Below are 461373 nucleotides of genomic sequence, written 5' to 3' on the forward strand. Positions count from 1 at the left end.
TGTTCAGATATGGAAAGTGGAAAGAGACGGAAGGAAATTTGATGTTAAATTATCAAACGGAGTATCTATAGACTTTTTAGGAAATGGTGATTGGGAAAATATAGACAGTGAATATGCTCCTATACCAGATGCTGCTTTTCCTCCTGCTGTTGTACAGGCTGTAAAAAATGCTTATCCTCAGGCTGCTATAATAGATGCTGAAAAAGAATGGGGAAACTACAAAATAAAATTAAATAATATGATGGAAGTTATGGTAACAGGTAATGGTCAGATTATGGGACAAAAATTTGATGACTAATTTTAATCTATTATAAATTAATAAGCGGCCAAGATATTAATTAATCTTAAGCCGCTTTTTTAATAACTTTTTATAGGATATATTATAAAAGTAAACACATAAAAATAATAGCAATAAATATTTATTTCTTAATTAGAGCTATTAATAGCATGTTTAAACCAATCTTTTCCTTCAACTATTCTTGAAACTAACATACCAGCCACATTATCACCAACAGAATTAACCATAGTAGCAGGAGGGTCAACTAGTATACCAATAGTAGCTATTAGAGGGAAAGCCTCTGGAGGAAAACCGTATATAGAAACTATTAACATTTCACTGATAAGTCCTCCGCCCGGTATTGCACCATTGGCCATACCAGCAAGTACAACAAATACTATAGAACCAATCCAAACTTCAATACCTGTAAAATTCATTCCAAATACGCCGTAAAGAAAAGCTATTTTTAAGATTCCGCTCAAACAAGTTCCGTCCATATGAGCAGTCGCCCCTATAGGCAAAACTATATTTCTAACATCTTCACTTATTCCTATTTTTTCAGATGCTTCCAAGTTTATAGGAAGTGTAGCAATAGAACTTTGTGTTGATAATGATGTTATCATAGGAGTTATCAAATGCTTCATAGATTTTACACCATATTTTCCAGCGGCAATATAACCGTATATAGGGAAGAAAATAATAAAGTATAAAAATGCAGCAGGATAATAAACAGCACATGCTCTGGCATAAGTACCTATTAATTCTGGTCCGAACTTACCTACTAAATTGGCAAAATAAGCACCCAAACCTATAGGAGCATAATACATTATAATACTTACCAATTTCATCAATGCTAATGTAGCACCGTCAATAACAGCAACAAGCGGTTTAGCTTTTTCTCCTACCAGCTTTATAGAAAAACCAAAAAATAGAGAAAATACTATAAGAGGAAGCATATTACTTATAGAAAGCAAATCTTTAAAATCTGTAACTGTTATCATTTTTACCAACTGTTCTGATACTTTAGGAGGATTAGGCTCTTCTACCTGAGTTATAGGTATTTGAAAGCCTTCAGCTGGATTAAATACTCTTACTGTAATTATCATTATAGTTGCAGCAATAAGTCCAGTAATAATAAACACTACGAACATTGAAGCTACTATTTTTCCCAATCTTTTCATATCGTCCATCTGAATGATAGAGTTTGTAATAGATAAAAATATTAAAGGAACAACTACTGTAAAAAGTATATTAATAAAAACATCTCCAAAAGGTTTTAATACAGCAGCTTTTTCCTTTAGTATTATACCCAATATACTTCCAATCACTACTCCAGAAACTAAAAGTATAGGGAATTTATAATTTTTCCAGAAAGAACTTTTCATATTATGCCTCCTATTTTTTATTTATAATTTTTATTTTTTAATTGTGAAGATACTTTATTTACAAACTCCTCTATATATTTAAAATCAGTTGCAACATTCACTCTTATAAATCCCTTACAATTATCAGAAAACCATTCACCAAAATCTATAGCTATTTTACAGTCATCTTGTATAAACTCTTTTACTCTATCTGAACTAACAACTTTTCTTAAATCTATAAAAGGTAAATAAGTACCTTCCAAAGGGCTTGTTATTATTTCTGGAACTTTTGCTTTTAATTCATCTCTTATATATTCATAATTGCGTCTTATTGTTTTTAAAAGTCCATCAACCCAATCTTCTCCGTATCTGTACGCTGCTTCTGCCGCTACCATACCAAGCAAACTTAATTCTGTTCTATTAACCGTATTTACAAATTTATTATATTTTTCTCTCATTTTCTCATCTGGTATAACTATATGAGAGTTTAAAAGACATGCCAAATTAAATGTTTTTGAAGGTGAAGTTAAAACAACTAATCTGTCCAAATATTTATCTTTATTTTTTATAGAAAGTGCTGAAATAAAAGGACGATAACCCAAATTTATATCTTGGTGAATTTCATCAGAAACAATATACACATTATGTCTTTTACATATATCAAAAGTTTTATCTATTTCTTCATCAGTCCATACTCTTCCAGCTGGATTATGAGGATTGCAGAATATCATTAATTTTACATTATTTTTTACTATATCATCTTCTAACTTTTCAAAATCTATAGAAAATACTCCGTTATCATTTTTTAGCTCGCATTTAATTAAATTTCTTTCATTATCTTTAACTGCATTATGAAAAGGATAATAAACAGGTGTAAGTATTACAACACTGTCACCCTTATTTGTATATGCATTAACAAGCCAATATAATGCTGTTACTAATCCAGTTGAAAAATTTATCCATTCTTCTTTTAAGTCTATATTATATCTTTTCTTCTGCCAATTAAAAAATGCTTCAAAATAACTGTCCCACAAAACAGTATATCCAAAAACCCCATGATTTACTCTTTTGTTTAAAGCCTCTAATACTTCATCAGGAGCTCTGAATTCCATATCTGCCACCCACATAGGTATAAGTCCGCCTACTTTAAATCTCCTGTCCTTTATTGTGTCCCATTTTTGAGAGTTTGTACCTTCTCTGTTTACTAAATATTTGCTGTTAAATTCTTCTATTGTCATAAAATATTCCTTAATTTAATATATAAAGATATATAATATAGTATATACAAATAGTTTATACTGTCAATAAAATTTGATAGTTTATATATTATTTTTATATTTTATCATAAAAATATATAACATATTTGTTTTTTATAAAATTATAAGATATAATACATTTAATAATAATTAATGGGGTAATTTTATGGATAATTATACTAAGTCTGGTTCTGTAGTATTAGATGATACGGATAGAGCTATAATACAATCATATGAAAATGCTGTAAAAGGAATAGCAAATATATTCGGAACATATTGCGAGGTATTAGTTCATTCATTAGATAATTATGAACATGCTGTTTTATTTATAGAAAACGGGCATAATTCTTCAAGAGATGTAGGGGCTCCAATAACCGATTTAGCTTTAGAGCTTATAAACTCGGTACATAAAGATAAAAAATTTTTAGAATCTTATGAATCAAAATTTCCAAATGGAGACAGATGCAAATCCGTTACAATACCTATAAAAAATAAAGACAAATTAATCGGCTTATTATGCATCAATATAAATATGGAGGTAAGCCTTATAGATTTTATGAGAGAATTTTCTATAAATAAAAATGATAGTGTAGAACATACTCATTCTGAAAATTACAGTTCTAATATTGACGACATGATAAAATCTATACTTAATAAAAATATTAATGATATAATACTGGATATGTCGATACCAAATCAGGAAAAAAATAAACAGATTATATTAAAACTTCATAAAATAGGTTTTTTTCAATTAAAAGGTTCTGTTGAAGCATTAGCTGAAAAACTTCATATTTCAGTTCATACAGTTTATTCAAATATAAGAAAATATACATAAAAATATATCCGTACTTGTTTTAAAACTTATTCATAATATTTTAATTTAGTGAATTATATATTATGTGTTTTAATATTTGAAGAATACAAAACATATTCATACGAATATAACTACAATCATGAATTTTAAAAGCTTGAATATATAATTTAAAAAATTACAAAATATATATGTCAATATGTTTTAAAACAAGTATATTAAATATTAATCCCACCAAAAATACCAAACATTAGATTTTAATAATGTACCTGCTAATTTTCCATGATCATAATTTTCGCCGTATTGATCAACCCTATCCAAACAAAAATAATAATGTTCTATAGCAAGCTCTCTAGCCTCTTCTTCTGTATTAGGAAGTTTTTCTATAAAAAGCTCCCAAGTATCATATCCAACTACTGCTGGATAAGCATTATATTTTTCATACCAATATTTAAAAATAGCTGTCTGTGTTTCAGGATTAGGACAGTCATTAAATCCTCCCATAGGGATATAGCATGCCAATTCATAAGGATTAAGAGTAGGAATTTTTGCTAATATTAAATCAACAGTACTTTTGGTTTCATAATCATAATATGAACCAAAACTATCAAATACTTCAAATCCTCCTTCTACAGGAGCATTAAATGATTTTCTTATCTCTTCAATATATTCTTTATCCTCATAAATATCTTCTATATTCTGATTTAAATATTTTTTATAGTCTATATCTTTTGACTTTTCTATATACTCATTTATTAATTTTCTTGAATCTTTTATATCACAGTCATTATCTTCCAAAAAACACTCTATTGCCTCAGTAAGCATATCACTTGGTATTATAATTAAAGGTATATATCCTTCTTTTTTTCCTTTTTCAAGATTTTCTTTATACCAATTCATTATATCAGTGTCATCTTCAAGTCCGCCCTCAAGTATATCATAATCGCATTTTAGAAAATCGGTTATAAACTTAATATCTTCATTCATATGTATTCTCCATTATCATTTTTGTATAAAAACACTATGTAATTATAATTGTAAAAAAATCATAATATAATTTACTCTGACATATATGCCCTACTAAAATTATATATTCCAAATATATCATAAATCACATCATTAAGATTTTTACTTTGCATAACTGTACCAGAATAATAGAATATAGGTATAATAGCCATATCGTCCATAGCTATGCTTTCTGCTTTATGGAGATATTCGCTTCGCTCTAAATCACTTTGAGAGAATGCTGCATCATACAAAGCTTTATCAAATTCAGGATTACTGTATCTTCCCTCATTAAGAACATAACCTGTTTTTACCAAAGATAAAAATGCCTGAGGACTATTATATCCTCCTATCCAGCCTTGTCTAGCCATATCAAAATTCCCGTCTCTTCTAGTCTGAAGCAGTACAGCCCATTCTTCCTGACTTATTACCATATCTATATTAAGTGCCTCTTTAAGCATAGACTGTATACTTTCAGCAATAGTTACATGAAATCCGGGATTAGTTAAAAATTCAAATACTGGAAAGCCTTCCCCATTAGGATATCCAGCCTCTGCAAGCAAAGACCTAGCCTCTTCAACATTTTTCTGATAGTCTTCGCTATTAACAGAAAAATATCCGTCTTTTTGATATCTAAAATCATTAGTACCGTAAACATCTTTTATATTATAAGGTACTATAGCAGCTGCAGGTTTCTCTCCAGCCTTCATTATATTATTTACTATATAGTCTCTGTCTATAGCTAAAGAAATAGCTCTTCTTACTCTCTCATCATTAAAAGGGGCTTTTTTATGATTAACCTCATAAAAATAAAGTGATACATTAGTAACTACCCTAGCAATTCCCTCTTCAATAAGTTTTGCTCTATCATTAATAGGGGCATTATGATAAAAAGATATCTCTCCGTTTAAAATTGCAGACATTGCTGTATTATCATTATCTATAAATTCAAAATTTATTATATCAGGCTTAATTTCTTTATAATTCCAATAATCAGTATTTTTTCGTACTACTAATCTTGAATTATGATCCCATCGTACAATCTGAAAAGCTCCGTTTCCAACCATAGTATCAGTTTTTAAAGTCCAGCCGTCTTCATCTTGACTGACAATATCCTCACGCAAAGGTGTATATGCAGTATGAGCCACCATCTCTGGAAAATAAGGTACAGGATATTCCAATTCTACGTATAAAGTTTTATCATCTAATGCCTTAACTGCCAATGTATCTTTATCTTTATTACCCATCATAATATCACTAGCATTTTTTATAACATCCAAAAGTATGGAATATGATGCTCCGTTTTTAGGATCAACTATTCTCTTCCAAGCATAAATAAAATCATCAGCCGTTACATCCATTCCATCGCACCATTTAGCATTACTTCTAATATTAAAAATATATATTGTGTTATTATTCGATGATACCCAACTTTCAGCAGCACCGGGTATTATATTTCCGTTTTCATCTTTAATAGTAAGATTTTCAAATAAATGAGTAGTATATATCATAGCATCTACTGCTGAGTTTATAGTAGGATCTATTGTCTGGGGTTCTGGACCTACAGAAACTGTTATCTCATTTAAAATGTTTTTAGGTTTTTTATTACAAGATGCCAAAAAACAAATTATTATAAATAATAAAAATGTAATTAATATATTCTTTTTCATAAAATCATATTCCTAATTAGAATTATTATTTTTTAATATCGAAAAAAAATATGATTAACTAATTAAAATATTTTAATTTTAGATAGTTTCATATATTAATACCTTTTCATTATCTATAATGCTCTTAAAACTATTATCTACAGCATTATAATCAATGATATCAGCAATATAAATTAAATCACTTTCATCAAAATCATCTTTTATTCTTGACATCTCATTTAATGATAATTTGGCATTAATATCTATAACTATATCAATATCTGAAAATTTTTTATTTGTACCTTTTACTCTTGAACCAAATAAATATACTTTTCCGTATTTTATATGTTTTTTTAGAATATCTTTTATAATTTGAATTTCATTTTCAGTTAGGCTAATCATTCATTATTTTCCTCTAAACGTTTCAAAAGATATTTGGCATAAGGTAAAAATGCTGATGCTTCATTAATCACTTCCAAAGAAACTTCATTTGAATAAATATGAGAAGTATAATTTCTAGCATCTTTAAATCTTATCCATTTTTCAACATCATCTATAAGTAAATGTTTAGCTGCCAATCTAAATAATTCTTTTTTGGTTATACCGCTAGTTATGTCTGGATTTATATTCTCATTGAGCCATCTTTGTATAAATTTCCAACTTTGTTCAAAAGCTACTTCAAAGTTTTGTATTACTCCAGATCTTATTGTAAGTATTAAATCTTCATCATCTGTTTTAATTCTATCATATACATTGATTGATTTTTCTAATGCAGTTATAGATTTTTTCAGACTATCCAAATTTAATATCATAAAAAACCTTAAAAATAGGGCATCTTTCAAGAAAAGATACCCTATCAATTTTAATATTTATTATTTATATATAAAATTATTTCAATGCTATATTGTAAGTATCCATAGCTATAGCTTTTTCTTCATCAGTAGCTATAACATAAAGTTTAATAGCAGCACCATCTTTTTCAAAACTAGCACATCCTCTAGCTTTAGAGTTTTTATCAGCATCACATTTAATACCAAGCTCATCTAAACCTTCAAGTATTCTTCCTCTAATAGAAGAACTATTTTCACCTATACCGCCAGTAAATACAATGCCATCAACATGACCAAGAGCAGCCATATAAGCACCTATATATTTTTTTACTCTGTAGCAGAACATTTGTATAGCAAGCTCAGCTCTATGATTAGTTTTAGAAGCCTCTTCCAAGTTTCTCATATCATTGCTTACTCCAGAAACACCTAAAAGTCCGCTTTTTTTATTTAAAATATTATCCATTTCTTTCGGAGATAAATTTTCTTTAGCCATAACAAAAGTAGCAGCAGCAGGATCCATATCTCCAGATCTAGTACCCATTACTAAACCTTCTAATGGAGTTAAACCCATACTTGTATCTACAGATTCTCCGTTTTTTACAGCAGTTACACTTGCACCATTACCTAAATGGCAAACTATAACATTAGCATTAGGTTTGTTTTCAGCTTTGCAGAACTCTCCGTAAACATATCTATGTGAAGTACCATGGAAGCCATAACGGCGTATTTTATATTTGTCATACCATTCATGAGGAACAGCATACATATAGGCATATTCTGGTATTGTTTGATGGAAACTAGTATCAAAAACAGCAACCATTTTTACATCTTTTAATATTTCTTTACAAGCAGCTATACCCTGCAAACCAGCTGGGTTATGTAAAGGAGCTATATCACAGCATGCTTCTATAGCTTTTATAGCTTCATCTGTAACTAAGGTGCTTTTACTGAATGCTTCTCCTCCGTGCACAACTCTATGACCTACACCTGATATTTCGCTCATATCAGATATAACTCCAACTTCTTTATCTGTTAGAAGAGAGAAAATCAAAGACATACCTGCTTTATGGTCAGCAACTTTTTGCTCTAATTTTTTTTCTTTGCCTTTTTCTACTGCTGTGTGTTTTAAGGCACTTGTTTCTTCGCCTATCTTTTCTAAAAGACCTTTAGCTAAAACTTTTGCTTCTGGCATAGCAAATAACTGATATTTAATACTAGAACTGCCAGAATTAATTACCAATACGTTCATATAATGACTCCATAGTTTTTAATAATTATAATTTAGTTTATTATAACATAATGTATATATTTATCAATGAATTTTTATTTTATTGTAATGATTAAATATTAATATTATAAAAAATGATTTAAAAATATACCTGTTTAAAACTTATTAGTACTTATAAATTTTTAATTTGGTATTTTGTGATTATAATTTAGAGTTTTGATAAAAGACATCATAAGAGTATAAAACCTAAAAATAAATTTAAAAAATTATAAATATTTATATATATTATAGCTATAAATAAAAAGACTTTAAATATTATAAATATCTAAAGTCTTATTTTAATAAATTATTTTTCAATAATATTAATTAATTATTTTTATAACGATATATTATTAATATTTTTTTACATTTCCATCTATATCAAGCAATATATTTCTATATTTAGGAACATAAGGCTTACTAATTTGAGAAGATGATTTATACTGCATAGCATTTATACTATTTGGAATTTGTATATTTACTGCACTTGGATTATCTCCTACATAAGTATCTTTGTTTAAAGCAATTTCAATATTAGAGCTCAATTTTCTTGTAGACAAATTATTATCACTAACAGTTCCCAAAGAGCCGTAATAAGCAACCAAAGCACCGGGATATAACGGCACTGTTTCACCAGAACTTCTAAAAACTGGATTTACACCAGATAACTGATAACTAAATACCCCTTCCATCCAGTTTAGTAATAATTCTTCCCAAGTATTCGCTATGCCTCTGCGAGAAACTGAACTAAGAATTTTATTATAATCATTAACCTGAGATGAAGAGGCTATATCTCTAAAGACAGTTTTATCATTTCCGCTTTCATTATAAATCCAATTAACAAACACAGAAGCTGAAGGATAATTTGCAAATATATTCATAGGAAGAGACCAAGTATAAAAGCAGTAATATCCTCCCATATCATTAAATTCCTCTATTCTTGAAGCAGCTGTTATAGGACTGTACAATATTGAAGTAGATTCTGAAAGGGCTTCATTTAACCATACGTCCATAGCTCTTCCTTTATTTATATCATTAACATTAAAGTTAATCAAATGCTGAAGCTCATGAAGTATTGTACCAGACATCGTTTCAGGAACACTATTAACTAGAGTTAAATCCATATACAATATTTCAGCATCATTAAAATAACCTAGTAATAAATCTGCTCCATAAAAATAACCTAATGTAACAGTAGAAGCTCCCGGCGGATTCATAGAAAATAAAAGAATATCTATTTTACCATTTCCATCAACATCAGTATGCTGTCCATATATGCTTACCAAATCACTATAATATTTATTAAAATCAGAACCTATTTTTGATACAGAAGACCTTTTTACATCTGCTCCGTTTTCTACATATATTATCAAATTATCAGATTCTGCATATGTTCTGAATAATTTTATTTCTACCGTATTATTCTCATTTATAACTCTAAATCTTTTAGTTACAGAAGTATATTCATCATAGTAAGTTAATACTCCGTCATCATAAACAGGATTATTGTAATTACTTCCTAATATACTGCCTACAACACCGCATGAATTTAAAAATATAATAGAAAGAATAAACAATATAATATATTTCTTCATAATCTCTCCAGATAAAATAACATAAATATTTACATAATAACAATAATACATCATAAATATAAAAAATCAATTCGTAAATATTTTATATATACTAAAAATAGTATTTTTATACAGGTAATATAAATAATATAGTCTGTAATTCTTATTGACAAATTTTAGTTACACAATTAAATTTATAAAAATAAATAAATATATCTTTATTATTACTGCATTTTATTATTTTTTATCTTTTATTTTTTACGATGTTGCTGTAAAATAGCATTTATATAATAAAGATTTATTTTTTATGCTTTTATACAAAAAATAATCAAATTGGAGATTAACAAAATGAAAAAATTAAATTTCATAATTGTATTAATGTTTATATCAACATTAATATTAAGTGCAAACACAATAGAAGATGAAGTATTCAGACTAATTAACTTAGAAAGAAGCAAAGTATCTCTTCCGCCTCTTCCAAATAATCAAAGACTTCATTCTCTAGCTTTATATCATGCTGATAATATGGCTAAAAACAAATTCTTCAGCAATATAGATTTAGACGGATTAGATTCTAAAGCAAGACAAGTAAAATTATACCCTGAAATGGTTGGAAATATAAGTGAGAGTTTAGGAAAACTAGATGTTATACCTTTCACCGATAAAAAAGCGGCTGAAAGTATAGTAAAAAATTTAATGGCTACTCCAGACAGTAAAAAAAATATCTTAAATAAAAATTTTAATGCCATTGGAGTTGGAGCTGTAAAAAGAGGTGTTGGAGTATATGTTACTGTAACATTTGCCGACATAGTTGCTGAATCTGTTGATTTTACACCTACTGCAAAATATGGAGAAGATATAACTGTAAAATACAGAATATTAAACGGTGCTGCTTTTACTGATTTTAAAATTGCTGTTGAGATGGCTGATAAAGAAGCACGCATCACCGGAGATGATGGAAAAACCTATATAGGAAATATTATATACGATGTTAAAGATATGGGAAACAGCATACTAGGAAGAACTTTTAAAGCTGAATATGGAAAAGGAGATTATAAAATTTCTATACTATATAAAGGACAGCATTTCTTAAGCAATGTAAGAACTATAACTGTAGAATAAATATCTTTAAACGGAAAATTATAAATGAAGTTCAGAAGACGGTTTGACATAAAAAGCGGAATAGACCTAACCCCCATGATAGATATAGTATTTAATTTACTTATATTTTTCATGGTGGGTACTACTATCATAGAAACTCCTCAAATAGAGATTAGTCTGCCAAAATCTACTTCGGCTGTAGGTGCTGAAAAAAATGAGACTATAATAATAAGCATATCCAGAGACGGCAAGAAGTATATTAACGGCTATGAAGTAGAAAATCTTGATAATAATCTTAAAGAATTAGCAAATACAGAAGGAGAGTTGGAAAAGCCTGTAGAAATACGTTCCGATGAAGATGTTAGAACGCAGGTTTTAATATCTGTAATAGATAGTGTTAAAAATGCAGGTTTTACAAGATTAAGCATAGCTACTGAAAATGCTAAAGAGAATTAGAATAATTTAATTTATCCGCTTTTTATATTCACCGCTTCTTTTTACATCATAGACCCACTCTTTATTATTTAAATACCAATCTATAGTTATATCAATAGCTGTATTAAAATCATATTGCCTTTTCCATCCTAATTCATTTTTTATCTTTTCACAATTAATAGCATACCTTCTGTCATGACCTGCTCTGTCTTTTACAAACTTTATTAATTTTTTATAATAATCTTTTTCTTTATTCATTTTGGATGCTAATTTTTCACATAAAATATTTACCATATCAATATTCGTCATTTCATTTTCTCCGCCAATATTATAAGTTTCACCTACTCTGCCTTTATTTATAATATCTAATACAGCATTATTATGATCTTCAACAAATATCCAATCTCTTATGTTCTTACCATCTCCATAAACAGGCAAATATTTTTCTTCAATAATATTTAATATCATAAGCGGTATTAATTTTTCAGGGAATTGATACGGTCCGTAATTATTACTGCAATTAGATATTGTAACAGGTAAATTATAAGTATGATAATATGCTTTTACAATATGATCGCTTGAAGCCTTTGAAGCGGAGTAAGGACTTCTAGGATCATAAGCTGTTGTTTCATAAAAATATCCAGTATCTGATAATGAACCATAAACTTCATCTGTACTTATGTGATGAAAAAGTTTTCCGTCTGCATTATCTTTCCATAAATTACGTGCTGCTTCTAATAATGTAAATGTACCAATAATATTAGTTTCAACAAAATTTTTAGGTCCGAATATTGAACGGTCAACATGACTTTCTGCGGCAAAATGAACTACACAGTCTGGTTTATACTTTTGAAATATACTATTGACTTTTTTAGCATCACAAATATTTACCCTCTCAAAATAATATCTGTCTTTATATTTATTTTTTATATCTATTAAATTTTTTATATTACCAGCATAAGTTAAATCATCTATATTTATGACTTTTATATCATAACTAGTTTTCTCAAAAATATATTTAATAAAATTAGTACCTATAAAACCGCATCCGCCAGTTACTAAAACTGTATCAAACTTTCTCATAAAATATTAAAATTATAATAATATTTATATATAATTTTTATTCTCTAAACTGTAAAGAATACAAATATTGATACTTACCGCCTCTTTTCATCAATTCTTCATGTGTTCCAGACTCTATTATTTTACCATTTTCAACAACGCATATATAAGTAGCATTTTTAATAGTAGAAAGTCTATGTGCTATAACAAATGTAGTTTGAAGATTAATAATATCATTTAAAGCTTTCTGAACATACATTTCACTTTCGGTATCCAATGCACTTGTAGCTTCATCAAGTATGAGTATAGAAGGTTTTTTTACTACGGCCCTTGCCAAAGCTATACGCTGACGCTGCCCTCCTGATAACATTACACCTCTAGGACCAATATGAGTATCATAGCCATTAGGAAGTTTAAGAATAAACTCATCAGCATGAGCTATTTTTGCTGCTCTCACTAGTTCATCGTCTGTGGCATTTGGATTAGCATACAAAATATTTTCTCTTACAGTACCATAGAATAATATATTTTCCTGTGATACAACACCTATCTGATTTCTTACACTTCTAGTATTTAATTCATTTATATCAATACCATCAAATCTTATAACACCGCTGCTTGGAGTAAATAATTTAGGTATTAAACTTATAAGTGTAGTTTTACCGCCTCCAGAATTGCCTACAAAAGCAACTACATCTCCTTTTTTAACATTGAAACTTACAGGTCCCAAATGAAAAGGATCACTGTTACTTCTTCTAGGATATTCAAAATTGACATTTTCAAAAGTTATAGAATGCTCTATAGGTTTCATTTCTTTTTTAGTAGGGTCATTAACATTTTCTGCAGGTAAATCTATAATTTCAAAAACTCTCATAGCTATCATTTTAGTCATCTGCAAATTTATAACTATACCAGATAAATCTCTTACAGGAGTAGATATATTAAGCATATAAAGCAAAAATCCCCATAAAAACTCAAAAGGCATTTCTCCTTTAAATATTAAAAATCCGCCGTAAGCAAGTATAACAAGCATAGCGACTATCATTACAAGTTCTGTCATAGGTCTGTTTAAAGATGTTAGCAAACTCATCTTTCTCATTAAATTAATAAGCTCACTGTATAAAGTTTTATATCTTGAAACTTCAGCATCCTCTTTAGAAAATATTTTTATAACCTCTATTCCCCTTATATCTTCCTGAATAACAGAAGTGGTACTTCCTAAAAAATTCTGCTGTGCTGTAACTCTTGTTCTTATAAGTTTTGAAACCTTATCTATACCCAAAGCTATTAAAGGGGCAGCCACAAAGCAAGCTATAGTAAGTTTTACATTTAATATAAGAAGCATAGCCAATGTAAGTATTAAAGTTAAAGGCACAGTTACCATATTAGGCAATGTACTAGATAAAAAACTCTCTATACTTCCCGACTCATTTATAACTCTGCTCATTAAATCACCTTCTTTTTCCTGCTTAAAATATGCTATGTCAGTATTAAGAAGTCCTTTCATCATATCAGCACGCACATCTTTTCCTATCTCCTGAGCAGTAAATGCAAAAAGAAAAGTCTTTACATAGTCAAATCCAACCCTAAACAATACATAAATGAAGCCTATTATAATTATAAATGTAAACTGAGCAATTATAACAGGATTTGCAATAGGATCAGCAGTTAAAAACTGCTGTGCTAAATCTTTTGTGTTTATATTGCTAAATCTAGCTGTTAAGTCAGCAACAAATGGTATTTTATCTAAAATATCAACTCTTTTTCCTCCTGTTATAGCTATAGCCATCTGTCCAAAAAATGGAGGAAGTATATTTATTATTGTATAACCTATACTTAAAAGGAAAGAAGGTATAAACAATTTCTTATGACGCATAGCGTAAGAAAACATTCTTTTATAAGGATGTTTTTCAGGATTAGAATAATATTTTTTTCTATGTTCTTCAGTAACAGCACCATAATCAAATGGTCTACTATCTTTCTTAAAAAATTCTTTTACTTTTTTTATTAACATAAACTAATATCCTATTTTTAGTATTCAGTATTTTGTGAGGTGAATTAGTATTCTATTAAATTTTCACCATACTCCAAACGCAGTTTTCTATCAGCCATATTAGCTATAGAAACTGAATGAGTAACTATTATTAAAGAAGCATTACTCTGTTTTGTCATATTCCATAAAAGCTCTCTTACAAGCTCAGCATTTTTTTTATCTAAGTTTCCAGTAGGCTCATCAGCCAAAACAACACTAGGTTTATTTATTAATGCCCTCGCTATAGCAACTCTTTGTGCCTCTCCGCCAGAAAGCTCCCCTATTCGATGATCCATTCTATCTTTTAAACCTACAGTTTCAAGTAAATATTCAGCCTTTTGCTTCGCTTCTTTTTTATTATATTTAAGCATTAAAGAAGGTATCATAACATTTTCTACCGCACTAAACTCTCCAAGCAAATTATGAAACTGAAATACATATCCAAGTGAACTGTTTCTAAAATGAGCAAGCTGTCCTTCATTCATTTTTCCTATATTATTTCCAGCTATATTTATAATACCATCAGTTATATTGTCTATTCCGCCTATTAGATTTAAAAGTGTAGTTTTTCCGCTTCCAGACTCTCCTGTTATGGCAAGTATTTCATTTTTATATACCTGTAAACTCAATGACTTTAATACCTCAACTTTAGGAGGACCAATATAAGTTTTTTTTAAGTTTTCTATATTAATGATAACATCACTCATACCTTAGTACCTCCGCAGGTTTATATCTGCTTGCGATATAAGCAGGTATTATAGCAAATAATACAGAAAGCAAAAATGAAATACAAGCTACCATTATGACCTGAGAAGCATGTATTATGGAAGGAAGCCCTCCGCTTACATAGTATATATCTGAAGGGAAAAAGTCTGGAACTATAGGTATTGATATATTAGAGCTAATAGCTGACGGTATAAACCAAATAATATTAACTATCGCCTGAAGTATTATTCTTATACCTTCCAAAGCCTCATTTACATAATTGGCAAGGAGTACACCAAATATCACACCAAGCACCGTACCTATTACACCTATTATAGCACCTTCCAAAAAGAAAACTTTAGCAACATTTGAAGGTCTCAAACCTAATGTTTTTATTATAGCAATATCACGCCTTTTATCTTTTACAAATATTATCTGGCTTGAAGCAATATTTAAGGCCGCTATTAATATTATAAAAGAAAGTATCAAAGCAAGCATCAATTTTTCAGTATGAAGTGCCTGAAAGAAATTCCTGTCAAAAAGCATCCAAGGCATAACATTATAAAATTCTTTTAAATCACTGTCTATTTGTTTGGCTACTTTATCAGCATCAAAAAAATTCTTTACCTTAACTGCTACACCAGTAACAGCATTACTGTAGCCAACCATAGACTGACCTGCAGAAAGCGGTACTATAACCATTCTGCTGTCATATTCATAATATCCTGTTTTATACACCCCCTTAATTGTAAAAGTTGTTTTCTGAGGTTTGAATCCTCTATCAAAACTGCCAGAAGCAGAGATTATATCTATAGTATCTCCAACTGATAAAGCATAATCCTTTGCCATTTCTGAACCTATTAATGCCTCATTGGTTTTCATATCTTTATTATTGCCTTCAACAAAATTAAAATATTTTATAAAATCTTTATCAGTAGAAAATATATTATCTTCAAAGGATCTTACAGTAATTAAAATAGTAAAATTATAAGAACGCATTATACAAGGAATGACTATATACGGGTATGCACTGGTTATATCTTTATTATCCATTATATTATCAACAACATATTTATAATCGCTAATAGCACCATCACTGTAGGAACTAATATTTATATGGGCACGCATACCAAGTATTTTATCTCTAATATCGTCCTGAAAACCATTCATCACAGAAAGCACAGTAATCATTACCATATCGCCTACTAATATACCAAGAACACATATAATTGTAATAACAGAAACAAATGAAAATTTTTTTTTGGCTCTTAAATATCTAACGCCAAGCATTAACTCTAATCTCAAAACATCTCCTTGTGCTTCATAATTAGTATATTATATATTATATATAATAAATTTAAACCTATTTTCTTACTGTATGAAAAATTATTTTTTATAATAAAACTTATATAAACTTTGAATAATGTTAAAATACATACACAAATTAATTTTACTATGATTATAAACAAAAATAAAAAGTTAAAACAAATGAAATTAAGCATAAAAGAAAAATACAATGATAATTTTTTAGAAAAGCAGAACTTAGAAGAAAAGCTCCAAAATATCAGAGAATATATGCAGCTCAGATAAACAACAAAAGAATTGAACATATTCTTAAACTGTCAAAATTATTATTGCATATATTTTGAAGCAAGCTGTACACTTGTTGGAAGCATGTTTAAACAATGGCTTATGATACTTTTAGAAGAGAAAATAGAAGAAAATGGATTTGTTTCAATACATAAATTTAATAATGGAAAAAAGTATGAAGAAAAAATAACAAATATAGAAGATTTAGCACAATGCAATATAGGAATGCTGATATCTATAGTTAATAATTACAGAATGCTTCCAAAAAATTAATATAATTTTCGCTAAAACACTTCAATCTGTAAGAAACTGCGTACTTCATAATACTCTTCCTACATTTAATATAAACGGCAATATTATGAAGCAGAATTAAAAATAAATTTAAACTATAACAGAACCAAAACTATATAAATATCAGTTGATGAAAAAATACTTATACAATAGCACAAAGCTCTATAGAATTATGGTCATATTTTTTATTAACACGCACAAGAAAACTAATAGAGTTTTTATTTAAAGAAAGAGTAAAAAATATTATTTGCTTGAAGATTTAGTTTCCCAAGGAAATAAAAGCCAATTATCATGATTAATATTTTTATAATTGTATCTAGGCTTTATTTTACTTGTATGTTCTCTTACAAAAAGAGTTGCTATATCAAATTTCTGGTCATCAAAATATTTCAGAGTTTCTCCAGTATCTGATATATCATCAACTATTAAAGCAGCCTTATTTTTTACTTTTAATCTCCAAACCTCTTCCATATTAAGAACCATAGGAATTTTAAGTCTATGTGAAAGCATAACAGCAGGGACTAATCCGCCTCTTGCCAAACCATAAATTACTTCATAATGTATTTTAGAATCCTCTATCTGTTTAGCCAAAATCTCAATAGCTTCATCTATATCTGCCCAAGAAATTACATCATATTCCATACAAAAGCTCCTGTAAATTTAAGAACGCAAACTAATATTAAATCTTGTTTTAAGCATTTCAAGCAAAGATTTTTCAGCATTGTTAATATCTTCTTCTCTTAATGTTTTATTAGGATCATAATATGTAATAGATATAGCTATAGACTGCTTACCTTCTCCTACCTGTTCTCCTACATATCTATCAACAACATCAACATTTTGTATAATATTATTAAATCTGCTTATTGATTTTATAACTTTATTAAACTCTATATTATTGTCGCATACCAAAGCCAAATCTCTAAATACTGCAGGATATTTACCAATGTCTTTTAATTTTTGCTTTTTAACTCTTTCTTTAACAAGTTTTAAAGTTTTTCTAATATCAATATCCAAGAAATATACTTCTGTGTTTATATCGAAAAGAGATAATAATTTTGGGTGAAGTCTTCCTATTATACCGATTCTTTCACCAAATATCATTATCTCAGCAGACATTGTAGGTATAAACCATTTATGCTCTTTAGGTATCAAATTATAATCAGTGCATTTTAGATCTTTAATCAAAAGCTCTTCAACAATACCGCTCATATCAAAGAAATCATAAGGTCTTGAATCTTTATTCCATAACTTCTCCTGATAAAGTCCAAACATAACAGCTGAAAGATGCTTTTCCTCTACAAAATTATCATTTTCTTTATAGAAGATATTTCCAACCTCAAATAAAGCTCCGTTTTTATGTCTATGATTTTGATTATAAAGAACACTATTTAAAAGAGATACCAATGTAGTAGGTCTTAAAACGTCCATCTCAGTTGTAAGAGGATTAACAACTTTGATTAATTTTTCTTCTTCTATTCCTATTGATTTAAATATATTACTGTCGCCCATAGAATACTGTTTAGTTTCATAAAGTCCGTAAGAAGCCATTCTATGTTTAACAAAACTTACTTCTTTATAATCAGTTTTTATAGGATTACATTTTATATGCGGTACATTTGATTCTATATTATTATATCCATAAACTCTGGCTATTTCTTCTATCAAGTCTTCAGCAATAGACAAATCATGTCTGTAGCTAGGTATTTCAACTTTTAAATTATTTTCACCAAGTGCAACAGCCTTAAAACCATATCTTTTAAATATAGAAGATATCTCCATTTTACTCATATTAAGACCTAAATATCTTTTTACAAGTCCGCAGTCAAAGACTATAATAGTGGAGTCAAATTGTCTTACATTAAGTTCTTTTGACCTTGAAGCTATTTTACAGCTGTTATCCAAAGTAACTATTAAATCAACTACCCTATTTAAAGCTGCCAGAGTTAATGTATGATCTATCTCTCTTTCAAATCTGTATGAAGCATCTGTTTTTGTATTGGTAACTATAGTAGATTTTTTTACTGCTATATGATCAAAACAAGCACTTTCTATTAAAATAGTTTTGGTTTCAGGCTCTATTTTTGTAGCATCGCCTCCCATAACTCCTGCAACACCTATAGGCTTTTCACTGTCTGCTATAACCAAAACTTCATCAGTAAGTTCAACATCTCTTCCGTCAAGTAATTTTATTTTCTCTCCATTTACAGCATTTCTTACTATAATTTTACCATCTTTAACCTTATCAAAATCATAAGCATGCAAAGGCTGACCATATTCCAACATAACATAATTGGTAACATCTACTATATTATTAATAGGGTTAATACCGCACATTATAAGTCTTTTCTGCATCCAGTCCGGAGAAGGACCAACAGTTATATCTTTTATGAGCCTTCCTACATATTTGTAGCAGCTTTCCTGATTTTCTACAGTTATATCAATATTTCCGCCGGCAGCATCATAAGTATTAACAGAAGGAATGCTTACTCTTCTTTCTAATACCAAAGAACATTCACGGGCAAACCCTATAATACTTACTAAATCTCCTCTATTTGCCGTAATTTCTACATTAAATATATGATCCGTAGTTCCTACTATTGTAGAAAGAGAATTTCCTAAAATACTGTCTTTATCAGCATTAACTTTTTCTATATCATCATCAAGTATCCAAATACCATAAACGCCTTCTATTTCTTCGTATCCTAATTCTGTTCTTGAACATATCATACCATTACTTTCAAAACCGCGTATAGAGGCTTTTTTTATAGTAAGTCCGTTAGGTAGTTTGGCACCTATCATAGCAATAGGAACATATATACCTTCTCTTACATTAGGAGCTCCGCATACTATTGAGAGTGTATCACCATCACCTACATCAACTTTACAAACACTTAACTTATCCGCATCAGGGTGCTTATGAACAGATATTATTTTACCAATAATAACACTTGGTATATCTCCCCCTGTAGTTTCTATTGAAGAAATTTCACTTCCTGCAAGCGTTATTTTTTTGGCGATTTCTTCTACAGTAAAACCGTCTAAATTAACAAATTCTTTAAGCCAACTTAATGGAACTCTCATTATTATATCCTCTATATTAATTCACTTATAAATCTATATTAAAAATACTTGAAACATTAAATATTAATTACCATTGTTTTAAGAAATCTATATCATTTTCATAGAACATTCTTATATCGGTTATACCATACTTAATCATAGCCACACGTTCTATGCCCATTCCGAAAGCAAAACCTGTATATTTAGTTATGTCATAGCCTACATGTTTAAATACATTAGGGTGTATCATACCTGCTCCCATAAGTTCAAGCCAGCCTTCACCTCCGCAAGTTTTACATCCGCTGCCGCCGCATATTACACAGGTAGCACTCAAGTCCGCACCGGGTTCAACAAATGGAAAATAATCTGGTCTTAATCTTATCTGTGTTTTATCTCCAAACATTCTTTTACAGAATAATTCAAGGATTCCTTTCAAATCATTAAAACTTATACCGCTATCAACCATAATACCTTCTACTTGATGAAATACTGGAGAATGCTTTGAGTCTATGGCATCTCTTCTAGCACATTTACCGGGAGAAACAACAGCTATAGGAGGAGGAGTTTCAAGCATTGTCCTTATCTGCATGCCTGATGTATGAGTTCTTAGTACATTTTCTTTAGAAATAAAGAAAGAATCATGGCTGTCTCTTGAAGGGTGATAATAAGGTATATTTAAAGCTTCAAAATTATGAAAATCATCTTCTATTTCATTACCTTCAACTACTCTGAAACCTATTTCAGTTAAAATAGATACTATTTCTTCTTCTACGCTTGTAAGAAGATTGACGCTTGCTGCTTTAGGTCTTCTGCCCGGCATAGTAATATCTATTTTATTTTTCTCTAGAGATAAAAGGAATTCTCTATCTGAAATTTCATTTTTCTTTTCAGACAAAGCATTTTCACAATAGTTTTTTATTTCATTAATCTTTTTTCCAAACTCTTTTTTTTCTTCGATATTTTCTATAGATGATAAGCTTTTTAAAAGTTCTGTAATTTTTCCTTTACGTCCAAGATAATGAATTCTTATGTCATCTATTTCTGACTGAGTATTAGCATTTTCTATACTGTTTTTTAAAAAGCTGTAAAGCTCCTCTAAATTATCCATTGTTTTTCCCTAAACTAAAATTAACTGTTATATTATAATATAACATAAAATTATTTTCAATACAATAAAAATACTATAATAAATTAGTGAAATTTATAGAGAATAATTTACACAATTTTTTTAATATTTTCAATAAAAATTCTTGATTTTTCCAAAATATTTTCATTAATATCGTTAAAAATATAAATAGATATAACATTTTTTACGTCTTTTTAAAAATTTAATAGTATTTTAGTATATGTTGTATAATAAAACTATTTTAATAATTATTTACAGTGATCTAAAACATAGCCAGCATGGCTTTACTCCTAAGCAGACAGTCAATGCTTCGACACACGCAGTTCTTTTGCGTGACCTTACTAGGCAGACAGAAGGAAATACCGTTAAATATAGCATACTAACTTAAGAGATAACCATATACAATAAAGAACGGGATTTTTTAAGCTTAAATATGTAATTTATATAACACATATAAAACACTTGCTTAGCAATAATAAATATTATGCATTTTAATAATAAAATTATGAACTTACAAAAAAATATTACTTTAATATGTTTTGAAACAAGTATAATTTTTTTACTAGTAGTTTAGAATACTCTATATTAGTATCTAAATTTTACCGCTTTTATACAAAATAAAATCAGCATATAATAATAAAATAATATAATTAAAAAATCGTAATTTATATTTTTTATAAACAAAAAACTATTTGCAAATATAATAAAAAATATATATATTAATAGATAGTAAAAATATATTGGAGAACATATGAAAATATTAGGTATAGATACTTCCTGTGATGATACTTCTGCTGCTATAGTTGAAGATGGAAATAAAGTTTTATCATCAGTATTAAGCTCATCAATAGACGCTCACAAAGATTTTCAAGGCGTAGTTCCAGAAATTGCAGCAAGAAAACATTTGGAAGCTATACTTTATGTAATAGACAAAGCTGTAAAAGATGCTGATACATCATTAGATAAAATAGATTTATTTGCAGTTACAAACAGACCGGGACTTTTAGGTTCTCTTCTTGTGGGAGTAGGAAGTGCAAAATCTTTGGCTTTTTCACTAAATAAACCATTACTAGCATTAGACCATATAGCAGCACATATTTATTCACCTCATCTTACAAATAATATAGAGTTTCCATATATAGCATTGGTTGTATCTGGGGGGCATACTATAATAACAGAAGTTCATGACTACGGAGAATATAAGGTTGTAGGCACAACATTAGATGATGCTGTAGGCGAAGCTTTTGATAAAGTAGCCAAGTTTTTAAATCTAGGATATCCGGGGGGACCTATAATAGACAAACTTGCAAAAGAAGGAAATAAAGAAGCCATAAAATACCCTGTTATTTTACTTAATGGTATAGATGAATATAATTTCTCATACAGCGGGCTTAAAACAGCATGTGTATACTCCACAAAAAAATATTTAAAAGAAGGATGCGAAGCTACAAATGAAAATATAGCTGCCGCCTTTCAAATAAGTGCCATAGAGCCTTTATATATAAAAACTCTCAAATATGTTCAAAAAAGCGGTATAAAAAGAGTTACATTATCTGGAGGTGTTGCCTGCAATAGTTATCTTCGTGAGAGATTTGGAAACTCAAAAGATTTTGAATGCTATCTTCCAGCTTTAAAATATACTACCGACAATGCCGCTATGGTAGCAGGACTTGCATACTATATGAAAGATAAAGAAAGTTTTGCCGACTATAATTTGGACTGCTCTTCTAGGGTGCTTAATAAAAAGTATAATAAGAACAAGAGTATTAAATAGTATTTTTTGAATTTATAATTAAGGCTTTACCATTACAAATTAAGTAATTAAGTAAAGCCTTATTTTTTTATTAAAAAATTTATATTATTTGTTTTATTTATTTTTCAATAAGCCATTCATCACCATATTTTTTAACCTCTAAAATTACAGACTCTCCAGCCTCATTACTTATGCATAGAGAATCTCCATCATAATTTACTATATCTTTAAGCGTCATTTCATTAGTTATAATATTAAGATAATAATCAATTTCCTGAGCAGCTAAAAACCAGTCTGCTTCCATACCCTCAACAGCTCCGTCATTTTGTTTATTTTCTTCCAAATAATTTTTTATTTCTTCAAAACGATTTTCTAAATTTTTAATATAATTGTCAGAAAAATATCCTGAATTTTCAAATTTAGCTATATAGAGATATACATTCTCCATGTTAATCTCATAATATCCGCCGCCCTCAAAATCAAAATCTACAATTTTATTAAAAATATCATTTAATTCACTGTAATTTTCAGCATACCATCTGCAAGCATTATAATACGCTTTTTCTTTAGTGCTTTTATCATCATCATTTATTATTTCAGGAGCTTTTTTATATATACCAGTAAATCCATAGCTTCCGTTAGGTTCTGTTACCATAATAGTATCAGCACTTATAGGCTGAATAGATATAATATAACCTCCATCAGCACCTACAACCTCTTCATAATCTAAAGTCTGAGAACCTATACCGCAATAAGGTTCAACATACTGATTTTCTGATAATACCATTTTATCTGTATCTGTACTTTGAATATTAGTTACTGTCTGTCCGTTTTCATCTGTAGTTATGTTAATAGCATAGAAATAAAATGTTCCGTCATCATTTTTCTTTAATTCTATAGAAGAATTATTATTTGAATATACACCATCAAAATTATAATTATTAATATCTCCTACTTCTTCTGGTTTGTAGTCTGATTCTGATATTAATATACCTCTTGATATTCTATTGTATTCATCAAAAGTTACATCGGCTTTATTATCATAAGGAAAATTATCAAAGTTGGGATTTTCTTTTACTTCTCTATAATAGTAATTAGAATAATAATTTTCTTTTTCCCATTTACTCATTATAGTTTCATTAGGGTCGCTTTCATATCCTTGATAATTATCTTCATAAAGAATTCCGTTTTTTACTGAAAAGCCTTTATAATTTGCAGCAATATTACTTGGTCCTTTTTCGTACTTATCCTGTATATTATAAAGTTCATAATAATAAGCATTAGTTCCATCTTTTGAAGATTCAAATATATAATTTTTATCTTCTCTATATTTTCCATGCTCAAATACATATTCTATATCGCCGTTATCTTTGAAAGTGTATTTAGCACTGCCGCTTATAATTATTTTATTTTTTACCTTTTCTAAAAATGCTTCATCTGCCTGTGATAATATTTCTACTGTTACTCCTAGTATAGTTTCATTTGACTGCACTGTTTCATTTGTATTGACATTGTTATTAGAAGTAGTTTGATTATCACTTTTATTACCGCATTGAATTATAATTAAAGACATTATTGTAATGAGTAAAAATATTTTCTTCATAGTTTTTCCTTAAATCATATTATAAAAATAAGTATACTATGTAGATGTATTTATTTCAATATAAGTATTATTAATTATGTATACACTAAAAAACTTTATAAAATAAAAAGGCTTTACCAACAAATAATTGATAAAGCCTTTAAATTTCAAAATAAATAAAAATTAATTAGACTGCTTTTTAAATACTCCGCTAAATCCATAGCTTCCATTATTCTCAACTAAAACTAAAGCATCAGAACTTATAGGAGTTATATCTAACATATATGTACCATCAGCACCATAAACTTCACCATACTCCATAGAATTGTCAAATATCTCACAATAAGGCTCAACATACTGATTTTCTGATAATAACATTTTACTAACATCTGTACTTTGAATATTGGTTACTGTTTGTCCATTTTCATCTGTAGTTATGTTAATAGCATAGAAATAAAATGTTCCGTCATCATTTTTCTTTAATTCGATAGAAGCATTATAACCATTTGTATATACATTATCAAAATTATAATTATTAATATCTCCTACTTCTTTTGGTCTGTAATCTGATTTTGATATTAATATGCCTCTTGATATTCTATTATACTCATCGAAAGTTACATCTGCTTTATTCTCATAAGGAAAATTATCAAAATTAGGATTTTCTTTTACTTCTCTGTAGTAGTAATTAGAATAATAATTTTCTTTTTCCCATTTAGTCATTATTGTTTCAATAGGATCGCCCTCATAACCTTGATAATTATCTTCATAAAGAATTCCATTTATTACTGAAAAGCCTTTATAATTTGTAGCTATATTACTTGGTCCTTCTTTGTATCTATCTTGTATATTATAAGTTTCATAATAGTAGGCATTAATTCCATCTTTTGAAGATTCAAAGATATAATTTTTATCTTCTCTATAACTTCCATGCTCAAATACATACTCTATATCACCGTTATCTTTGAAAGTATATTGAGCATTTCCGCCTATTAATATTTTATTTTTTACTTTTTCTAAAAATGATGCATCTTCTTTTGATAATATTTCTGCTGCTGGTATGGTTTCATTTGACTGTACTGACTCATTTGTATTAACAGTATTAGTTTTATTACCGCACTGAATTATAAATAAAGACATAATTGTAATTAATAAAAGTATTTTTTTCATATAATCTCCATAACAAATATAATATAATTAAAAATATATCAACAAAATATTACAATAATCTTGCAACTAAAAGAGTGATATCATCAAATTGAGGAGTTTTTCCTCTGAAAGAAATAGTTTCATTAACTATATCATCAACTAATTCTTTAGCATCATCATAATCATTTTTAAGAATATTTTTAAGTCTTTCTTCGCCATATTCTTCTTCATCTTTATTGAAAGTTTCAGTAATACCATCGGTATATAAAATAATAGTATCTCCATTAGAATAAGAAATCTGCTTATTTTGATATTTAGCATCTTCAATAAATCCTAAAGGCTTACCATGAGTATGCATTTCAAGTATAGAATCTAAAGAACTAATTTGATATTTTTTTAATAAATACTGAGTTAAATGCCCTGCATTAGAGTATGTAAGAGTTTTATTTTCAGTATCAATAACAACTAAGAAACAAGTAACAAACATACCATTATTAGAATCTTTATATATATGCTTATTTGCAGATTCTAATATTTTAGCAGGATCGTCCATCTCAGAAAAATACACTCTTAATATAGAGCGTGTCATAGTCATAAAAAATCCAGCCCCCAAACCTTTACCAGATACATCAGCTATAACAAGAGCATATTTAGCATCACTTATTTTTATATAATCGTAGAAATCACCGCCTACATTTTTACTTGGTATGCTTACCGCTGCTATATCAAATAAACCGTCATTAGGAAACTCTTTAGGAAGTACGCTTTTCTGAAGCTGTTCTGTAAAGTTAATCTCTTCTGTTAGAGATTCTTTTATTTTTGACTCTTCAGATAATAACACATGCATATAATTCTCGCCTATCTGCTGAGCAAGCATTTCTAAAAGCGATAAATTACTTAAATTAAATGCCTTATCAATATTTCTCTCTGTAGCAGAAAGAAAACCTATTATCTCATCTTTCGCTGCGATTGGAGCTACCATAAAACTATTTCTTTTATATCTAAGACTTTTATTAGGTCTGAATCTGCTGTCTCTGTCTACATCATAGGAATAAACAGGCTTTCCAGTACGAAGAACTTCTGAAAGTACATTGTCATCAACAGTTACAATACCGTATTTAAGAACATCTTCATCAATACCAATACCAGCCTTAAACTTGAAAACTCCATTATCTTTTAATATAACAGATACTCTATGAGCTTCAAATGCCTCACATACTATACTGATATTATCATTAAGTATCTCTTCAATAGTTTCGCATTTATTGATAGAAATAGACATCTGATACAAAGCACCTACCTCATAAGCCCTTGACTGTGCTCTGTCGTATACCATTTTATTAACTAAAGCTAAAGATACAATATTAGCAAATAATGACATTACAACTGTATCCTGCTCTATAAACTTTCCATTTTTTTTATTTATTAAAAATAATGAACCTATATTTTTTTTTCTTACTTTTAGAGGTACAAATAATATATTTTTAAGCTCTTCTCCTAATACTTCTTTCATAGGAATAAAAGCAGAATCTTCCTGCGGATCATTAGAATATAATGAACATGATGTGGTATAAGCTCTTACAGCCAGAGGTCTTTCGCTGTCAATAATATTTCCAAAGAATTTACTTCCCAAAGGACCTATAGACATTTCATAGTGAAGATTATATAATTCCTGATCCACCAAATATAAAAGAATAGAATCTGTGTACATAATAGTTTTTATTTCTGATATGATTGTAACTAGGGTTTCATCATGATCGCCGCTGGCATTCATTCTTTTGATAATACCAGAAAATACTTCAAGCTGCTTTTCGGGATTATCCACTATATCATATATATCCACACAATACCTCTAAATGTTATTAGTATATACTATTTTATTATATCATAGTGTATTTTATAGTCAACATATATTTTTTCTTTTTAAGCATTCTACTCGTTTTAATAGTCATTGATAAAATCAGCTGCAATTTTATTTAATAATATGATATTGAAGTTTTTTTATTAATTGTTATATTATATCAAAAAATTTAATTATTTTTAAGGAAGATATGAAAAGAGGCATAACAATAGAAGGTGTAAATATACCATCAAGATTTTTTTTAGCCCCTATGGCTGGATATACTGATTATATATTTAGAAGATTATCAAGAAGATTTGGAGCAGGACTTCTTATAACAGAGCTTGTAAGTGCTGCTGCTTTAGCAAGACAGGTTAAAAAAACTTACAGATATATGGAGCATAAAGAAGATGAATACCCAATATCACTTCAGTTATTCGGGGCCAATGAAGATGATTATAAAAAGGCAATAGAAATAACCAATTTAAGCGGATTTTCATTTATAGACATTAATATGGGCTGCCCCACAAAAAAAGTAGTAAAAAATAACGGAGGGGCTGGACTTTTAGAAGATACAGGTAAAATGGTTTCAATACTAAATGCTGTAAAAAGTGTATCGCCTTTGCCTGTAAGCGTAAAAATAAGACTTGGACTCAAACGAGGAGAAGGCGGAGAAATAGAAAGAGCATTAGCATTAAAAGAAAATGGAGCATGCTTTCTTACATTGCATGGAAGATATGCAAGCGATTTATACAGAGGTACTGCTGACTGGGAGGCTATAGCAAGAGTAAAAGAGGCACTTGGAAAAGATTATATACTAATAGGAAACGGAGATATAAAAACTAAAGAAGATGCATTAAAAGCATTTAATATATCAAATGTGGATGGAATAATGGTTGGAAGAGGTGCTGTTGGAAATCCTTGGATATTCAGAGAGCTTAACACAATATTTGAAGATAATGATGATTATAATAATGATATAACAGAAAATGACAGTTTAAAAAACATTATTAAAGAACATATTAATGGCTGCTGTGAACTTTATGGTGAAATAAGCGGTATACATTTTATGCGTAAGTTTGTTATGAAATATCTAACTGGATATAGAATGGAAAATAAAATTGAACTTATGAAATGCGAAAGCAAAGAAGAATTATTTAAAATATTGGACAGCATAATATCTTAATAATATAAATATTTATAATAAATAAGGCTCTGACTAAAAACTCAAAGCCTTATTTAATTATTATTTACTGCTCTACTAAAATATTTTTTTCAGTATCTTTATCAAATATATGAAGTTTATTCAAATCAAAATCCATAAATGCCTGCTGATCTCTTTTATAATCTTCGCTTGTATTTATTCTTATAGTAATTTGAGAATCTCCGAAGTTCATATACAGATAACTTTCAGAACCTATCATCTCGATAACATCTATAACAGCCTGTATCAAATTTGGAGAATTGCTTTCTGATTTGTCTTTATATAAAAAAACATTTTCAGGTCTTATTCCAAGTACAGCTTCTTTTCCATCATAAGAATCATCAAGTTTTGAAATTCTGTCATTATTAAGTTCAATTTCATATCCGTCAAAACTAGCATACCACTTTCCGCTTTTTTTAGTTAAAACAGCATTTATAAAATTCATTTGAGGTGCCCCAATAAATCCAGCTACAAATAAATTTTTAGGACTATTATAGAGAGTTTTAGCATCATCAACCTGCATAATATCTCCGTCTTTCATAACTACTATTCTAGTACCCATAGTCATGGCCTCTATTTGGTCATGAGTTACATATACAAAAGTAGTCTGAAGCTGTTTATGAAGTTTAATTAATTCTGTACGCATCTGTACTCTTAATTTGGCATCAAGATTTGATAAAGGCTCATCTAATAAAAATACGGATGGATTTCTTACCATAGCCCTTCCTAATGCCACTCTTTGACGCTGACCGCCTGATAATGCTTTTGGTTTTCTGTCTAATAAATGTGCTATATCAAGAATTTCAGCAGCCCATTTTACACGTTTTTTTATTTCATCTTTAGAAGTTTTTCTTAATTCCAAACCAAAAGCCATATTTTTAAATACTGACATATGAGGATATAAAGCATAGTTCTGAAAAACCATAGCAATATCCCTATCTTTTGGAGCTACATCATTAACTAATCTATCGCCGATATAAAGTTTACCGTCTGTTATATCTTCAAGTCCTGCTATCATACGAAGTGTTGTGGACTTACCGCATCCGGAAGGACCTACAAGAATAACAAATTCCTTATCTTCTATATACAAGCTGAAATCTTTAACTACTTCTACATTATTATCATATACTTTTCTTACATGCTCAAATTTTATGCTTGACATACTAAGCCCTTCCTTCTATTTGTAATATATTATCTAAATTATTTTAAGCCAAAAATATATGATTTATTATTATAAAACAAATTTTTTTAACTCATCAGCAAGTAAATTGGCATCAGTACCTACTACTATATGTACTTCATTATTATTTATTTTTTCTACAGCAGGATAATATTTTTTTATTTCATCAGTATCAACTTTGCTCATATCTTTTACATTAAGTCTTAATCTGGTAGCACAATTATTTACTTTTACTATATTTTCTATTCCGCCAAGCAAAGGAAGAAGCAAAACTGTTTTTACTTTCTGACTATCTAATAATTTTCTCAAAGCATCAGCAAGCAAACTAGCATCAGTACCTACTACTATATGCACCTCTGTATCGCTTATTTTTTGTACAGCAGGATAATATTTTTTTATTTCATCAGTATTAACTTTATTCATATCTTTTATATTAAGTCTTAATCTAGTAGCACAATTATTTACTTTTTCTATATTCTCTATTCCGCCAAGCAAAGGGATAATAGACCAAGCCCTGCTGCCATAATTGTTTTCATTATTATTTTCATCTGAAGAAGTATTAGCAATATTCAATATTTTTTCAAGTTCTTCAGCCAAAGAAAAAACATTAGTACCCACTACGATATGCACCTCTCTATCACTTATTTTTTGTACGGCAGGATAATATTTTTTTATCTCTTCAGCATTAACTTTGCTCATATCTTTAACTTCAAGTCTTAATCTAGTGGCACAATTATTTACTTTTACTATATTTTCTCTGTTTCCAAGTAAAGGAATAAGCTGTAATGCCATATTGTCTGAACTATCATCAGAAGCTAATATTTTTTCTAAAGATTCAGCAAGCAGTCCCGCATTGGTTCCTACTACTATATGCACTTCAGTATCGCTTATTTTCTGTACAGCAGGATAATATTTTTTTATCTCTTCAGCATTAACTTTATCAGCATCTTTTACTTCAAGTCTAAGTCTAGTAGCACAATTATTTACTTTTACTATATTCTTCCTTCCTCCTAATAAACTTAAAGGAAGTATAAATTTTATATCTTTTTTATTATCTTTCATTTATTAAGCCCCATAATATTTAATTATTATAATATTAACACAATATTTATTTTATTTCTATATAATAGAAAAAAACCTGCAGTAAAATAATAATACTGCAGGCTATAATATTTTCAAATGTTATAATAATTATTTCTTAGCTACTTTCTTAAACTCATCTGCCAAGAACTGTACTTTAGGTCCTACAATTACTTGTACAGAAGTTTTTCCGGGAGTTAAAACACCAGGGAACAATTTTTTAATTTCATCAGCCTGTATAATAGTATTGTCTTTAACTTCTAATCTTAATCTAGTAGCACAGTTATCAATATCAACTATATTTTCAATACCTCCAAGTAAAGGAAGAAGCATCAATGCTTTTTCTGCATAAGAAGCATCGCCTGAAATAGTAACTTCTACTTCTGCTTCATCATCATCTTCTCTTCCCGGAGTTTTAAGATTAAATTTTCTGATAGCAAAATCAAATATAACAAAATAAAGTATAAAGAATACTATACCCTGTACAATAAGCATATACCAATGAGTAGCTAGCGGGTTTTTAGTAGATAATAGTAAGTCTATTAAACCAGCAGAAAATCCGAAACCAGCCATCCATTTCATACTAGCAGAAATAATCAAAGATATACAAGTAAGCAAAGCATGTATAACATACAATACAGGAGCTACAAACATAAATGAAAACTCTATAGGTTCAGTAACACCAGTAAAGAAGCTAGCAAAACCAGCAGCAAGCATTATAGATTTAATTTTATTTTTATTTTCAGGTTTAGCATTTTTTACAAAAGCAACACAAGCACCTAAAAGACCGAACATCATAATAGGGAAAAATCCTGCTTGATACATACCAGTAACACCTATAGTAGCAGTACCTGCATCTATAGAAGCCTGTCCACCCAAGAAGTTAGGTATATCATTAATACCTGCAACATCAAACCAGAATACTGAATTAAGAGCATGGTGCAAACCAACAGGAATTAAAAGTCTGTTGAAAAATCCGTATATACCGGCACCTATAGGTCCAAGACCAATTATAGCTTCACCAAAAGATACTAAAGCATTATAAATTGCAGGCCAAACAACCATCAAAATGAAAGAAACTACCATCATAACTACTGAAGTAATTATTGGTACAAATCTTCTTCCGCTGAAAAATGCTAAAAATTCAGGCAGCTGTACTTCGGCAAACTTATTATATAAGCCGCCGGCTATAACTCCGCAGAGTATTCCTATAAATTGGTTATTAATTTTAGCAAAACCAGCAGGTACTTGATCAACGGGTTTGCTTTGAATCATTGCAACTGTAGCAGGTGCTAAAAGAGTTGTTACAACTAAAAAAGCAACTAATCCAGCTAAAGCAGCAGCACCGTTTCTATCTTTAGACATACCAAATGCCACACCAATAGCAAATAATATAGGCATATTATCAATAATAGCTCCGCCTGCCTTAATAAAAAACGCAGCAACAGGACTTCCTCCTCCCCAGCCATTAGGGTCTATCCAATAGCCTATACCCAACAAAATAGCAGCTGCAGGCAATACAGCTACCGGAACCATTAGAGATTTACCTATTCTTTGTAGATAATTAAACATATATCCTCCATAAAAATTTAAAAAAATAATTATCTTTTACTATTAAAAAAAATTATTTCCGATGATACTTTTATCATCAATATAGAAAAATAATTTATAAATTAAAGACTATAATAATAAAAAACAATAATTTTTTACATATATTAATAGTATAGTATTTATTTATGATATTATCAAGCATTTTTTGTTAGTTTTGTTAACTAACAAACAAATAATCACATATTTTACATATAAAGTTATTTACTTTAAAAACTTTTATGATAAAATTATAAAAAATATGAGGAGGCATTATATGGGTTTATTCTCTAAAAAAATTGAAATAAAAAGTCCTATAAAAGGAAAATTAGTTGATGTTACTGAAGTAAAAGATGAAGCTTTTTCAAGCAAAGCACTTGGAGACGGAATGGCTATTATTCCTTATGATGGAAAAGTTTATTCGCCTGTTGATGGTGAAGTTGTTACTATGGTAGATAGTAATCATGCTATAGGAATATCTGCTAAGGGTATAGAAATACTTATACACATTGGAATGGATACTGTAAAATTAAAAGGAAAACATTTTAAAGCTCATGTTCAGGAAGGCAGCAAAGTAAAAGCAGGAACTTTATTAATAGAATTTGACAAAGAGGAAATTGAAAAAGAATATGATATTACTTCGCCTATTATAATACCAAACTTCTCAGAATTAAAATCATTAGAAAAAACTGAACACAGAGATGTTGAAGTTGGAGATGTTATAATGACTATAGTTAAATAATATTTTTTAATAATTTTAGGGAGGAGTGCTTTTTAATAAACTCCCCCCTATATTTTACGAAAATCAAAAAAATATAATCAATTACTATTTTTAATCTTCTTTTAACTTTCTATAAAGTGTAGCCCTTTCAATACCCAATATTTTTGCAACCTGAGCTTTATTAAAATTATTATGGCTAAGAAGATAATTAATATACATCTTTTCAAGTTCTTCCAAAGTAACATTTCCATCAACAACAAAATCATCATTACTGCTGCTTTTTAATGCCCAATCAGGAATACTGCTTTCATCTATTTTACCATCTTTGCACATTACAACCATAGTTTCTATTGTATTTCTAAGCTCTCTGACATTACCCTCCCATTGTAAAGATGATAATATTTTATAAACTTTTTTATCAACAGAATTTATTTCTATAGAATGAACCTTTGAAAACTCCTTGATAAAATTATCTATCAAAAGCGGTATATCCTCTCTTCTCTCTCTAAGCGGAGGCATCTCTATTTTTATAACATTAAGCCTATAATATAAATCCTCTCTAAACTTTCCCTCTTTTATCTCTTCAGACAATTTTTTATTTGTAGCAGCAATTACCCTTATATCAACATCAATAGGAGTATTAGAACCTACCCTCTCAATTACCCGCTCTTCAAGCACCCTTAAAAGTTTAACCTGAACAGCCTGATTAATCTCCCCTATCTCGTCCAAAAATATAGTGCCTTTATTTGCCGCCTCAAATCTTCCTATCTTCTTATCAACCGCCCCTGTAAAAGAACCTTTTTCATGACCAAATAATTCACTTTCAAGTACACCTTCAGAAAGTGCCGCACAGTTTACAGTAATATAAGGCTGTTTTGCTCTGTCCGATATTTGATGAATGGCACTTGCTACTAATTCCTTACCTGTTCCGCTTTCTCCCTCTATAAGAACTGTAGCTTTAGTCCTTGCCACCTGTTTTATTGCTTCATAAACTTTTAATATCTTAGCACTATGACCTATCATTCCATAAAAACTTTCATTGTAGTCAACACGTTTTTCTAAAGTTTCATTAGTCTTTTTTATATTTTTACTCTCTAAAGCCCTAGCTATTATTAAAAGCATTTTATCAAGATTAAAAGGCTTAGTCATAAAGTCATAAGCACCAAGCCTCATCATCTCAACTGCCGTCTCGACATTGCCATGCCCCGTGAGAACTATAACTGGTATATGCTTATCAAACTCCAATATATCTTTTAAAAATTCCTCTCCTGTTTTTTCCGGCATTTTTAAATCTGTTATAACCAAATCTATTCCGCCTTTATAAACAGTTTCTATACCCTTCTCTCCGTTTTCAGCAGTTACTACTTCATAACCTTCAAACTCTAACGATTTTTTAATACCATCTCTTATATTTTTTTCATCGTCTATTACTAATATCTTAGGCATAATCTAATAAATCCGTATTTAAAAATTTTTGATTTTCTTGCTTCAAAGGCAGCTTTATTATAACTTCACTACCCTTCCCATATTCACTTTCTATTGTTATATTGCCGTTATGAGCCTCTATTATACGAACAACATTTGTAAGTCCAAGACCTGTGCCATGTCTTTTTGTGGTAAAATAAGGCTCAAATATTTTATTTAAATCTTCTTCTTTTATTCCTATACCCGTATCCTTTATACTTATAACAGCATAATTATCAATAGTTTTTAATTTTATATAAATCTCTTTTTTATTATCATTCATAGCATCAATTGCATTCTGTATTATGTTAATTAAAGCCTGTTTTATATATCTTTCATCTAATTTTAGTATTAAATTGTCCTTATCAAATTTTATATCTATACTAACATTATTTTTTTCTATCTCATATTTTAAAAATGACACTGTAGAAAGAATAAGGGCATTTATATTAACATCTTCAATATTTAATTCTAATTTACGTACCGAAAACAAAAATGAGTTAATAGTATCTTCAAGCCTTCCGATTTCCTCTTTGATAATATCAGAATATTCTTTGAAATCTTTATAACACTGACAGTCATTATCCATATTCTTTTTTATTATCTTATCTATAAGCTGAACATATATAGAAATAGATCCAAGAGGATTTTTTATTTCATGTGCAACCCCAGCTGCAAGAGTAGTAAGTGATGCAAGCTGTTCTGCACGTTTAAGTTTCTGAGCACTTTCATAAGTTTTTGTTATATCAAATGCTTTTATAAGAGTGCCTATAATTCTTCCCCTCTCTCCTATAGGAAGTATATTTATCTGAAGTATTCTTTCACTTTCATTATCTTTTAATAATTTAGTTTCTGCGTTACTACTATTAATAAGTTCAAGTATAGTTTTTCCTATATCATTATCAGGCATGCATTTTGAAAGAGATTCTCCTTCAGAGTTTCTAGGTATTGAAAACAAGAAGCAAGCCTTTTTATTTATCCCCTGTATCATTCCTTCATTATCTATTGCTATTATACCCTCTTCAAGATTTTCTATAATGATATTTTGAGAATACCAAAGCGTAGATAATCTTTGAAACACTTTCTTCTTTTCAGCATCAGAAACTTTATCGAAATTCTGAAAAATTTTATCAAAAAACTGATTTGTCCTATTCATTTTATAAAGTATAATAAAAATAAAAAAAACTTCAATAACAAAAAAACATTATAATTGAAAAATAAATTTAAATAATATAAAATATAATTATCTAATACAATTTAACTGCAGACTTTTTTAAAAACTATTTTTATATAATCAAAATTCTTAGATTTATCAATTTTTAATTGTTCTTTTTAATCATTTTATATATTATAAACCTATATACTAGACAAGCTCAGATACTCTTCACAAAAGTACAAATATAAAATAATGCTATATAGTACTAATTATGTTTTACATGTAGGATAAATTATTAAATTTATAATAAAATATAAAATGACTTTTGAGATAAGTCTAGGACCGCAGACTGTCTAAAATTTAGATATATAATATTATTTATCATAATACATTATAATTTAAATTATCACTATAAACGAAAATAAATACCTATGAAACAATACAATACAAATATAAAAATAAAAAAGATGAATAGAATAAGCTCCATTCATCTCTTAAAAAATATAATAATAATTTATATAAACTAATTATTTAGTATAAATCTTACCGTTATGTTTTTGTTTTATTTTTTGAACAGTATCAGATATCATATTAACAGATTCCATAATATCAGCAAACACATCAGGTTTTATAGACTGTGCCCCATCACATAAAGCATGCTCTGGATCATTATGCACTTCTATTATCATACCATCTGCACCTGCAGAAATAGCTGACAATGTGAGAGGAAGTGCCATCCATGATTTTCCGCTGGCATGCGAAGGATCTCCTATAACAGGCAAATGACTTAAACGCTTTATTGCAGGTATTGCACTTACATCAAATGTATTTCTAGTATAAGTCTCAAATGTTCTTATACCTCTTTCGCATAGCACTACATTTTCATTACCTTGATTGAGTATATACTCAGCACTCATAAGCCATTCTTCTATAGTGCTTGACAAACCTCTTTTTAAAAGTATAGGCTTTTTTAATTTTCCTACTTCTTTTAAAAGTTCAAAGTTCTGCATGTTTCTTGCTCCAATCTGAATCATGTCCACTGTATTATCAAAGTCCTCTAAATGTCTTATAGATACAATCTCACTTACGATAGGTATTCCAACTTCTTCTCTTGCAAGTTTTAATATTTTAAGTCCGTCCAAAGCTAATCCCTGAAATGCATAAGGAGAAGTTCTAGGTTTGAACGCTCCGCCTCTAAGTATAGAAGCACCAGAAGCCTTTACACTCTTAGCTATATTAATAACCTGCTCTTCACTTTCAACAGAACAAGGTCCTGCAATAATTGTAGGATTACCCTCCCCTATTTTTACTCCGCTTACATCAACTATAGTGTCTTCTTTTTTGAACGCTCTATTTGCTCTTTTAAATGGCTCCTGCACTTTCAATACTTTAGATACTCCGGGCAAAGATGAGATTAAATCTCTGTCTATCTTTGAGGTATCCCCAACCATTCCTATTACTGTATAGTCCACTCCTACACTTTTATTAATCCCAAGACCTGCCTCTGTAAGCCTTTCTATAATGTTATTAATATGTTCTTCTTTGGCATTTGGTTTCATTACTACTATCATAATAAATACTCCTTAAATGAAATAATTAATTAAAAATCAATAAGCTAAAAAATATAAAAATTGTGAGTGTCTGGTATTCGTAAGAATACCAGAGCCTTAAAACGAACAATTTTTATTAGCAACAATTATAAGTCTTTCTATAATGTTATTAATATGTTCCTCTTTTGCATTTGGTTTCATTACCACTATCATAATAAATTCTCCTTAAAAAACAGTTAATTAAAAATTGATGAACTTAAATATAAAAATTAAGTATTAATAAAAAGTTTAAATATATAAATTTGTTTTTGTTAGAAAAAATAGATACTCCGGCGTCTTAAACGCCATAATAGAAGAAGTAATAAGCGTAAATGCTTTTGAAATTAATTGAAAATAAATTACCTTTCATAGTAATAAATTATATACAAAAAATGTAAAAAGTCAAGACTTTATAATTTTTTAAACTCATAAAACAGATAAAAGCACCTGCAAAAATACAGATGCTTATTAATTTGATATTATGCCAAAGATAAGGCTACTTCCATCATATTAGTAAAAGTTTTCTCTCTCTGTTCAGCAGTTGTAGCCTCACCTGTAACAAGAGAATCCGAAATAGTAACCATACAAAGAGCATTAACTCCAGCATAAGCAGCATTCATATATAAAGCAGCAGCTTCCATCTCAACAGCCAATACTCCCATTTTAGCCCATTTCGGCGTTGCATTATTAGCCCCGTAAAATACATCAGATGAAACTATATTGCCAACCTGATAATTAATATTCATTTCATCAGCTTTATTAACAGCTTTTCTAAGTAATTCATAACTAGCTATAGGAGCAAAAGTACCCGGAAGTTCATACTGAGAAGCATAATTAGAATCAGTGCACGCCCCCATTGCTATAACTAAATCTCCTATATGAAGTTTATCAGATAAAGCCCCAGCTGTACCAATACGTATTAAGTTCTTACAGCCGTAAAAATGAATAAGCTCATAAGAATATATACTGCAAGAAGGCATTCCCATACCTGTGCCTTGAACAGAAACTTTTTTTCCTTTATAAGTACCTGTAAAACCAAACATATTTCTTATAGAGTTATACTGAACAACATTTTCTAAGAAATTTTCAGCTATAAATTTTGCTCTTAAAGGATCCCCCGGTAAAAGTATAGTCTCTGCAATATCGCCTTTATTTGCTCCTATATGAGGTGTAGCCATAGTATTTTACTCCTTTGTTTTTATATTATTTGTATTATTATAAATATTAATCTTTTTTATATCAAGTAAAAATAATATTCGATTTTTTATTATAAATTATAGAAATATAAATAAAAATAATATAATATAATTGTATGAGTAAAGTATTAAAACAATCAAAGGCTGTTCTCATTACAGCATTAATGTATAATGATATTAATATATATAATTTGGCATTAGAAAAACTTATAAATAATTTTGGAGAGATTGAAGTCATAAGTGATGAGTATTTATTTTCTCATTCTATATACTATAAAGAAGAAATGGGAGATACTCTTAATAAAAGATTTATAGTATTTAAGAATATGATAGAAAGAGATTATATAAGCAATGTAAAGAGAATTACTGACAATATAGAGAGAGAATATTTAGATGATAAAAACAACCGTAAAATAAATATAGACCCAGCAATACTAACACTCGAAAACTTTATTTTAGTTACAAATAAAAACTTCACACATAGAATATATTTAAAAGACGGAGTATTTGCTGATTTAACACTTATCTATAAAAAGAAAGAAGGCTATACAGAACTTCCTTGGACTTATGCAGATTATTCAAGCGATGAAACAAAAAAGTTTTTAAAAAAAATAAGAGAGCTGTTCTATAACCGACTTATAGAAAGCTCTCCATTTGGTTCTAATTGGAAATAATTTTTAAGAATCTTTTATTCCGGCAATTCTTACGAACTCTTTATCCCATACTCCAATATGTTCTATTAAAAGTTTTGCTAAAAGCTCAGAAAAATCAGTTGCAACCTTTTTCCAATCGCTGCTTGATTTGAATGCTTTATACTGATCATCAATAGCCTTTTCAAATCTTCTATGTTCTTCAAAATGTTCTTTAATTTTATGGTATTTATCTTTATTTGCAACCTGTATTTTCTGTTCTTCTGCAAAATGGTATTTAGTATAATTAATAGCACCTTTAAATGCCTCATCAACATCTGCTTTTACACCATTATATAAAGCCGAATGAACTTTGTTTGCATATTCAATAATCTGAACATGCTGGCTGTCTATAGTTTTATTATGAGTATAATACTGATCCAGCCATTCTAATTGTCTAGCACCTACTTTAAAGAAACTCATAGCATCTGCTAATTCTTCCATTTGCTGTTCAAGCTCTTTTGATGATTCATGCATAGAAGATACTAATGAACTATTTCCTTGGGTTTGGGCGTCCATATTTGACATAGCATTATTAATACTATCTATACCTATAAGCTGTTCTTTAGTAGTGTTAGCCATATCGGCAATAACTTTAGTAGTTTCTTCTATTTTACTTTCAATATCCTCAAATAAAGTTCTTGACATATTAGCAGAATCTGTTGCCTTTTTAACTTTTTCATTACTTTCTCCAATAAAAGAAGTAATATTATTAACAGAACTTTGAGTAGTTTGAGCCAAGTTTCTAACTTCAGAAGCTACAACAGCAAAACCTCTTCCCTGGTCTCCAGCTCTTGCCGCCTCTACGGAAGCATTTAAAGCAAGTATATTAGTTTGAAAAGCAATATCTTCAATGAATTTAACTAAACCGCTAATTTTTTGGCTGTATTCAAAAGCCTGACTAGTATTCTGAGCTGTTTCTGCAATAATACTTCCAGCTTCTTCAACCGCATTTCTAGCATTTATCATCATATCATTAATTATAGCAGCATTTTCAGCAGTTTTCTTTATAGTGCTTGAAATCTCTTCTGTAGCTTCTGCTGTTTTCTCCAAATCAGCTGCCTGACTCAATGTTCTTGAAGCCAAATCTTTATTGGAATAAGAAAGTGAATATGCTGTTCTTTTTGTTAATGCAACATTAGAATTAGCAATATTAATGATATTTTTTATAGATGTTTTCATATGATCAAAACTCATTATAAGTTCGCCTATTTCATCTTTTCTAGCTAGATATTTTTCTCTGATATCAAAAGTTAAATCTCCTGTAGAAATTAAATTAGCAAGTCTTAATGCTTCTTTTAGAGGTGAAATTAATCTTCTTGTAAATCCTGTTATCATAACAGCTACAATAACAATTATAATAAATGAGAATAATACTGCAAATAATACTGTTTTACCCAATGAAGCATATAATTCGCTTTCTAATATGCTTATAATAATATACCAATTAGTATTATCTATATTATAATAAGACATTAAATATCCCTGTTTATTAGCATCTTTATAATGAAGCATTCCATTACCATTTCTAATAACTTCATCATAATAATCTGCATTATTTTCAACGCTCAATATTTTATTTTTATCCTGATGAGCTAATAACATCTTATTGCTGTCTATAATAGAGATTCTTCCGCTTTCACCTATTTTGGCATTCAAAATATACCTGTCTATCAAATCACCCCAATCAACATTTCCTGCTAATACCCCGATTACTCTTCCATTATTATCCTTAATACCTCTCCATATCCTATAAGTAGGATTACCAGTAGCTACTGATTTAGTAATAGTTGTCTCTCCGCCTGAATTATACCCTCCAGACACAAATTTTTTCCAGCCTTCATCATTTACATTCATAGAAACATTATTTAATATTCCATTCTCAGAATCTATTATGGCTCTTCCATTTAAATCTAGTAAAATAAAATTAATAAATGAATTTCTTGAATTTTTAAAATATTTTAAAGCCTCTTCTGCCCTAAGCCTCAAATTGGGATCTTCTTGATTCTGAAGGAAACTTACAAGAGCTTCAGTAGTAACAAAGTTCGCCATAGAACTGTTATTATCATCTAACCATAAATTTATAAGGTTCTTATAGGAAATAGATGTAGATTCAAAACCGCTTTCAATAGTATTATCTATAACTTTAGTACTCAAAAATAATACAGTACCTATACTCAAAAACATTGACAACACTATAGCTGTTATAAATAGTACGGGTATTTTAAATCTTAAACTATATATTTTCATAATTTTATCCCCATTCATATATTATTTATTAAATAATAACATCTATAAGAAATAATTTCAATATAGAATACTATCTTATAAGTAATCATTATCAATAATGTATTATAAATTTATCTATTAAAATATAAGAATTTTTTACAACATATCGTAATATTTTTTCAATATTTATAAGTTTTTAAAGAAAAAATATTTTAACAATCAGATATTCCAGCAATTTTTACAAACTCTTTATCCCATACTCCAATATGCTGAATAAGCCATTTGCTCAAAATATCAGCCATATCAGAAGCTGTTTTTTTCCAATCGTTAGAAGCATTTAATTCTTCAATTTTTCTGCCAACCAAAGCCTCAAAATTTATATGCTGTTCAAAATGTTCTTTTATCTTTTTATATTTATCGGCATTTTCTTTCTGAAATTTCTCTTCATCAGAAAAATGATACTTAGTATAATCCAAAGTCATATTAAAAATATTTTTTACTCTCTCCAAATCATCTTCATATATAGCCGAATATATATCATTTATAAAGTTAATAAGGTTCATATGCTGTTCATCTATATGAGAATTATTGGTATTATAATTATCCATCCATTCCAAACGATGAACGCCTGTTTTAAAGAAGCTCATAGCACTAAAAAAGTCATTAGTCTGTTTTTCTAATTCAGAAGAAGAAGTTTTCATTAGGTCTACCAGATGAGAATTTTCTTTAGTTTTAGAGTCGATATTAAGCATAGAAGTATTTATTTTATGTACATCTTCTTCCTGCTTATGCATAGTCTCAACCATATTCTCCATAATTGTAGTAGTATTGTCAATTTTTTTCTCTATATTAGAGAATAGTTTTTGAGACATATTAGCTGATTCTGTGGCTTTTTTAATCTTATCATTACTGTCTTCTATTAAAACTGTGATATTTTTAGCAGATTCTGAAGTGCTTTGTGCCAAGTTTCTAACTTCACTAGCTACAACTGCAAATCCCCTGCCCTGTTCTCCAGCACGTGCTGCCTCTACCGAAGCATTTAAAGCAAGTATATTAGTCTGAAAAGCTATATCTTCTATTATTTTTATAATATCTCCGATTTTTTTACTGGATTCAAAAACTAATGATGTATTTCTTGCCGTATCATCTATTATAGAGCCTGCATCAGATATATCATTTCTAGCATCAATCATACTTTCACTTATAGATCTTATATTAGTGGCAGATTCTTCTATAGCTGAAGATATATTTTTCATAAAAATACTTGTCTGATTTATCTCTGCTGCCTGCGATACTGTTCTGTCTGACAAATCCTTATTAGAATAATACAAACTATAAGCTGTTCTTTTAGTTTGAGATATATTTGAGTTTACAACTTTAATAATATCTTTTATTACTCTTTTCATCTTATTAAAACTGTTTAATATCTCGCCTATTTCGTCTTTTCTATTCAAATACTTTTCAGATATAACAGCTGTTAAGTCTCCATTTGCAATATTTTCTGCCTCTTTAACAGCATTATTTATAGGAGATATCAAATACTTAGAGAATATCCAAATTATTATTACAGAAAGTATATCTAAAACAACTCCTACTATTATAGGCAAAATAAGCATAAATTTTACAGGATTATAAAGCTCGCTTTCTGCTATAGTTACAATTATATACCAATGAGGATAAATTATAGTATTGAAATAAAGCATATAAAGCTTACCATCATCGTTTTTAAAATGCTTAATACCTGTTTTTAACTCTGTGATATCTTTTAAAGCTTCAAAATCTTTTATATTGGTTAATACTTTATTTTCATCTTTGTGAGCAACGATATTTTTATCTTCATCAATTATCATAATACTGCCTGTATCGCCGAATTTATAATTTGATATAGAATGACGCATAAAGTCTTCCCAGTCAATATGATACGACAATACCCCTATTTTAGTTCCATCAGGTGCATTTATATCTGAATACATTTTAAATACTGGCTTTCCTGTTATAGAGGACTTTGAAATCCACATTTTTTCGCCTTTTAAATTATTTTGATAAAGATGAAAGTCTGGATCTACACCTTGATTGATATGTATTAGATTGCCGTCCTCAGAATCAAGTAAAATATTACCTTCTGTATCTAAAATTACAAAATGAATAGAAGATTTCCTATAATTTTTGAAAGCAGTCAAACTATTCTCTGCAGCTGAAGTATTTTCTTCTGTTTTATCTAATAAATAATTGACTATACTCTCATTTGTAGAAAAGGCATCTACTATTGATTGTTGCTGTTCTATCCATAGATTAGCCGTACTTTCATAAGCAATGGCTGTAGTTTCAAATCCATTTTGAGCCGCTATATCAACGGACTTCAATGATATTAAAAACATTATAACAGTTATTACAAATATTGATAATGTAATAGAAAGTCCCATAATAAGCGGTATTTTAAATGTTAAACTATGAAGTTTCATTCTAAACCCTTATTATAAAATTTTCTTACATTATAACATATATAAACAATTAAATCAAATATGAAATTATAATACATTATTTCGTACTTAATTATCAATAAAATCAATATATTGTTCATATACTTTACAATTTATAATTATTAAGTTATAATCTATCTTCAAAATACCTATAAGGGGTTATAAAAATGTCTGAAAATAAGTTAATGAATTCAAGCAGCAAAAAAATAATATATTTTGTATTGGCATTTGTACTAATGATAGTTTCTTCTATTCCTGCGAATGTATATATATTATTCGTTGATACTACATACGCATACGATGCTGAAAAATTAATTTACAATATGATTTTTAATAGTTTTTATTTTCAAGTGTTTTACTTTTTCTGCTATTCATTTTTATTTAGTGTAAACAGCAATTTTGAAAATGTTAATAAAAAGACAATACTAATAACATTTTTGTCATTTTTACTTGTATTTTTGCTTAGCATATTTACTTCAGCACCATTAAAAGATTCAATACCTGATATGCTTGAATTTTTTATGTCTAATATAATGATTAATAAAAGCATATTATCTTATATAATGTTTTTTATTATAATACTTTTAGCTGATAACAATTTTAAAAATAATACATATAATAGTTTTACTAAGATAGGAGATATAATTTTCTTTTCTACAATAGCAGCAATTATTGCATTTGTATTTTGGGTATTTATTGTTTTTTTATATGATAAATTTATTTTTAGAGCTGATATATTAAGTGATTTAGAACCGTTAATAGAAAAACTTATTTTTATGTCTATTGTATTCGTTCTTTCTCTAATACCTTTTATATTTTTCTTTGTACAAAAGAGATTTAAAACTGTTTTATCAATATATATTTCAAGAGGGTTATTATTTTTATATTCATTTTTAATATTTGCTTTCTTTTTTGCATTACTATATGAACCAATAATACCTTTTTACAATACAAAATCTTTTATAATTTATAATGCATTATTAATTTTATCTGTTTTAACTTTATACTTCATAAGAGCGGACTATAAGGCTGGGATTATAACAAAGGCAATGTATATAATATTTCCAATACTAGCATTTTTATTTAATATATTAGTATTAAGTTCGAGCATATACAGAGTAACTATTTCTGAAGTTAAAATAAATTACATTTCTATTACTGTTCTTAATACAATAACAGCTGTTAATTTAATATACATAATAGTACAAAATATAAGGTCTATAATAAAAATATTAAAAAACAATATCAATATAAATGAGGCAGTAATTGGAAATAATAAAATATATAACTTCATTTATATTTATGGTATTTACTCTTTTATTTTTTCTTTTATAGCTCCTATAATAATTAAATTTTTATAAAAAATATACAAATTCTATAAAACTTTACTTTTATAATGATTTTTTGTATAATAATATTATGAAAGATTTGGATAGATTAAAACAAATATTAAATGAACCTGTTACCATTGAAAATTTAAATAGAATTAATGATTATTTTATACGCTATTTATTTTCACATACGGGTAATGAAAACATAGCTTTAAACTTTATTAATGCCGTATTTAAAGATTTAAACTTTGAAACTTTTAAGAAAATAGAAATACTTAATCCATTTAACATAGCGGATAACTATGACGAAAAAGAGTCTATAGTTGACATCAAAGCTACTACAGAAACAGGCATAACTGTTTTAATAGAAATACAAGCTAGAGGAAATGAAGATTTTATAAAAAGAGCTTTATACTATTGGGCTTATAATTATAGTTCTAGTTTAAATAGAGGCTCTTTTTATGATGAATTAAAGCCTACTGTGAGTATTAATATCACAAACTTTATACTTACAGATGAAGATAAAGTGCATAGCTGTTATGTATTAAAAGAGTTAAATAACAATAAAATTCTGACAGATCATTGTCAATTACATTTCCTAGAGCTTCCTAAATTCAATTTAAAAAATATTTCTGCAATAGAAAGTTTAGATAATATACATAGAGAATTCATTTCTTGGATAAAATTTTTTAAGGGGGAAGATATGTCTGTCTTGATGAAAGAAAATACTATATTTGAAGAAGTAGAAAAAAAATGCCAAACTTTTGTTAATGACAATCCAGTAATGGATAAATATAAAAAAAGAGAAGTAGATACATATTTTTTTAACAAGAGCATAGAATTAGATATAAAGAAGGCTAAAGAACAAGGTATAGAACAAGGTATAGAGAAAGGCATTAAAGAAAATCAAATATTAACCGCTAAAAACATGAAAAATAAAAATATGGATATTAATCTCATAAGTGAATTAACAGGTTTGAGTATAGAAGAAATAAAAAAATTATAGAAAAAACAATAAAATTTTGAAGTTATTATTAAAAAAATAAAAGTGTATGCATTATATATGTGTGCACTTTTTTATTAAAATTTTTTAATTGAAATTTTAATTATTTTAACTTATTATACAAAACCATAATACATATGGGGGGCTATATGAAAAAGTTTATTATATTATTTGGTATGTTTTTATTTACTCTGGGCTTATACAGTCAAAATGATGATAATAATAAAAGCAAAGTTTCTGAAAAATTAATAAATTATGTAAATGAAGGCAATATTAAAGAAGCTGAAAATATTCTTAAAAAATATAGTGATTATGTAAATAATCGCAATTATGAGGGTTTTACATTACTATCACTTGCAGTTATGGATAATAATATAGAAATGGCTGAGCTTCTTTTGAAATATAAAGCAGATGTTAATGCTAATGTAGATCTTGGAGATAGCGTATTAATAGGTGCAGTTGATAATAAAAATATGGAAATGGTTAAACTACTTTTAAGTTATGGTGCTGATATTGATTATCAGGGATTTAGAGGAAGGACAGCATTATTTTCTTCTTTAAACAAAGGCGGTGAGAATAAAGAAAATATTGAAATGGTGAAACTATTAATAAAAAATAAAGCCGATGTTAATATAGCTTATGACGGAGATAATGAAAACGAAGAAACACCTTTAATGTATGCTGCTATGAAAGGCTATAAAGAAACTGTAAAAATATTAATTGAAAATAAAGCTGATATAAATAAAAGAAATATTTATAATGCAAATGCTTTAATTTATGCTTATATGTATGGACATGAGGATATAGCAGATATTTTACTTCAAAACGGTTCTGATTCTTTGGATAAAAGTTTGAAAGTTTGTAATCTTAATAAAGAAACTTTGCTTAGTTATGATGTTCCATTAATAACTGCTGCAGTGTATTCTACTAATGAAGTTTTTTTACAAAAGCTAATTGATAATGGGGCAAATGTAAATTATAAAACTTATGATAACAAAACCGCATTGATAGAAGCAGCTGATTATAATAATATTAATGCTGTAAAAGTACTTCTTAAAAATAATGCTGATGTTAATGTTCAAAATAAGTATGGTATGACAGCATTAATGTGGGCTTGTCATAGCGGGAATTTAGAAATGACAAAAATGCTTTTAGATGCTGGTGCTGATAAAAATATAAAAGATGGTAATTATGATGCATTGTATTATGCAAGAGAATACGGAAAAAATGAAGAGATAATAAAACTTCTTACACAATAATAATATATTTTTATTATTAATATATATTTTATTTATAATTTTGTGTACTAACAAACGGTACTGCATTTGGCAGTTAAAGACTATATTTTATAATTTATCTTACACATAAAAAATAATTAGTATTGTTTAAATTATTTTTATATTTGCAGCTTTTATAACTTTGACAAAGTTTGCCTGTGATATGCAGCCGTAAGAAGCTGAATAAAAGAGTTAACAAACTTAAAAAATTTTAGTATATACATAAACAATAATAATTTTTCAGCTTTTAGTCATTTGTAAATCTATTATCAACTTTTTTGTGCCAAAAAAACTTTAAAAAAGACTAGGTTTTAGTTAACTATTATATAAAAAAACTATTGTATAAATACTAATTTTTCATCATAAGAAAACTCAAAATACTTACCATATACAGTAAAAGTTATAATAATATTGGCATTGCATTTAAAACTTTTAGACTTTATAGCATCTATAACAGTTTCAAACAAGTCAGAATACTGTGCTTTAAATTTCATATTAAATGATATAGAAGAATTAGCAGGTATTTTTAAATTTTCTGAAGTATCCGATGAATTAGCAGAAGCAAATACTTTGTCAGAATTATTTATTAGTTTAACTTCGGCTTTTTCTATAGGAAGTTCAAAAGGCAGATTATTTTTTACTTCGATTAATGTATTTAGTGTGATATATGATAAAGTGATTTCATCTATAGAAGCACTTTTAAAAGTTATATCAGGTTTATATTTTTCAATATATTCTCTCTTTATCTCTTTTGCTCTTGATTTTATTTTACCGTATGACAATATAAAAGCAATCACTAATAAAACAGCTAAAAAAATTAATAAAATAATTATTTTATTTTTCATAATATTAAATTCCGATTTTTAAATTTATTAATACTTTAATAAAAACATACAAAATAAAATAACTTAAATATAAAAACGGTGTAAAAAAATTAATAATTAAGTAAAATAATAAAAAAGCGTACCTAAAATACTAGATACGCTCATTAACATTCTTAATAATCAAAAATTATTTAGCAGGAGTTAATTTTGTTAATGCATCTTCTACTAATGCAACCCAAGTAGCTCCGCTAACGCCATCAACATAGATGTCATTAGCCTGAATCATTTTGTCATAAGCTGCTTTTCCTCTAGCAGGTCCGCTGCTATGTGCACATTTTGTTAATACAACTTTTGTTAATTTACCGCCTGCAACAGTAACTTTAGCTTGATAATCGCCTTGTCTTGTTTTGTAAGTAGCTTTGTAGTTACCTAAATATGTTCCGTCTGGTACTTTAGACAAATCAACTTTGCCTTGAGCAAATAGGAACATGCTAGCTGCAAAAACTAGAGCAAGAACCAAAACCATAATTTTTTTAAAGCTCATACGATTTTCCCCTTTTTTAAAATAGTTATTATTATAAACTAATTATTCCTCAAAACGTAAAAAATGTAAATTAATTGAGAATTTTTTTTATATTTCCTGACCTTAGCAATGAAAGAAGGTTATCATATTCCACAGTTGTTTTAAGCTGATAATATCTATCATCTATAAAACTTGAATATTCCACTTTTATATATTTTTCTACAATATCTTTTAATTCAGTATTTTCAGATTCTCTATTTGGAAGCTCTTTAGCAAAAGCATTCTCAATTTTTACTTTTGATAAGGCTAAAGCAGCATTAAAGGCACTTGTTTTTATCTCTTCTTCGGTTGAAGCATAACCATTAGGATATCCTATAGATGTAGCTATAAACTTACTTTCATTTACCCAGCCTTCATTAAGATTGATAATATTTGAAGCTTGAGTATTATTTTTTTCTACTGTCTTACAGGATAATGCTAAAAAAGCAAATACAATTAGTATTAAATAATTATATTTCATAATGCCTCCAAATAAAAATACGCTTGCAAAATAATCGTCAAATTTTAATTTTTTTTAAGTTAATAATTTTGCATAATTATTAATTTTAGACTGTAAATGTTCCGATTATATAAAAAAATATACAAACATATTAATATTGGGAATTATTATGAAAAGATTATATATTGTATCTATACTATTTCTTTTGTTATATACAAGAGCTTTCACTCAAATATACACTTTACAAAATAATGAAAGACTGAACAATTCGTATATTTCATCAGAAACTAATTATGCCCTAATCATAGAAAAAAACTCAGCAAATGAAGGTAAAACTTTTGATATAATATACAAAAACAGCAGGCTTACTGGATATAAAGATGCTGGAATTATTAAAATACTTCCAAACGGAACATTAACTGCCACTATGCTTAAAACTTCTCTTGGAAAAGATATGTGGGTTTTAATATACGGAAACACTGAACAGGAATTTGATTCCATAGAAAGAACTATTTTTTCTGGAAATAACTCAATAATATTCGCAAGATTAATGAATTATGGAATAGCTGTTATAAACGGAGAGGCAAAATTACAATATTCAGAATTATTTGATAGTGTAATAAATGATAATTCCTATGCCTTCTCATATTCAAGAGACGGACTATATTATATAAATATTAACGGCGAAGAAAAACAAGTATCATCTAAAGCAGACAGATTAAAATTCTCAAATGACGGAACTAATATAGTATATGTTATTGAAAATGAAGGAAATGCTGTAATATTTACTGGAACTTCCGACAGCGAAAACTTTAGATTAGTTGATGATCTTGCTTCATTTAATAATAACAGTATAGCATATGCTGTAAAAATGATGCCTCAAATAGATACTAATAACCAAACCAATACTAATTCAGTAACCAATAATCTTGAAATTACTAATGATATAGTAACTAATACTTCAACTATTACAAATTATAACCTTTCAAATATAAGTGTATATACAAATGAAGAAGGAATAACTGTTAAAGGTCAGTCAAACACTATAGCATTAATGACTGTAACAAATGTTATAACCAATATAAGATATAATGAGATTCCTTCTTTGCCTCCTGCAGCAGACACTTCAAATACAATAGTTACAAATGAATTTATTATGACAAGTGTTATTGCCAATGGAAGAAATTACGGAGAATTTAATCTTGTAACTAATATGTCATTCTCCCCTAATGGAAAAACTTTAGTATTTATAAATGTTAATACAAACAATACTATGCAGTTATATGTAGGCGGAAATATGACTACTAATTACGATATCATACATAATTATAAATACTCTGATGACAGCTCTATTCTAGCTTACGGAGCTCAAACTAATGGAGTATCTTTTATAATACTAAACGGAAGAAGACTTCCTAATAACTATGACTCTATAAATGATATATACTTTTCTACAAATAACAATCTAGTTTATAATGCAAGCAGAAATGAAAGAGAGTATATTATAGGAAATGATTTTGAAAGCCCTTCATACAATAATATAACTTCATTTAAGTTTTTAGGTGATTCATTTGCTTTTACTGGCGAAAGATTAGGAAAATATTATTATTTTATACTAAATAAAAATGCATCATTAAGAAGAGAATTCGGCGGATATGATTATGTATCACCTTTAGATAATGCTAATGAAAATGCAATATCAATAGTTTCTGACGGAAAAAAAATATATATAATAGAAAACGGCATGATTATGAATGATAATCAGCAAAACTAAATCTCTATTAATTTTTTATTAATATGAACATTTTTATAAATGCATAGCAGGTTTTAATACTTACTATGCATTATTTTTTTATTGTATAAACAAGATAATAAATAATGTATAAAAATACTATTATATCAAAAAACTACATTATTTTATAGCTTGACTTAATATTTTTTTATAGTTAAAATAAGAAAAATAGTGATGGGTCTTATATATTGAAAATTTAAATAATAAAGTAGTTAATGTAAATGAATAGTAATGATAAAATAAGAATCATACCTCTTGGCGGCGTGCAGGAAATTGGTATGAACATGACAGTCATAGAATATGGAAATGAAGTTTTAGTTGTTGATTGCGGTTTTATGTTTCCAAGATATCATATGCTTGGAATAGATTATGTCATACCAGATACATCATATTTAGAAAACAAAAATGTAATAGGTCTTATACTTACTCATGGGCATGAGGATCATATAGGAGCAATACCGCATTTTTTAAGGAAATTTCCAGATATTCCAATATACGGTTCAAGACTAACTATTGCTTTTCTAACAGCAAAACTTAATGATTATAAAAATGAATATAAAGATGCAAAATTATATGAAGTAGAGCCTAGAAACAAAATACAATTGGGTATGAACTTTGATATAGAGTTTATAAGGGTTAATCATAGTATACCAGACGGAGTGGGTATCGCTATAACTACACCGCTTGGAGTAATAATACATACAGGCGATTTCAAAATAGATTTAAATCCTACAACTGATAAGTTTATAGATTTATATAAGTTTGCTGAATATGGAGAAAACGGTGTTCTTTTAATGCTTGCAGACTCCACTAACTGCCAAAAAGAAGGTTTTTCTATGAGCGAAAGTGTTGTACAAAATAATATGACCCCTCTTTTTGCTTATGAAGACGGTATGATTATTGTTGCAGTATTTGCAAGCAGTATAGAAAGAATACAAGATTTAGTAACTGCAGCAAAAGTGAACAATAAATACGTTGCTTTTTCTGGAAGAAGTTTACTTAAATTCACTAAAATAGCTCAGGATATGGGGTATTTAAATCTTTATGATATAGTAATACCAATAGATAAAATAAACAGATATCCAAGAGAAAAAATAGTATGTATAACTACTGGAACTCAGGGAGAACCTTATTCATCTCTTTCTTTGATAGCAGCAGAAGCTCATAAGCATATAAAAGTAGAAGACGGAGATATGATTATATTTTCATCAAGCGTTATACCCGGAAATGAAATGGCTGTTACTAGAATGATAAATAACCTCTTTGATTTAGGTGCAAAAATGGTAGGTGAAGATAAAAAACTTCTTCATGTATCTGGGCATGCCTCAAGCGAAGATTTAAAGTTAATGTACAGATTAGTAAAGCCAAAATATTTTGTACCTATTCACGGAGAGAAGAGACATTTAATAACTCATATAAAATTAGTTGAAAATTTAAATGGTTTGGATACAAAAGGATTTTTACTTTATAATGGAGATGTACTTGAAATAGATGAAACTTTAGAAGCGAAATTGGCTGAACCTATAGAGATAAGAAATATATATGTTGACGGTAAAGGCGTAGGCGATTTGGAAGAAAGCATATTTCATGACAGAGAACAATTATCCCTTAACGGCGTTGTTGTTGCAAATGTTATAGCCAAAAAAAATAAAACAGGACAATATGATATAAAAGTAGATTTAGAAAGCAAGGGATTTACTTATAATGGAGGAGAAAAAGAAGGCTTAATACATAAGACAGAACAGCTTAGAGAGGAAGGAATTAACTCAGCAATGGCAGCCGTAAAAAAACTGCTCGATAGAAATAAAAGAACTCCTTCTACAATAAAATACGAAGTAAGAGAAGCATTGCGTAAAAAATTTATGCAGATAATAGGACGCGAACCTGTAATATTTGTATGTTTATATATGGATCATGTCTATATAGAAAATACAGAAACATCAGAAGATGATATTAATATTGATAATATAGATAATATAAGTAATGAAAAAATAATAACAGAAAATGAAGAGGAGATAAAATGTCATACGAAGAAGAAAAAGAGAATAAAGAAAATAGCAGCCAAGAAGAAAACAGCTCAAATAAAAAGAACAAAATCCAAAAAGAAAAAAGCAGTAAAAGAGAGTTAATATTTACGGCATTAGTTTTGGCATCAATTATAATTGGAATATATAGTTTATTTTTTAATAATGAAAATAAAACTACGCCAATACAAATAACAAAAAATATTAATTCAATATCAGCAAATACACAAGAAGGTATTGCCATTATAGATTTAACTGGGGTTATAACACATGCAAAGAGAAAAACCAGCATAGGTTTGGAATATCCTTCTGTAACTGAAGAGCTTATGGAAGATTTTGAATACTATCTAAAAGACCCAAAAGTAAAGGCAATAGTTCTTCAGGTAGACAGTCCCGGAGGAGCTTTAACATCTTGTGAAGAGGCTTTAAAATATTTGCAGGATTTAAAAGCAAAATATCCTAAACCTATAGTAGCTTCATTTAGAAGTATGGCAGCAAGCGGCGGATACTATATGTCCATGATAGCTGATAAAATATATGCTAATGAATCTACTCTTACTGGAAGTATAGGAGTTATATCACAATTTTTCAATGTTTCAGGCTTAATGGACAAATACGGCGTAAAAATGTATACAATAAAAAGCGGAAGAAATAAGGACTCACTCTCACCTTTCAGAGAACCTAGAGAAGATGAGCTTGCCTACTGGCAGGATATGACTTATGAGTTTGTTGCTCAGTTTACAAATGTAGTAGAACAGGCAAGAGGCGATAAAATAAAAGGAAACAGAGAAGAAATATTCGACGGAAGAGTATTCAGCGGAAAAAGAGCATTAGAAGTAGGACTTATAGATGCTATAGGCACATTACAGGACGCTATAAAAGATGCAGCAAAATTAGGCGGCATAGAAGATGAAGAGCCTTACATTATTAAAAAACCTCAGCAAAAAGATAATTTACTTAATATGCTATTTTCTGGAATATCTGAAAATATAAAACCTAAATCTTCACTTCCTATACCTTATGAAGAAATTATTAACACAAAGTATATAGGAGTGCCTATGTATATTTATATTCCTAATTATATAGGAGAAAACTGATGAGAATATCTAAAGCAATATATTTATACATGATGCATCCCAAATATGCTATGAGGAGTAATATTAATTTTGAATCTTCATTATTGATATATTTACTTTCCATATTGAGTATTGCAGTATCAGCATTATATACATCACATTCAAAATGCAATATCATAAACTTATTTTTACTTGCTTTTGGGATAGCTGCTTATATTGCTGTATCAAATATAGTAAAAATAGCCATAATTAATCTTACAGTATCAGTATTTTTTAAAAATAATGACAAAAAAAATATAACTGCTTTTATTAATAACTGTTTTGGCATATATGGAATATTTATTTTTATACTTCCTATAACTTTAATATTTGGAAATTTTAGTTCTATATATTGGATACAGGCTGGAACACTTTTAATACTGCAGTTATATTATATAGTTCTTATGTATAATAATATTAAGTATTCATTTAATATAAAAAGTCCATTCAGAGCTGTTTTAATTTTGTTTGCTCCTATAATATATGATTACTTAGTATATATGGCTTTGGCAATATTAATATTGGGAAGTTTTATAAACATTATATAACATGAAAAAAATTACTAAATATATTATTCTTGAAACTATAGGTCCGTTTTTAGCGGGAATATTATTTTTTACATTTGTGTTTGTAATACAGCTTTTACCGGAATTAATAAGGCTTATTATGAATAACGGTGCTCCGCTTTTAATGTCATTAGAAACTTTTGTTTATATGCTTCCATTTAATATAGCTATAACTATACCTATGTCAATACTTATGGCAAGCATAATAGGATATGGAAGACTTTCATCAGACAATGAAATAATAGTTATGAGGGCTTTGGGATTTCCTCATATGAGAATATATATGCCTATAATAATATTGGGCTTTTTTACTTTTATGTTTTCATTATTTTTTAATAATGTGATTATGTCAGAATCAAATTACAGATATAGAGCATTAATCTCATATATGGTAAATATAAGACCTTCTATTGCTGTAGGCAAATTAGAGTTTACTGAAATTTCTGATATGGGATTCTCAATAGGAGCGAAATATGCCGATGACAAAAGTATATCAAATGTTGTAATATATGATAAATCCGACACAAAAAGAGTTATCACTGCCAAATACGGCTTATGGAAAAATAATGAAGCAAACTCTCAAGTTGTAACATTAACTCTTTATGACGGAGTAGTACAAGAAATGCCTAATTACGGATTTGTAACCAATGACTACACAGTATTTGATTCTATGGATATTAATATAATTAGAAATGTAAGCACTCTTACCTCTCATGAAAGAGGATTAAGAGAAATGCCATCTTGGGAAATACTTAAAAAGATTAAGGAAGCTAAAAGTAATGCAAATAAATCTGTAGATGAACAAATAACTGGTATGATAAATAATTCATACAACAATGTAAAAAATACTGGAATAGATATAACATCTTTTTCTAATGAATATATTAAAACCAATTCTGCAGAATTAGTATCAATACGTGAAAAAGCTATTGAAGAGTCAGTGCCTTATTTTTATTATGTTGAATTTTATAAGTTTATATCAATACCTGCAGCTTGTTTATTTATGGTATTAATAGGTGCTCCTTTAGGAATTGTAGGAAAAAGAAGCGGCAAAGGTTTTGGCTTTGGAATATCTGTAATAGTTGTAGTTATATATTATCTTCTTATAACAGCTGCCGAATTATTAGCCGGAGGAAAAAAAGTACCGCCTATTTTGGCTATGTGGTTTCCAAATATAGTGCTTGCAATTATGGGCGGATTTTTTATGGTAAGATCTTTCTTTAGCAGAGGAAAATAAAATATGTTTATAACAAGTAAAAATGCAATAACAGAAGCTATATCAAAAAATCTAGTAGAAACTTTATATATAAAATTTCCAATATCCAAAAGAGAAAAAGATATTATAAAACTAGCTGAAAAAAAGAAAGTGTTAATAAAAAATGTTGATAAAAATGAAATGGAAAAAATAGTGGGAAAAGTATATTCAATAGCAGCTGATATAAAAGAGAATGCCGAAATAGGTATTGAAAACTTTTTGCAAAAAGCACTTGAAAAAAAGGATAATCCATTAATATTTATACTAGATTCTATAACTGATGTACATAATCTTGGAGCTATTATTAGAAATGCATACTTCTTTGGGTCATCAGGCATAATAATACCAAAAGATAACTCAGCCCCTATCAATGAAAAAGTTTATGAAATATCTGCAGGTGCTGCTTATCATCTGCCAATATCAATAGAAACTAATCTTAATAGAACTATAGAACTTATGAAAGATAAAGGCTTTTGGATATATTATGCTAGTGAAGAAGGGGAAACATCTTTAGAAGATTTTAAGTTTAATACCCCTACTGCAATTATACTTGGTAATGAACATAGCGGAGTGAGAGATATTTTAAAGAAAAACTCTGACGGAAGTATTATAATAAACAAATCTAATGATTTTGATTCATTAAATGTATCTGCTGCCTCTGCTGTTATAGCATATGCATATTCTATATATAAGAAATAATAATATTTTATTTTTATATATTATTTTTATTTTTTTACTTGCAATAATAATAAAAAATATATATATTTATTAATATAGGATATAAAATTTAAGGCATATTATATGGAGATTAAAAAATGCCTATAGCACCTTTGGATTTACAGCAATTATATATGCAGCAGTCGCATATAGGACGTATGGAGCATACGAGAATGGCCGCCAAAACCATAGCTATGCAGTCCGAAGATAGAGATATACATAGAGATTCTTATATAAAAGATTCTACTGTTGTAAAATCCGAAAATATTTCTGATGAAACAAAAGTTAAAGAAAAAAAAGATGATGAGCAGAAACAAAAAGATCAAGGTTATATGTCCTATAGGAAAAAAAATAAGAAAAGAATTATTGATAATAATGAAAATGAAAATAATATTATAGAAATAGAAGAGGTTTCAGCTACAGAAAAAACTAAAGGATCAAAAATAGATCTCTTAGGATAGTACAATTTTCAAGTTATGCAAATTTTAATCAGTGTGATAATCAATATAACAATATTAGCGGTTGTCTTACCGTTATTTTATATATATATAGTTTCTAAAGCTAGAGAAAGACTAGAAAAAGAAACTATGTCAAAGGCTAGAGAAGAAATAGAGGCTTTGGTAAAAGAGTTTAATAATATAGCATTATCAAGAATTTCAATATTGGAAGATGCTATAACAAGAGCAAATAAACTCACAGGTGAATTAACTTCTAATAATAAAGAAATCCATACTGAAAATAATACTATAAAAGAAGTAAAAGAAAATAAAGAAGAAATTAATAACAATATAACTATTCATAATGAAAGCCCAAAGAAAAAGTTAGATATAAGAGTAGAAGATGAAAATGTAGAATTAAATATAAAACCTGAAGAAAATAAAAAAGAAGTTAAAGAAAATAAAGAAATTAAAAAAGAAGAAGTTAAAAAAACTGTCAAAAAAAATAATATAGATACTGCTGCAAAAGCTATAGATGATGAAGCTAGAAAAGAGGCTATAGAGAGATTAAGAAGCAAATTAGACAGAACTATAAAATCTAATATGTCCGTATACGATAAAAATAATGATACATATAAAAAAATATCAAAAGAAGAAGATAATACAACACTATCATCAGATGATAAAAATGCCAACATTATCAAACTATATAAAGAAGGCATGAGCAAAGAAGATATTGCTAAAAAATTAAACTGCTCTATTACAGAAATTGATATAGTAATAGATTTGGAATTAGAATAAAAACTAATTTAAAGCCTTATTTTTTATAAGTATTAAAGATAAATTATAAAGCTCGTTCTCATCTTCCCCTGATAAAGAATAATATATTCCTTTAACATTCCAATGGGCAACATATTCTTTATCATAAGTCTCCATTATTATTTCTGTAGATGTTTCATTATCAGTATATGTTTTATATTCTTTTAAATTATCATACAATACTAGTAGTTCACCTAAATTTTTTGAAGCTCTGTAATAGAAGTTAATATTATTATAATCAAAATTTGACTCTGCAATAGTTTTATTAACAATAGAATACTTAACATTAAAAGAATTCTCTGGTACAGGCGTACAATAACCTAATACAGAAAAAGATTTAGTAGAATCCACTGGCACAATATCCATATTAGATTTATTTGAACATGATATTAAAATAAATATAAGTGTATTAAAAACTATAATTTTTTTAAACATTTATTATCTGCTCCTTAATTTTGGGTGAAGTATCTTATCCAAAGCAAAGCCCAAAAATGCAAATGACATACCTAAAACAGCAATTAATATTCCCGGAGGTATTATCCACCACCAAAGCCCTGATAACACAGCAGAGCCTTTCATAGCATCATGCAGAATCTGTCCCCAAGTAACTATAGAAGCATCTCCAAGTCCAAGCAATGATAAAGAAGATTCATAAACTATAGCAGAAGGTACAGCCAAAGCCATAGAAGCAAACGAAAAAGGAAGAAGAAGCGGAGCTAAATGATTAAATATTATTCTAAAATGCCCAGCTCCTATTGTACGTGCCGCCTCAATATATGTTTCTTCTTTAAGCTGCATAGCCATAGAACGTACTGTCATAACCGAACCAGTCCAAGAGAAAAATATCATCATTGTTATCATAGTCCATATACTTGGCTTAAATATTGCACTCATAACTATCATCACTGGTAAAACTGGAATACCTATAAATATCTGATAAATAAACTGCATAATATTATCAACTATTCCTCCGAAATATGCAGACACTATTCCATACATTACTCCAATTATAACTGATATAAAACTTGTTGCTATCCCTATAAATAATGCCCATTTTAGACCTGATACAAGACCTGAAAATATATCACGCTTCATGTTATCAGTACCCATTATACCAGACATAGATCCTACCAATACCATATATGGATTTTCAAAACTCGTATTATTATTGTCCGAAAACTTTAACAAAACTTCAAATTTATAAATACCTTTTAATGCTTTAAAATCTTTAGCCATATCATCTTTTTTAGTATTAAAAAGTATTTTCATAGGATTGGTAGTAAGAGTATCAATCTGTCTTGCAAGCATTCTAGGTACAGAATCTCTGTAAAACCTAAATATTCTATTTTTTGAATCATTAAAGGCTGATATTCTCAAATCACCGTTTATATTATGTAAACTATCCGATAATGTAATCATTGCCCCGTCTGGTCTTGTAACAGTCCATACTGCTGCAGCTGAACCATTTACATTTGCATGAAATATTAAATCAACTGGGGATTTATCAAATTTATAATCATATTCAAATATTGCTTTATAGGTTAATTGATTATCTATATAGTTAGTTTCAATACTTATAGGATTGATATCTGTAGTAATAGCTGACTTTTCTCTCTGAAAAAAATTAAGCCACTCTGGTGCTGCTGAAGCTGGGTTATCCTGCCAATATGTTATATCTCTCCAACGTTTAGGAGCTTCTTTATAGGTTAAAAGCAAAGGCTCAAATAATGATACTAATATTGCCAAAACTAATATACATAAACCTACAACTCCTGTTTTATCTTTTTTAAACTCTTCAAAAAACTCTATTAATGGAGCAAGTTTTTTACTTATATTATTTTTCATTATAACCTGCCTCCTACTTTTATTCTAGGGTCTAAAAATCCGTAAGATATATCAAGCACCACAAGTCCGAATTGATAAAGTGCTGTAGTTATAGCCAAATTACCCATTAATACAGGTATATCATTTTGCTGAACTGATATCCAATAAAGATTACCAAGACCAGGCCAAGAAAATATACCTTCAAATATAATAGAGCCTGCAATAGAACCAAGAAGTCCTAATAATGTTATAGTAACTATAGGAGGAGCTGAACTTCTCAAAGTATGACCAAGTAAAACTGACTTTTCTGATATTCCTCTGGCACGTGCTGCCATTATATAATCTTCCTGCAAAGTGGATAATACTATGTTTCTTACTACAAATGAAAGCCCCCAGAATCCTATTAATGTTAATGTAATCAAAGGCAGAGACATATGCCATAACATATCCAAATAATACATTATACCAGTAGGTACAGGTATTGAATGTACTCCTCCGGAAGGAAACAAATTAAACTTATAAACAAATACCATTATAAGTATCATAGAAAGCCACCAAGTAGGCATGCCATATACTATCATAGTGATAATGCTTGTAGTTCTGTCAAATAGTCCTCCTGCTTTTCTTGCTTTTATAAGCCCTATTATTAATCCTATTATCATTTGTATAACTGAAGCTGTCGTAAAAAGTATTATGGAACGAGGAAGTGCCTCCCCTATTATTTTTATAACTTCTCTGCTTCCATTAGAATCCATCATAATAGCCGATTTTCCAAATTGAAAAGTTATTGTATTAACAGCACGTATAAATATTCTCTCTCCTATACTTCTATTAAGCCAATATATATCATAGTAATATGCCCTTCTCTCTTTGATAAAATTCTCTATATCTTCGGTACGCATATTACTAAGCCCTCTAACTTCTGCATTAATATTTTCTTCAATCTGAGATTTTAGAGTTTTTTCACTTACAGTATTAAATATAGCAGATGACATAAACATCAGTATTATAAACATGATTATGCCTTTTAATATACGTTTTATAACAAAATAAGTAAACATAATACAATCCTTTCAAAACATTATACTAAAAATAATAAAAATTGCAAAGTATTATTATCCTTTTATAAAATATTAAAATAATTCGTGAAAAGTTATTCTATATAATTAGAATATTCATTAAGATAGCTTTCTGAATCCGTAATTATAATATTATTAAATAAATCAGTTTCAATATAATTTATGTTTTTAAGAAGTAAATATATTTCATTATTAGATATAGACAAGTTCAGCATATTTTTTATATCTTCATAAGAATATGATAATTTTATTGTTTTATTATCATTAAATAATGTTTCTATTTTTAATATAGCAAATATTAAAACAATAATCTTTTCTTTCACATTTTTTTTATTTAAAGCCTTTATTTTTAATATTGTAGTTATAATTTTTATAGAATTCATTTTTATATAATCTAATCTTAAACTAATGTCTGTATATAATTTTTTTATAAAATCATTATATGTTAATATTTCTATTACAGACTCTTCAAGCACTATTGCAGTTATAAATAATGGCTTATATTCCAATTTAGGATTTACAAAGTTTAAAATATGATTGCTTTTATATACAACTCCTGCTGTCTGCTTTGAATTAATTATATTATATATTCCAATTTTTCCAGATTTTATACAGTAGATATTGTTAATAATATCAAGTTCAGTGTACAAACAATAGCCTTTTGAAAATTTATATATATTTTTATCAACTTTTATAGGTTCATCAGCCGGTTTCAAATTCTTTAAGAACTCTATTACATTATCACAATTTTCACAATCTTTAAATGTATTTATATGAGAAATGCAAAGTTTATAGCAGGCATCTTCAAAGCCATTATTTTTATATATTTTAGCCATTAGTAATGTATCTTCTTTATTGTACAAATCTATTTTGTTATTAATTAAAATATTATAATATTTACTAAGCCACACCTCAAGAGTAAACAATAAATAACTTGATATTCTTTTTATAATATTATGATTATCAATCTTGTTTATATTTTCTATTTTTATCTCTAAAAGCTCACAGTCTTCTACAGCTTCTATTAAAGAAAAATAAGGTTCATTTGTTACAGATGATATCAAACCTATAATATCGCCATTTTTACTAAAAAAATTAGAGTTTTTTATAAAATTATTATAAGATAATGTTTTACCTTTTATGATTAGATAAAAATAATTTTTAGGTTTTTCGCCGCTTTGAAATATTATAGATAATTTAGGATATTTTACGAGTTTGTGTTTTGTGTTTTGTGTTTTGTGTTTTGTGTTTTGTGTTTTGTGTTTTGTGTTTTGTGTTTTGTGTTTTGTGTTTTGTGTTTTGTGTTTTGTGTTTTGTGTTCATGCTAAAAACAATAATAATATGAATATACTTAATTATATATTTTATTTCAATTATGTCAATAATAAATTAGCAATACTGAGTTTTTTCATTAAACGAAGAAGTTTTACCGCTTTCAATATGCTTATCCATCAAAATATTAACTATTTCATCAGCACGGTTATTTTCTTTATTATTAGAATGTCCCTTCACTTTTATAAACTCTATATCATGCTTCTTTGAAAGTTCTATTAATCTTATCCAATACTCTTTATTTTCAACAGGCTTTTTATCACTTTTTATCCAATTATTTTTCTGCCAAGAGTATATCCATTTTGTCATACCATTAACTAAATATGCACTGTCGCTGTATAATTTAATATTATGAGAATGTTTTAATCTTTCAAGTGCCTTAATAGCAGCTTTCATCTCCATTCTATTATTTGTGGTATTATCTTCACTTTCACCTATTTCAAGACGCAAATTATGTTTTTCGCTTATCAGTATAGCTCCCCAAGCTCCAAGCCCGGGATTACCTCTGCATCCTCCGTCTGTATATATTATAATATTATCTCTTATCATAATTTTTTATTAATTACTATACATTTATGAAGCTAATAAATCAATTAATTTATTATTTATATCTTCGGCCAATCTTTCTTTAGTGTAATCTTTTTTTGATACAGAAAAACCAGACGCTTTAGGATGTCCTCCGCCTCCGAAACTTTCTGCAACATCTCTAATATCTTTTGAACATCTGCTTCTAATACTTACTCTAAAATTATCCTCACCTTCATGAATGATAAATCCTATAAGCACATCTTCCATTTGTATAAGTGTGTCTGAGGCACTAACTCCAAGCTCTTTTATACTAGTACCGCAAATAGTATCTTCCAAACATATATAGCCTATTTTTCTGTCATAGTCTATAACCATTCTTTTATATATTTCCATTAAGGCATCTACATCATTTTTAGTGTATCTCTTTCTTACAACATTACCAAGATTTTCCTGTATAACACCTATTTTCATTAACTTTGAACCATAAAGAAGAGTTCTTTCTGTAGTATTGCTGAATATAAAACTTCCGGTATCAGTACAAATTCCGCTGTATAAAAGCGTAGCTATTGAAGAGTCCATCTTATCTGCATAATCTTGAAATATATCAAATATTATCTCGCAAGTGGCCCCTGCTGAAGTATCATCATAAAACATAGTAACACCTTTAATATTTCTTACTTTATGATGATCTATAAAAATTACTTCATTATACTCATCTGTAATATCAGAAAGCCAGCCTATTCTGTCTATATCTCCAGAATCCAAAATAACCAAAACATCTTTTTTAGGAATATTATTTTCATTAACTTCAAAAATTACTCTGTCAACAAATAAAACATTATGCAAATCTCTTTGCATTTTATCAGTGTTAACAACAAAAGCCTCTTTATTAAATAATTTTTTTATAATCAAAGATAAAGCAAGTCCGGAACATATGCAGTCGCAGTCTGGATTTCTATGTCCTGTTATTGTAATATTCTGAGCTTTGGATAATCTTTCTATTATCTGCTCTTTTGATGTATTAATTCTATCATCATTTATTTGTGAATTTAGTTTATCTTCTTTAATTTCTGTAAGCATTATAATGAAAACCCTAATAAATTTTTTTTTAATTATCTTCTGTGCTTTCTTCTGGTATAGTCAAATTCTTTATGTCTGTTAAGACTTTATTTGTTTCTATCAAATTTTTGTCATAATGAAATGTTAGATTAGGAACATATCTAATAGTAAGCTGCTTTCTAAGATAAGAAAATATTACGCCTTTAGCACTATTAAGACCATTAAGAACCTCATTTTTCTTATCTTCATTGAGGCATACAAAGTAAACTTTAGCATTTTTCAAGTCTTTAGCTGTATCTACTTTAGTAATAGTAACAAGATTATTTTTAATTCTAGGATCTTCTATCTCTCTCATTATAATCAGAGAGAGAGTCTGCTTAATATTTTCATTTACTCTAAGTATTCTATGTGAAGACATATTTATTATTTTACTATAGAATTATTAACAGCATCACTTAAATCATCAAGTTCATCTTTAAGGAATACTTTATCTATATCAACCAATATAATCATTTGCTCATTAGCTTTTACCAATCCCATTATATATCTGCTGTCTATACCAACATGCATATCTATATCTTCCTGTATATTTTCACTATTTATAGTAAGAACATCAGATACAGAGTCAACAACTAATCCATATTTCTTATCACCTATAGCAACAACAACAATTACACAGTTTTCTGGATTCATAGGTTCATCAAAATGGAATCTTGCTCTTAAATCTATAACAAGAATTATAGTACCTCTCAAATTAATAATACCTTTTAAATATTCTGGGCAATTTGGTATAGGCGAAGGCTGCATAAAGTTTAATATTTCCTGAACTTTAAGGATATCTATTCCGTATAATTCGTTATTTATCTTAAATACAAGTATTTGATTTGTTGGTATGGCATCGCTCATGTTAACTCCTTTAAATCGTACTATAAATTATAATATATAATGTACATAAGTCAAGTAATTTTATTATTCTTTAACAAACATTTTATATTATATTTAATAAAAATACAATCAATTTAAAAATTAATAGTTACTTTTTTATAAATCTAATTAACTTTTAGTTTCCATTATTTTTATTATAGTTTTTTCTGTTTCTACCATACCTTCTGAAGCTATAAGCCCCATATTTCTCATAGTATCTTCCGGAGTTTCGGCATTTATACCATGAATAGGAAATATATAAGAGCCGCTTAAAGAAAGTTCAACTGCTCTAAATCCTGCATCCAAAGCAACTATAGCTTTCATAACACAGCCCTGATTTCCACCGTCGCATATCATTCCAGTTATTCCTGCTGACATGTTATTAATTATATGAACTATCTCTTTATAATCAGCACCTTTCAAATATCCTACAGCACAAGCAGCACCAGTACCTCCAGCTATGCCGCAGCCGCAAAATGCAGAAAGTCTGCCTGAATGTTCTTTTATATACATAGTTATTAAAAAACTCAATGCAGTTGATCTAAGCAAAATATCATCACTAAGTTTATTAACCTTAAATAAAGCATATAAAGGCATAGTACATATTATACCATGAGCACCGCTTCCTGTAATACTCATAGCAGGCTTATTAAGTCCCAAAACTCTAGCCTCTATTGCCCCTGCTGTAAGTAAACGTGCTGTACATATCTCATCATCTGAAAACACTGTATCATTATTCATTTTTAATAATTTTTTTGCTATATCTGTACGCTTTGATTCTAAAGACAAATAAAATAAATCTATATTCATTTTATGTGCTTCCATTATAAAAGATATATCTTCTATACTAACATTATTTATATACTCTAATATATCATTTACTGTATAATCAAGTATCTCTTTTGAAGAAATATTTTCTGATTTATTTTCAGTTTTTTGTTTTTCATCATCTTCTTTATTAAAGATAACAGTATCATTAACCTTTATACTAACAATATTAGTATGATAATCTTTTATAATAACTTCTGCAGTATCAGTTTTAGTTTTAACAGAAGCCTTTATATATATGTTAGAGCTCATATCTCCAAGTACAATTTTTATTTTATTTTCATCTATTAACTTTTTAGCTTTATCATTATCTTCATCTTTTACATCTTCCAATGCTTCCAAGCCTTTTTCATAATTTCCTGCAACTAAACCTAAAGCAGCGGCAAACAGATTACCGAATTCATTTGAATTTGGTATTCCGCAGGTAAAAGCATTTTTATATATACCAGAATTTAATACTATCTCAGCACTTTCTATATCGCCTTTAGTATAACTTCTAGCTTTTGACACTGCAAAAGCTATAGCAGCAGGCTCTGTAACTCCTAATGCCGGCTTCATATCATATTTTATTAGAGAAGTTAATCTATTAAGTTTTTCATTCATTTTTAATAATCCATAAGTTTTAATGCTATTTAATTCTAATCAAAAACTATTATATAATAAAAACTTATGATAATCAAACTAAAAATATATATAATACTAAATCTCTTTTGTTTTTGAAAGTAAAGTAATATCAGATATTCTCATATTTTTATCAACCGCCTTACACATATCCCATATAGTAAGTGCGGCAATACTAACAGCAGTCAATGCCTCCATTTCAATTCCAGTCTTATAGCTGCATCTTAAGTATGATTTTATTAATATTCCGTCTTCTTCTAAAGCAAAATCCAAAGATACCTTTTCTATATTAATATTATGACATAAAGGAATTAAATTAGAAGTTTGTTTTGCTCCCATTATACCAGCAATTCTAGCTACAGATATTACATCACCCTTTTTTATATTATTTTCTTCTATTAATTTAAGAGTTTCCTTTGATAAATATATTTTTCCAATAGCCTCTGCTGTTCTTTTTATAATATCCTTATCTCCAACATCAACCATATTGGCATTTCCATTTTTATCTACATGCGTTAATTTATCGCTCATATCACCCTCAATAATTATATATTATCCGCCTATCATACTAACAGACTTTACATCACTGTAAGAACCATTCTCAGGCTTTCCTTCTATACATTTTATTATAGAGCCTCTTATATCATTAAAATCTACTTTAAACTTTATATTACTATGCAGACAGCTGAGTAAATATCCGTCTGATAAGAGTCTTATTCTATTGCAGTATTTACATTTTGCAGGTCTGTCATATTCCAAAGCGTCCTCTTTTTGTTTGTTAATATCATAACATTGAATAGTTTGAAGTTCAGCATTAACAGTTTTTGCAAAATCTCTCAATAATGGAAGTTCTTCTCTGCTTTTCTCATCATATACTACAGTATTAATTTTTAATTTAAATCCCAAATCCGAAGCCTTATTTATGCCTTTAACAGCATCGTCTATATTTCCGCCTCTCGTAATATGTTTGTACCTTTCACTATCTAAAGTATCAAGTGATATATTTATAGAATCAAGCCCTGCATTTTTTAATTTTTCTGCTAAACTATAAAGTAAAACAGCATTTGTAGTCATAGCTATTATCTCTACTTTTTCTATACTTCTAATCATAGATACAAGCTCTTCAATGTTTTTTCTCACTAAAGGCTCTCCTCCAGTAATTCTTACCTTTTTTATACCTAGCTCTGAAGCCTCTTTAACAATGCTGTATATTTGCTCAAAAGTGAGTATTTCATTATGAGATTTTTTTATAATCCCCTCTTCAGGCATGCAATACACACATCTTAAATTGCATCTATCTGTAACTGATACTCTTATATAATTTATCTCTCTATTAAAGGAATCTAACATCGACTATGCTCCCTTTATTTATACAAGAAACACCAATATCTATTTTTAATATACCATTAGCCTCAGAAAATGATGATATCATAGAAGAGTTATTATATTTAATAAGCTGTATTGACAATCTAGTTTCATCATAAACTAATTTTACAGGTACATACTCAAGTCTTTCAGTGTCTTTTCTTTTAAAATCTTCTAAAAGTACGGCTTTAGTATAATTATTATCATATTCAAGACCTAAACATTTTAATATATAAGGCTTAACCATTATCTCAAAAGTCATAAAAGAAGAAACTGTATTACCGGGCAAGGCAAAAACAGCCTTTTTATCAAGTTTACCAAAAAATAAAGGCTTCCCCGGCTTCATAGCTATTCCATGAAATATCTGATTAACTTCGAGATTAATAAGCTCCTTATGTACATAATCAAAATCCCCCATAGATACACCGCCGCTTATAAGTATAATATCATTTTCTTGTAGAGCTTTTGAAAGTATATCTCTTATCTCTTTTTCATTATCATCAACTTTTCCGTAAAATTTACTGCTGCATGATAAGGCAGAAGTTCTTGATACAAGCATAGGGGCATTAGCATCATATATTTGTCCATCTTTCAAAGTTTCGCCTATATTTGCTATCTCATTGCCTGTAGATATAACAGCAGTATTAATTTTCTTTTTTACTTCTATATTACTATATCCAAATCCTGCAAGTATAGCAATATCTTTTGGAAGCAAGAATTTTTTATATAATATTTTATCTCCAGACTTTTTATTACTGCCTTTCTTTATTATATTATTGGATATTTCTTTCTTTGTGAAATTAATAATTATTTTGTTATTCTCTTTTTTTTCTTCTGTCCACTCTACCCTCTGAACCGCATTGCAATTATCTGGTATCATAGCACCAGTCATTATTTTTATACATTCCCCGCTATTAATACTTATTTTATTGCAAAGACCTGCATATATAACCTTATCATCATTTAAAATATAGCTTTCTTTATTCTCATCTTCTTTTTTGTAAGCATACCCGTCCATAGAAGATTTACTAAAAGGAGGATCATCATTTAAAGCATAGATATCATTAATTAAAACTCTATTATAAGAATCAAGTACAGATATTTTTTCATTACCATAATCTTCGCAATTATTTAATACCAATTCCAATGCCTCATTCGGATGCAAAAAAGTTCTTCCCATAACAATTCCCATTTATAAATATTAAAAAAAACAAAAAATCATTTTTTTATTTTTCGTCTGTTTTCAGATATAGCCCTAGTGAGTATAAGTTCTGCTGCTATACTTATTGCTATCTCTTCTGTAGTTTCTGCTCCTATTGCCAAACCTATAGGGGCATGCACTCTCGATATCATTTCATCCGTGTAATTTTCTTCTTTTTTTAATCTGTCATGAAGAGTTTTTATTTTATTTTTACTTCCTATCATACCAATATAAGCAGCATTTGTTTTTAGAGCATTTTTCTCTACTACATAATCATCAGCATGACCTCTAGTTACTATAATTATATAATCTTTATTTGTAATATTTATTTTATCAAATACATTATTATAGTCTTCTGCAAATACTTTATAAGCATTAGGAAATCTCTCTTTATTAGCAAACTCTTCTCTGTCATCTATAACTATACAGTTAAATCCTATTTTATATAAAACCTCTGCCAAATCAAAAGATACATGACCTGCACCGAATATATAAACATTTATTTCTTTATCTTCTATTTCTTTTTTTAGAGTATTTATAAAATCTTTATTGCTGTTCAAGTATATAAAAGATATATCTACACTTCCTCCGCATACCATACCTATTCCGCCAGAAGCCTCAGGGCTTAAATTATATTTTTTATTATGATTTTCTTTTTTAGCTAAAAACTCAAAAGCGTCTTTCACCGCCTCAAATTCTAATATACCGCCTCCGATTGTGCCTATAGTTTTTTGCTTATTATCTTCATTATATACTATCATAAAAGCGTCCAATGTTCTTGGAGATGAGCCTGAAGTTTTATCTATTTTTATAAGCAATGTTTCTATATTATTATTTACAAACTCTAATGCCTTATCCAATATATATTTATTATTCATTTATTTTAACCATAAAATTAATTTCAAATAATATTATAATAAATTTTTTTCAATTTTTAAACAAAATTCTAAAAAAAATTTATTATAATATTGAATATTTTACTTTTTTGTATAAACTTCTAAATAATAGCAGTTTTAAAATGAATGAAAAATAAACGGATAATATATGGAAAAGAAATATTTTGAACTCATTTCTCTAAATATATCTAAAAATACAGGTACAGTAAAAACTCCAGTTGATAAAATCACATTAGTAGAAGATAAAGGCGTACTCAATGACGCTCATTTTAATAAATTAACAGACAGACAAGTTTCTATATTAGCCATTGAAGATATTGAATATACAAACAATAAAATGCAAAGCACTCTTAAAGCAGGCGATTTTGCAGAAAACATCACTACCAGAGGAATAGAACTTTTTACTCTGCCTTTAGGTACTAAAATATATATAGGTGATACTATATTAGAAGTGTCAAAAATAGGAAAAGAATGTCATAAAGGCTGTGATATAAAAAAACTTGTAGGCGACTGCATTATGCCTAAAAGAGGAATATTTGCAAGGGTTATTAAGGGAGGAGAGATAAATCTTGAGAATACTTGTTATTACTGTTTCTGACAGAGCATATAAAGGAATATACGAAGATAAATCTGGTGCTGTTATAATAAAAACTCTTGAGGAAAAATTAAAAAATAAAATCACAAATATAGAAAAAGTTATTATACCAGATGAATTTGATATTATATTAAACACTTTAAAAGAAAATAAAGAAAAATTTGATATAATAATCACAACAGGAGGAACGGGATTATCAAAAAGAGATGTAACTCCTGAAGCTACAGAAAGTTTTTGTAAAAAGGAAGTAAGAGGGGTGTCTGATTATTTAAGACAAGAATCTATGAAAGAAACTATATTTGCTTCTCTATCAAGAATGTATGCTGGTATTAATGATAATGTTTTTGTAGTAAACTTTCCCGGAAGCGAAAAAGCAGCTAAATACTGCACTGATCTGATAATACCTTTTTTGGAGCATATAGTAAGTATGATTAAAGGCGAAGGTCATTAATAAAAAATATATATAAAAGGTCAACTTTATGAAAAAATTAATACTTATAACTTTAATAATATCATATATATTTGTATCATGCAGCTTTTCAAATACTGATGATAATAAAACTTCATCATCTAATAATAAAGAAATTTTGGTTTTGGCAGCTGCAAGCCTAACTGATGTACTTACAGAATTGGCTAATAATTATAAAACAGAAACTCAAGTTACATTTTCATTTGCATCATCTGGGGCATTGCAGTCTCAAATAGAATCAGGGGCTAGAGCCGATATATTTTTCTCAGCCGCACAAAAACAAATGGACGCATTACAGGAAAAAGATTTAATAGATACTAATACAAGAAAAGATTTGCTTGAAAATAAAGTAGTATTAATTGCTCCGAGTAATTCAAAATTAAATATAAAATCATTTACAGATATAACCAATGCTGATGTTTTAAAAATAGGACTTGGAGAACCTAAAAGCGTACCTGTAGGGCAGTATTCAGAAGAGATATTAAGTAATTTATCTATACTTGATATTGTTAAACAAAAAACAGTTTATGGTTCTGATGTTAGGAATGTACTTTCTTGGGTAGAAATGGGAGAAGTTGACTGCGGTATAGTTTATGCCACTGATGCAAAAATAGCAAAAGATATTAATATAATATCAGAAGCTCCAGAAGGAACACATAAAAAAGTTATCTATCCTATAGCTATAATAAAATCTTCTAAAAATAAGGAAGAAGCTAAAAAGTTTATAGATTATATATCTAATGATAAATCTATAGAAATATTTAAATCTTACGGCTTTACTGTAATACAATAAGAAATATCAATTATGCAATATACTCCGTTAATACTGTCTATAAAAACGGCATTTTATTCCACAATAATTACTTTTTTTGTTGGAATATATGCCGCTATTATAGCAGTGAAAATAAAAAAATTTTCATCTCTTTTTGATATAATATTTACACTTCCTTTAGTACTTCCTCCTACTGTTGTGGGATTTTTTCTTTTATTATTTTTTGGGCGTAATTCTTTTATAGGGGGTGTAGTTGAGAAATTAGGCTTTCCGTTTGTATTTACACTTAGAGGAGCAGTATTGGCTTCTTTTATAGTATCATTTCCTCTAATGTACAGAACAAGCAAAGGAGCTTTTGAACAAATAGATAAAAATATAATAAATGCCGCAAGAACATTAGGAAAATCAGAAAATTGGATTTTTTGGAAATTAATACTGCCAAACAGCTGGCATTCTATATTAGGAGGTACTATACTCTCTTTTACTAGGGCTTTGGGAGAGTTTGGTGCTACTATAATGATAGCTGGAAATATACCCAATAAAACGCAGACTATGTCGCTTGCTGTTTATACTGCAGTACAGGCTGGAGATAGAGAACTTGCTTTTAAATGGGTTATGATAATAGCTGCTATATCGTTTATCAGTATAATGTTTATGAATATGATAGAGCCTATTTCTAATACTTTTAAAAAAAGATTAGGCGGTTTATATTGAGTTTAATAGTTGATATAAAAAAGAAATTGTCTAATTTTAATTTAGATTTGCAGTTCGAAGTAAAAAATGGAGTATTCTCTATTTTAGGTGCGTCTGGAAGCGGAAAAAGCATGACATTAAAATGCATTGCTGGAATAGAAAATCCAGACAGCGGATATATAGAACTTGACGGAAAAGTTTTTTATGATTCCAAAAAAAGAATTAATATAAAGCCTCAGAAAAGAAATGTAGGTTTTTTATTTCAAAATTATGCATTATTTCCAAATATGACTGTTGAAGAAAATATTAAATGCGGTATAAGAGATAAAAAAATAAATCATAATATAGACTTCATAATGAAAAAATTTTTTATATATGATATACGAAATAAAAAGCCAAGAGAAATATCAGGAGGCGAACAGCAGAGAACAGCAATTGCCAGAATATTCGTATCATCTCCTAATATATTAATGCTTGATGAGCCTTTGAGTGCTTTGGATTATCATATAAAATGGGAATTGGAAAAATTTATATCCTCTAGTATAAAAGAGTTTAATATAACTACCCTATTCGTATCACACAACAGAGATGAAGTATACAGACTATCCGACAATATAGGTATAATTAATAATGGAAAATTTGATATAATAGATTCTAAGTACAATCTTTTTGAAAATCCAAAGACATATTTTTCAGCATTATTAACAGGATATAAAAACTTCTCAAAAATAAAAATACTTCCAAATAAAAAAATAGAATGCTTAGACTGGAATATAATTATAACATTAAAAGAAGATAAAGAAAATATTGAAAATGCTAATTATATAGGCATACGTCCGTATTCATTTTTTGACTATGATTTAAATAACAATAATAACATATATATAAAGTCTAAAATAACAAATATTACAGAAGATATGTTTTCCTATATTATAACATCAGTACCAATCAATACAAATACTCAAATAACATGGAGACTTGATAAAAAAAATTATAAAAGCAGCTATAAAGAAGGGAATGATTTAAATTTGAGTTTTGATATTGATAATGTTATATTTTTAAAATAAATAATAAAGACAGCCATTAAAAAATAACAGCTGCCTTTAAATATTCAATTAATATTATAATTTTTAATTACAATCAATATCTATATAATCACCCAATTTGAAATGATTATTAAAGTCGGTATAATTATCTAAAGTTTTTCTCTTTATAAACTTTCCGTCTCCCTTACTGCCTAAAAACTTATTATCTTTAAATACTATTTTTCCTCTTGATATAACAGTATCAACAGAACATAAAAGCTCCATTCCTTCATAAGCGGTGTAATCGCATGCGCCATGCATATTTGATTTTGTAATTACAGATTTTTTATTAGGGTCTATTATAGTAATGTCAGCATCAGCATTCGGAATAATAGCACCTTTCTCTGGGTAAAGTCCATATATCAAAGCTGGATTATAGCATAAAGTTTCAACGAATTTATTAATTGTTATTCTTCCTTTCATAACGCCTTCAGAGAACATTAAAGGATATCTCTCCTCTACTCCGCCTGCTCCATTAGGGCATTTAGTAAAATTATCCTTTCCTTTTACTTTATCACTTTCATAATTAAAAGGACAATGATCTGTAGCTATGACCTGAATATGTCCTTCAGCAATAGCTTTCCATAATCTTTCGCTGTCTTCTTTTTTTCTTAAAGGAGGAGACATTACAAATTTAAGTCCGTCCTCTCTGTCATACTCTTTATCTGTCAAAACTAAATATTGAGGACAAGTTTCAGAGAAAATATTTTTATGCCCCAAAAATCTTGCATTAACTATCTCATCAACACTCTTTCCAGCAGAAGTATGCACTATATATACAGGAGCATTTCCAGCTATAACAGATAAATGTATAATTCTATTAACTGCCTCAGCTTCAGCTTCAGGAGGTCTGCTTATAGGGTGATAATGTGCAGAAATTTTACCCTCTTCAACAAATTTCTTTTTTAAATACTCTATAACATAATGATTTTCAGCATGAAAAGCAGAAACAGCATTAAGCTCTTTCATTTTTTTAAGCACTCTTACAATATTATCATCTTCTATTTTATAGTTATAAGTTAAATAAAGCTTTGTACTTTGCAAACCTTCTTCTTTAGATAATACTTCAAGACCTTTAAGCACATCCTCATCAACATGCTGTAAAACTCCATGAAAACTATAATCAATAACAGCCTTATTGTCAGCAAGAGTATGATAATATTTTAATTGATGAAATATGTCGCATCCTTTAGGACCAAACCCCATATGATCAACTATAGTAGTAGTACCTCCGCAAGCAGCAGCAACAGTACCAGTAAAAAAATCATCAACCGCTCTCCCTATACCCACATCTATATCCATATGAGTATGAACATCTATTCCGCCCGGCATTACATATTTGCCTGAAGCATCAATAATCTCTGCATCACAACATTTAAAATCTGCACCTATTTTAGAAATTTTCTCATCTTCTATTAATACATCAGCCTTATAAGTTTCTGAAGCATTAACTATAGTGCCGTTTTTTATAATAATCTTTTTCATTTTATAATCCTATATTTATTTGTTTATTAAAACAATATATCATTTAATATATTAAAGTTTTCTATTATATACAAAAAATTTGTTTGTAAATAATATCCAAAAATTCTTACAAATATAATCTACTTTATATAATAAAAAATTATAATATTACCAATTTGATATATTAAAATATTCATCTTGAATTTTGATAATAGTATTTAATCTAAACCAATTACAAAATTCTTTCAAATCTTTTTCTATATTTGCAGGATGCATAGTTATACCAAGTAAAATATATATAAAAGTCTCTAAAGACATAATTTTTTGTTTAATTTTATCTTTACTTGTATAATACCAATATATGTTTTCAAATATAATATAAAATTCTGATGACATATTTTATAAAAATTATAGTGAATTTACATAAAAGTCAATAAAAAAATAATTATATACTGAAAATTTTTAAGTTTGTCAATTTTTTATTCAAATTTCTTCAGTCAAAATAACCATATAAAGTACGCATGCGACGAAAGTTCAAGTGTAAAAATAATGCTAAATAGTACTAATTATGTTTTACATGTAGAATAAATTATTAAATTTACAAAAACTATTTATTAATATATTTAAAAAAATATATATTATGATTTTATTATCGGTAAAAAAATATACTAATCTAATTGTTTAAAATATTATAAAAAAGTCATACACTATTTTTATATGATATATAATTTTAGTTAAATCATAAAAGTGATAAATAATAATAATATCATTATTTATCAAAAATACTAGAATAATAGCACATAAAAACAAACAAATAGATATGAGATTTAAGATAGACTGGGCGGTGATGCACTATAAAAAATTAAATCGATGAAATGACTAGTAAATGTAAAGCTATAGAATACCTGATTATACTCAAGCTTCTTCTTTATCCGGTTCAACTCTAACATAACTTCCTCAAACCATATTAAACAGGCTGACACTTTAGATTTTCTTTACACTAACAGTAAGATTTTAATGTATAAAAAATACGGACTTTTCAATTTTTATATTACTGCTTATGAAGATAAAAGATTCTTGAAGAGAGAGCATTATTTGGGAAATCAAAACTATTAAAATTAATCTCATGATTTATACAATTATCATTTGAGAAATGCTGAAGTGAGTGCATATGAAAAGACTATAAATGATAATTCTTATATATAGGAAACTTTGTATGCAGGCAAATAGTATGACTAGAAAAAAAATAATAAAATAATAATTTTTATTGCTAATAATAAACTAGAATTAAAATTTAATAATCTTATTAATACGGCATTAAAAAAATATTTAGTACTGTATTATATTATGATAATATAAAATAATAAGGAGAGCGGAAAATGCAATTATTATAGTATTTATAATTATAATGCTGTATTTGCTGTTTTTCTTATAATGACAGTATTTTTACTTTATATTAGTATTAACTGAAGCGGCTGTTAAAGAATAATATTTATTATTATAATACAATAAAATTATTCTTACAAATTATAAAAAATATTGAAATAAAAATTTCTTATTGAATGATAAAAAATAAAGAGGCTAATTAAATAATTAAGCCCCTTTTTTATATTTTAATCAATCAAATAATAATATCATGCACTATAAACTATATCACCATCAACTATAGTTTTTAATACCTTTATATTTTTTATATCCTTAACATCAGCTTCAAATATATCTCTATCTAAAACTATAAAATCAGCTAATTTATCCTCTTCAATACTTCCTTTAATATTATCTTCAGAAGACATATAAGCACTTCCCATAGTATACAAATAAACTGCCTCTTTTACTGTAAGTTTTTCCTGAGGCATCCAGCCGCCTTCAGGCCAGCCATTTAAATCCTCTCTATTAACAGCACAATGTATACCTTCCATAACACTAATACCATCAACAGGACCAGCAGAACCAAATCCTATTTTTACTCCCATATCCATAGCTGTTTTATAAGCATAGCTAGTAGAAGCCTTTTCATGTCCTACCCTATCTTCAACAATATGCATATCATAGTGAAGAAATATTGGCTGATAATATATACCTACATTTAACTTCTTCATTCTTTCAAACAATTCCTTATCTGTTATCTGACAATGAACTAAACCGTTTCTTCTATATTTAAAATCTTTAGTATCTTTTATTTTTTCTATTGATTTTAATGCCATATCAATAGCACCGTCTCCAGTAGCCTGTATAGCCAAAGAATAATCCAAACTATTAGCATACTCTACTAATTCATCAAGCTCTTCCTGCTTATATTGTGTAACACCTCTAAAACCTTTAGCATCATTATAGTCATCTCTTAAAAGTGCTGTTCTTGAACCTATACCTCCGTCTATAATAACTTTTATGCGTGCTACTTTAAATCTTTCATCATTAATATATTGATAATAATAATAATCTCTGAAATCATCTATATCTTTTTTATTTATAAACTGAGCCTGTTCGCATACTCTTATTTTGAGTTTTTTCTCTCTGTTAAGTTTTTGATAGGCATCTATAATTTTTCTATAGTCAAAATCAGGCAAACTTCTTAAATCATCTGTCTGCACAGAAGTAATACCCATTTTGAAAAATTGTTCCTGAGTATCTAATATTATTGTTTTTAAAGTATCTATTTCTAATGATTTAATTTTGGATAAAATCAATATCATATCTTTAGAACTTATAAGTCCGTTTTCAAAATCTATACTGTCAGATTTCATTTTTTCATTGATACCGCATAACTCAAGAGCTTTGCTGTTTGCAACTATCATCTCACCGCAGCATCTTCTAAAAGCAACTGGAAACTCAGATGATATATTATCCAAATCATTTTTATTAAGCATTCTTTTCTCTTCAAAATAATCCTGATTCCAGCCCCAGCCTATAACCCAGCCCTCATATTTTTCAGCTTTTTTGGCTAATTCAATAACCTCTTTTATAGATTTACATTTGCTCAAATTAAGCATAGTATTAAAACGGGCAAAACCTACAAAATTAACACAGCTGTCATTAAATCCCGGTATAACAGTTCTGCCTTCCAAATCAATAATATCTTCAGCATCTGAATATTTTTTTAATACATCTTCATTAGTTCCTGCAAATGCTATTCTGCCGTTTTCAACAGCTAAAGCTTCATAAATACTGTCATTTTTATCCATAGAGTAAATCTTAGCATTTTTAAAAATTCTCATAATTTGACTATCTCCTACATTTTATTTTACTTATAACATAGCCTTTATATTGTCTATCTCTTCATTGACCAAAAGCCATTCGTTTTCAGTTTCTTCTATTAATCTCTTCACTTCCAATAAACGCTTACTCTTCTCATCATCATAACTAGAAGAAGTCTCAAAAAACTTTAATATATCAGCCTCTTCTTTTTTATAATCCTCAATTTGTTTTTCATGCTTTTTTAACATAGATTCGCATTTTGAAAGTTTATTTCTAATTTTTTTTCTCTCTTCATAATTACTATTATTTTTTTCTTCAGTATTATGAGTGCTTTCTTTAACGCTGTTTTTTTCCTGATACTCTAATTCCTTTTCTTCCTCTTCCAATGCTTCAATTCTTACCCTATAAACATAAGCCTCATAATCCCCAGAATAAAGCGAAAGTTTTTTATCCTTAACTTCTATTATAGTATCAGCAAGCATACTGGCAAAAGTTCTGTCATGCGAAGTAAAAAATATTGTTCCGCCGTAATCTCTTAAAGAGGATGCAAGTGCCTCAACAGTTTCAAAATCCAAATGGTTAGTAGGCTCGTCCAAAATAAGTACATCAGCACATTGTGTAATGGCAGCTAGAAGTGAAAGCCTTGCCATCTCACCGCCGCTTAAAACCTTTACATCTTTATTCACATCTTCGCCTGAAAATAAAAAACTTCCTAAAAGTGTTAAAAGTTCCTGAGTTAATAATCCCTGCTTGGCATTCTTTTTTAAATATGACAAAACTGTATCATTTGAGGTTACATTTTTATAAGTATCTTCTCCGAAATATGCTATCTTTATACCGTATGAATAATTATAACTTCCAGATACTGGCTCAAGTCTTCCAGCTATAGTTCTTAAAAAAGTAGTTTTACCTTCTCCGTTTTGACCTAAAACAGCAACTCTGCTTCCTCTTGCTATTTCTATACGTCCGCTTTCAGCAACTATTTTCTCACCGTATCCAACAGCCAAATCATCGGAAATAAGAGCAAAACCTTTTTTTTCTGGAACTTCCGGAAGTTTTATCCTAACATTTTTTGCTGGATGTGTAATTTCTATAGTTTTTAATTTTTCTATCTGCTTTATACGAGACTGCACAGCTTTTGCCTTTGTAGCTTTATATCTGAATCTTTCGACAAATCTCTCTAAATGGGCTTTTCTCTCTTCCACATTTTTATTATACTTTTTTATTGTATACTCTTTTTCTTCTTTATATTCAAAATAATCTTCTATATTACCGGGAAAATAAGTTATTTTTCCGTTTTCCATTTCTATAGTTTTTTCGCATGTGGTTTTTAAAAACTCCCTATCATGCGAAACTATTAAAAATCCGCCATTATAATCCATTAAAAAATTTTCTAAATCTATTAATGTATTTAAATCCAAGAAGTTTGAAGGTTCATCAAGTATTAAAAAATTAGGCTCATAAAGCATCATCTCAGCAAGTTTTACACGCATTCTATAACCGCTGGATAAACTCCCTAAATTATAATTAATCTTTATATGATCTATTCCAAATCTGCTTGCTATTTTGGAACATTTCCAAGATTCTTTTGATGTAACTCTCGTAAGATAATCTATTACTTTTTCACTCTCATCAAAATCACCTTGCTGACGCAAATAACCTATTCTCACATCATCAGAAAATATTATCTCTCCGTCATCAGGCTCTTCAAGTCCCATAAGGATTTTTAAAAGAGTAGTTTTTCCTGCTCCGTTTCGTCCTATCATGCCTATCTTTGATTTCTCTTCTATAAGCAAATTAACATTATCAAGCAGAACTTTGTGAACAAATCTCTTGGATATATTTACTATGTTTATAATACTTCTAGCCATTTCTTTTTACTTAAAAATTTTATATTTTAAGAGACGATTTTATAATAATTTTTAAAAATATTCAAATACAAAAATAAAAATAATTCTATTAAATTATAATATTATTCTTTTGTAATACTATCTAGTTTATAGACCAAACTTTTAAAATACTTCCCTCTCTCCTCATAATTTTTAAACATATCAAAACTGGCACAGCCCGGAGAAAGTAAAACAGTATCACCATTTATAGATATTGCAGAAGCATAATTAAAAGCATCTGTAAAATCTTTTATAATAATCTTATTCTCAAAATGTATCATATCATCAAGAGCTTCAGCGGCCTCTCCAATAAGTATTAATTTTTTTACTCTGCTTTCTATAAGATTATTTAAAGAAGTAAAATCTATATTTTTATTACGTCCGCCCATTATAAGTATTATATCCTTATCAAAAGATTTTAAAGCACTCATAACAGCATTCATAGATGTAGCTTTAGAATCATTAATATATTTAACACCGTTTATCTCAGCAACCAACTCTACCCTATGTTCTATACCCTTAAAATTATTAACAACATGCTCTATATGCTCTGCTGGTATATTATCTTTCAAACATACTAAAACTGCTGCAAGTATATTTGCTACATTATGTTTGCCTAATATTTTTCTTTCTTTTATAGAGAATAATTTTTCATTCTCATAATATATATACTCATCTTCTTCATTATAATAAATATCTGCAAATTTGCTTTTTAGTGAAAAAGTCAAAAGTTTCATCTTGCAGTTATTATTAAGTTCATTATACCAAATATTAGTATAAATGTTATCATAATTAAGTATAAGAAAATCATTTTTATTTTGATTGATACTTATATTTTTTTTGGCATTGAAATACTCTTCTATATCTTTGTATCTGTCAAGATGATCTTCCGCGATATTTAATATGGCTGCTATATGAGCATGAAATTTCTCAACTGTTTCTAATTGAAAACTTGAAAGCTCTAATACAATATCTTCATCTGGCTCTATAGTTTCAAGCTCTTTAGAAAAAGTATTTCCTACATTACCAACAAGTCTTGCCTTTTTGTATGAACTTATTATTTTATAAATAAGAGTAACTGTAGTAGTTTTTCCGTCTGTACCTGTTACTGCTATATAATTTCTATTAGGCAGAAGATTATATGCAAACTCTATCTCACCTATTATTTTTATGCCTCTTCTTTTAGCCTCTTTTACTATATCTATAGTATGAGGAATACCCGGAGAAATTATTATAAGAGTTATACCATCTAAAATAGATATTTCCTGATTTCCAAAAAAAAGTTTGGCATTTTTATCTTTTAACGCCTCTATACTATCCTGAAGCTGTTCTTCTGTTTTACTGTCGCTTAAAGCATATTTTATATTGATATTTAAAGTTGTATTAATATCGTATAAAATATTTGCTATACTCACTCCGCTTCTTACAGCAGCCCCCAATATCAAAATATTTTGTTTTTTTAGGACTTTTATATATGTTTTATTCAAATCAAGAATCATTTTAACACACCAAATAATTATTTTATATAAAAACTAATTATAACAAAATAATGATAAATTTAAATAATATATTTTTTAAATTTTAGGTATATATATTTCAGCACTGGAATATAATACGGCTTTTCCTGCTAATTTAACACGATTTCCATTAAGGCTGCAATATAATACACCGCCTCTTTTAGAAGCTTGAAATGCTAAGATATCTTTTTTACATAACTTATATGCCCATAAAGGAACAACATGACAATGTCCTGAACCGCAAACAGGATCTTCATAAACATTCAATTTAGGAGCAAAACTTCTTGTAATACAATCATATTCAGAACCTTTAGAAGTTATATGTAATAAAAGTCCCTGAAGATTTTTTACCTTTTCAATATTAATATTTGCATCAAAAACTTGATTTTCATTTTCAAGCACACATAATAAATCTCTGCCAATATATGCTTCTAAAGGTTTAAATCCGATAGCATTTTCCATTTCATCTGTAACATCTATTTTTGTTAATTCATAAGCTGGAAAGTCCATTTCATATAAATCATTATGTTTAATAACATTTAAAATTCCGCTTTTAGTTTTGAAAGATATATTATTTAACTTATTATCAACTATATTCATTAGTATATATGCTGATGCCAAAGTTGCATGTCCGCATAAATCTATTTCGCCGCCCGGGTAAACCATCTAAGTTCATAATAATTATTATTTTCTAATACAAATGCCGTCTCAGAAAGATTATTCTCTTTTGCAATATTAAGCATCATATCATCTGAAAGCCATTTACTTAATAAACAAATAGCAGCTGGATTTCCTCTAAAAACTTTATCAGTAAATGCATCCACAATATATTGTTTAAATGAATAATTATTCATTCTATACCCCATAAAAAATTATTTTTATAGAGATTAATTATAACAAAATAATAATAAATTTAAATGCCTTATTCTTCATTAGATAAAAATTAATTATTACATAATAATAAAACTATATATTAATTTCTTTTATAGTATCATTTTCAATATAATATATAATCCCAAACATATCATTAAAAAAGCAATTATTATTATTTATAACTGCAATATTTTTTACAGTACTATTTTTTATATTATAGCTATTAACATTTATACAATATTTATTAAAATCCAAAGCTATTAAATTATCATTGTAAAAATATAACTTACCATGCACTTCATTATTTTCATCTAAACTAAATAAATTAATATTAATAGATTTATAACTTTCTAAATATCTATACTTATCACTATTATCTATTTTTATATTATCTATATTATAAAACATTAATTGATTATAAACAAAATCTTCATCATTAAAATTTGTATTATCACAAGCCAAAACAAATCTTTTATTATCTATAAAAGTTAAAGGTCTGTCCCAATTATAACCGCTTATATATTTATTAACAACATCTGTTTGGCACTTCTCATATACCATTAGAAACTCTTCAATATTAAAATACCTTATACAGTCAACAGGATTCCATACCCAGCCATTAGAAAGAAAATGTTTATAATCTTTTGATACTAATAAATTGCTGTGAAAATAATCTATACCGAACTTTTTTCATCTCTGTTTATATCAGTTATCATCTCTTTAGTTTTTAAATTTATTATATTAAGAGTATTCCATTTAGTTTGGGTGATAAGATGTATTTCATTATTAATAATACAAAACTCATTAGAATAGCTTGAATATTTAGAACAGTAATCCTCTCTTTGTAAATTAATAATATCCAATGTTTCTATATTCACTACAGCAGAATTTAAGCCTTTCTCCTCAGTTATACATATATAAGGGTACATTAATTTTAAAACTGTAACTTCTTCTTTGGAATTTATGTTTTCTATTTTTATTAAATCTTTATATGAATTATATACTTTATTATATTTGATTAATTTAGCATCATCAGTAAATAAGAAATATTCTTCAAAGTTTTTATCATTAAAAACAGCATTCTCTATCATAATGCCTATTATAAAATAAAAACGAAAAATATCAATAATAGCCTATACACCCCGCCCACCCGCCCCAAATTTTTATTATTAGATTATAATTTCTATTTATAAGCTTCTATATGTATAGTAGGCTCTATATTCAATCTTTTTCTTATTTCATTTTCAAAAATACTTGCCTTATTATGAGCTTCAAAAACTGTCATGTCTTTTGGAAAACGCATATGGAAAGTTATCTCGCTATGATCTCCGTAAGTATGTATATGAAAATGATGTAAATTAGCAGCGTCATCGTTAATATTTAGTTCTTTAGCTATATCATTTATGCTTTTAATAATCTCTTCTGAAGGATACTCCCCTATCAAAGGTTTAATACTAGATTTAATAACATCAAAAGCAGCATAAAATATTACAAGAGAAACTAATATACTTAATACCCCATCTATCCACCAGAAACTTTTTCCGAATAAAATACCAACCAATATAATTATTGAAGTAATGCTATCACTTCTATGATGCCAAGCGTCTGCGTATAATGATTTAGAACCAGACTTTCTGTATCCCCATAAAGAATACTGAGCTAAAAGTTCTTTGACCAAAATAGAAACAACCATAGCTGCTATTGCCATAGTCGTAAATGAAGCTGTTTTTTTATTCATAATATTTTTTACAGCCTCAGAGAAAAAGCTATAACCAATAAATACAAGCATAATACCAACTATAAAACTTGTTATAAGCTCTATTCTTCCATGTCCAAATGGATGTTCTTTATCAGGAGGTCTTTTAGAAAATATGCCTCCTATTATAACTATAACACTGCTTATACAATCACTCAATGAATGCCAAGCGTCCGCCATAATAGATAATGAACCTGTTAAAAGTCCTACTATATACTTAAAAGCAAATAACAATATGTTTATGATAACAGATACTACACCCTCTATTATCATATATTTTGATTTCTTCTCATTACTAATACTATTCATTTTATAACCCCAAATTTAATTTTTTCAATCTTTTAAGGATAAAGAATTTAATATAAAATGTCAATTGCATAAATATAAATTGTTGTTTACAGATTAGAATGTTTTAACTTTATATAAAAATATTATAACTTATATATGATAAATCAAAATAAAATTAAGAACTTGATAAAAGTTAATTTTTTTGTTAATATAGTTCTATATGGTTTACATAATTAAAAATTAAATAAAAAATATATATAAAAAAGGAGAACAAAGAATATGTCAAATATAGCATTTTTATTTCCGGGTCAAGGTTCGCAATGTGCTGGTATGGGAAAATCTTTATATGACAATGTTGCTGAATCTAAAGCAATATTCGATAAGGCTGCAAATATATTAGATGATGTAGATATTAAAGCACTATGCTTTGAAGGAACAGAAGATGATCTTAAAAAAACAGAAAATACTCAGCCTGCTTTGGTTACAGTAGGTATTGCTGTTTATGAAGCATTAAAAGCAAAAGGAATAAAAGGAAATTTATTCGCAGGACATAGCTTGGGAGAAATTACTGCCCTTTCTGCTGCAGGATATATATCGTTTGAAGATGCTGTAAAAATAGCAAGAACAAGAGGTCTTTTAATGGCTAAAGCTGGTGCTGATGCTCCATATGGAATGGCTGCAGTGCTTGGATTAAGTTATGATGATGTTGCTAAATGTATGCCTGAAAATAAAGAGGTTGTTGCTGCTAATTATAATTTAAAAGATCAAATAGTTATATCCGGTTTATTAAGTGCAATTGAAGCAGTTACTCCTAAACTTCAGGAGGCTGGTGCTAAAAGAGTATTGCCTCTAAAAGTATCCGGTGCTTTCCACTCTCCATTTATGAAACCTGCTGCTGACAGTTTAAAAGAGTTTTTAGAAAAAATAGAGTTTCATAAAAACGATAATAAAGTTTTGTCTAATGTTACAGCAGAAGTTCATGAATTTGATTCTATAAAAGAAAATTTATATAAACAAATGTTCTCTACTGTTAGATGGTACGAAAGCATGCTTAATATACAAAAACAAGGTATAACAAAAGTATTTGAATGCGGACCGGGTAAAGTTTTAGTAGGTATGAGCAAAAAAATCACTCCAGACATTGATGCTATTTCTGTATTTGATATAGACTCTTTAAATGCTGCTTGTAATTAATTTTAATAAAAAATAAAATAATGATATAAAGACAGGATTTATAATTATTTCCTGTCTTTTTTTTCGAATAAAATTTTTAAAATAAAAAAAGGACATATAAAATCAATTATATGTCCTTTCATTTTATACTATATTTAAATTAATATTATTATAGCTTACCAACCAAATCAATACCAGGTTTTAAAGTTTTAGCACCCGGTTTCCATTTAGCAGGACAAACTTCGCCGCCATGTTCAGCTACATATTGAGCAGCTTGTACTTTACGTAATAATTCATTAGCATCTCTTCCGATTCCCATATCATGTACTTCATAAGCTTTGATTTGACCTTCTGGGTTTACAATAAAGCTTCCGCGGAAATTCTGACCAGCTTCATCTACATAAACTTCAAAAAATCTTCCTAATACTCCTGTTGGGTCCCCAAGCATAGTGTATTTAAGATTTTTAATTGTTTCTGTAGCATCTGCCCAAGCTTTATGTACAAAGTGAGTGTCTGCTGATACTGAATATACTTCGCAGTTGATCTTTTTTAAATCTTCATAAACAGTATTTAAATCTGCTAATTCTGTAGGACATACAAATGTAAAGTCAGCAGGATAGAAGAAAAATACACTCCATTTACCTAATACATCTTTCTTTTCAACAGTTTTAAACTCGCCGTTTTGATAGGCTTCTACTTTGAAATCTATTAGTTTTTTATTGATTAAGCTCATTTATAACTCCTTTTACTAATGTTTGTATATTCTAACAATACATTAAATAATAGTTTTTGTCAAGTAAAAAATAATATAAACTGATAAAAATTACTAAAAAAACAAAATTATTTTGAAATATATATAATAATTTTTGAACGTATTGACATTAAATAATATATTCAATTAAATTGACAAAATAATTCTGCTGTAATAAAATAATAAAACTAAATAAAAAATAGAGAATAAAAATATATGAGAGCGTTTAATAATCAAGAATTAGAAATAGTAAAATATATAAATGAATATTTACCTTTTAGAGAAAAGCATATACTCTCTACAAGGGAGCTTTCTATTAAGATAGCAGAAAAATATGGAGCTGATACTAATAAGGCTTCTATTTCAGCACTTTGTCATGATTTGGGAAAAAGATATAAAGATGATGATATGCGTAAAATTATACTTGAAAATGATAATATAGAATATCCAAGCTATATAACAGGTGCTTTGCTTCATGCAAGAGTTAGTGCTATAATAACAGAAAAAGAGTTTAATATAACTGATAAAGAAATTTTAAAAGCTATAGAAAGCCATACAGTAGGACATGCTAATATGAGCATGCTTGAAAAAATAATATATGCTGCCGATTATCTTGAACCTACTAGAAAACTTGAAACAGCTGATAAAATAAGAGAAAAAATTTTTACAGATTTTGATGATGCATTTTTAGAAGTAGTTTATGAATCCATAAGTTTTGTGCTTAGTAAGAAACAATATTTATCTGATAAAACTATAGAACTTTATAATTCTCTAGTAATAAAATAATAATTTTTAAATATTAGAAAACCAAATATAAAAATTGTGAGCGGACAGCGTCATTTGCTATACATTTTAGCGAACAATTTTTATTAGCAATAATAATAAAATAATAATTTTTAAATATTATAAAGCCAAATATAAAAATTGTGAGCGGACAGCGTCATTTGCTATATATTTTTAGCGAACAATTTTTATTAGCAATAATAATAAAATAATGATATTATAAACTTTTAAATACTTAAATTGGGAACATTTTTTTATGGATATCAAAGTAAATAATATAAAAAAAGCATATATAATATTTGTAGCTGACAGCAAACAATACAGAAACAGCAAAATTAATATAGATAATATACTAGATGAACTTTCAATGCTATGCGATACAGCAGGATATGAAGTAGCAGAAAGATATTCATTTATTCAGCAAAAAATAACTGCGGGTACTTATATAGGTACTGGTAAATTAGAAAGTTTGAAAGAAAGTGCATTAGTTGATAATGTTGAATATTTCGTATTTGATAATGAGTTAAGCGGTTCGCAGGTTAATGCTATAGAAGAAGGCTCCAATATAAGGGCACTTACAAGAACGGAGATAATACTAGAAATATTTGCAATGCGTGCAAAAACTATGACTGCGAAAATGCAGGTGGAATTAGCATTTTTAGAATTTGAATATCCTAGGTTAAAAGGAAAAAGGACTAATCTAAGCCAAATAAAAGGAGGTATTGGTTTAAGAGGAGGAGCTGGAGAAAAGCAGCTGGAATATGACAGAAGAAGAGCAAGAGAGAGAATACATAAATTAAAAACTCAATTAAGCAAAGTTGAAAAATCAGCAAGCACTGGAAGAAAATCAAGAGGAAATGCTTTTAGAGTTGCTATAGTAGGATACACTAATGCCGGAAAAAGTACATTATTTAATCTGCTATGCAAAGAAAGTGTTTATGTGGAAGATAAATTATTTGCAACATTAGATACTCATACTAGGAAACTATATCTTGGAGATGATACACCTGTAGAAGCTATAATAAGCGATACGGTAGGATTTATAGACAGACTTCCGCATACATTAGTAGCATCATTTAAATCTACTCTCTCCGAAGTTGTAGAAGCCGATTTATTACTGCATTTAGTTGACGCTTCCGATGAAAATATAAATAATAAACTCATTCAAGTAGAAAGTATCATAAAAGAAATAGATGCTTCACATATAAAACGTATTGTAGTATTTAATAAAATTGATAACATTGATGAAGTGCAGAAAAATAAAATATCTACTTCTTATGATGATTCAATATTGATAAGTGCTAAAAATAATATTAATATAGAAATGCTTAGAAAGAAAATACTTGATTATATATTGGAACTAAAAAGCTAATAAATTAATTTTGCCTTCTCAGCTGAGCAAATATAACAACCCAAAAATCCTCTCCGTTAATAGCATAATGTGAGACGCCTACATGGGTAAATTTATCACTTAATATATTAATCTTATACTGCGAAGAGTTCATCCAATAACTTACAACCGTTTCAGCATTTTTAAATCTGTATGCTATATTCTCGTCAGAAGAAAAAACCCTTATCCTATTTTCATATAAAAGCTCATCATACCTAGTATTATTAGGTCTGATATGCGAAAAGTTAATTGAAAGTTCTTTAGCTCTAATATCTGCCACCTTATTAAGTTCATCGCTTAATTCAAATGGATACAAACCCTCATTTTCTCTAACTTCATTTAATGCCTTTAATGTTGTTTCAGCTTCATAATTATACTGTGAATACAAAACTGATAAAGAACAAAAATAAAGAATAAATAAAGCCTTAATTATAATATTAAACATATATGTGTATTCTACTTCTATAAACTCTATTATTTTAGATATTTTTATGTTTTATAAATATAATATTTTTTTATTATTTTTCAAGTCTAAGCAACAATTTATTTTTATTAATTTCTGAAATATTAGAATGTGTTATATTGTAAATTATCCTCTTTCTTATCTTATCTATAATGCTTATATCATTATTTTTATAATATGATATTATATCCAAAATATCATTTGTAATATCAAATAAATACTCATTCGATTTTCTTGAGCATAATCTGCTGTACGTTTTTAATATATATTCTCCAAAATATTTGATAAGTTTTATATTGTTTGATAATACTGCAGCATTAAAATGATATGAATATATTTTCAATGCCCCTATATTATCTTCTCTTATATATCGCTCTAAAAACAAAGAAAACATCTTTATATATTCCAAACTTTTATTTTGAAGTTTTAAGCATATCTCTTCTTTATTCATTATATGAGTAGAATATTCTAGATAAATTACTATAATATCATCTTTATCATAATCAAATATTATACTGTCTTTAGAACAATCCAAAGGGTTTTCTAATTTAAGTCTTATATTCTCTATATATTTTAAATTCTTATTGAAATTACTAAAATAAAAATTATGCTTTCTAGTATCTACAACAAATAAATATTCTACATTTTTAGTTTTATTAACAATAGATCTTTTAGCACCTCTGTATTTTGTATATTCAGAAGTAATGATATCCAATTTGCCATGCTCTTCAAGAATAGATATTAAATCGTCATATTCTATTATACCATCTGTAGAATAACTCATTACTATATAATTACTATTTATATTATCAAGTAAATTTATTAAAGTATCTTTAGCTGTCTTCTTGTAGCAGTATAAAGATTTAGTTTTTACCCAGTCCTTTCTAATACCTCCCTTGTCTGTTTTCTTTCCGTCAATATAAATATTTTTGTTAATTGGAGGCTTATCCCATAAAGCTATAGTATTAAGTAAATGATAATTACTTCCATATTGATGCTGATTATATGGAGGATCCAAATAAACTAAATCAAAATGCTTATCTTTATTTTTTATAACAAACTCATTAGCATCAAGCATACTTGCATAACAATTAGCACCTTCAAATAATGGTATTTGTTTTAATGATATAGGAGAAAGTATCCTATTTAGTGCATCTTTATTTCTCCCGCCAAAACCTGCATGAAAAGCCTTAAAAACTCCGGAAGTATTTGTATGCGTTGCAGATTCATATATAATAGAAGCTATTAAATAATAATATTCGTTTTGATTAATAGCATTATTTTTATAAAGCTCTTCTATGTTATGTCTTATAATATCTATTCTTGAGGCATTATACTGAGTATAAAAAAGCCTTTCATTAATTAAATCCGGATTATTGTCATCTGAAGGAGCATAATACTTGGAAATATATCTGTCATTATCATTAATATAATCAATGCTGTTAATCATATTAATTGTATTTTCTAATCCGCCAGTATGAATAAACATATTATCTAAATCTTTTATATTAATAGATAAATGAGCATAATTTAATATATAGGAATAATACTCCCAATCATTAGAATAAACCTCTAAATTTAAAGTCTTTAAAAGTCTTGATACGCTTCCGCTTCCTGCAAATAAATCCAAAGCAGTTTTTATAGAACTATCCTCTTCTAATATATGCAAAATTGCAGCCTCTATAAATGGAAGAAGTCTTCTTTTATTTCCAATATATGCTATTAAATTTTCTTTTAAATATTTTTCTTTAGTATTAGCTTCTGCATTAGTTATCATAATCTTATTATCATAATATAGTTTACATAATTATATTAACATAATAACAGCAAAATATCAACATAGAAACTACAGATTAATTTGAAAATATACTATTTACTATTTTTTGATAATAGGTTATAGTATATAAATTTATAAAAGTAATAATCTATAAGTGCTTAATTGGAGATGCGAAATTATGATAGAGAATGTAAAAAAAAATAGCTTAGTATTCAAATTTTTAATACCATATATGGCAGCACTGTTTATAATATGCGTACTTATTTACATAGCATACCGTCCTCAATATAAAGTCAGATTTTTAACATCGAATAAATATAATATATCAAATATATCTGATGAATTAGAAAATAATATATCATCTTTATATGGGAAAATTAATATATTCTGCTCATATGTTGAAAAGGAGACTGATTCTAATAAATTATTGGAAGTATTTGCAAATGTAATAAAAAACGAAAGTGATTTAATGAATATATTTTATGCAGACACAATACCATATAAAAACGGAGGTACTGTATTAAATACGGTAGGACAGCTTCCGAATGATTATGACCAAACAACTAAAGAATGGTATCAAAAAGCATTAGCCTCAAGAGAAATAGTAATATCAGATCCTTATATTGATGCTGTAACACAAAATCTAGTAATAACGTTTTCAAAATCTATATACAGAGACGGAGAATTATACGGAATAGTTGGTATTGATGTTCAGTTATCAAAAGTGGTAAATGAGATATTAAATTTAGCAAAAAATTATAATTATGATTTAAGTATTATAGACGATGAAGGGTTGTATATACTTAATTCAGACACTAATTACATATTAAAAGAAAATGCTTTTAATAATAATATAATATCTCCGCATAAAAATGATATATTAAACAATACTCATTATGAATGGATAGATAAAGATTTTTCTTATTTAACTTCCAAAATAAAAAATAGTCAGTGGTATTTGATTGTAAAGACAGGAAATGAAGAATTAAAATCATCACTCTTAAAACTTCTTATTCTTATTATAGCAGTATTTATAATATTATCTGCTATAGAAGCTGTACTAGTACTTTTAATAGCTATACCTATATCAAGAACATTAGACAATACTATATCAATAATAAGTTCAATGGCAAAGGGTAATTTTAATACATTATTTGATGAAAGGGAGTTAAAGAAAAACGACCAAACAGGAGATGTTATAAGGGCACTAAATGAAATGCAAAATAAACTAGGTGATATCATCTATAACATGAAAAATGAAATTAACGGCATAAATAATTCAGTAAATATAATAACAAACGGTAATATTAATTTATCTGACAGAGCTACATCTCAGGCAAGTTCATTAGAAGAATTAACAAGGTCTATAGAGTTTGTATTTTCATCATTAAAAGAAACAGCCGAAAATGCAGGAAATGCAAAAAGTATGAGCGAAAAAGTATCTAATGCCACAAAAAACGGCGTAAATGCTATTAATGCCACATCTGAAAACATGGCTGAAATATCTGAAGCAAGTAAAAAAATATCTGATATTACTAAAATAATAGAATCTATCGCTTTACAAACTAATATACTTGCATTAAATGCATCGGTAGAAGCTGCACGTGCTGGGGAACAGGGTAAAGGTTTTGCTGTTGTTGCAAGCGAAGTAAGAAACTTAGCTCAAAATGTAGGAAATGCGGCTAAAGATATAACAAGCATAGCTAATGAAACTGTGGATAAAATACAAAATGGAAGTGCTTCTGTACAGGCTTCATCTTATATATTAAATCAAATAGAATCATCTGTTAATGATGTACTTACTTTGCTAACAGAAATATCAAGTGCTATCATAGAAGAAGAAAACAGCGTATCTGAAATAAATACTGCTGTTGTAGAAATTAATAAAATAACTCAGGATACTTCCAAAATAGCCAATGACGGAGCAAATGCAAGTAAAGATGTACTTGATAAATCAAATAATATAGTTGAACAAGTTTCTTATTTCCGTTTTAATTAAAAAATAAATCGGCATAATAGTTAAGCAAAAAAATAATATTATGCCGATTATACTATGCATTAACATATTTAAACTTTATCCATTTTCCGCTAAAATATCTATAAGTAAATATTAAAGCCTTTACTATCCAATCGGCAAACATAGCAATCCAAGTTCCAATCATGCCCATATGAAAATAAAGTGCAAACACATAAGCAAGCACTATCCTGCATACTATCATCGATATAGAAGCCACTGCCATAGGAAATTTAGCATCCCCAGAAGCTCTAAATACTACAGGAAGAGAATAACCTAAAGGCCATATAATCATCATAACAGCATGATACCATGATAATTTATAAGTATATGATGTTGCCTCAGCAGATAAATGGTATATATGAAGTATAAAAGGAAGAAGAGATAATATTATAATACTTGTTATAGTCTGAGATATATAAATGATTGCTATAATTTTTTTAGTATAATATTTAGTTTGATTATAGTCGTTAGCACCAACACACTGTGATATAACAGTAGTAAGTCCCAATCCTATAGCCATTCCGGGCAGAACTTCAAAAGATGCTATTAATGTAGATACTGAATTGGCTGCTATTGAAGCCGTACCAAATGTAGATACCAAACTTAATATCAATAATCTTCCAAAATAAAACATACCATTTTCTATACCATAAGGAACACCTACTGATAATATTCTTTTTACTGCGGAAAAAGTCATTTTATATTTAACTTTATTTTTTATATATATTAAATTTTTTTTATTTAATCCTAAAATTATAATTATTAAAGCTGCCCCTATCCTGCTAATCAATGTAGAAATTGCCGCACCAGCTATACCCATTTTAAATACATAAATTAAAACAGCATTACCTATAACATTCAATATATTCATAGATATCATTATTTTCATTGATATTTTAGAATTACCTATAGTTCTAAACATAGAAGCTCCTCCATTGTATAGAGCCAAAAAAGGTATTGAGGCAGCTACTATAAACATATATGTATTAGCATTGTTTCTTACCTCTTCAGTTATACTTCCAAATAAAATAGTCAGTAAATAATCTTTAAATATATAAATTAATATTGTTATAACTACAGAAAATAATAATAAAAATCTTATAAGCTGATTAATAGAATCATCTGCTTTTTCTATATTTTTAGCTCCTATATACTGCCCGCTTGCAACAGCACCTCCAGTAGCAATGGCAGCAAATATACTTATAAGAAAAGCTATAACAAAATCAACTAAAAATACAGCCGATACAGCATCCTCTCCCACATTTGCAACCATTATAGAATCTATCAAACCAACTAAATACTCCAGAAATACCTCTATAACAAGCGGTATAAATAATTTGGCAAGATATTTATTTGAAAACATATAATTTCTTTTAACAGCATTTGAATTAGAACTCAATTTTATCTCCTTAAAAATAATTATGCATAATTTTTATAATTTTGAAATTGATTATAGCATTGGAGCATACTCTAATGTCAAATGTTTTTTATGATTTTTTATATAAAAAATAAAGGAGCTGCATACAGCCCCTTAAAAATATCTATTATATAATATTATATTTATTATATTAATCCGAACTTATATATAGTTCTATGATTATATTCTCTGTCTGGATAAAGCATTATGCTTGGAAAATGATTAAAGTTTAAAGAGCATGAAAAATACTGTGCTTCCAAACAAAAAGCCTCATGTTTGCCCAAAGTCTGATTTCTTACTTTGCAATTATTAAGAGAATTAGCAGTATAAAAAAGTACAGAAGGCATTGTAGTAAATACTTCCAAACTTATACCAGTTTCTTTGGAAATAACTTTTACTCTTTGTTTATTTATATCATTATCATCAAATACAAAACAATTATCACATCCGCCTTTTGATTTTATTATATCATCTATTTTTTTTGATTTTGTGAAGTCATAAGGAGTATTTTTAGTCTTTAATATCTCGCCTGAAGTAATACCATTTTCATCATCACCCAAATAATAAGCGGCATCTATAAATATTTCATGATCATTAATTTTTCCTCCGCCGTTTAAATTAAAATAAGAATGATTCATTATATTTAAAGGACTTGTTTTATCTGTAGTGGCAATATAGTCTATTATTATTTCATTTTCATCTGTTATAGTGTATTTTACTATCAAATTAAGATTTCCGGGATAACCTTCTTCTCTGTCTTTTGATACATAAGAAAATAACACCTCATTATCTTTTTTTTGAATAGAATTATAAATTACATAAGAAAGTCCGTTTACACCGCCATGAGTATGATCTGGTGATTTATTAGCTGTTATATGATACTCTTTATCATCTATTTTAAATTTAGCTCCAATAGTACGTCCTGCCACTCTTCCTACAGTAGCACCCATATGTCCGTTTTTTGCCTTGTCTGTATAAAACTCTATATCATCAGAACCAAATGCCGTTTCTATTTCCTTGCCGTTTTTATCTTTAAAAAATATACCTGTTATAGTTGCACCTACTTCTGCCAATTTTATTTTTAAGCCCTTATCATTTTCTAAAGTATATAGATATGTATTCTTACCAAAATTTTCTTTCTTTGATCTAAACATAATAATATCCTTATAGTGGTTTACATAAATATTATACATCATTTTGATTTTTTTTTATATAATAAACATTATAATTAATTATTTTTATATACATGTGTAAGGTATATTGACAAACATATATTTTTTTATATACTATAATAGTATAATAATTATTTTAAGGAAAACGTATGTGATTAATAATAGAGCTAATTGGTGCAATTAGTCAATTAATAAAGAAAAAATTTCTAAATAAAAATACAGAGAAAACTCTAAAGTGATTTATCATACATTTAATATATTTAATTTACCCCATTAGTGTAATCAAGGGAGGATATGTTTTCTCCCTTGAGTTATTTGCTTATAATCTGTACGTAAACCTTTCTATTTCTAGCCCCGTCAAATTCAAAGAAATATATATCCTGCCAAGTACCTAATACTATTTTTTTATTCTCTATTATTACAGTTAAACTTGGTGATACCAAAGAAGACAAAACATGTGCCTGAGAATTACCTTCGCTATGCTCATAATTATCATGCTGAGGTACTAATTTATTAAATGCGTTTTTCATATCAAAAACCACATCAGGGTCAGCATTTTCATTTATACCAACAGCGGCAGTGGTATGCGGTACAAATATAACAGCAATCCCGTTCTCCACTTTCTCTTCATTAACACATCTTTGCACTTCATCTGTAATATCTACTATATCAAATCTTGATTTAGTTTTAACATTTATAGTATGCATTATTATTTCCTTTAATTTATTTTAATTATATACTACATGATAATCTCTTGATTGTCAATTGATTATTTTATTATTATGTATATAATAGATTTTATGTTTAGAGAGATGAAAAGAAAAAAGCAATTATTATCACATTCAGAAAGTATTAAAATATTAGAAAAATGCACTTCTGGAGTTTTGGGTCTTATAGGAGATGACAATTATCCGTATACTGTTCCTTTAAGTTATGTTTACTCTGATAATAAAATATTTTTTCATGCAGCTAAAAGCGGTTATAAAATAGATGCTATAAAAAATAATAATAAAGCTTCATTTTGCATTATAGAAAAAGATGACGTTAAAATGAAAGAGTATACCACATATTACAGAAGCGTTATAGTATTTGGAAGAGTTTTTATCATAGAAGATGAAAATAAAAAAATAGAAGCTATTGAAAAACTAGCTATAAAATATTATCCTAATGACAATAAAGAAAATAGAAATAATATTATAGATAAAGAATATAATGCTATGTGTATGATTGAATTAGAGATAGAGCATATCACTGGTAAAGAGGCAATAGAATTAGTAAAAAATAAAGGAGAATAAATGAAATATTTTAATTTTGATGAAAATTTTTTGCATACTGTTTTGCAGGAAGCTTTAAAAAACGGAGGCGAATATGCCGATTTATTTTTTGAAGATACAAAAATTAACTCTATAGGGTATTTAGATTCCGGAGTTGATAATACAAGTCTTGGAAATAATTACGGCGTTGGTTTAAGAATTATAGTTAATAAAAAAACAATATATTTATATTCTAATGATACAAGTAATGAGAGTTTAATAAATTTAGCTAAAAGTGCTTCTTCTATAGTAAATGATAAAAAGCATATAATAAACGGTTTTATAGAATCTCATGAAAAAAATCATCACCCATTACATATAAATCCTTTTGATATAAACTTTGATGAAAAAATAGCAATGCTTTCATATTTGGACAAAAAAGCAAGAGAAGTATCTGATAAAATAAAGCAGGTTAATTTAAGATATATGGAAAAACAAAGAAATATTTTAGTATGTGCGAGCAATGGAATATTAAAAGAAGATTCTCAAACATATGTAAGACTAGTTATGGTTTCTATGGCTTCTGACGGAGTTAATACTCAAACAGCAAGTAGAACTAAAGGAGCTTTGGACGGATATCAAGTAATAAGAGATATTAATTTAGACGAAATGGCTTTGGAAACTGCAAATTCTGCAATAAAAATGCTTAATGCAAAGTATCCCAAATCTGGAAAATACCCTGTAGTTATAGACAATGCATTTGGAGGCGTAATATTTCATGAAGCATGCGGACATGCTTTGGAAGCCACTTCTGTTGCTGATAATGCAAGCGTATTTTGCGGAAGACTTGGAGAAAAGATAGCCTCTGATGTTGTTACAGCTGTTGATGACGGTACTATACAGAATGCTTGGGGAAGCTACAATATTGATGATGAAGGAAATGAAGCCCAAAGAACTGTATTAATAGAAAACGGCATATTAAAAAGTTATTTAGTTGATGAGCTAGGATCTTTGAAAATGAATCAAAAAGTTACTGGAAGTGCCAGAAGAGAAAATTATAAATATCCGCCTACTTCGAGAATGAGAAATACATTTATAGATAAAGGAAACTCAAGTTTTGAAGATTTAATTTCTCAAATAGAGTACGGACTTTATGCTAAAAAAATGGGAGGCGGCTCAGTAGACCCTGCCACTACAGATTACAACTTCGCTGTTTCTGAAGGATATATAATAGAAAAAGGTAAGATTACTGAACCTGTAAGAGGTGCTACACTTATAGGGAGAGGAGATGAAACTCTCATGAATATAGAGGCAGTATCTTCAAATTTGGAATTAGCTGATGGTATGTGCGGAAGTATTTCTGGAAGTGTACCTACAACGGTCGGACAGCCGGCTATTAGAGTGAAAGAATTAACTGTAGGAGGAAGATAATACATGGCAGAATTAAATAACTATATGGAAAGAATAAAAGAAATATACAGCACTGTAAAAAATAAATCAAACGATATTGATGAAATAGAAGTTTATATCTCAAGCAGCGGTGAGGAAGAGTTTTCTGTAAGAGAAAGAGATTTAGATAAATATACATTTGCTGAATCTGGAGGTATAGGATTAAGGCTTATAAAAGACGGAAAAGTGGGAATAAGTTTTACTGAAAAGATAGATTCAAATGACTCTATAGAAACTTTAATTAACAATGCAAAAATCTCTCTTTCATATGCCAATGCCGAACCTGATTATAATGTATTGATAGAAAAAGAAGATGATGAAGAAGTTTATAATATTATCAACAATGATATAGTTAATATTCCTAATGAAGAGTTAAAAAAAATATCATTATCCATAGAAGATAAATTATATTCTCTTGATAAAAGAATAGTTAACGTGCCTTCTGCAGGACTTGCAAGATATGACTTTATAAAATGCATTGTAAATAGCAATGGAGTTTGCAAAGGAGAGATAAAAAATAATATAACATACTACGCAGAAGTTATAGCAAAAGATTCTAACAGCACAAAAACTTATTTTGATGTATACTCTTCAAAAGATATATTTTTTGATATAGACTCCTTCACAAAAAATATAGCCGATAATGTTATAAGCAAATTAAATTCCAAAGAAATAGAAAGCGGAAAGTATAAAACAGTATTTACAAGCAAAGCTATGAGAACAATTTTAGGTGCATATTTAGGACTTTTTTCTGCTGAGAATGTACAAAAAAAATTATCATTACTTCAGGGAAAATTAAATCAAAAAATAGCAAATAGTATAATCAATATTAAAGATATACCAGTATTTGATAAAGGTATATATAATACTCATTTTGACGGAGAAGGCTCTAAAACAAAAGATTTAAATATTATAACAAACGGAGTATTAAGCAGCTATTTATACAATAATTATACAGCAAGAAAAGACTCTGTAAAAACTACATCTCATGCATCAAGAGGATTTAAAACTCCTATAGGAATATCATGTCATAACTTCATATTAGAAGAAGGTAAAAATACACAGGAAGAGCTTATATCCCAAATAAAAAATGGAATATTGGTAAACTCTTTAACTGGAACACATTCCGGAGTTAATTCTATAAGCGGAGATTTTTCTCTTCAGGCAGAGGGAATAAAAATAGAAAATGGAAAATTATCATATACTGCAAATCCATTTATAGTATCAGGAAATATATTAGACTTATTAAATGATATAGAAATGCTTGCAAATGATACAGAATATCATCATTCCTCTATTTATACTCCAAGTGCTTTGATTAGAGAACTGTCATTTGCTTCATAACATATTTATAAAAAATAAAGAACTTATAACTAACTAACATAATGAAGTTATAAGCTCTTTATTTATCAAAGTATAGCATTTGGTATATGAGAAGTAAAAAAACAGCAGCTTAAATTGAGGTTTTATAACATATTAAAAATTATAATAATTATATTTTATACTATCAATTTGTAAATATTTTCTGTATTAAGGATAGTATAATTTTTTATATGCTATATATTTTGATTATTTGCAGAAGCAAAATAATTTTGTTATTTTATTTTAACAACTACAAAAATTAATAAAATTATTGTATAATGATATCAGCATATATACAAAATCTAATATATTTGTTTCAAAATATGTTGATATAAATTTATTACTTTATTTTAGATTATAAGATATTAATTATTACTTAAATAAATTATATATTTAAGCTATAAAAGTGCATTTCTTTCATTAGTCATTGTAAAAGTACAAATTTAACCGTTCATTAACCATACATATAAAATTAAAGATATAAAAATAGGCTTTTGAATATTAATAAATAATAAACAAAAACCTATAAATAAAAAATATATATCGGAGGCTAAAATTTGTGAATATCTATGTTTTTTTCTAATCTTTCTAATTCACTTTTTAAAAATTCTTTCCATTTATCAGCTCTAAATATTGGAGAAGTTATAAATATATCTTTATCTCCTCTTCCAGACATATTAACTATAATTACATCATCTTTTGTGTATTGTTTGGCATATTCTATAGCTTTAGCACCTGCATGTGCACTTTCTAATGCAAATATTACTCCCTCATTTCTTGCAAACTCTTTAACAGCATTAATAGCCTCTTTATCAGTAGCATAAGTAAACTCTATTCTTCCAGCTTCTCCCAAATATGCAAGCTGAGGACCTACACCGGGATAGTCCAAACCAGCAGATATAGACATAGTTTCCGATATTTCACCGTTTTCTTTTAATATAAACTTACTCATATATCCCTGAGCTGCTACATCTTTAGCATAAGGGTTTTGCATTCTAATAGCATTTTCTCCAAGATTCATACTTATACCGCCTGCTTCAACTGCTATTAATTTTGGATTTTCTCTTTCTATAAAAGGCTCAAAAAATCCTATAGCATTAGAACCGCCGCCTACGCATGCTATCATAGCTTTAACATTCAAATTTTTCTGTTCTATTTGTTTTTCTAATTCTCTTCCTATTACCGATTGGAAAGTTCTGACAATATCAGGATAAGGACTAGGTCCTACTGCACTTCCAAGCAAATAGTGGGTATCTTTTAAATCTTTAACCCAATCTTCTAATGCCGCATCAACAGCATCTTTAAGTCCTCTTCCTCCCCTTGTAACTGACACTACATTAGCTCCGTACAATTCCATTGAAGCTACATTAGGCTGCTGTCTTTTTACATCTATCTCACCCATATATATAGAACATTCAAGTCCTAATTTTGCACATGCTGCAGCGGTGGCAAGTCCATGCTGACCTGCACCTGTTTCTGCAATAATCTTTTTCTTTCCCATCTTCTTGGCTAAAAGTGCCTGTCCTATTGAATTGTTAATCTTATGTGCACCTGTATTTGCTAAGCCTTCAAGTTTTACATAGATTTTAGCACCGCCTATTTTTTCTGATAGGTTTTTAGCATACATTAAAGGAGTAGGTCTTCCTATAAAATCAGCTCTTAATTCCTCAAGCTCGCTTAAAAACTCTTTGTCATTAATATAATGTGCAAATGCTTCTTCCAATTCAATTAATAATTTTTCTAATGCTTCTGGTACAAATCTACCGCCGAATTTACCGAAGAATCCTTTATTACTGTTTTTCATAATCATAATTCCTTAAATTAAAATATTTTTCTTACTAATATTACTTTATATAGTAAAATTAACATATGTAAGAATTTTGTCAAGATATTTTTTTGTTTTTTATGTTTTTTATTTTCATTATTAAAAAATAGTTTATAATGATTTTAATAAATGCCTATTGGAGTTATGCTGATGATAAAAGACAGAATAGAGAGCCTATTTATTCAGGCAAGATTTTATTTTAATTTGGAAAAATATTCTTCTGCACTTAGAATATACTTTAAGATAATAAACTGTTTTGAAAATTATGATAAAGTATTAGACAGCAATTATAAAGATAGATATTTTGCAAGAAGCTATTATAAGACAGCATTAACATTATATTATTTAAATAGATATGAAGAGGCAATAGATTATTACAGTAAGGCTATAGAGATTAACCCTCTTTATGAAAAGGCTTTTATAAACAAAGGCATAATACTTGCAAAGTTAATGGCATTTGATGAGGCTTTATACTCATTTAATATGGCTCTGGAAATCAATGATAAATCTGAGATAAGCTATTTTAATATAGGCATTATATATTCAAGACTGGAGAGATATGAAGATGCTTTATATTATTTTAATAAGGCTTCAGAGCTTGGATATGATTATGCTTATTTGAATGTTGCTATAGTATTGGAGAAGATTGGTAAAATAGAAGAGGCATTTGAGGCATATGATAAAGCAGTTTCTATAAATAAATCTTTGGAGGTAATTTATTTAAATAAGGCTAGTCTTCTTATAAATATAAAAAAATATAAAGAGGCTATAGAATGTTTGGATAAGTCTTTATCTATTTTAGATGAAAAAAATTCAAAGGGAGACACCATCATAAAAAATAAGGATTATATAGAGTATATAGAAATAGGAATGATGGAAAATGATACTATATACGACAGAATATATTTTTTAAAATCTGAGGCTCTCATAGGTTTAGAGCAGTATGATTATGCTCTAACTCTTATATTAAATATAAAAGATTCTAAGAGCGTTAATATATTCAGCATTATATCAAGATTTATAGAATATATAGGCATAGAAAAAATTATTAATACAATATTAAAAGAAGATAGTTTTTGGACAGAAGAAAAAGAAGAGTATTTTAATTTTATAGTAAGAGATATAAATATTGAAAACAGAATAAAATTAAAAAAGCTATGGATACTGCAGTATGTATTTTTATATTTGGTATCAGTAAAAGATAATGATAAAATTAATGAGATATCTCATTATACAAGCATTGAAGTATTTGATGATATGGCATTTGATAAGAGATACGATAAAGCAGACAGCTCAAAATATAATACATACTTAAAAAAAAATAAACTTAGAATGACAAGTATAAAAAATGCAAATGATCCTAAAGAAGGCAAAATATTGATGCAGCTTCTAAGAAATAATAATGTCAATTCAAAATACGGTAATATTAATAATTTTATAGCATTGCAGACATCATTCAGCAGATGTAAAGACTCTCTTACTATGTACAGACTATACGGAAAATATGACAACAAAGAAGGTACAGGCTGCTGTTTGGTATTTGATAAATCTTTTTTTGATACATCTTTCAATAATTGCGGCTCTAGTATTTTATTTTCATTTTCTTATGACAAAAATAATTATTCTAATATTGAGTTTTATGAAGAGCAGACTTTGCCATTATATTTTGTGCTATATTATAATTTTAAGAGAAATGAAATAATATTTAATCCATGCGAATCAGATTATGATAATCTTATTATTAATTTAAATAAAGAATATGATCTTTGGAATGAAGGAAGCAAATTTTATGATAAATTAAAAAACAATATAGGATATGTATTTTATTCTATGTTTAAGGTGATAAAAGATTTTAATTCAGAAGAAGCAGTATTATCGTATCAGCTTCTTATGAATATTCAGTATTTGATAAAAGATGCTTCATTTATAGAAGAGCAGGAGATGCGTATTATACAGCTTATAGAATATGGAAGTAATCCTCTTCATATTGATGATAAAATGAAACGTTCTTACAAAAATTATCTTTATATATTTGATAATAAGTCGTTAAAAGAGGTAATATTAGCACCTAAAGTGGAAGATGCTGATTTTTTAGTAGAAAAGTTTAATGACAGACTTGCAAAAGCTACAAGTATATATAATTCAAAAAAAATGAAAAATAAATATAAAATAAATGTTTATATATCTAATGCTCCTATATCTTGACAAATATGCATTAATAATTATAATTTTAATATAAAAAATATATGAGGATTTTTTTATGAGAAATATTTATTTAATTTTATTTATAGTTTTGTCATTATTTTTTGTTTCATGCCAGAAAGATAAAAGTGCTATAGATAAAGCAGCTGATAAAATAAATGAAAAAATAGATGATGCATCAGAGGCAGCTAAAGATGGTGTAAAAAAAGCAGGCGGAGCTTTGGAAGATGTATCAAAGGCTATAGAAAATATAGATACTGATAAATTACTAAATGAAGCCTCAAAAGCCATAGAAAATATTGATACTAGTAAATTATTAGATGAAGCTTCAAAAGCTATAGAAAATATTGATACTAATAAATTATCAGAAGATATTTCTAAAGCTATGGAAAATATTGATACTAGTAAATTATTAGATGAAGCTTCAAAAGCCTTAGAAAATATTGATACAAATAAATTACCAGAAGATATTTCTAATGCTATAAAAAATATTGATACTGGTAAATTATTAAATGATCTTTCTAAAGTTTTAGAAAATGCAAAAAAATCTAATTAATAATTAAAGAGAAAAATTATGTCAAAAAAAATAGCTATAGTAGTATGGAGTAAAACCGGCAATACTAGATTGATGTCTAAGGCTATAAAAGATGGTGCTGAAGAGTCTGGAGCTTCTGTTGAAGTTTTTAAGTCTTATAATTTTGGTATAGAAGAAGCTAAAAGTTATGATACTATAGCTTTCGGCTGTCCTGCTATGGGGGCTGAAACTTTGGAAGATACAGAGTTTTTGCCTATGTATGAAACAGTTAAACCTTATTTGAAAAATAAAAAGATATTTCTATTTGGTTCTTACGGCTGGGGTGATGGTAAATGGATGAGAGATTGGAAAGAAGATACTATAAATAACGGCGTTTCTTTATTTAAAGAACCTATAATAGCAAAAGAAAAACCTTCAGATGATATACTTTATAAATTAAAAAGTGTAGGAAAAGAATTAGCATCTTCCTAAATATAAAATTATATTTTATAAAAAGCGTATTATATATTATTTTTTAGCAAAAATAAGGCTTCTCTCTGCACTATACTAGAGAAAAGCCTTAATTTTTTATATTAATATTTTATTATGGTATCACATATCCCACTTCTTCTTCACCATACATATCTCTATACTGAACCCTTACATTCAAAGCTCTAAACTGTCCGGACTGAGATAGGTTTCTGAAACTGCTGTAATATATATAGTATCTTCCAAAATTAATATTTTTTATTCTTTCAAGTTCTGCTGAATAATTAACAGATAAATCAGCATTTATAGTATATCCATATGTATTTTTTGTCATCAAGTCTAAGAAATAATTAGACTTTTCATTACCGATATAAACCTGATTCAAAGATATAGCATTGTTTTTAGCAAAACTAGCAATGTCACTGAAGTTCATCATATTAAATACTCTGTCATCAGGGCTGCTCACTGTAAAATGTATTACAGCTGTTTTCTTGAAGCTATTTCCTGCAAGTCTTACAGCCTCATAATAAGCATCATCTAAGGCAGATATACCGCCAGTAAAATGGAAGTTGTTTGCATTTTCAAGTATTCTTAAATTTCTTGCATCATAATTATCAGCCTTATAAACCTGATCATTATAATGTATAACCAAAACTTCATCATTTCCTTGTAAGTTCATAGTAAAGTTGCTGATTTCTTCTTTTATTCTGTTTTCATAAGGTTTTGCTGCTGCACTATCTTCTATCAAATATACAAATCTATACTCATGTAGTTCAGGAGCATCATAAAAACCAACTTTATAATCAACACTGGAGTTTTCTTTAACAAAGAAATTATCCGCAGTAAGTCCTATAACAGGATTAGCCATTCTGTCTCTTACTGTAACAGAAGCAACAACTATAGGAAATTTATTTAAATACTCTCTGTCTACAAACACATCCAAATTAGCATAGTACTCTTCTTTTCTAGTATAAACATCAACTCTTCCAGACATAAAATCAGTAAGATATATATCCCCATTAGGTCCTTCTGATACTGATGTAGGAGTAGCTGTATATCTTTCAGAATTATTAAATATAGTAAAAGTATCAGCATTTATATCATAGTAAAAAACTTTGCTTCCGTCAGCTATATAGAGGTTTCCATCTTTAGCAAAAGAAAGTCCTCTAGGTTCATTAAATAAAGCATGTTTAATAGTTTTTATATAATTTCCGTTAAGGTCAAATTGTTGTACTCTTTTATTTCCCATATCAGCAATATATATATACTGACTATTAACTACTATTCCGGCAGGAGAAAATAATTCTCCTTCATTTTCACCGAGTTTTCCAAAGCTGTATAAAAAATTACCTTCTATATCAAATACAGATATTCTATTATTTCCAGTATCAGAAACATACAATTTACCATCATTATCAGCAAAAACAGAAGAAGGTCCTAATAATTGCCCATCACCAATACCAGATACGCCTATATTAGTAATATAATTTCCATTAGAATTATATTTAAATATTTTATCTCTTTTAGTATTTGCTATATATATATTTCCGCTATTATCAATAGTAAAGCCTCTAGGATTTTCAAGTTTTTCATAAGGATAAACTCTTGCTATGAACTGCAAAGCCTTTCTCCACCAGCTTGGCTGAACAACTTCAAGTCTCTTACCATAAGATATTTTATTAAGCAGATTTCCGTTAACATCAAATCTTTTTAAAGATGAATCGCTGTAATCAAGAACATACAAAGTACCGTCAGCCATAGTTTGCACTTGTATAGGCTGATTAATATTTTTTAAGAAATTAGCATTGGTAGAAAATGCCTTCAAATAAATAAAATTACTAAGTATATCTTTTTTCTCTTCTACAGCATTAGCAGAGTCATACTTATTAATTTTAGAAAGTATTATAGGGTCTTCATATCCCATTCTTGCAATATTGAGCCATTCATTAATAGCCAAAGACATATATCCTGCTTTATATAAAGATTTGCTGTACCAATACCTTATAAACTTATCAGTAGGATTAGTATTAAGAGAGTTTCTAAAACTAGCTATAGCAGCATCATAACGTTCCTGATTATAATAATGCACCCCTCTTAATAGCTCTCTGTATGAGTCATAAGTTTCTGTGTTTACATAATACGGAGTTTTATCGAATGTGTATGAAAGCGGCATAACTGTCAAAAAAAACACTATGACCGCTAGAAGTTTTACTCTCATAAATCCTCTTTTATAATTGTGATTTTTTGTGAACAAAAGCCCGCTATCGGGATTGAACCGATGACCCTCACCTTACCATGGTGATGCTCTACCTGCTGAGCTAAGCGGGCAGCTTTGTAAAATATTATAAAATTACAGAATAAAAAAGTCAAGCAAACTAATTATTTTTTAGTTATGTTAACTTTACTTTATATATCCTATAATATTTTTAACATAGTTTTGTGTTTCCTCAATGTTGGGAATCCTTTTAAGCCTGTCAACCAAATTAGGTCCTGCATTATAAGCAGACAGAGACAAATCAAGTCTTCCGTCATATCTGTTTAACATTTGAGATAAATACTTGCTTCCAGCCATAATATTAGTATATGGGTCTTTAAGCATTTCTTTATCTGTAACACCTAGACCAACACCAGTTTGCGGCATTATCTGCATCAAACCTACAGCACCCTTATGACTAACAGCATTTGATACATAGTTTGATTCCTGTTTTATTACAGCTTTAATCAGATTCTCCGGCAAAGAATATTTTTCAGCTGCTTCTTTAATTATATCATCATACTTAGTAGGGAAACTTTCTACTGAAGCCTTTTTATATGCATTAATAGCCCTAGCAAAATTATTTGTATTTTCTTCATAAACTCCAAAAGATATTTTTCCTTTAAAAGCATCTGAAGAAGTATCTCCATTAATAACTTTACCATTATCTAATTTTTTATTAGTATCATTAATAACAGAACCGTCCAAATTATTATTAACTTCTACACTATTAACTTTACTTTCTGTATTATTTCCAGCCATAGCTTCATTTAAATGTTCAGCAAATGGTTTTGAAGGAAGAGTAGTATTAATAGGAGCAAATCCAAGTTTATTAAAAGTTTCCTGAATCTCCCCTATTCTTGATTGTATTCTTTGTACAGATTCTATCATAATAATACCTCTTAATATTCATAAGCATCGCCGGCAACATACTCTTTCTTCCATTCGTCCAGCTTAGCCTGTTCTTCTTTATTCATTAACTTTTTATATTCTAATAATTTCTTTTCTTTTAATAATTCAACAGCCCTTCTCTGTCTTGAAGCCTCCTGCAAAATTTCCTGCCTTCTTCTAAGCTCCACACTAATTTCAGCCATATTATCTTCATGGATAGATATCTGAGAGTTCAAAGCAGTTATATACTCTCCCAAATAAATACTCATAGAAAGCATTTCATTATCATCTTCTATGCTGTCAACATATCTTATCCCGTCATCTATTTTAAGCAGGCAGCTATCTTTTCCGTCACGCTCCTTATTATATTCAGCAGAAACTTCAGCTACTTCAGCCTGTCTTTGTTTTTCTATATTTTTTCTAAGTTTATATAAAGGCTCAAGTTTAAAATTAAATCTCTTCATACTGCAATAAATCCAACAATTCTTAATTTACCTAAAGTATAACAACATCATTATTAGCATATTCTACATTGTCGGAAATATTTGTTCTGTCTTCTGCTCTTTTTACATCTCCGCTGTTTACTAAATCTTCTTCTATCTCTTCCTGCGAATAGAACATAGATAAAAGAGCCTCTTTACTGTCAGCAAAACTTGAAACCTCATATACATCTTGCTGCAAATATCTATCCATCATAGGCTTATAATCAATAGCTCTGTCAACTTCTGGCATACTGCCCTTAGCATAGCCTCCAATCATTATAAGCTCTTTAGCCTCATTATAATCAGCACTCATCTTTAAAAATTCTCTTGCTGCCTTTTTATGCATATTGGAAACTACTTCATTCATAATCCTTGATATGCTTTTATTAACATCAATAGCAGGGAAATGCCCTCTATTGGCTAAATCTCTTGATAAAACTATATGCCCGTCTAATATACCTCTAACCGTATCAGTAATAGGTTCGTCCAAATCATCACCTTCAACTAATACATTATAAAAAGCAGTAATAGTCCCTTTATTAGAAGTACCTGTACGCTCCAAAAGTTTGGCAAGTTCTGAAAATACACTTGGAGTATAACCTCTTGTTGTAGGAGGCTCACCTCTTGAAAGTCCAATCTCTCTTTGAGCTAAAGCAAAACGTGTTACAGAATCAACCATAAACATAACATTTTTGCCTTTATCTCTAAAATATTCTGCTATAGTAGTAGCAGTATAAGCAGCACGTACTCTCAAAAGCGGGGCGTCATCACTTGTAGCAACTACTAATACACTTCTTTTTAATCCCTCTTCTCCTAGGTCTCTTTCTATAAAATCTCTTACCTCTCTTCTTCTTTCACCAATTAAAGCTATAACATTAACATCAGCATTGGTATTTCTAGCTATCATTGACAAAAGTGTAGATTTACCAACACCAGTACCGCTCATTATAGCCATACGCTGCCCTTGCCCTACTGTAAGAAGTCCGTCTATAGCTCTAACACCAGTTTGTATATGCTTTTTTATTCTAGGTCTGTTCATAGGGTTTACAGCATTATGAGATACTGCAACTGGAGTTTCATAAAAATTATGTCCGCCTCCTGCAAGAGGTTTTCCTCTGGCATCAAGCACTGTACCTAATATCTCATCGCAGCACATAACTGATAAAGGTCTTTCAAAAGAATAAACCATATTACCGAAAGTTATTCCATTAACAGGTCCGTAAGTAGCTAAAAGAACATCTTGATTTCTAAAACCTATAGCTTCCGCATCAAGATAGGTGTCATCATTCATATATATACGGCACATATCTCCAAGTTTGCAAAATGGTCCCTCGCTTATTACTAAAGAACCTATAACTTCTTTAACCTTTCCGTAAGATTTTAATAAAGCTACATCATCAACTACTTTTCTGTACTTGTCAAATGTTTTTCTTACCTCTTTAATAAAATCTACATTTTCATCTTTTATCATCAGCAAGCCCTATTACAAATTAATATCAAAATTTTAATTAAAAACCTTTTATAGGTTCAACTTCTTTAATAGCAGTTTCTATTTCATTAAGCTGAGTATTTATTCTAGCATCAATATCGCCGAAGTCAGTTTCTATCATACATCCGCCCACATCAACATTAGGGTCTTCAAGAACAGTTACACCTTCTATCTTATCAAGCATTTGATAAAACTCATCTTTATGTCTAGCGGAAACTTCCAAATCATCAATATTAACTCTAATAGTGATTTTTGTTCTTCCTTTAATTCTTCTTAAAGCTTCCTGAATATTTCTAATAACTATACCTTTATCTCTTTCTGTAAGCATTTTTACTACACGCTTAGCTATAAGTACAGCTACTTCAATAACCTGAGCTTCTGCTGCATCTATTATTTCATTTCTTTTATTAATAGTTTCAGCTAATATTTTTTTCATTTTTTCTGTTAATTTAATCAAATCATTATTGCTGTCAGAAAAAGACTTTTCAAAGCCTTCATCATATCCTTTAGCATAACCTTCTTTGTATGCTGCATCTTTAATAGATTCAGATTCGCTTTGTATTTTTTCTTTTTCAGCATTAGCATCTTGTATTATCCTTGAAGCATCAACTTTAGCCTGTTCGGAAATAACATGTGCCTCATTTTGTTTTGATTTAAATATTTCAAAGGCCTGAGTTTTAGCATCTTCAATAATTCTGTCTGCCTCATCAACAGCCTTTCTTCTCATATCTCTCAAATCTTCTTCCCACTGAGCTCTAAGTCCTGCAATCTCAGCTTCAATCTCTTCAATAGAAGGACCTTTATATTCCTCCTGAGACTCTTCATAATCGAGTTCTTCTTGTGATTTATGATGAGGTACAGCAATATTAACTTTTTGAGTAAGCTCTACAATACTTTTAGATTTAAAAACCTTTTCTGGCATAATTTAAACTCCATAATATTAATAATCAAGCATATATTTTTACATCATACAACCATTTCATCTTCACCAGCACGGGCAACAACAATATCACCTTGTTCTTCAAGTTTACGTATGATATTAACGATTTTCTGCTGTGCTTCTTCAACATCTTTAAGACGAACAGGTCCCATAAAGTCCATATCCTCTTTAAGCAATGCAGCAGCACGTTTGGACATGTTTCTGTAAACTTTATCCTGAGCATCTGTATCAACACTTTTAAGTGCTTTAGCCAAATCGCTTGAATCAACTTCACGAAGTACTTTCTGTATAGCTCTGTCATCAAGTAAAACGATATCTTCAAATACAAACATACGTTTCTTGATCTCTTCTGCAAGTTCCGGATCATCTTCTTCCAAGCTCTCAATAATACTTTTCTCAGTAGATCTATCAACGCTGTTAATAATTTCTACTATAGAGTCTATACCGCCGGCAGAAGTAAAGTCTTCGCTTGCAAGAGTAGAAAGTTTTCTTTCAAGTACCCTTTCAACCTCTCTTAAAACCTCAGGAGAAGTTCTGTCCATTATGGCAATACGCTTAGCTACATCAGGCTGTATCTCTGTAGGCAAAGCTCCCAATATACTAGCAGCTTTTTGGGCTTCCAAATATGCCAAAATAAGTGCTATAGTTTGAGGGTGCTCACCTTGTATAAAGTTAAGCAAGTGAGCTGGGTCTGTACGGCGTATAAAATCAAAAGGTCTTACCTGTAATGAAGAAGTAAGTCTGTTTATGATATCGCTTGCCTTCTGACTTCCTACAGATCTTTCAAGCAAGTCTCTTGCATAATCTATACCGCCTTGAGTTATAAAGTCCTGAGCTATCATCATCTCTTGGAATTCTCTAAATACTGCATCCTTATCAGCAGCTTCTATATTTTCAAGTCTAGCAATATCAAATGTTATTTGTTCTATTTCTTCTTCTCTTAAATGTTTGAATATTTCGCTTGAAGTCTCCATTCCTAGGGATACTAAGAATATAGCAACCTTTTGACGACCGCTCAAAACACGTTGTTTTTTATCTTTTTCTTTATCTGCAGCCATAATTTTTTCTCCTAATTTTTATATTTATAACTCAATTTTTTATTTACACTTTTAACAATTAACTCTTATCATCTGCCATCCAAGTACGAAGCAGCTGAGCAACGTCATCTGGTCTTTCATGGCTTACACGTATAACTTCGTCCATAAGTTTTTTACGTGCAGCATCTTCTAAACTCATTTCGCTTATAGGCTCTTCATTAGCATTCATCATAGCCTGTCTGCGCATTTCCATTTGTTTGCGTTCAAGCTCTTCTTCTCTAAGTCTGCGTCTTCTAGCAAGTTCTTTCTGTATAGCTCTTATTACTAATGCTAATACAAACAATATTAGTAAAGAAATCATTGTTATGATTAATGTTTTCTTTATAAATCTGTCACGCATAAGTTTAGCATCTTCAGCATTAAATCTGTCCCAATGGTCAAACTGAATATGTGTTACACTTACTTGGTCTCCTCTTTTTAAATCATAACCAATAGCCGCCTGTACCAATGATGTAACATTTCTTATCTCTTCTGTTGTTACTGGGTGATATTCTCTTACATAACTGTTGCCGTTAGTAATTACAGGATCCCCATTAACATCATATACTTTTGTCCATCTTCCGTCCAAAGCAACTGCAGCAGATATTTTACCTATTTGATAACTTCCTTTTTTAATAGCTTCATATCTTTTACTTAATTCATAATTGTCCTGCGAATCTGTTTTTGTGTATGTCTGCCATCTGTCGCTTTTATCTTTATATCCCGGAGGTACATTTTCTTCAGCACCTGCAGCACCCTGAGGTATAAACTGCTGACCTTTCCAGTCTTCTGTTACTGTACGGCTTGAAACCTGAACCTTATTAGTAAACTGACTGTCATCATAAGGTGTTGTAGGATCATCTTCTTTTAAGATTATTGGAAGAACTAAATTGTTTGTTATACTAACATCGTCCCATATAAGTTCTAATGCGATTGTTGTTTCTACTCTGTTAGTGTATATTCTTCCCAATGTTTGTCTTATTTTATTTTCTATATTTTTTCTTTCTCTATCAACTATTTTTAACTCTTCCTGAGCTACTTTTAATTTTAAGTTTGCAGCTTCATCTGTAAAATCTGTTAATACATAACCTGTACTATCTGTAATTGTTACAAACTCTGGTTTTAATTTATCAACACCCATTGCTATTAACTGCTGCAAGCCTCTTACTGTTTTAGGATCTCTTAAAACGTCCTCTTTAAAAGGCTGTGCTTTAATAACAACTGAAGCTGTAACTGGAGAATCTATGTCAGTCAAATATTCTTTCTTAGGAAATGCCAAATCAACTGTAGCTTCCTGTACAAAATCTAATTTTGTTAAAAGCTGAGTAATAGCTTTAGTTAAAGATCTTCTTTTGTTTATATCAAGCTCAACATCTGTTATACCAATACGAGGGGCGTCAAATAATTCCCAGCCGTCTACTCCTGTAGGCATTCTTCCCTCTTTTACCAATTCTAATTCCGCTCTTGCTTTATCATTCTGATTATTAAGTGTGATAAAGCCGTTTCTGTATTGGTATCTTATGTTATTAGCATCTAAAACTGCTATAACATTTCTAGCGTCTTCCTGAGTTAATGCCTGCTGAAACAATAATGTTCCTGTTTTTCTTGATGTAAGCATTATTGTTGCAATTATTGCTCCAAGACCTACTACTAAAACGCCTATTAACACCGCTTTTTGAAGTGTTGTTGTTTTAGAAAAAATATTTCTTATTTGACTTGTCAATTTATTTATAAAGTCCTGCATTAGAAACCACCTAATAAAAGTTATCTTTAGAAATTATCGGTTATAGTTATGTTTACTTTATAAAAAAATTATGTTTATTTATTAGTTTACATAATTATTTTATCGTTTTATGAATATTAGTTTACATAATTATTTTTGTCAACAAGTAAACATAATATTTTTTAAATTTATGCTGGACTTTTTAGATTTTTTTGATAAATTTACTAGGCGTATAAAAAAGTTTATGCATACTAACATTTTTTTACAAAACTCTCAACCAAATTCAAAGAAAATAATACGCTCTGCTCCCTTACTTCGTCCCTATTTCCAGAAAATATATTTTTATAAGCCTTAATATAACCTTCAGCTGACAAACATATCCATACCAAACCAACAGGCTTATCTTCACTTCCTCCAGAAGGTCCTGCTATACCGCTTATTGCTATTGATATATCGCTTTCCATTATCTTACGGCTATTTTCTGCCATTTCAAGTACGCATTCCTCGCTTACAGCCCCGTATTTCTCCAATGTTTCCTCTTTTACATTTATAATTTTATGCTTTATTTCATTAGAATAAGTTACAAAAGAGCCTTCAAAACATTCTGATGAACCTGATACTGAAGTTATATTAGCAGCAAATAATCCGCCTGTGCATGATTCTGCTGATGTTATTTTTAAGCCTCTTTTTATAAGAAGTGCAACTACTTCTTTAGATTTTTCATAATTCATATAAATACTCCGCAATTTATAATATATAAAAACACAATAATCATAAAAAAATAAAATATTAAATATTTTTTATTTGTTATTAATATAAATTATTAAAACTGCTAAATTCGGTATATACATAAACAATTATAATTTTTCAGCTTTTAGTCATTTAAAGACTATGTTTTAGTTAACCATTAATTAATATAAAATATTTTATAAGTTGTATACCTACCATATTTAATATGTAAAAATACGGTTCTTTCACTGAAAAAACAGCCAGTTTTTAAAAGAATTTTTCATGCACGTGTGAATATGTAAATCTAAAAAAACTCATTTTTGACAAATTATAGTTATTTAAGTATATACTAAAAATTTTTAAGTTTGTAAAAAATTATTTTTTATATTTTTATCATTATATACAACTACTCTCCATTGTCATGCGGCACACTGCTGCTGACGAAGTACCCTTTGGTATAAGAAGTCTAATTAACACATATTTACATACTTAAATAATAAATTATAAAATATTATATTTATAATTAAATATTAAATAATTTTTACAGTTAATTTTGAAGTAAGCATATTAGTAACGTATATAGTATTATTTTAATCTTTATATAAAGAATTTTCTACAATCTATCAAATCATAATTTTTATATACTCTTTTTATTTCATCTCTTACTTGCATTAGAGCGAAGCCCAATAAATTTTCGCCTTTCCAACAAAAAGGATTTTCTATATTCTCATCATCATACTTCATCTTTATTCCCCATACTTTGTCATAAGGGCTTGCCTCAGCTAATACTTTGTTTTTTGTGCTTAATAAAAAATTTCTTAAATCAGTATTTTGTGAGAATTTATAATAATTACCTATAAATACTATTTTGTATTTCATATTATTCCATATATTATCATTAAAATTTTTTACTTTTCTTCCAAGTTCTTTTATAGCTTTAGGCTGATTAGTATTCAAAATTTCATCAGCTATATTTTTATCATCAAATAATAATGCCTTATTATACATCATATATTTTTCCATACAGTTAAATGTCAAATCATTCTCTCTAAAATCTTTAATATACCACTGACTTAATGATGATTTATTAATTTCTTTTTTATCATTAGAATGTCCGTAAAAGAATAAAAAGTCAATCTTATTACCAGCATTAAAATCTTTTTGAAGTTTTAACAAAGAATATTTTTGATTTAGTTTTACATTACAATATACTGTTCTATAATCATTAATTAGATAGCTGTCATAAAAACCTTTAAATATTATAGGCTCTTCAAAAAGTTTTTTATATTCTTCTTTATCATCATTTGAAAGTTTATTAAAATAATTATGAAATACTCTATTATAAGAACTATTATTTACAAACCAAACAGGAGGCATTATATTCTTCATAAAAAACTCTCATTTAATATAAAATCACTCAGCAAATATACATGCAGCACTATGATTTTCTGAAATATTTTTTAATGCAGGGATATTATTTTTGCATTCATCTTTTGCATATATGCATCTTGTGTGAAATCTGCATCCTGAAGGTATATCAGAAGCATTAGGTATCTCACCTTTAATAGGAAGCTCTTTTATTATGTTAACTCTGCCTGAAGAAGCGTCTGGAACAGCAGCTATCAAAGCCTTAGTATAAGGGTGTTTAGGATTATCTATTATTTCATCAGCATCTCCAATTTCTACAATAGTTCCCAAATACATTACAGCTATAACATCTGCAAAATATCTAGCTGTTGAGAGGTCATGTGTAATATATATGTAGCTTAAATTCTTTTCTATCTGAAGCTCCTTCATCATATAAAGAATCTCAGCCCTTGTTGACAAATCTATCATAGATACAGGTTCATCAGCAACAACCAATTTTGGATTAAGTATTAAAGCTCTTGCAGTAGCTATTCTCTGACGCTGACCTCCTGAAAGCATATGCGGATATCTTTCCATAAACTCCTCTGGAGGATTAATCTTAACATCTCTTAAAGCCTTAATAACAATCTCATCATAAACTTTTTCATCTCCATCAATATTATGAATATATAAAGGCTCTTTTAATACATCTTTTATTTTAAATCTAGGATTCATAGAAGCATAAGGATCTTGAAATATCATCTGAACATTTCTTCTATATCTATGAGCTTCTTCTTTGTTAAAGTTATTAATGTTTTCATTCTCAAATATAATATTTCCAGAAGTAGGATTAATTAATTTCATTATAAGTTTACCTATAGTAGTTTTCCCGCTTCCAGATTCTCCTATTACTGCTAATATCTCTCCTCTTTTAAGCTCAAAGCTAATATCATCAACAGCTTTAATCTCTTTAGATTTTTTCATTAAACTTTCTATAATATTGGCATGCGGATTAAAGTATTTTTTGACATTTTCAAGTTTTAATATTATATCTTTGTCCATTTATAACTCTTAATAATTTTATTTTTTTATAATAGTAATATATTATAATTCATAAATCAAGTATTTAAATTTAATAATATTAATTGACTATTGATTTATATATAGTATAATCTGTAAAATAGGATTTTCTATGAAACAAACAAACAAACAAACAAACAAACAAACAAACAAACAAACAAACAAACAAACAAACAAACAAACAAACAAACAAACAAACAAACAAACAAACAAACAAACAAACAAACAAACAAACAAACAAACAAACAAACAAAATAATATACATAATTATCTTTATTTTTTCAATATTTATAGGAATAACAACCAGAATAGAGCTAACTAATTCATATTCCCTTAATTCTGATATGATAGAACATTATTATCATATGAGGCAGTATTATGATAATAAAAAACTCCCAGTCACTGGTGCATTTTTAGTTGGTGCAGAATATACAGCCAATGAATATGATAGCAATTCTACACTATTCAGTGATAAAATACCAAAAATACCCGGAGGATTCTTCTATATAGAATATATTGTTTATTATTTTTTGTCCGGAGAAAACTTATATATTGCAAGAATATTATATGGAGTAGCAATGTCATTATTTTCATGTATATTTTTATTATGGATATATAAAAAATTTGAAGTGAAAATATTTGCTATTATGACATCATTAATTTTTGTTAATATAACATTTTTTACAGTAACAAATAGATTCTATAATCCTCATACTGTATTTATATTATCATATATTTCAATCCCAATTATATTAGAATATATAACGAGTAAAAAACTAAATTTCATATATGCTATATTAATATTTCCAATAATAGCATTAGAAGCAATGGGACATATAGCTGCATTTTTTAGCATAGTTCCTACACTTATAGTTTATTTTATAATAAGATGGAAAATAACAAAAAAATATATAATTCCTATATCAATAGGTATATTTATATCGTTTCTATTATATGTTCCTTATTTGATATCTGAGATTAATAATGGATTTCAAAATTTTAATAATGTTATTGAATTAAAAAATCAAGCCAAACATATATTACAGCCGCCTCAAATTTGGTCTATACTTTTCTTTCCAACTAACGAATCTAATGCTAATTATGGCAATACAATATCTGCAATATTTTCACCTTGGTTTAACGGTGATATAAAATTAATATTTAGTTTTATTTTTTATATTGCATCTGTCTTAATAGGAATATCATCTTTTATTATTCTATTAAAAGATTTTTTTCAGCATAAACTTGAAGGTGATAATAATTTAATTTTTAAAGAAACTGCATTAATATATTTTCTGTATATAATAGTAACCGTTGCAGTATTTATGATTTTTAATTTAGGTGCTGCAAGAGCTAGATATTTTTTTAACATATATCCATTGACTTTTATTCCTATAATATATCTAATAAAAAAAATAGAGAATAAAAAAATATTTAATGTATTTTTAATATTCATATTATTAAATCCTTTAGCTGTATATATAGAAACAAAATATATAATATATAAAACATCGGATAATGAAGGCTGGAATTTTATGGTAAATCATATAGAGGCAATAAATGAAGATATTTCAAATTCTCAATTTTATACATTTGATTTATCAGCTAATAACGATTATCCATATATTCTATTTAAAATAGAAAATAAAAATTTTTATATAGATACAAATGCCAAAATAAAATACAATATTATACCAAGCTTTGATAAAAATTTTAATCACTCAAATATGGAGATGATTTATAGTAATAAACAATATATTACATACAAAGAATTTAAGACAAATATTAATTAACTAAATGACAAGCACATAAATGACCATTACCAGTATCTTTTAATATAGGCTCTTCATCTTTGCATTTATCAATTCTTTTTTTGCATCTGTCATAAAACATGCAGCCTTTAGGCGGATTTAATAAATCCGGAGGAGTACCTTCTATAAACTCCAATTTACTTACCGCCTTATTTAATCTAGGAGTGGCAGCTAAAAGTCTTCTTGTATATGGGTGTTTAGCTTTTGTATATATATCCTCATTACTAGCAAGCTCGGCAATCTTTCCTCCATACATTACGCATACCCTGTCAGAAATCTCTGCTTCTAAAGCCAAATCATGGGTTATAAATATAAATGACAAATCAAAATCTTTTTTAAGTTTTTTTAATAAATTAATTATCTGTGCCTGAACTATAACATCCAATGCCGTAGTAGGCTCATCAAGTATAATAAGTTTAGGCTTCAAAAATAAAGCTGCAGCTATTACCACCCTCTGCTTCATACCGCCTGAAAGCTCATGGGGATATCTTTTATATATACTTGAATGAAGTCCCACATATTCCAAATACTCTTCTATAAGTTTATTTGCCTCTGTTTTATCCATATCAACATGTCTTTTAAGTGTTTCAAGCATTTGACTTCCTATAGTATAAACTGGTGTTAGAGAGTTCATGGCCCCCTGAAAAACCATAGATATTTTCGACCATCTTATATTTTTTCTAATATATTCTTCTTTAAGAGGAATAATATCTTCATTATCAAGTATTATCTTTCCGCTTTCATACTTACCGGGTATAGACGGCATTCTTAAAAGAGATGTTCCCAAACTTGTTTTACCGCATCCAGACTCTCCTACTATACCTAGGGTCTCGCCCTTTTTTATATTAAAACTAATATCATTAATCGCTTTTATCAAACCTTTAGAAGTATGATAATACATTTTTAAATTTTCTACTTGAAGTATATTTTCCATTTATATTCCTGTTATATTTCTAATCAAAAAATAAATATATTATGTTAATTATAATATAATATTAATATTTTTACAATTAACTTTTAAAAATAATAATTCAGTAAATCATATAATGGAAATGAACGCCGTTTTCTTCCTGAATATCATTATAAAGCTTCATAAATCCAAGTTTTTTATAAAACTCCAAAGCATAATCACTTGCTTTCACAGTATATTTATCAGACTTTAAAATGTTTTTTGCTTCTTCAAATAATCTTGTACCTATTTTTGATTTGAAATATTTATCATCTACGAAAAAAAGAGAAATATGATCATAATTAATTATTTCTATCATACCCAAAATAGAATTATTTTCATTTCTTGCTATAAGTATGAGAGAGCCTTCCATAAAAAATCTTAATCTCATATTGTCAGAAGATATAAATAATAATACATTATTTATACCCTCTTCTGTGTCAATATGTGAATTGTATTTTAAATACATATTTTTGACAAGCATAGAAATTTCTTCAATATCATCTACACTTGCTTTTTCTATTTTTATCACTTATATAAATTGTATATTATTCAAAAACTTTTATAAGTCTCTGAAAAGGCAAATGATTAGTGTCTTTAACAAAAGAACCATTTTTATAATATCTTAAATATGGTATTAAACCATTATTCCATACTGTTTCTTTAAAATTCATAAATGGCTCATATAAAGGACTTTGATTATACATACAAATATAAACTGTAATATCTATAGGTGATTTTTCTTCATTAACTTTTAATTCTCTTTCTAATCCTTTCCAATCTCCGCACCAATCCTGTGTAAATATAGCTATTACATTTTCTGAAGATTTTTTTATATCATCACTCACTTCTTTGGTATCAATTATATTCTGCATCTCTTTTTCATCAATAGTTTTGAAAGTTAGCATTAGCTCCTCCGTAAAATATATATAATTATTATAATGTTATAACTTAGTTAGATAGATAATACAATAAAAAATAGTTTTAATCAAGGCAGTTAATGACGATAATAAAGCAATTAAATAATTCGTATTTATATGGAGGTTAAATGAAAAAAATTATTATCTGCACTATAGCTATATTTAACATCATAAGTTCAGTATCATTTGCAGATAGTTTTCTTGATGAACAAAAAAGATATGCTAGAGTAAGAACAGCAATAAAAGAAAAAGATGCATTAATAAAACAAAATATAATAAATAATAATATCAAATTAAATGAAATGAGCATTCTAATAACTGCATACAAACAGGAAGACATACTAGAAATATATGCAAAAAACAAAAATGATAAAACATACAAAAAAATAGCAGAATATAAAATAGCAGCAAAATCTGGAATACTAGGTCCTAAAAGAATGGAAGGAGATTTGCAGGTGCCTGAAGGTTTTTATTATATAGACAGATTTAATCCGGCAAGCAGCTATTATCTTTCTTTGGGCATTAATTATCCTAATGAAGCAGACAGAAAAAAAAGCAATGCCAAAAGATTAGGCGGTGATATATTTATTCATGGGGCAAATGTTACTATAGGATGCATGCCTATGACCGATGATAAAATTAAAGAAATATATTTATATGCTATATATGCAAAAGATAATGGACAGAATAAAATACCTGTATACATATTTCCTTTTAAAATGACAGATGATAATTTTAACTATTATAAAGAAATATATGAAAGCTCATTAATAGATTTTTGGAAAAATATAAAAGAAGGATATGATATATTCCAAAATACTAAAAAAGAAATAAACATAAAAATAGATAATAACGGAAACTATATATTTTAATGTCCTTGCAATTTTTTTATAATGGTATTATTATATATATGTACATAATAATCGGATATTACTTTAATGATTCAAGAAAATAAAAATAACTCTTTTATTAGTAAATACAATTTTTGGTCTTATATCCTTATTGCAATTGTATTTTTTAATTATTTATTATTCAGAGCTATTGTAATTGACAGTAATTCTTCTATATACCTAATTACATTTATCTTGGATTATATAGTATTAATATCATTTTTTTTATTAGTATTCTACAAATTCTATAATTTTATATTCACATCTCAATTACTGCTTTCTATTATTGGAATACTATTTTTAATATTCGGAACTCTAAAGTTATATGCTATTGATATAAGCGTATATAATATAATAGAACTTTTATTTTTTATATCACTATTAGTTCTCACTTTGATGATATTAATTCCAATGATATTATCAAAAACTATAACAGAAGCAGAAAGAGGTATTTATATATTTATTTTACTTTCTTTATTGTCGTCTAACATAAACTATCTTATAATATCAGCAAATAAAATTATAGATACTGACAGCTTTCATTATATTTCAACTTATATTTCTAATTATATGTCAAAATTATCATCATTTTCTTTTTTGGTATTAATGATATATTATATATTAATATTTATAAAAGAAGTCATTATGAAAAATATAAATATATCATTTATGTTTGCAGTAATTGCTATTATACTCTCAATAGCAGCTATATTTTATTTTGGAAACAGTTTTTTCTTAATCATAATATCATTTTTCAGTGCTTTAGGAATTGTAATGTATCTTCATTTTGTTGTTTATATGGTGATTATGATTATGTTTTTCATAACTTTATTCACATCATTTATGACTTCAATAGTATCAAAAGAATATTATCCTAAACTTATAATATTTACACTTTTTATACTTGCAGGACTTGATATGAGTAATTTTTCTTTAAGATTGATAGCAGTATTTGCAATTATGGAAATGTCTGGCATTCAAAATAATCAAAAAGATGCTGCTTCATATTTGACAAATAATGACCTATGATATATTATTTTTCATTATTAAATAACAATTAAAAATAAATAAAAATTATTAAATATGAAAAAAGAAATTTTAAAAGAAGAAGAAAATATTGATATTAATAGTATAGAAAATATTGCTGAATATTTAAAAAGCATATTAAAAGATGGTGATATTGTGATAATGGAAGGCAATTTAGGATTTGGAAAAACTACATTTGTACGTATATTATCAAGACTTCTTGAAAGCGATAATATAGTAAGCAGTCCGTCTTTCACATTAATAAATGAATATGACATAATACTTAAAGGCAAAGAAAGTACATTAAGGCATGTTGATTTATATCGTCTTGACAGCAGAGAAGAGCTTGACGATATAGGATTTAAAGATAAAATTAGAGAAAACGGAATTACTATTATAGAATGGGGAAATAATTTTATAGACTATTTTGAATCTCCATACTATTTGTTTGAAATAGAAATGAAAGAAGAAAACAGCAGATTATATAGGATAAGTTTGATTTCATGAAAAAAATTTTTTTATTATTTATTATATTATTTTTAACACTATTTATTTTATCATGCAGTAACAGAGTAATAGATAATAATACTGTAATATATTCAAAAACAACTGTCTCTTCAGTAAATATTATTATAGGAAATGCAATAGAATATGAAGTGCATATAATATCAAAAAATGGTATAGATTATAATTATGAAGATGTTTCCTTTGATGATAGAAACAATAAAACAAGAATAATATCAGTAGAAAATAAAACTAAAGACAGAGGAAAATATAAAGAAAGAATTATCAAATACCAAATAGGTTTTTATGATATAGGTCAGTTTGTAATATATCCTTTTAAGATTTCTTATAATTATAATAATGAATATAGAGAGCTTTTAGGCGAAGATGTTAATATATTAGTGAACTCTTTTTCTGACGGAGAAACCCTTCCTCCTATGAAAAGAACTATGAGCATACCTATGCCTAAATATGTATGGATATTTGCTGTATTAATTGTTATTGCTGTTATGGCTATAATAATATTAATATTCTCTATTATAAAATATATAGAAAAGAAATTTAATGAGAAAATTAACATAAAAGAAGATACAGAAGCATTAAATGCATTAAAAACATTAGACTGCACTACATACTACAATGAAAATAAATATGCTGAATACTATTTTGAATTAACATTTATATTCAAAAGATATCTTACAAAGAGATTTATGTTTAATATAGAAGATATGACAACAAGCGAGATTAATGAGCTTTTTCAAAATCATCACTTTAATGAGAGCGAATATATAATGAATATGCTTGAAGAGTCAGACTATATAAAGTTTGCCAAACAGATTCCAGAACTTAATATAATGCAGAAAGATTATGATTTTTGTGTGAATTACATAATAAATAACGGAAACTTACAAACTGCTTTAAAACTTCAGGAAAAAGAAAATAAAAGAATAGCAAAAGAAGAAAGAAAAAAATTAAAACAAGAGAAAAAGATGAATAAAAAAATACATAAGCTTGAAGAAAACAATAGTTAAGAGTTTATAAAAATTATGAGTGAATACGATATAAAAGACACAATAGCAGCATTATCAACCCCCTATTCAAAAAGTGCATTAGCTTTAATAAGAATGTCTGGAAGCAAAGCATTGGAAATAGCATCAAAAATATGTTTTTATGCAGGAGATGAAAATAAAAATATAACAAAATTTGAACATAGAAAAAGCTATTATGCATTAGTAAAAGATGAAAATAATACTCCCATAGATGAGCTTATAGTGCTTTCAACACTTGCTCCAAATACATTTACTTCAGAAGACACTATAGAGTTTATTTCACATGGAAGTATAGTTGTAATAGACTCACTTTTAAATTTATTAATAAGAAACGGAGCAAGAGCTGCAAATAGAGGTGAGTTTACATACAGAGCATATATTAACGGACGTATTGGTATAAGCGAGGCTGAAGCTATACATGATTTAATAGATTCCAACAACAGACTTATGGCAGAGGCAAGCATATATAAAATGCGCGGAAGACTTACAAGAGAAATTGATAAACTCAGGGATAATATTAAAAACTCTCTAATTCTTGTTTACGGAGAATTAGATTTTCCGGAAGATGATACAGAAACATTTTCTTATGATAAATTAATAGAAAATTTTATAAATATAAAAAAGGATATAGAAAACATTTTATACAATTCAAACAGAGTAGAAAATCTTATTAACGGTATAAAGATAGCTATACTTGGAAGAGTTAATGCTGGAAAAAGCAGTATATTTAATATGATACTCGATAAAAACAGAGCAATAGTTTCTAATATAGCTGGAACTACTAGAGATTTTTTAAGCGAGAATATATATATTGATAATATACCATTTTATTTGATGGATACGGCGGGGTTCCATAAAGAGGCTGACAATGATATAGAGCTTGAAGGTATAGAAAGGGCAAAAAAATGTGCTTATGAAGCGAATATTATACTTGCTGTGTTTGATTCATCAAGAAATGCTGATGAAAATGATATCAATTTAATAGAGTTTTTAACAACTTTAAAAGATAAAAATATAATATACATTCTAAATAAAAGTGATGAAGAGAAAAAATTTGATTATAATATTGACTCAAATAATATTATAACTATAAGTACAAAAACAAAAGAAGGTAAAGATAAATTAATAAAAGAATTAAAAAATTATGTAAATGATTCAGACATTGATATATTTAATAAAGAAAGCTATGTCAATAACAGAGAAAGAGGATATTTAGAAAAAGGGCTTAAACAGCTCGATATATGCATAGAAAAATCTAAAATGTCGTTTTCATTAGATGAAGTAGCAGAAGAGATGAACATATTAAACAATATACTAGGAAATGTAAGCGGAAAAATAGATGCTGAAGAAGTAATTAATGAGATATTTGCCAACTTCTGTATAGGAAAATAATTATAAAATTTCACTTGATAAACCATAAAAAAATAGTATATTTATTATATTACTGAATTAAAAAAGACGATAAATATTAGGATATATAATATTATTATATAAAAATGAGAAAGGAAGTTTAATATATATTTATGAGAAAGTTATTTTCAACGGCTGCTATTTTTATATTAATAAATTTATCTCTTTTTGCTGAAAGCGGATTTGAAGGAATATTCAATATACCATTAGGACTTTCTGCAGGAATACCTATGGGTACTAAAGATAATACTGTAAAAAAAATAGGACTTGGTTTTGATATAGGAATTACTGCTCAATTCGGATATATAGTAGATTTTAAAAATGGTGTGGGGTTAAGCATATTGGGAGAAGCAGGATACAGTTATGATACTTATGCATATACTATACCTTCATCAGACAAAAGCATAAAAAATTTAAGTTCTATCTCTTTTCACAGTCTTCAGGTAGGACTTCTTCCCAAAATCAATATAAAAGATTTTTCTATAGGTATAGGCGGAGGATTAAAAATACCTATAGCAGGAACTATTGATAATAAAACTACAACATATGGAACTAATTATACAGCAGAAGGATACAATGTAAATATACTTGATATAGTTAACGAATACGACAAAATGAATGTAATACCTTATGTTAAATTAACATTTGATTATTCTGTATTCAATGACTATAATGTAGCAGCAAACTTCGGATTATATTTTGATTATGAGTTTGGCACCAGAAAAAAAATAGATGAAAAAACATATACTTCTGTAGACAGCTTCGGTGCAGGACTTCAAATTGGTTTAAGATTCAGCCCTTTTAAAAAATTGCCAGTCTCTAATGATACTAATAAATAAAAATCTAAAAATAACTGAAATTATTTATTATGATTTTTTTAGAGAAAGTCTTTTTTTGTATATCTCATATTCTTTTATAAAGTTATTTATATCAAGTATATGTATATAATTCTCATCATCTATACTGATAAAGCGTATTTTTTTCAATTCATTTTTTATCATATTAATGTCATTATTATAGCCTATTACAGCTGCAATATCCTGCAATTTATATAAAAGCTTTGCTGTATTTACATCTTTATTAAGGAATAAACTCTCAGTTCTAACTATATAATATATAGTAATGAGAAGTTTCATAAATATATCTTTACTGCTAAGTGCCATAACTTTAAGTACACTATTTCTTATTTTTGTACAAATTATTTGAAGATAATATGGTCTTAAAGAGTTTACATTAGCAACTATTGATATGAACTCTTCTTTTTTTAATAATTTAATTTTAGAATCTTCAAGTACTATTGTTGTAGTTGAAAGAGGCTGATAGGTAATATCCGGTATATATCCGTCTATAAGATTATTGCTGGAATAAATAGCTCTTGTAACCAATTTTGAATTTATAACATTATACACGCCTACTTTACCAGAATTGATGAGATAAAGATAATTACTAGCCATAAATTCCGTATATAAACAATATCCTTTCTTATAATAAAATATATTATCTTCAATTGCTTCTGGTTCCGGCAAATTATACTCTTTCATAGAAGCTATCATATCTTTAATATCTTTAATACTGCTGCTGTTTGGAAAAAATTTTAGATATTGATTATATATTTCATAAGCAGCTGTCGGAAAGTTATTATCATTATATACTTGAGCCAAGTTTAAAACATATCCCTCATTGATATCATATTTAGTCATAGAATGATTATGCGAAAGATTAATATAATATTTGCTTAGCCATATCTCTAGAGAATTTTCTAAATAATTATGCATTTTTTTTATTAAATCTTTATTATATATATTAATAATATCATCTACATTTATTTCAAGTGCCTCAATATCAGTATCCGCTTTAACATTAAAAAAGTATGGTTCATTTAATACCGAATTTACAAGTCCTAATATATCGCCGTTTGTATATTCCATATTGCTGTCAAAATATTTTCCGTATGAGACAGCTTTGCCGCTTCTAATTACATAAAAAGATTTTTTAGGATAATTATCCTCTATAAAAATGATAGAAGATTTTTTAAATGATACAATATTATTATAATTAATCATCATACCCCCCATATACATATAATAATATCATATTAACTTATAAAAAATATAAGTCAATATTAGATAATGATTTTTTATACAAATAAAAAGAGACCTTATAAAAATATAAAGCCTCTTTTATTTTTCATTTTTATATACCAAATCTTTTCATTATAACATCAATATTTCTCAAATAATAAGCATAATCGAAACAGTCATCTATTTCTTTATCGCTTAAATATTTTTTTATATCTTCATCTTTATGAACATTCTCTCTGAAGTCTTCGTTATTGAGCCATCTTTTCATTGCATTTCTCTGAACCCATCTGTAGGCATTATCTCTATCAATTCCTTTATTAACTAAACTTATCAATATTCTTTGACTGAATATTAAACCGCCTGTTTTTTCAATATTTGCTTTCATGGCATCTGGATATATTAAAAGTTTATCTACTATATCAATAAATTTATTAAGAGCATAATCAACAGCAATCGTAGAATCTGGAAGTATAACACGCTCTACTGATGAATGGCTTATATCTCTTTCATGCCAAAGTGTAATGTCTTCCATAGAAGCTAGTGCATTACCTCTTACAATTCTTGCTAATCCAGATATTCTCTCACAAGTGATAGGATTTCTTTTATGAGGCATAGCTGATGAACCTTTTTGTTTTTCGCTGAAATATTCCTCTGCTTCTCTTATATCTGTTCTCTGCAAATTTCTAATTTCTGTAGCAAACTTCTCTAATGAACTTGCTACTATTGCCAATGTAGTAAGATACTGTGCATGTCTGTCTCTTTGTATTATTTGAGTAGAAACTTTATCTGCTTCTATTCCTAACTTTTTACAAACAATCTCTTCTATCCTAGGGTCAATATTGCTGTAAGTACCTACTGCTCCTGAAATTTTACCTACAGAAACCTGTTTTTTAGCCTCTTCTACTCTCTTAATATTCCTTTCATTTTCATCATACCACAATATAAATTTTAATCCCAATGTCATAGGTTCAGCATGTATACCATGTGTACGTCCTATACAAGGAGTATATTTATGTTCTTTAGCCCTTCTTAATAAAACCTCTGATAATCTTTTTAAATCATCAAGTATTATTTCAGCAGATCTTTTCATCATCACAGCCAAAGCAGTATCTTTAACATCGCTTGAAGTTAAACCTTTATGTATATACTGTCCGCCCTCGCCTACATTTTCCTGAACAGCTGTTACGAATGATATTATGTCATGATTGGTTTCTTTTTCTATTTCGGCAATTCTCTCTACTGTAAAAGCTGCTTTTTCTTTAATATTTTTTACTGCTTCTGAAGGTATCTCTCCAATTTCAGCCATAGCCTCACATGCAGCAATCTCAACATCAAGCATAACCTGAAACTCATTTTGCAAGCTCCAAAGCTCGCCCATTTCTTTTCTAGTATATCTTTTTATCATAGATTATTTATCCTTAATATAAAAAATTATAAAATACTAAATCATTATAGATAAAATTATAAATTATTTCAATTATTTTTTAATATTAGTTGTAATTTATAAAAAAAGAAATAGAATTATTTGAAAATAAAAATTAAAAAAAGTTTTTATATAAATTGGAGTTATAAAAAATGAAAATCTATGACTTAAGAAGCGACACCATTACAAAACCAAGCGAAGCAATGCGTAAAGCAATATACAATGCAGAATGCGGCGATGATGTTTATATGGAAGACCCAACAGTAAATAAACTTCAAAAAATGGCTGCTGAAATTACTGGAAAAGAAAAAGCAATATTTGTTTCAAGCGGTACTATGGGTAATTTAATACCTATGATGATATTAGGAAGAAAAAATAAACAAGTTCTGCTAGAAGAAGAATCTCATATAGTACATTATGAACTTGGAGGAGCTTCATCTTTAGCAGGTATTATGCCTCTAACTGTAAAAGCTGATAGAGGAATACTAACAAAAGATATTGTAAAAAATTATATTAAAGAACAGCCTTATTATATGTCAACTGTAAGTATAGTTGAAGTAGAAAACAGCCATAACAGACATGGAGGAAGTGTTTATCCTATAGAAATATTAAAAGAGCTTTATGACTTTACTAAATCAAAAAATATCCATCTTCATATGGACGGTGCTAGAGTTTTTAATGCATCTATAGCAAGCAAAAAATCTGTAAAAGAAATAGCTTCAAATACTGATTCTATAACATTCTGCTTATCAAAAGGACTTGGTGCACCTATGGGAGCTATGATATGCGGAAATAAAGATTTTATTGATGAGGCATTCAGCATAAGAAAATTAATAGGCGGAGGAATGAGACAAATAGGACTTATGGCAGCAGCTTGCATATATGCTTTAGAACACAATATAGAAAGCCTAGAAGAAGATCATCAAAAAGCAAAAAAAATAGCAAAAGCAATAATTGAAAGTAAAATAGGTGATATTAATTTGGATAATGTTGAAACTAATATAGTAATAGCAGATACTAAAGAGCCTTCATCAAATATATTATCCAAATTATCAGAACAAGGAATAAAAGCAAGCTCTTTCGGAGACTATAAAATAAGATTTGTTACGCATAGAGATATAAGTATGGAAGAAACAGAAGAGGTTTGCTCTATAATAAAAAAATTATAAAACAAAATATTTTAATATATAAAAGGAGAGTGTAAATAAATACCTCTCCTTTTTTTATTATAAAAAATAATTATTTAAAATCAGAATCAAGCTTAAAATATTCCAATTCAGATGACAAATTACTTGTACCCTGCACTACTTCTTTTCCAAGTAAAGAACTTTCATTAACAAGTTCTGCATTTTCCTGTGTAATATTATTAAGTTCATTCATAGCCGTATTAATTTGTTTTACACTCTCTTCCTCTTCAGAAGCAGATTCATATATTTGAGAAAGTATATCAGATACATCTTTAGCAGATTTCTCTATTTCTACAAGTATATCCAAAGAACGTTTTACAGATTCATCACCTACTTCTATTTTTGCAACAGTTTTTTCTATTATGTCAGTTATATTTCCAGCTGCTTCATTAACATTCTGTGCCAAGGCTCTAATTTCAGAAGCAACAACAGCAAATCCTCTGCCCTGCTCACCAGCACGTGCCGCTTCAACTGCTGCATTAAGTGCTAATATATTAGTTTGAAAAGCTATAGACTGTATCAATTTTGTGATATTTGATATTTCCTTACTAGATTCTGAAATTTCTATCATATTATCATATTATTAGATATATCGCTTACAGCAGAAACTCCGTTTTGAGTGGCCTCTGTAACTTTAACACTCATATTTTTGGCATTATACGAACTTTTTGAAGTATTTGATATAGCAGAAAAAAGATTCTCAATAGAACTTGTAATCTCTTCAACAGCTGCTGCCTGAGATGAAGTGCGGTTGGATAAATTATCTATTCCTCCTGATATCTTTTCTGAAGAAGTATTAATAAGAGATATATTAGTCTTTAATTCAGAAACTATAGTATGCATTATATGCTGCATATCATTAATAGAATTAGCTAAAACCCCTGTTACATCTCTTCTTTTTAATTCTTTTTCATCAAACTGACTGTCAAATCTTCCGTCCTGCATCAAAGTCATTATAGTAATGGCATGGTATAAATTATTAGATAGAGGTATTACTATTTTAGCTACTAAAATAAACTCAAGAACTATAAGCAGTATTATACATAAAAATAAACTTATAATCATAAATCTGAACTGAGAATAAAAAGGTTCAGCACTTCCTTTGAATACCAATATCCAAGGAGCATTATCAGTTTTTTGAATAGAATACCATTCATCTTTTATAATATTCAAATCCCCAATATGAGATGATAAATTATTTTTAAAATCAGAAAATATTTTATAAGTAAATAAATTATTAGTTTCATTCAAAATATAATCACTGTTTTCATGCGTCATAAAAATACCTTCTTCAGAAACTATGTAAACATCTTCTGTAAAATTCTTTTTAAGGCTCTCTGTAATAGCATTAATATTGGCAAAATCTATGGCACACACACCTTTTAAAGCTCCATTAGTATAAACAGCCTTACCAAATGTTACAGTAAGTTTATTAACAGCAAAATCAATATAAGGCTCACTAATCATTATATCACTAGCAGCAACGGAATCCTTATACCAATCTCTAGAAGTTTGATCATAAGTTAGAGGATAAACTTCCAAAGTATTCATAAATACACCGCCTTCCGGATAAGGAACACTTCCTCCAAAATAAACATTTAAATATCCAGTATTGAGCTTTTGAACATTCGTAATAAAATTTCCAAATTCTGCCCAGCTAGGATTAGATTCCAAATACGCTCCCATCACATATATAGTATTTTTAAGCTCTTCAACATATCCTTCAGTTCTTGTTTTTGCTTCTAAAGTTTGCAGGTACTTTTCTCTTAAAAATCTTGATTTATATAAAGGTCTGTAAACAAAACAAATTATGATAAATAATACTAATAAAAATATTATAAAAGGAGCTAAAAATTTAACCATCAATCTATTTTTCATAAAAAAATCCTTTATACAAAATAAAAACATATACTTTAAAATATATAGATTATATTTACAAAGTCAAAAATAATTATACTTTTTTTATAAAAAGAATAAGAAATTATTAAAAATATACTAATTTTTTAATTGTGCTATGATTCTTATATTTTCACCATAAGACCATAAATTGTTATTATCATAATAATTAATGAATGTACTATTAGGAGCAGCAAAAGTTTTGAAAGCAAATAAAGAAAATGAAAAGAAATTTATTAAACTTGGAATACTTCCTTCTAATATATTAGCCCTCAATTTATCATTGTATCTTGAAACTGAATAGTTGCTATACTGACATTCTATAATATTTAAATCAGCTTTTTTTACAAACATTTTTAAATTTTCAATATTAAAATTAACAATATGCTCTGTAGATAAATATCTCATAAGAATATCATAACTGCATTGATTTTTATTAGGAGAATTAGGCACTTCTATATATAAATATCCATTATCTTTAAGCATATTCTTAATTTTAATAAGTACATCAAAGGGATTTTTAAAATGCTCTATAACATGCGAAAGCATTATAATATCGTACTTCTCTTTGCTTTCTAAAAAATTAGTATTCAAATCAATATCATATTTATTTTTAGCGTAAAGTCTTGCATTATCATTAAGCTCATAACCATAAACATCACAGCCATTTTTTTTAAATATGTTAAGAAGCAGTCCGTCAAAAGCACCAATCTCACATACTTTTTTATTATGAAAGTCAATATACTTTTTTATAAAATTAAACTGAGATAAACTCCTCGCATAACGCATCTTACTTTTAGCTGTCTCAAATAACTTATTTTTTATATTATTATGATATTCATTTTTATATAAGATGTATATTTCTTCATCAGTAGGCAAATCTATAAAGTAAAGTCCGCAATTAGAACATTGATAAACCTTTTTATCACTCTGCCATATATTTTTTATAGTGCCTATTTCAGAATAATTCTTACTTCCGCAAACCTCACATATCATAAAAATAACTCAATTATATAAATTATTCAAAAGAAAGCTCAATTCCACATTTAGGACATTTAGTCATATCCTCTGTAATGCTAGAACCGCAATTAGGACACTCATAAACTTCTATCTCTTCAACAACCTCTTCTGAAGTAGTTTCATATTCATCTTCGCTTTCAACTATTTCTACAACATCTTTCATTACAAGCATCAGATTATCAACAGTATCTTTATCGAGATTTGTTTTCTCCATAATCTCTTCAGCTGATAAGTTATACAATTCTTCTATAGAGTTAATACCATTATCTATAAGAGTTTTTATTATACTCTCATCAATACCCTGTAGAGAATAAAGATTACTTTCAAATACTTCTGCCGCTTCTGCCGCTTCTGCTTCACTAGAATTTTCTGTCTCTTCAGCAGTATCTGAGAATATTTGATTTAATGGTACAATATCTTTCAATAATTCTGGATTTTCTTTAATATCTGTTTCTGTTTTTATATCAAAATAATATCCAGTAAGCTGAGAAGCTAGTTTTACATTATAACCGCTTTTACCAAGTGCCAAAGAAAGCTGCTCATCTGGTATGATTATCATAGCTTCTTTTTTCTCTGGATCTGTGATGATAATACGTATAGGTTTGGCTGGAGTTATTGCCTCAGCTATATATTCTCTAATATCTTTAGACCACTTTACAACATCTATTTTTTCACCTTCAATTTCTTTTATAATTGACTGTATACGTATACCTTTCTGACCTATACAAGCTCCTATAGGGTCTACTTCTGGTTTATTGGATACAACTGCAACTTTAATTTTTAAGCCCGGCTGTCTTACTACATTTTTTATTTCTATAGTACCGTCTGCTATTTCTGGTATTTCAAGTTCAAAAAGTTTTTTAATAAAATCTGCTTTTGTTCTAGTAAGAAGTATTTTAGTAGGTATTTCTTTGCCTGTTCTGTCATCTTTACCGCCCTGAACTTTATATATATAAGCTCTTATTCTGTCGCCTACTGTATAATGTTCTCTAGGAGACTGATCTTTTTTCTGTAATTCCCCTTCTGTTTTTCCTAGATTTATATAAATAGTTCCTTTATGCTCTCTTTGGAAATATCCGTTTACAAGCTGATTTTCTCTTCTTTTAAACTCATTATATATAATATTCTTTTCAAGGTCTGAAATCTTCTGAAAAAATGTAGTTTTAGCAACCATACTCTCTATTCTTCCAAATGCCTCAACCTGATCAACAAGTATTAATACTTCATCACCCAAATTAATATCTTGGTCTAATTTTTTAGCCTCTTCTAAAGATATTTCTTTATTTTTATCTCTTACTTCTTCTACAACGTTAGCTCCCTTATATACAGTAGGATTATTTTTATTATCAAAATGAATATGAAAATTTATATCATTTCCATATTTCTTTTTTAGAGCTAATTCCATAGTAGATGCTATAACTTCTTTTAAAAGCTCTACACTAATATCCTTTTCATCAGAAAGCTGCTGTAAATAAGTTCCAACGTTTTCAAACATTTGATATTCTCCATTTTTTTATTTTTATATTATCATAATATATTAACAATTTAATCTTGCTTTTATAATATCATTTTTTAATATTTTGATATTTTTTTCATTAATAATATTATCCTCATCCAAAACATTTATAATGATATAATCATCTTCAGCCTCTTTTAATTCCGCATAAGATGTAATAAACTGCTCACCGTCTCTGTACTTTATTTTTATAGGCATGCCTTCAAAAAGTTCATACCTGTCATTAAATTTCCATCTAAATCCCGCAGATGAAACTGTTATAGTATAATCACCCTCATCATATCCGTTTTGCTTTATACATTCCTGAATCTTTCTTGTAGTTTCTATGCAATGAGTATGAGATACACTTTCTTTCTTTTTATAAATAACAGCATATACTTTTTTGTTATCTGAAATTGCTCTCACTTTCAAATCAAGCAAATATATACCGTCTTTCTCCAAAATATCCTTTATACCATTAAATAATAATACTTCATCTATAATAGGCGTAGTCTTATTAGATTTCTCTTTCTGTAATTTCTTTTTTTTAGGTACTCTGCCGTACTCTTTTTGTTTTTGCGGTTTTATTTTACTATTTTTATTATTCATATAAAAGCGGCGTATAATATATTTTCCTAAAACATAAAAAAAGAGTGTCGGTCTCTTTCCAGAAAAGAAAACCAACGCCCTTCATTACAAATATTTTCGGAAGTAATACTATTTTAACGTACTAATGATTTTTGTCAAGTGTTTTAATGAATTTTATTATTATGTTAATATTATTTTTGTTGACATTTATTATCTTTCTATATAGTATTAAAAGCTATCATAAAAAATAATATTGGAACGGAAATGGTATTTTATATATTAACTATTATATTTTTTTTGTATGTTGTATCAATAGCTATAAAAATGCTTCTTGAAAACAGACCGCCATACTCTTTTATAGCTTGGCTTACAGTATTAGTGTTTTTACCTTATATAGGAGTAATATTTTATATATTTTTAGGAATGGATTGGAGAAAATCAAAGAAAAAAATTTCAGCAAAACTTCCTGAAGATATGATAAAAAAATATTTTTCATCACTATTAAAAGAACAAATAACAATACTTGATAATATGCAGGGCAATTACGGCAGAAATATCAACTTAGTAAAACTTGCTATAAATAGCGGATATTCTCCTATTACAGTACAAAATGAAGTTTATGTATTTGATGAAGGAGAAAAACTTTTTAATGCGGTAATAGAAGATTTAAAACTTGCAGAAAAAACTATACATATGGAATATTTTATATGGAGAAGCGATGAACTTGGAGAAAGAATTAAAAATGTTCTTATCAAGAAAGCCAAAGAAGGAGTTGAAATAAGACTTATATTTGACGGAGTAGGCTCTTTAATGAGAATAAGCAAAAAATACAGAAAAGAATTAAAAAAGAACGGTATAAAATTTCTTTATTATCATGATCCCTTTTCTATATTATGGACTAGATTTGTAAATTACAGAAATCACAGAAAAATAGTTGTAGTTGATGGTGTTGTATCCTATATGGGCGGAATGAATATGGGACAGGAGTACATAGACGGAGGAAAACGTTTTGAATCTTGGAAAGATGTACATATGAGAATAGTAGGAGATGCCTGCAATCTTATACAGAATGTGTTTGTATGCGACTGGTATAATGCAGGAGGAAGAGATTTAGAAGCATTTAATATAAGTGAAAAAAAACATAAACTTTCAAGAAAATTGAAATATATTGATAAGGAACTAGATGAAGAAAGAATTTCAATAATAAGAAAAGATTTATTTCCAATATCAGCAACAGATAAATTTCTGCCTATTCAGATTATAAGTTCTGGTGCTGACTCTAAATGGGACAGCATACAAAAAGTATATTCTAAAATGATAGAAGAAGCAAAAGAAAGCATATATATAGAAAGTCCGTATTTTGTTCCAGATGACAGTTTTTTAGCTGCTTTAGAAAATGCTGCTTTATCTGAAGTGGATGTGCATTTAATGATAACTGGAAAACCTGACAAACTTGTAGCTTGGTGGGTAGCTCAGACTTATTTTGAAACGCTTCTCAAAGCTGGAGTTAATATATACTTGTACGAAAAAGGATTTTTACACAGCAAATTCTGTATAATGGATGGAAGAATAGTATCATGTGGAACATGCAATATGGATATACGAAGTTTTTATTTACATTATGAAATGAATGCGGTTATATATGATACTGATATAGCCAAAAAATTTGAAGATATATTTAAAAAAGATATGATGAACTCCCATAAGGTAACTATAGAAGAATACTCTAAACAGCCTATGCTTGTAAGATTAAGAAACTCAGCCTGCAGGATAATAGCACCAGTTCTTTAAATATAGCTTTATATTAGGAATGTATTTTATGAAGAATATAAAAATATCGGTATTGGATAATCAAGCCATATCTAATTTAAATGCCTCCGAAGAAAGCCTGACATTATTTGTAGATGATATAGGAATACCTAAAGAAAATATTTCTGCACTTAATGAAGTTTTGAGAGTAAGAGAAGACTTCTTTTTGAACATCTCCTCAGATAAAAATGATTCTTATAAAAATAATATAATGGGTAATGATTTACTAAGAGCCTTACCAGATTTGAAAAATCTTGTATATCATGCTTCTATGAAATACCCTTTAAAAAGTATTGATATATTTGCAAGACTTATTAACTTAAAAAGCCTGCATCTATATGGTGATTTGCCTAAAGATATGGAATTAAAACCGCTTGATAATATAGAAAATCTTGAAAGCATATATATAGAAAACGGATTAACATTAAGACAAGATGTGTATTTAGCTATGAGAAGCACAATAAAAGAAATAGGTGCTGGAACGTTCAGAATGGAATCTTTTGATAAAAACCCTAACCTAAAAAAAATAGCAATTCTTTCCGGAGTCTCTCATGAAGAAGAAATGCCTAAAAAACTTCCGGAACTTGAAGAGCTTTATATAGAAAAAGGAAAAAATATAAGATCATTCAAATTCTTATCTGAAATGAAAACTCTAAAAACTTTAGAATTAAATAATATACCAGAACTTAAAGAGCTTCCAGATTTTAGTCTTTTAGAAGATTTAAAAAAAGTTGTATTAAAAAATTTAAGAAACCTAGAAAATATGGACTCTGTATTAAATCATGCAAGAGTAAGAACATTAATACTTGAAAATATAAAATGCTTTAATATAGATGCTATATCTAAAGAAACAGCCCCAAGATTAAAATTTGTATCTGTAATTACTGATGATAAAATATGGGATAAAAGAACTCAGAAACTTCTTGAGGAAAAAGGCTTCAAGCCTGCTTTATAAAAAATTAATATTTGTAAATAAAATTATAATATAAAAAATTAGCCTGACTATTTTATCAGGCTAATTAATAATTAATATAGATAATACTTTTATAATTTGAAATAACTTACAGCTTCTATCAATTTCTGTGCCTCGCTGCTCAATGTAATACTTGCATCTTTTGACTGCTCTACCAAACTAGCATTTTCCTGAGTACTTGCATCCATTTTTAATACAGCTTGATTAACCTGCTCTACTCCAGACTGCTGTTCCACTGCTGTTGTAGAAATATCTTTCATTATGCTTGCTGTACTTTCTATTTTATCTTTTATATCGGTAAATATTTCCTGTGATTTTCTAGCTGCTTCTGCTGCTACTTTTATTTTTTCATCAGAGTCGGCTATTAGAGAAGTTATATCTTTAACAGAAGTCTGAGTATTTTGTGCTAATGTTCTTACTTCAGAGGCTACAACAGAAAACCCCCTTCCCTGCTCTCCTGCACGTGCTGCTTCAACTGAAGCATTAAGTGCCAATATATTTGTCTGAAAAGCTATATCTTCTATAAGTTTTGTTATATTAGTAATTTTTCTGCTTGCTTCATAAACCGCTTCCATACTTTTAGTAGTGCTGTCTATTATAAGTCCAGCCTCTTCCACTGATTTTTTGGAATCATTCATCATATTATTTCCTATAACCGATTTTTCAGCAGAATTTTTTATATTTGAAGCCATCTGTTCCATAGAGCTTGCTGTCTCCTCCAATGATGATGACTGGGACTGAGTTCTCAATGCTAAATCATTATTTCCGTTTTCTAATTCTTTTGAGGTTAATTCTATATTGTTTGAAGAATCTATTATATTTTCAACTATATTTTTTAATTTTTTTATTGTATTATTAAATCCGTTTGCTATTATTCCAAATTCATGATTTTTATATTTGCTGCTTAAAAATTTAGTTGGTGCTTTAACTGTAAGATCTCCGTTTCCAAGTCTATTTAAATCATTAGCTAACTTTGTTAAAACTTTTGATATATGAACATGGACATATCTTACCACTATAAATGAAGTAATAAAAAGAAGCAACACACTTAAAACAACAGTTATTTTTATAAGAGTATTTCTGTCAGAATAAAATTCACTTTCAAGCATAGTAACACACATTATCCAATCTATATTATCAAGCCTTGAAAAAGCCATTACTTTTTTGCCTTCATCTTCATAATGTAAAGTACCTTTTCTTTCAGTAGAAGCAGCAGCAAGTGCATTTCTTGATCCTTCTGATACAGTATTAATCTTTTGAACATCTTTATGAGCTACTCTCTTACCGTCTTCATCTACTACATAAATATTACCAGTTTTTCCTATAGTGATTTCAGAAAAATATTTTTTAGCAAAATTATCCCATTTTAATTCTGCCGCCAAAACTCCGGCTGGTTTTCCTGTATAATCAACTACTCCTGATAATACGGTAATAACATATTCATCATTCATAGGAGACATTTCTATCTCATCTGCTATTGAATATTTATATCCGCTTTCTATTAAACGATTCCACAATCCTCTATTTGCTATGTCGCCTCCTATAGTATTTTCTGATGTGGAAGTTACTAATTTTCCATTTAAATCAAATAAAGAAAAAGAGGCAAAATGATCTCCCAACTCTCCTAATAATTCTATCAATTCACTTTCTGCTATAGTTAAATTAAGCTCATTAGGTGTTTTAAAATAATCCAAAAACTCTGATTCTTTTGCGATTACAGAAGTTAAATCTCTTTGATCATTTAACCACACAGAAACTAAATCCCTATATCCGTCTGCTGTTTCCATAAATCCTCTTAAAGCAGTATTTTCTATAAATACAGAAGAAGATGATATTATTACTATCATAAGTATAATAAGCATTATAGCTACAGACGATATAATAGTAAAAGGCATTCTAAATTTTAAAGTTTGCATAAATTTCATAAATAACTCCATAAATCATTATAGTAATAGTATATTATAAAAATTTAAAAAAATCTATATTAACGTAAATATTTTTTACTAAAAATGATAAAAAATATATATATTTTACATAAAAAGTAAATAAAAAGTAAATATTTTATATATTTGTAAATTAAATTTATATGATTGTTTTGTGATTTTTTCTTTGACAAAATTATTATAATTGTTTATCATGATAACATAATAAATATAAGGATTAAGTATGTATAATATATCCCAATTAAAAGAATTATTAAAAGAGAAGAAAATGCATGAAAAATTTTCATTAATATACGGAGGAGATGAAAAAAGCATATCTGAAGCCTATAATAGACTAGAAAAAACAATAAAACATTTTGAAAGTATAGATAAAAGCGAAGAAATATATTTATTTAGTGCCTCTGGAAGAACAGAATTATCAGGCAATCATACTGACCATAATAACGGATGCGTACTTACAGCATCTATAAATTTAGATAAACTTGCTATAGTTTCAAAAAGAAATGACAATAAAATAGTAGTTTATACTGACTATTCAAATAATCCTGATGTTGTAGATATTAATAATTTAGAAATAGACAAAAATGAATACGGAAAATCAAATGCTTTAAGCAGAGGTGTTTGTGCAGGGATAAAAAAAGAAGGATATAATATAGGCGGCTGTACAATATCATTAAATAATAAGGTGCTTATAGGAAGCGGATTAAGCAGTTCTGCAAGTTTTGAATCTTTAATTGGAGAGATACAGAATGCATTATATAATGATGATAAGATAAGCAAAGTAGATATAGCCAAAATAGGACAATATGCTGAAAATATATATTTTGGAAAACCATGCGGACTTATGGATCAAATGGGCTGTTCTGTAGGCGGAATTATGTCTATAGATTTTAAAGACAATAACAACCCTATTATAGAAAAAGTAGAATATGATTTTGAAAGTAATGGATATGCTCTTATGATAGTAGATGCTAAAGGAGATCATAGTTCTCTTACTAATGAATATGCTGCTATAAGAGAAGAGATGAATGCCATTGCTGATTATTTCGGTAAAAAAGTGTGCAGAGAAATAACTAAAAAAGAATTAATAGATAATGCTTCAAAATTAAGAGAAAAAATCGGCGACAGAGCTGTAATGAGGGCTTATCACTTCATAGAAGAAAATGAAAGGGTAATAAATCAGATAAATGCTCTAAAAAATGATGATATTAAAACTTACATAAAACTTATGAATGAATCAGGACTTTCAAGTTTTATGTATTTACAAAACTGCTATTCTGTTACAAGTTCAAAAAATATGGGAGTAGCTTTGGCTATATGTCTTACAAAAGATTTCCTAAAAGGCGAAGGGGCATGCAGAGTACATGGAGGAGGTTTTGCTGGTACTATACAGGCTTTAATACCTTTAGAAAAATCAGAAGAATATAAAAAATATATGAATAATGTATTTGGAGAAGGAAGTGCTGTAAAAATAAGGGTAAGGCAAGCTCCAGTATGCGAAATCTAAAATAATTTATCATAAATTATAAAAGAGAAATCTTTCTCTTTTTTATACAAAAAAGCATAATACATAATCAGCTAAAATTTTTAAATGATTATGTATTACGCTTATTTTTTATAATATTAATAGAATAAGATTATTAATCTTCTTTTATTTCTCTAGGAAAATCATATTCCTCCAAAGGAAGAAGTTTAGGAGCTTTTTCTGATATATCTCTTAATTCCTTAGAATAAAAATATTCAGTACCTGAAATCTTTTTAGATATATATTTTCTCATACTTGATATATAAATAGTAACTCCCGGAAAAAATCCTTCCATAGATGTAATGCTGCTATGAGATAATTTTTCAAATTCAGCACTCATTTCATCTCTTCTAGCCTCAAGCTGTGCTGTTTCTTTAACAAGGTTAGTAATTCTTTTTAAGATATCTTTTATACCCTCTCTTTTATTTACTGGTATTCTCTCTATAAAAGCTTTAGGATTTTTAAAATACTCTGTACCCAAAAGTGATTTTATTTTACTTATCTCTTCTTTATTGGTCTTAACTGTAGCAACGATATTTTTAAACTCAGCATCAGCCTCAGCATCTCTACCCACTGTGATAGTAGTTTTTGATTCACTCATAGAACCTATACTTTTAGCCCAAACTCCATTTAAAGCTTTAACATTTCCTCCGATAATAACGCCCTTGCCTTCAAGCACTATTACCCTGTCATTACACAATATTTCAGCATTAACTAACTGATTAGCAAGTAAATCCCCCTTACATATTATGGAGGCATTTCTTATAAACTGAGAAGATAATTTGCCATTAACATATATTTTACTGTTAGTTCCGCCTATTATACCGCCTGAAACTATTAAATTTCCAGCACATTCTATTTCAGCATCTTCTATATTTCCTCTTACTAAGATATCTCCTTCAGTTTTTATAGAAAAACCGGGAGCAACATTATCTCTGATAATAAGAGAACCATTAACTTCTATATTTCCAGTAGATAAGTCTACTTTATCTATTTCAGCAACTGTACTTACAGATAAAGTATTATTGTGATTGCTTAATATACCTCTTATAGAGCTTCTAATAATTATACCGTCTTCATCTACTTTAACATTTTTTCCTAATTTGTAACAAGGATCTTCATCATAATGTGCTTCCATAACAACATCATATATATCAAGTCCGTCCAAAGAAGGCTTTTCTTCCATAAAGTGTGCTATTTGAACATTAGCTTCTATATTGTGTATAAAACCTCTTTCTTTAAAGTCTATAGCTCCGTCTTCTGATTCTTTACCTGTATCTATAGTGAAATCATAATCTAGTATAACTTTCTGAACATTTCCGTCTATAGGTTTTCTTCCCTGAACAAATACACACATTACACCTTCATCATATTTCAAATTATAAGCAACTAATTCTGCTACTTTATCATAATCTACCATTAATTTGATAGGTATTTGCGATATTATTGTCTGTATTTCTTCCAAGACAACTTGTTTTTTCTGCTGTTTTTGAGGCGGCAGTACCATGACACCTCTCCATTTGTCAGCAACATTGATAACTGGTATGATAGATACTGATTTTAATTCATCATAAAATACATATCCATGCTCTGTAGATCTATAATTACCAGTCATTTTATCAAACTTCACATTCTTACCAGCTTTTATACCCTCACGTTTAGAAATGGATCTTAATATGGCATCTCCGGGGTGAACATAATTTTTTACAAGTTCTTCATACAAATTTTGATCCTTACTATCAATATCCACAATTTGATCATAAATTTCTCTGGTATTAATTGTATTATCATAATAAAACTCATAATTGTTAGGATCTATTGATAATGTTGGTTTTATAATTTCCTTAGCCATATATTCTCCTTAAAAATCTGCAAAAAACTATTCTCATTTCTTACACAAGAAGAGCATAACATCTCCTCTATTAAATAATTTAACATATTTATCAAAAAAAGCTTTAATTATTTTATTAGGTTTCTTCTCTATTGGTATAGATCCCCAAGAAAAATCACTAATAATATTAAAACCAATATTTTTCATATAATTCGATAATGTAGTCTTTGAAAACAGCCATAAATGCTGCGGCATAACAGCCCTCCAAGCTCCTTTATACTTTTTTGCAAACATACCGTCTGCGTTTGGTGTTGTTATTGCCAAATACCCGCCTTTAGCAAGTATTCTGTAAATTTCTTTTAAAGTATCTGCAGGATTGGGTACATGTTCTATAACATGTGAAAAGTGTATAAATGAAAAATAATCACTGTCAAATCCTACTTCTAGTAAAGGTTTTTCATGAACTACAACACCGTAATTTTTTCTTGCATACTCAGCAGATGATGAACATATTTCAATACCCTGAGCATTATAGCCCTTAGTCTTTAAATAATTAAGCATCATTCCAGTAGCACATCCTATATCAAGTACATTTTTATTAGGAAGTTTGCTTTCTATTTTATCAAAGCCTATATCTTTCATAGCAAGCTTCATAAGACCAAAAAAATTGTCCTGATTGGTTACTTCATATTCAAAATAATTATCACTATATATATCATTTATCTCTTCTTGGCTTAAAACAGGATATTGATATATAAGTCCGCAATTTAAACATTTATTATAGCTTACTAAATCTGTTTTTATATAAACTTCAGATTTAGTACTGCCGCAAAATTCACATTCTTTTCCTTCAGCCATATAACTCTCCGATTACTATATTCGGAAAAAAATGCTGCATTCTTTAAATTTAATATAGAAATATATTATTGCTGATTTTGAGATTTTTTATTATTAACAGTTAATATTATCTCTGTATTCATACTGACTACATCTTCAGCTGCAGGAATTTGCGAAACTACTATATCGTTTTCATAAAGAGAATCATTTATTTCTACTTTTGGAAGTATAGCAACATTTGTCATAGTACTTAAAACATCATTTGTAATAATACTGAGTGCTTCCTCATATTTAATACCAGTAACATCTGGCATTTTTACTAAAGCCTGTTCTGCAGCATTAATAACTAAATAAACAGTTCTTCCTCTTTTTACCTTAATTCCGCCTTTAGGCTCCTGACTTACAACTGTACCTAATGGATAATTATTAAAATAATGAGTTTGAATATTAAGATTCATACCCTCTTTCTCTAAAGTATTAAAGGCCTGAAATACTTCCTTTCCCTCAACATCTGGAAGTACAAAAGATTCGCCTCCTGATTTTACTATGACAAATACAACTATACATACAACCAATATCTGCAAAACAAAAAGTATTAAAGCAAAAAGTGTCAATCTTCCAAAAACAAGTAATGATTTAGAATCGCTTACTATACCATCCGGTAAAATAATATTTATAAATTTCTTTATATAAAAAATTATCTTATTTAAGATATTACCAAAATGTTTATTATCTTTTTTAACTTCTATTTTTTCTGATTTTTCAATTTTTATTTCCGCTTTTTCTTCAGTATTAGTTTTAACTTCAGATTTATTTTTTTTTCTGCTCATTTATAATTAACTCCAAGATTATTAAAGAAAATATTCGCCTATATTTAATTTATTTCCGCATAGAAATTCTTTTACTGTCTGTCTTTTTTTGCCTTCCCTTTGAAGTTCCTTTATTATATAAATACCATTAAGTGCCTGAATATAAATACCTTCATTATTAACATCAGCTATTTTTCCAAAATCACTTTGACAGTTTGTATTATATTTATATTCACTCTTAAAAACTCTTATTGATATATCTTTGTAAAAACAATATGCTGTAGGCCATCTTACAAAAGCTCTTGTCATATTATGAAGGCTAATAACATCTCTTGAGAAGTCAAGTTTACCATCTTCTTTTTTTATCTTACTGCAGTAAGTTGCTGAAGAATCATCTTGTTTTATCATATTAGATAAGTATCTGTCAGCATCTTTAAAAAACTCTTTTAATAGATAAACACCGCTTTCTTTTATTCTATCATATAAATCATTAAATTGCCAGTTATCTGCTATATCAACCTCATGCTGAAGTATGATATCACCTTCATCTAATTTAGCATCCATTTTTTGTAATGTAGTTCCGCTCTTTTTAAATCCGTAAAGAAGTGCATGCTCCACCGGACTTGCTCCTCTAAGTATAGGGAGAAGAGAACCATGAATATTAAGAGGCATTATTTTAGGAAGTGCCAATGTTCTTTTAGTTAAGATTTTGCCATATGCCACTACTATCAAAAAATCTGGAGCAATATCTGTCAAAATACCGTAAAACTCATCTTTATTAATACTTTCAGGCTGAAAAAGATTAAGATTATTTTCTAAAGCTGCCTCAGCAACAGGAGAGTTTATTATATTACCCTTTCTGTCTTTCTTTGTATCAATTGGTGCTATTACTCCGCTCAAATTGACATTATCTGTTTTCATTAATTGTAAGATACAATCTCTTGTAAAATCGGTTGAACCTGCTACTATAACATTATACATCATCAGATGATTATATATTTTTATTGTGAAAAGTCAAATAAATTAAAAAATAAATTTATATTTATTGCTCAATAATATTGATACCTTTAACATCTGAAAGAAATTGGCTAAACAAAGAAAATGCTATCGGATCTATTTTTATTTTTTCATCTATAAACATAGCTCTCATAAACATAACAACTTCTTCAGGATTTTTGTTTCTGCTTCCATTCATAAATGTTAAACTATCATATATATCAGCTATCTCAAGCATTTTAGCTGGAAAATATGCTAAAGCATCAGCATTAACAATATCTTCTGTTTCAAAAGTCATTAAAAAATCTATTTTATGCTTAGGATCATTCGCTTTTTTATCAATAAAATTTTTCATTATTCCGCTGCCGTAACCATAGCATTCATGATGAAGACCGGCAATTAAAGCTGCCTCATCTTTTTGATTTAATACGTATTTAAGAAAATAATATGCTTTTAATGTATGAAAATCCTTAAAATCTCCATCTTTAATGAACTCATCTGTAGGTATAAAATCCATAATATTAAGCATAGCAACATCATGATAAAATGCTCCTACAGCATAATTAACTATCTCTGAAGCTGTAAATTTTCTTATTCCAAGTTTATATAATTTCTCTAGTTTTTCTATTCCTTTAGAAATATTGAATTTATTTAAAACCACTCTATAATATTCTAAATATTTATCCTGATAATCCTGTCTTAATTTATTACTAAGTCCCTTATTAAAAGTATTATTATAATAATATAAAAACTCTACCATAAGTATAAATACTCGGTTACTATGACTGAGTATATTGGAATCATTAAGTAAATCTAAATTATCAAAAATATCTCTAAAAACATATTCTTTTTCCAAATAACTTACTATAGAGTTCATGATACTGGAAATCATAACTTCAGTTTCGGTATTAATAATATTATTAGAATTTTGTTTAGACGTTTTTATGTATTTAATATATCTTATAAAGTCAAGCCTTGCAATAATACCCAATCCTGTTAATATACGTTCTATAGAAATAGCTATTTCATTACTTACCTTTTGTGCTTTAGATTCTAGTTTTAATTCATCTGCATAAGGCTTTAGCAAATAGATTCTATTATTTGGTTTTTCTTTTACTATCTTTTCTAAAAATATGGAATTAGCCGATTTTAATTTTTCATTTGAAGGCATACAATTTTTATATATATGATAAAAATAATCATATTCACTATATTCACTTTCATCAGATCCTTCTACTACTGTCTTTTTATTGGTTTGAGGATTATTCAAATTAAAAAACTTACTTGAAAATGATGATATATAATATTTTACATTTCTAAGCAAAATATTATTTTTTTCACTAATAAGAATATCTACACAAGAACCCGGTACTATAATACTTATACCATTAGAGTTTACACAAGTTATTTCTATATTCTCATGAATTATTATTTCTTTAAGCTCTAATATTTTATCAAAATTAATTTCATAGTATTTATTCATCGCTTTAAACATAAATACACCTCAAAATTATTATAAATTAATTATTTTCCATTTCCTGTAAAATTTCCTCTATATGCTTAAGCTGTCTGTCGGCTGTTTTATTATAATCTATCTCCCCAAGTGCTATTTTGTAGGCCTTATCTATCAAATTATCCATTTCAAGTTTAGCCTTATTTTTCATTACTTTATCGGCTAGTTCTTTTGTTAAAGCCCATCTCTCTTTAGCTAAATTATAGAAAAATACTGCATATTCAAAACTTTTCTTTATATCCTCATCAAACTGGGAATTATAAAAATAATAATTTTCTTTATCATAAAGCCCTGCAAGATAAATATAATTCTGAGTTATAAGATAATTAAACTGCATATGCATAAGATCTTTATATCTAGTGTAAGCCTCTTCTGTTTCTATAATAGTTAAAGCTCTATTAACAAAATCAAAAGGGGCATTTAAAGCTCTTTCAAGATAATCTACATTTCTGAGCAAATCATATTCGCCGTAATAGGAAGGCAAGGAATAAAGTCTGTAATAATCTTCTGCATAAACTATATAACCGTAGTCTTTTTTCTCTACTATAGTAGACTCTTTCATATTAATCTTAGGATATAGATTTACGCTAAAAATTATAATTAATAATAATACTATCTTCTTCATATGCATACTTACAAATAAAAATATTACTATTATTAACGGTATAATTTATATAATACTTTATCAATTATTATATTTATAAAGATGAATTCTGTTTTTCTTCAGCTTCTCTCAATATCTCAAATATAGCACTGTTATTATTATCTCTTGCTATATCTATAGGGTATTTTCCAATGTTATTTCTAACCATAACATCTGCACCTGATAATACTAGCTCGCTTACTATATCAACACTTCCAGAATTAACAGCTTTATGCAAAGGAGTATCGCCATTTTGATTTTGTATATTAAGATTAGGCTTTTTTTCTAATAGCATTCTAACAATAGGAAGATTAGAATACTCTGAAGCTATATGCAAAGCAGTATCTCCGTATTTATCAACTGCATTTAAATCTGCTTTCTGAGTTAATAATATTCTAGTAATGTTTTCTGCTCCGCTTTTTGCTGCTATCATCAAAGGAGTATAGCTTGATATTCCAGCATAATTTATATCAGCACCAGCCTCAACTAATACCTGAAGCAAATCAACATTATCATTATTTATGGCATATTCAATTAGGCTTTCACCATCTTTTGTTACTATAGATAGATCAGCTTTATTTACTATTAATAATTTTGTAAGCTCAACATCATTATTCATAACAGCAATAGTTAAAGGACTAAGCCCATTACTATCTTCTATATTAATATTTGCTTTATTTTCTATTAGAAGTTTTATCATATCATTTCTGCTTGATTCTATAGGACTATTCATAGCATATATAAGAGGAGTTTTCTCTTCATAGCTTTCAGCATTAACATTAGCTTTATTTTCTATTAATACTTTAGCAAGTTCAATATCTCCATTATTTGCCGCATACATTAGAGAACTCCAGCCATCATTGTCTGAAGAGTTTACATCAGCACCATTTGTAAGAAGCACTTTAACTGTATCTATATATGAATTACCGCTTGCTATTATTAATGCATTTTTTCCATTAACAAGTCTGTTTAATACGCCTTTATTTATATTTGTAATTATTTTCTCCATTATTTTAGCACTGTCTGCTGATTTCTGCTGAACCAATACGAAATCTACCGGAGATGAACTAGTATTGTTAAATTTGGATCCTGCTGCTGCCATTATTATATTTCCGTATACACTGCTTTCCCCAGCATCCTCTATTTTAGCCCCTTTTGATAAAAAGTAATCAACTAAGGCTGGATTAAGAGATAAAACAGCATTATAAAGTACAGTGGTTCCATCAGCACTTTTATAATTAATATCTGCCCCATTATCTATTAAATAACGTACTATACTTTCATCACTATTTTCTATAGCATAACCTAAAAGAGAAGGCTCTCTTTTTAAATCAAATGAATTATCTAATAGAAGTTTTATCATAGTTTTATTAGTTTGAGAAACAGCATAATACATAGGATAATGATCTAAATACTTGCCCGCATAAGAACCGTATACATTAGCCTTCCCCTCTTTTATAAGAAGTTCAGCTATTTTTGTGTTATTATTACTTATAGCAAGTACTAAAGGGCTAATTCCTAGATTATTAGCTATTTCAGCATCAGCTTTATTTTCTATCAAGAATTTTACAGCTTTTATATTATTATTTTGTACAGCATAAAATAACGGAGTTTGATTATTATTGCCTGTTTCATTAACATCAGCACCGTAATTATTAACCATTTCTTTTACAACTCTGTCGCCATATTTTTTATTATATATCTCTTCGCTGTATATTTCATAGCTTCTAACCATTTTCTCCATATCAGACTTGCCCTTTATAAATAAGAACAAACCTACAATGATACCAGCCCCTACAAGAAGTACAAAAACGATTGCCACTGCTACAACAGCTACTTTAAATATATATTTTTTATTTTCTTCTGCTTCTTTAGATTTATTTACTCTTTCTATAGAATTATTATTATTTACATTATTTGATTCACTATTATTTAAATTGACATTATTATTTGAATCATTATTATTAAAATTTTCCATAAACTAACCTCCATATTTTAATACTAAATTTTGAGAAATATAATAACATATTTTTAATAAATTAAAAGGCTTAAATTAAAAAATTATATACAACCCTATTGTAATATAAAACTTCTAGTTTCTATATAAGGAGTTTCATCAGCAATATACGATTCTATCACAGCTATATAATTGCCATTAGGTAGAGATGATAATTCTTCTTTTGGTATAGTAAGTTTAAATACATCGTCCTGTAAAACCGCTTTATACTCTCTTTCGCCTCCATTTTGTAACTGAAGAAGAACTTTCACAGTAGTATTAGGGTCTGGAAGCTCCAAAGAATTATCTGGATAATTGTATGAAGAAACATAAATATCAATATTAATATCGTTATTTTTACTTGCTATAGCAGGCATTTCAATATCTTCTATTCGGCTCATTTTAGTTGATAATCTTTCAATCCAATATTCAGCAGTATAACTATAATCTTTAAAAGCGGTTAACTCTATATAATTAGCCTTTGAATCTATTTTCGATATAAAGAAAGGTCCGTTTGATATATATGCATGTCCGTATTTATCTATAAAGTCAATAGCAGCCTGATATCTTTTCACAGCTTCTTCTTTTGTTATAAAATCTTCTATACCAGCAGGTATATATTCACTGTCTCTCATCTCAATTAACTTTTCTTTTATATCCGATACACATGTAGGATTTTTTACATCTATAGAAGTTAAAGACTGATCCTGCGATATTGTATAAACATTTCCAGATTTAGAGCCTTCAAGTACAATTTTCATTATAGCTTCATTTATCTCAAAAGGAATAACAGTATTTCTGTTTGGGTTTCCTATTTTAGGACTAACTGCCGCAACAGCAATTTGTCTGTCCATATCCATAGGCCAATAATAATTTCCATAAAGAGTAAAACTTCCGTCTTCATTTATAATACTTCCAACAGCTCCGTCCATAGCAGAAAGATATCTTCCAGCCATAGCAGAATCATAATATTTATCGTTTTCATTAGTTTTTGTTATAACATTAGCTATAAATACGCTTCCATACATCAAATCAACTAAAGAAGATTCTATACCATGATGCCATTTAAAATTTCTAGGATAAAAATCGCATTTCACATACGCGGTAAGATTATCAGATTTTTGATAAACTAACTCACCATTTTCATTAATCTTTACAGTAAGCCCCTCTTCCCATTTCTGAGTATAAGGGTTGTACATCTTAGCATTTTGAGGCACCTTTATAGTGCCAATAGGTATACCGTTATTCCCAGCCCTCACTCCTATCTCTAAACTATTAGTGTCAGCCTCTCCAAGTATAAACTCTGTTTTAGCAGTAGAAGGCGATTCAAAAGTAGCCCCTGCATCCGAGCAAGGACCTATCATTATAGCAGAATAAGCATCAGAAAATCCTCCAACACCTACAGGATCCCAAGGACTTATAAATAATGATCCCTGAGCTGAATGCTGAAGAACTCTTAATACTTTTTCTCCATTACGATTTGGCTTTATATCGGCACTTCTTATAGACCAATCATTAACACCGTCTCCTACTCCGTAAAGCATTCTTCTGTTGAATCTTTCTTTATTAGCTACAAAAAACTGAGTCTGAGAGTTTAAATATATTCTTACAGCATCTTCAAGTCCTATTTCCTGCAAACGCATATTACCATTCCAATACTCATCAGCAGTTAAAAACCAGCCGTTTGAATTTTTATCGCTTATCCTTGAAGCCTCTTTATTATCATAATTCCAAAACTCAGAAATATTTCCTCCCGGCATATAGTTGCCTTCTCTTACATACATCTGTCTCAATGTAACGTCCCACCAAGCTCTTGTTGCACCTGCTCCCCAAGCCTCAGTTATAATATTCCATTCATAATCTTTTGGGTCTGAACCGTATACAACCTGTGTAGATTTATTTCTATCATACAATAACTTTTCTACTTTTATGCCTGTTTTTTCTATCAAATCGGATATAGCATTGCCTGCAGGAAGCCTTCCTGTAGGATCATCAACTCTTATAACAAATTTAATAGTTACTGTTTCTCCATTATATTTCCACCAGCCATTTTCTTTTTTTAACTTTCCTCTATTTTCTGGTAAATTGGCTGCTTTTTCCATAGCTTTATTTATATCATTAATAGCTTTATCTTCATTACCATTTGCTGTCATACCCATTTTTGAAGGAATAAGATTATATCTGTAAGTACCAGGCTGTCCCGGTGTAGCCTGAGTAAATGAAGGCTCTCCCGCTCCTCTTAATATTTCATCAACCAGCTTTTTTCTGTCAATTAAAAAATTCATAGCAAATCTTACTTCTTTTATAGCCAAAGGATTAAAATAAGTTTTGCCGTCTCTTGTAGTAACAGTATATGGGGCTTTATTGGGTACAGGGTTAAAAAGCAAAGACCAAGAGCCTGAAGGAACTGCATAAGTATCTAATTTCTCTAAATCACTTTCACCTAATGACAAATAAGCAGCTCCGTCTATTCCGCTAGCCATTAGGTCTGCTCTGCCGTCTGCCACATCTTTAATTGCTATTGTCATATCCGTTCTTACTTCATATATTATTTTATCTATTAATGCTCCGCCTCTGTCTATATCTTTTTGTTCAATCTCTTCTTTGGTATTTGAACAAGACAAAATTATAATTGATAATATTAATATAGATAATTTATAAAAAATTTTATTATTTAATTTCATTAAAAAGCCTCATTATACAAATTAACATAATATATAATAATAGTATAAACAATAAATGTCAATAAATAATTAAGTATTAAAATATGAATGCTTCAAAATTAGATATATATTTATTTAAAAACTATTTTAATATTAGATTAAAATAATACATGCTGTAATAAATAAACCCAATATTATTTATTGTATTATAAATTTTCTATTTCTTCTATACTCAATCCTGTATTATCACTTATAAACTTTATATCTAAACCAGACTTTTTTAAATTTTTAGCTATTGTTATTTTATTTTTTTCAATACCTTTTTCAATACCTTCTTTAATACCTTTTTCAATACCTTTTTCAATACCTTCTTTAATGCCTTCTTCTTTAGCTTTTTTCATATCTAATTCTATACTTTTATTAAAAAAATAAGTATCTACTTCTCGTTTTTTATATTTATCCATTACTGGACTATCATCAACAAAAGTTCGGCATTTTTTTTCTACTTCTTCAAATATAGTATTTTCTTTCATCAAGACAGACATATCTTCCCCCTTAAAAAATTTTATCCAAGAAATGAATTCTCTATGTATATTATCTAAACTTTCTATCGCAGAAATATTATTCAAATTGAATTTAGGAAGCTCTAGGAAATGTAATTGACAATGATCTGTCAGAATTTTATTGTTATTTAACTCTTTTAATACATAACAGCTATGCACTTTGTCTTCATCAGTTAATATAAAATTTGTAATATTAATACTTACAGTAGGCTTTAATTCATCATAAAAAGAACCTCTATTTAAACTAGAACTATAATTATAAGCCCAATAGTATAAAGCCCTTTTTATAAAATCTTCATTTCCTCTCGATTGTATTTCTATTAAAACGGTTATACCTGTTTCTGTAGTTGCTTTTATATCAACTATAGACTCTTTCTCATCGTAATTTTCAGCAATATTGAATGGATTAAGTATTTCTATTTTCTTGAAAGTTTCAAAATTTAAATCTTTAAATACAGCATTAATAAAATTTAAAGCTATATTTTCATTACCCGCATGCGAAAATAAATAGCGTATAAAATAATCATTAATTCTATTTAAATTATCAACTGTAACAGGTTCATTTAATATTTGTTTTAATTTATCTAAATATTTCATAATTTTATTATACTAACATTAATAATAAATGTAAAGTAGTATAATTTTATAAAATATTATAATAAATATCAGAATTGCTTTGTAATTAACTTTTTTATCTTGATAGTATTAAAAAACACTAATTTATACAAAATATAATATACAAATTTTCAATAACATTTATAATTTAATCATTTATTATTAATAAATTTTATATAAATCGATGAAAGATTAGTCAAGTCAGTATCATCTACTGCTTTTGAAGAGAGAATATAATATATATCATTAACTCTCCATAAAGTAAACTTCTCACCGCTTGAAGAAATATTATATTCAACATTGATATCATCTTCTATAAAATTTTTTCCGCTGTTTGTATAATCGCCGTAAAATGATAATAAACTATTAGAGTTTTTAGAAGCTCTGTATATATATGAATTATCCATATAATCAAAATCAATTTCGGCAATGTCTTTATTTATTATAAAATACTTAGCATTTAAACTATTTTCAGGAGCTAAAATTTTTATGCCTAAAGGAATAAATGAATTTGGAGAATCCATTTGCATATAATCTAAAACACTTTCCGATGTATTATTATTTTGTGTTTTTTTATTTTCATTGTTTGAACATGATATAGCAAATAAAAAAGCACAAGTAATTAAACTAATAAATATTCTTATCATTATTTATAACCTCTAATCAAAAGTTTTCATTTCTAGTAAATATTTTTTAAATATAGTAAATAATATATAATCAATTTTCACTTCATCTTTCAAAAAATTATCATACATATAGTTTATAATATCATCATCTGTATCAATTTCATTGAAACAAATATCTCTTTTATATTTCAGAAAATCATATAAGTCTAATATCTCCAAAATTTTTACCGGATAGTATACAGAAGATGTAAAATTAAGTATATCCTTAGAATCAAAAGTAATTAAATACTGATATTCAAAATTAGGTCTTTTTACTCTCATAGCCTCACATAAAGTAATAGCAAAACCATATCCATATCCATAGTATTCATGATGAAGCCCTACAGCTAAATTGACGTCCTGATTATTAGATATAGAGTATTTAAGATAGTTATATGACTTAATAGCATGAGAGTAAAGTTCATTATTGCTATTTTCTATAGGTAAATAATTCATAGTTTCTGTTAATGTAATATCATGAAGAAGTGCTGCAATAGACATATTAACAATTTCAATATAGTCAAACTGTCTTATACCAAATTTAAAAATATTATCTAATTTACTTGTATCTTTAATAAATCTATTTTTTTTGGATACTTTATCATAATAAACCATATATTCATTTTTCCATTTAGCCCTTATTTTTGAAAGTATTCCCATATTAATATTCTTATTATAAAATATCATATATTCTATTGTATTTATAAATATTCTATTACTATGATCTATTATATTATATCCTGTAAATCCCATAGTATTTGTAAAAATGTCATTTTTTTCATATGGCTTATTGAGAAGTACAAAAACACTTTCTGCTACACTTCTTAAAAGTTCTTCATAATTGATATTAAAATTATTAGAATCAAATAATTCATTATCAGATATATTTCCAATAACATTTATTCTCTGCATTAATCCTAATTTTACTAATATCTCTCCTACTATCTCAGCAGCTTTACAGGTAAATTTATCTCTATTTTCTTCTATTTCTAATTTTAATATAAGCTCTTTAATATTTTCTATTCTTCTAAAATAATTCATAGACAATATTGCTTCAAGCATTTTCTCCTGAAAAGTTCTTACATTCTCAATAGGATCTTTGCAGCTGGTAAAAATAGAATAAAAGTAATCTTTATTATTCAAAGAATTAGGATTTACAAAAAACTCTATCATTTCCAAATATGATTTATAAATATAATACTCTGCTTTATCAAACAAAATATTATTGCGGCAATCTTCATTAAATAAAAAATCAATATTATTGTGCGGCACAGCATTTACAATACCATATTCATTTTTAGAAATAATTTCTATTTTATCCTTTTGTATTAAATCCTTATAGTTTCTGATTTTATCTAATGATATCAAGGCATAATTATCTAAATTTATTTTCATAATAATTACCTTCTTAATAATAACATAATAATTAGTTATTATATATATATAATAACAATAAAACAAACATTTTATTAAAAAAATTTGTAAAAAGAAAAAAAATTATTATATTATTAGATAGTAGTATATTATGAAGGAGCTAAAGATATAAATGGACGAATACAGATATACTCAAGAGGATTTTGCTATACTAGATTCTTACAGGACTATATCTCAATCTCTTGGAAAGTACTTAGGTGAAAATGCAGAATTAATATTATACTCCTTTGAAAACAAACAGCATTCAATAATATATATTGTTAATGGTCATTTATCAAATAAGAAAATAGGAGATTATTTATCAGAAAGAGATAAGAGTGTATTAAATGAACTCTTAGATAAAAATAATGATTATAAAAATAACTTCATAGAAAATGTAACCGGCGAATGTTCTAAAATAAATTATACTCTAATAAAAAATTCTAATAAAATCCCAATAGGGCTTATGATGATAAATTGGAATTATGACATTTCTTTGATTAATACTCTAAAAATATTTATTCCAGAACATTCTGTCAACAATACTCAAATAAAAGAAAATAAAAACAGCAAATCTGAAGAAATAATTTTAGATGCTATTAAAAAAGTTATTACCGGTATAGATAAAGATGAAGTAGGTCCTTCTGTATACAATAAAACAATTATAAGAAAATTATTTAATCAAGGAATATTTGAGTTTAAAGAATCAGTTCAGATAGTTGCAAATTACCTAAATATATCTCACCATACAGTATATCTTCATCTTAGAAGTATTAAAAAAATAAAAAAGAGCAGCGGCAAATAAAATATAGTTGATTATAATTAAAATTATTTATTATTGCTGATAACAATTGTTTATTTTAGAATTAGCATCTTTAAAGTTATACGTAAAAATTCTGAAATTAAAACTAAAATATATTTTATTGTCATAAAAATATTTTCTAAATAATTTATTCATTATTAGAGTGAGGGTGAAATCTATTGTATACTTCAAACAATCTTGAATTAGTAACATGAGTATACCTTTGAGTAGTTGCTATAGTTTCATGCCCTAATAGTTCCTGAACACCTCTTATTTCAGCATCATTATTAAGAAGATGAGTTGCAAAAGTATGTCTTAATGTATGCGGAGAAAAATCCATAGATATATTTGCATTTCTGATTAAGCGTTTCATAGATGTTCTTATACTTCTGTCGCTTATTGGTTTTCCGAACCTGTTTATAAATAAATAGTCATTATTTTGAGAATATTCTTTTTGTATCATTCTTCTTTTTTCCATATATATATCCCAATTTTCATAAACTACAGGAAGAACAGGAATATCTCTTACTTTAGAGCCTTTTCCGCATATTCTTAATGTTTCATCGCCTTTTTTTATCATGCTAAGTCTTAGTGAAGCTAGCTCTGAAACCCTTAAACCAATAGCATACATAAATAATGCCATCATTTTATCCCTTAAAAGAGTAAAATCTCCATCATCATCTATAGCTAATATTCTGTCTATATCATCTAATGATAAAAACTTTGCTATATGTTCTTCTCTTTTAGGACTTTTCATATCAACTATTCTAGTTTTGTCGGATAATCCGTTTCTTATTAAATACTTATAGAATTTCTTTATAGAAGAAAGATGTCTCGACATAGTAGAATTAGTTAAAGATTTAGATTTTAAAAATGTTAAATAATCTCTTACACTATAATGATCAGCATTATCTAGTAAAATATTTTTACTTTCCAAAAAATTAAAATATTCTTTTAAATCTTTATTATAACTATTGATAGTATGAGCAGCAAAATTTAAAGTCTGTAAATAGTCGCTGAACTCATCAAGCAAAATATATACTTTTTCATCTTTAAAAACATAATCAGTATGCATATTCATAATAAAGCCTCATTTTTTTAGTAAAAATATATTAGTTTGAAATGTTGTTAACTGTTATTCTATTATCGAATAGTTCAAATCATAAATTTATGAAGTATGTTAACTTGATAATATTTTTTTATTTTTATTATGTAAAAAAAGTATTTATTTTATATAAAAAATTGAGCAATATAATTGATTTTGGTTAGTTAGTTTACTATACTAATTAATATAAATAAAAAATAATAAGGTAATTTAATAATGACAGACTTAGAAAAAAAGCTAATGGAGTTTTCTCTCAAGCTAATAGATGAGAAAAAAGCTAAAATCATAGTGCCGGTAACACCTGAAACTGGATATTGGTTCGGCGGCGGTAATATGATAGAAGATAAAGACGGCAATTTATATATATCAGGAAGATACAGAAACTCTGGTGATTCCAGAACAGGACTTGATTTGGGAGACAGAGGAGCCGAATTAGCCATATTCAAATCCTCAGATAAAGGAAATACTTGGACAAAAATTAAAAGCATATTAAAAAAAGAGCTTCCTAGAGGCGTTTTATCTATTGAGGGAACTGCTTTAAGATTTAACAAAGATAATGAGGTTGAGCTTTATATATCATCAGAAAAATCTGAAAACAAGTATCCGGATCATCTTAAAGATTTTTTAAAACCTGGTACAGGTGTATGGGATATTGATGTAATAATATCTGATAAAATAGAAAATTTAAGTGCTTCTAATGTGAAAGAACTTATAAAAGGAGAAGATTCAAGATTTATACATTTGAAAGATCCTTTTATCTATGACAGCTATAATGGTGAAAAATATTTGTTATTCTGCACACACCCTTATAATTGGACTAGCTCTAACACTGGATATATGATAAGAAGAGGAGAAAAACTTAATTTTGAAGCACCTGTATTTTATTTCTTTGAAAAAGGACACACTTGGGATATAGCTATGACAAGAGGAACATGCATTATCGATATGCCTCAAGTCGGAGTATTAAAGAACAAAAGAATAAGTCTATTTTTCTATGACGGAGGAGAATGCGTAAGAAATTTAGATGAACATGAAAAAGCTGTAAAAAGACCTAGAGGATATTCATGCGAAGAACTGGGAGGGGCAGCATATATAGAAAATGGATCATTTGCCCATATAGAAAGAATAAGCAAAGAGCTTCCTTTATTTGTAAGTCCGTATGGTACAGGCTGCTCAAGATATGTTGATGTACTTAGAACTAAAGATGGAATGTATGCTACTTGGCAGCAATCACAGGATAATAAATCTCAGCCTTTGGTAATGAATTTCTTAAGCAATGATGAAATAGCAGATATTTTACAATAATTTCTTGAAAAAAAGTTTTATCAACAATATTAGGTTGATGATTAGAATTAATTATCAGCCTAATAATATAATAATGCTTTTTTATTACTATAACACTATAATCATAGAATTACAGCATTAATAGATTAATATAATTTAATCAAGAGGAAAGAAGATGAACAGCAAACCTATGGGAAACAAAAAATACATATTTACTGCCCTTTCCATTATAATAGCATTATTAATATGGCAATTTGTTTCATCATCTGATGCAGGTGCTGTTATAGCAAGTCCTGCTGATGTTTTTAAATCATTTATTAAAGAAATCACTAATGGAAAATTACTGCATCATATAGCGATAAGTTTATTCAGAGTATTATCTGGTTTCGCCTTGGCTTTTATAGTTTCTATACCCATAGCATTTTTAATGGGTTGGTATCAGCCTATACAGCTTTTAATAGAACCTATAATTCAATTTTTAAGAAATATCCCAGCATTAGCATATATACCCCTAGTTGTTGTGGCACAGGGAGTAGGAGAAAGTGCTAAGATTACTGTTATATTTATATCTACTTTTTTGGTTATGATTATCACTGTTTATCAAGGTGTAAAAGAAGTAGATCCTACCTTGATAAAAGCAGCAAGAGTACTTGGTGCTAAGGATAAGGATATATTTTTAAAAGTAGTAATACCTGCCTCTGTGCCTTATATATTGGTTGGTATGCGTTTAGGACTTGGAGCTTCACTTACCACACTCATAGCTGCAGAACTTACTGGTTCAAATGCCGGTTTGGGTCAGATGATACAGGAGGCAAGTCTTTATTTTAGAATGGATATTGTTATGCTTGGTATAATACTTATTGGTATTACTGGATTAGTATTAAACTTGATAGTAAGTATTATAGAAAATAAACTAACAATATGGCAGGAAAAAAAGAAAAGATAAATAAAAGATAATTAAGAGATTATAATATGATAGATAAAGAAGTAAAAGTAAAAATTTCTAATGTGAGCAAAATATATAAAGGTACAAACAAAGATGTTCATGCTTTGGATAATGTTAATTTAGATATTTATAAAAATGAATTTGTATGCGTTATAGGCTCTTCAGGCTGCGGAAAAAGTACATTACTTAATATACTTGCTGGACTTGATACTCCAAATTCAGGCACTATAGAAATAGACGGAAAAGCTATAGAAGGTACAGGTGTTGACAGAGGCGTTGTATTTCAGCAGTATGCTTTATTTCCTTGGCTTACTGTTGCAAAAAATGTGGCTTTCGGATTAGAGCTTCAGAAAAAATCAAAAGATGAAATAAATAAAACAGTAGATCATTATTTAAAAGCTGTAGGACTAATAGATTTTAAAAACTCATATCCTAAAGAATTATCAGGCGGTATGAAACAGCGTGTAGCTATAGCAAGAGCATATGCGGTTAATCCTAATATACTTCTTATGGACGAACCATTCGGAGCTTTGGATGCCCAAACAAGAGCTCAGCTTCAAACAGAATTATTAAATACTTGGGATAATGAAAAAAAAACCTGCTTCTTTATTACTCATGATGTTGATGAGGCTGTATTTTTGGCTCAAAGAGTTGTTATAATGAGTCCGCGTCCGGGCAGAATAAAAGCAATAGTTGAAGTACCTATACCCTACCCTAGAGTTCCGGAAACAAAATTATCTAAAGAGTTTAATGATATAAAAAATGAGCTTTGGCAGCTGGTATATCAGGAATATTTAGAGACCAAAAAATAATTTAAAATAAATGCTTTTAATATAATTATTAAAAATATATAATAAATAAAAAAGGAGATAATATGAAAAAGATAATACTATTCATATTTATAATGGCTTTTGCTGTATCTTGCAGCGGAAATAAAACCTCTGGCGAAAATTCATCATCTGCTGACAAAATAAGAGTTGCATATTTAGCAGATTTCGCTGGAACATCAGCTGCTGCTATAGCTCAGGAAAAAGGTTTTTTTAAAGAAGAAAATTTAGACGTAGAATTAGTAAAATTTTTAAATGGTCCTTCTGAAATTGCTGCTATGCTTTCTAAAGACATACAATTTGCATACATTGGACATGGTGCACACTCTCTTGCTATTCAAGGTAAAGTTAATGTGTTAATCCCTAATGCTTTAGGAAAATCAGAGCAAATTATAGTAGGGAAATGGGCTAATGTTAATGATGTAGCTGGATTAAAAGGAAAAACTGTAGGTACTCAGCTTGGAACTTCCGGAGATATAGTACTTGATATAGCTTTGAGAAAATCTGGAATTACAAAATCTGATGTTAATGTTGTAAATATGGATGTAAGCGGTATAGTATCTTCTATGGTTGGTAAAAAAGTTGATGCTGTATCTGTATGGGCTCCTTATACCTTTGAAATATCTAAACAGCTTGGTGATGAGGTATTTGTTATAGCATCTATTACAAACTATTTAGATGAAGCGGTATTTCCAAGCAGCTGGATAGTTACTCCAGAATATCAAAAAGATAATCCAGATATAGTTAATAGATTTACTAAAGCAATACTTAAAGCTATGGATTACAGATCTGCTAATATGGACGAATCTATCGAAATAGTTGCAAAATTAAATGGAACTCCTATTGATTCTGTAGCATTAGAAGAAGAAACCGCTATATGGCTTACTTCTGATGATGTTAAAAAAGCATATTCTGACGGAGATGCAGCAAAATGGTATGAAGCTCAGCAGAAAATATTTATAAACTCCGGAGTTGTTACAGATGAAGTTGATGTTAATAATTATGTACAAATAAAATATATGAATGATAATGTTCTTAAATAAAATTAAAAAATTATCATTTGCAATCAAATTTATATTATTTTTTTAATTTTTTACATACATATTCCTTTGTAATTAATACTAAATATAGTATAATATCAAGTGCTGATATTATATCAGTAAAATAATTTTTATTAAAAATAAAGGATATGTAATTATGTATAAGAAAAAAATTGTATTATTATTAACATTGCTAACAGTACTGTTAATATCATGTAGTAATGGAGGTAAAGAAACAGAGGTAAAAAAAACAGCTAAAATAAGAGTAGGATATATGCCGGATTTTTCAGGTACTTCTGCAGTAGCAATAGCTTTGGAAAAAGGATTTTTTGAAGAGGAAAATTTAGATGTCTCCCTAATAAGATTTTTAGATGGTCCTTCTGAGATTGATGCTATGCTTTTAAATAATTTGGAGTTTGCATATATTGGTCATGGAGCACACACCTTAGCTATTTATGGAAAAGTTAATGTATTATTTCCAAATAGTTTAAGCAAATCTGAACAAATTATTGCAAGAGCTCAATCTCAAATCAATACTGTTTCTGATTTAAGAGGTAAAACAGTAGGTACTCAATTTGGAACTTCTTCAGAAATTCTTTTGGATTTAGCACTTAGAACATTAGGAATAGACAGAGCCGAATTAAATATTGTTAATATGGACGGACCTACTATAGTATCTTCAATTTCAAATAAAGAAATTGATGCAGCAGCAGTACAGGCACCTTATACTTTTAACATATTAAAAAATCTTGGAAATGATGTAAAAACTATTGCTACTACAATTGATTATTCTGATGTTGGTGCTTTTCCAAGCAGCTGGATAGTTACTCCTGAATATCAGGCTAAAAATCCAGACATAGTTAATAGATTTTCAAGAGCAATACTTAAAGCTATGAATTACAGATCTAACAACATGGATGAGGCTGTCGAAATAGTTGCCAAACAGAATAATACTGATACTGACTCTGTAAATTTAGAAAAAGAAACAGCTGTGTGGCTTTCCGGAATGGATATACAAAATGCATATCTTGACGGTACTGCTTCCAAATGGTACAAACTGCAGCAAAATATATTTATTTATACTAAAGCTATTACAAATTCTGCTGATATTAATAGCTATGTGCAAATAAAATATATGAATGATAATATATTTAATAAATAATAAAATTATTTAATATTAAAATATTAAGCGGTGTGTATTCTTTATGCATCGCTTTTTTAATAATTATTAAATAGATAAAAAATAGATAACAGATGAAAAGATTAAAAGCTAAAAATTTAAAAGAACAAAATTATATTGATATAGTTAAACTCCTAAAAATTGGAAATTATTCCAGAGCTGATTTGGCTTATAACTTGGAATTAAGTAAAGCAAGTATATCCGTACTTGTAGAAGATTTAATTAATATGGGAATAGTATATGAAAAATGCGGAGGACAGTCATCTTCTCTTGGAGGTAAAAAACCTATATTGCTGGATATTAATAAAAATATAGGTTATTTTTTAGCTGTACATTTTAGAAGAGAGTTATGTCATATTGCAATAGTAAATTTAGAAAATGAAATAGTATATGAATATAAAATGGAAGCGGTAATAAACAAAGATTATAAAATAACTTTTAATCCAATAATAAAAAAAATTAAAGATATTATGTCAAAGCATAAAGATAAAAAAATATTCTCTCTTGGAATATCAGTACCGGGAAAAACAGGAAAAAAGAATAATTTACTTATAGACTGTATGGGAATACCTGAATGGAAAAATATACCGCTTAAAGAATATATAGAAAAAAATATAAATATAGAGGTAATAATAGACAGATATGCATGTGCCATGCTTACATATAATATACTTGAAGAGATGAAAAAATATATGCCTATACAAACTTCATCGGTATATGTTTATCTTAGTAATTGGCTTGGAGTATCAGTTTCTAACAATGGAAAAATTTTATATGGTACTCATGATACAGCGGCAAACTACTCTCATACAATAGTAACAGATTCAAATTATATATGCTCCTGCGGTAAAAAAGGCTGCTGGGAATCTGTAGCTAGTATAAAAGCATTCATGAAAGAACTTCAAAATAAAAGTGATAAATATAAAGATTTAACATTTGATGATATTATAACAAATTATAAAAATGATGAGATGGTTATAGATACATATAAAAACTTCCTAGCTTATTGGGTTTCAATAGGAATATACAATATAGTTAATACTTTTGACCCGGAAATCATATTCATAGGAGGAGAAATGCTTTACCTTGGCAATGATTTTATCAATGAAATAAAAAATAATATAAAAAATAAATTCAATTCATACAACTTCCTTACAGAAATCAAAATAATTGAAAACTTCAAAAAAATAGAGATACATGCAGCTGCATCAATTGCTATATATGATTTTTATAATAATAGTTTATATAAACACATTTCAGCTAAGTAAAATAATATTAATTTGAGGATTAAAAGCATAATGCTGCTCTATTTTTTTTCTAGTATCCTCTATTAAATTAATGACATCTTCTGCTTTGCTAGGCTCTTCATTTTCATTATACAAATGCTCATTAATAATATAATTAGGAAATCTCTTATGCCATCTCATAGCACCAAATTTCATATCAAGTCCTCCTACACGCTCAACCATTTCATAAGCCTTAATATCATTAGAATCTTCAAAAACAGGACCTATATTTGCCTCCATTGGAGCAACCGATCCTCTTATATATCTAAACCAATCTATTCTGTTATCAATACTTTCAGGAAGATCGTTATCTAATTTAAATACCGCTGACAATATTACTATAAATTTTCTATCTTCTTCAGTTAAATTCAAATATTCATCTTTACTTAGTTCTAATACGGAGCAGTCTTTTTTATTAAAAATTTTTACTGATTCTAAAAATTTCAATAATGATATCCCAAAAGATTCTAATTTATCATAAATAGCAGCCCCTATTCTAGTATTAACTAAAGCCACAAACTCTAACCCAGATAAATTTCTAATTCTAGCCTCATGAGAAAGCCTTTCTAAAATAGCAGAACTATTAGATTTTAAAACCCCATCTTCTAAAAACTCAAAAAACTCAAACTCCCCTTCTAACGATACTATTATTCCATTATATCCTTTATCAGAAACAATTACTTTGCTAGTATCTCCAATAACAAAATAATCTATTTTTTTATTATATAGAAAATTTGCTATATCCAAAAAATCCTGTATCTTTTTTACAGCTATATACAAATCAATATTTCCGCCTACATTAAAACTACAGCATTTACTAAAAGGGTGATTTTTATAATATTCTATATTTTTTTCTTCGAGAAAACTCTCAACTATCTTGTAATTGTCTTGCATAGTCATTGCTAACCCTCACTATATTACCAGCTCCTAACGTTATAATTATATCCCCATCTTTTTTTATACTCTCTAACACCGGCAATACTTCATCTATATTTTTTATATATCTTACATTCTTATTTTGTTTTTTTACTATATCACATATAATCTCGCCATTAACCCCAGCAATAGGAGCTTCCCCTGCCGCATAAATATCAGTAATAATCACCTCATCGGCATCATTAAAAGCATACTCAAAATCATTTAAAAGAAGCTCAGTTCTGCTGTATCTGTGCGGCTGAAATACCGCTATTATACGTCTGCTTTTATAAGCATTTCTCACAGATGACAATGTAGCTTTTATCTCTGTTGGGTGATGGGCATAATCATCAAATAATGTTATCTCTTTATCATACAGTTTGTTTAATCTTCTTCCTACACCTTCAAAAGTTTTAAGTCCTTCTTTTATATTAGGAACATCTATACCTAAATGATAAGCAACACCTATAGAAGCTAAAGAGTTAAGTATATTATGCTCTCCTATTAATGGAACAGAAAACTCTCCCAAGCACTCTTTATTATGATACGCTATAAAATATGTAATAGGAGCTTCTACTCTAATAGAATCTTTATCAACATGAAAATCATATGATTTATCAAAACCATATGAATAATATTTTTTATTGGCACTTTTAGATAAATCCCTTACAACATCATTTTCAAAGCATAAAAAGGAACAGCCGTAAAAAGGAACTTTATTAATAAACTCTAAAAAAGCAACTCTTAAAGCCTCAACATTTCCATAGTAATCCAAATGATCATTATCTATATTAGTTACAACATTAATAACAGGAGAAAGCCTCAAAAAACTTCCATCACTTTCATCAGCCTCGCATACCATATACTCACTGCTAAGATCATTACAGACAGCATTGCTTTTCAAATTAAAATGATTTCCTCCTATAATACAAACAGGATTAAGTCCAGCATGCATCATTATCTGACTTATAAGCGAAGTTGTAGTAGTTTTGCCATGAGAGCCTGATATTGCTATACCATACCTTAAACGCATAAGCTCTGCAAGCATCTCCCCTCTTGATATAACAGTTATCTTTTTTGCCTTTGCGGCAACTATCTCTTCATTTGCAGGGCTTATAGCTGATGAAGTTACAACTGCTGTAATATCATCTTCAATATTGGAAGCATGATGACCATAATATACCTTTATCCCAGATTTTTCTAAAGATTCAGTTTTTGCTGTTTTTGCTAAATCACTTCCAGTTATAGTAAAACCAATAGCATTTAATACACTTGCTATTGCACTCATTCCTATTCCGCCTATTCCTATAAAATGTATCTTTTCTTTTCTTTTTGTAAACATTATGTAACTCAATCCTTTAATAATAAATCAAACACTTCAATCATAAAATTAATCAATTATTTATTTTTTAAATTACTCATTATATCATCTACTATTGAAGACACAGCTCTGGAACTCCAGCTGCTTCTAATTTTTTCACGCATAGCTTTTAATCTCTCATCATTATTTAAATTATTTACAACAACACTTTCTAACTTTTCTCTATTTAAATCTGATTCCTCTATTAAATAAGCCATATCCTTATCAAGCAGATCTAAAGCATTAAAATACTGATGATTATCTGTGGCATATGGAAAAGGAATAAGTAAAGAAGGCACATTAACCGCCAATATCTCGCTTATGGAGCTACTTCCAGCCCTAGATATAACAAAATCAGCTGCATGAAGTAAAGTTGCCATATCTTTATAATAGCTATGCACAAAAACATTATCAAATTTGGCATTATTCACTTTTTCTATTATTCCAGAAGCCCATTTAGGTCCGGCAAGCCATTCTATACGTACATTTTTTACTTTGTCTTTAATATCTTTTATACATTCAAAAAATAATTCATTTAATTTTAATGCTCCCTGAGAACCACCCATAACAACTAACAGTTTATCATCATTAGATAGTTTCATAACTGTTCTAGCACCCTCTCTATTAACTACAAAAAAGTCATTTCTTACAGGGTTTCCAAAAACTTTTCCTTTAGGCATAAACTCTAAAGTCTTTGAAAAAGTTAAATAAGTTTGTTTTGCATATTTATAAAATATTCTATTAACCTTACCGGGTATAGAGTTTTGCTCGCATAAAAATATTGGTATATTATTCCATTTGGCTGCATACAGCATAGGAAGAGATACAAAGCCTCCCATTCCTATTATACAGTCAGGTTTATGCCTCTTAATAATTTTTGAAGACTTCATCAAAGCAGGTATAAATCTTAATATAAAGAGTATTTTTTTCCAAAAATTTCCGGGAGGATTAATATTAATAGTATTAAAATCATAATTATGAGGTATAAGATGATAATCTTTCTGAGCAACTACAAGTCTAGGTTTATGTCCCTGATGTTTTACATAATCATATATTGAAATAGCAGGCGTTATATGTCCTGCTGTACCTCCTCCGCATAAAATAATATTCATTTTTCACTCCTTTGAGTTATTTTTAAAAGTATAGCAACCATTATCATGTTTACGACTAAAGCATTTCTTCCGTAACTAATAATGGGAAGCGGCATTCCAGTAGTGGGTATCATAAGAGTTGCAACCATTATATTTAAATATGCCTGCACACTAATAAACATAGTTATAGCAAATGAAAGATTTTTTAAAAATAGATCATTAGTCCGCGATGATATAATAAAACCTCTTATAGTAAATGATAAAAACAAAAGAAGTATTATTAAATTGCCTACCAAACCATATCTTTGAGATACTGAAGCATATATAAAATCGGTTAATGCTGCAGGCAAATGCGTACTTACATCTCTTATTTCTTCATCAGGTATGCCGGTAATTCCGCCATAATTGAATGCCAATTTTGCCCTTCTAATTTGATAAATATCCTCTTCCGACTGGGACTGCGGGTCAAGATATGAATTAACTCTGCTTCTCATATAAGGCACGTTAAATATAAATAATCCGAAAATTAAAGCAAGAAAAACTGCAGAAAAAAGAAGAGATCTGAAAGGTATGCCGCCGTAAAAAAATATTGAAAAGCCAACCATCGCAAATAATAACGCCGTTCCAGAATCAGGCTCTATAAGTATAAGTCCGGATATCAAACATAAAATAAGAAGAGGCGGAAACAAACCTTTTTTTATATCAAATAATTTATCCCCTTTTTTGCTAAGTACGCTTGCAAAATATATACTGCTTGTTATTTTTGCTATTTCGGAAGGCTGTATAGTAATTCCGGAAGGAAGTAAAAGCCACCTTTTAGCATAACTTCCTGCAACTGTTATACCAAAGAAATATACCCATATAAGAAGAAGCAATGTAAAAAGCAAAAGAAAAGGCACCATCTTATCTAAAAATCCAAAGAAATCCGGAAGGATAAGAATTATTAAAGTAGCAAGCAGCATTAAAGATAATAATTTTAAATGATTATCAAAATATCCGCCATTAGGTTCATGTATAGTCTGAGCACCATATATGGCAACTAATCCTGCTATAAGCAAGGCTATATATATAATTAATAAATATCTGTCCGGCATTAATTTTCTTTTTATCATACTCAAATAAACACTCTTAAAATTATTTATAATATTTTATAAGCTAATGACATTTTAAGCTCTATAAAAGTATCATTATTATAATAAGGAAGCCCTACATGCAGACCAGCTGAAGCTCCTATATTAAATAATAATCTTTCTTTCAAAAATTTAAAATTGACCATAGCTGCTATGCCTAATTTATGCGATAAATGCTTAGAATTAATCAAATAAGTAAGTCCGTAATATCCCCCTATATAAAATAAACTAATTCTGCCCAATAGAAAAAAATCATTAATCAATTCAAACTCACTTTTTTTATGAAGTACAGCAGTTCTCGGGTCATAATAATATTCTTTATCTCCAACATTAACATATGAAATATTTAAATTATTTATCAGAACAAAATTATTAAACTTAAATATAAAATAAGGAGCAATATTTATTATATAACCAAAAGCATTTCCTTTCTTCATAGCATAAAGTTCATCAAAAGAATAGCTGACATCTTTACTGTCAAAACCAGCATATCCAAAGTTCATAATATTAAACATAAAGTCAGCATATCCGCTTATTCTAACACCAAAAAATGATAATGGTCTGATATCAGCAAATACCCCAATCATATCTGAAGATAAAGAAAAATTATTTTCTACACCAAAATCTGCTTTAGTACCTTTGAATAAAAAATTAGTGGCATTTTTATACATATACAATCTATAGTATAATCTGGTTTCTAAATTAAATTTTATATGATTAAATCCTCCTAAAGCAGTTTGTTCTATAAAAAGCTCATTACTATAAATACCAGTATTTGTATTTACTGACAATTCTCTTTCATATATATCCATATTAAAAAGAGTAGTTATATCAGCAAAAACAAGGCTTGGATATAAACAAATCATTACTATAATAATATTTATCTTTTTCATTTAAATCTTTAATATCAAATACAAACTTTTTAATATGATACTTTATAAAACAAAAAAATCAAGATTATATGTATTAAAAATATATTGAAAAAAAAAATATATATGTTAATATTGATTCAAGGCTGTATCTTATTTTAAGGTATTTTTAATGTATAGAAGTATTATCAAATCCATAATGGAAAATCGTATTGGAGTGATAAAGAAAGACTCTAATCTATTAGAGTTGGTATCTATTGCATCTAAATCTTCTAATAAAATACTAGCTGTTGTAAACGATTCTGATAAAATTGTAGGCGTTATAAATTGCGATAATATTTTAGTAAATGTTCTCAAAGATATATCAAAAAAAAGTTCTAAAAATGCCGTAATCAATAAAGAAGTATCTGCATTTATGAATAAAAATCTTATAATCGCACACCCTGAAGATGATATACTTATGACTTTTGATATTATGAAGGATAATAAGATAGATTATTTAGTCATCATAAACTCAGATAATTATCCTATAGGTGTTGTAAATATCTACGATTTATTTGAAAACGTAATAAAAATCAAAATACGTAATATTAGCTTCAGTGTAAATGAGATAGAAAAAAAATCTTCTATAGAAAAAGACAAAGTCATAAAAAAACTTATGAAAGAAATAGATACTCTTCATGCTCAGTCTACAATAGATCCGCTGACCGGACTATTTAATGTGCGTTATTTTAATAAAGTAATAGAAGAAGAAGTTGACAGAGCAAAAAGATACAAATACAGCATTTCTATAATATTTATGGATTTGGATCATTTTAAAGATATTAATGATATATACGGACATGACTGCGGAAATTTAGTTCTTCATGAAATAGGCAAACTTTTAAGCAATGCTTCTGATAATAATATACATATGCTTAGAAAAAGCGATGTTGCTATACGTTACGGCGGTGAAGAGTTTATAGTAATATGCCCTAATACTAAAAAAGAGCAGGCATATATAGTGGCAGAAAGAATACGCAAAACTGTAGAAAAAAAGAGGTTCAACTATGAATCTACTATAATAAATGTTACAGTGAGTGTAGGAATAGCAGAGCATAAGGGTACTTCAAAAAAGCCTATAGCAGAAACAATTAAAAATGCTGACTCGGCTATGTATGAAGCTAAACATCTTGGAAGAAATAAGGTTATAATGCATTAATTTTTCAGATATATAAAATTCACTAATTCAACTCTTAATCTTTTCACATTTTTTATATTAATATTAGTAAGATAATAATTAATTTAAGTATTCAAAAAATATATACAATTATAAAAATACAGAAATAGATATTTATTTATATAACAAAAAAATAACTAAAATAATCCTACAAAAAAGCCCCAATATTATTAAAATATCAAGGCTTTTTATATAAATTAAAATAAAAAATTCATTACATAGCTTGTAAAGAAGTTAATACTGCCAAATCAGCTATATCCTGAGCAGAACAGCCTCTTGAAAGGTCATTAGCAGGTTTAGCAATACCTTGAAGCATAGGACCTATAGCAGTACATTTACCTACTCTTTGAGCTATTTTGTATCCGATATTTCCAGCATTTAATTCTGGGAATACAAGCACATTAGCATTACCTTTAATAGGAGAATTAGGAGCTTTTTGAGCACCTACTTTTTCAACTATAGCAGCATCAAACTGCATTTCGCCGTCATAATCAAATTTCACATTACGTGAATCTAATATTTTTTTAGCTTCTATCACCTTATCAACACTTTCATGTTTAGCAGAACCTTTTGTAGAGAAAGAAAGCAAAGCAACTTTTGGTTCTAAACCAGTCATAACTCTATAAGATTCAGCAGTAGATTCAGCAATATCAGCAAGCTGTTCAGAAGTAGGATCAGGTATAACAGCACAGTCAGCAAAACAAGCTATACCATTTGTAAATAAAGATTTGTCCGGGCTTTCAATAAAGAATGTAGAAGATAAAGTTTTAATGCCTTTTTTAAGACCAATTAAAAATAAAGCAGCTCTTAACATTTCACCAGTAGCATATACTGCTCCTCCCACCATACCGTCAGCATCGTTAGAAGCAAGCATAGCAGCACCAGTATAAACAGAATTGTTAATAATTAAATCTTTAGCCTGATCTTTAGTCATACCTTTTTTTTCTCTGGCTTTAAAAAGCATTTCAATATAACTTTCAGTTTTAGCATCTTTATTAGGGTCAAAAATTTTAGCAAAATTACCGTCTAATTCTAATGCATTTTCTTTTGCCAAAGCTTCTATTTTAGAAGTGTCTCCAACTAATATAACTCCTTTAACTAACTGTTCTTTCTTTAAAATAACTGCAGCTTTAACATGTCTTTCATCATATCCTTCAGCCAATATTATAGTTTTAGGATTAGATTTTACTTTTTCTCTCAAATTATCCATAAATGATGCCATAATAAAAAAACCTCTTTAAAAATAAAATTACTATCTATATAGTTTAATACATAAATAATATTTTTGCAAACATATACCATGCATATGTATTATTTTTAACTTGAAAATTAATTTTTTTTATTAAAAAAATAATTTACATTAAAGGCTAAATACAAAATCATTTTTCATAGTAAGTTATATATAAAATTCATAATCTTTTGCCTTAGAACATGTTTTTTTCAAAGCTAAATTCACTAAAAATAACATAAATTTATTAACACTTTTAGCAGAACAATGACATATATGAACACATCTCATACAAGATATGCATTTAGTTTTATCTATTATTTTAGGATTATTAATATCTATAGCCTGAACAGGACATTTTTTAGCACATAACTTACAATTAGTACACTTACTGCTTGTTTTAGGCACTAAAGGAACATTGCTCATCTTTTTATAAGGACGATTTCCATTTAATTTATTATCATCTAAAAATGAAGACGCTTTTATTGTATTATAAGCAAACTCCTTAAGCTTTTTTATATCATTTTCATCAGGACGATTAGAAGCATATTTAATAGCTATGGAATGCCTTGCAACGGCAGCAGCAGCAGAAACAATTTTGAAGTTTAAGCTGCTTACTATATCATAAAGCTCTATCATAGTATCATCATATGCCCTGTTTCCGTAAGTGCATATAATAACTGCTTTGGCATTATTTCCTTGTATTTGAAGTATGCGTTTTGATGCCGTACTTGGTACTCTTCCCGCATATGCAGGTACAGCAATAACAGCAATATCATCTTTATCTATTTTTAAAGATGAAAAATCAAAGTTATAATCTGTCAAATCGACTTTTTCTAAAATACTGCTGTCAATATTATTTACTATTTCTTCAGCAACAGCATCAGCAGCTTTTTTTGTTCCTCCTGTTGGACTAAAAAAAATTTCATATACTTTCATAAACATGCTCCAATAAATTACAATAATTTTAATATATTATTAATTATAAATATATTAATTTATACCACATACATAAATATAGAAAAGGGAGCATTCAATGCCCCCTAATAAAATTATTAAAAATTATAATTTATAAATCAGCTCCATTTTTTGTATGTAACCAAAGTAGGATCTTCAACTTGTTTAGGGAAATAATCCTCACAAGAACCTTCTCTGTAAACATCAGCAGTAGCACAATGCAAACCGCCTCCAAATGGATAAGCATCTCTAAATGGTACTGGTATAACATTCATACCAAGTTTATCCATCTGTTCCAACTGATGTACTTCGCTTGCTTCTACCAATACTGTTTTATGGTCTAATACCAAACAGTTCATAGAAAGCCAAACACTTGAATAACAAAGAGGAGGAGGAGTTTCATGTGCAGGCTGTGCAGCATCAACTATTTCCCAGCCATTAGCTTCAAATATTTTTCTTTGTTCTTCAGGAAGTTTTCTAGTAGGGTTATTAATTATCAAACCAGGTCTTAATGGTACAAATGTAGCATCAATGTGAATTGGATAAGGGTCTCCAGGGAAGTTTACAGCATGTACTCTGAAATCTGGGTATTGTCTTCTTAACCATTCCATAGCTTTTCTGTTTGTTGTTAGTCCATGCTGACAGAATAAATCTTTACCTAATCTCATAACATCAGCAGCATCAAAAAGTATTTCATGTTCAGTAGTTACCATATGAAGTTTAGCAGTTCTTTCAAGTAATACCTCTTCTGTTACATCGCCGTCAAAATAATGCATATCATAACTAGCATCGCCAAGTTCCGGACGAGGTGCTGATATCCATCTGAAATCAGGATCTTCATCAAAATATTTTCTAAGTATTGGTGAATAAGCTAAATACTCAAAATATCTTGATCTGAATGACATAGGTGCTGCTATTATATCATTACCTATAGTAAGAAGTACATCTCTAGGAGGCATACAGCCGAACATACTTCCAGTCATAAAATGAGGTGTTACAACAGCCTGATTCCATTGAAGAGGAGTAGGTCTGTCAACTTTTACTCCATGCTGTTCTAATATTTTACAAAGATTATCTAACTGAGCATTTGCTTTTTCTACTGTATCTAAAGGTCTTGGACCTGTCATACCTCTCATAGGGCTGTTTAAAGGTACTTTAGCTTTAGATGCAGGTTCAGATGGAGCTATACAGCAGTTGTCAGCTCTTCCTACTATAACATGTTTTAACGGGTCAAAATCATTCCACGAATTAACGATTTTCATATTGAGAAATCTCCTTAAATATTTATTACGATTTTTTTATTTATTAAACTAATAATATTTTAAAAAAATAATATTATTATGATATTTCTTTAGAAAACTAATTGAACTTGTAAAAAAGATAAAATCACCTCAATAGAGATGAAATAGGATAAGAAAACTTTTTTGCTTTTGGTTTGAGATTTTTCATTATCAATACTCCTATTGATTATCAAAAATAATGATATTAAAGAATAATCAATAATTAGAAACATATAAACAATAGTATTTATACTGAAAGATTATATATTTTTTATTATTTTTGTCAATAAATAATATACTATTAGTCAGTTTTTTTTATAGTGCTTCCAATCTCGCATATAAATATAGCGGATATCATACATATACCCCCTATCACAAAATTTACAGTAAGAGGATCTTTCATGAATATAATACCGCCCAAAGCTCCTAAAAATGATTCTAAACTCAAAATAAGTCCAGCCTTATTTGGATTAACATATTTCTGCGATACTGTCTGAAGAAGATACGCTATGCCAGTAGCACCTATAGACAAATAAATGAGTGAATACATGCTTTCTTTTGATACAGCATTTATATCGAATGGTGTAGAAGTGATAATTCCTGCAGATAATGATATTATACCTGCTACGATAAGCTGTAATGAAGCCATTATTATACCGTCTACATATTCAAGCATTTTGTCTATAAGTATTAAATGAACAGCAAACACGACCGCACAAAGCAAAGCAAATAAATCTCCTGCCTTAATACTGCCAAGCCCGTCAAATGATGTTAATAAATATAATCCTATAACAGTAATCACAGCTGCTATAAATGCTGCAATATGAGGTCTTTTTTTATATAATGCCCAAGCAAGAAACGGTATAAATATTACATAAGAGCCAGTGAAAAATGCTACCTTTGAAGCTGTTATAAACTTAGAACTCATAGTTTGAAGAAAGAAACCCAAAAATAAAGCAGCACCTACAGGTATTGAAAGAAGTATATCTCTCTTTGTTATTTTTTTCATTCTTTTAAAGAAAATTAAAGAAAGAAAAATACCGCCTGCTAAATTCCTAAATCCCACAAGGTAAAAAGGTTCTATTTCCTGTACAACAACCTTTACCGCTACAAAACTATATCCCCAAATTAATGCTGTTAAAAATATACCTATAGTACCTAGTCTTTCTTTATTAGCCATAATAATGTCCAGAACATAAAAAATATGATGATAGATAATATAATATTTATATTAAAAAGTCAAAATATATTTTATAAAATAAATGGATATTTATGATTTTAATTTGCTTTGAAATAAATCAGCTATAGTATTGTAGCCTTTTTCTTTAGCAATGAAATATTCTCTTTCAAATACATTATTAGGATAATTTATTGTATAATATTCAACCAATTTTTCACATATTTCAAAATAGCCGTTTGAAGAAGCTATATATAATGCTGTATCTCCATTAGCATTTCTATCTTTCACAGAAGCATTATTTTTAAGCAAATATTCTACAATATCAAGCTTTCCATTATCAGCTGCAATCATCAAAGGGGTTTCATCAAATTTGCTTTTTTTATTAATAATATCAGGTGATAACTGAAAAATATATTTTACAATATCAATATATCCCTTAGCACATGCAAACATAAAAGAATTCCAGCCGTTAATATCATTTTCTTCTATGTCTTCGCCTTTCTCTACTAAATATTTTACAGATTTCAAATTATCATATATAACAGCCCACATCAAAGGAGTAATAGAACCTTCTGCACTATTCAAAGACATGCCATGCATAAGAAGAAGTTCTACTATATCTATATTTCCGGCTATAATAGCATGTACTACTGCATTTCTATCTATACTGTCATAAATATCTACATCAGCATTATTGTCAAGCAAAGTTTTTACTATCTCAATATTTCCAATATAGCATGCATACATTAAAGGAGTTACATCATCGTCATCGGCCTTATTAACATCAGCACCATATTTAATTAATAAATCTATAATCTCCTTATTTTCTATTTCTATAGCAGATATTAAAGCAGATTTACCATTATCGGTAACTCCATCTAATGAAACTTTATTCATAAGAAAATAATTTACTATATCTTTATGACCTGCTGAAGCGGCTATAGCCAATGCTTTAGGGGCTTTTTTCCTAGAATTATCAAAAAAATATCTTACTACATCTAAATGCCCATTATAAGCTGCTGATATAAATGCACTTGAAAATACATTATGTTTACTTCCGCCTAATTTTGAATGTATATAATGAACTAAAGATAAATTACCGCTTATAGCTGCTATTGTAAGAGAGTATTTAGGTATCTCTATATCATTAGTATTAAGTATATATTCCACTATATCAATATTACCGCTTGATATAGCATAAGATAATACTGTCTCTTCATATATGTCAGAATCATCTACATTGGCATTATTATCTATAAGAAATTTTACTGCTTCAAAGTTAGATTGCTGACAGGCATACATAAGAGGGGTTACATTAGTATCTGTCTTGGAATTGACATCTGCACCATTTTCTACAAGTATTTTTATAATATCAAAATGATTCTCAGAACAAGCATAATGCAAAGGTGTTTCGCTGTTGCAGTTGCTTAAATTTACTGATGCTCCTCTCTTTATAAGCAAATTTACTATATCTCTATGACCATTAGCACAGGCATTCATAAGAGGGGTTATATATAATTGATCCGCCTTATTTACATCAGCACCTGCATCTAACAGAAGTTCTACTATTTCCTTATACCCTGCTCTGCATGCATGAGTTAATGGGGTTAGCCCCAATATATTGCTTAAATTTACATCTATATCTTTATTTTTTAATAAAATTTCTACTGCTAATATATTATTTCTTGCTGAAGCTTCATGCAATTCTATTTCAATTTCTCTCATAAATATTAAACCCCATTATATATTTATAATTTAATATAAAACCCCAAATAGTCAAATATATTTTTTTTATTAATAAAATTTATTTGCCATTATAAATTATAATATTAATTTAGCAATTTTTTTTAAAAAAAATTTATAAATTAATAAAAAAAATATTACTTAATTAACATTATTCAGTATAATAAAAGCCAAAGTTGCTATAGAACAGTATATTGCTGTACCTATTATATCACATATAGAAGTAAGCATAGGAGCACCGCTTATAGCAGGATCTATATTTAATTTTGTCAATATAAAAGGCAGACAAAGACCTATAATGCTACCTATAAACACTATACTAAACATTGATATGCCTACAATAGCAGCTATCTCAAAACCTCCTCGTATAATACCCAATACATAAGCACCCAAAGCCATACTAAGTCCAAGCATAAAAGATACTATTAATTCTTTTGAAAACATATAAAACCAATCTTTAAGTACAACATCTCCTATAGCAAGCGAACGTATAACAAGAGTAGCAGACTGACTCCCAGCATTTCCTCCGCTTCCTATAAGCAATGGCAAAAATACTACCAATACTATATGTTTTTGCAGTGTATTTTGAAATATTCCTATAACTCCTCCTGAAAATATATTGATAAATACTAATATTAATAGCCATAATATTCTCTGTTTGTATAAAGTTGTTATAGGTGTTATTTTTAAATTATCATCAAACTGATCCTCGCTTGAGGTAATACCTGCCATTTTATGAAAATCATCAGTATATTCTTCTTCGGCTATATCAAGTATATCATCAACTGTAACAATACCAAGCATAGCATGCCTGTCATCAATTACAGCAAGAGAATGAAGATTATACTTTTTTATCACTTCAATAGCATTTTCCTGCTCCTCATAAACCAATATATAAGGACAGCTGCTTGTTATTTCTGATATAAGAGTATTTTTATCAGTAAAAAATAATTTCCTTAATGTAATAGAGCCCATTAATGTACGCCTTTCATCTATAACATATATAGTAGTATAGGTTTCAGCATCTTCTATATTGCTTCTTATATACTCAAATGCCTCACCTACTGTCCAATTAGGCTTAATGCTTATATATTCTGGCGTCATCAAACGTCCTATACTGCCCTCTGGATATGCCAAAAGCCAAGAAGCTATTTCACGCTCCTCACTGCCTAGAAGTTTTAATATATTTTCAGACATTTCCTCTGGTATAGACTCCAAAAAATATGTCCTGTCATCCGGATTCATATTCTCCAAAAGCTCTTTAATATCAGCTTCAGGCATATTTTCTATTATTCTTTGCTGATCTATAGGAACTAACTCTGGAAATACACCCAAATAATAATCTTTAGGAAGTATACTAAAAACTTTATACTTATCTTCATTTTTTAAAGAGGTTATTAAATTGGCTGTTTCAACCTCCTGCCATAATGTAAGTATATCTCTTAATGCCTCCCAATCTTTTTCTTCTATCAAATCTTCAATTTCAGGCTGTAAAAGTTCTTTAAGCATACACCGCTCCCGCTAAAATATTATAAACCAATTAAATAAAAATATAATTAAAAATTAATATCTAGTTCCTACTAAATAAGTACCTACCTGTATACCAAAATCAAATGAATGTATATTATACTTTGAATAATTAGGATTTTTATAATTCATAGCAAAATCATAATTAAAATAAAGTCCTGCGGCAACTGCGGCAAAACTGCTTAAATTATACTTAAAATCTATAGTAAATTTCAAATACGGTATCACTGCCGTTTCAAAGGAATTTTCTATTTCAGTCCTATTCAATTTAACCCCATAATCAGCATCTTGAATATTAGCAGCTAATGGTATTTTTACACCAGTTCCTATACCTAATGATAATACCAAAGCTGTAACTCTAAACATAAAGCCTGTATTTAAACTGTCAAATGTATATGAAACAACATTGGCATCCTGTGTGTTTATATATTTATAAGAACTTCTATAGTATCCAATATCTGCCAAAACATCAAAACCTAATAACCCTCCGAAATCATAAAAATATCCGGGCTGAACTAATACCCCAAAATCAAAAGCACTGCTCGTTTTTAATATATTTAATTTACTGCCGTCAAGCCCTCTTACATCAGCAAAGGCAAAACTTCCAGTTAATGGTACAAATAATGCCACTCCTCCGCCATGCTGAGCAAATAAGCTAAAACTAGAAACTGTTAAAAACAATAATGATAATACAATTTTTTTCATATGATTCCTACTTTTTTATTATATATTTTATATAATTTCTATAATATAAAAAAATGATAGAATGTCAATTATTTATTTTACTCTATATTTATAAAATTAATAAATTTGAAATTTGTATTAAAAATGATAAAATGCCTTATATTATAATTGGCTGGAAAATAAAATGATACTAAATTTAAATAAATTCGGAAAGTTTAAAAATAAATCCTTTGAAATATCTGATAAACTAACCCTATTTTACGGAGAAAATGAATCTGGTAAAACCACAATATTTGATTCTCTTATGCTTTTATTCTCAGAAAATAAAAAAACTTCAGCATTTGCAAAACAAATAAAATCAAGATACGGAGATGATATAGATATTAATATTATACCAGAAATAGACCCTTCAAAAAAAATGCATCCTCAGTCTTATAATAATTTATATTCAATAAGGCAAAGCGAGATAATATTTGAAATGTCAGACAGCAAAAAGGATTCCAAAGACTGGGAAAGCGAAATAAAAAAGAAATTATTTGCTTCCGATATAGATGTTGGCAAAATAATATCCGAGGTAAAAGCAGAATACTCTGGAAAATCTCAGTCGGCAATACCAGCTCAATTAAAAAATTTAAAATACAGAAATGAAGAGATAAGAGAAGAACTTGATAATTTATATAATAAAGCTAATACAGAAGTCAGTAAAAAAGATAAATTAAAAGAGTTACATGAACTTCTAAAAGAAAGCGACAATATCATAAAAGAAAAAGTTAATGAATACAATAAATTAAACAGCTTAAGAGAAGAAAAAAATAAATCAAAAGAAAAAAATGCTGCATTAAATATACTTACTATGATAAATGATTTTTATAAAAAAGATAAATTTATAAAAGAAAATCTCAATCTTAAAAATGACCATTCAAAAACGATAAATGATATGGAAAAAAAAATAGATGAATGCAAAAATAATATAGCATATATTAAAGGAAAAATAGAACCGCTGCAAAAATCTACAGAAGAAAAGAAAAAAACTGATTATGAAAGCATAAGATTAAGAATAGATAAGGCTGTAAAAAAAATAGATGTATTAAGAGAGAAAAATAATAAAATACCAAAAATAGTTTTTTTATCTGCCGTAATTTTGGTATCATCACTTTTAAGTTTATATTTTAAAAATCCATATTGGTTTTTAATAATTCTTCCTTCTATACCTTTTATGTTTATAAAAGAAGGTAAAAACGAAAAATTTATAAATGATATATTGGACTCCCTTCCTGAACTTGATATTAATACTGACAATTTAGAACTATCATCTCTTAAAGATATTCTAAATAAAGAATTGGCAAAAATAGAAATTATACTTTCAAACGATGATGAAGAAGAGCTGAATAATTATAAAAAACAGCTTGAAGAAACTATTATTAATTTGGAAAATTATAATAATGAATTAAACAGTTTTTTTGATAAGCTGAACGTAAAAAACAAAGAAAACTACTATGAAATAAAAACTAATTTTGATAATGTTTATAAAAATACAGAAGAATTATTTGCTAAACTCATCACAGAAGCAAAAAAATTCGGACTTAAAGATATACCTACATTAGAAGCAAACTGCAATAGAATATTAAAAGAACTTGATGATAAAGGTATTAATCCAGATAGTTTTAATGAAATGGAAATGAAAGCTATAGAAAACAAATTAAAAGAACTAGAAAAAGAAATAAACACTATAAAAGAAAATATGAATAAAGTGATATCAAATGCTTCGTATATAAAGGGAGAGCTTAACAGTACAGATAATATACATGACAGCATAATAAATTTTGAAAGTGAGCTTGCTGAAAATAATGAAGAGATAAAAAACTTAAATAAAAGAAAAAAGGCTTTGGAATTATTAGAAAATATGCTGTCAGAAATAAATAAAAAAAATGATGATATATTTAATTCTCTCTCTAATGAAGCTAAAGTATTATACAATCATATAACTGGAAAAAGTTTATCTGATAACGGAATAGAAATGTCTGGATTTGACAAATCAAAAATTATCGTAAAAGATAAACAAAATGAAAGCAGAAACGTAGAATTATTATCTTCGGCTACAAAGGATGCAGTTTATATAGCTATGCGTCTTTCTATACTTACAAAAATACATGAAGCTGGAAGATTAATACTATTAGATGATCCTTTTATAACATTTGATAATAACAGAACAAAAGAAGCATTATCGTTTATAAGAGAATATACCAATAAATATAATATACCTATAGCAATATTTACTAAAGATGTATTTATACGTGATATAATGAAAGACTATAAAGAAGCTGTAATACATGAATTATCATAAAAATAATATATTTTTTAATAACACAAATTATCTTTAATAGTATTGTATTTTTATTAATTTTTTATACAATATATCTATATAATAAATAATTAAATAATAGCGATGGTATTATGAAAAAAATAGGTATATATATAGATTTGGAAAATATAAGATATTTAGATTTTCATGTAAATCTTAAATCAATGCTAAAAAATATTTTAGACTATTACAAAGAGCAATTAAAAGATGAAGATATTGTATTTTCTATAAAAAAAGCTTACGGAGATTCAAAATCCATAAAGAAATATGCAAAGCATTTAAGAGATTTGCATATTGATATAATTCATTCTGTGCCTTTTAAAAAAGCAAAAAATATGGCAGATATGAAATCATCATTAGATGCCTTTGAAGATTTTATAATATATAAAAAAATAGATATTATTATATTTGTAACAAAAGATGTTGATTACAGCATTGTTATGGATAAATTAATGAGGCATGGATGCATAGTATCTATGGTTACAACATCCGATAATTTTGAAAAAAATATATTTCAAAATGCCTGCTGTCATGATCCTTTTAAAATAGAAAAATACAGAGATAATGCTGTTAAAGAAAATAATTCAGAAATAAGAATAGATAATAAGAATAAGAAAAAAGCTAATGAAAATAAAAGCAGTGAAATAACTAAAGAAACTATCACTATCATTGAAAATAATAAAAAAAATAAAGAATCTAAAAAACGCAGAAAAAATAATGAAAATAAAAACGAAAAAAATAAATATAAACAAAATGAAGAAATTATAAAAAATGAACTTCAAAATAAAGAAATTGAAAATAATATCAATAATTTAGAAAATAGAGATGAAAATATTGAACAAAATAATTATAATAAAGAAAATAAAGTAATAGAAGAAAAAGATTTTTGGCAATGTTTCTCCGATGAGATAAAAGATTTTTATGATAAAAATAAAAACTTAGAAATATCCAAATCTTATATATGCAATAAAATAAATGATAAACTCTGTCAAAAGGGAGAAAGTGCCCTAAAATTGGCAGGATATCAAAATATAAATGAAGTAATTGATTTTTTAAATAAAAATGAAATAAAAACAACATCAAATAATTCTTCATTCACTATAGAAGAAACTATAAAATCATTTGAAAATAAAATGAATGATAATATTTTAAATAAGAATGAAATTAATTATACTGATGAAATAAATGATAAGAACTTTATATATGTATTAAAAAAAGTGCTTTCAGAAGATAAAGAAAATAAGGCTATAACATTATCATCTGTAATGAAGAAAATTAATAAAGAGTTTAATATGGCAAGCGGACAAAGTGCTGTAAAACATACAAAGTTTAAAAACATAAAAGAAATAATATTAAAGATAGGAAAATCAGCTGAGCTTACTGAACAGGGAAGAAAATTTATTATAAAAGATAAAGACAAAATATTAGAAACATTAGAAGATATTGCAAAAGAGTTATAAAAACACTAAATATTATTTTAAGGAAATTTTATGTCTAATATTACAGTAATTGGAATGGGATTAATGGGAGGCTCTTTAATTAAGGCATTAAAGGCAAGCGGTGAAAACTATAATATATATGCTATAGATACAAATAAAGAAAATATAGAATCTGCTTTAAAAGACGGATATATTGATAAAGGCTCCTGTAATTATGATAATATAAAAGAATATATTGAATGGGCAGATATTATCATGATATGTACTTTGCCTTCTATAGCTATAGATATTATTTGCAAATACAAACACTTAATTGATAATAAAAAAATACTCTCTGATTTTTGCGGTGTAAAAACCGATATTTTTAATAATACTAAAGATAAAAAATACATAGGTCTTCATACTATGGCTGGAAAGGAAAAAGGAGGATATCAAAACTCATCTGAAACACTATTTAAAAACTCTAATGCTATTATAGTAAAGAATGATAATGCTAATGAAAATGATATAAAAATAATAGAAAAACTAGCTTATGATATAGGCTCAGGAAAAGTGATAACATCAACAGCTAAAAAACATGATGAAATGATAGCTTTCACAAGTCAGCTAATGCATATAATAGCATGCGGTATTGTTAATCACGATAATTTTTTAGCTTCGCTTGGTTTTGAAGGCAACAGTTTAGCAGACCATACTAGAGTGGGAACAATAGATGCTAATATGTGGAGCGAATTATTTTTATATAACAGCGAATATCTCTATGAGGAATTAGATAAATATATAAAATGCTTGGAAGATTTTCAAAATGCTTTGAATAATAAAGACAGAGAAAAGTTAAAAAACTTAATGAATAATTCTAATAATATAAAAAACGAATGGATTATAAGAAAAAATACAAAAAATAATATTAATTAGGTATTGACAAAAAAACATAATATGTTAGAATATACTAACAAATCTTAATAAGAGCTAATAACTTTGTATCTTTTGATACTATTTTTATAACCTTCATTTAATTAAACTATTACCCCCATGCAGCTATGTGGGTATAAAAAAATAAATGCTTTCTATAATAAAAAACCGCATTAATATTAATATGTAAAAAATCTTATGTTTGACATTATAAATAATATTGCTATAATGAATAGAATACAGCAATAAATACAGGTAAATTAAAAAACTATGAAAGTAATAAAATTATTAAAAAGAATAAATAAAGAAAAAGAATTAGATATTTCTGTTTATAAAAATAAATACGTAGAAACCAAAAAAGATAAATTACGCTTTGAAAAAATGCTTCAAAAGTCTGTATCAATGGGACTAGTAATGAAAAAATCTAATATACTAAAACTTACCAATGAGGGAAAAGTATATTTAGAAAAAGAATTAAGAAGATCATCTGAAAAAGCAAATAACATATCAGAAAATAAAAGAGACAGAAGAAATTCCAAAAATAAAAAATCAGATACAGGAAATAAAAAAACAAGCATACCAAAACCAGAAATAAAAGTAGATATTAACAATGCAAAAAAAGACGCTGAGATAATAGCAAAGGCATATAATGTACCAACGGATTTCCCAAAAAAATGTTTGGAAGAGGCAAAACTTTTACCAGACAGCATGGAGAATGTAGAATTAGAGTTTGACAGAATAGATTTGAGAAATATAAGAACTGTAACGATAGACGGAGCAGACTCAAAAGATTTTGACGATGCCATAAGTATAGAAAAATTAAATGACGGATATAAATTAGGCATTCATATTGCTGATGTAAGTCATTTTGTGGTTATGGGAAGTGCATTAGACAGGGAAGCTAGAAAAAGAGGAAATAGTGTTTATTTGATAGATACAGTTTATCCAATGTTTCCGCATGAACTTTCAAATGGTATATGTTCTTTAAATGAAGGTGTAAGCAGATTTACTATGACTGTATTCGTAACAATAGATAATAACGGAAATGTTAAAGAAAGTACTTTTCATAAAAGCGTTATAAAGTCAGATAGAAGATTAACCTATGACTATGCCCAAGATGTTTTGGACGGTATAGAGCAAGATGAAGATTGGCTTATAGAATTATTAAAAAACGCTGATGATGTAAAAAAAATACTTCTTCAAAAAAGAATAGAAAACGGCAGTATAGAGTTTAATCTCAATGAAACACAGATAATATTAGATAAAGGCGGTAATCCTAAGGACTTTTTTATAGGTGAGAGAAAAGAAACTCATAAAATAATAGAAGAATTAATGCTTATTGCCAACTGCGAAGTAGCCAAAAGATTAAAAAATATAAAAGGCTCTATTTACAGAGTGCATGACAGTCCAGACATAGAAAAACTTGATACTTTTACAAGAATAGCATTTAACAGAGGCTACAGACTTACAAAAGATGCAGACGGTAATTTGGATTTTCATTCATTTATAGAATCAATAATGGGAAAGCCGGACGAAAAATTACTTCTTACCCTACTCCTTCGTTCTATGAAACAGGCTATATACGATGTTAACAATATAGGGCATTTCGGACTTGGTTTTGAATACTACACTCATTTTACGTCGCCTATAAGGAGATATACTGATTTACTTACTCATAGACTTTTAAAACTATCACTAGAAGGTATAAATAACTTAAAACCTACTATGCAGCAGTTTTATACCAATTCTGCTGAGTGGTGTTCAAAAACAGAAAGAGTTGCAGTTGAATGCGAGAGAAGTTTAGCAAAGGTAAAAGCTGCAAGATTTATGAAAGACAAAGTAGGAAATGAATATAATGGGATTATAAGCGGTATTACCAACTTCGGAATATTTGTTGAAATAGAAGACAGAGGAATAGAAGGCTTAATAAGATATGCTGTATTAAAATCACGTTACAGATACGATGAAAATGAACAGGCAGCATACAGTGAAGAAGATGCAAAATGGTACACATTAGGGGATAGAATAAGAATAGTAGTTTATAAAGTTGATATCAGAGAATTATTCATTGACTTCATACCAGCAAGCGAATTTGATAATAGTTTTGATGACAGAGATATAATAGACAGCAGAGATTTTATAAAAAATAAGAAAAACAAAAAAGAAATATATTCAAGAAAATATAATAAATCATCTAAAGATAGAAAAAGGGGAGCAAAAGACAGAAGAGATAGAAAAGAAAGGAAAAAATCTAAAAAGAGAAGATAATGCTGTTTTATGTTTTTATATAGTTAAGAAATACATATCATAATTTTATCAGTTTTATTTTTAATATAGGATAATATTACCTAAACTATACGTAAATATACATTCATTTTGCTTTTTATATGACAACTGCATGTAAATTGGGTAATAGTTAGTATGCTAATCCTATAAGTACATCCGCCTTTTTTTAAAACATGACTGACTAATTTCCACAATAAATAAAATTTAACAACTATATTTTTGACAAATTATAGCTGTTTATTTCATATAACTTGAAAAATAATAAAAAATATAATTTACTATTTGAAAACTAATTTTGTTTACGATTATGTCACGATTCTTTTAAACACCTCTATGCAGCGTTATAAAAATAACAATAAAAAATTGACAAACTTAAAAATTTTCAGTATATAGAGATAAACTATTTAGAAATAACCTTTCCGTCTATATTAGAAAAATGCACATTACCAAAATCTCTACTGTCATATCCGTAATCTCTATTATCTGACATCACAAAATATTCATTATACCCTATAATATGAGGTCCGAAATTATCTCTGGTTGAAACTTCTTTATCTAATATCCTGCTGTCAGAATCAATATTAGCCCAAGGTTCATTAAGCATTTCTCCATTAATATAAACTGTCTTATTTTTTATCTCTATAGTTTCATTAGGAAGTCCTATAATTCTTTTTATTAAATATCTGGTCTTTGATATATTTACATTTCCAAAAGTTGCAAAATATACAAAATATGAAGCAAATCTCTTAAGAAAAAATTCCCTCTTTGTTCTAGGGTCTATCATAAATACAATATCCCCTCTTTTAGGTCTTGAAAAAATTACTGTTTTACCTGTAAGCGAAGAAACAAAAGGGCTTAAAGAAACTGCATATCTCAATTTAGAAGTTATAACTATTTCATTAGGCTCTATTGTATTCATCATAGTTGAACTTTTCATTCTGTCAAATCTGATGAATAAAGTAAGAATACCAAACAAAACAAAAGCTATAATAAACCCCAATACAAGCCTAGCAGCAGCTCTATAAAGAAGACTATTACTTCTATAGTAGATAAATATAAAAGGTTTTAATATAGCCTTAAGAGCATTACGCTTTTCTTTTTTTAATTCTTCTCTGTCGTAAGAATAATTCATCTATAATTGATGACCTCTAATTTTTTATTATTTTTTAGCCTGATGCTCGCTGTTTTCCAAAGCGGCTGGTACAGCTGGAACTACAATATAACCATATTCTCCGCTGCGGCATAGATTCATTATAACCTCATTATCTAAAGTTTTACCTGCTACATCTTCTCTCAAATATTCAGGCAAATCTATAACATGATATAAAGGATCTATACCATCAACATTGACTTCAAATAATTCTTCTATAAATTTTAAATCTTTATTTAATCTATCTAATACTTCATCTTTTTGATTTTCTTCTATTCTTAATCTAGTTTGATATAAAAGTGCTTCTAATTCTTCTCTATCTGTAGTCATTATTATATCCTTAAAAATTATAATCAATTATTTTAAATATAATATATTATAATCAATAATTTTTCAATAGCTTAGCTTTTTATATTTAGTAATAATTTTTTTTAATTAAAAAACTAATTATCTATTCTCTTTGAAAAAATGCTCTTCAACTCTTATACAAATCTCATGGTATATTGCCTCATGATATTCCTGCGATATATGAGTTTCTTTGGCAGGAGCCTTAATTGCAATATCAGCCATTAAAGCCAATTTTCCGCCATTTTCATTGGTAAAGGATACAACCTTTATCCCCATAGCCTTAGCAAGTTTAGCAGCATAAATAATATTTTTAGCATTTCCAGAAGTGCTTATAGCAAAGAAAATATCCCCTTTATCACCAAAACCTAATAACTGCTGAGCAAATACCAAATAAGGCTCTTTATCATTAAGATAAGCACTTGAAAGTCCCAAATGAGATGTCAAAGCTACTGCTCTTAATGGAGATTCTAAATTATCAGCAATATATTCTCCGTCTTCAATTTTTAGAAGTTCTTTTCTTATATCTTCATTTATAGGACGCTTTTTTAAAAAACTTTTTAAAAGCTCACCTGCTATATGCTCACTATCGCAGGCACTTCCGCCGTTTCCAGCTATTAATACCTTATTGCCTCTTTCATAAGCATTTATAGTTTCATTTATGGCATTCTCTATATCTTTTTTTATACCTTCTAGTTTAGGAAGTCTTTTTATTAAATCTTCTATCATTTATAATTCTACCTCTCAAAAATTTAAAATATATTATTCCAAAGCCCCATATTCATTTAAAAAAGCTATTAATGTATCAGCCTTTTTATAATTTTCTTTAACATAAGTAAGAGCTGTTCTTCCTTTCTTATCTCTAAAATTAACATCAATACCATTATCACATAAAAGTCTTGCTACAGGAATCATATTCTCACTTTTATCTGCTGACATAAAAACCATTATTAAGGCATTATCTCCGTCATTATTTACAGCATTTATATTCACTTTATAATCTATCAAAGTTTGAACTATATCTGCATAAAGTTTATGAGAGGATATATGCAAAGCTGTTTCTCCGTATGTATTTGCCGCATTAACATCAGCACCAGCTTTCAAAAGTATTTTTACTATATCGGTATATCCTCCAGTGGATGCCATTATTAGAGCAGTGTATCCTACCTTGTCAGCAATATTAACATCAGCATTTGAATTAACTAAAAGTCTCGCAATGGCACTATGACCATGATGAGCTGCAAGCATTAAACCTGTAACCCCGTCTTCTGAAACAGTATTTACATTAACTTTTTTATTGATAAGGGAAACTACTCTCTCATATTTACCTTCTTCACATGATTTAAGAAAACTAGTTTCATTATCAGTTAATGTATAAGCTGCATTAAAAATTAGAATAAATATCAAAAATATAAAAAATAATTTTTTCATAAACAATCCATTATATATAAATCATATAATATAAAATAAGATTAAAACTCTATTTGTAAAATATTTTTTATAAATATACAAATTATAGAGAAAAAAACAATCAATTTAAATATAAAAATTAACTAAAACATTCCGCCGTCAACACTAATAACCTGTTTAGTTATGTAATTAGCTTCTTCAGAGAGTAAAAAGTTTACAGCATTTGCCACATCCTCAGGTTTTCCTATTCTTTTTAAGGCTATCATATTTTTGGCATGCTCTATTATATCATCATTTATCATATCGCTTTCTATTATACCGGGAGCAATACAGTTTACAGTAATATTTCTTTTACCCAACTCTATAGCCAAAGACTTTACAGCCCCTATAAGCCCAGCCTTAGAAGCAGCATAATTAACCTGCCCCCTATTGCCTATTATACCAGAAACAGAGCTTATCGCTATAATACGCCCTCCTTTTTTTAACCTTATCATAGGCATAATTATGGGACTGACTATATTATAAAAACTTTTCAAATTAACATCTATAACTTTATCCCATTCCTCTGGAGTCATAGCTGGAAAAGCATTGTCCATAGTTATACCAGATGAAAGCACTGCTCCATAATATGCCCCATTCTCTTCTATATCTTTTAGCAAAATATTTTTAGTCTCTTCTATGTTTGAAACATCTATTTTTAAAAATCTTATATTAACATCATAATCTTTTGAATAAGTTTTTATATCATCTATAAAAGAATCATTTTTATTATAGCACATAATAGTGTCATAACCGCTTGATATAATCTTTTTTGATATTGCAAGCCCTATACTTCCAGATGCCCCTGTTACTAAAATAGATTTATTTTTCATAATTGTATACACTCTTTATTAAAATAAAAAAACTAAAATACAAAATTTTCACTAGAACTCTCCATTACCATTATAGAACAGTCCATAACTTTTTTTACATTATAACTATTAATTATATTTTTATATTCTTCTATACTTTTTATATCATCATTGCAAATAATTACATCACCATTATAATACGCAATACTTCCATCTTTTAAAGTCTCTTTTACAAATATATAAACTTTATTTTCTGATTTAACTTTATCAATATAGCAATCAGCTTTTTTAATATTTAAAAGAAAACCTATTCTATTATTATCAGCACTATTTTCTAAAGCACCATTATAAGCTGCAGCAGTCTGTGCCGCATATTCAGTAAAAATATAAGAATCAATACCTTCATTTTCTGAATTATCATAAAAAATATTGTCTTTTTTTATTTGAGAAAAAGTAAGTATTTCATTATCATCAAAATTAATATCAATAATACCGTCTATCAAAAGCATTCTGCCTTTATGAGGTATATTTAATTTATATTTATTTTCCATAACAATAAAACAATAACAAATTAATAATAAATTATTTTCCAACTATCAAACAAGTATTGCTTCCGCCAAAACCGAATGACACACTCATACAATTTTCAAGTCTGTCAGACACAACTTTTCCATTAACTAATTTTATTCTTTCTAATGTATCATCATATACTCCGTCATATAAATGAGGCGGAAGTATTTTTTCTTTATTCATAGATGAAAGAGTAATAAAACAAACTCCAAGCTCCATAGCACCAGCAGCTCCAACAGTATGACCGAATGATGTTTTGCTAGAACTGCACCATATATCTGAAGCATTTACTCTGTTTAATGTGGTACTCTCCATTTTATCATTTATCAAAGTACCTGTGCCATGAAGATTAATATAATCTATGTTATTAATATTCATAGATGCATGTTTTAAAGAATCATTAATACATTTACTTGTAGTGCTTCCGTCTATATCAGGGCTTGTCATGTGATGAGAGTCTGAATTACTATTGTATCCTTTAAGGTATATAGCATCTTTAGAATCAATAAAATTCTCTCTTGCCAAAACTGTAAAAGCTGCACCCTCTCCTAAATTTATTCCGCTTCTGTTTTTTGAAAAAGAATTGGTTTTATTATAGGAAACAACTTCAAGAGAATCAAAACCATAAACAACAGTATCAGTTACAACATCAGCACCGCCCACTATAGCTACGTCTATTATATTGCTTCTTATAAGCTCGTCAGCAGCTATTACAGCATTCGCACTCGATGTACATGCCGTAGATATAGTAAAAGAAGGTCCTGAAACATCAAAGTATTTCTGCAAAAAATCACAGCATATATTAAGGCTCTGCATAACTAATATTCTTCTCTCATCAGAAACAGAACCTTTCAGTATATAATCTTTAGTTTCATCGCTTCCATTTTCACATGTACCCACTATAACAGATATTCTATTTTTTTTATATCTTTTTTTTGCTTCATCTATAATAGGCTTTAATTGATTTACAGCATGCAAGGCCATTTTGTTTATTTTGTTATTATAAGGATCTTCAAGCTTAAAATTAAAAAAGTCATTATCTATTTTACCAAGAAAAAATTTTTTATTATAATCATTATTTTCTTTTAAGCCGTATTCTCCTTTTATGAAATACTTATTATATAGCTCTTCTTTATCTCTAGCCAAACAATTAATAATGCCGAAATCAAGTAGTATATTACTCATGTTATCACCTCAAATGTCAAGTATATAATTCTATAAAAAAAATGTCAAATAGTTCATATATACATAAAATATACTATTTATATTAAACTTTTTCTATTAATCTATTAAATTTAAATAATACAGGAGAAATTAAGAATGATGATAAAACTCCTATAAACAAAAATAAACCAAAAGATTTAACAGGTATAAAACTGCTGAATGCTAAAGTACCAAATGATAATACAGTTGTCATCATAGATAAAAATACTGCCAAAAATGTAATCTCCTTATCAGCAGCACTGTTTGAGAAAAATATTGCATAGTCTATAGATATTCCTATAGAAAGTATCAAAGCAAATATAGAAAATATATTTATATTAATACCAAATATAGAGTGTATAGATAAATTTATCAAAACAGACATTAATTGAACTAATATTATAGCCGCTGCCTGTTTATTATTAAAAAATATAGACATAGCTATGAATATTAAAATATATGCTATCAAAGCCATTTTTACTGCTGTTTTTGCTGTGCTGTCTAATGCATCATTAATCTCTTCATTAAGATTAAAAACTTTTACATTATTATTTGTAATTTTTATCGTATTATTGGTATCATAATCGCTTGTAGCTATAATAAAATATTTATTATTATTTGTGGTTATAATTTTTTTAAGCTCAGAAAAACTGTCTGATTCTATTATACTATTTATATCAAGCACATCATTTTTTATACTTTCAAACTCTGCTTTTATTTTATTAAATGAACTTTCATCTAAATTAAGCTCTTTTATCTGTTCTCTTAAAAGAGGCATTAATTTCTCTTCTGTAAGTTTTATATTTTCTCTCTGCTTTTTTTCAGAATATAATATTCTTGATATAGCATTATAATTATTAGTAAAATAACTTTCTATACTCTCTTCAGCCTCAAGTGCCTCTGAAAGAGTTTCTCCGCTTGATATTATAATATTTTTTGCAAGCGAAGTATTTAATCTTTTATAAACTTCACTCTCACTTTCAAGAAGAAAATCTGGAGTATCATAAAGCTGATTTGCAGAAAAATTAACTTTTATTCTAGGTATAAATATTATAGAAAGTATAATAACTATTACAAAAATAATAGAAACAGTTTTTATATTTATTATTTTTATGTATTCATTTAATATATTTCTGCTTCCTAATAATACAGACTGTTTGATATTTCTTTTATCATTTTTAAATATAATAGGATATATTATATTTACAGTAAGAAAAGAACTTATAAGCCCAAATATAGAAAATAATGCTATCTGCTTTAATAATGTAAGCGAAGTTAAGAAAAGCGATAAATAACTTATTATGGTTGTCAGAAAACCTAAAAGCATGCTAGGAAATATTTTTTTTAAAACTTCTTTTTTATCTTTTTCATTGTACCATTCTGTGATAAAATGTATTGAATGATCTATTGATATGCCTATCAAACTAGTTCCAAATACAAAAGTAAATATATGAATAGAATTAAAAAATACCGATGAATACAAAAATGCTGCAGCACCTGCTATAAATATAGTACACATTGAAATAATATAAGGCTTTACAGATTTGAATATAAATATAAACATCATACATATAACTATAAGAGAGACTATAGATATAATTGTAATTTCTTTTTTAGCACTTTTCTGGCTATAATATGTATGAATAGGAACACCTGATATATATGTTTTTACATCATCACTTACTGACAAATCATTTAAAAAGACAGTAAGATTATTAAAAAAACTTTCACTGTCTATTTTTTTTGGCATATCTATATTGATAAGTATATTATATTTATTATTATAATTTACAAACTGAATGCCGTCTCTTGACTGAATATTATTTTCAGAAACTAAAATTTCATTTATTTTTGAATTAAGCACAAAAAAAGGATCATCTTCAATATTATCCGCTATAGGAATAAAAAAAGGAGAATAAAAGTTAATAATAGAATTCTCTGCAACAATATAGGCTTCATCATTTAAAAGATAATCTCTTATCTCTTTTGAAAGAAGCTGATACTTATATTTAATCATTATATTTAAAATATCATCATAATCTCTTGAATATAGATTAACTAAAACATTGCTGTCTAAGTTATTTATATATTCTTCTAATTTTAATGCACTATTTTTGGCATTATCAAAATTATCGCTTTCTATAAATATTTTAATACTGCTTGAGTTTTTTAAAAAGAAATCTTCCAAAGGCTTTTGAAAATCTTTGTCTTCCAAAAATTTAGGCGTTATGGACAAAAAATTAGTATCTATCTTTGCCGTTTTATCATATCTTGCTATAAATAAAATTAAAGCAGATAAATGAAAAAATATCCATAAAACTATTAGAAGTTTACTCCTCTTCAAAATATTTTATCTCCTCAGAAGTTAAAGTATTTGATTTGGATACAACTTTCATTATATACTCTGTGGTGCTGTTATTTGAAGAATACATTTTTATCTTTTCTATATATCCATCTTTTGCAAAACTCACTTCTATTTTCTCTATTATCTTTTTTAACTCTTCAGTTTTAGGAGTATAAACTGTAGCATTATTTTCTTTACTTTGATTAAATGATTCTAATATAGTTTTTTCATCATATGTAAAAATTGATTTTATAATATTGGCTATTTGAGAAAACATAGCATTGCCTGAATCAGCCATAACTTTCTTTTTTCCATTAGGAAGTATCTGCACAACATTTTTTTCTCCCATAACAGTTATTGATTCTTTAGGCAATTTCGTAATCCAACATATACCGTATCCGCTAGCAACTATAAAATCTCCAGACGATTCAAAACTTCTTCCTTTCTGGCTTACTATTTGAGTATAAGTACCTTTTAATAGTTTTGCATTTTTATATTCATCTTTTACCTGTCCAAATAAGAGAGAAGAAAGAGATAATATCATTAATAAACAAAATTGTTTCATTTATTATTCCTAAATTATTATTAGTATATATTATAATACAAAAAACAAACAATTTGTAAAAAAAATTTTATATGAGTAGTATCAAAGTTTATTAAGTTTTTCTATTCTTTCAATAAAATCTTTAGGGCTATTTAAAAAGCCTTTTCTAGTTTCTGAATCTATAGGCATCTGCAATGTGCTTGATTTTGATATAATTTTATCATTTTCATCATAAAAAGTATATTCTGTTTTCATACCATTTAAATATTCTGTAATTTCAGTATGTATTCTCACCCTTTGATTTAATTTTATAGAGTTGATATATTTTATTTCAAGTTTAACTATAGGCCACATAACACCTTTAGCTGTCATAATATCATAATCATAATCTATAATAGAAAGCATAGCCTCCCTAGCCTGCTCCATAAACTTTATATAATTTCCATGCCAAACTACCCCCATAGGATCTAAATCATAAAAAGAAGGCTTTATATAATAATCATTTTCTAAATAAACTTTTTTATTATCAGTGCGTTTTTTCATAAATCAATTCCCCTTATACCAAAAATCATGAAAATTATACCATTGATAAGGATATTCTATAGCTTTTTTTTCAATAATAGAAGCAAATTCTTTTGTTAAATCTAAAATAGTTTCATTTTTTTTCTTTCTGTTTTTTAATTCTGTATTATCAAGTTTTATTTTAGAAGAATGTATATAAAAATTATATTTTTTTGAAAGTATTTTATCATTTTCTCTCAAAGCAAAGAAATAGTAAACAGGATATTTAAGCAAAATAGGTATAAGAAAAGCACCGCATGGAAAAGGAGCTTCTTCTCCTAAAAACTCTATATAATTTACTCTGTCAGTTTTATTAGATGTTCTGTCTCCTGCTATAGCAACTATCTCTCCATTATCAAGTTTATTTTCTATACTTAAAATAGTTTCAGGTCCTATATTTGAAGCATCAATAAAATCTATAAAAGAATTATTCTTACCCTCTCCAATCAATATATTAACATTTTTATTAACACGTGAATCTATTATTATATTTATCTTATAATTTTTTATAGGGTTTCCCTCATTAATAACTGCAAGTGCCTTTAAAAGCTCAATGTTTCCAATATGCGAAAATAATATTATCATTCCCTTTTTACTATTAAGCAAATCAATAACTTTTTTATACTCATCTTCGGTCTTTACTATAAGATCTTTTATAGGTATATCCCCATTCCAAGCTGCTATTTTTTCAGATACAGAAACAACAAATGAAAGTAAATGCCTATAAGAACAAATTAAGTTAGATTTTACTTTTTTATTATATTTAGACATTCTTTTAAGATATTCTCTTGAAGCCTTCATTCTGCTTTTAGAATAAAAGAAATAAAATATACTTACCGGAATAAGATATATTATAACAAAAGTTCTTCCAAGAAGTTTATAAACAAAAGCTGAAAATATAACTTTCCATCTTGTGCCTATTTCTTTTTCTTCGCTCCAATGACTCATAAGATGAACCTTTATTTTAAATAAATCTTACCGTCAGAATATTTTTTATCTTCATCATACATCTTAAAAGAAAGCGTATTATTTAAATAATAACATTCTAATGTAATAATAGTATTTGGAAAAATCATATTAACAAATTTCAATTTTAAAAGTTTATTTACAGAAAAATTTCTGCTGAAAATACTTTTATATATATCAAGAGCAATTTTAACCTGAGCTATAGCAGGCAAAAGTTTCAAGTTTTCAAAATGCCCGTCAAAATAAGGCATTCTCTCATCTATAAAAACTTTTACTCTAAACATATCAGAAGTTTTTTCTTCTATATTATAGTCTTTAAAACCTATATAATTATCCAAATTAATTTCCTTGCATTATAGAATCAAGTGCTTTTCTGTCTATTTTTCCAATCTCAGTTCTTGGAATACTATCTACAAAATATATCTTTTTTGGAAGTACAACGGTTTCAAAATATCCTTTTAAATACTCTATAACATACTTTTTCATATGTTCAGCATTTCTGTCTCTATTACTAAGAACTATAAAAGAAGCTATGTATTCCCTTTTATCAGACTTACAATATATAGTATAACTGTCTTTAAAATGCTTATCCATAAGTATTTGCCTGTCTATCTGCTGAACACTGATTCTTTTTCCTTCAATTTTTACTATAGAATCCTCTCTTCCTATAAGCTCAAACTCATTTTCATTTTTCATATTAACTACATCGCCGACATATATCCAAACATTTTCTCCAGTGTATCCGGAACAGCATTCTATACTTCCATGCTCATCAGTTTTTAAACTTACTACACTGAGTCTTGTCCATAAGTCATTTTCGCTTCTTCGTCTGTAAGCCATAGCCCCAGCCTCAGTGCTGCCGTAAATTTCTGTAACATCAACTCCAAATACATATTTAGCAAGATCATTAACTTTTTTATCTAATAATCCTGTAGATGAAAATAAATGCCACTCTGCTCTTATTTTCAATGAAGATCTGTCTATTCTCTTTAAAAATGCCGGAGTTGTAACTATAGTAATTTTTTCATATTCATAAAAATTATTAACTGTTTCTAAATAATTTATCCTATTATCCAAAAATCTAAGTTCAAGCATATAAGGAACTAGCACCGCAAAAACAAAACCATAACTATGATAATGAGGTACTGTATATATAAATATAGAATCTTTCATATCATCAGTAAATTGATTAACTATTTTTGAAGCCTCTGCCTCAAATTGCTTAAGAGTTTTTTCTATAAGTTTAGGGTATCCAGTAGATCCTGAGGTATAAAAATTGATGTTTATATTTTCATCTATAATAGTTTCTTTAAGTATATCAAACCATTTATCATTACATGCACTTTCAAATACTTCATCTAAATTTAGAGCTGATTTATAATTATCAGATATATAAACCATAGAACTGCCTATTATACTTTCTACATATTTAGGACTATTATTATTTAATACATTTACTCTTTTTTTTAGAATAAATCCAGATACAGTTATTACAATAAATCTGTATGCATCTTCAATAAATATTGTGATAGTATCTTCTTTGTATTTAGAGATATACTCCAAAGCTCTTACTATATCGCAAATAAAGTCCTTATATTTTATAGAACCTGTATTTTCCTTATGCAAAAGAAAAATATCTTCTGAATCTTTTAGTGAATAAAAATTTGTATTGCTTAATTTTCTCATAATATTTTTTTTAATTTTATTTATTATCTGAATTTTCTCTTATATATTGTGCCAATGTTGCAACAGAATAGAAATGTTTTTTATTGTTTTCTTCTATATCAGAAAAACTTATATTAAATTTCTTTCTTATAGCAACGCCTATTTCCAAAGCATCTATAGAATCAAGTCCCAATTCATCACCGAATAAAGGAGCATCTGTATCTATATCATATATTGTCATATCTTCCAAATTAGCCGCCTCTATTACTATCTGTTTTATTTGTTCTTCAATAGTCATGTTATAATTCTCCTTAATAATAATTTTACATAAATCTATAGAATAATTAAGTTATTTTTTTGTTAATTCGATTTTTCCCAATTTTAAACTGGCATTGTTATCTGCTGATATAAATTTAATAAAATCAATAATAGAGTTTTCATCTTTTTTTATATCACTTTCAATGATATTCATATTTATATCAGCATCTTCCTTTGAGATAATGCATGAAAAGGCAAAAGAATAATTAACACATCTTGATATAGCTTCATAGCTTTCAGGCAGTTTTTCATCCGCTATTATTATAAGTGCTTTACTATGTTCAGAATTATTTAAAAAAGAAACAGCCTGTATAAGTGCCGTATCTACAAAATTATCATAGCATGTAACAGCAACTGCTCTCTCATGATTTTTATAAAATATTGTAAGCTGTGCTGCTGCTGTATTAAAAACAGAAAAACTAAAAAGTGCAGGTGATACTTCATGTTCTGTTACTATTTTTTTAGATATATTATACTGCTGTTTTATCTCGCCATATTTAGATACAAAAAATATAGGCATTTGTTCATTTTCTTTAAGTATATTTTTTACGGATTCAAATGATAATTTAGTTATCTGACTAAGTCTTCTTTTCTGTGCTCTTGGTATAAAATCTAAATCCGGACTGGCTTCGCCATAAGTAATTTTTATATCGCTGTTTATATTATCCAATATAAATTTTTTATCTATATTAGGGGCAAAAAAATCCCAATCCAAAACCTTAAAACATAAATCCGACATAAATTTCCTAAATAAAAATTATAATATTACTTTTACAAATTATACTAAATTATGCTATAAAGTCAACTATTAAATAATTGTTTCATAATAAATTAAACAATTTGAAACATTATTCAATAACTTAGAGCATATTAACAAATATACTTACAAAGTGCATATCTTATAAATAAAATATACAGCATTATAATAACTTATGATAAAACAGATACATAAATATTAAGCTTAATTACTCAATACTTTTTTATTATAGATAATTATAATACATAAGTATTTGATATATTTTGTTAATAATTTAAACTAAATATCATAATTTTTTAATAAATAAATATTGACATTGGAGTGCACTCTAATGATAAAATATACAAAAATGAAGGAGGTAATTAATACATGACAATAGCAGAAGTTAGTAAAAAAACAGAATTATCCGCTGACACTTTAAGGTATTATGAAAGAATAGGAATAATACCAGAAATAGAAAGAAGCGAAAGCGGAATAAGAAATTATACTGATTATGATTTGGGCTGGATAGAGTTTTCAAAATGTATGCGAAACTCTGGAATGTCTATAGAATCGATAATAGAATATATAAAGCTATACAATAAAGGTGATGCAACACTAGAAGCTAGAAAACAGCTTTTAGTAAGTCAGAGAGATGCTATGCAGGAAAAATTAAATGAACTTCAGGCTACTTTAGATAAACTAAATAAAAAAATAGAAAATTACGGACATCAAATGTCAGTACATGAAAAAGATATGCTCAAAAGTAAAAATAATTAAGGACAAATATTTATGAAAATAAAAAAATATTTTTTAAGTTTATTAATTTTTTATATTATGGCATCTATTGCCTGCAATTCAGTTTACGGAGATAATACAACTATGGAAAATTTAAATGTTTTAAATACTTCAGTTAATGTAAAAATAAAAGACAAAGAATATAAATTAAAACTATATGATAATCAAACAGCAAAAGATTTTTTAGCTCTTCTTCCTTTAACTGTTAATATGAATGATTTAAACAGCAATGAAAAATATTATAATTTAAGCAAAATCCTTACAACTAAAACTGAAAATATAGGAAGCATAAAAACAGGTGATTTTTTACTATATGGTAATAACTGCATAGTATTATTTTATGAAAGTTTTAGAACTTCATACAGTTATACGAGACTTGGATATATAGAAAATACAGAAAGTTTAAAAGAAACACTTGGAAGGGGAAGCGTTGAAATAACTTTTAGTGCCGCTAGTGAAAATTAAAAAAAATTATAAAAACAACTATTGACATTGGAGTAAACTCTAATGCTATAATTTGAAAATAATTAATAAGGCTGAATGTAAATTTTATTATAATATAGTTTATTGATAGCAGCAAATATAAAAATTTCGGGAGTCTTTTAAGAGCCTTTAAGCTCGAAATTTTTATTAGCAATAATAGGAGCATATATGAAAACTGTAAAATTAAATAACGGACTTGAAATGCCTATATTAGGATTCGGAGTTTTTCAAATACCAGATTATGAAGAATGTAAAAAATCAGTATTAAATGCCATTGAAGCAGGATACAGATTGATAGATACTGCCGCAGCATATTTTAATGAAAAAGCTGTGGGTGATGCTATAAAAGAAAGCGGTATTAATAGAAAAGAATTATTTATAACAACTAAATTATGGATAACAGATGCTGGATATGATAATGCTAAAAAGGCTTTTGAATTATCTATGGAAAAACTAGGTTTAGATTATTTGGATTTATATCTTATACATCAGCCTTTTGGTGATTATTATGGTTCTTGGAGAGCTATGGAAAATTTATATAGTGAAGGAAAAATTAAGTCTATAGGAGTGTGTAACTTTTATCCGGATAGATTATTAGATTTAGTTATGCATAACAAAATAGCTCCTATGATTAATCAAATAGAAACTCACCCATTTTTTCAAAGAGAAGAAGATAATAAACTTATGAAAGAATACGGCATTCAAATAGAATCTTGGGGACCTTTTGCTGAAGGAAGAAACAATATGTTTACTAATGAAACTATTACAAAAATAGCAAAAAAACATAATAAAACCACTGCTCAAGTTATATTAAATTGGCTCATAAAAAGAAATGTTGTTGTCATACCAAAAAGCGTTCATAAAGAAAGAATTATAGAAAACTTTAATGTGTTTGATTTTGAATTAGATGATAGTGATATGAATGAAATATCAAAGCTAGATACAAAAAAGAGTTTATTTTTATCACATACTGATATTGAAACTGTAAAATATTTATGCAATTATAAAATTTAATAGTTTGTAATTTAATTATCAATTTCTTCTATAGAAATAAATAAGTATTATAATGCACTATAGGTGTATAGTTTATAAATTAATTAATAAAAAGGATAAGTGATGAAAAAAATATTTTTTAGCTTGTTATTTACTTTCATTTTAATTATCACAATATTTTCATTAAATAAAAAAGCAGAGGCAAATACTAATATGGAAAACAATAAAGTAGTTTTTAACTTCAATACAAAAACAGCAAAATTAAACAGCGGATACGAAATACCATTAAACGGCATAGGTACATATAGTCTATTAAATGATGAATGCTACAATTCTGTACTTTTTGCTTTACAAAATGGTGTAAGATTAATTGATACAGCATATATATACAGAAATGAAGAAGAGGTTGGAAAAGCTGTAAAAGATTCAAAGATTGATAGAAAAGATATTTTTATTATTACAAAATTGTATCCTAATCAATACAGCGATGCAGAAAATGCTATAAATGAAGCATTAAAAAAATTAGATGTTGAATATATTGATATGATGCTTCTTCATCACCCAAGCGGAAACGATGTTGAAGCATACAAGGCTATGGAGAAAGCGGTAAAAGAAGGAAAGATTCGCTCTATTGGACTTTCTAATTGGTACATAAAAGAATTAAAAGAGTTTCTTCCTAAAATAAATATAATGCCTGCTTTAGTTCAAAATGAAATACACCCATATTATCAGGATACTGATGTTATAGAGTATATTCAAAGTTTGGGTATAGCTGTTCAAGGCTGGTATCCTTTGGGCGGAAGAGGACATCAAAGAGAACTTTTAAATGACAAAGTATTAAAAGATATTGCTCAAAAATATAAAAAGTCTGTCGCACAAATTATATTAAGATGGAATTTGCAAAGAGAAGTAATTGTAATACCGGGCTCTAGCAATAGAGAGCATATAATAGAAAATACAGAGATATACGATTTTGAATTAAGTGATGATGACATGAAAAAAATAGCAGAATTAAACCGTGATGAAAAACATGATTGGTATTAAAAATTAATTGAGACATGGTTTATATATAGAGTTTTTAAAGTACATATTTTTTAAGTGAATAAAAAATTATATAGTAAATTTGGTTAATATCTCATTTTAAATGAGTTTATTGATAGCAGCAAATATAAAAATTTAGGGCGTCTTTTAAGAGCCTTTAAGCCCGAAATTTTTATTAACAACAACCATAAAAATTGTGAGCATCTCTTAAATTTATTTGGCAGATAATTTTCCAAAGGCACGCAAAGCGAGTGAACAATTTTTATTAGCAATAACCATAAAAATTGTGAGCACCTGCTAAATTTATTTAGCAGATGATTGAAGCGAACAATTTTTATTAGTAATAACCATAAAAATTGTGAGCACCTGCTAAATTTATTTAGCAGGTGATTGAAGCGAACAATTTTTATTAGTAATAATAGGAGCAATTATGCAAAAAAGAAAATTAGGTAATTTGGAAGTATCAGAAATAGGTTTAGGCTGTATGGGATATGGTGTCGTGTATGATGAGCATTATGACAAAAGAGAATTAATATCCGTTATACATGAGGCTATAGAATTGGGTATTAATTTTTTTGATACGGCAGAGGCTTACGGTCCATACAAAAATGAAGAGGTTGTAGGAGAGGCATTAGAAAAATACAGAGATAAAGTTGTAATAGCTACAAAATGCGGAATAAAAACTGTAAATGGCAAACCTGTACTTAATGCTAAAAGAGAAACTATAATAAAATCATTGGAAGGTTCATTAAAAAGACTTAAAACGGACTGTATTGATTTGTACTATATTCATAGAGTTGATCCTAATACTCCAATAGAGGAAGCAGCCGATACAATGAAAGATTTAATAAAAGAAGGTAAAATAAAACATTGGGGAATTTCTGAAGCAGGTGTTAATACTATAAAAAAAGCTGATGAAGTATGCAAATTGACAGCTATACAAAGCGAATATTCTATAATGTGGAGAGAGCCTGAAAAGGAACTTATACCGTTGTTAGAAAAATTAAATATTGGTTTTGTACCTTTCTCACCTTTAGGTAAAGGTTTTTTGACAGGAAGATTTAATAATGCTTCAGACTTTTCAAATAATGATTTTAGAAGCTCTATTCCTAGATTTCAAAAAGAAAATATAAAAGATAATTATACTTTAGTTGAAGTTTTGGAAGATATAGCAAGAAGAAAAAATGTAACAAAATCTCAAATAGCATTAGCTTGGGTAGTGCATCAAAAACCATTTATAGTACCAATATTCGGAACAAGAAAAATAGAGAGATTAAGAGAGAATATAGCTTCTGTCAATGTAGAGTTTAGCAAAGAGGAATTAGAAGATATTAATAAAGCTATTTCAAGCATAAAAATATACGGAGAGAGATATCCAAAGGAGCATTTAGAGATAGTAGGAAAATAAAGAATTAATTTAAGAATAAGTTTATTGATAGCAATAAATATAAAAATTTCGGGCGTCTGTTAAATTTATTTAGCAGATACTATGCCAAAGACACGCAAAGCGGCAAACAATTTTTATTAGCAATAACCATGAAAATTGTGAACATCTGCTAAATTTATTTAGCAGATACTATCCCAAAGACACGCAAAGCAGCGAACAATTTTTATTAGCAATAACCATAAAAATTGTGAGCATCTGATAAATTTATTTATCAGATACTTTGCCAAAGGCACGCAAAGCGGGCGAACAATTTTTATTAGCAACAATAGGAGCAATTATGAAAATATTAATAGCATATTATTCACATTCAGCAAATACTAAAAAACTTGCTGAAATTATAGCAAAAGTTCTAAAATCAGAATTTCAAAATGTAAAAATAGATTTTTTCTATACTGAACCAGAAAAACCATACTCATCAAACTATAATAAAGTATTAGAAGAATCTAAAAGAGATATAAAAAATAATCATAAACCAAAATTAAAAAACAATATTGCAAGTATAGATGATTATGATGTTATATTTATAGGAAGCCCTAATTGGTGGAATACAATGGCAAGTCCTGTAGGCTCTTTTATAAGCAGTTTTGACTTTTCTAATAAAATTATTATGCCTTTCTGTACACATGGAGGAGGCGGAGCTGGTATAATAAGAACAGATATAGAAAAATTAACTAAATCAAAACAGGTTGGAAAAATATTAAGCGTATATGGAAATACAAGCAGTATAAATAATTCAGAAAGCGAAATAGAAAAATGGATTAAAAATATAAAAATAAATGTAAAATAAAAAATTTAATAATTAAAAAATAAGGAGAAATAAAATGTCAGATTATGAATACCAAAAAGCACCAGAAAAAACAGTATTTATAAAAAAAGGAGAAGGAAGAAAATTTAAAGGTTCAAAGGAATGTTTCACAGGCGATGTTGAAGTAGAATTATTAACAGATGCTAATGAAGATTCTCACTTTTCTGTAGCCTATGTAACATTTGAAGCAGGTGCAAGAAGTGCATGGCATACTCACCCATGCGGTCAGCATTTGATAGTAGTTGAAGGCATAGGACTTACTCAGGAAGAAGGAGGAGAGATTTTAGAGTTTCATGAGGGAGAAGCACTTTACTGCCCTAAAGATAAAAAACATTGGCATGGAGCCTCTCCAGACTGCAGAATGAAGCATATTGCAATAACAGGCGATAAAGACGGTAATAATGTTACTTGGTTAGAACATGTTACTGATGAAGAATATAATGCTTATAAAAATAATAAAAAATAATATTTGATTTTTATTCTATAACTTTTTCTACATACTTTTTCATCTTAAATAAATATTAGTAAAATATATTATAAATTTCATTTTTAATTAAAAGGAGGAAATTATGAAAAATAAAAAAATAGTATCAATATCTGTTCTGATTATAGCTGTAATAGTTTTTTATGCATTAAACAAATCAGAGAATAATATAATTCAAAATCAGCAGGTTTTTGCTCAGGAAGTAAACACACAGGCAAATAATTCAGGGGATGAAAAAATGATAAATGATAATTTGATATTATTAGAAGGCGGAAGTTTCATGATGGGAAGCCCAGATACTGAAAGACAGCGTGATAAAGATGAAGTTTTACATGAAGTTGTGATAAACCCTTTTTATATAGATCCGTATGAAGTTACTCAAAAGGATTATCAAAATATTATGGGTAAAAATCCAAGCCATTTTAAAGGTGAAAATCTTCCCGTAGAAAATGTTACTTGGTATGATGCTATAGAGTACTGTAATGCTTTAAGCAAAGCCAAAGGACTTACTCCAGCATATACCATAGAAGGAAATACAGTAAAATGGAATAGAAATGCTAATGGATACAGACTTTTAACTGAAGCAGAATGGGAATATGCCGCAAGAGCTGCTACAAGAACAGTATTTAATTCTCTTAATCATATTACAAGCGATAATGCCAACTTTGAAGGAAGCTATCCGTATCTTATAGAAGAAAATTATGTTAACCCTCATAACCCTGATGTAAAAACAAGCCGTTATAGAGGAAGAACATTAGAAGTAAATAGTTTAAGTCCTAATCAATTCGGGCTTTATAATATGCATGGCAATGTATCAGAATGGTGCTTTGATTATTACGGAGAATATGATACAGAAAATAATAACAATCCTTATGGTAATCAAAACGGTTCTTTAAGAGTAAGCAGAGGCGGAAGCTATATTGACTTTGCCAAACATTTAAGAGCTGCATATCGTTCTGCATGCAATCCTTTAAGCACAGACAGAAATACAGGATTTAGAATAGCAAGAAATGCAAAACCTATTAATGACATTATAGAAACAGCTTATTCTCTAAATATAAAAATACCTCAAAACCCTAAAATATTAATAGCTTATTTTTCTTATTCTGGAAATACCAGAAACGCTGCTGAGATTATAAAAGAAAAAACTGGGGCTGATATAATAGAAATAAAAATGAAGACCCCATACAGAGGAAGAGGAAACATATATGAAACATCTCAGATAGATTTAAATAATAATGTATATCCAGAATTAACAGATCATGTTCAAAATATGGAAGAGTACGATATAATACTTTTGGGCTACCCTACTTGGTGGGCTACTATGCCGATGCCTGTATTTTCATTTATAAAAGAATATGATTTTTCGGGAAAAAGTGTTATTACATTCAGCAGTCATGGGGGTACTATGTTTGGAGAAAGTGTTTCCGATTTGGCTAAACTTATACCAGATGCTTATGTAGGATTAGCTTTAGAGTTTAATTATTCTGGAGGAAGAGAATTAGAAAATAGAATTTCTGAGTGGTTAAAATTAAACTCTATAAATGAAATATAATTGAAATTATACATAAAAATTCTTTTTTATTTTATTTTCCTTTTATTTATATAGTTTATATGCTCCCAATATTTATAAAAAGTATTGGGAGCTAAATAAAAAATTTAATAAGGCAGACTGTTAATGAAATTAAAAAAAATAATAAAAATTATAATAGATATTCTAATGTATATTATATTTATTTATCTTATGAGCTACAGACCTGGAAGAGGTTTATTTCTTCATGGTATATTCGGTTTTACTCTATTTATTTTATTTATACTTCATCATCTATTAAATATAAAATGGTATGGCAGCATTACAAAAGGAAAATACGGCTTTATAAAAAAACTATTTATAACTATTAATTTTTTATTATTTTTTGATATGATTGTAATGGCAGTAAGTTCTATCATGATGTCTGGAGATATATTCGCATTCTCTCCTTTCATAGCTAATCAGTTTGCAAGAAATTTGCATGTAGTATCAACATCGTCTGGATTTGTACTTATGATATTTCATATAGGGCTTCATACTAATAATATCTTCAGAAGCATATATACAAAAGTAAAAGATACATATTTAAAATATATTTATATTGTTTTATTTTTAGTAATTTTATTTTTAGGACTATACTCTTTTATAATAAGCGGAATTATTAACTCTATGTTCCTTATACCTAAAGAAAATCATTCATTTTATGATTTATATTTTTATTTTCAGTATATAATGATGACCGTAGGAGCCTCTCAAATAGTACATTTAATTTTTATAGTTTCATACAAAATAAATAAAAAAATGAATAAACATTAACTGCCTAATTTTTCTTTAATTTTATCTAAAAATATCTTCGAGGCTTTTGAAAATACTTGATTTTTCTTCCATATAATACTTGAAGTTACATATAATTTGGGTTTTAAAGGTATAAAGCATAAATCGCTTTCGCTCACCGTATTTATAAGTTTATCCATAGTGATTACATACCCTATACCCTCTTCGACCATAATAGCCGCATTATAAATAAGGTTATAAGTTAAAACTATATTTAATTTATCAATATCTTCACCAATCCATTCATAAAATTTATTACTTTTTGATTTATTATTAAAAAATCTTTTGGGACATATTATTGGAATATTTAGTAAATCATCTTTGGTTATAAACTTTTTTTTAGATAGATGAGAATCTTTTCTCATTAATAAACCATACAATTCTTTATAAGGCATTTCTATATAATCGTATTTAGCATCATCAAAACTTCCTATTAATAGTCCGAAATCAGCAAGCCCTCTGTCTAACTTTTCTGTAATATCTGAATATACTCCGCTATGAATATGATATATTATATTCGGATACAATTCTCTTAACTCTTTTATAATATCCGCTATAATTTTTATATAATATGTCTCTCCGCTTCCTATATAAATATCTCCTGCTATTACATCTTCAGAAGACTTAAACTCCATTTTAGTTTTTTCCATTAAATCAATTATCTCTTCAGCTCTCTTTTTTAAAAGTACTCCGTCAGATGTGAGTTTTATACTGTAATTGCTCCTTATAAAAAGTTTCTTTCCTATTTCTTTTTCCAAATTATTTATTTGTCTTGATAAATTAGGCTGAGTAAGATTAAGAGTGTTTGCCGCTTTAGTAATGCTTCCCTCTCTAGCTGAAGTCAGAAAATACTTTAATGATTTTATATCCATAAATAAATATTCCAATTATTATTTTTTTGATTATCATATCATAGATAACAATATTTAGTAATACTTTTTTATTATAACTAATTATAAGATATAAGTATTTGATATATTAAGATTAATACATTAAAATAGGCTCATAATTAAGAATAAGGAGTACATCATGACTATATCAGAAGTAAGCCAATTAACAGGATTAACTAAAGACACTTTAAGATACTATGAAAAAATAGGAGTAATACCAGAAATAGGAAGAAGCAAAAGCGGTATTAGAAACTATAATGAATATAATTTAAAATGTATAGAGTTCTCAAAATCAATGCGTGATTTAGGCATATCAATAGACTCCATTATAAAATATATTAAACTTTACAAAAAAGGAAAAAATACAATAAATGAAAGAAAATCAATATTAATTAATGAAAGAGATGAAATGCAAAGACATTTTAATGAATTGAAAATAAAATTGGAAAAGCTCAATAAAAAACTAGAAGAGAAAGATTTTTTTAATTAAAAATTATTAGAGTTTGAATTATGAAGATAATAATTTTATTCTTCATAATTCAGTTTTATTTAAATTAACACTTCTCTAAATATGATACAGTTTCTATATGATAAGTATCAGCAAACATATCTATAATACTTAAATCTGATAATTTATAATAGTCTTTTAATAAATTGATATCACGTGAAAAAGTCATGGGATCACATGAAACATATATAATTTTTTTAGGTTTAATTCTGATTATTTCATTTATAGTTTTTTTATCAATACCTTCTCTTGGAGGATCTAATACTAATGCATCAATATCATAATTAATATTTTTTAATGTTATAAAAGACTCTTCATTTTTTATATTAAAATTATATTTATTTGCTATATATACAGAATCTTTGCTTATTTCAGAAGAAATAAATTTATACTCTTTATTAAAACTTTTTAATTTACTTTCTATAGCTGCTGTAAAAAATCCGCTTCCTGCATAAAGCTCTATTATAGTATTATCATCTTGAGTTATATATTTTACAGCCTCATCTTGAAATATATCAAGTAAATATAAATTGCTCTGAAAAAATGTTTTATGCCCTATACCTATATTACCATATTTAGTTTTATAGGTCATACTTATGTCGCCAAAACTTCTAACTGTTTTATTATGCTTTATAGTTATACCATTAAAATATTTTTCAAATGATTTTATATTTATTTTTTTATCAGAATCTAAAAAAGCAAGAGCCTCTCTGCTATTGTTTTCTATAGCATAAATACTTCCTGTGATATTATTTTCTTTTGAGAAATCTTTTATCCTTTTAAATAAGCTATCCTTCAAAATAACACATTCATCAATTGCTGCAAAATCATTAGTTTTAAATCTATAAAAACCAATACTTCCATTTGAAGCTATCATATTTACTCTAAGTCTGTAATTATAATTTTTATCATAAATAATTTTTATATCTTTTTTATATTCAAGATTTCTGACAGCATTTAAAACTATATTCTTTTTTATAGAAAGCTGTTTATTATAATCTATATGATTAAATACGCACCCTCCGCAGATACCAGCATATTTACATCTTGGTTTTATTCTGTATTTGGAAGGCTCTATTATTTTTTCTATAGATGCATAAGAAAATTTTTTACTTTCTTTTGTTATATTTATATCTAATACATCTCCCTCTACACTATTAGGAATAAATATAATTTTTCCATCATTATTTTTAGCAATTCCGTATCCGCCGTAAGCCGTGTCTATAATTTCAACTTTCATAAAATAATTTTATCCGTATTAAAAATGATTTTTAAATTTGAATAATATTTATGCTCTCTTCTTATACCAGTTTCACTTCCTAATTAGATATAGTACAAATAAATCATTAAGTCTGTTAATATCTTTAATAGTTTTATTATACTGAAAATTTTTAAGTTTGTCAATTTTTTTAATTGTTCTTTTTCCCGCCGCAAAAAGAACCATACGAAGTACGCCTGTGGCGAAAGTGCAAGTATAAAATTAATCCTAAATCATACTAAAATTGTTTTACATGTAAAATAGATTATTAATTTAAGCCAAAATATAGCCCTTCGCTGCCGAAGGCACGCAGCCTGCTTCTTTGGGGGCACCACCGAGTAGATGCCTAGACGGCAAAAGAAGTGGGGTGTGGGGCAAAGCCACTCAAATATTTTAAATTTAAAAAATTAATTTTTGACAAATTATATTTGTTTAGGTATATACTAAAATAAATATAAATTGTCAAAATCTAACAATATTTAAAATTAAAAATAATCAGAAAAGTAAACTTGCTCTTTTGGGATAATAGATTCAAGTAAATTAATACCTTTTATACTAGATTCTATTCTTTCTATTTTGTACAAATAAGACGGACTTTTATAGCTCATAAGCATAGCTGTAAGTGTCTGAATATTCATCTTTATAATATATCTGTCTTTAGAGTTTCTTTTATATTCTTTACTTAATCTTTTGCATATGGTGTTTCTCTCTTCGTCCCAGTGTATTAGAAAGCTGCCATTATTCCATTTTGCCATATTATCTTTTATTATAAGATTTATCTTTTTATTTTTAGGTTTTCTTAAAAAAGGATAATTTATAATAAACGCTTTAACATCAGTAATTCTAGCCATTATATAAGGTCTTATAGTTTCTTTTATCTCGCTGTCTTCAAGTAAAAATGCCATAGGTTCATTAGTATAATTATAACCATTAACTTTATCCACCATAGAAAAATGTGCTGATATATAATTCCAAAGCCCAAGTCTTGCCTCAAAATTAAGATAAACCATCTCTTTAACATGAAAAATATCATTTTCTATAACATAAACCAAAAAACCATTAGCCTCGTCTTTTTCATCATAATATATAGCAACTATAGTGTCATCAACGTCCCATCTCCAATACTCTTCCCACTCTAAATCACCTCTAATCAATGCCCCATGCCTCATATGAGAAAACTTATCATAAAGTTCTTTTAAATCATTACTGTCTGACGAAACACGCTCTACCCTTCCGCTGTTTGTAATAGTTTTAGGAAGCTGAGTATCTTTTATTTCAAAACTCATCTTATCTGATATAATTTCCCAACCCTTTCTCCTATAAAAAGGTATAGAGTAAGGATATAATACTGATATAGTCTGACCTTCTTTTTTCATAATCTCTATACTCTTTATCATCAAGTCATTCATAAGACCAAGATTAGAATATTCAGGATATGTAGCAACACCAGTAACACCAGCCATTTTATATATAACACCATGTATATTCATCTTCATAGGATATACTGCTATTTGAGAAGCTAATTTTTCTCCGTCAAACCAGCCAAGTACTTTAGCCTTACTTAATACAGCTGATTTTGCCTGTTTTATTTCATCTATTTCATAACCTAGAGTAATAAGTTCATTATTGCTTACCTGAAACGCATATCTCAAAAGATTATTAAACATTTCTAAATCTTCTAATGTTAAATATCTTATTATGAATTTATTTTTCTTTTTTCTTATTATATTTTCTTTTGAATATTCTTTTTTATTATGAATGCTCATAAAGTTACCTATTTTTCATAATTAATGACATGTAGAATTAAAAAATTAATTATTATTAGAATTTTCTATATTAGCCATAAAAAGCTCATCTGAAGGAAGTACCAAATCCTGAACATTATCTTCTTTTCCCTGACATAACTTAAAGAAATCACAAAACTCACAATGCCTTCCCACTTTTTTATCAAATGCTCTGTCATATCTTATATCATCTACTATTTCATCAAACCATTCTCTTAAATAATTAATAGATTCAGGAGTAAACTCAACAGTATCAAATTTATCATCTTCAAAATGATAATAAGAGCCGCTTGTAACTTTGAATTTAAGACCGTCCAATATACAGGCATATAATTTTAACTGTATAGTTTTTCTGTCTCTTTCATCATTATCTTCGCCTACGTCATAATATTTGGTTGTTTTATAGTCAACTATTTGTAATGTACCGTCAGCAGATAAATCTATTCTGTCTATTCTGCCAAATAAAATGTAATCTCTAACCCTATTTTCCATATAGCTTTCCATTTTATAAGGCACTTTATTAGAGAAAGAATTAAAGAAATTAGATAGCATATAAAGTCCTCTCTCTCCCAATTCCTTTTCTTCTTCTCTGCTGTTAAAGAATGCTCTTATACCGCTTCTTTTCCATACATTTCTAAATATAGTGTATAAATTCTCTAAAGTTCTCTCCTCAGCCCTCTGCTCATAAAACTCCTTACAAGTCAAATGAATAGCATTACCAAAGATAAAGTAAACATTAACACTTCTTTTTTGTTTTTTAAAAGGCTTTTCAATATATGTATACCTATACTTTCTAGGACAAAGCAAATATGTAGACATACTGTATTCACTAAATCTTTGTAATTTTTTTGCTTCCATAACTAATCATAACAAATCTAAAGAAAATAAAAAATTATTTATCTTCAGTTTGAGTATTATCAACAGTCATATATTTATTTAATAATGCTTCTATATCAGTATCATTAGTTACATCATCAGCCTTTTTACCTTCTATATCAGGCATATCAGCATCAGCACCATTATTTAAAAGAATCTCAACAGCTCTGTAGCTGTCTGAAGCAGCTGCAAAATGCAGCGGAGTCCATCCGTCATCATCCTGCATATTAACATTAGCCTTGTATTTAATTAAAATAGATATAACTGTTACCTGATTATTCATAGCAGCCCACATTAAAGGAGTAGTACCAGTATTATCTCCAACATTAACAATATCTACTTTTGAGTTTCTAGCTGCAGCAGAATCTAATATAGCTTCAACTACTTTATAATATCCTTTTGCTGAGGCAATATGTATAGCCATAGCATCATCTACGCTGTCTTTAGCTAGAATATCAGCTCCATAACTTAAAAGCATAGTTACTATATCACTATATCCGTAATACGCTGCAAGCAAAAGAGGAGTTTGACCATCAGCATACCATTTATCATTACCTTCTATAAATACACTGTCAGCAGGAAGCATAGGATTCATATCAATTTTTTTATGAGATAATAATTCTTTTACTATAACAGGCTTATTGGCTTTCACAGCTAAATGCAAAGCTGACCAGCCTTCAGCATTTGTACTATTAACATCTATACCCTCTTTAAGCATTTCTCTAACTTTAGCAATATCTCCGTTTTCTATAGAATAAAAAAATATATTGTTAGAATTAGTAGATTCTTGATTATAGTTGGTAACAATTTCAGCATTTGTTATTTCCTGCGAATATAAAGCAAAACTTAATAAAAATAAACTAACAGCAATATATACTTTTCTCATAGGTAATATATCCTTCCATAATTAATATTATAACATTGCAAATTATAGTATAAAAGTTTAAAATACACAATAAGAAATATAAGAATTTTAATATAATATTACTTAATATATTGACTTATATATAGTATTATTATATTATAAGGAGATGATTAATGAAAAAACCACACAGCACACAGCACACAGCACACAGCACACAGCACACTATAAAAAGTTAATACATACAGCAAAAATTTTTTGCTTCTCTTTTTTTTGTATTATGTTAATTAGCATTATTAAATACAATGCCTATTCACAAACAACAAATACTAATAATATAAAAAGATACGGACAATTATCCGCATCTTTAGAGATGACAGCATATGGAAGAATGAGCGATCTTATAGAACAAACTGGAAACGAAGATACATTAGGGGTTCTTTTATACGGAGATTTGAATTACATAAAAGAATATAAATATGCTTCGATAGAGGCTAATATGAATGTAAGATTCTATGAACCATTATCGCATAAAGCAAGATTTTATAAAGATATGTCTCCGCCTGTATTTGATTTTTCAAAGATGAATATATTTGTAAATTTCAAATATGTAGGAATAAGAGTAGGAGTTTTAGAACCATACACAAAAAATATACCTATGACCTCATACTTCCCTACCCTCTTTTATTATCATACAGTAAGCAGCAATAAAGCAACTGTACTGTCTGGACCAAGAGATATGCCTATAGGATATGATACTCAGTTTATACCAAGGTACGATACTGGACTAATGCTAGAAGCTAATTTCTTTGGAGTATTTATAGGTGTAGGAATGGTTAATGGAGAAATGGGACTTGATGCTAATTCTTCTAAAGGACTTATGGCTAAAGCAGCATACAGCAATGACTATATAAATACTGGAGCAGCATGTATAATTACAGAAATAGGCTCTATACCAATAAAAGAATGGGGAGATAGTATTAATGCATTTTTTTACTTTAAAAATGGAAGAAATGGAAGATTTACTGTAGGAGTTGAAGGATTTTGGTTCAGACATGGTATAAGAAGAAATAATGAATATTCACCCGGAAGTGAAAATAATAATACTCACAATTACAATGGCGGATACTATACTGATTTTTCTATACAAACATTTAATGGAGAAAAACCATATTATGGAATGAGCGGCTTTATATTCTTTGAAGCTAGAAGATTATGGAAATTTGATATAACAGCACATTTCGGTATACATGATAATAATATATATTCAAATGCAGAAGATATTTATCAGCTTAAATACAGAGCTTTTTTAAGAATTACTTTTAATATAACTGATGATTTCAAAATTATGCTTTCTGATACTTTCACCTATGACCCAGTATATAAAAATAATTATCAATATTATGAATTAGAAAATAGAAACCAAGCAGGAGTTATTTCATATAATGAAAAAAACGGACACTATACAGTAGATAATGATTTTTATTTAGGTTTGAGTTTTAAATTCGGCGGTGTATGGGGAAGCAAATAAATAATAATATAATCTCTTAAATAAAATTAAAATAATCATCAATTATAACTTTATTTTTTTTATATATAATTTATAATACTTGCTATGAAAAAAATAGATTTAAATAATATAAATAGAATAGTATTCAAATTTGGAACTAATGTTTTAAGAAATGATGAAGGATATATTTCTTTAGCAAGAATATATTCTTTCATAGAGGCTATAGCAAAATTTCATAGAATGGGAAAAGAGGTATTGATAGTTACTTCCGGAGCAGTAGGACTTGGTGCTAAAAAAATTAATGTTCAGGATTTGGACGAAGTAGCTTTAAAACAAGCCTGTGCTGCTATAGGACAGTCTCAGCTTATGTCAATATATGAAGACGGATTTTCAAAATTTGATATAGTTACAGCTCAAATACTTCTTACAGAAGAAGATTTTTCAAACAGAAGAAGATATCTTAACCTTCATTCTACTTTAAATATGCTTTTAAAATATAAGGTTGTACCTATAATAAATGAAAATGATACCGTATCAAGCGATGAGCTTAAACAATTATACGATGTTACTCAAATAAGTTTTTCTGATAATGATAAACTCTCTGCCCTAGTAGCAAGCGAACTTGATGCTGATTTGCTTATAATACTTTCAGATATTAACGGGCTTTATGATGATAACCCTAAAACCAATCCAAATGCAAAATTTATACATGAAGTATTTGAAGTTACCAAAGAAATAGAAAGTCTTGGACTAGATGCCTCTAAAGGCGGAAGAGGCGGAATGAAGACAAAACTTCAGGCTGCTAAAATAGTTACAAGGTCTGGCTGTGCTTTATTTATAGCTAATGGTAAAAAACCAAATGTACTTAACAATATATTTGAAAGCGAAGATAAAACTATATTTTACCCTGTAGAAGAAACTAATGAACTTCCTACAAAAAAAAGATGGATTGCTTATGCAACAACTATAATAGGAAAATTAAAAGTAAATGCAGGTGCTAAAAAGGCCGTACTTGAAAAAGAATCAAGCCTTCTTCCTATAGGTGTAACAAAAGTAATTAATAGCTTCAAAAAAGGCGATATAGTAAGCATTATAGATGAAGATGGAAATGAATTTGCAAGAGGAATAATTAATTATAGTTCTAATGATGTAGAAAAAATAATCGGACATCATTCTGATGATATATTAAAAATATTAGGATACAAAAACTATGATGCTGTTATTACCAGAGATCATATAGTAATATTATAAGGCATTTCTTAATTGTTCTGCTGCATCTTCTGGTGTAATAGAATTAATAAATACACCGCTTCCCAATTCATACCCTGCAAGTTTGCTCATTTTAGGCATTATATCTAAAAACCAATGGCTGGAGTAATTATATCTATCATTGAATACCGGCAAAAGAGTATGAAGCACATAATTAAAACTCACTTCGCCTAAAAGGTTATACAGTCTGTCAAATATATTTTTAAGTATAGAAGCAAAATCCAGCATATGAGGGCTTGAAGTGTATATTATACTATTAGAGTGCTGCTTAGGAATTATATATATCTGATAAGGAGACCTTGAAGCAAAAGGAGCAATAGCTATAAAATTATCATTTTCATATATTACCCTTTCATTAAGTTTTTTCTCTTCCAATATAATATCACAATATACGCATCTGTTATTTTCATTATAATATTCAAAAGCACCGTTAATTTCATCAAGCATTTGAACTGGTATGAATGGAGTTGTTATAATTTGAGAGTGAGAATGAGAAAGGCTCGCACCTGCTTCAGGACCGAAGTTTTTAAAATGGAGACTATAGAGCATATCTTCATTTTTACCCAAATCTCTAAGCCTCATCATAACAGCTTTGAAAATATAAAAAAAATCTTCTGTCTGTGCATGGTAAAAATTAAAATAATGATTAGGGTGCTCTATAATGACATCATGGAACCCTTTAGAACTGCTGGCACAAAAAAGGCTGTTTTCTTTAGGCAATTCATTTTTATGGGTTTCAGATATTATAGGATATTTATTAGGGACTATTCTAACCTGCCATATCTCTTCCTGTTCAGCATAAACTGTATAAACAGAGTCCGGTGTTTTCATCTCATGCCCTCTGCAAAAAGGACAGCTAAGTTCAGAATTGGATACATGCTTTTTATCTGAATTAACATAATCACTAGGCCTTCCAGTTCTTTCTGCTGAAATAATAACGGACTGCTTAGTTACAGGATCTTTACGAATATGCGGCATAAATATTAACCTATAAGTCTTTTTATCTTATCCTTAATCTCTGTAAGATTGCCGGATTTTAATATATAACCGTCGGCATTCCAAACAGAAAACTCATGTCTATAATTATTATATGCTGTACATATTATTATAGGAAGCTCTCTATGTTTCTCTCTAACTTTAGCTAAAAAATCTAATCCGTCCATCTTAGGCATTTTTATATCTAAAGTTATCAAATCAATATGAGGAGTACCTTTATCAAGCATTTCCAAGGCTTCTTCTCCGCTGTCTGTGGATACTACATCATAGCCTTCATCTTTGAACTCTTCCTCAAACAGAGTTCTAATGCTTTTTTCATCGTCTAAAACTAATATTGTCTTTTTAGGCATATCTTTCTCCATATAGCTTATATTGATATTATAATAATTGAATTAAAAAAGTCAAATAGAATTTTTCAATTTGATTATTATAATTTTATATATTATAACAAAAAGATAATACTATAAATAGTATAATACAATTTTTACTTTTTTTCACTTTCTATAGATTTATTATAACTTGCAATAATGCTTTCTATAAGTCCGCTTCTCATAGATTTTTCTTCAAGTACTTCAACCCCTTTAATAGTAAGCCCGCCGGGAGTACATACTCCGTCTTTTAACTGTGCTGGGTGTTTTCCAGATTCTAATACCATAGCACCAGTACCTTTAAATACCTGTGCTGCCATTTCTATAGATGTCTTTCTGTCTATACCCATTAATACTCCTGCATCACTCATAGCCTCTATTAATATATACATAAAAGCTGGAGAACAGCCTGCCATAGCATTATAAGCATGTATCTGCTCTTCTTTTATTACCTTAACCATTCCTACTCGTTTAAGCAGCTCTACAACACCATTTTCTACAACTTTATTTTCTGCCTCCACAACGGATATAAAACCATTGCATGTTTTTACCGGAGTATTAGGCATTATTCTCACAATTCTGCTTCCATTAAAAAGTCTTGATAAATCTCTTTTACTAACAGAAGCCGCAACACTAACAATAGTAGAGCCAACTTTAATAGATGATGATATCTCTGCCGCCACCGTACTAACCATATAAGGCTTAACTGCTATAAATAAAACATCAGCCTCAGCAGCCGCTTTTCTATTATCTGTATAAACTTTTATTCCAAGATTTTTTTCAAGATAATCTTTTTTTTCCATTGTCTTTACGCTGGCTATGATATTGGTATACTCTATTCCAGATTTTATAAAGCCTTCTATTAAAGCTCCTCCCATAGCACCAGCACCTATAAATCCTATTATCATATATAATCTCCTTGAGTTATCAATATAATTTTATAAACTTATAAAAATTAAAAATAGTAAATGATATTTTTGATATATTATTTTTTCTAAATTTAAGAAGGATCTATTACAAACATAGTTGCTATCATCTTTGCAAGCATATTATCCTCTTCATCTTTTATAACTGCTTCTACTATTATTAACTTTTTTCCAGAACTTAAAACTTCTCCAACTGCTATTACTTTTTTTGCCACAACAGGCTTTAAATAATGTATTTTAAGTTCAGAAGTTACAGTTTTATATCCTTCTTCAAGCATACTAGCGGCAGCATGTCCGCCTGCAGTATCAGCAAGTGCCGCAACCATTCCTCCATGCATATATCCTAAATACTGAGAAAACTCTTTTTTATTTTCACATGATATAATAACCTTTCCCTTCTCAACATGTTCAAGTTTCATTCCTACAAAAGATAAAAAATCCTGAGAATTAAATTTCTTTTCAACTTTTTTAAACATCTCTTCATTAGTCATATTATTATAAACTCCTCTTAATGTAAAATTATTTATTTTATAAAAAACTTCACTTCAAAATAATCCAATAAACTTAACAATACACTATAATTTTTATACGATAACTTATTTCAAAACTAAATTAATAGATAGTTATGCCATTTTAATTTTATAAGCATGTCTTTCTTCTGTAAAAAGGAAAGACTAAATACTTACATATAAAAATAATAAATATAATATTATCAAGTAGTTTTGGAAACAGGTTTATTATACTAACATTAATAATAAATGTAAAGACATATAATTTTATTCAATATAATAAACAAAAAATGCATACATACATAGTATGCATATATAAAAAATCATTAATTTCAAATAAAAAACTTATATATGTAATTAATAATAAACATAGCAAATAATATTATAGGAAGTATATAAGTTACATAAAATCTTGATATAACTGGAAACTTTATTCCGCTTCCAGAATCAACTTCTGTAATAAAATTATCCCATCCCCAACCGTATTTAGAAACACAGAATATTATTATATATATTCCTCCAAGCTCAACCAAATTATAACTTACTATAAAATCAAATAAATCAAGGAAACTTGTATTTGCTCCCATAGGATGTATAAATGATAATACATTAAAGCCCAAAGCAGTAGGAAGAGAACATACAAATACAACTATGCCAACTACTATAGATGCTGTATTACGATGCATTTTAAACTCTGACATAGTAAAAGCTATTAAATTTTCAAATACAGTTACAACAGTAGTTAAAGCAGCCATTGTCAAAAATATAAAAAACAATGTGCCCCACAATCTAGGAAGAGGCATAGAATTAAATATATTAGGCAAAGTAACGAATGCCAAACCTGCACCTTCACCCGGATTTACATTAAATGCAAAACAAGCTGGAAATATTACAAGCCCAGAAAGAAGTGCTATTAATGTATCTAATATAACTATTATTATAGATTCATTTGTTATAGATTTTTCTTTTCCTATATAGCTTCCAAATATTGTCATGCTCCCTATTCCTATACCCAAAGTAAAAAATGCCTGCCCCATTGCTGCATATATTACCTCAAATAAATTTCCTACGCCTCCTTGAAAAATTTTTGATAAATCCGGCAGAAGATAAAATTTTACTCCTTCTATAGCACCTTTCAAAGTTACAGATCTAATTATTAATATTATAACTATTACAAATAATGACGACATCATAAACTTTGATGATTTTTCAACACCTGCCTGAAGACCTTTAAAACATATCAATGTACCAAAAAATACAGCTATAAATAAACTAATAACCATTATTTTAGGATTGGAAAGCATAGAACCAAAAAACTGTCCCACTCCGTCCGGACTTAATCCTAATGTAGCACCAGTCGCCATATAATAAGCATATGTAACAGTCCAGCCCGTAACACTGGTATAAAACATCATAAGTATAAGACAGCCCAACATCTGAATATATCCTATTAAATGCCATTTAGAGCCTTCTTTTTCCAATACCTTATAAGAACCTGCAATATCCCTGCCGCCTGCACGTCCTATACTAAACTCCATTATAAGTATAGGCAATCCTATTACTGCTAAACATATAAGATAAACAACAACAAAAGCAGCTCCGCCATATTTACCGGTTATATAAGGGAATCTCCATATATTTCCAAGTCCTATAGCACATCCTGCCGACACTAGTAAAAAACCAAGCCTATTCGATAATTTTTCTCTTTTTTCATTATGCATATTATGAGCTCCAACAAATTATTATCAGTATATTATACAATATTTACACATTACTTCAAGCAGTAATATGTAAAATATTTATATTATTAAAATTATTTTTTATAAATACATAAAAAAGGATTACTAAAAAATATTAGCAATCCCAAATAAAAATATAATATATAAATTAGTGTATAATAACTACACGAACACTATTTTCCTGCCATCTTCCCTGCCACTTACTTCCGCTGACAACTATTGCAGTATCACCATGATTTGCTAAATTATGCTTAACTATAGTATCTTCAAGTATATCTATCTGTCCGCTATGACTAATTCCAGAACTGAAGTTTAAATCTTCAGGCATAAGTATAGTATAAACATTATGGCATATAGAAAGGCTGTTACATAAATTAAAATCAGCTGACATAAATACTATAGGAGTTTTTGGTCTTTTTTTAGATAAGTTTTTTACAGTTCTTCCAGACCTAGAAAGTGCAATTATTACTTTATTATTCAAACTGTATGACAAATAAGAAGCACTATCAGCTAATGCATCATTTAGTCCTCTGTCTAATAAATTCATATTATCATGAGATATTTTTATCATAGATCTCTCAGCAGCCTCTACAATAGAAACCATAGCTTTAACTGATTCTATAGGATAATCACCAGAAGCAGTTTCAGCAGACATCATAACAACATCAGTACCATCTAATACAGCATTAGCAACATCGCTGGCTTCAGCTCTTGAAGGTACAGGACTTTTTGTCATACTTTCAAGCATTTGAGTAGCTATTATAGTAATTTTACCTAAATCATTGGCCATTTTTAATATCTTTTTCTGCCAAACAGGAACCTCTCCGAATGGTATTTCTACTCCCAAATCACCTCTTGCTACCATAACTCCGTCAGAATGTTTGATTATCTCTTCCAAATTTTCTAAAGATTCTGTATTCTCTATTTTTGATACTATAGCAACATGCTGAAAATTATTATCATCTAAAATTTTTCTAAGCCTTATAACATCCTCTGCACGCCTAACAAAACTCATACCCAAATAATTTACACCATTTTTTGCACAGAATAATGCATCATTAATATCTTTTTCTGTTAAAACTTCTGTAGTAACATGGGCCCCCGGTAAATTAATGCCTTTGCTGCTTAATATAGTACCTCCAGTGATAACTTTACATACAACAAGTTTTGAAGCCTCATCGCTTGATTCTACTATAAGCTGTATGGTACCGTCAGCTATTAAAAGCATAGAGCCATTTTTTACATCATGTGCTATATTAGAATGTGTTGTAGGAATAATGCTGTCATCATTAGTTTCTTTATATCCGCTTAATTTTACGATATCGCCCTCTTTTACTGCTATAGGTTCTTTCAATTTGCCTATTCTTATTTTTGGTCCCTGCATGTCAGCTAGTATTGCAACCGGTTTTCTCAATTCTTTAGAAACTTTTCTTATTATATTGATTCTCTCTAAATGTTCTTCATAAGCCCCAAATGAAAAATTTAATCTGCATACATCTGCCCCGTTTTCTATAATCTTTTTTATCATATCTTCGCTAGACCATCTTGGTCCTAAAGTAGCTATTATTTTAGTTTTCCTCATTATTCATATTTCCTTTACTTATAATTTTTATTCTCATAAATCTTATATTATATAAATATAAAAAATTATACAGCAATGTCATAAAAAAATCTTTAAGATTTACGAAAAAATAATTATATAAAATAATTTTTTACTTTAAAAATATGAATTATGATATATAATAAAACAATGAATACAAAAAATATATCTATAATCTTTTTAACTATTCTTTTGGCATTATCTATATATGCCTGCAAACCAAATACAAAAACTATTATTCTTAATAATATAGCAATAGATGTACCTGAAGATTTTGAAGAAAATTTTTTAGGCGGAGTTGTAGATACTGATAATACAATAGAATATCATAATTCATACGGAGTACAAAGAACAACAGCAATATACACAATAGTATATAAAAAATATAAAGCAGCATACACTGGTATAATAAATTTAGAAAAAGCTAGAAATGATATAGTAAATGGATTAAAAAATAATAATGCTGTTCAGGAATTTCAAATAGTTAATGAAGGCAGAGTTGAAGGTTATGATAATGCTTATGAAATATTATTAAGTTTTTATTACGGACCTAATAAAACTTATCATAAATCATTCTCGATGCTTCATGATAACGGCATACTTCAGATAATATGTATGTATAATGCCAACAGCAAAAAAGATGATAAAGAAATAAATAATATCATAAAATCTGTAAGAATAATAGAAAATAATACCAATAATTAATCAATATATTCTTTTAATATATTAGAAAGTTTAATTACTTTATCCAAGTTTAAAGTTTCACCTCTGACATTTCCCTCAATATCTGATTTTTTAAGTATTTCATCTATACAATTTTTATTTATATTAATATATGGAGAATTAATAAAATTATTTTTTATAGTCTTTCTTCTATTATGAAATAATGTTTTTGAAACTGACTTAAATATATCTATCATATCAATATCAGTTTCTTTTGGAGTAATACTTATAATAGATGATGTAACTTTTGGAATAGGATAAAAAACTTCTTTAGAAACATTATATTCAAGTTTTACATCAGCCATAAAATTGGCAAATAGCGTCAAAGCTGAATAATTTTCTGTATTCTCTTTAGCTGTAAGTCTTTCAGCAAAATCACTTTGAACCATAAATACAGCATAGTTCCATTTACCGTAAGATTTTTGCAATAGCCATTCCATTATAGGGCTTGCTATATTATATGGTATATTACCGTAAACATCATATTGCTTATCAGAATCTGATATATCAAAAGTTAATATATCTTTATGAATTATATTAATATTATTAAATTTTTCTTTCAAATGATTGTACAAGGCATTATCATATTCTACTATAGTAAGATTTTCCTTGTATATATCTATAAGCATGCTGCTTAAAGCTCCAAGCCCTCCTCCTATCTCTAAAGCCAATTCACCTCTTGAGTAACTTTTTGGAACAGTATATGCTATATTATATGCAATATTTCTATCACATAAAAAATTCTGACCTCTATTTTTATTTGGAAATATAGATTTCTCTTTTAAATATTCTGTTATTTCTCTCTTTGAATATAAATTATCTAACATCTCTCGGAATTCTAGCCATTTGGAATATTACAATCAATATCAAAATAAAAGCTGACACTACAATAATGATAACACTAAGAGTAATCTCAGAAACCATCACAAGAAGCATAGCAATATAACTGACTATTACCTTATATACCAAAGCAAGCAATATAGTTCCAACTACTCCTGTAACTCTATTATATATGTGAAAAGTAGCTGAAGGAGACATAGAAAGCCTATATCTAAATGAATAATATGCTATTATAAGGAATAATAACAGATATGTAATGGGTTCTATATTTTTAGTTATTAATTCAAGGTTAATCTCTTTATCTGAGTATCCAAATCTTTTAATTTCTTTTCTTAATGTAAATAAATCTGATAGATTAATATATTTTAATTCCAAAGAAGTATAATTTTTAATAATATCTAAAGTACTGTATGATATAGAAATAGGAATAATTAAACTGTTGGTATCACTATAGATATAATCATTTTTATTTGTATCAAAACGTGCCTTCAATATAATATTTTTATTATTATTTGTAGATTTAAATTCATCAGCTATTTTTCCATATAAATAATTATCGCAGCTTACAATTTTTAATTCATCATCAAGTTTGATAAGTGATACATCAAATATATAAAAACTATTTTTAAACACAGAACTGCTTGAAGATGAAAGCAATGTATTTTTATCAAGCATTAAATTTATTCCATTATGATTTAATGCTGATGTGTACTGCAGTATGTCCGGATTATTAATATAAGCATTTCTTATTTCTTTGGCTTCTCTAATAAAGAAATCATATCGGCTTATAGAATCTCTGATAATAGAATAATAATTATCAACTTCTGCTATATTTGGAGCTTCCATATATAATTTAGAAATTCCATCATAAGCGTCCCATAATCTTCCATTTTCATAAAGTGTAATAACATCTGACAATCTTCCGTATACTGATGCCTCTTCTGTTGTAGTGCTTACATACTTTGGCTTTTGATTATTTGCAATGCTGATTTTATTTATATAATATAAAGCTAAAGGATTATATCTGTCTAAAGCAATAACCTGATTAAAATATTTAGAGGCTTCATAATAATTTGAATAGCTAAACTCTCTAGTACCAAGTCTTAATAAATTATTAATATTACTTATTTCCAATTGATGAAGTTTTTCATGCTCTTTTCTTTTTTCTTCCTGTATGCTTTTTATTAGAAGCAGCACATTACCGTCATTTTTATCATAAAATAATGCCTCTTCAGCAAAATAAGTGGCAGATTCTAAATTGCCGTTAATAAGTTCTGTTTTAGCTTTTTCATATGCTTCATTTTTTAGCTTCAAGCCGTATTCATAATAAATCATTGTATCTCTAGAAGCATTATGTTCCTTCACAAGAGAAATAAAAGAATCAACAAAAGAATAGTCATATAATGTATAAAATATAACTAAAACTATAATTGCTGTTATAGGTGCCGCTATGACTTTTGATATATTTTCCTGATATAGATATTTAGCCTTAAAGAAAGCAGAATATACAGATAAAGATATTATATAGGGCATATAAGTTTTATAGAATATTAAACTTATTAACATATATGTAAATAAAGAATAATCTCTGCCTTCGCCTCTGGAATACAAAACATATATTATTAATATAACAGCTATACCTATAATACTCATTATTAAAAAATTTAATATAAGTCTAGTAGTAATGCTATGTTCTTTTCTCATGAGTCTACATTTTCTTCAATAATTTCTACTTCCTCTTCTATTATCTCTACAGGTTTTAATTTAGGCTTTTTATCATAAATATCCTGCATAACCTTCTGAGCCAAAATTCTAGGAGGTAAAACTGTAAAATTATTTATAACTATATCAAAATATGTTAAAGCCTCTTCATACTTATTTTGATAATAATAGCAGAAGCCTATTTCATAATAAGCCCAAGCCACGTCCTTACTATAGTTTTCTCTATCAAAATTGTCTATTATATACTGATAATAAGCTATAGCAGTCTTGTAATTTTTATTACCAAATTCAGTATATGCTTTCTCAGCTATTATTTTAGGATATCTCTCTTCTTCAACAGATATCTTAACAGCCGAGGCACATGAAGCTAATAAAAAAACAAGTATAACTAAAAAAACAAAACTTTTTTTCACTAAAAAATCCATTATTTTTTTATAGTATATACCTCATCGCGAACAGGCAGACTTTTGCGTAAAGCCTTTAGGAAACTTCTTAAGTCACCCATTTCCTTATAGTCATCACACTTTTCAACTGTTCTTCTTGCAACTGTAAAATACTTGTACATTTTTTCTTCGCCAAGTTTTTTACGCCATTGTTCCTGTGCACATTTAACTCTTAGCAAATATTGGTTGCCGTCTACTCCGCTTGACTTTCTAAACAATACGCAATATCGGCAGTTAGCACAATATATGCCTGTTTCTGACACTTGTTCATTTTGTTCTTCGCTCATAAATACTTACCATAAATATATTTGTTTTAATTATTTTATAATAAAAGTATAACAAACTTTAAGATTTAAGTCAAGATTACTAATTTGTTAAAAAATTTCATAAATATTTAAGTGTAATGATAATTACATAAGTTTTTAATTGATTATCTTAATGAATTTAAAAAAAATAATATTAAAAATTATTTTTTTTACGAGAATTGTTAATATGACATATATAAAAACAGCATTAATAATTATCATACTATATACATCTACTTTATACTCTCAGGAAAGCACCGATATTAACTTTCAGGATTTATATGCACAAATGAAAGATAAATATTCTTCTGCGTATCCTAAACATTTTGAAGCATATATAAAAGGAAAAATAGTACAAAGACAAATTGATACTATTCCTGCAAAAAGTTATACAAAAACTAAAGACGATATAAAACTAAAATTTTCTTTTACACATGGAGGCAAACCTTCTATAATACTTGAAAACGTTGATAGTTTTTATAGAAATATGTTTTCTGTATTTGAAGGTGCTTTAGAAACTATAGGATTTTATGCTTTGGTTGGAAGTTCTTCAAGCTACGATTCCTTATCAAAAAAATTTACTTTTGAATCTTTAGAGGAAAGTAAAAATAAATATGAAATCACTTTAGGAGCAAAAGGAGAAAACCTTAATTATAGTGTGGTATATACTGTTGATAAAGAAATTTTATTAATAGAAAAAGCTGAATATTATAATAAAAAATCTAAAATATACGATGTAAGCATCAGTTATGAAAATATAGAAAATTATACTCTGCCTAAAATTATTAAATATAAAAGTTCTGACGGAAAGGTAAACTCTGAAATAGAATTTACTGATATAAAATTTTAAATTACGGATAACAAATTATGAAAAAAATATTAATAATTATAACTTCTTTAATATTAACTTTTAATCTATATGCAATTGATGTAGAGAGTTTATTCAATCTTTCAAGTAACGGAGAAATTGTATACTACAAAAGCGATAATATAAATAATGCCGATTATACTCAGGCTGAAAAATTAAAAAATGATTTAGAAAAAAAAGGATACAACGTAAACTCTATCATTATTGCTGACGTTCTCCCTATAGAAGGAAATGAATTTATAGCTTTAGTATCATCTGCTCAGGGAAATAAAATTTGCATATATAATAACGAAAAAGAAGAGTTTTCATACAGCACAGACAGATTTGGAAAAAACTCTGCTGTAGATTTAGAAAACTTTTATGACAGAAAGAACGAAATAGGAATAATAAAATATTATATCATAAATGATAATGGACAGGATAAAGATATATACATGTATATGTTTAGAATAGACGGAGCAAGTATAAAGTTTATAGCTGATATAGAATTTTATAGAGAAATTAATTCTATGAAAAGTTCTGTAATTACTCAAATGGACAATATATTTGAAGATATTGACGGAGACGGAATATATGAAATGCTTGTTGAGTCAAGAGAAAAAATAAGCGGAAGAAATGACAGAGTAGAATATCAGATATATAAATTAAGTAAAAGCAAAGGAAGATATGAATGCATTATGTCATCTTGGCTTGAAGATACACCTGTTGACCTATCAAGGTATTTCCAAAAAAGCATAAGAAAATAATTTATATATATTTTTATATTTTATCTTTATTGCTAGAATTTTTAAATATTGATATTGTATAAAGTACAGCAGCAATTATTATAATAATGAGCGTAACTGCCCTATTTACATTAACTTCTTCTTTATATACAAAAATAGCAAGCAAAGTAGCAATTAAAGGAAGTAAAAACTGTAAAAATCCAAGAGTAGAAACATCAAGACCTTTAGCTGCCTTGGCATACAAATAAAGAGGTATACCAGTAGCAATACCTGCAAACATCAAAGTTACCCAAGAAGAAACCGACTGAGGCGAAGAAGGAAAATACATTTTGCTTAATATTATTGAAGGAATAAGTATAGCAGCCGTCTCTAAAAACAAACTTTCCCAGCCAGAATATACTGTAATTTTTTTGAATACGCCGTATATAGAAAAAGTAAGCCCTATAAAAAATGCCATTATAGGAGGTCTTCCTAATGTAATAGTTTGATAAATCATACCTATAAACATCAAAATTATAGCGGCATATTCTAATAATGTTTTTTTCTCTTTAAAAAATATTATTCCAGTAAGTATACTTAAAATAGGTGCTATATAATATGCAAGTCCAGCCTCAAGAACATGACCTGAGTTCACAGTATAAATATATAAATACCAATTAATACCCAAGAAAATACCTGCTATTATTATTGATATTAAAGGTTTTATACCTCTGTAAAGACTTGCTCTCTTATAAATAATTATTATCAAAGTAAATATAAAAGTAGTTATAACACGAATACCCAAAACAAATGCTGAATCAAAATTCTGAACTGCTTTCCAATATACTGGAAGAAGTCCCCAAATTATATAAGCTGATGCTGCAATGAGTATTGATTTATTTTTAGACATACAATGTATCCCATATATTTTTTTTGCATATATAATAAGACTTAAAAAATTTTTTTCAATACGAAATTTAAGTTTTTTGATTAATTTATAAAAATTTAGAATAAAAGAATATCTATCTTACAGCACCATATTTAATTAAAATCTCTGCCATTTTATAATTTTTATTTTCTTCTGCCATAGTTAAAGCGGTTTTATTATAATTATTTCTTTTATTTACATCTGCCCCATTTTCTATTAATATTTCAACTATATTTCTATAATCAAGTATAGAAGCATACATCAAAGCACTATAACCATGAATATCCTGAATATTGATATCCGCTCCTAAACTAATAAAAAGATTAATCATATTAACATCAGCACTATTTAAAATATTATACATCAAAGCAGTTTTTCCGTCTAAATTCTGAGCATTAATATCTACCCCAGATTCTGCTAATAGTGTTATAATATTAGTACTGCTGTTTGCTGCATACATTAAAGCTGTAGATTTATAATTATCAGTTATATTGATATCAGCCTTATACCATATAAGCATTTGTATAATATCAAAATCCCCTAGCTTACATGCATATATTAAAGCAGTTTTACCGCTGTCATTTTTTATATCAGTATCGGCATTATTTTTTAATAACAATTCTAATATATAAATATTTTTATTAAATACAGAATGCATTAAAGGAGTAACACCGTATTTATCTCTCACATTAACATCAACATCTTTTCTGTTAAGTATATTTCTAACCGAAACAGTATCCGAAGTTTCAGCTGCAATTAGTAAATCATTTTCATTTTGGGTAAATGAAAAAATATTAAAGTATATACCAATAAATAAAGCTGTTACAATTAATAAGCACTTCATAATTTATATTATCAACAAAATTTATATATAACAATTTTATTATTAAATAAAAATATATCAAGGAGAAATAATGTTTAGAAGCAAATAAAAATAAAAAAGGCTTAAATTATGCATATATAAATACGCATAATCAAGCCTCAAAAAATATTTAATTACATATTATTTTATCTTTTAGCCATTTCATATTGTTTAGGGAATGGAACATCAATACCTAAAGTTCTAGCAGCCTGTAATGCCCAGTAAGGATTTCTTAAAATCTCTCTTCCAATATATACAGCATCAGCAGCACCGTTTCTTACTATCATATTAGCCATTTTAGCATCAGTTAGAAGTCCTCCGCCTATACAAGGAACTTTCATATATTGTTTTAACTCTCTGCAGAAAGGTATTTGATAGCCTTCATAAGGTATGATTTTACCGTCAGCAGTAACAGCTCCTGTACTAACATTGATAGAATCAAATAATCCTTGTTCTTCTAATGGTTTTAACATATCAACAAAATCTTTTACTGTGTTTCCGCCTTCTTTCCAGTCATAAGAAGATATTCTTATTTGTATAGGATAATCTTTTCCTACAGCTTCTTTTCCTTTTCTTAAAATCTCTTCTAAAATTTTAGCTCTGTTTTTTCCGTATTCATCAGTTCTTTTATTTGATAATGGCGATAAGAAAGTAGAAACTAAATAACCATGAGCAGCATGAACTTCAACCATATCAAAACCAGCTTTTTTAGCTCTTACGAATGCTTTAACAAATGCATCAACAACTTCATTAATATCATCTTTAGTCATTTCAACAGGTGTTTTAAATTGATCGCTAAATGCTATAGCACTAGGAGCATATATTTTATCAACTTTCAAAGAATCACATTTTCTTCCAGCATGATTAATCTGTATTGCAGCAGTAGCTCCATTATCTTTAATAGCTTTAACAAGTTTGCTTAAACCGTCAATATATTTATCGTCCCAAATGCCTAAATCATTGTCAGTAATATAGCTCGCAGTGGAAAACACTCCTGTAGCTTCAACAATAATAAGTCCTGTTCCGCCTATAGCCCTTGTAGAATAATGCTGAATATGCCAATCGTTAACGTATCCGTCTTCTGCACTGTACATACACATTGGAGGCATTACTACACGGTTCTTTATTTCAAGATTACCTATTTTTAAAGGTGTAAAAAGATTACTTTTTTCTGGTTTCATAAAATAACTCCTTTATAAAAAATTAAATATTAAACATTCTTTATATAGTACTATATAGTATATAACAATTTTTTTAATATTTCAATTTCACAATATAATTAATTTAAATATCCTTATAAAATAATTATATGTGAATATCAAAAAAATCAATATATATAATACAAATTATACGTTTATTTGTGAAAAAGATATAAGAATTATTGTTAAATTAACAAAAATATACTAATAAAAATACTATTCCTTTTTTTCAACCCACTTAATAGTATATCTATCAAAAGATTTACTTCTGTCAGCAAGCCATATAGTATCTTTCTTTACTTTAGCTGTTACAGTAATATTTTGTCCGACATACTTAGCATATTCATCAAAAAATTTTTTATCAAAATAATAATCTCGCTCTTCAGTGCTTATAACAATATCAGGAAACATAGAAGTTCCAACCATTCTAACAGTACCTGTAATATCTTCTTTTTTAGCAAAAATTAAAAAGAAAAAAATACACATACCAATATAAGAATATTTTATCATATTTTTATAAATTGTTTTCATTAGTTCCCCATTTTCATAAATTAATATTTTTTTATATTCCAGCATTTACAAAACAATTATGTATTTAAATATATAATAATCATATTTATCTTAAATCCGCCAATATAAAATAAATAAATTATTCTATCCAGCAATATCAGCAGGGGTTAATCCTTCATTATTTCTCATGTCAGTTTTTGCCCCTCTTTGAACAAGCAAGTTAATAGTAGAAGAGTATCCCTTTTCACAGGCACAATGCAAAGGAGTATTGCCCTCATTATCTTTGGCATTAATACTTAAAAATGTATTAGATAAATAATATGATATAGCTTCATCATTCCCATACAAAGCAGAAAAATGCATAACTGTTCTTCCGCTTAAAGATTTTTCTCTTGTAAGAGAAGGATCTTTTGTGAGTAAAAAGTGTATCATATTAGCATCAGAAAATGCCGAAGCATAAAATAAACTGCAGTATCCGTTATAATCTTTTTTCTTTGTGTCAGCCCCATTTTCTATAAGAAGATTTACAGCATTAGTATTGCCTTTATATACAGCATACTGTAAAGGAGTTGTGCCATTAAATAATACTTCTCCGCTGAAATTCTTTCCTTTTACAGAATATATATTAGTATAATTATTAAGAGGCATTTCTATATCTATAATATTACTATAACTTAAAAGTGCCTTAATAGCTTCTAATTTATCATAATTAATGGCATAAAGTAAAGGAGTAAAACCTTCTTCATTTCTTGAATTTATATCTATGCCATTTGAAATAGCTTTAAGCATATCCTCAATATTACCATTATATATAGCATCAAAAAGAGGCTTGCTTGCTTCATATATATGAGAATAATCATCATCTGCATCAGGCTCTACATAATCATCATCATTCTTATCATCAATAGTTTTATCATCACTGTACTCGTATATCAAATCATCAGAAAAAATATTAGCTGGTACTGCTTTAACTTCATCAAATGTATTATTGTAGGGCATATTATTATATGAATTAGTTAATATATTATTATTTGTATTATCTATATTATTTAAATTGGTATTACCATATAAATCATTATTTGATTTAGCATCATTTAATTTTTCATTAGTATAAAAATTACTATAATAAACATTATTTGTACTAATATTATTTGTATTTATATTATTACTAATAATACTTTCTATACTTTCAACACCATCACCATAAAGTAAATCAGAAGCAGTTTTTCCATCATAATTTTTTATAGTATAATCAGCACCTTTTAATAGTAAAAATCTGTATGTATTAGTATTATGATTTTTTACAGCCAAATGCAAAGGAGTATTACCATCAATATTTTGTACATTTATATTTATAGGAGTTCTATTCATAAGGGCCGTCAAAGTATTAGTATTTCCTAATAATGCTGCATTATGTAAAGGAGTATCACCATATATATCAACAACTCTGTAAGAATTGCTGCTGTAATTTAGAAGCGTATCAATAACTTCTGCACTTCCATAACTTGCTGCATACATTAAAGCATTATTTCCTAAACTGTCTTTTCTGTTTATATCGGCACCAAGCTTTAAAAGAGTATTTATAATATTAGTATTACCTTTAAATATAGAATACTGCAAAGGGCTTGCATTATACAAATATACATACCCTGTAAACTCTGCTCTGCTTTCATTAAAATATAAATCATCTCTTGGTATAAAACTAGTTTCTATATTAATAATATTTGTATTATCAATTCTATATTTTAAAAGTTCATTAACCATATCATCTTTGCCAAGATGTATAGCATAAGTAAGAGGAGTTTCATAAGCTATAATTACAGAGTTCATATTAAAATTAGAATACATCATTATATTTCTTAAAGCATTAGTATCTGATTCCTGAATAGTTCTAATAATATACATATTTTCTTCATAAGTATTTGTAAATGAATTATTATTTTCTTCATTGTTATCAGTACCTAAATCAACAGCAGAGCTTCCTCCAGATAAAATATATTCAGGCTTTACTCCATAATTATCTCCTATATCTTTATTAGCACCAAGTTTAATAAGAAGATTATATGCCTCTCTTTTTCCATGGTAAGCAGCATAATACAAAGCAGTACATCCGTTTAAATCTCTGTCATTAATATTCATATCAACATTTTTAATTAAAAAATTAATAGTCTCTAAATTATTGAGAGATGCAGCATAATGAAGCCCGTTAATATTACTATTAAGAGTTTTATCGTTTACTAAAGTTCTGTCTTTTACAAGAAGCATTCTTATAATATTTCCGTCTCCAAAACCGCATGCATATAAAAATACAGAAGTTCCTTCATTATCTTTAGCCTTAACATTAGCATTTTTATCAATTAGCTGTTTAACTATTCTCGAATTTCCTTTAAATATAGCAAACATTAAAGGAGTAGCTCCTCCTATATTAAAGCTATCACCTTCATATCTATTTATGTACGGATAATCTGCAAAATCGTCTGGAAGTTTATACTCAATATTAACTTCGCTGTACTCAAGCAATACTCTTACAGCTCTTTCATTACCGCATTCAATAGCATACAAAAGCGGAGTTAATCCCATTTCATTTGTAGCATTTAAATCAATCTTATATCTTAAAAGATTTTTTAATTGTGATTCATATTTATTTTCTTTTACAGCATTAAAAAACTCCTCTTCTTTTTGAGTTAATGCAAATATATTAAAACTAATAGTAAAAAGTAATATAATAAATAAAAATCCGTTTTTAATCATAATAAAAATTTCCTAATATATTTATTTTAATAAGTAAACATAATATTAAAAATTATATAATAATAATTAATTAATGCAATATAACAAAATTGATAATTTACTGTAAAACATCAGCAGGCTTTAATCCCTCATTATTTGCTATGTTTTTATCAGCACCTAATCTTAATAGAAGATTATAAGCATCTTTTTTATTGTTTGCAGCAGCATAATAAAGAGCAGTCCAGCCGTCATCATCTTTAGCATTAATGTCCACTTTCAGACGGCTTACCAAATAATTAATATTCTCCAAATTATCATAAACTACAGCCATATGAAGTGCTGTAACATTATTTTTTGTTCTGCTATTAACAAGATTTTTATTTTTAGAAACGATACTCCTTAATATAGAAGTGTTTCCAAAGGCAGCGGCATATAAAAAAGTACTCCAGCCCTCCTCATCTACAGCATTAACATCGGCACCCTTTCTTATGAGAGCATTTACTATTTTACTGCTGCCGTTACTTTTAAATATAGCATAAATAAGCGGGGTAGCTTTACCTATATATACAGCATCATTTGAATTATCACCCAAATGAGTAAAATAACCCTCTGGAAGTTTAGATTCCAAATTAATATTTCTATTTGCAATAAGAGTATTCACAGAATCTATACTATTATTTTTTATAGCCAAATGCAAAGCACTTAAACCATATCCGTCTTTAGCATTAATATTTGCACCTCTGTTTATAAGAGTTCTAATTGTTCTATAATCATCAATTTCTATAGCTTTAAATAACTCAATATCAATATCTCTAAGCTCATTATTTTCTTCTTCTATTGTTCTAGTTAAAACAGTTTCTGGAAGAATATTATTATTATCAGCAATAGTACTGTCAGCACCAAGTATTATAAGCAAATTATATGCCTCTATGCTTTTAGAATGAGCTGCATAATAAAGTGGAGTCCAGCCGTCAATATCTCTTGCATTAATATCTATATTAGAATTGGTGCATAAATACATTATAGCTTCAAGATTATTATAACCGCTTGCAGCATGAAGCGGAGTAACATTAAACTCAGTTTTTGTATCAAGTAAAGTACTGTCCTTTTCTGCCAAGAGTGACAATGTGTACAAATCTGAAAAAGCTGCTGCATACATTATACTATTCCAAGTTTTAAAATCTTTTACACACAAATCTGCACCATTTTCTATTAAAAATTCTGTTATATATCTGTTATTTTTATATATAGAATACAGCAAAGGAGTAGCCCCTCCCAAATTATCCTCATAATTATCAGGAAGTCTTGTATTAATATCGGCATTATTACTTATAATTGTTTTTATATATTCCAAATCATTATTATCAATAGCATCATAAAGATTATCATATTCTATAGTGTTTAAAACTTCATAATCTTTAATATTATCAATATCTTGTCCATAAATAAATATACTAAAAACAAATAAAATAATTAAAATATTTTTCATAATAATAACTCTCAATTATAAAACAATTTTTAATAATAAAAGAAAAATATACTACTGAGCAGCTGCACTATCCTGTAAATCTGTAATTGTACTGTTAAGATTATATTCTTTTCTAGGAAGCCCGACATTAGGAAAGTCAGTAAGAGTAAACTCAATCCAAAACTCTTTATCCCAATAAATCCCTTTTACAGATCCTGATGTAATGTCTGAAGGAAGCGTTGAAGGTCTTACTGCAAATGTAGCAAGAATCTGCCAGCCATCTAATTCATGCCAAATGCTTGCTTCTATCGACTTTAATTTAAATAAACTCTCTGTACGCTTTTGAGAATCTGAAAAATTAAATGAATTAATAATATCCCAAAAAGGATTAACCCAAGTTTCATTTTCTTTTTCTGCATATGACTTTATATATCTGTATGCTTTTTCATTAGCACTAGTAGTGGCTATTCTAAATCTCCACTGATCCAAAATTTGAAGTTCTATACCAAAAGTAAATGCTGCTGTATTGTATCTGTAATTAATAAAATCATGAGTAAATGCAAATCCAAAATATAAATTGAAATCATTAATAATACCGTCAAAAAAAGGTTTTTTATTATTTTTTATTAATATCCAGTCTGTTATCTTTCCTAGAGGTATAGGAAAATGAAAATAAGAATTAATACGATTAACTGTTAAATTAGTACCTAATAAATTTCTTGATATATCATATGATATGTAAGACTGATTATACAAAAGTCTTGCAGAAGCCCCAACTTCAGTGGTAAGCATTTTGTTAGTAGAAAACTCTACCTGATAAGTTCTAGTTTCAGAGTTGTATGTAGGGATAAAATCATAACCAGTTCTTATAGAAGATTCCAAATTAAGGTTTAAGTCTGGTATAAAAAATAAGCTATACCCAGTACCACCTAGTGTAAACTTTGTAGTAAAATTATGATTATCAAATTCACCTACCTGAGAACCAATAGCATCAGTATCTATATATTTTTCTTTAAATCTATAATTTAATGAATAAGTAGTATCCCATCTTACTGTAGGTTCAAAATAGTGCGTAAAATTATATGGTAAAATACTATACGGCAAAAACATAGAAAAATTCATTCCAGTACCTAATCCAAAATAAGTATTATCTTTATCATAAATTAAATCTTCTGCTGTAGGATCAATACTATTTTGATATGAATACTCCATATTAAAACTAGGAACAAATCTAATAAAATCATTAGTAAAATTTCTTGATAAAGAACCGTATAAATTTAAATTATTTCTTTCAGCAAGTTTATCATTAAGCTGTTCGTCCAGCATAGGATTATTATAAAAAGCAATACCTTCAGAAGTTTTATAGTCAATAGTATGATTATAACTGCCTCTCAAACTATAATTGAGATTAAGACCGGGAAAATAATATGAAGTTTCATCTCCGAAAACAGAACTATAACTAGCCTCAACTGAAGGCAAAATAAGTTTATAAGGTTTAGGCATATAGTAGTCAAAATTTGTATTGACATCTACTGAAATATTTCTTACAGCCTGCAAATCCCATTCGGCACCAACTTTTAAATTAACACCATAAATGTTATTATTAACATACACTGAGTTTTCTGTATAATATTCCGGATAGCTGTCTCCTATATCCTGCAAATCACCTGTAACGGATGTAAAAAATGTTAATATATCAAATTGTCCTCTTTGATTATAAAAGTCAGATTTAAAATACAAATCGCTGTTTAAATTAAGTTTTCCTGTAATATAACTATTAATATTTTGGCTGCTGTATAACTGAATAGTATGATCATACTGAAATTTATATCTGGGTACAAATTTACCGCCTTCGCCTGAAGCAAAATAGTTAACATATCTAGTACCATAACCTATACTAGAAGTAATATAAGAATCAAGTAAATAATACTGTCTTCCTAATGCAAACATAGCATCTAATGACAAATCCTGATACTGACTAGTATATCTTATTTCATCTCCTATAAGAAAACCCAATTTTTGATAAGCATCAAATCTTATTTTATGCTGAACCCCGTATAAATCAAATATCTTATAATTTTGAATATAAACACCTTCTCTCAAAGATTCCCCGAAAGAAGATATTATGCCAGTACCCATGTAGTTCTGCAGAAATAGAGGAAAATAAAATACAGGCTGCCTGCCCACTCTATAAACACTATTAAAAACCATCATCTTCTTGCTATCCCAAAGATAAACCCTGCTTGTTAAAAAGTCATGGGCTACTGGAGTAAGACGTGAAAAGCTTACACTGCTGTTTTCAGCAAAGAAATCCTGATCATTAAATTTTATTATACGTCCATCAACAGTAAAGCTCATAAATTTAGTACCGCCTCCAAACAGAACACCTTTTTTATTCTCTCTGTTGAGCATAAACCACTCGCCGTTAAGAGTAGTTTCTCCAGACTCTACCTTTAAGTTTCCAGCAGCGAATACCTCTCCGGTTTTCAAACTATATACAACCTTATCTGCAGTCAATGTGTTATTATACATTCTCATAGTAACATTTCCGTATAGAGATATAAGCTCCTCATCAGCCTCTTCTATCTCATAACGTTCAGCAAAGTCTGCTCCTATAAGCTCTACCTGAGCACCTCCTCTGTTTATAGTATTTCTTGCTACTTCCCTTATCTGATCTTTATCTCTTATAACTTCCTGTTTTATATTAACCTGTCTTTCTATAATTCTAGCTCTTAAAGTAGATTCTGTATCATAAGGATAGATCTCTATATTATTAACTCTGGCATATTCCTGAAGTACATAATATGGTGTAAAGTTTACTAAATTTATAAAGGATATAGGATTTTTTTTAGCATCAAATTTATTTATCTGCATTATTGCACTTTCGCCCACATTATTGTTATTTACATTATTTGCAGTATCTTGATTATTAGTATCTTGGGCATACAAACATACATTAAATATAAATGTAAATAAAAGCAAAAGTAAAATCCGCATTATATCCTCTAAAGTTACAGCTTTTGTTTAAGAAAATTTAATTTTAAAGAAATTGCGTTTTCCTACTTTTAAAATGCCCTCTTTAGAAATTAAAGTATTTATATCATTAATTTTTTCATTATCCAAACTAACGCTTCCCTGAGAAACAAGTCTTTTCAAATTTGATTTACTCTCAGAAGGCATACAAACAGACAATATATTTAAAATATTATCATCTTTATTAATTGAAACTTCATCAATTTCATCAGGAAGCCCCTTTGAGCTAAATATCCTTTTAAACTCCTCTTCAGCATTATTAGCTTCTTCTTCACCATGATATATTTTTACTATCTCTTTTGCCAATATTCCTTTAATATTTCTAGGGTTCTCTCCATTTTCCATAGATTTAGTATAATTTTTTATATCTTCTATAGGTATATCAGTAAGAAGCTCCATATATTTAGAAATCAAATTATCTGGTATACTCATAGCCTTTCCATACATATCTTTAGCACTGTCATATATACCAATATAATTACCAAGAGATTTACTCATCTTCTCTACACCGTCAAGTCCTTCTAATAAAGGAACTGTTATAACAGCCTGAGGAGATAATCCGTACTCTTTCATCAAAGTTCTTCCTACAAGCAAATTAAATTTCTGATCATTTCCTCCAAGCTCAACATCGCATTCCAAAGCAACAGAGTCATATCCTTGAGCTAAAGGATACAAAAACTCCATAATACTTATAGGCTGACCATTTTTATATCTCTTAGAAAAATCATCTCTTTCTATCATCTGAGCTACTGTATATCTTGAGGTTAATCCTAATACATCAGCAAAACTCATTTTTTCAAGCCATTTAGAATTAAACTCTACTATAGTTTTTTCCGGGTCTAAAATCTTAAAAACCTGCTGTTTATAAGTTTCAGCATTTTTTAATACATCTTCTAAAGTAAGTCTAGGTCTGGTTTTAGTTTTCCCTGAGGGATCTCCTATTCTTCCAGTAAAATCCCCTATTAAAAATACTACTTTATGACCCAATAACTGAAAATGTCTCATCTTTCTCAAAAGTACAGTATGCCCTAAATGTATATCCGGTGCTGTAGGATCAAAACCTGCTTTTACTGTTAATTGTTTTCCGCTTTTTAATTTTTCTTTTATTTCTTCAAGTCCTATAACTTCGCTTATACCGCGTGTAATTAATTCTATAGATTCTTCTACAGTGTATTTTTCCATAATGATTAACCCTTTTATAAATAAAAAATATTATAATACAGATACTAATAATAATGTAAATTTTAATTAAAGTCAAATATCATTTTTTATTATGTTAATTTTATAGTAATAAAATGAAAATCATATACAATAAAAATTAATATATTATTGTATTAATATTATTTTATAATCATTTCTTTAGTAAAACTATTTAAACTTCTATGTCCGTCTTTAGTTACAAGTATCAAATCCTCTATTCTAACACCTATATTTTCATCCTTGCAATAAATACCCGGCTCTATAGAGAATATCATACCTTCTTTAAGATTAGCATGATGAATGGAGCTTACATCTCCGTATTCATGAACGTCCATACCTATACAATGACCAGTTCTGTGAGTAAAATATTCTCCGTATCCTTTTTCTGTTATATACGAACGTGCTTCATTATCTATATCTGAAAATTTTAATCCTTCTTTTACTTTATCAATAGCCATTTCATTTGCAGTTTTTACTATATTATATATTTTTTTAGCTTCTTCATTAGGCTCTCCAAAAAATATAGTCCTTGTCATATCAGAACAATATCCGTCATATATACAGCCCATATCTATAACCAAACAGCCATTATCACCTATAATGGTATCTCCAGTAGAATAATGCGGATTTGCTGCATTAGCTCCAAAAGCTATAATAGGCTCAAATGAAAAACCTGCATCATCTGCCCCATTTCTCTTATATATAAGTTTTAATTCCTCTAAAACGTCAATTTCTTTAATACCTGATTTAATAAAATTAATAATATCATTCATACTTTTATCATTAATCTCAGAGGCTTTAATCATCTTTTTTATCTCTTCTTCGTCCTTCTGCATTCTCACATAATCTATACAGCTTGATGCATTTAAATAACTTTCTGCGATATTAAGCTCCATCATCTCAAGCAAAAAATTGGATGTCATTACCTTATCTATTCCTATATTTTTATCTTTACGAACAAACTTTGATAATTTCTTTACAGCACTTTCAGCATCAGAATAATATAAAATATCTATATCATTATTATTTAATGGAAAAAGCTGATTATTGATAAGATGAACCTCATTATCCTGATTAATATAAAGACCTAAAAATCTCTCGCCAGAATGTATATTGATATTAGTTAAATAATATATTGACATTCTGTCTGTTATAACAAACTGATAAATATTTTTTTCTTTCATAGAGTTGATAACTCTTTTTAATCTATTAATATTCATAATAATTCCTCATCATTCATTTAAAAATTGAGAACTATTATATACCTAATATATTATTTGTATATAATTTTTTTATGCATAATTATAAACAAAATTAAATACATTAATATTATAATCAAAAACTATCATAATTATTTATAACAAATTAACATAACACAATTATGATATTTGATTTTTTTTGTAATAGGTATATTATTAATAGAAATCAAAATTCTTTATAAAAAGGCTTATATGAATATATTAGTTATCAACGGTCCTAATACAAATATGCTTGGTGCAGCACAAACTGAAATTTTTGGAAACACAACACTGGGAAATATTGAAAAAAAAATTAAAGAAGCAGCATTAGGCAGTGCTAAAGTATCATTCTTTCAGTCAAACCATGAAGGAGCTATAATAGACAGAATACATAGGGCTTATGACGAAAGTACGGACTACATTATTATAAATGCAGGAGCATATGCCAATACTTCTATAGCAATAAGAGATGCATTTCTTGCTACGAATATACCTTTTGTAGAAGTAAGTATGCGAAATATTTATGCAGCTGAAAATTATAGAGCTAAAAGTTATTTGTCTGATATAGCATTAGGAGTAATTACGGGTTTTGGAGATAATAGTTATATATTAGCTTTGGCTCATTTGCTGTCTATACAAAAAAGAAATAATTAATATAAACGGAGTTTGAAAATGTGTAAATTGACTTTAAATGAAAGCGGTGAAAACAAAAAATTTGATTATGATTCTAGGTTAAACAGATTATTAAAACTGACAAAAGAAAATTTGCTCATAACCAAAAATGAAAATATATTTTATCTAACAGGATTTAAAGGCACTGCAGGCTGGCTTCTTATTAGCGGCGGAAAAAAATATTTATTTGTAGATTCAAGATACTCTGAACATGCTACAAAAGTTACACATAAAACTACTGTTATACTTGTAGCAACTACATATGCTGATGCTTTAGCAGAGTTCTGCAAAGAAAATAATATAAAAGAAGTGTATGCTGCTAAAAGCGGACTTTATCTTGCTGAATATGAAGCTATAGTTTCGGCAATGGTTAATAGTTCTATAAAAATAGGAATAAGCAAAATAGATGCTGATGTCATAAGACAGGTAAAGGAAAAAGCAGAAATTAAAATAATAAAAGACAATTTAAATAGAGCTGAAAAAGCCATGACTAAAATGCTTGCTTTTGTAAAAGAAGGGGTAACAGAAAATGAACTTGCAGCTGAACTTGAATATCAAATGCGTAAGGAAGGCGGAGATAAAACTGCATTTGATACTATTTTGCTTTTTGGAGATAGAACTTCTCTTCCTCATGGGGTACCTTCAGATAGAAAATTAAAATTAGGCGACAATATACTTATGGATTTTGGTCTGTCAAAAGACGGATACAAAAGCGATATCACTAGAACATTTTTCTTTGGTAAGGGAGAGCATTTTGAAGAGATGAGCAAAATATACAATATAGTAAGAACAGCACATCTCAAAGCAATAGAAGCTGTACACTCTGGAGTATTAGGTAAAGAAGTTGATAAAGCAGCAAGAGAAATTATAAAAAGTAATGGATACGGACAATATTTCGGACATGGACTTGGTCATAGTGTTGGTCTTGAAATACATGAATCTCCTAGACTTTCACCATTAGTTGACCATATACTTGACGGAGGCTCTATTGTTACTATTGAACCCGGTATATATGTTCCTAATTTGGGTGGGGTTAGAATAGAAAATATGGTAATAGTTACAAAAGAAGGCGGAGTTTCTATGAACAATACCCCTACTGATCTTATAGTATTATAATAAAATATTGACTTATTCTTTTTAATATATATAATATAATTAAAATTAAATAAAAATAGTTATAATATTTTAAACCATTTTAATTAGGAAAAATATATGGCAAGAAGAAAGAAAAAATCATCACCAATATTAATAATACTCGCTATCATAATTGCATCTATCTACTACTATTATAATAAAACAAATACAGAAAAATCTCAAAAACAAACTGTAACAAGATATAATAGAGATGATTGGGGAGATTGGATTGATGAGGATAGAGACGGACTTAATACAAGACATGAAGTACTTGCAAGAGAATCGCTAATAAATCCTCTAATATCAAATAATAAAGTAATATCAGGGAAATGGTACGATAAGTTTACAGGAAAATATTTTACCAATGCTAGAGATTTGGACATAGATCATTTAGTACCTTTAAAAAATGCCTATGAAAGCGGTGCAAGTAATTGGAGCAAAGAAAAGAAAAATGAATATTATAATTATATGAAAAATGAAAATCATTTAATAGCCGTATCAAAAGAAGCAAACCGATCTAAAGGTGATAAATCTCCAGTTGAATGGCTGCCTCCCAATGAAGAATATCAATGCGAATATGTGCGTGAATGGTATAAAATAAAAACTGATTGGGGGCTTACTATAGAAGAAGGTTTTGATGAAGTTTCAAACAGAGTATGCCGAGGAAAATGATTATTATTTATCTTTATTAGCCATATAAGCAAAACTGTCAAAATATTTCATAATACTTTCATCTGTATGAAATTCATTATCTCCAAGAAGGTAATCGCATATAACTTCTCTAAGCCTTGTAAACTCTTTAATACTATGCTTTTTATATTGTGCTTCTATAGTTAAATCAATTAATTCTAATGCTCTGTAAGCTGCATTTTTAGAATACTCTACATTATTTTTCTTTTTAAAAGATATTGCTCTGTATACTTCACTTCCAATATTGCCCATCTGCTGTGCTAAAGTAAAAGTTTTCCATCTGCCATTAGCTAAATCTTTGTGTACATATCCCATAACATCACCCTATCTTTTTACAATATTATTAATAATATTTATTATATCATTTCTAATATTCTCATCTTCAACATATCTTGTTTTATTATTATATATAGGGCGTATATTGATAAGCGAATCAAATTCTATAAAATCTTCTAATTCTGGATATATATTAATTCCCCATAAATCTCTTTGAGAAGATCCATTTTCTATTAATAAAGCCTCTAAATCACTATGAAGTTCAGCATCTAATGCTAAATATTTTTTTTCTATATCAACAACACCTTTGACCATTTCTGGAAAAAAATTACCTAGCATATTTTTTATCTCTTCTAAATCAATACTATATTTTAATCATAAACTTATCTCTTAAAAATATATCTGTTAATATTTTCAACATGCTCTTCATAAGTAACAGAAAAAGCATGTTTACCAGTACCGTCAGCGACAAAGAAAATATAATCCGTATCCGCAGGATTTAAAGCAGCCTCTATAGCTTTAGCCCCAGCAGAACATATAGGACCCGGAGGAAGTCCAGTATTTTTATATGTATTATAAGGATGCTCCATACGAAGATCAGCATATTTAAGATTTGGTTTTTCTATATAATCGCCTTTTACCAAAGTCATAGCATATATTGTTGTAGGATCTGCTTCAAGTCTTTTATCAATATTTAATCTGTTATAGTATACTGAAGATATAAGTTTAGGATCATCTAAAGGTCCCATTTCCTTTTCTACTATAGAAGCCATAGTAAGCACTTCATGAACACTGCGTCCTATTTTTTTGGCTCTGTCTTCCAAATCTGGGAACTGTTTAAATAATGAATCTATCATATATGTAACTAATACTTTTGTAGGATTGCCTTTAACTATATAGTATGTAGAAGGAAATATATATCCCTCAACACTGTCGGAAGGAATATTGTATTTTTGCAGTATTTCTTTGTCATGGCATACTTCTAAAAACTCTTTTTTTGTAGTAAATCCTTGAGCCTCAAGATAAGCACCTATCTCATAAATATTTTTTCCTTCAGCAATAGTAAGCCTCACCATAGCCTGCTTACCGCTGTTAAGATGCTTCATAATATCTATCATACTCATACTTCTATCTACCTGATAATATCCGCTTAAAAGTTTTCTGTCGTATTTTAGATATTTAGCAAAAGCAACAAATATTTTTGAATTTCTTATAAGTCCCTGAAGCTCTAATTTTTTAGCTATTGTAGAAGCACCTTCTCCCTGCTTTATTTCAAAATATACTTTCTCACTATCACCGCCTACTGGGCTAATCATGTATTGTATAAATGCCACAGATGAGGCTGATACTATAGCAGCTAATATTATTAATATAATAAGTAATTTTTTCATAACTATTCTCTATATAAATTATTATTCTCAGATTAAAACAGATGATTAATCTTTATGTAATAAGTTTTTAATATCATTTAATATTGGAATGTATATCATTTAATGATACTTCTTTCTCTTCGCCAGTGTCCATATTTTTTAATTTACACATTTCTCTTTTCAGCTCATCTTCTCCAAGAACTAAAGCATATTTTGCATTTCTTTTATTTGCAGATTTAAACTGACTTTTTACAGACTTACAAGCAAAATCATAATCACAGCTTATATTATTAGCTCTTAATGTCTGCATAACTTTCAAAACATTATTTTCAGTTTCTTTAAAAGCAACAATGAAAACATCAAGCCTATCAGTAATAATATTATTCTGACTTTCAAGTACAAGCAAAAGCCTCTCAATACCCATAGCACTTCCTACAGCAGGAACATCTTTACCATTATTAAAAAGACCAATCAAATTATCATATCTTCCGCCGCCAAGTATAGCACTTTGAGCTCCTAATGCATTAGTCTGTACCTCAAAAGCAGTTTTTGTATAATAATCAAGTCCTCGTACAAGCATATGATCAACTGTAAAGTTCTGACCTATTCTAGTAAGCTCATCGCATAATTTATCAAAATGCTCTTTACACTCATCGCATACATAATCATAAAATTTTGGTATATCTTTTATAGTTTCTTTGCATTTCTCATTTTTGCAGTCTAATATTCTTAAAATATTTCCTTCATATCTTTTTTGGCAGGTTTCGCAAAGCTCATCTTTTCTGCTTCCTATAGCTTCTTTAAGAGCATTATTATAAGATGGTTTGCATTTAGAACAGCCTACTGTATTTATTAAAAGATTTACATTATCAATTCCAAACTCTTTTAATACATTTATATTAAGAAGAATTATTTCAGCATCTATTAAAGGAGAAGTTCCTCCTATACATTCTACACCAAATTGATTAAACTCTCTGTATCTTCCTTTCTGCGGACGTTCTGCTCTGTACATAGTACCTAAATAAAATAATTTATTTATAGCAAACTCATTTTGCATAGAGTTTTCTACATATGCTCTTGCTACAGATGCTGTGCCTTCAGGTCTTAAAGTTAGGGAACGTCCTCCCCTATCTTCAAAAGTAAACATCTCTTTTCCTACAATATCAGTGCCCTCACCTATTCCTCTTGTAAAAAGATCTGTATATTCAAATAAAGGAGTTCTTATTCTGCCGTATCCGTAAAGTTTTACTATATCTTTTATCTTACTTTCTATAAACTCCAATCTTTTGGAAGAATCATAGAAAAAATCATTAGTTCCTCTTGGTTTTTTTATATCTAACATCTCTATTTATCCTAGTATTAATTTAAAATCTCTTGTGTTTTACTGCTTCCAGCTTTAGAAATATTTTTAGGAGGTTCATATAAAGGTTTTGAACTTTTTACTGCTCTTATACCTGTTATTTTATCTTCATAAGAAGGCATAACTGATAAATCTTTAAACATAGTAGAAGAATAATCAAGTATTTGAGTATCTTTAGGTTTTGAAGCAAGTATATTTATAAAATTATTTCTCTGAGTTTCATCAATAACACCTATTCTAGCCCTCCAATAAATAACTGTTGGGTAATATCTATGATCTTCACTAAGAGAAGAACCTACTTCAGCAAACATTTTGTCCGCTTCATATAAATCATTGTAGGCAAATAAATTAACAGCACCCAAATAAAGTCTTGTTCTCATTAAGAGATTAGAATTATCCTTTTTATTGTATGCAAATGTTAAGTCAGATTTTGCCTGAGCTGCAAACTCTGCTGATCTTCTGCCCTCATTTAAAAATCTTGAATAATAAGCAACGCCTCTATAGTAAGTGTATTCTTCTACAGATATTCCCATATATTCATTATAAGGGTTGGTATTAAACCACTCTGTAGCCACTTTTGCTGGTCTTGACAATACTTCTCTTATTATATTTCTAGTATTTTCTGCATTGCCGTCATATTTATTAGCAGGTGTATTTTCTTTTCCTACAGTTAAAGAAACATCTTCCGTATTTTCTTTTACATTTTCTTCTTCCAATGTTTCGCTAACTTCATTACTATTTGTTAAAGTTTCCTCGGCATTCTCTTTATTTTCTTCTGAAATATTAGTATTTTCATTAGTATAATGATCTTCTATTATTATAGAAAATAAATTATATTTGTCTTTTTCAACTTTTACACTATTAGTATACAATTTATCTCCAAAAGATATATAAGCATCATATATGCCTTCTGAAACTTCTATAACGAAATTAGTAGAAATATCAGTATTAAATGAATAATCTTCTATATCCACGCCTATATTTCCATTATTAGGATTTTTATCTATTAAAATAGTTAATGGATATAATATTTTTCCATCATAAGAATTAGTAATATTATCATCTTCAAGAAGTATTTCTGCTTCTTCAGACGGTATAACCTCTATTTTTCCTGCAGTATTAGTTCCTCTTAATACATTAGTTTTATACTCTACAACTTCAGGATCTTCTATTACTATCTCATCAAGTATCTCTTCTTCTATAGCCGGTATTCTTCTATTTGAAGCATTTTCAGGTGTTTTTTCTTTTTTTGCTATATTCTGAAGTTCATCTAATTCTTCTTTTTCTTCAGGTGCTATTGTCTCTTGCGGTAAATCTTCTTCATCTTTTTCTTCTATTTCTTTTTCTATATCTTCAATTTCTTTAGCAGGAGAATATCTTTCAAAAACAGCAAATTTCTCTGAAGTAAATGCAGACAATCCTTCTTCTTCTGGAAGTATAGGAATAGAGTTTTTAATAAGAGTATATATGTCCATATTTGAAGTAGTCCATTCATAAACTCTTTGCGTCATATTTTCAGGAGATTTTAAATTCTTCATCATTTCAGAAATACTTTTATTGTCGCCAGTAAAATAATCATATATTGTATTTTCCGGATTTCTTGAAAGTATATTTAATGTTTCATAATAGCTGCTGTATACCATAGGAGTAATATAGCTTAAATACATACTCCAATATATAGCCGTAGCATAATTAGGATTTGAAGTTTTACAGTTATCAGCATAATATTTGAATATTCTTGCAGGAAGTTCTTTATCGCCCGGCAAAATAGTAAGTATGCCTCCTATATACAAAAATGCTCTGTCATTATAAGAATAAACAGGATCATTAGGAAGCTCTAAAGCCTGTCTGAAATCGCTTGCTGCTCTATTAACTTCTGTTCTAGCTGCCTTAAACTTTACAAATGATAAATATCTGCTTACTCCTCTATAAAAATCAAAAACGTATCTATTAACTCCGTATTCATAAGAATAACCATTTTTCTTAAACCATTCTATAGATTTTCTAGGAGATTTCTCTTGCAAATCTTCTATATATTCTGGAAATGTTATACTGTTTTGAGAGAATAAAGGCAAAGAAAAAAGCAATGCCAATGCAATAGAAATGAATTTTTTCATTGTTATCTCCAAATTTTTTTATATTATTCGTTAAAATATCGACATCTGTTAAAAAACTTAACCATATTTTACTATAAAAAAATATAATATCAAGTATAATCTCATTTGATTTTTTGATAATTATAAAAACTATTTAAATTACCACCCTGTCATTACCCTGACGCTTTAGAAGTTTTTCTCTTTCCAAAGCATTTAAAAGAGGTATTACATATTTTCTTGAAAGACCTGTTTTTTCTTTAACAAAAGCTATTGTTATAATATCTTTAGGCTTAGCATTTTTCATTATTAAATTTTTTACTCTGCTGTATACATCTATATGATAATATATCCCATCTTCAAGATACATAGCCTGCTTAGAAGCGGATAATACTTTTATGTCTTTCATTCCATTAGGAAATACCTTTATAGCCTTCTCATCTAATCCGTTTAAATCTTCTTTTTTTAATCTCTCTAATAATAATTTCTGCGAATTAGTTAAATCAACACTTTGAGTATATTTTTTATATATATTATTAAAAGGCATTATAATTTTATTTTGAACTAAATAATCTATAAAAGGTTTTGTAAAGGCATTATCTATATTAAGATGATTTCTTATATCTTCAAAGGCAAATCCATCTTTTTTAGAAGCTATTAATTTTTTTGTCTCTTCAAGAAGATTGTTTAAATAATCTTTTTTCACAAAATAATTAGATATACTTACCGCATACTCTGGGATATTTCCGCCTGCAATAGAATAACCGTTTACTGACATAACCAAATCAGTATATTTATCTCTTTTTACTTTGCCCAAAAAGTCATGGGCATTATCCATTATACTTTTTCTAATATGAGGTGTTGTTTTGCTTCCCCAAAATACATCGCCTGTACCTATTATATTGCTTCCGCCATGACTTATCAATATGCCTCTTTCCTTCCAAAACACTGCTATAGGCTCATCAAATTTTAATCTTATAAACCTATCATCTATTTCTCTAATATCAACATCAGTTTTTATCTTTTTATCAGAATCATTATAAACAGCCCTCTTATACATAGGTATTATCTGAGCTACCGCACATTCTGTACCTATAGCAAACTCAGCATTTTTTATTTTTTTTAAATATTCAACATCACTATTATGAAGAAGCTCTAATATTATCTCATCTGTCAAAAATACTGTTTCAGTTTTGTCGCATAAAAGATGCCCTCTTCTAATCTCTTCTTTTTTTATATTTTTTAAATTTATAGCTATACGCGATGCAGAATACACTATTTCTCTATCTTCATGATATGACTGAATATTTCTTATGGCTACTTCTTTCCTGCTAGGATAATGTATCAAAGTATCATCTCTTTTTATACTGCCTCCCCTAATACTTCCTGTAATGGTAAGACCAGCACCTTTTATAGAAAAAACTCTATCAACATAAATATGCCTTTTTATATCTTCTTCATATTTTTCACTAATTAATATATCTGTAACTCTTTCTTTTAATAAATCTATATTAGTGCCATTTAAAGCAGAAACTTTTACTATCTCTATATCCTTATTAAATATTCTGTACAAATTCTTTTTAATATCCTCTTCGCTTTCTTTTAATTTATCTTCATTAACCAAATCAATTTTGTTCATTACACATATAACATTTCTTATACCAAGAGACAATGCCACTTTAGCATGTTCTTCTGTCATATTCATCCAGCCTTCGCTAGCACAAACAACCAGCATAACCAAATCCAAGCTCCACATTCCGGCAACCATGTTTCTTATAAATCTTTCATGTCCCGGAACATCTATTACCCCAATAGTAATATCATCATTAGGCTTGAAAAAACCAAAGCCCAAATCAATAGTCATCTCTCTTTTTTTCTCTTCAGGCAAACGCATCATCGCTATACCTGTAAGTGCTTTAATTAATTCTGATTTACCATGGTCAACATGCCCTGCTGTCCCTATAATTCTATTCATACTATGAAACTCCTATTATTGCTATGCAACCCGTAAGGGTGCCTACTTGGTCGCCTACGCCTATAAATAGCAAATAAATAAATTTATTTGCTGGCTTCGGCTCACTTGTTCATTGCTATATCACCCGTAAGGGTCCTACTTGACCGCTTCAAAAATAGTGAATAAATAACATCCCACTTATTTATTACTATGTTCACCTAAACATACAACCACAAATAAACTTATTTGCTGGCTCGGCTCATTTTACTATTGCTTCTAATAAAAATTGTTAGCTATTTACTGTCTGATAAATAAATTTACTATACGCCCACAATATTTAATAATAATTATCTATTGCTAGTGATAATTCTTACAATATTTTTATATTCAATATTACACTGCTAAAAAATTACCATTCTTTATTTTTATTAAAACCTCTTTTATATATTCTATATCTTCATCATTTATAGTTATTACATATATAAGCACTGAATCTTTCTTAACTTTCGGTATTATAGGTATATCCAAATTATGCATAAACTTAATAACGGCTTTTATATCCTTAGGCTTAAAACTGATTGCATAAGACTGATAAAAAGTATCAGCCATAGCTCCGCCTCCTGTCTCAACTAATTCTTCAATAACTTCAAAGCCTTCAATATTTTCTATTATTTTTAAAGCTTTTTGTTTTATGATTTCTGGTTTAATTGCTAATAAAGTTTCGCAATATCCTTTGAACTGACCTTGACTATTAAGTCTTTTTATAACACTTTTTTCTAATATAGAAAGAACTGTTTTTCCGCATCTGAAAGCTCTCATCAAAGGGTGTTTGTATATTCTCTCTATATATTCTTTCTTTCCTACTATAATACCTGCCTGCACACTCGAAAACATTTTATCCCCGGAAAAACATACCAAATCTACACCGCTTTTTAAAGCAGATTTTATATGCTCTTCTTCGCTCATACTTTCATCAAATATTCCAGCACCTTCATCATAAACTAATGGTATATTATTTGGTATAGCGTCTCTTATCTTTTTAAATGATGGGTGTTTAACAAACCCTCTTATTTTGAAATTTGATGCATGTACTTTAAGTATCATAGCAGTATTTTCTGTAATAGCTTCTTCATAGTCTTTTAGAGTTACTATATTAGTTGTGCCTATTTCTACAAGTTTGGCTCCTGCCTCTCTTAATATATCCGGTATTCTAAAGCCTCCGCCTATCTGAACCTGCTCGCCTCTTGAAACTATAACCTCTTTACCCTCAGCCAAAGTCTTTAATATTAAAAATACAGCTGCTGCATTATTATTAACCACCAAAGCATCTTCAGCACCAGTTAATTTTGATAAAAGCGAATACAAAAACTCGCCTCTTATTCCCCTGCCTTCATTATTAATGTTATATTCAAGATTATTGCTGCATATATTTAATGTCTTAACTTTATCCCAAACTTCTGCATCTATAGGAGAACGTCCCAAATTAGTATGCATAATTGTACCTGTAGCATTAATTACTCTTTTTATTGGGAGATTTGATTTCTGTTTTATTTTTTTCTCACAGAGCTTTATTATTTCATCTTTAGATGGTGAAAAATTAGGATTATTCTTTAATTCTATCCTTAGTTTCTCTAAAGTATCTCTTATAATATCTGCTATAATAGGACGTGAAAGAGTATCATGATAAGGTTTTATAGATTCATGTTCTAACACGGTATTGGTTTGTACCAAGTTGAATTTATTGTTCATTATTAGTCCCTCTCTTTTAATATAAAAAAATAATATACATTTTAAGATAAGAGACTATTTTTAATTAGTAGTAGTAATTTAATCATACTATAACTTTTTATAATCGCCTATTTATCGGAAGAGGCAGGAGTTGAACCTGCCAACGCTGCTATAGCGTCCAACGCTTTTGAAGAGCGCGGAGACCACCGGGCCTCATCTACCTCCAAGCTTTCCTATGATATAACATTTTTTGTTTTATGTCAATTTTTTTTTTATTTATTTTATCATTAAATTTACTTTATGGTTCAATAAAATAAAATTACTGTTAATAATAGTACTTTAATACCATAAATAAAAATAAAAACAACACAAAAAATACTATTTAGAGAAACTTTATCAGAACAAATAATAAAATTATATTTTTTATTATACATAAATAATTTTATTTTATTGTTTTTTCACAATATATTTATTTAAATAAATAATATACAGATTTTGTAATATATAAGTAAACTCTTAATTATGAAAAGCAAAAAAACATTTATAATATAAAATATACTTAAGTTTTTTAATATTTCATAACTTATCAATTCTAAAAACAATATTTTATATGTAGTATATTTTTTTATTTAGTATATAAATATATATTTTTTTTCACAGGGCGAGACTTACTTAGTATGTGCCAATACCATACATAATGGTACTTCCTTTGGTCGCAGACATTCTACAGTTGCAAAAGAAGCGGGCTGTTACAAATTAACAGAGTAATGTGTCTAGTACCCGCAATTAATAAAAAAATTAGTTTTGAAACAATTGCAAATTATCATTATTAAAATATAATAAAATAATAAAGAGGAGTTTTATATATGAAAATTGCTATTTTAGGAGGAAGTTTTGACCCTCCGCATATTGGACATTTAATACTTGCTGATACTGTTATGACCAACTGCAATTATGATAAAGTAATTTTTATACCAGCAAAGACTCCTCCGCATAAAAATATAAGCGGAAAAGTATCAAATGATGACAGGCTTAATATGCTTAAACTTTCTATAGAAAATGATGAAAGATTTTTATTAGATGAATATGAACTTAACAATGAAGGAATTTCATATACTATAAATACATTGAATTATCTATATAAAAATTATGATATTGAAAGAAAGATTGGTCTTATAATAGGTGCTGATCTTGTAAGAGATTTTGATAAATGGAGAGAACCTCAAAAAATTGCTGAAATATCTGACATAACTGTTGTAAACCGAGAAGACGATAAAAACCTATATAAAGAACACATTGATAAATACAACATTAAAGTAATAATGGCTCCGCGTATAGATATATCTTCAAGCCTCATCAGAAATAGAATAAAAGAAAAAAAGGGATTTAGATATTTTGTAACAGATAAAGTTTATGATTATATAGTATCAAAAAAATTGTATTTATAAATTACATAATAAATATAGGAAAATAAGATGAAAAATTTAAAATTAATATTAATAATACTTTTTGTTTTTATAAACAGCCTTTACTCTCAAAAGATGTATCTTCTTAACGGACCTACATCAATAGGCGGTTTAAAAATGATGAAGGAATATAATAAAATAACTATAAATACTGTAAATGCTCCAAACAATATGCTTTCATTGATAGTTAAAGGAGAGGCTGATATAGCGGCAATACCTGCTAATATGGCTGCCATAATTTTTAACAGACAATTAGATTATAAAGTTATAGCTGTAATATCAGAAACAAAACTTTTTATAGTATCTGCAAATAATAAAATACAAACTATAAATGATATAAAAAATAGTACTGTATACTGCGGTACTAAATTAGCTGCTCCAGATTTAATGCTTCAGTATTTAATTTCAAAAGAGAAAATTCCAAATGTTAATATTAATTATTCTTTAAGCAATCCCGATTTATCAAAAGCAGTAGCCTCAAAAAATGTAGATATAGCCATACTTCCAGAACCTTTTTTATCATCAGCAATGCTTGAAAATAAAGATGTGCATATAGTTGTTGAAATGTCAAAATATATTGATAATTACCCTGTAGCTGTGCTTATAGCAAAAAATTATTTTATAAATCATAATAAAATGCTTGTAAAAGAAATATTAGACGAATATAAAAAATCTACTGATTATATTATAAATAGTAAAGAAGAAATTAAAAATCTTCTTAAAGAAAGAAACATGATAATAAATGCTGAAGCTGCATATTATGGTTTAAATAGAATGGGGTTAGTTTTTTATGACGGAGAGAAAATGAAATTCGCTTTAAATAGCTATTATAATTTTTTGTTTAATTTTGATAAAAAATCAATAGGCGGAAAAATACCTAATGATAATTTTTATTATATAGAAAAATAAAAAATAATACAAAAATAATCTATAAGGCTTTAATAAAGTGGAAAACATTGATAAAAATAATATAAATACTAATGCTTATAAAAATATAATAAAAAACTTTAATATAGTTATAGGCATTAGCTTTATACTATTAATATCTTCTATATATATTATTCCCATATTTAGCATCAATATTCCAAAAATTAACTCTGATACCAATTTAGCATTACTAGAAACTGTTTTAAGTGAGAATTTTATATTTTACATAAAAATATTTTTCTCTTTTTTAATTCCATTAACTTTTTTTATATTTACATTTCTTTTTGTACTAAACCCCATTAGTGTTAAATCTATATTAATATCATTTGTGCTTATATTTTTAACAGCTATTTATTTATACAATTTACAATACGAAGTATTATTAAATCCTTTAGAGAATATAAAATCCATTATAAATCTGATAGTTCATATAATTGCAGCAAACTTTATTATGCTTTTCATATCTGCATTGTCATATATAAAATACAATATAAAAAAACTTAATAATTTATACGATTTCTACACTATGATAGCAGAGATTATTATATGGAGTTTTCTTATATTTTTTATTATATTACTAATAATAGGAACTGTATTTACTTTACTCTATTTTAATGACAAAATAGATATAAAAATACTTATAAAATATTTATTAAAAAATAACTTAAAAAATCTCAAAATACTTCTTTCTATATTTACCATAATTACAACTTTAGTAATATATTTCTCTTTTATAATATATAATAAAATGCCTAATACAAAATTATCAATAAATATTTCTAGGACTTTATCTTCATTTATAAGTGCTGCTTCTATATTGATTATAATTTATAACTTATCTAATAATCATAATATTTTATTATACGCCTGTATCATATTCCAAGCATTATCTATAATAAACATGTTTTTATTTAGGATAGATAAAGAATATAAATTAATTACTCAGATTATATATATAATATCCAATGCTGTTGGTATAATATTTTCTGTATTTTGCCTGAAAAATTATGTATCAGTATTTTCAGATATATTCGTTATAATTTTTAATATTATAATAATTGTTAATTACATACATAATATAATAGCTGCAATTATAAAAAAGTACAGAAATTTCATATTTACATATAATTATATATACGTTATATTTTTTATTATAATTTTATTTAATTGACTTTATATATTTTTTATAGTATACTATATATAGGTACAAATTATAAATGGGGGTTTATATTTTGAAAAAAAGTCTGCTTTTTGCAAGTTTTTTCATACTATTAGCATTTACCTACAATTTAAATGCTCTTAATTTAGCAATCGGTCTTGTAAGCCAATTTGGTATAAGCGGTGCAAATACTAATTCATCAAAAATATTTCCGTCAAGTTTCAGAGATTTTGACAGCGGGCTTTCTTTTTCAATAGGTATTAATAAAGATTTATCATCATCTATGTCTTTATCACTACTTTTAGATTTAGGATACTGTCATGATGCTTATGATTTTAAATATACAATAGAAGGTAAAAGAGCCACAGAAAATTATCAATTTGAAAGTTTTTTAATTGGAGGATATGGAAGATTTAATTTCAGTTTCATATCATTAGGGGCTGGAGGCGGAGTTAAAATACCTGTTTATGCTACTTATAAATTAGAATCATATAATAAATACAGACGTTATAGATTTAGATTCGGAGATTTAAACGATATATTTGAAAGGGCTGTAATACCATATGTGAAAGTATCTCTTGACTTTACTATATTTAATTATTTATTAGTAGGCATATATGCAAATTATGATTTTCCGCTTTATTTTCAATATAACAACTATATAGAAGATACAATAATAAATAAGGACTCGATAAGTGCTTTTGATATAGGAGTTCAATTTGGTTATTTATTTAATTTAAGTTTAGATAGAGACTATTATTAAGGAGGTTTTTATGAAAAAATTAATAGCTTGTTTGTTTGGTATTATATTTTTACTACCACTAAACAATATTTACGCTGCCGATTTTGTTGCAGGTTTTGTAGGACGTTTTGGGGCAAGCAGTGCTACAACTGACAGGAGCAAAATATTTACGGCTGACTTTAGAGATTTTGAAACATCTTTTTCATTTCAGCCCGGAGTATTTTGGGGATATGACGATTTTTTGTCTTCAGCATTGCTGCTTGATATAGGATACAATAAAGATAAATATGAATTAAAATATACTGTAAACGGCGGAAGACTTTTAGAAAATTATGATTTTAACAGTATATCATTCGGATTATTTCCAAGACTTAATATAAGTTTTGTTTCTATAGGTGTTGGAGGAGGTATAAAAATTCCATTATCTTTAAAATATTCTAAAGAAGGAGACGCATACAGCTACAACAAATACTCCTTAGATTTTGGTGATATAAAAGATTCATTTGAAACTTTTTATATACCTTATGTTAAGGTTTCTCTTGACTTTTTAATAAAAACAAAAGGAAAATTCATGATGTCTTTGGGAGTGTATGCTAATTATGATTTCCCTATCAATATAAATAGAAACGGTCTTTTAAAAGACATATCTATAGACAAAGAATCAATAGCAGCATTTGATATAGGTTTTCAAATAGGAGCGTATTTAGTAAACAGATAAATATTTAATAAATAAAAGCTGCATGCTATATTAATAGCATGCAATTTTTTTTTAATCAAAAAAATTAATATATTATTTTAAACCGATTTAATAGAAAATTTAAATTTATATAAGTGTACAAATTTCATACTATATTGCAACTATATAATAAAAAATGAAATTAGTACTACAAGATAATATTGTAATTTTACCAATATATTTTAATTAAATATAATTTACTGATTAGAAGAAGCAGTATTATTAGGTAAAGTTTCAGTATTAGTAGGAGCAGACAAAGGAGCATTTTGCTGCTGATTTGTAGTAGTTGCTGGGTTTGTATCAGTTACACTTTCAAAAGCAGTTTTCTGAGTGCTTATAGCAACAGATATAAGAAGGGCACCCACTATAAATATAGTAGAAAGAAAAGTTGTAGCTTTAGTTAAGGCATTTCCTCTTTGGCTTCCCAAAACATTGGCCTGGGCACTTGAAAATAACCCTTCTGCTTTACCGCCTTGTATAATAATTATTAATATTAATAATACGCAGATTATAGAATAAACAACTATTCCTAAAGTAAGCAAAGCATTCATATATATATTTCCTTAAAATTTTATTAATTTACTAATTGAAAAATTATTTCAGATAATTATATCATTTATGAAATATTTTTCAAGTGTTTAAAAGTATTAAAATTTAATATATATTCTATAATAGAAATATTTTTCTTTATTAAATTTTAATTTTTTCCGTTAATACTAATAAGGATTAAAATATAATGGCAGGTACTTTATATGGCAGTAAAAAAAACAGATACCAAAAAAAATACAGCTAAAAAAACTTCCGCAGTATCAAAAACTACGAAAAGTTCAAAACCAGTAAAGAAAGCAGTATCAGAAGAAAAAGTATCAGGCAGAATTTCATACAAAGAATTGTCTGAAGAATTAAAATTAAAACTTAAAGAGTCAGAAGAAAAAATAGCAGAACTTAATCAAAAATACAAGAAAGTTGTAGATATACAAAAAAAGAAAATAGAAAATAAATATAAAAAAATTATAGAAGATTTAGAATCAAAAAAATCTATACCTGCTAAAACTCAAAGCAGCAATGCTGAAATTAATAAACTTCAAAAAAGATTAGAAAAATTAGAAAAAACTAATCAAAAGCTAGAAGAAGAAAAAAGAAAAATAGAATTAAAAAATGAAGAATTAAAACAAAAAGCAAAAGAAGCTATAAAATCAAAAACTGAAACTGCCTCAAAAACTGCCAAAACTGATAAAGAAACATTAAAAGAAATAAAAGCCCTAAGAGAACAGTTGATTGAATCCGAACAGGAGAAAAAAGAATTAAAAGCAAAATTAAAAGAAGCAGTATCAGAATTAAAAAATGCTAAAAAAAACACTAATAAATTATCAAAAGAAGATAAAGAACAATATAAAGAAAACTTAAAAATATTAAAACAAATAGAAAAAGAATCAAAAGCATTAGATAAAAAAAGAGAACTTCTAAAAAAAGAAGAAGAAAAATTAAAAGAGATAAGAGGCGATATAAAAAGCTCTGCAAAAGATATAGCTTCAACAATGAAAAAAAGCTATCTTGCTGATGATGAAGAGCATAATGAAGAAAACGGAAATTTGCTTTCTAATATGGATGCCAAAACAGAAGAAGGCATAACAAAATTGGCTACTTTATTATGTGCTGCTATGGACGATTACAGAGAGCAGAAAGAAAAAGAAAGAGTAGAGATTGAAAAAGAAAGTTCAGAGCCTATAATGTCTGAAGGTGAAGAGAGATTAAATAAAGCATCTGAAGAATTAGAAAATCTAGTTGAAAACAGACTTGAAGATTCTGACAGTAGTAAAGACGAAAATTTAAGCAAAAGACCTTTTACTATTATAGACAAAATAGAAAATAGCCGTGTAGAAATTAATGAAGGATATACTCCTCCTTCAGGGGGACAGACTATAGTTGCAGCTCCTCAAGATGCAGCACAAGCACCTCAAACACCAGCCCAGCAGCCTAATATCACAGTAAAAGTAGAAGCCCCTAAAGAAAGTGCTAAATTAGCAAAACCAGAAACTCAGCTTAAACCTGCAAGCGAAACTCCTACTATGAGAATGAAGCTTTTAGATGATATAGATGATTATGAGAAGAAACTTGTAATTACTTATGGTTTTGATAATATGCCAGAAAATACATACTATTCTAAATATAAAAGAATATTAAGAAATGCTGCAAGGATAAGTTTATTCGGCAATCTGCAGGAAGGTCTTGAAATGTTCAAACTTATAAGAGATCAGAATATACCTGATGAATACAAACAAATGATAGATAAAAATATACAAGACATTACTTACTATTTAAGAGGTCTTCATAGAGTAAGAATGGAATAGCATACAAAAATATTTGGGATATAAAAAATAGTAATGAAAAAAATTATAAAAATTGTATTAATAATATTGATAATACCTATTATCTTTTCCTGTTCTAAAAAGAAAATATATGACAGAGAAATAGAAGCTCTTTATGATAAAAGCGATAATTCATATACTATTTCTTACCCAGAATATAATAAACAATATCCTAAATACATATCATTAAAATATGGTAAATCAGTAAAAATACAAAACGGCATAATATTAACTTATAATATAGACACAGACAATATACCTATACAATTAAATATAGAAGTAAATGAAAATAATATAAAAAAAACATTTAATATAGAAAATCCATTAGTTAATAGAAATATAAACCTTACAATATATGCCACTAATTTTAATCCTCCTTTAGAAAAAGATAAAATTGATGAACTTTCTGTAAGTATAAAAAGTATAGGTAATACTGACACTAAAGACACAGTAAAGATTGCAATAGCAGAAAATGAAGATAAAAGAGTTTCCAGAGAAAATATAGCATTAATACTTCCAGAGAGCGGACATATAGCTAAAAGTAATCCCCCTTTTATAATGGTAAATAAAAGAACTACTTTTACAAGAATATCAGTATCAAAAGAGCTTTCTTTTTCTTCACGTTATGAATATACATTAAGAAATAACAGCTTCTTTTCTATGACAAATCAATTAGAAAACGGTAAATGGTATATAGCATTCGATGAAAACGGAGATACAAACTTAAGAAGAATATATCATTTCTTTATAGATGACAGCAGTACAAAGATTATACCAATAACAAATAAAACATTTAATATAAAAAGACCATTTGTATTTATAGACAAACAAACATTTGATGTTTTATACAATTTACTATACAGACAAAACCGTCTTCAAGCATCTACTCTGCTTAGAAATATAAATGCATTCAAATTATACACATCTGCCAGTATGGGAAAATGGTCAGTTAATAATATATCGTACACAAATACTGATGATACTAATAAACTAAACTTTGAAGATCTTCCTTCTCATGCTATGCTTATGTCATTAAAAGCGGCATTTGAACCTAATAATAATTTATTAAAATATGAAATTAAACAGATGATAAGAGATATAGTAAATATAGATGAAGCAAATATACCAAATTATAAAGAAACAGATGCTGTTACTATATTGGCTAATTCTCTTCTTATGCCTTTTGATTTAATGTATGATGAATTTTCTCCAGAAGAAATAGTCTTAATGAAGCAGGAGTTTATTAAATACGGTGAGATTCTTTATAATTATATAATTGAAAATCCTTCAGAATATAGAAAAAAAGACACTATAAAATACGCTTCAGCATTGGGATTAATAGCTATAAACATGCTGAACGAAAATGTTAATCAGGATCAAATTAGAAATTGGCATTATTTTGCTATGAATTACATTAACGGAATGATATTTTCTATGTTTGAAAAAGACGGCAGTTTTAAATCTTCTATAAGCGAAGCATTTGATACTATTCTTCCTATACTTACATATGCATTATCATTAAAAAACGTAGGTATATTTGATGCTTTCAGTTTAGAATCATTTCAAAATATAGGAAAATATTTATCAATAGTAGGATATCCTTCCGGATACACATTGCCTATAGGATACACTGCCATAGATAACAGAAGCAGATTGAGATTTGATACAGGTGCTAGAAGTGCTGTTATGGAGCTTTTAAGTAAAATGTATGCAAATCCATTATATAAAAATTATGCTGTATTTGCACAAAGTGAAGCTGTAAATTTAAGATATCTGCCTTATGTATTAATGTGGAATAATTATTATCTTAGAGACAATGTGCCTTCTAATCCTGAATTTCAATATGAAACATTACTCTTAAAAAAAATACAAACTGCTATATATAATGAAAATATAAAAACTTTTAACTCACCTTATTTAGCAGTATATGCAAAAGGAAGAAATGCTGACAGTTCTTTCGGGCTTGATCATAATGATAGAATGAGTTTTGTTTATTATAATTATGGGGATTCTATAATTGATGAATTAGGATATAACTTTGATACTAATAATTATGAATTATTTAAAGATGCTGATTTTCATAATGGTATATCTATAGATAATGAAAAAATAGAAGAAAATACTGGAAGCTATTCATATATAGAAAGTATGACAAATTACTACAAAATGTTTTATGCTCATGCCAAAGCAAATCAGCAGTATACTTATTCTATAAATCTAAAAAATTATAACAGAAGATTTTATTATTTAAAGCCTAATATCTTAATAATAAAAGAAGATATTGAAGCTTTGCCCGATATCACTAGAGAATATCATGTTTACGGGTATAAATATAAATGGGCATTTAATTCAAAACTTCCTATGGTGCTTGAAAATAATAAGTTCATTATAGAAGGGAATTATTCATCTACATATGTGGAAGTATTATCTCAAAATGAATTGGAGTATAAAGTTATTCAAACTAATATCGGAAATAATATATTATACAGAGCAGAAGTTTCTACAAAAGAAAATATTAAAAGATTTGAGCCTTGGGTAATAGTATCGACAATGCCTAAAAATAATGTTCCCATAGCTATGAGAAGAAATATTCTAAATACTAATATTACTGTAAACAGCTTTACAAGCACAAATTTAAACTTTAAAGCAGGATACAAAGATTATAATATAAACATAGAAAACTACAAAAATACTTCAGATAATACAAATAAAATAAACAATATAGTATATACAGAAAATAGGGAAAGTGTTATAATAAGTTCATATTAATGAAGGACTTATTTATGAATATATATATTGCTAATTCATATAAAGACTATATTGATTTTACAGCTAAACATATTCTGCACTTTTTAGAAAAGAAACAGGAAAAAAAAGAAAAATTATATATATCCGTTTCAAGCGAATATGATACAAAAGATATTTATAAATCTATAATAGAAAATATTAAATTTTACAAAATAAATTTCAAAAATATATTTATATTTCAGCAGTCAGAATATATAGGACTTTCCCCCACTGATAAAAACAGCAAAGCATATTTTTTGAAAGAAAATCTTATATCAAAATTAAACATACCAGAAGAAAATGTTTTCTTATTTGACGGAAAAGGCGATGAATCTCAAATGTATAAACAGCTTGAAATTATTAAAAAAATAGGAAGATTTGATGTTATATGGTATTCTCTTACAGCAGATTCTACTTCTGCAGGCAATGAGAGAATGTCATCATTATCATCACTATTTAGAATAAAAACTTTAAGCGAGCATTCCATAAGCGAAATAAAAAAAAGATTTCCAGAAGATAAAGAAGTACCTACTACAGTATTCAGCATGGGTATGGGATTTATAGATATTGTAGATACAGTTTTACTTACATCATCTGGTATAGAAAAATCCTGCTCTTTGCGTGATTGTTTGGAATATGGAATAAGTAATTCTTCGCCTTTAAGCAAATTACAAAAACATAGTGATGTTACTGTAATAGCTGATTATGAATCCTCTTTAAGACTTTCGAGCCAAACTGTATTTATGAAAATAGAAAAGAATATAAAATAAGGAGAATAGATATATGAGAATAATTATTACAAATGAAAGCGTTTATGAATGGGCTGCTTACTACACTGTAAAATGTATATTAGATTATTCGGAAACTGATAAGCCTTTCGTATTATCTTTTCCTTTAAGATATGTTAATAAAGCATATTATCAAAAGCTATTATCTTTTTATAATGACAATATAGTATCATTTAAAAATATACATATAGTTTCATCTGGAGAATATATAGACTCAGACATATCACAGAAATATTTAGAGGATAATTTCTTAAAGTTTATAGATATACCTAAAGAGAATGTGCATTTATTTGACAGTAATGTGGCAAACAGAAAAGAAGAAGCTAAAAGAATGGCTAATTTGATAAAAGAATTAGGAAATATAACATTATTAATAGATACATTAGCAGAAGACGGAAGTTTTCTTCTTAACACTCCAAGCTCTTCATTAGAAGGAAGTGTAAGAGATAAAAAAATAAGCGAGATAATAAGAAGCTATGAATCAAAAAAGTTTAATATGCCTATAGAGATGTTTCCTAGAGAAGGGTTTACTCTAGGATTTGAAGAGGCTTTTAATGCTAAATATGTACTTGTAATGGCTAGCGGTTATGAAGTGTCCGATGCTTTAGCTCATTGTGTAGAAGGGGCGATTACTCAGTTCTACCCTACTTCTGTACTTCAGGAACATAAAAAACTTATAATTGTAGCCGATGAAGAGTCCAGCAGCGATTTAAAAGTAAAAACTTATAAATATGCTAAAAGTTTGGAAAGCAAAAGTCTTCACCCTAAAGAACTTATTAAGGGGCTTTATAAATCTTATTATGCTCTTACAAACATTAAAATATTTGACGGCGAAAAGTTTATAGACGGACATTGTATTGTTATAGAAAATAATGTTATAAAAAGCGTTGAAAAAGAAATAGATGTTGATGCTGTTATTACAAGAATAGATTTAGGAGGAAAAATAGTTGCTCCCGGATATATAGACTTGCAGGTTAATGGTATAGGAGGATATGATATTAATGCCTCTCCTACTGTTGAAACATTAAAAAATATGAATGAAGTTTGTCAAAGATATGGCTGTACTTCATACTTACCTACAGTCATTACAAACAGTGATGAATACATGATAAAAATTATAGACTTATTCAATAATATAGAAGATTTATCTGTAATGGGGGTACTTGGAATACATTTTGAAGGTCCTTATATATCGCATGAAAAAAGAGGCATACACAATGAAAAGTTTATAAGAGAGCCTAATATAGATATGATAAAAAAAATCAATGCTTCAAAATGTGTAATGGTTACTGTAGCACCTGAAATGGTAAATGGAGAAGTTATAGAGGCATTTGCTATGGGAGGAAAAGTAGTATCGGTAGGACATACCAACGGCACATACAATGAAATAAAAGAAAAAATACCTTATGGAATAACTTTTGCCACACACTTATTTAATGCTATGCGTCCTTGGGGTTCAAGAGAGCCGGGTGCTGTCGGAGCGGTACTTGAAACTAAAGATATGTACGCAGGTTTAATATGCGACGGAGTACATTGCGATTTTGCTTCAGTAGAGCTTGCATACAAATTAAAAACAGGGCATATATGTATAGTTACTGATGCTATAGCTCCTGCTGCTGCACCAGAAATAAAAGAATATATTTGGGCTGGTAAAAAAATACATAGAGACGGCAACAGACTTATTGATGATAACGGTACTTTGGGCGGCTCTTCAATTACTATGAGTCAGTCTGTAAGAAATGTAGTTAATCATGTAGGTGCTGCTGTAGAAGAGGCTTTGAAAATGGCTTCGCTTTATCCTGCTAAAGTTATGGGCATAGATGACAAATACGGCAGAATAAAAGAAGGATATATTGCGGACTTAGTTATACTAGATGAAAACCTAATAGTAAAAGGTGTGGTGTTTAAAGGAAATTACAAAGAGTATAATTATGACCATGAATGGGTAACACATGCTTAAACTTTTAATTTAAACAAGTAAATTTTAAAAGGCTTTGATTAAATATATTTTAGTTAAAGCCTTTTATTTACAAAAAGTCAATAGCCGAAATTTCACTTTCTATAATCAATGATTTATGCAAAACCTGTATAATCTTCTGAAAATACGAGTAATCAATATCTTCGCCTTTATGAGATTTTAAATATTTATCCAATACCTGATATCCGCCAATTTTATACAGCCAAACTTCTTTTGATACATTATCAAAATAAAGACTTTTGTTTATAAATAGCCTGTTTTCTTTTTCATTGTAAAGAGGCTTTTCTATTTTGTTGTTTTTATCATCTTTGTATAAACCCTCTCCTATATCAGCATTCAAATCATTATCTTTCATCAAATGAAGATTATACAATTTAGTACCTAGTGAGCTTAATTTTATAAATATATCCTTAGAATCCGTAAAAGGAATTTTAGGAAAATCTATTTTTAGGAAATCAATATATTTAGTTCTGTAAGTTTTGTGAAACAGCACAGCATAAATATAGCCTAGTATATCTTCAGGCGAAAAATTATAATCATATTTTTTATCAATGAAATTTCTAAAATTAACAGTAAAATTTTCTATCTTGTATGAATTTTCAAATGGATTTTCTTCATACTGCTCAAATAAATCTCCAACATTATAATTTTCAGCTTGAATAGCTTTTTTAGCACTAGGAGTATTGTATAAATATAGAGGAGCAAGAAAATCTCCACCCTGCATACCAGGAGATGACCAACTCCTAAAATCTATTATTTTATTAGTAATAAATCCTTGACCGCTATCTAAAAAAGAAAATCCCCTTTTAAATACTATACCTATATTATCATAATCTTTCGAAAAATGCTCCATTATATCTTTTCTTGCTCTTTCTATTTTATCAGTATCATAATACACAAATCTTTTATCAAAAGGACGGTAATTTATAGTTTCTATAAAAGAACTATTAAATTCATTATAATAATTTTTAACTTGCTCTTCCAATTTTTCTTTGTTTAAACCTATTAATACAGAATCCTTTGATGTTACTATGCCAACATTATAAAGTCTAAACATATCTTTTACACTATAAAAATTATCATACTCTTCGCGTAATTCTTCATCTTGTTTGACAAACAAAAAGAAAGGCTCTTTATATTCTAATTTATGCCACTCTATACTTTTTATATTATTATCAAGAAGAAAATTATATTTATATTCTCTCTTTCCGTACAAATCATAATAATATACATTAGCATAATCACTGCCATGCTTATAATATGACGGATTTAATTTACTATCTTCAACTCTTTTATCTTTTATTTTTTGACTATGCTTTACAAATATATTTATACTCACGCCCTGCATTATGTCAAATACATTTTCATCTTTGCTGCCGTCTGGACATACTTCTTTTTTTCTGGTATTGCCATGCAAATTTACAATATATATTTCATCAAAACTTTTTAATAAGCTGTAACGCATACCTCTGAAAGTAGGATTATCCAAAAATGAGTTATTAGAAATAAAGCCGAATATTCCGCCTGCCTTTTGATTATCTATTTTCTGCTGTGCAAATCTTATAAACTTCACATAATCATCAAGAAGCCATTTAGGATTTTTCTCTTTTTCTACTTTACCGTTTCTTGTGATAGCCAAGGGAGGAGATTCCAATCCGTCTTTATATTCTTTTCTTACCTCTTCCTCAAATATACCTTTATTGGCACTTGCTCCGCTGTATGGAGGATTGCCTGTTATTATAAGAATCTCTTTTTCTTTTGTTTTCTGTGCGAGATTCATCTCTTCATTAAGCTCTTCAAATATATTATTTTTCCCTTTGCTCTCATCTAAATCTATATTTTCTAAAGTGTTGGTTAAAAATATATTTAATCTCTCATCATCTTCTAAATTATAATTAAACTCTTCTTTAAGTGTTTGAGATATTTTAAGATGTGCTATTGTATACGGTGCTATCATAAACTCAAAGCCGTAAAATTTATTTATTAATTCTTTAGGATTATATTTAACAGAGTTTTTTTGATAATATGATAAAGCTTTTCTAAAAGAATCAAGTAAAAATGTACCTGTTCCCGCAGCAAAATCCAAAAGAGTTATATTAGTTTCTTTTTCTAATGCATCGCCTAAACCTTTATTTTTATTAAAATACTCTTTTAAAACTATATCTATAGAATCAATAATAAAATTAACTACGCTTTGAGGAGTATAATAAACGCCTCTAAGCTCTCTAAGTTCCGGATTATATTTATACAAAAAAGTTTCATAAAAATGCATATAAGGATCTTTCTGAGAAACTGTATTATCATATTTATTTAATTCTTCTACAATAGATACAATATTTATATGATTAGTTATATTTATTATTTCATTTAAAAGCCATTCTATAGTTTTTAAGTCATTAATATTTAACTCTTCCAAATCCTGAAGGAATTTACTCATAGCTCTTATTAATGGGAATGATTTAGGTATAAACTTAGTAACATTATATAAATCGATTTTTTCATTAGTATTGAGTCTTGCTAAAAATAAACTATAAGTAAGTGTCTGTGCAAAATTATCGCAAAAGTCTGCAAAACCTATTTGAGAATAAATTGTACTTTTAAATATATTATATAAACGCTCTATATGATTATTATTTTCAAGTTCGTATAAATCATCTCTTAATATTCTAGTACGCATAGCTAAAGCATCTGCAAACTCTAAAGCTGTATTTATAGGTTTAGGCTCTCTTGAGAAAAATATTTTAAATATATCTGAAAGTTTTTTACTTACTTCTTCAAGTTTAATTTTTTTATAATTTTTAATCTCGCTTAATTCACATATTCTAACTTCATCAATAATATTTAAGTTTTCATCAATTAATATGAATCTCAAATAATCTGTAATTATAATGTTATCACTCAAAAGAAGATATTTTTTTATCTGCTCGCTTTTAATAATTTCATCAAGATTGGCATTTACTCTTTTATTTTCAATATAGCCCAAAACAAGAGAATCAATAGTAACTAAAAAATCAGGTGCCCCTCTGCCCTCTTTATCATTGTTTGGTTCATGTTTTATATTTATCTTATTAAAATTAAGATTATTTTTTATAGCATTTAATAAACTCTCTAAAGAAGCTCTATAACTATGCTCTTTATCTTCAGTAGTTATATCTTTTATGCTTTCTAAATATAAATATAATTCTTTAATCATAATATAATCCTTAATTTTATATTATAATAAAAAATATACCATTTGTCAAAATGATATATCTATACAAACTAATAAAAAATAAACTTTAATTAAATATAAACTTGACTAAAAATTATATTTATGTTATCATAATACAACTATTTAAGAAAATATATAGTTATGGAGAGATGCCCGAGAGGCCGAAGGGAGCAGTTTGCTAAACTGTCGTAGGCAACCCCTACCGCGGGTTCGAATCCCGCTCTCTCCGAATCGGTTTATATATGATTAAAAAAATTTCTATTATATTCCTAGCTGTTTTTATAGCAGCATTTTCTCAGGAAACTAATACACAGACTAATCAAATAATTAATACTAATGAAAATATACAAAATACAGAAACAAATTTCTTTAATACTCCGCTAAACAATACAAACAATATTAATGAGCCTGCTATACTTCAGGATATTAGAAATATAGAAAACAGAGCCCAAGTAAGTAACGGCTGGATGTTTTTTAAAGCTATTATCGGTTTTATAGTTACACTAGTTGGAATATATTTAGTATTTATGTATATGAAAAATAAATCTAAAAAAGTTTCTGGTTCTTCTGAAATTATAAAAGTACTTGCCACTACTCCATTAGCACCTAATAGATATGTTTCTATAATAGAAATTGTTGATGATATGTATTTAGTTTCTATATCAGATCATAATATTAATATGCTTTCAAAAATTGAAGATAAAGAAACTAAAGATCAAATTAAAATGATGTATATTAACTCTAAAAACAATATAGTAGATGACAGCTTTAAAAATATTTTAAATCAAACTCTTTCAGTATTCAAACAGCCAAAGATGAAAGAAAAAGATCCTTTAAAAACTACTTCTGAAATAAGAGAAAGACTTCATGATCTTAACTCAAATAATCCTACTAATAAAGAAGATAGTCAGAAATAAAAATTAATAAACAGTATATGCTGAAAATTTTTAAGTTTATAAATTTTTTTATTCAACTTTTTTCCGCCTTCGCTCTGCGGGCTTCGACAAAAGTTGCAAAAAGTGCAATTGCTAGAAATTTATATTTAAAAATATTTATTAAAGATAAAATATAATCTAAATGTAGACTGCTCCTTACCTACGGCACGCTTCGCGAGGCGGACTTCTCCAAATGCAGTTCTTTCGCCACAGCAGACATTCGTCATAAAAGAACTTGGGCACAGCTTGGTGGGCAAAGCCCTGCAAATATTAAAATTAAAAAAATTAATTTTTGACAAACTGTATTTGTTTAGGTATATAATAAAACTTAATTATTAATTGATATTTTATTCAAATGATTTATTATATTTGCAATTAAATATTTTAATAAAGGAATTTCAATGAACGATATTTTAAATTTAATGAAAAATTTAACTAATGCATTCGGACCTTCTGGTTTTGAAGATGACGTTATAGAAGTTATAAAAAATAATACTTCATTTATAGATAATGAAAGAGATTCTATAAATAATCTTTATTTAGGATTAAACAAAATAGATAAAAATAAACCTATAGTAGGTTTGGACTGTCATATAGATGAATTAGGATTTATGGCAGAACATATTAATGATAATGGCACAATATCTTTTATACCATTAGGAGGCTGGCATATACCTAATATAGTATCAAACTCTGTAGTAATAAAATCTTCAAGCGGGGAATATGTTAAAGGAGTAATAGGTTCAAAACCTCCTCATTTTATGACTGAGGAAGATAAAAGAAAACTTCCTTCATTAAAAGATATGTATATTGATGTTGGAACTAGAAGTAAAAAGGAAACTGAAGAAATATTCGGCATACAAATAGGAGACCCTATAGCTCCTGATGTTGATTTTAGGTATGATGACAGGACAAAAAGTATATGTGCTAAAGCAATAGATAACAGAGTTGGTGCTTTATGCGTAATAGAAACTTTAAGAGCTTTAAAAGATGAAAAATTAGATGTTAACTTGGTTGGAATAATGACAGCCCAAGAAGAAGTAGGTGCAAGAGGTGCTGCTGTAGCTTCAAATAAAGTAAAACCTGATTTGGTTATAGTATTTGAAGGCTCTCCTGCAGATGACACATTTTACTATGGAGATAGAGCTCATGGTGCTATAGGAAGAGGCTCTCAGCTTAGAGTAATTGACGGCGGTATGATAACTAATCCAAGACTTAATAAATACACAATAGATATAGCTAAAAAAAATAATATAGCTCATCAAGTGATTGTACGTGAAAAAGGTTCTACTAACGGAGCTGTTTATCATAAAACTAATTTAGGTGCTCCAAGCGTAGTATTGGGTGTAGCAACAAGATATGCTCATAGTCATTACTGTTATGCTTCTTATGATGATATAATAGCTTCTATTGATATTGCTAAAGAATTAATAAAAACTCTAAACAAAGAAAAAATAAAAGAATTTTAATAAAATGTAATTAAATAATAAAATGGTATTATGCTGTAAAAAACATAGTACCATTTTTTATATTTTATAATTTATTTTCTCACTATATCTTTAAACTTTGAAACATCAAACATTCTTGTAGTTTTGCTTTTTTCTAAAGAAGCACGTACTATTAACATATCAGCATCAAGCAAATTATCATAAACATAATCTGGTTTTAAAACTATTGAACTTAATTTATCTTCACTAGCTTTGCACTCTAAATTGTCAGGCAAATCATTATCAAATCTGAAAAATGTTTTATGCTGAGCAAATACAAAATCTTTACTGTTCCAATCTATTATTATTTCTTTACTATTATTTACTTTATTAAGTTTTACAATTAAATATGTATCCTCACTCCAAGATGATAATTTGTATGCTAATAATTTATAAATATAGTAATTATCATCTTCTAAAACTTCCCAATCATTTTTTTTTATCTGATATACATTAGGATCCATTATATCTTTATCGTCCATATAAACCCTCCAAAACACTATTAATATTTATTATCATATAGTTATATTTACTTTATACTATACTTTTAATTAAAAGTAAACCTTTTCATATATATTTTTCTTATTTTATTTTTATCTTTATATCCGTAATAAACACATGATATAATGCCGTTATCTTCAGCACACCAAGGATATCCGCAGTCTGTACTTTTCATAGAAGAATCTATTATAATCTCTTCATTTGAAGCTTTATAATTAATTTTTTCTATATCAAATATATCATCAGCATTGTCAAGTAAAATAGCTCTTATACCATAAGGTTTTAATCTGTATCCGTAAGTAAGAAGAAGTTTACCATTACTTAAAAATAGAGGATTTAATGGATATCCTTTTATATTAGTAAATATTGGTCTTGAAAAAGTTTTACCTTTATCTTTTGAATAACTTATAGAAGTTAATCCGTATTCATTATTAATATGCGTTCTTATAAATGCTATTATATTATTTTTATAATTTAAAAGAGAAGGTTCAACATATTCTATTTTTGAGTTTTTTCCATTTATTTTTTTATAATCTGTTTCAGATAAAAAAGTTTTAAGTTTCCAGTTAATTAAATCTTTACTAGATATAATATAACATTGATATTTAGAGTTGTTTTTATTTATATTTTTTTTATAAGCATATATTGGAGCAAGTACTTCACTATTATTTAATTTACACATACTCCCTCTAATTGCAAAGTTTTTCATTATAGTATTATCATTATTTATTTTTATAATATGAGGAGTAGAAAAAGTTTTTCCATTATCATAGCTCATACATACACCTATTCCATCAAGCAATGCTATAGTGCTGTCATATTCTATAAAAGTATAATCTTTGAATAATTCTTTTTCATTGATGGGGTGAAATGTATATCTGAAATAGTATGCCATTATAGTTTTATCATCTATTCTAAAAAGCTGTGCATCTTGTTTTGCTGCTTCATCATCTTGAGCAAACTCAAATACTTTCTCTACCATATTTTTATTTATGATAGCAAGCATTGATTTACTTAATGAATGAAGATGAGAATAATGTTTTTTTATTTTTGGTGCTAGTCTGAAACTTACTAAATATCTATTATTATCAAGCTTAACAACACTAGGAAAAGCAGGATATAGATTTTTATCTTCAAAAATTATAGTTTCATATAAAATATTTATTTTCATAATATAGCCTTAAAGTCATATACAATAATTTTCGGTATAAAAAAGCCTGCATATACAAAAATATATACAGGCTAAAAAATATATAAATTGTTAATTAAAATCTTAATGTTATACCTATTCTAGGCAAAAATAAAGCTCTTATATTAGCAAATACACCGTATTGTTTAAATTGTTCAAGATACTGTATTTCAAACAAAGGAGAAGCCCAAGGTGCCGCATAATAACCTATATCAAATAAAGAAATATCTAAACCAACCTGTACAGGCCAATTAGCACCTGTTTTCGGAAATAATTGTATTCTCCAGCCAAGTTCAAAAGATAAATAAAAACCCCCATGTGAATATATATCAGACAAACCAGCTTCAGTCAAAGCATTTCCAGAAATAGATAAAGCAGTACCTCCAATTCTAGGAGATATAAAGAAACCAAAAGGGGCATTTCTACCAAAGAAAAATTTAACATTTAAAGACCATGGTACAGTAGAAAAACCTATTTTATATTTATCTATTTTAAGTTCTCCAACAGAAAAACCCACATCAAGCCCTACAGTCATAAAATCTAATGGGGCAAAATCATAACTGAAACCTAAACCAAAAGCATAATGTTTTAATTTAGTATCAATATAATTATTAGCCATTCCCCCTGTCATATTATCTATCATGCTTTGAACAGTAGGCTCCATAATCCCTACTCCTATATCAAAAAGCCCCGCATATAAAGTATGTCCAAAATTAATACCAAACAAACTTCTTCCATGCATATAATCCAAAAATGCATTTCCTGTAGGCTCTCCTATATTTTGGGAAAATGCTGAAACACTGCTTAAACTCAATATAAGCATAGTAATAGCTATAATATTTTTAGTTTTCATATAACAGACTCCATTTATTAAAATATTATAAAAACACGATTAATATACATTAAAAAATAAAAAATGTCAATATTACATAATATAATTAATATGATTAATATATACTTTCAATTAAAATAAACACATGTTAAAATGATTATATATTTCAATTCTGCATATATTCATAAATAAAAATTATTAAAGGATATATAAATGAAAAACAATAAAATTAATCAAAGATATAGAAATATAAGAAGACAAAATATTAATAAAAAAAGACAATACAATAAAAAAAATATAATACAAAAAGTATAAAAACTAATAAATTAAAAGAATTTCAAGAAAATATTTCAAATAAAGCTAAAGAATATATAAATGATGAAAATATAAAAAAAATTAAAGATTCAGCTGAAAAGGGATTTCAAAAAGCTAAAAATTTCACATCAGATAATATAGACAAATTTCAAAAATATATTGATGAAAAAGATATAAGAGGAAAAGTTAAAAATATTACAAATGCTGGTATTGATAAAATAAAAGAGCATTCAAAAAAGAAATATATAACTAGATTTTTAAAATTTATTCATAGATATTATATATTAACTTTTTTAATTCTTTTTATAATATCAATTTTAGTATTTAGAAATATATATATCACTCATAATGAGAAAATAGAAAACTCTCTTAATTATTCAATTACAAATTTTGCTCCATCATTAAATAATATTATAATAGCAAGAGAAGATTATTACACAAATATTATAATAAGTAAAATATCAAGCAATAAAAATATAACAAATAATATAATACTAAAAAGCACATCTTTAGACAATTTAGAAACTTCATTAAAAAATATTTTGGATAATTATAATATAAGACTTCAAACTTCATTAAATGAAACTGTAAAATCTTCTAATAATCTTATTAATTTTTGGTTTGCATTTTTAACTGTTATAATAATAGTATTTACATTGATAACATTAATAATAAATAATAATATATTAAAAAAATCAAAAAGAAAAATAAAAGTATTTAATAATAACTATAATAAAAAATTAAAAGAAATAAAAATACATATTAAAAACTTTGAAAAATTAAAAAAAGAAAATGATAAAACTATAGAAATAAATACTCTTTATAACTTAGCAAATACTCTATTTGACTTAAAAGACTATAATAATTCGATTTACTATTATGATAAGGTGCTGGAATTATATAATAATTTTATTTACGGTATTTATAACAAGGCAGTATCATACTATTATATAAATGACTATGATAAATGTGCAGATAGCTTTATATATTTATACAATAAAGAAATCTCAATAAAAGACTTGGTACTAAAAAATATTATAGAACTTGCAAATAAAAATATAGAAAAAGCTATTCAGTTTTGCCGCAATGAAAATATAGATTATAAATCATTGCAGCAAAAGGAAGAAAAAATATCTATATTCGATAGAATAAGAAATATTTTATACTAAAAATTTTTAAGTTTGTAAATTTTTTGGTTCTTTGTGCCAACAAAAGAACTGTGATGCAGCAAGACTGTGTGCCTGCAATATTTTAAATTAAAAAAAATTATTTTTTGACAAATTATAGTCGTTTAGGTATATACTAATAATTTTTATAAAAAATTAATAATTATTTAAAAATATCATTAGTGGCATCATACCAAAATACAAAGTCCAAATATTCCATAGGTATTTTTTCGCTTTTTGAATATTCAACCAAATTCGATTCGCAGCTAAGATAATTATTTTTTGTAAGGCTTGTTTTTGGCGTCATACCTTCAGGCAGAATGCTTAACTTATCCATTACACGCATTATATGTCTGTCAAGTATAGCAATTTTTTGACCGAAACCTATATTTCTAAGAAAATGGCTAGCCTCTTTAAGTCCGTATCCTTTAACTTCTTTTGCTAATTCATTTCTTAATTCTACCATAGTATCATTTTTTAAAGCTTCATTGATTCTATCTTTCAATACAAACTTCTCATTAGGAAAATAAATCTTTCTAGCAAGCACTATATTTTCAGCCTTCATATTATGAAATCTTACATGTTTTATTAGTATATTAGCTACTTTTTCAGCACTTCCTTTGAAAAGCAAATTATTATTATACAAATCAATTATAGCAGCAGCCCCGCTTCTAGCCTTTGTCTGAGGCGTACATATACAAAATGCAAGTTCAGCAAAAAGTCTTTTATCATTATCTCTTTTAAAAACCCTCTCAAAATATTCAAGTCTTCTTTTCATTCTCTCATGAAGAACTTTATCTTTATATATACCCATCAAATGTTTAGCATATTCTTTATCCATAATCAGCCTCTAAAACTAAAATATTATTAGAGTGATGATACTACTATATAAATTAAATTTCAATATATAAAATACTTTATTAATATTTAAACTCCACAGTATAATGCGTAACAGCCTCATCGGGCATAATATATTCTCTGTTATTCATTAAAAGCTCAAGCATATCAGCCCTAGCATCATACTCCATACCAGCACGTACATTTTTTACATAATTATTGACAAAAGGATCAAAATAAGTTCCATCTCTTAATTCTTTTGCTGTTTTTCTCAAATCATTTATTACAATAGAATAATCTTTAATAGTATTATACATATATTCTATTTGCTTATAGTCTACAAGCTGCACTGCTTTATTATTAATATTAAGCATAACATTTTCACCGCCGCTTTGCCATACCATTAATTTATCTGTATAATCTATAGGAGTGATAACTGTCCAATCTTCATCTTTATTAGGCTCTTTATCTTTGGTTAAAAACTGATTAAGACCAGCACTTTTTATATGAGCTTCTGTGATAGTAAAATATTCCTGCCCGCTGTCATAAGCAGCTCTTATTTCTTCATAAGGAGGAATAGGAACATAATAAGTTTTATTATTTATTGTATAAGTTGAATAAGGAGAATTGTCAGATTTATAATATCTTCCATTATCTAATCTTACCCAATTAGGCTCTTCAGGAGTTCTTATCTTTTTTTGTATAGGTGGTAAATCTCCTCCAACATATTGATCATAAGAATATACCGAATTAGCATTATCATAAGCTGAGGAATTAGGCTCTATATTCCAAATTACGCCGTCGCTGCTTGACCATATAGTACTATCATTTTCAAAAGACTCTTTTTGAGAAGTCCAATAAGGAGGGCTTATCCATTCCCAATATGATCTTTCGCCTTTTGTAACATATATTTTATCTTTATCATAGCGAACACCAAGATAGCTTCTTTGTCCCCAAGGAGTATTAATCTTCTCCCAATTAGCACCTATAGATGTATCTTTATTTTTATATATTCTGTAATAAATGTTCTTGCTTGTTTTAAATGGTCCCTGACTTTCATTTCGGCATCCGCTTGGATTTTGCTCATCAAAATCTTCTTCTAAACCTATTAAATATATATAATCCTTAAACTCTACAATTTTATAATATTTAGCTCCGAATCTTCCTTGAAAGCTAGCATTAGGGTCTGTACTTACTGAAGGAAAAGTTTTATAAACATTATCATCAGAACCTTCTGTTGTCCAATTTATTAAATCTGATGATGTTCTTACTTCATTATTAAAAGTTATGCCTGTGCGAAATGAATGATAACCTTCTTCACCTTTACAGTCTTTAGTAGTAAAAGAACTTGAAGAATATGAATACTTTCCATAATAAGAATCTTCATATAAAACTCTGTTTTCTTCTATTACATTCATTCTTAATAAATCATCATATCCTTTACTGTCTTTATCATAAACTACTATATTTCCGCTCTCATCTATTTGAAGTATTATATCTTCAGCTTTTTTATTTAATGCTTTGCTTTTAGTATCATAATCATACATATAGTCAGCCAATATATACCATTTGCCTTGATATTTGAACTTTCTTCTAAAACTTCCGAAAACTTCTCCGTCTTTAGCGGGTACTGGATTAACATCAACATGACTTGGTATTGTGTCTTCAGGCAATGTAAAATCAGTTGGAGGCGGTATATGTGTAGGGCTTAAAATATTAATCTTCTTACAGGATATTATCATCACTATTATTAAAATCAATAAAAGAAGTAAAAAATAAATTTTCTTGTTAATAAAATGATTTTTCATAGAGAAACCTTTAAATAATTTTTTTATTACTGGAATTATAAATATGTTTAAAATGAGATGTTTATTTATAGCTTTAAAAATTATTCTATTATTTAAAATTATATACTTATTAATTTTATATGCATTCTTGATGTGATATAATATTTTGAATAAAATTAGGCAAATTTTTTTTGATAACTTATAATAAGCTGAGTTTATATCATTGGCTTGGCTTGGCTTGGCTTGGCTTGGCTTGGCTTGGCTTGGCTTGGCTTGGCTTGGCTTGGCTTGGCTTGGCTTGGCTTGGCTTGGCTTGGAACCTTAAGCAGAAATTATTTAATAACAAATTATACATACTCTTATTCTATAATATAAATATGATTTTTTCAACTTTTATTATATATTTTTTGTATAATTAATAATTAAATATAATAACATAATTCATAACTCTAATAATAACTAATATTGATTAATTAATATATTTAATTTATAATATAAAAATACAGTTTTAAAAAATTTTAATTATATTAAATAAAGAGAAATTTTATTATGCCTAAATTATTAATATCAAGCGACCTGCATTTAAGCCTTCAGGAAAAAGAATACTCGCTTTCAGTATTAGATGAAATATTAGAACAAGCAGAAAATTATGATGCACTTCTTTTACTTGGGGATACTTTTAATACATTTGAAGATTTGCAGGAACTAAAAGATACATTCTCTAAAAAAATAGAAAACTATAATAAAAATGTATACCTGCTTAAAGGCAATCATGAAAACCTAAAATCAAAAGGAATAACATTAAATAAATTAAAGTTTCCCGATAACTTAATAGTAATAGAAGATATAAGTTTTTTTAATATAGATAATTTAGATATAGTAGCATTGCCTTATAGTGAAAAATATATTATAGATAATGAATTAAATAAAAAAATAGAAAATCTAAATGCTGATAATAGAATAGTAATAGCACATGGTATAGTAGAAGGCACATTATGGGCTATAGAAGAAAATGAAGAGGCAGCAAGCATACCTATAGATATAATAAAAAAAATAGAGCCTAATATAGCAGTGGTGGGACATATTCATAAACAAATGGAAGTTAATATTGAAAATATAGAAATAATATACACAGGTTCTGCAAGAGTATGGAGAAGAACAAAATCAGAAATGGGTGAAAGAAGATGTTTGGCTATTGATATACAAAATAACTCTATAAATAAAAGTTTTATCAATATAAAAAATGCAGGCGAATACAGAGTATATGAAAGTAATATTTATAATATATCAAATTTAGAACAAAAAGCCTCTGAATGGAATATAAATGATATTATAGATATTAATATTTATGGAATAGCTGAAGATGAAAATGAGCTTGAAGAAAAGATAAACAGCATAAAAAATAAATATTCAAAATATGTACGTGATATTAATATAAAAACTAAAGAATTATTCCTGCTTGAAAATGCCCACAATGAAAGCATAATAAAAGAGTTTTTAGCTATAGCAGAAGAACATGAATTTGCTACTAATAATGAAGAAGACCTAGAGATAGTAGAAATTGCCAAACGTATAGGAATAGAAAAAATATATTCTGCTTTGCAAAATAAGAGATGATATAAACTTTATATTTTTTTTATTAATCTTTCAGCAAGAAGTTTTGCATCAATATTTTCTATGCATATATGATTATTAGGGCAATTTTTTCTTTTATAGCATCTAGCACATTCTAAATTTTCAACTCTTATAGTCTCGGAGTTTTTTGCTATAGGACCAACTCGTACTTCACTTGTAGGACCGAATACTGCTATTAATGGTTTTTGAAATGCACATCCTGTATGCATTGGAAATGAATCTACTGTAACCATTCCCTTTGATTTTTTTATTAAATACGCTAATTCTGGTAAATTAAAAAGCCCAGAACTATTTAAAACATTATCAAATCCTTTCACTATTTCCAAACATTCTTTATCATAATCTGATGTGGCTGACAGTATTATCTGTATATCCTTTAATTTTTGTATCTCTTTGATTATTTCTCTTGATTTATTTACTGATAAATCTTTAGTATCCCATCTTGAAAATGGAGAAAAAACTATGTACTCTTTATCTATATTAAAATTACTGTTTATGCTGTACTTTATATGTTCTATTTTTTTATTAAAATCAGCTTCTATAGTATCAGGTAAAAAATAGTCCAAATCAGTACCGTCATTAGGACAATCAATAAACTTCAAAAAAGATATAAGCCCCTCTATAGCATTTATATCTTTATAATAATTACTTTTTACTCCAATCCATTTACCCTTAGCATATTTCTTTTTAGCATGACATAAATATAAAAATATTATGCTTCTCTCAAGTCCCTGCAAATCCATAGCTATATCATAACTCTCTTTTCTTACTTCAGATATATGAGAAATAAACTCTCTTATAGTAGAAAAAAATAATAAAGGAGATTTAAATATTTCTTTTTCATATCTGTATATATCCAAAACATACAATTTGTTTATATAAGGATTATTTTCTAATATACCTAATGCTCTTTTATCTGTTACTACATCTATTTGACAGTCAGCCTTCCATTTCTTCAATGCCCTTATAACAGGTGTCATATGAAGAACATCTCCTAAAGAAGTTTGCTTTATTAAAAGTATTTTCATAAAATCATATAGCCTGCTTTATTATAATATAATAATCATATAATAATTTTATAATATATCAATAAAAAATTATAAAAATAAAAAAATTACTATAAGCAGTATTGACAAATATTACTTTATATAGTAATATTACTACATAAAGTAATTATATACTTGAACATTTTAATAAAGGAAATAACAATGAAAAAAAATCATATTATAATTTTTATATTAATAGCAGTATTCGTATTAGTAGGAGCATTCGGTATAAGCAGGCATGAAAATGATAAAAAGACAAACGCATCAAATGATAAGGTAGTAAAGATAGGTATAAGCCAGATGATAGAGCATGATGCATTAGATTTGATATATAAGGGAATAGAAGATGAACTTAATAAATACTATAATAACAGAAGTAAAAAAATAGTAATAGACTATAAAAATGCTCAGGGAGAGCAGGCAAATTGTAATACTATAGCACAAAAGTTTGTTAATGATAAAAGCGATATCATAATAGCAATAGGCACTCCAGCAGCTCAGTCGGCTGTAAATCTCACCAAAGACATACCAATAATAGCTTCGGGCATAGGCGATCCAATAGGTGCAAAATTGGTAACCAATCTTAATAAACCTAATGTAAATGTAACAGGCACCATAAATCTTCCTCCTATAGAAAAACAAATAGAACTCATGCATACACTACTTCCTAATGCCAAAAAAATAGGACTTTTATACTGCTCAAGCGAAATTAATTCATTATATCAGATAAAATTAGCAAAAGAAAAATTAGATTCATTAGGACTTGAATATATAGACTTGACTGTTGCAAATGCAAATGAAATACAGCAGATGATGATAAGTGCTGCCGATAAAGTCGATGCTATATTTTCACCTACTGATAATATTATAGCAAATAGTATGGCAAATGTGGCTATGATAGAAGAAAGCGAAAAACTTCCAGTTATATGTGCTGATGCTGGAATGACAAAAATAGGCGGTACTGTAACATATTCGGTTGATTATTATGATATGGGAGTTCTTACTGCTAAAAAAGCAATAGAAGTTTTGGAAGGAATTAAAGATATAAAAAACATACCTCTTGAAACAGTTGACAGCTACAATTTCGTTGTAAATACAAATATGATAAATAGATTGGGACTTACTATACCTAATGATATATATATGAATTAAAACAACTTACATTTTAGATACTACATAACACTAAACCTGCAGTTTAATGCTGCAGGTGTTTATTTTATAAAAATAAAAAACTATTAAGCAAAGTCTTTTAAGTGTCCAGATGATACTTTTTTGAAAGCTCTTAAATAATATTTAATATCGTCCAAATCTCTTATAGATAATACCTTATGCATCAAAAACTGGGGAGTAAAACTCAAATTATAAAGTTTTTGTACCCATTCTTTTATTTTATCTTCTCCTACATCAGTTTTCATTATAGCTTTACGCATATCATAATCTTCCCAATTTTCTGTAGTAAGCCAATTTTCTTTTTTGCATTGATTAAATAACTCTGTTCCCGGATAAGGAATTATAATCGTAGCCTGCATAGTTTTGGCATATCCTTTAAGAAGAAGTTTTTTAGTAAGCTCATAAGTTTTTTCAATATCCTCTTCAGTTTCCCAAGGATAGCCAAGCATTACAGTTACATGAGGAGAAAGTCCTGCATCGGAAGCTGCTTTACAAGATGGAAGGATTTCTTCAACCTTATTTCCTTTTTTAAGCCTGTCTAATGTATTTTGACTTGCCGATTCCAAACCAAATAATAAAAATCTAAATCCAGCCTTTTTCATAAGTCTGTACTCATCTTCATTGCATGCTCCGAAACGCATATTGCAGTCTATATTAACTTTTTTATTAAGCTTTTTATCTATCATAAAATTGCAAAAATCATTAAGCCATTTTTTTACTGGAAAACAGCCTGTATCGTCCATTATCTCTCTAATATTGTATTTGTTATAAAGAAACTCCACCTCATCAACAACATTTTCAGCAGTTCTAGCACGGAAATTTGTATATATGCCAGTCCAAGAACAGAAAGTGCATCTATGATGCCAGCAGTCCCTTCCAGCCATTATATATGTACCCGGTATTCTTTTAAAGTTGCCATTATCATAGGCATACCTCTGCCACTGAGTTAAATCTCTGTCTATAAACGGAAGACTTTTTAAATCATGTCTTAATTCAAAAAATCCTGTATTTTTTATATTATTATTTTCTCTGTAGTATATGCCTTTTTCTAACTGTGCTTTTCCATTAAGATATTCTATTAAATTCAAAAGAAGAAAATCATAATCACCGCCTGTAAGCAAATAATCAACTTTGCAGTTATTCATAGTCTCTTCCGGCATAGCAGTAACATGGTCTCCTGCAATAACCACTATCATATTTGGGTATTTAGCTTTCAAGTCATTAACTATTTTCCAAGCCTTATATATAACTGGAGTTTTTACCTCAAAGAATAATAAATCAGGTGTTTTCTCATCTAAATATTTATACCATTGTTCTATTGTCATATTTCTAGCAATGGCATCAACAAAGTCAACTTCATAACCTGCATTTTTTATCATAGTTGCTGCAGTTGCAGGCACTACAGGATAAATATATGTAGGGCTTTTAAACCATTGAAACTGTCTGTTTTGGGACAATAATGCCACTCCTCTGTCACTTTCAAATGGAGGATAGCCTATATATATATTATTTATTTTATTACTCATAAATTAATTTGCCTTTTTACTAAATTACTAAATATTAAAAAATTATTATACTTTAATAAGTAAAAATGTAAATAAGTTTATAATGTAAAAAATATTATCCTTTCTTTCCGCCCATATCCATATACTGACTGTACATAGGTGAAGGAAGTCCAAATCCTCCAGCTACAGGCATAGTTTCTCCTGTTATAAATGATGAATAATCGCTTGCAAAGAAAAGTACTGCATTAGCAATATCTTCAGGCTCTGCTGGTCTGTTTAATGGAACATTTTTCAAAAACAATTTAAAAAAATCTTCTGACATATTTTCCATAGCTGCATCAGTTGCAACAAATCCCGGAAGTACAGCATTGCATCTTATATTTTGTCTTGCATACTGAACAGCAATATTTTTTGTAAGAAAATTGATTGCTGATTTTGATATGCCGTATGCTAGTCTTGACATATCTGGAAATATTCCTCCTACTGAAGAAATATTAATTATGCTTCCTCCTCCGGTATTAATCATATGCTTAACAGCAGCCTTTGAAGGAAGATAAACACTTTTTAAGTTTTCATTAACTATATTAAAAAATGCCTCAGTATCGCCGTTAATTAAATCAAAATCTTTATTAGTATCAGTAGTACCGAAATTATTAACTAGTATATCTATTCTATTTTCTTTTTTTACTGTCTCTTCAATCATAGAAGTAAAAGTTTCTTCTTTAGATGCGTCAAAATATACTGTATCAGCCTCTCCTCCATTTTTTATAATTTCATCTGCTATCTTTTTACCCGCATCAAGTCTTCTTACAGCTAAATAAACCTTTGCTCCATTTTCAGCTAGTTTCTTTGAACATGCTAAACCTATACCTCTAGTTGCTGATGTTACTAATGCTATTTTTTTATTCAAGAGTTTCATTTACTTAAATCTCCTTTTTATAATGTTTATGCTAAATAATTATATTATATTTAATAATTATTTCTATAAAATATATAATTATTTTAAAGTTCTATATCTTATGAAAAATACTGCTGTTACGATGAAAGTTAGAACTTCTGTAATAGGCATAACATACCATATACTCTCTCTTACAAATATTAAAGGCATTACAAATATTAAAATACCGCTTATTATAAGCCCTCTTAATACTGCTATTATAAATGATGCAGTTGGTTTCATTATAGCCTGAAAATAGTATGTAGCATATATATTAAATGGAAGTATTAAAAATGATATAAAATAGGCTCTCATAATATTTTTTGACATACTTAAAGCTTCATCTGAAGGCTTCATAAATGCTTTCATTAAAAAGTCAGTATTAAAGTATGTAAATAAAGTAGATATTATAGCCAATATTAAGGCTGTAAATATACCATATTTTACTGCTGATTTTATTCTATTCATATTGCCTGCCCCCAGATTGGCAGATATTATAGGCTGTGATGCTTGTCCTATTGCATAAGCTGATGACTGAACTAATATATTAATATTAATTATAACAGAGTACACCGCCAATGCAGAAGAGTTAAAATATTTCATTATCTGATTATTAAACATTAAAGCTAGTATTCCCATTGCTATATCTATAAAAAATGTTGAAAAACCTATTGATACAGTATTCTTTGATAATGAAAATAATTTATTTACTTTTACAAATTTTAAAGTATTCTTTTTTGTAAATAGATGAGATATTAAAATTGAAGCAGTTATAACCTGTCCTATAGCAGTGGCAAGCCCGGCACCAAATATACCCATATCGCATACAAATACAAAAAAGTAATCCCCAAATATATTAAATATCCCGCCAGCCATAACGGCAATAGTTGCCTTCATAGGGGCATTATCATTTCTAAGATATGCAGCAAAAAATTGGCTAAATGAAAATAAAGGAAGAATTATTTTTATAGGAAGAAAATATATTTTAGCTAATCTTAAAAGTACATCATCAGCCCCGAAAAAATAAAGTATATTATCTTCAAATACTATTGATAAAATCCAAACTATAAATATAACTATTGACAAAGCAATGAATGAAGAAGTAAAAAAAATATTTGATTTTTTATAATCTCCAGAACCTCTTGCCTTACTAAAAAGAACAGAACCTCCTATACCAAATAACATGCCTATGCTGTATATTATATTCCATATAGGAGCAAATACCGCCAAAGCAGCAGCCCCGTTATCACCCTCATACTGACCAACCATAGCAACGTCCACTATAGAATAAATTGCAGCTATTAAAGCACTCCCAAAACTAGCATATAAATACTTGAAAAATATTTTTTTTACATCAGTCTTAAGAATATCCATAAAACAAACCCTTACAGAAAATAAAAGGCTGGAAAAGAAATCTAATAATTAGACATCTTATCCAACCTTTGGTATTTTTTTATTTCCAAATAAGTCCTCCGATGAACTTGACTATATTATATCATATACCGTTTAAAAGTCAAATTTAGGACTAATAACATACTATATTTCTAATAGTTATAATAATTTATTTATTAATATTATTTATTGATATTTTTTTGTATTAAGTGTATTATAAGAATATAAATACTATGGAAGATTTTTAATATATGAGAAAATTAATTTTTATATTTATATTAATGTCTGTATTATCAGCATTAGCTTATTCTTTTCCATATAAGATGTATACTGGAATGACAGGTGCATTGCGTTTGGGCGGTACTATTTATGTTAATAATGATAGAATAGGTACTAAAAAATATACCTTATCAAGTCCTATTATGATTAACTTTGGTATATTTAGAAACTTTGATATATTTGCAAGAGTGCTTCCTATGACGTATCTTCCAGAATTGGGCGTTGGAGTAGAGGGAGAGCCTCAGTTTTCAATAATGCCTAGATTTCAGTTTTTTAATGGTTTTATAGGGGCTGTTGAAGTATTATTTCCCGGTTCATCGAAACAAAAATTCGGTCTTAATCCTCAAATACATTATTTAATAGGATTAGGAGATTTTTTAACTATGTATGCCAATTTAGAAGTTCCTATGTATTTTAATGATCCTAGAGGCGTAGTAGAATCTTTAAGGCTTAAAATGGCTTTAGGAGTATATCCGGGTGCTTTATTCGGATTTTCTCTTGCCGGTATATATTTAGAGTATCATATAGCCTATGATTTCTACAATAGTGCATTTTTATATCTTAATCATTTGGGGTTGGGTCTTTATCTTGTACTTAACAGTGATGCTAGTCTTTCATTAAACTTTACTCCTTATTTGGAACAGCTTGCAAGCGGTTTTTATTTTGGTATAGGTGTATCGTTGTCGTATACTTTTGATTTTAATAAGCTGAGAAGATAAGTATTGACTTTTTTTACGTTTTTATATAATCTACTTCAATGATTAAATACTATATTTTTTTAATAATGATAATAACAAATGTACTATTATACCCTATAGTAATAGTAGAAGATAAAGTTAATAAAAAAAGTATGTATGAATGGGAAAATATAGAATATTCTCTTCTTTATACTGGAGATGCTGGTAAGTTTAAACCTTCCGGCATAAATGAAAATGCTATAAGCGATTTTGAAGTTATTAATAAAGAAATAGAAATGGAAACTATACATAAAGACAATGAAGTTCCTACTATGAATTATAAAATAACTTATACACTAAAGCCCATTAGAAAAGGAAAATTAAAAATACCTGAACTAGAAGCTGCATACTATAATGTGGAAAGAGGAAACAGTTTAGTGCCTCATGAACAATTAATTAAAGAATATAATATAAGAGTTTTCAGTTCTTGGTTTATATTAATTATGATAGGGCAATGGGCTGTTATTATTCTTATAGCTTTTTTAATATTTAAGTTTATAAAAGAACAGCATAATTTTAATAAAAAAGCATTTGAAAATAAAAAAACTATAAAATAGGAAGTTGACATGACAGAAAATAATTCTTTGCAGGCTATTTCTGAAGCTTCAAAAATGGCACTTGATGTTGTACAGGCTATAAAAAGCGAAATAAAAAAAGTAATAATCGGTCAGGAAAATATGATAGACAAACTTCTTTTGGGTATTATATGTGATGGGCATGTACTATTAGAAGGAGTACCCGGTCTTGCTAAAACTTTAACTGTAAAATCATTGGCAAGCACTATAGATGCAAGCTACAAAAGAATACAGTTTACACCCGATTTGCTTCCTGCTGATATTGTTGGAACAGAAATTTACGATATAAAAAACTCGGCATTTGTTCCAAAACAAGGACCTATATTTTCAAATATAATATTGGCAGATGAAATAAACCGTTCTCCGGCTAAAGTACAGTCAGCACTCTTAGAAGCTATGGGTGAACATCAGGTTACTATAGGTGATACCACTTATCAGCTGCCAGATGTATTTTTGGTACTTGCAACTCAAAACCCTATAGAACAGGAAGGTACTTATCCATTACCTGAGGCACAGGTTGACAGATTTATGCTTAAAGTAATAGTAAAATACCCTACAAAAAGCGAAGAGAAAACTATTATAAAAAATATGTCCTCTTCAAAACCAGAAGAATTAAAATCAATAACTACTATAGAAACTATAGAAAAATTAAGAAAATTGGCTAATCAAATACATATAGAAGAAAGATTAATTGATTATATAGTTAATATTATAGATGCTACTAGAAACCCAAAAGAATATAAATTACAAAGCGAATATATAGAATACGGTGCCTCTCCAAGGGCTGGAATATACCTTACAAAAGCAGCAAAAGCTAATGCCATGATGCAGGGAAGAGGATTTGTTATGCCTGAAGATATAAGAGCAGTTGCTTATGAAATATTAAGGCATAGAATAAGTATAACTTATGAAGCACAAGCAGAAAATATTAACAGTGATATGATCATAGAAAACCTGCTTGCTAATATCAATGTACCTTAATTAAAACAGATTAAAAAATAAAAGCCTATATAATAATTTTATATAGGCTTTTTTATGAGCTAAGAATTTATTAAAAATAATAAAAACAAACTAAAGCCGCTTTGAACCACCATAAACCTCCAAAATGTCCAAAGCAGCCTTATATGCATAACACTTTAAAATCATGAAATTTAGTTTACATCATTAAAAGTCTTAAGCAGAAAATAACCTCCTTTTTTAAAAATTTAACATAAACCTCCAAAATTATTTAATTTTATAAAGCAGCTCTATTTAATTTATTAGACGTATGAATATATAAAAAGTTCCCGTTATAAATAAAAAATTAAAAACATATATAATTATTTAGCGTTCTTAAAAACTTAACATCATCACTAAATAAGTTTTATCTGTTTTTATATTAAAACTTTTAAAAGTTTTATAATGAATGCATATGCCTTTAATTTAACACAAATCTCCAAAACTATATAATCATATATCTATTTTACATATTAGAGGCATAAATCTTAAAAAAGTTTCATATTATAATACAAAATAATAAAAAAATTATAATTAAGCCTTGAAATAATATATATTATTTAGTATAATATATTTATTAATAATTAATACTAATAAGGAGATTTTTAATATGTCTGATAAAAAATTAACAACTGAATTTGGGGCTCCAGTTGAAAACAATCAAAACTCAATTACAGCAGGACCTAGAGGACCTATGCTTCTTCAAGATGTATGGTTTATGGAGAAAATGGCACATTTTGACAGAGAGGTAATACCAGAAAGAAGAATGCATGCAAAGGGATCTGGTGCATACGGTACATTTACAGTTACACATGATATAACACAGTATACTAAAGCAAAAATATTTTCTGAAATTGGAAAGAAAACTGATTTATTTGTAAGATTTTCTACAGTAGCTGGAGAGAGAGGAGCTGCTGATGCTGAGAGAGATATTAGAGGATTTGCAATTAAATTCTATACAGAAGAAGGAAACTGGGACTTGGTAGGAAATAATACTCCAGTATTTTATTTCAGAGATCCTTTAAAATTTCCGGATTTAAACCATGCTGTAAAAAGAGATCCTAAAACAAATATGAGAAGTGCTCAAAATAAATGGGATTTTCTAACTTCTTTACCTGAAGCCATTCATCAAATAACAATAGATATGAGCGACAGAGGAATACCTTATAGCTACAGATATATGCATGGTTTCAGCAGTCATGCTTATAGTTTTATAAATAAAGATAATAAAAGATTTTGGGTAAAATTCCATTTCAAAACTCAGCAGGGTATCAAAAATCTTACAGATGAGGAGGCAGCAGCTATAATAGCAAAAGATAGAGAAAGCTCTCAAAAAGATTTATTTGAAGCTATAGAAAGAGGCGATTATCCAAGATGGAATATGAAGATTCAGATAATGACAGAAGAACAAGCTAATGCCAGTAAGAGAAATCCTTTTGATTTAACTAAAACTTGGTCTCAGAAAGAATATCCTTTAATTGATGTAGGAGTGCTAGAATTAAATAAAAATCCTGAAAACTACTTTGCCGAGGTAGAACAATCAGCATTCAGCCCATCTACAATAATTCCGGGAATTGGATTTTCTCCAGATAGAATGCTTCAAGGAAGACTATTCTCATATACTGATACTCAGAGATATAGATTGGGTGTTAATTATGCAAGTATTCCTGTTAATGCACCAAGATGTCCGTTTCATTCATTTCATAAAGACGGATATATGAGAGTAGACACAAATAATGGAGCAAAAACTCCTTATGAGCCAAACTCTAATGGAGAATGGAAAGAGCAGAAAGAATATGCAGAACCTCCTCTAAAATTATACGGAGATGCTTTCAGATATGATCATAGAGAAGATGATGATGATTACTACACTGATGCAAGAGCTTTATTTAATCTTATGAGTGATGAGCAGAAAAAAGTATTGTTTGAAAACACAGCAAGAGATATGAATGGTGTTACTAAAGAAGTAAAATTAAGACATATTAAAAATTGTATGAATGTAGACAAAGCCTATGGATTGGGTGTACTTAAAGCTTTAGGCATTGATGAGAAAGATATATGATAATTTTTTAATATAACAATTAAAAAATATAAAAACAATCAAACTATTATTACAGCTAATATCTTTTTAATAAAGGTATTAGCTTTTATTTATAAAACATAATAAATATAATAAAAGAGAGCCGTAAAAAATAGCCCTCTTTTATTAATGTTATCAATATTTTTATTATAAAAAAGTAATAATACTTATTTTTCTACTTCTTTATATTTAATCAATGCTTCTTTCAATATATTCATAGCTTTTTTCAAATCATTAGAATCTAAAGCATAAGAAATTCTCACTTCATCTTTACCCAAGCCTTCAGTGGCATAAAAACCTTCAGCCGGAGCAAACATAACAGTCTCTCCATTAATATTAAAATCTTTCAAAAGCCATATAATGAAATCTTCAGCATTTTTTACAGGGAGTTTTGCAAGTACATAAAAAGCTCCTTCAGGCTCTCTTGCAACAACACCTTCCATTTTATTAAGCTCTTCAAATATGATTCTTCTTCTGTAATCATACTCTTTTAAAGCCGCATCAAAATAATGATCTGGAAGTTCATACAAAGCAACAGCTCCAAGCATATCCAAAGTAGGAAGAGAAAGTCTTGCCTGACATTCTCTAAATACTGCTGTCATTAATTTTTTATTTTTGCTTATAAGACATCCTATTCTAGCTCCGCATGCAGAAAACCTTTTTGATATAGAATCTATTATAACAACATTTTCTTCTATGTCTTTGTACGTTCCAAAACTAATTGCTGTTCTGTCTCCGTAAACAAACTCTCTATAAACCTCATCGCTTATCAAAAATAAATCATATTTTTTTACTATGTATGCTATATCATCCATCTCTCTTTTAGTGTATACAACACCAGTAGGGTTAGAAGGATTAGCAAGCATAAATGCTTTAGTTTTAGGTGTAATATGTTTTTCTATCTCCTCACGGCTAGGCAAATGGAAGCCGTCTTCAGCATAAGTTCTAACAGCATTATATTTAATATCAAATACATCATAGAAACTTTTATAATTAGCATACAAAGGCTCTGAAACTAATATTTCATCACCCTCATCAAATATGGCAAGCATAGCAAATGATATAGCCTCAGAACCTCCGCTAGTAATAACTATATCCTCTACATCATAATGAATACCTAATTTTTCATAATATTTTTGTATTCTATCAATGAGCAAAGCCAATCCTCTTGAATGCTCATATCTAAGGGTTGTACCGTTATATTTAGAAATAGCTTCAAAAAATATCTTAGGAGTTTCTATATCTGGCTGACCAATATTAAGATGATAAATCTTAATTCCTCTCTTTACTGCATCTTCTGCATAAGGGTTTAATTTTCTAACAGGCGAAACTTTTAATCTTTGAATTCTTTTAGATATATCCATAACACTTCTCCAATAATTATTATATATAGTAATCTAAAAATAAAAGATATATCAAATCACAAAAATTGTCAATATTTTAATCAAAAAAATAAATAAAAAAATTATAATATATAAAAAATTATAATCTTAATAAATTTCATGTAAATTATTTTAGTAACTTTATAATAAATATAAAGTGAATATAAACTATAATAAAAATTTGTATAAATCATATTTTAAGAACACAACCTATTTTACAAATATATAAAATGCCTCAGATACATACAAAATAAAAAATACACATTTACAAATTACACAGCATATAAAATATTTATTTATATAATTAATATAAAATATACTATAAAGTTATCTGTAAACATGTTTTGAAACAAATATATTGATATTTACAAAAACAAATTATAAAATAAATGCTATTGATAAAAGATGTTTTTTAATATAGAATTAATAATAAAAATTAAAACGGAATATATGTATAGAAAAAAAATTATAAAATTACTATTAATATTATTATTCTCATCATTATCCCTCTATCCATTTGGAGGAAAACCAATAAGAATAGAGGAAGTAAGACCATATTATACAAGTACAGAGACTGCCAAAATAGATATCTACATATATACAAATATAGGAGATAATACAAACTACAATTATATTACATTTGCTGTAGCAGATGCAATAGCCAATCAGCTTGAGTATAATAAAACTATAAGACTTCAGTCCGAAACAAATTATACAATTACTCCAATAGACTTTGAAAGAGCATATGACTATAAAGTATTTCAATTTACAAATATAACATATACAAGCAGACAAGAGGGAACAAATATTACTATAGTTACAAATTATGAATATACAACCTATACCAACTGGGGAGACGTACGCAGCAATGTAAAATTAATAACGCCTGAAACTAAAGGATTTATACTTCAGACTAATGAAATGATATTTGATTATAACGGCACTAATGTAATATTAAAAGGTACTAATGATTTTATTCAAAAAGTAGATATAGGAAAAAACTATTATGAATATTTCGGAGATGATATAAAAAAATATGTATTTACTAGAAACTCTGATATAGCAATATTCGGAACTGTTGAATATAAAAGACCAAATATTAATATAGTAACATATGTAGCATACATAAAAGATAGAAAGATAAATTCATATTCTATGACTGTACCTGAGGCAAGAATAGATGAACAGGTTCCAAACTACGCATTAGAAATAGCAAATAGAATAAGCTATTTAGATAAAACTGGAATTATAGCCATAGATGTAAGCCCTCCGGATTCTTTTGTTTATGTAGATGATATATTTGTAGGAAAAAGCGGCGATACATTATATGTTCCGGCACTTACAACAAATAATCATAGATTTACTATAAAAAAAGAATCTTATGAAACTATAGATACTATGCTTTCATTTGAAAATCCTAATGAAAATATACTTCTTCAGTTCAAATTAGACGAACTTACAAATGCCGCAAGAGTACAGATAAATATACCGGGAGAAGAGGCTAGTTCTGTAGTTATAAATGGCGTAAAGGAAACTCCAACAAATGTAATAAATAGATATTTTGGGTTTGGTACATATTCTCTAAAAATAACAAATAAAAATTATATAGATTATTATGGTACATTTACTGTAAACAGCACCAATTCTCTTAATCTTACCCCAAATATGAAGAAATTTAAAGAACCTACACTAGCTGATAAAATATTTAAAAATTATGAAAGAAACACAAAAATATTTTTCGGACTAACTATAGCAAGTGCAATATTTTCAATAGGTACTTATGTATATGCAGGTGAAATATTAGATTCTACAATGGTAAAATATTATAATCAATATCAAAATGCTCTTAACAGACCGGAAGTAGATTTGAGGAACTATAATACTGCTATGAATATATATATAGCTGGAATGGTGCTTACTGGAGCATTTGCCCTAACTACAGGTATATATTATATGCTTTGGATAAATGAAAGCAACTTTGCTGTAGAGGAACTATCATTTAATGCAGGATATAGCGGAGCAAATATTATGTATTCATGGCGGTGGTAGCAATATTAATCATATAATAAATAACATTATTTTTTAAAATAAATTTGACAAAAATGTATTATTTACTATACTACTAATAATAATGCTTTTTAGGAGTTGTAATATGCTTAATATAATTTTTATAGGAGCTCCCGGCGTAGGTAAAGGAACTCAATCTGCTTTAATAGAAAAAGATTATTCTATAGCACATATTGCTACAGGCGATATGTTAAGAGAAAATATTTCTAATGGTACAGAACTAGGTAAAACTGCCAAATCATATATGGACAAAGGTGAATTAGTACCAGATAGTTTAGTTATTGATATGCTTAAAGCTAGAATAACTAAAGATGATTGTAAAAATGGCTTTATGCTTGACGGATTCCCTAGAACTATGGAACAGGCAAAAGAATTATCATCTATACTTGACAGCTTAAATTATAAAATCAGTGCTGTTATAGATATATTTGCTTCTGAAGAGATAATAATAGACAGACTTTTAAAAAGAGGACGTGCTGATGATAATGAAGAAACTATAAAAAATAGATTAAAAGTATTTGAAAGTCAAAGTAAACCTGTGCTTGATTACTATAACGGCAAAGCAAAAATAATAAAAATAGAAAGTGTAGGAACACCAGAAGAAGTGTATGCTAGAATAAAAAAAGAATTAGATTCACTGTAATATATAATTATTTAATCGTTAAGGCTGTAGTTTTTTATACTGCAGCCTTTTTTATTAAAAAAAATATTCATCAATTTTAGATATTTTTTTAATAAATAAAAATATTAGGCAAAATCATTTTTATAATATATATTCCGAAAATCTTTAAAAAGATAAAAAATATAGAAGAAAATTATTAATTTATAGGTTTATAAATATGTCTGAAGAAAAAGAGATAAATAATATTGAAAACACAGAAAACACAAATGAAGAAGCTGTTTCAGATAATGCTCCTAGAAAAGTAGTAAAAAAGAAAATGATAGTCAAATCTAAAAATAAAGAAAATATTAAAGATTTAGATTTATCTGCTTACGGAGCTAGAAGGCAGGCAAGAATATATGCTGTAATGTCTTTATATTCTTATGAAATTAATGAAAGAAAAATAAGTATAAATAATATTTTAGATTTTGATTATGATAAAAAAATACCTGAAAATATATTTGCATTTACAAGAAATTTAGTTGAAGGAACTATAAAAAATTTAGAAAGAATAGACAGCTTAATAGAAAAATATTCTAATAACTGGGATATAAAGAGAATACAATATGTAGACAAATCTATTATTAGAATGTCAATATATTCTTTAATATTTTTAAAAGACATACCTAAATCTGTAGTAATAGATGAGGCAGTCGAAATTGCTAAAATATTTAGCGATAAAGATTCTTATAAATTTGTTAATGGGATTTTAGATGGTATACAGGAAGAAGACATACAATAGAAGACTAGCTAAATATAAAAATCTTCAAATGGTGGTTTTTATATTATGCATAGGTGCTTTAGGTTTTATAGCTATAATATCATTAAATGTAGCAATAATGCAGGGTAAAGTAAGGTTAAACTATCAGTCTGCTGATGATTATACCTTGGCAAAAGAATATTATAAAAATAAAGACTACAATAAAGCTAAATCAATACTAAAAAAAGAGATAAGTACAACTATAGACCCTAAAAAACAGTATGAAGCAAATATACTGCTTGGTCAAATATATAATGAAACTGAAGATTATGATAATGCTATAAAAATATTTAATACTATGACCAATTCATTGTATTTAGATGAAAAGCTTAAACATAATTTAGGAATATCATATTTAGAAAAAGAGATGTATGATGAAGCCTTAACATCATTAGAAACATCTTTATCTATAAACAGTAATTATATACCTAGCCTTCTTACTTTGGGACGTTTTTATATGGAAAGAAACTTGCCTCGTTTGGCAAAAGGATATTATGAAAGAGTATTATCTTTAGAAGAAAGCGATGAAGCATTATTTTATGTTGGCTTAATAGCACTTAATGAAGGTTTTCAAAGTGTTGCTTATGATACTTTAAGTAAATTAGTAAGAAGAAGCAAAGGCGAATATGCTGATAAAGCTGCTACAATACTTGGAGATATTTATGTAATATCTGGAGATACTGACAGTGCTATAGAAATGTATTTAAAAAGTTTAGTTAATTCTGATACTAAGCCGGACTCTATAAGAAGACTTGTAAAAATATACGAACAGGTTGAAGACTATGACGGTATAAAAAAAGTGTATGAACAAATACTTGAACAAAATCCCAATGATATTGATACTATACTAGCTTTAGGTGAATTATACGAAAAAGAAAATGCATATGACAGAGCTATTAAATATTATCTAAAATTAACAAAAATGAAAGACTATACTAATACTTATGAAGCTATAGGACTTCTTGCCAACTCTTACTATAAAGGAAGTATGCTTAAAGAGGCAGAGGCTAATTATAAAAAAATTCTAATGGCTGACAATAAAGATGATCTCTATAAAACAGCATTAGAAAGACTTGGCGATATAACATACAGACAAAAAGATTTTATGCCTTCTCTTAAATATTATCAGGAAATATATAAAATAGAAACTAATAATGCTATATTTATGCCTAGACTTGGAGAATTGGAATTATATTACGGTAATTCTGACAGGGGAATCAAATTATTAAAAGATTCTATTGCAGAAGATGTTGGGAATGCTTTTCCAAGCAGAACACTTGCTATTTACTATGAAAGCATAGGCAATATTAATGAAGCATTAAATTACTATAATTATACACTTTCAAAATATCCTAAAGATAGAGAAAGTATATACAGAGCCGGAATGCTTTATTATAAAACTAAAAATTATGAAAAATCAAAAGAGTCATTACTTATAGCAGCAAATGATGAAAACAATACAACATTAGTAAGAGAGAATGCTTGGGTAACTCTTGCTGCAATGATGGAAGAGATACGCTCTTATAATGATGCTGCTGCTTATTACAGACAGCTTGTGGAAATGTCTCCTAGTGTAGAAAACTTTATGCTTTATGGTGCTTTCTCTTATAGAAGACTACAGTATAACGATGCTATATATGCTTATAATGAGGCTTTAAACTTGGCATCTTCAAAGAGAGACTTATTTGATATTAATTTAGCTTTGGGTAAATGTTATTATAGAATGAATGAACTTGATAATGCAGAAGAAAGCTACAGAAATGCATTAAGCTATAACGGAGGTGATTCTCAGGCTAAAGACGGCTTAAGACAGGTTTTGACAAAAAAAGAACTTATGTATAATAATTGATTTTTATAAGGTTAAATATTTTAATCCTACAATCTTTTAATAATGGGCTTTAATAATTATTAAACATTATTAAAGCCTCTTATTTTTTATATTAGACTTGTTTCAAAACTAATTTTCTTTATTAATCGTGGAACAGCACTGCTAAGTACACCCGCACTTCTTTTATGACGCTGTCCCCTTTGGCTACAGCCGACTACATATTTATATACTGAAAAGATAAATTTTACAGCATGTAAAACATCGTATTTTATAATTTTTAAATTAAATAATTTAATATTTAACCTTGTTAAGTAATTTTTTAACAAATCTATTAATTCTTTTTTCTATGTATCAAATAATATATAAAATTTATAACTATAATTACAGCCAATAAAACAGAAACAGCTATATACGAATAAAAAGAAACATCATTAGCCGTGTAAAATATTTTAGGAAGTTTCCAATCTACTTTTTTAAATGAAGCAAATTTTTCTAAATCATCTTTTTGTTCTAAGCTAAACCCTGTAAACTGTTTATAATTATCATCAAAAAATATTAAACTGTTTGGGTGAGTAAAATTATAATAATTATTATTTGTTTTGTAAATAGATCCTTCTTCTTTAGACTCAAAAGTTTCAAGTCCGTAACCGTATATTGGTTCATAAGGAAATCTGCTTGAATGCAAATTATAATCATTACTTAAAAACTGTTCTAATATTTTACCCTCGCCCTCTTCTGATATTTCTGTTATTTTATAATTATTATTACTTCCTAAATCATTAATTTTATTCCAAACTTCCATACCGATTTTTAAATCTACATTTCTAAAAGGCTCTCCATAATAAAAATTGTCCGCATGTTTATATACAAAAAAGAATATCGTATATATATTTAATAAAAGCATTACTGCCGCAAATTTTCTCTTATCAAATAATTTGTATTTATTTAAAAGATAAGATAAAAATATAGAAAAAGGAAGTATTAATACAGAACATATCCTTAATCTTAAATTCATTTTCTTTAAGAAAGGAAATAAACTATTAATTATACCATTATCATAATGAATATCAAAAACCAAATAAAACCATATAATAAAAAGAATAATTTTTAATTTATCAAATTTACTTAAATTAATAATATACTCTTTAATATCTTTTCTATTGATAATAATTATTGCTATAATTATAGGAAGCATCATAAAAGGAAGTGATATATCTCTCTCCCATATCCCTCTATATTGGATATTAAAAAATAAATTCAATGAAAATAACTTCTCTATAAAACCAACAACAGATAAAATTAAATTATAATAAATTACTTCAAATACTTTATAAAAAGGAACATTATCAACCATAAGTCTTCCCCTATCTATTTTTGAAGCCAAAATAAATATAGGAATAAGCCTTGATAAACTTAAAACAAAAGATAATAATACAGAAAGTATTACAGCTATACATTTTTTTACAAAATCAAAATCCAGTTTAAAAAATATTACAGCAGCACCCAATAATACAAAACAAGTATAGAAAAATATTGTGTGAATTGCTCCTCCGAATATCATGGCAGAAAATACAAAAGCACCAGAAAATACTCTAATAATAAAACTAAACTTTAATTTTGATATAGTATTAGAAAAAAATATAAAAACAATAAATGCAGTTAATGGATGATATATAAATGTCCAATGCCCTACTTTAAGATGATAAATATAATAACCAGTGCAGGAAAAAAATACAGCCCCAGTTAAAGAACTGATAAAATTAAAATTAAAATCTTTTTTAAGAAGAATATACACAGATATAAAACCAATAATAGAAAACAAAAAAGTAAGTACATTATAACTATACCAAAAAGGCATAATTAAAGTAAGAAAATATAAAGGCGAATACTGATGCCAATTAGGATTAGCATAACTTAAAAGCCCGCCTCCAAATAAAGGAGAAGCCCATTCTATATCAAGTCCATTATTCTGATAATATAAAAACATACTCATAGCCCTAGCCTCTATTTGGGAATAATCATGTCCTATATAAGGATAATTGCTATTTAAAAGTATAATTTGTGATATTGAAGAAGCTAAACAAAATAATATTAAAATAAATTTTTCTTTTTTACTATTTAAAGCTATATTAAAAATATCTTTATCAGATTTAATTATATATACAAATGAAACTATAAATAATATAGTTATTAAATAAAATAATATTATCATAATACTTTCCTATTTTATATTTTTCTTAATAATATATTCAGGTCTTTTTTTGATTTCATTAAATATATTATTAATCTTTCATATATCTGTAAACAGCTAAAACATCATCTCCCCATATCTTTACAGCATCTTCTGGTATAGGCTTATTTTTTCCTTCTTTTACATCAGTCCATTTACCTGTAAAAAAGTACATATCTCTATTAAAAATAAAATATGTTAATTTTGCTTCTTCATTCATATTCCATTCATCAGATATTCCATACATAATAGATGCAAATTTATACATTTCTTTAATAGTTGAAATAGTTCTTATTGTATTTAAATCAAAATCTTCTCCATTAGAATCATTTATTATTGACTGCATTAATGCCTTGTGATTATCATAACTATATTGTTTTGTATACAGATTTATTGTCCTAAAAATATGTAAAGAAAGAGCAATACTTACAAAAATGGCAAATATAGGTAAAAAAGTTTTTAATTTCATAAAACGTCCTTCCTCTATATATTTTGTTAATATTAATATAGGAACAAATGATAAAGCAAATGCATTATAAATATAATGAAAAGTACCGGGTTTTGATTTAGCTATAAAAAACACTAGTAATGTTGTAGGTATATATATTAAATATAATATCATACTTTCTCTTAGCATTATATCTCTAACATCAAGAGATTGATTATTTTTTGTAAACACTTTTTTGGCAGAAAAAACAAAAGCAGTTATAGAAAAAGCTGCTGTGAGTAAAAGCATTAATGCCATAAAAACTAAAAAAGGATTATCTTTAAACCAAAAATAAAGTATAGCATTAGTTCTTCCGTAAAAGATAGACATTTCTGTTGTAGGGTATATTAGCATGCAGTAAATTTGAGGAAGACCTACTAATTTTCCTCCTTCCCTAAATGAAAGCATTGATAATGTATTTGAAAAACCATTGTTAATTTCACTAATCAAATAAGGTAAATACAATAAAAAAGATATAAATACACTTATTAATAGCGGAACTATATATTTCTTTGTAAGTGTTTTAAATCTTATGATATGGTAAACTATTAATGACGGCACTATCGAAAAAAATACAGCAAAATGACACTGAGCCATTAAAGCAATAATAGGAAACATAAATAATGCTGAAACATATGAATATTTTCCATCTGATACATATTCGCAAAATAATATTAGTAATATAAATGATAAATATATCATTGGATTTGGATTATAAATATCTATACTAGCAAAAAATAAATAAGCATTGCATAATAATAAGGCAGTAAATACAGCAGTTATATATTTTCCAAACCTTTTATAAAGCCACAATAAAAATACAAATAAAACTACAAAACATAGAAACATAAACACAATACGTGAAATAAAAAAATTATCATTTGTTATTCTATAAATGAATGTATACAATATATAATAAAACCCGCCCGGCATTCTAGGGGTATAGTCAGCATCAGCATTCCACATTTTTGTACCTAAAACTGGTATGGAATTCATATTATATAAAGTTACCATGTCATCATACTGTTTAAATTGATCAAAATCGGCTTTTGCCCTTGGAAATCCATATATATGTATTATTATTGTAAGTATAATAGGAATTATAAATGCACTATATAATATGATATTCTTTTTCATTTTGTTATCCTTAAAAATTATTCTATTGTTTTTTTAATAATATATTCAGGTCTTTTTTTGATTTCATTAAATATATTGGCTAAATACTCACTAATAACAGACAGTGAAATTAGCTGAAAACCACCCATAAAAAGAATTGTAATTATAATAGAAGCCCAGCCTTTTACTAGAGTCTCTGGATTAAATAAATACAAATAAAACACTCTGATAGAAAAAGCTAAAGCAATAAATATAGCGAGTATACCTAAAAATAATGATATTCTTAAAGGCTTAACAGAAAATGATAAAATTCCTGTAAGAGCCAACTTAAGCATTTTCTTAAAAGTATATTTTGTATGCCCTGCTGCTCTTGCATCTCTCTCATATTCGAAAGCTCTCTGTTCAAAACCAGTCCAGCTTATTAAACCTCTTATGTATTTTGGATTTTCACTAAAAGATTTATACGCTTCTATAACATTTTTATCTATAAGTCTAAAGTCTCCAGTATCAACTGGGAACTTTACTTCTGAGAGCAAATTTATCAAACGGTAAAATAATGATGCTGTTAGTTTCTTAAATATACTCTCACCCTTCCTTGAAACTCTTTTACCATAAATAATAGGTGTTTTGGTTTTTTCATATTCTTTTATCATATCCGGTATAATTTCAGGAGGGTCTTGTAAGTCAGCATCTATTATTACAGCTATATCCCCTTTAGAGTTATGTATTCCGCAGCTTACTGCAGCCTGATGTCCAAAGTTGCGTGAAAAAGAAAAAAGTTTTACTCTGCTGTCTTTTTTATTTAATTCTTCTATTATCTGTTCGGTTTTATCTTTACTGCCGTCATTAACAAAAATAAATTCGCATTCATAGTCTGATAATTTTTTAGAAACATTATTTATTCTTTCATAGAGTGTATTTAAAACTTCTTCTTCATTATAGCAGGGTATTATTATACTAATTTTCATAATACACCGCCATAAATATATTTTTTTTGCAATGACAATAGATTATATTATTTATTAATATACTGATTTCTGATTTCTGATTTCTGATTTCTGATTTCTGATTTCTGATTTCTGATTTCTGATTTCTGATTTCTGATTTCTGATTTCTGATTTCTGATTTCTGATTTCTGATTTCTGATTTCTGATTTCTGATTTCTGATTTCTGATTTCTGATTTCTGATTTCTGATTTCATAAATCTTCCTTAAAAACTAATACCATTTTATTATACATCATAATAATATAAATTTCAATATTTTTACTAAATAAAGTATTTATATTATTACAATTTATGTTATACTAGATTAAACATTATTTAAATTTAGTGTTAATTTTAAACGGAGTATTTAATTTATGGCTAGAGTTAAATTTATGGAATATGAAGAAGCCCAAGGTAAAGTGAAAGAGGCTTTCGATTATCAATTAAAAAAAAGCGGCAATGTTACAAATATGAAAAAAGCATTATTAAATGACTATGCAACTTATGAAGCATTTATGGGGTGGTATACTTCTTTTGACAGATTGGTAGAAGTAGTTGGTAAAAGAGCAGCTATGATACTAGCACATTCTGTTTCTACTACTAATGGTTGTATGCTTTGTTCTTTATTCTTTATAAGAGATTTAAAAGCTATAGGAGAAGACCCTAAAAACCTTAAACTAGATGAAAAAGAACAGCTATTATCACAATTAGGTATGCAGATGGTAAAAGACCCTAATGCTGTAAGTGATGAGCTAATTAACAATCTTAAAAAACATTTTAACGATTCTGAAATAGTTACTATAGTAGGTTTTGCAGCTCAGATGATGGCTACTAATAATTTTAATGCTGTACTAAAAATAGATTTAGATGAATCTTTAGTACCTATACAGGGTGAGTTTGAAAAAGAAACTTGGAGAGCTAAAAATAATTAATCATTAACTTATTATAGCAAATATAAATTTAAAAAAACAAGAGGCATATACACTCTTGTTTTTTTATTTATAAAAAATAAAAAAATGTTAATTAATATCAAATGTATAATGTGTAACTGCCCTATCCGGAAGAAAATAATCATTACCCTTATCTTTTATCATTTTAAGCATATCAGCCATAGTTTTATAATATAGAAAATAGTAATCATACTTTTTAAAATCAGACATAGAAGATTTTAAAAGTAAATTATAATATTTCTCTGAAAGATTCAAAGCTGTTTCATATTGACTATCTAATTTAAACTGTCTGTCATAATCGGCCAAACGTACTATTTTGCTGTTTAATGTAAATAAATCAGCTCCGCCGCTTCCCCAAGCAATAGCAGAAGTTATTTCATTATTAGGTACAATATTAGCCCAATCAGATTCTAAAGCTTTATCCGGAGAAACAGAGGATACCTGCAATTGATATGAACCAGAGTTTTTTATATGCTCTTCTGTAATTGTAAAATTAGTTTCAAATCTGTCAGCTGCCTCAAGTATTTCTTTAATAGGCGGTATAGGATATGTATTTTTTAATGCTCTGTAATATTTACCATTTAATTCAGTATATGAAGGCTCTAAAGGTGTACCGTCTTCTTTTACTTCATATCCGCCAACTACATCAATTTTTTCCTGATTAGCATTATAATAATAATTATCTAATTTACTTATATCTATGTTATTTTCTTCTTTCCAATTTATACCGTCTTCTGTTGACCATACGCCGTCTTTATCGGTAAACTCTCTATCTTTAGTCCAAGTCCAATATCCGCCTTTATACTCATAATGTGATGATATTCCGCCATATATATATATTTTATCTAATTTATTTCTATCATACTTTATAATAAACTGCTGTCTTTTTTCTGGGAAAGGAAATTCATATTTTACCCAATTATCATTATTCAAAATATCTTTTGTAATATCAACTGCATAGTAATCTTTTGAGTCGTCTGTATATTCGGAAGATTGATAACTTCTATATCCATTAGGGTTATCATCTGCAAAAGATTTCTGCCCTGTAATAAATAATTTACCTTTAATATAAAATAAAGCAGAAAAATCCAAAGTTTCCATACCATATACTCCCTGTATACTAGGATCATAATCATTCGGCATAGGAATAGAGTAATTTGCTTTTTCTATTTCATCAGAAGAATCAGACCAATTTATAAGACTTTGAGATTCTCTATATATGGAATAAATAATTAAGTTTCCATAGCATGCAAAGTCATAATAAGGAGGAGGATTAGTAGTATAAAAATTCGCCCTATCTAATCTGCGTGGATATTTTGGAAAATTAATAGTTTTTTGCATTGCTTTTGATGATGGTATTGTTACTTTATCTGATTCTATAACTAATTGTTTTGAGTTTAAATTCTTCCAATATTCAGTATTTTCTAAATCACCAGCTAATGATAAACTATAAATTTTAGTTATTGTACTTCCATCATTATTAATTTTTAATAATGCACCTTTTCCTGAAGGAGTAAGATTTTTTGTGTTAATATCATATTGATATTCATTGGTAGCCAAAACATACCACTCATTTTTGTATTTGAATCTTCTTCCATAACCTCCAAAAACGGTACCGTCTGCAACTACTTCTGGTTTTATTTCTATATAACTTTCCTCTATATTTTCCGGAGGTATAGGGGAAGGTAATATATAATCAGGCATTTCATCAGAAACTAGAAACTCCGTAGGAGGCGGTATATGAGAAGGACGCAATAGATTTATTTTTTCACATGAAATAATAAAAGCTGTAGAAATTAAACATATAATTAAATAAACTTTATTTTTCAATATAAAAACCTCAATATAAAATTAATACAATATATACTAAGAATACATTATAATATATTTATTTCAATAGTTTTAATTAATTATTTAAATATGCGGTTAAATTGAAATAATATATTATTTATTCTGAAGTTCTTTACTCTTATTTTTTATATCAAGTACTATTTCTTCAACAGCACTCTTATTTATAAAATCTATCTTTTTACCGTAATTTTCTAATAATAATTTTTCATCTTCTGTTTTCACTGCTTTAGCTGATATTATCCTTCTCAACATATGCATCATCAAAGCATGATGAAGTTTTAATTTATCAAAATCTACCCCGCCTCTTAAAAAATAAAATTTCATGTGATCTTTTATATCAGATTTAAAATTTTGATTAACAGCATTATTATATAGTTCCTTATCATTAGTATCCCCAAGCCCGACTATAACACAATACAAATGCTTATCACCTTTTAACTTATTAAAAAACTGTTTTATCCTCTTAGCAGAAGAAAGTTTACCAGCATATAAAGCACCTGCAAATACGATAAAGTCATAATTATTTAAATTCTCAATAGTTACATTATCAATACCGTATAAATCCCCATGAACTTTGTCTGCTATCCATTTAGCATAAGTTCTTGTTGTTCCGTATTTACTTTTATAAAGCACTGCAATATTAGTTGACATAATATTTCCCCTATATTAATTTTTCGTAATTATAATTTTATATTATTAAAAATAAAAACTTGTGAGCATTTAGTAAATTCGCAGAATGCGAACAAGTTTTTTATGTATAAACAATATCAAACATTTACGCTCTCTTTTTGTATAAGTTTAAGTTCATATATCTAAATGAAAATTTATTAAACTAATACTAATGGTTTATACCAATGTACAAATCACTTACTTTTAATTCAAAAGCTATATTTTTTGCAATATAATACAATATTCTTTTTATAAAATTGTTGTTGTCTACTAATTGTATATCAACAAGTACTTTTTAGCATTTTTAGTTTTTGCTTTAACATCACCTTCGGTGGAATAGACTCTTTTAAATTTTCATTTTCTGCCAAATTATAAGGATTAATAATTTTTAGATTTCCTACATACTCAAAACCTGCATCGTTTAAAACGGCATTAACAATATTTTCTAATATATCTCCATCACTCTCAGTACCAATTAGATATCGTACAAATAAATCATTAAGTCTATTAATCTCTTTCATAGCTTTATTATACTAAAAAGTAATAAATTGTCAAAGTTTATATAAAAATAGTATTAAGTATAATTTGCAAAAAATATAAATTGTTTTATTATTTATATATATAAAATTTTCACTAGGATTTTTATCTATGATAGAAGAGTTTAAAAAATTTATTATGCGTGGTAATATATTGGACATGGCAATAGGTATAGTTATTGGGGCTTCATTTACAAAAATAGTTAATTCTTTTGTTGAAGATATATTAATGCCTCCTATAGGACTAATATTAAGCGGAATAGACTTCTCTAATATATTTATAGTAATTAAAAAAGGTATTTCTGACGCTGGTCCTTATACTTCAATAGAAGCAGCAAAACAAGCTGGTGCTGTTGTTATAGGTTTTGGTGTTTTTATTAATACTATAATAAGTTTTTTTATAACTGCTTTGGCAATATTTATGATAATAAAAATATTTAATAAAATGAGAGAAAAAATGGTAAAAAAAGAAAAAGAAGATAAAGAAGCAGAAGAAAAAATATGCCCTTACTGCTGTTCTTCTGTCAATATAAAAGCAGTAAAATGCCCTCACTGCACTTCAGATTTAGATAAATAAATTTGTATGCATGACAAAATTATTATGACCACCTTAAAAAAGAATTATGCATATACTCAAAAACATCTATATCGTATATATAGTTTAATAATGAAACATCAAAATTATTGGTACTTCCGAAATATTTAGAGCCGCCTTCTTTTAAAACTAATAATTTATCTGCGAAATTTAATGCTGCATTTATATCATGAAGCACAGCAATAATACATCTATCTCCATTTTTCACCCATTCTTTTAAATTATAAATTAATTCTATCTGACTATTTAAATCCAAATGATTTGTAGGCTCGTCCATCAATATAATACTAGGATTTTGTACTAAAGTTCTCGCTAAAAAAACTCTTTGAAGCTCTCCCCCAGAAAGTTCTGTTATCAATTTATCTTTTAAATGCATTAACTTTAATTTTTCCATATAATGAATAACAAAATCCTTATCTTCTTTACTTGGCATAGATAATAATTTATCTTTATAATTGGCATATCTTCCCATCATTATTGTATCATAAGAAGTATATCCAAAATAAATAGAAGACATTTGACTCATAATTGCTATAGCTTTATAAGTATCTATTTTTCTTATATCTTTATTATTAATAAATATATTACCTTCAAAATCTATTATTCTGCAAAGCGATTTTAACAAAGTACTCTTTCCGCATCCATTAGGTCCTATAATGCATAAACTTTCATTCTGAGATACTTCAAATGATATATTTTTTAATACTTCTTTTTTATTTATATTATTTTTATAATACAAAGATACATTTTCCGCTTTTACCATAACAGTTTTATTCATATTACATTCCGTTATTTTTATTTGATATAAATATATACAAAAAGAAAGGAGCTCCTATAACAGCAGTAACTATCCCTATCGGTATATTAGAACCCTGAACTATAATCCTAGAAAATATATCAGAAACATTAAGAAGAAGCCCTCCAATTAAAGCAGATGCGGGAAAAACTATAATATGCTTAGCCCCAAATATTTTTCTTGCTATATGAGGAGATACCAAATCAACAAAACCTATTACTCCAGTAAAAGCAACTAATACCGCTGTTATAAATGAAGATATTAATATAAAAAATATCCTCATTTTTTTTACATCTACACCAAGCGACAAGCTAGTTTCATCTCCAAAAGTTATTATATCAAGCACACTGGAATATTTAATAAGTATTAATAAAAATAATAATGTCATTGAAATAATAATCAAAATATCTATTTTATTTCTTACAAATAAACTTCCAAGCTGCCAAAGTATTATTTTGTTTGAGTATTTAGGAAACATATACGATAAAAAACTCATAACTGAACTTAAAAATAATGATATCACTATTCCAGCAAGTATTATAGAATTGCTGCTCATATATTTATCTATTTTTTTTGATATAAATAGTATAAACAATATAGTAATAAAAGCAAATATCATTGAAACACCTATGAAAAAGTATTGATTAAATGATATATTCATTACTATAAGTAAGGAAGCCCCAAGTCCGGCTCCAGATGATACACCAAGATTATATGCAGAAGCAAGAGGGTTTCTCAATATAGACTGTATCACAACGCCTGTCATAGATAAAGAAGCTCCTACAAATAATGATAATACAGAATGCTGAAGCCTTATATTTATAATGTCAGAGTTTATTTTATTTATATGAATGAGTTCTATGCTAGAGACTTTATATATAAGTATGCATATTATTTCTTTAGGAGATATAAAAACACTTCCAATGCATACTGATAGTATTGATGAGATAAAAACTAATATTAAAATTATTATAATTTTTTTTATCATCTTATTGTCAATTCCTAATTATTTGAACATCTTTATATTCATTAGGATAAATATATTTAGCCATATCTAATAGTGCATATATAATATTATGAGTAGGCAAAGATGATGATGATATATAATATACATCTTTATTTTTTAAAGCATTTATATTTTGCCAAGACTGACGGCTTAATATTTCTTCTTCAGGATTATCTACATAATCCACACTTGTAAATATTATGTCTGGATTAGAAAAAAGTACATTTTCTTCAGATACTGCTATCCAAGAGTTTCTATCTTTAAATATATTCTCAGCACCTATAATATTAATCATATCATCTAAATAAACATTAGTACCAAATGAATAAAGATTAGGCAAAGCAGCTATTTCAAAATACACTTTTTTATTATTAGTTATAGTATTTCCTATGGATTTTATTTTTTCTACATTTAAGTCCATAATATTTACAATATTTGAAGCTTCATAATTTTTATTTAAAACATGCCCTATAAAATATATATCATCTTCTATTGATTTTATAGTATCGCTATTTGGTATAACTGCTGTACATATTCCAGAAGCATTTATAGAATCAATAGAGTTTTTACCAGAAAATACGCTGAAATTATTAACAAATAAAATATCAGGATTAATTGATATCATCTTTTCAGAATCAGGATTCATCATATCAAAAACAGATATGTTAGAAATATCTATATTATTAGTTTGTAAGATTTCTTTTGAAGCTGCATCTGAAGCTATTATTTTCTCTGAAAACCCTAAAGCTATTATAATATCTGTAACAGCAGGAGATAAAGATGCTATAGTATTTATACTGTCTGGTAATATTATACTATTTCCAGCTCTGTCTTTAAGCGTATTATCAAAAGTATTTGAAGCATTGCATGAAAGTAAAAATATATTAAAAATGATTAATAGTATTATTTTAATTTTTTTCATAAATATAAACATTTCTCTTATTTTTTATATTAAAAACTTTTATATAAACATTTATTTTTTATGATTATAAACTTAGATATATAATTGTCAATAAAATCATATCATTAAAGAATTTTTTATTATTAATGCATACAAACTTTATAAACTAATTCTTATTTATCAATTTCATTATTCTGACTTATTATATAATCAGATATTTCATTAGATAAGTTTTCCATAAAAAGTATTCTTGCATTAATAGTATTTACAAAATAATTATAAAATATAACAGCAGGTATGGCAATAATAAGTCCGGCAGCAGTTGTAAGTAAAGCATTAGCTATACCAGAAGCCAAAGCAGTAGGTTTTCCGCTTCCTACAACTGAAATCACAGCAAATGACTGTATCATACCAAGTATAGTACCTAAAAGACCTAAAAGCGGTGCTATTGTAGATATAGTAGAAAGTGCCGAAATAAATCTTTCAAGTCTTGGAAGTTCTTTATTTGAAGCACTTTGCATAAACTCTTTCGGAGCATTAATATTTTTAAGTCCGGACATTATAATATTTGATAATGGCGATTTAGAAGCCTCGCATAATGCAATAGCTGCTTTTATTTCTTTTTCTTTAACTAAAGAAATTAATTTTGGAGCTAATGAATTATCCTCTGATTTTATTCTTGTAAAATATATAAATCTATCTACTATTATAGTTAAAGCTAATACTGAAGATATGAGAAGCCCTATCCAGCAAACAGTCATAGCTGAGTTTAAAAGACTTTCAGAACCGAATATATTATCCATATATAAAATGCCTCATATAAATATCGTTATTGGTTAAAACATTATAATTGTAAGAATATAAAAAATCAATAATTAAAAATATATTTTATTTTAAAAATAAATATAAAAATCCTTGACATTTTTTATTATTTATAATAGTATTTTTGCAGACAGTAAAATGTTTTAGGAAAAATAAAATGTATAATATAAATTATAATTTGTTTTTAAACTATCTTTCAAGGCGTTAAGCCTCCAAATTTCTTTTCATAAAAATAATTTCATAAAAAATAATTTTAAACAAAAATTTTTAATAAAAATATATTCTTACTAAGAAATATCAGAGGAGTATTGTATTATGATAAAAGTATCTGTTATAGGTGCAACCGGTTATGCAGGAATAGAATTAATAAGACTATTATTATCGCATAGTAAAGTAGAATTAAAAAATCTTTCTTCAAAAAGTTTTGTAGGTAAAAACATTAATGAAATATATGCTAATCTAAACAAAAATTGTGATAAAATATTAGCAGATGAAAATGAAATATTTGAAGATACTGATGTAGTATTTGCTTCGCTTCCTGCAGGATTAAGCGATGACATTGCAAATAAATGCTTTGAAAAAAATATTTTGTTTATAGATTTGGGTGCTGATTTCAGACTAGACAATGAGGAAGATTATAAAAAATGGTACGGCAAAGAATATAAGTACAAAAATATACATAAAGAAGCAATATATTCAATACCAGAAATAATTAAATACGATAGTGTATATAATAAAAAAGATTTAAAAAAAGCAAAAATTATAGGAAATCCGGGCTGCTACCCTACTTCTATAGGTTTAGCATTAGCTCCGGCATTGGTAAAAAAAATAATATTAAAAGATGATATTATAATAGATTCAAAATCGGGAGCTACAGGTGCAGGACGTGAATTAAAATTAAATACTCATTTTACAGAATGTAATGAGGCTTTCTCTCCATATAAAGTTGCAGAACATAGACATACACCAGAAATAGAACAAACATTATCAAATATATACGGAGAAGATATAAAAGTAACTTTTGTTCCGCACTTGCTTCCATTAAACAGAGGAATAATTTCAACGATATATGCTAAATTAGAAAATAAAAATGATACATTAGAAAATATACACAGTATTTATAAAGAGTTTTATAAGGATTCAAAGTTTGTAAGGGTGCTTAATATAGGAGAGACTGCCAATTTAAAATATGTTAAATACTCAAACTACTGTGATATATCTTTGCATATGGACAGCAGAACAAATAAATTAATAATAGTATCAGCAATAGATAATATGGTAAAAGGAGCAGCAGGACAGGCAATACAAAACATGAATATAGCATTAGGATTAAAAGAAGATGAGGGATTGAATATAATTCCTCCAGCTTTTTAATAAATAATTATTTTAATAAAAAGTAATTTTAAGCTATAAGCAAGCATCTGATAAATTGTGAAGGAAGTTGTCAGCTGATTAAAAGCGAGTTTATAGCTAGCAACAAAAAAATAATTTTAAAGCTATAAGCAAGCATCTGATAAATTGTGAAGGAAGTTGTCAGCTGATTAAAAGCGAGTTTATAGCTAGCAACAAAAAAATAATTTTAAAGCTATAAACGAACAGCTGATAACTGGAAGTTGTCAGCTGATTAAAAGCGAGTTTATAGCTAGCAACAAAAAAATAATTTTAAAGCTATAAACGAACAGCTGATAACTGGAAGTTGTCAGCTAATTTAAAGCGAGTTTATAGCTAGCAACAAAAAAATAATTTTAAAGCTATAAACGAGCAGCTGATAACTGGAAGTTGTCAGCTAATTTAAAGCGAGTTTATAGCTAGCAACAATAGGAGATTATAAATGTATAGTTTTAAACAAATTGAAGGCGGTGTATGTGCTGCTAAAGGCTTCAAAGCAAATGGAGTACATGCTGGTATAAAGAAAAATAGTGAAAAAAAAGATTTAGCAATAATTTACAGTGAAAGTTTATGTTCAGTAGGAGCTGTATATACACAGAATAAAGCCTGCGGAGCGAATATCACTGTAAGTAAAGAGCATTTAAAAGATGGAAAAGCAAAAGCTGTTATATGCAATTCTGGAAATGCTAATACCTGCAATAGAGACGGAGTTGAAAAAGCAAAAGAAATGTGTAAACTAGCAGCAGAAGTTTTGGGCATTGATGAAAAAGATGTTGCCGTTGCTTCTACTGGCGTTATAGGTGTGCCTCTCAATATAGAGCCTATACAAAAAAATATAAAAACATTAATAGATAATCTAGGTAATTCTAAAGAACATGCCCAAAATGCAGCAGCAGCTATAATGACAACTGATACATTTATGAAAGAAATTGCTTATGAATTTGAAATTGACGGAAAAATAGTTCATATAGGAGGAATGTCAAAAGGAAGCGGTATGATTCACCCTAATATGGCTACTATGCTTGCATTTGTAACTACTGACTGTAATATTACAAGTGAAATGCTGCAAAAGGCATTAAGCGAGGATGTAAAATCTACTTATAATATGGTTAGTGTTGATGGAGATACTTCTACCAATGACATGTGTGTAGTGCTTGCTAATGGAGAAGCTAAAAATAATATAATAGATAAAGAAGATGATAATTATAAAATATTTTGTAAAGCATTAAATATGGTCAATACATATTTATCAAAACAAATGGCCAAAGACGGAGAAGGTGCTACCAAATTAATAGAATGCGAAGTAATAAATGCAAGCGATATAAAATTGGCTAGAAAAATAGCAAAATCTGTAATTACTTCAAATTTGGTAAAAGCTGCAATGTTCGGATGCGATATGAACTGGGGACGTATTTCTTGTGCTATAGGCTATACTGAAGACGCTGATTTTGATATCAATAAAGTATCTATAAATGTGGGTTCTAAATACGGTGAGATGAATGTTTATAAAGACGGATACGGTGTAGAGTTCAGCGAAGAAGAGGCTTTAAAAATATTAAAAGAAGATGAAATAAAAATTACAATAGATATGAACTCTGGCACAAGTAAAGCTGTTGCTTGGGGCTGTGATTTAACTTATGATTATGTAAAAATTAACGGCTCTTACAGAAGTTAAAAATCAGAATTAAAAAAATAAAAAACTAGGAAATAAAAATGGAAAATATTTCAAACAGAGATAAAGCATTTATATTAAATCAGGCACTTCCATATATGCAAAGATACACTGGAAAAACCGTTGTTATAAAATATGGGGGAAGTGCTATGGAAAATCCAGAATTAAAAAAGAAAGTTATGAGTGATGTTGCTCTAATTTCCACTTTGGGAATAAGAGTTATAGTAGTTCATGGAGGCGGTAAAGATATTACTGCTATGCTTAATAAAATTGGTAAAGAATCAAAGTTTGTAAATGGGCTTAGATACACAGATAAAGAAACTGCTGAAGTAGTAAAAATGGTGCTTGCTGGAAAGGTTAATAAAGATTTAGCAGCTTCGCTTGAAAACTGCGGCGGAAAATGTTTGGGTATATGCGGTATTGACGGAGGTATGTTTAAGGTAAGTAAATACAAAGGCGATGATGATTTAGGATTCGTTGGAGATGTTGATTCTGTGGATACTGATTTATTAAACACAATTATAACAAATAAATACATTCCAATAGTTGCAACTGTCGGATGTGATAGTGAAGGAAATGTATATAATATTAATGCCGATACTGCAGCTGCCAAAATAGCAGAAAGCCTTAAAGCAGAAACTTTAATATATATGACTGATACTCCCGGACTTTTAAAAGATAAAGATAATGAAAACTCTCTAATAAGCCAAATAAATATTAAAGATATAGATAATTTAATAAAAGACGGCACTATATCAGGGGGAATGATACCTAAAGTTAAACATTGTATAGAGGCTGTTGAAAATGGAGTGTCAAGAGTGTTTATAATAGACGGAAGATTATGCCATTCATTATTAATAGAAATGTTTACCGATGAAGGTATAGGAACTATGTTTTATAAAGACTAAAAATAATAATAAATAAAATATAAATGAGGGTAAAAATATGCCATGCAAAAAAACAAATAAACAAAATACTGAAAATAATGATAAATCAAAATTAAAAAAAGAATATATAAACAACAGTAAAAAATACGTTGCTAATACTTATGCTAGATTTGATTTAGTTTTAGAATCCGGAAACGGAGCAAAATTAAAAGATATAGAAGGAAAAGAATATATTGATTTAGGAAGCGGAATAGGAGTTAATAGCATAGGATACGGTAATAAAAGCTGGATTAATGCTGTAAATAGTCAGGCAAAAACTCTTCAGCATACTTCAAATTTGTACTATACAAAACCTTATATAGATTTGGCTAAAAAATTATGCTCTATAACAAAATATGATAAAGTATTTTTCTGCAATTCTGGTGCTGAGGCTAATGAAGCTGCTATAAAATGTGCAAGAAAATACTCTTTTGATAAATATGCCAATGATGATAAAGAATATAAAAGAAATAAAATAGTAACATTAAAAAACTCTTTTCATGGCAGAACTATGGCTACCCTATCGGCTACTGGTCAGGAAGTTTTTCATAATTACTTTTTTCCATTTTTGGAAGGATTTTCATTTGCAGAGGCTAACAATTATGAAGATACTGTTTCAAAACTAGAAGATAATGCATGTGCTGTAATGATGGAGCTTATACAGGGAGAAGGAGGAGTTATACCTCTTGATAAAGAATATGTACAAAAAATAAAAAAATACTGCGAAGAAAATGATATACTTTTTATAGCTGATGAAGTACAGACTGGTGTTGGAAGAACAGGTAAATTTTTATGCTCAGAGCATTTCGGTATAAAACCAGATATAACTACATTAGCTAAAGGCTTAGGAGGAGGTCTTCCTATAGGGGCAATGCTTATGAATAAAACTTGTTCTAATGTATTTAATAATGGAGATCATGGCTCTACATTCGGTGCTAATCCTATAGCGGCAAGCGGGGCTTTGGAAGTATTAAACATTATAGATAAAGACTTATTAAAAGAAGTAAGCAAAAAATCAAAATATATAAAAGATAAATTAATGAAACTTGATAATGTAGAAAGCGTTGACGGTATAGGATTAATGCTTGGTATAAAACTTAAAGAAGGTTTAAATGCTAAAGAGATAGTAGAAAAATGTATAAGCAAAGGTGCTATTCCATTAACAGCTAAAACAAAAATAAGACTTCTTCCTCCTCTCACAATAACAGATAAAGAGCTTGAAAAGGCTGTTTCTATACTCTGTGAATGCATAGGATAATTTGATTAATTTATAAAAAATTAAAAATAAAAGCTTTACTTTTTAGTAAGGCTTTTTTATTTCTTATGTTTATAATAACAAATAAAAAATATTATAAACTTTATTAAAATTAGTTTTATTTATGATTCATATTTAAACATAACACTATAACAAGTTTCTTTGCAGATTTAGAAAATACTGCATATTACTGAATTTAGTATCAAGCAAAAAAACATACTGAAAATATACTGACTTCAGATTTTATATTTTCAAATGATATAATTTCGGTTGATGAAGTAATTAGTTAGTATTGTAATAATGCATAAATTATAATTACTAAAAAATAATTAATACTTGAATATATATTTCCGCTATGCAAAATATATTGACTTATTAATTTTTTTCATGTAACCTATTACAGTAATATAATAGTTTTGGAGCAAGTTATGAATATTTTAAAAAACTATAGATTTTCATTTATATTAATTTTTGCAATAATATTAGGTGCTGTTATAGGAGCAGTATTTGGAGAAAAAGCAGCTGTACTTCAGCCTATAGCAGATGTGTTTTTGAATTTACTTTACTGCTGTGTTGTACCTATGATATTTGTTTCATTAGTGTATTCTATATCAAATATGGAAAATACAAATAAATTAGGAAAAGTACTCTCTGTTATGATTATCATTTTTTTATTAGCAGAGATAATAGCTTCAATTTACATGCTTGTAATAACTATAATATTTAATCCGGCAGAAGGTGCTAATATAGTAATGAATGAAACTATAAGTAATATTAAAAGCAATTCAAATATACTAGCTATGTTTACTGTAAGTGATTTTAATCTTTTATGGTCAAGACAAAACTTAATGGCATTAATAGTATTTGCAATGTTTGTAGGAATTGCAGCGGTTAAATCTGGAGAAGCTGGTAAACCTGTAATAAAACTGTTTGGTTCTTTAACAGCCATTATATCAAAAGTAGTTTCATATGTCATGTATTTAGCTCCTATAGGACTAGGTGCTTTTTTTGCTGTATTGGTTGGACAAAATGGTGCTGCATTATCAGGACCTTTATCTAGGGCTTTAATCATATATTTTATAGCTGCTATTGTATTTTATTTTTTATCAAATACAATATTCGCATACCTCGGTGCTGGAATAAAAGGAATAAAACTATTTTGGAAATATATTATACCCCCTTCTTTAGTATCGCTTGGAACATGCTCTTCAGCGGCTACAATACCTACTAATTTGATAGCTGGAAGAAATATAGGAATACCAGATGATATTAATGACTTAACTATCCCTATGGGCTGCAATCTTCATAAATCTGGAGCTGCTTTGATAACTGTATTAAAAATTACTTTTATGTGCAGTATGTTTAATGTTAATATATTAGAGCCTCAAAATATTATTACTGCTATATTAGTATCGGTGCTTGCTGCTTCAGTTATGGGAGCAATACCTGCAGGAGGATATGTAGGAGAGATTTTTATAATATCAGCGTTCAATTTTCCTCAGGAGGCTATACCTATAATGGTATTAATAGGAACAATAACAGATGCCCCAGCTACAACAATAAATGCTACTAATGATGTAGGTGTTGGAATGCTTATGGCTAGAATATTTAAAGGAAAAAATTGGCTAAAACAAAATTAAATAAATTAAAAGGTACAAAAATGGAAATAATAAAATACGAAAAAAAATATCTTAAAGAAGCATTAAATATATGGAATGAGATAATAAAAGAAGGAATATATTTTCCTCAAATAGAAACTCTAACAAATGAAGAAGAGGCTCATAAATACTTTAGCTCGCAGGATTATACAGGTATTGCCTATGAAGACAATAAAATATACGGAGTTTATATACTTCACCCAAACAATATAGGAAGATGCGGACATATATCTAATGCTTCATATGCTGTGAGTAAAGATGCAAGAGGAAAAGGTATAGGAGAGGCTTTAGTAAGAGATTCTATAAAAAAAGGTGCTGAGCTTGGATATAAAATACTTCAGTTTAATGCCGTTGTAATATCCAATAATGCAGCACACAAACTATATGAAAAAATTGGGTTTAATAAAATAGGAATAGTAAAAAATGGATATCTTAATAAAAATAATGAATACGAAGATATTGTGCTTTATTATATAGATTTATGATTTAAGGATAAAATTTTATGGATTTAAAAAAAGTAAAAATAGAAATATATATACCAGAAGAATATACTGATAAATTAAGAGAGGCTTTAAATAGTATAGGGGCTTTAGGTGTTGGTAACTATGATAATGTTATGTCTGTAACAAAAATTACTGGATATTGGCGTCCTTTAGAAGGAGCTAATCCTTTTGACGGAGAAGTTGATAAAATATCAAAAGCTCCTGAAGATAAATAGGAGAGGCTTTAGTAAGAGATTCTATAAAAAAAGGTGCTGAGCTTGGATATAAAATACTTCAGTTTAATGCCGTTGTAATATCCAATAATGCAGCACACAAACTATATGAAAAAATTGGGTTTAATAAAATAGGAATAGTAAAAAATGGATATCTTAATAAAAATAATGAATACGAAGATATTGTGCTTTATTATATAGATTTATGATTTAAGGATAAAATTTTATGGATTTAAAAAAAGTAAAAATAGAAATATATATACCAGAAGAATATACTGATAAATTAAGAGAGGCTTTAAATAGTATAGGAGCTTTAGGTGTTGGTAACTATGATAATGTTATGTCTGTAACAAAAATTACTGGATATTGGCGTCCTTTAGAAGGAGCTAATCCTTTTGACGGAGAAGTTGATAAAATATCAAAAGCTCCTGAAGATAAAGTAGAGTTTTCAACCGATATAAAAAATGTGGAAAATATTATTAAGGTTATGAAAGAAGTTCACCCATATGAAGAGCCCGTGATGAATATAATACCATTAATCAATGACAGATTTAATATTGTATTAAATTATTAATATAAAAAAATACAATAAAAAAACAAGAGCTATAATTATTAAACTCTTGTTTTTTTTATTTACAAATTAATTAATTTTATGCCTGTTTAACTTCTGAAAGATCTTTTACAGCATTTACTCTTTCATTAGTAATAGCTTTAGTAGGACATTTAGCTATACTTTCATTTGTGATAGAATAATCATCATAATTAACTATAGCAAGATAATTATCTATTTTCATACCGCCCTCTTTAGTAGCTTTAACACAAATACTGCATCCTATACAAGCTCTGTCGCAAGCCTTTTTAGCAATAGGACCTTTATCTTTTGACTTACAGTATACATGGAACTCTTGAGAAACAGGGTGTATTTCTATAAGTTTTTGAGGACAAGCTTTAACACAAGCATTGCATGATACACATTTATCTTCAACAATAACAGGCATTCCAGTTTTTTCATCTTTAATAATAGCACCAAACTCACATGCCTTCATACAATCATAAAAACCAACACAACCATAAGAACAGTTTTTATTTCCTCCAGCCATAACAGCAGAAACACAAGTATCAGCACCATTATATACTTTATCAGATTTAGCTATACCATTATGTCCATGACAGAATATATAAGCTCTTGTTCTCTCTTTTTGAGCAGGTGCCACTTTACCCAAAAAGTCCGCAACTTTAGAAGCAGTATCAGCTCCACCCACAGAACAACCGTCTACAGGAGCTTTGTCATCAACTAAAGCCTTAGCAAACTGAGCACAACCCGGAAAACCGCATCCTCCGCAGTTAGCACCCGGAAGCATTTCAGTTAATTGAGTAACTCTCTCATCAACTTCAACTTTAAAAATTTTAGAAGAAAATATCAATAAAACAGCCAATATCAAAGCAATTAAGCCTGAAGATATTGAAGCTACCAAAACAGATGTCATCATTTTTATTATCCTTTTAAACAACTTCTAACACACTAATATAATCATATTTTGATTATACCAGAGAAACCATAGAATATAAGAGCAAGTATTCCTGCAGTTATGAAAGGCATAGCAGGTCCTTTGAAAGCCTCAGGTATATCAGCAGTCATTAAGCGTTCTCTTATACTAGCCATTATAACCAATGCCAATGTAAAGCCTACTCCTGCTCCCAAAGCAAATACTATATTCTGTATAAAATTATATTTGTATAATACTCCAAATAAAGCCAAACCTAATACACAGCAGTTAGTAGTAATAAGAGGAAGATAAATACCTAATGACAAATACAAACTCTCACTAGTTTTTCTAACAACCATCTCTACAAACTGAACCAAAGCAGCTATAACTATAATAAATAATATAGTTTGGAGGAATTCAATTTTAAAAGGAACTAGTATATAGTATTGAATCATCCAGCTTACAGCGGCAGTAAGTACAAGTACAAAAGTAACAGCGATACCCATACTTATTGCAGAATCTAATTTATTTGATACACCCAAAAAAGGACATATACCCAAAAATTTAGTTAATACAAAATTATTAACCAATACAGTAGCAACAAAAAGTAAAATTAAATTAACCATTAGCTTTTCCTCCTCTAGCATCTATAGCTCTTTTTATAGCGATTAAAGTACCCAAAGTAAAGAAAGCACCCGGAGCCATAATCATAACAACCCAAGGAGTTGTAATTTCATTATAAGCATTCAAAGCAAAAGGCATAGCAGATTCTACAAAACCTCTTATGCTTCCTACTATATCAAAACCAAGCCAAGTACCGTTTCCCAATATCTCTCTAATAGAAGCAAGTAATGTTAAAGCTATAAAGAAACCTACTCCATTACCTAAAGCATCAAATATACTAGGTATAATACCGTTTTTATTTGCAAAAGCCTCAGCTCTTCCCAATATAATACAGTTTACAACTATAAGAGGAATATAAGGACCTAAAGCTAAAGACAAAGTATAAAACTTAGCTTTCATAACTATATCAGTTAAAGTAACAAAAGCTGCTATAACTACAATGTATCCCATAATTCTAACTTCATTAGCATAAATCTTTTTTATAAGTGAAATTAAAGCAGATGAGCATACTAATACAAAGATAGTAGCTGCTGACATACCTATAGCATTCATAACGCTGCTGGTTACTGCTAAGCTGGGACACATACCAAGAACCTGAACGAAGGTTGGATTATTTTTCCATACACCTTCCATAAACACTTGAGAATTTTTCATAATAATTTAACCTTGATTTAATTAAGATTATACACTTATATATTATATCATAAACTTCAATATTTTTCAAGTAATATCACAAATATATACACATTATAGGTACTTTTTATTAATTATTCTCTATTTTAACTTAAAAAATGATACTGCTTCCTCTAAATTTATAGATAATTCTTCAAGTTCCTTAGAAATTTCGCTTACATCTTCTGCCAATTTTGTATTATTTTTTGAACTTTTTTCTATGTCGCTTATATGCATACTTATGGAATCTATACCTTCTTTTTGAAGTTTCAAAGCCTCTGTGAAATTAGATAAAAGCGAATATGTTTTTTCTATTTTGTCTTTCATATCAGAAAATAATTCTTTTGATTTATTTACAGAATCAGCAGCAAGTTCTATACGTTTCTGGCTTTCTTCTATAAGAGAAGATATATCCTTAACTGAACCTGATGTATTTTGTGCTAAATTTCTAACCTCATTAGCAACTACTGAAAATCCTCTGCCGTTCTCTCCCGCACGTGCCGCCTCTACTGAAGCATTCAAAGCTAATATATTAGTTTGAAAAGCTATATGCTCTATAACTTTAGTAATATCTTTTATTTTATTACTTACCTCACTTACTGAATTAGAATTATCGGCTGCCTCGCTTATACTGCTATCAGCCATATCTATATAGGCATTAGCTTCTTTCATTATATCTATAAGTTCATTAGCATAATTTGAAGTTTCTGATACAGAATTGCCTATATTATTAGTAATATCAAAAGCGGTATGCATCTTATCAAAATTATTTTCTGTTTCACTATGAAGTTTATCATTTTTTGAAGATATCTCTTCAGCCCTATTTTTTGCCTCTGATGAAATAGCATTTACTGTATTAACAGCATTTGTGAGTGCACCTTTCATATTATAAAAACTGCACATCAAATTACCTATCTCATCTTTTCTAGTACTGCAGGTAACATCATTACTTATTAATATATAGCCATTAGATATATCGTTAGCCTCCTTTACAACCATATTCAAAGGTTTTATTATTGATTTTGCTATTAATCTTCCTATTAGACAAATTATAATAGACATAATCAAAGCTATGACTATAACTATTTTTGTAAGCCTATTTTTATCACCGTAAATTTCATCTTGACTGTAGCTTACTATTAAATAGCAAGGAGTATTATTTATAGGATTAAATAAAGATATTTCTGACACATTATTATCATCTACATATTCTAAAATACCTTCTTTATTATCCAAAACATACTGAAAAAATTTATCCTCTCTTTCTCTTATAGTTTCTGGTTTTCTCTCATAAGCTGATGTTCCTATTATATTACTTTCATATATATAGAGTTTATTTGTATCATTATGTGCTATTATATTTTTATTTTTGTCTATAATAGCTATAGAACCTGTGCGTCCTAATTGGCTTGGTGTAATATAATCGGCTATAAACTTCATCCAATTAATAGAGCTGTTTAATACACCTACGACATTACCATTCTCATCTTTAATGCCTTTCCATATAACACATATAGCATTAAGAGGATTAGCTGAAGAAGGCTGTATCAAATCCCTTCCTGCAAAATCGTATCCTGTTTCTTTAAATCTAGTCCAGTCAGATGAATTAGCCCCATAATTAATATGGAGAAGTTTTCCGCCTATAGAATCAAGTATTATATTTGCATTAAAGTTTACTAATGAATAATTATAAAAAACTTCTGTATCAGCTACTTCTCTTGTAAACTCTTTCAAAGAAGCCTCAGCAGCAAGTCTATTTTCTTCTGTGGGATTAACTAAATATCTTGCTAAATTGGGATCTTTAGAGTATAAATCCATAACAAGTCTCTTCTCTGAAAAATATAAATCAATCATATCAGAATACGACTTGGCAGCAACTCTTAATCCCTTTATAGCTGTATCTTCTATAGATTTTGAGCTTACTATTGTAATTATAAGCACTATAACAAACATACATAATATAAATGTAATTGAAATTATAAAAGGTATTCTAAAAGAAAGATTATTTATTTTCATAATACATTAACCACATAAAAATAAACTAAAAAAAATTTAGATATTTTTAAAAAAACTAATTTTTTTTCATACAGTATAATATAATACAAAAAACACAAAAAATCAAATAATTAAAATAATATTTTAGTTCTAATAAGTAAAAAATATATTACAAACAATTTAATATAATAAAAAATAAATTTAATACTATAATTAATCACAAATAATTTAGTAATTATTACATAAATTTAAAAAAGCTATATCAGGCATTATATTTTATAATATAAAAAATAATTAATTAGAAAATATAAAGGTGAAAATTAGAATATAGCCAAATAAATATAGTTCATCAAAAATAAAATCATGTTTTATTTTTAATATCTTTGGTTTTGCCATTATCTGAGTGCAGACAAAGTACACCTCGCGAAGCGTGCCTGCTAGCATTAACATGACAAATCCGCAGCAAAAAAGTTTATAATCCTGTATAAAGTAAATCAGCTAATAAAATAAAATTGTTTAATCATATTATAATTGTAGAGTAAAACATAAAACAATAAAGATTTTTTCATAAAGACTATTTATCAATATTAAATTTCTGTTTTATCAAAGATACAAATTCTATTCTTCTATCAATATGCTGTCCAATGACCCCTATGACTTTTCCCATTGTAAAAGCAGCAAGTACAGTACCTATTCCAAGTCCTTTTATATGCCCTAAAAATACAAATGTAATTACACCAGTAGTTAAAAGACAAGTTACATCAAAAATTATCTTTACTTTGGAATATGGAACATTAATTATATTTGAAAGCTCTCTTGGAAATAAATCAGTAGGTATAATCGGTAATTTACATCTATTTGATAAAGCTATTCCAAAACATAAAAGAAAATAACTTATTATAAAATATATTATTCTATATGTAACAGTTAATGGAAGATGACTTATCCATAATTCATGTATATCAATAAATTTTCCAAAACAAAACCCTACTGCAAAACTAAATAAATATTCAGCTACAAACTTTTTTCTGAGAAGCATAAGAACTAATACCAATATACCCTGAAAAATATATGTAAAAGTGCCAAGAGATATATTTGTTATTACTTCAGAAAAAGCATAAGGAACACTTGAAATAGCTGATATTCCGGAACCTGAATAAAGCATTAAAACTACACTAAAACTATTAATAATAACAACAATAATTAAAGCTAATTCTCCGCTTATTATAAAGTTTCTATTTTGTTTATGAAATGAGATATCATTTTCTGCAGCAGTCATACATTTACCTCTATTTACTACGTATAGTTATTATTTTTTAACGCTAGTATTATATAACTAACAGCATATTAATCAATAGCAATATTAATAATTAGATAAAATAATTTAATGATTTTTATTGCTTCAAAAAATAGGAACTATAAAATACTGCTTTATTTAAAATTATGATGACTTAATTTTATTTAATGCCATTTTTTATTATTACTAGCTATAAATATAGCTAAAAAATGGATTATACTTCATTTCTCGCTTATAAAATGTTCGTATATAGAATACTACTTATTATTTTTTTTATTTCTATTTCCATATTTAGTTATTTTTTTTAAAGCTATCTTTCTATCTTTTCTTATCTCTATAGAACTTTTTTGTAACTCTCTGTTTTCATTAAGAAGTGTTATATAAGCATCATATCTTTCATAAGGTATTTCATCATTTTCAAGAAGTTCTAATATATAGCAGTCCGGTTCATGCTGATGCGTACAGTCTTTAAACTTACATCTTTTAGCATATTCTTCTAAATCTTCAAAAGTTTTTTTTATTCCCTTGTCATCTTCCCAAAGACCTAAATTTCTTAGTCCCGGAGTATCTATGACTACCCCTCCGCTATCTAATACTAAAAGCTCTCTATGTGTAGTAGTATGCATTCCTTTAAAATCATACTCTCTTACCTCTTGAGTTTTCATTCTCTCATCTTTTAAAAGATAATTAATAATAGTAGATTTTCCAGCTCCTGATGCTCCTATAAATACTGATGATGTGTCTTTTTTAATATATTTTAAAAATGTATTTGTATTCTTAGCAGTTTTTGAACTATAGGCAAAAGCTGTTTCATTGGGATAAGTTTCTTTTATAGCTGCTAATAATTCTTTATATTCTTCATCTTCATATAAATCAATCTTACTTATGGCAATTATTGGCTTTATACCCGAAGTATGAACTACAGACAAATATCTTGCTATAGCAGACATTGGCATTTCATTATCAATACCTACTATGATAAATGCATAATCAATATTGCTTACTATAGCCTGAATATCATTTTTTTTAATATTAGCTTTTCTGTACAAAATATTTTTTCTAGTGAGTATTGTATCAATAAAGGCATTATTATCTGACTTTTTCATAAGCACCCAATCACCTACAACTGGAAGCTCGCTTTGTATTTCAGAATTATATCTAATTTTTCCCTTAATTCTAGCCAAAAACTCTCCTTCATCAGAAAAAAGAGTATAGTATCTTTTATTAATCCTTATAACTCTTGCAGGCACAAGCTCTTCATTATTAATCTCCTCTAAAGAATTAACTTTTAAAGCCTCTAATGCCAAATTTTCAAAATATTCATCAAAGCCTATATCTTTTATTTTCAATATTAATAACCTCAAAATAAATATAATTAAGTATATAATACTAAATATAAAAATATTTGTCAATTTTTTAATATTATGAATTAATATTAAAATAGAGATGCATATATAAAATACACATCTCTATAGAATTTTTTTAATATTATTTATCAATTAATGCCCGCAATCACAGTCAGTTACTTTTATATCGCAGACTTTAGTATCAGCATTAATATTTTCAGTTTTTTCACCCAAAGGATAAAGAAGCCTTAAAGCATTTAATACTACTATCACAGTTACTCCAGTATCAGCAAATATAGCAAGCCACATACTAGCAAGCCCTAAAGCACCCAATATAATAGCTCCGAATTTTATTACCAATGCTAAAAGTATATTCTGCCATACTACAATATTATTCTTTTTGGCAAGTTTTATAACAGAAGCAACTTTTGAAGGCTTATCGTCCATAATAACAACATCGGCATTCTCAATAGCAGCATCAGAACCAAGACCTCCCATAGCTATGCCTATATCAGCACGTGCCAAAGAAGGAGCATCATTAATACCATCGCCTACAAATATTGAAGCTTTGGAATCTTTCATCATATCTTCTAATACATTAACTTTATCTTCAGGCAAACAGCCTCCTTTAAATGATTGTATATTCATCTCTTTAGCAAATTCTTCTACTCTATTAACATTATCTCCGCTAATCAATGCAGTCTTTATATTCATAGAGTTTAATAATGATATAGCTTCTTTTGTATCATCTTTCACACTATCATCAATTAAAAAACCTCCTGCATATTTTGAATCTATAGCTATATGAACATTAATATTTTCTTTATAATTAGAAGTATCAATATTATTCTGCTTTAATAAATTAATACCCCCTACAAGTATATTCTTATTTTCTACTACAGCAGAAGCTCCTTTGCCGCTAATATCTTTATGAGATGAAATCAGACTATCATTTATAGTACCATTATGATGTTTTTTATAATGTTCTACTATAGATACTGCAATGGGGTGAGAAGAACCTGTTTCAGCATAAGCTGCATATTTAATCATAGCTTCATCATCGTATACACCAGTATTGTATATTTCTTTTATAGCAAACTCACCTTTTGTAAGAGTACCTGTTTTATCAAAAATTACTTTATCAGTCTTAGCAAGCAAATCTAAAAATACACCTCCTTTAACCATTACCCCTAATTTTGAAGCCCTTCCTATAGAAGCAAAATATGTTAAAGGAATACCCACCATAAAAGCACAAGGACAAGACACTACAAGCAAAGTTAAAGAACGCTGAAACCAATTGGCAAAAACCTCTTTACCGTATATAAGTGTAGGTATCACTGTGAGGAAAATTGCCCCAAATACCACTATAGGAGTATAAACACCAGCAAACTTACTTATAAACTGCTCAATATTAGCCTTTCTGTTTTGAGAATCCTGAACCAATTTAAGTATTTTAGCAATGGAAGACTCAGCATACGCTCTTACAACTTTTGCTTTAATAGTGTTATCACCATTTATAGTACCAGCCAAAATTTCATCATTAACCTTAACACTTCTAGGCATACTCTCACCTGTCAATGCCTTAGTATCAATCCAGCTTTCACCCTCATATATAACAGAGTCAAGAGGTACTTTCTCAAAAGGGTTAATTATTATATTATCCCCAATATGAACCTCTGATATATCTGCTTTTTCAATATTTCCGTTTTCTCTTATAATGTTTGCTGAGTCTGGTCTTATTGCCATTAATGCTGCTATTGTACGTTTTGATTTATCAACAGCCATATCCTCAAAATAATCACCGACCCTATAAAACATAAGTACAGCCAAAGCCTCCGGAAGCTGATGAAGTATAATAGCTCCTACTGTGGCAATGCTCATAAGAAAACTCTCACGCATGAACTTTCCCTTTATAAAATCTAAAGCAGCATTTTTAAAAACTTCTCTTCCCAAAATAAGATACGGTACAAAGAAAATAATATATTCTGTTATGCCATGTATTTTATCATGCAAAGCATATAGTAATACTAAAACAATAAGCCCTAAAAAAATCTCAAGTAAAAATAAAAGCCTTTCTTTATTCTTTAACATGTTCATACCCCCAAGTATAAATTTTTTCTATATGTTCATCATCAAGCCTATAAAATACATGAAGCCCTACTTTTCTTTTTTTCACTACCCTAGCCTGCCAAAGCATTTTTAAATGCTGGGAAACAGAAGGCTGCTTCATCTCAAGCAAAGATGATAATTCATGTACACATAATTCTTTTTCGCTTAATGCTGATATTATTTTAAGTCTGGTAGGATCTGAAAACACAGAAAAAAATCCAGCCAAAAGCGAAAACTCTTCATCATTCGGAAGTTTTGGAATAAGTGATGATATATTCTCATCTGCCGTTGTAACTTCGCAGTCATCATCATTATTTGTAATATTTTCTTTTCTCATTTAAGCCGACCTTTATATAAGTATATTATAATATAATAATATACTTATATAACTATTAAGTCAATATCAAAAAAATAATTTTTTTGAATATTTTTTACTATTTTTCAAAAAAATTGTGTAAAAAACAAAGTAAACATTATTTAACAATAGCATCTATATTCATGAGTTTAACAAATAAAAATTACATAAGAATTTTTTTTAATATTTTATTTACAAGTGAAAAAATTATATTTTGATTATGATTTTAAAAAAATCAAAAAAAAATAAAATAATATTTTTATAAAAAATAAAAGAGAAATCAATTTTTTCTTTAATATCTAAAAAAACAGCTAGAAAAAAACTAAAAAAAATAATTTTTTTTATACAAAAACAATTGCTTGGTATTGACATAAAGGATAAAGCCCTCTAGCATTTAAGTATGATTAAATTAGAAACATTGATAAAAAAGTTAGTAAAAAACTTTGTAAAGTTGAATTACAGAAATAGTAAAGAGAAAACTTTACAAATAAAAACAATCAAATCTATAATTTCTATCAATACATATCAAAAGTTTCTAATATTTTTAAAGCAGTAAACATTAACAATAATGTTTATAATAAAAAATTTTATAAAGGAGTTCACTATATGAACAAAAAGATTTTAACACTATTCTTAGTAGTTGCAGCATCAGCAATACTAGCAGTAAGCTGTAACAACAAAACAACAAACCCTGTAAAAGATAATACAGGAAGCACAACAACAACTACACCTACAGGTCAAGAACCAACAACAACTACACCTGCAGGCGGTGCAGAAGAAGCTCAAAAAACAGCAATAAAAACAGATGAAATACAAAAAGTATTAGTAGCTTTAAATGAAAAAAAAGATAATGATAGCACTACTAAGGCTATAATGAAATTTGCCAAATCATCAGTTTCTGAAGATGGTAAAGTTTCAGGTGTAACTGCAACTGGTAAATCTGATGAAGCAAAAGGACCTTCTATAGAAGGAGTAAAAAAGATAATTGCTACATTAAATACTAGTACATTAAAAATAGCAGGTGTAAAAGAAATTAAAGTTGCTGATGCTGGCATAACTTCATCAAAAGATAATAATGCTAAGTCTTTTACATTAACTCTTACTGCTGATGATAAATATGAATTTGCTAATAAGAAAAATGAGCTAGTCTTAACAGTTTCAATTGATCCTAAGAAAGGAAATGCTGATGAAGCTGTTGCTTGGGAAGATTAATAAAAAACAGTAAGTTACTTTTTATGAAGTATGCTTGCCATACAAAAAATTGAATTTTAAGGTGTGGGCATATAGAATATGTGTCTGCACCTAATTAAAAAAGTAATTGGGATTTTATAAAAAACAGAAATAATAATTAAACCCTTTAATCATAATAAGACATTTAATTTCTTTCTTCAAAACATAGATTATTTTTACTGGCAGGTATATAATATTATATCCCTGCCATACAAAAAATTGAATTGATTACATAATATAAGCTGTAACAAAAAAAGTCAATATCTTTATCAATTTTTCTTTAAATAAATAACATATATAATAGCAAATTATTTACTTTCAATATATAATCTTTAATATTTTTCATTTTTTAACGATTTTCTAATTTTACAAAAAATTTACATAAATTTACAAAGTTAACATAATGATTAATAAATATATTATTAAAGGGAAATTTTTTAGTTATGTACATTTTTAAAAAACAAGACAATGACTTTAGAAACCTTACCAATGAAGAGATTAACTTTCTAAAATCGCAGGGCTGTTCTTCTCAGTCTTGGGAAAAAATACTAATCAAAAACGTAGATTTAAGCAGAATAAAAGATGTTCAGTTTCATGGAAGAGTAAAAATTAATGCTCTTAACGGAAATGTCAGATATCATAAAAAACTTAAAGTACCAGCCTCTATTAACAGAGCCACTTTAATAGATGTATTTATAAATGGAAATGTGTATATAAATAATATAGGAAGATTTATAGCCAATTACAAAATAGAAAAAGGCGTTATAATAGAAAATGCAGGCTCTATATATATGGAAGGAAAAAGCAGTTTTGGTAATGGTGTAGAGACTTCACCTATTATGGAAGGAGACGGAAGAAGTGTTAAAATATTTAATAGGCTTAATTCACATATAGCATATTTAGTTGCAATACATAGACATAAAAAATTAATGCGTGAAAAAATTAATACTATAATAGATGAATATGCAAACCAAAAAACAAGAAAATTCGGCAAAATTAAAAAATACGCAAAAATTATTAATGCAAGACTTATAAAAAACTCATTAATAGATCCATACACTACTATAGAAAATACCGATGAAATTAATAATACAACAGTAATCAGTACAAAAGAATGTCCTTCATATATAGGAACTTCTGTTATATTAAAAGATTCTATTGTACTTAAAGGTGCAGATATTACAGACAGCACGGTAATAAAAAAGGCTTTTATAGGCGAAGGTGTAAGACTTGCAAGGCAGTTTTCATGCGAGGATTCACTTCTTTTTGCCAACTGCGAAGGCGAGCATGGAGAGATGTTCTCTATATTTGCAGGTCCTTATACTGTTACACATCATAAAGCAACACTTTTAATAGCCAGTCATTTTTCATTTTTTAATGCTGGAAGCGGAACTAATCAAAGTAATCATATGTACAAATTAGGACCTTATCATCATGGTTTTATGGAGAGAGGATGCAAAACTGGAAGTAATTCATACATTTTATGGCCTTCTTATATAGGAGCTTTTTCAACCGTTATAGGTGCACATTATGATAATGTTGATACTTCGGATTTTCCTTTCTCATATATAACCGAGCATGGATATCATCAGACAAGACTAATACCTGCATTAAATTTATTCGGTGTTGGGCTTTCAAGAGATGAAAATAAATGGAAAGACAGAGACAGAAGAAAAGGCGATAAAAAAGATTTGATAATATTTGATGTGTTTAGCCCATATACTGTTTCAAGAATGATTAAGTCTGAAGAGATATTAAAAAATATTAAAAAAGAAAATAACCATGATGATAAAAACTTTTTAACATACAAAAATATGATAATAAAAAAATCCTCTTTAGATAAATATTCAAAAAGATATTCTATAGCAATAGATTTATACTTGCATAACAAAATACTTTCATATATAAAAAGTTCCAAAAATATAGATGAGATAATATCAAATTTAGAATATGATAAAAATAATGTATTTGATAATTGGTCTGATATTGGAGGGCTTATATGTGCTAAAGATAGAGTTGATAACATAATAAAAGACTTAGAAAATGACAAAATAAATGATATAAAAACTCTTACAGAAGCGTTTGAAAAATTATACAATATATACTCTGAAGATGAAAAATCTTGGGTTATGAACTGTATTAAATCAAGATATAATATAGAAAGTATTAATAAAGATAATATAAAAAAATTATTAGATGAGCATAAGATATTATTAGAAAAAGCATATGATATCTTTTATAAAGATGTTGAAAAAGAGTATGATATAGCAAAAATGGTTAGTGCGGGAATAGATGATAAAACTATGATGGAAAAAGATTTTGAGGCTGTAAGAGGCACTGTCAATGAAAATACTTTTGTTGTAAAATATAAAAAAGACATGGAAAATAAAATAAATGATATTAATAATTTAATTAATATATTATAATATATAAAAAATATTTGGAGTTGTTATGCTGATATATTCATTATCTATAAAATTAGAAAGAGGGTTTGAGGATATAATAGAGGCTGTTATAGAAAGCGGTCAATTAAATATATTGGGTTTTAATATAGAGTTTCCTGTAGAAGACAGCAATTCATCTATAGTAAATATATATAATGAAAGCGAAAGTATATTAAAAAATAATCTCTCTATAATAGAAGAAAATATAAAAGATATCGCAAATTACACTTTAACTACAAAACAGCTAAAATCAGAGGAGTATTTAACTTCATATATAGAGTTCTTAAAACCTTTTGATATTGGAAATATAACTATAGTACCAAACTTAAAAGATTTTCATAATGAAGAAAGTGCTAATCCTCTTTATATAGCAAAACAGTATGCATTTGGAACAGGTACTCATGAAACTACTTCTCTTGCTCTTGAGATGATTAATGAATATGCTAATAATAACGATATAGCCCCAAAGAGTATTGCTGATATTGGATGCGGAAGCGGTATATTATCATTATTTGCATACAAACTTGGTGCTAGAAATATTACTTCAATAGATATAGACAATGACGCTGTTAATTGTACTCTTGATAATGCTTCATATAATGATATAAAAATAGATAATGTTATACTTGGAAATGCTAAAGATTTAATTAATATGAATCTTAAATTTGATTTGGTTATTGCCAATATAGAAACCGATATATTAATAGAAATACTTCCAGACTTAAAATCTTTATTAAAACAAGATTCTGATTTAATATTGTCCGGAATACTATTAGAAAAAGAATCATTTATGAAAAATGCTATAAGAGAAAATAAACTCAATATTATTTTAAGAAAATCAAAAAATGATTGGGTATCTTTAATGCTTAAACAATAAATGATTAAAAAATAAAATAATAAAAATTTACGGAGTATATTATGGAATTAATAGATTTAGTAAAAAATGCAAAAGAAGCAGCGTATATATTACAATCGCTTGATACTGATATAAAAAACAAAGCCTTACTTGAAATAGCTAAAAAAATAGAAGAAAATAAAGATAAAATATTTGAAGCTAATAAAAAAGATTTAGAATACGCTCAAAAACTTCTTTATGAAAATAAAATTTCTAAATCAATGTTCAACAGATTAAAACTAGATGAAAATAAATTAATAGATGTTGTTTCTGGTATAAGAGATGTTGTAAAACTTGAAGACCCTATTAATAAAGTATTATTGGAAACTGAGCTTGACGATAATTTAATATTAAAAAAAATATCCTGCCCTATTGGATTAATCGCTGTAATATTTGAAGCCCGCCCAGACGTTATATCACAAATATCTTCTTTATGTATCAAATCTTCTAATGCTGTTATACTCAAAGGAGGAAGCGAGGGAGAAAATACTAATAAAGCGATATTTAATATAATAGAAGAAACTCTAAACAATATAAAAGAATTTCCAAAACACTCTGTTAATTTAGTATTCACAAGAGAGGATATAAAAGAATTATTATCAATGGACAAATATATTGATCTTATAATACCAAGAGGAGGCAACAGTTTAGTACAGTATATAAAGTCAAATACCAATATACCTGTATTAGGACATGCTGACGGTATATGCCATTTATATATAGACGAATCTGCCAATCAGGAAAAGGCTTTAAAAATATGTTTGGACTCAAAGGCTCAGTATCCAAGTGCCTGCAATGCTGTTGAAACCATACTCGTAAATAAGAATATTGCTTCAGAATATTTGCCAAAACTTTATAATTTATTCAAAGAAAATGAAATAAAGATGAACGGTGATGAAGAAGTAAAAAAAATACTCAATCAATCAGATGTAGGAGAAGTAAAAGAGTGGCATTTGGAATATGGAGACAAAGAAGTATCATTAAAAATAGTAGAAGATACAGAAGAAGCATACAATCATATAAACAAATACGGCTCTCATCATACAGACTCAATCATATCAGAAGATAAAAACAATATAGAAAAGTTTATGACATTTGTTGATTCTGCCAATGTGTACTCTAATGCTTCAACAAGATTTTCAGACGGATTTAGATACGGTTTCGGTGCGGAAGTAGGAATATCTACAAATAAAACGCATGCAAGAGGTCCTGTAGGTTTAGAAGGTTTAACAATATACAAATACAAAATTTTTGGCAGCTATCAGATAGTTAATGATTACGTTAATCATAAATCTAGCTTCAAGCATAAGAGAATAAAATAATCAAATAGAATATAAAAAACAAGCTGATAACTTCAAAATTATCAGCTTGTTTTTATTTTTTAATATTTTATTTAGCTTACTTTTTCAAAATAATAAGTTATGCCGGATACACTTCCATAACTTATTTCACATTCTCTATCACTTGTAAAATAAAATGTAATATTTCCTAAAATTGGAAGATTTGGTATAACTAACTCATAATAACTTTTTTCATTATACTTCTCATTATCCCAATTATCAATATAATGAGTGCTATATGAGCCGTCATCGTTATAAAAAGTTAATATACCATAAGAAGAAATAGTAAATCTTTGTCTGTAATTATCATTATTTCTCCAAGTACCTCTTAAATCATAAGGTCTAAATTTTGATGCAGAGTTAAACAATGATGAGCATGATGTCAAAAATAAAGATGTTAATGAAAGAAGCAGCATTAACAATATAAATTTTACAATTCTTTTTTTATTAATCATATATAAACCTCCTGTATATTGTTATAATACAATATACACTCCTATAATATATATTATAAAAATTTTGTCAATACAGTAAAAAAAATATATAATCTAAGATAATTATATTATTTAACATAATGTAAATATTTCATACATAAAAATTCAACCCCATAAATACTTTTTATTAATATTATAATTAATCTAGTATAATAAAAATTATGAAAGATTTAGAAAAATTGAAGTATATATTAAATGAACCTATAACTGTTAATAATTTAAATAGAATTAATGATTACTTTATACGCTATCTGTTTTCTCATAGTAGAAATGAAAATATAGTTTTAAATTTTATTAATGAATTAACAGGTTGGTATAAAAGAAATAGAAGAACTATAATAAGTATAAAAAGGCAGTAGACTTTTATTAAATCTCCTGCCTTTCATTTTTTGACTTAAAAAGAATTATTAAAAAACTTACCTGTTAACTATATTAAATTAATATTATGAGCATTTCTATAACATTATTAGTATCAATTTCTAAATCACCTTTAATATTTCATAGTCAGAATTTACTTATGATAATTTTTTAATTTGCAGCTACTTTAAATACCAAAACTACCAAAAGAACAACTATTAAAATTCCTATTACTCCTACTATTAATAGTCCCCATTTTATGAACTTTATTATTTTTCTTATGGAACTATTAGCCTCTACAACACCATTCTGTATGCCGTTAAGCCCTCCTGCCAAAAGAAATAATGCATCCTCAAACCAGCCTAATACTGGCAAAACATCAGGCACTAAATCTACAGGCGAAACCATATATATACCTGCCAATATCAAAGGTATCCAAGGAACTACTCCAGACTGTGCAGGCTTATCATTATTGTTAGTATTGTTAGTATTATCATAATCACTCATAAAATACTCCTATTTTAATTTATAATTAAATATACTTAAATTAAACAAAAATTAATTTAATATATCATTAAATTAATATATATTATAATATAAATTTGTCAATACTTTATGTAAATTTTATATATTTTTAAGTATGAAATTAGATAATAAAAAACTTGATAAAATGCCCGATTTTGATATAATAATGTAATTTCATGATAGTTTTTAGTTTAAGGATATATTTATGTCTAAAGTTATAGCCATAGTAAATCAAAAAGGCGGAGTTGGAAAAACAACTACAGCAGTTAATCTAAGTGCAAGCATAGCAAAAATGGGTCATAAAACTCTTCTTATAGATATAGACCCTCAAGCCAATGCTTGTTTGGGTATCGGCATTACAAGAGATAAGATGAAAAAAAGTGTATACGACCTATTAATAGGAGAAGCTAGTACAAAAGAAGTGATAATGCCTACATATCAAGAAAATTTATTTCTAATACCTGCGGACTCCGATTTGGTTGGGGCTCAGATAGAACTTGTTAATGAAATAGCCAGAGAATACAAATTAAAAAAAGCTATAGAAACTGTAAAAAATGACTATGAATATATTATTATAGACTGTCCCCCTACTTTAGGTATACTAACTCTTAATGCTCTAACTGCTGCAGATTCTGTTCTTATACCTATACAATGTGAGTTTTACGCTTTAGACGGAGTAGCTGAACTTAATAACACTATAGCACTTGTAAAAGAAAATCTTAATAAAGAATTAAAAATAGAGGGTGTACTTCTTACTATGTATGATGCTAGAACAAAATTAGCTTCTGATGTAGTAAAAGAGGTTGTAAATTTCTTTAAAGAAAAGACATATAAAACTATGATACCTAGAAATGTGCGTTTAAGTGAAGCTCCTTCATACGGCAAGGCTATAAGTGATTATGATAAGGACTGTGTGGGAGCTAGGAGCTACAGAGAGTTTGCTAAAGAGTTTATTGAAAAATCTAAATAAAAATATAAACAATAAAAAGTAAACAACAATAAAGTTTATTAAAAATAAAAAAATGATATAATTATTATGTTTACTAAAATTAAATAAATATAAGAGGGTTTTATGAGCAGAAAAGGCGGACTTGGCGGTCAGGGTATGAATGCATTAATAAAATCTGCTGACAGTGAAATTAGAAAAGCAGCTGAAGAGGCAGAAAAAAGAGGAGTATTAGAAGTAAATATTTCACTTATAGATGTAAATCCAGACCAGCCTAGAAAAATATTCAATGAAGAAGAAATACAGGGACTTGCAGAATCTATAAGAGAGAACGGACTTATAAACCCTATTACTTTAAGAGAAAAAGACGGTCAGTATCAGATTATATCAGGCGAGCGAAGATTCAGAGCATTTAAATTTTTAAATAGAGATAAAGTACCTGCATTAGTGCTGGAAAATATAGATGACTCAAAAATGCTTGAACTTACGCTTGTAGAAAATATACAAAGAGCCGATTTAAATGCTATAGAAATAGCAAGAAGCTACAAAAAATTAATATACGATTTAAATATCAAACAGGAAGAATTGGCAAATCGTGTTGGAAAAAGCAGAAGCACAATATCAAATTCAATGCGTATATTAGATTTGAGTGAAAATATACAAAACTTAATATTAGAATCTAAAATTACAGAAGGTCATGCTAGAGCTATATTATCATTAACTGATGAAAATGAAAGAGAAGCATTTGCAAAAGAAATAGTAGAAAACGGATATTCAGTAAGAGAATGTGAAAAAATAGCAAAAGAAAGAAAAAATGAAAATAACCAACAGGAAAATAATCAAAAAGATACAAAAAAAGAAATAAAAAAAGACCCTAATATAAGACAATTAGAAAATGATTTGGAAAAAATATTTTCTACGAAAGTTAATGTTATAGATAAAAACGGCAAAGAAGGGAAAATAGTTATAGAATACTACAGCAGCGATGATTTATCAAGAATTATGGATATGCTTGATAAAATACATGAAAGAGAAAACAGTACAATACCTACTCTTGAATATTAGGGAGAAAATTTGAAGTCAAAATTTTTTTTATTATATATATTTCTTACATCATTATTAATAACATCAAGCCTTTATTCAAGGGAGAGAATGCCTATAGCAACTATAGACTTGGATCATAGTTTAAGAGCTAATGAACCTTTAAGAAAAGAAATTGTGAGAACTATAAACAGATTTGCATATTTAAAACAAAAAAACTCTATATCAGTAGACAGAGAGAAAAAAAAATTATTCTCTACTAATGAATTAACACTTGAACAAGGATTAACAGTAGCTTCTAATCTTAATATAAAAGCAGCTATTATAATGGACAGCGAAAAAGTATTAAAAAATACAAATAATTCAATGTCAAATAATATGACAATTAATTCTACAATGCTTAGCAATTATAATATTACAAATAATATGGTAAGTAATGATATAGTTATTACAAATGGTCTAACTCTCACGAATGAAATTAAAGATTTAGGAGATTTAATAGAATACGGCATAGGAAAAAAAACTGAAGGTACAGACAAAGCTGCTGATGAGAAGAGCGATGAAGAACTTTATGATATAAAATATAATTTTAAAGTTATTGATGTTGAAACTATGGAAACATTGAAAGAATATGAACTTAAAACATCATCAGAAACCATATCTGTAATACAAGAAATATGCACATATTTAGAATTTTACTTTTCAAACTATATATTCAGTTCCTTTGAACCTCCTATAAATGGAATTAATTTAACTTTAAGAATAGACAGAATATCATTAGAAAATAAAACCAACTCAATATATGAATCAGGAGAAATAATAGAAGGAGAATCATTTACATTAAACTTCAGATCAAACACAGAAGGATATATATACATATTTGCCTTTCAAAATGACGGCACTGTAATACTAATGCATCCTAACGATTTTAATAATTACATAGATAATCAATATCATAATAAAATAGAAGCAAGAAAAAATTATATAATCCCTCCCAAAAACTCAATATTTAAAATAGTAAGCAGACCTCCTTTAGGCAAAGATTCATTTTACTGCATCTATACCAAAAAAGAACAGAAATGGATTACTGGAGTATATTTTTCAGGCGACGGATTTAAAATATGCAGTAAAAATAAAACAGCCGAGTTTACAGCCAAATTAAAATCTACACTTAAATATATGAATAAAGATAATTGGCAGATATCTTCAATTTATTTAAAATCTATAGCTGAAATACAAGAAACAGAAAAATAGAAAAATAATTCTAAATCTAAAAAATTAATTTTTTAGACATTCGTCTGACAATTATTTTGCAAACTAAATTGGAACAACGAAATTGATATGTAATCATTATAGAATATTACATTTAAATTACAATATATAAAAAACCACTGTATATTTATATAAAAACATAATACCTTTAATAAAAAATAGCTATCACCTTATAGTAAAGCAATAGCATTTTTTATTCGTTAATAAAACTTATTAAATTAAGAAATTATCTATCTGTAAATATACTTACTGTTATAAAAAGGCTGATAACGATTAACTTTATCCAAGAAAGAGTTTTGATATGAAGGATATAAAACAACCGTACCATCCTCATTTACATGTCCTACAGGATCATACTCATAGAAAGGAAGAAGAGATCCTTTATAAACTACAGTATCAGAAGGTCCCCATCTTAATGGAACTTCCACTCCGAATACAGTATCCTCTTCTACTGGTATGCCGTATATATAAACATATTTTGTGTATATATCAACAGCAACCAATGTATTATCTAATGATATTATTCCGCCGCCTTTCCCAGTAAATCTATAGAAATAAAAACGTTTCATAGCATCAGCATTATCTCTGTTTCTTTTCACTGTATACAAAGGATTATAGCCTCTGTATTGATAATATTTCATACTTGATATAAAGAATATACCTGCTTTTGAATTTTTACCGCTGTACATATATTCTTTAGTATCTGCATTATTAAGCTCCCAATATTTATCCTCTGTTTTATCTATAAACTTAAAACTAGGAATATTATTTTTATCAAATGTAGCTACTAAAAGCCAATCTTTAAACTTTGAAGAGCTAAAATTCGGATTATCTGAAGCTGGTCTTTCAACAGTTTCTTTTGAAAATAATAATAAACTATTTATAAATATAATTGCTATATAAAAAAATATTCTTTTCATAATGATATCTTCAAATTAAATTATTTTTATATATTTAATAATACACTAAATACCATATAAGTAAATATAATAAGTTTTGAAATACAAACTAAATTTACAATAATTGAACAAAAAACGATATTTTTTATATAAGTATTATACATTTAATACATTTTACACTACATTTCATTATTATTGTTGATAAATTACTGGACATTTTAAACTTTTTGTCTTATTAATAAAATTTTACTTTTTATCAGAATCATCATTTTCAGGAGTAAGTTCTATAACTTTAATATCTCCCTCTTCTATTTTATCATCATCAGGGTTAATTTCTATAACTTTTATTTCATTATAATCATTATTTTCTGTATTAATATCATCTGTTTTTTTGCATCTATTCTTTAATTTGCCGTAGAATAATACAAATATAAGACAGTAAATAATTACCATTAAAACAGCTGATAAACTATACGGTATTAAAGCCATATTATTATTATAAACTGTATTGAATATATAATTATAACCATAAGGGAAAGCTATATAAATTATTAAAATAAGAGGTATAGTAAGCAGAAGCCACCATTTATTTTTGTATACTTTATTAGCAAATGAATAGGATATAATTATAGTTAATATAGATATAGTGCTTAGATATGAAATAGTACCTCTATCTAATTTGGCGTCTTGATAATTTAATTCTAGGAAATTCATAATAATTATAGCACATACAGAAGTTAAAAATATACCAAACATAGTATAGATAACAGAAAGAAATATTTTAACTAAAAATTCCCTGTTAGAAAATTCTTTTTCACTATGCGGTATAATTTCAGCCACCCATAATATAAGAGAAAATGATAAAGTCTGCATCAATGCTTCAGGAAGAGAAATTATATGAAATTTAATAGGAAGCTGTGTATATATTATTCCTTCTATAGAGCTTGGAGCCGAAACAGGAGAAGATATAATACCTATACAAATAAATATAAGCCATACAATAAGCCAGCCAAATTTAGAGGCTATAATCCTTCTAATAGGAAATAAAGCTATGGCTATAAATATCGCTCTTATAGGCTGTAAAAAAGATCCTATAACAGTTAGAGGCGATTCAAAACCTCTCATAAAATTTATTATTATAGGGTCATTATAAACAGATGTATAGTCAAATAAATTAGAAAACAACAAACCAAAAACTATATATGTAAGGGTATGTATAACAGCTACTTTTATATAAAAAATAAAAAAATGCCTTAAAAATATTTTTGGTGAATTATCATTTTCCATAATATAAGTCTTTAAAAAATTATTTTATTATTTTTCCTGCCTTTCTACTATATCATTGTGATACACAGAATTTATTCTTTTAATAGATAAAGCTTTTCCAGTAATACTATCAACCTGCACTATAATGCCATTAATCATAGGACTTACCGTTTCAACTTCAAATCTATGCGGCATTTTAGTAACAAATCTTGCAATTGCCGCATCTTTTTTCATACCTATAACAGAATAGTAGCTTCCGCACATACCAATATCAGATATATAAGCTGTATGAGAAGATAATATCTTTTCATCTGCTGTCTGTACATGAGTATGAGTACCAAAAACGCAGGAAACAAGACCTTCCAGATAATATGAAAAAGCTATTTTTTCTGCTGTAGCTTCAGCATGGAAATCTACAAATATAAGATTAGTTCTTTCTTTCATATGCTTAATTGCAAGATTAGCTTTTTTAAAAGGACAATCCAAAGGATCCATAAATGTTCTTCCCATAAGATTAAGTACGCCAATCTTACAATCCAGCATCTCATATATATAATAGCCAAGACCGGGAGCATCATTTGGGTAATTATACGGACGAAGCAGACGATGCTCATTACCTATAAGGGCAAATACATCTCTATTGTTCCATATATGATTACCAGAAGTGAGTACATCCACCCCAGAGTCAAAAAGCTCAGCTGCCGTATCTCTAGTAATACCTATACCATTAGCAGCATTTTCACCATTGGCTATTACAAAATCTATATTATTTTCTAATTTTATCTCTTCTAAATGCCTTCTTACAGCATAACGTCCTGTAACACCAATTACATCACCAAGACATAATATATTTTTTATAGACATTTTTAATTTACCTTTAATTTAAAAATTATCTGGCAACCTCAACTGCCCTAGTCTCTCTAATAACTGTAACCCTTATTATACCAGGATATTTTAACTCATCTTCTATACGTTTAGCAATATCTCTGGCAATCTGTTTAGCCTGAACATCATCTACCATATCACTTTTAGCCATTACTCTAAGCTCTCTTCCAGCCTGTATAGCAAATGATTTTTCAACACCCTCTATACTGTCAGCTATTTTTTCAAGATTGTCCAAACGTTTTATATAACTTTCAAAAGATTCTCTTCTAGCTCCGGGTCTCGCCGCACTAATAGCATCAGCTGCTTTTACTATAACAGCTTCAACAGTCTGCGTATCAACATCATTATGATGTGCCCTTATAGCATTAACTACCTCTTCTTTTTCTCCGCATCTTTTAGCCAAATCAGCACCGCTCATAGCATGAGAACCTTCGCCTTCAGTTTCTATAGCTTTACCTATATCATGAAGAAATGCACTTCTTTTAGCCAAATCAACATTTGCCCCTATTTCAGCTGCTATCATAGCGGCAATATTTGCAACCTCTTTACTGTGAAGAAGCATATTCTGTCCGTAACTAGTTCTGTACTGAAGTCTTCCCATATGCCTTATTAATTCATGATGCATAGTTGTAAGATTTAAATCTGTAATGGCATTTTCTCCAGCCTCCATTATAGAATCTTCAACTTCTCTTCTAGTTCTTTCAACAACCTCTTCTATTCTGGCAGGGTGTATTCTTCCATCTAATATAAGTTTTTCTAATGAAACTTTAGCAATATGCTTTCTTACAGGATCAAAACATGATATAACAACAGCTTCCGGAGTATCATCTATAATAATATCAACACCAGTAAGTGTTTCAAGCATTCTTATATTTCTTCCCTCTCTTCCTATAATTCTTCCTTTCATCTCTTCGCTAGGCAAAGATACAGAAGTTACAGAAGTTTCCTGAGCTACCTCGCTTGAAAGACGCTGTATGGTTTGAACTATTATCTCTCTTGCTTTTCTTTCTCCTGTCTCTATAGCATTTTTTTCTATATTGTCTACTATTTTAGTGGCAGATTTTTTGGCATCTTCCTCTATATCTTTTATCAAATTGGTTTTAGCTTCTTCTCTTGTAAGACCTGCTATTTTCTCCAATTCTTTTTCAGCTTCTTCTATCACAGAAGAGAGTCTTTCTTCCTGTTCTTTAATTTTTTTCATTTTATTCTCAATATTATGTTCTTTATTTTCCAAATACTGAGATTTTTTATCAAGATTGGCCTCTCGTTGTAGTACTCTATTTTCTAATTTCTGAATCTCTGCTTTTCTATCTCTATTTTCATTTTCTAATCTACTACGTTCTTTTTGTATTTCAGAATTAGCTTCAGAAAGTATAGTCTTTCTTTCGTTTTCTGCTTGTTCTCTTGCACTTTGAAGCAGCTTGTGTGTTATTATTTCCGTAGAGTTAAGCTTTATTTTCGCTATAACAAAACGGGTTATATATCCAAAAACAAACGCAACTACAACGAAGGTGATTATTAAAGGTATGTTCATATTTCACCTCGTCATTATTTTTTGTATTTAATACATTTTTTACACCAATATTATTAACATGATTTTTATATAAAGTCAATAATATTATTTGATTGTAAAAGTATATAAATAAATTAATGCATTAATATTTTTGGAACATCTTTCCAGAACCGCCGCAAGTTTCACAGGTTTCAGGTGCTTTATCTCTGTATATATTGCCGCAGCTAGGACAGAGATAAAAAGTTACATCTGCATCCTTATTTAAAAAGTTATCTATAATATCTTGGAATAATTTAGCATGTTCTGTTTCTACTTTTCCCAATGAATTGACTGTTTCACTTACTAATTTATTTTTTTGTTCTACAGCTACCTGAGCTAACTGAGGATAAAGTATAGTAGATTCATATACTTCGCCTTTTATACCGGCTTCCAAATTTTCTCTGTCGCTTGCAGGAGCTACAGGATTAAGTTCCGGAACAAATTTACTCATATCCAATCCGCTTCTTAAAGCTAATTTTCTCATTTTTTCAGCATGTATTTTTTCAGCCAAAGATGTTGTTGAAAATACTTTCTGAACAGCTTTATTGCTTGATGCTTTTCCAAATGAACTATATCTATTTGCAGCATTAGATTCACCTTGAAATATTGAATATAAAACTTCTTCTAATGTTTTTGCAGCCATATTTATTTTCCTCCAATTGTATGTATATATTTATTAATAAAAAATAATTCTTATTTATGAAATTAATTTCATTATATAATATCAATTAGTAAAAAAAAATCAAACTTTTTTTTTAAAAATATATTAAAAATCACAATATATAATGAATAAATTTTATTTTATAATATAATACTTCAGATAAAACATATAAATCAGATAAAATATATTAAAAAGGCAAATATGAATAACATAATAACTATAAGCAGACAATATGGAAGCGGAGGAAGAAATATAGGAGAAATGATCTCTAAAAAACTCAATTTTAATTTTTATGATAAAGAATTAATAGAAATAGTGGCTAAAAGAACAGGCATTAACAAGCAGTATCTCGAATCAAAAGAAGAAAAATTTACTAATGACAACCTTTTTTTTAGTGCATTTCATAAAGAAATTTTTTCGAGTCCGTTCGCCTCAAAAACAAGAGATTCAACTCTTGATAAAATATTTGAAATACAAAGAGAAGTGATAATAAATATAGCAAATAAAGGAAACTGCGTAATTATTGGAAGATGTGCAAGTTTTATACTTAAAGACTGTCATAAATGTTTCAATATCTTTGTTCATGCTCCAAATGAAAGAAGAATACAGAGAATAACTGATGAATATGGAATAAAAATGGAAAATGCAGAAACTCAGCTTAAAAATACTGATAAATATAGGGCAAATTATTATAAATACTATACTGGAGCTGATTGGGGAGATATGACTAATTATAACCTCACCATAGACAGCGGATACTTCAATGATGAAGATATATGCTCTATAATAATAAATGCTGTAAAAAAAACTATATAAAAACTTGAAAATTGATAATATATTACTATATTTAATTAATAGCTATAATATGATATTTAGAGAAAAGGATTTATTTATGAAGAATAAAGATATTAAAGATTTTTATGAAAATGACTACTTCTCGTACGAATCTGATTGTGATTTATGGAATGATGAAAAAATATCATTATTAATAGATTTTGGAGAAGAAGCTGATAAATCAAAAATGCTTATGAAATATTTACATAAAATTAATGAAATATTAAAATGGATTGATGAGCATAAAAAAGATGTTTCAGATTTTCTTATAAACAAACAGTGTTTGGCATTAGCTGAAGAATGGGTTATTACAGGCGAACAAATAGATGAAAATGCTTATAAAAATCAGTCTGGAGAAATTATAAATATACCTATTAAAGATGAAGATTTCTTTGATGCTATGTATATAGATACCATATTAATAGATTTTGATGAAGATGAAACAAGGCCTGATACTACACTGCATATACTATTTGAACCTGATTATTTTAAACATCACTCATTGATAGTTTATATAGACGGTGAAAGAAAGATAGAATACGGTGATATAGCCGGATAATACAAATAATAAATATATCTAATTAAATACATGTATTTTTCAATCTAAACTTCAAATCATAATCGGCATATTACAGGAGAATATAGTTGAAAGACTACATTAAAAATTTAGAAAAAGAATTTTCAAAAATAACCAACGGATTTAAACAAATAGAAAAAAAGGCATTATATGATTTAAAATCTAATAATAATTCTTATATTAAAGAATTAGCATACACAGCTTATAAATCAGATTTATATCAAGTAAGAATGTATTCAGTGTTTTTATTTGGTTATTTATCTGAAAAAAAAGAAATTCTTAATTTTATGAAAGATGTAGTTTCTAAAGATAATAATTGGAGAGTTCAGGAAATATTGGCAAAGTCTTTTGATGAACACTGTAAAATGTTAGGATATGAAAAATCTACATCAATTATTGATGAATGGTTAAATAATAGTAATCCTAATACAAGGCGTGCTGTAACTGAAGGTTTAAGAATATGGACAAATAAACCATATTTCAAAGAAAATCCTAGTGAAGCAATTAAAAGATTATCAAATCTAAAACATGATAATAGTGAATATGTTAGAAAATCTGCAGGTAATGCTTTAAGAGATATAAGCAAAAAATATCCAAAATTAATTGAAGAAGAATTAAATAGCTGGAATTTAGAAATAAAAGAAATAAAACAAGTTTATAAATTAGCAAACAAATTTATAAAACAATAAAGTTTATAATTTTTATTATCAATTTTTTTGCTGCGGATTAGCCAAAGCTGATGTCGGCATGATTAAGAAAGACACAGATATTAAAAACAAAATATAACTCTATTTTTAACAAACTATATTTATATTAGGTATATAATATAAGATTATAAAAAATATAGTTTAATCAGCATATTCCTGAAAAAGCATTATTTACTCTTATTAGATATCAGTAAAACTTAAATGTGAGAAAGAATGCTGTAAGAGTATGCATCTGATTACCTATTATTGTACAAAACAAATAATTTATTTTATATTTAAAATATATTTATAAGTTTATAAAAATATTTTATATTATTAATAAACTATAATAGCATTTACAAATAAATAAAACCTTACAAAATATAACTGATTAGTTATATACAAAAATAAAAAATTATAATTGACTTTTTATTTTATATTTATACAATTCATCTGTCAAAGATTATTAAAAAATTTAAAAAAGAACAAAAATTGTCAGAATATTACAATTAAAAAATAAACAAGAGAGAGGAATCTATGATTAGTATAATATCAGATATGGACGGAGTTATATACAGAGGAAATAATTTAATAGACGGAGCAGAAGATTTTATAAGAATGTTATTATATAAAAATGTGCCTTTTTTATTTTTAACAAATAATGCAGAGCAAACTCCAAGAGATTTAAAAAGAAAATTAGAATCATTGGGGGTAAACGGACTTGAAGAAAAACATTTCTTTACAGCAGCACAGGCAACGGCGATATTTTTACAAAGACAGCTTGAAAACGGAACTGCATATGTTATAGGTACAGGCGGACTTGTAAGCGAACTTTATAATGTAGGATATAGTATCAATGATGTTAATCCAGACTATGTAGTTGTTGGTAAAACAAGTGCTTTTAATTTTGATATGCTTCAGAAGGCTGTTCATCTTATAAATAAAGGAGCAAGATTTATAGGATGCAATCCAGATATAGTAGACCCAGCACCAAATGGTGAATTAATACCTGCTGTAGGACCTATACTTGCCGCTATAGAAACTGCTACAGGAAAAAAGCCTTATATTGTAGGAAAGCCCAACCCCATTATGATGTCTATTGCCAAAAACCAGATTAATGCTCATAGTGAAAATACACTTATGGTTGGCGACAGAATGGATACTGATATACTAGGAGGACTTGGAGCCGGAATGAAAACCGCTCTTGTACTTTCTGGTGTTACAAACAGAGAAATGATAGAAGGATTTCCTTACAGACCAAATTATATATTTAATTCTGTAGCTGATATAAATATAGACAAATTTTAATTTACAAATCATATTTTAGATATATAATAATTTCTATTAAAGCTGTTTAATCTTAAATTAGGCAGCTTATTTTATTTATTATTCTTTATTAAATAAAAAATAACAATCAGGAATTTTTATATGTCTAATTTATTATTTATTATAATGACGCTTTTATGGCTGTCATTATATGTTTATATACCATATCAGGTTACATATTTGTCTTCTATCAATGTAAATACATCTATGATAGGAATTATCATAGGTGTTTACGGTGCTGCTCAGATGTTTTTAAAATTTCCTTTCGGGCTTCTTAATGATTATATAGGAAAATGCCGTTCACTCATAATATTAGCAGGATTTCTAACTTCGCTTGGCGGAGTAATAAGATTATTAAATACAAATCAATACGGCTTTTTAATAGGCGGAACATTATGCGGAATATCAGCATCTATTTGGACAGTATTTATGGTCTTATATGCTTCGTATTTTGATAAAAATGAAGAATACAAAGCTACAAGCAAAGCATTAGTTGCAAGTGTTCTTGGTATGTTTATTGCTTTTTTAATAGCGGCTATTTCTTATAATAAACTTGGAATTAAATTTATTCTTCTTGTAAGTGCTGTATCTGGGGCATTGGTATCATTACTAGGACTATTCTTAAAAGACAGTAAGCATAATAAAAAAATGTCATTTAATGATTTATTTTCAGTTATAAAAAATAAAAGATTAATAGTATTTTCTCTGCTTGCTGCAGTTATGCAGGGAGTGCAGATGTCTGCTGTAATTTCTTTTACTTTAAATAGAATAAAAGAATTAGGCGGAAGTGATAATAATGTGGGAATGGCTTCTATAATAAGTATGTTCTTTGCTATAGTTGGTGCCTTTGTACCAAGTAAAATAAAAAATGAAAATAATATAAAGAAATACATACCTATATCATTTATAATGATGGCTTTGTACTGTATCATAGTTATATCAGTAAATAATGTATTAATAGTTACAGCTTCTCAGATTTTAGGAGGTTTTTCTTCCGGCATACTCGCATCGCTCCTTACAAGCGAGTCTGTAAAAGAAATAGATATAGATAAAAAATCATCTGCTATGGGATTTTTTCAATCAATATATTCATTGGGAATCTTTATATTTCCTATAATAACAGGCAAATTAATAGAATTATATTCTATAAACTTAGCGTATATTGTACTTGCAGTAATTGCTTTTTTATCATCTGTAATATCAATCTCTTATTATATTACAAGCGAATAAAATAACAAAAAACAATTGCAAAAAAATAGTTTTATAATAATATATTAGATTTATCAAAATACTATTATATTTTCACAATCTAACAAACAAAACTAGGAAAAATTATGTCAGAAAATAAAACATCAAACAGTAATAATGCTGGATATATACTTGCAATACTTGCAGTTATAATATGGAGCGGAAACTTTGTAGCAGCAAGATTTCTAACTCATCTAACACCAATAGAAATATCTTTTTACAGATGGATTGTAACATTTATAGTTCTAACACCATTTTGTATGAAAAAATTGATAAAAAACATAAAATATATAAAAGGCAGATGGATTAAAGTTATAATAATATCTATACTTGGTGTAACAGTATTTAATACATTTGTATATTTAGCAGCACATACAAGCAATGCTACAAATATGTCTTTGCTTGCCACATTATCACCAATCATAATGGCAATAATAAGCAGAATAGTATGGAAAACTAAATTGACTATTAATCAAAAATTGGGACTTCTTATCGTTATAATTGGTGTTGTTATACTAATAACAAAAGGAAGTATAGATGTGCTTATGAATTTAAAATTTGCCGTAGGAGATTTATACATGCTGTTTGCTGTTATATTATTTGCTGTATATACTTTAACTCTAAAAGTAAGACCTAAGGAGATTTCACAGTCAGCATTTTTTTATCTTATGGTAATAATAGGACTTATACCTCTGATAGCAGCAATGATTTTTAAATACGCTTCAAACAATGCACATACTTTAGATACAAAGTCAGCATTGATATTAATATACGTAGGAGTATTTCCTTCTGCTTTGGGTTTTATACTATGGAACATGGCTATTGCCAAAATAGGTGCTATAAAGGGAGGTATAATATATGATGCTATACCGTTTTTTTCATCTTTAGAAGCTGTTATACTTTTGCATGAAAATCTGTTAATATCTCAGGTTATAGGCGGAATATTAATACTTGCCGGAATAATATACAGTACAATAGGAGATAAAATCAAAAAGCAGAATGATATTTAATATTTAATTTTTATATTAATAAAAAATCTGAATCAAAAAATATAATACTTATTTTATTATACTTACAGTAAGTATAGTTATAGTGTATTTCAGTTAAACTTTCTCAAATCAGACCTATTTAAAGGCTTGTACTGTGATTTTTCAGAATCAGGCACTTTAGTCCATTTCATAGACTTACCAAATACACCTGCTTTATCTAAAGAACCTCTTACAGTGAGAGTTTTTTTATCTTCTGATAAAGACATTTTGCCGTTATATGTTTTACCATCATAAGGATTATATATTTTTCCGCCTTTCCACTCTCCGTTTTCAAAAGAAAGTCCCATTAAATAAACTAAACCTTTTAAAGGAAGTTCTCTTAATTCTTTATTAGGATTTTTTACATCTTTTTTTTCAGGTCCATTGTATCCGCCTTTATAATCGAAAAAGTAACCATAGTATTTACCATTTTCTTTATAAATTTCTACAACGGGTATCAAACCTTGTGAATCTTTCTCAGAATACCAAAGCCCTACAACATCATCAGCACTTTGAGCTAAAAGCAGTAAATTTGAAAAAACTAAAAGTACCAATAAAATAAAAATTTTTCTCTTCATAATTTAACTTAATTCTTAAAATATTATTACATATATAAAATTCTTACTTAATATAACACAATTTTTTATTATTTGGTAAAATTATTTTTTACTTTTATTGCTTTAGCCTGTAAATACATACGGTATATACAGGCCAAGACAATTTAATTTAATTTAATTTAATTTATCAACAAGGGATCATAAAACCTAAACTGCTATTTTATAAAAATTAATAATCGCCATATAGTTATCTTTTTACACATCAATCTTATAAATCAATCAGCAATTAATTTAACTTTCTTAATTCACCTTTATTTAGAGGTTTGTATTTAGCAGCATCACTGCTTGACAATTTCTTCCATGTTATGGTTTTTCCAAATATTCCTGCTCCGTCAGCACTAGCTCTTATTTTTATTTCTGTACCATTATCTGATAAAGTTACCTTGGCATGATAAGTTTTACCATCATCTGGATTGTATATTTTTCCATTTTTCCATTCCCCATTAACAAACTCTAAATCATATAAATAAACGAGTCCTTTTAAAGGTAAGTTTCTTAACTCTTTTTTTGGATTATTAACATCGTTTACTATATCATTTGAATTTTTATAAGCAAATGAATAAGCATAATATTTGTTATTTTCTTTATATATTTCAACTACAGATACTCTATTTTGAGAATCTGCCTGACTGTACCATAAACCTGTTATATCATCAGCATTCTGAGCAAAGGCTAATACATTAAACAAAAATGTAAAAATTAATATTGTAATTATTTTATTTTTCATTAAATTCTCCTTTTTTAGTGATTTTGGTATAAGTGATAAACTAATATATTAGTCTATCACTTCACTCAAACATATTTTTGTTACTTAAACAAATTAATTAAGGCTGGTATCCATTGATAAGCTGTACCTATAGCAGCTCCAACAACACCGCATAATAAAAATCTAAGCACTATATAAGGTTTTAATGGGAATAATATATTGCGTGCTGCTAAATATCCGCTTAATAAAGCACCTGTGAATCCTCCGCCTGGGAAGTTCCAAGCACTAGCAAAATGTAAGTTTTTCACTGTAGGCGATACTCTTACGCATCTGCTTTTTTTCAAGTAAGTATCCTGTACAAATCCGTAAGGAGTACCGTCTGGAGTTTTTATGTATCTCTTAATTGTTTTAGGAGTAGCTACTTCATAATACTCTATATTATCTCTAAATCCCGGATAATGCTGTTCTGCTCTGTCAATTAATTTTTCAGCCATCTCCTTTTTTCTTGCTTTATATTCTTCATCGCTCAAATCTTTCCATTCGTCTAAGAATGAAGGTCCTGTAAGTACGGCAAATGAGCGGTTATCACCCTCCTCTACAAGTCCGCTGTCAATAGCAGAATAATCTACAAATACAAAGTTTCTGTCTTCTACTGGTATATGTCTCTGTCCTTTGCCATCTTCTTTGAAGTTTGTATTTAAAGTTTTTTCTGTAGTTATAAATGTGGAGTATGCATTATTAGGATAAAGCTCTGAGAATTTTTTCTTAAATATTATGTAAACTGTATAAAGTGATACTGAGTTTTTAAGTTTCTTTATTCTCTTATCTTCATATCCTTTAGGTAATAATTCATCATAAACTATTTGAGGAGCTGCATTTGCTATTACATAATCAGCATTAACTGTAATTTCCTCTTTTGCTCTTTTATCATAATAAGTTACTCCCTCAGCAATATTTCCTTTTACATTTATTTTCTTAACTTCTGAAGAAACTTTTATCTCCCCTCCGTTTTCTTTTATTATATCAGCTAAAGCATTTGATAAGTTCTGACTGCCTCCTTTAATAAAATAAGCAGAGTTATAATAAGCACCCTGAGCACAAGCATGATAATACCAAGTAAACTCATATGGGTTTTGGTGATAGTAAGTAATATTTATATTCAATATTCTTTTTAACTTATCACTTTTTATTATAGAATCCAAAACATCTCCAGTATTTTTCTGCTTAAACAATTGATATAAAATCATAGGAAGTGTTGTTACTGGAAAGAAGAAATAATCCCAAAACTTCAAGTCATAAGGTACTCTTCTTATCATATACATCATTCTTGAAAGTCCTGAAAAATATTTTTTTATGCCTTCTTTCTCTTCTGGAAACTCTTTTTCTAAAGTATTTATAGCATTCTCATAGCCTTCAGGTATAACCAAGTCTGTAGATTCTGTTTTTATTCTCCAAGTTTGAGGAAGCTGTACTAGATCAACTCTGTCATAAAGACCTAATTTGCTGAATATTACATGCTTCATCTCTCTGTTTTTTTTAGCCATATCCAATTCATGAAGCCCTACTTCAAATTTTACATTTTTTCTTTTGTATCCTGTAGCACATCCTCCTACTATATTATGGCTTTCTAATACTAATACTTTTTTTCCTTGTTTTGCTAAATAGGCTCCTGAAGTTAATCCTCCCAAACCAGAACCTATTATTACTATATCATATTTATTGTTAGTCATACTCATAATCTCCTTTAATAAATTTAAATTGTCTTTATAAGTTATAAGCGTTTTTATTTGTTTTTGCTTATATATTAATAATAATATAAAAAATAAAAAATACAAGCAATTTTTATAAAAAATGCGTATATATAGTTCCTTTTTTTGAGAAATTTAATATTTTTTTACAATTTTGTATTACATGTATGATAAATTTAAAATGTTTATTTGTTATTTTAGAATAAATTATGATGAGACACTCTATATTATAAATCTAATAATTTTAACTAAATAAAAGAAAATATCAGCGAAACAGAAAAGAAAAAAATACAAATAAGAAATTTATTAAAACATCAAAATAAAACAAAAGAAGATTTTATATATCTTATTTCAGAAGATAATTTCTTTGACCCTATTTTAGATTATTTGATAAAATGCAGAAATATGGTTGATAAAAAAATCACAGAAGAAGAATATGAGTTTATAAAGCCTTTAGAAGAACTATATAAAACTCAAGGCTTTAAAATAAAAATAAATAAAAAAAGGAGCGATAAATGAATAGAAGATTTTTAAAAATACAAAACTTTAGAAATATAGGAGTTACAAAAGACTTGGAAGAATACCAAACACTTTATTTAAATAACACATTGAATAAAGATGAAATGGGCGAACTTATAATACTTATAGGCGAAAACAATGTCGGTAAATCAAATATACTGGATGCTGTTAAAATAATAACACCTATAGAAAATATTGAAAGCATAGATTTAGAAAAAGATATTCCAGACTTTATGGACTATGAAGATGCAAAGACTAGAATAAAACTTATTTATGCTGATGAAAACGAAAGCAAAGAAATAGAATATTTTTTAGATGATAGTGATAAAACCGCATATAAAACTAATTTTGAAGAAACAGAAAATAAAACTATTATAACTAAAAAACTTCTAAAAAATCAATTCAGCCTCGAAAAAATAAAAAAAGAATTTAAAAGTAAATTTAATTCATATTCTACAGAGATGGATACTTATAGAAGAAATAGAAGCTCTTCATACTATGATAGTATATCAAAATTGCAATGGCAATTTAATAATATATTAAAAAATAATAATGATAATATATTTGAAGAATTAAAAAACTTGTATTCTCAGCTGCAAAATATTTTTGATAAATTCGTAAATGATTATAATTATTATTATAGTAGTAGAATAGATAAATTAAATTTTATCGATTTGGAAACAATAGCTTATGAAGATAAAATGGCAGAAGTAAAAGCGGTTATAGAAGTACCTAAAGATATTATTAAAGAAAAATATGAAATTAGCTTCATACCTAAAATAATATACTACAAAGAAGAAGAGGTTAAAGACAGCGATTTAATTACTACACCTAAAGATATAAAGAATTCAAAATTCTTTAACTCCTTATTAAAAGCCATAGGCAGAAGCATATCTACAGTTGAAAAAGCTTATGAAAAAGCAGGCATTAATCCGGGATATAAAGACCAGTATCAAGAAACTATAAATGATAAATTAATAGAAATTGTTAATAAAAAATTTAATGATTTATATTTTCAAGGTTTGGGTACTCAGGAATATAATTTTCATATCAAATTTGAAAAAGATGAAATATATTTATCTATGAAAAAAAATGGAAATATTATTTCATTAAAACAGCAGTCTGTAGGCTTCAAATGGTTTTTTAATTTCTTCTTTAATTTTTTACACTCTAATGAATTAAATCCCGGAGATATAGTTTTGATGGATGAGCCAGAAATACATTTATCAATACCGGGCAGAAGAGATTTAAGAAATTTCATTAAAAACTTTGCTAGAAATCATGGCGTAACATTTATAACTACTACTCATAATCCTTCATTTATAGATGTTGATTATTTAGATGAGCTTAGAATTGTAAGATTCAAAAAAGATAAAATAGGCGTTGAAATACAGAATGATTTTTCTGCTATAGGTGAAGATGAAGTTGATACATTAAATGAAATAGTAGACGGTTTCGGAGTGCTTCATAGAGATATAATAACCAATCCTAATAATAAAGTAATATTTGTTGAAGGACTTATGGATTATAATTATCTTACAGCTTTCAAGAAATTAAAAGAAGCAAAAGAAAACAAAAAAATTAATTTAGTATTTCTTCCTATTCATGGACTTGGAAAAGATGATAAGGAGATGAACAATAAATTAAAACAGTTGGTACAGTTTAGGGAGGCTATTATATTAACAGACAGCGATGAGAGGGCTAATTTATTCAAAAAGGCTTCAGAATCAAATACTTTAATGAAAGAGAGATTAACAGTATTTCAATTAAAAGAAGCGGATCAATCTTTCAGAGAAATAGAAAGTCTATTCAGTGATAATGACAAAGAAAGATATAAGGAAATGATACAAAATAAAAGCGGAAGCCTTTCTTCATTATTCAAAAATAATATTTTTAAAAGAGAATTAGATGGAAAAACCATAAATAATTTTAATAAACTTCTTGACTATTTAAGCGAGATGCTATTAACTAATAAGTAAATATAAACAGGAGAAATAAAATGACTAAAATATTAAAATTTAATAATGCTATTTTAAATTTAGACAATTTAGACGTTATACAAAAATTTGGAGAATATTATGAAAATGGAAAATGTTATGAAAATATTTATAATTATGACTTATATTTTACTACATGCTTAGTACGAGTTGTACTTACTGAAGAAGAATTTCAATATCTAACAGAGTTTTTAAAAAGCGATTTTAAATTCCATGAAATTAATAAAGATATTAATAGTCTTTTTGACAATAATGAAAGTATTCATAATATGATATAAAAATATTAAAAAATACTCAAAAAAATATAAAAGGGACTGTTTATTACAACCCTTTTTTTATATAATAAATTCTTTACAATTATAAAAAATCAAATTTTTCTTATAAAAAATAAAAAAAATACATCTTTTGGGAACTTTTACAAAAAATATTCGTCTAATTAGTAAATTAAATATACTTATAGGGAGTACACCTATGAAAAGAAATCTTTTTATTATTTTCACACTATTATTAACAGCAGTTATGAGCAATGCTCAAACAGCAAAAAACGAATCATACGAACTTGACAATATAAAAGTTGTCAACCAAAACGGATTAGCACTTAATGACTTTATATCATTACTTAATGCTGACCCTAACATAGTATTAGTCGATGCTAGAACACCAGAAGAGATTAAAGAAACAGGAACTATAAAAAATGCTATAAACATCGATTATAGAGCTAAAGGCTACAGTAAAAAATTATTATCATTAGACAAAAACAAAAAATATATGTTTTACTGTAAAAGCGGAGTACGCTCTGGAAGAAGTGTTCAGTATATGCTTGATAACGGATTTAAAAATGTTAATTATCTAAAAGATGCAGGATACGCCGAACTTTCAGCTGCTTTAAAATAAGTATAATTATTAATCAAATATAGGGGTTGTTATTCACAGCCCCTTTTTTAATTATATATTATACCTAAAAAAATAAAATCGTTTCTATATACATTACAATTTTTTAATTAAATATTATACGCTCTCTATTATCAATAGCACTCTCTGGAACATTTTTATATTCTTTTAATTTTTTTATTATTAAATCTCTCATATCAAGCCCGGTATGTATAGTATTTTCTCCGTATTGAAATAAAGGCTTACCATTAGAATCGATATATTTTTCGCCTCCATTAAATATATAGTCGGCAACAGCTACGATATATTTTTCATTATCATTTATAGGTTTTCCTTTTATATATGATTCTAAAAGTTTTCCGTTGCTGTCAAAATTAATAATGCAGTCTTTTGAAACCTGTAAGAATGCTCCCTCGCCTACTCTTGAAGCCGAAAGCTCTAGTATACTTTTTAATTCACTTCCGCTTAAAGTGGTTAGTATTATAAGATTATCAAAAGGAAAAAACTCATAAATATTTCCTAATGTAACTTTTCCGCTTGGAAGCTCTCCTCTTAAAGAACCAGAATTAATTAATGCTATATCAATACCCTCCTGTGAGGAAGAGACTATATCCGAAACAAAATTACCCAAAGCTGCAGATTTATTTCTTATATCTTCATCAGTCAAAGCATATGGAAGAACAGCTATTTCAGTATTAAACTCTTTATCAACTTCTTTTTGCATCTCATCTATTTTTGCAAGTATAGTTTCATCTTCTTTTATAGTTTCATCTAATCTTGTAAGTTTATAATTAGGATAAGCATATTTTCCATTTTTAAACATCACATCTATAGTACCAATATACTCTCCGTACTCTCCAGCCTGCACTATAGTGGTATTTCCTATAATCACTGGTTTTTCAATCAATGTATGAGTATGTCCTCCTATTATAATGTTAAATACATTAGGCAGACTCTCTGCTATTTTTTTGTCAGTATCAAATCCTGCATGACTTAATAAAATTGTCATGTCATTTGTTGTATTTATAGGAGTAGTATTAAGAAGATTTTTTAAAGATAATATTTCATCTTCTATATCTATATAATCAAGCCCCTGAGTAATATTCATTTTCTCACTTTGCAAAACTCCTACTACAGCAACATTTATACCTTTAATATTAGTTATCATATAAGAAGGCACATAATTTTCACCAGTAGCTATAACTTTTACATTGCATGCTATTGTAGGAAAGTTTCTGTTACTTATAATATTATTAAGCTGATTTATACCAAAATCAAATTCATGATTTCCAAGTGCAGATACATTAACCCCCAAATCATTCATAAGTTCAACCTCGTCCATTCCCTGATAAACAATAGAAAAAACACTTCCCGTAATAGTATCGCCCGCATGCATAACTATAACATTTTCATTAGTCTTTTTTATATTATCAATAAAAGTTTTTCTTCTAGCAGCTCCGCCGTATCTATTGGTACTGCCGTCTTCTTTTGATACTAATTCCTTATTTTTTGAATGTGTATCATTCATATGAACTATTGTAAAAACTTTTACAGCATTATAATCAGAACATGAAATAATAAAAACAATAGAAATTATAAATGTAAGAAATATTTTTTTCATTTGAGTATCCTAAAAGTTTATAGGCTTATGATATAATTATTAATTTTTTAAGTCAATAATAGACTGTATGTAAATATGTAAAATAAATAATTCATATGTTAATAATTTGACTAAAATATAAATAGGTTTATCATATTACAAGTTTATCAAAAATTATTATTCGGAAATAACTATGGAAAGTGAAGCAGTATTAAACAATTCAAATACAGATAAAAAAACTAACGATCTGGCAAATAAGCCAGTAGGAAAATTATTATTTCAATTGGCAATTCCAGCAATAGCAGCTCAGATAATAAATGTATTATACAATGTAGTAGACAGAATGTATATAGGTCATATTAAAGATATTGGAGCTACGGCTTTAACTGGTGTAGGAGTAACAATGCCCGTAATTATAGCAGTATCTGCATTTGCATATCTTGTAAGTATGGGAGGTTCTCCTCGGGCATCTATTATGATGGGAAAACAGGATTATAATAAAGCAGAAGAGATACTCGGAAACTGCACTATGACTTTAATCATAATCTCTATAACTTTAACTATAATACTAATAATATTTGCAAAACCTATACTTATGCTTTTTGGTGCAAGCGAAAACACTATCATATACGCATTAAGATATTTAAGAATATACTCTATTGGAACAATATTTGTACAGTTAGCACTTGGACTAAACGCTTTTATAACAGCACAAGGTAAAGCAAAAACAAGTATGTTCACGGTATTAATAGGAGCTTTAGTTAATATTATATTAGACCCTATATTCATATTTGTATTTAATATGGATGTAAGAGGTGCTGCACTTGCTACAATTATATCGCAGGCAATATCATGTATATGGATTCTCTCATTTATGACATCAAAAAGAACAATTTTGAAATTGAAAATAAAAAACTTCAAAATAAAGCCTAATGTAATACTTCCTTGTTTAGCTTTGGGATTTTCTCCGTTTATAATGCAGTTTACCGAAAGTATTTTGTCAGTATCTTTTAATACTTCTCTTTTAAAATACGGAGGAGATTTGGCAGTAGGAGCTATGACAATATTAAGCAGTATTATGCAGTTTTCTTTTCTCCCTATAATGGGTCTTACTCAGGGAGCTCAGCCTATTATAAGCTATAATTATGGAGCTGGAAATATGCAAAGAGTAAAAAGCACTTTTAAAATACTTCTTATAAGCTGTTTATCATTTTCTGTATTAATGTGGACAATATCGATATTTTTCCCCTATTTATTTGTAGGAATATTTACAAGTGATGAAGAGTTAATAAATTATAGTATATGGGCTTTAAGAATATATATGGCAAGCTCTTTAATATTTGGAGCCCAAACTGCATGTCAGCAGACATTTGTTGCTTTGGGCAATGCAAAAATATCAGCATTTCTTGCTATATTAAGAAAAGTTATACTATTAATACCGCTTATATTTATACTTCCATTATTTTTTGATAATAAAGTTATGGCTGTATTACTAGCAGAACCTATAGCTGATTTTTTAGCAGTATGTACAACTGTTACATTATTCAGATTATATTTTAAAAATATAATGAAATATACAAAAACAAATACTTAATAAAACAGAAATATTAAAGTGATGCATATATATATAATATTATAAAATAAATATAATAATATATATTTTCTAACATATAAAACTAATAAATTTCTTTTAAAATAATCTTTAATTATTGAAATATGTAAACAAATTATATATAATAATTACTGCTATTAAAATATCAGGATTTTTATTATGTTTAAAAAATTTAGTCTCCAAATAAAAATTAGCTTATCAATATTAATACCTTTGCTAATTATGCTTATTATTTCAAACACTATTAATGTTATCTATGTAAAAGAAGCCAGTAAAAAACTATCATACAAAATTTTGGAGGAAAGTTCTAAGGGAGAAACAGCTACATTACAATCATTTATGGAAGATGATCTTTATTACACAATCGGACTTGGAAAAGTTATAGAAGGTTTTTACAGCGACGGAATGACAAACAGAAATTTTTATGAAACAACAGTATACAATTTCTTCACAAAACTTTCTCAAAGAATTAGTTCTATACATATAGCATTTGAGCCTAATACTTTAGATAACGATTCTAATTATATTAATTCTCTTAAATACTCAAAAGCAAATGGACAATTCAATTACTCTGTTTCAAGATCAGTCGGAACTAGCATACTTGAATCATATTCAGATGCCTCAATATTTCAGAATGATTATTATGTAAATGCTTTAAAGACAGCAGAAATATATATTACAGATATATAAATCTTCTTCTGGAAATATTTTATATACTTGGGCAATACCTATCAAAAACAGCAGAAATAAAGTTATTGGGGTCATAGGATTAGATGTATTGGCTAATTCTCTTAATAATCTGCTTTCTAAAATAAAAACTTTTGAAGGCACAACTGTTACATTATTTGATAATGCCGGAAATATAGTATATGACAGTGATAATACAAATTATATATATAAATCTCTTGACAGCATATATCCATATTATAAAGAACATGATGTTTATAATAAGATAAAAAGCGGAGAAAATTTAATATTTGAAAATTTCAGCGGCACATTAAAAAAATATTATACATACTCTTTCACGCCATTAGAGATGTCTAAAGGCAGATATTGGGGATTTAAATTAACTGCTCCTAATGATGTTATATTAAGAGACAGCAATACAATAAGAAATATTATGATTATTATATCAGCAGTTATAGTAGTTATAAGTGCTGTAATAGTACCTTTTATCATCAAAAGAAAAGTAACAAGTATGATAGCCGGTCTTTCTAAAGATATGTACAAAATATCAAGCGGAGACATATCATTCCATATAGGACATAAGTTTTTAAATATGAATGATGAATGGGGAGACATAGCTAAAAGCTGCGAAAATATTTTGAATAATTTAAACAAAGTAGTTTCAACAGTAAAATATTCAGCAGAACAAGTTTCTACTGCCGCAAATGAAGTACTGACTGGAAACAATGACTTATCTGACAGAACAGAATCCCAAGCATCTAGTTTGGAAGAGACAGCCGCTTCTATGAATGAAATGGCAAGTGCAATAAAGGAGTCAGCAGAAGGCGTTGCTCAAAGTACAAGTATGGTAACTGACGCAAAAGAATATATAAATAAAGCCGGCAGTATTATAGAAGATAGCGTAAATAAAATGAATGATGTACATGAAGCTAGTACTAAAATAATGGACATCACCAAACTCATAGAAAATATTGCATTTCAAACTAATATACTTGCTCTTAATGCTTCAGTGGAGGCAGCAAGAGCAGGAGATAATGGAAGAGGTTTTGCTGTAGTAGCCAGCGAAATAAGAAACCTAGCACAAAATACTCAGGAATCTGTAAAAAGTATTACTTCATTAATAACAGACAGCAATAATAAAATAAAATTAGCTGCAAATAGTGTACAAGAATCGCAGGAAATATTCGGAGAAATATTAGAAAAAATGGATAATACTTCCATTGTAATGGCTAAAATAAATACAGCAGCTCAGGAACAGGAAAAAGGAATAGATCAGGTTAATATTGCAATAAGCAATATGGATAGTGCTGTACAAAAGAATGCTGCTTTGGTATCTGAAGCAGCTTCAGCTTCAGAATCATTACTTAGTGAAGCTAATGAATTAATAAAAACTATAGAATATTTTAAATTAAAAAATTAGTAAAAATAAAAAGTTCATATTATGATTTAAGAAAGTGAGTTTGCAAGTATAGATTAGTTTGGTTATATTGATTGTACTTTTAATAATGATGGGCGTATACAATATAATAAATATTGATTAAGCAAAATACTATCTTAAATAAAATTTCACAGGAGTTTGCCAAAGAATGAACAAGGTAATAAATTAAGTTTAGTTGTAAAATAATACTTATATCAAATAACATAGATTAATAAATATAAATTAGAAAATACGGAATTTCTAAAAGAAAATAATATGAATAGGATATTTCAAATTAAGAAATTAAATAACAAATTTTATATTCAAATTTTTCTTATTATATATAATGGTTTATTTTATAAGAAAAATTCTAAATTAAGAGGCGTTTTTTATGAATGATAAGGTAAGCTTAAATATAAAAATAAGTTTATTCATTATAATACCTATTATAGTAATAATATTGATATTTGGTATTATAAATACAATACATACATACAATATGACAAAAGAAATGTCATTATTCACAATATTTCAGATGTCTCAAAAAGAAGTATTTGAAATAGAATCTATAATCAATGTGGAAGTAAACTATCTTAATAATATAAAATATTCTGTAGAAAATCTATATAATTATAATATCAGAAATAGAGAAATATATGAGGATTTAATGAAAAGATTTGCAAATGATATGAGTACTAATGCTGTTTCTATATCTTTAATATTTTTAACTAATGCTCTTGACAATGACAGTATGTATATTAACAATCCTCTTTACAAAAATATTGACGGAAGATTAGGAATATATTTACTCAAAGATACAAATAATAATATAGACAGAATTAATATGGAAGAAGCAGATTTGCAATACAGCTATTTAGATACTACTATAAAAAGCAAAGAACCTCATATTACACCTTTAAACTATTATCCAGTACAGGGAAAATACAGACCTATGTATACATACTCAATACCAATATTTTCCAAAGACAATAAAATAGTTGCTGTATCTTCTTTAAATTTATCTTTAGATAATATAATATTCTATGAAGATACAAATGGATTTACAATTTCATTATTTAATGAAAAAGGGAATATTATTTACTGTACTACAGATAAATACCGTATTGGGGAAAATATTACTAATTCATCTGATATATACGGATATAATAATTTATTAGAAACTATATGTTCAAATAACACTGTATTTAAAGAATCATATAATAAAAAAACATCTAGTAAATATTTCCATATATTCAGACCAATACATATGTTTGATGATGTGTATTGGGCAATAGAATTAGCCGTATCTGCAAAAGCAGAATTTTTCAGTAATTATAAAATTATAATAATGATGTGGATTATAATATCGTCAATCATTATTATAATAGTCATTATAGTACCGTCTATTATTAATAAGAGAGTATTATCAGTAATGAATGATTTAAATGATAATATTACCAAAATAAAAGATGGAGATATATCTTGGAGTGTTTCTGAAGATTATTTGAAATTAAATGATGAGATAGGGGATATGAGCAGAGGAATTAACAATACGGTTGAATATTTAAATGATTTGGTTACTGCGGTAAAAGGAAAAGTAGATAAAATTTCTGAAAATTCAAATGATATATCAGATTTTGTAGATAAAATTAACGATAAAGACAACAAAATAATAAAAAATCAAAACTACCAATTTGTAAGTCAGGTTACTGAAACTTCAAAATCTCTTATAGAAGAATCAAAAGAACTTCAAAAAATTATAGAATATTTTAAACTTAGAGAATAAATTGTACAAAAATATTATTTGACATTAAACTATATAGAATATATACTAAAAACAATATTAAAATATAACTTGGGTAGTAAAATGTTTAGTAAAAATTACCATATTTTATTTATAGGATTGATATCTCTAATTGTTAATATATCCTGTTCAAAAATAGAAGAAACTGTATCTCAAAATCAATCTTCAAAATATTTTGCTTTACAAATAAATATAGGTTCAGAACCATATACTATAGACCCAAGTTTTAATGTAACATCAGATACTTTGATATATTTAAGACATATATTTGAAGGCTTAGTTACAAAAGATAAAGACGGAAAAATAATACCTGCTGTAGCAAAAAGCTGGACTATAAGCAGCGACGGATTAGTATATACTTTTAATCTCAGAGACAATGCGTATTGGAGTGATGGAAAAGGGGTAGTAGCTCAGGACTTTGTATATTCATTCAGAAGATTATTTGACACAAATACTAAAAGCAAATACGCTTATCAGTATAATATGATAAAAAATGCTAAAGATATTAATATTGGAAAAATAGAGCCTAAATATCTTGGTGTAGAAGCTATTGATGATTATACTTTGAAAATTATGTTAGAAATGCCATTAACATATTTTCTTGAAATTTTAGCCTACCCTACTTTTTATCCATTAAGAGAAGATATAATTAAAGCATATGGAGAAAAATGGACTGACAGCCCGCAAACTTTAATAGGAAACGGACCTTTTAAAGTTGTTGAAAGAAAATTTAATGAATATATTATTATGGAAAAAAATGAATTATACTGGAATACAAAAGAAGTAATACCAAGCAGATTAGAGTTCATACTTAGAAATGACAATGAATATTCTCTAAGCTCTGTAAAAAGCGGACTTCTTCATTTTTCTAGGAACTTCCCAAGAGAATATATTTCTTCATTAGAAAAAGCGGGATACATAAAAAATGTTCCAAGAATATCTTCATATTTCTATTTTATAAATACAACAAACAAAACATTATCAGATTCTAATGTAAGAAAAGCATTATCTCTTGCCATAGATAGAAATTACATAGTTGAAAAAATCACAAAAAGCGGAGAAAGACCAGCAGCCGCTTTAGTACCTTACGGAGTACCAGGATTTTTTGGAGATTTCAGAGAAAACGGCGGAGACTATATTGATATTACAAGAAATAATTATGAAAATAATATCAAAGAAGCAAAAAAACTTATGATGCTTGCAGGATATCCTAATGGAAATAATTTTCCTACATTAACTTTTAAAACAACTCATGGAGTGCATATATATATATTTGAGGCTGTTCAGAAAATGTGGAAAGAAAATCTTGGTATTGATGTAGTTATCGAAGAGTTGGAATGGTCTGATTTACTGAAACAGAGATTTGATAAAAATATAGATATTGCAAGCGGAGGCTGGAATGGAGATTTCAATGATCCTATCAACTTTTTATCGATATTTTTAAGCTCATCTCCTAATAATAACAGCGTTTACAGTAATTCAAGATATGATGATCTTATAAAAACAGCAAGTTTAATAGGAGATGTCTCTCATAGAATGATGACTATGCATAAAGCCGAAGAAATATTAATATCAGATATGGCAATAATACCTATTTATTTTTATAATGAACCTCTTTTAGTTTCGCCTAAACTAAAGGGAGTAGAATATGATCCTATGGGACAATATAATTTCTCTAAAGCATATTTATTAGAATAATAAATATTTACTATATAAACAATACTATCAAAAAAATAATACATTATAAAGTATTTTTTAATAAAAATTGAGGAGAACAAAAATGAAAAAAATAAATGTTTTATTTATTTTTATAATTTTTTTATTTGTATTATCTTGTTCAAATACAAATAAAAAAGACGAAGGAATATCAATATACATAAATACTGGTCCGGAACCAAATACTATAGACCCTAGTATTAATGTTACTTCAGATGCTGTATTTTATTTAATTCATACATTTGAAGGATTAGTTGAAAAGGATATGAACGGAAAATTATCTCCTGCCGTAGCAGAAAGCTGGGAAATAAGCGATGACGGACTTACATATACTTTTAAACTAAGAACAAATGCTAAATGGACTGATGGAAAGCCTGTTACTGCAAATGATTTTGTATATTCTTGGCAAAGAGTTGTAGACCCTGCTACTGGAAGTCAATACGGATATCAGCATGAACCTGTAAAAAATGCTAAAGCAATTACGGCAGGTGAAATGCCAAAAGAAAATTTGGGTATAAAAGCAATAGATGATTATACTTTAGAAGTAACTTTAGAAGCTCCTACTGCTTATTTTTTAGAGCTTTTAAGTTTCCCTACTTTTTATCCATTAAGAAAAGACATAATAGAACAATATGGAGATAAGTGGACATTAAATGCTGATACATATATAGGAAACGGTGCTTTTAAACTTATTGAAAGAAACAGAGATGAAAGTCTTGTAATGGTAAAAAATACCAATTATTGGAATATAGAAAATATAGTACCTGATAAAATTACATTTGTACTTATGGAAAATGAAACAGCTTCTGTAGCTGGAGTTAAGGCTGGTACTTTGCATTTTGCAAGATCATTCCCTAGACAGGATATACAAACTCTTCAAAAAGAAGGACTTATAGTAATAAAACCTAGAATATCATCATACTACTATTGTCTAAACTTAACTAATGATGTATTAAAAGATGTAAGAGTAAGAAGAGCATTATCTCTTGCTATAGACAGAAACTACATAGTAGAACAAGTAACAATGGGCGGAGAAAAACCTGCAGGTGCTTTAGTTCCTTATGGAATATCTGACTATGATGGAGATTTCAGAGAAAACGGCGGAGAATATATTGATATAACTAAAGAAGGATATGCTAAAAATGTAGAAGAGGCTAAAAGATTAATGGCGGAAGCAGGATATCCTAATGGAGAAGGTTTTCCTGTTATGGAGTTTAAAGCGGATCCAGGAATACATGTAAAAATATTTGAAGCTGTTCAGCAAATGTGGAAAGAAAATTTAGGTATTGATGTTACTTTAACACAAGAAGAATGGGCTGTATTTCTACAAACTAGATATGACAGAAATATCACAATGGCTAGAGGAGGCTGGAATGGGGATTTTGATGATCCTGTAAACTTTATGACTTTATGTATAAGTTATTCTCCAAACAATTACAGTGTTTATAGTAATAAAGCCTATGATGATATGATTAATCAGGTTATGCTTTCAGGAGACCAAAAGTTCAGAATGGAAACTATGCATAAAGCAGAAGATTTATTAATGAAAGAAGAAGCCATAATACCTATATATTATTATACAGAACCTCTTTTAGTATCGCCTAAACTTAAAGATGTTTATTATGATTCATTAGGTTTTCATAGATTTCATAGATGTTATTTAGAATAGAATAAAAAGTTATCATAAAAATAAAGGCTTGAACTTAAATAATAAAGTTCAAGCCTTTTTTATTAAGATATATGTATTAATTATTATTAACAGGCTTTTTAATAAATCCTAGTATTATTGCTGTTATAACAGAGCCTATTACTATAGCAAGAAGATATAGAGGAGGATTATTAACTATAGGAAGTACAAATATTCCGCCATGAGGGGCTCTTAATTGTATGCGAAAAGCCATAGTTAAAGCTCCAGCAATAGCAGCACCAATCATACAGGAAGGAATAACTCTTATAGGGTCAGAAGCAGCAAATGGTATAGCTCCTTCAGTGATGAATGAAAGTCCCATAACATAACAAGTTTTACCAGCATCTTTTTCATCGGCGGTGAATTTATTTCTAAATATTGTAGTAGCTAATGCTATACCCAAAGGAGGAACCATACCTCCAGCCATAACAGCAGCATGAGGAGCATAATCACCTGAAGCTATCATTGCTATACCAAATGTGAAAGCCGCTTTGTTTATAGGTCCTCCCATATCGGTAGACATCATAGCTCCGAGTAAAGCACCTAATAATATTAAGTTTCCAGTACCCATATTCTTTAAGAAATTAGAAAGTCCGGAGTTTATTGCAGCTATTGGATCAACTATGAATAAATACATTACAGCACCTGTAAAAAATATACCAAATAAAGGATATAGTAAAACAGGTTTAATTCCGTCCAAACTTTCAGGCAATTTAGAAAATACTTTTTTTAGTAAAAGAGTAATATATCCGCCCAAAAAACCGCCTATAAGTCCGCCTAAAAATCCGCCGCCGCTGTTTAATGATATAAGCCCTCCAACCATAGCAGGAGCAAATCCAGGTCTGTCAGCAATACTCATACCAATAAATGCCGCCATTACAGGTACCATTAAAAAGAAAGCATTGCCTCCTCCTATATCATTTAAAAGTTTAGCAAATGCATTATATGAAGGATCATTAGGATTGCTTGAGTTAATACCAAACATAAATGAAAATGCTATAAGTATACCTCCGCCTACAACAAATGGAAGCATATTTGATACACCAGACATTAAATGCTTATATACTCCAGTCTTAGGCTTTTTAGCAAATCTATCTGAAGAGCCGCCTTCAGAATTAACATGATATATAGGAGCTGTTTGATTTAAAGCATTTTTTATTAACTGCTCTGGATTTTTTATAGCTTCTTTAACACCTACTATATCAACATTCTTTCCTGCAAATCTATCCATAGCAACATTTTTGTCCGCTGCTACTATTATACCTTTGGCATTTTTTATTTCATCTTTTGTAAGCTCATTTTTTACACCGCTTGAACCGTTAGTTTCTACTTTTATAGTAATTCCAAGCTCTTTACCTTTTTTAAGCAAAGCATCAGCAGCCATATAAGTATGTGCTATTCCAGTAGGACATGCTGTTACTGCAAGTACCTGATATGAATCATTATTATTACTACTTTCCTGATTTAAAGATGAGTTTTCATTGTCTTTTTCAGCATTTTTCATTAATATATCAAGTACTTCTTCTTTGCTTTTTGCATTTAACAATGCTTCTCTTATATCATCTTCAAGAAGAAGAGTAGTTATTTTGGATAATAATTCTATATGAGAGTCATTAGAGTTTTCTGGGGCTGCTATCATAAAAAATAAATGCGAAGGCTTTCCGTCTAATGATTCATAGTCAACACCTTGTTTAGAAATACCTATAGCAACAGTAGGTATCTTTACTGCACTAGTTTTACCATGAGGTATTGCTATGCCTTCCTCCATACCTGTAGAGCTTTGAGCTTCTCTTTTTAATATTTCTTTTTTATACTCTTCCCTATCATTTAATTTGCCGTTCTTATAGAGAATATCAACCATTTCATCTATAATTTCTGATTTAGTTTTTCCCTTTAGATCAATATCTATACAATCTAAAGTTATAACATCTTTTAGCATTGTTAGCCTCCGTTTTTTATAAAATTAATTAACTTTTTTTATTTCTGTATTTTCTAAAAATTTTTTCATACTATCAAACGTAGTAAGTCCTTCAGAACAAGCAGTAGAACTTCCGCTTGCTATAGCATATTTATAAGAATCAATTATATTTAAATTATTGCTTAATCCATACACTATACCGGCCACCATAGAATCTCCAGCACCTACTGAGCTTATCAATTTTCCGTCTGGAGCATTTCCTAAATAAGCCTCATCTTTTGTTACTAAAATAGATCCGTCTTTACCCAAAGATACTATTACATTCTCACTTCCCTCTTTTATTAACTCTCTAGCATATTTTATTATATCTTCTGTAGTTTCTATTTGTTTATTAAAATATTCGCTTAATTCTTTTTTATTTGGTTTTGTAAGGAATACTTTTTCTTTTAATCCGAATTTGAATGCCTCATCTCTAGCATCAAGTATTACTTTTATATTTTTATTTGCTATTGATATAATGTCTTTATATATGGAGCTTTCTACAGAACTAGGTACGCTTCCAGATAATACTAATATATCATTTTCTTTTATATTAGTTTTTATGAAGTTTAATAATTCATTAACTTTTTCTTTTGAAATATTTGGTGATTTGCCTGCTATTTCGCTTTCTGTCTTTGAAGTTTTTAATTTTATATTTATTCTAGTATCTTCTTCTAAGTATATAAAATGCTCTTTAATACCATATTCTTTAAGATGTTTTTTTATATAATCTCCAGTAAACCCTCCGCAAAAACCTAAAGCCACAGAATCGATATTAAAGTTTTTTAATACTTTAGAAACATTAATTCCTTTTCCTCCTGCTAATGTATAGGCATTATCAACTTTATTTAATTCTCCCTCTTCAAAGCTGTTCATGTCTATATAATAGTCAACAGCAGGATTTAGTGTTAAAGTATATATCATAAATAATCCCCCGCTTTTTATTGATTAACAATAAATAATCCTTTTAATTTATTTTTTATATTATCATCTATTTCCTTCGCATTGGTTATCAAATAAGAATCTTCCAAACTGCAAAAGTTTATAAGACTTCTTTTGTTAAATTTGGATTCATCGCATAAAAAGTAAGTTTTACCTGCCCTTTTAGAAGCCTCACTTTTTATCAATGCCTCCTCACTATCTGGCGTAGAATATCCGTATATATCAATACCGTTAGCACCCATAAATGCCAAATCAAAATTAAAATTCTTTAGAGACATCGCAGCAGTTCCTCCAACCAATGCCCCTGTAAGAGTTTTTATCTTTCCGCCTATCAAATAAGTTTCTATTCTTTTATTATTAAGTTCATCTATATGGCTTACACCGTTTGTTATCACTTTTATATTCTCAATTCCAGATAAATATTTAATCATAGCAAAAACACTAGTACCCGCATCAAGATATATAGTACTTCCTTTCTCTATTAAAGAAGCAGCAAACTTACCTATATTATCTTTTTCCTCTGAAAATATTTCTCTTCTGTATAATAAACTCTCTTCCTGAGAATCAATTAGTACTGCACCTCCATGAACACGCTTTATCTTTCCAGCCTCTTCAAGAAATGTTAAATCACGCCTGATTGTAGCCTCTGATACATTAAGTCTCTCTATTAGTTCTTCTATCTTTATGTTCTTTTTTTCTTTTATAACTTCAAGTATCAATTCGTATCTGCTTACTTTTAGCACTTCTTTAATATCCTTATTTACTTTCTATATTAATAATTATATAAAAAAATCCGAAAAAATCAATCAATTTCAATCAAAAATAATCAAAATCAATCAAAATTTGTTAAAAAATTCTATATCTTGTATAATATGTACTACAATAAATATGAATTATAGTTATGAAAAACTCTTTAATAACTTTAAATCTATATCATAAATAATAAGTATTGAAGTTAATAATCAAAAATATATAATATAATAAATACTTAACAAAGTTTTATTAAAGTTTTATTTATGGAAGAATTAGAATTAATAAAAAGCAAAATAAAAGAAATAAAAGAAGAATTAATAAATATACGAAGAGATCTGCATTCTCACCCTGAACTATCAGAAAAAGAATTCCAAACTATGAATACAATTTCTAATCATTTAAAAAAATATAATATAGAACATAAAACAGAAGTTGCTGATACTGGAATTACAGCTGATATAAAAGGAAAAGATAAAAGTTTTACAGCAGCATTCAGAGCAGATATAGATGCCCTTCCAATTGACGATTTAAAAAACTGCAGCTACAGCTCAAAAAATAAGGGAGTGTGTCATGCATGCGGACATGATATACATACTGCAATTAATTTAGGAATAGCTTCAGTATTTCAAAATAATAGCAAAGGCATAACACCTCCTTGCAATATAAGACTTATATTTCAGCCTGCAGAAGAAACTGTAGGAGGTGCTTTGAGAATGATAAAAGAAAATGCATTGGAAAATGTTAATGTTATATACGGGCTTCATGTTTCTACACATAGCGATACTGGATTTGTACAGATAAATGATAATATTGTTAATGCATCATGTTTAGACTTTAAGATAAAAGTTTATGGAAGAAGTGCCCATGCTGCTAATCCTGCAGGAGGAATTGATACTATAGTAATAGCCGCCAAAATAATAGATAGCATTCAGACAATAATAAGCAGAAATGTTCAGGCAGAAGACAGTGCCGTAATAACAATAGGCACCATAAATGGAGGAACTGCTGAAAATATTATATGCGGTTATACTGAGATGACTGGTACAATAAGAGCTTTGAGAGAAAGCACTATGACAAAAATAATAACAAAAATAAAAAAAATAATAAAAGGCATAGCATACTCTTTTGATGCCAATGCTGAGTTTATAGAAACAGTATATTTTGCAAGTCTTGTTAATTGGAAGGAAGCTTCCGATATTGTGAGAGAGAATGCTGTTAGTTTACTTGGAGAGAAAAACGTACTTGAATTAAAACCTTCTATGGGAGCTGAAGATTTTTCTTTTTTTATACAAAATAAAGCAGGGGCATTTTTTAATATAGGAGCTAGAAACAAGAAAAAAGGAATAATACATGAAGCTCATAACGGACTTTTTGATGCTGATGAAGAATGCATAGAAATAGGGCTTACTTTACAGATAATGAACTTATACAAAAGCTATTCAAAAAAAGATATTTTCTGGCTTGGAAAAGAGAGGGATTAAATATAAATTAATGATAGTTATTTTTTAATATAGCTAAAAAAGATAATTTATAAAAAATGATTTTTCAAAACTGCTAAATACATACAATTATTTTTTTAACATGGGAAGCAGCGTTAGTATGCTATCAAAAAGCGATAATACATTTACAAAATATAGAAATTAAGAAATAAAATCATTTCAGTATATATTAACACATAAAAAGCCTTGAAAAATTATTATTTATATTATATTCTATAGAGAATACTGCTAATGATAATTATTTTTTTAATTAAAAACAATAAAGGATAATACTATGAAAACATGGAACGGACTTTTAAGAGAGTATAAAGAATATCTGCCTATTACAGATAAAACCCCGCTTATTACATTAAATGAGGGAAATACTCCATTAATAAAGGCTGAAAAAATAGGAAAAGAACTTGGAGGAATAGAATTATATTTTAAATATGACGGTCTTAATCCTACAGGATCATTCAAAGACAGAGGAATGGTAATGGCAGTTGCTAAAGCACTTGAAGAAGGTTCAAAAGCTATTATGTGTGCTTCTACTGGAAATACTTCCGCATCAGCTGCTGCTTATGCTGCAAGAAGCGGTATTCAATGTATAGTAGTTATACCAGATGGTAATATTGCTTTGGGAAAATTGGCTCAGGCTTTGATGTACGGAGCTAAGGTTATAGCTATTAAAGGAAATTTTGATGAAGCCTTAAAAGCTGTTGTTGATATTACAAATAAATATCCTATTACATTAGTAAACTCAATTAACCCTTTCAGACTTCAGGGACAAAAAACTTCTGCATTTGAAATTTGCGATGCATTAGGAAAAGCTCCTGATTATTTGGCTATACCTGTTGGAAATGCTGGAAATATATCTGCTTATTGGATGGGTTTTAAAGAATATAAAGAAAATGGAAAAGTATCAAACTTACCTAAAATGATAGGTTTTGAGGCTGAAGGCTGTGCCGCTATAGTACAAAATAAAGTAATAGAAAATCCTCAAACTATTGCTACAGCTATAAAAATCGGTAATCCTGCAAGCTGGAAATTAGCGGTTAATGCTTCTAATGAATCAAACGGATTTATAGATTCTGTTACAGATGATGAAATATTAGAGGCTTATAAAATGCTCACAAGAGAAGAAGGAATATTTGCTGAACCTGCTTCTGCTGCTTCTCTTGCTGGAGTTATAAAAACTTACAAGGCTGGAAAATTAAACAAAGGCGATACTGTAGTTTCTGTACTTACAGGTAATGGACTTAAAGACCCTGATAATGCTATAAAAATTTGCTCTGCTCCTATAAAAGTTGATAACAATATAGAAGAAATAAGGAAAGCTATAGGAATATAATATGAATAAAGCTCAAAAGAAAAACAATAAAGAAAATAAAAATAATATAACAAATAAAAAACTTGTAACTTTTAAAATACCTGCTACCAGTGCTAATATAGGTTCTGCTTTTGACAGTGTTGGACTTGCTTTAGATTTATATAATGAAATACATATATATGAAAATACTAATTCTAAAAAAATAGATTTTGAAATAACAGGCGAAGGAGAAGAAGAAATATCAAAAGATGATAATATGATACTTTCTGCTATGAAACTGGTATTTAAAAAATTAAAATCAAAACCTGATAAAGGATATATAATAAAATGCATAAATAGAATACCGCTTTCAAGAGGACTAGGAAGCAGTTCTGCTGCTATAATAGGAGGTTTATTATCTGCAAATTACATATTGGGAAATAAGCTTTCTCTTGAAAATGAAATACTAAATATGTCAGTTCAGCTTGAAGGACACCCAGACAATGTATCTCCTGCTATATTGGGAGGAATAATATCTGGGGTTGTTAGAAAAGATGAAGATTTTAAATATGTTAAAATAAATCCTCCTAAAGGACTAAAAGCTGTAGTAGCAATACCAAATTTTTATTTAAGCACAGAAAAAGCTAGAAATGCTCTTCCTAAAGAGATTAGCTTAAAAGATGCCATATTTAATATTTCAAGAGCAGCACTTCTCACTTCTGCATTATCTTCTAACAGACTTGATTTACTTGAAGTGGCAACTGACGATAAACTTCATCAGGATTACAGAGCTAAGTTTATACCCGGACTAAAAGATTTATTTAAGCAGGTAAAAATGTCTGGGGCATACTCTGTTACTATAAGCGGTGCTGGCTCTTCAATACTTTCTTTAGTTAAAGACGATGAAAAAATAATCAAAAAAGTTTCTAATGCCATGGAAAATAGTTTTTCTAAAAAGAAAATCAAATCCGAAATAAAAGTTCTTAATATACCTAAAAAAGGTATTATCATAAAATAATATAAACAAATATTAGATAAGCATGCTGTTTTTTAAATGGCATGCTTTTTATTTAATATTTTTATTGATTTATATATTTTTGATAATATAATGATTCTATAATTACAAAATAATATATCAAAATATTAAAGGAATTATTATGTCAAAAATATTAACGTATCTTACATTAATAAGCATTATAATAATAAGCTGTTCAAATAATACAGGTAATATAACTACAAAAACATCAGATTATTCGGATAAAAATAATTGGCTTAATATAGCAGAAAATCAAAATGAAAGAGAAGCAGATGTTTTTTATCTATATCCTACAACTTGGTCAAGAGCAAATACCAATGAAGATATGATATGCTCTATAGATTATCCTTCTATGAGAAGATATACTACAAATGTAATGATTGAACAAACTGGAATATTTGAAGAAATAGCAAGTATATATGCTCCGTTTTACAGGCAGGCTGATGCTATATATCTTTTAGATAAAAATAACAATATAAGCGAAGAAGAGAAAAATAAATATTTTTATTCTGCTCCAAAAGAAGATGCAATTGCCGCATTTGATTATTATATAAAAAATTATAATAATGGAAGACCTTTTATATTAGCAGGACATTCTCAGGGTGCTATGATGATAAAACAAATACTTATAGACTATTTCAAAACAAATGAAAACTTAAAAAATAGAATGATTGCTGCCTATATATTCGGATATTCTGTTACAAAAAAAGACATAGAAGAAAATCCCCATTTGAGATTTGCAAATAATGAATATGATACTGGAGTTATAATTTCTTATAATACAGAGAGTCCTGATTTTAATGGATATAATCCTACTCTTTTAGAAGATTCAATAGCAATTAATCCAATAACTTGGACTACTGAAGAAACTTTGGCCTCAAAAGAGCAGAGTTTAGGAGCTAATATATATACAAATTATGGAACTCCTACAAAAATAGCAGATGCTAAAGTAGATAAAAAAAGAGGTGTAGTAAAATGCAGCACTATAAATGCTGATGATTTTTATTTCGGAGAACAAAGTATTTTTGGAAAAGGTGTTTATCATACTTATGATATATCGCTTTATTATTATGATTTGAAAGAAAATGCCAAGAAAAGACTCAATGCCTTTTGGAAATAAAATTAGACTTGTTTCAAAAGTACTTGACAAACAATTTTACGAGTTTGCTATTTTATGCTAAATTAAATAATATTAATCATGATTCAATTAAATGTTTTATATGTTGTATAAATTTTATATTTAAGCTATAAAATGCAGTTCTTTTGGTTCTTTTATACCAATAAAAGAACTGGGGTTTGGCACGACTGTGAAGCCCCAACTATAATTAAAAAATATTAAATAAAAATTTATAAATATTAATAAATTGAGTTTTGAAACAAGCCTATTATTGAACATAAATAAAAAAATGGGCAAGATAGTAATACAATTATCCTGCCCTAAACAAGGTTTATAAAATATAAATATACGAAATTGTCTCAATTTAATTAGAATTTAATTAGCTACAAATTCTTTCCCCCTCTTATCAAGAACATTCAAACTTATAGCATTAAGCCTTACTGTTTCATAATTATCTATCTCTAGTATTTCTACAACCCCTACAACCTCAATCCATTCCTGAGGATTTGGTATAGTACCATTATAATTAAACTCAAAACCAGCCACTCCGTCATATCCGCAGCATCCGGGTCCGTACCTAAATACAAAATTAAGTTTTTCTCCAGTCTCTTCATCAGTAAAGCCGTCATATATTCCTTCAAGTTTTATTAATTTTCCTCTATAGTCATCAGGATTGAGATAAACATCATTGCATTGATTGATAAACATTCTCTCTTTAATTTCTATAATATTGTTCATATCAATAGCATTCATATTAACTTTTAAAGATGAAGTTTGTTCCTCATTACTTTCTGTCTTATCTCTAGGATTACCGTAATCATATTTTTTTTGAGGTATATCAACATAATTTTTTTCTATATCAAACCAGCCGTCATTATACTCTTTTTTTGAGCATGATAAAATTAGCATCATTATAAATAAAAATAATATATATTTAAAATTCATTATCATCTCCTTAATTATCTTTTTAATACTTTTCCTATTACAGTAAATATTAAAAGCATAGCCAAATTTACCATAACAATGCAAGCTCCGGTAGGATATTCTAATTGAAATGAAAGAACTATTCCTACAAAAAAGCAGAACACTGATAATATTGCCGATGAAATTATAACTCCCTTAAAAGTATTAAATACTCTCATAGAAGTTAATGCTGGAAATATTATAAGGCTCGATATAAGCATAGCTCCCATCATTCTCATACCTAATACTATAATCAAAGATGTAAGTATAGATATAAGCATATTATAAAACCCTACATTAATACCAACAGCACGGGCAAAGTTTTCGTCAAAAGTTACTAAAAATATTTTGTTATAAAACAATATATAAAGAACTATCACTATTACACTAACTGCTATGCTTATATAAACTTCACTTTTGCTCATAGCAAGTATACTTCCAAACATATAGTTACATACATCTGTGTTAATACCTGTCTTTACAGTAATAGCTATGATACCAACAGCTAAAGATACGCTTGATATTAAAGCAATAGCAGCATCGCCTTTTATCTTACTGTTTTCACTTAATCTTAAAAGCAGTATTGATGCCAAAGCCACTATAGGTATAGAAAGCTGAAGAGTAGAAAAGCCTAGCATCATAGAAAGAGACAAAGCTCCAAACCCAACATTAGAAAGTCCTATACCTATCATAGAATATCTCTTTAATACCAGATTAACACCCAAAAGTGCCGCACATAATGAAACCAATATTCCAACTATAACAGCCCTAATAATAAAGGTATATGAAAAAAGTTCCTGAAGTAAAGCAATCATTTCATATCCTCCCCTGATATTCTTTTATATATATCTGTTTTTATATATTCTTCAGTTGTTCCAAAAAAAAGAATATTTTTATTTAGATGAAGTATTTTATTAGAATATTTTACAGCACTTGCTATATCATGAGAAACCATTATTATAGTAACTTCATTATTGAGTTTTCTTATTAGATTATATAGGTCGACAGTAGCTATAGGGTCTAATCCAGTAGAAGGCTCATCTAATATAAGCAGCTCTTTAGTAGAACATAAAGCTCTTGCTAATGCCACTCTTTGCTGCTGACCGCCTGATAAATCTTTATATGACTTATTTTTTAATTTTTCTATATTGAGTTTCTTCAAATTTTCTAATGCCGTTTTTTTATCATTATTAGTATAAAAAGGAAGAAATTTTTTATTATTAAGTCTTCCAGAAATCACTACTTCAAATACGCTTGCAGGAAATGATTTCTGTACTATTCCCTGCTGCGGTAAATAACCTATTTCATTTTTCTTTATACTATCAAATGTTATGCTTCCTTTTTTAGGTTTCATAAGTCCAAGTATAGTTTTTATTAAAGTGGTTTTACCAGAACCATTTTCACCTATTATAGAAAGATAATCTCCTTTTGATAAAGAGAAATTAATATTTGATAATACTTCATTACTATCATAAAATACTGATAAATCTTTTATAGCCAACATATTTTAATTCAAACCCTTTTTTAAACTTTCCAAATTATCCCTCATAATAGATAAATATGAAGCTCCATCATCAAACTCTTTTTTAGTTATACTCTGTGCAGAATGAAGCTGTAATTTTTCTGCTCCAGTCTGTTCTATAAGAGTATTTGCTATTTTTTCATTACTTAATTCTATATAATAAAGATAAGGTATATTATTATCTTTTATATAGCCTATTAAATACGTTAATGTTTTAGGACTAACATCCGACTGACTGCTGCATCCGTTAAAAGGTGCTCGGTAGTTAAGTCCGTATTCATCAGCCAAATATCTAAAAGGAAATCTGTCGCCAAATACTATATCTTTTCTTTTTGATGAGTTTATTACCTCTCTAAAATCATTATCTAAAGCATAGAGTTCTTTATTATATTTATCAGCATTAGCTTTATATGTATCTGCATTATTAGGGTCTATTTCTGACATAGCTTTGCTTATAGCATTAACCATTAAAACAGCATTTTTCGGAGAAGTCCATATATGCTCATCATAAACTCCTTCATGGGTATGTGTCTCTGAAATATTATCATGATCTTCATGATTTGCTTCATCTTCATGATTATGTTCTTCATCATGCTCCATACCTTCAACAATTTCCTCATCTAAAGCATTTACATAATCAATTAACTTAATTATTTTTTTGCCGTTGGTATCCATAGAAGAGACTACCTTTTCAGCCCACTCCTCGCTTTCTCCTCCTATATAAATAAATACATCAGCATTTTGTATATCAATTATATCTGAAGGCGAAGCATTAAATGAATGAATCTCTACTCCCGGTCTTATTATCATTTGAAGGCTTGAATTATCTAATAATATATTTCTTGCAAAATCATATATTGGAAATATTGTAGTTACTACTTTTATTTTATTGTTTTCTTTACTTGTATCATCATAATTAGATGATTTATTAGTATTACATGATAATACTGATATAATAAAAATGAGAATTAATATTTTCTTTATCATAAAAAGTCCTTTATATATAAAAATAAAAAAATTGTTAAATTAAATAATAAATATAAAACATATAAAGGAAATTAAATCAATTTATCAGTTTTACTTTTAATTTAGTAGGATTATTATTTAAATAAAATATTACTTTCATTATTCTTACAAAAAAAATGAAAGAAATTGATAAATATATTATAACTGAATTGTATATATTGCTGAATTTTGCTATTTTAGTTACAGCCTTTACTATAGAAAACATTTCAATACATGTTGTACAATGTTCATCTGAATGGTGCATATGATAATTGGAGTGATAAAATATGTAGCATACAGGAAAAATATATACAGATATAATAAATGTAAATAATATTACAACAAGTTTCATAATTTTTATATTATAATTTATAATAAATAATTGTCAATTATGAATATTTATTTTTATTGTTCACTATCATATTTATAAAAAGAAGTTTACAAAAAATATATATTGTAAACCATCTTTAATAAAATTATAACTCAATATACAAAATAGGACTATCTATACCTGAAAACATAGGAATTTCTATTAAAAATGCATCTTTCAAGTCATAAACATTAACATCTTTTACATCATCATAAGATGAAATATAACAAGAAGTTATTGTAGGTATATAATCTTTTGAAACAATCAATTTTACCTTCATAGAACTAAACATAGAAGCATATTCGCTGTAATCCTGAGAATTCTCAGAATAGTTAAAAGGAGTAAACATAAACTTATTTCCACTTCTAACAGGAACTAATGAACTGTCATCTTCTGTTAAATCTTGAGCTTTTACAATACCATTTATATAAAGCCCTATTTCATTATCATTATTTATTTGTCTGAATTTAAAATTTCTAGGATAGCTGTCTCTTGCTTCGCTTTCCATATCCCTAAGTATATCTTCATAATAATAATCCGGAACTCCATCTTCATATCCTTCAGAATAAGCAGCTAATTCTACTAAAGACTTGGACATAGTAACTATGGCAACAACTGTGATATTTTTATCATTATCTATAGTTACATACTGAGTATAATCCAAACAGCCTATAAATAATAAAGAAAATAATAAAACAGGTATAATCTTTTTCATAAACAAAATCCTTAATTTTTTATTATATACATTTTACTATAAAAAAAATAAATAACAATATTATGTTTTACTTAAATAATAATATTGATAATTAATTTTTTTTACTATAAAATCATAAAAAATATAATTTAAAAAGGAGTAAAAAATGAAAAAAGACTTTTTCACAAGCTCTATAGGTATTATAGTCATTGGTGCTGTAATAGGAGCTATAGCTGCTTGGCTCTCTGTAATGGGCAATCCTGCTAATATGGGAATATGTGTTGCATGTTTTACCCGTGATTTAGCAGGGGCACTAGGACTGCATAGAGCTGCAGCAGTACAATACATAAGACCTGAATTAATTGGGCTTATTATTGGTGCTGCAATATCGGCATTAATATCAAAAGAATTTGTTCCTAAAGGAGGAAGTTCTCCTATTATAAGATTCTGTTTAGGTTTCTTTGCTATGATAGGAGCTTTGGTTTTCTTAGGCTGTCCTTGGAGAACTTTGCTCAGAGTAGCTGGAGGAGATATCAATGGGATATTTGGATTAATAGGAATTATCATAGGAGGAGGAATAGGTGTTTTCTTCTGGAAACAAAATTTCTCTTTGGGGCAGCCTAAAGCATATAAAAATAAATTAGTAGGATTTCTTCCTTTAGTGATAGCAGTAATTCTTTTAATTTTATTATTAAAGCAAACTAAATTCTCTGAAGGCGGAGCAATATTTTTCTCTGAATCAGGTCCCGGAAGCATGAAAGCTCCTATAGCTATAGCATTAATAGCTTCTATAGTAATAGGTTTTGTAGCTCAAAAATCAAGATTCTGTACTGTAGGCGGACTTAGAGACGGAATATTTATGAAAGATTTTCATATGACTAAAGGCGTTATAGCTTTTATAATTGCTGCTTTTATAGTTAATATAGCTACAAGCAGATTCCATTTATCTATGGAAAATCAGCCAATAGCACACACAAATATTTTATGGAATACCGTATCAATGATTCTTACTGGTTTAGCATTTACTTTAGGTGCAGGATGTCCTGGAAGACAAATGATACAATCTGCTGAAGGAAATATGGACAGTTTTATATTCGTTATAGGCATGCTAGTAGGAGCAGGATTTGCTCATAACTTTAATTTGGCAAGCTCAACTGCAGGTCCTACAGTATATGGAATGGGAGCTGTTATTTTAGGTTTAATATTCTGTGTAATCATAGGATTTACAATGAAAGAAAATACTGCAAGCTGATACGCACTTTATCGTGCAGCAGGTTGTTGTCATTATATAATAAATATACTGCACAAAATTTTTGGAAGTTATATAATGAACTCTGCTTCTGCTATGTATTATTAGAACATATATAAGTTATGATAATATACAGCAGAGGCAGAGGTTATAATAAAAAATGATATTTAGATATTTTTATTAATTTCTAATGCTTATTATAATAATTACGGCTTCTAACAATGGTGCTTATTTATTAAATTTAATATATTATATTTTTGTAAAATACACTAATTAATACTAAAATTAAGGAAATATTATGTCTGAAATTATTAAAGTTGATACAAGAGGAATGTCATGCTCTCAGGCATCTTTTCAAGCCAAATGTGCTGCTATTAATAATCAGGAGTTAAATACAATAATAGAGGTTTTGGTAAGCGGGCATTCAAGCTGTGAAAGTGTAATAAGAGGATGCAAAAAATATGGCTATGAAGGAACTTTTAACCATATAGAAAATGAAGATATATTAGTAACTTTAAAAAAGACAAAATAATAAATAATCAAAAAATATTTTTTAATATGATAATAATATATACTTAAATCTTAAATAAAGAAAAAAAGATATTATATATTTTAAAAGTAATTATGTAATTTTTATATATTGTCATCTGCCATCTATAGTGTCATCAGCATGATATTATACACCGCTGAAAATATCAGATATATGAAATCGTATTATTATTATACAAAATAAATACATTACTTTATATTTTAAACATCTTTTATCAGCTTACAGAAATATTTTTTTCTTATCAATAAATAATAATTAAAAAAATAATTTATGGTTGACAATACTAAATTATCAAATATAATTCTATTCAAATAACTATACTAAGGTTAGGTACGATGAAAAAGTTTTATTTGATAATTTTTATATTAGCTCTTTTTATATCCTGCTCTAAAGATAACATATCCCAAAAAAACAGTACAATATATGTTAATCTAGGTTCAGAACCGAAAACTATAGACCCTGCTTTGAACATAACATTACAGGGCTCTACCTATGTAACACATTTATTTGAATGTTTAACTACAAAATATAAAGACATAGAAATACAGCCCGGTGCCGCTGAAAGCTGGGATATTTCTGATGACGGACTTACATATATATTTCATCTAAGAACAAACGGCAAATGGTCTGACGGGAAACCATTAACAGCTCAGGATTTTGAATATTCTTGGAAGCGTGTTGTTGACCCTCAAACTGCAAGCGAGCCTAGTTATTTATTTGAACCTATATTAAATTTCTCAAATGTTAATGGCGGATATTTACCTGTAGACGAGTTTGGAATAAAAGCTATTGATGATTATACTTTAGAAGTAAAACTTGAATACCCTACTGCATACTTTTTGGAACTTGTAAATCTTCCAGTATTTTCTCCAGTAAGAAAAGATATGGTAGAAAAAGACCCTGATAACTGGACAAGAAATCCTGCAACATGTATAGGAAATGGGGCCTTCTTTTTAAAAGAAAGAAAAACAGATGAAAGCATTACTGTAGTAAAAAATACAAATTATTGGAATGCTGATACTATAGTAGCTCAAGAAATAAAATTTGTTCTTATGGATAATCCTAATTCGGCAGTTGCTGGAATTAAAGAAGGATCTTTACACTTCTCTGACCAATTTCCATATCAGGATATAGATACATTAAAAGCAGAAGGTTTGATTGATACTGCCACAAGAATAGGAACTCAGTATTATGCCTTAAATACTACAAATGCAGTTCTAAAAGATAAAAGAGTAAGACGTGCATTATCACTTGCTATAGATAGAAACTATATAGTAGATAATGTATTAAAATCTGGAAGACCTGCTGGTGCCTTAGTACCTTGGGGAGTTACTGATGTTGAAGGATATTTCAGAGATAATGCTGGTGAATATATAAGCACAAATAAAGCGGATTATCAAAAAAATGTTGAAGAAGCTAAAAGATTAATGGCTGAGGCTGGTTATCCTAATGGAGAAGGCTTTCCAGTATTAGAATTTGCACTTACATTTAGTAATGATATACCTATGTTTGAGGCTGTACAGAATATGTGGAAAGTTAATCTAGGTATAGATGTAAAACTTACTCAGATGGAATTTGCACCTTTTATACATTCATTTAGAACGGAAAGAAATTATACTATGGCATCAGCAAGCTGGACTGGAAGTTATAATGATCCTACTACTTTTTTAAGCATGTTTGTAAGCTATTCATACAAAAACCACTCTCTGTTTACAAATAAAGAATTTGATAATGCAATAATAACTGCTTCAAAAACTATAGATCAAAATATCAGAATGAGAGAACTTCATAAAGCAGAAAAAATACTTATAGAAGATGAGGCTGTTATAATACCTATAGCATATTTTGAACCTGCTGTATTAAAAAGTCCAAGACTGAAAGATGTATTTTATATTCCGTTTGCTCAGTATAAATTCTCATATTCATATTTGGAAAAATAATTAATATATAATAATAATAATATATCTGCTGCAATTTTTATAATTATATAAAATTGCAGCAATTATATTTTATACTCTTGTTTTTTATATAAAAATTCATATATTATATTATTATAATAGAATTTGAACAGAGGTAACATTTATATGGAAGATGTGTTTATAGGAAAATTAATAAAAGAGCTTCATACTGCTTTGGATAACAGATTCAATAAATTTTTGGATAAACATAAATTAACATCTTCTCAAATGGATATATTAATGTTTCTTTATCATAATGAGCAGAAAATTGTTAATCAAAGGGATATAGAAAATTTCTTAGGTTTAAGTAATCCTACAATAGCTGGAACTCTCTACAGATTGGAAAAAAAAGGATTTATAAAAAGAAAAATAAGCAGCGAAGATAAAAGATATAAAGAAATATATTTAACTCCTAAAAGCAAAAAAGTTAAAGAAATTGTATTTGAAGATATTAAAAAAAATAATGAAATAATGTTTCATAATATGTCATCTGAAGAAAAAGAAACTTTGGTATTATTAGTAGAAAAATTATTAAGCAATATACAAAATAAAGATATTGATTTTTAAATAATGACAAAATACTAAATTAATCATTTAAAATATAAACTATTCATTACATCGCAGGCAAATGATATTAAACGATTGCTTACAGTTACAGTAGATGAAATTGTAAGTATTATAGATTCATTTCCTTTACTTATAAGAGCTATAGCATTAAAAAAGTCATTTTTATTTATCTTTGATGTGAAAATAAACTCAGCAAATAAATCATTATAATTTTCTCTGTTTTTTATAGATATTGGTTTAATAATAGAATAAAGCTCCCCTCTTCTATCTCTAAATCCGTCAAATAATTCTTTTATATCCTTTTCGTCATATTTTTCATTGCTGTAGCTTATTATAATTGATATTCTATTATCCGGACTTTCTATTTTTAATACAGCACCGTCTGAACCATCTATAGAAGCATTAAAATTTTCTGGTACAAGCAAATGAAATCTATCTGGATTTGCCTCTATTGATGTGAAATTGTCTATATAAAATTTAGAATTATCTATTAAATATTTTATATTATTAATTCTGTTTATAATATTGACATTATTTTTATTTACGGTTAATGCCCTTTCCAATATATCAAAAGCCTCCTCATATTTATACATAGTTCTGTATGCTACTGACATATTAATCATAGATAAAACATCGTCATTATCTATAGATACAGCCTTTTTGTATTTTTCTATAGCTTCATTATGCTTTCCTTCCATTGAAAGTATAATTCCGTACTGACCGTAAATACTAGAATTAATATCTCCAATAGATATAAGTTTTTCTATTACATCTTTAGCTTTATCATATTGATAAGTATTTATAAGTGCTTCAATCTTATTTTCAAGCAAATCCTTATCATCTTTTATAAAATTAAGACCATTATCCATTAATTCTATTACAGAGTTAAAATCATTTTCTTCATAATATATGTCTGCTAAAACCAAATATCCGTATTTATATTTATTATCTTTTTTTATTAATTCTAAAGCTAGTTTTTTAGCATATGAAATATTATTTATATCTATTAAATTATTTATCTTTTCTATAACAATATCATTGCTTTCTTTTATAATTTCTTTAATATCATCATCTACATTAATATTATTTACACTTTCACTAGCTAACATAATTTTATCTCCAATTAACTATAATAAAGCCTTTATCTTTATTTTTTAAAGCATGCTCTTTTAATCTCTTATCAGGATTAACACATATTTTAGTGTCGGCAAATTCAAAGAGAGGTAAATCACTTATAGAATCGCTGTATGCTATATTTTTATCTCTATGTTTCGGAAAAAAATGCTCTGTAAAGAGTCTGTATCTTTTAGCAGTACCATAGCAGTTTCTTCCGTACATATAACCAGTATACTTTCCCCTAAAAGTCCATAGCTCAGTACCCATACATCTGTCAAAACCCAAATTTTCTGCTATATATTTTGCATAAATCTCAAAACTGGCTGTAACTAAAACAAGTGTATAACCTTTACTTTTTAATTTCTTTATTTCTTCCAAAGCGTCCCTATAATAAAGAGATGGCACTGCAGTATCTGCAAACTCTTTTCCTATTTTATCTCCAAACTCTATATCTATATTTTTAAATATATGTGCTATTCTATACTTTACGCTTTCATTATTTATTATTTTTAAACAAAATAAAATAAAATAAGGAAGCAAAGCTATATAATATATAAAACTTGAAGGATTCTTTTTTAAATAGAATTTCATAAAAGGAACTATTGAATCTTTTTTTAAGATAGTTTTATCCAAATCAAAATATGCCGCTTTCATCATAATAATGTTATTCTACTACAAAATAATCATTTGTCAAAGGAATTTAATCAATTTATATAAAAAAATTATGTAAACCTAATACAAAAATGTCTTGACTATAAGCAAAAAATTTAATATTATATAGGAAATTTAATATTATATAGGAAATTTAATATTAATTAATAATGAGTATTAATTTATAATAATGAATATACAATTTTTACAGATAATTTTTTAGGAGAAAATATAAATATGCTTAGAGAGTTAGTTATATATGGAGATGAAAGACTTCAGCAGGTATCAGAAAAGATAGAAAAAATAGATGATGAAATACTTACATTAATAGACGATATGTTTGAAACTATGTATAAAGAAAGAGGTGTAGGACTTGCTGCTGTTCAAATAGGAATATTAAAAAGACTTATAGTTATATCAGTACCTGATTTTGATGATGAAACTAAACCAGACTTCAAATTAGCCCTTATAAACCCTGAAATAATATGGCATGGAGAAGAAAAAGAAATATTAGAAGAAGGCTGTTTGTCATTTCCAGAAATAAGAGATGATGTAGCAAGATATAAAGAGATAAAAGTAAAATATTTAGATAAAGAAGGAAATGAGCAGATACTTGAAGCTGAAGGATATATAGCAAAAGTACTTCAGCATGAAATAGATCATACAAATGGAATATCATTTATAGACAGACTGGAATCATATCAAAAAAGAAGATTAAAAAGAGAATTAAAAGACCTTAGAAATAATACTGTAAGAGGAATAAAAAAACTACAAAACAGAGAAAAGCTGCAAAATACTACTAATTAATAAAAAAATTAATTAAAAATGGATAAAAAATGATTAAAAACATAATATTCGACTTGGACGGTACTTTGGCAGATTCTATAGATGATATTTATCATTGCGTAAATGCAGCACTTACACATTTTAACTTAAAAAACATAACAATTGAAGATGCACATAATTTTGTAGGCAATGGTGCTAGAATGCTTATAAAACGTGCTGTAAATAAATACTATAACAATGAAAATATTGAAGAAGAAGTATACAGCTTTTATATGAAATACTATGAAGAGCATTGTGCCGATAATACTAAATTATACTGCGGAGTTTATGATACACTAGAACTATTATACAAACATAATATTAATATGTTTATAATAAGCAATAAGCCCAATAAAATGGTAAAAAAAACAGCAGAAAAACTAAATATAATAAAATTTTTTAAGGCTGTGATAGGAGATGGTGTTTACCCATACATGAAACCTGATGTTAATATATGGTACGGTATAAAAAATGATTATAATTTGAAAGAAGATGAAACTATTATGGTTGGAGATGGGGTTCCTGATTATGACTTTGCTGTTAATTCTAAAATAAAATGCGTATTAGCATTATACGGCATAACCGATAAAAATATTTTGATAAATCTAAATAATAATGATTATTATTTAAATTCATTTAAAGAAATTGCCGATTATGCATTATAAGAAAGTAAATTTAAAAAAAGAATATTAAACTATTGACAATACTAAAAAATGTTTGTATATTAGAAGAAATTATTTCTTAATAAAAACAATTAGTATTAATTTAACGGCGATATGAAAAATAACAAATTTAAGTACACAAAAATTAGAAAAAGCAAAGGTATATTTCTGCATATAGAAAATATATTTGAAAGTATTAAGTCGAAATTTCATAATGATACCCCTAGAATAAGAACTACTTTTGTACACTCGGCAAGGTATAATGAAAAGAAACACAACAAAATGTTTTCAAATTTAATTAAGAAATTTGCTTTAACTGTTGTATCATTCTCACTATTTCTATTTCTTGCCAATTTCTTAATAATGAATATGCGTCAGACTTCTAATGCCGCTATACTTCCAAAGGATAAACTTCCTTCAAATATTGCATACAATAAAGTATTAGATGAAATGTCTCCTGAGCAGTTATCTAACAATCCTGAATCCAGCTTATCTGATGTACCTACTGTAACTTCTGCAGTAACAATAGAAAATGCTACAGATATATTTTATAATACTATAACTTCTGATAATACATTGGTAGGAGATGGAACTATCGGAATGAAATATGATGAATATATAATAGAAGAAGGAGATAATCTCACTGTTATATCAAGAAAAATAGGTGCTAATTTGGACACTCTAGTAAGTGTTAATAAAATAAGCAATGCAAATAGATTAAGACCTGGACAAAAAATCATAGTTCCTAATAGAAACGGACTGTTGTATACTATAAAAAAAGGGGAATCTTTAGAAGATGTTACAGAAAGATATGATGTTTCATTAAAAAGAGTGCTTACTTTCAATAAAATATCTGATGCTGCTGATATAGAGGCAGGAGACGATATATTCTTACCGGGTGCTAAATACACTTTAGATGAAAGAATAGATAAATTCGGACAGATGTTTAGTCTTCCTACAACCATAACTAGAATAAGCAGCGTATTTGGATACAGAGTACACCCTATTACTGGAGTAAGAACAAAACATATGGGCGTTGATATACCGGGAAGACTTAATACCCCAGTATATGCTGCAAGAAAAGGTAAAGTAATATTTGCAGGATACAGCGGCGGATACGGAAATTTGGTAATAGTAAGACATGATAAAGGGTACACTACATATTACGGACACCTTAATTCAATAACTACAAAAGCAGGGGCAAATGTAGGTGTTGGCGTTATGATAGGAAGAATGGGAAGCACTGGAAGATCTACTGGAAGCCATTTACATTTTGAAGTTAGAAGAAACGGTGTAGCATTGAATCCAGCTGATTTTATACCTATTAAAAAGTTTTTGAGAGGAAGAAGATAATAATATAGTTATTAAACAATATACATATAAAAGGATTCATTTTTATGAGTCCTTTTTTATTTTTTTAATATTTTTTATTATACTACTATTTACAATTATATCTATTTGAGTATAATACATCATTATGAATGACATTATAAAAATTATCGATACATTAAATGAAATACCAGAGCCTTTCTCTGTAGACGGAATAATAAAAACATTTGAAGCAAGTTCAAAAAATGTAATAGAAAGTTTTGCTGTTTATTTTTACAAAGAAGGAAATGCTGAGGCTAATTTATGGTATATATCTTCAAATAAATCTGTAATAGATAATAAAGATAATAATAAAAAATATAAATTATTTGCAAGAGGAAATAATTTCGGCTTTATACTGATTAATAGTGAAAAAGACAGAGAAAAAATTGAAATATTAATAAATTACTTATCTATAATACTTTACAGTGAAAAGTTATCATTTTTGGCAAACAGAGATAAACTCACAAATCTTTATAACAGAGGATATATACTAAAATATCTAAATGAAAAAGAAATAAGCGGACATATATATTCTATTGTAATAATAGATTTGGACAAATTCAAACATTATAATGACAGCTATGGGCATAATATAGGCGATCATGTATTAAAGAATGCCTCAAAAGTGATGAAAGAAGCATTGAAAAGCATTGTACATAAATCTATACTTGGGAGATACGGCGGAGAAGAGTTTATTGTGGTTTTTGATATAAATAATAGAGATGAACTTTATAATGCTATGGAGAGAATAAGAATAAGTCTAATGGAAAGCGATTTCTCTACAGATGAATACTCATTGAAAGCTACTGCATCTTTAGGCGGTGCTGTAAAAGAAGGAAATACAAGTTTAAGAGCTTTTATACATCAGGCAGACCAATCATTATATAATGCAAAAGAAACAGGAAGAAACAAATCTGTTATACTGAAATTTTAAAATTTAAGAGTAAAATAATACATGTTTTCTATTCTAAGTCAGTCATTTACGAGTTCAAATACTCATTTTTGTATTATACCTTTCATATACGAGCATAAGAAGATAAACCGATGTTTTTAATATATCTCTACAGTTATTATATTTTCAATAATATTTAAAAAATATACCATACATTTTTAAGCTTAAAAAATTATAATAAGCAAAACTATATCATATAAACACAATATTCAATAAACGTTTATTTTAAGTATACTAACAAAATATAAAAAGCTAGTTATAATGGAGACAGAGATAAAAAGTCACTTTTATTTAGCTTTAATAATGTAAAGCTAAATAAAAGTGGGAGATTATTTATGAAAAATACTATATATTATAACCATTTATAAAAGATATGGTAAAAAATAAATATAAAGTTATTACACATCTCTTAATAATACAATATCTTTATCTCTTATTACAGTATTTCCTCTTGGTATTACAGTTCCGCCCTCCCTTTTTATCATAACTATCAAATTATTTTTAGGTAAATTTAAATCTTTTAATTCCTTATCCCTCCAAGGATGATGAAGATTTATATGTATTTCTCTCAAACTTATATCATAATATTTAGTTCTTTTAGCATTAAGTATAACAACATCTCCAGCCTCAATAACAGTTTTTCCATTAGGTATAATAGTAGTATTTCCTCTCTCTATAGTTACAATAATAGAATCCTCTGGAAGCTCTATCTCCATTATAGGTCTTCCAACCCAATGATGATGCGGAGGTATTGTTATCTGTATAAGCTCCATATCAGAATCATCAACAAAATCGTTGAAAGTTTTAAGTACATTTTCATCAGAATCCACTAAATCCAGTTTTTTAGCTATAATAGGAAGCAGTGTACCCTGAAATAATACTGATATTATAGCTAGGAAAAATACTATATGAAATATATCATAACTTATAGAATTATTATTAACTATTACAAATATAGCAAATACTATAGAAGCAGCACCTCTAAGTCCAGCCCACATAACAAGCAGCTGCTTTTTCAATGATATTTTAAAAGGAGTTAGTATAGAAAATACAGCTATAGGTCTTGCCACAAAAGTTACAAAAAGAGCTACATATATAGCCGTAGGTGCTACATTAAATATTCTTGAAGGGAAAGATAAAAGCCCTAACAAAAAGAAAAGAACCATCTGCATAAGTCCAGTAACTCCGTCAAAGAAATGAACCAAAGTAACTTTATTTTTGATGCTGCTGTTTCCAAGCACTATTCCAACTATATAAACAGTTAAATATCCGTTTCCGCCTATTACAGAAGATAGTGAGTATGAAAGCAATGCAACAGCAAGTACAAATATTGTATCAAGTCCATTAACTGGGAATTTGAATCTCCTAAGCATATTATAAGCCATAAATGATACCAAAGCAGCAACCGCCAAAGCAAAAACAATCTGAGCAAAAACCATGTATATAATGGCTAAAGGACTGGTTAATGTTTTTCCTAAAAGCCCCAAAAATATAACTGTAAGCATATACGACATAGGGTCGTTACTTCCGCTCTCAAGCTCAAGCAATGAAGCTAAACCGTCTTTAAGGTTAAGACTTCTTGAACGAAGTATAGAGAATACTGAAGCTGCATCAGTAGAACCTATAACAGATCCTATTAAAAAACTTTCAAAAAGTCCGAATTTAAGTACAAAGTAGCATAATACTCCAGTAACCATAGATGTAATAAAAGTTCCTATAAAAGATAGTAAAAATGCCTTGCTTGCAACAGGTTTTGCCGCTTTCCAATTAGTTCCAAATCCTCCATAAAACATAATGAATATCAATGTTATAGTACAAAGCTGTTCTGCTATTTTATAATCATCAAAACGTATTTTTAAAACTCCGTCTGTACCAAATATCATTCCCAAAACAAGGAAAAGCAAAAGAGAAGGAACTCCCACTTTTGTTGAAATTTTACTCACAATTATACAGAGAATAATTATTATAGATGATAATAATATTGAAAAATTCATAAAAATAAAAACCTTATTAAATAATAGAAGTATATTATTATAATACTATTTTGAAAAAATATAAATATGTTAACAAAAAAATTAATAAATATACTTTTTTATTTATAATAAATTATCATAATAGAATAATTCAATTTTTAATAACCATAATATTTTTTATAATAACACTTTCCGATAATAAAACAGAATATAAACTGATATACAAAAAACTATATCATAAAAAAATAATAAAAGAATCTATAATTATTACGAGAATAGAAACGATATAATCACTTCAGGAGATATAAATTATGAGAGTTACTGAACAAGCCCAATTTAATAGAACAGTTAGTACAATAAAAAGAAACTACAGCGAGATGGAAGCTTCTCAAACTAGATTATCTACTGGTCAAAGGGTTCAGTACCCTCACCAGAATGTTACTGCCACAATCAATTCTATATACTATAAAACTAGAATGTCATCAGTAGACAGATATCAGAACAATATAGTTGACGGTAAAGAAAGATTAAGCGTAGCACATGATTCTATGTCAGCAATAACACAAGCATTAAACAGAGCTAGAGATTTGGCTGTACAAGGTGCAAACAGTACATATGGTGCTGATGACAGAGCAAAAATGGCTATGGAAGTTGAGGAAATGATAGAGAGGATATACGATATATCAAAAACTCAAAGCAAAGGCGAATTTGTATTTTCTGGAACAAGTATAAAAACTGCACCGTTCAGAGCATTTTACGGACATGATGAAAAAGCAGGACGCTCTATCATAAAATCAGTTATGTATGAAGGCGATGGAAATCCTCAAAACAGAGAAATAGAAAACGGGCAGCTTATAAATGTTGCTACACCGGGTAATTATGCATTTTGGGGTACTGATATGGAAATAATATCTACAACTGATGCTTCTGCTTATGTAGCTGCTGAAAATCAGGATATTATGATAGATGATATGGTTATTAATATTAAACAAGGCGACAATATAGAAACTATTGTTCAAAGAATAAATGATGCTAACGGCAATGTAAGTGCAAGTATTGGAGATTTAAAAGGCGGACAAAAAGTTATACAATTAAAAACAGGTACGCCTCATAAAATACTATTACAGGATTTGGCAGGCGGTACTGTTTTACAGGATATAGGCTTGGTAAGAGTTGGAGCTGCCAATACTCCAGAAAATAACTATGAACCTAGTGCTTTGGTAACAGGAAAAAGTGTATTTGAAAGTTTAATATACTTAAGAGATGCTATGCTTAATGATGATGTAAGAGCTATAGGCAGTGAGGCTTTAGGTTATATTGACAGTTCATTAGATAATGTTGCTACCGTTCAGGCTAATGCTTCATCTAAAGTAACAAGACTTGATATGGGTTACACTAGCTTTGAAGATCAAAAACTAGCTATTGAAGAAGCTTTGGCTAAAAATGAAAATATTGATTATGCAGAAGAAATAGTAAACTTCAATATGTGGCAGTATGCTCATAATGCTTCTCTTCAAACAGCCGGAAGATTATTAGGCAGAACATTAATGGACTATTTAAGATAATTAAAATATAAATAAAGAATGCTGACAATTGTAAAAGTTTATAATTATTAAAGAAAGTGTAAAAGGAAATTATTTTATGCCGGAAATAGAATCTAGGATATTAGGAAAAATAGAGGTTTCTGATAACTCATTGTATCATCTTAATGGTACCATATTAGCATTTGAAGATTATGATGAGTTTTATCTGGTTAATATGGACGAAGAGGGAACTTTTAAAATACTACAGTCTAAAGACGATAAAAATATATGTTTCATACTTATAGACCCATTTTTAGTATTTAAAAATTATGAACCTGATGTTCATGATGATGACATAAAATATTTAGGTATAGAAAATAAAGAAGATTTATATCTTCTTACAATAGTAAGCATTCCAAACAGTGATTTAAAAACTATGAGTGCTAACTTAGTAGCACCTGTAGTTTTTAATATAAAAAATCATAAAGCCAAACAATGTACTGTTTCTGGAGATAAATATACTACAAGACACTCTATCCTATTAGAAGATAATGATTCTTCGGAAAGGAGTTCATAATATGCTTGTACTTTCTAGAAAAATAAATCAAAGCATAGTCATAGGCGACAATATAGAAATAATGTTGGTAGATATAAGAGGCGATCAAATAAAATTAGGAATTAATGCCCCTAAAAATGTAAAAATATTCAGAAAAGAAGTTTATGAAGAAATAGAAAGCCAAAACTTAGAAGCGTCTAAAGAGGCTACAGCTGATAAATTAAATATATTAAGCAATTTTGTTAAAAATAAATTCGGAAATAACAAAAAATAATTTTTATTTATCACACAATAAACTTTATTTCATAATTAATTTTTTATTTTTATATCTAAGCTTTCTTAATTAAAATAAAGCATTTATTTTATATGATAATAATTTTATATATCAATCAATATATACTGAAAATTTTTAACCTTCCCGCACAGTATTATCTGCCATTATCTAATGTCAACTATACATGCGGCTGATTACATCTAAAATATATTTTGCTGATTGAAAAATGTATATTATGTTATAAATAAAATATGACTGCATTCCTAAATAACTAAAGTTTGGCAAATTATATTTGTTTAGATTATATCTGCCATATTAAAAAGGATTAATTAGTTTTCCATTTCTTATAAGGTTAATAGGTGTTAAAATGATATATGATATTATAAAATTAAATAATGATATTATAGCTGAAAATATTAAAAGCATATTATAAGTTTCAAGCATTCTATTTATAAAAATGTAAATAGAATCTGGAACATCAAATTTAAAAAATACTTTTATCAAAATCAAAAATGTATTTATAATCAAAGACAAGGCAAATATAACAATAATACCCTTCCAAGCATGTGAAATATCGGCAGGACTTAATTCCATATGAGAAGCTATAGAAATAGATAAATATAAAAATATCCAAAATGTGATACTTTTAAAAGGAGCATAAAGAGTAAAATTTCTTACTATATTCATAAAAATATTGTATGTATAGATAAATATATTAGAAATACTATAATATATAATAGATAAAATTTCTGAATTAAACATCTGCTTATATTTAACATTAGGAACAGTAAATATATTATTTTTAAGTTCCGGAGCTAAAAGCATAAAAAGCAAATATACTATCAAAGTACCAATTATAATTGGTGCAACACCTATAAAGAAATTACCCATTTGCTGATACCAGCTTCTTGAATCATAACTATGAAGAACATACCCTATAGTTTCAGATTTGCTATTAAAAAGTTTTATATCATTTATTTTATGTTTGAAAATAATGCAAAATAATGCATGCGAAAGCTCATGTATTGGAGTACCTATCCAGCCTGTTATATAAACCTCTGTCTTTGAGCCTAATGTTTTAGCAAATATTCTTCTTGTTATAGAAGAAAGAATATACAGTATAAATCCGAATATTACAATACTTCCAAATAATCTGAATAAATCTATTATAGTTTTGGATAAAATAATAACTACAAAATAAATAAAATCTCTTATCATAACTAAATACTCATATTTACAAATATATCGGAAGAAAACAGTATTTAATTTAATAAACTACATAACTATATTTTTATATGATATAGGCACTTGAAAAAATAAGATTTCTACTATACACTACTACGTAATATTATAAAAAAATTGTAAAACTATTACATTATTGAATAATATCTGTTTTAAGAACATAAAATATAAGAAGTGGAGAAAAAATGAAAAAAGTTGTATTTATTCTATTATTACTGAGCCATTTTGCATTTGCTATAGATGATATAGTAGACAAAGATAATATGCATAATCTTATAGAAGGCGTAACATCAACAAGATTCGGTTCTGATAGGGTGAGTACAATATATGATTTCGCTCCGCTTATGAACAGCAATACACCTTTAAAACTGGGAGTATCTATATTAGATTTATCACATATAGTCGATAACAGTTATACAAATCAGGACGGAAAAAGAAAATTAGCATTTCTGCCTAAAGCATTTGTCGGATTAAGTTACGGAATATTTGCTTTCGGATATCAGTTTAATTTATATAATGATCTTACAGATAAAAACAGACCTATTGCTCACAGCCATTCATTTTCATTCGGATTTGCAAATGACAGATACAGACTCTCTCTTCCTGTATCATTTTCTTTTGGAGATAAAAACTATTATGGCGGAAAAGTATCTATAAGTACAACTCCGAAATTCAGTTTTATGTTCAGAGGCGGATTATTAGATGAGTTTACAATATCTCTTCATTATGGTATTCAATTATCTTCAGTTACAAATACCACTGTAACAGGAACTAATATAGCACCTATGGTTATAGGCGGTTCTTTATACGGTAATATTATGCTTACAAGATTTGATAATTTCCCTGTACAGATAAGCCTGCCTTTAAAAGTAGCATTTTACTATGGTATAGGAGCCAGATGGGCTAGTATAGATGCAGGATATGCTGATGATGCTTTAAACAATTATTTATATGATGATAATGGAGAGCGTTCTACTGATAGTATGAGATTCTATGTATTAGTACCTGCCAAATTTGAAACAAAACTGGGTGCTTTCTATGCCTATATTATGCCTAGGCTTATGTTTGAGGGTAATATATTTAAAACAGACGGATATTATAATCTGCATTATGGTATAGAGGGTGAAATGAGAATGACGCTTATAGAAAACCTTACATTCGGTCTTACTGCCTATGCTGAAGGTCAGGGAATAATGAGAAAAAGTACTGACTTTGAAATTAATAATGCATTCGGAGGCGGTATAGATGTATGGGGAATTTGGAGATACTAAAAATTATTATAAAGTAATTATATAATGATAAATAATTTTTCTAAATCAAAAATAATAGCTGCCGTAGGTTATTTATCTAAGAAATATACCAGACATAATTAATATACTCTTTCTATAGTCTATAGAATAATAATTAATTTTTAATTTTATTTTAAAGGATATAATTATGTCTAATAATAACAATTTACCAGAAATTTTTGAAACATTTGCAGAAGCTCGAAAAAAAGGCTTTCTTACTATGAAAGAAGAAAAAGATAAAGGCAGAAAAGTAGTAGGAACATTCTGTACATATACTCCTAGAGAAGTAATATATGCCGCTGATGCCATAAGCGTATCATTATGTTCTACCAATGATGAAACTATACCTGAAGCCGAAAAGTATCTGCCTAAAAACTTGTGTCCGCTAATAAAATCAAGCTACGGATTTGCTATTACTGATAAATGCCCTTATATGTATTTTTCTGATATTATAGTAGGAGAAACTACTTGCGACGGCAAAAAGAAAATGTATGAGCTTTTGGGAGAAATAAAAGATACTCATGTCATGCAGCTGCCGCATTCTCAAAATAAATTATCATTAGAAATTTGGAAAAATGAAGTAAAAGAACTTATTAAAAAACTAGAAGAAAAGTTTAATGTAAAAATAACAGAAGAAAAATTAAAAGAAGCCATCAAACTATGTAATGAAGAGAGAAAAACAATAAAAGATTTTTTTGATTTAGGAAAATTAGTACCATCTCCTATTAAAGGAAGTGAAATGCATGAAGCTTTGCATTCATCTAATTATAAATTTGACAGAAAACTTTATATGGAAGAAATAAAAAACTTAACAGATAATTTAAAAGAAAAATACAATAACGGAGAACATCCTTTTGATGAAAATACACCTAGAATTTTAATAACAGGCTGCCCTACTGGAGGACTTGTTGATAAAATAATAAAACAGATAGAAGATGTCGGAGCAAGCGTAGTATGCTTTGAAAACTGCGTGGGAACTAAAAACTTTGAAATGCTTGTTGATGAAGAAAATAAAGATCCTATAGAAGCTATCGCAGAAAGATATTTAAATATTCCATGCTCTATTATGACTCCAAATAATGAAAGAATGAATAGAATAAAGCAATACATAGATGAATATAATATAGACGGTGTTATAGATGTTACTCTCACAGCATGCCACACATATGCTATAGAAACTGAAAAAGTAAGAAGGACAGTAGAAGGATTAGGTAAATCATATTTAGCTATAGAAACTAACTACTCAAACAGCGATGCTCCGCAGTTAAGAACTAGATTAGAAGCATTTGTTGAAATGCTTTGATAATATTAAAAATATTTAAATAATATTGAATAATAAAATAAAAAACATTTTTTAATAGGTAAACTGGTATTAATTAATATACTAGTTTACCTAGAATAAAAATCTATCGGATACTTTTATGATTTATTTTGATAATGCTGCAACTACATTAAAAAAGCCTGATACTGTTGCAAAAGCAGTTTTTGAGGCTATAAATAGTTTTGCTAATGCATCAAGAGGTTCTTATGAAGCATCATTAAACAGTGAAAGAATAATACTTGAAACAAGAGAAAGAATTGTAAAACTTTTTAACGGATACACTCCAAACTATACAGCATTTACAAGTAATTCTACAGAAGCATTAAATACTGCAATTAAAGGTATAATACAAAATCATAAAGATAGTCATATTATAACAACATCATTAGAACATAATAGCGTTTTAAGACCTCTTTATGAAATAGAGGAACTTGGAACGGAACTTACAATAATAAATGCGGATATCAAAGGCCAAATAAATTATAATGATATAGAAAAAAATATAAAACGAAATACAAAAGCAATCATATGTACTCATGCCTCTAATGTTACAGGAGATGTTTTAGATATAGATTTTATAGGCAGTTTATGCAAAAAACATGATATACTTTTTATACTAGATGCTTCTCAAAGTGCAGGAAATATAGATATAGATATGAAAAAAAGTAATATTGATATTGTATGCTTTACTGGTCATAAGGGGCTTATGGGACCTCAGGGAACCGGCGGGCTATGTATAAAAAAAGGCATAGATATAAAACCATTAAAAACTGGAGGTTCTGGCATTAAAACTTATTCAAAAACTCAGCCTGAAAATATGCCCGTAAGACTTGAGGCAGGTACTTTAAATAGTCATTCTATAGCAGGACTTAATGCTGCATTAAAGTTTATAGAAGAAGAAGGCATAGAAAAAATAAGAAATCATGAAAGACAATTAGCAAAATATTTTTATGATGAGATAAAAAACATAGAAAATATAAAGTTTTACGGTAATTATAATACTGATAAAAGAACATCAATAGTATCTTTAAATATTTCAGATATTGATTCTGCTAAAATATCGGATATACTTTCCTCTGAATACAATATAGCTACTAGGTCTGGAGGACATTGTGCACCGCTTATGCATACTTCTCTTAATACTGTCAATCAGGGTATTGTGAGATTTAGTTTTTCTTATTTTAATACAATAGAAGAAATAGAAAATGGTATTAATGCCATAAAAGAGATAAGCAGGCGTTTTTAAACTTTTAATAAAAATATTAATAAATGATAAATAAAGTATAAAGGAAAAATAAAATGTATTATATTGGCATAGATATAGGCTCAACTGCTTCAAAGGTAGCAGTTTTTGATGATGAAAAAAATGATTTGACAGAATTATTTATGATTCCTACAGGCTGGTCTGGAGTAGAAGCGGCTTCAAAAATATTAGAAATTCTTAAAGAAAAAAATATAAATAAAGAAAACTCATATTTTACAGGTACAGGTTATGGAAGAGTAGCAATAGAATATGCAAATAAAACTGTAACTGAAATTACTTGTCATGCCAAAGGTGCTAATTTTTTATTCAATAATTTAAACGGAACTTTAATTGATATAGGCGGACAAGATACAAAAATAATAAGCATAAAGAATGGGAAAGTAGACAATTTTATTATGAATGATAAATGCTCTGCTGGTACTGGAAGATTTATAGAATTAATGGCAAACTCTTTGGGCTGTTCTATACCTACTCTTCTTGAAGAGGCTCAAAAATGTAATGATACTGATGTTGTTATAAGCTCTATGTGTACAGTATTTGCAGAAACGGAAGTTATAAGTCTTAAAGCTAGCGGAAAACAAAAAAATGAAATAGCATATGCAATAGTAAACTCTGTTGCAAATAAAGCAGCATCTCTTTGCGGAAAGTTTAAAGATGATACATACTTTCTTACTGGAGGATTATGTGTATTTGATTATTTAATAAAAACTTTAGAAAAAACATTAGGCGGAAAAGTTATTACAGACAGCAGAGGTCAATATGCAGGTGCTATAGGGGCTGCTATCATTGGTTTTGAAAAAAATGCATCTAATAAAAATAAAATAAAACAAAACTCTTCAAATACAGAAAGCAAAGAAAAAAAAGAAGAAATTAAAGACAAAAGATTAATAATAACTTTTAATACCACAACAGATGTTATGAGAGCTGAAAAATCATTTAAAAATATTATGGAAGAAACGAATGAGCTTCTTGGCAAAATAATATCAATACCTAGCGAAATATCAGCAGGATGCGGAATGTCTTGGGAAAGTGAAATATATTTAAAAGATAAATTAACTAATATATTAAAAGAAAATGATATAGAATACGACAATTTTTATGAAATATATAAATAGTTTTTTATAATTAATTATAACATACTCGTTTTATATATAATTATATTTCGTCAAAAATAAATTTTTTAATTTAAAATATTTGCAGGACTTTACAGTCATACCTCAGCAGCAGCTTCGGAAAAAAGTTGATAATTCTATACAAAGTGCATCAGTTGACAAACTTAAAAATTCTCAGTATTTATGCAATACAATTAAAATTATTTATCTTTATTTATTCTTATTACTTTAGGAGATTTACTTCTTCTAATATAAGTTCCTTTTTTACTGCTTTTATTATTTTTGAAATTAGCTTCTGTAATACTCATATTATTTTGATTATTTTCATTTTTTATACCTTCATTATTTTCTATTTCATTAATTTTATCACTTTCTATTTCAAGTATAGTATTTTTAATTTTTTCTATTTTCCAATCAAGATCGTTTTCTTTTTCATGTATAACTGGTATTATTAATTGATTTAGATTATCTTTATCAAAATAAACTCCGGAATTTTTAGTATTTATAAGATTTATAAGTTTATTAGTATCTATTTTAGAATATTTATCAAGTTTCAAATATATATTATACTGACCTTCCATTACTGATAATACTCTTATTCTTTTTAATATTACTTTAAGTCTTGCTATATCAAAAATATCTTCTAATTCTTTCGGCAGTTTGCCGTATTTATCAATCATATAATCTTTAGCATGGTCAATATCTTCATTATCCTGAGAACGCATTATAAGTTTGTATGCTGATATTTTTTCTTTTGAATCAGATATATAGCAATCCGGTATAAATAGATTATGCTTTAAATCTATTACTGTATCAAATGTAACTTCTTTTATTTCACCCTTATATTCATTTGTAGCCTCTTCAAGCATTTGAGTATAAAGTTCATAACCAACCTGATATATCATTCCAGACTGCTCCTTTCCTAATATGTTGCCTGCACCTCTAATTTCTAAATCACGCATAGCTATTTTAAAACCAGCTCCTAAATCTGTATGTTCTGATATAGCTTCCAATCTTTTATAAGCAACTTCTGTTAATGCCAAATCACTAGGATAAAACATATAAGCATAAGCCTCTCTGTCGCTTCTTCCTACACGTCCCCTTAACTGATAAAGCTCTGACAAACCTAATCTATTGGCATTATCTATTAATATAGTATTGGCATTTGGTATATCTATTCCGTTTTCTATTATTGTAGTTGAAACTAAAATATCATATTTATGATTAATAAAATCTTCCATTATTTTTTCTAACTGATGCCCTGTCATTCTTCCATGTGCTACGCATATACGTGCTTTAGGACATAGTTTTTTTATCATCAATGCGAATGATTCTATAGTATCTATTCTGTTATATAGATAAAATACCTGACCATCTCTTTTAAGTTCTCTTTCTATTGCATTTACAACTGCCTCTTCGCTGAACTCTGTTACAAAAGTTTTTACTGGTATTCTGTTTAGAGGAGGAGTTTCAATAATACTTATATCTCTTATTCCAGTTAAAGCCATATTTAATGTTCTAGGTATAGGAGTAGCTGAAAGTGTGAGAACATCTGTTTCTAATCTTAATCTTTTTAAAGCCTCTTTATGCTTAACTCCGAAACGCTGCTCTTCATCTATAACTATAAGTCCTAGATTTTTAAACTCTATATCATTAGATAAAAGCATATGAGTGCCTACTACCAAATCACAGGAACCATTTTTTAATAATTCTTTATTTCTTTTAGCCTGTTTGCTTGTAACAAATCTGTTTAAAACTTCTATACGTATAGGAAAATCTTCAAACCTTTTTTTGGCATTGTTATAATGCTGCTGTGAAAGTATAGTAGTAGGACATAGTATGGCACATTGTTTACCAGCCATTATAGCTTTAAATACCGCTCTGAATGCCACCTCTGTTTTACCAAATCCCACATCTCCGCATACAAGCCTATCCATCATCTTGCCGCTTTCCATATCTTCTTTTATATCATTTATAGCCCTTAATTGATCGGCGGTTTCTTCATATTTGAATGAAGCTTCAAAATCGTCCTGCCACTGAGTATCAGCACCATAAACATTTCCATGTATATTAGATCTTATGGCATAAAGTTTTATCAATTCTCTTGCAGTAGCTAGTGCGTCTTCTCTTGCCTTACTCTTTATCTTATCCCAAGCACTTCCTCCAAGCTGAGTTAATTTAGGAGCTTCTCCATGACCAGATATATATTTCTGTACAAAGTTCATCTGCTCAACAGGTATATATAATTTATCACCCTTAGCATATTCTAAAGTTATATAGTCTTTTTCTTTTCCGTTGGATAATTTTCTTGTTAATCCTAAATACTTTCCTATACCATAATTTACATGCACAGCATAATCGCCTACATTCAAATCAACAAATGTTTCTATTAGATTTTTATTTACTTTAGGTATCTTTCTTACCTTTTTTCTTTTTCTTCCAAATACTTCCCAGTCTGCTATAAATATCGTTTTTATGCCGTCTTTTATAAATCCTGAAGAAGCTTGAGCTGTTATAATATAAAAATTATTTTCATTTTTTGAATAGTCTTCTTTTTCTTCTGATATGTTTTCTTCTGATATATCATTTTTATCTTCTAAAATTATCTCTTTATGATTTTCTTCTTCAGTATTTTTTATTTCTTCTTTATTATTATCATTTTCTTTTTTATTAAAATCTTCTTTAAAATTTTCCTTAGTATTTTTTTCTTCCTCTGGTGCTATAATTATGGGCGACAAATCCTGCATTATTTTATAGAATCTTAAAGCCTGATCATAATGACCAGTAGAGAGAATTATTAAATAATCTTTTTTTCTGTATTCTTTAACATAATCAAGAAAGTCTGTCAATCTTGATTTGAAAGAAACGCCTTCTAAAAAATTAAATTTGTATATATCAATGTCAGTTATAAAAGGAGATATATTAATTGATTTTTTTACTATTTCATTAAAATAATCATTGTTAATATATAGTTTTTCAATATCTCCTATTAGAGAAAACATATTATCTATATCATTGAAATTTTCTCTTATAGTGTCAAGTATTGTTATTAATTTTGTTTTTAATTTTAGAGCATCATCTATAAATACATACCCGTAATCAAAATAATCAAATATAGTCTCTAAATTTGAATAAAACATTGGAAGAAGATTTTCACTTCCAGCAAAATATTTTCTCTTAATTATATTATCTTTAATTTCTTTCTCTGTACTATTTTTATTTAAAAAAACTTCTACGTCCTCATCGCTGTAAACAACTTCACGTACTGGATAAATTATTATATTGTCAATACTTTTAAATGATCTTCCGTCTTCTATATTAAATAACCTTATACTTTCAATCTCATCATCAAACATTTCTATTCTTATAGGATTATCATATTCTACAGAAAATATATCTACAATACTTCCTCTTACAGATGCCGTACCTTTTTCAGCAACTTCTCTTTCTATAACATATCCTAAATCATATAATTTTAATCTTAAATTATCTAAATCTAGTTTATCGCCTATATGAAGCTCTATATAAAGTTTTTTAAGGTCTTCTCTGTTTGCTATTTTTCTAGTTATGGCGTTTATGGTTGTTATTATAATACAATGTTCTTTATTTATTAATCTGTATAAAATATTTATTCTCTCCTGAGCTATATCGGTTATAGGAGACATTTTTGTAAAAGGCACTGTATCATAATCCGGAAAATAATAATTAGGTATATTATAAAAGTTTAATGACTGGCTTAGGAGCATTGCCTCGCTTTCATTTTCTTTTATTATTAAAATACTGTTTTTCTTAAAAAGTGATGCAAATAGTAATGCATCGCTTCCTCCTTTAAGCCCTGTAATACTTTTTATATTTTCTATATCAAAATTTAAATACTCTTCGCTTCTAGTAAATCTTTCTATTAATATATCTGATATGATCTCGCCGCTGTACATGATGCTTTTACCACTTATAAAAGGTATAAAATTATTTTCATATAAATATAAATAATATTCTATTAAATAGCAATAGCCTATAATAAAAAGATTATATAAACTTTATTATTATTTTTATTCTATTTTTATACTATAAGTTATTTCCCACTCTTCAGCTATGTTATCGTTATTGTTATGATATTTTATAATTATATCTTGTGATTGTCATTTTTCTATGCTAAATTCATTAGGTGCACATGAAATTACAGAGATTGTAGTTTCTGCTATCAGAGCATTGGCCGTTTTTGTTATTTTAGCATATGCAAATATAAACTTTGAATATGTATCTATTGCTATCAGATATTGATTTAAATCTATAATAGCTTTTTCTCTATTTTTATAAATAAGAACCTTTTCATTCTTTCTGATAAATTATATTGAGAATTAATATCTGCTAATGGGTTTTATAGCTGTATCTGAATATTTGTAAAGGACTTATAGATACTTTCATTGGAAAGGTAACTTAATTTCCGTCATTAGATGCATCAAAATATTTTTCATTTTTACTCTCATCTCCATTCAGCCATACTATGCTGTAATTGGCATAAAAAATTAAGTTCACTTTTAAAAACCAGTCTTTTATAATATTGATGTTATTAGGATTAAAAGGATCATTTTCAGGATTAACGTAATCTTCTTCTAAATCTGAACTTGTTACAGTTTCTGTTTTAATATTAGAAAGTTTTTTATTATAATAGAATCTTTGGTTAAATTGATTATTGCATGAAACAAAAAATAATAATGATAATAAAATGAGTGTTAATTCATATATTTTTTCATAATGTTTTCCATATCAATTATTTTCTTTATTACTATAATTTTATATTTTATAGTAAGCAAATAATATTGCGTTATGTAAAATATATTACTGGAACAATTTTATTTTGTCAACTGATAGACTTTATATAGAATTATAAACTTTTTAGCCAAAGCTGCTGCCTACACTTTTACAAATGTACGCAGATCAATATATATTGCAAAATGCGTTTTTTTATGTATGCTTTTTTTATACTACGCCATTCCTTTAGTCGAAGGAGAAACTGGGATGCGGAACTACTGTAAAGTCTGAAAATATTCAAAATTAAAAAAATTAATTTTTGATAAACTATATTTGTTTAGGTATATGCTGAAATAATGCCGCTATGTTAATAATAACTATAATTAATATAGCATCAAAAGTAAAATTTTTGTTTATATTTTATATAAATAATGTTTTAATATATTTTTATTAATGTCGAAAATTTTGACAAGAGGTATTTTATGATAAGGCTATATAGTGTATCAATTTTTTTATTTTTAGTAACTGCCTGTGCTTCTAATGTTAAAGTAGCAGACGAAAATTATAATAATGCTTGGATAAAAAAAGTCGGCGGTAAAAGTGTAATGGCACCAAACGGATATTTGTATACTTTTAAAGAAAATGGAAATGTTGAATACAAGATTAATGGAATGGTAAGAGGAAGAGGAATATTTTTATATGCTGAAACTGCTACTAATGCATATTATTATGAAAAAATGCCTTTGAGCTATGTAGCTTATAGTGTAAGAGATTCTATACCAAATACCAATGTAAATATGTTTGTAGGTTTTATAGTTGATAATGATGGAAAAATCAAAATGACTTCAGGATATACTAAAGAATATCAAAGCAGATTAGCTGATTGGAAAAAAAATAATTTAACTATATATAATACTTTACGCGAAGGCAGAGATATGTCGGGATATCCAATACCATATGTGGAAGAAGTTAATACTTTAAATTTAATAGAATTTGGTATATTAAGATAATATAATAATTAATATTTTATCAATTTCTATATTTTAATAAATGTACTATACAATTTTTTTGCTCTTATACTTAATAAAAGTGTTATCAATACTCTTTGAGAAAGTATAAATAAAAAATAAGCAGCTGTCCTAGATAAGCTAAAATTTAGGCTATCTAGTACATACCAAAATTAAAAAACTCACTTGCTGTATTTTTCAAATATGCTTTTTATTTCATCATCAAAGATTATTGACCACTTTATATATTCATTATTCATAGATAAATCTGCTCCATTTTTTAGTAAAAGCTCAAATATGTAAGCATTTTTCTTTTTGGCTGCTATAACTAATGCAGTATTTCCTTCAGGGTCTGTCATGTTAATATCAGCATTATTTTTTATAAAAAACTCTGCAAGTTTTACATGTTCTTTCTTAATAGCAGCCATTAGAGGAGTATATCCCTCTTTTCCTCTTTTATTAATATCTGCATTATTATCTAATAATATTTTTGCAATTTTTCTCTTTTCAACAAGAGTTAAAGGCGTATCTCCAAAATCATCTTGAAAGTTAACATCTATTCCTTTTGATATGTATTTTAATACTTTTTCAGTTTCTCCATATGAAACACTATTAAGAAATTTGGAGTTTCTCTTATATTCTTTATCATGATAACTTTTAAAAATGTTAAACATATCATAATTTTCATTTTTACTCGCATAATATAATGCTCTTCTTCCATAAACATCTCTTGCAAATACATCAGCTTTATTTTCTATTAAAATTTTTACTATATTAATATAATTATGCATAGCAGCAAGAATTAAAGCACTAGAACCTAATTTAGTTTGAATATTGATATCAGCATTATTTTCTATTAATAAGTTTAATATTTTTTCAGCATTATAAGAAGCAGCACACATTAAAGGAGTAATGCCGTCATTATCCATAGCATTTACAGAGGCTCCTCTTTTTATAAACTCTTCTGCTATATCAAAGTTATTGTCATTATTAGAAATATATTCTAAAGCTGTATTATTTAAATAATTTTTAAAATTAACATCAGCATTATGTTCTAATAATATTTTTATTATTTCTTTATAATGACTGCGTGAAGCTAAAAGCAATGCATTAAATCCGAATTTCCCGTATACAGCATTATTAATATCAACTCCTTCAGAAATATATTTCAAAACATCATCTATTTTATTTTCAATAACTGCATATAAAAATTTTATTTCCTTAGATGAAGCATCTAATATTAATTTTACCATTTTCTCTTGATAAAGATTTTGATTATGTGCTATATCTAATGCAGTTTCTCCATAGTTATTTTTTAATGTCAAATCAGGATTATATTTCAAAAGAAGCTCAGCAAGCTCTATATTATGTCCATTTACACTATACATCAGAGGGGTTTCTTTTCTATTATCTGATAAATTAATATCAGCATTATGCTCTAACAATATTTTTGCTATATCATAAGAACGATAATCACATGCAATTATCAAAGGAGTTCTGCCCCATTTATCTTGTACATTAGGACTTGCATTATATTCAAGTAAAGCTTTAACCATATCAATATTTCTACTTTCACATGCATATATTAAGGCGGTATTTTCTTCATCATTATTTTTTATTTCTGTATCAGCATTATTCTCTAATAAAGCTCTTACAAAATCAGTTTTTCCAACATAAGAAGCCCATATTAATGCTGTAAAGCCTCTATTGTCCTTTGCGTTTATATCTGCTCCATACTCTAATAATATTTTTATTATTTCTCTGCTAGGTTTATTATTTTTCATTAAGGCATAATATATTAATGCCGTTTCTCCTTTTTGATTTTTATAATTAGGATCATAGCCGTTTTCAAGTAATATTCTCACTATTTCAGCATGATTTCCGCTGCAGGCTATCATCAATGCAGTTAAATAATTATTTTCTAATGTAGTCTCTATATACATATCAGCTTTGTGTTCAAGAAGAATTTTAACTACATCGGCATTGCCATAAATACATGCATATATCAAAGCAGTATAATTATAATTGTTAGTTATATCTACAGAAGCATTATACTCTAATAAAAGTTTTACTATATCAGCATTTCCTTTGTAAGAGGCAATCATTAAAGGAGTATATCCGTCTTTATTCTTAAAATCAATTTCAACATCTTTTTCTGAAGCAACATTTTTATTATTTTTATTTTCAATTAATATTTTTGCTACTGAAAATATATTTATATTTATATAATCATTTTTATTTAATAAATATTTTATATGCTGAATATTGCCGTCTTCTACAGCATTGAAAAATTCAATTTTTTCTTTATTTGTAAACATCATAAACCTCTAATATTTTTTATTTTATAAAGTATATCAAAAACTGTATAATTAATCAATCGAAAATTAAGATATGTTATATTGTGTAAATGTTTTAAAATAAATATTATAAATATTTTTATCAATTTTTTTACTTAAATAAATATAGCCCCAAAATTTTTATTAACTATAAGTATTTATTAATACAATTAAAATATGATAAAAAATAAATTATAGGCTGATAATTAACATAATATTAGACTAATATTTTATATAAAGCTGAAGAAAAAAAATTTTATTTTTACAAAAAAAAATTAATAATTAATAAGCACTAACCGATAATAATTATGTGTTCAAGGAAGAATACATATAATTAATTCATGGAGGAACCATATGGTTATCAACAATAATATAAGTGCTATTAATGCACAACGCACTCTTAAATTTCGCCAAGTAGATTTAAGAAAAGACGCTGCTCAGATTTCTAGCGGTTTAAGAATCAACCAAGCAGGAGACGATGCTAGTGGATTAGCAGTATCTGAAAAAATGCGTACACAAATTCGTGGTTTACGCCAAGCTGAAAGAAATACTCAAGACGGTATATCTTTCATACAAACTACAGAAGGATACTTAGAAGAAACTACTAACATTCTTCAAAGAATCCGTGAATTAGCTATACAAGCTGCTAACGGTATCTATACTGATGAAGACAGACTTTATGTACAAATCGAAGTTTCTCAATTAGTAGATGAAATCGATAGAGTTGCTTCACAAGCTCAATTCAATAAGCTTAACATGTTAACTGGTAGATTCGCTAGATCTACAGGTGAAAACACTCCTACAGCTTCTATGTGGTTGCATATTGGTGCTAACATGGATGAAAGAAAACGTGTTTATATAGGTACTATGAACAGCCAAGCTCTTGGACTTAAAAACCCAGTAGGCCCAGCTACTAGTGCTACATTCATCAGTGTTTCTAGCCCTGCTAAAGCTAACTCTGTTATAGGTATGGTAGACGAAGCTCTTCTTAAAGTATTAAAACAAAGATCTGACTTAGGTGCTTATCAAAACAGATTAGAAATGACAGCTCAAGGCTTAATGGTTGGATATGAAAACATGCAGGCTTCTGAAAGCAGAATCCGTGATACAGATATGGCTGAAGCATCAGTTAAACTTGCTAAAGACCAAATTCTTAACCAAGCTAACTTGTCTATGCTTGCTCAAGCTAATCAGTTACCACAAGGTGCTCTTAGATTATTACAATAATTAATATTCAATTAGTTTTGTAATATTAACCATATAAAGGGGAGACGCTCTTTAATGAGTGCCTCCCTTTTAATTTTTACTCTTAATTATTTCTACGCATTAATAACCATATTAAACTGCTTTGATATCTCCTTTTTTATAACAGTTAAATACTGGGATACCGCAGACTGTGTTACATTGAGCATAACAGCTAATTCCTCCTGAGTTCTGCCTTCAGAAAAAAGCTTCATTATCTTTTTCTGCTTTGGGGTAAGTATTGCTATTATTAAATTTGATACCCTGCTGTACTCGCTTTCTGTGAGGGCATTTGAATAAAGGATATTATCCAAGTCATCATTTGTTAATACTGTTTCTCTGCTGTCTGTTCTATCAGAATTAACTTTTCTAGTACCCAAACTCTTATTAATCTCTTTCAAAACATCATTACAAAGTTTTTTGCAGGTGTCATATTTAGGACATAAATTACACATTATTATTAATACTCCTTTAATATATTTAATATGCTATCCAAAACCTCAGGTTTATAATTATAAATGTCAATATCATCTAATTTTTTTATAGCATTATTGATATCAACCCGCATTATAACCCACTCCTCCCAATTAGTTTTTTTATTGTAGAAATAATCATCCTCCCTTATATTATCTAATATGTTTTTTATTATTTTTTTGTAATAGATATTGCTTTGAAATTTTCTCATTATTCAGCTCCTTATACAGTATTTTTCTATACTGTATAAGAATACTATATACACTAAATTTGATTTAATTACAAGTATCTATAATGTACTTTTATACATTATTTTAAATTTATTATAATAAAATTTTAATGAATGATACATTTAATACAAAGCAATGTAATTGTAAATATATTTGTTTTAAAATCGCTAAATGATATAAAGTATAAAAATTATAAATACGATATTTCATATATTGCACAATTAATTATTTCAATATATAAATATATACTATTTTTATTATCTAAAATATAGAATAGCCAACTCAACTAATAAATAAAATTAGTTTTGAAACAAAGCTAATATGTACTTTACTTTATATAGGAACAAAATGCAAAGAATTGGTATAATAAAAAATCAACATAAACATTTTTCAAATTCGTCTAAAACAGTTTTAAAATCATTAATGCTGATATAAAAGTCAAAATCATTTACCTTATTATGGCTATTTTGATACACATAATTTTTTTCATTATTTTCAATATACTCACAATATTTTCCGCCTATAGAATTAGTTATATATTTATATGTATCTTCAGGTCTTATATTAGGAACAATACCAAGAATAGATATAGTTTCTTTTGAACAAACAAGATTTGTAAGCCCGCTTCCCAATATTGATATAATTTTATCAGCATTATAAAACATGCAAAACTGTTCTTGCAAAGAATATTCTTCAGGCGATATCATTTCATAACCTAATTTAGATAATACTTCCATAAGTTCATCTTCATTTAATATTCTTCTTGTTTTTACATTTTTTCTAGTTAGGTATATTTTTTTGGGGAATTTATTAATATCATAATTTTTTATTAATTCTTTGGATAATTCTCTATACTTATTCATAATCCATATGTCAGGATAATGCGTATCTTTACTGGGAAAAGATGATAAATATAAGTTCTCGCATAAAATTTCAGTTTGATCTGAAATATATATGATATTTTTTTTATCAATTCCAAATATCTCTAAAGTATCTTTATGGAATTTTGATTTACAACCATCACCCAATATAAATGCATCTATTTTATCAAAATAACCGCTGTCTTTCAATATAAAAAGTTTAGGCAAAGTTTCATGTATCCAATGTCCAAAACAAACATTCCATATAGACTGAAGACTAAATACATTTAAATTAGTTTTTTTCCTAAATCTTAATTTATAAAAAACAAATCTTCCTCCAAGTTCAGATTGTAAATTTAATATTCTATTAAAAGGCAATACTTCTTTTATTATCTTATTATCATTTGTAAAATAAAAACCCCAGCTAGAATACACTTTAGCATCTTTTAGTTTACAAAGAAAATTATTAACATTTGAATTAGTATATTTTATAGGAATATATAAATCTTTTTTAATATCATTGATAGAAACAGAACTATTCTCTAATTTTTTAACAACTTTCGCTCCTATCTTATTCCTTATTTTGCCATTTAATAGTTTATTTCCTAATCCCATAATAACCCTCTAATTTATAAATTAATTATACTACAATAAAATTTATAATCAAGAAAAAGGCTCACAAATTATTATAATCTGCAAGCCTTTCATTATTTCTTATTTTTTAAGCAACTATACTAATTATTTAGCATAAGCACCTATTTCATCTTTTATAGTATCTTCTACCATAACACTGTTCATGCTGTCTTTAGCAGAACGTACGAAGAACTCTAAACGGTTTATAGTATTAACTTCGCTAGCACCAGCATCCATATCCAAATAAAGAAGATTCAAATTAGGATATCTAGTTTTAAGTCTAGTTTCAATACCGCGTGCTATAATGTGATTAGCAATGCAGCCGAAAGGCTGTAAACAAAGTACATTATTAACACCCTCTTCAGCAAAAGTAGCTATTTCACCAGGTAAAAGCCAAGCCTCTCCGAATTGGTTAGTCATAGCAGTAACTTTAGCAGCATTTTCAGCTATTTGACGTATATGATGAGCAGGTCTGAAACCTTTGAACTTTGACATTATCTGATTAATAGAATATACCCTTACATCAATAACTTTTTCTGAAAGTTTAGAGCCGTAATAGCCTAAGAATGATACCTCTCTAGCATGAGTTTCTTTGTTTACCTGTTCACTTATAACTTTCTGTACAAAGAAGTCAAATACAGGAGGAACTATTACCTCAACTCCCTTAGACATTAACCAATCGCAAACGTCCCCATTAGCAAAGTTATTATATTTTACATAAATCTCACCTACCAAACCAGCTTTAGGCATATCCAAATCATTAGTTTCAATAGCATTAAACTCAGCAACAGCTTGTTTTAATAATTTATCAGTAGGTTTAAGAGCAAAATCTTTAGGGTGTAAAGCTATATATTTATTAGCAAGTGCCAAAGCCTCTCCCTTTTTAACCTCACGAGCAGCAGTGTAGTAGTACATTGTAGATATAGCATCAGCATAAGGCATAGCTACAACACCTTCTTTCATCAAATCCATCTTTGATATTTCAAAACCGGGCTGATCATTAGCTACAGTAAGACCAACAGTTACTACTGGAACATCTGGATAACCTGCATTAATTAAACCTCTTTTTATAAGAGAAGCATAGTTACTAGCACGGCATTGTCCTCCAGTTTGAGTAATACCAGCAGCTATTTCATTAGGATCATACTGTCCGCTTTGAACTGCTCTTATAATATCACCAACTACAATAGTAGCAGGATAACATATATCCTGATTGGCATATCTTAAACCTAATTCTACAGATTCTACATCAGGGTCTGGTAAGGCAATAGGTTCATATCCGCTTCTTTCCAAAAGAGTTTGTATCATGCCGTCATAGAATTGAGCAAATTTAGGAACAAGTATTTTTCTTTTATCATTTTTCTCATATCTTTTAATGATAGTTCTTTCAGGTTTTTCTTTAGGTATGAAATCGCCTTTCATTTTCATACTTTCTATCATAGAACGTATTCTTAATCTGATACTTCCAGGGCTTGAAATTTCATCAACTTTTACTAAAGTAGGACTCTTACCATAAGCATTAAGTATAGATTTTATTTCATCAGAAGTAGTAGCATCTGGACCGCATCCGAAACTATTAATCTGAACAACCTCAAGTTTCATATCATTTTGCTTAGCAGCCCATAAAGCAGCTTTAAACATTTTATTAGGATAAGACCATTGAGTTAAAACTTGTACATCAGCAAGAGATTCATCTATATCAAGACCATCTTCCGTAAGTACATTGATACCAAATGAAGCAATAGTTTCAGGTATTTTATGGTTGATTAATGGGTCAATATGATAAGGTCTGCTTACTATAAGTATAGTAGGTGTCTGAGTTTCTTTAGCATATTCTATTATTTTTTTGCCTTCAGCTTTTAATTCTTTTTTGATTCTCTCCTGCTCTTTTAAAGCCATTTTAAAAGCTCTGTCAAAATCTTTTTTATTTATTCCAAGCACTTTTACAAAATAAGCCTTACAGCCTTTATATAATAAATCTTCATTCAAGAAAGAAATTGTTGGAGCATCAAAAGGTATACCATATTTAGTTAATGGGCTAATAGAACTATCTATTACATCTGGATATCCTGTTACTACAGGACAGTTATAACTATTAAAACTTCCGTCATCTTCTGTTTTTTCAAGTACTACAGAAGGATAAAATATTCTGTCTACTTTAGATTCTATCAAATCATATATATGTCCATTAGCTATTTTAGCAGGGAAACATATATTATCACTCATAACAGTACCAGAACCTTTTTCAGCTATAGCCATACTAGAAGGTGAAGATAACTGTACTCTGTATCCGCATTCTACAAGTATAGTAGCCCAGAATGGGAAGTTTTGATACATATTAAGTACACGAGGTATACCAATAGTACCTTTTATTTCATCTGATGCTGGAGCTAAAGGTCTGTCAAAAAGAAGAGAAAGTTTTTTCTGAGTAATATCCATAGCATATTTCTTTTCGCCTGTACCCTTATTTGAGAATATTCTTTCACATTTATTTCCAGTATAGAATGATTTACTATCTTTAAATTTTAATCTTGTAACTGTACAAAGGTTTTCGCAGCCTTTACAAATAAGCTGTTTTCTTTCATAGTCATTAGCTTCCTGTAAATTATCCAAGCCTATAAATGTGGTATCTTCTTCTTTAGTATTATAAGTATCTAAAGCAAGCAATGCACAGCCATATGCTCCCATAAGCTCAGATATATCCGGACGAATAACTTTTTTATTTAAAAACTTTTCTACAGAACGAAGAACAGCAGAGTTTTTGAAAGTACCGCCCTGAACAACTATATGATCTCCCAAAATAGAAGTGTCAGTGATTTTTAATACTTTAGTAAAACAGTTTAATGTAACACTTTTAGCAAGTCCTGCAGAAATATCGGCAACAGAAGAGCCTTCTCTTAAAGACTGTTTTACTTTACTGTTCATAAATACTGTACAGCGGCTTCCTAAATCACAAGGGCTTGCAGATTCGCAGGCAATATTGGCAAAATCAGCAACTTTATATCCCATTCCTCGTGCAAATGTTTCTATAAATGAACCGCAGCCTGAAGAACAAGCCTCATTAATTTCAATATTTTCTATAATACCGTCTTTAATAAATATAGCCTTCATATCCTGTCCGCCTATATCAAGTATGAAGCTCACATCTTTATCAAAAGCCTTAGCACCTCTGTAATGAGCCATAGTCTCTACTATACCCTCATCCATATTGAATGCTGCTTTTATCAAGTCCTCACCGTATCCTGTAACGGCAGTTCTTGCTATATTTATCTTAATATTTTTTTCATCTAATTCTTTTTTTATCTCTGTAAGACCTTCAGTAACAGCTCCTACTGGGTTACCGTTATTGTTTCTATAATGTCTTAAAACTACCTGTCCGTCTTCATCTATGATAACGATTTTTGTAGTAGTAGAGCCTGAGTCTATACCTAAAAATGTATTTTTACCATTAACTGTAGAAACATCAGCAGATCTTACTTTATCTTTGCTATGCTCATCTTTCCAATCTTCATATTCTTCCTGACTTGTGAATAATGCTTCTCTTGTTTTAGAATTAGTTATTTTTACCTCTGCAGATATATTTTGAACTAATTTTGTAAAATCGGAAACTTTTATTATAGTTTGCTCTTCTATTTCTCCAAAAGCAGCACCTATTGCAGCAGTTAATTCTGGGTGTTCAACTGTGTACATATCCTCTTCAGTAGCATTTAAAAGTGATAAGAATGTTCTTCTTAATTCTGGGAGGAAAGTTAAAGGACCGCCTGTAAATAATATTTTTGGCTTTATTTCAAAACCTTTAGCCAAAGTATTAACTGTTTGAACCGCTACAGCTTGGAATATACTTTTAGCAATATCTTCTTTTGGAATATCACGGCTTATAAGAGTTTGTACATCTGTTTTAGCAAATACTCCGCATCTGCTTGCCATAGGGTAAATAGAAGTTGATTTCTCTGCCAATGTAGAAAGCTCAGAAGGCTGAACATTAAGAAGTGTAGCCATTTGGTCTATAAAAGCTCCAGTACCGCCTGCACAGTTGCCATTCATTCTTATATCAGCTTTGAAATTGTCATCAAATACTATGATTTTGGCATCTTCTCCGCCTATGTCAATCAATGTTCTTCCATAAGGATAAATCTTTCTAATAGCAGTTGAAGAAGCAATTACCTCCTGTACAAAACTAATGCCAGTCTTTTCACATACCCCCATACCTGCAGTACCTGTCATAGATAAAGCAAGAGTTAAATCTCCATGCATAGTTTGAAGATTTTCTAGTATGGATAATAATGTGTCTTTTATGTCGGCATTATGTCTTACATAAGTTTTGAATATCATATTATTTTTATCATCATATACAACCATTTTAGCAGTAGTTGACCCTATATCAATACCCGCTTTGAAAATTTTTTCCATAATATACTCTCCTAATATTAAGTTATTTTCAATCTATTATAAAATTTTTCATATTTACAAATATTACTTTAGTTTTAAAGTTATTTATACTGTCTTCGGCAATATGTCCGTAAGAAAGTATTATTATAGTATCATCTTTTTTGGCATAGTGAACATTATCTCCATTAATACCTATAACACCTGTACCGCGTATCCCTTTAATTGCAACTGTTTCAAATCTTTCATCGTTACTTAAATTAATAACAGATACCCTGTCCCCTTCCAGTATATCTGATTTATCCATCAGGGCTTCATCTATTGTTATTGAGTCTTTAAAATTTAAATCAGTTCTTGTTACTGTAAGTCTATGTATCTTAGACTTTATAACACTTCTCATCATAATGATACTAAATCCAAAAATCAATATTTTCTTATATATGTCTATTTTTACAAATATTTTACTTATATGACAAAAAAATGTCAATATAATAATTGGAGATATTTATTAATAATAGTTATTATATACTATAACTATTATTAAATATATTATACATTTTATACATTTTTCAGCTTAATTATCAAAATTGACTTATGAATGCATTTATGAAATTTCCTCTTAAATCACCTTCAACAATAACATCCAAAGGAAAAACCCTTTTATTACCCAATCTATAATTAACATAATCATATTTTTCATGTATTATTATTTCAATAAGATCTATTTTATTTGCAAACTCCTTGACAAATTCTCTTTCATCAACAGTATTCTCACCCCTTTTTGCTGCTGCCTTATTGCCTTGACTAATTATACTTCTTGCTGAATATTCTTTAATCTCATTATTCCAATATTCTATGTCAGAAAATATATTTCTAATAAAATTAACAGACTTTTCTTTATAGTATTCATCAGCATCGTCAAAAGCTATAAGCACTTTTATATTGTTAATCCAATCAAACTCTTTATCAAAAGAACCTACCATTCTGTTATACAAAAAATCACCCAAAACTTCATCTTTATAGTAAATAGGCTCTAAATATTCCTTAAGCATAGGAGTTAAATCTTCATCTTTATAATTACTATCTATAATATCAGCAAGTAAAAACTCTGCTAACTCCTCACCCTGCTCTTTTTCATATCTTACCTTTAATTTTACAACAGACTCCCTTTTAAGAATTGATTTATAATAATCCATTTCTTTTTCATCTATTTTCATTCTAACAACTATTTTTTTATTTTTTTCTATGTAATTAGTCTCTATATCTTTATATGCAATACAGATAATAAGAACATTTATTTTATTATCATCTTCAGTTTTTGCCCCTAAAAAGTCTGGAGAACCTATTATAAAAGCAGCATCTTTATATTCATCTCTAAATTCACTTTCTTTTTGTAAATAAAACATAACTTAATCCTAATACAATAATTATTTGTAAATATTCCATTATAATAATACAAATAATTATAATTGTCAAAATAAATATTTTATACAAAAATAAATATTCATACAGTATACAAATAACAGATATAAGTTTATAGATTTTTTATGATTTACTTATTAATAAAATATACTTATAAAAATTTAATATACCTAAAAATATATAATCTATCAAATTTTAATTATTTAGTAATATAATTAAAATTTATTCATACAATATGCCCGGTAACCAAAATGAAGAAAGATAGAGGCTTACAAACTTAAAAATTTTCAGTATAACAAAAAATAGATTAATATACTTAGCGATTTATTTGTAAGATATATAATTGGTACTGAAGATGACAAGGATAAAAATATTGTCAATGCTATATAACATTAGTTTTGAGGCTTTATGAAACCTTAAAATAATTAATTCTTTAATTTAATTTTAAATATCTTATAAATAATTAACCTTTTTTGTTATCATTTTTTGTAAATCATCTTATAAAGTGTTTATTTATTAAAATAACAATATATAATTAGCAATATATAAAAAATACAAGGATACATCTATGATATATAATATGTGGTATGCAGTATTAGATTCAAGAGAAGTAAAAAAAAATAAACCTCTTTTTGCTAAGAGATTAAATAAAAATCTAGTATTTTGGAGAGATAAAAATAATAATATATGCTGTATAGATGATAAATGCTGTCATAGAGGAGCTTCATTATCTCATGGCAAGGTATGCGTAGATAATATAGCCTGTCCTTTTCATGGATTTCAGTTTGATAAAAGCGGGAAAACAGTAATAATTCCAGCTAATGGAAAAAATACAGAAGTTAATAAAAATTTTTTCGTTTCGGGATATGAAGTAAGAGATTTGTATGGATTTATTTGGTTTTGGTATGGAGATAAAGATAAAATTAATGATAAAATAATGTTTCCAGATGATTTGAGAGACAATAAATTCTCATACTCTAGCATTAAAGATGAATGGAATAATCATTATACAAGATGCATAGAAAATCAGCTTGATGTAGTGCATGTAGCTTTTGTACATCATAACACTATAGGAAGAGGAAATAAAACTATTGTTAATGGGCCATTAGTAGAGTCAGATGAAGATAGTAATATATTAAAATTCTATGTAAATAATGTTACAGATAATGGACAAAAAGCCTTAAATGCCTCAGAAATGAAAAAAGAGGATTTTAAATATTTTTTATATTTTTATTTTCCAAATACTTGGCAGAATTACATATTTGAAAAGATGCGTATATTCGGAGTATTTGCCCCTGTTGACGATGAAAATACTGTGATATATATGAGGTTCTATCAAAAAATATTAAATATTCCTTTTATAAAGAATATAATAAACTTCATAGGCAAAAAATATTCAGATATTGTATTAAAACAAGATAAAAATGTAGTAAAAACTCAATCTAAAAAAGAATCTTATCTTGGTATGAAAGAAGAAAAATTAATACCGGGAGACAAACCTATAATAATGTATAGAAGCATAAGAGACAAGCTAAAAAATAAAAATAATCCTCTTATGTAAATTTATAAACTTTATATAGAAGAAATTAAAAAAATTCGTTGACTAAAAATGAAAAATTTGTTAAAGTATAGCAATGATGGGTATTTCATTAGAAACTAGCTATTATTTAAAAGATAATTCAGTTATTATTATTTCACTGTATAATAATATCTATGATGAGTTTTTGCCTCAATTAAAAGAGTTATTTTCTGAGTTTTTGATAAAAAATATTAACAATGTCATATTAGATCTGTCAAAATGTCTTTTTATGGAAAAAGATATATGGGAATATTTTATCAATTTAAAAAAAGATTTAATTCATAAAAAAGGGGATTTGGTCATATCAGGAATATGCGGAATGGTAAAAAATGATTATAATTTAATGGAATTATCCCATTGTATAGAATCTTTTAATAATATAAATGATGCTTTCTATAATTTTGGTATATTAACTGATATTAAATCAGCTTAATTTTATTTTTATACTTGAATTTTTCTTATTGTAGTATAATATATTAGACATGAAGATTATAAAAAATTTAATAACATTATCATTATTTTTCATAATATTTTTTATACTATATTTTGTTATATACTTTTTTAAAGTTTTAGATACAAACAATATATACCAAAATATAAATGCTGATTTAATAAAAAATTTGATGGAGCATTATTTCTTTGCCATTACAATAGTAGCAGCAACTTCTGCTATGATAGTAATAGGCTCATTAAATAAATTTGTAGGAAATGTTTCAGTAGTTATTACTATAATAGTGATAGCAGCTGTTGCTTCAATATACCCTGCCTATACAGTTATATTCAATAAAAATATAGACTATTTAAGAAATGAACTTAATGATAAAAGTTCTTTGTTTATAGATGAAAACGGGAAGTTTTTAACAAAGGTTGATAATTATTTAATAAGGGTAGGATATAAATTACTAGATAATACATATAAAAATGCTATATTTATAGATAATACATCGCAAGGCAAGCTATACTTCAGTGATTATATTTATTTTACAGAAAAAGAAATATCATTGCATGAGGTTACAGAAATATCCGGTACAACTAAAACCTCAAAAACTTCTGCAGTATTTCCTAGAAATTCTTTAGACAATTATATATCGAATTTTGCAGCTGATGTAATATTTGGTTTTGAAGTATTCCCTATTATAACGGCAATGCTCAAAATTGTAACTTTAAGCAATATACCGCCTTATGCCATTATTATTTTATTTATTAATTTTGCGGTTATGTTTTTTTCTTTTTATATGCTTGGATTATCATTAAATTCAAGACAATTTATATATCATAATATACTAAATGCCTTTGTAATATATGCTGTAATAAAAATAATATTTGCAATCTCTATAGAACATTATAATCTATTGGAATTTGTGGTACGCAATATGAATTACTGGAATATGAATATATATTTATTTTCAATATCATTGCTTATTATAGTAATATCATTAATCTTAAAAAGAATACTCAATAATGATAAAAAAACCGATACAAATTAAGGATAAAAAAAGAATACTAAAATGAATCACATTATCTATGATTTTTCTAAATTAGACTTAAAAAAAGACAGTATTGTAACAATAGGTAAATTCGACAGTGTACATAAAGGTCATCAGAAACTTATCAAATACACTGTAGAATACGCTAAAAAACATAACCTTGTGTCTATAGCAATAGTTATTAAAAAGAAAAATTTATCTATATATAATACAGAAGAAAATAATAGTTTTATAAAAGCTCTTGGTATTAATTATATAATTGTTATTGACTTTTTACCAGAATTTTATACAATGGAAGCTAAAGAGTTCTTTAACAAACTTATAGAATATTACCGCATGAAACATATTGCTGTAGGAGCAGATTTTGCATTCGGTAAAGACAGAATGGGAGATAGTGAATTTCTAAAAAAATATTCCAAGGAATGCAGTATAGGAGTAAGTTTTATAAAATTTCTCAATTATAAAGGTGATAAAATATCAAGCTCCAATATACGCGAAGCTCTTTCCAACGGAGACATGACAAGTGTTAATAGAATGCTTGGAAGAGAATATTCTATGAGCGGTTTAGTAGTTCATGGCAACGCTTTGGGCAGAAAAATAGGTTATCCTACTGCTAATTTGGAAATACCTAAAACTATATTTATACCTAAAATGGGTGTATATAGTTCTACTGTAAAAATAGGCAATGGCGATACAATATATCATGCCCTAACCTTTATAGGTGTCAGCAATATTAATAAAGAACTTAGAGTAGAAAGCCATTTATTAGATTTTTCTAAAATGATATATGGTAAAAAGATTACTGTTGTTCTGCTCAAATATATAAGAGATAACATAAAAGTTAATTCTATAGATGAAGTAAAAAAATTATTAGAAAATGATGAAAAAAAGATAAGAAAATATTTCAAAAGGAGAACAAAACAATGTCTATCACTGCAGACGAAAAAGCAAAAATAATCAAAGAGTTTGGTAAAAATGAACATGATACAGGTTCTACAGAAGTACAAGTAGCACTTTTAACTAATCGTATAACTTATTTAAAAGGTCATTTTCAGACTCATACAAAAGATAATCACTCAAGAATGGGGCTTTTGAAAATGGTTGCTAAAAGAAGAAAACTTCTTAACTATTTAAGAAAAACTGATATAGAAGCCTATAAAAGTCTTATACAAAGATTAAAATTAAGAAAATAATTTAAAGCTAAAAAATTAAATGCCCCCTCTCGGTGTGTTTCGACTATAAAGGAGTAGAATATGGTCACAGTTAAGAGTGTTTTTTGCGGGGAGGAATTAATATTAGAAACAGGGCTTCTAGCCAAACAGGCTCATGGATCTGTAACTTTGCGATTAGGAAATACCACTATATTAGCAACTGTTGTAGCAGCTAAAGAGCCTAATTTGGAATCTGATTTCTTCCCTCTAACAGTTAATTATAATGAAAAATATTATGCAGGCGGTAAAATACCCGGCGGTTTCTTCAAAAGAGAAGCTAAACCTAGAGATAAAGAAATACTTATATCACGTATTATAGATAGACCTTTAAGACCTCTTTTTCCTGAAGGTTTTAGAAATGAGGTACAAATAATACCTACTGTTTTATCTGTAGATACTGATATGCCTACTGATGCTTTGGCTTTGATAGCTTCATCTGCAGCACTTACTATTTCTTGGATACCTTTTGGAGGACCAGTAGCTGCTGTTAGAATAGGATACAAAAATGGCGAATATATAATAAATCCTAAAAACAGCGAACTTCCTTCAAGTGAATTAGATATTATTGTAGCCGGAAGTAAAGATGCTATTTTAATGATAGAAGGAGAAGCAAAAGAAGTTTCTGAAGAAGTATTCATCGGTGCCATAGAACTAGCTCATAAAGAAATGCAGAAATATATAGATATGCAAAATGAAATGGCTTCTCTTTGCGGCACTCAGAAAATAGAACAGGAACTATTTGAATATGATGCCGATTTAGTAAAAACAGTTACTGAATATGGAAGAGCTAAAATAGAAGCTGCTAACTATAACCCTGATAAAACTAAAAGAAACGAAAGCATGGATAATGCTTTTAATGAAATAGAAGAGTATATAAAAACTACAACTGATGATGAAAAATTAATATCTCAGGTAAAAGGAATATGTCATACTATAGAAGAGGAAATAGTACGTGAGGCTATAGTAGAAAAATCTATGCGTCCGGACGGAAGAGCTTTAGATGAAATAAGACCTATAAGCACTATGATAAACTTAATTCCTAGAGTACATGGTTCTGCTCTTTTCACACGAGGTCAAACTCAGTGTTTATCTATAGTTACATTGGGAAGTGAAAAAGATGCCCAATTAATGGACGATATATACGGCAAAGAAAATAAAACTTTTATGCTTCATTATAATTTCCCTCCTTTCTCTGTAGGGGAAGTAGGACGCTACGGAGCTCCCGGAAGAAGAGAAATTGGTCATGGTAACTTAGCAGAACGCTCATTTAATGCTGTACTTCCTTCTAAAGAAAAATTCCCATATACTGTAAGAGTTGTTGCTGAAATTTTAGAAAGTAATGGTTCTTCTTCAATGGCTACAATATGTGCTTCTACTATGTCTTTATTATCCGCTGGTGTACCTCTTAATGCAAGCGTTGCCGGTATTGCTATGGGACTTGCCACATACAAGGACGGATACAAAATACTTACTGACATACAGGGTGTAGAAGACCATTTAGGAGATATGGATTTTAAAGTGGCTGGAACACGTAAAGGTATAACAGCTTTCCAATTAGATATTAAACTTACTGGCATATCTGCTCAAATATTAAAAGAAGCATTAGAGCAGGCTAAAAAAGCTAGATATTTTATACTTGATATAATTGATTCTACAATATCAAATGCCGGAGAAATATCAGATTTTGCCCCTAAATATAAAACTATGGAAGTTAATCCAGAAAAAATTAGAGTATTAATAGGTCCCGGAGGAAAAAATATAAAATCCATAATAGAAGAAACTGGAAGCGATGTGGATATACAAGACAGCGGAATAGTTAATATATTTGCCCCCGATACTCCTACCCTTGATAAAACCATAAAACTTATTAATTCTTATGTCAAAGATCCAGAAATCGGAGAAGTATATGACGGAGTTGTAAAAGATATCAAAGATTTCGGAGCTTTTATAGAAATACTTCCGGGAGTTGAGGGACTCTGTCATATATCTGAATTAGCATATAAGCATGTTATGAATGTTGAAGAAGTTTTAAAAATAGGTGATGAAGTAAAAGTAAAAATTATAGATATAAAAGGCGGAAAATATTCTCTAAGCAGAAGAGCTTTGCTTGAAAAACCTGCTGATTATGTAGAAGAAGATCATGCAAGAAAAGAAAGAAAGCATGACAAACATGACAGAAAAAAAAGATTTTAATAATTTTTAATTGATAATTAAGACCGTTATTTTTTATGACGGTCTTTTTTATGTTTTTGTATATACTATATAATCAAATTTTTACAAAAATAAATTGTTTAAATAGAAAATATTTATATCACACAAATTATTTTATAATAGCAGAGAGTAATATGTACATCTTGATAAATTTTAGCATAAAACTAGATTAACTTTATTTTTATACAAAAAAGTTTATTATACCATAATAAAAACAAAATATTATTATTTATAAGCATACTATAATCAATCAAAGTCAGTGTGCATAATTAAATGTACACATTTCAAACATTCAAATAAATATCTCTAAAATACTCCTTTCAAATCCTCAATATATTCTTTTACGTAATCTTCATCATTTTCAGAATATATAATTATTTTATCTAATAAATTTCTTCCTTTTAATTCTTCATAGTCAACATAAGAAATAAATTTACAAAAATCATCACAACGATTTGGATAATACTCCTACTGCCAAAATAAATATTTGTATGTTAAAAATCAAATTGTTCAGCTGCTTTTACATTAATGACTATATGGCTTTTATATCGTCTTCAAAATTAAAATAGTATAATAGACTAAATCTGTTTATTTTTCACAGAATTTGCATAATGATTTTTTATTCAAAAAAATTCTTTAACATTATTATCATCAACATATTTAAATTAAGGCATATTATAAAATATTTAATGCTCATTTTTTACTCATAACACTTTATGTATAAAAATAATTTTTATTATGTAGAGCTGTCTTCATTAGTGTAAATGCTCCAAGTATTATCCGGAAGCTGATAATAACTATTTTCTATAAGTTTTTGTATATTTCTTCTGTATAGAGCAGTTTCTACTTCTTTGATATTTGCCATAGTAAGTTTTGGATCTGAAAGTATTAAATATTCGGCTATAGTTCTTCTGTCGGTATTTTCTTTTTCCATTATCTCTTTTATATATTTTACTCTCTCTTCACTGTATACAGTTTTTGGTTTTGAAACATCAAAGGCTATATAAGACAAATATCCGCCGTTATTTTCTCCTATATAATAATTAGTTTTATAGAGATTTATTTCATCTTGATTGAACATACTTCTTATGAGGGCTTCTTTATATTCTATTGCAAGTTCATCAGAAACATTTGTACTCACCATAATAAGATTCAAATCCTCATCGCTTGAGAGAGTAGATATTTGATAAGCACTCTCGTCTATCTGTCTGTATCTTCCCAAAACCTGAGCCTCTATCAAAGTTTTACCTCCAAGTACACGCATCTCAGGCTCCTGAACTAATATAAGTTTAGAACAGCTTGTAAAAACCATCACAACAAAAGAAATAAATATTATACTATAAACTTTCATCTTCTCTACTCCCTATAAATTAATTACCTTCTAAATATGATATTACATCAGAAAACGGCATAGGCTCAAGACCGAATTTATCACCTTCAAATGCTATTAACTGCTGCTTCTGCTGACTCTCTTTATCTAAATTTTGATCTCTGAAATAGAATGTAGTAAATACCTTATTTGCAGATATACTAAACTCTACCGAATTAGGATCATACCCAAACTGTACTATATTTTCTACAGTAGATATACCCGGGTTCATAGGACGTATCATCTCTATTAAGAATTTGGAAAACTCTGTAGACATCTTACTTATACCCACAAAAAATGTAGTAGGTCTTATATTATTTAAAGGACTTACTCCCACACCTGCAATATCGGCTGTAAGATTAACAAGTAATTTTTCATCATTAATTTTTTCTCTGTTTTCAGGTGCAAGCAAATATTTGAAGTTTATATCACTTGCCAAAACACGCATATCATATTTAATACTGCTTGTATCAAAACTTCCCAAATCTACATTAAGCCAAGGCAAATGTATAGCACCTCTTCTAGGGGCTGTATTATTAGATATAGAAGCTAAAAATAAATTGTCATCAAATTTTTCTCCGCCTATATAAAGAGAAGATTTTAAATCCTGAATGGTAAGTCCATGACCTTGTATCTTAACAAATGAAGAAAAATCTCTTATTCTTATACTGTCATCTACAAAAGGAGGAATTTTTAAATATACTCTCAACTGCTCAAAAAATAAATTAGGCACTTGAGTAATAAGAGGAGTATATCTTGCTGCTGTTGCCTCAGGCTCATTTTCTGTAGGGGTTAAATCAAAATGATAGTCTATATTAGAAGTTAAGCCCTTTAATACTATTGACATTTTATCTGGAGAATCCATATTGGCAAAGAATTTATCAGTTTTAAAAATACCGTCAGCAATATTTCTTTTTAAATTACCTTTTACATTAAATAATCCTCCTATCTCTATACCGAAAGGAAGATATAAACTGTCTGTATCAAGTCCCACTTCATAATTCAAATCAGAATTTTTTATTACAGGTGTAAAATACCCGTCTGCATATACTTTTAATTTGTTAGTAGGGCTTTGTAAATTAAACTCTCTTATATCAACGTATAAATTCTCACCAAAATTGACATCGGCATCTATTTTCATAGTAACGTCTTGAAGTTTGTACTGTTTTTCTGTGGCATAAAATGTACTGAAATTTGTAACTGTAACAAAAGTATCTTCTAATGACAAATCATACCCCAAAGAACTAGTCATTTTTAAATCATCTTCAAAAGGAAGACTATCCAATGCTTCTGCAAACTTTGTAGAAAGCCAGTTTTTCATAGCATAAGGAGCTATTCTAAATGTAGATATATTAACAAAACCTCCCTCTAATCCCATGCCTTTTAAATCAAGATTAGACCTAAAATTAAGAAAATTATCCAAATCTAAATTAAGAGCAGAAACATTTATTTTCTGTGTAAGCAAATCAGCATTCGCAAGTACATTAACTTTAGCAGTAGCAGTAGATGAAACTTCTCCAGATAAGTTATAAGAAAAGTTATTTATAATTCCATTAACTGAAGCATTTATATCATTTATCATCTTTCCAAAGACATTAACATCTAAATTTAAAGAGCCTCTAGCAAGTCCTCCAGAAAAATTAGCTATAGGAAGAGATTTTACTGTTATGTTAACATCAGTAGGATCATCAAATTTTACAGCTCCGTTTACTATAATATCTGAATTAATATATTTAGTTGATATATTATCTATATAAAGCACAGTATCGCTTTTTTTATTAGGATCGCTTATAGCAGAAGCAACTCCTAAAGCACCGTCTAAAGATGATAAAACCCTAAACGATATGTCTGTATTATTTACTCTGTATATTTTTAATGCAGTTACCTTATCTATAGTTGTATTATGTTCAAGTTTTATATCTTCTCTTGTTATATTATCAGGACTAAATCTGAAACCCAATTTTGTTTTTGAATTTAGATTATCTACAGAAATAGTATCTCCCATAGAAAGTTTTATTTTATCCAAAGATATATTTATAGTATTGGTTAAATCATTTATAGTACCTATAGTTTTATCAGCATCAACATTAACCATTCCTCCTACATTTATACCCAAATCAGGAACAATCATAGGAACTAAAGTATTAACTTTATCTAAATTTATCCTAGCATATAATGTGTCCAAATTAACACCTATATTGCTTGAAAATATTTGATTGGCTGATGCTATAACCTTTAATATCTCATCATTTAAAAGTTCTGATGAAAGATTTTCTAAATATACACTTTGAGTTTTTACATTATATCTTGCAAATAAATGGGCAGATGCCTGAATATCATCTCTTTTTTTTCCGTTATAAGTAAAATTAGGCTCATCTATTTCAAAATCAAATCTTATTATTATTTCATCTTCACTAAAGCCTTCTTCTTTTTTAGGGTATGATATATCCAAATTAAATAAAGGATTATCATTAAATAAAATACTGCTGTCATTATACGCCAAACTACTACTTATAAAACTTTTTAAATAAATATCTTTCAAAACTTCAGGGGCATTAACTCCCATAACCTGAGACAATGAAAATCTTTTGCTATGTAAATCCAAATGAAGATTATAATTACTTAAACTCGCTATTAATCCGTTATTAGGTTCGTTAGTTAAAAATGATTTGCTGTCAGCTTTAAAAGCAAGATTATTTATTCTTATATTTTCTATATTAGCTTTTAATTTGAGAAAATCTAATTTGCTCATATCAAAAGGCTCTTTATTGGTATCTTCTATTTTTGGTTCTGAAGGCGGCAGGTCTGGAAGATTCCAATTACCGCTTTCATCTGTAAACATATACACATACAAATTATCAATACTAAACTCTTTTATATGAAGTTTTAATAAGAACAAAGAAAATAATGAGAATCTTAATCTTAAATTATCTATTTTTATATTTTCTTCATTATTAAAATTAGATGAATTATAAAGTACAACATCGCTAAGCTCTATTTTAGGAAAAAGCAAAGCGTAATTAAAATCGCCTATTTCTAATTTTCTATCTGTAGAAGAATAAACTATATCCTCAATAAGATTCTTTACTCTTTCATTATTAAAATATATTCTAGCCCCTATAACACCGACAATAAGTATAATAAGAATTATTAAAGGTATATATCTTTTTTTGAACTTTCTTTTTTTCTTCTTATTATCATCAGAATCATTTTCAGGCAAAACTTCAGATTTTTCTTTCTTCTTAAAAAAATTTTTTATCATATAAAAACCATCTTTTAAATAAAATTTTACATGTATATAAAACAAATTTACACTTATAAAGTAGTATATTACATAATATATTCTTTATCAATACCTAAATTAATTTTCATAATAATATTCACTATTATTATATTCATTAGTCTCAATATAATTGTTGGTTTTTTCTTCGCTGCTGTAATAGTAATAATCTGAATTATAATCTTCAGGTCTTATTATTATAACATTATTAGTATTATTAAAATTACTTTCAAGATTCTCTTCAAACTGCTCTTCTGTAACATTATTTTCATAATAATTATTGCTGTAATTATAATAATCAGTTTCATAAGCATTTGTATTATTATATAAGTCATCATAATATCCGTAATTATAATCGCCGCTTATCTCATTAGAAATGCTCATACTAAACTCATAATTTCTAGCCTTTGAAGAGCCTTTAATCCATTTTTCTTTAGTTAAATCTCTTTCAAATATAAGATAATACCTTCCCTGAGACAAACTTATAATCTGTTCATCATCTGTCTGAGGCATAGAAGCTATTTTACCCAAAGTATCATTTGAAATACTTATATTGATAGCCTGAGAATCTATAAGAAAATATGAAAGTTTTACACTTGATTTTATAGGTACACTGAAATTATAATAATCTCTGTCATATGAATAGTCAATCGCCCCTTTATAAGTTTGATTAAACTCTATAGTCTGTGCTTCTGAGGGTTTATTATTAGGTTCATGCTCTGTATATTTATCGAATGGTTTTGCTATAATGCTTACTCTATATGGTATATTTATAACGGCATTTGTAGCTGCCAATATAAAATAATATGACATATAAGGATATAGTATTAATTTATCAACTGTTTCACCGTCTCCAGTATTATTAATATCTTTCATTGTTATCCAGTTTCCTTTTTGATCATAAAGCCTTATACTAGCATCAATGGCTGGAACGCCTGAAAGCTCTATAGAAATAGAATATGTATTAAATGAACTATTTGTTATTTTATAAGCGTCTATCTCCATATTTTTTAAATCACCTGTTTTTAGAGTAGGGTTAAAAGTCTGGCTGTAATATCCGTCTATAGTATAAAGTCGGTTGTCGCTATTAACATCTATAATCTGTGCTGATGAAATTTTATCATTAGGCTCTTTTTCATCAGTTTCTTTATAATCTCTTTTTTCTACTATCAAAGTATAATCAATATTTTCTTTTACTGTCTCTTTAGGAGATACAGATATATAATATTTATTTTCTTCATTATTTTGAGAGTAAGGAAGATATATATCTCTCATGACTTGATAGGAATATATATTTTCATTTGTTTCAGAAGAAGTATTTGTAATACTTCCTTCATTAGTAGTATTTTCATTAAGATAATTAATTTCTTCTGGTTCATTTATTATTTTTATAATATTAGTATTATAATCATACAGCGTCATAATAACTGGAGAGTATGTAGAATTAGATATATAAAAATTAGCTGTTTTTGTATTATCATCTATAGTAAAGTAATAATAATCAGTATTAAGTCCTTCAATCTGCCCTATAATTCCATCTTTATTTATTTTTTGAGCACTGTCAAAAGACTTATTATTATAAGATTTTTTTTCAAGCTTATATTTCTGAGCATTGCACGAAAAAAGAATAAATAATAATATTATAACAGCAGTAACATTTCTCATTTTATATCATACCTCATTATTAATGAACTATAAAATCATTATACATTATTATGTAATAAAAAGATACCAATATAAATAAAAAGATGTTAAAAAAATAATATTTGCTATTGACATTTTTTTGTATGCATGCTATTATTCTTTTACGTTTTCAAATTAATATGGGTAGGTGGCCGAGCAGTCAATGGCAGCAGACTGTAAATCTGCCGACGTGAGTCTACGGGGGTGCGAATCCCTCCCTGCCCACATTCTTTTTATGAATACTTTTCTTAAATTAAAGAGGTCTTAATTTTGGCTATAGAATTTAACAACGAATATATATCTATAGTTATGGAAGCTAATCTTTCAGCTCCTGAAGAAATTAAACAGTTCGTTGAAGACTCAGAAGAAGCCTGCAATATTAGAATGCCTTTAGTTGTTCTTGATATGAAAAATGTTAAAGAAATAAACAGTGCTGGAATAGCTAAAATGCTTAAATTATACAAAAGTCTTCAGTCTCTAAAAGTTAAGCTATTTATGACTAATGTAGATGAAGCTATATCGCCTACTCTTAAAAGCCTAATGATATTTAGTTTAATCAAATACTTTGAAAATCCTAAAGATTTTACCCTATAAATTAAATAATATTTCTTAGTTAAAAATAGATTTTAATAATCTACTTGTTTCAAAATTTATAAATTTTTAATTTAATATTTTTAAGTTGGTGTTTCGCAAAAAACAACTTATTTTGCCGACACTCTGCGTGCCGTAGGCAAAGCACCTACTTGGTGGACGCTGTCCGAAGTGGTGTGGCACAGGCGAAGCCCACATTCGATAAAGACCGTATGTTTATATACTATAATAATAATTTATACAACATATAAAAAATTGTTTTTATGATTGATAAATTGTTAAATTTTTATATATAATCTTGTCAAGTAATTTTGAAACAAGTTTATTAAATAAATTTAATCAATAAAATTTAAACATTGCTCTATTAAGAATAGAACTCTTATTTTTTATCCCTAAATTATCAATACCAAGTATACTAAGAAGCAAATGCCTCACATTATTTATTTTGTTTCTATTAAAATTACCCGCACAAGTAGCACAATAAACATATAAATTATTTAATCTTTTGGTCTTTAATTTTTCTATAAATCCAGAAGCTATTTCTTTTTCATTAACTATAGCACAGCCTCCTAATCCGCAGCAATTAATATCATTTATATCTTTTATAACTATATCACCATCTATAATATTTAACATAGAGTTCTTTATATGTTTTGTTTTTTTATCAGGGCAAGGTATGAATAAATTAATTTCCTCATCAAGATTTAAATGGAATTTTAAACCAAGCTCATTAAGTTTTTCATATATGCTTATAATTCTAATACTATTTATCCTAGGACTTAAAAAATAATAACAGTTAGGACATAATGTTACTATCTCTTTTATTCCATATGAAATCATTCTATCTTCAAGTTTTTTAATAATAATCTCTTCATCTATTCCAAGTTCAGCTATAGGTTTACCGCAGCAGTCAAATACAGAACCTATATTATATTCTTCTTTAAACTTCTTTAATATATATCTCAAAGCATCTGGATAAAATGATGAAAAATTACAGCCTGAAAATATTACAGATTCGCTTATAACATTTTTATAATTTTTAAAAATATAATCAGTTTTTTCAAGCATAAGAAATTTATATTTTTTCTCTATTTCTTTTTTATTTTTTATATCAGAGTTTATTTTATTTATCCTCATACACATAGATATTTTATTTCCGTCTATATCCTTAGGACAAACTATATTACAGTCATTGCATAAAAAACAGTTATAAGCTAAATCTTCTCTTCTTGAAAACGCTTCCAAATCTATATTGTACTTAGTTAAAAAACTGCATTTCTTCACGCATTTATTGCAGTGTATGCAGTCTTTTACATTATCAGGCATATGCATAAAAAACTCCTCACTTCATATTATTATATATATCTGCTATTTTTTCTATATCATAACCTTTCCTAAACATATGCTGAAGTTTCTGCATACAGATAATAGTTTTTATAATACCATTTTTCTCAAAACGTCTGGAAGAAGATATTATATAAGAATCAATATATTTGATTGGATAAAGTTTTTTTAATTTTATAGATAATTGATAATCTTCCATAAGTGCTATATCATCAAACATTCCTATACTCATAAATAACTCTTTTTCTATAAATATTCCCTGATCACCGAATGCAATATTTCTAAGTTTTACTCTCAAATTAGAAAAAAATCCGCATATACGCATTAATATTTTATTACTGTCAAATTTTATTTTTAAACATCCTGTTTTATTACCGTTTTTAATAAACTTCTCTATTTTTATTATAACGTCTTTTTCTATAATGCTGTCGGCATGCAGAAATAAAAGTATATTATGTTTACTCTCTAAAGCTCCCCTATTTAACTGTTTAGCCCTTCCTTTTTCACAATGTACTACTTTATAATTACTCATTTCTTTTATTATATTCAAAGTTTTATCTCTGCTTCCTCCATCAGAAAATATAACTTCAAAATCACCTTCCAAAACTTTTAAATCATTTATTAGTCTCTCTATTATATTCTCTTCATTTAAGATTGGTATTATTATAGATACTGACATTTATAAAAGTCCAATATTTTTTAAAAAATTTCCAGTATTTTCTAAAAACACATCTCCATTATTTATTCTCTCACTTAAAGAAAGTAAATCCTCATACTCATCAATATCATGCTTTTTTTCTATAACTGAATATTTAAAATTATTTTTTTCTATAAATAATAAAATGTCTTTCAAAATACCGCTGTCTGCTCTCAATATAATATCATTGTATTTATTCATACCCACAAGATAATATCCGCCGTCAAAACTCTCACCAAATACAAAATCATTATTGCTAAGTATATTAAATGCATTTATGATGTTTTCTTTAGTTATCTCTGGTATATCAGCACCAATTAAAACGCATTTATCATATCCTAAAGATAATACATCTTTAATAGAATTGTATATTTTTTCATTAAGAGTATTACCTTTTTGTTTAATATACTCAACATCATTATTAAATATTTCTTTTAAGATATTAAAATCACCTTCTGGATTATATGATACTATAATATCGATATCATATCCTTTTAATTCTATCATTTCTTTATATATATCTTTTAAAAAACATTTATGAATATCGGCACATTCATCTGGAGTTAATTTTGTCTGAAGCCTTGTTTTTGTTTTTCCAGCCATTGGTATTCTAGTAAATATTATAAAGGCATTTGATTTCATTTAGTGATTACCTTTATCTATTGATTTTTTAGAACATATTAAAATAAGTCCTCCAAGAATAAATACTAGCAGAATAATATTTATACTATTAAGGTTTAATAATTTAGCAGCATGCAAACCATCTCTTATAATAGAAGCAGGAATATATGCAGCACCTTTAGGAGACAATATTATTAGAGTAATTACCAAGAATAATATAAGATTAATAGATGAAAATATTTTAAAATTTTTAAAAATGTTTTTCTTGCTGCTTGCAAATAAGAATATAATAAAAAACAAAGCCCATACAATAAAAAAACATAAACCTACATTAACTCTCATCTCAAGCCATACATTTTTAAACATAATAAAAGCAATTATCATAGCCCATAAGAAAGTATTATAAAGTATAATAAAATATTTCACCTATCAATCCTTTCAATTTTTTAATTATTGTTTTCAGCTATTCTAAAAATAACAGACACTCTTGTTCCATCTGGCGGAAGTACATCTTCTCTGCCGTATCTTCCTATTTTTTTTACTTCAACAGCACCAGTCTCATAAGCAGCATCGCTTGTAATACCAACTGCACAGCTGTCAAGACATAGTATGCAGCCTGTTCTTTTAGCTTTAGCGGCCTCAAAATTTCCGCCGAATCTAATATCCATAGGTCTTTCTTCATCTGATCTTATTATATCTGAAAAAGGAATTTCTTTACCCAAACCGTCCCAAGTAACAAATACATCTAATTTCTGACCATCTACTGTTTTTTCTAATTTCATATCTTCCATAGTAAGATTGTTTCCAGCTACTGCACCTATATCTATTAATGCCTGATAAAATTCTCTCTCATCTGACAAACCTCTCAAAACAGATTTATCTCCATTAGCACCTCTGTCAAACACTATACCATGCCTTGTAGGACTGTTGAAATATTTTGCATTTACTTCGGCAGGAATAATAACCTCTTTTTTCTCAATATCAATAACAACAGGTTCAGCTCCTTCATCTCTAAGTATTACGCTTCCCATAGAGTTAGTAAGTTCTGCACTGCTTACTGATGATGACGCTTGTTTATTTCCGCATGATGATAACATAAACGAGGATAATAAACACAACATAATAATAATTTTTTTGTTCATACATTACTCCTTTTTAATAAAATTAAAATATTTAGCATAAAGTCTCTGAATGTATACATATTCAGAGACTAAATATTTTCATATCATTAGTATATTAAAAAATCACTACACAAAACTCCATATACTCTAAACAGATTTATCATTAATATATTTTCTCTTTAAAAATAATGATAATACAAGCACAAATATTAAAATAATACCTGCAATCAAAAAATATAAATATCTATTATTCTCAGAAACCGCACCTACAGAAGCTATAGTAAAAAAAGATATACCCGGAAGCATAAATAAAAATGTATATAGTGAATATTGTAGAAAACTTATATCCGTTATACCATAAGCAAAATTCTGTATATTGTATGGAAATAAAGGTACTAACCTTGTAATCATCAAAAGGATCATGGCATTTTTATTTCCTTCCTCAAATAAAAGTTTATTTAAATATTTATTTTTCTCTACCAATGGCTTTATAGTATCTTTTAAGAAAAACCTAGCTATTAAAAAAGAAATTACAGCAGCCAAAGTAGCAGAAAAAGAACATAATATTATACCAAGTACAGGACCAAACAGCAATCCAGAAAATAAAGCAAATGTTATACCGGGCAAAGCTAATACAGAACTTCCTATAGCTGTTACTATAATATATATAATAGAAGCCTTAACTATATTATCTCCAAGTATATTTCTAAAATCTTCCAAATTATGTATTTTGTCATGCAGTTTATAATGATGATTTAATATAATAACAGCTATAACTGCTGCCAAAAATATAATAAGTTTTATATATTTAGTTTTTAACTTCATTATTATTTTCAACTTTATCTTCAGCTTTTTGAGTTTTATCTTTTTTATTTTTATATATCTGTCTTAATAAAATTATAAATGCAGATAATGCAAACAATATTAAAAGTCCAGTAACAAATAGTTTGGCACCTCCTGTAAGCATGCCGCCTACATATGAATATACTATTGTAGCAGGAAGCTGTCCTATTCCAGTGGCTATAAAAAAACTTAAAAAATTCATTGGTGTCAATCCTGCAGCATAGCTTACTATATCAAAAGATATAAAAGGAAGAAGCCTAGCTATAAGTACACTTTGTTTTCCATATTTTTCAAAAAATTCATCTATTTGTTTTAATCCAGTCTTGCTTGTAAGTTTTTCAACAAAATCTCTTCCTAATATTCTTGCTATATAAAAACATACTGCCGCTCCCGCCATAGCACTAGACCAAGATAATAATGCCCCAGCCTTCCAGCCGAATAAATTAGCATTTGCAAATGTGAGTAAAAATGCAGGCAAGGGGGCTATTACAGATTGAAGTACCATAAGTATAAATGAAACTGCCATAGCATAATGCCCGTAAGAGGCTACAAATTCCTTTACCACATTAAAATCACCAGATGCAAACATTTTAAATATAGTATTAAGATTACTATTTACTTCTGGTATAAAAAAATAGGAAAGTACTGCAAGCAAAATTATTAATATCAAAATTACTTTTTTTATTATTGATTTTTTATTTGAAACATTTGACTGTTCCATAAAATAAACTCCTAAAAATGATAGAATAATTTTTATTAAAGCCGCACGGACTAATAATTTTTATTTAAGAGGGAATTTATGATTGTTAAAAAACATACAAAATAGTACTTTTTTTAATAAAAGAATAAACATAAGAAAAATCCAGTAAAGTTACTTTATAAGAATGATAACAAAAATAATAAAAATATCAAGTATAAAGCTATTATATATAGCTATATGTATAATTTTTTACAAACTATTGACATTTTACTGTCTAAATTATATTATTAAAATATAACTTTCAAAAAATAATAATAATTAAAGGTATTAATTTTATTATGAATATTTTATCATCATCACAAAATATGCATTTCAAGAATCAATACCACTTTCCTCAGATAATCTAAATACTGCAGGCAGGCTGTCTGTAAAACATCGATATTCTTTTCTTATTTTAATAATATAACAAATATAATTGATTAATTTTTTTTAATCAGTTAATAATAAAAAACTAAAAGGATTTAAACAATGAAAACAAAAGCGTATTCATTAACTTTTTGTGCTATAGGCGTAGCATTAAACATAGTGCTTTCATTCATAGCAAAACACTTAAGTATCCCATTTGTATTTTTTGATGTAATGGGTACAGTATTAAGCGGTGCAGTACTAGGACCATTATACGGAGCAATTACTGGATTTGTTACCAATCTAATTACTTCTATGGTTAATAATCCTGCAGAACTGCCTTATGCTATTGTCAATATGATGATAGGTATAATAACAGGATTTATTTCTATTAAATTCGGATTCAAACTTCCTACAGCTATAATAACAGGTGTAATACTCGCTGTTGCAGCTCCATTAGTAGGAACTCCTATAACAGTAATATTATACGGCGGATTAGCTGGAGGAACTATGGATATTATGACTGGATTCTTAATTCAAAGCGGTCAGAAAATATTTACTTCTGCATTTATACCTAGAATAATATCTAATATCATAGACAAGCCTTTATCTTGTATAATAGCATATATTATAATTTTAAGAATGCCTAGCTCTCTTCTCTCTAAAATAACTACAAATAAAAAATTATTAGCTCAAAAAAATGCTGCTTCTTCAAAAGATGAGGATATAGATAATGAATAGGTCAAAAAAATTGGCTGTATTATCGCATTGCATATTAAATCAAAATGCTGTTGTCAAAGGAGAATACAAGAATATGAATGTATTTTTTTCATTTGTACAAAAGCTATTTGAAAATAATATAGGAATACTTCAGCTTCCATGCCCTGAAACAGAATGTTACGGATTAAAAAGATGGGGACATGTAAAAGAACAATTCAATAACTCCGGATATAAAAAATATGCTAGAGAAACTCTAAATTCATTTGTGAATACTCTTAAAGAATATATTGACAATGGATATGAAATAATAGGAATATACGGAATAGCTGGAAGTCCTAGCTGCGGAGTTAATCTTACATGTTCTGCTGACTGGGAAGGAGAAGTTGGACTTTATAAAGATAAAGAAGATATTACATCAAGAGTAAAAATGATAAATGAAAGCGGTATATTTATGGAAATGTTTAAATCTATACTAAAAGAAAATAATATAAATATACCTTTTTATGATGTTGATGATTATTTAAAAAAATAGATTTTTTATTAACAAAAATATATTGGGGTTTTATTATTAAAGCCCTAATATTAATTTTTTATTTATTAGGAAATTTATAATGAGTAAAGCTGTAGAGTTTAAAAATGTATGTTTTTCATATATTCAAGATGATAATGAAAACTACTTTCTTAACAATATTAATCTCTCTATTGATGAAAACAGTTATTTAGCACTTATTGGAAAAAATGGAAGCGGAAAATCTACATTAATAAAACTTATGTTTGGAATAGAAAAAGCAAATAAAGGCGAAATAAAAATATTTGATATGAATATAAATGAAAAGGCATACGAAATATATAAAATAGCAAGCCTAGTTTTTCAAAATCCTGATGATCAAATAGTAGCAGACACTATAGAACTTGATATTGCTTTTACTATGGAAAATTATTCTATACCAAGCAAAGAAATGCATAAAAGAATAGATGAAGTACTTGAAATAGTGGAACTTTCAAATAAAAGAAAAGATAAAGTACATTCATTATCAGGAGGAGAAAAACAAAGACTATGTATAGCTTCATCTTTGGTATTAAATCCTAAAATACTTGTATTAGATGAACCTACATCTATGCTTGATGCTGAAAATAGAATGAAAGTAATTGAAGTATTAAATAAAATACATTCAATGGGTACTACTATAATTATAGTAACTCATCATATTAATGAAATAGAGCATTGCAATGAGGTTGTATTTATGGATAATGGAAGTGTATCTTTTAAAGGCTCTTCAGATGAATTTGTAAGGGCTTTAATAAAAAATGATGAGTTTCATAAGCTGAATATGCCTATTAATTTTAAGTTGGCTTATGAATTATATAAAAATAAAAATGTATTAATAGATAAAGATATTTTTAACTATAAAAAGGTTTGTGAAAGTTTATGGAAATATGTTTAAAAAACTTAAATGCAGGATACATAATAAGCAAAAAAGAAAAAAAACTAATAACTGAAAATTTAAATGCAGTATTTGAAAGCGGAAAATTTCATTTTTTGGCAGGAGTATCTGGAAGCGGAAAATCTACACTTCTTGAAACTATATGCCTGCTTATAAAAAAAATATCAGGCGAAATATTATTTGATAATAAGAATATAGAAGATAAAAATAATCTAAAAGAGTTTAGACAATCATCTGGAATAATGCTTCAGTACACAGAAAAACAATTTTTTAATAATACAGTAAGAGAAGAAATAACATTTAATCTAAAAAGACAAAAACTTGATAATAAAGAAATTAATAAAAAATTAAAAGAAACTTTGGAAATATTAAATATTGATAAAAAAATATTAAAAGCCTCCCCATTTGAAATAAGCGGCGGACAGAAAAGAACAATAGCACTAGCCTCTATAATAATAACTTCTCCAAAAATATTATTTTTAGATGAACCTACAGCAGGACTTGACTTTGAAAGTAAAAGCACATTCATGAATACTATAAAAAATTTAAATAAAACTTCTAATATTACTATTATACAGTCATCTCATATACTAGATGATATAATAGAATACGGCGATTATGTTTTTATTATTAATAAAAATAAAAAATATATTCAAGGAAAGCCTAAAGATTTATTATTTTCAAAAGATATACTTAAAGAATATAATCTAATAGAACCTGAAATTTTCTTATATATGGAAGAGCTTAAAAAATTAGGAATGAATAATATTGATAATATATCAAATGCTTATGAATTAATACAAAAATTATTTTATTAAAAGAGTATTATTATGACAAAAAGATTTGACCCAAGAACTATTTTTTTATCCACATTATTTTTAGCTGTATCATTAGTAGTAATGAATAAAATAAATCAAACTATATTCTGTGCTTTAGCTATAATTTTGCATGTACTTCTTATAGGAATAAATATTAAAAATATTATAAAAATATTTATAGCATCTATATGGCTTTTACTTTCAATTATATTAATTAATTATTTTTTGATAGGAAGAAATATAGATTATATAGCAAATACAGCTTTCAGATTATTTGGAATTATAATACTTGCAGCAGCAGTTCTATCATCTATGGATATAATGGATATAGGCTTTGCCATAGAAAAAATATTTTATCCTTTGAAATATATAAAAATACCAATAGAAAGCATAAGCATTATAATAGCATTATCATTAAAGTTTATACCATTAATAAAAGATGAAGCTTTAAGAATAAGAAAAGCTCAAAAAGCAAGGGGACTTGATTATCAATTAATGCCCATAGGAGAGAAAATAACTAATTCAGCCAATCTTTTTATACCAATAGTAATTTTGGCAATACAGTCATCAGTAAAAACAGCCGTTGCTATGGAAGTGAGAGGATACAGTGCTCCTTGTGACAAGACAAGATTATATGAATCATTTATCAAAGTAAAAGACATTTTATATATATCATTTAGCATTTTATTTTTAATATTTATTATTTTAGTGAGGCTTAATATAATAAAAATACTAGATAATATCAAACTATAATAAAAAATAAAGGGCTTAAAAAAGCCCTTTATTTATATTTTATATTATTAATTATATCTTCCAATTAGGGAAACGCTTAATAACAGCAGAAATTATATCAGTTTTATAATGCTGCTCTAAATTAACCAGCTTTTGGAACTCACTAAATATAATTTTCACATCATCTTCAGATTCATTTTCTATAAACTTGAGTAAATAAGCCTTATCAAATACCAAATCATATACCACTTTCAAAAGTTTTCTAGCCTGAGCAGATGTTTCTTTTTTATCAACCATTTTAGAGAGATGAGGTATAATGCTAAGAAGTCCTATCATAAGAGAGTTTTTATTTATTTTAATATCCCCCTCTATATCATCATAATACTCACCGTCAAGTATCTTCTGAGCAAAATATACAAATGCCTCTGGATATTCTCTATAATGAAGAAATATATCATCAATAGTCTTAGCAAGCATATCAACTTTACCGTCAGCAAATAATTTATTTACTATAAGATAATTATTTTTTACTTGAGAAGAATAAAGCATTTTTAATATAATATTATAATAATCATCTCTTCTTCCGTCCCAAATAGCTTTTATAAACTTCTCCCTGTAGTTTGAAGAAGGAAGAACCTCATAAATATGAGTATAATCATCAATATCTTTCACTATATCAGAAAGCATAGGTATATCTTTATCAACTGATGACTGACTTCTCAAATATATTGTACTCACTATTCTCTCATCATTATGAGATTTTTTATCTTTAGAAATATTAACAAAATAATCATTCATCTCCCTAGCCTCATCTGAGTTCAAATTAGGAGTATAATTTAAATATTCCATATATATCTGATATCTTTCAAAGAAATTATCAGTTTTATTGAACTTAGACAAACACTCAGCATCATAAGTTTCAGCTTCTTCATTATAAAGGAAAGTATTTTTATCAAACTTAACAGTAGTAGAAGCCCTTACAGATTTTTTAGCACTTTCAAGCCATTTAGTATAAGAAGCCTCTGGAACTACTACAGCTGGTTTTGAAGTCAATTCCTGTTTTAAATCTTTAGTTGTAATAGTTTTTTTATATTTTAAAATAATAGTTAAAAGCTCTGTAGGATTTTCCTCTGCTATTTTTTTTATCTCATTAAGTTTGTATGCCTTATAAACATTAATATCATCAGCAGGAAGCGTAGTAAGAGACTGTATAGCCATATCAAATGTCATCTTTCTTACTTCTTCCTGAGATACAAATTTTATCATCAAAAAGTTTATATCTATAGCTTTAATTTTACCTACCCCGAAGTTTCTATGAATAACATATTTATCAACATCGTATTGTATATATTTTTCAAATATTTCTATACAATCTTTAGGCTTCTTATTTACATTTGCTATAGATGATATTTCTTCTATTTTTTCAAAAAGTGTATGATTAGGATACAATTTTTTATAAACATCTATAAGTCTATGTCTGAAAAATTTAGCCTTTCTATTATTCTGAGCTACTATATCCTGCTCATAATTAAGCAAATTTTTTATAGTTTTCAAAGCATCGCTGTATCTGTTATTTTCAAAATAGTAGAAAAATATTATTTTCCACACATCTATCATTATATTAGAATCAACTAATGCTTTTAATGCATTTTCATGTTTAAGCAAATAATTATAATTATCAGGTTCATACTGAAGAACTTTTTTTATATCGCTTTCGGCATTATCTCTCTCTCTTAAAAGATTTCTTTCAAAAGCTATTTTGTAATAATGCACAGCACTCTTTATATCGCCTGCTGCTTCTTTAGTATGTGCTATTTTTTCAGGAAGTTCTGGGTTTGAAACATCAAAACGTATAAGTCTTTCCCATATTTCTAAAGCCTCAGCTTCCCTATTTGTACTTTGATAATAGCTGGCTAAATATCTTAAAGCATAATCGCTTTCATAATATTCATCTAATATTTTCTGTGCTATAAACTCAACAATATTCCATTTCTTAGCATTTTTAAAAATACCCAAAAGTTTATCCAAACTCATGTCAGAATAATTTGAAATTTTTAAATTTAAAAGCCCGTTTGCATATAACGCAGATATATGATTAGGATTTTTATCTAATTGCAGTTTAGCAGTCTCTATAGCAGCATTAATATCATCAGTATCATTTATTTCATTAATTACAGCAGCCAAATCAAAAAAATATTTAGTTGTATAATTAAGTAATGGTTTTCTAGTAAATGTTTCTTCTGAAAATATATTTTCCAATTTTTGTAGAGCTTCTGACATATTATCACTCCTTATCTAATATTTTTATGTAGTATTGCAGCAAATCCTTATCTATCATAGCCATCTTCCTGCCCCATACCTTAACTTCTTCAATATCAGAATCATTTTGACGCATAATAAGATATGTTGTTAAAAACGCATAAGAAGCTAAAAGTTTAGGTGCTGCTGCCTCTCTCAATTTTAATTTTCTATAGTCAGCTTCAAGCCTAGATATCTTTTTCCTAAGTTCAAATTCTTCTTTTTCACTTAAAGGTCTTTTCACATCCAGTATATTCATAAGCTCGCCGTAGGCACTCATCCAAAGTATGATCTCCTCCTGACTATTATTATGAATGCCTCTTTTTATTATTATATCTCTTATTTCTCTTACTACTTCAATGCTTATATTTTCAAACTCTATACTTAAAGGATCATAAAATAAAGCCTCTCTTATATATAATTTGCATTTCTTTTCATCGCCTAGTATATCATAAATCATAGCAATAAAACTAAGAGTCTTTGAATTATAAGGCTCTATTGTATTTAAATATTCATAAGATTTTAATGCCCTAGAATAATCCTTTAACTCTATAAAAGCATTTGAAAGTAAATGTAACTCCTCCGTGCCTTCAATATCATCAGTGCTTTTCTGCATTATTAAGTCTATTGTTTTATTATAAACATAATAATGTATAGCATTAACCGCCATAAGACTCTCATCGTAAGATTTAGTATGTATGAATATACTAAACTTCTTGTATGTAGAATCTAAAAGTCTGCAATACTCTATACAATTTCTCTCTACGATTTTAAACTTATCAAGCCTATTAATCCAAAATTTCACACAGGATATATTCTCATATAGATTAACACATTCAAAGTCCATAGACATAATCTTATCAAAATCTTCCATAGACTCCTCAAATAATCCGTTTTTTAATTTACTTTCTATAACATTAAAAATATCCTTAACAGACTCCTTCCTAGAAAATAATTCTTCTTCCATTATATTTTATATAAACTACTCCCTTAAAGTTAAAAAACGTACAGAGATATATACGTATATTTATATAATATAATCAAATAAGGCTAAATTGTCAAGTAAAAATAATACCTGCATATTTCAAAATAATAAAAAATATATTAAAAAAACTATAATTATTTTTATACTATGATAATTTACTAAATATCAGTGTTACTATATGCAATTTCCCCAGATTTAAAAACAATACTGCATAAATTATTATCCAAAGTATAGAGTAAGAAGTTTAATTTTTTGGTATTCCATATAATAATATCAGCCTTTTTACCAACTTCAATAGTACCTATCTCTTTTCCTCTGTTAATAGCACATGCGGCATTAATTGTAGAAGCATTTAATATTTCTTCAGGCTTTAATCTATATATTAAATATGCTAATTTCATAATAAACTGCATATTAAAACAAGTACTTGAACCGGGGTTATAATCAGAAGCTATAGCAATAGGTATACCCTTTTCTACCATATATCTAGCCCTAGCATAAGGCATTCCTAAATAAAAAGAAGCATTCGGAAGAAGTACCGCTATTACACCTTGTTTTTTTATAACATCCATACATCTGTCATCAGCCATTATCAAATGCTCAGCACTTACAGCCTTAAATCTCGCTGCCAAATAAGAACCTCCGCTAGTTTCAAGCTGATCCGAATGTATTTTAAGTTTTAAATTATGCTTTCTGGCAGCATCTAAAATATTATGACTCTCCTCCATATTAAGTCCGCAGTTCTCACAAAATACATCGCAGAACTCTGCAAGTCCAAGCTTTACAATCTTTGGTATCATTTCATTGCATATTAAATTAACATATCCGGCTCTGTCATTTTTATATTCATCAGGCACAACATGCCCTCCCATAAACGTAGAAACTATATCTATTTTATGGTTTTCATTTAATTTCTTCATAACATTTAATATCTTTATCTCATCTTTAACTGTTAAACCATAACCGCTTTTACCTTCAACAGTAGTAGTTCCATATTTTATCATACTGTCAAGTATTGGAACTGATTTTTTATAAAGTGCATTTTCTGTCTGAAGTCTTGTATCTTTTACAGTAGACAATATACCATATCCAGCCTTTATTATATCAGAATATCCCATATGACCTGTAACTATATCATACATCTCATCTTCACGGCTTCCTCCGTATACAAAATGAGTATGACAATCTACTAAACCAGATGTAGCTAAAGCACCATTGGCATTAATAGTTTTTCTAGCCTTTTCATTAGGAGTTTCTCCTATATATTCTATAATACCGTTTTTTATACCTATGCAAATATTATTATATACTTTTACTTTTCCCTGATTTTTACCGTATAATGGACTGCTGCCTTCAGCAGTTACTAATGTTCCTATATTTTTTATAATGATATCTAACATATATAATTACCGCCATACTAATAGTATAATAATAATTATAACATAAAACAACATTAAAAGTTATATATTAACAGAAAAATGGTATAAGTTATAAGAAGTTATCAAAATTATTATTAGTAATATTATCATAAATAATTTATTTACTATATTAGAATCTATTTTCTTATTTATAAATCTGCCCAATACTCCTCCTAATATACCGCCTGCTATCATTACAATCAAAAAATGTAAATTAACTTTAGAAGCCTCATTATTTGCTATACTTATAAATACACTTGATATTTGAGAAAAAAGTATTATATACAAAGAATTTTGAGCTGCAGATTTTGAATCCATACTGAAGAAAAAATACAAAAATGCTATATTAAAAGGTCCTCCGCCAATACCCAAAAATGATGATAAAAATCCAAGAACAAGCCCTATAATAATACATAAAAATATATTTTGTACATGCAAAGACTTTACTTTTTTATCTCCCATATTTTTTATAGTAAAAATAAATGTGAGTATAGTTAATAGTATTAAAACAGCTGACTGAAAAACTCCCGCAATATTTTCGCTTTGAAAAAAGATAATAACATAAGAAAATGACATCTTACCAAGTATTCCGCCAAGCACACCGCCCAAAGCAAGAGGAGTAGCTATTTTTCCGTTTACAAGACTGTCCCTTTTTATCTTTGAAACTATAAAAGTATACAAACTCATAGAAAGCACTGTACAGGAAGATAAAAAACTTATTTTACTTACCTCCATAATACTTAAAGAATCAAGCACAGGCTTTATTATAACACCGCCGCCTATTCCGCAAATAGCTCCTATAGAGGAAGCAAGTAAACTTACAATCAAAAAAAAGACTATCATTTTTCTATATTAAGATATTCCATCAATCTGTCATAATCGGTATTGAGTATAAGATTCTCTGGAAAATCAATAGATTCAAGCATATCTACTGCATCTTTATGGTCTCCCACTTTATACATAGAATGAGCATCAGAAGTTACTATAATATTTGTTTCATATTTTTTGCAGGCAAGTGCTACTTCTCTGCATATAGGATAACTTCCTTTTCTGACATTAAAAGATGATGAATTAATTTCTATTAATTTATTATATTCTTTGCATAGTTTTACTATATATTCAATATCAAACTCAAATTTCGGATTGCCTACATGACCCAAACAATCAATATCTTTATTTTTTATCACTTCAGCATATCCATTAGTATGCTCACTCTTGTTGATAGGCTGAATAGCATCTTCATGATAAGAAGCTATAACAAAATCCAAATAATTTAATACGCTAGCACTTAAATCTACTTTCCCACTATAATCTATTATATTGGCCTCGCATCCCCTTAATAATCTTACACCATTTATATAATTAGGTAAATTATGCATAGCCTTAAAATGAACAGATTTAGCCCCATCACTTGAAGCAGGACCATGATCTGTAATAGCTAAAGCCAAAAATCCCTTTTCTTTAGCCGATTGCAGCATTTCATTAACTGTACTGTATGCATGCTCGCTTACTATTGTATGGGTATGTAAATCAGCTATTATTTTCATAATAATATACCTATCTGTCTAATCTGAATTTGGCTATTTTTTCTATTAATTCCACAGTATTATCAATGCCTATAAAATCGCTGTTAAAGCAGGCATGATAATTTCTTGCATCTCCCCAAACTTTTCCAGTATAATAATTATAATGTTTGGATCTTAATTTATCTCTTTCTTTTAAGATTTTTTCTATATTAGCACTGTCTAGTTTATAATCATTAACAGCACGCTTGATTTTGCTTTGCATATCTGAATAAATAAATATATTAATACAGTTATCCATTCCTTCTAATACATGATTAGCACATCTTCCAACTATAACACATGAATGTTTGGAAGCTACTTCTTTAATAACATTACTTTGAGCAAAAAACATAGTATCTTGAAGAGATTCGCCGTTTCCAAATACCATATTTCCAGCATAAGAGCCTGATATAGCAAAATTAAATAATGAAGCACCTGTCAATTTCTGTTCATTTTCTTTAATATATTCCGGAGAAAATCCTGTTTTATCCGATGCCATCTCTATTATAGCCTTATCATAAAAAGGTATATCCAGTTTTTTAGCAACCATCTCACCGATATATCTTCCGCCGCTTCCGAATTCTCTGCTTATAGTTATAACAATATTTTTACTCATAATAGACCCCTCACTTATCATTTCCTATTTATATAATAGTTTAGCAATATTAAATATATTTGTCAAATTAAAATGATATCAATTTTAAGAATATATAAAAAACAGTATATCCTTAACAGGTATTTATTAAAAAAAGTCGGAGAAAGTTTTTTCTCTGGCATTTTCATCTTTCATTACGCCTATATCATACAAATATCTAGTAACAGCTAATGAAAAACCACCCTTTATAGGAGTTTTTGGATAAAGTATTATAATAGGTGTTCTTTTTTGAACTGATATCATAACCTTTTCTTCATCAAAAAGTACAGGACCTAAAAGAACCAAATTAATATCAAGAGAAAACTTAGCCGTTACTTTCTTAACTTCTCTATATAAATTTATAGCCCAGTCTATATTTTTTACTTTATTAACTATCAAATACATTTTATCAGTCATATTATTAACATATATCATCTTCATAAGTCTGTAAAGATCAGTTAAAGCTGTAATTTCTGGGTTTGCTACTAGTATAATATCATCAGACATCTCATAAAAACGCATCATAGGCTGAGTAATACCTGCAGCATAATCTATTATAACATAGTCATAATCATTTGCTAAAACTTTTAAATCTTTAGCAAGATTTGACAAATTAAAATCATTTTCAAACTGAACAAATCTTTGTATATTAACACCAGCACTAATAACATCAATACCATATTCACTTCTTATAACACAGTCTTTTAATGTTAAAGTACCTTCAAAATATTCTTGTAATTTAGATTGCGGCTTGACATGAAGTAATATAAATACATTAGAACAGTTAATATCTATATCAAATACTAAAACTTTATATCCTCTTGAGGCTAATTCTGCAGAAAAATTAACTGAACATAAAGTTTTTCCTGCACCGCCTTTACCGCTAGAAAAAGATATTATTCTTCCCATATTATTGTCCTGTATACAATTTTAATACCTGAGCCACTTTAAGTCTGACATTTTCGTCCCAATCTAATATATGCGGCTTCAATGCTTTAATTACAGATATTTTATCGGAATTTTCTACATTTTTTGCCAACTCTTCAAGAGCCTCAAGTCTTTTTTCTACCTCTTCGCTTTCTAAAAGTGCAAAAATTTCTTTCATAGTTTCTTCCTTAAGATTAAAAAGAATCAAATAAACAATACTCTGATTATTAGATAATTATACATCATAAAATATTTTTGTCAAAATATAAAGATTATTTAATTTTAATTAAAAAATATGCTAAAAATAGCATGAACTACATTTGAAATGGTTTTTCTCTAGTAAAATCCGGCAAATAATTTTCAGAACTCTCCATCTCCTGAACCAATAAATTTTCAAAACCCAAATCAAGTGCATAATCTACTACATCATCATACTCTTTTTTGTATAATTTTCTGTTTATATTATCAAAATTTAAAGCCTTAAATTGCGGATTATACTGAGACATTAAAGATATAGTGCTTTTTAAAAATCCTCTCTCCTTTAACTCTATTAATACATCATAAGAATCAGATTCATTATTTGGAAGTATCAAATGTCTTATTATAATGCCTCTCTCAGCAATACCATTATCATTAACGATTAAATCTCCAACCTGACTTTTCATTATTTCTATTGCATTAATAGCGACATTAAAATAATTTTCAGCCCTAGAATACTTTATAGCCTTATCATCAAAAACATATTTTAAATCAGGCAAATATATATCAACTATGCCGTCTAAACAATCAAGTAACTCTTTAGTATCATACCCATTTGTATTATATACTATAGGAAGATTAAGACCCTTCTCTAAAGCAATCTTTAAACCTTTAAGAACTGGATATATAACATGCGTAGCACTTACCAAATTTATATTTAAAGCTCCCTCTCTTTCTAAACTCAAAAAATAATCGGATAATGTTTCTATATTAACAGAATCGCCTACTCCATCATTACTTATCTGATAATTCTGACAAAATACACAGTTCAAATTACAGCTTGAAAAAAATACTGTTCCGCTTCCTTTATCTCCTACAAGCATAGGCTCTTCACCGAGATGGAGTGTGTGTGAAGCAACCTTTATATGATGAGTATCTTCAAAAATTTTGCATCTTCCTATCTTATCTTCATTACGATTTATACCGCATATATGTCCGCAGCATACACAACTGTCATATAGTGCCTTTGCCTTATCTATTGCTGCACCTATATTTTTTAAATGCTTTTCATTATACATATATTCATCTCACTGCTAATTAATATACTTATTCCAAAACTATTTTTATAATTTTTAATATGCTATTTAATTTCAATGCTGCTATTTTCCTTACTAAGCCGGAAGAAAAAAGAACTGCATTTTTACAAATACTAAATAACTATAAACCTCAAAAATTATATGCTGATATGTTTTGAAGTAATTCTATTTAATCAAATTAGAATACTCATATGCAATATTAGCAGCTAATCTGCAATTATTATAAACCAACTCTTTATTAGCTTTCAAGCTCTTATTTTCAGTTACACTATGAAGTTTGGCAAGTATAAAAGGAGTTACATCCTTTCCTGATATTTTTTTATCTTTAGCCTCTTTTACAGTATCATCTATTATTTTATTAATATAATCTTTGTCCATTTCATATTCTTCAGGTATAGGATTGCATACCAATACCCCTCCTTCTAAACCTAAAGACCATTTTGTATTAAGAATATTAGCTATATCTTTGGCAGTATCTACTTTGTAATCTACTTGATAACCGCTGTCTCTAGTATAAAATGCAGGAAATTTATCTGTTTTATACCCAAGCACTGGAACACCGAAAGTTTCAAGATATTCTATAGTAAGTGCCAAATCCAGTATAGATTTTGCCCCAGCACATACAACAGCAACATTTGTCTTACTTAATTCCTGTAAATCTGCCGATATATCAAAAGTATCCTGAGCATATCTATGAACACCGCCTATACCTCCTGTAGCAAAAACCTTTATGCCTGCAAGAGAAGCTCCTATCATAGTAGTTGTTACAGTAGTAGCACCATCTTTTTTCAAAGCCAGCATGGCTGCTAAATCTCTTCTGCTTGATTTTGCTATACTGCTGTTAGAGCCCATATACTCAAGTTCTTCTTTATTTAATCCAACTTTTATTTTACCTTTTATAATGGCTATTGTGGCAGGAACTGCATTATTATCACGTATATTTTTTTCAGAGTTTAAAGCACTTTCGACATTTTCCGGATAAGGCATGCCATGCGATATTATAGTGCTTTCTAATGCAACAACTGCCCTCTTTTCATATAATGCCTCTTTTACCTCTTCGCTAATATCTAAAAATTCATTTAAATTATTCATCAAATACCCCTTTATCTTAATAATTAATTTTTAAAACTTGTACCAAATATATCTTTTATTCTTTTTTCTGCTATATTCAAACTTATATTATCATTAACAGTATATTCACTCTCTAATGCCAGCAATGACATAACGGCAGCAAATTTTACCTTATAATCTAAACTGTAATTGTGAAATATAGAATAAGTAATACCAGCCATAAAAGCATCTCCAGCTCCAGAAGTATTAACGATATTTATTTTAGGCACTCCTAAATGATATGCTTTGTAATCTTCGTTTGTACCGTAACATATCCCTAAAGCTCCGAATGTTATATATATCTCCTTAACTCCTTTGTCCAAAAATATTTTTACAGCTTCTTTACCTTCATCTATAGTATTTATATCTCTGTCAAGCAGAAATGATGCTTCATTTGAATTAATTTTTAAAGCATAAATATGATTTTCAATCCCCTTTATATGCTCTGCCTTTTTTACTGATACTGCATCGCTTATCAATTTTTTATTAGGAAAATTATTTATTAAATACTCAAATATATTCCTTCCCATAACAGCATCTATGGTGATTAATTTTGCATTCGCTATTGTTTCATGAATACTCTCTAAATATTTAATATCAATATTTTTATCAAGGGAATCCATATCTGATACTGCTATCTCCATATCTTTATCATTATTCATAATGGCTATATATGAAGTAGAGCTTCCTTTTCTTACAATATATGAAGTGTCTATACCCAATGACTTTATATTATCAAAAAGAATATCTCCAAAAATATCATTTCCAATGGAAGTAACAAATTTTATATTTTTAAGCCCAATATTTGATAAATTATTAACAATATTTCTTTCAACTCCGCCTGCACATACATTTATCTTACCTGGATTGGATTCTTTTAAAAGTATTCTTCCTTTAGAAAATCCCTGTATATCAATATTTGAACCGCCAATAGATAATATATAATCTTCCATTTTAATGCCCTTAACTCATTTCTACCCTGTCTAAAATACTTCTTGCAAGAGACCTAGAATCGGCATTTTCTATATCACTTGACAAAGATATTCCATAAGTAATTCTTGTTACTCTGCCTGTATAATTATTATCTTTTAATAATTTGAATATATATCCTGCTGTAGTATCCGCTTCTAATGAGGCACTGAAAGCTATCATTATTTCATCAATATTTTCAGTATTAACTCTCTCAATAAGCTCTTTTATCCTTATATCACTTATACCTATACCTTTAAGAGGTGCTATAAGACCGCCTAATACATGATACACTCCGTTATACTCTTCTGTTTTTTCTATTGCAAGCATATCTGGATAAGTCTCTACAACACATATTTTATTATGCTCTCTTTTATCATTAGAACATATATAACAAATATCATTATCACTCAAACTATAACATTTACTGCATAATTTTATATTGTCATGGAGAGTATATAATGTATCAGCAAACTCTTTTAAATACTCTTCATCACAGTCAAATAAATATAAAGCAAGACGCATAGCAGTTCTGCCGCCTATTCCCGGAAGCCTTGATATAATCTGAGTAAGTTTATCCAATGACTGTATATTATTCAAATTCATTATTCCTTATTATTATTTTCATCATCTTTATCATTCATCTTGTTCATCATATCATTCATTTTTGAAATCATATCTGGTGTTATTGAATCCAAAGATATATTTAATTTACCGTCTTTATATTCTACAGATGTCATTTTGCTAATATCATTAAACATTTGACTCATATCTCCCCAATTCATATTAAAAGGATTAGCATGTTTAGGTTTTTCTTCTGAATTATTATTAGCTTCTTCATTATTGCTGCTATTATCTAACTTTTTATTTAATTCTTTTACTTTATGAAAAGCTTCATTAATACTTGAAACTATCATCTCTTCCAATAATTCTTTTTGATCTTTTGAAAGAAGGCTATCATCTATATTAAAATTAGACATCTTGTATGACTTGTCCATATTAAAAGAAACTAAATTTCCAGCTGAACTGTATTTTATAGTATTTTCAGACATAAGTTTTACTCCGCAAAAATAAAATTATTACTATAATATATATTCTTTTTAATAATTTATCAATAAAAATTAAATATAGTGCTTATTGCTAATTAATTATTATTTTATAATTTAATGCTCAAATCAATTTATAACAAATATTAGTATTTAATCATTATAAATAAGTATATTACCAAATTTGACTTTTTTAGTTTATAATATATCATCATTAAAGAGGTTTAAAAAAATTGTATTAAAAGGTCTGCATTTTAAATGAAAAATATTATATTTACACTATTTTTCCTTATATTTTCATTTACATTATTTCCCCAGCAAATGAATAGAGAAATAGGCAAAACTTATACTAAAGAAAATATTGCCGTTTTTGAAATAGAAGATAGCTCAAGCAGATATTCTCAAGGCTTAGGCAAACAGCTTACAGCGTTAATAGAAGATTCATTAACCAAAATGAATAGATTTAATATTGTAGACAGAAAAAATTTAGATAAATACCTAAAAGAAATGGAACTTCAATTAACAGGCATAACAGAAAGTCAGGTTATTGAAGTGGGAAAGATATATGGTTATTCAAAAGCTGTAAAAGGAAATATAGTAAATGCTGATGTAAGTTATAACTATGACAGTGATACTGGAAGCGGAAGCCTATACGGACAAGTAGAAATGGTGCTTCAGATAGTGGATGTAGAAACTACTAAAATTATGTATTCTTCAAAACTTCAAGGAATAAGCTACTACTCTACTACTTCATATCCTTCATATTCTTTAAGACAAACGGCTATTAATGATGCCTGCAATGATTTGGCTGCTAAAGTAGAAGATAAGATGAGAGAGATATTTAAGATAACATTAACTATATCTGATATTATAGGAAAAGATGTTATCATACTTGCCGGGAGAAATCAGGGTATTGATGCTAAAACTAGATTTAAAGTATATTCAAAAAAAGATGATATAACTTTACCTTCTGGAAATGTTATAAAAGGCGGATATGATTATAAAGGAACTTTAAGAGTAAAAGAGCTAGGAAGTGATTATTCAGTACTAAAAATATCGAGAGGAAGAAATATACAGGCTGGTGATATTGCAAGAGAAACTATTATAGGAGACTTTATAGCTGGTATATCATTAAATTATGCTTCATATAATATTAAATCTTTTAACACTACATATGAAAGTACAGTAAGACCAAATAATGGAAAATTAAAAATTTCATTAAATGAAAATAAATATGCTTTGGGGCTTCATCTAAAAATCGGATATAATGGTATTAGATTTTCTCCAAATATCAGCCTTGGATTATTATTCGGTGATTTTTTTAAGTCTAGTTATGCTGTAGATACTAGATTTAATTTTGATATTAATATAAATTTATATCAGGAAGTTTTAAGATTGGTTATTACGCCGTATGTTGGTATGGGTATATCTTTTACTACTATAGGAGAAGTATACGGAGGAAATTATTTTATAGACAACTATACTTATCTTAAAAATGGTGCTAAAATAGATTCAAGAGATATTATGTTTGGTATAGGGGCTATAGCTTCAATACAATATAATATTACCGATACTATAGGGGTTAATTTAGGCGTTGGATACAGATTTTACACCAATCCTATAAATTTAGGTATATTCAGCGATAAAACAGAAGTTGCTTTGCCTGAAAAAATTAAAACAGTTAATCTTACGGGATTAGAATTTACACTAGGAGCATATTTGTTACTATAATGGAAATAAAGATTATCACTATACTGCTTATTATTTCAAACACATTCTTCGGAGCTTTCTATTTTTCTGACATTTCAAAGGAATATAATACCAATGATAATACAGCAAAAAAAGAAATAACTGAAACTAATGAAGAGTTAAAGTCCGAATATAATATTGATACCAACAGTATTAATTCTGTATTCACAATGGAAGGAAATAATATTATAAATCAAAAAGGAGTAAACAGCTCTCCTGTTATGATGGAAAATACTTATAAAAGCAATCCTTTCAGATATACAGAAGTTACATTTATACTTACAGCATTTTTCTCGTATACATATGCAACATATTTGGTATTCGGATTAGATTCTTTAGAAACTGCCAATGTCGTCCCTTCTACCACTGGAAGAAACAGATACAAAAGTTTATGGATATCAGCTACAATATTTGAAATAACAGCTGCGGTGTTCTGCGGGGCTGCAGTTGCTTATGACAGCTATCAAAGGGTTTACGGCAAAAAGAAAAATGAGGGATTTAGTTTTAACTTTGTGCCTTATTATGAACCTTTCTATAAAGATGCAGGATTTGTATTTTCTTTAAGTCACCCTTTATAAAAAACAGCTTTTTTTCTTTTGAGTTTTGGAAGTATATTTTTATTTAAAAGTATCAGATAAAATATAAAGCATAATACAATCATTAATGCCAGTATTAAAGCACCTTTTATATTAATATAATTGTCATTATCATATGATTTTTTGCTGTTATTATCTGAAACAGAGGAATCTGATGTATTTTCTTCATCTTTTATTATCTTTATGATTTTTTCATTTTTAGTGCCGTCTAAATAACCGAAAGTTTTTGCATATGATAAAATATACTCTCTGTCTGTTTTTAATCTAACTATATTATTAGAAATTTGGCTTTTTCTTCTATTGAGTTCTTCTACTTTCTCTTTCTTATTCTCTATGAGAGTTTTTTGATTGTCTAATGTAAGAAAACCTTTAGAACTAAAAACAAATACATATACCGTAAAAGCAATACCTGCTAATATGATACAATAAAATATTTTAGAACTTATTCTTACATTAAAATACATAGACTATAACCTTATTAAGATACAAATTATTATCGGGAAGTAATCTATTAAAATTAATACAGTTTTTATAGAATATATTATAATAATGTATATATATACAATATTATAATATATTAAAATACAGTTTTACATATAACTTATATCTTAAATAAAAAATTTATGTAATACAAATATTTTTAATAACTTTATTATATAATTTCAAATATTTATATTGAGCTTTTATTATTATAAAATATAATAACATTATTAACTAAAGGACTAAAAAAATGAACATTCTAGTTATAAACGGAAGCCCTAAAGGCAATAACAGCATAACTTTACAAACTTTATTATTCTTAGAAAAAGTATTTACAGAACATAAATTTTTATTTTTAAACGTTGGGCAAAAAATAAAATATTATGAAAAAAACTTTAACGAGATAAAAGAAGAACTTGAAAAAACAGATGTAATTATTTTTTCCTATCCTGTATACACTTTTTTAGTACCATATCAGCTGCATAGATTTATAGAATTACTAAAAGAAAATAATATTAATATAAAGAACAAATTTGCAACGCAGTTTTCTACTTCAAAGCATTTTTATGATATTACAGCACATAAATTTATAGAAGAAAATTGTTTAGATTTAGGACTAAAATATATACGAGGGCTTTCTGCTGATATGGAAGACCTTATGAAAAAAGAAGGTCAGGAAGATGCGGTAAACTTTTTTAATTATTTAATTTTTTGTATAAATAATAATCTAAATTACATAAATGCATCAAATAAAGCATATACAAAAGAAAAAATTATATATAATAGAAAATATACTAACAATTCAAAAGAAAAAGATACTTCAAAAGATGTTTTAATACTAACTAACTGTGCTAAAAATGATGAAAGTTTAAGAAATATGATTGAAGATTTTAAAATAATATTTCCTTATAAAACTAGAGAAATAAATATAAGAGAATACAATTTTCATGGGGGCTGTCTTGGCTGTTTCGGCTGTGCTATTACTGGCAAATGTGTTTATAAAGACGGATTCGATGATTTTTTAAGAAACGAAATACAGAAGGCTGATTCTATTATATATGCTTTTACAATAGAAAATCATTATACACATTCGAGTTTTAAAATTTATGATGACCGGCAATTCTGCAATGGACATAGAACTGTTACAGAAGGTATGCCTATAGGATATATAATAAGCGGAGATTATGAAAGAGAATATAATTTGCAGACACTTATAGAATCACGCTCTGAAGTTGGAGGTAATTTTCTCACTCATATTGTATATGATTATAATGATGATGCCTGCAATGAACTTTCAAAGTTATCATCTATAATGAAATATGCTATGGATAATAAATGCACTCGTCCTAAAAACTTTTATGGTGTTGGCGGCATGAAAATATTTAGAGATTTAATATACATAATGCAGGGACTTATGAAAGAAGATCATAAATACTATAAAAAACATCATATTTATGATTTCCCTCAAAAACAAAGAATGAAAATGCTTCAGATGAAATTAGTAGGAGCTTTAATATCAATTCCTTCTATGCAAAAGAAAATGAAAAATAAAATGAATGAATATATTTTAATGCCGTATAAAAAAGTAATAGATAATGCTAATATGAAAAATATTAAATAATATAAAAATATCTATAATTAATAGAAGTTAATAGATAAAAATAATATTCTATTAACTTCTATATTTTTTAATAATTATTATTTAGAGCAAAATGTTATTTGCTGATTTAAATATTTTTTATTTTGTATCTCATCAACAAAAGCTATAGCATAATCAGCATAACTTATAGCACTTTCACCTTTAGAATTAAAAAGTAATTCATTATGTCCTATATTATATTGTCCTGTTTTTTCTCCGTCAGCTTGGAAATCAGCAGAAGGAGATATATACGTCCATAAAACATCTTTTTTACTTTTTAATATATCAAATGCCTTAATAGAACTTACAGCTACACCCATAAAAATATCTGGAAAATCAGGAGTATCTTTTAATATCATAGTATGCTCTTTGTTTACATATAAACTTGAAGCACCTCCTATTACCATCAATCTAATATTGGTATTGGCTAGTATTTTACATAAATGCTCCATAACTAATGAATGCTTATCAAGTTCTTTTTCCTCCCACACTCCGAATGCACTTACTACAGTATCGAATTCTTTCAAATCATCTTTTGTCAAATCGAATAAATCTTTTTCTATAACTTTTGCTTTTGAATTATTTATTTTTGTTTTATCTCTTACTATGGCTGTAACATCCAGCCCTCTTTCTAATGCCTCATTCATGATTAATTTTCCGGCTCTTCCGTTTGCTGCTATTATTGCAATTTTCATTTTAATTCTCCTTTTTATGTAAAATATTTTCTTTAATTAAAGAGTTGTAATAGCTATTATTACAATAATAATAACATGTTTTAGTTGTAATGTCAAGTATTACAACTAATTTTTTTAACTTTTATATATTCTAATACTTTAGATATATCATCATTTATACATATAGAGCGTTCTTTCAAATTATCAGGTGCATATGAATCATTCAAATTTACAGATGCATAAATAGAGTTTTCATTTTTTAAAGCCATATCCCAAAAAGAATATTTTATTATAGCAGGTGTATTATAACCTACCCCTAATTCTAAAAATAATATATTTTTATTTTCTGCTTCATCTAAGAATTTTTTATATCTATCCATAGAATTATACCAATTATCATCTTGCACAAAAGTATTATCGCATCTTAAATTCATTGTCATATTTTTACCGCAATGAGGACATTTTGGTATAAGTTCTTTTGATATTTTTAAATCTTTTCTTGACTTTACCATCTCTCTTATTTGTTTTTCATTATAAAAAGTTTCTTGTCGGCATGGAACAGAGCATTGAAAAAGAGAATAGTCTCCCTGAACTTTGAATAATTTTTCTTTATCAAATTTTGCCTCTTCAAATCTTCCGTCAACATTAGTAGTAATAACAAAATAATTTTTATTTTTTATTATTTCTAATAGGTTTAAATGAGTTTCATCTGCTGGTATATCGTATCTATTAACATATACAAAAAGAGAAAAATATCCCCAAAAATCTTCTAAAGTAGGATACTTATAAAATCCTGCACTATACATATCAGTTAAACCGTATCTATCTTTATATTCACTGAAATATTTATTGAATCTCTCTCCGTCATAAGGAAATCCAGCAGAAACAGAAAGTCCTGCTCCTGCACCTATTAATATATAATCTGATTTTTCTATACTTGATTTTAATTTTTTTATTAATTCTAATTTATCATTCATTCGTAATTCTCCTAATTATTTTAAAATATCATAATAAAGTTCATAATCCAAATCTTTAAATACATTAAATACTATCTTTATATCATATTTACTATTATTCAAAAAATCTTTTACAGCATTTACCGCTATCTGAGAAGCCTCTTTATTTGGAAACTTAAACTCTCCTGTAGATATACAGCAAAATGCTATGCTTTTTATATTATTCTCTTTTGCAGTTTCTAAGCATGATTTATAACAATTATATAAAAGCTCCTCATCTTTTTTTGAAACACTGTTCTGTATTATAGGTCCTACTGTGTGAAGTATATATCTGCTTGGTAAATTGAATGCTTTAGTTATTATACATTGACCACTATCCTCAGTTTTTCCTTTCATTATATTATTTAGGCATAATCTTAATCTAGTACCAGAAGCACTATGTATGGCATTATCTATGCATTTATGAAGAGGAATAAAACAGCCAAGCATAGAAGAATTAGCTGCATTAACTACAGCATCTATATTTAATGTTGTTATATCTCCCTGCCATAAATATAAATTATCTCTTATAGGTTTTATATCTTCTATATTTGTTATTATTTTCTTTTTTAATCTATCCTGTAAATATTCATCTTCTATTTTAAGATACTCTTCGCTTATACCATTAGGAAGTCTTATATTCATTAAATATCTGAAGTAGTTATAGGCTACTTCTTCATTATTCTCTTTTAATGCTTTTTCTAATTCTATATCATATTTATAATTACCTTCTTTAATAAGATAATCTATTAAAAATAATAATTTATTCATACTCTCTCCTTGTTGTAAATTTCAATATTACAATAGTACTATACTATAATTGTAATGTCAAGTATTACAATAAGGTTTTAATTTTTTTATTCAGTTTTGACATATTGCATCTAAGTACTCATCAATTTCTTAAAATATGACATATGTATATCATAATTTAATAGAGTATATTCATTTAATTCCCAAAATTATTATATTTATTAATTTCTAATTGGATTTTTCTAAAGTTAATTCACTATTACAAAAGTCATAAATTTTTTGTGCCCGCAATTGTATGTACTTTAAACTACTCCATCTATCTATACCAAGATGAAAAAACTGGTCTATAAACTCTCTTAATATGCTTCTTATTATATAGCAGCTATTTTGATATTTTCTTTTTCTAAGAGCATTTTTAGTCTACAATATTTATTATAGACTTCTATTACTTTATTAATCATCTTTTTTCTTTTTAACTTTATATAGTCCTTTTATTCTAATTTCTTCTTCCAATAATAATATGTTCTAATACTAATATTAAATTTTAAAGCCTGTACTCTTTTATTTTTAGCTTTATTAATAATTAATAATATCTTTTTTATAATTTGTATTATATTGTTTCATAGGTATTCCTTTTTGTTTATTTGTGGTAATTTAAATTATAAGGAATACCTTCTTTTTTTTAAACTAAAAGTGTGCAATATCTATGGCTCTTAAACAATAATTATAACGATTACTTCTTGCAGTCTTTTGCAAAATATGATATCCTGTTTAATTATTTTTTAATTAATTATTTTTTATTGGAAAACAGAAAGATGAAAAACATAAATCAAGCTTTGGATTATATATATTCCTTTATGGGAAAAAAAACACTTCATAAAAACAATCTTAATCATATAAATAATGTAAAAGAAATATTAAAACTATTAGGATATAAACAAGTATTTAAAGTAATACATATAACAGGTACAAAGGGTAAGGGATCCGCAACTCTTACATTATCAAAAATGCTTTCTTCTTTAGGATATAGAACCGGATCATTTATATCGCCTCATATAGTAAGTGAGAGAGAGAGAATATCTATAAATGAAAACTGGATTAGTGAAGAAGATTTTATTAATATTACATTAAAGATAAAAAACATTATAGAGAGTGATGAGATATACAATAATATAACAGTATTTGAAATTTTTACTATAATGGGACTATATTATTTTTATATAAATGCAGTTGATTATGCATGCATAGAAGTAGGTATAGGAGGAAAATTAGACTGTACTAATATAGTAGATTCATCTGTAAGTATTTTAACTTCTATATCATATGACCATATGGAGATATTAGGATACACCATAGAAGAGATAACGGCTCAAAAGGCTGGAATAATAAAACCAAACACTTCTGTTGTATCAGCATTTCAGGAAGAAGATTCTATAAAAATGATAAGAGATATATCAAAAGAAAATAATTGTAATTTATATGTTTTTAAAGAAGATTTTTCTGCCAATATTACATTAAACAGCAATGAAAAACTAGAGTTTATTTATAGAGAAAAAGATAAAGAATATATTTTTTCAACTACGCTTCTCGGGGAACATCAGGCAGAAAATATATCACTTTCTTTTAAGGCATTGAATATACTTCTTAAAGCTGATAATAACTATAACGAAAAAAATATTAATAAAGCAATTAATTCCTTGAAAGATTTTCATATAAATGCACGCCTTACATTTATGCATAGAAATCCAGATATAATAGTGGACGGTGCTCATAATGCTAAATCATTAGAAAGAGTATTAAATACAATATATAAATGGTATGATGATATAATAATACTATTTGCTCCTCTAAGCCAAAAAGATATAAAAAACATGAGTGATATATTAAAACGATATGATTCAGAAATAATATTAAGCTCTCCAGATAATATTGCATATAAAGAAACTGACAGCTCTAAAACTTATCAATATTTAAAAGATAAACCTAATGTAAAGCATATAGCAAATTTTCATGATGCTATTGATAATATAAAATCAATTAATAAAAGTAATAAACCAGTACTTGTAATAGGTTCATTATATGCCGCAAGTGAATTTATTAATTTATATAAAAATAGGGACATATAAAAATATATTGTGTATTTTATAAAACTTTTAGGTATATATAAATAAAATAATAAATAAATATTAAATTAAATGCAATAAAATTTATAAATCCTATCTTTTGATTCTATTTCTAATGTCATAATAATCACTCTTTTTACCAAATTCTATAATAGGTAAATGTACACCTATTTGAGCACCTATATCAACAGAAGCTAATTTTCCGATATATTTATATCCTTCACCTAATGAGGCCAAATTATTCTTTATCTGTATGGTTGGTATGTCAAAATTAGCATAGAATGATAAACTTACTAAAAAGAAATTTACACCAGTATAAAGTTTTACATAAGGTATAACTAGATTATTAAATCTTGATGATAAAGCCT

General features: G+C 27.7%; 400 protein-coding genes, 4 tRNA genes and 8 pseudogenes (2 of these 412 cut by a window edge). 172 read left to right on the forward strand and 240 right to left on the reverse strand.

The window, feature by feature from the left end:
- A protein-coding gene (locus BMUR_RS01350; RefSeq protein ID WP_013112796.1) for a PepSY-like domain-containing protein crosses the window boundary here: on the forward strand, positions 1–298 show its 3' portion. The gene continues 134 nt to the left of window position 1, outside the view; 298 of the gene's 432 nt are visible here — the last part of the coding sequence; its start codon lies off the left edge, out of view; its stop codon occupies positions 296–298.
- 128 nt (positions 299–426) lie between these two features.
- Here the strand turns inward: BMUR_RS01350 and BMUR_RS01355 are convergent, their stop codons facing one another.
- Entirely contained in the window at positions 427–1662 is a 1236-nt protein-coding gene (locus tag BMUR_RS01355; RefSeq protein WP_013112797.1) for a dicarboxylate/amino acid:cation symporter, read from the reverse strand.
- A 17-nt stretch (positions 1663–1679) separates the two neighbouring features.
- Positions 1680–2879 carry a MalY/PatB family protein gene (locus BMUR_RS01360; RefSeq protein WP_013112798.1) on the reverse strand — a complete coding sequence of 400 codons (1200 nt, stop codon included), beginning with the start codon at positions 2877–2879 and terminating at the stop codon, positions 1680–1682.
- Between the two features lie 184 nt (positions 2880–3063).
- On the opposite strand from BMUR_RS01360, the gene BMUR_RS01365 reads away from it, so the two are divergent.
- Positions 3064–3732, forward strand: coding sequence for a helix-turn-helix transcriptional regulator (locus BMUR_RS01365; RefSeq protein ID WP_013112799.1), 669 nt, complete (start codon positions 3064–3066; stop codon positions 3730–3732).
- Between the two features lie 201 nt (positions 3733–3933).
- Here BMUR_RS01365 and BMUR_RS01370 read toward each other — a convergent pair whose 3' ends face one another.
- The 6 genes from BMUR_RS01370 to BMUR_RS01395 form a co-directional block, all read right to left on the reverse strand.
- On the reverse strand, positions 3934–4695 hold the full coding sequence (locus tag BMUR_RS01370) for a DUF4253 domain-containing protein (RefSeq protein WP_013112800.1): 762 nt from the start codon (positions 4693–4695) through the stop codon (positions 3934–3936).
- A gap of 71 nt (positions 4696–4766) precedes the next feature.
- A complete protein-coding gene (locus BMUR_RS01375) occupies positions 4767–6383 on the reverse strand; it encodes a peptide ABC transporter substrate-binding protein (protein WP_013112801.1) in 1617 nt (538 codons plus the stop codon).
- Positions 6384–6461: 78 nt separating this feature from the next.
- Complete coding sequence (locus BMUR_RS01380) at positions 6462–6764, reverse strand: nucleotidyltransferase family protein (RefSeq protein WP_013112802.1); 303 nt, start codon at positions 6762–6764, stop codon at positions 6462–6464.
- Positions 6761–7174 carry an HI0074 family nucleotidyltransferase substrate-binding subunit gene (locus tag BMUR_RS01385; protein WP_244833481.1) on the reverse strand — a complete coding sequence of 138 codons (414 nt, stop codon included), beginning with the start codon at positions 7172–7174 and terminating at the stop codon, positions 6761–6763. Before BMUR_RS01385 ends, BMUR_RS01380 begins: the two co-directional genes overlap by 4 nt.
- Before the next feature lie 76 nt (positions 7175–7250).
- A complete protein-coding gene (locus tag BMUR_RS01390) occupies positions 7251–8441 on the reverse strand; it encodes an acetate/propionate family kinase (RefSeq protein WP_013112804.1) in 1191 nt (396 codons plus the stop codon).
- Positions 8442–8812: 371 nt separating this feature from the next.
- A complete protein-coding gene (locus BMUR_RS01395; RefSeq protein WP_013112805.1) occupies positions 8813–10054 on the reverse strand; it encodes a M30 family metallopeptidase in 1242 nt (413 codons plus the stop codon).
- 327 nt (positions 10055–10381) lie between these two features.
- Between BMUR_RS01395 and BMUR_RS01400 the strand changes: the two genes are divergently transcribed.
- Both BMUR_RS01400 and BMUR_RS01405 read left to right on the forward strand, forming a co-directional pair.
- Positions 10382–11155: a CAP domain-containing protein gene (locus tag BMUR_RS01400; RefSeq protein ID WP_013112806.1), complete on the forward strand. Its 774-nt coding sequence runs from the start codon at positions 10382–10384 to the stop codon at positions 11153–11155.
- 24 nt (positions 11156–11179) lie between these two features.
- Complete coding sequence (locus BMUR_RS01405; RefSeq protein ID WP_013112807.1) at positions 11180–11590, forward strand: ExbD/TolR family protein; 411 nt, start codon at positions 11180–11182, stop codon at positions 11588–11590.
- Between the two features lie 6 nt (positions 11591–11596).
- On the opposite strand, the gene rfbB is transcribed toward BMUR_RS01405, so the two are convergent.
- Genes rfbB through BMUR_RS01425 form a run of 4 tightly spaced genes read right to left on the reverse strand, consistent with a single transcriptional unit; the run spans position 11597 to position 16658 of the window.
- Positions 11597–12652, reverse strand: coding sequence for a dTDP-glucose 4,6-dehydratase (gene rfbB / locus BMUR_RS01410; RefSeq protein WP_013112808.1), 1056 nt, complete (start codon positions 12650–12652; stop codon positions 11597–11599).
- 37 nt (positions 12653–12689) lie between these two features.
- Positions 12690–14645, reverse strand: coding sequence for an ABC transporter ATP-binding protein (locus tag BMUR_RS01415; protein ID WP_013112809.1), 1956 nt, complete (start codon positions 14643–14645; stop codon positions 12690–12692).
- Between the two features lie 44 nt (positions 14646–14689).
- Positions 14690–15370: an ABC transporter ATP-binding protein gene (locus BMUR_RS01420; RefSeq protein WP_013112810.1), complete on the reverse strand. Its 681-nt coding sequence runs from the start codon at positions 15368–15370 to the stop codon at positions 14690–14692.
- A complete protein-coding gene (locus BMUR_RS01425) occupies positions 15363–16658 on the reverse strand; it encodes an ABC transporter permease (protein ID WP_013112811.1) in 1296 nt (431 codons plus the stop codon). Before BMUR_RS01425 ends, BMUR_RS01420 begins: the two co-directional genes overlap by 8 nt.
- 384 nt (positions 16659–17042) lie before the next feature.
- Between BMUR_RS01425 and BMUR_RS01430 the strand changes: the two genes are divergently transcribed.
- A complete protein-coding gene (locus BMUR_RS01430) occupies positions 17043–17231 on the forward strand; it encodes a hypothetical protein (protein ID WP_013112812.1) in 189 nt (62 codons plus the stop codon).
- A gap of 261 nt (positions 17232–17492) precedes the next feature.
- On the opposite strand, the gene BMUR_RS01435 is transcribed toward BMUR_RS01430, so the two are convergent.
- From BMUR_RS01435 to pheS, 3 genes are all read right to left on the reverse strand, one after another.
- Complete coding sequence (locus BMUR_RS01435; protein WP_013112813.1) at positions 17493–17891, reverse strand: phosphoribosyltransferase; 399 nt, start codon at positions 17889–17891, stop codon at positions 17493–17495.
- An 18-nt stretch (positions 17892–17909) separates the two neighbouring features.
- Positions 17910–20339 (reverse strand): phenylalanine--tRNA ligase subunit beta, encoded by a 2430-nt coding sequence (gene pheT / locus BMUR_RS01440; protein ID WP_407636421.1) that lies wholly within the window; start codon positions 20337–20339, stop codon positions 17910–17912.
- Positions 20340–20400: 61 nt separating this feature from the next.
- The gene (pheS, locus tag BMUR_RS01445) at positions 20401–21420 is read right to left on the reverse strand and encodes a phenylalanine--tRNA ligase subunit alpha (RefSeq protein ID WP_013112815.1); all 1020 of its coding nucleotides are present in this window, start codon (positions 21418–21420) and stop codon (positions 20401–20403) included.
- Positions 21421–22189: 769 nt separating this feature from the next.
- Here pheS and tsaD point away from each other — a divergent pair.
- Complete coding sequence (tsaD, locus tag BMUR_RS01450) at positions 22190–23212, forward strand: tRNA (adenosine(37)-N6)-threonylcarbamoyltransferase complex transferase subunit TsaD (RefSeq protein ID WP_013112816.1); 1023 nt, start codon at positions 22190–22192, stop codon at positions 23210–23212.
- Between the two features lie 97 nt (positions 23213–23309).
- Here the strand turns inward: tsaD and BMUR_RS01455 are convergent, their stop codons facing one another.
- The 3 genes from BMUR_RS01455 to BMUR_RS01465 all read right to left on the reverse strand — a co-directional run bounded on the left by BMUR_RS01455 (position 23310) and on the right by BMUR_RS01465 (position 27765).
- The gene (locus tag BMUR_RS01455) at positions 23310–24794 is read right to left on the reverse strand and encodes a hypothetical protein (protein WP_013112817.1); all 1485 of its coding nucleotides are present in this window, start codon (positions 24792–24794) and stop codon (positions 23310–23312) included.
- Between the two features lie 162 nt (positions 24795–24956).
- Positions 24957–25943 carry a hypothetical protein gene (locus BMUR_RS01460; RefSeq protein WP_013112818.1) on the reverse strand — a complete coding sequence of 329 codons (987 nt, stop codon included), beginning with the start codon at positions 25941–25943 and terminating at the stop codon, positions 24957–24959.
- 49 nt (positions 25944–25992) lie between these two features.
- The gene (locus tag BMUR_RS01465; RefSeq protein ID WP_013112819.1) at positions 25993–27765 is read right to left on the reverse strand and encodes a SpoIIE family protein phosphatase; all 1773 of its coding nucleotides are present in this window, start codon (positions 27763–27765) and stop codon (positions 25993–25995) included.
- 208 nt (positions 27766–27973) lie between these two features.
- Between BMUR_RS01465 and BMUR_RS01470 the strand changes: the two genes are divergently transcribed.
- Positions 27974–28948 (forward strand): tRNA dihydrouridine synthase, encoded by a 975-nt coding sequence (locus tag BMUR_RS01470; RefSeq protein WP_013112820.1) that lies wholly within the window; start codon positions 27974–27976, stop codon positions 28946–28948.
- Positions 28949–29012: 64 nt separating this feature from the next.
- Here BMUR_RS01470 and BMUR_RS01475 read toward each other — a convergent pair whose 3' ends face one another.
- The 3 genes from BMUR_RS01475 to nagE all read right to left on the reverse strand — a co-directional run bounded on the left by BMUR_RS01475 (position 29013) and on the right by nagE (position 32798).
- Positions 29013–30128 carry an ABC transporter ATP-binding protein gene (locus BMUR_RS01475; RefSeq protein WP_013112821.1) on the reverse strand — a complete coding sequence of 372 codons (1116 nt, stop codon included), beginning with the start codon at positions 30126–30128 and terminating at the stop codon, positions 29013–29015.
- A 69-nt stretch (positions 30129–30197) separates the two neighbouring features.
- A complete protein-coding gene (locus tag BMUR_RS15130) occupies positions 30198–31208 on the reverse strand; it encodes a PTS transporter subunit EIIB (protein WP_013112822.1) in 1011 nt (336 codons plus the stop codon).
- Positions 31209–31337: 129 nt separating this feature from the next.
- Positions 31338–32798, reverse strand: coding sequence for an N-acetylglucosamine-specific PTS transporter subunit IIBC (gene nagE / locus BMUR_RS01485; RefSeq protein WP_013112823.1), 1461 nt, complete (start codon positions 32796–32798; stop codon positions 31338–31340).
- Positions 32799–33090: 292 nt separating this feature from the next.
- Here nagE and BMUR_RS01490 point away from each other — a divergent pair, with 292 nt between their 5' ends.
- Complete coding sequence (locus BMUR_RS01490) at positions 33091–33555, forward strand: PTS sugar transporter subunit IIA (RefSeq protein ID WP_041749966.1); 465 nt, start codon at positions 33091–33093, stop codon at positions 33553–33555.
- Positions 33556–33645: 90 nt separating this feature from the next.
- Here the strand turns inward: BMUR_RS01490 and BMUR_RS01495 are convergent, their stop codons facing one another.
- The 4 genes from BMUR_RS01495 to deoD all read right to left on the reverse strand — a co-directional run bounded on the left by BMUR_RS01495 (position 33646) and on the right by deoD (position 38921).
- On the reverse strand, positions 33646–34980 hold the full coding sequence (locus tag BMUR_RS01495) for a sigma-54-dependent transcriptional regulator (protein ID WP_013112824.1): 1335 nt from the start codon (positions 34978–34980) through the stop codon (positions 33646–33648).
- Positions 34973–36154 carry a two-component system sensor histidine kinase NtrB gene (locus tag BMUR_RS01500; protein ID WP_013112825.1) on the reverse strand — a complete coding sequence of 394 codons (1182 nt, stop codon included), beginning with the start codon at positions 36152–36154 and terminating at the stop codon, positions 34973–34975. The genes BMUR_RS01495 and BMUR_RS01500 overlap by 8 nt, the downstream gene beginning before the upstream one ends.
- Positions 36155–36681: 527 nt before the next feature.
- Positions 36682–37725 carry a 3-deoxy-7-phosphoheptulonate synthase gene (aroF, locus tag BMUR_RS01505; protein ID WP_013112826.1) on the reverse strand — a complete coding sequence of 348 codons (1044 nt, stop codon included), beginning with the start codon at positions 37723–37725 and terminating at the stop codon, positions 36682–36684.
- Between the two features lie 497 nt (positions 37726–38222).
- Positions 38223–38921: a purine-nucleoside phosphorylase gene (gene deoD / locus BMUR_RS01510; protein ID WP_013112828.1), complete on the reverse strand. Its 699-nt coding sequence runs from the start codon at positions 38919–38921 to the stop codon at positions 38223–38225.
- 134 nt (positions 38922–39055) lie between these two features.
- Between deoD and BMUR_RS01515 the strand changes: the two genes are divergently transcribed.
- Positions 39056–39613 (forward strand): DUF4416 family protein, encoded by a 558-nt coding sequence (locus BMUR_RS01515; protein WP_013112829.1) that lies wholly within the window; start codon positions 39056–39058, stop codon positions 39611–39613.
- Between the two features lie 3 nt (positions 39614–39616).
- Here the strand turns inward: BMUR_RS01515 and BMUR_RS01520 are convergent, their stop codons facing one another.
- Together BMUR_RS01520 and BMUR_RS01525 are read right to left on the reverse strand one after the other, a co-directional pair.
- On the reverse strand, positions 39617–41878 hold the full coding sequence (locus BMUR_RS01520; protein ID WP_013112830.1) for a methyl-accepting chemotaxis protein: 2262 nt from the start codon (positions 41876–41878) through the stop codon (positions 39617–39619).
- A gap of 191 nt (positions 41879–42069) precedes the next feature.
- Positions 42070–44319, reverse strand: coding sequence for a methyl-accepting chemotaxis protein (locus tag BMUR_RS01525; RefSeq protein ID WP_013112831.1), 2250 nt, complete (start codon positions 44317–44319; stop codon positions 42070–42072).
- Positions 44320–44504: 185 nt separating this feature from the next.
- On the opposite strand from BMUR_RS01525, the gene BMUR_RS01530 reads away from it, so the two are divergent.
- The 3 genes from BMUR_RS01530 to BMUR_RS01540 all read left to right on the forward strand — a co-directional run bounded on the left by BMUR_RS01530 (position 44505) and on the right by BMUR_RS01540 (position 47930).
- A complete protein-coding gene (locus BMUR_RS01530; RefSeq protein ID WP_013112832.1) occupies positions 44505–45698 on the forward strand; it encodes a hypothetical protein in 1194 nt (397 codons plus the stop codon).
- Positions 45699–45756: 58 nt separating this feature from the next.
- On the forward strand, positions 45757–46674 hold the full coding sequence (locus BMUR_RS01535; protein WP_013112833.1) for an Rpn family recombination-promoting nuclease/putative transposase: 918 nt from the start codon (positions 45757–45759) through the stop codon (positions 46672–46674).
- A 146-nt stretch (positions 46675–46820) separates the two neighbouring features.
- Positions 46821–47930, forward strand: a complete 1110-nt coding sequence (locus BMUR_RS01540; RefSeq protein WP_013112834.1) for an ankyrin repeat domain-containing protein — start codon at positions 46821–46823, stop codon at positions 47928–47930.
- A 353-nt stretch (positions 47931–48283) separates the two neighbouring features.
- Here the strand turns inward: BMUR_RS01540 and BMUR_RS01545 are convergent, their stop codons facing one another.
- The 3 genes from BMUR_RS01545 to BMUR_RS01555 form a co-directional block, all read right to left on the reverse strand.
- Positions 48284–48793 carry a hypothetical protein gene (locus BMUR_RS01545; RefSeq protein WP_013112835.1) on the reverse strand — a complete coding sequence of 170 codons (510 nt, stop codon included), beginning with the start codon at positions 48791–48793 and terminating at the stop codon, positions 48284–48286.
- Positions 48794–48959: 166 nt separating this feature from the next.
- A complete protein-coding gene (locus tag BMUR_RS01550) occupies positions 48960–49316 on the reverse strand; it encodes an FMN-binding protein (RefSeq protein WP_013112836.1) in 357 nt (118 codons plus the stop codon).
- 70 nt (positions 49317–49386) lie between these two features.
- Entirely contained in the window at positions 49387–49815 is a 429-nt protein-coding gene (locus BMUR_RS01555; RefSeq protein WP_013112837.1) for a hypothetical protein, read from the reverse strand.
- A 148-nt stretch (positions 49816–49963) separates the two neighbouring features.
- Here BMUR_RS01555 and BMUR_RS01560 point away from each other — a divergent pair, with 148 nt between their 5' ends.
- From BMUR_RS01560 to BMUR_RS01595, 8 genes are all read left to right on the forward strand, one after another.
- The gene (locus BMUR_RS01560) at positions 49964–51568 is read left to right on the forward strand and encodes a hypothetical protein (RefSeq protein WP_013112838.1); all 1605 of its coding nucleotides are present in this window, start codon (positions 49964–49966) and stop codon (positions 51566–51568) included.
- A gap of 239 nt (positions 51569–51807) precedes the next feature.
- Entirely contained in the window at positions 51808–53715 is a 1908-nt protein-coding gene (locus BMUR_RS01565) for a ribonuclease J (protein ID WP_013112839.1), read from the forward strand.
- The gene (gene sppA / locus BMUR_RS01570; protein ID WP_187287619.1) at positions 53607–54707 is read left to right on the forward strand and encodes a signal peptide peptidase SppA; all 1101 of its coding nucleotides are present in this window, start codon (positions 53607–53609) and stop codon (positions 54705–54707) included. Before BMUR_RS01565 ends, sppA begins: the two co-directional genes overlap by 109 nt.
- Entirely contained in the window at positions 54707–55273 is a 567-nt protein-coding gene (locus BMUR_RS01575; protein ID WP_013112841.1) for a hypothetical protein, read from the forward strand. Before sppA ends, BMUR_RS01575 begins: the two co-directional genes overlap by 1 nt.
- Position 55274: 1 nt before the next feature.
- Positions 55275–56528, forward strand: a complete 1254-nt coding sequence (locus BMUR_RS01580) for an LptF/LptG family permease (protein WP_013112842.1) — start codon at positions 55275–55277, stop codon at positions 56526–56528.
- Between the two features lie 3 nt (positions 56529–56531).
- Positions 56532–57245 (forward strand): 23S rRNA (guanosine(2251)-2'-O)-methyltransferase RlmB, encoded by a 714-nt coding sequence (gene rlmB, locus BMUR_RS01585; RefSeq protein ID WP_013112843.1) that lies wholly within the window; start codon positions 56532–56534, stop codon positions 57243–57245.
- Positions 57246–57361: 116 nt separating this feature from the next.
- The gene (locus tag BMUR_RS01590; protein ID WP_013112844.1) at positions 57362–57724 is read left to right on the forward strand and encodes a hypothetical protein; all 363 of its coding nucleotides are present in this window, start codon (positions 57362–57364) and stop codon (positions 57722–57724) included.
- A 15-nt stretch (positions 57725–57739) separates the two neighbouring features.
- Entirely contained in the window at positions 57740–58501 is a 762-nt protein-coding gene (locus tag BMUR_RS01595) for a DUF6115 domain-containing protein (RefSeq protein WP_013112845.1), read from the forward strand.
- Positions 58502–58504: 3 nt separating this feature from the next.
- Here BMUR_RS01595 and BMUR_RS01600 read toward each other — a convergent pair whose 3' ends face one another.
- From BMUR_RS01600 to xdhC, 13 genes and pseudogenes are all read right to left on the reverse strand, one after another.
- A complete protein-coding gene (locus BMUR_RS01600; protein ID WP_013112846.1) occupies positions 58505–58954 on the reverse strand; it encodes a hypothetical protein in 450 nt (149 codons plus the stop codon).
- 3 nt (positions 58955–58957) lie between these two features.
- Entirely contained in the window at positions 58958–60364 is a 1407-nt protein-coding gene (locus tag BMUR_RS01605) for an ABC transporter permease (protein WP_013112847.1), read from the reverse strand.
- Positions 60364–61404: an ABC transporter permease gene (locus BMUR_RS01610; RefSeq protein WP_013112848.1), complete on the reverse strand. Its 1041-nt coding sequence runs from the start codon at positions 61402–61404 to the stop codon at positions 60364–60366. The genes BMUR_RS01605 and BMUR_RS01610 overlap by 1 nt, the downstream gene beginning before the upstream one ends.
- Before the next feature lie 92 nt (positions 61405–61496).
- Positions 61497–62621: pseudogene (locus BMUR_RS01615) on the reverse strand (cyclic nucleotide-binding domain-containing protein); the annotation flags it as partial.
- A 190-nt stretch (positions 62622–62811) separates the two neighbouring features.
- A complete protein-coding gene (gene rnhA / locus BMUR_RS01620; protein WP_013112850.1) occupies positions 62812–63303 on the reverse strand; it encodes a ribonuclease HI in 492 nt (163 codons plus the stop codon).
- Positions 63304–63327: 24 nt separating this feature from the next.
- Positions 63328–64362, reverse strand: a complete 1035-nt coding sequence (locus BMUR_RS01625; protein WP_013112851.1) for a DHH family phosphoesterase — start codon at positions 64360–64362, stop codon at positions 63328–63330.
- Between the two features lie 28 nt (positions 64363–64390).
- On the reverse strand, positions 64391–64759 hold the full coding sequence (rbfA, locus tag BMUR_RS01630) for a 30S ribosome-binding factor RbfA (RefSeq protein ID WP_013112852.1): 369 nt from the start codon (positions 64757–64759) through the stop codon (positions 64391–64393).
- Between the two features lie 5 nt (positions 64760–64764).
- On the reverse strand, positions 64765–65247 hold the full coding sequence (locus BMUR_RS01635; RefSeq protein WP_013112853.1) for a chemotaxis protein CheW: 483 nt from the start codon (positions 65245–65247) through the stop codon (positions 64765–64767).
- Positions 65248–65394: 147 nt separating this feature from the next.
- Complete coding sequence (locus tag BMUR_RS01640; protein ID WP_013112854.1) at positions 65395–66696, reverse strand: L-cysteine desulfidase family protein; 1302 nt, start codon at positions 66694–66696, stop codon at positions 65395–65397.
- Positions 66697–66792: 96 nt separating this feature from the next.
- Complete coding sequence (gene moaC / locus BMUR_RS01645; RefSeq protein ID WP_013112855.1) at positions 66793–67245, reverse strand: cyclic pyranopterin monophosphate synthase MoaC; 453 nt, start codon at positions 67243–67245, stop codon at positions 66793–66795.
- Positions 67246–67266: 21 nt separating this feature from the next.
- On the reverse strand, positions 67267–68064 hold the full coding sequence (locus tag BMUR_RS01650) for a GTP 3',8-cyclase MoaA (RefSeq protein WP_013112856.1): 798 nt from the start codon (positions 68062–68064) through the stop codon (positions 67267–67269).
- The gene (locus BMUR_RS01655) at positions 68048–69259 is read right to left on the reverse strand and encodes a molybdopterin molybdotransferase MoeA (protein ID WP_013112857.1); all 1212 of its coding nucleotides are present in this window, start codon (positions 69257–69259) and stop codon (positions 68048–68050) included. Before BMUR_RS01655 ends, BMUR_RS01650 begins: the two co-directional genes overlap by 17 nt.
- 38 nt (positions 69260–69297) lie before the next feature.
- Positions 69298–70158: a xanthine dehydrogenase accessory protein XdhC gene (gene xdhC, locus BMUR_RS01660; protein ID WP_013112858.1), complete on the reverse strand. Its 861-nt coding sequence runs from the start codon at positions 70156–70158 to the stop codon at positions 69298–69300.
- Positions 70159–70324: 166 nt separating this feature from the next.
- Between xdhC and BMUR_RS01665 the strand changes: the two genes are divergently transcribed.
- Genes BMUR_RS01665 through BMUR_RS01685 form a run of 5 tightly spaced genes read left to right on the forward strand, consistent with a single transcriptional unit; the run spans position 70325 to position 73772 of the window.
- A complete protein-coding gene (locus BMUR_RS01665) occupies positions 70325–70774 on the forward strand; it encodes an MOSC domain-containing protein (RefSeq protein ID WP_013112859.1) in 450 nt (149 codons plus the stop codon).
- Entirely contained in the window at positions 70746–71222 is a 477-nt protein-coding gene (locus tag BMUR_RS01670; RefSeq protein WP_013112860.1) for a MogA/MoaB family molybdenum cofactor biosynthesis protein, read from the forward strand. The genes BMUR_RS01665 and BMUR_RS01670 overlap by 29 nt, the downstream gene beginning before the upstream one ends.
- Positions 71223–71250: 28 nt before the next feature.
- On the forward strand, positions 71251–72033 hold the full coding sequence (gene modA, locus BMUR_RS01675; protein ID WP_013112861.1) for a molybdate ABC transporter substrate-binding protein: 783 nt from the start codon (positions 71251–71253) through the stop codon (positions 72031–72033).
- Between the two features lie 12 nt (positions 72034–72045).
- Positions 72046–72726: a molybdate ABC transporter permease subunit gene (gene modB / locus BMUR_RS01680; protein ID WP_013112862.1), complete on the forward strand. Its 681-nt coding sequence runs from the start codon at positions 72046–72048 to the stop codon at positions 72724–72726.
- Entirely contained in the window at positions 72723–73772 is a 1050-nt protein-coding gene (locus BMUR_RS01685) for a sulfate/molybdate ABC transporter ATP-binding protein (RefSeq protein WP_013112863.1), read from the forward strand. Before modB ends, BMUR_RS01685 begins: the two co-directional genes overlap by 4 nt.
- Positions 73773–73835: 63 nt before the next feature.
- Here BMUR_RS01685 and hydA read toward each other — a convergent pair whose 3' ends face one another.
- From hydA to BMUR_RS01725, 9 genes and pseudogenes are all read right to left on the reverse strand, one after another.
- Positions 73836–75275: a dihydropyrimidinase gene (hydA, locus tag BMUR_RS01690; RefSeq protein WP_013112864.1), complete on the reverse strand. Its 1440-nt coding sequence runs from the start codon at positions 75273–75275 to the stop codon at positions 73836–73838.
- Between the two features lie 147 nt (positions 75276–75422).
- On the reverse strand, positions 75423–75572 hold the full coding sequence (locus BMUR_RS14710; protein ID WP_187287620.1) for a hypothetical protein: 150 nt from the start codon (positions 75570–75572) through the stop codon (positions 75423–75425).
- A gap of 1316 nt (positions 75573–76888) precedes the next feature.
- On the reverse strand, positions 76889–78469 hold the full coding sequence (locus BMUR_RS01700) for an amidohydrolase (protein WP_013112866.1): 1581 nt from the start codon (positions 78467–78469) through the stop codon (positions 76889–76891).
- Positions 78470–78499: 30 nt separating this feature from the next.
- On the reverse strand, positions 78500–80320 hold the full coding sequence (locus tag BMUR_RS01705; RefSeq protein ID WP_013112867.1) for an ABC-F family ATP-binding cassette domain-containing protein: 1821 nt from the start codon (positions 80318–80320) through the stop codon (positions 78500–78502).
- A gap of 101 nt (positions 80321–80421) precedes the next feature.
- A complete protein-coding gene (gene murD, locus BMUR_RS01710; protein ID WP_013112868.1) occupies positions 80422–81837 on the reverse strand; it encodes a UDP-N-acetylmuramoyl-L-alanine--D-glutamate ligase in 1416 nt (471 codons plus the stop codon).
- A 75-nt stretch (positions 81838–81912) separates the two neighbouring features.
- A pseudogene (locus BMUR_RS01715) lies at positions 81913–82721 on the reverse strand (PhzF family phenazine biosynthesis protein).
- Positions 82722–82821: 100 nt separating this feature from the next.
- Complete coding sequence (locus BMUR_RS14870) at positions 82822–83289, reverse strand: hypothetical protein (RefSeq protein WP_013112869.1); 468 nt, start codon at positions 83287–83289, stop codon at positions 82822–82824.
- Positions 83290–83402: 113 nt separating this feature from the next.
- On the reverse strand, positions 83403–83819 hold the full coding sequence (locus BMUR_RS14875) for a hypothetical protein (RefSeq protein ID WP_013112870.1): 417 nt from the start codon (positions 83817–83819) through the stop codon (positions 83403–83405).
- 92 nt (positions 83820–83911) lie between these two features.
- Positions 83912–84793, reverse strand: a complete 882-nt coding sequence (locus BMUR_RS01725; RefSeq protein ID WP_013112871.1) for a cation diffusion facilitator family transporter — start codon at positions 84791–84793, stop codon at positions 83912–83914.
- Positions 84794–85051: 258 nt separating this feature from the next.
- Here BMUR_RS01725 and fabD point away from each other — a divergent pair, with 258 nt between their 5' ends.
- A complete protein-coding gene (gene fabD / locus BMUR_RS01730) occupies positions 85052–85966 on the forward strand; it encodes an ACP S-malonyltransferase (protein WP_013112872.1) in 915 nt (304 codons plus the stop codon).
- 148 nt (positions 85967–86114) lie between these two features.
- On the opposite strand, the gene ahpC is transcribed toward fabD, so the two are convergent.
- A complete protein-coding gene (gene ahpC / locus BMUR_RS01735; RefSeq protein WP_013112873.1) occupies positions 86115–86678 on the reverse strand; it encodes an alkyl hydroperoxide reductase subunit C in 564 nt (187 codons plus the stop codon).
- Positions 86679–86912: 234 nt separating this feature from the next.
- Here ahpC and yqeK point away from each other — a divergent pair, with 234 nt between their 5' ends.
- Together yqeK and hflX are read left to right on the forward strand one after the other, a co-directional pair.
- Positions 86913–87482, forward strand: coding sequence for a bis(5'-nucleosyl)-tetraphosphatase (symmetrical) YqeK (yqeK, locus tag BMUR_RS01740; RefSeq protein WP_013112874.1), 570 nt, complete (start codon positions 86913–86915; stop codon positions 87480–87482).
- Between the two features lie 253 nt (positions 87483–87735).
- Entirely contained in the window at positions 87736–88851 is a 1116-nt protein-coding gene (gene hflX / locus BMUR_RS01745) for a GTPase HflX (protein WP_013112875.1), read from the forward strand.
- A gap of 4 nt (positions 88852–88855) precedes the next feature.
- On the opposite strand, the gene BMUR_RS01750 is transcribed toward hflX, so the two are convergent.
- Entirely contained in the window at positions 88856–89314 is a 459-nt protein-coding gene (locus BMUR_RS01750; protein ID WP_013112876.1) for a CAP domain-containing protein, read from the reverse strand.
- Between the two features lie 73 nt (positions 89315–89387).
- A complete protein-coding gene (locus tag BMUR_RS01755) occupies positions 89388–91109 on the reverse strand; it encodes a DNA adenine methylase (protein WP_013112877.1) in 1722 nt (573 codons plus the stop codon).
- Between the two features lie 178 nt (positions 91110–91287).
- Here BMUR_RS01755 and BMUR_RS01760 point away from each other — a divergent pair, with 178 nt between their 5' ends.
- Positions 91288–93108: a methyl-accepting chemotaxis protein gene (locus tag BMUR_RS01760; RefSeq protein ID WP_013112878.1), complete on the forward strand. Its 1821-nt coding sequence runs from the start codon at positions 91288–91290 to the stop codon at positions 93106–93108.
- Between the two features lie 52 nt (positions 93109–93160).
- Here BMUR_RS01760 and BMUR_RS01765 read toward each other — a convergent pair whose 3' ends face one another.
- From BMUR_RS01765 to BMUR_RS01775, 3 genes are all read right to left on the reverse strand, one after another.
- Positions 93161–94489 (reverse strand): MATE family efflux transporter, encoded by a 1329-nt coding sequence (locus BMUR_RS01765; RefSeq protein ID WP_049768313.1) that lies wholly within the window; start codon positions 94487–94489, stop codon positions 93161–93163.
- A 200-nt stretch (positions 94490–94689) separates the two neighbouring features.
- Positions 94690–95697 carry an aldose epimerase family protein gene (locus BMUR_RS01770; RefSeq protein WP_013112880.1) on the reverse strand — a complete coding sequence of 336 codons (1008 nt, stop codon included), beginning with the start codon at positions 95695–95697 and terminating at the stop codon, positions 94690–94692.
- Between the two features lie 329 nt (positions 95698–96026).
- A complete protein-coding gene (locus BMUR_RS01775; RefSeq protein ID WP_013112881.1) occupies positions 96027–96422 on the reverse strand; it encodes a secondary thiamine-phosphate synthase enzyme YjbQ in 396 nt (131 codons plus the stop codon).
- Between the two features lie 93 nt (positions 96423–96515).
- Between BMUR_RS01775 and BMUR_RS01780 the strand changes: the two genes are divergently transcribed.
- The 3 genes from BMUR_RS01780 to BMUR_RS01790 are packed head-to-tail and all read left to right on the forward strand — an operon-like array spanning position 96516 to position 99761.
- A complete protein-coding gene (locus tag BMUR_RS01780) occupies positions 96516–97010 on the forward strand; it encodes a pyridoxamine 5'-phosphate oxidase family protein (RefSeq protein ID WP_041750039.1) in 495 nt (164 codons plus the stop codon).
- Entirely contained in the window at positions 97011–98399 is a 1389-nt protein-coding gene (locus BMUR_RS01785) for a TldD/PmbA family protein (RefSeq protein WP_013112883.1), read from the forward strand.
- Positions 98400–98402: 3 nt separating this feature from the next.
- On the forward strand, positions 98403–99761 hold the full coding sequence (locus BMUR_RS01790; RefSeq protein WP_013112884.1) for a TldD/PmbA family protein: 1359 nt from the start codon (positions 98403–98405) through the stop codon (positions 99759–99761).
- A gap of 568 nt (positions 99762–100329) precedes the next feature.
- On the opposite strand, the gene trpB is transcribed toward BMUR_RS01790, so the two are convergent.
- The gene (trpB, locus tag BMUR_RS01795) at positions 100330–101583 is read right to left on the reverse strand and encodes a tryptophan synthase subunit beta (protein WP_013112885.1); all 1254 of its coding nucleotides are present in this window, start codon (positions 101581–101583) and stop codon (positions 100330–100332) included.
- A gap of 171 nt (positions 101584–101754) precedes the next feature.
- Between trpB and BMUR_RS01800 the strand changes: the two genes are divergently transcribed.
- From BMUR_RS01800 to BMUR_RS01810, 3 genes are read left to right on the forward strand one after another with little or no spacing between them, the layout of a single operon-like run.
- On the forward strand, positions 101755–103809 hold the full coding sequence (locus BMUR_RS01800) for a tetratricopeptide repeat protein (protein WP_013112886.1): 2055 nt from the start codon (positions 101755–101757) through the stop codon (positions 103807–103809).
- A 55-nt stretch (positions 103810–103864) separates the two neighbouring features.
- Entirely contained in the window at positions 103865–104362 is a 498-nt protein-coding gene (locus BMUR_RS14305) for a hypothetical protein (RefSeq protein WP_013112887.1), read from the forward strand.
- Positions 104363–104380: 18 nt separating this feature from the next.
- A complete protein-coding gene (locus BMUR_RS01810) occupies positions 104381–104812 on the forward strand; it encodes a flavodoxin domain-containing protein (protein ID WP_013112888.1) in 432 nt (143 codons plus the stop codon).
- Positions 104813–104924: 112 nt separating this feature from the next.
- Here the strand turns inward: BMUR_RS01810 and BMUR_RS01815 are convergent, their stop codons facing one another.
- The 11 genes from BMUR_RS01815 to BMUR_RS01865 form a co-directional block, all read right to left on the reverse strand.
- On the reverse strand, positions 104925–107027 hold the full coding sequence (locus BMUR_RS01815) for a 6-bladed beta-propeller (protein ID WP_013112889.1): 2103 nt from the start codon (positions 107025–107027) through the stop codon (positions 104925–104927).
- A gap of 37 nt (positions 107028–107064) precedes the next feature.
- A tRNA-Thr gene (locus BMUR_RS01820) sits at positions 107065–107137 on the reverse strand.
- A 73-nt stretch (positions 107138–107210) separates the two neighbouring features.
- The gene (locus BMUR_RS01825; protein ID WP_013112890.1) at positions 107211–107954 is read right to left on the reverse strand and encodes a lytic transglycosylase domain-containing protein; all 744 of its coding nucleotides are present in this window, start codon (positions 107952–107954) and stop codon (positions 107211–107213) included.
- 11 nt (positions 107955–107965) lie between these two features.
- On the reverse strand, positions 107966–108418 hold the full coding sequence (locus tag BMUR_RS01830) for a flagellar FliJ family protein (RefSeq protein ID WP_013112891.1): 453 nt from the start codon (positions 108416–108418) through the stop codon (positions 107966–107968).
- A gap of 31 nt (positions 108419–108449) precedes the next feature.
- On the reverse strand, positions 108450–109907 hold the full coding sequence (locus BMUR_RS01835) for a FliI/YscN family ATPase (protein WP_013112892.1): 1458 nt from the start codon (positions 109905–109907) through the stop codon (positions 108450–108452).
- A 37-nt stretch (positions 109908–109944) separates the two neighbouring features.
- A complete protein-coding gene (gene fliH, locus BMUR_RS01840; RefSeq protein WP_008731029.1) occupies positions 109945–110847 on the reverse strand; it encodes a flagellar assembly protein FliH in 903 nt (300 codons plus the stop codon).
- Positions 110848–110891: 44 nt separating this feature from the next.
- Positions 110892–111923, reverse strand: a complete 1032-nt coding sequence (gene fliG / locus BMUR_RS01845) for a flagellar motor switch protein FliG (RefSeq protein WP_013112893.1) — start codon at positions 111921–111923, stop codon at positions 110892–110894.
- A 58-nt stretch (positions 111924–111981) separates the two neighbouring features.
- Positions 111982–113685: a flagellar basal-body MS-ring/collar protein FliF gene (gene fliF / locus BMUR_RS01850; protein WP_013112894.1), complete on the reverse strand. Its 1704-nt coding sequence runs from the start codon at positions 113683–113685 to the stop codon at positions 111982–111984.
- 230 nt (positions 113686–113915) lie between these two features.
- Complete coding sequence (locus tag BMUR_RS01855) at positions 113916–114395, reverse strand: CinA family protein (RefSeq protein ID WP_013112895.1); 480 nt, start codon at positions 114393–114395, stop codon at positions 113916–113918.
- 595 nt (positions 114396–114990) lie between these two features.
- Complete coding sequence (locus BMUR_RS01860) at positions 114991–115782, reverse strand: NADAR family protein (RefSeq protein ID WP_013112896.1); 792 nt, start codon at positions 115780–115782, stop codon at positions 114991–114993.
- A gap of 24 nt (positions 115783–115806) precedes the next feature.
- Positions 115807–116802 carry an ABC transporter ATP-binding protein gene (locus tag BMUR_RS01865; RefSeq protein ID WP_013112897.1) on the reverse strand — a complete coding sequence of 332 codons (996 nt, stop codon included), beginning with the start codon at positions 116800–116802 and terminating at the stop codon, positions 115807–115809.
- 130 nt (positions 116803–116932) lie between these two features.
- Between BMUR_RS01865 and BMUR_RS01870 the strand changes: the two genes are divergently transcribed.
- Together BMUR_RS01870 and BMUR_RS01875 are read left to right on the forward strand one after the other, a co-directional pair.
- Positions 116933–117142, forward strand: a complete 210-nt coding sequence (locus BMUR_RS01870) for a hypothetical protein (protein WP_013112898.1) — start codon at positions 116933–116935, stop codon at positions 117140–117142.
- Positions 117143–117164: 22 nt separating this feature from the next.
- Positions 117165–118613, forward strand: coding sequence for a hypothetical protein (locus tag BMUR_RS01875; RefSeq protein ID WP_013112899.1), 1449 nt, complete (start codon positions 117165–117167; stop codon positions 118611–118613).
- On the opposite strand, the gene BMUR_RS01880 is transcribed toward BMUR_RS01875, so the two are convergent.
- The 3 genes from BMUR_RS01880 to BMUR_RS01890 all read right to left on the reverse strand — a co-directional run bounded on the left by BMUR_RS01880 (position 118606) and on the right by BMUR_RS01890 (position 120488).
- Positions 118606–119565 carry an ABC transporter ATP-binding protein gene (locus BMUR_RS01880; RefSeq protein WP_013112900.1) on the reverse strand — a complete coding sequence of 320 codons (960 nt, stop codon included), beginning with the start codon at positions 119563–119565 and terminating at the stop codon, positions 118606–118608. The two genes, BMUR_RS01875 and BMUR_RS01880, sit on opposite strands and share 8 nt — an antisense overlap.
- 97 nt (positions 119566–119662) lie before the next feature.
- On the reverse strand, positions 119663–120112 hold the full coding sequence (locus tag BMUR_RS01885) for a GNAT family N-acetyltransferase (RefSeq protein WP_013112901.1): 450 nt from the start codon (positions 120110–120112) through the stop codon (positions 119663–119665).
- A gap of 16 nt (positions 120113–120128) precedes the next feature.
- Positions 120129–120488 (reverse strand): hypothetical protein, encoded by a 360-nt coding sequence (locus BMUR_RS01890; RefSeq protein WP_013112902.1) that lies wholly within the window; start codon positions 120486–120488, stop codon positions 120129–120131.
- A 140-nt stretch (positions 120489–120628) separates the two neighbouring features.
- On the opposite strand from BMUR_RS01890, the gene BMUR_RS01895 reads away from it, so the two are divergent.
- From BMUR_RS01895 to BMUR_RS01920, 6 genes are all read left to right on the forward strand, one after another.
- On the forward strand, positions 120629–121372 hold the full coding sequence (locus tag BMUR_RS01895; RefSeq protein WP_013112903.1) for a L,D-transpeptidase family protein: 744 nt from the start codon (positions 120629–120631) through the stop codon (positions 121370–121372).
- Between the two features lie 66 nt (positions 121373–121438).
- Entirely contained in the window at positions 121439–122419 is a 981-nt protein-coding gene (locus BMUR_RS01900; RefSeq protein WP_013112904.1) for a WESB_1763 family membrane protein, read from the forward strand.
- A 54-nt stretch (positions 122420–122473) separates the two neighbouring features.
- Positions 122474–122923, forward strand: a complete 450-nt coding sequence (tsaE, locus tag BMUR_RS01905; RefSeq protein WP_013112905.1) for a tRNA (adenosine(37)-N6)-threonylcarbamoyltransferase complex ATPase subunit type 1 TsaE — start codon at positions 122474–122476, stop codon at positions 122921–122923.
- A complete protein-coding gene (locus BMUR_RS01910) occupies positions 122920–123951 on the forward strand; it encodes a hypothetical protein (RefSeq protein WP_013112906.1) in 1032 nt (343 codons plus the stop codon). Before tsaE ends, BMUR_RS01910 begins: the two co-directional genes overlap by 4 nt.
- Before the next feature lie 15 nt (positions 123952–123966).
- Complete coding sequence (mnmE, locus tag BMUR_RS01915; RefSeq protein WP_013112907.1) at positions 123967–125361, forward strand: tRNA uridine-5-carboxymethylaminomethyl(34) synthesis GTPase MnmE; 1395 nt, start codon at positions 123967–123969, stop codon at positions 125359–125361.
- Positions 125362–125492: 131 nt separating this feature from the next.
- Positions 125493–126218, forward strand: a complete 726-nt coding sequence (locus BMUR_RS01920; protein ID WP_013112908.1) for an outer membrane beta-barrel protein — start codon at positions 125493–125495, stop codon at positions 126216–126218.
- Positions 126219–126245: 27 nt separating this feature from the next.
- On the opposite strand, the gene BMUR_RS01925 is transcribed toward BMUR_RS01920, so the two are convergent.
- Positions 126246–127442, reverse strand: coding sequence for a cyclic nucleotide-binding domain-containing protein (locus BMUR_RS01925; RefSeq protein WP_013112909.1), 1197 nt, complete (start codon positions 127440–127442; stop codon positions 126246–126248).
- 130 nt (positions 127443–127572) lie between these two features.
- Entirely contained in the window at positions 127573–128865 is a 1293-nt protein-coding gene (purB, locus tag BMUR_RS01930; RefSeq protein WP_013112910.1) for an adenylosuccinate lyase, read from the reverse strand.
- Positions 128866–129035: 170 nt separating this feature from the next.
- Here purB and BMUR_RS01935 point away from each other — a divergent pair, with 170 nt between their 5' ends.
- A complete protein-coding gene (locus tag BMUR_RS01935; RefSeq protein ID WP_013112911.1) occupies positions 129036–130052 on the forward strand; it encodes a threonine aldolase family protein in 1017 nt (338 codons plus the stop codon).
- Between the two features lie 70 nt (positions 130053–130122).
- Here the strand turns inward: BMUR_RS01935 and BMUR_RS01940 are convergent.
- The 4 genes and pseudogenes from BMUR_RS01940 to BMUR_RS01955 form a co-directional block, all read right to left on the reverse strand.
- Positions 130123–131948: pseudogene (locus BMUR_RS01940) on the reverse strand (methyl-accepting chemotaxis protein).
- Positions 131949–132065: 117 nt separating this feature from the next.
- A complete protein-coding gene (locus BMUR_RS01945; protein ID WP_013112912.1) occupies positions 132066–132962 on the reverse strand; it encodes a class I SAM-dependent methyltransferase in 897 nt (298 codons plus the stop codon).
- A 22-nt stretch (positions 132963–132984) separates the two neighbouring features.
- Complete coding sequence (gene nusA, locus BMUR_RS01950; protein WP_013112913.1) at positions 132985–134481, reverse strand: transcription termination factor NusA; 1497 nt, start codon at positions 134479–134481, stop codon at positions 132985–132987.
- Between the two features lie 42 nt (positions 134482–134523).
- Positions 134524–135090, reverse strand: a complete 567-nt coding sequence (locus BMUR_RS01955) for a ribosome assembly cofactor RimP (RefSeq protein ID WP_013112914.1) — start codon at positions 135088–135090, stop codon at positions 134524–134526.
- 243 nt (positions 135091–135333) lie between these two features.
- Between BMUR_RS01955 and BMUR_RS01960 the strand changes: the two genes are divergently transcribed.
- Positions 135334–136860: a phospholipase D-like domain-containing protein gene (locus BMUR_RS01960; protein ID WP_013112915.1), complete on the forward strand. Its 1527-nt coding sequence runs from the start codon at positions 135334–135336 to the stop codon at positions 136858–136860.
- A gap of 28 nt (positions 136861–136888) precedes the next feature.
- Complete coding sequence (locus tag BMUR_RS01965) at positions 136889–137833, forward strand: leucine-rich repeat domain-containing protein (RefSeq protein ID WP_013112916.1); 945 nt, start codon at positions 136889–136891, stop codon at positions 137831–137833.
- Positions 137834–137922: 89 nt separating this feature from the next.
- On the opposite strand, the gene BMUR_RS01970 is transcribed toward BMUR_RS01965, so the two are convergent.
- A complete protein-coding gene (locus tag BMUR_RS01970) occupies positions 137923–139776 on the reverse strand; it encodes a methyl-accepting chemotaxis protein (RefSeq protein WP_013112917.1) in 1854 nt (617 codons plus the stop codon).
- Positions 139777–140017: 241 nt separating this feature from the next.
- Here BMUR_RS01970 and BMUR_RS01975 point away from each other — a divergent pair, with 241 nt between their 5' ends.
- A complete protein-coding gene (locus BMUR_RS01975) occupies positions 140018–141301 on the forward strand; it encodes a galactokinase (protein WP_013112918.1) in 1284 nt (427 codons plus the stop codon).
- Positions 141302–141434: 133 nt separating this feature from the next.
- On the opposite strand, the gene BMUR_RS01980 is transcribed toward BMUR_RS01975, so the two are convergent.
- The 11 genes from BMUR_RS01980 to BMUR_RS02030 all read right to left on the reverse strand — a co-directional run bounded on the left by BMUR_RS01980 (position 141435) and on the right by BMUR_RS02030 (position 155845).
- Positions 141435–143171 carry a DUF342 domain-containing protein gene (locus BMUR_RS01980; protein WP_013112919.1) on the reverse strand — a complete coding sequence of 579 codons (1737 nt, stop codon included), beginning with the start codon at positions 143169–143171 and terminating at the stop codon, positions 141435–141437.
- 33 nt (positions 143172–143204) lie between these two features.
- Positions 143205–144008 (reverse strand): class I SAM-dependent methyltransferase, encoded by an 804-nt coding sequence (locus BMUR_RS01985; protein WP_013112920.1) that lies wholly within the window; start codon positions 144006–144008, stop codon positions 143205–143207.
- Positions 144009–144073: 65 nt separating this feature from the next.
- Positions 144074–144817, reverse strand: a complete 744-nt coding sequence (locus BMUR_RS01990) for a PASTA domain-containing protein (RefSeq protein ID WP_013112921.1) — start codon at positions 144815–144817, stop codon at positions 144074–144076.
- A 21-nt stretch (positions 144818–144838) separates the two neighbouring features.
- Positions 144839–145777, reverse strand: a complete 939-nt coding sequence (gene fmt / locus BMUR_RS01995) for a methionyl-tRNA formyltransferase (protein ID WP_013112922.1) — start codon at positions 145775–145777, stop codon at positions 144839–144841.
- Between the two features lie 61 nt (positions 145778–145838).
- Complete coding sequence (locus BMUR_RS02000) at positions 145839–147287, reverse strand: HD-GYP domain-containing protein (protein WP_013112923.1); 1449 nt, start codon at positions 147285–147287, stop codon at positions 145839–145841.
- Positions 147288–147312: 25 nt separating this feature from the next.
- Positions 147313–147930 (reverse strand): hypothetical protein, encoded by a 618-nt coding sequence (locus BMUR_RS02005; RefSeq protein WP_013112924.1) that lies wholly within the window; start codon positions 147928–147930, stop codon positions 147313–147315.
- 73 nt (positions 147931–148003) lie between these two features.
- Positions 148004–149926: an ankyrin repeat domain-containing protein gene (locus BMUR_RS02010; RefSeq protein ID WP_013112925.1), complete on the reverse strand. Its 1923-nt coding sequence runs from the start codon at positions 149924–149926 to the stop codon at positions 148004–148006.
- Positions 149927–150021: 95 nt separating this feature from the next.
- A complete protein-coding gene (locus BMUR_RS02015) occupies positions 150022–152628 on the reverse strand; it encodes an ABC transporter substrate-binding protein (RefSeq protein WP_013112926.1) in 2607 nt (868 codons plus the stop codon).
- Positions 152629–152813: 185 nt separating this feature from the next.
- Positions 152814–153767 (reverse strand): Rpn family recombination-promoting nuclease/putative transposase, encoded by a 954-nt coding sequence (locus BMUR_RS02020; RefSeq protein ID WP_013112927.1) that lies wholly within the window; start codon positions 153765–153767, stop codon positions 152814–152816.
- A 170-nt stretch (positions 153768–153937) separates the two neighbouring features.
- Positions 153938–154432, reverse strand: a complete 495-nt coding sequence (locus BMUR_RS02025; RefSeq protein WP_013112928.1) for a hypothetical protein — start codon at positions 154430–154432, stop codon at positions 153938–153940.
- Positions 154433–154444: 12 nt separating this feature from the next.
- A complete protein-coding gene (locus BMUR_RS02030) occupies positions 154445–155845 on the reverse strand; it encodes a hypothetical protein (protein ID WP_013112929.1) in 1401 nt (466 codons plus the stop codon).
- Positions 155846–155996: 151 nt separating this feature from the next.
- On the opposite strand from BMUR_RS02030, the gene BMUR_RS02035 reads away from it, so the two are divergent.
- Positions 155997–156668 carry a helix-turn-helix transcriptional regulator gene (locus BMUR_RS02035; RefSeq protein ID WP_013112930.1) on the forward strand — a complete coding sequence of 224 codons (672 nt, stop codon included), beginning with the start codon at positions 155997–155999 and terminating at the stop codon, positions 156666–156668.
- Positions 156669–156813: 145 nt separating this feature from the next.
- On the opposite strand, the gene BMUR_RS02040 is transcribed toward BMUR_RS02035, so the two are convergent.
- Positions 156814–157746, reverse strand: coding sequence for a tyrosine-type recombinase/integrase (locus BMUR_RS02040; protein ID WP_013112931.1), 933 nt, complete (start codon positions 157744–157746; stop codon positions 156814–156816).
- Positions 157747–157986: 240 nt separating this feature from the next.
- Here BMUR_RS02040 and BMUR_RS02045 point away from each other — a divergent pair, with 240 nt between their 5' ends.
- The 6 genes from BMUR_RS02045 (at position 157987) to BMUR_RS02070 (ending at position 164315) form a co-directional block, all read left to right on the forward strand.
- Positions 157987–159075: a sialidase family protein gene (locus BMUR_RS02045; protein WP_013112932.1), complete on the forward strand. Its 1089-nt coding sequence runs from the start codon at positions 157987–157989 to the stop codon at positions 159073–159075.
- A gap of 154 nt (positions 159076–159229) precedes the next feature.
- Entirely contained in the window at positions 159230–160000 is a 771-nt protein-coding gene (locus tag BMUR_RS02050) for an ABC transporter permease (RefSeq protein WP_013112933.1), read from the forward strand.
- 26 nt (positions 160001–160026) lie between these two features.
- Positions 160027–160812 (forward strand): ABC transporter ATP-binding protein, encoded by a 786-nt coding sequence (locus tag BMUR_RS02055; protein ID WP_013112934.1) that lies wholly within the window; start codon positions 160027–160029, stop codon positions 160810–160812.
- A gap of 62 nt (positions 160813–160874) precedes the next feature.
- Positions 160875–161870, forward strand: a complete 996-nt coding sequence (locus tag BMUR_RS02060) for an ABC transporter substrate-binding protein (protein WP_013112935.1) — start codon at positions 160875–160877, stop codon at positions 161868–161870.
- A gap of 154 nt (positions 161871–162024) precedes the next feature.
- Complete coding sequence (locus BMUR_RS02065; protein ID WP_013112936.1) at positions 162025–163029, forward strand: ABC transporter substrate-binding protein; 1005 nt, start codon at positions 162025–162027, stop codon at positions 163027–163029.
- Between the two features lie 92 nt (positions 163030–163121).
- Complete coding sequence (locus BMUR_RS02070; RefSeq protein ID WP_013112937.1) at positions 163122–164315, forward strand: ROK family transcriptional regulator; 1194 nt, start codon at positions 163122–163124, stop codon at positions 164313–164315.
- Here BMUR_RS02070 and BMUR_RS02075 read toward each other — a convergent pair.
- The 5 genes from BMUR_RS02075 to BMUR_RS02095 are packed head-to-tail and all read right to left on the reverse strand — an operon-like array spanning position 164304 to position 169722.
- Positions 164304–165233 (reverse strand): UDP-N-acetylmuramate dehydrogenase, encoded by a 930-nt coding sequence (locus tag BMUR_RS02075; protein ID WP_013112938.1) that lies wholly within the window; start codon positions 165231–165233, stop codon positions 164304–164306. The genes BMUR_RS02070 and BMUR_RS02075 overlap by 12 nt on opposite strands.
- The gene (gene murC / locus BMUR_RS02080) at positions 165202–166590 is read right to left on the reverse strand and encodes a UDP-N-acetylmuramate--L-alanine ligase (protein WP_013112939.1); all 1389 of its coding nucleotides are present in this window, start codon (positions 166588–166590) and stop codon (positions 165202–165204) included. Before murC ends, BMUR_RS02075 begins: the two co-directional genes overlap by 32 nt.
- Positions 166591–166646: 56 nt before the next feature.
- Positions 166647–167720, reverse strand: a complete 1074-nt coding sequence (locus BMUR_RS02085) for a UDP-N-acetylglucosamine--N-acetylmuramyl-(pentapeptide) pyrophosphoryl-undecaprenol N-acetylglucosamine transferase (RefSeq protein ID WP_013112940.1) — start codon at positions 167718–167720, stop codon at positions 166647–166649.
- Positions 167717–168811 (reverse strand): FtsW/RodA/SpoVE family cell cycle protein, encoded by a 1095-nt coding sequence (locus BMUR_RS02090; RefSeq protein WP_013112941.1) that lies wholly within the window; start codon positions 168809–168811, stop codon positions 167717–167719. The genes BMUR_RS02085 and BMUR_RS02090 overlap by 4 nt, the downstream gene beginning before the upstream one ends.
- Positions 168812–168837: 26 nt before the next feature.
- Entirely contained in the window at positions 168838–169722 is an 885-nt protein-coding gene (locus BMUR_RS02095) for a hypothetical protein (protein WP_013112942.1), read from the reverse strand.
- A gap of 148 nt (positions 169723–169870) precedes the next feature.
- On the opposite strand from BMUR_RS02095, the gene BMUR_RS02100 reads away from it, so the two are divergent.
- On the forward strand, positions 169871–170899 hold the full coding sequence (locus tag BMUR_RS02100) for a diguanylate cyclase (RefSeq protein ID WP_013112943.1): 1029 nt from the start codon (positions 169871–169873) through the stop codon (positions 170897–170899).
- A gap of 232 nt (positions 170900–171131) precedes the next feature.
- Here the strand turns inward: BMUR_RS02100 and pta are convergent, their stop codons facing one another.
- The 7 genes from pta to BMUR_RS02135 all read right to left on the reverse strand — a co-directional run bounded on the left by pta (position 171132) and on the right by BMUR_RS02135 (position 179537).
- A complete protein-coding gene (pta, locus tag BMUR_RS02105; RefSeq protein ID WP_013112944.1) occupies positions 171132–172139 on the reverse strand; it encodes a phosphate acetyltransferase in 1008 nt (335 codons plus the stop codon).
- 174 nt (positions 172140–172313) lie between these two features.
- The gene (locus BMUR_RS02110; protein WP_013112945.1) at positions 172314–173084 is read right to left on the reverse strand and encodes a 4Fe-4S binding protein; all 771 of its coding nucleotides are present in this window, start codon (positions 173082–173084) and stop codon (positions 172314–172316) included.
- 137 nt (positions 173085–173221) lie between these two features.
- The gene (locus BMUR_RS02115; protein ID WP_013112946.1) at positions 173222–174364 is read right to left on the reverse strand and encodes a serine/threonine protein kinase; all 1143 of its coding nucleotides are present in this window, start codon (positions 174362–174364) and stop codon (positions 173222–173224) included.
- Positions 174365–174683: 319 nt separating this feature from the next.
- On the reverse strand, positions 174684–175562 hold the full coding sequence (locus BMUR_RS02120) for a DMT family transporter (RefSeq protein ID WP_013112947.1): 879 nt from the start codon (positions 175560–175562) through the stop codon (positions 174684–174686).
- A 90-nt stretch (positions 175563–175652) separates the two neighbouring features.
- Positions 175653–177287, reverse strand: coding sequence for an ankyrin repeat domain-containing protein (locus BMUR_RS02125; protein ID WP_013112948.1), 1635 nt, complete (start codon positions 177285–177287; stop codon positions 175653–175655).
- A 159-nt stretch (positions 177288–177446) separates the two neighbouring features.
- Positions 177447–178814, reverse strand: coding sequence for a magnesium transporter (mgtE, locus tag BMUR_RS02130; RefSeq protein ID WP_013112949.1), 1368 nt, complete (start codon positions 178812–178814; stop codon positions 177447–177449).
- 54 nt (positions 178815–178868) lie between these two features.
- Positions 178869–179537 carry a hypothetical protein gene (locus BMUR_RS02135; protein WP_013112950.1) on the reverse strand — a complete coding sequence of 223 codons (669 nt, stop codon included), beginning with the start codon at positions 179535–179537 and terminating at the stop codon, positions 178869–178871.
- Positions 179538–179700: 163 nt separating this feature from the next.
- Between BMUR_RS02135 and BMUR_RS02140 the strand changes: the two genes are divergently transcribed.
- The 4 genes from BMUR_RS02140 to BMUR_RS02155 all read left to right on the forward strand — a co-directional run bounded on the left by BMUR_RS02140 (position 179701) and on the right by BMUR_RS02155 (position 186497).
- A complete protein-coding gene (locus BMUR_RS02140) occupies positions 179701–181860 on the forward strand; it encodes an ATP-binding protein (protein ID WP_013112951.1) in 2160 nt (719 codons plus the stop codon).
- Between the two features lie 110 nt (positions 181861–181970).
- Positions 181971–183338 (forward strand): NYN domain-containing protein, encoded by a 1368-nt coding sequence (locus BMUR_RS02145; RefSeq protein ID WP_013112952.1) that lies wholly within the window; start codon positions 181971–181973, stop codon positions 183336–183338.
- Positions 183339–183368: 30 nt separating this feature from the next.
- Complete coding sequence (locus tag BMUR_RS02150) at positions 183369–184232, forward strand: prephenate dehydrogenase (RefSeq protein ID WP_013112953.1); 864 nt, start codon at positions 183369–183371, stop codon at positions 184230–184232.
- 267 nt (positions 184233–184499) lie between these two features.
- Positions 184500–186497 carry a ribonuclease R family protein gene (locus BMUR_RS02155; RefSeq protein WP_013112954.1) on the forward strand — a complete coding sequence of 666 codons (1998 nt, stop codon included), beginning with the start codon at positions 184500–184502 and terminating at the stop codon, positions 186495–186497.
- A gap of 418 nt (positions 186498–186915) precedes the next feature.
- On the opposite strand, the gene lepB is transcribed toward BMUR_RS02155, so the two are convergent.
- The 15 genes from lepB to BMUR_RS02230 all read right to left on the reverse strand — a co-directional run bounded on the left by lepB (position 186916) and on the right by BMUR_RS02230 (position 199181).
- Complete coding sequence (lepB, locus tag BMUR_RS02160; RefSeq protein WP_013112955.1) at positions 186916–187647, reverse strand: signal peptidase I; 732 nt, start codon at positions 187645–187647, stop codon at positions 186916–186918.
- Positions 187648–187674: 27 nt separating this feature from the next.
- Positions 187675–187995: an Asp-tRNA(Asn)/Glu-tRNA(Gln) amidotransferase subunit GatC gene (gene gatC, locus BMUR_RS02165; RefSeq protein ID WP_013112956.1), complete on the reverse strand. Its 321-nt coding sequence runs from the start codon at positions 187993–187995 to the stop codon at positions 187675–187677.
- 117 nt (positions 187996–188112) lie between these two features.
- On the reverse strand, positions 188113–188739 hold the full coding sequence (locus BMUR_RS02170; protein WP_013112957.1) for a D-sedoheptulose-7-phosphate isomerase: 627 nt from the start codon (positions 188737–188739) through the stop codon (positions 188113–188115).
- A gap of 33 nt (positions 188740–188772) precedes the next feature.
- On the reverse strand, positions 188773–189441 hold the full coding sequence (locus BMUR_RS02175) for an ankyrin repeat domain-containing protein (RefSeq protein ID WP_013112958.1): 669 nt from the start codon (positions 189439–189441) through the stop codon (positions 188773–188775).
- Between the two features lie 122 nt (positions 189442–189563).
- Entirely contained in the window at positions 189564–190292 is a 729-nt protein-coding gene (fabG, locus tag BMUR_RS02180) for a 3-oxoacyl-ACP reductase FabG (RefSeq protein ID WP_013112959.1), read from the reverse strand.
- Positions 190293–190324: 32 nt separating this feature from the next.
- Positions 190325–190822, reverse strand: coding sequence for a hotdog family protein (locus tag BMUR_RS02185; protein WP_013112960.1), 498 nt, complete (start codon positions 190820–190822; stop codon positions 190325–190327).
- Positions 190823–190853: 31 nt separating this feature from the next.
- Entirely contained in the window at positions 190854–192026 is a 1173-nt protein-coding gene (locus tag BMUR_RS02190) for a beta-ketoacyl synthase N-terminal-like domain-containing protein (RefSeq protein ID WP_013112961.1), read from the reverse strand.
- Positions 192027–192108: 82 nt separating this feature from the next.
- Positions 192109–194388: an MMPL family transporter gene (locus BMUR_RS02195; protein WP_013112962.1), complete on the reverse strand. Its 2280-nt coding sequence runs from the start codon at positions 194386–194388 to the stop codon at positions 192109–192111.
- A complete protein-coding gene (locus BMUR_RS02200) occupies positions 194375–194953 on the reverse strand; it encodes a LolA family protein (RefSeq protein ID WP_013112963.1) in 579 nt (192 codons plus the stop codon). Before BMUR_RS02200 ends, BMUR_RS02195 begins: the two co-directional genes overlap by 14 nt.
- An 81-nt stretch (positions 194954–195034) precedes the next feature.
- The gene (locus tag BMUR_RS02205) at positions 195035–195475 is read right to left on the reverse strand and encodes an acyl-CoA thioesterase (RefSeq protein WP_013112964.1); all 441 of its coding nucleotides are present in this window, start codon (positions 195473–195475) and stop codon (positions 195035–195037) included.
- A gap of 3 nt (positions 195476–195478) precedes the next feature.
- Complete coding sequence (locus tag BMUR_RS02210; protein WP_013112965.1) at positions 195479–196441, reverse strand: LpxL/LpxP family acyltransferase; 963 nt, start codon at positions 196439–196441, stop codon at positions 195479–195481.
- Positions 196442–196452: 11 nt separating this feature from the next.
- Entirely contained in the window at positions 196453–196797 is a 345-nt protein-coding gene (locus BMUR_RS02215; RefSeq protein ID WP_013112966.1) for a hypothetical protein, read from the reverse strand.
- A 1-nt stretch (position 196798) separates the two neighbouring features.
- Positions 196799–198145, reverse strand: a complete 1347-nt coding sequence (locus tag BMUR_RS02220; protein ID WP_013112967.1) for an AMP-binding protein — start codon at positions 198143–198145, stop codon at positions 196799–196801.
- A gap of 16 nt (positions 198146–198161) precedes the next feature.
- Positions 198162–198422: a phosphopantetheine-binding protein gene (locus tag BMUR_RS02225; RefSeq protein WP_013112968.1), complete on the reverse strand. Its 261-nt coding sequence runs from the start codon at positions 198420–198422 to the stop codon at positions 198162–198164.
- A 51-nt stretch (positions 198423–198473) separates the two neighbouring features.
- On the reverse strand, positions 198474–199181 hold the full coding sequence (locus BMUR_RS02230; RefSeq protein WP_013112969.1) for a beta-ketoacyl synthase chain length factor: 708 nt from the start codon (positions 199179–199181) through the stop codon (positions 198474–198476).
- 387 nt (positions 199182–199568) lie between these two features.
- Between BMUR_RS02230 and BMUR_RS02235 the strand changes: the two genes are divergently transcribed.
- From BMUR_RS02235 to BMUR_RS02275, 9 genes are all read left to right on the forward strand, one after another.
- A complete protein-coding gene (locus BMUR_RS02235; protein WP_013112970.1) occupies positions 199569–199958 on the forward strand; it encodes a MerR family transcriptional regulator in 390 nt (129 codons plus the stop codon).
- Between the two features lie 12 nt (positions 199959–199970).
- On the forward strand, positions 199971–200441 hold the full coding sequence (locus BMUR_RS02240; protein WP_013112971.1) for a cyclophilin-like fold protein: 471 nt from the start codon (positions 199971–199973) through the stop codon (positions 200439–200441).
- Between the two features lie 186 nt (positions 200442–200627).
- Positions 200628–201473 carry an aldo/keto reductase gene (locus BMUR_RS02245; RefSeq protein WP_013112972.1) on the forward strand — a complete coding sequence of 282 codons (846 nt, stop codon included), beginning with the start codon at positions 200628–200630 and terminating at the stop codon, positions 201471–201473.
- Positions 201474–201575: 102 nt separating this feature from the next.
- Positions 201576–202496 carry an aldo/keto reductase gene (locus BMUR_RS02250; RefSeq protein ID WP_041749968.1) on the forward strand — a complete coding sequence of 307 codons (921 nt, stop codon included), beginning with the start codon at positions 201576–201578 and terminating at the stop codon, positions 202494–202496.
- A gap of 427 nt (positions 202497–202923) precedes the next feature.
- On the forward strand, positions 202924–203901 hold the full coding sequence (locus BMUR_RS02255; protein WP_013112974.1) for an aldo/keto reductase: 978 nt from the start codon (positions 202924–202926) through the stop codon (positions 203899–203901).
- A 316-nt stretch (positions 203902–204217) separates the two neighbouring features.
- A complete protein-coding gene (locus tag BMUR_RS02260; RefSeq protein ID WP_013112975.1) occupies positions 204218–204727 on the forward strand; it encodes a flavodoxin in 510 nt (169 codons plus the stop codon).
- Between the two features lie 34 nt (positions 204728–204761).
- Positions 204762–205211 carry a (R)-mandelonitrile lyase gene (locus BMUR_RS02265; RefSeq protein ID WP_013112976.1) on the forward strand — a complete coding sequence of 150 codons (450 nt, stop codon included), beginning with the start codon at positions 204762–204764 and terminating at the stop codon, positions 205209–205211.
- 103 nt (positions 205212–205314) lie between these two features.
- Positions 205315–206784 (forward strand): flavodoxin, encoded by a 1470-nt coding sequence (locus tag BMUR_RS02270; protein ID WP_013112977.1) that lies wholly within the window; start codon positions 205315–205317, stop codon positions 206782–206784.
- A gap of 123 nt (positions 206785–206907) precedes the next feature.
- Entirely contained in the window at positions 206908–207576 is a 669-nt protein-coding gene (locus BMUR_RS02275; RefSeq protein ID WP_013112978.1) for a DUF4405 domain-containing protein, read from the forward strand.
- On the opposite strand, the gene BMUR_RS02280 is transcribed toward BMUR_RS02275, so the two are convergent.
- A complete protein-coding gene (locus BMUR_RS02280) occupies positions 207573–208466 on the reverse strand; it encodes a LysR family transcriptional regulator (protein WP_013112979.1) in 894 nt (297 codons plus the stop codon). The two genes, BMUR_RS02275 and BMUR_RS02280, sit on opposite strands and share 4 nt — an antisense overlap.
- 157 nt (positions 208467–208623) lie before the next feature.
- On the opposite strand from BMUR_RS02280, the gene BMUR_RS02285 reads away from it, so the two are divergent.
- Entirely contained in the window at positions 208624–208974 is a 351-nt protein-coding gene (locus tag BMUR_RS02285) for a MerR family transcriptional regulator (RefSeq protein ID WP_013112980.1), read from the forward strand.
- A 64-nt stretch (positions 208975–209038) separates the two neighbouring features.
- Here BMUR_RS02285 and BMUR_RS02290 read toward each other — a convergent pair whose 3' ends face one another.
- The 4 genes from BMUR_RS02290 to BMUR_RS02305 form a co-directional block, all read right to left on the reverse strand.
- On the reverse strand, positions 209039–210232 hold the full coding sequence (locus BMUR_RS02290; RefSeq protein WP_013112981.1) for a class I SAM-dependent RNA methyltransferase: 1194 nt from the start codon (positions 210230–210232) through the stop codon (positions 209039–209041).
- Positions 210233–210735: 503 nt separating this feature from the next.
- Positions 210736–212016: a GNAT family N-acetyltransferase gene (locus BMUR_RS02295; protein ID WP_013112982.1), complete on the reverse strand. Its 1281-nt coding sequence runs from the start codon at positions 212014–212016 to the stop codon at positions 210736–210738.
- A 45-nt stretch (positions 212017–212061) separates the two neighbouring features.
- Positions 212062–212892: a RecB family exonuclease gene (locus tag BMUR_RS02300; protein WP_013112983.1), complete on the reverse strand. Its 831-nt coding sequence runs from the start codon at positions 212890–212892 to the stop codon at positions 212062–212064.
- Positions 212893–212926: 34 nt separating this feature from the next.
- Complete coding sequence (locus BMUR_RS02305; RefSeq protein WP_013112984.1) at positions 212927–213796, reverse strand: ankyrin repeat domain-containing protein; 870 nt, start codon at positions 213794–213796, stop codon at positions 212927–212929.
- Between the two features lie 256 nt (positions 213797–214052).
- Between BMUR_RS02305 and BMUR_RS02310 the strand changes: the two genes are divergently transcribed.
- Entirely contained in the window at positions 214053–215303 is a 1251-nt protein-coding gene (locus tag BMUR_RS02310) for a hypothetical protein (RefSeq protein ID WP_013112985.1), read from the forward strand.
- Between the two features lie 84 nt (positions 215304–215387).
- Positions 215388–216533, forward strand: a complete 1146-nt coding sequence (gene proB / locus BMUR_RS02315; RefSeq protein WP_013112986.1) for a glutamate 5-kinase — start codon at positions 215388–215390, stop codon at positions 216531–216533.
- Here proB and galT read toward each other — a convergent pair.
- The 6 genes from galT to pyk form a co-directional block, all read right to left on the reverse strand.
- Positions 216528–217529, reverse strand: coding sequence for a galactose-1-phosphate uridylyltransferase (gene galT / locus BMUR_RS02320; protein WP_013112987.1), 1002 nt, complete (start codon positions 217527–217529; stop codon positions 216528–216530). The two genes, proB and galT, sit on opposite strands and share 6 nt — an antisense overlap.
- 5 nt (positions 217530–217534) lie before the next feature.
- Positions 217535–217897, reverse strand: coding sequence for a response regulator (locus BMUR_RS02325; RefSeq protein ID WP_012670232.1), 363 nt, complete (start codon positions 217895–217897; stop codon positions 217535–217537).
- 134 nt (positions 217898–218031) lie between these two features.
- Positions 218032–218823 carry a pyrroline-5-carboxylate reductase gene (proC, locus tag BMUR_RS02330; RefSeq protein ID WP_013112988.1) on the reverse strand — a complete coding sequence of 264 codons (792 nt, stop codon included), beginning with the start codon at positions 218821–218823 and terminating at the stop codon, positions 218032–218034.
- Between the two features lie 92 nt (positions 218824–218915).
- On the reverse strand, positions 218916–219332 hold the full coding sequence (locus tag BMUR_RS02335; RefSeq protein ID WP_013112989.1) for a PaaI family thioesterase: 417 nt from the start codon (positions 219330–219332) through the stop codon (positions 218916–218918).
- 350 nt (positions 219333–219682) lie between these two features.
- A complete protein-coding gene (locus BMUR_RS02340) occupies positions 219683–221071 on the reverse strand; it encodes a sodium-dependent transporter (protein ID WP_013112990.1) in 1389 nt (462 codons plus the stop codon).
- Between the two features lie 166 nt (positions 221072–221237).
- On the reverse strand, positions 221238–222671 hold the full coding sequence (gene pyk, locus BMUR_RS02345) for a pyruvate kinase (protein ID WP_013112991.1): 1434 nt from the start codon (positions 222669–222671) through the stop codon (positions 221238–221240).
- A gap of 168 nt (positions 222672–222839) precedes the next feature.
- Between pyk and BMUR_RS02350 the strand changes: the two genes are divergently transcribed.
- Entirely contained in the window at positions 222840–223394 is a 555-nt protein-coding gene (locus tag BMUR_RS02350) for a hypothetical protein (RefSeq protein WP_041750044.1), read from the forward strand.
- Here the strand turns inward: BMUR_RS02350 and rsmA are convergent.
- The 4 genes from rsmA to BMUR_RS02370 are packed head-to-tail and all read right to left on the reverse strand — an operon-like array spanning position 223391 to position 226704.
- On the reverse strand, positions 223391–224239 hold the full coding sequence (rsmA, locus tag BMUR_RS02355) for a 16S rRNA (adenine(1518)-N(6)/adenine(1519)-N(6))-dimethyltransferase RsmA (protein WP_013112993.1): 849 nt from the start codon (positions 224237–224239) through the stop codon (positions 223391–223393). The two genes, BMUR_RS02350 and rsmA, sit on opposite strands and share 4 nt — an antisense overlap.
- Positions 224229–225956, reverse strand: coding sequence for a tetratricopeptide repeat protein (locus tag BMUR_RS02360; RefSeq protein ID WP_013112994.1), 1728 nt, complete (start codon positions 225954–225956; stop codon positions 224229–224231). Before BMUR_RS02360 ends, rsmA begins: the two co-directional genes overlap by 11 nt.
- Positions 225953–226387: a tetratricopeptide repeat protein gene (locus BMUR_RS02365; RefSeq protein WP_041750045.1), complete on the reverse strand. Its 435-nt coding sequence runs from the start codon at positions 226385–226387 to the stop codon at positions 225953–225955. Before BMUR_RS02365 ends, BMUR_RS02360 begins: the two co-directional genes overlap by 4 nt.
- An 11-nt stretch (positions 226388–226398) precedes the next feature.
- Complete coding sequence (locus BMUR_RS02370; RefSeq protein ID WP_013112996.1) at positions 226399–226704, reverse strand: hypothetical protein; 306 nt, start codon at positions 226702–226704, stop codon at positions 226399–226401.
- A 205-nt stretch (positions 226705–226909) separates the two neighbouring features.
- Between BMUR_RS02370 and BMUR_RS02375 the strand changes: the two genes are divergently transcribed.
- On the forward strand, positions 226910–227572 hold the full coding sequence (locus BMUR_RS02375) for a hypothetical protein (RefSeq protein WP_013112997.1): 663 nt from the start codon (positions 226910–226912) through the stop codon (positions 227570–227572).
- 17 nt (positions 227573–227589) lie between these two features.
- Entirely contained in the window at positions 227590–228336 is a 747-nt protein-coding gene (locus tag BMUR_RS02380) for a hypothetical protein (protein ID WP_013112998.1), read from the forward strand.
- 13 nt (positions 228337–228349) lie between these two features.
- Here the strand turns inward: BMUR_RS02380 and rarD are convergent, their stop codons facing one another.
- The 9 genes from rarD to BMUR_RS02425 form a co-directional block, all read right to left on the reverse strand.
- Positions 228350–229204: an EamA family transporter RarD gene (rarD, locus tag BMUR_RS02385; RefSeq protein ID WP_013112999.1), complete on the reverse strand. Its 855-nt coding sequence runs from the start codon at positions 229202–229204 to the stop codon at positions 228350–228352.
- 112 nt (positions 229205–229316) lie between these two features.
- The gene (locus BMUR_RS02390) at positions 229317–230066 is read right to left on the reverse strand and encodes an ankyrin repeat domain-containing protein (RefSeq protein WP_013113000.1); all 750 of its coding nucleotides are present in this window, start codon (positions 230064–230066) and stop codon (positions 229317–229319) included.
- Positions 230067–230230: 164 nt separating this feature from the next.
- Positions 230231–231265, reverse strand: a complete 1035-nt coding sequence (locus tag BMUR_RS02395) for an NADH:flavin oxidoreductase/NADH oxidase (protein ID WP_013113001.1) — start codon at positions 231263–231265, stop codon at positions 230231–230233.
- A gap of 234 nt (positions 231266–231499) precedes the next feature.
- Complete coding sequence (locus tag BMUR_RS02400; RefSeq protein WP_008727954.1) at positions 231500–231814, reverse strand: hypothetical protein; 315 nt, start codon at positions 231812–231814, stop codon at positions 231500–231502.
- A gap of 123 nt (positions 231815–231937) precedes the next feature.
- Entirely contained in the window at positions 231938–234544 is a 2607-nt protein-coding gene (locus BMUR_RS02405; protein WP_013113003.1) for an ankyrin repeat domain-containing protein, read from the reverse strand.
- A 97-nt stretch (positions 234545–234641) separates the two neighbouring features.
- Positions 234642–236012, reverse strand: a complete 1371-nt coding sequence (locus BMUR_RS02410) for an ankyrin repeat domain-containing protein (protein ID WP_013113004.1) — start codon at positions 236010–236012, stop codon at positions 234642–234644.
- A gap of 51 nt (positions 236013–236063) precedes the next feature.
- Positions 236064–238988 (reverse strand): LPS-assembly protein LptD, encoded by a 2925-nt coding sequence (locus BMUR_RS02415; RefSeq protein WP_013113005.1) that lies wholly within the window; start codon positions 238986–238988, stop codon positions 236064–236066.
- 27 nt (positions 238989–239015) lie between these two features.
- Positions 239016–240206 (reverse strand): tyrosine--tRNA ligase, encoded by a 1191-nt coding sequence (gene tyrS / locus BMUR_RS02420; RefSeq protein WP_013113006.1) that lies wholly within the window; start codon positions 240204–240206, stop codon positions 239016–239018.
- Positions 240207–240364: 158 nt separating this feature from the next.
- Positions 240365–241444, reverse strand: a complete 1080-nt coding sequence (locus BMUR_RS02425; protein ID WP_013113007.1) for a M24 family metallopeptidase — start codon at positions 241442–241444, stop codon at positions 240365–240367.
- Positions 241445–241675: 231 nt separating this feature from the next.
- On the opposite strand from BMUR_RS02425, the gene BMUR_RS02430 reads away from it, so the two are divergent.
- From BMUR_RS02430 to BMUR_RS02440, 3 genes are all read left to right on the forward strand, one after another.
- The gene (locus BMUR_RS02430) at positions 241676–242116 is read left to right on the forward strand and encodes a type II 3-dehydroquinate dehydratase (RefSeq protein ID WP_013113008.1); all 441 of its coding nucleotides are present in this window, start codon (positions 241676–241678) and stop codon (positions 242114–242116) included.
- 18 nt (positions 242117–242134) lie between these two features.
- On the forward strand, positions 242135–243250 hold the full coding sequence (locus BMUR_RS02435; protein ID WP_013113009.1) for a M24 family metallopeptidase: 1116 nt from the start codon (positions 242135–242137) through the stop codon (positions 243248–243250).
- Between the two features lie 96 nt (positions 243251–243346).
- Entirely contained in the window at positions 243347–243940 is a 594-nt protein-coding gene (locus tag BMUR_RS02440; RefSeq protein WP_013113010.1) for an HNH endonuclease family protein, read from the forward strand.
- Positions 243941–243943: 3 nt separating this feature from the next.
- Here BMUR_RS02440 and BMUR_RS02445 read toward each other — a convergent pair whose 3' ends face one another.
- From BMUR_RS02445 to BMUR_RS14575, 8 genes are all read right to left on the reverse strand, one after another.
- Positions 243944–244273 carry a hypothetical protein gene (locus BMUR_RS02445; protein WP_013113011.1) on the reverse strand — a complete coding sequence of 110 codons (330 nt, stop codon included), beginning with the start codon at positions 244271–244273 and terminating at the stop codon, positions 243944–243946.
- 9 nt (positions 244274–244282) lie between these two features.
- Positions 244283–244573: a DUF5674 family protein gene (locus tag BMUR_RS02450; RefSeq protein WP_013113012.1), complete on the reverse strand. Its 291-nt coding sequence runs from the start codon at positions 244571–244573 to the stop codon at positions 244283–244285.
- 44 nt (positions 244574–244617) lie between these two features.
- Positions 244618–245625 carry an endolytic transglycosylase MltG gene (gene mltG / locus BMUR_RS02455; RefSeq protein WP_013113013.1) on the reverse strand — a complete coding sequence of 336 codons (1008 nt, stop codon included), beginning with the start codon at positions 245623–245625 and terminating at the stop codon, positions 244618–244620.
- A 73-nt stretch (positions 245626–245698) separates the two neighbouring features.
- On the reverse strand, positions 245699–246946 hold the full coding sequence (gene hisS, locus BMUR_RS02460) for a histidine--tRNA ligase (RefSeq protein ID WP_013113014.1): 1248 nt from the start codon (positions 246944–246946) through the stop codon (positions 245699–245701).
- 17 nt (positions 246947–246963) lie between these two features.
- Entirely contained in the window at positions 246964–249081 is a 2118-nt protein-coding gene (locus BMUR_RS02465; protein ID WP_013113015.1) for a hypothetical protein, read from the reverse strand.
- A gap of 133 nt (positions 249082–249214) precedes the next feature.
- Positions 249215–251032, reverse strand: coding sequence for a selenocysteine-specific translation elongation factor (selB, locus tag BMUR_RS02470; protein ID WP_013113016.1), 1818 nt, complete (start codon positions 251030–251032; stop codon positions 249215–249217).
- A 372-nt stretch (positions 251033–251404) separates the two neighbouring features.
- Complete coding sequence (selA, locus tag BMUR_RS02475; protein WP_013113017.1) at positions 251405–252760, reverse strand: L-seryl-tRNA(Sec) selenium transferase; 1356 nt, start codon at positions 252758–252760, stop codon at positions 251405–251407.
- A gap of 114 nt (positions 252761–252874) precedes the next feature.
- A tRNA-Sec gene (locus BMUR_RS14575) sits at positions 252875–252964 on the reverse strand.
- A 641-nt stretch (positions 252965–253605) separates the two neighbouring features.
- Between BMUR_RS14575 and nadD the strand changes: the two genes are divergently transcribed.
- The 5 genes from nadD (at position 253606) to BMUR_RS02500 (ending at position 257751) form a co-directional block, all read left to right on the forward strand.
- On the forward strand, positions 253606–254187 hold the full coding sequence (nadD, locus tag BMUR_RS02480) for a nicotinate (nicotinamide) nucleotide adenylyltransferase (protein ID WP_013113018.1): 582 nt from the start codon (positions 253606–253608) through the stop codon (positions 254185–254187).
- 27 nt (positions 254188–254214) lie between these two features.
- Positions 254215–255114: an ABC transporter substrate-binding protein gene (locus BMUR_RS02485; protein ID WP_013113019.1), complete on the forward strand. Its 900-nt coding sequence runs from the start codon at positions 254215–254217 to the stop codon at positions 255112–255114.
- A 37-nt stretch (positions 255115–255151) separates the two neighbouring features.
- Positions 255152–256303: a hypothetical protein gene (locus BMUR_RS02490; RefSeq protein ID WP_013113020.1), complete on the forward strand. Its 1152-nt coding sequence runs from the start codon at positions 255152–255154 to the stop codon at positions 256301–256303.
- Positions 256304–256364: 61 nt separating this feature from the next.
- The gene (locus BMUR_RS02495; RefSeq protein ID WP_148218318.1) at positions 256365–257054 is read left to right on the forward strand and encodes a hypothetical protein; all 690 of its coding nucleotides are present in this window, start codon (positions 256365–256367) and stop codon (positions 257052–257054) included.
- Positions 257055–257064: 10 nt separating this feature from the next.
- Entirely contained in the window at positions 257065–257751 is a 687-nt protein-coding gene (locus BMUR_RS02500; protein WP_013113022.1) for a hypothetical protein, read from the forward strand.
- Positions 257752–257966: 215 nt separating this feature from the next.
- Here the strand turns inward: BMUR_RS02500 and secG are convergent, their stop codons facing one another.
- Positions 257967–258320: a preprotein translocase subunit SecG gene (secG, locus tag BMUR_RS02505; protein WP_013113023.1), complete on the reverse strand. Its 354-nt coding sequence runs from the start codon at positions 258318–258320 to the stop codon at positions 257967–257969.
- A 201-nt stretch (positions 258321–258521) separates the two neighbouring features.
- On the opposite strand from secG, the gene BMUR_RS02510 reads away from it, so the two are divergent.
- The 4 genes from BMUR_RS02510 to nagA are packed head-to-tail and all read left to right on the forward strand — an operon-like array spanning position 258522 to position 265673.
- On the forward strand, positions 258522–260120 hold the full coding sequence (locus tag BMUR_RS02510) for a coiled-coil domain-containing protein (protein ID WP_013113024.1): 1599 nt from the start codon (positions 258522–258524) through the stop codon (positions 260118–260120).
- Positions 260121–260153: 33 nt separating this feature from the next.
- Positions 260154–262907: a hypothetical protein gene (locus BMUR_RS02515; protein ID WP_013113025.1), complete on the forward strand. Its 2754-nt coding sequence runs from the start codon at positions 260154–260156 to the stop codon at positions 262905–262907.
- 14 nt (positions 262908–262921) lie between these two features.
- A complete protein-coding gene (locus BMUR_RS02520; protein WP_013113026.1) occupies positions 262922–263695 on the forward strand; it encodes a sugar phosphate isomerase family in 774 nt (257 codons plus the stop codon).
- A gap of 13 nt (positions 263696–263708) precedes the next feature.
- On the forward strand, positions 263709–265673 hold the full coding sequence (gene nagA, locus BMUR_RS02525; RefSeq protein ID WP_013113027.1) for an N-acetylglucosamine-6-phosphate deacetylase: 1965 nt from the start codon (positions 263709–263711) through the stop codon (positions 265671–265673).
- Positions 265674–265740: 67 nt separating this feature from the next.
- On the opposite strand, the gene BMUR_RS02530 is transcribed toward nagA, so the two are convergent.
- Entirely contained in the window at positions 265741–268884 is a 3144-nt protein-coding gene (locus BMUR_RS02530; protein ID WP_013113028.1) for a type ISP restriction/modification enzyme, read from the reverse strand.
- Between the two features lie 161 nt (positions 268885–269045).
- Here BMUR_RS02530 and BMUR_RS02535 point away from each other — a divergent pair.
- From BMUR_RS02535 to BMUR_RS02545, 3 genes are all read left to right on the forward strand, one after another.
- Positions 269046–269131, forward strand: a tRNA-Ser gene (locus tag BMUR_RS02535).
- 13 nt (positions 269132–269144) lie between these two features.
- Complete coding sequence (locus tag BMUR_RS02540) at positions 269145–269819, forward strand: FliO/MopB family protein (RefSeq protein WP_013113029.1); 675 nt, start codon at positions 269145–269147, stop codon at positions 269817–269819.
- Positions 269820–270238: 419 nt separating this feature from the next.
- Positions 270239–271306 carry a M42 family metallopeptidase gene (locus tag BMUR_RS02545; protein ID WP_013113030.1) on the forward strand — a complete coding sequence of 356 codons (1068 nt, stop codon included), beginning with the start codon at positions 270239–270241 and terminating at the stop codon, positions 271304–271306.
- 71 nt (positions 271307–271377) lie between these two features.
- Here the strand turns inward: BMUR_RS02545 and BMUR_RS02550 are convergent, their stop codons facing one another.
- From BMUR_RS02550 to BMUR_RS02560, 3 genes are all read right to left on the reverse strand, one after another.
- Entirely contained in the window at positions 271378–271806 is a 429-nt protein-coding gene (locus BMUR_RS02550; protein WP_013113031.1) for a hypothetical protein, read from the reverse strand.
- Between the two features lie 65 nt (positions 271807–271871).
- Positions 271872–272996, reverse strand: coding sequence for a sialidase family protein (locus BMUR_RS02555; RefSeq protein ID WP_013113032.1), 1125 nt, complete (start codon positions 272994–272996; stop codon positions 271872–271874).
- Positions 272997–273090: 94 nt separating this feature from the next.
- On the reverse strand, positions 273091–273867 hold the full coding sequence (locus tag BMUR_RS02560; RefSeq protein ID WP_013113033.1) for a hypothetical protein: 777 nt from the start codon (positions 273865–273867) through the stop codon (positions 273091–273093).
- Positions 273868–274703: 836 nt separating this feature from the next.
- Here BMUR_RS02560 and BMUR_RS14880 point away from each other — a divergent pair.
- A complete protein-coding gene (locus tag BMUR_RS14880) occupies positions 274704–275330 on the forward strand; it encodes a tetratricopeptide repeat protein (RefSeq protein WP_013113035.1) in 627 nt (208 codons plus the stop codon).
- A gap of 160 nt (positions 275331–275490) precedes the next feature.
- Here the strand turns inward: BMUR_RS14880 and BMUR_RS02570 are convergent, their stop codons facing one another.
- Complete coding sequence (locus BMUR_RS02570; RefSeq protein WP_013113036.1) at positions 275491–276168, reverse strand: 8-oxoguanine DNA glycosylase; 678 nt, start codon at positions 276166–276168, stop codon at positions 275491–275493.
- Between the two features lie 79 nt (positions 276169–276247).
- The gene (locus BMUR_RS02575) at positions 276248–277972 is read right to left on the reverse strand and encodes a hypothetical protein (RefSeq protein ID WP_013113037.1); all 1725 of its coding nucleotides are present in this window, start codon (positions 277970–277972) and stop codon (positions 276248–276250) included.
- 528 nt (positions 277973–278500) lie between these two features.
- Here BMUR_RS02575 and BMUR_RS02585 point away from each other — a divergent pair.
- Positions 278501–279568, forward strand: coding sequence for a metallophosphoesterase family protein (locus BMUR_RS02585; protein ID WP_013113038.1), 1068 nt, complete (start codon positions 278501–278503; stop codon positions 279566–279568).
- 8 nt (positions 279569–279576) lie between these two features.
- On the opposite strand, the gene BMUR_RS02590 is transcribed toward BMUR_RS02585, so the two are convergent.
- Positions 279577–280614: a glycosyltransferase family 9 protein gene (locus BMUR_RS02590; protein ID WP_013113039.1), complete on the reverse strand. Its 1038-nt coding sequence runs from the start codon at positions 280612–280614 to the stop codon at positions 279577–279579.
- 180 nt (positions 280615–280794) lie between these two features.
- Between BMUR_RS02590 and BMUR_RS02595 the strand changes: the two genes are divergently transcribed.
- Positions 280795–281784: an ABC transporter substrate-binding protein gene (locus tag BMUR_RS02595; RefSeq protein ID WP_013113040.1), complete on the forward strand. Its 990-nt coding sequence runs from the start codon at positions 280795–280797 to the stop codon at positions 281782–281784.
- Positions 281785–281867: 83 nt separating this feature from the next.
- Here BMUR_RS02595 and BMUR_RS02600 read toward each other — a convergent pair whose 3' ends face one another.
- From BMUR_RS02600 to BMUR_RS02610, 3 genes are all read right to left on the reverse strand, one after another.
- Positions 281868–283328, reverse strand: coding sequence for a B12-binding domain-containing radical SAM protein (locus tag BMUR_RS02600; protein WP_013113041.1), 1461 nt, complete (start codon positions 283326–283328; stop codon positions 281868–281870).
- Positions 283329–283422: 94 nt separating this feature from the next.
- A complete protein-coding gene (gene hdhA / locus BMUR_RS02605) occupies positions 283423–284226 on the reverse strand; it encodes a 7alpha-hydroxysteroid dehydrogenase (RefSeq protein ID WP_013113042.1) in 804 nt (267 codons plus the stop codon).
- Positions 284227–284304: 78 nt separating this feature from the next.
- Positions 284305–285618: an MATE family efflux transporter gene (locus BMUR_RS02610; protein WP_013113043.1), complete on the reverse strand. Its 1314-nt coding sequence runs from the start codon at positions 285616–285618 to the stop codon at positions 284305–284307.
- 269 nt (positions 285619–285887) lie between these two features.
- Here BMUR_RS02610 and BMUR_RS02615 point away from each other — a divergent pair, with 269 nt between their 5' ends.
- The 4 genes from BMUR_RS02615 (at position 285888) to BMUR_RS02630 (ending at position 290285) form a co-directional block, all read left to right on the forward strand.
- On the forward strand, positions 285888–286634 hold the full coding sequence (locus BMUR_RS02615) for a hypothetical protein (RefSeq protein ID WP_041749971.1): 747 nt from the start codon (positions 285888–285890) through the stop codon (positions 286632–286634).
- A gap of 65 nt (positions 286635–286699) precedes the next feature.
- Positions 286700–287209 (forward strand): BatD family protein, encoded by a 510-nt coding sequence (locus BMUR_RS02620; protein ID WP_013113045.1) that lies wholly within the window; start codon positions 286700–286702, stop codon positions 287207–287209.
- 9 nt (positions 287210–287218) lie between these two features.
- Entirely contained in the window at positions 287219–288208 is a 990-nt protein-coding gene (locus BMUR_RS02625; protein WP_013113046.1) for an AAA family ATPase, read from the forward strand.
- 625 nt (positions 288209–288833) lie between these two features.
- On the forward strand, positions 288834–290285 hold the full coding sequence (locus BMUR_RS02630) for a catalase (RefSeq protein WP_013113047.1): 1452 nt from the start codon (positions 288834–288836) through the stop codon (positions 290283–290285).
- A gap of 185 nt (positions 290286–290470) precedes the next feature.
- On the opposite strand, the gene BMUR_RS02635 is transcribed toward BMUR_RS02630, so the two are convergent.
- The gene (locus BMUR_RS02635) at positions 290471–291667 is read right to left on the reverse strand and encodes a pyridoxal phosphate-dependent aminotransferase (protein ID WP_013113048.1); all 1197 of its coding nucleotides are present in this window, start codon (positions 291665–291667) and stop codon (positions 290471–290473) included.
- A gap of 468 nt (positions 291668–292135) precedes the next feature.
- Here BMUR_RS02635 and BMUR_RS02640 point away from each other — a divergent pair, with 468 nt between their 5' ends.
- The 4 genes from BMUR_RS02640 (at position 292136) to BMUR_RS02655 (ending at position 297022) form a co-directional block, all read left to right on the forward strand.
- A complete protein-coding gene (locus BMUR_RS02640; RefSeq protein ID WP_041750047.1) occupies positions 292136–293734 on the forward strand; it encodes a PEGA domain-containing protein in 1599 nt (532 codons plus the stop codon).
- A gap of 103 nt (positions 293735–293837) precedes the next feature.
- On the forward strand, positions 293838–294395 hold the full coding sequence (locus tag BMUR_RS02645) for an adenylate kinase (protein ID WP_013113050.1): 558 nt from the start codon (positions 293838–293840) through the stop codon (positions 294393–294395).
- 196 nt (positions 294396–294591) lie between these two features.
- The gene (nusB, locus tag BMUR_RS02650; RefSeq protein WP_041749972.1) at positions 294592–295155 is read left to right on the forward strand and encodes a transcription antitermination factor NusB; all 564 of its coding nucleotides are present in this window, start codon (positions 294592–294594) and stop codon (positions 295153–295155) included.
- Positions 295127–297022 carry a tetratricopeptide repeat protein gene (locus tag BMUR_RS02655; protein ID WP_013113052.1) on the forward strand — a complete coding sequence of 632 codons (1896 nt, stop codon included), beginning with the start codon at positions 295127–295129 and terminating at the stop codon, positions 297020–297022. Before nusB ends, BMUR_RS02655 begins: the two co-directional genes overlap by 29 nt.
- 310 nt (positions 297023–297332) lie before the next feature.
- Here BMUR_RS02655 and BMUR_RS02660 read toward each other — a convergent pair whose 3' ends face one another.
- The 3 genes from BMUR_RS02660 to BMUR_RS02670 form a co-directional block, all read right to left on the reverse strand.
- Positions 297333–299213 (reverse strand): hypothetical protein, encoded by a 1881-nt coding sequence (locus tag BMUR_RS02660; protein ID WP_013113053.1) that lies wholly within the window; start codon positions 299211–299213, stop codon positions 297333–297335.
- A gap of 70 nt (positions 299214–299283) precedes the next feature.
- A complete protein-coding gene (locus BMUR_RS02665) occupies positions 299284–300855 on the reverse strand; it encodes a hypothetical protein (RefSeq protein ID WP_013113054.1) in 1572 nt (523 codons plus the stop codon).
- Positions 300856–300872: 17 nt separating this feature from the next.
- The gene (locus BMUR_RS02670) at positions 300873–301802 is read right to left on the reverse strand and encodes a glycosyltransferase family 2 protein (RefSeq protein ID WP_013113055.1); all 930 of its coding nucleotides are present in this window, start codon (positions 301800–301802) and stop codon (positions 300873–300875) included.
- A gap of 391 nt (positions 301803–302193) precedes the next feature.
- On the opposite strand from BMUR_RS02670, the gene BMUR_RS02680 reads away from it, so the two are divergent.
- On the forward strand, positions 302194–302751 hold the full coding sequence (locus BMUR_RS02680) for a carboxymuconolactone decarboxylase family protein (RefSeq protein WP_013113057.1): 558 nt from the start codon (positions 302194–302196) through the stop codon (positions 302749–302751).
- Between the two features lie 87 nt (positions 302752–302838).
- On the opposite strand, the gene BMUR_RS02685 is transcribed toward BMUR_RS02680, so the two are convergent.
- From BMUR_RS02685 to BMUR_RS02695, 3 genes and pseudogenes are all read right to left on the reverse strand, one after another.
- Entirely contained in the window at positions 302839–304599 is a 1761-nt protein-coding gene (locus tag BMUR_RS02685; RefSeq protein ID WP_013113058.1) for a hypothetical protein, read from the reverse strand.
- Positions 304600–304713: 114 nt separating this feature from the next.
- The gene (locus tag BMUR_RS02690) at positions 304714–305271 is read right to left on the reverse strand and encodes a flavodoxin domain-containing protein (protein ID WP_013113059.1); all 558 of its coding nucleotides are present in this window, start codon (positions 305269–305271) and stop codon (positions 304714–304716) included.
- 156 nt (positions 305272–305427) lie between these two features.
- A pseudogene (locus BMUR_RS02695) lies at positions 305428–305810 on the reverse strand (PD-(D/E)XK nuclease family transposase); the annotation flags it as partial.
- 127 nt (positions 305811–305937) lie between these two features.
- On the opposite strand from BMUR_RS02695, the gene mscL reads away from it, so the two are divergent.
- The gene (gene mscL, locus BMUR_RS02700; protein WP_013113061.1) at positions 305938–306402 is read left to right on the forward strand and encodes a large conductance mechanosensitive channel protein MscL; all 465 of its coding nucleotides are present in this window, start codon (positions 305938–305940) and stop codon (positions 306400–306402) included.
- A 22-nt stretch (positions 306403–306424) separates the two neighbouring features.
- Here the strand turns inward: mscL and BMUR_RS02705 are convergent, their stop codons facing one another.
- The 4 genes from BMUR_RS02705 to BMUR_RS02720 all read right to left on the reverse strand — a co-directional run bounded on the left by BMUR_RS02705 (position 306425) and on the right by BMUR_RS02720 (position 309926).
- Complete coding sequence (locus tag BMUR_RS02705) at positions 306425–307198, reverse strand: ABC transporter ATP-binding protein (RefSeq protein WP_013113062.1); 774 nt, start codon at positions 307196–307198, stop codon at positions 306425–306427.
- Position 307199: 1 nt separating this feature from the next.
- A complete protein-coding gene (locus tag BMUR_RS02710; protein ID WP_013113063.1) occupies positions 307200–308204 on the reverse strand; it encodes a FecCD family ABC transporter permease in 1005 nt (334 codons plus the stop codon).
- Positions 308205–308211: 7 nt separating this feature from the next.
- The gene (locus tag BMUR_RS02715) at positions 308212–309144 is read right to left on the reverse strand and encodes an ABC transporter substrate-binding protein (RefSeq protein ID WP_041750048.1); all 933 of its coding nucleotides are present in this window, start codon (positions 309142–309144) and stop codon (positions 308212–308214) included.
- A 152-nt stretch (positions 309145–309296) separates the two neighbouring features.
- On the reverse strand, positions 309297–309926 hold the full coding sequence (locus BMUR_RS02720; protein WP_013113065.1) for a MotA/TolQ/ExbB proton channel family protein: 630 nt from the start codon (positions 309924–309926) through the stop codon (positions 309297–309299).
- A gap of 334 nt (positions 309927–310260) precedes the next feature.
- On the opposite strand from BMUR_RS02720, the gene argC reads away from it, so the two are divergent.
- From argC to BMUR_RS02760, 9 genes and pseudogenes are all read left to right on the forward strand, one after another.
- Positions 310261–311319 (forward strand): N-acetyl-gamma-glutamyl-phosphate reductase, encoded by a 1059-nt coding sequence (gene argC, locus BMUR_RS02725; protein WP_013113066.1) that lies wholly within the window; start codon positions 310261–310263, stop codon positions 311317–311319.
- Positions 311320–311776: 457 nt separating this feature from the next.
- Positions 311777–313009: a bifunctional glutamate N-acetyltransferase/amino-acid acetyltransferase ArgJ gene (argJ, locus tag BMUR_RS02730; RefSeq protein WP_013113067.1), complete on the forward strand. Its 1233-nt coding sequence runs from the start codon at positions 311777–311779 to the stop codon at positions 313007–313009.
- A 38-nt stretch (positions 313010–313047) separates the two neighbouring features.
- Positions 313048–313914, forward strand: a complete 867-nt coding sequence (gene argB, locus BMUR_RS02735; protein WP_013113068.1) for an acetylglutamate kinase — start codon at positions 313048–313050, stop codon at positions 313912–313914.
- A 37-nt stretch (positions 313915–313951) separates the two neighbouring features.
- Entirely contained in the window at positions 313952–315190 is a 1239-nt protein-coding gene (locus tag BMUR_RS02740; protein WP_013113069.1) for an aspartate aminotransferase family protein, read from the forward strand.
- Positions 315191–315615: 425 nt separating this feature from the next.
- Positions 315616–316827, forward strand: coding sequence for a dicarboxylate/amino acid:cation symporter (locus BMUR_RS02745; RefSeq protein ID WP_013113070.1), 1212 nt, complete (start codon positions 315616–315618; stop codon positions 316825–316827).
- A gap of 20 nt (positions 316828–316847) precedes the next feature.
- Complete coding sequence (locus BMUR_RS02750) at positions 316848–317330, forward strand: GNAT family N-acetyltransferase (protein WP_041750049.1); 483 nt, start codon at positions 316848–316850, stop codon at positions 317328–317330.
- A gap of 17 nt (positions 317331–317347) precedes the next feature.
- A pseudogene (locus BMUR_RS02755) lies at positions 317348–317560 on the forward strand (cytochrome C biogenesis protein); the annotation flags it as partial.
- A pseudogene (locus tag BMUR_RS14585) lies at positions 317560–317769 on the forward strand (N-acetyltransferase family protein); the annotation flags it as partial. The pseudogenes BMUR_RS02755 and BMUR_RS14585, both read left to right, overlap by 1 nt.
- 17 nt (positions 317770–317786) lie before the next feature.
- Positions 317787–318134 carry a cytochrome c biogenesis protein gene (locus BMUR_RS02760; protein WP_013113072.1) on the forward strand — a complete coding sequence of 116 codons (348 nt, stop codon included), beginning with the start codon at positions 317787–317789 and terminating at the stop codon, positions 318132–318134.
- A gap of 76 nt (positions 318135–318210) precedes the next feature.
- Here BMUR_RS02760 and BMUR_RS02765 read toward each other — a convergent pair whose 3' ends face one another.
- The 8 genes from BMUR_RS02765 to BMUR_RS02800 form a co-directional block, all read right to left on the reverse strand.
- Positions 318211–319050, reverse strand: coding sequence for an RnfABCDGE type electron transport complex subunit B (locus BMUR_RS02765; RefSeq protein ID WP_013113073.1), 840 nt, complete (start codon positions 319048–319050; stop codon positions 318211–318213).
- A gap of 41 nt (positions 319051–319091) precedes the next feature.
- The gene (gene rsxA, locus BMUR_RS02770; protein ID WP_013113074.1) at positions 319092–319673 is read right to left on the reverse strand and encodes an electron transport complex subunit RsxA; all 582 of its coding nucleotides are present in this window, start codon (positions 319671–319673) and stop codon (positions 319092–319094) included.
- On the reverse strand, positions 319666–320325 hold the full coding sequence (gene rsxE, locus BMUR_RS02775; protein WP_013113075.1) for an electron transport complex subunit RsxE: 660 nt from the start codon (positions 320323–320325) through the stop codon (positions 319666–319668). The genes rsxA and rsxE overlap by 8 nt, the downstream gene beginning before the upstream one ends.
- Positions 320326–320445: 120 nt before the next feature.
- Complete coding sequence (locus tag BMUR_RS02780) at positions 320446–322359, reverse strand: methyl-accepting chemotaxis protein (RefSeq protein ID WP_013113076.1); 1914 nt, start codon at positions 322357–322359, stop codon at positions 320446–320448.
- A 553-nt stretch (positions 322360–322912) separates the two neighbouring features.
- On the reverse strand, positions 322913–323617 hold the full coding sequence (locus BMUR_RS02785; protein WP_013113077.1) for a DUF6198 family protein: 705 nt from the start codon (positions 323615–323617) through the stop codon (positions 322913–322915).
- A gap of 275 nt (positions 323618–323892) precedes the next feature.
- Positions 323893–324984, reverse strand: coding sequence for a ribosome small subunit-dependent GTPase A (gene rsgA / locus BMUR_RS02790; RefSeq protein ID WP_013113078.1), 1092 nt, complete (start codon positions 324982–324984; stop codon positions 323893–323895).
- Positions 324985–325134: 150 nt separating this feature from the next.
- On the reverse strand, positions 325135–327072 hold the full coding sequence (locus tag BMUR_RS02795; protein ID WP_013113079.1) for a heavy metal translocating P-type ATPase: 1938 nt from the start codon (positions 327070–327072) through the stop codon (positions 325135–325137).
- Positions 327059–327427 carry an ArsR/SmtB family transcription factor gene (locus BMUR_RS02800; RefSeq protein WP_013113080.1) on the reverse strand — a complete coding sequence of 123 codons (369 nt, stop codon included), beginning with the start codon at positions 327425–327427 and terminating at the stop codon, positions 327059–327061. Before BMUR_RS02800 ends, BMUR_RS02795 begins: the two co-directional genes overlap by 14 nt.
- 624 nt (positions 327428–328051) lie before the next feature.
- On the opposite strand from BMUR_RS02800, the gene BMUR_RS02805 reads away from it, so the two are divergent.
- From BMUR_RS02805 to BMUR_RS02820, 4 genes are all read left to right on the forward strand, one after another.
- Positions 328052–328657 (forward strand): hypothetical protein, encoded by a 606-nt coding sequence (locus BMUR_RS02805; RefSeq protein ID WP_013113081.1) that lies wholly within the window; start codon positions 328052–328054, stop codon positions 328655–328657.
- Between the two features lie 461 nt (positions 328658–329118).
- Complete coding sequence (locus BMUR_RS02810) at positions 329119–331101, forward strand: DUF4954 family protein (protein ID WP_013113082.1); 1983 nt, start codon at positions 329119–329121, stop codon at positions 331099–331101.
- A gap of 25 nt (positions 331102–331126) precedes the next feature.
- Positions 331127–331996, forward strand: coding sequence for a 50S ribosomal protein L11 methyltransferase (locus BMUR_RS02815; protein ID WP_013113083.1), 870 nt, complete (start codon positions 331127–331129; stop codon positions 331994–331996).
- 41 nt (positions 331997–332037) lie between these two features.
- Positions 332038–333336 (forward strand): glutamate-5-semialdehyde dehydrogenase, encoded by a 1299-nt coding sequence (locus BMUR_RS02820; RefSeq protein WP_013113084.1) that lies wholly within the window; start codon positions 332038–332040, stop codon positions 333334–333336.
- 71 nt (positions 333337–333407) lie between these two features.
- On the opposite strand, the gene BMUR_RS02825 is transcribed toward BMUR_RS02820, so the two are convergent.
- A complete protein-coding gene (locus tag BMUR_RS02825; protein ID WP_013113085.1) occupies positions 333408–333809 on the reverse strand; it encodes a hypothetical protein in 402 nt (133 codons plus the stop codon).
- A gap of 200 nt (positions 333810–334009) precedes the next feature.
- Between BMUR_RS02825 and BMUR_RS02830 the strand changes: the two are divergent.
- Positions 334010–334147 (forward strand): annotated as a pseudogene (locus tag BMUR_RS02830) (Rpn family recombination-promoting nuclease/putative transposase); the annotation flags it as partial.
- Positions 334148–334376: 229 nt separating this feature from the next.
- Here the strand turns inward: BMUR_RS02830 and BMUR_RS02835 are convergent.
- On the reverse strand, positions 334377–334712 hold the full coding sequence (locus BMUR_RS02835; RefSeq protein WP_013113087.1) for a DUF1232 domain-containing protein: 336 nt from the start codon (positions 334710–334712) through the stop codon (positions 334377–334379).
- A gap of 223 nt (positions 334713–334935) precedes the next feature.
- Here BMUR_RS02835 and BMUR_RS02840 point away from each other — a divergent pair, with 223 nt between their 5' ends.
- The 3 genes from BMUR_RS02840 (at position 334936) to BMUR_RS02850 (ending at position 337971) form a co-directional block, all read left to right on the forward strand.
- Positions 334936–335700 carry a ParA family protein gene (locus tag BMUR_RS02840; RefSeq protein ID WP_013113088.1) on the forward strand — a complete coding sequence of 255 codons (765 nt, stop codon included), beginning with the start codon at positions 334936–334938 and terminating at the stop codon, positions 335698–335700.
- A 102-nt stretch (positions 335701–335802) separates the two neighbouring features.
- Positions 335803–336741 (forward strand): ParB/RepB/Spo0J family partition protein, encoded by a 939-nt coding sequence (locus tag BMUR_RS02845; protein WP_013113089.1) that lies wholly within the window; start codon positions 335803–335805, stop codon positions 336739–336741.
- Positions 336742–336750: 9 nt separating this feature from the next.
- A complete protein-coding gene (locus BMUR_RS02850) occupies positions 336751–337971 on the forward strand; it encodes a DUF4384 domain-containing protein (protein ID WP_013113090.1) in 1221 nt (406 codons plus the stop codon).
- 248 nt (positions 337972–338219) lie between these two features.
- On the opposite strand, the gene BMUR_RS02855 is transcribed toward BMUR_RS02850, so the two are convergent.
- The 5 genes from BMUR_RS02855 to BMUR_RS02875 form a co-directional block, all read right to left on the reverse strand.
- The gene (locus BMUR_RS02855; protein WP_013113091.1) at positions 338220–338909 is read right to left on the reverse strand and encodes a hypothetical protein; all 690 of its coding nucleotides are present in this window, start codon (positions 338907–338909) and stop codon (positions 338220–338222) included.
- 225 nt (positions 338910–339134) lie between these two features.
- Positions 339135–340175: a hypothetical protein gene (locus tag BMUR_RS02860; protein WP_013113092.1), complete on the reverse strand. Its 1041-nt coding sequence runs from the start codon at positions 340173–340175 to the stop codon at positions 339135–339137.
- A 27-nt stretch (positions 340176–340202) separates the two neighbouring features.
- Positions 340203–341018 (reverse strand): TIGR00282 family metallophosphoesterase, encoded by an 816-nt coding sequence (locus tag BMUR_RS02865; protein WP_013113093.1) that lies wholly within the window; start codon positions 341016–341018, stop codon positions 340203–340205.
- 25 nt (positions 341019–341043) lie between these two features.
- Positions 341044–342573 carry a ribonuclease Y gene (rny, locus tag BMUR_RS02870; RefSeq protein WP_013113094.1) on the reverse strand — a complete coding sequence of 510 codons (1530 nt, stop codon included), beginning with the start codon at positions 342571–342573 and terminating at the stop codon, positions 341044–341046.
- Positions 342574–342694: 121 nt separating this feature from the next.
- Complete coding sequence (locus BMUR_RS02875; protein WP_013113095.1) at positions 342695–343234, reverse strand: rubrerythrin family protein; 540 nt, start codon at positions 343232–343234, stop codon at positions 342695–342697.
- 219 nt (positions 343235–343453) lie between these two features.
- On the opposite strand from BMUR_RS02875, the gene BMUR_RS02880 reads away from it, so the two are divergent.
- The 6 genes from BMUR_RS02880 to BMUR_RS02905 all read left to right on the forward strand — a co-directional run bounded on the left by BMUR_RS02880 (position 343454) and on the right by BMUR_RS02905 (position 348933).
- Complete coding sequence (locus BMUR_RS02880; protein WP_013113096.1) at positions 343454–344068, forward strand: cytidylate kinase-like family protein; 615 nt, start codon at positions 343454–343456, stop codon at positions 344066–344068.
- 76 nt (positions 344069–344144) lie between these two features.
- Positions 344145–344645, forward strand: coding sequence for a DUF2262 domain-containing protein (locus BMUR_RS02885; protein ID WP_013113097.1), 501 nt, complete (start codon positions 344145–344147; stop codon positions 344643–344645).
- A gap of 86 nt (positions 344646–344731) precedes the next feature.
- Positions 344732–345352, forward strand: coding sequence for a DNA alkylation repair protein (locus BMUR_RS02890; protein WP_013113098.1), 621 nt, complete (start codon positions 344732–344734; stop codon positions 345350–345352).
- A gap of 534 nt (positions 345353–345886) precedes the next feature.
- Positions 345887–346657 (forward strand): HAD-IIA family hydrolase, encoded by a 771-nt coding sequence (locus BMUR_RS02895; RefSeq protein WP_013113099.1) that lies wholly within the window; start codon positions 345887–345889, stop codon positions 346655–346657.
- A 120-nt stretch (positions 346658–346777) separates the two neighbouring features.
- Positions 346778–347905: an MFS transporter gene (locus BMUR_RS02900; RefSeq protein WP_013113100.1), complete on the forward strand. Its 1128-nt coding sequence runs from the start codon at positions 346778–346780 to the stop codon at positions 347903–347905.
- A 104-nt stretch (positions 347906–348009) separates the two neighbouring features.
- Positions 348010–348933, forward strand: coding sequence for a DMT family transporter (locus BMUR_RS02905; protein WP_013113101.1), 924 nt, complete (start codon positions 348010–348012; stop codon positions 348931–348933).
- An 89-nt stretch (positions 348934–349022) separates the two neighbouring features.
- Here the strand turns inward: BMUR_RS02905 and BMUR_RS02910 are convergent, their stop codons facing one another.
- From BMUR_RS02910 to BMUR_RS02920, 3 genes are all read right to left on the reverse strand, one after another.
- A complete protein-coding gene (locus tag BMUR_RS02910) occupies positions 349023–349529 on the reverse strand; it encodes a DUF2147 domain-containing protein (RefSeq protein WP_013113102.1) in 507 nt (168 codons plus the stop codon).
- 265 nt (positions 349530–349794) lie between these two features.
- Positions 349795–350295, reverse strand: a complete 501-nt coding sequence (locus BMUR_RS02915; RefSeq protein WP_013113103.1) for a DUF2147 domain-containing protein — start codon at positions 350293–350295, stop codon at positions 349795–349797.
- Between the two features lie 80 nt (positions 350296–350375).
- Positions 350376–352004, reverse strand: coding sequence for a phytoene desaturase family protein (locus tag BMUR_RS02920; RefSeq protein ID WP_013113104.1), 1629 nt, complete (start codon positions 352002–352004; stop codon positions 350376–350378).
- Positions 352005–352537: 533 nt separating this feature from the next.
- Between BMUR_RS02920 and BMUR_RS02930 the strand changes: the two genes are divergently transcribed.
- The 3 genes from BMUR_RS02930 (at position 352538) to BMUR_RS02940 (ending at position 355432) form a co-directional block, all read left to right on the forward strand.
- Positions 352538–354520 (forward strand): AAA family ATPase, encoded by a 1983-nt coding sequence (locus BMUR_RS02930; RefSeq protein WP_013113105.1) that lies wholly within the window; start codon positions 352538–352540, stop codon positions 354518–354520.
- Positions 354521–354540: 20 nt separating this feature from the next.
- Positions 354541–354816 carry a hypothetical protein gene (locus tag BMUR_RS02935; protein WP_013113106.1) on the forward strand — a complete coding sequence of 92 codons (276 nt, stop codon included), beginning with the start codon at positions 354541–354543 and terminating at the stop codon, positions 354814–354816.
- Between the two features lie 193 nt (positions 354817–355009).
- Positions 355010–355432, forward strand: a complete 423-nt coding sequence (locus BMUR_RS02940) for a rhodanese-like domain-containing protein (RefSeq protein WP_013113107.1) — start codon at positions 355010–355012, stop codon at positions 355430–355432.
- A gap of 103 nt (positions 355433–355535) precedes the next feature.
- Here BMUR_RS02940 and BMUR_RS02945 read toward each other — a convergent pair whose 3' ends face one another.
- Positions 355536–357050 carry a bifunctional metallophosphatase/5'-nucleotidase gene (locus BMUR_RS02945; RefSeq protein ID WP_013113108.1) on the reverse strand — a complete coding sequence of 505 codons (1515 nt, stop codon included), beginning with the start codon at positions 357048–357050 and terminating at the stop codon, positions 355536–355538.
- A gap of 172 nt (positions 357051–357222) precedes the next feature.
- On the opposite strand from BMUR_RS02945, the gene BMUR_RS02950 reads away from it, so the two are divergent.
- The 5 genes and pseudogenes from BMUR_RS02950 (at position 357223) to BMUR_RS02970 (ending at position 365934) form a co-directional block, all read left to right on the forward strand.
- Positions 357223–358623, forward strand: a complete 1401-nt coding sequence (locus BMUR_RS02950) for an MATE family efflux transporter (RefSeq protein WP_013113109.1) — start codon at positions 357223–357225, stop codon at positions 358621–358623.
- A gap of 177 nt (positions 358624–358800) precedes the next feature.
- A pseudogene (locus BMUR_RS02955) lies at positions 358801–360748 on the forward strand (methyl-accepting chemotaxis protein).
- A 388-nt stretch (positions 360749–361136) separates the two neighbouring features.
- Complete coding sequence (locus BMUR_RS02960) at positions 361137–362531, forward strand: PDC sensor domain-containing protein (protein ID WP_013113112.1); 1395 nt, start codon at positions 361137–361139, stop codon at positions 362529–362531.
- A gap of 81 nt (positions 362532–362612) precedes the next feature.
- Entirely contained in the window at positions 362613–364247 is a 1635-nt protein-coding gene (locus tag BMUR_RS02965; RefSeq protein ID WP_013113113.1) for a peptide ABC transporter substrate-binding protein, read from the forward strand.
- A gap of 82 nt (positions 364248–364329) precedes the next feature.
- Complete coding sequence (locus BMUR_RS02970) at positions 364330–365934, forward strand: peptide ABC transporter substrate-binding protein (RefSeq protein ID WP_013113114.1); 1605 nt, start codon at positions 364330–364332, stop codon at positions 365932–365934.
- A 76-nt stretch (positions 365935–366010) separates the two neighbouring features.
- Here the strand turns inward: BMUR_RS02970 and BMUR_RS02975 are convergent, their stop codons facing one another.
- Genes BMUR_RS02975 through BMUR_RS02985 form a run of 3 tightly spaced genes read right to left on the reverse strand, consistent with a single transcriptional unit; the run spans position 366011 to position 369594 of the window.
- Positions 366011–367891: a PTS fructose transporter subunit IIABC gene (locus tag BMUR_RS02975; protein ID WP_013113115.1), complete on the reverse strand. Its 1881-nt coding sequence runs from the start codon at positions 367889–367891 to the stop codon at positions 366011–366013.
- A gap of 24 nt (positions 367892–367915) precedes the next feature.
- Positions 367916–368833, reverse strand: coding sequence for a 1-phosphofructokinase (gene pfkB / locus BMUR_RS02980; protein ID WP_013113116.1), 918 nt, complete (start codon positions 368831–368833; stop codon positions 367916–367918).
- 17 nt (positions 368834–368850) lie between these two features.
- Positions 368851–369594, reverse strand: coding sequence for a DeoR/GlpR family DNA-binding transcription regulator (locus BMUR_RS02985; RefSeq protein ID WP_013113117.1), 744 nt, complete (start codon positions 369592–369594; stop codon positions 368851–368853).
- Between the two features lie 273 nt (positions 369595–369867).
- Between BMUR_RS02985 and BMUR_RS02990 the strand changes: the two genes are divergently transcribed.
- From BMUR_RS02990 to BMUR_RS03005, 4 genes are all read left to right on the forward strand, one after another.
- Positions 369868–371085 carry a M20 metallopeptidase family protein gene (locus BMUR_RS02990; protein ID WP_013113118.1) on the forward strand — a complete coding sequence of 406 codons (1218 nt, stop codon included), beginning with the start codon at positions 369868–369870 and terminating at the stop codon, positions 371083–371085.
- A 292-nt stretch (positions 371086–371377) separates the two neighbouring features.
- The gene (gene thrC / locus BMUR_RS02995; RefSeq protein WP_013113119.1) at positions 371378–372433 is read left to right on the forward strand and encodes a threonine synthase; all 1056 of its coding nucleotides are present in this window, start codon (positions 371378–371380) and stop codon (positions 372431–372433) included.
- A gap of 1 nt (position 372434) precedes the next feature.
- The gene (gene thrB, locus BMUR_RS03000) at positions 372435–373409 is read left to right on the forward strand and encodes a homoserine kinase (protein WP_049768305.1); all 975 of its coding nucleotides are present in this window, start codon (positions 372435–372437) and stop codon (positions 373407–373409) included.
- A 139-nt stretch (positions 373410–373548) separates the two neighbouring features.
- Positions 373549–374547, forward strand: a complete 999-nt coding sequence (locus BMUR_RS03005) for a DUF3089 domain-containing protein (protein WP_013113121.1) — start codon at positions 373549–373551, stop codon at positions 374545–374547.
- A 372-nt stretch (positions 374548–374919) separates the two neighbouring features.
- Here the strand turns inward: BMUR_RS03005 and BMUR_RS03010 are convergent, their stop codons facing one another.
- From BMUR_RS03010 to BMUR_RS03030, 5 genes are all read right to left on the reverse strand, one after another.
- A complete protein-coding gene (locus tag BMUR_RS03010; RefSeq protein ID WP_013113122.1) occupies positions 374920–375489 on the reverse strand; it encodes a TIGR03943 family putative permease subunit in 570 nt (189 codons plus the stop codon).
- Positions 375490–375503: 14 nt separating this feature from the next.
- Complete coding sequence (locus BMUR_RS03015) at positions 375504–376322, reverse strand: metal ABC transporter permease (protein ID WP_013113123.1); 819 nt, start codon at positions 376320–376322, stop codon at positions 375504–375506.
- Positions 376319–377011, reverse strand: a complete 693-nt coding sequence (locus tag BMUR_RS03020) for a metal ABC transporter ATP-binding protein (protein WP_013113124.1) — start codon at positions 377009–377011, stop codon at positions 376319–376321. The genes BMUR_RS03015 and BMUR_RS03020 overlap by 4 nt, the downstream gene beginning before the upstream one ends.
- 3 nt (positions 377012–377014) lie before the next feature.
- A complete protein-coding gene (locus BMUR_RS03025) occupies positions 377015–378016 on the reverse strand; it encodes a metal ABC transporter substrate-binding protein (RefSeq protein ID WP_013113125.1) in 1002 nt (333 codons plus the stop codon).
- A gap of 494 nt (positions 378017–378510) precedes the next feature.
- Positions 378511–379119: a hypothetical protein gene (locus BMUR_RS03030; protein ID WP_013113127.1), complete on the reverse strand. Its 609-nt coding sequence runs from the start codon at positions 379117–379119 to the stop codon at positions 378511–378513.
- Positions 379120–379264: 145 nt separating this feature from the next.
- Between BMUR_RS03030 and yedE the strand changes: the two genes are divergently transcribed.
- From yedE to BMUR_RS03050, 4 genes are all read left to right on the forward strand, one after another.
- Complete coding sequence (gene yedE / locus BMUR_RS03035; RefSeq protein ID WP_013113128.1) at positions 379265–380350, forward strand: YedE family putative selenium transporter; 1086 nt, start codon at positions 379265–379267, stop codon at positions 380348–380350.
- Between the two features lie 295 nt (positions 380351–380645).
- Positions 380646–380879, forward strand: coding sequence for a sulfurtransferase TusA family protein (locus BMUR_RS03040; protein ID WP_013113129.1), 234 nt, complete (start codon positions 380646–380648; stop codon positions 380877–380879).
- 353 nt (positions 380880–381232) lie between these two features.
- Positions 381233–382837, forward strand: coding sequence for a peptide ABC transporter substrate-binding protein (locus BMUR_RS03045; RefSeq protein WP_013113130.1), 1605 nt, complete (start codon positions 381233–381235; stop codon positions 382835–382837).
- Between the two features lie 144 nt (positions 382838–382981).
- Positions 382982–383422, forward strand: coding sequence for a MarR family winged helix-turn-helix transcriptional regulator (locus BMUR_RS03050; protein WP_013113131.1), 441 nt, complete (start codon positions 382982–382984; stop codon positions 383420–383422).
- Between the two features lie 23 nt (positions 383423–383445).
- Here BMUR_RS03050 and BMUR_RS03055 read toward each other — a convergent pair whose 3' ends face one another.
- Positions 383446–384531 (reverse strand): tetratricopeptide repeat protein, encoded by a 1086-nt coding sequence (locus tag BMUR_RS03055; protein WP_013113132.1) that lies wholly within the window; start codon positions 384529–384531, stop codon positions 383446–383448.
- Between the two features lie 4 nt (positions 384532–384535).
- Positions 384536–385195 carry an HAD family hydrolase gene (locus BMUR_RS03060; RefSeq protein ID WP_013113133.1) on the reverse strand — a complete coding sequence of 220 codons (660 nt, stop codon included), beginning with the start codon at positions 385193–385195 and terminating at the stop codon, positions 384536–384538.
- Positions 385196–385426: 231 nt separating this feature from the next.
- Between BMUR_RS03060 and def the strand changes: the two genes are divergently transcribed.
- The 4 genes from def to BMUR_RS03080 all read left to right on the forward strand — a co-directional run bounded on the left by def (position 385427) and on the right by BMUR_RS03080 (position 388981).
- Positions 385427–385996: a peptide deformylase gene (def, locus tag BMUR_RS03065; RefSeq protein ID WP_013113134.1), complete on the forward strand. Its 570-nt coding sequence runs from the start codon at positions 385427–385429 to the stop codon at positions 385994–385996.
- Positions 385997–386025: 29 nt separating this feature from the next.
- On the forward strand, positions 386026–386679 hold the full coding sequence (locus tag BMUR_RS03070) for an HAD family hydrolase (RefSeq protein ID WP_013113135.1): 654 nt from the start codon (positions 386026–386028) through the stop codon (positions 386677–386679).
- Positions 386680–386790: 111 nt separating this feature from the next.
- A complete protein-coding gene (locus tag BMUR_RS03075; protein WP_013113136.1) occupies positions 386791–388029 on the forward strand; it encodes a M23 family metallopeptidase in 1239 nt (412 codons plus the stop codon).
- Positions 388030–388153: 124 nt separating this feature from the next.
- Positions 388154–388981, forward strand: coding sequence for a GGDEF domain-containing protein (locus BMUR_RS03080; RefSeq protein ID WP_013113137.1), 828 nt, complete (start codon positions 388154–388156; stop codon positions 388979–388981).
- A gap of 416 nt (positions 388982–389397) precedes the next feature.
- Here BMUR_RS03080 and BMUR_RS03085 read toward each other — a convergent pair whose 3' ends face one another.
- A complete protein-coding gene (locus BMUR_RS03085) occupies positions 389398–390993 on the reverse strand; it encodes a potassium/proton antiporter (protein ID WP_013113138.1) in 1596 nt (531 codons plus the stop codon).
- A gap of 290 nt (positions 390994–391283) precedes the next feature.
- Here BMUR_RS03085 and BMUR_RS03090 point away from each other — a divergent pair, with 290 nt between their 5' ends.
- The 3 genes from BMUR_RS03090 (at position 391284) to csrA (ending at position 393325) form a co-directional block, all read left to right on the forward strand.
- The gene (locus tag BMUR_RS03090; RefSeq protein WP_013113139.1) at positions 391284–392537 is read left to right on the forward strand and encodes a flagellar hook-associated protein 3; all 1254 of its coding nucleotides are present in this window, start codon (positions 391284–391286) and stop codon (positions 392535–392537) included.
- A 76-nt stretch (positions 392538–392613) separates the two neighbouring features.
- Positions 392614–393072 (forward strand): flagellar assembly protein FliW, encoded by a 459-nt coding sequence (fliW, locus tag BMUR_RS03095; RefSeq protein ID WP_013113140.1) that lies wholly within the window; start codon positions 392614–392616, stop codon positions 393070–393072.
- 1 nt (position 393073) lies between these two features.
- Complete coding sequence (gene csrA, locus BMUR_RS03100; protein WP_013113141.1) at positions 393074–393325, forward strand: carbon storage regulator CsrA; 252 nt, start codon at positions 393074–393076, stop codon at positions 393323–393325.
- A 315-nt stretch (positions 393326–393640) separates the two neighbouring features.
- On the opposite strand, the gene BMUR_RS03105 is transcribed toward csrA, so the two are convergent.
- Positions 393641–394543, reverse strand: a complete 903-nt coding sequence (locus tag BMUR_RS03105) for a hypothetical protein (protein WP_013113142.1) — start codon at positions 394541–394543, stop codon at positions 393641–393643.
- Positions 394544–394752: 209 nt separating this feature from the next.
- On the opposite strand from BMUR_RS03105, the gene BMUR_RS03110 reads away from it, so the two are divergent.
- The 4 genes from BMUR_RS03110 to BMUR_RS03125 all read left to right on the forward strand — a co-directional run bounded on the left by BMUR_RS03110 (position 394753) and on the right by BMUR_RS03125 (position 399556).
- A complete protein-coding gene (locus BMUR_RS03110) occupies positions 394753–395838 on the forward strand; it encodes a hypothetical protein (protein ID WP_013113143.1) in 1086 nt (361 codons plus the stop codon).
- A 166-nt stretch (positions 395839–396004) separates the two neighbouring features.
- Positions 396005–397159 (forward strand): double-cubane-cluster-containing anaerobic reductase, encoded by a 1155-nt coding sequence (locus BMUR_RS03115; protein WP_013113144.1) that lies wholly within the window; start codon positions 396005–396007, stop codon positions 397157–397159.
- A gap of 118 nt (positions 397160–397277) precedes the next feature.
- A complete protein-coding gene (locus BMUR_RS03120) occupies positions 397278–398423 on the forward strand; it encodes an aminotransferase class V-fold PLP-dependent enzyme (protein WP_013113145.1) in 1146 nt (381 codons plus the stop codon).
- 53 nt (positions 398424–398476) lie between these two features.
- Complete coding sequence (locus BMUR_RS03125; protein WP_013113146.1) at positions 398477–399556, forward strand: acyl-CoA dehydratase activase; 1080 nt, start codon at positions 398477–398479, stop codon at positions 399554–399556.
- Positions 399557–399753: 197 nt separating this feature from the next.
- Here BMUR_RS03125 and mfd read toward each other — a convergent pair whose 3' ends face one another.
- Positions 399754–403488: a transcription-repair coupling factor gene (gene mfd, locus BMUR_RS03130; RefSeq protein ID WP_013113147.1), complete on the reverse strand. Its 3735-nt coding sequence runs from the start codon at positions 403486–403488 to the stop codon at positions 399754–399756.
- A gap of 214 nt (positions 403489–403702) precedes the next feature.
- Here mfd and BMUR_RS15135 point away from each other — a divergent pair, with 214 nt between their 5' ends.
- Positions 403703–403834: a hypothetical protein gene (locus BMUR_RS15135; protein WP_258074925.1), complete on the forward strand. Its 132-nt coding sequence runs from the start codon at positions 403703–403705 to the stop codon at positions 403832–403834.
- Between the two features lie 953 nt (positions 403835–404787).
- Positions 404788–405315, forward strand: coding sequence for a hypothetical protein (locus BMUR_RS03135; protein ID WP_013113148.1), 528 nt, complete (start codon positions 404788–404790; stop codon positions 405313–405315).
- Between the two features lie 179 nt (positions 405316–405494).
- Here BMUR_RS03135 and BMUR_RS03140 read toward each other — a convergent pair whose 3' ends face one another.
- Positions 405495–407630: an ankyrin repeat domain-containing protein gene (locus BMUR_RS03140; protein WP_013113149.1), complete on the reverse strand. Its 2136-nt coding sequence runs from the start codon at positions 407628–407630 to the stop codon at positions 405495–405497.
- 372 nt (positions 407631–408002) lie between these two features.
- Between BMUR_RS03140 and BMUR_RS03145 the strand changes: the two genes are divergently transcribed.
- Positions 408003–408875, forward strand: a complete 873-nt coding sequence (locus tag BMUR_RS03145; protein WP_013113150.1) for a flagellin N-terminal helical domain-containing protein — start codon at positions 408003–408005, stop codon at positions 408873–408875.
- 92 nt (positions 408876–408967) lie between these two features.
- Here BMUR_RS03145 and BMUR_RS03150 read toward each other — a convergent pair whose 3' ends face one another.
- From BMUR_RS03150 to BMUR_RS03175, 6 genes are all read right to left on the reverse strand, one after another.
- Positions 408968–409345, reverse strand: coding sequence for a sigma factor-like helix-turn-helix DNA-binding protein (locus tag BMUR_RS03150; RefSeq protein WP_013113151.1), 378 nt, complete (start codon positions 409343–409345; stop codon positions 408968–408970).
- Between the two features lie 5 nt (positions 409346–409350).
- Positions 409351–409575 carry a hypothetical protein gene (locus BMUR_RS03155; protein ID WP_013113152.1) on the reverse strand — a complete coding sequence of 75 codons (225 nt, stop codon included), beginning with the start codon at positions 409573–409575 and terminating at the stop codon, positions 409351–409353.
- Positions 409576–409968: 393 nt separating this feature from the next.
- Complete coding sequence (locus tag BMUR_RS03160) at positions 409969–411069, reverse strand: glycosyltransferase family 61 protein (RefSeq protein ID WP_013113153.1); 1101 nt, start codon at positions 411067–411069, stop codon at positions 409969–409971.
- Between the two features lie 123 nt (positions 411070–411192).
- A complete protein-coding gene (locus tag BMUR_RS03165) occupies positions 411193–415497 on the reverse strand; it encodes an acyl-CoA dehydratase activase (RefSeq protein WP_013113154.1) in 4305 nt (1434 codons plus the stop codon).
- 28 nt (positions 415498–415525) lie between these two features.
- Complete coding sequence (gene panD, locus BMUR_RS03170) at positions 415526–415876, reverse strand: aspartate 1-decarboxylase (protein WP_013113155.1); 351 nt, start codon at positions 415874–415876, stop codon at positions 415526–415528.
- Between the two features lie 178 nt (positions 415877–416054).
- Complete coding sequence (locus BMUR_RS03175) at positions 416055–416879, reverse strand: DUF2262 domain-containing protein (protein ID WP_013113156.1); 825 nt, start codon at positions 416877–416879, stop codon at positions 416055–416057.
- Between the two features lie 584 nt (positions 416880–417463).
- Between BMUR_RS03175 and BMUR_RS03180 the strand changes: the two genes are divergently transcribed.
- From BMUR_RS03180 to pnp, 6 genes are all read left to right on the forward strand, one after another.
- Positions 417464–418456: an aromatic ring-hydroxylating oxygenase subunit alpha gene (locus tag BMUR_RS03180; protein ID WP_013113157.1), complete on the forward strand. Its 993-nt coding sequence runs from the start codon at positions 417464–417466 to the stop codon at positions 418454–418456.
- 73 nt (positions 418457–418529) lie between these two features.
- Positions 418530–418907, forward strand: coding sequence for an STAS domain-containing protein (locus tag BMUR_RS03185; protein WP_013113158.1), 378 nt, complete (start codon positions 418530–418532; stop codon positions 418905–418907).
- A gap of 49 nt (positions 418908–418956) precedes the next feature.
- The gene (locus tag BMUR_RS03190) at positions 418957–419961 is read left to right on the forward strand and encodes a hypothetical protein (protein WP_013113159.1); all 1005 of its coding nucleotides are present in this window, start codon (positions 418957–418959) and stop codon (positions 419959–419961) included.
- Positions 419962–419982: 21 nt separating this feature from the next.
- Positions 419983–420918 carry a bifunctional riboflavin kinase/FAD synthetase gene (locus BMUR_RS03195; RefSeq protein ID WP_013113160.1) on the forward strand — a complete coding sequence of 312 codons (936 nt, stop codon included), beginning with the start codon at positions 419983–419985 and terminating at the stop codon, positions 420916–420918.
- A complete protein-coding gene (gene rpsO, locus BMUR_RS03200; protein WP_013113161.1) occupies positions 420885–421154 on the forward strand; it encodes a 30S ribosomal protein S15 in 270 nt (89 codons plus the stop codon). Before BMUR_RS03195 ends, rpsO begins: the two co-directional genes overlap by 34 nt.
- A gap of 60 nt (positions 421155–421214) precedes the next feature.
- Positions 421215–423365 (forward strand): polyribonucleotide nucleotidyltransferase, encoded by a 2151-nt coding sequence (gene pnp / locus BMUR_RS03205; RefSeq protein ID WP_013113162.1) that lies wholly within the window; start codon positions 421215–421217, stop codon positions 423363–423365.
- 754 nt (positions 423366–424119) lie between these two features.
- On the opposite strand, the gene BMUR_RS03210 is transcribed toward pnp, so the two are convergent.
- The 3 genes from BMUR_RS03210 to BMUR_RS03220 all read right to left on the reverse strand — a co-directional run bounded on the left by BMUR_RS03210 (position 424120) and on the right by BMUR_RS03220 (position 429697).
- A complete protein-coding gene (locus BMUR_RS03210) occupies positions 424120–424734 on the reverse strand; it encodes a hypothetical protein (RefSeq protein WP_013113163.1) in 615 nt (204 codons plus the stop codon).
- A gap of 19 nt (positions 424735–424753) precedes the next feature.
- Positions 424754–428014 carry an AsmA family protein gene (locus tag BMUR_RS03215; protein WP_013113164.1) on the reverse strand — a complete coding sequence of 1087 codons (3261 nt, stop codon included), beginning with the start codon at positions 428012–428014 and terminating at the stop codon, positions 424754–424756.
- A gap of 99 nt (positions 428015–428113) precedes the next feature.
- The gene (locus tag BMUR_RS03220) at positions 428114–429697 is read right to left on the reverse strand and encodes a hypothetical protein (RefSeq protein WP_013113165.1); all 1584 of its coding nucleotides are present in this window, start codon (positions 429695–429697) and stop codon (positions 428114–428116) included.
- Positions 429698–429857: 160 nt separating this feature from the next.
- Here BMUR_RS03220 and BMUR_RS03225 point away from each other — a divergent pair.
- A tRNA-Tyr gene (locus BMUR_RS03225) sits at positions 429858–429940 on the forward strand.
- Positions 429941–429985: 45 nt separating this feature from the next.
- Positions 429986–430309, forward strand: coding sequence for an STAS domain-containing protein (locus BMUR_RS03230; protein ID WP_013113166.1), 324 nt, complete (start codon positions 429986–429988; stop codon positions 430307–430309).
- A gap of 336 nt (positions 430310–430645) precedes the next feature.
- Here the strand turns inward: BMUR_RS03230 and BMUR_RS03235 are convergent, their stop codons facing one another.
- From BMUR_RS03235 to BMUR_RS03265, 7 genes are all read right to left on the reverse strand, one after another.
- Positions 430646–431632 (reverse strand): (Fe-S)-binding protein, encoded by a 987-nt coding sequence (locus BMUR_RS03235; RefSeq protein ID WP_041750053.1) that lies wholly within the window; start codon positions 431630–431632, stop codon positions 430646–430648.
- 16 nt (positions 431633–431648) lie between these two features.
- Positions 431649–432329, reverse strand: coding sequence for a TIGR04283 family arsenosugar biosynthesis glycosyltransferase (locus BMUR_RS03240; protein WP_013113168.1), 681 nt, complete (start codon positions 432327–432329; stop codon positions 431649–431651).
- Positions 432330–432989, reverse strand: a complete 660-nt coding sequence (locus tag BMUR_RS03245; protein WP_013113169.1) for a TIGR04282 family arsenosugar biosynthesis glycosyltransferase — start codon at positions 432987–432989, stop codon at positions 432330–432332.
- Complete coding sequence (locus BMUR_RS03250; protein ID WP_013113170.1) at positions 432990–433394, reverse strand: hypothetical protein; 405 nt, start codon at positions 433392–433394, stop codon at positions 432990–432992.
- A gap of 20 nt (positions 433395–433414) precedes the next feature.
- Positions 433415–434110, reverse strand: a complete 696-nt coding sequence (locus BMUR_RS03255; protein WP_013113171.1) for a YdjY domain-containing protein — start codon at positions 434108–434110, stop codon at positions 433415–433417.
- Between the two features lie 126 nt (positions 434111–434236).
- Positions 434237–434914 (reverse strand): TVP38/TMEM64 family protein, encoded by a 678-nt coding sequence (locus BMUR_RS03260; RefSeq protein WP_013113172.1) that lies wholly within the window; start codon positions 434912–434914, stop codon positions 434237–434239.
- Entirely contained in the window at positions 434898–435653 is a 756-nt protein-coding gene (locus BMUR_RS03265; RefSeq protein WP_013113173.1) for a TVP38/TMEM64 family protein, read from the reverse strand. The genes BMUR_RS03260 and BMUR_RS03265 overlap by 17 nt, the downstream gene beginning before the upstream one ends.
- Before the next feature lie 507 nt (positions 435654–436160).
- On the opposite strand from BMUR_RS03265, the gene BMUR_RS03270 reads away from it, so the two are divergent.
- The 5 genes from BMUR_RS03270 to BMUR_RS03290 all read left to right on the forward strand — a co-directional run bounded on the left by BMUR_RS03270 (position 436161) and on the right by BMUR_RS03290 (position 439773).
- Positions 436161–436778 (forward strand): CD3073 family putative ECF transporter S component, encoded by a 618-nt coding sequence (locus BMUR_RS03270; RefSeq protein WP_013113174.1) that lies wholly within the window; start codon positions 436161–436163, stop codon positions 436776–436778.
- Positions 436771–437289, forward strand: coding sequence for a CD3072 family TudS-related putative desulfidase (locus BMUR_RS03275; protein WP_013113175.1), 519 nt, complete (start codon positions 436771–436773; stop codon positions 437287–437289). The genes BMUR_RS03270 and BMUR_RS03275 overlap by 8 nt, the downstream gene beginning before the upstream one ends.
- Positions 437290–437368: 79 nt before the next feature.
- Positions 437369–438202 carry an energy-coupling factor ABC transporter ATP-binding protein gene (locus BMUR_RS03280; RefSeq protein ID WP_013113176.1) on the forward strand — a complete coding sequence of 278 codons (834 nt, stop codon included), beginning with the start codon at positions 437369–437371 and terminating at the stop codon, positions 438200–438202.
- Entirely contained in the window at positions 438187–439020 is an 834-nt protein-coding gene (locus BMUR_RS03285) for an ATP-binding cassette domain-containing protein (RefSeq protein ID WP_013113177.1), read from the forward strand. The genes BMUR_RS03280 and BMUR_RS03285 overlap by 16 nt, the downstream gene beginning before the upstream one ends.
- A gap of 12 nt (positions 439021–439032) precedes the next feature.
- Positions 439033–439773, forward strand: a complete 741-nt coding sequence (locus tag BMUR_RS03290) for an energy-coupling factor transporter transmembrane component T family protein (protein WP_013113178.1) — start codon at positions 439033–439035, stop codon at positions 439771–439773.
- A 51-nt stretch (positions 439774–439824) separates the two neighbouring features.
- Here BMUR_RS03290 and BMUR_RS03295 read toward each other — a convergent pair whose 3' ends face one another.
- The 13 genes from BMUR_RS03295 to BMUR_RS03355 form a co-directional block, all read right to left on the reverse strand.
- Entirely contained in the window at positions 439825–442032 is a 2208-nt protein-coding gene (locus BMUR_RS03295) for a transcript cleavage factor (protein WP_013113179.1), read from the reverse strand.
- 4 nt (positions 442033–442036) lie between these two features.
- Positions 442037–443017, reverse strand: coding sequence for a tetratricopeptide repeat protein (locus BMUR_RS03300; RefSeq protein ID WP_013113180.1), 981 nt, complete (start codon positions 443015–443017; stop codon positions 442037–442039).
- 176 nt (positions 443018–443193) lie between these two features.
- Positions 443194–444435, reverse strand: a complete 1242-nt coding sequence (gene hutI / locus BMUR_RS03305) for an imidazolonepropionase (RefSeq protein WP_013113181.1) — start codon at positions 444433–444435, stop codon at positions 443194–443196.
- 60 nt (positions 444436–444495) lie between these two features.
- Positions 444496–445296, reverse strand: a complete 801-nt coding sequence (locus BMUR_RS03310; protein ID WP_013113182.1) for a sulfite exporter TauE/SafE family protein — start codon at positions 445294–445296, stop codon at positions 444496–444498.
- Positions 445293–446000, reverse strand: coding sequence for a phosphatase (locus tag BMUR_RS03315; RefSeq protein WP_013113183.1), 708 nt, complete (start codon positions 445998–446000; stop codon positions 445293–445295). The genes BMUR_RS03310 and BMUR_RS03315 overlap by 4 nt, the downstream gene beginning before the upstream one ends.
- 10 nt (positions 446001–446010) lie before the next feature.
- The gene (locus BMUR_RS03320) at positions 446011–446634 is read right to left on the reverse strand and encodes a cytidylate kinase-like family protein (RefSeq protein ID WP_013113184.1); all 624 of its coding nucleotides are present in this window, start codon (positions 446632–446634) and stop codon (positions 446011–446013) included.
- A gap of 126 nt (positions 446635–446760) precedes the next feature.
- Complete coding sequence (locus tag BMUR_RS03325) at positions 446761–447561, reverse strand: AAA family ATPase (protein ID WP_013113185.1); 801 nt, start codon at positions 447559–447561, stop codon at positions 446761–446763.
- Between the two features lies 1 nt (position 447562).
- A complete protein-coding gene (locus tag BMUR_RS03330) occupies positions 447563–447757 on the reverse strand; it encodes a hypothetical protein (RefSeq protein ID WP_013113186.1) in 195 nt (64 codons plus the stop codon).
- Between the two features lie 136 nt (positions 447758–447893).
- The gene (locus tag BMUR_RS03335; RefSeq protein WP_013113187.1) at positions 447894–448856 is read right to left on the reverse strand and encodes a radical SAM protein; all 963 of its coding nucleotides are present in this window, start codon (positions 448854–448856) and stop codon (positions 447894–447896) included.
- Between the two features lie 183 nt (positions 448857–449039).
- Complete coding sequence (locus BMUR_RS03340; protein ID WP_013113188.1) at positions 449040–449966, reverse strand: pseudouridine-5'-phosphate glycosidase; 927 nt, start codon at positions 449964–449966, stop codon at positions 449040–449042.
- 23 nt (positions 449967–449989) lie between these two features.
- A complete protein-coding gene (locus tag BMUR_RS03345) occupies positions 449990–450937 on the reverse strand; it encodes a carbohydrate kinase family protein (protein ID WP_013113189.1) in 948 nt (315 codons plus the stop codon).
- Between the two features lie 10 nt (positions 450938–450947).
- Positions 450948–451553 (reverse strand): recombination mediator RecR, encoded by a 606-nt coding sequence (gene recR, locus BMUR_RS03350; protein WP_020005639.1) that lies wholly within the window; start codon positions 451551–451553, stop codon positions 450948–450950.
- 5 nt (positions 451554–451558) lie between these two features.
- Complete coding sequence (locus BMUR_RS03355) at positions 451559–452005, reverse strand: YbaB/EbfC family nucleoid-associated protein (protein WP_013113191.1); 447 nt, start codon at positions 452003–452005, stop codon at positions 451559–451561.
- Positions 452006–452257: 252 nt separating this feature from the next.
- On the opposite strand from BMUR_RS03355, the gene BMUR_RS03360 reads away from it, so the two are divergent.
- The gene (locus tag BMUR_RS03360; RefSeq protein WP_013113192.1) at positions 452258–453730 is read left to right on the forward strand and encodes a CsgG/HfaB family protein; all 1473 of its coding nucleotides are present in this window, start codon (positions 452258–452260) and stop codon (positions 453728–453730) included.
- A complete protein-coding gene (locus BMUR_RS03365; protein ID WP_013113193.1) occupies positions 453730–454326 on the forward strand; it encodes a hypothetical protein in 597 nt (198 codons plus the stop codon). Before BMUR_RS03360 ends, BMUR_RS03365 begins: the two co-directional genes overlap by 1 nt.
- Here the strand turns inward: BMUR_RS03365 and BMUR_RS03370 are convergent.
- Positions 454314–454808: an FtsB family cell division protein gene (locus tag BMUR_RS03370; RefSeq protein ID WP_013113194.1), complete on the reverse strand. Its 495-nt coding sequence runs from the start codon at positions 454806–454808 to the stop codon at positions 454314–454316. The genes BMUR_RS03365 and BMUR_RS03370 overlap by 13 nt on opposite strands.
- A gap of 266 nt (positions 454809–455074) precedes the next feature.
- On the opposite strand from BMUR_RS03370, the gene BMUR_RS03375 reads away from it, so the two are divergent.
- Positions 455075–456445 (forward strand): NAD(P)H-dependent oxidoreductase, encoded by a 1371-nt coding sequence (locus tag BMUR_RS03375; protein ID WP_013113195.1) that lies wholly within the window; start codon positions 455075–455077, stop codon positions 456443–456445.
- A gap of 77 nt (positions 456446–456522) precedes the next feature.
- Here the strand turns inward: BMUR_RS03375 and BMUR_RS03380 are convergent, their stop codons facing one another.
- The 3 genes from BMUR_RS03380 to BMUR_RS03390 form a co-directional block, all read right to left on the reverse strand.
- Positions 456523–457158 (reverse strand): NAD(P)-dependent oxidoreductase, encoded by a 636-nt coding sequence (locus BMUR_RS03380; protein ID WP_013113196.1) that lies wholly within the window; start codon positions 457156–457158, stop codon positions 456523–456525.
- Between the two features lie 92 nt (positions 457159–457250).
- On the reverse strand, positions 457251–458114 hold the full coding sequence (locus BMUR_RS03385; RefSeq protein WP_013113197.1) for an SIR2 family NAD-dependent protein deacylase: 864 nt from the start codon (positions 458112–458114) through the stop codon (positions 457251–457253).
- Positions 458115–458129: 15 nt separating this feature from the next.
- The gene (locus tag BMUR_RS03390) at positions 458130–458903 is read right to left on the reverse strand and encodes a protein-ADP-ribose hydrolase (RefSeq protein WP_013113198.1); all 774 of its coding nucleotides are present in this window, start codon (positions 458901–458903) and stop codon (positions 458130–458132) included.
- Between the two features lie 794 nt (positions 458904–459697).
- Here BMUR_RS03390 and BMUR_RS03395 point away from each other — a divergent pair.
- Positions 459698–461008, forward strand: a complete 1311-nt coding sequence (locus BMUR_RS03395; protein WP_013113199.1) for a bifunctional folylpolyglutamate synthase/dihydrofolate synthase — start codon at positions 459698–459700, stop codon at positions 461006–461008.
- A gap of 90 nt (positions 461009–461098) precedes the next feature.
- Here the strand turns inward: BMUR_RS03395 and BMUR_RS03400 are convergent, their stop codons facing one another.
- A protein-coding gene (locus tag BMUR_RS03400; RefSeq protein WP_013113200.1) for a hypothetical protein crosses the window boundary here: on the reverse strand, positions 461099–461373 show its 3' portion. The gene runs 418 nt beyond the window's last position; the window shows 275 of its 693 coding nt (coding positions 419–693); the start codon falls outside the window, past its right edge — the gene reads right to left on this strand; the stop codon is at positions 461099–461101.

The sequence above is a fragment of the Brachyspira murdochii DSM 12563 genome (assembly GCF_000092845.1).
Lineage (GTDB): Bacteria > Spirochaetota > Brachyspiria > Brachyspirales > Brachyspiraceae > Brachyspira > Brachyspira murdochii.

What these genes read in the sequence shown, in the direction of transcription:
- BMUR_RS02655 (WP_013113052.1), top strand. Translation starts at nt 295,127, where the DNA reads ATGGTATACAGGAAGAAGACATACAATAGAAGACTAGCTAAATATAAA.
- BMUR_RS02715 (WP_041750048.1), bottom strand. Translation starts at nt 309,144, where the DNA reads ATGAAAAAAATTAAAATAATACTATTAATCATTTTTAATATATTTTTA.
- nusA (WP_013112913.1), bottom strand. Translation starts at nt 134,481, where the DNA reads ATGTTTGAAAACGTTGGAACTTATTTACAGCAGCTTTCTGATGAAAAG.
- BMUR_RS02560 (WP_013113033.1), bottom strand. Translation starts at nt 273,867, where the DNA reads ATGAAAACTAAAAATATTATAGCTATTACTATGCTTATATTGAGTTTA.
- BMUR_RS03195 (WP_013113160.1), top strand. Translation starts at nt 419,983, where the DNA reads ATGAATCACATTATCTATGATTTTTCTAAATTAGACTTAAAAAAAGAC.
- BMUR_RS02960 (WP_013113112.1), top strand. Translation starts at nt 361,137, where the DNA reads ATGAATGATAAGGTAAGCTTAAATATAAAAATAAGTTTATTCATTATA.
- pyk (WP_013112991.1), bottom strand. Translation starts at nt 222,671, where the DNA reads ATGAGGAAAACTAAAATAATAGCTACTTTAGGACCAAGATGGTCTAGC.
- BMUR_RS01775 (WP_013112881.1), bottom strand. Translation starts at nt 96,422, where the DNA reads ATGCATACTATAAATGTTAAAACTAAATCAAGATTTGATATAGTAGAT.
- BMUR_RS01835 (WP_013112892.1), bottom strand. Translation starts at nt 109,907, where the DNA reads ATGATAAAAGATGAAAATGTAGATTTTATTAAAGAGGTAAGAAAAACA.
- BMUR_RS01390 (WP_013112804.1), bottom strand. Translation starts at nt 8,441, where the DNA reads ATGAACGTATTGGTAATTAATTCTGGCAGTTCTAGTATTAAATATCAG.
- BMUR_RS03290 (WP_013113178.1), top strand. Translation starts at nt 439,033, where the DNA reads ATGACAAAAAGATTTGACCCAAGAACTATTTTTTTATCCACATTATTT.
- rny (WP_013113094.1), bottom strand. Translation starts at nt 342,573, where the DNA reads ATGAACATACCTTTAATAATCACCTTCGTTGTAGTTGCGTTTGTTTTT.
- BMUR_RS02025 (WP_013112928.1), bottom strand. Translation starts at nt 154,432, where the DNA reads ATGATAAGAATATTTATTAGTTTAATTACTTGTGCTTTTTTATTTGCT.
- BMUR_RS03365 (WP_013113193.1), top strand. Translation starts at nt 453,730, where the DNA reads ATGGAAATAAAGATTATCACTATACTGCTTATTATTTCAAACACATTC.
- pfkB (WP_013113116.1), bottom strand. Translation starts at nt 368,833, where the DNA reads ATGATATATACTTTAACACTAAATCCTGCTGTTGACTATTATATAGAC.
- BMUR_RS02020 (WP_013112927.1), bottom strand. Translation starts at nt 153,767, where the DNA reads ATGAAATATTTAGATAAATTAAAACAAATATTAAATGAACCTGTTACA.
- BMUR_RS01985 (WP_013112920.1), bottom strand. Translation starts at nt 144,008, where the DNA reads ATGGCTGAAGGAAAAGAATGTGAATTTTGCGGCAGTACTAAATCTGAA.
- BMUR_RS01875 (WP_013112899.1), top strand. Translation starts at nt 117,165, where the DNA reads ATGATAGAACATTATTATCATATGAGGCAGTATTATGATAATAAAAAA.
- BMUR_RS02050 (WP_013112933.1), top strand. Translation starts at nt 159,230, where the DNA reads ATGAACAGCAAACCTATGGGAAACAAAAAATACATATTTACTGCCCTT.
- BMUR_RS02840 (WP_013113088.1), top strand. Translation starts at nt 334,936, where the DNA reads ATGTCTAAAGTTATAGCCATAGTAAATCAAAAAGGCGGAGTTGGAAAA.
- BMUR_RS03155 (WP_013113152.1), bottom strand. Translation starts at nt 409,575, where the DNA reads ATGAGAAAATTTCAAAGCAATATCTATTACAAAAAAATAATAAAAAAC.
- BMUR_RS03140 (WP_013113149.1), bottom strand. Translation starts at nt 407,630, where the DNA reads ATGTTTACAAATAAAGAAAAAATTGAATTTTTCAATGCTGTAGAAGAC.
- BMUR_RS01370 (WP_013112800.1), bottom strand. Translation starts at nt 4,695, where the DNA reads ATGAATGAAGATATTAAGTTTATAACCGATTTTCTAAAATGCGATTAT.
- BMUR_RS03085 (WP_013113138.1), bottom strand. Translation starts at nt 390,993, where the DNA reads ATGAATTTTTCAATATTATTATCATCTATAATAATTATTCTCTGTATA.
- BMUR_RS02885 (WP_013113097.1), top strand. Translation starts at nt 344,145, where the DNA reads ATGAAGAATAAAGATATTAAAGATTTTTATGAAAATGACTACTTCTCG.
- purB (WP_013112910.1), bottom strand. Translation starts at nt 128,865, where the DNA reads ATGATAAAAAGATATACTAGAAAAGAAATGGGCGAGCTTTGGAGCTTG.
- BMUR_RS01640 (WP_013112854.1), bottom strand. Translation starts at nt 66,696, where the DNA reads ATGAATGAAAAACTTAATAGATTAACTTCTCTAATAAAATATGATATG.
- BMUR_RS01965 (WP_013112916.1), top strand. Translation starts at nt 136,889, where the DNA reads ATGAAGAATATAAAAATATCGGTATTGGATAATCAAGCCATATCTAAT.
- hydA (WP_013112864.1), bottom strand. Translation starts at nt 75,275, where the DNA reads ATGAAAAAGATTATTATAAAAAACGGCACTATAGTTAATGCTTCAGAA.
- selB (WP_013113016.1), bottom strand. Translation starts at nt 251,032, where the DNA reads ATGAATAGAATTATAGGGACAGCAGGGCATGTTGACCATGGTAAATCA.
- BMUR_RS03120 (WP_013113145.1), top strand. Translation starts at nt 397,278, where the DNA reads ATGATTTATTTTGATAATGCTGCAACTACATTAAAAAAGCCTGATACT.
- BMUR_RS01700 (WP_013112866.1), bottom strand. Translation starts at nt 78,469, where the DNA reads ATGAGAATTTTTAAAAATGCTAAGATTTACTCTATGGATAAAAATGAC.
- BMUR_RS02225 (WP_013112968.1), bottom strand. Translation starts at nt 198,422, where the DNA reads ATGACTATTGAAGAACAAATAAAACAGATAGTAATAGAGGCGGCTAAT.
- BMUR_RS02610 (WP_013113043.1), bottom strand. Translation starts at nt 285,618, where the DNA reads ATGGATATTCTTAAGACTGATGTAAAAAAAATATTTTTCAAGTATTTA.
- BMUR_RS02485 (WP_013113019.1), top strand. Translation starts at nt 254,215, where the DNA reads ATGAAAAATTTAAAATTAATATTAATAATACTTTTTGTTTTTATAAAC.
- hutI (WP_013113181.1), bottom strand. Translation starts at nt 444,435, where the DNA reads ATGTTAGATATCATTATAAAAAATATAGGAACATTAGTAACTGCTGAA.
- fliF (WP_013112894.1), bottom strand. Translation starts at nt 113,685, where the DNA reads ATGCAGGACTTTATAAATAAATTGACAAGTCAAATAAGAAATATTTTT.
- BMUR_RS03015 (WP_013113123.1), bottom strand. Translation starts at nt 376,322, where the DNA reads ATGATTGCTTTACTTCAGGAACTTTTTTCATATACCTTTATTATTAGG.
- BMUR_RS02125 (WP_013112948.1), bottom strand. Translation starts at nt 177,287, where the DNA reads ATGAGAGAAATTGAAATAGAATTGCATGAAGCTTCAGCAAGAAATAAT.
- BMUR_RS02135 (WP_013112950.1), bottom strand. Translation starts at nt 179,537, where the DNA reads ATGAAAAAAATTGTATTATCATTATTGTTTTTAACAGTTTCTAGTTTT.
- BMUR_RS03020 (WP_013113124.1), bottom strand. Translation starts at nt 377,011, where the DNA reads ATGTTGGCTATAAAAGATTTATCAGTATTTTATGATAGTAATGAAGTA.
- BMUR_RS02100 (WP_013112943.1), top strand. Translation starts at nt 169,871, where the DNA reads ATGTATAGAAGTATTATCAAATCCATAATGGAAAATCGTATTGGAGTG.
- BMUR_RS01810 (WP_013112888.1), top strand. Translation starts at nt 104,381, where the DNA reads ATGTCAAAAAAAATAGCTATAGTAGTATGGAGTAAAACCGGCAATACT.
- BMUR_RS03070 (WP_013113135.1), top strand. Translation starts at nt 386,026, where the DNA reads ATGATTAAAAACATAATATTCGACTTGGACGGTACTTTGGCAGATTCT.
- BMUR_RS02950 (WP_013113109.1), top strand. Translation starts at nt 357,223, where the DNA reads ATGGAAAGTGAAGCAGTATTAAACAATTCAAATACAGATAAAAAAACT.
- BMUR_RS02845 (WP_013113089.1), top strand. Translation starts at nt 335,803, where the DNA reads ATGAGCAGAAAAGGCGGACTTGGCGGTCAGGGTATGAATGCATTAATA.
- BMUR_RS01575 (WP_013112841.1), top strand. Translation starts at nt 54,707, where the DNA reads ATGAGAATATCTAAAGCAATATATTTATACATGATGCATCCCAAATAT.
- BMUR_RS02550 (WP_013113031.1), bottom strand. Translation starts at nt 271,806, where the DNA reads ATGGACGATAAAGATATAATGGATCCTAATGTATATCAGATAAAAAAA.
- proC (WP_013112988.1), bottom strand. Translation starts at nt 218,823, where the DNA reads ATGATAATAGGATTTATAGGTGCTGGTGCTATGGGAGGAGCTTTAATA.
- BMUR_RS02150 (WP_013112953.1), top strand. Translation starts at nt 183,369, where the DNA reads ATGTCTAATATTACAGTAATTGGAATGGGATTAATGGGAGGCTCTTTA.
- BMUR_RS02260 (WP_013112975.1), top strand. Translation starts at nt 204,218, where the DNA reads ATGAAAATATTAATAGCATATTATTCACATTCAGCAAATACTAAAAAA.
- BMUR_RS01525 (WP_013112831.1), bottom strand. Translation starts at nt 44,319, where the DNA reads ATGAAACTTCATAGTTTAACATTTAAAATACCGCTTATTATGGGACTT.
- BMUR_RS02965 (WP_013113113.1), top strand. Translation starts at nt 362,613, where the DNA reads ATGTTTAGTAAAAATTACCATATTTTATTTATAGGATTGATATCTCTA.
- BMUR_RS02705 (WP_013113062.1), bottom strand. Translation starts at nt 307,198, where the DNA reads ATGAATAAAACTGTTATGGTAAAAGCGGAAAATGTATCTTTGTATTAT.
- BMUR_RS01800 (WP_013112886.1), top strand. Translation starts at nt 101,755, where the DNA reads ATGATAAAAGACAGAATAGAGAGCCTATTTATTCAGGCAAGATTTTAT.
- hflX (WP_013112875.1), top strand. Translation starts at nt 87,736, where the DNA reads ATGGATATCAAAGTAAATAATATAAAAAAAGCATATATAATATTTGTA.
- BMUR_RS03045 (WP_013113130.1), top strand. Translation starts at nt 381,233, where the DNA reads ATGAAAAAGTTTTATTTGATAATTTTTATATTAGCTCTTTTTATATCC.
- BMUR_RS01890 (WP_013112902.1), bottom strand. Translation starts at nt 120,488, where the DNA reads ATGCTAACTTTCAAAACTATTGATGAAAAAGAGATGCAGAATATAATT.
- BMUR_RS02230 (WP_013112969.1), bottom strand. Translation starts at nt 199,181, where the DNA reads ATGTCGGATTTATGTTTTAAGGTTTTGGATTGGGATTTTTTTGCCCCT.
- BMUR_RS14875 (WP_013112870.1), bottom strand. Translation starts at nt 83,819, where the DNA reads ATGATAGAGAATGCTGTTTTTAATGATAAAAACTTTGAAGAATATTTC.
- BMUR_RS01560 (WP_013112838.1), top strand. Translation starts at nt 49,964, where the DNA reads ATGAAAAGATTATATATTGTATCTATACTATTTCTTTTGTTATATACA.
- BMUR_RS02310 (WP_013112985.1), top strand. Translation starts at nt 214,053, where the DNA reads ATGTTAATTAGCATTATTAAATACAATGCCTATTCACAAACAACAAAT.
- BMUR_RS02425 (WP_013113007.1), bottom strand. Translation starts at nt 241,444, where the DNA reads ATGAATATTAATAGATTAAAAAGAGTTATCAACTCTATGAAAGAAAAA.
- BMUR_RS03005 (WP_013113121.1), top strand. Translation starts at nt 373,549, where the DNA reads ATGTCAAAAATATTAACGTATCTTACATTAATAAGCATTATAATAATA.
- BMUR_RS01785 (WP_013112883.1), top strand. Translation starts at nt 97,011, where the DNA reads ATGAAATATTTTAATTTTGATGAAAATTTTTTGCATACTGTTTTGCAG.
- BMUR_RS01490 (WP_041749966.1), top strand. Translation starts at nt 33,091, where the DNA reads ATGGGTTTATTCTCTAAAAAAATTGAAATAAAAAGTCCTATAAAAGGA.
- BMUR_RS02570 (WP_013113036.1), bottom strand. Translation starts at nt 276,168, where the DNA reads ATGGATAAAGAATATGCTAAACATTTGATGGGTATATATAAAGATAAA.
- BMUR_RS01565 (WP_013112839.1), top strand. Translation starts at nt 51,808, where the DNA reads ATGAATAGTAATGATAAAATAAGAATCATACCTCTTGGCGGCGTGCAG.
- BMUR_RS03010 (WP_013113122.1), bottom strand. Translation starts at nt 375,489, where the DNA reads ATGAATTTTAAATATATATTATTTTTATTTATAATGATGCTAATTTTA.
- BMUR_RS02155 (WP_013112954.1), top strand. Translation starts at nt 184,500, where the DNA reads ATGAAAGTAATAAAATTATTAAAAAGAATAAATAAAGAAAAAGAATTA.
- BMUR_RS02905 (WP_013113101.1), top strand. Translation starts at nt 348,010, where the DNA reads ATGTCAGAAAATAAAACATCAAACAGTAATAATGCTGGATATATACTT.
- BMUR_RS02895 (WP_013113099.1), top strand. Translation starts at nt 345,887, where the DNA reads ATGATTAGTATAATATCAGATATGGACGGAGTTATATACAGAGGAAAT.
- BMUR_RS03275 (WP_013113175.1), top strand. Translation starts at nt 436,771, where the DNA reads ATGAATAGGTCAAAAAAATTGGCTGTATTATCGCATTGCATATTAAAT.
- BMUR_RS01970 (WP_013112917.1), bottom strand. Translation starts at nt 139,776, where the DNA reads ATGAAATTTATGCAAACTTTAAAATTTAGAATGCCTTTTACTATTATA.
- BMUR_RS02120 (WP_013112947.1), bottom strand. Translation starts at nt 175,562, where the DNA reads ATGGCTAATAAAGAAAGACTAGGTACTATAGGTATATTTTTAACAGCA.
- BMUR_RS01420 (WP_013112810.1), bottom strand. Translation starts at nt 15,370, where the DNA reads ATGAGTGATGTTATCATTAATATAGAAAACTTAAAAAAAACTTATATT.
- BMUR_RS01750 (WP_013112876.1), bottom strand. Translation starts at nt 89,314, where the DNA reads ATGTTTAATATTATAATTAAGGCTTTATTTATTCTTTATTTTTGTTCT.
- BMUR_RS15135 (WP_258074925.1), top strand. Translation starts at nt 403,703, where the DNA reads ATGCTAAATTCATTAGGTGCACATGAAATTACAGAGATTGTAGTTTCT.
- BMUR_RS01475 (WP_013112821.1), bottom strand. Translation starts at nt 30,128, where the DNA reads ATGTCAAGCATAAAATTTGAGCATGTAAGAAAAGTATATGATAATAAT.
- BMUR_RS15130 (WP_013112822.1), bottom strand. Translation starts at nt 31,208, where the DNA reads ATGAAAGATAATAAAAAAGATATAAAATTTATACTTCCTTTAAGTTTA.
- BMUR_RS03355 (WP_013113191.1), bottom strand. Translation starts at nt 452,005, where the DNA reads ATGTCTGAAAATACTATAAAATACAGTTCAGCTGGAAATTTAGTTTCT.
- BMUR_RS03395 (WP_013113199.1), top strand. Translation starts at nt 459,698, where the DNA reads ATGAAAAACATAAATCAAGCTTTGGATTATATATATTCCTTTATGGGA.
- sppA (WP_187287619.1), top strand. Translation starts at nt 53,607, where the DNA reads ATGTCATACGAAGAAGAAAAAGAGAATAAAGAAAATAGCAGCCAAGAA.
- BMUR_RS02620 (WP_013113045.1), top strand. Translation starts at nt 286,700, where the DNA reads ATGATAATAACAAATGTACTATTATACCCTATAGTAATAGTAGAAGAT.
- BMUR_RS03380 (WP_013113196.1), bottom strand. Translation starts at nt 457,158, where the DNA reads ATGAAAATTGCAATAATAGCAGCAAACGGAAGAGCCGGAAAATTAATC.
- BMUR_RS01375 (WP_013112801.1), bottom strand. Translation starts at nt 6,383, where the DNA reads ATGAAAAAGAATATATTAATTACATTTTTATTATTTATAATAATTTGT.
- BMUR_RS03260 (WP_013113172.1), bottom strand. Translation starts at nt 434,914, where the DNA reads ATGAAGTTAAAAACTAAATATATAAAACTTATTATATTTTTGGCAGCA.
- BMUR_RS03300 (WP_013113180.1), bottom strand. Translation starts at nt 443,017, where the DNA reads ATGGAAGAAGAATTATTTTCTAGGAAGGAGTCTGTTAAGGATATTTTT.
- BMUR_RS02360 (WP_013112994.1), bottom strand. Translation starts at nt 225,956, where the DNA reads ATGAGAAAAGAACATAGCATTACTACTAGACTTATATTAAATTTTTTA.
- BMUR_RS03180 (WP_013113157.1), top strand. Translation starts at nt 417,464, where the DNA reads ATGATATATAATATGTGGTATGCAGTATTAGATTCAAGAGAAGTAAAA.
- BMUR_RS02820 (WP_013113084.1), top strand. Translation starts at nt 332,038, where the DNA reads ATGGAATTAATAGATTTAGTAAAAAATGCAAAAGAAGCAGCGTATATA.
- argB (WP_013113068.1), top strand. Translation starts at nt 313,048, where the DNA reads ATGGAAAATATTTCAAACAGAGATAAAGCATTTATATTAAATCAGGCA.
- BMUR_RS01435 (WP_013112813.1), bottom strand. Translation starts at nt 17,891, where the DNA reads ATGGAATATGATGTAATTTCTTGGGCAGATATAGATGAAGCTATTGAG.
- BMUR_RS02065 (WP_013112936.1), top strand. Translation starts at nt 162,025, where the DNA reads ATGTATAAGAAAAAAATTGTATTATTATTAACATTGCTAACAGTACTG.
- murD (WP_013112868.1), bottom strand. Translation starts at nt 81,837, where the DNA reads ATGATTCTTGATTTGAATAAAACATATATAAAAGTCCTAAAAAAACAA.
- BMUR_RS02095 (WP_013112942.1), bottom strand. Translation starts at nt 169,722, where the DNA reads ATGAAAAAGATAAATATTATTATAGTAATGATTTGTTTATATCCAAGC.
- rpsO (WP_013113161.1), top strand. Translation starts at nt 420,885, where the DNA reads ATGTCTATCACTGCAGACGAAAAAGCAAAAATAATCAAAGAGTTTGGT.
- selA (WP_013113017.1), bottom strand. Translation starts at nt 252,760, where the DNA reads ATGAACAATAAATTCAACTTGGTACAAACCAATACCGTGTTAGAACAT.
- BMUR_RS02340 (WP_013112990.1), bottom strand. Translation starts at nt 221,071, where the DNA reads ATGCATAATGAAAAAAGAGAAAAATTATCGAATAGGCTTGGTTTTTTA.
- BMUR_RS01395 (WP_013112805.1), bottom strand. Translation starts at nt 10,054, where the DNA reads ATGAAGAAATATATTATATTGTTTATTCTTTCTATTATATTTTTAAAT.
- BMUR_RS01535 (WP_013112833.1), top strand. Translation starts at nt 45,757, where the DNA reads ATGAAAGATTTGGATAGATTAAAACAAATATTAAATGAACCTGTTACC.
- pheS (WP_013112815.1), bottom strand. Translation starts at nt 21,420, where the DNA reads ATGGATAATTTAGAGGAGCTTTACAGCTTTTTAAAAAACAGTATAGAA.
- BMUR_RS03340 (WP_013113188.1), bottom strand. Translation starts at nt 449,966, where the DNA reads ATGAATAATTTAAATGAATTTTTAGATATTAGCGAAGAGGTAAAAGAG.
- yedE (WP_013113128.1), top strand. Translation starts at nt 379,265, where the DNA reads ATGAAAAAAGACTTTTTCACAAGCTCTATAGGTATTATAGTCATTGGT.
- thrC (WP_013113119.1), top strand. Translation starts at nt 371,378, where the DNA reads ATGAAAACATGGAACGGACTTTTAAGAGAGTATAAAGAATATCTGCCT.
- BMUR_RS02920 (WP_013113104.1), bottom strand. Translation starts at nt 352,004, where the DNA reads ATGACTAACAATAAATATGATATAGTAATAATAGGTTCTGGTTTGGGA.
- BMUR_RS01460 (WP_013112818.1), bottom strand. Translation starts at nt 25,943, where the DNA reads ATGAAAAAAATACTTTTATTAATTACAATTATGTCTTTATTTATAATT.
- trpB (WP_013112885.1), bottom strand. Translation starts at nt 101,583, where the DNA reads ATGAAAAACAGTAATAAAGGATTCTTCGGTAAATTCGGCGGTAGATTT.
- nadD (WP_013113018.1), top strand. Translation starts at nt 253,606, where the DNA reads ATGAAAATTGCTATTTTAGGAGGAAGTTTTGACCCTCCGCATATTGGA.
- BMUR_RS03375 (WP_013113195.1), top strand. Translation starts at nt 455,075, where the DNA reads ATGAACATTCTAGTTATAAACGGAAGCCCTAAAGGCAATAACAGCATA.
- BMUR_RS03330 (WP_013113186.1), bottom strand. Translation starts at nt 447,757, where the DNA reads ATGAAAGAAATTTTTGCACTTTTAGAAAGCGAAGAGGTAGAAAAAAGA.
- BMUR_RS02255 (WP_013112974.1), top strand. Translation starts at nt 202,924, where the DNA reads ATGCAAAAAAGAAAATTAGGTAATTTGGAAGTATCAGAAATAGGTTTA.
- BMUR_RS02900 (WP_013113100.1), top strand. Translation starts at nt 346,778, where the DNA reads ATGTCTAATTTATTATTTATTATAATGACGCTTTTATGGCTGTCATTA.
- BMUR_RS02370 (WP_013112996.1), bottom strand. Translation starts at nt 226,704, where the DNA reads ATGAGCGAAGAACAAAATGAACAAGTGTCAGAAACAGGCATATATTGT.
- rbfA (WP_013112852.1), bottom strand. Translation starts at nt 64,759, where the DNA reads ATGTCTTCACATAGAATACTTAGAGTAAATGAAAATATTAAGCAGACT.
- BMUR_RS02940 (WP_013113107.1), top strand. Translation starts at nt 355,010, where the DNA reads ATGAAAAGAAATCTTTTTATTATTTTCACACTATTATTAACAGCAGTT.
- BMUR_RS02300 (WP_013112983.1), bottom strand. Translation starts at nt 212,892, where the DNA reads ATGGAAGCAAAAAAATTACAAAGATTTAGTGAATACAGTATGTCTACA.
- BMUR_RS02780 (WP_013113076.1), bottom strand. Translation starts at nt 322,359, where the DNA reads ATGAAAATAAATAATCTTTCTTTTAGAATACCTTTTATAATTTCAATT.
- BMUR_RS01605 (WP_013112847.1), bottom strand. Translation starts at nt 60,364, where the DNA reads ATGAAAAATAATATAAGTAAAAAACTTGCTCCATTAATAGAGTTTTTT.
- BMUR_RS01990 (WP_013112921.1), bottom strand. Translation starts at nt 144,817, where the DNA reads ATGAGCAGAAAAAAAAATAAATCTGAAGTTAAAACTAATACTGAAGAA.
- BMUR_RS02595 (WP_013113040.1), top strand. Translation starts at nt 280,795, where the DNA reads ATGAAAAAAAATCATATTATAATTTTTATATTAATAGCAGTATTCGTA.
- BMUR_RS01455 (WP_013112817.1), bottom strand. Translation starts at nt 24,794, where the DNA reads ATGAAGAAAATATTTTTACTCATTACAATAATGTCTTTAATTATAATT.
- BMUR_RS02075 (WP_013112938.1), bottom strand. Translation starts at nt 165,233, where the DNA reads ATGACTATGCAAGACAATTACAAGATAGTTGAGAGTTTTCTCGAAGAA.
- BMUR_RS03135 (WP_013113148.1), top strand. Translation starts at nt 404,788, where the DNA reads ATGATAAGGCTATATAGTGTATCAATTTTTTTATTTTTAGTAACTGCC.
- aroF (WP_013112826.1), bottom strand. Translation starts at nt 37,725, where the DNA reads ATGATAGTAGTAATGAAACCAAATGCCAAAGAAGAACATATTAATAAC.
- BMUR_RS01365 (WP_013112799.1), top strand. Translation starts at nt 3,064, where the DNA reads ATGGATAATTATACTAAGTCTGGTTCTGTAGTATTAGATGATACGGAT.
- hdhA (WP_013113042.1), bottom strand. Translation starts at nt 284,226, where the DNA reads ATGAAACTCTTGAATAAAAAAATAGCATTAGTAACATCAGCAACTAGA.
- fliG (WP_013112893.1), bottom strand. Translation starts at nt 111,923, where the DNA reads ATGGCTGCAGATAAAGAAAAAGATAAAAAACAACGTGTTTTGAGCGGT.
- BMUR_RS03030 (WP_013113127.1), bottom strand. Translation starts at nt 379,119, where the DNA reads ATGAAAAAGATTATACCTGTTTTATTATTTTCTTTATTATTTATAGGC.
- BMUR_RS01815 (WP_013112889.1), bottom strand. Translation starts at nt 107,027, where the DNA reads ATGAGAGTAAAACTTCTAGCGGTCATAGTGTTTTTTTTGACAGTTATG.
- BMUR_RS03345 (WP_013113189.1), bottom strand. Translation starts at nt 450,937, where the DNA reads ATGGAAGATTATATATTATCTATTGGCGGTTCAAATATTGATATACAG.
- BMUR_RS02510 (WP_013113024.1), top strand. Translation starts at nt 258,522, where the DNA reads ATGGCAGTAAAAAAAACAGATACCAAAAAAAATACAGCTAAAAAAACT.
- BMUR_RS02600 (WP_013113041.1), bottom strand. Translation starts at nt 283,328, where the DNA reads ATGAGTAATAAAATAAATAATATATATATAGGCTATCCTCCATTTGAA.
- BMUR_RS02445 (WP_013113011.1), bottom strand. Translation starts at nt 244,273, where the DNA reads ATGGGATATGTACACAAAGATTTAGCTAATGGCAGATGGAAAACTTTT.
- BMUR_RS02590 (WP_013113039.1), bottom strand. Translation starts at nt 280,614, where the DNA reads ATGAAAATACTTTTAATAAAGCAAACTTCTTTAGGAGATGTTCTTCAT.
- BMUR_RS02625 (WP_013113046.1), top strand. Translation starts at nt 287,219, where the DNA reads ATGACAGAAAATAATTCTTTGCAGGCTATTTCTGAAGCTTCAAAAATG.
- BMUR_RS14305 (WP_013112887.1), top strand. Translation starts at nt 103,865, where the DNA reads ATGAGAAATATTTATTTAATTTTATTTATAGTTTTGTCATTATTTTTT.
- BMUR_RS02915 (WP_013113103.1), bottom strand. Translation starts at nt 350,295, where the DNA reads ATGAAAAATAAAATAATTACAATATTAATTTTTACATTTTTGTTTAAT.
- BMUR_RS03390 (WP_013113198.1), bottom strand. Translation starts at nt 458,903, where the DNA reads ATGAATAAATTATTATTTTTAATAGATTATCTTATTAAAGAAGGTAAT.
- BMUR_RS01910 (WP_013112906.1), top strand. Translation starts at nt 122,920, where the DNA reads ATGAAAAAAATTTTTTTATTATTTATTATATTATTTTTAACACTATTT.
- BMUR_RS01515 (WP_013112829.1), top strand. Translation starts at nt 39,056, where the DNA reads ATGAGTAAAGTATTAAAACAATCAAAGGCTGTTCTCATTACAGCATTA.
- BMUR_RS02325 (WP_012670232.1), bottom strand. Translation starts at nt 217,897, where the DNA reads ATGCCTAAAAAGACAATATTAGTTTTAGACGATGAAAAAAGCATTAGA.
- BMUR_RS02395 (WP_013113001.1), bottom strand. Translation starts at nt 231,265, where the DNA reads ATGAAACCAGAAAAAAGTAATCTTTTTACACCTTTAAAAATAGGTAAT.
- panD (WP_013113155.1), bottom strand. Translation starts at nt 415,876, where the DNA reads ATGATGAGAAGTGTTATAAAGTCTAAGATACATAGACTTACAGTAACA.
- BMUR_RS03295 (WP_013113179.1), bottom strand. Translation starts at nt 442,032, where the DNA reads ATGTCAGAAGCTCTACAAAAATTGGAAAATATATTTTCAGAAGAAACA.
- BMUR_RS02015 (WP_013112926.1), bottom strand. Translation starts at nt 152,628, where the DNA reads ATGAAATTAAATAATAAAATTTTTTATAAATTATCTATATTAATATTA.
- BMUR_RS02585 (WP_013113038.1), top strand. Translation starts at nt 278,501, where the DNA reads ATGCCTAAATTATTAATATCAAGCGACCTGCATTTAAGCCTTCAGGAA.
- BMUR_RS02435 (WP_013113009.1), top strand. Translation starts at nt 242,135, where the DNA reads ATGTGTAAATTGACTTTAAATGAAAGCGGTGAAAACAAAAAATTTGAT.
- BMUR_RS01600 (WP_013112846.1), bottom strand. Translation starts at nt 58,954, where the DNA reads ATGTTTAAAAAAATTATAGTTTTTAATACACTTATATTTATTTTAATA.
- modB (WP_013112862.1), top strand. Translation starts at nt 72,046, where the DNA reads ATGCAATATACTCCGTTAATACTGTCTATAAAAACGGCATTTTATTCC.
- BMUR_RS01625 (WP_013112851.1), bottom strand. Translation starts at nt 64,362, where the DNA reads ATGCTTACAGAAATTAAAGAAGATAAACTAAATTCACAAATAAATGAT.
- BMUR_RS02810 (WP_013113082.1), top strand. Translation starts at nt 329,119, where the DNA reads ATGTACATTTTTAAAAAACAAGACAATGACTTTAGAAACCTTACCAAT.
- BMUR_RS02645 (WP_013113050.1), top strand. Translation starts at nt 293,838, where the DNA reads ATGCTTAATATAATTTTTATAGGAGCTCCCGGCGTAGGTAAAGGAACT.
- BMUR_RS01725 (WP_013112871.1), bottom strand. Translation starts at nt 84,793, where the DNA reads ATGAATAGTATTAGTAATGAGAAGAAATCAAAATATATGATAATAGAG.
- BMUR_RS02990 (WP_013113118.1), top strand. Translation starts at nt 369,868, where the DNA reads ATGGAAGAATTAGAATTAATAAAAAGCAAAATAAAAGAAATAAAAGAA.
- BMUR_RS03280 (WP_013113176.1), top strand. Translation starts at nt 437,369, where the DNA reads ATGAGTAAAGCTGTAGAGTTTAAAAATGTATGTTTTTCATATATTCAA.
- BMUR_RS03175 (WP_013113156.1), bottom strand. Translation starts at nt 416,879, where the DNA reads ATGTTTTATTTACAAAAAGAAAGTGAATTTAGAGATGAATATAAAGAT.
- BMUR_RS01895 (WP_013112903.1), top strand. Translation starts at nt 120,629, where the DNA reads ATGAAAAAAATTATTATCTGCACTATAGCTATATTTAACATCATAAGT.
- BMUR_RS02430 (WP_013113008.1), top strand. Translation starts at nt 241,676, where the DNA reads ATGAATATATTAGTTATCAACGGTCCTAATACAAATATGCTTGGTGCA.
- pta (WP_013112944.1), bottom strand. Translation starts at nt 172,139, where the DNA reads ATGGCATCATTTATGGATAATTTGAGAGAAAAAGTAAAATCTAATCCT.
- tsaE (WP_013112905.1), top strand. Translation starts at nt 122,474, where the DNA reads ATGAAAAAAGAAATTTTAAAAGAAGAAGAAAATATTGATATTAATAGT.
- BMUR_RS02910 (WP_013113102.1), bottom strand. Translation starts at nt 349,529, where the DNA reads ATGAAGAGAAAAATTTTTATTTTATTGGTACTTTTAGTTTTTTCAAAT.
- BMUR_RS02295 (WP_013112982.1), bottom strand. Translation starts at nt 212,016, where the DNA reads ATGAGCATTCATAATAAAAAAGAATATTCAAAAGAAAATATAATAAGA.
- BMUR_RS02860 (WP_013113092.1), bottom strand. Translation starts at nt 340,175, where the DNA reads ATGGAAAATGATAATTCACCAAAAATATTTTTAAGGCATTTTTTTATT.
- BMUR_RS02185 (WP_013112960.1), bottom strand. Translation starts at nt 190,822, where the DNA reads ATGGAAAATAAATATAAATTAAATATACCTCATAAAGGCAGAATGCTT.
- BMUR_RS01495 (WP_013112824.1), bottom strand. Translation starts at nt 34,980, where the DNA reads ATGCCTAAGATATTAGTAATAGACGATGAAAAAAATATAAGAGATGGT.
- BMUR_RS01430 (WP_013112812.1), top strand. Translation starts at nt 17,043, where the DNA reads ATGTTTAAACAATGGCTTATGATACTTTTAGAAGAGAAAATAGAAGAA.
- BMUR_RS03210 (WP_013113163.1), bottom strand. Translation starts at nt 424,734, where the DNA reads ATGAAAGTTTATAGTATAATATTTATTTCTTTTGTTGTGATGGTTTTT.
- BMUR_RS03285 (WP_013113177.1), top strand. Translation starts at nt 438,187, where the DNA reads ATGGAAATATGTTTAAAAAACTTAAATGCAGGATACATAATAAGCAAA.
- BMUR_RS02175 (WP_013112958.1), bottom strand. Translation starts at nt 189,441, where the DNA reads ATGAAAAAATTATTTTTTATATTTTTGATATTTATTCTAATTTTTAAT.
- mltG (WP_013113013.1), bottom strand. Translation starts at nt 245,625, where the DNA reads ATGAAAAAATTACTTATTATATTAATAATATTAGCTGCTATAGTATCA.
- BMUR_RS03105 (WP_013113142.1), bottom strand. Translation starts at nt 394,543, where the DNA reads ATGATAAGAGATTTTATTTATTTTGTAGTTATTATTTTATCCAAAACT.
- BMUR_RS02745 (WP_013113070.1), top strand. Translation starts at nt 315,616, where the DNA reads ATGAATATTTTAAAAAACTATAGATTTTCATTTATATTAATTTTTGCA.
- BMUR_RS02045 (WP_013112932.1), top strand. Translation starts at nt 157,987, where the DNA reads ATGACAGACTTAGAAAAAAAGCTAATGGAGTTTTCTCTCAAGCTAATA.
- BMUR_RS01665 (WP_013112859.1), top strand. Translation starts at nt 70,325, where the DNA reads ATGGAAAAGAAATATTTTGAACTCATTTCTCTAAATATATCTAAAAAT.
- BMUR_RS01870 (WP_013112898.1), top strand. Translation starts at nt 116,933, where the DNA reads ATGAAACAAACAAACAAACAAACAAACAAACAAACAAACAAACAAACA.
- BMUR_RS03255 (WP_013113171.1), bottom strand. Translation starts at nt 434,110, where the DNA reads ATGAACAAAAAAATTATTATTATGTTGTGTTTATTATCCTCGTTTATG.
- BMUR_RS02945 (WP_013113108.1), bottom strand. Translation starts at nt 357,050, where the DNA reads ATGAAAAAAATATTTCTTACATTTATAATTTCTATTGTTTTTATTATT.
- moaC (WP_013112855.1), bottom strand. Translation starts at nt 67,245, where the DNA reads ATGAGCGATAAATTAACGCATGTAGATAAAAATGGAAATGCCAATATG.
- BMUR_RS02145 (WP_013112952.1), top strand. Translation starts at nt 181,971, where the DNA reads ATGAAAAAAATAGGTATATATATAGATTTGGAAAATATAAGATATTTA.
- BMUR_RS02400 (WP_008727954.1), bottom strand. Translation starts at nt 231,814, where the DNA reads ATGAAAACAATTTATAAAAATATGATAAAATATTCTTATATTGGTATG.
- BMUR_RS01580 (WP_013112842.1), top strand. Translation starts at nt 55,275, where the DNA reads ATGAAAAAAATTACTAAATATATTATTCTTGAAACTATAGGTCCGTTT.
- BMUR_RS03245 (WP_013113169.1), bottom strand. Translation starts at nt 432,989, where the DNA reads ATGAAATCAAATGCCTTTATAATATTTACTAGAATACCAATGGCTGGA.
- BMUR_RS02545 (WP_013113030.1), top strand. Translation starts at nt 270,239, where the DNA reads ATGAACGATATTTTAAATTTAATGAAAAATTTAACTAATGCATTCGGA.
- nagE (WP_013112823.1), bottom strand. Translation starts at nt 32,798, where the DNA reads ATGTTTAATTATCTACAAAGAATAGGTAAATCTCTAATGGTTCCGGTA.
- BMUR_RS02250 (WP_041749968.1), top strand. Translation starts at nt 201,576, where the DNA reads ATGAAAAAAATATTTTTTAGCTTGTTATTTACTTTCATTTTAATTATC.
- BMUR_RS03145 (WP_013113150.1), top strand. Translation starts at nt 408,003, where the DNA reads ATGGTTATCAACAATAATATAAGTGCTATTAATGCACAACGCACTCTT.
- BMUR_RS02235 (WP_013112970.1), top strand. Translation starts at nt 199,569, where the DNA reads ATGACAATAGCAGAAGTTAGTAAAAAAACAGAATTATCCGCTGACACT.
- BMUR_RS01540 (WP_013112834.1), top strand. Translation starts at nt 46,821, where the DNA reads ATGAAAAAGTTTATTATATTATTTGGTATGTTTTTATTTACTCTGGGC.
- fabG (WP_013112959.1), bottom strand. Translation starts at nt 190,292, where the DNA reads ATGAAAAATAAATCTATTTTAGTAACAGGGGCATCTGGAAGTATAGGG.
- thrB (WP_049768305.1), top strand. Translation starts at nt 372,435, where the DNA reads ATGAATAAAGCTCAAAAGAAAAACAATAAAGAAAATAAAAATAATATA.
- BMUR_RS01355 (WP_013112797.1), bottom strand. Translation starts at nt 1,662, where the DNA reads ATGAAAAGTTCTTTCTGGAAAAATTATAAATTCCCTATACTTTTAGTT.
- BMUR_RS01400 (WP_013112806.1), top strand. Translation starts at nt 10,382, where the DNA reads ATGAAAAAATTAAATTTCATAATTGTATTAATGTTTATATCAACATTA.
- BMUR_RS03110 (WP_013113143.1), top strand. Translation starts at nt 394,753, where the DNA reads ATGAAAAAAGTTGTATTTATTCTATTATTACTGAGCCATTTTGCATTT.
- nusB (WP_041749972.1), top strand. Translation starts at nt 294,592, where the DNA reads ATGTCTGAAGAAAAAGAGATAAATAATATTGAAAACACAGAAAACACA.
- BMUR_RS02640 (WP_041750047.1), top strand. Translation starts at nt 292,136, where the DNA reads ATGTATAGAAAAAAAATTATAAAATTACTATTAATATTATTATTCTCA.
- modA (WP_013112861.1), top strand. Translation starts at nt 71,251, where the DNA reads ATGAAAAAATTAATACTTATAACTTTAATAATATCATATATATTTGTA.
- BMUR_RS01705 (WP_013112867.1), bottom strand. Translation starts at nt 80,320, where the DNA reads ATGGCTAGAAGTATTATAAACATAGTAAATATATCCAAGAGATTTGTT.
- BMUR_RS02540 (WP_013113029.1), top strand. Translation starts at nt 269,145, where the DNA reads ATGATTAAAAAAATTTCTATTATATTCCTAGCTGTTTTTATAGCAGCA.
- BMUR_RS02835 (WP_013113087.1), bottom strand. Translation starts at nt 334,712, where the DNA reads ATGAGTGATTATGATAATACTAACAATACTAACAATAATGATAAGCCT.
- BMUR_RS01380 (WP_013112802.1), bottom strand. Translation starts at nt 6,764, where the DNA reads ATGATTAGCCTAACTGAAAATGAAATTCAAATTATAAAAGATATTCTA.
- BMUR_RS03335 (WP_013113187.1), bottom strand. Translation starts at nt 448,856, where the DNA reads ATGTATAATGAAAAGCATTTAAAAAATATAGGTGCAGCAATAGATAAG.
- BMUR_RS02305 (WP_013112984.1), bottom strand. Translation starts at nt 213,796, where the DNA reads ATGAGAAAAGTATATATTGCTGTTAGTTTATTTTTATTAAGTTTTGCT.
- BMUR_RS02635 (WP_013113048.1), bottom strand. Translation starts at nt 291,667, where the DNA reads ATGGATATATCTAAAAGAATTCAAAGATTAAAAGTTTCGCCTGTTAGA.
- BMUR_RS01470 (WP_013112820.1), top strand. Translation starts at nt 27,974, where the DNA reads ATGAAAAGAGGCATAACAATAGAAGGTGTAAATATACCATCAAGATTT.
- BMUR_RS03190 (WP_013113159.1), top strand. Translation starts at nt 418,957, where the DNA reads ATGAAGATTATAAAAAATTTAATAACATTATCATTATTTTTCATAATA.
- BMUR_RS01865 (WP_013112897.1), bottom strand. Translation starts at nt 116,802, where the DNA reads ATGGACAAAGATATAATATTAAAACTTGAAAATGTCAAAAAATACTTT.
- BMUR_RS02935 (WP_013113106.1), top strand. Translation starts at nt 354,541, where the DNA reads ATGACTAAAATATTAAAATTTAATAATGCTATTTTAAATTTAGACAAT.
- BMUR_RS03115 (WP_013113144.1), top strand. Translation starts at nt 396,005, where the DNA reads ATGTCTAATAATAACAATTTACCAGAAATTTTTGAAACATTTGCAGAA.
- fliW (WP_013113140.1), top strand. Translation starts at nt 392,614, where the DNA reads ATGCCGGAAATAGAATCTAGGATATTAGGAAAAATAGAGGTTTCTGAT.
- BMUR_RS02375 (WP_013112997.1), top strand. Translation starts at nt 226,910, where the DNA reads ATGACATATATAAAAACAGCATTAATAATTATCATACTATATACATCT.
- BMUR_RS02865 (WP_013113093.1), bottom strand. Translation starts at nt 341,018, where the DNA reads ATGTCTATAAAAAATATATTATGTCTTGGTGATGTAATTGGTGTTACA.
- fabD (WP_013112872.1), top strand. Translation starts at nt 85,052, where the DNA reads ATGTCAAATATAGCATTTTTATTTCCGGGTCAAGGTTCGCAATGTGCT.
- BMUR_RS01590 (WP_013112844.1), top strand. Translation starts at nt 57,362, where the DNA reads ATGCCTATAGCACCTTTGGATTTACAGCAATTATATATGCAGCAGTCG.
- BMUR_RS02275 (WP_013112978.1), top strand. Translation starts at nt 206,908, where the DNA reads ATGAAATTAAAAAAAATAATAAAAATTATAATAGATATTCTAATGTAT.
- BMUR_RS02690 (WP_013113059.1), bottom strand. Translation starts at nt 305,271, where the DNA reads ATGTCAACTAATATTGCAGTGCTTTATAAAAGTAAATACGGAACAACA.
- deoD (WP_013112828.1), bottom strand. Translation starts at nt 38,921, where the DNA reads ATGGCTACACCTCATATAGGAGCAAATAAAGGCGATATTGCAGAGACT.
- rlmB (WP_013112843.1), top strand. Translation starts at nt 56,532, where the DNA reads ATGTTTATAACAAGTAAAAATGCAATAACAGAAGCTATATCAAAAAAT.
- BMUR_RS01960 (WP_013112915.1), top strand. Translation starts at nt 135,334, where the DNA reads ATGGTATTTTATATATTAACTATTATATTTTTTTTGTATGTTGTATCA.
- BMUR_RS01500 (WP_013112825.1), bottom strand. Translation starts at nt 36,154, where the DNA reads ATGAATAGGACAAATCAGTTTTTTGATAAAATTTTTCAGAATTTCGAT.
- BMUR_RS03310 (WP_013113182.1), bottom strand. Translation starts at nt 445,296, where the DNA reads ATGATAGTCTTTTTTTTGATTGTAAGTTTACTTGCTTCCTCTATAGGA.
- BMUR_RS02380 (WP_013112998.1), top strand. Translation starts at nt 227,590, where the DNA reads ATGAAAAAAATATTAATAATTATAACTTCTTTAATATTAACTTTTAAT.
- BMUR_RS03220 (WP_013113165.1), bottom strand. Translation starts at nt 429,697, where the DNA reads ATGAGAAATGTTACTGCTGTTATAATATTATTATTTATTCTTTTTTCG.
- BMUR_RS02975 (WP_013113115.1), bottom strand. Translation starts at nt 367,891, where the DNA reads ATGCTAAAAGATGTTATAACTTTAGATTGTATAGATATTGATCTAAAG.
- BMUR_RS02030 (WP_013112929.1), bottom strand. Translation starts at nt 155,845, where the DNA reads ATGAAAATAAATTTAGATAATTATGCCTTGATATCATTAGATAAAATC.
- BMUR_RS02190 (WP_013112961.1), bottom strand. Translation starts at nt 192,026, where the DNA reads ATGAGTAATATACTACTTGATTTCGGCATTATTAATTGTTTGGCTAGA.
- mgtE (WP_013112949.1), bottom strand. Translation starts at nt 178,814, where the DNA reads ATGCTTAAAGAACTTTTACAGCCTGAAATTGAAGATTTGATAGAAGAA.
- BMUR_RS03060 (WP_013113133.1), bottom strand. Translation starts at nt 385,195, where the DNA reads ATGATGAAAGCGGCATATTTTGATTTGGATAAAACTATCTTAAAAAAA.
- BMUR_RS02740 (WP_013113069.1), top strand. Translation starts at nt 313,952, where the DNA reads ATGCCATGCAAAAAAACAAATAAACAAAATACTGAAAATAATGATAAA.
- BMUR_RS02220 (WP_013112967.1), bottom strand. Translation starts at nt 198,145, where the DNA reads ATGAGAAAATTAAGCAATACAAATTTTTATTCACTAAAAGATTCAGAA.
- def (WP_013113134.1), top strand. Translation starts at nt 385,427, where the DNA reads ATGCTTAGAGAGTTAGTTATATATGGAGATGAAAGACTTCAGCAGGTA.
- BMUR_RS02970 (WP_013113114.1), top strand. Translation starts at nt 364,330, where the DNA reads ATGAAAAAAATAAATGTTTTATTTATTTTTATAATTTTTTTATTTGTA.
- BMUR_RS01635 (WP_013112853.1), bottom strand. Translation starts at nt 65,247, where the DNA reads ATGAGCGATGCCATACCAACAAATCAAATACTTGTATTTAAGATAAAT.
- rarD (WP_013112999.1), bottom strand. Translation starts at nt 229,204, where the DNA reads ATGTCTAAAAATAAATCAATACTCATTGCAGCATCAGCTTATATAATT.
- BMUR_RS01385 (WP_244833481.1), bottom strand. Translation starts at nt 7,174, where the DNA reads ATGATATTAAATTTGGATAGTCTGAAAAAATCTATAACTGCATTAGAA.
- murC (WP_013112939.1), bottom strand. Translation starts at nt 166,590, where the DNA reads ATGTTTACAAAAAGAAAAGAAAAGATACATTTTATAGGAATAGGCGGA.
- BMUR_RS02010 (WP_013112925.1), bottom strand. Translation starts at nt 149,926, where the DNA reads ATGGAAAATTTTAATAATAATGATTCAAATAATAATGTCAATTTAAAT.
- xdhC (WP_013112858.1), bottom strand. Translation starts at nt 70,158, where the DNA reads ATGAATAATAAATATATATTGGATAAGGCATTAGAGTTTGTAAATAAT.
- BMUR_RS02405 (WP_013113003.1), bottom strand. Translation starts at nt 234,544, where the DNA reads ATGATTAAAAACGGATTTTTATTTATTATATTACTTTTTACTATTAGT.
- BMUR_RS02115 (WP_013112946.1), bottom strand. Translation starts at nt 174,364, where the DNA reads ATGAAAATCGTTAATTCGTGGAATGATTTTGACCCGTTAAAACATGTT.
- BMUR_RS03235 (WP_041750053.1), bottom strand. Translation starts at nt 431,632, where the DNA reads ATGCCTGATAATGTAAAAGACTGCATACACTGCAATAAATGCGTGAAG.
- BMUR_RS01945 (WP_013112912.1), bottom strand. Translation starts at nt 132,962, where the DNA reads ATGATATGTGAGGTTTGCGGAAGTAAGAATTATTCTGAAATAGGCACT.
- BMUR_RS01360 (WP_013112798.1), bottom strand. Translation starts at nt 2,879, where the DNA reads ATGACAATAGAAGAATTTAACAGCAAATATTTAGTAAACAGAGAAGGT.
- BMUR_RS02750 (WP_041750049.1), top strand. Translation starts at nt 316,848, where the DNA reads ATGGAAATAATAAAATACGAAAAAAAATATCTTAAAGAAGCATTAAAT.
- BMUR_RS02170 (WP_013112957.1), bottom strand. Translation starts at nt 188,739, where the DNA reads ATGATAGAAGATTTAATAAAAAGACTTCCTAAACTAGAAGGTATAAAA.
- BMUR_RS01880 (WP_013112900.1), bottom strand. Translation starts at nt 119,565, where the DNA reads ATGGAAAATATACTTCAAGTAGAAAATTTAAAAATGTATTATCATACT.
- BMUR_RS02500 (WP_013113022.1), top strand. Translation starts at nt 257,065, where the DNA reads ATGAAAAAATTAATAGCTTGTTTGTTTGGTATTATATTTTTACTACCA.
- BMUR_RS01790 (WP_013112884.1), top strand. Translation starts at nt 98,403, where the DNA reads ATGGCAGAATTAAATAACTATATGGAAAGAATAAAAGAAATATACAGC.
- BMUR_RS01760 (WP_013112878.1), top strand. Translation starts at nt 91,288, where the DNA reads ATGATAGAGAATGTAAAAAAAAATAGCTTAGTATTCAAATTTTTAATA.
- secG (WP_013113023.1), bottom strand. Translation starts at nt 258,320, where the DNA reads ATGAATGCTTTGCTTACTTTAGGAATAGTTGTTTATTCTATAATCTGC.
- BMUR_RS02390 (WP_013113000.1), bottom strand. Translation starts at nt 230,066, where the DNA reads ATGAAGTGCTTATTAATTGTAACAGCTTTATTTATTGGTATATACTTT.
- BMUR_RS03360 (WP_013113192.1), top strand. Translation starts at nt 452,258, where the DNA reads ATGAAAAATATTATATTTACACTATTTTTCCTTATATTTTCATTTACA.
- BMUR_RS02335 (WP_013112989.1), bottom strand. Translation starts at nt 219,332, where the DNA reads ATGACTAATGAAGAGATGTTTAAAAAAGTTGAAAAGAAATTTAATTCT.
- argJ (WP_013113067.1), top strand. Translation starts at nt 311,777, where the DNA reads ATGTATAGTTTTAAACAAATTGAAGGCGGTGTATGTGCTGCTAAAGGC.
- BMUR_RS02710 (WP_013113063.1), bottom strand. Translation starts at nt 308,204, where the DNA reads ATGATAAAAAAAATTATAATAATTTTAATATTAGTTTTTATCTCATCA.
- BMUR_RS02930 (WP_013113105.1), top strand. Translation starts at nt 352,538, where the DNA reads ATGAATAGAAGATTTTTAAAAATACAAAACTTTAGAAATATAGGAGTT.
- BMUR_RS01900 (WP_013112904.1), top strand. Translation starts at nt 121,439, where the DNA reads ATGATTCAAGAAAATAAAAATAACTCTTTTATTAGTAAATACAATTTT.
- BMUR_RS02680 (WP_013113057.1), top strand. Translation starts at nt 302,194, where the DNA reads ATGGCTAGAGTTAAATTTATGGAATATGAAGAAGCCCAAGGTAAAGTG.
- BMUR_RS03025 (WP_013113125.1), bottom strand. Translation starts at nt 378,016, where the DNA reads ATGATAAAGAAAATATTAATTCTCATTTTTATTATATCAGTATTATCA.
- BMUR_RS02555 (WP_013113032.1), bottom strand. Translation starts at nt 272,996, where the DNA reads ATGAAAATAAATATTTTATATGAAACTATAATTTTTGAAGATAAAAAT.
- BMUR_RS02670 (WP_013113055.1), bottom strand. Translation starts at nt 301,802, where the DNA reads ATGAAAATTAGTATAATAATACCCTGCTATAATGAAGAAGAAGTTTTA.
- BMUR_RS02285 (WP_013112980.1), top strand. Translation starts at nt 208,624, where the DNA reads ATGACTATATCAGAAGTAAGCCAATTAACAGGATTAACTAAAGACACT.
- BMUR_RS01825 (WP_013112890.1), bottom strand. Translation starts at nt 107,954, where the DNA reads ATGATAGAATCTGTACAAAGAATACAATCAAGAATAGGGGAGATTCAG.
- galT (WP_013112987.1), bottom strand. Translation starts at nt 217,529, where the DNA reads ATGCCGCATATTCGTAAAGATCCTGTAACTAAGCAGTCCGTTATTATT.
- BMUR_RS01975 (WP_013112918.1), top strand. Translation starts at nt 140,018, where the DNA reads ATGTATAATATATCCCAATTAAAAGAATTATTAAAAGAGAAGAAAATG.
- BMUR_RS02615 (WP_041749971.1), top strand. Translation starts at nt 285,888, where the DNA reads ATGAGAAAATTAATTTTTATATTTATATTAATGTCTGTATTATCAGCA.
- rsxE (WP_013113075.1), bottom strand. Translation starts at nt 320,325, where the DNA reads ATGAAAAATTCTCAAGTGTTTATGGAAGGTGTATGGAAAAATAATCCA.
- BMUR_RS01555 (WP_013112837.1), bottom strand. Translation starts at nt 49,815, where the DNA reads ATGAAATATAATTATTTAATACTAATTGTATTTGCTTTTTTAGCATTA.
- BMUR_RS03270 (WP_013113174.1), top strand. Translation starts at nt 436,161, where the DNA reads ATGAAAACAAAAGCGTATTCATTAACTTTTTGTGCTATAGGCGTAGCA.
- rsmA (WP_013112993.1), bottom strand. Translation starts at nt 224,239, where the DNA reads ATGTTAGATAATTTATATTCAAAGAGAGAAATAACAGAATATTTAAAA.
- BMUR_RS01920 (WP_013112908.1), top strand. Translation starts at nt 125,493, where the DNA reads ATGAGAAAGTTATTTTCAACGGCTGCTATTTTTATATTAATAAATTTA.
- BMUR_RS02785 (WP_013113077.1), bottom strand. Translation starts at nt 323,617, where the DNA reads ATGACTGCTGCAGAAAATGATATCTCATTTCATAAACAAAATAGAAAC.
- BMUR_RS02280 (WP_013112979.1), bottom strand. Translation starts at nt 208,466, where the DNA reads ATGGATATAAAATCATTAAAGTATTTTCTGACTTCAGCTAGAGAGGGA.
- BMUR_RS01860 (WP_013112896.1), bottom strand. Translation starts at nt 115,782, where the DNA reads ATGAAGAATATAATGCCTCCTGTTTGGTTTGTAAATAATAGTTCTTAT.
- BMUR_RS03265 (WP_013113173.1), bottom strand. Translation starts at nt 435,653, where the DNA reads ATGGAACAGTCAAATGTTTCAAATAAAAAATCAATAATAAAAAAAGTA.
- BMUR_RS01780 (WP_041750039.1), top strand. Translation starts at nt 96,516, where the DNA reads ATGTTTAGAGAGATGAAAAGAAAAAAGCAATTATTATCACATTCAGAA.
- BMUR_RS02040 (WP_013112931.1), bottom strand. Translation starts at nt 157,746, where the DNA reads ATGAATATGCATACTGATTATGTTTTTAAAGATGAAAAAGTATATATT.
- gatC (WP_013112956.1), bottom strand. Translation starts at nt 187,995, where the DNA reads ATGACTACAGATAGAGAAGAATTAGAAGCACTTTTATATCAAACTAGA.
- BMUR_RS03080 (WP_013113137.1), top strand. Translation starts at nt 388,154, where the DNA reads ATGAATGACATTATAAAAATTATCGATACATTAAATGAAATACCAGAG.
- BMUR_RS02110 (WP_013112945.1), bottom strand. Translation starts at nt 173,084, where the DNA reads ATGAAAGTATATGAAATTTTTTTTAGTCCAACAGGAGGAACAAAAAAA.
- BMUR_RS02440 (WP_013113010.1), top strand. Translation starts at nt 243,347, where the DNA reads ATGGCAAGAAGAAAGAAAAAATCATCACCAATATTAATAATACTCGCT.
- BMUR_RS01610 (WP_013112848.1), bottom strand. Translation starts at nt 61,404, where the DNA reads ATGTTTACTTATTTTGTTATAAAACGTATATTAAAAGGCATAATCATG.
- BMUR_RS02665 (WP_013113054.1), bottom strand. Translation starts at nt 300,855, where the DNA reads ATGAAAAAGAATATCATATTATATAGTGCATTTATAATTCCTATTATA.
- BMUR_RS02205 (WP_013112964.1), bottom strand. Translation starts at nt 195,475, where the DNA reads ATGAAAAAACGCACTGATAATAAAAAAGTTTATTTAGAAAATGATTAT.
- BMUR_RS02415 (WP_013113005.1), bottom strand. Translation starts at nt 238,988, where the DNA reads ATGCGGATTTTACTTTTGCTTTTATTTACATTTATATTTAATGTATGT.
- BMUR_RS02815 (WP_013113083.1), top strand. Translation starts at nt 331,127, where the DNA reads ATGCTGATATATTCATTATCTATAAAATTAGAAAGAGGGTTTGAGGAT.
- BMUR_RS02085 (WP_013112940.1), bottom strand. Translation starts at nt 167,720, where the DNA reads ATGAATATTATTTTATGCGGAGGAGGTACAGCAGGACATATAACGCCT.
- BMUR_RS01520 (WP_013112830.1), bottom strand. Translation starts at nt 41,878, where the DNA reads ATGAAAATATATAGTTTAAGATTTAAAATACCCGTACTATTTATAACA.
- rsxA (WP_013113074.1), bottom strand. Translation starts at nt 319,673, where the DNA reads ATGGTTAATTTAATTTTACTTTTTGTTGCTACTGTATTGGTTAATAAT.
- BMUR_RS14710 (WP_187287620.1), bottom strand. Translation starts at nt 75,572, where the DNA reads ATGTCTTTAGAGACTTTTATATATATTTTACTTGGTATAACTATGCAT.
- BMUR_RS01755 (WP_013112877.1), bottom strand. Translation starts at nt 91,109, where the DNA reads ATGATAACTAATGCAGAAGCTAATACTAAAGAAAAATATTTAAAAGAA.
- BMUR_RS03150 (WP_013113151.1), bottom strand. Translation starts at nt 409,345, where the DNA reads ATGTGTAATTTATGTCCTAAATATGACACCTGCAAAAAACTTTGTAAT.
- BMUR_RS02410 (WP_013113004.1), bottom strand. Translation starts at nt 236,012, where the DNA reads ATGAAAAATATTTTAATTATTTTATTTGTTTTTAGTATATTTATTTAT.
- BMUR_RS02465 (WP_013113015.1), bottom strand. Translation starts at nt 249,081, where the DNA reads ATGAAAAAATTCATTTCTATTGCATTGGCATTGCTTTTTTCTTTGCCT.
- mnmE (WP_013112907.1), top strand. Translation starts at nt 123,967, where the DNA reads ATGAGTGAATACGATATAAAAGACACAATAGCAGCATTATCAACCCCC.
- BMUR_RS02035 (WP_013112930.1), top strand. Translation starts at nt 155,997, where the DNA reads ATGGACGAATACAGATATACTCAAGAGGATTTTGCTATACTAGATTCT.
- lepB (WP_013112955.1), bottom strand. Translation starts at nt 187,647, where the DNA reads ATGAATTATTCTTACGACAGAGAAGAATTAAAAAAAGAAAAGCGTAAT.
- BMUR_RS03055 (WP_013113132.1), bottom strand. Translation starts at nt 384,531, where the DNA reads ATGTTAGCTAGTGAAAGTGTAAATAATATTAATGTAGATGATGATATT.
- BMUR_RS02090 (WP_013112941.1), bottom strand. Translation starts at nt 168,811, where the DNA reads ATGATAAAAAGAAAATTAATGCCGGACAGATATTTATTAATTATATAT.
- BMUR_RS02825 (WP_013113085.1), bottom strand. Translation starts at nt 333,809, where the DNA reads ATGATTAATAAAAAAAGAATTGTAAAATTTATATTGTTAATGCTGCTT.
- pnp (WP_013113162.1), top strand. Translation starts at nt 421,215, where the DNA reads ATGGTCACAGTTAAGAGTGTTTTTTGCGGGGAGGAATTAATATTAGAA.
- BMUR_RS03325 (WP_013113185.1), bottom strand. Translation starts at nt 447,561, where the DNA reads ATGGGAAGAATAATATCTTTTTCTAGCGGTAAAGGCGGTGCAGGAAAA.
- BMUR_RS02055 (WP_013112934.1), top strand. Translation starts at nt 160,027, where the DNA reads ATGATAGATAAAGAAGTAAAAGTAAAAATTTCTAATGTGAGCAAAATA.
- BMUR_RS02450 (WP_013113012.1), bottom strand. Translation starts at nt 244,573, where the DNA reads ATGCTAGGTAATTTTTTTCCAGAAATGGTCAAAGGTGTTGTTGATATA.
- BMUR_RS02795 (WP_013113079.1), bottom strand. Translation starts at nt 327,072, where the DNA reads ATGTTAAAGAATAAAGAAAGGCTTTTATTTTTACTTGAGATTTTTTTA.
- BMUR_RS03240 (WP_013113168.1), bottom strand. Translation starts at nt 432,329, where the DNA reads ATGTCAGTATCTATAATAATACCAATCTTAAATGAAGAGAATATAATA.
- BMUR_RS03160 (WP_013113153.1), bottom strand. Translation starts at nt 411,069, where the DNA reads ATGGGATTAGGAAATAAACTATTAAATGGCAAAATAAGGAATAAGATA.
- BMUR_RS02515 (WP_013113025.1), top strand. Translation starts at nt 260,154, where the DNA reads ATGAAAAAAATTATAAAAATTGTATTAATAATATTGATAATACCTATT.
- BMUR_RS03050 (WP_013113131.1), top strand. Translation starts at nt 382,982, where the DNA reads ATGGAAGATGTGTTTATAGGAAAATTAATAAAAGAGCTTCATACTGCT.
- ahpC (WP_013112873.1), bottom strand. Translation starts at nt 86,678, where the DNA reads ATGAGCTTAATCAATAAAAAACTAATAGATTTCAAAGTAGAAGCCTAT.
- BMUR_RS03215 (WP_013113164.1), bottom strand. Translation starts at nt 428,014, where the DNA reads ATGATAAAAAATTTTTTTAAGAAGAAAGAAAAATCTGAAGTTTTGCCT.
- rfbB (WP_013112808.1), bottom strand. Translation starts at nt 12,652, where the DNA reads ATGAGAAAGTTTGATACAGTTTTAGTAACTGGCGGATGCGGTTTTATA.
- BMUR_RS01550 (WP_013112836.1), bottom strand. Translation starts at nt 49,316, where the DNA reads ATGAGCTTTAAAAAAATTATGGTTTTGGTTCTTGCTCTAGTTTTTGCA.
- BMUR_RS03125 (WP_013113146.1), top strand. Translation starts at nt 398,477, where the DNA reads ATGTATTATATTGGCATAGATATAGGCTCAACTGCTTCAAAGGTAGCA.
- BMUR_RS01545 (WP_013112835.1), bottom strand. Translation starts at nt 48,793, where the DNA reads ATGAAAAATAAAATAATTATTTTATTAATTTTTTTAGCTGTTTTATTA.
- BMUR_RS02140 (WP_013112951.1), top strand. Translation starts at nt 179,701, where the DNA reads ATGATACTAAATTTAAATAAATTCGGAAAGTTTAAAAATAAATCCTTT.
- BMUR_RS02245 (WP_013112972.1), top strand. Translation starts at nt 200,628, where the DNA reads ATGAAAACTGTAAAATTAAATAACGGACTTGAAATGCCTATATTAGGA.
- BMUR_RS02855 (WP_013113091.1), bottom strand. Translation starts at nt 338,909, where the DNA reads ATGAAAAGAATATTTTTTTATATAGCAATTATATTTATAAATAGTTTA.
- BMUR_RS01935 (WP_013112911.1), top strand. Translation starts at nt 129,036, where the DNA reads ATGAAAATCTATGACTTAAGAAGCGACACCATTACAAAACCAAGCGAA.
- BMUR_RS02060 (WP_013112935.1), top strand. Translation starts at nt 160,875, where the DNA reads ATGAAAAAGATAATACTATTCATATTTATAATGGCTTTTGCTGTATCT.
- BMUR_RS02350 (WP_041750044.1), top strand. Translation starts at nt 222,840, where the DNA reads ATGAATACAAAAAATATATCTATAATCTTTTTAACTATTCTTTTGGCA.
- fliH (WP_008731029.1), bottom strand. Translation starts at nt 110,847, where the DNA reads ATGCCAGAAAAGGTTTTTAAATCTAAAAGTATTGTAGAGCTTACTCAA.
- BMUR_RS03040 (WP_013113129.1), top strand. Translation starts at nt 380,646, where the DNA reads ATGTCTGAAATTATTAAAGTTGATACAAGAGGAATGTCATGCTCTCAG.
- BMUR_RS02575 (WP_013113037.1), bottom strand. Translation starts at nt 277,972, where the DNA reads ATGAAAAATCATTTTATTAACAAGAAAATTTATTTTTTACTTCTTTTA.
- yqeK (WP_013112874.1), top strand. Translation starts at nt 86,913, where the DNA reads ATGAGAGCGTTTAATAATCAAGAATTAGAAATAGTAAAATATATAAAT.
- BMUR_RS03185 (WP_013113158.1), top strand. Translation starts at nt 418,530, where the DNA reads ATGATGGGTATTTCATTAGAAACTAGCTATTATTTAAAAGATAATTCA.
- tyrS (WP_013113006.1), bottom strand. Translation starts at nt 240,206, where the DNA reads ATGGAAAAATACACTGTAGAAGAATCTATAGAATTAATTACACGCGGT.
- BMUR_RS02265 (WP_013112976.1), top strand. Translation starts at nt 204,762, where the DNA reads ATGTCAGATTATGAATACCAAAAAGCACCAGAAAAAACAGTATTTATA.
- BMUR_RS01650 (WP_013112856.1), bottom strand. Translation starts at nt 68,064, where the DNA reads ATGTTAGATTCCTTTAATAGAGAGATAAATTATATAAGAGTATCAGTT.
- BMUR_RS02880 (WP_013113096.1), top strand. Translation starts at nt 343,454, where the DNA reads ATGAATAACATAATAACTATAAGCAGACAATATGGAAGCGGAGGAAGA.
- csrA (WP_013113141.1), top strand. Translation starts at nt 393,074, where the DNA reads ATGCTTGTACTTTCTAGAAAAATAAATCAAAGCATAGTCATAGGCGAC.
- BMUR_RS02520 (WP_013113026.1), top strand. Translation starts at nt 262,922, where the DNA reads ATGAATATATATATTGCTAATTCATATAAAGACTATATTGATTTTACA.
- BMUR_RS14870 (WP_013112869.1), bottom strand. Translation starts at nt 83,289, where the DNA reads ATGGTATATGAGAAGTGCCAAACAGATGTTGTTAATAAATATATAAGC.
- BMUR_RS02660 (WP_013113053.1), bottom strand. Translation starts at nt 299,213, where the DNA reads ATGATAATATTATTTTATTTAATAACTATATTATTTATAGTTTCATTT.
- BMUR_RS03320 (WP_013113184.1), bottom strand. Translation starts at nt 446,634, where the DNA reads ATGAGTAAAAATATTGTTATAACTATAAGCAGAGAATTCGGAAGCGGC.
- BMUR_RS02875 (WP_013113095.1), bottom strand. Translation starts at nt 343,234, where the DNA reads ATGGCTGCAAAAACATTAGAAGAAGTTTTATATTCAATATTTCAAGGT.
- nagA (WP_013113027.1), top strand. Translation starts at nt 263,709, where the DNA reads ATGAGAATAATTATTACAAATGAAAGCGTTTATGAATGGGCTGCTTAC.
- BMUR_RS03315 (WP_013113183.1), bottom strand. Translation starts at nt 446,000, where the DNA reads ATGAAAATAATAGCTGATTTACATACCCATACAATAGTAAGCGAGCAT.
- BMUR_RS03075 (WP_013113136.1), top strand. Translation starts at nt 386,791, where the DNA reads ATGAAAAATAACAAATTTAAGTACACAAAAATTAGAAAAAGCAAAGGT.
- BMUR_RS01765 (WP_049768313.1), bottom strand. Translation starts at nt 94,489, where the DNA reads ATGTTTTCAAATAAATATCTTGCCAAATTATTTATACCGCTTGTTATA.
- BMUR_RS01405 (WP_013112807.1), top strand. Translation starts at nt 11,180, where the DNA reads ATGAAGTTCAGAAGACGGTTTGACATAAAAAGCGGAATAGACCTAACC.
- BMUR_RS01980 (WP_013112919.1), bottom strand. Translation starts at nt 143,171, where the DNA reads ATGGCTAAGGAAATTATAAAACCAACATTATCAATAGATCCTAACAAT.
- BMUR_RS02760 (WP_013113072.1), top strand. Translation starts at nt 317,787, where the DNA reads ATGGATTTAAAAAAAGTAAAAATAGAAATATATATACCAGAAGAATAT.
- fmt (WP_013112922.1), bottom strand. Translation starts at nt 145,777, where the DNA reads ATGTATAATGTTATAGTAGCAGGTTCAACCGATTTTACAAGAGATTGT.
- BMUR_RS03090 (WP_013113139.1), top strand. Translation starts at nt 391,284, where the DNA reads ATGAGAGTTACTGAACAAGCCCAATTTAATAGAACAGTTAGTACAATA.
- argC (WP_013113066.1), top strand. Translation starts at nt 310,261, where the DNA reads ATGATAAAAGTATCTGTTATAGGTGCAACCGGTTATGCAGGAATAGAA.
- BMUR_RS02200 (WP_013112963.1), bottom strand. Translation starts at nt 194,953, where the DNA reads ATGAAACAATTTTGTTTATTAATGATATTATCTCTTTCTTCTCTCTTA.
- mscL (WP_013113061.1), top strand. Translation starts at nt 305,938, where the DNA reads ATGATAGAAGAGTTTAAAAAATTTATTATGCGTGGTAATATATTGGAC.
- BMUR_RS01425 (WP_013112811.1), bottom strand. Translation starts at nt 16,658, where the DNA reads ATGCTTGGCGTTAGATATTTAAGAGCCAAAAAAAAATTTTCATTTGTT.
- BMUR_RS02000 (WP_013112923.1), bottom strand. Translation starts at nt 147,287, where the DNA reads ATGTTTAAAGCGATGAATAAATACTATGAAATTAATTTTGATAAAATA.
- BMUR_RS01855 (WP_013112895.1), bottom strand. Translation starts at nt 114,395, where the DNA reads ATGAATTATGAAAAATCTAAAGAAGTAGTTGCACTTCTTATAAAAAGA.
- BMUR_RS02005 (WP_013112924.1), bottom strand. Translation starts at nt 147,930, where the DNA reads ATGAAGAAGATAGTATTATTATTAATTATAATTTTTAGCGTAAATCTA.
- BMUR_RS02070 (WP_013112937.1), top strand. Translation starts at nt 163,122, where the DNA reads ATGAAAAGATTAAAAGCTAAAAATTTAAAAGAACAAAATTATATTGAT.
- BMUR_RS02290 (WP_013112981.1), bottom strand. Translation starts at nt 210,232, where the DNA reads ATGAAAGTTGAAATTATAGACACGGCTTACGGCGGATACGGAATTGCT.
- BMUR_RS02270 (WP_013112977.1), top strand. Translation starts at nt 205,315, where the DNA reads ATGAAAAATAAAAAAATAGTATCAATATCTGTTCTGATTATAGCTGTA.
- BMUR_RS02240 (WP_013112971.1), top strand. Translation starts at nt 199,971, where the DNA reads ATGAAAATAAAAAAATATTTTTTAAGTTTATTAATTTTTTATATTATG.
- BMUR_RS01770 (WP_013112880.1), bottom strand. Translation starts at nt 95,697, where the DNA reads ATGTTTAGATCAAAGAAAGAAAATTTTGGTAAGAATACATATCTATAT.
- BMUR_RS02720 (WP_013113065.1), bottom strand. Translation starts at nt 309,926, where the DNA reads ATGGATAATATATTCGGTTCTGAAAGTCTTTTAAACTCAGCTATGACT.
- BMUR_RS02210 (WP_013112965.1), bottom strand. Translation starts at nt 196,441, where the DNA reads ATGAGTCATTGGAGCGAAGAAAAAGAAATAGGCACAAGATGGAAAGTT.
- mfd (WP_013113147.1), bottom strand. Translation starts at nt 403,488, where the DNA reads ATGTACAGCGGCGAGATCATATCAGATATATTAATAGAAAGATTTACT.
- BMUR_RS02805 (WP_013113081.1), top strand. Translation starts at nt 328,052, where the DNA reads ATGAACAAAAAGATTTTAACACTATTCTTAGTAGTTGCAGCATCAGCA.
- BMUR_RS01530 (WP_013112832.1), top strand. Translation starts at nt 44,505, where the DNA reads ATGTCTGAAAATAAGTTAATGAATTCAAGCAGCAAAAAAATAATATAT.
- hisS (WP_013113014.1), bottom strand. Translation starts at nt 246,946, where the DNA reads ATGTTAGATATAAAAAAACCAAGAGGAACTAATGATTTTTTCTATGAT.
- BMUR_RS01955 (WP_013112914.1), bottom strand. Translation starts at nt 135,090, where the DNA reads ATGAATAATAAAAATAGTAAAATAAAACCGCAAAAACAAAAAGAGTAC.
- BMUR_RS02630 (WP_013113047.1), top strand. Translation starts at nt 288,834, where the DNA reads ATGTCTGATAAAAAATTAACAACTGAATTTGGGGCTCCAGTTGAAAAC.
- BMUR_RS01415 (WP_013112809.1), bottom strand. Translation starts at nt 14,645, where the DNA reads ATGTTAATAAAAAAAGTAAAAGAATTTTTTAAGAAAGATAGTAGACCA.
- BMUR_RS03165 (WP_013113154.1), bottom strand. Translation starts at nt 415,497, where the DNA reads ATGGAAAAAATTTTCAAAGCGGGTATTGATATAGGGTCAACTACTGCT.
- BMUR_RS01925 (WP_013112909.1), bottom strand. Translation starts at nt 127,442, where the DNA reads ATGATTAATTATAATAATATTGTATCATTTAAAAAATCTTCTATCATT.
- tsaD (WP_013112816.1), top strand. Translation starts at nt 22,190, where the DNA reads ATGAAAATATTAGGTATAGATACTTCCTGTGATGATACTTCTGCTGCT.
- BMUR_RS03370 (WP_013113194.1), bottom strand. Translation starts at nt 454,808, where the DNA reads ATGTATTTTAATGTAAGAATAAGTTCTAAAATATTTTATTGTATCATA.
- BMUR_RS02530 (WP_013113028.1), bottom strand. Translation starts at nt 268,884, where the DNA reads ATGATTAAAGAATTATATTTATATTTAGAAAGCATAAAAGATATAACT.
- BMUR_RS01830 (WP_013112891.1), bottom strand. Translation starts at nt 108,418, where the DNA reads ATGAAGAGATTTAATTTTAAACTTGAGCCTTTATATAAACTTAGAAAA.
- BMUR_RS02800 (WP_013113080.1), bottom strand. Translation starts at nt 327,427, where the DNA reads ATGAGAAAAGAAAATATTACAAATAATGATGATGACTGCGAAGTTACA.
- rnhA (WP_013112850.1), bottom strand. Translation starts at nt 63,303, where the DNA reads ATGATAAGAGATAATATTATAATATATACAGACGGAGGATGCAGAGGT.
- BMUR_RS01595 (WP_013112845.1), top strand. Translation starts at nt 57,740, where the DNA reads ATGCAAATTTTAATCAGTGTGATAATCAATATAACAATATTAGCGGTT.
- proB (WP_013112986.1), top strand. Translation starts at nt 215,388, where the DNA reads ATGAAAAAAATAGATTTAAATAATATAAATAGAATAGTATTCAAATTT.
- BMUR_RS02765 (WP_013113073.1), bottom strand. Translation starts at nt 319,050, where the DNA reads ATGATGACATCTGTTTTGGTAGCTTCAATATCTTCAGGCTTAATTGCT.
- BMUR_RS01655 (WP_013112857.1), bottom strand. Translation starts at nt 69,259, where the DNA reads ATGGGAAGAACTTTTTTGCATCCGAATGAGGCATTGGAATTGGTATTA.
- BMUR_RS03385 (WP_013113197.1), bottom strand. Translation starts at nt 458,114, where the DNA reads ATGAATGATAAATTAGAATTAATAAAAAAATTAAAATCAAGTATAGAA.